The organism is Treponema sp. SP13 (genome assembly GCF_050938355.1).
Taxonomy (GTDB): domain Bacteria; phylum Spirochaetota; class Spirochaetia; order Treponematales; family Treponemataceae; genus Treponema_D; species Treponema_D socranskii.
Genome location: NZ_JADOVM010000002.1, coordinates 115,344 through 443,717 on the forward strand (window position 1 = coordinate 115,344; position 328,374 = coordinate 443,717).

305 protein-coding genes, 6 tRNA genes and 3 pseudogenes (1 of these 314 cut by a window edge) are annotated in these 328,374 nt (G+C 49.4%); 160 read left to right on the forward strand and 154 right to left on the reverse strand.

Going from position 1 to position 328,374, the window contains the following annotated elements; translation table 11 throughout:
• The 7 genes from IZU26_RS04640 to IZU26_RS04670 all read right to left on the reverse strand — a co-directional run.
• Positions 1 to 683, reverse strand: the 5' portion of a protein-coding gene (locus IZU26_RS04640; protein WP_433277155.1) for an RluA family pseudouridine synthase. The gene continues 316 nt to the left of window position 1, outside the view; the window shows 683 of its 999 coding nt (coding positions 1–683); it begins with the start codon at positions 681 to 683; its stop codon lies off the left edge, out of view.
• A gap of 2 nt (positions 684 to 685) precedes the next feature.
• On the reverse strand, positions 686 to 1,378 hold the full coding sequence (locus IZU26_RS04645) for a hypothetical protein (RefSeq protein ID WP_433277157.1): 693 nt from the start codon (positions 1,376 to 1,378) through the stop codon (positions 686 to 688).
• Between the two features lie 8 nt (positions 1,379 to 1,386).
• Positions 1,387 to 2,106 carry a YggS family pyridoxal phosphate-dependent enzyme gene (locus IZU26_RS04650; RefSeq protein ID WP_433277159.1) on the reverse strand — a complete coding sequence of 240 codons (720 nt, stop codon included), beginning with the start codon at positions 2,104 to 2,106 and terminating at the stop codon, positions 1,387 to 1,389.
• A gap of 23 nt (positions 2,107 to 2,129) precedes the next feature.
• Positions 2,130 to 2,996, reverse strand: coding sequence for a 16S rRNA (adenine(1518)-N(6)/adenine(1519)-N(6))-dimethyltransferase RsmA (gene rsmA / locus IZU26_RS04655; RefSeq protein WP_433277161.1), 867 nt, complete (start codon positions 2,994 to 2,996; stop codon positions 2,130 to 2,132).
• Between the two features lie 109 nt (positions 2,997 to 3,105).
• Positions 3,106 to 4,368: a ComEC/Rec2 family competence protein gene (locus tag IZU26_RS04660; RefSeq protein WP_433277163.1), complete on the reverse strand. Its 1,263-nt coding sequence runs from the start codon at positions 4,366 to 4,368 to the stop codon at positions 3,106 to 3,108.
• Positions 4,362 to 5,537 (reverse strand): hypothetical protein, encoded by a 1,176-nt coding sequence (locus IZU26_RS04665; RefSeq protein WP_433277165.1) that lies wholly within the window; start codon positions 5,535 to 5,537, stop codon positions 4,362 to 4,364. The genes IZU26_RS04660 and IZU26_RS04665 overlap by 7 nt, the downstream gene beginning before the upstream one ends.
• Before the next feature lie 34 nt (positions 5,538 to 5,571).
• Positions 5,572 to 6,780 carry a flagellar brake protein gene (locus tag IZU26_RS04670; protein ID WP_433277166.1) on the reverse strand — a complete coding sequence of 403 codons (1,209 nt, stop codon included), beginning with the start codon at positions 6,778 to 6,780 and terminating at the stop codon, positions 5,572 to 5,574.
• 68 nt (positions 6,781 to 6,848) lie between these two features.
• On the opposite strand from IZU26_RS04670, the gene IZU26_RS04675 reads away from it, so the two are divergent.
• The gene (locus IZU26_RS04675; RefSeq protein WP_433277168.1) at positions 6,849 to 7,604 is read left to right on the forward strand and encodes a CPBP family glutamic-type intramembrane protease; all 756 of its coding nucleotides are present in this window, start codon (positions 6,849 to 6,851) and stop codon (positions 7,602 to 7,604) included.
• Positions 7,605 to 7,690: 86 nt separating this feature from the next.
• Here the strand turns inward: IZU26_RS04675 and IZU26_RS04680 are convergent, their stop codons facing one another.
• Entirely contained in the window at positions 7,691 to 8,665 is a 975-nt protein-coding gene (locus tag IZU26_RS04680) for a hypothetical protein (RefSeq protein WP_433277171.1), read from the reverse strand.
• On the reverse strand, positions 8,655 to 9,179 hold the full coding sequence (locus IZU26_RS04685) for a nitroreductase (protein ID WP_021329985.1): 525 nt from the start codon (positions 9,177 to 9,179) through the stop codon (positions 8,655 to 8,657). The genes IZU26_RS04680 and IZU26_RS04685 overlap by 11 nt, the downstream gene beginning before the upstream one ends.
• Positions 9,180 to 9,321: 142 nt before the next feature.
• Between IZU26_RS04685 and IZU26_RS04690 the strand changes: the two genes are divergently transcribed.
• The 11 genes from IZU26_RS04690 to IZU26_RS04740 all read left to right on the forward strand — a co-directional run bounded on the left by IZU26_RS04690 (position 9,322) and on the right by IZU26_RS04740 (position 21,384).
• Positions 9,322 to 10,305 (forward strand): extracellular solute-binding protein, encoded by a 984-nt coding sequence (locus IZU26_RS04690; protein WP_021329955.1) that lies wholly within the window; start codon positions 9,322 to 9,324, stop codon positions 10,303 to 10,305.
• The gene (locus tag IZU26_RS04695) at positions 10,293 to 11,069 is read left to right on the forward strand and encodes an ABC transporter ATP-binding protein (protein WP_431726374.1); all 777 of its coding nucleotides are present in this window, start codon (positions 10,293 to 10,295) and stop codon (positions 11,067 to 11,069) included. Before IZU26_RS04690 ends, IZU26_RS04695 begins: the two co-directional genes overlap by 13 nt.
• A gap of 1 nt (position 11,070) precedes the next feature.
• Positions 11,071 to 12,654 (forward strand): ABC transporter permease subunit, encoded by a 1,584-nt coding sequence (locus IZU26_RS04700; protein ID WP_433277174.1) that lies wholly within the window; start codon positions 11,071 to 11,073, stop codon positions 12,652 to 12,654.
• Positions 12,651 to 13,541 carry an NTP transferase domain-containing protein gene (locus tag IZU26_RS04705; RefSeq protein WP_433277176.1) on the forward strand — a complete coding sequence of 297 codons (891 nt, stop codon included), beginning with the start codon at positions 12,651 to 12,653 and terminating at the stop codon, positions 13,539 to 13,541. The genes IZU26_RS04700 and IZU26_RS04705 overlap by 4 nt, the downstream gene beginning before the upstream one ends.
• Before the next feature lie 28 nt (positions 13,542 to 13,569).
• Complete coding sequence (gene aepX / locus IZU26_RS04710; protein WP_187383888.1) at positions 13,570 to 14,871, forward strand: phosphoenolpyruvate mutase; 1,302 nt, start codon at positions 13,570 to 13,572, stop codon at positions 14,869 to 14,871.
• 15 nt (positions 14,872 to 14,886) lie between these two features.
• Positions 14,887 to 16,020 carry a phosphonopyruvate decarboxylase gene (aepY, locus tag IZU26_RS04715; protein WP_432916805.1) on the forward strand — a complete coding sequence of 378 codons (1,134 nt, stop codon included), beginning with the start codon at positions 14,887 to 14,889 and terminating at the stop codon, positions 16,018 to 16,020.
• Positions 16,017 to 17,852, forward strand: a complete 1,836-nt coding sequence (locus tag IZU26_RS04720; RefSeq protein ID WP_433277178.1) for a 2-aminoethylphosphonate aminotransferase — start codon at positions 16,017 to 16,019, stop codon at positions 17,850 to 17,852. Before aepY ends, IZU26_RS04720 begins: the two co-directional genes overlap by 4 nt.
• Positions 17,853 to 17,855: 3 nt before the next feature.
• A complete protein-coding gene (locus tag IZU26_RS04725; protein ID WP_433277180.1) occupies positions 17,856 to 18,914 on the forward strand; it encodes a glycosyltransferase family 4 protein in 1,059 nt (352 codons plus the stop codon).
• Positions 18,915 to 18,977: 63 nt separating this feature from the next.
• Positions 18,978 to 19,613, forward strand: coding sequence for a D-sedoheptulose-7-phosphate isomerase (locus IZU26_RS04730; RefSeq protein WP_433277182.1), 636 nt, complete (start codon positions 18,978 to 18,980; stop codon positions 19,611 to 19,613).
• 25 nt (positions 19,614 to 19,638) lie between these two features.
• A complete protein-coding gene (locus IZU26_RS04735) occupies positions 19,639 to 20,265 on the forward strand; it encodes a DUF2147 domain-containing protein (protein ID WP_310823894.1) in 627 nt (208 codons plus the stop codon).
• Positions 20,266 to 20,274: 9 nt separating this feature from the next.
• On the forward strand, positions 20,275 to 21,384 hold the full coding sequence (locus IZU26_RS04740; RefSeq protein ID WP_433277185.1) for a glycosyltransferase: 1,110 nt from the start codon (positions 20,275 to 20,277) through the stop codon (positions 21,382 to 21,384).
• A 134-nt stretch (positions 21,385 to 21,518) separates the two neighbouring features.
• Here the strand turns inward: IZU26_RS04740 and IZU26_RS04745 are convergent, their stop codons facing one another.
• The 3 genes from IZU26_RS04745 to IZU26_RS04755 form a co-directional block, all read right to left on the reverse strand.
• Positions 21,519 to 22,760, reverse strand: coding sequence for a hypothetical protein (locus tag IZU26_RS04745; protein WP_433277187.1), 1,242 nt, complete (start codon positions 22,758 to 22,760; stop codon positions 21,519 to 21,521).
• A 134-nt stretch (positions 22,761 to 22,894) separates the two neighbouring features.
• Positions 22,895 to 23,638, reverse strand: a complete 744-nt coding sequence (locus IZU26_RS04750; protein WP_021329914.1) for a YebC/PmpR family DNA-binding transcriptional regulator — start codon at positions 23,636 to 23,638, stop codon at positions 22,895 to 22,897.
• Positions 23,639 to 23,798: 160 nt separating this feature from the next.
• Entirely contained in the window at positions 23,799 to 24,914 is a 1,116-nt protein-coding gene (locus tag IZU26_RS04755) for a glycosyltransferase family 4 protein (RefSeq protein ID WP_433277189.1), read from the reverse strand.
• A gap of 47 nt (positions 24,915 to 24,961) precedes the next feature.
• On the opposite strand from IZU26_RS04755, the gene IZU26_RS04760 reads away from it, so the two are divergent.
• The 16 genes from IZU26_RS04760 (at position 24,962) to IZU26_RS04835 (ending at position 38,206) form a co-directional block, all read left to right on the forward strand.
• On the forward strand, positions 24,962 to 26,092 hold the full coding sequence (locus tag IZU26_RS04760; RefSeq protein ID WP_433277191.1) for a DEAD/DEAH box helicase: 1,131 nt from the start codon (positions 24,962 to 24,964) through the stop codon (positions 26,090 to 26,092).
• A 50-nt stretch (positions 26,093 to 26,142) separates the two neighbouring features.
• Positions 26,143 to 26,733: a hypothetical protein gene (locus IZU26_RS04765; protein WP_433277193.1), complete on the forward strand. Its 591-nt coding sequence runs from the start codon at positions 26,143 to 26,145 to the stop codon at positions 26,731 to 26,733.
• A gap of 208 nt (positions 26,734 to 26,941) precedes the next feature.
• The gene (locus tag IZU26_RS04770) at positions 26,942 to 27,682 is read left to right on the forward strand and encodes a HEAT repeat domain-containing protein (protein ID WP_038080732.1); all 741 of its coding nucleotides are present in this window, start codon (positions 26,942 to 26,944) and stop codon (positions 27,680 to 27,682) included.
• A 122-nt stretch (positions 27,683 to 27,804) separates the two neighbouring features.
• Positions 27,805 to 27,878, forward strand: a tRNA-Arg gene (locus tag IZU26_RS04775).
• Positions 27,879 to 27,971: 93 nt separating this feature from the next.
• Positions 27,972 to 28,562 (forward strand): Maf family protein, encoded by a 591-nt coding sequence (locus IZU26_RS04780; RefSeq protein ID WP_021329900.1) that lies wholly within the window; start codon positions 27,972 to 27,974, stop codon positions 28,560 to 28,562.
• A 131-nt stretch (positions 28,563 to 28,693) separates the two neighbouring features.
• Positions 28,694 to 29,572 (forward strand): 30S ribosomal protein S2, encoded by an 879-nt coding sequence (gene rpsB, locus IZU26_RS04785; protein ID WP_433277195.1) that lies wholly within the window; start codon positions 28,694 to 28,696, stop codon positions 29,570 to 29,572.
• 67 nt (positions 29,573 to 29,639) lie between these two features.
• Entirely contained in the window at positions 29,640 to 30,473 is an 834-nt protein-coding gene (tsf, locus tag IZU26_RS04790; RefSeq protein WP_433277197.1) for a translation elongation factor Ts, read from the forward strand.
• A 100-nt stretch (positions 30,474 to 30,573) separates the two neighbouring features.
• Positions 30,574 to 31,116, forward strand: coding sequence for a ribosome recycling factor (gene frr / locus IZU26_RS04795; RefSeq protein WP_021495410.1), 543 nt, complete (start codon positions 30,574 to 30,576; stop codon positions 31,114 to 31,116).
• Between the two features lie 11 nt (positions 31,117 to 31,127).
• A complete protein-coding gene (uppS, locus tag IZU26_RS04800; protein WP_038080709.1) occupies positions 31,128 to 31,829 on the forward strand; it encodes a polyprenyl diphosphate synthase in 702 nt (233 codons plus the stop codon).
• A 27-nt stretch (positions 31,830 to 31,856) separates the two neighbouring features.
• Positions 31,857 to 32,711, forward strand: a complete 855-nt coding sequence (locus IZU26_RS04805) for a phosphatidate cytidylyltransferase (protein ID WP_310823913.1) — start codon at positions 31,857 to 31,859, stop codon at positions 32,709 to 32,711.
• The gene (locus IZU26_RS04810) at positions 32,708 to 33,790 is read left to right on the forward strand and encodes a 1-deoxy-D-xylulose-5-phosphate reductoisomerase (protein ID WP_433277200.1); all 1,083 of its coding nucleotides are present in this window, start codon (positions 32,708 to 32,710) and stop codon (positions 33,788 to 33,790) included. Before IZU26_RS04805 ends, IZU26_RS04810 begins: the two co-directional genes overlap by 4 nt.
• Complete coding sequence (locus tag IZU26_RS04815) at positions 33,787 to 34,911, forward strand: M50 family metallopeptidase (RefSeq protein ID WP_433277202.1); 1,125 nt, start codon at positions 33,787 to 33,789, stop codon at positions 34,909 to 34,911. The genes IZU26_RS04810 and IZU26_RS04815 overlap by 4 nt, the downstream gene beginning before the upstream one ends.
• Positions 34,912 to 34,921: 10 nt before the next feature.
• A complete protein-coding gene (locus IZU26_RS04820; protein ID WP_433277204.1) occupies positions 34,922 to 36,895 on the forward strand; it encodes a hypothetical protein in 1,974 nt (657 codons plus the stop codon).
• 114 nt (positions 36,896 to 37,009) lie between these two features.
• Positions 37,010 to 37,465 carry a hypothetical protein gene (locus IZU26_RS04825; RefSeq protein WP_433277206.1) on the forward strand — a complete coding sequence of 152 codons (456 nt, stop codon included), beginning with the start codon at positions 37,010 to 37,012 and terminating at the stop codon, positions 37,463 to 37,465.
• A 41-nt stretch (positions 37,466 to 37,506) separates the two neighbouring features.
• Positions 37,507 to 37,827 (forward strand): nucleotidyltransferase family protein, encoded by a 321-nt coding sequence (locus IZU26_RS04830; protein ID WP_016520121.1) that lies wholly within the window; start codon positions 37,507 to 37,509, stop codon positions 37,825 to 37,827.
• The gene (locus IZU26_RS04835; RefSeq protein ID WP_038080711.1) at positions 37,811 to 38,206 is read left to right on the forward strand and encodes a HEPN domain-containing protein; all 396 of its coding nucleotides are present in this window, start codon (positions 37,811 to 37,813) and stop codon (positions 38,204 to 38,206) included. Before IZU26_RS04830 ends, IZU26_RS04835 begins: the two co-directional genes overlap by 17 nt.
• 50 nt (positions 38,207 to 38,256) lie before the next feature.
• On the opposite strand, the gene glgA is transcribed toward IZU26_RS04835, so the two are convergent.
• Complete coding sequence (gene glgA, locus IZU26_RS04840) at positions 38,257 to 39,741, reverse strand: glycogen synthase GlgA (protein ID WP_433277210.1); 1,485 nt, start codon at positions 39,739 to 39,741, stop codon at positions 38,257 to 38,259.
• A gap of 42 nt (positions 39,742 to 39,783) precedes the next feature.
• On the reverse strand, positions 39,784 to 40,977 hold the full coding sequence (locus IZU26_RS04845) for a pyridoxal phosphate-dependent aminotransferase (protein ID WP_433277212.1): 1,194 nt from the start codon (positions 40,975 to 40,977) through the stop codon (positions 39,784 to 39,786).
• A 171-nt stretch (positions 40,978 to 41,148) separates the two neighbouring features.
• Here IZU26_RS04845 and IZU26_RS04850 point away from each other — a divergent pair, with 171 nt between their 5' ends.
• The 10 genes from IZU26_RS04850 (at position 41,149) to IZU26_RS04895 (ending at position 54,731) form a co-directional block, all read left to right on the forward strand.
• On the forward strand, positions 41,149 to 41,877 hold the full coding sequence (locus tag IZU26_RS04850; RefSeq protein ID WP_310823927.1) for a DUF6675 family protein: 729 nt from the start codon (positions 41,149 to 41,151) through the stop codon (positions 41,875 to 41,877).
• Between the two features lie 15 nt (positions 41,878 to 41,892).
• The gene (gene rfbD, locus IZU26_RS04855; protein WP_433277215.1) at positions 41,893 to 42,843 is read left to right on the forward strand and encodes a dTDP-4-dehydrorhamnose reductase; all 951 of its coding nucleotides are present in this window, start codon (positions 41,893 to 41,895) and stop codon (positions 42,841 to 42,843) included.
• Positions 42,844 to 42,975: 132 nt separating this feature from the next.
• A complete protein-coding gene (locus IZU26_RS04860; RefSeq protein ID WP_021329972.1) occupies positions 42,976 to 44,256 on the forward strand; it encodes an extracellular solute-binding protein in 1,281 nt (426 codons plus the stop codon).
• Between the two features lie 139 nt (positions 44,257 to 44,395).
• A complete protein-coding gene (locus IZU26_RS04865; protein WP_310823931.1) occupies positions 44,396 to 45,223 on the forward strand; it encodes a PHP domain-containing protein in 828 nt (275 codons plus the stop codon).
• 31 nt (positions 45,224 to 45,254) lie between these two features.
• Positions 45,255 to 46,181, forward strand: coding sequence for a carbohydrate ABC transporter permease (locus IZU26_RS04870; protein WP_433277218.1), 927 nt, complete (start codon positions 45,255 to 45,257; stop codon positions 46,179 to 46,181).
• A gap of 24 nt (positions 46,182 to 46,205) precedes the next feature.
• On the forward strand, positions 46,206 to 47,087 hold the full coding sequence (locus IZU26_RS04875) for a carbohydrate ABC transporter permease (RefSeq protein WP_021329951.1): 882 nt from the start codon (positions 46,206 to 46,208) through the stop codon (positions 47,085 to 47,087).
• Positions 47,088 to 47,494: 407 nt separating this feature from the next.
• On the forward strand, positions 47,495 to 48,427 hold the full coding sequence (locus IZU26_RS04880) for a hypothetical protein (RefSeq protein ID WP_310823990.1): 933 nt from the start codon (positions 47,495 to 47,497) through the stop codon (positions 48,425 to 48,427).
• Between the two features lie 103 nt (positions 48,428 to 48,530).
• Positions 48,531 to 51,233, forward strand: coding sequence for a transcription elongation factor GreA (gene greA, locus IZU26_RS04885; protein ID WP_433277221.1), 2,703 nt, complete (start codon positions 48,531 to 48,533; stop codon positions 51,231 to 51,233).
• Positions 51,234 to 51,336: 103 nt separating this feature from the next.
• Positions 51,337 to 53,784, forward strand: a complete 2,448-nt coding sequence (locus IZU26_RS04890; protein ID WP_433277222.1) for a hypothetical protein — start codon at positions 51,337 to 51,339, stop codon at positions 53,782 to 53,784.
• Positions 53,781 to 54,731: an MBL fold metallo-hydrolase gene (locus IZU26_RS04895; protein WP_433277224.1), complete on the forward strand. Its 951-nt coding sequence runs from the start codon at positions 53,781 to 53,783 to the stop codon at positions 54,729 to 54,731. The genes IZU26_RS04890 and IZU26_RS04895 overlap by 4 nt, the downstream gene beginning before the upstream one ends.
• 47 nt (positions 54,732 to 54,778) lie before the next feature.
• Here IZU26_RS04895 and tpiA read toward each other — a convergent pair whose 3' ends face one another.
• From tpiA to IZU26_RS04910, 3 genes are read right to left on the reverse strand one after another with little or no spacing between them, the layout of a single operon-like run.
• Complete coding sequence (tpiA, locus tag IZU26_RS04900; protein WP_433277226.1) at positions 54,779 to 55,528, reverse strand: triose-phosphate isomerase; 750 nt, start codon at positions 55,526 to 55,528, stop codon at positions 54,779 to 54,781.
• 53 nt (positions 55,529 to 55,581) lie between these two features.
• Entirely contained in the window at positions 55,582 to 56,853 is a 1,272-nt protein-coding gene (locus tag IZU26_RS04905; RefSeq protein ID WP_433277228.1) for a phosphoglycerate kinase, read from the reverse strand.
• Positions 56,854 to 56,903: 50 nt separating this feature from the next.
• Complete coding sequence (locus IZU26_RS04910) at positions 56,904 to 57,068, reverse strand: hypothetical protein (RefSeq protein WP_433277230.1); 165 nt, start codon at positions 57,066 to 57,068, stop codon at positions 56,904 to 56,906.
• Between the two features lie 24 nt (positions 57,069 to 57,092).
• Between IZU26_RS04910 and IZU26_RS04915 the strand changes: the two genes are divergently transcribed.
• Entirely contained in the window at positions 57,093 to 57,950 is an 858-nt protein-coding gene (locus tag IZU26_RS04915; RefSeq protein ID WP_310823943.1) for a hypothetical protein, read from the forward strand.
• Between the two features lie 138 nt (positions 57,951 to 58,088).
• Here the strand turns inward: IZU26_RS04915 and IZU26_RS04920 are convergent, their stop codons facing one another.
• The 5 genes from IZU26_RS04920 to IZU26_RS04940 form a co-directional block, all read right to left on the reverse strand.
• Entirely contained in the window at positions 58,089 to 58,913 is an 825-nt protein-coding gene (locus tag IZU26_RS04920) for a P-loop NTPase (protein WP_433277232.1), read from the reverse strand.
• A gap of 216 nt (positions 58,914 to 59,129) precedes the next feature.
• The gene (locus tag IZU26_RS04925) at positions 59,130 to 59,627 is read right to left on the reverse strand and encodes an N-acetyltransferase family protein (RefSeq protein ID WP_433277234.1); all 498 of its coding nucleotides are present in this window, start codon (positions 59,625 to 59,627) and stop codon (positions 59,130 to 59,132) included.
• Between the two features lie 33 nt (positions 59,628 to 59,660).
• Positions 59,661 to 60,524: a CPBP family intramembrane glutamic endopeptidase gene (locus IZU26_RS04930; RefSeq protein WP_433277236.1), complete on the reverse strand. Its 864-nt coding sequence runs from the start codon at positions 60,522 to 60,524 to the stop codon at positions 59,661 to 59,663.
• 20 nt (positions 60,525 to 60,544) lie between these two features.
• Complete coding sequence (locus tag IZU26_RS04935) at positions 60,545 to 61,372, reverse strand: hypothetical protein (protein ID WP_433277238.1); 828 nt, start codon at positions 61,370 to 61,372, stop codon at positions 60,545 to 60,547.
• Complete coding sequence (locus IZU26_RS04940) at positions 61,341 to 61,541, reverse strand: hypothetical protein (RefSeq protein ID WP_433277239.1); 201 nt, start codon at positions 61,539 to 61,541, stop codon at positions 61,341 to 61,343. Before IZU26_RS04940 ends, IZU26_RS04935 begins: the two co-directional genes overlap by 32 nt.
• Positions 61,542 to 61,721: 180 nt before the next feature.
• On the opposite strand from IZU26_RS04940, the gene IZU26_RS04945 reads away from it, so the two are divergent.
• Positions 61,722 to 62,849 (forward strand): lipid II:glycine glycyltransferase FemX, encoded by a 1,128-nt coding sequence (locus tag IZU26_RS04945; protein ID WP_433277241.1) that lies wholly within the window; start codon positions 61,722 to 61,724, stop codon positions 62,847 to 62,849.
• Positions 62,850 to 62,922: 73 nt separating this feature from the next.
• On the opposite strand, the gene IZU26_RS04950 is transcribed toward IZU26_RS04945, so the two are convergent.
• The 4 genes from IZU26_RS04950 to IZU26_RS04965 all read right to left on the reverse strand — a co-directional run bounded on the left by IZU26_RS04950 (position 62,923) and on the right by IZU26_RS04965 (position 65,710).
• A tRNA-Pro gene (locus IZU26_RS04950) sits at positions 62,923 to 62,995 on the reverse strand.
• A 59-nt stretch (positions 62,996 to 63,054) separates the two neighbouring features.
• Positions 63,055 to 64,476, reverse strand: coding sequence for a tRNA (N(6)-L-threonylcarbamoyladenosine(37)-C(2))-methylthiotransferase MtaB (gene mtaB / locus IZU26_RS04955; RefSeq protein ID WP_433277243.1), 1,422 nt, complete (start codon positions 64,474 to 64,476; stop codon positions 63,055 to 63,057).
• A 15-nt stretch (positions 64,477 to 64,491) separates the two neighbouring features.
• On the reverse strand, positions 64,492 to 65,349 hold the full coding sequence (locus IZU26_RS04960) for a hypothetical protein (protein WP_433277245.1): 858 nt from the start codon (positions 65,347 to 65,349) through the stop codon (positions 64,492 to 64,494).
• Position 65,350: 1 nt separating this feature from the next.
• Positions 65,351 to 65,710, reverse strand: a complete 360-nt coding sequence (locus IZU26_RS04965; protein WP_021329904.1) for a bactofilin family protein — start codon at positions 65,708 to 65,710, stop codon at positions 65,351 to 65,353.
• A 463-nt stretch (positions 65,711 to 66,173) separates the two neighbouring features.
• Here IZU26_RS04965 and pta point away from each other — a divergent pair, with 463 nt between their 5' ends.
• The 3 genes from pta to IZU26_RS04980 are packed head-to-tail and all read left to right on the forward strand — an operon-like array spanning position 66,174 to position 71,020.
• Positions 66,174 to 67,205 carry a phosphate acetyltransferase gene (gene pta / locus IZU26_RS04970; RefSeq protein ID WP_433277580.1) on the forward strand — a complete coding sequence of 344 codons (1,032 nt, stop codon included), beginning with the start codon at positions 66,174 to 66,176 and terminating at the stop codon, positions 67,203 to 67,205.
• The gene (locus IZU26_RS04975; RefSeq protein WP_433277247.1) at positions 67,206 to 68,459 is read left to right on the forward strand and encodes a CapA family protein; all 1,254 of its coding nucleotides are present in this window, start codon (positions 67,206 to 67,208) and stop codon (positions 68,457 to 68,459) included.
• Positions 68,450 to 71,020 carry a helicase-related protein gene (locus IZU26_RS04980; protein WP_433277249.1) on the forward strand — a complete coding sequence of 857 codons (2,571 nt, stop codon included), beginning with the start codon at positions 68,450 to 68,452 and terminating at the stop codon, positions 71,018 to 71,020. The genes IZU26_RS04975 and IZU26_RS04980 overlap by 10 nt, the downstream gene beginning before the upstream one ends.
• Here IZU26_RS04980 and IZU26_RS04985 read toward each other — a convergent pair.
• Together IZU26_RS04985 and IZU26_RS04990 are read right to left on the reverse strand one after the other, a co-directional pair.
• Positions 71,017 to 71,883 carry an SIR2 family NAD-dependent protein deacylase gene (locus IZU26_RS04985; protein ID WP_433277251.1) on the reverse strand — a complete coding sequence of 289 codons (867 nt, stop codon included), beginning with the start codon at positions 71,881 to 71,883 and terminating at the stop codon, positions 71,017 to 71,019. The two genes, IZU26_RS04980 and IZU26_RS04985, sit on opposite strands and share 4 nt — an antisense overlap.
• Positions 71,867 to 72,037: a hypothetical protein gene (locus IZU26_RS04990; RefSeq protein ID WP_433277254.1), complete on the reverse strand. Its 171-nt coding sequence runs from the start codon at positions 72,035 to 72,037 to the stop codon at positions 71,867 to 71,869. Before IZU26_RS04990 ends, IZU26_RS04985 begins: the two co-directional genes overlap by 17 nt.
• A 171-nt stretch (positions 72,038 to 72,208) precedes the next feature.
• On the opposite strand from IZU26_RS04990, the gene IZU26_RS04995 reads away from it, so the two are divergent.
• Positions 72,209 to 72,595, forward strand: coding sequence for a TIGR02328 family protein (locus tag IZU26_RS04995; RefSeq protein ID WP_433277256.1), 387 nt, complete (start codon positions 72,209 to 72,211; stop codon positions 72,593 to 72,595).
• Between the two features lie 90 nt (positions 72,596 to 72,685).
• The gene (locus IZU26_RS05000; protein ID WP_433277258.1) at positions 72,686 to 73,123 is read left to right on the forward strand and encodes a GNAT family N-acetyltransferase; all 438 of its coding nucleotides are present in this window, start codon (positions 72,686 to 72,688) and stop codon (positions 73,121 to 73,123) included.
• A gap of 278 nt (positions 73,124 to 73,401) precedes the next feature.
• On the opposite strand, the gene IZU26_RS05005 is transcribed toward IZU26_RS05000, so the two are convergent.
• The 4 genes from IZU26_RS05005 to IZU26_RS05020 all read right to left on the reverse strand — a co-directional run bounded on the left by IZU26_RS05005 (position 73,402) and on the right by IZU26_RS05020 (position 76,407).
• A complete protein-coding gene (locus IZU26_RS05005; RefSeq protein WP_433277260.1) occupies positions 73,402 to 73,944 on the reverse strand; it encodes a GNAT family N-acetyltransferase in 543 nt (180 codons plus the stop codon).
• 16 nt (positions 73,945 to 73,960) lie between these two features.
• Entirely contained in the window at positions 73,961 to 74,755 is a 795-nt protein-coding gene (locus IZU26_RS05010; RefSeq protein ID WP_433277262.1) for a protein-ADP-ribose hydrolase, read from the reverse strand.
• A 122-nt stretch (positions 74,756 to 74,877) separates the two neighbouring features.
• Positions 74,878 to 75,432 (reverse strand): DUF6174 domain-containing protein, encoded by a 555-nt coding sequence (locus tag IZU26_RS05015; RefSeq protein WP_433277264.1) that lies wholly within the window; start codon positions 75,430 to 75,432, stop codon positions 74,878 to 74,880.
• Between the two features lie 117 nt (positions 75,433 to 75,549).
• On the reverse strand, positions 75,550 to 76,407 hold the full coding sequence (locus IZU26_RS05020; RefSeq protein ID WP_433277265.1) for a C10 family peptidase: 858 nt from the start codon (positions 76,405 to 76,407) through the stop codon (positions 75,550 to 75,552).
• A 258-nt stretch (positions 76,408 to 76,665) separates the two neighbouring features.
• On the opposite strand from IZU26_RS05020, the gene IZU26_RS05025 reads away from it, so the two are divergent.
• Positions 76,666 to 77,697: a class II fructose-bisphosphate aldolase gene (locus IZU26_RS05025; protein WP_021329976.1), complete on the forward strand. Its 1,032-nt coding sequence runs from the start codon at positions 76,666 to 76,668 to the stop codon at positions 77,695 to 77,697.
• Positions 77,698 to 77,821: 124 nt separating this feature from the next.
• Here IZU26_RS05025 and IZU26_RS05030 read toward each other — a convergent pair whose 3' ends face one another.
• Entirely contained in the window at positions 77,822 to 78,544 is a 723-nt protein-coding gene (locus tag IZU26_RS05030) for a hypothetical protein (protein WP_310823973.1), read from the reverse strand.
• Positions 78,545 to 78,767: 223 nt separating this feature from the next.
• Here IZU26_RS05030 and infC point away from each other — a divergent pair, with 223 nt between their 5' ends.
• Genes infC through IZU26_RS05060 form a run of 6 tightly spaced genes read left to right on the forward strand, consistent with a single transcriptional unit; the run spans position 78,768 to position 81,047 of the window.
• A complete protein-coding gene (infC, locus tag IZU26_RS05035) occupies positions 78,768 to 79,322 on the forward strand; it encodes a translation initiation factor IF-3 (RefSeq protein ID WP_021329991.1) in 555 nt (184 codons plus the stop codon).
• Positions 79,315 to 79,515 (forward strand): 50S ribosomal protein L35, encoded by a 201-nt coding sequence (rpmI, locus tag IZU26_RS05040; protein WP_016520365.1) that lies wholly within the window; start codon positions 79,315 to 79,317, stop codon positions 79,513 to 79,515. The genes infC and rpmI overlap by 8 nt, the downstream gene beginning before the upstream one ends.
• Before the next feature lie 17 nt (positions 79,516 to 79,532).
• Positions 79,533 to 79,892: a 50S ribosomal protein L20 gene (rplT, locus tag IZU26_RS05045; RefSeq protein ID WP_021329928.1), complete on the forward strand. Its 360-nt coding sequence runs from the start codon at positions 79,533 to 79,535 to the stop codon at positions 79,890 to 79,892.
• A 1-nt stretch (position 79,893) separates the two neighbouring features.
• Positions 79,894 to 80,250 carry a cell division protein ZapB gene (locus tag IZU26_RS05050; RefSeq protein WP_310823978.1) on the forward strand — a complete coding sequence of 119 codons (357 nt, stop codon included), beginning with the start codon at positions 79,894 to 79,896 and terminating at the stop codon, positions 80,248 to 80,250.
• Complete coding sequence (gene zapA / locus IZU26_RS05055) at positions 80,251 to 80,553, forward strand: cell division protein ZapA (RefSeq protein WP_021329982.1); 303 nt, start codon at positions 80,251 to 80,253, stop codon at positions 80,551 to 80,553.
• Positions 80,550 to 81,047 (forward strand): DUF188 domain-containing protein, encoded by a 498-nt coding sequence (locus tag IZU26_RS05060; protein WP_433277269.1) that lies wholly within the window; start codon positions 80,550 to 80,552, stop codon positions 81,045 to 81,047. Before zapA ends, IZU26_RS05060 begins: the two co-directional genes overlap by 4 nt.
• Before the next feature lie 100 nt (positions 81,048 to 81,147).
• Here the strand turns inward: IZU26_RS05060 and IZU26_RS05065 are convergent, their stop codons facing one another.
• Positions 81,148 to 82,434, reverse strand: coding sequence for an HD domain-containing phosphohydrolase (locus tag IZU26_RS05065; RefSeq protein ID WP_021495413.1), 1,287 nt, complete (start codon positions 82,432 to 82,434; stop codon positions 81,148 to 81,150).
• A gap of 165 nt (positions 82,435 to 82,599) precedes the next feature.
• Between IZU26_RS05065 and IZU26_RS05070 the strand changes: the two genes are divergently transcribed.
• Both IZU26_RS05070 and IZU26_RS05075 read left to right on the forward strand, forming a co-directional pair.
• A complete protein-coding gene (locus IZU26_RS05070) occupies positions 82,600 to 84,624 on the forward strand; it encodes an aconitate hydratase (protein WP_433277271.1) in 2,025 nt (674 codons plus the stop codon).
• 53 nt (positions 84,625 to 84,677) lie between these two features.
• The gene (locus tag IZU26_RS05075; RefSeq protein ID WP_433277273.1) at positions 84,678 to 85,388 is read left to right on the forward strand and encodes a late competence development ComFB family protein; all 711 of its coding nucleotides are present in this window, start codon (positions 84,678 to 84,680) and stop codon (positions 85,386 to 85,388) included.
• Positions 85,389 to 85,490: 102 nt separating this feature from the next.
• Here IZU26_RS05075 and IZU26_RS05080 read toward each other — a convergent pair whose 3' ends face one another.
• The 6 genes from IZU26_RS05080 to nagA form a co-directional block, all read right to left on the reverse strand.
• The gene (locus IZU26_RS05080) at positions 85,491 to 86,141 is read right to left on the reverse strand and encodes an L-fuculose-phosphate aldolase (protein ID WP_433277274.1); all 651 of its coding nucleotides are present in this window, start codon (positions 86,139 to 86,141) and stop codon (positions 85,491 to 85,493) included.
• Between the two features lie 32 nt (positions 86,142 to 86,173).
• Positions 86,174 to 87,226 carry an S-methyl-5-thioribose-1-phosphate isomerase gene (locus IZU26_RS05085; protein WP_433277276.1) on the reverse strand — a complete coding sequence of 351 codons (1,053 nt, stop codon included), beginning with the start codon at positions 87,224 to 87,226 and terminating at the stop codon, positions 86,174 to 86,176.
• Positions 87,223 to 88,458, reverse strand: a complete 1,236-nt coding sequence (gene mtnK, locus IZU26_RS05090) for an S-methyl-5-thioribose kinase (protein WP_433277278.1) — start codon at positions 88,456 to 88,458, stop codon at positions 87,223 to 87,225. The genes IZU26_RS05085 and mtnK overlap by 4 nt, the downstream gene beginning before the upstream one ends.
• 35 nt (positions 88,459 to 88,493) lie before the next feature.
• A tRNA-Val gene (locus IZU26_RS05095) sits at positions 88,494 to 88,567 on the reverse strand.
• A gap of 241 nt (positions 88,568 to 88,808) precedes the next feature.
• On the reverse strand, positions 88,809 to 89,612 hold the full coding sequence (gene nagB, locus IZU26_RS05100; RefSeq protein ID WP_433277280.1) for a glucosamine-6-phosphate deaminase: 804 nt from the start codon (positions 89,610 to 89,612) through the stop codon (positions 88,809 to 88,811).
• Between the two features lie 37 nt (positions 89,613 to 89,649).
• The gene (gene nagA / locus IZU26_RS05105; protein ID WP_021329925.1) at positions 89,650 to 90,816 is read right to left on the reverse strand and encodes an N-acetylglucosamine-6-phosphate deacetylase; all 1,167 of its coding nucleotides are present in this window, start codon (positions 90,814 to 90,816) and stop codon (positions 89,650 to 89,652) included.
• Positions 90,817 to 90,953: 137 nt separating this feature from the next.
• On the opposite strand from nagA, the gene IZU26_RS05110 reads away from it, so the two are divergent.
• Positions 90,954 to 92,285 (forward strand): bifunctional folylpolyglutamate synthase/dihydrofolate synthase, encoded by a 1,332-nt coding sequence (locus tag IZU26_RS05110; protein WP_433277282.1) that lies wholly within the window; start codon positions 90,954 to 90,956, stop codon positions 92,283 to 92,285.
• Here the strand turns inward: IZU26_RS05110 and IZU26_RS05115 are convergent.
• From IZU26_RS05115 to alr, 3 genes are all read right to left on the reverse strand, one after another.
• The gene (locus tag IZU26_RS05115; protein ID WP_433277284.1) at positions 92,282 to 92,551 is read right to left on the reverse strand and encodes a BrnA antitoxin family protein; all 270 of its coding nucleotides are present in this window, start codon (positions 92,549 to 92,551) and stop codon (positions 92,282 to 92,284) included. The two genes, IZU26_RS05110 and IZU26_RS05115, sit on opposite strands and share 4 nt — an antisense overlap.
• A gap of 35 nt (positions 92,552 to 92,586) precedes the next feature.
• On the reverse strand, positions 92,587 to 92,877 hold the full coding sequence (locus IZU26_RS05120; protein WP_433277285.1) for a BrnT family toxin: 291 nt from the start codon (positions 92,875 to 92,877) through the stop codon (positions 92,587 to 92,589).
• A 64-nt stretch (positions 92,878 to 92,941) separates the two neighbouring features.
• The gene (gene alr / locus IZU26_RS05125; protein WP_433277287.1) at positions 92,942 to 94,087 is read right to left on the reverse strand and encodes an alanine racemase; all 1,146 of its coding nucleotides are present in this window, start codon (positions 94,085 to 94,087) and stop codon (positions 92,942 to 92,944) included.
• A gap of 286 nt (positions 94,088 to 94,373) precedes the next feature.
• Between alr and IZU26_RS05130 the strand changes: the two genes are divergently transcribed.
• The 5 genes and pseudogenes from IZU26_RS05130 to IZU26_RS05150 all read left to right on the forward strand — a co-directional run bounded on the left by IZU26_RS05130 (position 94,374) and on the right by IZU26_RS05150 (position 99,122).
• Positions 94,374 to 95,339 (forward strand): hypothetical protein, encoded by a 966-nt coding sequence (locus IZU26_RS05130; RefSeq protein WP_021329988.1) that lies wholly within the window; start codon positions 94,374 to 94,376, stop codon positions 95,337 to 95,339.
• A 110-nt stretch (positions 95,340 to 95,449) separates the two neighbouring features.
• Entirely contained in the window at positions 95,450 to 96,865 is a 1,416-nt protein-coding gene (gene thrC / locus IZU26_RS05135; protein ID WP_433277289.1) for a threonine synthase, read from the forward strand.
• Positions 96,866 to 96,990: 125 nt separating this feature from the next.
• Positions 96,991 to 97,063 (forward strand) — tRNA-Gly (locus IZU26_RS05140).
• An 826-nt stretch (positions 97,064 to 97,889) separates the two neighbouring features.
• Positions 97,890 to 97,997, forward strand: a pseudogene (locus IZU26_RS05145) (radical SAM protein); the annotation flags it as partial.
• A gap of 258 nt (positions 97,998 to 98,255) precedes the next feature.
• Entirely contained in the window at positions 98,256 to 99,122 is an 867-nt protein-coding gene (locus IZU26_RS05150; protein WP_433277291.1) for an Abi family protein, read from the forward strand.
• Positions 99,123 to 99,305: 183 nt separating this feature from the next.
• On the opposite strand, the gene tyrS is transcribed toward IZU26_RS05150, so the two are convergent.
• Positions 99,306 to 100,550, reverse strand: coding sequence for a tyrosine--tRNA ligase (tyrS, locus tag IZU26_RS05155; protein ID WP_433277293.1), 1,245 nt, complete (start codon positions 100,548 to 100,550; stop codon positions 99,306 to 99,308).
• Positions 100,551 to 101,170: 620 nt separating this feature from the next.
• On the opposite strand from tyrS, the gene IZU26_RS05160 reads away from it, so the two are divergent.
• On the forward strand, positions 101,171 to 101,989 hold the full coding sequence (locus IZU26_RS05160) for an Rpn family recombination-promoting nuclease/putative transposase (RefSeq protein WP_433277296.1): 819 nt from the start codon (positions 101,171 to 101,173) through the stop codon (positions 101,987 to 101,989).
• Between the two features lie 201 nt (positions 101,990 to 102,190).
• A complete protein-coding gene (locus tag IZU26_RS05165; RefSeq protein ID WP_433277298.1) occupies positions 102,191 to 102,655 on the forward strand; it encodes a hypothetical protein in 465 nt (154 codons plus the stop codon).
• Between the two features lie 492 nt (positions 102,656 to 103,147).
• Here the strand turns inward: IZU26_RS05165 and IZU26_RS05170 are convergent, their stop codons facing one another.
• Genes IZU26_RS05170 through flgF form a run of 3 tightly spaced genes read right to left on the reverse strand, consistent with a single transcriptional unit; the run spans position 103,148 to position 105,345 of the window.
• Entirely contained in the window at positions 103,148 to 103,672 is a 525-nt protein-coding gene (locus tag IZU26_RS05170) for a rod-binding protein (protein ID WP_433277300.1), read from the reverse strand.
• Positions 103,673 to 103,715: 43 nt separating this feature from the next.
• Positions 103,716 to 104,510 (reverse strand): flagellar basal-body rod protein FlgG, encoded by a 795-nt coding sequence (gene flgG / locus IZU26_RS05175; RefSeq protein WP_016520395.1) that lies wholly within the window; start codon positions 104,508 to 104,510, stop codon positions 103,716 to 103,718.
• A gap of 34 nt (positions 104,511 to 104,544) precedes the next feature.
• Positions 104,545 to 105,345 (reverse strand): flagellar basal-body rod protein FlgF, encoded by an 801-nt coding sequence (gene flgF / locus IZU26_RS05180; protein WP_187419545.1) that lies wholly within the window; start codon positions 105,343 to 105,345, stop codon positions 104,545 to 104,547.
• A 136-nt stretch (positions 105,346 to 105,481) separates the two neighbouring features.
• On the opposite strand from flgF, the gene IZU26_RS05185 reads away from it, so the two are divergent.
• From IZU26_RS05185 to IZU26_RS05195, 3 genes are all read left to right on the forward strand, one after another.
• Positions 105,482 to 106,771, forward strand: a complete 1,290-nt coding sequence (locus IZU26_RS05185; RefSeq protein ID WP_433277302.1) for a glucose-1-phosphate adenylyltransferase — start codon at positions 105,482 to 105,484, stop codon at positions 106,769 to 106,771.
• A gap of 14 nt (positions 106,772 to 106,785) precedes the next feature.
• Positions 106,786 to 107,352 carry a DnaJ domain-containing protein gene (locus IZU26_RS05190; protein WP_433277304.1) on the forward strand — a complete coding sequence of 189 codons (567 nt, stop codon included), beginning with the start codon at positions 106,786 to 106,788 and terminating at the stop codon, positions 107,350 to 107,352.
• Positions 107,353 to 107,501: 149 nt separating this feature from the next.
• Positions 107,502 to 108,185, forward strand: a complete 684-nt coding sequence (locus IZU26_RS05195) for a hypothetical protein (protein ID WP_433277306.1) — start codon at positions 107,502 to 107,504, stop codon at positions 108,183 to 108,185.
• Between the two features lie 152 nt (positions 108,186 to 108,337).
• On the opposite strand, the gene IZU26_RS05200 is transcribed toward IZU26_RS05195, so the two are convergent.
• The 4 genes from IZU26_RS05200 to IZU26_RS05215 all read right to left on the reverse strand — a co-directional run bounded on the left by IZU26_RS05200 (position 108,338) and on the right by IZU26_RS05215 (position 116,579).
• Complete coding sequence (locus tag IZU26_RS05200; RefSeq protein ID WP_433277308.1) at positions 108,338 to 111,775, reverse strand: hypothetical protein; 3,438 nt, start codon at positions 111,773 to 111,775, stop codon at positions 108,338 to 108,340.
• Between the two features lie 7 nt (positions 111,776 to 111,782).
• Complete coding sequence (uvrA, locus tag IZU26_RS05205) at positions 111,783 to 114,725, reverse strand: excinuclease ABC subunit UvrA (RefSeq protein WP_433277310.1); 2,943 nt, start codon at positions 114,723 to 114,725, stop codon at positions 111,783 to 111,785.
• Positions 114,726 to 114,878: 153 nt separating this feature from the next.
• Complete coding sequence (locus IZU26_RS05210) at positions 114,879 to 115,589, reverse strand: tRNA 2-thiocytidine biosynthesis TtcA family protein (RefSeq protein ID WP_431726141.1); 711 nt, start codon at positions 115,587 to 115,589, stop codon at positions 114,879 to 114,881.
• Between the two features lie 6 nt (positions 115,590 to 115,595).
• Positions 115,596 to 116,579, reverse strand: coding sequence for a bifunctional 4-hydroxy-2-oxoglutarate aldolase/2-dehydro-3-deoxy-phosphogluconate aldolase (locus IZU26_RS05215; protein ID WP_433277312.1), 984 nt, complete (start codon positions 116,577 to 116,579; stop codon positions 115,596 to 115,598).
• A 166-nt stretch (positions 116,580 to 116,745) separates the two neighbouring features.
• Here IZU26_RS05215 and IZU26_RS05220 point away from each other — a divergent pair.
• Both IZU26_RS05220 and IZU26_RS05225 read left to right on the forward strand, forming a co-directional pair.
• Positions 116,746 to 116,819: transfer RNA gene (locus IZU26_RS05220), tRNA-Val, on the forward strand.
• A gap of 99 nt (positions 116,820 to 116,918) precedes the next feature.
• A complete protein-coding gene (locus tag IZU26_RS05225) occupies positions 116,919 to 117,713 on the forward strand; it encodes an SDR family NAD(P)-dependent oxidoreductase (RefSeq protein WP_433277314.1) in 795 nt (264 codons plus the stop codon).
• A 274-nt stretch (positions 117,714 to 117,987) separates the two neighbouring features.
• Here IZU26_RS05225 and IZU26_RS05230 read toward each other — a convergent pair whose 3' ends face one another.
• The 4 genes from IZU26_RS05230 to murC are packed head-to-tail and all read right to left on the reverse strand — an operon-like array spanning position 117,988 to position 121,823.
• Positions 117,988 to 118,815 carry an A/G-specific adenine glycosylase gene (locus tag IZU26_RS05230; RefSeq protein WP_433277315.1) on the reverse strand — a complete coding sequence of 276 codons (828 nt, stop codon included), beginning with the start codon at positions 118,813 to 118,815 and terminating at the stop codon, positions 117,988 to 117,990.
• 22 nt (positions 118,816 to 118,837) lie between these two features.
• Entirely contained in the window at positions 118,838 to 119,407 is a 570-nt protein-coding gene (cmk, locus tag IZU26_RS05235; protein ID WP_021331475.1) for a (d)CMP kinase, read from the reverse strand.
• 36 nt (positions 119,408 to 119,443) lie between these two features.
• Positions 119,444 to 120,310 (reverse strand): YicC/YloC family endoribonuclease, encoded by an 867-nt coding sequence (locus IZU26_RS05240; RefSeq protein WP_433277317.1) that lies wholly within the window; start codon positions 120,308 to 120,310, stop codon positions 119,444 to 119,446.
• 10 nt (positions 120,311 to 120,320) lie between these two features.
• Positions 120,321 to 121,823: a UDP-N-acetylmuramate--L-alanine ligase gene (murC, locus tag IZU26_RS05245; RefSeq protein WP_433277318.1), complete on the reverse strand. Its 1,503-nt coding sequence runs from the start codon at positions 121,821 to 121,823 to the stop codon at positions 120,321 to 120,323.
• A 152-nt stretch (positions 121,824 to 121,975) separates the two neighbouring features.
• Here murC and IZU26_RS05250 point away from each other — a divergent pair, with 152 nt between their 5' ends.
• The 8 genes from IZU26_RS05250 (at position 121,976) to IZU26_RS05285 (ending at position 132,449) form a co-directional block, all read left to right on the forward strand.
• Positions 121,976 to 122,620, forward strand: a complete 645-nt coding sequence (locus IZU26_RS05250) for a GntR family transcriptional regulator (RefSeq protein WP_433277320.1) — start codon at positions 121,976 to 121,978, stop codon at positions 122,618 to 122,620.
• Positions 122,621 to 122,891: 271 nt separating this feature from the next.
• Complete coding sequence (locus IZU26_RS05255; RefSeq protein ID WP_433277322.1) at positions 122,892 to 124,274, forward strand: Na+/H+ antiporter NhaC family protein; 1,383 nt, start codon at positions 122,892 to 122,894, stop codon at positions 124,272 to 124,274.
• A 9-nt stretch (positions 124,275 to 124,283) separates the two neighbouring features.
• A complete protein-coding gene (locus IZU26_RS05260) occupies positions 124,284 to 125,906 on the forward strand; it encodes an amidohydrolase (protein ID WP_433277323.1) in 1,623 nt (540 codons plus the stop codon).
• A gap of 69 nt (positions 125,907 to 125,975) precedes the next feature.
• Positions 125,976 to 127,871 carry a M28 family peptidase gene (locus tag IZU26_RS05265; RefSeq protein ID WP_162147019.1) on the forward strand — a complete coding sequence of 632 codons (1,896 nt, stop codon included), beginning with the start codon at positions 125,976 to 125,978 and terminating at the stop codon, positions 127,869 to 127,871.
• A 53-nt stretch (positions 127,872 to 127,924) separates the two neighbouring features.
• Entirely contained in the window at positions 127,925 to 128,422 is a 498-nt protein-coding gene (locus IZU26_RS05270; RefSeq protein ID WP_021331449.1) for an L-2-amino-thiazoline-4-carboxylic acid hydrolase, read from the forward strand.
• A gap of 22 nt (positions 128,423 to 128,444) precedes the next feature.
• Positions 128,445 to 129,455, forward strand: coding sequence for a uroporphyrinogen decarboxylase family protein (locus IZU26_RS05275; protein ID WP_021331500.1), 1,011 nt, complete (start codon positions 128,445 to 128,447; stop codon positions 129,453 to 129,455).
• A gap of 256 nt (positions 129,456 to 129,711) precedes the next feature.
• Positions 129,712 to 131,241, forward strand: coding sequence for an amidohydrolase (locus IZU26_RS05280; RefSeq protein ID WP_433277326.1), 1,530 nt, complete (start codon positions 129,712 to 129,714; stop codon positions 131,239 to 131,241).
• 53 nt (positions 131,242 to 131,294) lie between these two features.
• Positions 131,295 to 132,449, forward strand: a complete 1,155-nt coding sequence (locus tag IZU26_RS05285) for a M20 metallopeptidase family protein (RefSeq protein ID WP_433277328.1) — start codon at positions 131,295 to 131,297, stop codon at positions 132,447 to 132,449.
• A 129-nt stretch (positions 132,450 to 132,578) separates the two neighbouring features.
• Here the strand turns inward: IZU26_RS05285 and IZU26_RS05290 are convergent, their stop codons facing one another.
• From IZU26_RS05290 to IZU26_RS05325, 8 genes are all read right to left on the reverse strand, one after another.
• Entirely contained in the window at positions 132,579 to 134,093 is a 1,515-nt protein-coding gene (locus tag IZU26_RS05290) for a HEAT repeat domain-containing protein (RefSeq protein ID WP_433277330.1), read from the reverse strand.
• Between the two features lie 41 nt (positions 134,094 to 134,134).
• Positions 134,135 to 135,268 carry a tRNA guanosine(34) transglycosylase Tgt gene (tgt, locus tag IZU26_RS05295; RefSeq protein WP_433277332.1) on the reverse strand — a complete coding sequence of 378 codons (1,134 nt, stop codon included), beginning with the start codon at positions 135,266 to 135,268 and terminating at the stop codon, positions 134,135 to 134,137.
• Positions 135,269 to 135,270: 2 nt separating this feature from the next.
• Positions 135,271 to 136,341 carry an LptF/LptG family permease gene (locus IZU26_RS05300; RefSeq protein ID WP_433277334.1) on the reverse strand — a complete coding sequence of 357 codons (1,071 nt, stop codon included), beginning with the start codon at positions 136,339 to 136,341 and terminating at the stop codon, positions 135,271 to 135,273.
• Positions 136,338 to 137,597, reverse strand: a complete 1,260-nt coding sequence (locus tag IZU26_RS05305; protein WP_433277336.1) for an LptF/LptG family permease — start codon at positions 137,595 to 137,597, stop codon at positions 136,338 to 136,340. The genes IZU26_RS05300 and IZU26_RS05305 overlap by 4 nt, the downstream gene beginning before the upstream one ends.
• Positions 137,594 to 138,043: a dUTP diphosphatase gene (gene dut, locus IZU26_RS05310; RefSeq protein ID WP_277056376.1), complete on the reverse strand. Its 450-nt coding sequence runs from the start codon at positions 138,041 to 138,043 to the stop codon at positions 137,594 to 137,596. Before dut ends, IZU26_RS05305 begins: the two co-directional genes overlap by 4 nt.
• 17 nt (positions 138,044 to 138,060) lie before the next feature.
• Positions 138,061 to 140,157 carry a polyribonucleotide nucleotidyltransferase gene (gene pnp / locus IZU26_RS05315; RefSeq protein ID WP_433277338.1) on the reverse strand — a complete coding sequence of 699 codons (2,097 nt, stop codon included), beginning with the start codon at positions 140,155 to 140,157 and terminating at the stop codon, positions 138,061 to 138,063.
• 400 nt (positions 140,158 to 140,557) lie between these two features.
• The gene (gene rpsO, locus IZU26_RS05320; protein ID WP_016520482.1) at positions 140,558 to 140,827 is read right to left on the reverse strand and encodes a 30S ribosomal protein S15; all 270 of its coding nucleotides are present in this window, start codon (positions 140,825 to 140,827) and stop codon (positions 140,558 to 140,560) included.
• A gap of 10 nt (positions 140,828 to 140,837) precedes the next feature.
• Entirely contained in the window at positions 140,838 to 141,665 is an 828-nt protein-coding gene (locus IZU26_RS05325; protein ID WP_433277340.1) for an FAD synthetase family protein, read from the reverse strand.
• 105 nt (positions 141,666 to 141,770) lie between these two features.
• Here IZU26_RS05325 and recO point away from each other — a divergent pair, with 105 nt between their 5' ends.
• From recO to IZU26_RS05345, 4 genes are read left to right on the forward strand one after another with little or no spacing between them, the layout of a single operon-like run.
• Entirely contained in the window at positions 141,771 to 142,550 is a 780-nt protein-coding gene (gene recO / locus IZU26_RS05330) for a DNA repair protein RecO (RefSeq protein ID WP_433277342.1), read from the forward strand.
• Complete coding sequence (locus IZU26_RS05335; protein WP_433277344.1) at positions 142,547 to 143,899, forward strand: thymidine phosphorylase; 1,353 nt, start codon at positions 142,547 to 142,549, stop codon at positions 143,897 to 143,899. The genes recO and IZU26_RS05335 overlap by 4 nt, the downstream gene beginning before the upstream one ends.
• 26 nt (positions 143,900 to 143,925) lie before the next feature.
• Positions 143,926 to 146,079, forward strand: a complete 2,154-nt coding sequence (gene recJ / locus IZU26_RS05340; protein ID WP_433277346.1) for a single-stranded-DNA-specific exonuclease RecJ — start codon at positions 143,926 to 143,928, stop codon at positions 146,077 to 146,079.
• Positions 146,072 to 147,091 (forward strand): M23 family metallopeptidase, encoded by a 1,020-nt coding sequence (locus tag IZU26_RS05345; protein ID WP_433277348.1) that lies wholly within the window; start codon positions 146,072 to 146,074, stop codon positions 147,089 to 147,091. The genes recJ and IZU26_RS05345 overlap by 8 nt, the downstream gene beginning before the upstream one ends.
• A gap of 5 nt (positions 147,092 to 147,096) precedes the next feature.
• Here the strand turns inward: IZU26_RS05345 and IZU26_RS05350 are convergent, their stop codons facing one another.
• The 5 genes from IZU26_RS05350 to IZU26_RS05370 all read right to left on the reverse strand — a co-directional run bounded on the left by IZU26_RS05350 (position 147,097) and on the right by IZU26_RS05370 (position 152,223).
• Positions 147,097 to 147,720, reverse strand: a complete 624-nt coding sequence (locus IZU26_RS05350) for a hypothetical protein (RefSeq protein WP_433277350.1) — start codon at positions 147,718 to 147,720, stop codon at positions 147,097 to 147,099.
• Between the two features lie 8 nt (positions 147,721 to 147,728).
• Complete coding sequence (gene ligA, locus IZU26_RS05355) at positions 147,729 to 149,687, reverse strand: NAD-dependent DNA ligase LigA (protein WP_433277352.1); 1,959 nt, start codon at positions 149,685 to 149,687, stop codon at positions 147,729 to 147,731.
• Positions 149,688 to 149,693: 6 nt separating this feature from the next.
• On the reverse strand, positions 149,694 to 150,320 hold the full coding sequence (gene trmB, locus IZU26_RS05360; RefSeq protein ID WP_433277583.1) for a tRNA (guanosine(46)-N7)-methyltransferase TrmB: 627 nt from the start codon (positions 150,318 to 150,320) through the stop codon (positions 149,694 to 149,696).
• An 80-nt stretch (positions 150,321 to 150,400) separates the two neighbouring features.
• Positions 150,401 to 151,054 carry a hypothetical protein gene (locus IZU26_RS05365; RefSeq protein ID WP_433277354.1) on the reverse strand — a complete coding sequence of 218 codons (654 nt, stop codon included), beginning with the start codon at positions 151,052 to 151,054 and terminating at the stop codon, positions 150,401 to 150,403.
• Positions 151,055 to 151,056: 2 nt separating this feature from the next.
• Complete coding sequence (locus IZU26_RS05370; RefSeq protein ID WP_021331495.1) at positions 151,057 to 152,223, reverse strand: hypothetical protein; 1,167 nt, start codon at positions 152,221 to 152,223, stop codon at positions 151,057 to 151,059.
• Positions 152,224 to 152,321: 98 nt separating this feature from the next.
• On the opposite strand from IZU26_RS05370, the gene IZU26_RS05375 reads away from it, so the two are divergent.
• Together IZU26_RS05375 and dinB are read left to right on the forward strand one after the other, a co-directional pair.
• A complete protein-coding gene (locus IZU26_RS05375) occupies positions 152,322 to 154,313 on the forward strand; it encodes a hypothetical protein (RefSeq protein ID WP_433277356.1) in 1,992 nt (663 codons plus the stop codon).
• Positions 154,310 to 155,518, forward strand: coding sequence for a DNA polymerase IV (dinB, locus tag IZU26_RS05380; protein WP_433277358.1), 1,209 nt, complete (start codon positions 154,310 to 154,312; stop codon positions 155,516 to 155,518). Before IZU26_RS05375 ends, dinB begins: the two co-directional genes overlap by 4 nt.
• A 139-nt stretch (positions 155,519 to 155,657) precedes the next feature.
• Here dinB and IZU26_RS05385 read toward each other — a convergent pair whose 3' ends face one another.
• From IZU26_RS05385 to IZU26_RS05420, 8 genes are all read right to left on the reverse strand, one after another.
• Positions 155,658 to 155,957: a HigA family addiction module antitoxin gene (locus IZU26_RS05385; protein ID WP_253727153.1), complete on the reverse strand. Its 300-nt coding sequence runs from the start codon at positions 155,955 to 155,957 to the stop codon at positions 155,658 to 155,660.
• Positions 155,958 to 155,968: 11 nt separating this feature from the next.
• Entirely contained in the window at positions 155,969 to 156,250 is a 282-nt protein-coding gene (locus IZU26_RS05390) for a type II toxin-antitoxin system RelE/ParE family toxin (RefSeq protein ID WP_253727152.1), read from the reverse strand.
• Positions 156,251 to 156,385: 135 nt separating this feature from the next.
• Positions 156,386 to 156,760, reverse strand: a complete 375-nt coding sequence (locus tag IZU26_RS05395; RefSeq protein WP_433277360.1) for a VOC family protein — start codon at positions 156,758 to 156,760, stop codon at positions 156,386 to 156,388.
• Between the two features lie 131 nt (positions 156,761 to 156,891).
• The gene (locus tag IZU26_RS05400) at positions 156,892 to 157,641 is read right to left on the reverse strand and encodes a class I SAM-dependent methyltransferase (protein ID WP_433277361.1); all 750 of its coding nucleotides are present in this window, start codon (positions 157,639 to 157,641) and stop codon (positions 156,892 to 156,894) included.
• A gap of 79 nt (positions 157,642 to 157,720) precedes the next feature.
• Positions 157,721 to 159,862 (reverse strand): hypothetical protein, encoded by a 2,142-nt coding sequence (locus IZU26_RS05405; protein ID WP_433277363.1) that lies wholly within the window; start codon positions 159,860 to 159,862, stop codon positions 157,721 to 157,723.
• Positions 159,859 to 160,569, reverse strand: coding sequence for a tetratricopeptide repeat protein (locus tag IZU26_RS05410; protein WP_433277365.1), 711 nt, complete (start codon positions 160,567 to 160,569; stop codon positions 159,859 to 159,861). Before IZU26_RS05410 ends, IZU26_RS05405 begins: the two co-directional genes overlap by 4 nt.
• 20 nt (positions 160,570 to 160,589) lie before the next feature.
• Positions 160,590 to 161,360, reverse strand: a complete 771-nt coding sequence (gene surE, locus IZU26_RS05415; protein ID WP_433277367.1) for a 5'/3'-nucleotidase SurE — start codon at positions 161,358 to 161,360, stop codon at positions 160,590 to 160,592.
• 21 nt (positions 161,361 to 161,381) lie between these two features.
• Positions 161,382 to 162,560 carry a galactokinase gene (locus IZU26_RS05420; RefSeq protein ID WP_310824685.1) on the reverse strand — a complete coding sequence of 393 codons (1,179 nt, stop codon included), beginning with the start codon at positions 162,558 to 162,560 and terminating at the stop codon, positions 161,382 to 161,384.
• Between the two features lie 75 nt (positions 162,561 to 162,635).
• Between IZU26_RS05420 and lnt (IZU26_RS05425) the strand changes: the two genes are divergently transcribed.
• On the forward strand, positions 162,636 to 164,423 hold the full coding sequence (gene lnt, locus IZU26_RS05425) for an apolipoprotein N-acyltransferase (protein WP_433277369.1): 1,788 nt from the start codon (positions 162,636 to 162,638) through the stop codon (positions 164,421 to 164,423).
• Between the two features lie 137 nt (positions 164,424 to 164,560).
• On the opposite strand, the gene IZU26_RS05430 is transcribed toward lnt (IZU26_RS05425), so the two are convergent.
• Positions 164,561 to 165,511, reverse strand: a complete 951-nt coding sequence (locus tag IZU26_RS05430; RefSeq protein WP_433277371.1) for an AEC family transporter — start codon at positions 165,509 to 165,511, stop codon at positions 164,561 to 164,563.
• 55 nt (positions 165,512 to 165,566) lie between these two features.
• A complete protein-coding gene (locus tag IZU26_RS05435) occupies positions 165,567 to 167,288 on the reverse strand; it encodes a malolactic enzyme (RefSeq protein ID WP_433277373.1) in 1,722 nt (573 codons plus the stop codon).
• 144 nt (positions 167,289 to 167,432) lie between these two features.
• On the opposite strand from IZU26_RS05435, the gene IZU26_RS05440 reads away from it, so the two are divergent.
• The 3 genes from IZU26_RS05440 (at position 167,433) to IZU26_RS05450 (ending at position 169,931) form a co-directional block, all read left to right on the forward strand.
• Positions 167,433 to 167,885: a YegP family protein gene (locus IZU26_RS05440; RefSeq protein WP_021331494.1), complete on the forward strand. Its 453-nt coding sequence runs from the start codon at positions 167,433 to 167,435 to the stop codon at positions 167,883 to 167,885.
• Between the two features lie 253 nt (positions 167,886 to 168,138).
• The gene (locus tag IZU26_RS05445) at positions 168,139 to 169,431 is read left to right on the forward strand and encodes an NCS2 family permease (protein ID WP_433277375.1); all 1,293 of its coding nucleotides are present in this window, start codon (positions 168,139 to 168,141) and stop codon (positions 169,429 to 169,431) included.
• Between the two features lie 5 nt (positions 169,432 to 169,436).
• Positions 169,437 to 169,931, forward strand: coding sequence for a deoxycytidylate deaminase (locus IZU26_RS05450; RefSeq protein ID WP_205076224.1), 495 nt, complete (start codon positions 169,437 to 169,439; stop codon positions 169,929 to 169,931).
• 39 nt (positions 169,932 to 169,970) lie between these two features.
• On the opposite strand, the gene IZU26_RS05455 is transcribed toward IZU26_RS05450, so the two are convergent.
• From IZU26_RS05455 to IZU26_RS05500, 10 genes are all read right to left on the reverse strand, one after another.
• On the reverse strand, positions 169,971 to 171,425 hold the full coding sequence (locus tag IZU26_RS05455) for a monomeric [FeFe] hydrogenase (protein WP_385972848.1): 1,455 nt from the start codon (positions 171,423 to 171,425) through the stop codon (positions 169,971 to 169,973).
• A gap of 121 nt (positions 171,426 to 171,546) precedes the next feature.
• On the reverse strand, positions 171,547 to 172,497 hold the full coding sequence (locus tag IZU26_RS05460) for a D-2-hydroxyacid dehydrogenase (RefSeq protein WP_433277377.1): 951 nt from the start codon (positions 172,495 to 172,497) through the stop codon (positions 171,547 to 171,549).
• A gap of 35 nt (positions 172,498 to 172,532) precedes the next feature.
• Positions 172,533 to 173,294 (reverse strand): amidohydrolase family protein, encoded by a 762-nt coding sequence (locus IZU26_RS05465; protein ID WP_433277379.1) that lies wholly within the window; start codon positions 173,292 to 173,294, stop codon positions 172,533 to 172,535.
• 46 nt (positions 173,295 to 173,340) lie between these two features.
• On the reverse strand, positions 173,341 to 174,294 hold the full coding sequence (locus IZU26_RS05470; RefSeq protein ID WP_433277381.1) for an ABC transporter permease: 954 nt from the start codon (positions 174,292 to 174,294) through the stop codon (positions 173,341 to 173,343).
• 5 nt (positions 174,295 to 174,299) lie between these two features.
• Entirely contained in the window at positions 174,300 to 176,756 is a 2,457-nt protein-coding gene (locus tag IZU26_RS05475) for an ATP-binding cassette domain-containing protein (RefSeq protein WP_433277383.1), read from the reverse strand.
• 94 nt (positions 176,757 to 176,850) lie between these two features.
• Positions 176,851 to 177,903, reverse strand: a complete 1,053-nt coding sequence (locus tag IZU26_RS05480) for an ABC transporter substrate-binding protein (RefSeq protein WP_433277385.1) — start codon at positions 177,901 to 177,903, stop codon at positions 176,851 to 176,853.
• Between the two features lie 28 nt (positions 177,904 to 177,931).
• Positions 177,932 to 178,789: a phosphogluconate dehydrogenase C-terminal domain-containing protein gene (locus IZU26_RS05485; protein ID WP_433277387.1), complete on the reverse strand. Its 858-nt coding sequence runs from the start codon at positions 178,787 to 178,789 to the stop codon at positions 177,932 to 177,934.
• Between the two features lies 1 nt (position 178,790).
• Complete coding sequence (locus IZU26_RS05490; protein ID WP_433277389.1) at positions 178,791 to 179,738, reverse strand: transketolase family protein; 948 nt, start codon at positions 179,736 to 179,738, stop codon at positions 178,791 to 178,793.
• Entirely contained in the window at positions 179,735 to 180,556 is an 822-nt protein-coding gene (locus tag IZU26_RS05495; protein WP_433277391.1) for a transketolase, read from the reverse strand. The genes IZU26_RS05490 and IZU26_RS05495 overlap by 4 nt, the downstream gene beginning before the upstream one ends.
• Before the next feature lie 243 nt (positions 180,557 to 180,799).
• A complete protein-coding gene (locus tag IZU26_RS05500) occupies positions 180,800 to 181,516 on the reverse strand; it encodes a FadR/GntR family transcriptional regulator (RefSeq protein ID WP_433277393.1) in 717 nt (238 codons plus the stop codon).
• A 529-nt stretch (positions 181,517 to 182,045) separates the two neighbouring features.
• Between IZU26_RS05500 and IZU26_RS05505 the strand changes: the two genes are divergently transcribed.
• Both IZU26_RS05505 and IZU26_RS05510 read left to right on the forward strand, forming a co-directional pair.
• Positions 182,046 to 182,714, forward strand: a complete 669-nt coding sequence (locus IZU26_RS05505; protein WP_156002200.1) for a hypothetical protein — start codon at positions 182,046 to 182,048, stop codon at positions 182,712 to 182,714.
• On the forward strand, positions 182,704 to 183,630 hold the full coding sequence (locus IZU26_RS05510) for a hypothetical protein (RefSeq protein WP_021331477.1): 927 nt from the start codon (positions 182,704 to 182,706) through the stop codon (positions 183,628 to 183,630). Before IZU26_RS05505 ends, IZU26_RS05510 begins: the two co-directional genes overlap by 11 nt.
• A 6-nt stretch (positions 183,631 to 183,636) precedes the next feature.
• Here IZU26_RS05510 and IZU26_RS05515 read toward each other — a convergent pair whose 3' ends face one another.
• The 6 genes from IZU26_RS05515 to IZU26_RS05540 all read right to left on the reverse strand — a co-directional run bounded on the left by IZU26_RS05515 (position 183,637) and on the right by IZU26_RS05540 (position 191,855).
• Positions 183,637 to 184,770, reverse strand: a complete 1,134-nt coding sequence (locus IZU26_RS05515; protein ID WP_433277395.1) for an AI-2E family transporter — start codon at positions 184,768 to 184,770, stop codon at positions 183,637 to 183,639.
• 3 nt (positions 184,771 to 184,773) lie between these two features.
• Complete coding sequence (gene serS / locus IZU26_RS05520; RefSeq protein WP_433277397.1) at positions 184,774 to 186,072, reverse strand: serine--tRNA ligase; 1,299 nt, start codon at positions 186,070 to 186,072, stop codon at positions 184,774 to 184,776.
• A gap of 71 nt (positions 186,073 to 186,143) precedes the next feature.
• On the reverse strand, positions 186,144 to 186,848 hold the full coding sequence (locus tag IZU26_RS05525; RefSeq protein ID WP_310824697.1) for an SIMPL domain-containing protein: 705 nt from the start codon (positions 186,846 to 186,848) through the stop codon (positions 186,144 to 186,146).
• A gap of 75 nt (positions 186,849 to 186,923) precedes the next feature.
• On the reverse strand, positions 186,924 to 188,357 hold the full coding sequence (locus IZU26_RS05530; RefSeq protein WP_433277399.1) for a hypothetical protein: 1,434 nt from the start codon (positions 188,355 to 188,357) through the stop codon (positions 186,924 to 186,926).
• A gap of 134 nt (positions 188,358 to 188,491) precedes the next feature.
• Positions 188,492 to 188,860: a hypothetical protein gene (locus IZU26_RS05535; protein WP_310824700.1), complete on the reverse strand. Its 369-nt coding sequence runs from the start codon at positions 188,858 to 188,860 to the stop codon at positions 188,492 to 188,494.
• A complete protein-coding gene (locus IZU26_RS05540; RefSeq protein ID WP_433277401.1) occupies positions 188,844 to 191,855 on the reverse strand; it encodes a chromosome segregation SMC family protein in 3,012 nt (1,003 codons plus the stop codon). Before IZU26_RS05540 ends, IZU26_RS05535 begins: the two co-directional genes overlap by 17 nt.
• A 240-nt stretch (positions 191,856 to 192,095) precedes the next feature.
• On the opposite strand from IZU26_RS05540, the gene IZU26_RS05545 reads away from it, so the two are divergent.
• Complete coding sequence (locus IZU26_RS05545) at positions 192,096 to 193,214, forward strand: N-acetylneuraminate synthase family protein (RefSeq protein WP_433277403.1); 1,119 nt, start codon at positions 192,096 to 192,098, stop codon at positions 193,212 to 193,214.
• A gap of 484 nt (positions 193,215 to 193,698) precedes the next feature.
• On the opposite strand, the gene secA is transcribed toward IZU26_RS05545, so the two are convergent.
• Positions 193,699 to 196,509 (reverse strand): preprotein translocase subunit SecA, encoded by a 2,811-nt coding sequence (gene secA / locus IZU26_RS05550; RefSeq protein ID WP_433277405.1) that lies wholly within the window; start codon positions 196,507 to 196,509, stop codon positions 193,699 to 193,701.
• A gap of 65 nt (positions 196,510 to 196,574) precedes the next feature.
• Here secA and IZU26_RS05555 point away from each other — a divergent pair, with 65 nt between their 5' ends.
• From IZU26_RS05555 to IZU26_RS05570, 4 genes are read left to right on the forward strand one after another with little or no spacing between them, the layout of a single operon-like run.
• A complete protein-coding gene (locus tag IZU26_RS05555) occupies positions 196,575 to 197,783 on the forward strand; it encodes an LIC_12708 family protein (RefSeq protein WP_310824708.1) in 1,209 nt (402 codons plus the stop codon).
• Between the two features lie 43 nt (positions 197,784 to 197,826).
• Positions 197,827 to 198,390, forward strand: coding sequence for a hypothetical protein (locus IZU26_RS05560; protein ID WP_433277407.1), 564 nt, complete (start codon positions 197,827 to 197,829; stop codon positions 198,388 to 198,390).
• Positions 198,391 to 198,408: 18 nt separating this feature from the next.
• The gene (locus IZU26_RS05565) at positions 198,409 to 198,840 is read left to right on the forward strand and encodes a hypothetical protein (RefSeq protein ID WP_021331440.1); all 432 of its coding nucleotides are present in this window, start codon (positions 198,409 to 198,411) and stop codon (positions 198,838 to 198,840) included.
• A gap of 8 nt (positions 198,841 to 198,848) precedes the next feature.
• Complete coding sequence (locus IZU26_RS05570; RefSeq protein WP_021331451.1) at positions 198,849 to 199,202, forward strand: hypothetical protein; 354 nt, start codon at positions 198,849 to 198,851, stop codon at positions 199,200 to 199,202.
• A 166-nt stretch (positions 199,203 to 199,368) separates the two neighbouring features.
• Here IZU26_RS05570 and IZU26_RS05575 read toward each other — a convergent pair whose 3' ends face one another.
• Together IZU26_RS05575 and hisS are read right to left on the reverse strand one after the other, a co-directional pair.
• Entirely contained in the window at positions 199,369 to 200,781 is a 1,413-nt protein-coding gene (locus IZU26_RS05575; protein WP_433277409.1) for a formylglycine-generating enzyme family protein, read from the reverse strand.
• Positions 200,782 to 200,882: 101 nt separating this feature from the next.
• Positions 200,883 to 202,190 carry a histidine--tRNA ligase gene (gene hisS, locus IZU26_RS05580; RefSeq protein ID WP_433277411.1) on the reverse strand — a complete coding sequence of 436 codons (1,308 nt, stop codon included), beginning with the start codon at positions 202,188 to 202,190 and terminating at the stop codon, positions 200,883 to 200,885.
• Between the two features lie 34 nt (positions 202,191 to 202,224).
• Here hisS and IZU26_RS05585 point away from each other — a divergent pair, with 34 nt between their 5' ends.
• On the forward strand, positions 202,225 to 203,019 hold the full coding sequence (locus tag IZU26_RS05585) for a type III pantothenate kinase (RefSeq protein ID WP_433277412.1): 795 nt from the start codon (positions 202,225 to 202,227) through the stop codon (positions 203,017 to 203,019).
• A gap of 116 nt (positions 203,020 to 203,135) precedes the next feature.
• Here IZU26_RS05585 and lepB read toward each other — a convergent pair whose 3' ends face one another.
• A complete protein-coding gene (gene lepB, locus IZU26_RS05590) occupies positions 203,136 to 204,881 on the reverse strand; it encodes a signal peptidase I (RefSeq protein WP_433277414.1) in 1,746 nt (581 codons plus the stop codon).
• A 69-nt stretch (positions 204,882 to 204,950) separates the two neighbouring features.
• Between lepB and IZU26_RS05595 the strand changes: the two genes are divergently transcribed.
• Positions 204,951 to 205,301, forward strand: coding sequence for an Hpt domain-containing protein (locus IZU26_RS05595; RefSeq protein WP_433277416.1), 351 nt, complete (start codon positions 204,951 to 204,953; stop codon positions 205,299 to 205,301).
• Here IZU26_RS05595 and IZU26_RS05600 read toward each other — a convergent pair.
• A complete protein-coding gene (locus IZU26_RS05600) occupies positions 205,276 to 206,079 on the reverse strand; it encodes a TatD family hydrolase (protein WP_433277418.1) in 804 nt (267 codons plus the stop codon). The genes IZU26_RS05595 and IZU26_RS05600 overlap by 26 nt on opposite strands.
• A gap of 55 nt (positions 206,080 to 206,134) precedes the next feature.
• On the opposite strand from IZU26_RS05600, the gene IZU26_RS05605 reads away from it, so the two are divergent.
• Positions 206,135 to 206,353 (forward strand): hypothetical protein, encoded by a 219-nt coding sequence (locus IZU26_RS05605; protein ID WP_021331480.1) that lies wholly within the window; start codon positions 206,135 to 206,137, stop codon positions 206,351 to 206,353.
• Positions 206,354 to 206,459: 106 nt separating this feature from the next.
• Here IZU26_RS05605 and miaA (IZU26_RS05610) read toward each other — a convergent pair whose 3' ends face one another.
• The 9 genes from miaA (IZU26_RS05610) to IZU26_RS05650 form a co-directional block, all read right to left on the reverse strand.
• Positions 206,460 to 207,437 carry a tRNA (adenosine(37)-N6)-dimethylallyltransferase MiaA gene (miaA, locus tag IZU26_RS05610; protein WP_433277420.1) on the reverse strand — a complete coding sequence of 326 codons (978 nt, stop codon included), beginning with the start codon at positions 207,435 to 207,437 and terminating at the stop codon, positions 206,460 to 206,462.
• Complete coding sequence (locus IZU26_RS05615) at positions 207,438 to 208,694, reverse strand: class I SAM-dependent rRNA methyltransferase (RefSeq protein WP_433277422.1); 1,257 nt, start codon at positions 208,692 to 208,694, stop codon at positions 207,438 to 207,440.
• A 77-nt stretch (positions 208,695 to 208,771) separates the two neighbouring features.
• A complete protein-coding gene (locus IZU26_RS05620; protein ID WP_433277423.1) occupies positions 208,772 to 209,398 on the reverse strand; it encodes an HAD family hydrolase in 627 nt (208 codons plus the stop codon).
• Positions 209,399 to 209,506: 108 nt separating this feature from the next.
• Positions 209,507 to 210,499, reverse strand: a complete 993-nt coding sequence (locus IZU26_RS05625; protein WP_433277425.1) for a glycosyltransferase family 2 protein — start codon at positions 210,497 to 210,499, stop codon at positions 209,507 to 209,509.
• 9 nt (positions 210,500 to 210,508) lie between these two features.
• On the reverse strand, positions 210,509 to 214,138 hold the full coding sequence (locus tag IZU26_RS05630) for a hypothetical protein (RefSeq protein WP_433277427.1): 3,630 nt from the start codon (positions 214,136 to 214,138) through the stop codon (positions 210,509 to 210,511).
• A gap of 270 nt (positions 214,139 to 214,408) precedes the next feature.
• A complete protein-coding gene (locus tag IZU26_RS05635; RefSeq protein WP_433277428.1) occupies positions 214,409 to 214,624 on the reverse strand; it encodes a hypothetical protein in 216 nt (71 codons plus the stop codon).
• A 308-nt stretch (positions 214,625 to 214,932) separates the two neighbouring features.
• Positions 214,933 to 215,250 (reverse strand): HigA family addiction module antitoxin, encoded by a 318-nt coding sequence (locus IZU26_RS05640; protein ID WP_038081853.1) that lies wholly within the window; start codon positions 215,248 to 215,250, stop codon positions 214,933 to 214,935.
• Positions 215,225 to 215,506 (reverse strand): type II toxin-antitoxin system RelE/ParE family toxin, encoded by a 282-nt coding sequence (locus IZU26_RS05645; RefSeq protein WP_081670815.1) that lies wholly within the window; start codon positions 215,504 to 215,506, stop codon positions 215,225 to 215,227. Before IZU26_RS05645 ends, IZU26_RS05640 begins: the two co-directional genes overlap by 26 nt.
• A gap of 448 nt (positions 215,507 to 215,954) precedes the next feature.
• A complete protein-coding gene (locus tag IZU26_RS05650) occupies positions 215,955 to 216,083 on the reverse strand; it encodes a hypothetical protein (RefSeq protein ID WP_433277431.1) in 129 nt (42 codons plus the stop codon).
• A gap of 58 nt (positions 216,084 to 216,141) precedes the next feature.
• Here IZU26_RS05650 and IZU26_RS05655 point away from each other — a divergent pair, with 58 nt between their 5' ends.
• Together IZU26_RS05655 and IZU26_RS05660 are read left to right on the forward strand one after the other, a co-directional pair.
• A complete protein-coding gene (locus IZU26_RS05655) occupies positions 216,142 to 216,465 on the forward strand; it encodes a nucleotidyltransferase family protein (RefSeq protein WP_021330160.1) in 324 nt (107 codons plus the stop codon).
• Positions 216,455 to 216,796 carry a HepT-like ribonuclease domain-containing protein gene (locus tag IZU26_RS05660; RefSeq protein ID WP_021330161.1) on the forward strand — a complete coding sequence of 114 codons (342 nt, stop codon included), beginning with the start codon at positions 216,455 to 216,457 and terminating at the stop codon, positions 216,794 to 216,796. Before IZU26_RS05655 ends, IZU26_RS05660 begins: the two co-directional genes overlap by 11 nt.
• Positions 216,797 to 217,076: 280 nt before the next feature.
• On the opposite strand, the pseudogene IZU26_RS05665 reads toward IZU26_RS05660, so the two are convergent.
• Positions 217,077 to 217,481 (reverse strand): annotated as a pseudogene (locus tag IZU26_RS05665) (class II fructose-bisphosphate aldolase); the annotation flags it as partial.
• A 27-nt stretch (positions 217,482 to 217,508) separates the two neighbouring features.
• Between IZU26_RS05665 and IZU26_RS05670 the strand changes: the two are divergent.
• Together IZU26_RS05670 and thiI are read left to right on the forward strand one after the other, a co-directional pair.
• The gene (locus tag IZU26_RS05670) at positions 217,509 to 218,051 is read left to right on the forward strand and encodes an ROK family protein (RefSeq protein ID WP_433277584.1); all 543 of its coding nucleotides are present in this window, start codon (positions 217,509 to 217,511) and stop codon (positions 218,049 to 218,051) included.
• Positions 218,052 to 218,167: 116 nt separating this feature from the next.
• Positions 218,168 to 219,325 carry a tRNA uracil 4-sulfurtransferase ThiI gene (gene thiI, locus IZU26_RS05675; protein WP_433277586.1) on the forward strand — a complete coding sequence of 386 codons (1,158 nt, stop codon included), beginning with the start codon at positions 218,168 to 218,170 and terminating at the stop codon, positions 219,323 to 219,325.
• Between the two features lie 10 nt (positions 219,326 to 219,335).
• Here the strand turns inward: thiI and IZU26_RS05680 are convergent, their stop codons facing one another.
• On the reverse strand, positions 219,336 to 220,469 hold the full coding sequence (locus tag IZU26_RS05680; RefSeq protein ID WP_021329231.1) for an MGDG synthase family glycosyltransferase: 1,134 nt from the start codon (positions 220,467 to 220,469) through the stop codon (positions 219,336 to 219,338).
• A 10-nt stretch (positions 220,470 to 220,479) separates the two neighbouring features.
• Positions 220,480 to 222,156, reverse strand: a complete 1,677-nt coding sequence (locus tag IZU26_RS05685; RefSeq protein ID WP_433277434.1) for a hypothetical protein — start codon at positions 222,154 to 222,156, stop codon at positions 220,480 to 220,482.
• A 63-nt stretch (positions 222,157 to 222,219) separates the two neighbouring features.
• Between IZU26_RS05685 and IZU26_RS05690 the strand changes: the two genes are divergently transcribed.
• Entirely contained in the window at positions 222,220 to 223,044 is an 825-nt protein-coding gene (locus tag IZU26_RS05690) for a uracil-DNA glycosylase (RefSeq protein ID WP_433277436.1), read from the forward strand.
• Positions 223,041 to 225,035: a replication restart helicase PriA gene (priA, locus tag IZU26_RS05695; RefSeq protein ID WP_433277438.1), complete on the forward strand. Its 1,995-nt coding sequence runs from the start codon at positions 223,041 to 223,043 to the stop codon at positions 225,033 to 225,035. The genes IZU26_RS05690 and priA overlap by 4 nt, the downstream gene beginning before the upstream one ends.
• A 104-nt stretch (positions 225,036 to 225,139) precedes the next feature.
• Here priA and truA read toward each other — a convergent pair whose 3' ends face one another.
• The 13 genes from truA to rpsT all read right to left on the reverse strand — a co-directional run bounded on the left by truA (position 225,140) and on the right by rpsT (position 235,968).
• Entirely contained in the window at positions 225,140 to 225,931 is a 792-nt protein-coding gene (truA, locus tag IZU26_RS05700; RefSeq protein WP_433277440.1) for a tRNA pseudouridine(38-40) synthase TruA, read from the reverse strand.
• An 8-nt stretch (positions 225,932 to 225,939) separates the two neighbouring features.
• A complete protein-coding gene (locus IZU26_RS05705; protein WP_310823251.1) occupies positions 225,940 to 226,824 on the reverse strand; it encodes a DUF2225 domain-containing protein in 885 nt (294 codons plus the stop codon).
• A gap of 32 nt (positions 226,825 to 226,856) precedes the next feature.
• Entirely contained in the window at positions 226,857 to 227,231 is a 375-nt protein-coding gene (acpS, locus tag IZU26_RS05710) for a holo-ACP synthase (RefSeq protein ID WP_021329240.1), read from the reverse strand.
• Positions 227,231 to 228,193 (reverse strand): CdaR family protein, encoded by a 963-nt coding sequence (locus tag IZU26_RS05715; RefSeq protein ID WP_021329233.1) that lies wholly within the window; start codon positions 228,191 to 228,193, stop codon positions 227,231 to 227,233. Before IZU26_RS05715 ends, acpS begins: the two co-directional genes overlap by 1 nt.
• Positions 228,171 to 228,986, reverse strand: a complete 816-nt coding sequence (gene cdaA / locus IZU26_RS05720) for a diadenylate cyclase CdaA (protein ID WP_021329237.1) — start codon at positions 228,984 to 228,986, stop codon at positions 228,171 to 228,173. The genes IZU26_RS05715 and cdaA overlap by 23 nt, the downstream gene beginning before the upstream one ends.
• A 27-nt stretch (positions 228,987 to 229,013) precedes the next feature.
• Entirely contained in the window at positions 229,014 to 229,832 is an 819-nt protein-coding gene (gene folP, locus IZU26_RS05725) for a dihydropteroate synthase (protein WP_433277443.1), read from the reverse strand.
• Positions 229,833 to 229,845: 13 nt separating this feature from the next.
• On the reverse strand, positions 229,846 to 231,846 hold the full coding sequence (gene dxs, locus IZU26_RS05730; RefSeq protein ID WP_433277445.1) for a 1-deoxy-D-xylulose-5-phosphate synthase: 2,001 nt from the start codon (positions 231,844 to 231,846) through the stop codon (positions 229,846 to 229,848).
• A 149-nt stretch (positions 231,847 to 231,995) separates the two neighbouring features.
• A complete protein-coding gene (gene miaA, locus IZU26_RS05735; protein WP_433277447.1) occupies positions 231,996 to 232,973 on the reverse strand; it encodes a tRNA (adenosine(37)-N6)-dimethylallyltransferase MiaA in 978 nt (325 codons plus the stop codon).
• Complete coding sequence (locus tag IZU26_RS05740) at positions 232,960 to 233,154, reverse strand: DNA-directed RNA polymerase subunit omega (protein ID WP_021331210.1); 195 nt, start codon at positions 233,152 to 233,154, stop codon at positions 232,960 to 232,962. The genes miaA (IZU26_RS05735) and IZU26_RS05740 overlap by 14 nt, the downstream gene beginning before the upstream one ends.
• Positions 233,155 to 233,225: 71 nt before the next feature.
• Positions 233,226 to 233,651, reverse strand: coding sequence for a bactofilin family protein (locus IZU26_RS05745; protein ID WP_021331223.1), 426 nt, complete (start codon positions 233,649 to 233,651; stop codon positions 233,226 to 233,228).
• On the reverse strand, positions 233,651 to 235,273 hold the full coding sequence (gene lnt, locus IZU26_RS05750) for an apolipoprotein N-acyltransferase (protein WP_433277449.1): 1,623 nt from the start codon (positions 235,271 to 235,273) through the stop codon (positions 233,651 to 233,653). The genes IZU26_RS05745 and lnt (IZU26_RS05750) overlap by 1 nt, the downstream gene beginning before the upstream one ends.
• Positions 235,270 to 235,587, reverse strand: coding sequence for an HU family DNA-binding protein (locus IZU26_RS05755; protein ID WP_021331214.1), 318 nt, complete (start codon positions 235,585 to 235,587; stop codon positions 235,270 to 235,272). Before IZU26_RS05755 ends, lnt (IZU26_RS05750) begins: the two co-directional genes overlap by 4 nt.
• Positions 235,588 to 235,674: 87 nt before the next feature.
• A complete protein-coding gene (gene rpsT / locus IZU26_RS05760) occupies positions 235,675 to 235,968 on the reverse strand; it encodes a 30S ribosomal protein S20 (protein WP_021331221.1) in 294 nt (97 codons plus the stop codon).
• A 250-nt stretch (positions 235,969 to 236,218) separates the two neighbouring features.
• Between rpsT and IZU26_RS05765 the strand changes: the two genes are divergently transcribed.
• The 6 genes from IZU26_RS05765 (at position 236,219) to IZU26_RS05790 (ending at position 241,547) form a co-directional block, all read left to right on the forward strand.
• A complete protein-coding gene (locus tag IZU26_RS05765; protein WP_433277452.1) occupies positions 236,219 to 236,641 on the forward strand; it encodes a Fur family transcriptional regulator in 423 nt (140 codons plus the stop codon).
• A 70-nt stretch (positions 236,642 to 236,711) separates the two neighbouring features.
• Complete coding sequence (locus IZU26_RS05770; protein WP_433277454.1) at positions 236,712 to 239,489, forward strand: ankyrin repeat domain-containing protein; 2,778 nt, start codon at positions 236,712 to 236,714, stop codon at positions 239,487 to 239,489.
• Between the two features lie 9 nt (positions 239,490 to 239,498).
• The gene (locus tag IZU26_RS05775; protein ID WP_433277456.1) at positions 239,499 to 240,005 is read left to right on the forward strand and encodes a hypothetical protein; all 507 of its coding nucleotides are present in this window, start codon (positions 239,499 to 239,501) and stop codon (positions 240,003 to 240,005) included.
• 50 nt (positions 240,006 to 240,055) lie between these two features.
• Positions 240,056 to 240,709, forward strand: coding sequence for a YARHG domain-containing protein (locus IZU26_RS05780; protein ID WP_433277458.1), 654 nt, complete (start codon positions 240,056 to 240,058; stop codon positions 240,707 to 240,709).
• 335 nt (positions 240,710 to 241,044) lie between these two features.
• Positions 241,045 to 241,287, forward strand: coding sequence for a type II toxin-antitoxin system Phd/YefM family antitoxin (locus tag IZU26_RS05785; protein ID WP_253724775.1), 243 nt, complete (start codon positions 241,045 to 241,047; stop codon positions 241,285 to 241,287).
• A complete protein-coding gene (locus IZU26_RS05790) occupies positions 241,287 to 241,547 on the forward strand; it encodes a Txe/YoeB family addiction module toxin (protein ID WP_315324555.1) in 261 nt (86 codons plus the stop codon). Before IZU26_RS05785 ends, IZU26_RS05790 begins: the two co-directional genes overlap by 1 nt.
• 349 nt (positions 241,548 to 241,896) lie before the next feature.
• Here IZU26_RS05790 and IZU26_RS05795 read toward each other — a convergent pair whose 3' ends face one another.
• Entirely contained in the window at positions 241,897 to 242,169 is a 273-nt protein-coding gene (locus tag IZU26_RS05795) for a hypothetical protein (RefSeq protein ID WP_433277461.1), read from the reverse strand.
• Positions 242,170 to 242,254: 85 nt separating this feature from the next.
• Here IZU26_RS05795 and IZU26_RS05800 point away from each other — a divergent pair, with 85 nt between their 5' ends.
• The gene (locus IZU26_RS05800) at positions 242,255 to 242,581 is read left to right on the forward strand and encodes a Trp family transcriptional regulator (protein WP_433277463.1); all 327 of its coding nucleotides are present in this window, start codon (positions 242,255 to 242,257) and stop codon (positions 242,579 to 242,581) included.
• Positions 242,582 to 242,931: 350 nt separating this feature from the next.
• On the opposite strand, the gene IZU26_RS05805 is transcribed toward IZU26_RS05800, so the two are convergent.
• The 10 genes from IZU26_RS05805 to IZU26_RS05850 form a co-directional block, all read right to left on the reverse strand.
• Entirely contained in the window at positions 242,932 to 243,897 is a 966-nt protein-coding gene (locus IZU26_RS05805; RefSeq protein WP_433277465.1) for an oligopeptide/dipeptide ABC transporter ATP-binding protein, read from the reverse strand.
• Positions 243,894 to 246,047 (reverse strand): dipeptide/oligopeptide/nickel ABC transporter permease/ATP-binding protein, encoded by a 2,154-nt coding sequence (locus IZU26_RS05810; RefSeq protein ID WP_433277467.1) that lies wholly within the window; start codon positions 246,045 to 246,047, stop codon positions 243,894 to 243,896. Before IZU26_RS05810 ends, IZU26_RS05805 begins: the two co-directional genes overlap by 4 nt.
• A 7-nt stretch (positions 246,048 to 246,054) precedes the next feature.
• Positions 246,055 to 247,176 (reverse strand): ABC transporter permease, encoded by a 1,122-nt coding sequence (locus IZU26_RS05815; RefSeq protein WP_433277588.1) that lies wholly within the window; start codon positions 247,174 to 247,176, stop codon positions 246,055 to 246,057.
• A gap of 9 nt (positions 247,177 to 247,185) precedes the next feature.
• Positions 247,186 to 248,997, reverse strand: a complete 1,812-nt coding sequence (locus tag IZU26_RS05820; RefSeq protein ID WP_433277469.1) for an ABC transporter substrate-binding protein — start codon at positions 248,995 to 248,997, stop codon at positions 247,186 to 247,188.
• Positions 248,998 to 249,049: 52 nt separating this feature from the next.
• Positions 249,050 to 249,913, reverse strand: coding sequence for an AraC family transcriptional regulator (locus tag IZU26_RS05825; protein ID WP_433277471.1), 864 nt, complete (start codon positions 249,911 to 249,913; stop codon positions 249,050 to 249,052).
• A gap of 74 nt (positions 249,914 to 249,987) precedes the next feature.
• Positions 249,988 to 250,560 carry an SIS domain-containing protein gene (locus IZU26_RS05830; RefSeq protein ID WP_310823234.1) on the reverse strand — a complete coding sequence of 191 codons (573 nt, stop codon included), beginning with the start codon at positions 250,558 to 250,560 and terminating at the stop codon, positions 249,988 to 249,990.
• Positions 250,557 to 251,528, reverse strand: coding sequence for an ABC transporter permease (locus IZU26_RS05835; protein WP_433277475.1), 972 nt, complete (start codon positions 251,526 to 251,528; stop codon positions 250,557 to 250,559). The genes IZU26_RS05830 and IZU26_RS05835 overlap by 4 nt, the downstream gene beginning before the upstream one ends.
• Before the next feature lie 49 nt (positions 251,529 to 251,577).
• Positions 251,578 to 252,606 (reverse strand): ABC transporter permease, encoded by a 1,029-nt coding sequence (locus IZU26_RS05840; RefSeq protein ID WP_310823232.1) that lies wholly within the window; start codon positions 252,604 to 252,606, stop codon positions 251,578 to 251,580.
• Positions 252,566 to 254,107 carry a sugar ABC transporter ATP-binding protein gene (locus IZU26_RS05845; RefSeq protein WP_433277477.1) on the reverse strand — a complete coding sequence of 514 codons (1,542 nt, stop codon included), beginning with the start codon at positions 254,105 to 254,107 and terminating at the stop codon, positions 252,566 to 252,568. The genes IZU26_RS05840 and IZU26_RS05845 overlap by 41 nt, the downstream gene beginning before the upstream one ends.
• A 70-nt stretch (positions 254,108 to 254,177) precedes the next feature.
• The gene (locus tag IZU26_RS05850) at positions 254,178 to 255,191 is read right to left on the reverse strand and encodes a substrate-binding domain-containing protein (protein WP_310823230.1); all 1,014 of its coding nucleotides are present in this window, start codon (positions 255,189 to 255,191) and stop codon (positions 254,178 to 254,180) included.
• 381 nt (positions 255,192 to 255,572) lie between these two features.
• Here IZU26_RS05850 and IZU26_RS05855 point away from each other — a divergent pair, with 381 nt between their 5' ends.
• Positions 255,573 to 256,430: an NAD(P)-dependent oxidoreductase gene (locus IZU26_RS05855; RefSeq protein WP_310823229.1), complete on the forward strand. Its 858-nt coding sequence runs from the start codon at positions 255,573 to 255,575 to the stop codon at positions 256,428 to 256,430.
• Between the two features lie 54 nt (positions 256,431 to 256,484).
• Here the strand turns inward: IZU26_RS05855 and argS are convergent, their stop codons facing one another.
• Positions 256,485 to 258,308, reverse strand: coding sequence for an arginine--tRNA ligase (gene argS, locus IZU26_RS05860; protein WP_433277480.1), 1,824 nt, complete (start codon positions 258,306 to 258,308; stop codon positions 256,485 to 256,487).
• A 232-nt stretch (positions 258,309 to 258,540) separates the two neighbouring features.
• On the opposite strand from argS, the gene IZU26_RS05865 reads away from it, so the two are divergent.
• The 12 genes from IZU26_RS05865 (at position 258,541) to IZU26_RS05920 (ending at position 270,555) form a co-directional block, all read left to right on the forward strand.
• On the forward strand, positions 258,541 to 259,488 hold the full coding sequence (locus tag IZU26_RS05865) for an L-lactate dehydrogenase (RefSeq protein ID WP_433277481.1): 948 nt from the start codon (positions 258,541 to 258,543) through the stop codon (positions 259,486 to 259,488).
• A gap of 274 nt (positions 259,489 to 259,762) precedes the next feature.
• On the forward strand, positions 259,763 to 261,154 hold the full coding sequence (gene fumC / locus IZU26_RS05870) for a class II fumarate hydratase (protein WP_433277483.1): 1,392 nt from the start codon (positions 259,763 to 259,765) through the stop codon (positions 261,152 to 261,154).
• Between the two features lie 78 nt (positions 261,155 to 261,232).
• Positions 261,233 to 262,051 carry a CoB--CoM heterodisulfide reductase iron-sulfur subunit B family protein gene (locus tag IZU26_RS05875; RefSeq protein WP_433277485.1) on the forward strand — a complete coding sequence of 273 codons (819 nt, stop codon included), beginning with the start codon at positions 261,233 to 261,235 and terminating at the stop codon, positions 262,049 to 262,051.
• Complete coding sequence (locus IZU26_RS05880; RefSeq protein WP_433277487.1) at positions 262,038 to 262,433, forward strand: 4Fe-4S dicluster domain-containing protein; 396 nt, start codon at positions 262,038 to 262,040, stop codon at positions 262,431 to 262,433. The genes IZU26_RS05875 and IZU26_RS05880 overlap by 14 nt, the downstream gene beginning before the upstream one ends.
• A gap of 2 nt (positions 262,434 to 262,435) precedes the next feature.
• The gene (locus IZU26_RS05885) at positions 262,436 to 264,433 is read left to right on the forward strand and encodes a CoB--CoM heterodisulfide reductase iron-sulfur subunit A family protein (protein ID WP_180486257.1); all 1,998 of its coding nucleotides are present in this window, start codon (positions 262,436 to 262,438) and stop codon (positions 264,431 to 264,433) included.
• Entirely contained in the window at positions 264,424 to 264,972 is a 549-nt protein-coding gene (locus IZU26_RS05890) for a hydrogenase iron-sulfur subunit (RefSeq protein ID WP_433277489.1), read from the forward strand. Before IZU26_RS05885 ends, IZU26_RS05890 begins: the two co-directional genes overlap by 10 nt.
• A complete protein-coding gene (locus tag IZU26_RS05895) occupies positions 264,957 to 265,931 on the forward strand; it encodes a 4Fe-4S dicluster domain-containing protein (RefSeq protein WP_433277491.1) in 975 nt (324 codons plus the stop codon). Before IZU26_RS05890 ends, IZU26_RS05895 begins: the two co-directional genes overlap by 16 nt.
• Entirely contained in the window at positions 265,928 to 266,995 is a 1,068-nt protein-coding gene (locus IZU26_RS05900) for a 4Fe-4S dicluster domain-containing protein (RefSeq protein WP_433277493.1), read from the forward strand. Before IZU26_RS05895 ends, IZU26_RS05900 begins: the two co-directional genes overlap by 4 nt.
• Entirely contained in the window at positions 266,985 to 267,812 is an 828-nt protein-coding gene (locus IZU26_RS05905) for an FAD/NAD(P)-binding protein (protein WP_021331186.1), read from the forward strand. The genes IZU26_RS05900 and IZU26_RS05905 overlap by 11 nt, the downstream gene beginning before the upstream one ends.
• 53 nt (positions 267,813 to 267,865) lie before the next feature.
• On the forward strand, positions 267,866 to 268,543 hold the full coding sequence (locus IZU26_RS05910; protein ID WP_021331195.1) for a 4Fe-4S dicluster domain-containing protein: 678 nt from the start codon (positions 267,866 to 267,868) through the stop codon (positions 268,541 to 268,543).
• Between the two features lie 17 nt (positions 268,544 to 268,560).
• Entirely contained in the window at positions 268,561 to 270,171 is a 1,611-nt protein-coding gene (locus tag IZU26_RS05915) for an FAD-dependent oxidoreductase (protein WP_433277495.1), read from the forward strand.
• 36 nt (positions 270,172 to 270,207) lie between these two features.
• Entirely contained in the window at positions 270,208 to 270,555 is a 348-nt protein-coding gene (locus IZU26_RS05920) for a hypothetical protein (protein ID WP_433277497.1), read from the forward strand.
• Here the strand turns inward: IZU26_RS05920 and IZU26_RS05925 are convergent.
• On the reverse strand, positions 270,526 to 271,914 hold the full coding sequence (locus tag IZU26_RS05925) for an MATE family efflux transporter (RefSeq protein WP_433277499.1): 1,389 nt from the start codon (positions 271,912 to 271,914) through the stop codon (positions 270,526 to 270,528). The genes IZU26_RS05920 and IZU26_RS05925 overlap by 30 nt on opposite strands.
• A gap of 359 nt (positions 271,915 to 272,273) precedes the next feature.
• On the opposite strand from IZU26_RS05925, the gene IZU26_RS05930 reads away from it, so the two are divergent.
• Genes IZU26_RS05930 through IZU26_RS05940 form a run of 3 tightly spaced genes read left to right on the forward strand, consistent with a single transcriptional unit; the run spans position 272,274 to position 274,299 of the window.
• The gene (locus IZU26_RS05930; protein WP_310823216.1) at positions 272,274 to 272,849 is read left to right on the forward strand and encodes a biotin transporter BioY; all 576 of its coding nucleotides are present in this window, start codon (positions 272,274 to 272,276) and stop codon (positions 272,847 to 272,849) included.
• The gene (locus IZU26_RS05935) at positions 272,846 to 273,631 is read left to right on the forward strand and encodes an energy-coupling factor ABC transporter ATP-binding protein (RefSeq protein WP_433277501.1); all 786 of its coding nucleotides are present in this window, start codon (positions 272,846 to 272,848) and stop codon (positions 273,629 to 273,631) included. The genes IZU26_RS05930 and IZU26_RS05935 overlap by 4 nt, the downstream gene beginning before the upstream one ends.
• Positions 273,625 to 274,299: a hypothetical protein gene (locus IZU26_RS05940; RefSeq protein WP_433277503.1), complete on the forward strand. Its 675-nt coding sequence runs from the start codon at positions 273,625 to 273,627 to the stop codon at positions 274,297 to 274,299. Before IZU26_RS05935 ends, IZU26_RS05940 begins: the two co-directional genes overlap by 7 nt.
• A 92-nt stretch (positions 274,300 to 274,391) precedes the next feature.
• On the opposite strand, the gene IZU26_RS05945 is transcribed toward IZU26_RS05940, so the two are convergent.
• Complete coding sequence (locus IZU26_RS05945; protein WP_433277504.1) at positions 274,392 to 275,633, reverse strand: hypothetical protein; 1,242 nt, start codon at positions 275,631 to 275,633, stop codon at positions 274,392 to 274,394.
• A gap of 259 nt (positions 275,634 to 275,892) precedes the next feature.
• Here IZU26_RS05945 and nrdR point away from each other — a divergent pair, with 259 nt between their 5' ends.
• The 26 genes from nrdR to IZU26_RS06075 all read left to right on the forward strand — a co-directional run bounded on the left by nrdR (position 275,893) and on the right by IZU26_RS06075 (position 300,691).
• Entirely contained in the window at positions 275,893 to 276,357 is a 465-nt protein-coding gene (nrdR, locus tag IZU26_RS05950) for a transcriptional regulator NrdR (protein ID WP_021331205.1), read from the forward strand.
• Positions 276,354 to 278,471 (forward strand): ribonucleoside triphosphate reductase, encoded by a 2,118-nt coding sequence (locus tag IZU26_RS05955; protein WP_433277507.1) that lies wholly within the window; start codon positions 276,354 to 276,356, stop codon positions 278,469 to 278,471. The genes nrdR and IZU26_RS05955 overlap by 4 nt, the downstream gene beginning before the upstream one ends.
• A 230-nt stretch (positions 278,472 to 278,701) precedes the next feature.
• Positions 278,702 to 279,256, forward strand: a complete 555-nt coding sequence (nrdD, locus tag IZU26_RS05960) for an anaerobic ribonucleoside-triphosphate reductase (RefSeq protein WP_433004672.1) — start codon at positions 278,702 to 278,704, stop codon at positions 279,254 to 279,256.
• On the forward strand, positions 279,253 to 280,035 hold the full coding sequence (locus IZU26_RS05965) for a radical SAM protein (RefSeq protein WP_433277509.1): 783 nt from the start codon (positions 279,253 to 279,255) through the stop codon (positions 280,033 to 280,035). Before nrdD ends, IZU26_RS05965 begins: the two co-directional genes overlap by 4 nt.
• A gap of 220 nt (positions 280,036 to 280,255) precedes the next feature.
• Positions 280,256 to 280,328, forward strand: a tRNA-Met gene (locus IZU26_RS05970).
• A gap of 217 nt (positions 280,329 to 280,545) precedes the next feature.
• The gene (gene argF / locus IZU26_RS05975) at positions 280,546 to 281,490 is read left to right on the forward strand and encodes an ornithine carbamoyltransferase (protein ID WP_433277511.1); all 945 of its coding nucleotides are present in this window, start codon (positions 280,546 to 280,548) and stop codon (positions 281,488 to 281,490) included.
• Between the two features lie 89 nt (positions 281,491 to 281,579).
• A complete protein-coding gene (locus IZU26_RS05980; RefSeq protein ID WP_156002175.1) occupies positions 281,580 to 282,014 on the forward strand; it encodes a hypothetical protein in 435 nt (144 codons plus the stop codon).
• A gap of 12 nt (positions 282,015 to 282,026) precedes the next feature.
• Complete coding sequence (locus IZU26_RS05985; protein WP_433277514.1) at positions 282,027 to 283,013, forward strand: DHH family phosphoesterase; 987 nt, start codon at positions 282,027 to 282,029, stop codon at positions 283,011 to 283,013.
• A gap of 255 nt (positions 283,014 to 283,268) precedes the next feature.
• Positions 283,269 to 284,222 carry a 3-hydroxyacyl-CoA dehydrogenase gene (locus IZU26_RS05990; protein WP_310823205.1) on the forward strand — a complete coding sequence of 318 codons (954 nt, stop codon included), beginning with the start codon at positions 283,269 to 283,271 and terminating at the stop codon, positions 284,220 to 284,222.
• A 148-nt stretch (positions 284,223 to 284,370) separates the two neighbouring features.
• Positions 284,371 to 285,291, forward strand: a complete 921-nt coding sequence (locus tag IZU26_RS05995) for a hypothetical protein (RefSeq protein ID WP_310823204.1) — start codon at positions 284,371 to 284,373, stop codon at positions 285,289 to 285,291.
• Between the two features lie 82 nt (positions 285,292 to 285,373).
• On the forward strand, positions 285,374 to 286,027 hold the full coding sequence (gene rdgB, locus IZU26_RS06000) for an RdgB/HAM1 family non-canonical purine NTP pyrophosphatase (protein WP_433277517.1): 654 nt from the start codon (positions 285,374 to 285,376) through the stop codon (positions 286,025 to 286,027).
• Between the two features lie 226 nt (positions 286,028 to 286,253).
• Complete coding sequence (locus IZU26_RS06005) at positions 286,254 to 287,114, forward strand: flagellin (RefSeq protein WP_021330164.1); 861 nt, start codon at positions 286,254 to 286,256, stop codon at positions 287,112 to 287,114.
• A gap of 272 nt (positions 287,115 to 287,386) precedes the next feature.
• The gene (locus tag IZU26_RS06010; protein ID WP_021331322.1) at positions 287,387 to 288,238 is read left to right on the forward strand and encodes a flagellin; all 852 of its coding nucleotides are present in this window, start codon (positions 287,387 to 287,389) and stop codon (positions 288,236 to 288,238) included.
• A 105-nt stretch (positions 288,239 to 288,343) separates the two neighbouring features.
• A complete protein-coding gene (locus IZU26_RS06015) occupies positions 288,344 to 288,730 on the forward strand; it encodes a flagellar protein FlaG (protein ID WP_021331308.1) in 387 nt (128 codons plus the stop codon).
• A gap of 26 nt (positions 288,731 to 288,756) precedes the next feature.
• A complete protein-coding gene (fliD, locus tag IZU26_RS06020; RefSeq protein ID WP_433277520.1) occupies positions 288,757 to 290,817 on the forward strand; it encodes a flagellar filament capping protein FliD in 2,061 nt (686 codons plus the stop codon).
• 23 nt (positions 290,818 to 290,840) lie between these two features.
• Complete coding sequence (locus tag IZU26_RS06025) at positions 290,841 to 291,440, forward strand: hypothetical protein (protein WP_433277522.1); 600 nt, start codon at positions 290,841 to 290,843, stop codon at positions 291,438 to 291,440.
• Positions 291,430 to 292,524 (forward strand): PilZ domain-containing protein, encoded by a 1,095-nt coding sequence (locus IZU26_RS06030; protein WP_433277524.1) that lies wholly within the window; start codon positions 291,430 to 291,432, stop codon positions 292,522 to 292,524. Before IZU26_RS06025 ends, IZU26_RS06030 begins: the two co-directional genes overlap by 11 nt.
• A 31-nt stretch (positions 292,525 to 292,555) precedes the next feature.
• Positions 292,556 to 292,819 carry a hypothetical protein gene (locus tag IZU26_RS06035; RefSeq protein WP_021331328.1) on the forward strand — a complete coding sequence of 88 codons (264 nt, stop codon included), beginning with the start codon at positions 292,556 to 292,558 and terminating at the stop codon, positions 292,817 to 292,819.
• The gene (gene tsaE, locus IZU26_RS06040) at positions 292,816 to 293,247 is read left to right on the forward strand and encodes a tRNA (adenosine(37)-N6)-threonylcarbamoyltransferase complex ATPase subunit type 1 TsaE (RefSeq protein WP_310823200.1); all 432 of its coding nucleotides are present in this window, start codon (positions 292,816 to 292,818) and stop codon (positions 293,245 to 293,247) included. Before IZU26_RS06035 ends, tsaE begins: the two co-directional genes overlap by 4 nt.
• A 29-nt stretch (positions 293,248 to 293,276) precedes the next feature.
• Positions 293,277 to 293,954, forward strand: coding sequence for a tRNA (adenosine(37)-N6)-threonylcarbamoyltransferase complex dimerization subunit type 1 TsaB (tsaB, locus tag IZU26_RS06045; RefSeq protein ID WP_433277527.1), 678 nt, complete (start codon positions 293,277 to 293,279; stop codon positions 293,952 to 293,954).
• A 100-nt stretch (positions 293,955 to 294,054) separates the two neighbouring features.
• The gene (locus IZU26_RS06050) at positions 294,055 to 295,542 is read left to right on the forward strand and encodes a polysaccharide biosynthesis protein (protein WP_433277529.1); all 1,488 of its coding nucleotides are present in this window, start codon (positions 294,055 to 294,057) and stop codon (positions 295,540 to 295,542) included.
• Positions 295,535 to 296,761, forward strand: coding sequence for a DegT/DnrJ/EryC1/StrS family aminotransferase (locus tag IZU26_RS06055; RefSeq protein ID WP_433277531.1), 1,227 nt, complete (start codon positions 295,535 to 295,537; stop codon positions 296,759 to 296,761). The genes IZU26_RS06050 and IZU26_RS06055 overlap by 8 nt, the downstream gene beginning before the upstream one ends.
• A complete protein-coding gene (locus IZU26_RS06060) occupies positions 296,754 to 298,997 on the forward strand; it encodes a xanthine dehydrogenase family protein molybdopterin-binding subunit (RefSeq protein WP_433277533.1) in 2,244 nt (747 codons plus the stop codon). The genes IZU26_RS06055 and IZU26_RS06060 overlap by 8 nt, the downstream gene beginning before the upstream one ends.
• A complete protein-coding gene (locus IZU26_RS06065; RefSeq protein WP_021331307.1) occupies positions 298,994 to 299,482 on the forward strand; it encodes a (2Fe-2S)-binding protein in 489 nt (162 codons plus the stop codon). Before IZU26_RS06060 ends, IZU26_RS06065 begins: the two co-directional genes overlap by 4 nt.
• Positions 299,472 to 300,275 (forward strand): FAD binding domain-containing protein, encoded by an 804-nt coding sequence (locus tag IZU26_RS06070; RefSeq protein ID WP_433277535.1) that lies wholly within the window; start codon positions 299,472 to 299,474, stop codon positions 300,273 to 300,275. Before IZU26_RS06065 ends, IZU26_RS06070 begins: the two co-directional genes overlap by 11 nt.
• Positions 300,276 to 300,340: 65 nt before the next feature.
• A complete protein-coding gene (locus IZU26_RS06075) occupies positions 300,341 to 300,691 on the forward strand; it encodes a DUF1622 domain-containing protein (RefSeq protein ID WP_021331323.1) in 351 nt (116 codons plus the stop codon).
• Between the two features lie 4 nt (positions 300,692 to 300,695).
• Here the strand turns inward: IZU26_RS06075 and queA are convergent, their stop codons facing one another.
• From queA to thrA, 7 genes are read right to left on the reverse strand one after another with little or no spacing between them, the layout of a single operon-like run.
• Positions 300,696 to 301,730: a tRNA preQ1(34) S-adenosylmethionine ribosyltransferase-isomerase QueA gene (gene queA / locus IZU26_RS06080; protein WP_433277537.1), complete on the reverse strand. Its 1,035-nt coding sequence runs from the start codon at positions 301,728 to 301,730 to the stop codon at positions 300,696 to 300,698.
• Positions 301,705 to 302,778, reverse strand: coding sequence for a Holliday junction branch migration DNA helicase RuvB (gene ruvB / locus IZU26_RS06085; protein ID WP_051169991.1), 1,074 nt, complete (start codon positions 302,776 to 302,778; stop codon positions 301,705 to 301,707). Before ruvB ends, queA begins: the two co-directional genes overlap by 26 nt.
• A 32-nt stretch (positions 302,779 to 302,810) precedes the next feature.
• A complete protein-coding gene (ruvA, locus tag IZU26_RS06090; protein WP_433277539.1) occupies positions 302,811 to 303,425 on the reverse strand; it encodes a Holliday junction branch migration protein RuvA in 615 nt (204 codons plus the stop codon).
• Positions 303,426 to 303,437: 12 nt separating this feature from the next.
• A complete protein-coding gene (gene ruvC, locus IZU26_RS06095; RefSeq protein WP_433277541.1) occupies positions 303,438 to 303,980 on the reverse strand; it encodes a crossover junction endodeoxyribonuclease RuvC in 543 nt (180 codons plus the stop codon).
• A gap of 2 nt (positions 303,981 to 303,982) precedes the next feature.
• Positions 303,983 to 304,474 (reverse strand): acetolactate synthase small subunit, encoded by a 492-nt coding sequence (gene ilvN / locus IZU26_RS06100; protein WP_021331315.1) that lies wholly within the window; start codon positions 304,472 to 304,474, stop codon positions 303,983 to 303,985.
• A 19-nt stretch (positions 304,475 to 304,493) separates the two neighbouring features.
• A complete protein-coding gene (gene aroF / locus IZU26_RS06105; RefSeq protein WP_433277544.1) occupies positions 304,494 to 306,467 on the reverse strand; it encodes a 3-deoxy-7-phosphoheptulonate synthase in 1,974 nt (657 codons plus the stop codon).
• A gap of 33 nt (positions 306,468 to 306,500) precedes the next feature.
• Positions 306,501 to 308,996, reverse strand: coding sequence for a bifunctional aspartate kinase/homoserine dehydrogenase I (gene thrA, locus IZU26_RS06110; RefSeq protein ID WP_433277546.1), 2,496 nt, complete (start codon positions 308,994 to 308,996; stop codon positions 306,501 to 306,503).
• A gap of 345 nt (positions 308,997 to 309,341) precedes the next feature.
• On the opposite strand from thrA, the gene IZU26_RS06115 reads away from it, so the two are divergent.
• The 6 genes from IZU26_RS06115 (at position 309,342) to IZU26_RS06140 (ending at position 313,726) form a co-directional block, all read left to right on the forward strand.
• Positions 309,342 to 309,707 carry a cupin domain-containing protein gene (locus IZU26_RS06115; RefSeq protein ID WP_433277548.1) on the forward strand — a complete coding sequence of 122 codons (366 nt, stop codon included), beginning with the start codon at positions 309,342 to 309,344 and terminating at the stop codon, positions 309,705 to 309,707.
• A gap of 71 nt (positions 309,708 to 309,778) precedes the next feature.
• Positions 309,779 to 310,063, forward strand: a complete 285-nt coding sequence (locus IZU26_RS06120) for a BrnT family toxin (RefSeq protein ID WP_433277550.1) — start codon at positions 309,779 to 309,781, stop codon at positions 310,061 to 310,063.
• A 1-nt stretch (position 310,064) separates the two neighbouring features.
• Positions 310,065 to 310,277, forward strand: a complete 213-nt coding sequence (locus IZU26_RS06125) for a CopG family antitoxin (protein ID WP_318711939.1) — start codon at positions 310,065 to 310,067, stop codon at positions 310,275 to 310,277.
• 220 nt (positions 310,278 to 310,497) lie between these two features.
• Positions 310,498 to 311,391 (forward strand): hypothetical protein, encoded by an 894-nt coding sequence (locus IZU26_RS06130; RefSeq protein WP_433277552.1) that lies wholly within the window; start codon positions 310,498 to 310,500, stop codon positions 311,389 to 311,391.
• Between the two features lie 264 nt (positions 311,392 to 311,655).
• The gene (locus IZU26_RS06135) at positions 311,656 to 312,921 is read left to right on the forward strand and encodes a TRAP transporter large permease (protein ID WP_433277554.1); all 1,266 of its coding nucleotides are present in this window, start codon (positions 311,656 to 311,658) and stop codon (positions 312,919 to 312,921) included.
• A 10-nt stretch (positions 312,922 to 312,931) separates the two neighbouring features.
• Entirely contained in the window at positions 312,932 to 313,726 is a 795-nt protein-coding gene (locus tag IZU26_RS06140; protein ID WP_433277556.1) for an SDR family NAD(P)-dependent oxidoreductase, read from the forward strand.
• Positions 313,727 to 313,908: 182 nt separating this feature from the next.
• On the opposite strand, the gene IZU26_RS06145 is transcribed toward IZU26_RS06140, so the two are convergent.
• Entirely contained in the window at positions 313,909 to 315,558 is a 1,650-nt protein-coding gene (locus IZU26_RS06145; RefSeq protein WP_433277558.1) for a hypothetical protein, read from the reverse strand.
• 1 nt (position 315,559) lies between these two features.
• Positions 315,560 to 316,189 (reverse strand): penicillin-binding protein activator LpoB, encoded by a 630-nt coding sequence (locus tag IZU26_RS06150; RefSeq protein WP_433277560.1) that lies wholly within the window; start codon positions 316,187 to 316,189, stop codon positions 315,560 to 315,562.
• Positions 316,190 to 316,428: 239 nt separating this feature from the next.
• On the opposite strand from IZU26_RS06150, the gene rsgA reads away from it, so the two are divergent.
• Genes rsgA through IZU26_RS06170 form a run of 4 tightly spaced genes read left to right on the forward strand, consistent with a single transcriptional unit; the run spans position 316,429 to position 320,893 of the window.
• Positions 316,429 to 317,388, forward strand: a complete 960-nt coding sequence (gene rsgA, locus IZU26_RS06155) for a ribosome small subunit-dependent GTPase A (protein ID WP_433277562.1) — start codon at positions 316,429 to 316,431, stop codon at positions 317,386 to 317,388.
• A gap of 1 nt (position 317,389) precedes the next feature.
• A complete protein-coding gene (locus IZU26_RS06160; RefSeq protein ID WP_433277564.1) occupies positions 317,390 to 319,879 on the forward strand; it encodes an endonuclease MutS2 in 2,490 nt (829 codons plus the stop codon).
• Between the two features lie 55 nt (positions 319,880 to 319,934).
• Complete coding sequence (locus IZU26_RS06165) at positions 319,935 to 320,411, forward strand: arginine repressor (protein WP_310823181.1); 477 nt, start codon at positions 319,935 to 319,937, stop codon at positions 320,409 to 320,411.
• Entirely contained in the window at positions 320,408 to 320,893 is a 486-nt protein-coding gene (locus tag IZU26_RS06170; protein ID WP_310823180.1) for a hypothetical protein, read from the forward strand. Before IZU26_RS06165 ends, IZU26_RS06170 begins: the two co-directional genes overlap by 4 nt.
• Here IZU26_RS06170 and IZU26_RS06175 read toward each other — a convergent pair.
• The 7 genes and pseudogenes from IZU26_RS06175 to IZU26_RS06205 all read right to left on the reverse strand — a co-directional run bounded on the left by IZU26_RS06175 (position 320,874) and on the right by IZU26_RS06205 (position 328,202).
• Entirely contained in the window at positions 320,874 to 322,703 is a 1,830-nt protein-coding gene (locus IZU26_RS06175) for a TRAP transporter large permease subunit (protein WP_433277566.1), read from the reverse strand. The genes IZU26_RS06170 and IZU26_RS06175 overlap by 20 nt on opposite strands.
• Positions 322,704 to 322,715: 12 nt before the next feature.
• A pseudogene (gene dctP, locus IZU26_RS06180) lies at positions 322,716 to 323,744 on the reverse strand (TRAP transporter substrate-binding protein DctP).
• A 61-nt stretch (positions 323,745 to 323,805) separates the two neighbouring features.
• On the reverse strand, positions 323,806 to 324,780 hold the full coding sequence (locus IZU26_RS06185) for a TRAP transporter TatT component family protein (RefSeq protein ID WP_433277568.1): 975 nt from the start codon (positions 324,778 to 324,780) through the stop codon (positions 323,806 to 323,808).
• A 105-nt stretch (positions 324,781 to 324,885) separates the two neighbouring features.
• Positions 324,886 to 325,632: a hypothetical protein gene (locus tag IZU26_RS06190; RefSeq protein WP_016519938.1), complete on the reverse strand. Its 747-nt coding sequence runs from the start codon at positions 325,630 to 325,632 to the stop codon at positions 324,886 to 324,888.
• Positions 325,633 to 325,759: 127 nt separating this feature from the next.
• A complete protein-coding gene (locus IZU26_RS06195) occupies positions 325,760 to 326,815 on the reverse strand; it encodes a hypothetical protein (protein WP_433277570.1) in 1,056 nt (351 codons plus the stop codon).
• A gap of 386 nt (positions 326,816 to 327,201) precedes the next feature.
• On the reverse strand, positions 327,202 to 327,639 hold the full coding sequence (locus tag IZU26_RS06200; RefSeq protein WP_433277572.1) for a hypothetical protein: 438 nt from the start codon (positions 327,637 to 327,639) through the stop codon (positions 327,202 to 327,204).
• 56 nt (positions 327,640 to 327,695) lie between these two features.
• The gene (locus IZU26_RS06205) at positions 327,696 to 328,202 is read right to left on the reverse strand and encodes a hypothetical protein (protein ID WP_433277574.1); all 507 of its coding nucleotides are present in this window, start codon (positions 328,200 to 328,202) and stop codon (positions 327,696 to 327,698) included.
• Positions 328,203 to 328,374: the final 172 nt, after the last annotated feature.

Genomic DNA, 328,374 nt, shown 5'->3' on the forward strand with positions numbered 1-328,374 from the left:
GCGATGCAGCGGTAAATCGTCCGTGCGCTCTTTCCGTCTTCCGTCTGCGTTGCGGCTTTAAAACGCTTTCTGTTTTTCGGATCGCGGATGATCTGCGTTTTGATGTCGCCTGCGAGAGCGGGCGGCCTTCCCTTTACGATCGCGATGTATTCTTTTTGCACGAAGCGGCGGGCGAACTGCTGTCCGAGCCACTCTTCGGCGTCCCTGTTTTTTGCCGTAATGATGAGTCCCGACGTATCTTTGTCGAGCCGGTGTACGATGCCGGGTCTCCTCGAAGATGCGGCGAGAGACGGGGGCGTATCTTTTATGCGGGAAATCGAAGATCTGCCCCAGCGGTATAAAAGCGCGTTTACGAGCGTACCGGTCCAATTGCCCGCCGCAGGGTGCGTCACCATACCCTGCGCTTTATCGACGACGGCGACGTTTTCGTCTTCGTACAGCACGCTGAGCGCGATGTTTTCCGGTGTTATGTCGTCGGGAACATTATCGTCCCATTGCACGTCGATGATATCGAGCGCTTTTACGGCGGCCGAAAGCTTGTGCTCTTTTCCGTTTACGAGGATTTCGATCGCACAGGATTTCAATTTCGAGCGGTTCATGCCGCCGGGAAGAGAGGCAATGTATTTGTCGAGCCGGAGGCTGCCCTGGAAATCGGCGGGAACTTGTACGCTGAAAGACGGCACCGCTAGTCTCCGCTTTGCGTTTCGAGGGCAAGCTCAGAAGATGCAGCTTGCCCTTCCGCCTCGCTTACAGATTTTTTATCGGACAGCGTATTCAATTGTGCCGCATCCGATTTTTCAGATTCTCCGCTCGCATCGTTTTCCGCGTCCGCACCTTCCTGCGACGCTTTTTGTTCTTCACTATCGGAATTCGCGGCATCGCTCCGAGTTCCGCCGGGCGGTGCCTCTCTCGGCGGCATATCGATGAGGACGGCATCTTCGTCTTCGGCTATCGGTGTGACGACGATGGGCGCTTTTTCTTTCCGCTCGAGTTTTTTCTTTGCGGCTTTCCGCCTGATCACCGAAACGAGGAGATCGGTAAGCCCGATGCCGACGCTGATACCCGCCGATGTGAGCAAAATGCCCGCCTGTTCGGCCGTCGAATAGCCGTTGCTCGCCGACGCTTTTGCAAAGGGATTCGGAAAATACTCGGAATCGAAGCCGTGTTGCGCATAGCGTGCGGACGAATACACGATCGTCGACGTAAGCGTCACAAAGGGGAGCGCGCCGAACGAAATGATTTCCGCCCTCCGCAAGTCTTTCATAAATTGAGGAAACTCGTCGTCCGTATACGGAGAAGGTGTCGCATTTTTCGATTCCTTTGCACGGCACGGAAAAGCGATGACGCACAATAAAAGCAGGACTGCGCATTTTTTCACGCAAAGCCTCATAACGCCGCCGTCTCCCGCTCGCCGAAAATCGCCGTTCCGATGCGCACTTCGGTAGAACCCTCTTCGATCGCGATTTTATAATCCGCCGACATTCCCATCGAAAGCGTTGTAAGATCGAAGGAGGGAAATTCTTTTTGCAGCTTTTCCGAAGCATCGCGGAGCGAAACGAAGGACTTCCTCACGGCAATTTCGTCGTCGGTAAAAGGCGCCATCGTCATAAAACCCTTCGGTACGATGTGCGGCGCATTTCCTTCGGCACAATAGCGAAGCGCTTCGTACATATTTTCGTATGAAAGAAACCCCGCTTTCGACGCTTCGCCCGTGTGGTATTCCAATAACATATCGATCGATTTATCAATCTTCGCGCACTGTTTTTCGAGTTCTTCGATTATGCCGAGCCTGTCGACCGATTCTATGCAAGAGGCGATCCGCACCGCGCGGGCGGCTTTGTTTCTTTGCAGCGTTCCGATGATGTGCAGTTCGGCCGACGGAAAGTCTTCATAAATTTTATTAAATTTTTCGTATGCTTCCTGAACGCGGTTTTCGCCGAATGCGCTCTGCCCCGCTCCGATCGCCGCAATGACGGAAGACGCCGGATGAAATTTACTTACGGCCAGGAGCTTTACGCTTCCCTCTTTTCTTCCGGCTTTCCGTTCGGCGTTCCGCACCGATTCGACGACTCGTTTGAGATTTTCCGCTATCCGTTCCGTATCCATAACCGCCTTCTTCTTATCGCACTTCACGAAAGTATAGCGCTATTGAGCGCATCGGACAACCGCAAAAGTTCTGCAAGAGACAGCGTCTCAGCCCTGAGCGAGGGATCGAGAGCCGCAAGTGTAAGCGCACGCTCGGCTCTTTCGGCGCTTCCGGTAAAAGCCGTTAAATTATTGCGGATATTTTTTCTGCGCGATGAAAAAAGAGCGCGCTGCATCTTTATAAAAAGCGAAAGATTTTCGCACGCGGGAAAATCGCTTTTTTTCGTCATAACAACGGCGCGCGAGGCGACGTGCGGCTTCGGCCAAAAATTTCCGGAAGCCAAATCAAAAAGCCCTTTGACATCGTACGCCCACTGACACAGTACCGAAAACGACGATCGCTCGTCCCCTCCTTCTTTTGCCGTCATCCGATCGGCGACTTCCTTTTGTACCGTAACGACAGCCTTGTCGAATCTTACGCCGCGCTCTATCGTGTCGGCGATGAGGGATGCCGCAATCGAATACGGGAGATTACCGAAAAATCTGTCGGGCAGCCCCGAATCCTCATACGCGCTTTTCCACGTTTTTACGGCATCGCCCGAAACGATTCTTAGCGCACCCTCTTCGATTTCCGCCTTAAAAAAATCCGAAAGCAGTTTTATAAATCCCTTGTCGATTTCGAAGGCCCTAACGCGGGCGCCCGCATCGAGCAAAAGCTTTGTCATGGAACCCAATCCCGGCCCTATCTCCCATACGCGCATCCCCCGTTCTATTTCGAGAGCACGGACGATGCGCTCACGAGCCGATGCGTTTACGAGAAAATTTTGTCCGAATTTTTTTTGCATCGAAAAGCCGTTTGCATCGAGGAGAGCTTTGAGGGCTGCCGGTGAATTATAATCAGGGATCGTCATACGCAAAAGTCATAGTAGCCCGAACGGCGATTTTTGTAAATCCTGCATAACAAGACAAGTACACCTCATTACTGTATTTTACAAAGTTCCGACACGACATCCGTACCCGTTACGCGATGTGCACGTACGGAGCGCGTGCGAAAAAAAGCACGAGAAGTTTTATAAGTCCGTAGATCGCGTTCAGCACCGCTCCCGCAAGGGGCGCGAAAAACGGCAGGGCGAGCGAAAGCGCAATGCAGACGATGCCCGCATAGATGAACACGGTTACAAGAGGCGAAACGAGTGCCGTCGCGATGACGCCGACGGGCATAAAAGTTCCGAAAAGCGAAAGCGTCACCGGAGCGGTGAGCGTCTGTGCGCCGAGGGATGCGGAAAGAGGCGCGGATATTTTTTGCCCAAGAACGCGGATCAAAAAAGCGTTCAGCGTTTCCGAAAAAAGTAAAATGCCTAAAAGCGCACCGTACGAAAGCATAAAAGCCGCATTCAAAATATGAGCGGGTGCGATCACGGTATGCAGGATAAAGGCCGCACACAAAATCAAAACCGTATCCGCCCCTGCGATGCCGCACACGGAACACAAAAGGAGCAGTACGCTGCACAAAAACGCGCGCAAAAGAGACGGTGAAAAGCCTGCAAACCACACGAAAAGCGATACGGCGCAGAATTGAAAAATATACGATTTCGTTTTTCCGAAAAGCCGCATACCCGCAAAAAGTGCGATGCCCGACACGAGCGACAAGTGCATTCCCGAAAGCGCGAGGATGTGCGAAAGCCCGGCATTGCGAAACGCGTCCGAAACCGCAGAGTCGGTGTATTCACGGGAACCCGAAAGAAGGGCAAGTAAAAGTCCGCCCGCCCCGCCCCACGCGTACATGAGACGGCGGAATTGAAGGCGAGAAAGTGCGCGGATACGAGAGAGTTTTCCTGCAAACGATTTTTCCGGACTTGGACTTTCGGCTTTTGAAACGAAAAAAACGCCGCTCTTGCCCGCCCTTCCCGAAAGGAAAAGCCGCGCGCCGCTTTCACACAGGACGGCTCCCTTTCCGTAAGAAGCCGAATAGAGTTTTCCCGGAAAATACGCTTCGACCGTTTTTTCGTCGATAACCGCCGTTATGTGCCCGCGCGCGGAACTTTTTACGCCGCCCTTCGATACGACGAAGTCCGGCGCAAATTCGAGCGAATACGCGCCTCTCTTTTGCGATTTTACGGGATTTGAAACGACGGTGCCGTACATCGAAACGATATCGAGTGTCGGAACGAGGGATGCGAACGCGTGACGGTTTTTGACGGGAACGATGCCGCCGTACGCCAAAACGGAGGAGATGAGTACCGCACAAAAAAGAGGGTGTTTGAGTCTTTTTCCTATCACCATTTAAGCCTCGCGAGCGCGTCGCGGGCGGCGGCAATCACCGGTTCGGGATAGTTGACATAGGTCACGTACAAAAGCGTGTCGAACGACGATTTATTACCGATCCTGCCGAGCGCGCCGATCAGAGCGAGCGCAATCGTTTCGGACACTTTTGCCCCGCTTTCGGTTTGTTTGTTCAACGCAGCGAGATAGGACGCAAGGCGGGAGGAAGCATCGACCGGCGCGATTTCAGCCGCAGCGTTTATCGCTTTGACAAATTCGCCGTCGGTCATAACGCCCGCCTTATATTCGCGTTCAGCGAGATCAAAAAACGAAAGCACTGCCGGAGCGGAACGCGTCCACTTGTTTTGTACGATAACGTCGAGCGCATCGACTTGCAGGGAAACCGTTTCCCTCGTTATCGACGAAGCGTTGTTCGCTATATATATCGTCTCCGACAGCACATTTTCGGCAATTTCCGATTTAAAAGATGCGGATATTTTTTCATTTTTTATGAGCACATCGAACAGCGGCCGTATACCGTTTTTGACGTTTCCTTCGCGGATGACGGCGATTACTTGCGGAAGCGATTTGTCGGCGAGAAGCGCGATCGCCTCGTCGATGTCTTTGCCGTACTCGGGCCACTTTTGCTGCCGTCGCGCTGTAAACAGCACGGAAAACGATCGGCTGTCGCCGATTTCACCGAGCGTACGCACGGCGGCTTTTACGACACCGTTTTCGCCGGCAGAGGACACAGCGTTTGCAAGATAGTCGTTTAAAAGGACGATACAGGGTTCCGTAGGAAGCGAATCGCGCAGCGCCGCCGCTTTGTTTAGGATTGCAATTCGCACCGTATCGCTCGGAAAGAGTGAAAAGAGTTTTACGAATTTTTCCGAAAGCGCTTCCCGCTCCCCGTAATCGAGAGAAGCGACCGAATTTGCCGGAAGCGCAAGCACGCCCGCAAGCGCCAGCGTGTCCAAATCGCGGTCGTTTCCGAGCAGCACTTTGTGTTCGAGCGCAAAATCGATCGCTTCTTTTGAAAGAAACGCAGCGTCTTCTCCCGAACTTTCGCGCACGGCCGCCGTTTTATCGACGATATTGCCTTTGACGAACTGTATGCGAAGCGGAGCGGAAGAAGCAAAACAGGAAGTGCATGCAAGCGCAATAATTGTCCTTATAAAGCATCTGTTCATTTTCACCTCGTTAATATAAAACAACCGCGCAGGGCTATCCGTTACCGACTATAGTGTCGATCAACGCATCTGTCGTATCGGGGATTTTCGTATCGGACAATTCATACGCGAACGCGGCATCGCCTGCCTCTTCCGCCGGTTCTTCTCCGGTACCGTCCGCCTGAGGCGCTTCGTCTTCGGCATCTTCGGAATCTTCGGAATCTTCGGAATCTTCGGAATCTTCGGAATCTTCGCCGATCGGAAAAAGCTCGTATGCTCTGCGCTCTTCGGGCGACATGATATTGTACACGAAACTCAAAATTTGGTTTTTCATCTGCGGTTCGATGTGCACGCATTCGAAGTGAAGGCGCGATTGATCGATATCGCTGTTGTATTCGACCGTACGGACGACGCCGAACATGATTATCAATTTTCCTTCGAGCGTAAATTGCAGTTTCAGCTGAATATTCGGTACGCCTTTTCCGCCGATCCGTATCATGGCTCCGGATTCGGAAATATCTTCGATAAGACAGCGGTATCCCGACTGCGTTTCAACCAAATTGTAATCGATCACCTTATCTTTAATAATAAAAAGACTCGCGTACATATTGCATTTTGTGCGCACCGCATACCGCTTTTGCGTACGCAGCAGTTTTTCCGTATGCTTGAGGTACAGCACCGCTTTGCCGAAAAATATGCCGCTGCCGATTACCGTCGTATCGAAAATATAGCGCGCATCGCCGGTGCGCCACAGATACACGCTTATCGATTTTCCGATCCAATCTTTGCTTTCGACGGGCATCTGTCCGTTTTGCGTCGGAAAACTAATCGTCAGCTCGCGCGCGTTGTTGACGATCTTCGACGCAAACACGCCCTTTCCCGCAAGCACGATCCTCAAGCGCAGAGCGCTTTCGAGAGCGCGCGTCGATGTCAAGCCGCGCTTTTGCGACGCTTCGGCTTCGATGTGCGTGCGGTATGAATAGAGCTTTGCAAGGAGACGCTGCATACCGTGATCGTTTGCCTTCTCCGCGTTTGATTTGATTTGAGAGATGCACTGAGAAAGAGAAGGCTTCGACCAAAACAGAGAGTGCGGATCTTTTAGACCGCACACGGCTGCAGTGCGCCACAAGAGGTCTATTTCGGAAAGAGAAAAGCGGGAATCGAAACCGGTCAAAAAGAATTTGATTTTCTTTTGATATGTTTGTGCGAGCTTTAGAGCGATGACAGCCGCGACGGCTGCGGCGGTAACTTTTAGGATATACACAATGGCCTCAATACTATATAATTGATTCCATTGTATCATAAATCGACAAATTTTCATAGTGCAACGATATGGAAATACCTGTAAACCTGCGGCGGAACGTCGTCTTTACCGTATCCGTGTGCCTCTTTGTTATCCCGCCGCTTTTTGCAGGCTCGGCGCCGACGCGGGCGTTTTCCGCGTGGATGTTTCCGCTCAAGCCCCTGTGCTATGCAGCACTCGCGTTTGCACTCGTGCATTTTTCGTTTCCGCATTCCGCGGGGCGCACAAGAGGCGATGCGTTTCGCTTTGTGCAAACCGGCTGTGCGATCGCTTCGTTCGGCTCGCTGTGTGTCATCGCTTCGGCCGTCGAACTTGCCGTGCGTTTTTCGGGCGGAAAAACGAGTGTGTCTCCCGCGCTGCCATCGTCGATTGCCGAAACGCTTTTTTGTATCGTCAATTTTGTATGCGCATCGTTTTACGAAGAAGCGCTCTACCGCCTCTATCTCCCCGAAACGCTCGGATCGATTTTGAAAGATGCCTTTTTGCAAAGCAAAAAAAGCGGCGCGAAAACGGAAGAAGAAAGGGCTGCGGGCGAAGAAGGTGCACATGCAAACGCGGCACGGGGAAAAAGTGCCGAAAACGCCGTGCGAATTTCCGAAGCGCTCTCCGTCGTCGCTTTTGCATTCTCTCACCGCTACCTCGGACTGCCGTCGGTCATAAACGCATTTTTCGCAGGCATCGTGCTCCGTATCTGCTGTAAAAAAAGCGATACTCTGTGGACGAATACGCTCGCGCATTTTGCATACAATATGCTTTCTCTCGTTTTATTTGCGAAAATGCAATGATCCTGTCGGAAAAGCCCAGCTCCTCCTATCGAAGCCGATTTAGGACGTGAAAGCCGCAGCCGACCGCACTCGCGGCCGATTGCAATTCATTCAAGAAACAGTTCGACGATTTTTTCGAGCGTCCATGCACTTACGGAAACGCGATAACGGTATTCGTAGTACATTTCGGTGACGGTATTTTGAAAGGAATCGAAGCGGAGCGCGGCGGCACCGGCTTTTCCGTTTTCGGCCGTCGCCGTAAAGCGAAAGCCCCTTCCCGTTTCGACGGTAAGCGAAAAAGCGCCCGTATCGTAGAAACCTTCCGTATCCGCGGCTAATCCCCCGTGTCGAAGTGCAATCAATTTCGACGCTTTTTCCGAAAAACCGTGCTCGCCTGCTTTTAAGGTTTTGAGCACTCCTTTTGCCGCTATGCGCAACGATTGAATATCGGCTGCGCGGATGCGCCTTTCTTCCGTGTTTTGCGGAACGATGTACGGATCGAGCCAAAATCCCGCGTCGGCTCTCAAAAATGCATCGCAATCGGTTTCGGCCGCATACGGCCCATCGCTTTCTCCTATGCGGATAAATCGCCGAGTTTGGTCGAAATTTTGCCCATAAAAGTTTACTTTTGTAGACATATTAAGATTGTTTTTAAGTAAAATCGATACAAACGGCCGGTTTTTATCGGATATCGTATTGTTACTGTCTAAAATTGTATACAATTTGCGAATCTTTGTTAGATATTGTATGAGTTCCGAAACTTTCGCATTTTCGGCGGGAAAAACCACCCCTCCCGATGAGCCGTACCACGTACCGTTTTTTTTGTAAAGCGCCGTTTTTTCGCCCGCATTTTCGATTTCGATTTCATCGAGAGCGGCGGCATATTTTTCGTTTACAAATGCGCTCCTCATCGCCCGTTCGCGCGAGCTGCGCGGGACAAAGGAAAGCCCGTAGAGTATGACAAGAAAAAAGAGAATACCGTATAGCGTTATTCGGAGCATACCCTTGTTTCGGCCGTTTGCATACCGTCTGCCGCTCTGAAAAACCGTATCCGTGTCGCTTGCTGCGGTTTTATTCGGCATAGAATACGCGGCCCGCCCTTCGCGGCGGCATCTCGCGTTCGGCTGCAGACACGCCTAACACGCAGTGACCGATCCCTTCGAAGTCGCCGGCTATGCCGAGTTCTTTTAAGATCGCTTTTCCCTCATCGCTTTCGAATTCTTCTTTTGCTCGATGGATCCAGCAGCTTCCGATTTTGAGCGAATGCGCGGCGAGCATCATGTTTCCGATGACGAGGCTCCCGTCGTAAACGCGGTTCGCCCAGTTTTTATCGGCAAGTACGACGAGCACGACGGGCGCTCCGTAAAACGGATCAAAGCCTTCGTCCCATCCGCCGACTTTGCGGTTCATCTCCGACAATCTGTCGCGAAGTTTTTTATTCGTCACGGCGACGATGATCGGCACTTGTTTTCCCTGCGCGCTCGCGGCATAGAGTCCCGCTTCGATTACGCGGTCGACGATCTCTTTTGAAACGGGATCGCTTTTAAAACTCTTAGTGCTCCTGCGCGCTTTTATAGCATCGATGATTTCGTTCATAATACCTCCCTTATAGATTTAACATCCGAATCGATTATACCACGCGGCAGCGATCGGCGCAAAGGGGATTGGATTACTCGGCTCCGATAGTAATTTTACCGATACTTGACTTTGTTCATATTTTCTATTAGGATATTAAAATATGAACAAGCGTTTTACTTTTATCCGGTACGTTTTATGCGCAGCTTTTTTGATCGCATCGTTTACAGGCTGCAGCAAAAGCGCTCAAAAGATCACCGTTTTTTCGAGCGCCGAAGAATACCGCAACGCGTATATCGCAGGTGCGCTCCGCGAAAAGTTTCCGCAGTATGTTATCGACGTGCAGTATATGCCGAGCGGCAATCAGATGGCAAAACTCATCGCCGAAGGAAGCAGTACCGCATGCGATATCAGTTACGACATCGATTACGGCTATGCGGAAAAAGCGTGGGACTGCTTTGCGGAAATCGCATACGATACGTCGAAATACCTTCCCGACACGCTCTTTCGCGACGGGAGCAGGATCGAGCCGGACTACCGCAACGGCGGCTGCATCATATTGAACAATAAACTCATCGCGGAAAAAAAGCTTCCTGTGCCGAAAGCCTACGGCGATCTGCTCGCACCCGAGTTTAAGGGATTCATATCGATGCCGAATCCGAAAAGTTCGGGAACGGGCTATATGTTTTTAAAAAGTCTCGTCAACGCGTGGGGCGAAGAAAAGGCTCTTGCATACTTCGACGATCTTGCCGAAAACATCCTCCAGTTTACGTCTTCCGGTTCCGGCCCGGTAAACGCGCTCGTACAGGGAGAAGCCGCCGTCGGACTCGGCATGATCGCACAGGCGGTCGAAGAGATCAACAAAGGAGCCGATCTCAGCATCGTGTTTTTTGACGAAGGCGCTCCGTACTGCCTCTACGGTATGGGCGTCATCAAGGGCAAAGAAACGAAACCGGCCGTTATGGAAGTGTACCGCTATATCGAAGATACCGTAAGCCCGAAAGACAAAGAACAATTTGTTCCGGAAAAGATCTATACGGACAGGGATTTTACCGTAAAAAATTTCCCGGAGCGTATTCCCTATGCCGATATGAGCGGCAATACGCAGGAAGAAAAGGAGCGTCTGCTCGCAAAATGGCAGCATTGACAAAAACCAAACTCGAAATACAAAACCTTTCGAAAGCGTTTTCGTCGGAAACGCCCGTCCTCCACCACATCGATTTTACGGTGCGCGACGGAGAATTTTTATCGATACTCGGCCCCTCAGGCTGCGGCAAAACGACGCTGCTGCGCATTATCACAGGGCTTGTCGCCCCCGATACCGGTTCGATTTTAAAAGACGGAGAAGACATAACGAATTTTCCGCCGGCAAAGCGCAAAATGGGAATCGTTTTCCAAAACTACGCGCTTTTTGAAAATATGAACGCGCTCGACAACGTGAGCTATGCGCTCAAAATTCGAAAGAGTACGAAAAGCGGCGCGGAAGAAAAAGCGCGAACGCTTTTATGCCGCTTCGGGCTTGAAAACGAATTGTACAAAAAGCCGAACAAACTCTCCGGCGGACAGCAGCAGCGGATCGCCATCGCGCGCACGCTCGCGCTGAATCCCGATGTCATACTCTTCGACGAACCGATGTCGGCGCTCGATGTCGACACAAGGCTTTCGCTCCGCGCCGATTTGAAAAGTATTCAAAGCGAATTCGGCTCGACGATGATTTACGTGACGCACGATCAGGAAGAAGCCTTTGCGATGAGCGACCGCATTATGGTTATGTATCAAGGCTCGATTCAACAGCTCGATACGCCCGAAGCGATCATACGAAAGCCGGCGAACGACTACGTCGAACGCTTTGTCAAGCGCAATATCCAAATAAAGATCGATTCGCTTTTGCCGTTTGCGACGAGGAACTGACATGCGCGTGCAAAAGCTTACGGCGGCGAAACTGCTGCTCATCGTGTTTTTTCTGTTCGCCGTTTTTTTTCCGCTTTCCCGTATGTTCGCGTGTATGGCGGGAACCGACGTCCTCTCCGTCGTCCGTTCGGGACGCTTTTTATCCGCGGTGCGCAATTCGCTCTCCGCTTCTCTCGCCGCAACGTGTATCTCCGTCGTTTTGGGTATCGTACTCGCGTTTTGTACGGAGCGCATAAACGGTAAAGGCCGGCACGTGTGGACTTTTTTGTTTCTCATTCCGATGCTCATCCCGTCGATCAGCACGGGTATGGGGCTCGTCATTTTGCTCGGCCGGAACGGTATTCTCACGAATCTTTTGCGCCTTTCGCATCCGATCTACGGCTTCGGCGGTATCGTCGCGGGATCCGTGCTGTATTCGTTTCCCGTAGCGTATATTATGACGGCGGATATCATACGCTACGAAGACTCGCGCCCCTACGAAGCCGCGGACATACTCGGCATCCCGAAAGCGAAACAGTTTACCGCGCTCTTTGTACCGTATATCAGAAAGCCGCTCATCTCGGTCGTATTTACGGTTTTTACGCTCATCGTTACCGATTACGGCGTACCGCTCATGATCGGAGGCAGGTGCATTACCCTGCCCGTGATGATGTATGAAGACGTCATCGGCCTCCTCGATTTCGGCAAAGGCAGCGTCATCGGCGCGGTTCTGCTCGTTCCCGCCGTTATCGCTTTTATCCTCGATACGATAAATCGCGACAAAGCGTCGTCGTCGTTCGGTATCCGTCCCTTTAAACGCATCGACAATCCGATCGCCGAAACCGTTGCGTTCGCGTTGTGTGCCCTTACGGGAGCCGTCATCGTTTTGCCGGCCGCGTCGTTTTTACTCATCAGCATCGTTCAAAAATATCCGATTGCGATGCAGCCGACTTTCGATAATTTCAAACGCGCGTTTTCGATGAACACCGGAACCTATCTCGCCAATTCACTGCTCATATCGTCTTTCGTTTCGGTGCTCGGCTCCCTTAGTGCGTGCATCCTCGCGTATTTGACGGTCAGAACGCGATCGAAGATTTCAAAGCCGCTGCATTTGTGCGCCATACTCACGCTTGCGATACCGGGTCTCGTCCTCGGTCTTTCATACGTTCTCTTTTTTAAGGGAAGCTTTTTATACGGTACCTTTGCGATCCTCATCATGGTCAATATGATTCACTTTTTTTCTTCTCCGTACCTCATGATGTATAATACGCTCGGAAAGCTGAATCCGAATTTGGAAATCATCGGAAGTACGATGGATATTCCGCGTACAAAAATCATCGTCGACGTCATTTTGCCGCAGGCGAAAAGCACCGTCGCCGAAATGGCGATGTATTTTTTCGTCAATTCGATGATGACGATAAGTGCAGTTTCCTTTCTCGCGACGACGGCGAATCAGCCGCTATCGCTTATGATCCCGTCGTTTGAAAGCCAAATGCTTTTCGAATGCGCGGGCGTCGTTTCGCTGTGTATCCTCGCAGTAAATCTTTTAATAAAAGCGCTTGTCATACGATACAAAAAAATCGTCGCGCAAAGAGATGCGGCATGAGTCTCACTAAAAATCAATTCGACGTCCTTTCGTTTTTTGCCCAAGCAAAAGGGCATCCGACACAGCGCGACACTGCGCACGCGCTCGGAAAGTCGCTCGGACTGGTCAATAAAACCGTTGCGGAATTGAAAGCGCTCGGCTGTATCGACGAAAAAGGTGAGCCGACCGAAAAAGGAAATCTCGCGCTCGAACCGTACCGCGTCAAGCGTGCCGTCATCATAGCCGCAGGATTCAGCTCGCGTCTCGCACCGGTCACGCTCAGCACGCCGAAACCGCTCGTGCGCGTACACGGCAAGCGCATCATCGATTCGCTGCTCGACGCGCTTACCGCCGCCGGCATCACCGAAATATACGTCATACGCGGCTACCGCGGAGAGCAGTTCGAAGAACTCAAGCAAAGCTATCCGTCGATCCGCTTTATCGAAAATCCGCGCTACAATGAAGAAAACAATATTTCGTCGATGGTCGCCGCCTCAGGGCATTTTGAAAACGCCTATGTCTGCGAAGCCGATTTGATTTTGCAAAAGCCCGGCCTCATTTCAAAGTACCAATACCACACGAATTATCTCGCCTTTCAAACCGACAAAACCGACGATTGGTGTTTTTACGAGCGGAACGGCTGCATTTCGCGCCTTTCGGTCGGGGGCGTACGCTGCTGGCAGATGATAGGTATTTCATATTGGAACGAAGAAGACGGAAAACGACTTTCGCGCGACATCCGTGCCGTCTACGATATGCCGGGCGGCAAAGAGCGCTATTGGGATCAAGTGCCGCTCGAATATCGTCTCAAAGACTATAACGTGCGCATCCGCGAATGTGTCAAAAACGATATAATCGAAATCGACACGTTTCCGGAACTCAAATCGATCGATGCGGCGTATTGTTAAAAATTATTAAGAAAAGCAAGGAGCGTATATGAGTAAAACGGTATATCTGGGCATAACGGGCGACATCATCCATCCCGGCATCATCAATATCATCAACGAAGGCGCAAAGAGAGGAGAGCTCATCGTCGGATTGCTCACCGATTCGGCTATCGTCTCGCACAAGCGCCTGCCCTATTTAACGTACGAACAGCGCAAAGCGGTCGTCGAAAGCATCAAAGGCGTTTCGCGCGTCGTGCCGCAGGAAGCGTGGAGCTACGTACCGAATTTAATAAAATACAAACCGGACTATATAATTCACGGCGACGATTGGAAATCGAATTACTTAAGCAAAATACGAGATGAAGTGTTCGAAGCGATGAAAGCGTGGGGCGGTGAAGTGATCGAAATCCCGTATACGCAAGGAATCAATTCGACCGCCCTCGTCGAAGGCGCAAAGACGATCGGAACGACGCCCGATATCCGCTTAAAAAGCCTCCGCCGCCTCATCGCCGCAAAGCCCGTCGTGCGCATCATGGAAGCGCATTCGGGTTTGAGCGGACTCATCGTCGAAAACGCCGAAGTGACAAAAGACGACGGTATCCACCGCTTCGACGGCATGTGGTCATCGAGTCTTACCGATTCGACGGATAAAGGCAAACCCGACATTGAAGCGGTCGATTTGACGACGCGGCTGCAGAGTCTCACCGACATACTCGAATGCACGACAAAGCCGATCATCTACGACGGGGACACGGGCGGCATCACGGAGCACTTCGTGTTTACGGTGCGCACGCTCGAACGGAACGGCGTTTCGGCGGTCATCATCGAAGACAAAGTCGGTCTCAAAAAAAATTCGCTGTTCGGGACGGACGTAAAGCAGGAGCTCGCGACCGAAGAAGAGTTCTGCCATAAAATCAGCGAAGGAAAAAAAGCACAGGTAACAAAGGATTTTATGATCATCGCGCGCATCGAAGAGATCATCGCAGGCCGTTCGGTCGACGAAGCGCTTGCAAAAGCCTTTGCGAGCGTTGCAGCCGGAGCCGACGGCATTATGATCCACAGCAAAGACAAATCGGGAGAAGACATTCGAACGTTTTGCGAAAAGTTTCGGAAAGAATACAAGAGCATTCCGCTCGTGCTCGTTCCGACGACGTACAATCAGTTTACCGAAACCGAACTCGCCTCATGGGGCGCAAATATCGTCATCTATGCAAACCACATGCTGCGTGCGGCTTACCCCGCGATGAAAAAATGCGCGGAAACGATTTTGCTCTCGGAGCGTTCCCTCGAAGCGAACGAACTGTGCATGCCGATCAAGCAGATACTCGAACTCATCCCCGGAACAAAATAACTTAAGGCGGTACCTATGATTCGACCGGAATATTTTTACGATCTTTTGCAAAAGCGCGGCTCCGATTTTTTTACCGGAGTACCCGATTCGCTTTTAAAAAATTTTTGCGCCTATGTGACGGACACGGCTCCCGAAGACAAACACATCATCGCGGCAAACGAAGGCTGTGCGCTTGCGCTTGCGTCGGGCTATCACTTGGCGACGGGAAAGACGCCCGTCGTCTATATGCAGAATTCGGGACTCGGCAACGCGGTGAACCCGCTTTTATCCCTCGCGGACAGCGACGTCTATTCCGTGCCGCTCGTCCTCCTCATCGGATGGAGGGGTATGCCGGCCGTCCACGACGAGCCCCAACATATAAAACAGGGCAAAGTGACGCTCGCCCTGCTCGATGCCATGCGCATCCCCTACGTCGTCACGGCGGAAAGCGAAGACGAACTTAATAAGCAAATCGATTACTGTTACGCATGTACGGAAAAAGCGTCGGCGCCTTTTGCCTTTGTCGTAAAAAAAGATACGTTTGCGCCTTACACGCTCAAAAATAAAACTTCTTCCGGTGCGGAGATGACACGGGAAGACGCAATAGAGCGCATCGTGCTGCATTCTCCGAAAGATGCGGTCTTCGTCTCTACGACGGGCATGGCGTCGCGCGAACTCTTCGAGCTCCGCGTTAAACACGGCATGAGCGGCGCGAACGATTTTCTCACCGTCGGCAGCATGGGGCACGCGTCGCAAATCGCGCTTTCGATCGCCATGCAAAAAAAGGATCGGCTCGTCATCTGTCTCGACGGCGACGGAGCGGCTATCATGCAGATGGGCGGACTTGCGACGATCGGCGTGCGAAAGCCGGATAATATGATACACGTCGTCCTCAACAACGGCGCCCACGATTCGGTCGGAGGTCAACCGACGGTCGGTTTAAAAATCGATCTTCCCGGAATTGCAAAAGCCTGCGGCTACGCGCATACGTATTCGGTAGAGGATGCCGCTTCGCTCGAAGCCGCCCTCGCAAATGCGCTCTCCGAAAAAAAGACGGCGTTTATCGAAGTAAAGATACGAAAAGGTGCGAGAGCGGATTTGGGACGGCCGACGACATCGCCTCGGGAAAATAAAAAAGCGTTTATGGAAGTGCTGAGGAGGAATGTATGATTAAAGAAGCGGTTATCGTTGCGGGAGGATTGGGCTCGCGCTTCGGCGGACGGACGGAAGCGATGCCGAAAGGGTTTATCGAAATCGAAGGAGAGGCGATCGTCGAGCGTTCGGTGCGGAAACTCATCGCAAACGGCGTCGAACGTATCATCATCGGTACGGGACACTGCAGCGAATGGTACGACCGGCTCGCAAAAAAATACCCGTGCATCGTGACGGTACGGAACGACGATTACGCGAAGACGAGCAGTATGGGAACGCTTGAAGTGTGCGCACCGCTCGTCACCGGAGATTTTTTTCTGCTCGAAAGCGATCTCATCTACGACGCCGTCGGATTAAAAGTGCTCGCAAACGATGCGCGCGAAAACGTCATCCTCGCATCAGGCCCGACGAACAGCAAAGATGAAGTGTACCTCGAAACCGACGAAAACGGCGTGCTCAAAAACGTGAGCAAAAACCGAAGCGAAATTTCCTTCGTCGCAGGCGAACTCGTCGGCATTACAAAACTCGGCAAAAAAACGCTCGATGAAATGACGGCGTACTACCGAAAAGATTTTCCGGCACATATAAAAATCGATTACGAACAGGTGCTTAAAGCCGTCGCACAGCAAACGCCGGTCTATGTGCGCACCGTGCAGTATTATGCGTGGACGGAGATCGACGACGAAGCGATGTTCACCCGCGCAATCGAAACGATATGGCCGCGCATCGCCGAAAACGAAGAGCTGCAAAATATCCGGCGCGAAGTGCTCTTGAACCCGGGGCCTTCGACGACGACCGACAGCGTAAAATATGCGCAAGTCGTAAGCGATATCTGCCCGCGCGAAAGCGAATTCGGAGAACTCATGGAGTGGTGCTCGAAAGAGCTCACGAGATTTGTCGCAAAAGAAGACTCGTACGCGACCGTCATGTTCGGCTGTTCCGGCACCGGAGCCGACGAAGCGATGATCTCTTCGTGCGTGCCGCCGGGAGGCAAACTGCTCGTCGTCGACAACGGCTCTTACGGAGAGCGCCTTGCGAAGATAGCAAAGATATACGATATCGATATGACGGTGTTTAAAAGTTCGACGTACGAAGCCCTCGATGCGCAAAAACTCGAAAGCGCTTTTCAATCGGAAAACTATGCGGCGCTCGCGATCGTCTACCACGAAACGACGACGGGATTGTTAAATCGACTCGATATCCTGTGCCCGCTCGCAAAAAAGTACGGTATGATCACCCTCGTCGATGCGGTAAGCGCATACGGCGGTATGCCGATGGATCTCGAAAAGCTCGGAATCGATTTTATGACGTGCACGTCGAACAAACACATTCAGGGTATGGCGGGCATCGGTTTTGTCGTCGCAAAAAAATCGGAACTCGAAAAGCAAAAAGACTGGCCGATGCGGAATTATTATTTCAACCTCTACGATCAGTACCGCTATTTTCTCGAAACGAAGCAGACGCGCTTTACGCCTCCGGTACAGACTTTTTACGCGCTGCGCCAAGCGATCATCGAAACGAAACAGGAAACGATCGAAAAGCGCTTCGAGCGCTATACTGCGTGTTGGAACATACTGACGAAAGCGCTCGAAGAAATCGGTTTAAAGATGCTCGTAAAAGCGGAACTGCAGTCGCATTTTATCACCGCTATCCTTATCCCCGAAACGAGCGAGTACAGTTTTACCGCCCTGCACGATCACGCGAAAAAAGCCGGTTTTACGATCTATCCCGGAAAACTCGGAAACATCGATACGTTCCGCATCGCAAATATGGGCGACATAAAGCCGAAAGAGATGGAGCGATTTACCGTCCTGCTGCGTGAATACATGCATTCCATAGGAGTTTGCTGATCGATGAAAATCGCCGTCGATGCGCGCATGCTCGGTTCGGGCGGAATCGGCACTTATATCGCATCTCTTTTGCCGTACTTTTTGGAAAAAAACGAATGCTTTATTTTCGGAGATACCGAAGCGATCGCTCCGTTTGCAAAATACGAAAATGCGGAAACCGCCGAATGCCGCGTCAAAACGTTTTCGCTTGCCGAACGTTTTGCCTTTCCGTGCGAATTGCGCAAAAAAATCAATTCGTGCGACGTGTACTATACGCCCTATTGCAATATTCCGTCCGGTATCGAAATCCCCGTTTTTTCGACGATCCACGACGTCGTCTTTCTCGACGTTCCCGGCCTTGCATCGAAAGCGGGGACAGCTGTGCGGAAATACTTTTATCAGCGCGCCGTCGACAGATCCCGTGCAGTCTTTACCGTTTCGGAATTTTCGCGAGACCGTATCAGAGCGACGCTCGACTGTAAAAACCTGTCAATCGTCGTCGCATACAACGCTCTTCCCGTATGGTTTTCTTCAAAACCTTCTCAAGCCGTGCACAAAATCAGACAGTTGCTCTTTGTCGGCAATATAAAAAAACACAAGGGCCTTTCCGTTTTGCTTGAAGCACTGAAAAAAACGCGGAAAACAGGCTTCGATATGCCGCTCGTCATCGCAGGAAATGCCGACAATTTTCGAACGCGCGACACGACGATTGCACAGGAAATCGCCTCGCTTCCCGAAAGCGCCGTTCGTTTTACAGGGCGCATTTCGGATACCGAACTTTCGGAACTCTATCGGACATCGATGCTTCTTGTCCAGCCTTCGCTCTATGAAGGTTTCGGACTCCCGCCTCTCGAAGCTTTGTCTCTCGGCACGAAAGCGCTCATATCGGATATCCCGGTGTTCAAAGAGATATACGAAGGATTTCCCGTCGTCTTTTTTAAATCAGGCGATTCGGACGATTTGGCCGAAAAGCTCGCTTTTTGCGCAAACGATGCGACACCGCTTCCGCCCCTTCCCGATCGCTATTCGTATAAAAAATCCGCCGACATCATATTGGCCGCACTCGATTTTTACCGCGCATAGAGCGTACCGATGTGCATAACGCGGCGATTGTTTTTTCGCACGCGATGCGATACAATTGATTATATGACAGATTATATTTCCGTTTTGCTGTCGCGTTATCCTTCTCTTTCGGTATGCGAAAAAGATATCCGACTCGCATACGAACTCATCAAAACCTCCTATGAAAACGGCGGAAAGCTCGTGGTTGCGGGAAACGGCGGAAGCGCCGCCGACAGCGATCACATCTGCGGAGAACTCTTAAAAAGTTTTATAAAAAAACGCCGGATCGAAAAATCGTTTATCGACACGCTTATCGCAATCGACGCCGAATCGGGAGCCTATCTTTCGAATACGCTCGAAGGCTCGCTTCCCGCAATTTCGCTCGCAAATCAAGCCGCTGTGATGACGGCAAGTTTAAACGACGTCGACGGCAACGCGCTTTTTGCGCAGCAGCTTAACGGTTACGGCAAAGCGGGTGACGTTTTTTTAGGCATTTCAACGAGCGGAAATGCAAAAGACGTCGTCTATGCGGCGGTTGTCGCAAAAGCAAAAGGGATGAAAACGATTGCGCTGTCAGGGAAAACGGGTGGAAAGCTCGCGTCCCTGTCGGACGCTGCGATCGTCGTGCCGGAAAACGAAACGTATAAAATTCAAGAACTGCACTTGCCGGTATATCACGCGCTCTGTCTGCAGATCGAAGCATATTTTTTTGCCGACTAGTTGTGTATCGTACGAGGAGATTTTTATGTACGCAAAAAAAATTGCCGCCGTCCTTGTCATGGTACTCTGTGCGGGATTCGCATACGCGGCTTCCCCCGAACCGTACAATTACTACGAATCGGCGCCCGGTTATGCCGAACCTTTCGATTCGGATGACGATGCGCCCGCCTTTGACCGAAATATTCCGATCGACAGAGAGTATGAAGGAAGCGATCCCGTCGAAGGCTATTGGATCGCGACAAATCAGCGCACGGGAGAAGCGCTGTGCGGCTGGCATATGTTTGTAAAGGACGGCATATTGTACGGCGTCATCCTTTCGGCAAAGGGCGCGACGAACAAAAGCATCGCTTTCCGAGCACGAGGCCCCTACCCCGATTTTCCCGAAAAAGGCAAACTCGACAAAAAACCGATGTTCGGTCCGACGTGGATTTACGGTCTTAAAAATGCGGGGACGGGTCGATGGAAGAGAGGCTATATCATAAACCCCGACGACGGAAATTGTTTTCGCTGTAAAATTACGTTTTGTAAAGCGGACGGCAAACGGTATAAACGTGATTATATAAAAATGCGCGGTTCGCTTCGCGGCATCGGCATCGGCATAACACAGCTGTGGCCGGCGGCGACAAAGGCCGAAGCGTCAAGCATACGATAGGAGAAAACCGTGAAAGTTGCGATCGTACACGACTGGCTTGTCAATTACGGAGGAGCGGAATCGGTCGTCGAATCGATTTTAAAAATTTACCCCGATGCCGATATCTTTACGCTCGTATACGACAAACGCAAAATCGGAAATCATTTTAAAAATAATACCGTCGTCACAAGTGCGCTTCAAAAATTTCCGTTTGCGACGAAGCTGTACACAAAACTTTTGAAGTTTATGCCGAAAGCTTTCGAATCGTTTGACTTTTCAAACTACGATCTCGTCATCTGCTCGTCCTCATCGTGCGCAAAAGGCGTCATCACGCCGCCGGACGTTCCTCATATCGCATACGTGCACACGCCGATGCGCTACGCGTGGGATCTCTTTTTCGATTATCGAAAGCGAAGCGGCCGCCTCACCCGCTTTTTTATGGACAAGTGGATGCACGAAATCCGAGAATGGGATTATATTTCGAGCCAGCGGATCGACACGCTGATCGCCAATTCGAAATACATCGCGCGGCGAATCGAAAAATTTTGGAAGCGGGATTCCGAAGTCATCTATCCGCCCGTGCATCTCGAAAAATTTACGCCGATAAAAAATCCGTCTCTCGATTATTACGTCGCATTTTCGCGCCTCGTTCCGTATAAGCGAATCGATATCGCTTTAGACGCCTGCAAAGCGCTCGGAAAAAATCTCGTTGTCATCGGTTCGGGCTCGGAAGAAAAAAGCTTAAAAAAACGTGCGTCGGGCGCAAAAAACATCACGTTTACCGGCAGGATAAGCGATGAAAAACTGTGCGCATATCTGCAAAACTGCAAAGCGCTCATCTTTTGCGCGGAAGAAGATTTCGGTATCGTACCGCTTGAAGCGCAGGCGTGCGGGAGGCCGGTCATCGCCTACGGAAAAGGCGGCGCGTGCGAAACGGTCAAAGACGGAAAAACCGGCGTCTTTTTTTCGGAGCAGACGGCAGACTCCGCGAAAGAGGCGATCGAACGCTTTGAAACGCTCGATAAAAAGGGTACATTTAAAAGCGAAACAATCGCACGGCACGCGGCCGCCTTTTCCGAAGAGCGCTTTATCCGCGAGTTCAAAGCGGCCGCCAAGCGGGCGCGGGAAGCGTTGGAATAGCAAGCGGTGCGCAGGCTGTTTCGGATTAACGGCACGGATGCCGCTTTATTACTTTACAAACCCTCAAGCTTCGAGCCGTTACTGAGCCGGCGCACATCAGAACACAGATTTCGCAGGTACGTCCCCCGCTTTTATCATCGCACGGCTTTTATTTTTTTTCGCGCTTCATCGGAAATTTTGAGCGCGTCTTCCTGCAGCTTCAAATGCGTACCGTACATGGAGGCGGCAAGCGCGTCGATTTTTCCGCCTTCGCCTTTCGTTTCGGCAAATGCGCGCTGTCTCAAGCGGACTTCCTGTACGAGCGCATTGTCTTTTTCAAGAAGGGCGATGAGATCCCAGTGCCAATTCAAATCGCTCGGCGGAAAAAGCGGAGGCGGCGGATCTTTTCGGCGCGAGTTCGCTTCGGCGACGATGTGCATCAATTCGGGAGCGTTGTCTTTGCCGACTACTTTCGTCATATACGGCTTTCCGAAAGCACAGATCGCCCCCGTTTCATCGAGCTTGTAATCGCCGAAATCGAGCGGCCTTTTTACGGTATTTCTGATGCGATTACTTCGCCCTGTAACGCAAGTAAAGACGCTCGCGTTCGAGACGATATGCTTTGCGACGGAAAAAGTTTTACCCGTGTCGTCGAAAGACGCGAGGTCGTCCGTATACGGCATCGTCGTCTCCCAAAAACGGAGAGCGTACATGTCGCCGCCGCTTACATAGTACGAGCGTATTTCCGAAACTCTTGGATAGGGGGCAATGCGTATGCTCTCCCGCCTGCACACGCCCTGCCAATAGCCGTCAAGTTCGGTACCGCCTGCAGTTATCGCATCGGGCGAAGAGTTTCGAAGTACAAAATCGAGATAGAGTTCGTTTCCGATGACGGCGACGGGGATGCGCGTTTCGTATCGTTTTTTGCCGTTGTATTTGACGACGAGCTCCCATGCGCCGCTGTCGTACGGCACTGCGTTTCCGTCCGCATCGTAGCGCGGGGGACGATTCAAAAGATTTTCTGCCGTCACCGTAAGGCGTTCGGCGTCCTTTGTCGTTGCCGTACACAAAAAGCGTTCGGGAGACGATGCCCAATCTTCAGGTTCGGCCGTTCTGTCGTAAAACCAGCCGTAATAGGTTTTTAAGATAAGGGCGATATCGGTCGATTTCACTGCCGCCTTTTCCGCAGTATTCTCCGGTACAAAAAATACATAACGGTCGCCGCCCGTCCAAATGCCTTCGAGCAATGCGGGAAAGCGTACCGTCTCTCGTTTGGGAACGCTCACGTAGTCCCAGCCGTACATCGCGGCGATCGTGTGTGCATCGAGGTCCGTCTGCGAAAAAAGAGAAGCGGAACAAAGAATAAAAAGCGGCAAGAGCCGGACAGATTTACCCATATCTATCATATCGGCATTTTTTGAAAAGAGGCGTATAAGGCACAATAAAAAAAACCTCCGAAAACGCAACAGGTTTTCAGAGGTTTCGATATATCCGCTCACGCCCAAACGCATGAGCGACACCAAGACGCCGCTTACTCTGCAGGCTCGAAATCTTCGGGATATTCGACGTTCGTGTATACGTTTTGTACGTCGTCGTTTTCTTCGAGTTTGTCGATGAGCTTTTGCACTTTTTCGGCCGTCGCCGCGTCGACTTGCGCGTTCGTATCGGCGACCATACCCACTTGCGCGGAAAGCGACTCGAGTCCCTTTTCCTGAAGCGCTTCGAGTACGCTGTCAAAAGCCGAAGGGTCGGTCGTGACGGTGATGATGCCGCCGTCGTTTACGATGTCATCGGCACCGGCTTCAAGGCCGATCTCCATAACCGTATCTTCCGACACTTTTTCGGCATCGTATTCGATCGTGCCTTTGCGTGCAAACATACGGGAAACCGAACCCGTAACGCCGAGCTTTCCGCCGTTTTTGTCGAAAATGTTGCGCACGTCGGCCGCCGCTCGGTTTTTGTTGTCGGTAAGCGTTTCAACGAGGACGGCGACTCCGCCCGGTCCGTATCCTTCGTAGACGAGCTCTTCGTATGTTTTTCCGTCCGTATCGCCGGTGCCTTTTTTAATCGCGCGTTCGATATTGTCTTTCGGCATACTCGACGCGCGCGCTTTCAAGATAGCGGTACGAAGTCTGGGATTCGAGTTCGGGTCTCCGCCGCCCATGCGCGCAGCGATTGAAATTTCCTTAATGAATTTTGTAAACATTTGGCCGCGCTTTGCGTCGGCGATTCCTTTTGCATGTTTAATCGTTGACCATTTACTGTGTCCTGACATGGTATATCGAACTCCTCTGAAAAAAATTACCGAATAACGATAGTTTTAAAATTATATCATAAAACGCGCACACCTGTCAACGCACATACGATCTTTCCATTGGCGGTCAAAGATAAAATTCATTGAAAATAAAATCCGAAACCTTAAACCTGCCGGGTTTTCACCGTACGATTTTTTTCATAACTTCGATCGTTTCGGAAACCGTCGTCTCCCAGCTGAAGCGCTGTGCACGGTGCAGTCCCGAAGCGATCATCTTTTCTCGGAACGCCGAATCGACAACAAGTTTTTCCATCGCAGAAGCGACTTCTTCGATATCGTTCGGATCGAAATAGAGAGCTGCCTCCCCGCCCATTTCCGGAAGCGCACCGGCTTTGGCGCATGCGACGGGAATGCCGGTAGCCATCGCTTCGAGAATCGGAAGCCCTACTCCTTCGTTCACCGACGGAAAAACGCAGGCATCGGCTCCCGCGTATAAGAGCGGAAAGCTTTCGTGCGGAAAAAAACCGGTGAGAAAAATATCCGACGCGGCAGGAGAAAGGGATGCCGCTCGGTGCACGTCTTCGGATGACGGTCCTTCGGCGCCCGCGATGACGAGGCGGTGCGGAGATTTCGTGCGCTCTTTAAAAAGCGCAAAGGCTTTTATAAGTTCGATGTGTTTTTTTTCAGGTCCTGAAAGGCGCGAACCGTAGATAAAATAGGGCCGCTTTATCGCAAAGGGTTTTATGGTTACCGTTTCGGCATCGATCTGCAGCTGCGGAAAAAAGAGCCTGTGGTCGATGCCGTTGTGAATGATTTCGATTTTCGCTTCGTCGATGCCGAGTCCTATCAAATCATTTCGCAAAAATTCGCTCGCGGCGACGATCTTTTGCACCTTTGCGAGCCCCCGCTTTATCTGCATACGCATCATACCGTCACCCTTTTCTTTGAGCATAACGGAAACGATGGAATTGACGACGGCGACTCCCGGCGTTTTAAACGAAAGCGGCAGTACGCGCTCGATGGCGGGATAGAGCACGACATCGTACTTTGCGTTTTGAGCGAATTTTTGCAGGCGAAAAAAATGCCATAAGCGCTCGGCTGCAAGGCTGTCGGGAACTGAAAGAGCTTGAAACGGAATTTCGCGCACCGAATTATACGTGTACCGATCGATTTCGGAACCGAACAGTTCGAATTCGGTATCGCCTGAAAGCGGGAGATTAGCCGCAAACGAATGGAGGTATGAGCCGATCCCGGAGCGCCCGTGATCGCAGCCGAATGTATCTATGCCTGCTTTCATGACAAAATATTATAGCAGCAATTCCGTTTTTGCGCTATAGTTTGCGCATGGACACGCAAAACGCATTTTCGCTCCTTTCTCCCGAAATACGCGCAAAACTGCAAACGCTTTCGATCGCTCGCCCGACGCCCGTGCAGCAAAAGACAATCCCCCTCATTGCAGAAGGGAAAAATCTTCTCTTTCAGTCGGAAACGGGTACCGGCAAAACCTTCGCATATCTTTTGCCGCTCATAGACGGCATGGAAAAGGACGAAAAAAACGGCGTAAAAATCCTCGTCGTCGCTCCGACGCTCGAACTTTCTTCCCAAATCAGAGACGCCGCCATGTCGATTTCAAATGCAAAATGCGCGTTGCTCGCAGGAAGCGCGCCGATACGGCGGCAAACCGAGCTTTTAAAAGGGAATCCCGCAATCGCCGTCGGAAGCCCCGTCCGCCTTTTGGAACTCGCGCGTTTAAAAAAATTAAAACTTGCAGGATTGCGCGCTGCGGTGTTCGATGAAGTCGACCGGCTCGTCAAAAAAGAGATCAAAGACGACCTCGCATCCCTCGTCTCTTTTTTTCCGAAAAACGTGCAGATCGTCGGATGTTCGGCGACGGTGACGAAAGCAGTCAGAACTTTTTTTGCCGAATGCGAATCGATTTCGATGCCGGAAGAAGACGTGCTTCGAAAGCGCATTTCGCACTGGGCGATTTACGCCGAAAGCCGCGATAAAATCGATACGCTGAAAAAGCTGATCGCCGCCCTCGACATACAAAAAATGCTTGTTTTTACGAGCCGCGGCGATCAAGTGGAAAATATCACATCGAAACTCAAATATAAAAATATCGACTGCGAATCCCTCTACGCGAAAAAAGACAAGCAAAAGCGCAAGCGTGCTCTCGACCGATTCAAAAGCGGAAGCTGCCGTATTTTGATTACGAGCGACGTCGCCTCTCGAGGGCTCGATTTTCAAGGCGTTTCACACGTCGTTCAAATGGATTTAAACGACGACGACAATTTTTTCGTTCATCGAGCGGGACGCACGGGACGCGCGGGCAAAACGGGAATCAATATCGTCGTCGGGGACGAGTATGAAATGCGGTGCTACAGCGCGCTCGAAAAGAGACTTAAAATCATCGTCTACCCGAAAATATTGTACCGCGGCGAAATCACGGCTCCCGATACCGTTTTAAAATAACGCGATTGTCCATTTGACGAAACGAACAATCGCTTGTATAGTAGAATACTATGAAAAAGATAAAAAAAATCGTGCCCGTTATCGGTTGTATTTTTTCTCTGTTTTCGATTCTTGCATGCGCGTCGGTGCGTCCCGCGCAGCATTTGCCTTCGTCATCGGCAAAAAAAACGACGGCGGAAAAGCGAAGCGATATACAAAAAACGGACGTGAAGACGGCTGCCGCAAACGAAGAATACCTCCGTTCGGTAAACAATGTGGACGTTACGCAAAAAACGTTTGAAGACGATAAAGCCGTGATCATGGCGACGATCGACGAACTTTCGTCGATTATGACGAGCGGGCGCTATGAAGCCTGGCTCAAATACATCGACGACGAATCGATCCGCTATTGGTCGAATCCGAAAAATCTGCAGCGCGCATCGAAAATGCTTCCCGTCAAAGGGCTGCGCATGAACACGCTGCGCGATTATTTTACGTATATCTTCGTTCCGTCGCGGAAAGGGCGCAAAGTCGACGAAATCAGATACGATTCGAAAACGGACGTCAAAGCCGTTCAAGTGAGCAAAGACACCGACATCATCTATTATTATTTTAATAAAATAGGCAATAAGTGGCTTGTGCATATTCCGCCCATCGATTGACGCGGCTGTTTTCGGCGCGGAACCGATTAGTGCGTCCGCTTGCCCTTGCAGTCGGTACTTTTGCAAACAACATCGCATGGAACGATCCGTTTGCAGTCGGTATTTTCGAACGTTGATTTTTTTTTCGATTTTTTATAGAATAAATGAAAAGGCGAAAACTTTTCGGAAGCCGCTTTTTTCCGCAAAAGTTTTACAGGAGATCGAGCAGATGAAATTTGATAAGATTACGTTTTGTGCAGCCGTGCTGATTACGGCTGCTTCGGCACTTTTTGCGCAGGAACAGCAAGTCCAGAAAAAAAACGATTCCGCAAAGCGAGGCGAAACGTCGGTTGAAAACGAATACTTGAGCGACGTCGACGGCACGGTCGTGCTGACCCTCGCCCGCTCGGATTCGTACGACAACAAGCTCGTCGCCCTCGAATATCTCGAAGGCATCGTCAAAAGCGGCAACGTATCCGAAGATGTCGCCGCCGCTCTCGATCAGCTTGCAGGCGAAGGTCTTATGACGCAGGCGCGAACGGGCGGCCGCCTCGTCAACAATTTTCCCGACGTAAGACGGAAAGCCTGTCTGCTTCTCGCAAAAGTCGGAGGCGAGCACTCGAAAAATACGCTTATCAATATCGCAATCGCAGACAACGAACCGATGGTACAGGCCGCCGCGATCCGTGCTCTCGGAGAGATGGGCTTAAACGAAAACGATGAAGCCGCCGACGCGATCGCATTCGCAAATCACCGAAACCGCGTATTGAATCCTACAAGCAGTATGGCGATCGAAACGCTCGACGCGTTTGAAAAGCTTGCAGGCAGTACGGAAAACAAGCGCACGATGGTCGACGAGATATCACGGATCGCATCCGACTACCACTATACGACTGCGGTGCGAAAGCGCGCGCTCGAAGTGCTCAAGGGCATTAAGCTCGACTCATCGTCTTCGGGAAGCGGAAAGTAATCGATACAATTAAAAATTATCGTTTCGCGATGTTCCGTGCGCGGGGCGGGAAATTTAGAGACGATTTTTTTTGATCGATGCGTGCTGTACACAAACGCAGAAAGCGTATGTGCCGCACACAAGAGAGATTAGCTCATCTGGATAGAGCGTCAGCCTCCGGAGCTGAAGGCGGTGGGTTCGAATCCCATATCTCTCATCGTCGTAAAACACGACATGAAGCCGGCATTTGAAAATTGCAATTTTTAGATGCTTCTGAAGCACAAAAAGTTATTGAGGATGTAAAAAAATTATGGAACCGATTATTTTAGCATCGTCGTCGCCGCGCCGTCAGGACATATTGAAACTCTTGCACATTCCGTATCAAGTGATCATGCCGAACATCGACGAAACCGTATCGCCCTCTCTTCCGGCCGAAGACGTGCCGGAAATTTTTGCACGCGAAAAGATCGCAGCTGTCGTGCGTTCGCTTTCGGCCGACAGGGAAATCCCGTGGGTGCTCGCCGCCGACACGGTTATCATCTTCAACAATAAAATCTACGGCAAGCCTTCCGATCAGGAAGAAGCGGCGGCTTTTCTCCGCGAATTGAGCGGAAAAACGCATACGGTCAAAACGGTGATCGCGCTCTACAGCGGCAAAACGAAGACGACGGTCGTCCGCGAAAGCGTTACGGAAGTGACGTTCAAAGAGATGAGCGAGCGTGAAATCGAATGGTACATCGAAACGGGTGAATGGCACGGGGCCGCAGGCGGCTACCGCATTCAAAGCCTCGCATCGTGTTTTATTAAAAAGATAAAGGGCACGACCAGCGGCGTCGAGGGCTTGCCCATATCGGAGCTTTATGATATTCTTATGTCGCAGGGTTATTCGATTATCGAATAGCGTTGCCGTAAGCCCTCGGGCCGTAGGCTTATAGGGGCAAACGATCTTCCGTACGTTTCACTTTTTATAAGAGACGACGCATCGAGAAACAGAGTAAGGGGTATCATACGATACCGGTGAAGGAGTATGTCATGGCAGTTGTAACCATGAAAAACCTGCTTGAATCGGGAGTTCATTTCGGTCATCAGGTAAAGCGGTGGGATCCCCGCATGAAGAAATACATCTTCGCGGAGCGGAACGGGATTCACATTATCGATTTGCAAAAGACGATCGCGGCTATAAAAGAAAGCTACGAAGTCGTACGCAAAGCGACGACGGCGGGAAAATCGATCCTGTTCGTCGGAACGAAAAAACAGGCGCAGCAGGCGATTCAAAAAGAAGCCGAACGCTGCGGTCAATTCTACGTCAACAACCGCTGGCTCGGCGGTATGCTCACAAACTTTTCAACGATTAAAAAATCGCTGCAGCGGCTTAAAAAAATCGAAAAGATGGAAGTCGACGGCACCTTCGACAATTTGACAAAAAAAGAAGTTTCCGCGCTGCAAAAAGAAAAAGCGAAACTTGAAAAAAACCTCGCCGGCATTAAAGAGATGAAAGATTTGCCGGGCGTCGTATTCATCATCGACACGCACAAAGAGCAGATCGCCGTCGCCGAAGCACGCCGCATGGGTATCCCCATCATCGCGGTCGTCGACACGAACTGCAATCCCGAAGGTATCGACTACCCTATTCCCGGCAACGACGACGCCATCCGCGCCATTTCGCTGTTTACGTCGATCATCGCGAACGCGGTCATCGAAGCGGACAACGAACAGGGCTTAAAGATCCTCGAAAATTTGAACGATGAAGACGAAAACATACAGACGGATGCCGCCGTCAAAGACAACGACGTTGAAATCGAAGACTATTCGAATTACGAGCCGACGGAACCGAAAAAAGAAGAGGCCGATACCGAACAAAAAGAAGCGGATCAGCTTATCGACGAAGATAAAATATACGGCGACAAATAACTAACGAAAGGAGATGTCCGAAAGCGGAAATTTTCGGATATCCTCCGACAATTTTGGAGTTACGATAATGAATATTAAAGCATCGGATATTAAAACGCTGCGTGAAACGACGGGCGCCGGCATGATGGATTGCAAGCGCGCGCTTGAAGACACGAACGGCGATATCGACAAAGCGACCAAGCTTTTAAAAGAAAAGGGGCTGGCCGCCGTTGCAAAAAGAGCCGACCGCGCGACCGCGGAAGGACGCATTTACATTCAGAGAAAAGGAAACAAGATCGCGGTCGTCGAACTCGTGTGCGAAACGGATTTCGTTTCCAAAAACGAAGAATTTACAGCTCTCGGACAAAAGCTCGTTGATGTAACCTTTGAAAAAGGCTACACGAAAGTGGAACCGGAGCATTCCGATATGCTAACCGTTTTTGCGACGAAGGTCCGCGAAAACATGTCCGTGCGCCGCGTATCGCTTATCGACGTGCCGGAAAACGCGGTTGCGGGCACTTATGTCCACAGCGATTTCAAAACGGGCGCCGTTTGTATCGTTAAAGGGTCGACGGATCCGAAAGTACAGGAATTCGCAAACGACTGCTGTCTGCACATGGCGGCTTTTACGCCTGCATATATCACGCAAAAAGACGTTCCCCAGTCATATATGGACGAGCAGATGGAAATATTTACCAAGCAGCTCGATCAGGATGAAAAGATGGCGTCAAAACCGCAAAATGTCAAAGACGGCATCTTAAAGGGTAAACTGAAAAAGCATCTCGAAGAAGTGTGCTTTGTCGATCAGATGTTCGTCAAAGACGACAAAGTGAGCGTCGCGGCAAAACTCGCGGAAGTATCGAAAGAAGTCGGCACCCCGCTCGAATTCGGAGAAGTGCATCTCTACGTTCTCGGGAGATAGAGGCACGCTGCAAAGCGTTCGTGAGCTTTTTCGCGTGCGCTTTGCCATGCGTTTGTTTTAACGAACCTTTCTAAAACTATATTTTCTACCGGAGGCAGTAATGGCAGACAGTGAAGAGAAAATGCAAAAAGCGATACATTCGCTTACCGATACTTTTGCCGCGATCAGAACGGGACGCGCGAGTGCAGCTCTTTTCGACAAAGTGCGCGTCGACTGCTACGGGCAAAAATCGCCGCTCAACCAAGTGGCGACGATCGCGATTCCCGAAGCGAGGGCGGTCGTCATTCAGCCCTTCGACAAATCGCTCATCGGTGACATCGAAAAAGCGATCCTGGCTGCCGACCTCGGCTTAAATCCGTCGAACGACGGCAAAGTGATCCGCATCGCGATTCCGCCGCTCACGGCCGACAGGCGCAAAGAGCTCGTCAAACAGGCGAAAGCCGACGCGGAAAATTACCGCACGCAGATCCGCAATATCCGCCGAGACGGAAACGATGCGCTCAAAAAACAGCAAAAATCGGGAGAACTTACCGAAGACGGTTTGAAAGCCGAAACGGACAAATTGCAAAAGCTTACCGACAAATATATCGCCGAAATACAAAAGCTTTACGATGCAAAAGAAAAGGAAATACTCGAAGGTTGACTTCACTCGATATGAGCCGCCTGCCTCGCCACGTTGCTATCATCATGGACGGGAACGGCAGGTGGGCTGAAAGACAGCATAAAAACCGCAGTGCAGGGCATTATGCGGGCGCCGAACAGGCGAAAAAAATTGTCGGAGCCGCTTCTGCTCTCGGCATCGAATACGTTACGCTCTATATTTTTTCGACGGAAAACTGGAAGCGCACCGCCGAAGAGACGGGTTATCTCATGAGCCTTATTAAAAATCACTTGAGGGCGGAATTCGCATTTTATAAAAAAAATAAAATACGGCTTTTGCACTTGGGCGATATCGCAGGTCTTCCCGAAGATATCCGCAAAGAGATACGGAGCGCGACGGCGGAAACGGCGCACTTTACCGGAACGACGCTCGTCATGGCGATCAATTACGGAGGCAGGGACGAAATTGTGCGCGGCGTAAAAAAACTTATCGAAGCGCACGCATACGCATCGGCGGACGAAATCGATGAAGATGCTCTCTCTTCTTCATTCGATATACCCGATCTGCCCGACGTCGACTTATTGATCAGAACGGGCGGCGAAAAGCGACTCAGTAATTTTCTTTTGTGGCACGCCTCCTATGCGGAGCTTGTGTTTACGGATACGCTGTGGCCGGACTACGGCGAAGACGAATTGTACGGTCATATCGAGCAGTTTCAAAAGAGAACGAGACGGTTCGGCGCAGTGCTTGCATAAGGGAATTTTTAGTTGGAGGAAAGCGCGATGCCAAAACTCGTACAACGGCTTTTGATTTTCTTTATCGGCATACCGCTCGTGATCGGTCTTGTCTTTGTTCCGTTTTTTCACGAACTGCCCTTTCACATCGCCGTGTGTACTTTTTCGTGTATCGGCAGTTTGGAACTCTACGATATGTTTTCAAAAAACAGTCCCCTTTTGCCGAAGCCCCTCGTCGTGTTTTTAAATCTTTTGATTCCCGTTTCGACATACCTGTGTGTATGGTATGTCCTCCCCTTCGGCATCGTAACGGCCGTATGCATTGCGGGCGCGTGCATCCTCATGGCCTACGATGCGCTTACGGTAAAGACCTTCGAACATTCGAACACAGCAGTTTCTCTTTCCGTATCGATTTTATTGTATACGGGCTACCTCATCACGTTTATTTCTCGAATGACGGCCTATGAGTACGGAAGCTTTTACATCGCCGTATTTTTGTGGATGACCTTTATCTGCGATTCGGTCGCCTGGCTTTTCGGCATGCTGTTCGGAAAAAACAACCGAGGCGTCATCGCTGCAAGCCCGAATAAAAGCGTTGCGGGTTTTGCAGGCGGCTATGTCGGCTGTATCCTCGCCTCGCTCATCGCGCAAAGATTCCTGCCGCATATATTTCCGGGTTCTCTTTGGAAATCGGTTTTATTCGGCACCCTCGTCGCAAGCGCCGCAATCGTCGGAGACCTCGCCGAATCGGTGTTTAAGCGAAGCGCAAACGTAAAAGATTCGGGCGGCATTATGCCCGGCCGCGGCGGGGTTTTGGATTCCATCGATTCGCTTTTGTTTGCAGCTCCCGTATTTTATCTTTCGCTCCGCCTGCTCTACGGAGTTCCGATCTTTTTACGATGAAAAAGGTTTTCGTTTTGGGCTGTACCGGCTCCATCGGTACGAGCACGCTCGACATCATTAAAAATATGCCCGAACGTTTCCGTGCGTGCGCCCTCGCCTCTCATACGAGCCGCGAAAAAACCGAAAAGCTCGCTTCGTCTTTCGGCTGCGATTTTACGCTTACGGCCGATGATCCGCACGGCATCGAGCGCCTCATAAGGCAAACGCGCCCCGACATCGCGGTAAACGGAATAGCCGGAAGCGCGGGTCTCCTTCCGTCGAAAGCGGTGCTCGAAGCGGGAGTAGATTTGGCACTTGCAAATAAAGAAACCGTCGTCATGGCGTGGCATCTCATACAAGCTCTCGCACAAAAGTCGGGCGCTCGCATCATCCCCGTCGATTCGGAGCATTCTGCGATTTTCAGCCTCATCGAAAAAATCGGTAAAGAAAATATCGCCCAAATCCTCATAACCGCAAGCGGCGGTCCTTTCCGCACATACGCAAAAGAAGCTCTTGCTCGCGTTTCGGTTGAAGACGCCCTCGCCCACCCTACATGGAAGATGGGCAAAAAAATCACGATCGATTCGGCGACGCTTGCAAACAAGGGGCTTGAAGTGATCGAAGCGTGCCGCCTCTTCGACGTATCGCCCGAAATCGTAAAAGTCGTCGTCCACCCCGAAAGCATCGTACATTCGCTCGTGCGTACAAAGGACGGCATGCTCTACGCCCAGCTTTCCGATCCCGACATGAAACACCCGATTCTTTCGGCGCTTACGTGGCCCGAAACGGCGGAAAATTATCTTCAAGCTTTCGATCTCTTTGACAAAACGCTTTCGTTTTTCCGTCCGCGTACCGAAGACTTTCCGCTCCTTGCATACGCGTACGAAGCGGCAAAACGAGGGGCATCCTATACGATCGCATACAATGCCGCCGACGAAATCGCAGCCCTCGCATTCCTCGACGGAAAGCTCTCGTTTACCGACATCGCCCGCGTCGTTCGAAACGTGCTTGACGAAGATTGGACAATGTTACCCGAAAGCTTCGAAGACGTTTTTAAAGCGGATGCAAAAGCGAGAGCTCTTGCAAAAACTCTGATATGAAATGGATTTACGGCATCGTCTGCCTCGGTTTTTTGGTTTTTTTTCACGAACTCGGACACTTTCTCGCAGCGAAATTATTCGGCGTAAAAGTCGAATCTTTTTCGCTCGGTTTCGGTCCCGCCCTATTGCATAAAACGATCGGCGGTACCGACTACCGTTTATCGCTTTTGCCCCTCGGCGGGTACTGCGGCATGAAAGGAGAGCGCGATTTTCAAGCAGCGCTCGACTCCTCTTCTCCGCGCATCGAAGCTGAGCGCGATTCGCTCTACGGTATCAACCCGCTCGGACGCGCTCTCATCGGATTCGTAGGTCCCTTTTTCAACGCGCTCTTCGCGTTTGCGGCCTTTTCGATCATCGCGATGACGGGCTATACGTATTATTCGTATACGGCAAAGATAAAGCTTGCGGACGAAACCCTCCCCGAAGTGCATTCACCTGCGAGGAAAGCGGGATTGAAAACCGGCGACACTATCGTATCGATCGGAGGAAAACCCGTCGAAGATTTTTCCGACATCATCCGGGAAGTTGCGTCGAACCCCGACAGGGATTTACATATAGTCGTATTGCGTAACGGCGAGGAAATTTCCTACATCGTTCACAGCGATTTCGACAAATCGACCGGGAGCGGAAAGATCGGCGTCACGCCTTTTTCGAACGAGCCGATAATGCGCGAAGCGAAACGTTATCCGTTTTTTAAAGCGCTCGTTGAGGGGATAAAGCGGACGGGAGAAACGCTTTCGCTTACCGTAAAAAGCATAGCGCTTTTATTTAAAGGAGCCGACGTGCAAAATGCGATTTCAGGTCCCGTCGGTGTTGCAGGTATGCTCGGAAACACCGTTGAAGACGGGTTCGGCGCGGGGTTCAGACAAGGCATCACGGCGATTTTGGAACTCATGGCCTTTATCAGCATTTCGCTTTTTATCATGAACCTGCTTCCGATACCGGTGCTCGACGGTGCTTTGATTTTCTTCGCGTTCGTCGAATTCGTTTGCCGCCGCCCGCTCAATCCGAAAATACAATATTACGCGCAGTACGCGGGGCTCGCGATTATCGCATCCCTTTTCGTACTCGGCATGACAAGCGATATACGGCGCTTCACTGCGGCGCTGCAATCGCACTAGGGTAACTGTTATGAAAAAATTATTAAAAGGTTCAATTTCGACTTTTCGAAAGCTCGGATTTTTTCAATCGTCTCGTGCATTTGCAGCTCCTTTCAAAGTACGGCATACTGTATTTTTTGCGGCAGTCCTTTTAAGCGCGCTGCCGCTCGCATCGGAGTCTCACATTTCGAATCAAAAGCATGAAGGTGAAGTCAGGGCGATTTCCGCTTCCCGCGACGGAAGTGCGTTTTTTACGGCGGGCGACGACGGATTTTTAATAAAATGGACGGGCGACGATCAGGGCGAACATTATCAAATTTCGGATATGAGCGTAAAACTCTGTGCCCTCGCCCCCGACGGTAAAACGATCGCCGCATACGAAACGGACGGAGGACTCGTAAACCGCGTGAGCGTATGGGATTTCGACACGCTCAAAAGAAAATACGCACGGCGCTTTTCGGACGCGGTAACGTCTCTGTCGTTTTCCGCAAAGGGCACCTATGTCATCGTCGGAACGGCTTCCGTCGAAGGGGCGATCTTTTTGCGCGCTTCGGACGGACGCGTCGCCGACGTCTTAAAAGATTCGACCGGTATCGTTTCCTACGCCGCGACGAGCGCATCTGAAAAAACGCTGTGCACGTATTCGCCCGTCGGCTTTATTTCCTATTACAATATGCTCGACGGAAAACTCAAACGGCGATTGAGCTGCGAATCGAACCTTTCGGATATTGCATCCTTCGACAACGATATGTTTTTGGCAGGCACGAAAAACGATACGGTGTACGCCGTGTCGGCGCTTTCGGGAAAAACGACCGCTTCCGTTTCAGCCCGCGATCCCGTGCTCATAACAGGCGCCGACGATAAAGACCTGTACTATATCGCAAGCAGTGCATCCCGAACGTACGCGCTTTCGATGCTAGAAAACCTCGGCAACAAAACGTTTTCATCTCCCCGCATTTTGAAAAACTTCAAATCGCTTCCGAACGGAGAAGCGATCCGAGCGGGTGCAAAAACGGGAGATGAAATCGCCCTCGCCTCTTCAGGCGGTAACGTATTTCGAACGACGATTTTTCCCGACACGGCGCTCCTCTCGCTTTCCCCGCTCACCGACGATGCCTACGAAACAATTTCCGATGCGGCGAGCGCGGAAGACGGTTTTTATTTTTTGACGCGCGATGCGTTCTATGCCTCATCCTACGATACCGGCACCGTCGATAAACGCGCATCGAATGACGCACACACGAATATGAGCGTCTGCGAAGGGGGCGTTATCCTGTGGTCGCGGGGTACGCGGCGGCCGGTCGAATATTTCGATTTTACGGAAAACAAAACGTTCAGGCTTTTTATACCCGAAAGCGCTGTCCAATCCGTGCGCGCATTCGGAAATGTAATTTTGGAAATGGAAAGCAACGCCGTCGTCCGCGCCTATTACAGGGACACGGGTGAAATCGAAGAGCTCTATGCGGGTACGGGACTGCAGGATGCCCTCATCTCCGGCGATACGCTCTATGTCGCAAAGTCGTCTGCGACAAATCCGCCGTCCGCCCTGCTCAGCGTCGATATGCGCACAAAGGAAATCGTGCCGCTTAAAATCGCTGCCGATGTCGTCTATGCGCTTTCAACGAGCGACGAAGAATTGTACGGCATCGCCCTTCAGTCCGACGACGAAAAAAAGACGACGAATCTTTTTTCGTATACTCCGGCGCTTTCGAAAACGACGATGCTTTTAAAATTGAACGATGAAGATACGGGCGCTTTTACGTACTTTCACAACGGACACGTTTTTACGGATATAGGCAGCGAAAAACTGTATTCGTACGATCTTTCTCGGAAAAAAAGCGTCGCCTACGGCCGCTCCGCATCGCTTCCGGTAAAAGCCGTACAAAACGGAGAGCGCATCGCAGTGCTGAATCGAGACGGAAGTATTTCGTGGTACGATACGGGAAAAACCGAAGTGCTCGCCGATTGGTATTTGTCAAAAGACGGCACGTGGTACGAGTTTTAAGAAACTCGGGACAATTACATCTCTTGACAGTTGTTGTATTCCCCGTAGTATTGCAGTGCATGCGCTTGCCGCGGAAGCGCAATCGCATTACAAAACTTTTACAGGGGGATACGTATGTGTACTGAATGCTACGCCGACGAAGACAGGGTAACGCCGCTTTTGAATCCGGAAGAATGTTTGAAAAACCACACACAATACATCTGCGGAACGTGCGGACGGTGTATCTGCATCGACCGCACAAAAAACGGATTGCAGCGCTGGAACTTTCCGTTTAAATCTTCGGCGATCGCAAAATTGTATGTGCGGGCGGCCGATTACACTATGAAAAAGAGCTGCGGCATATATGAAATCAAAAGCGCTTCGGGAAGAATTTTTTATAAAATATTTTCGGATGAAGCAGAATTGAAAACCTATTTGCAAAACAGCAAAGATAAAACGTACAGCGGAAAAAAACCTCTTTTTTCTCAAAGCCGCTACCGCGAATTTCCGAACACGCAAGTGCGGCGCTTGAGCGATGATGAAGCGTTACACTATATGGACGAACGCAAAACGCGGCAAAACCGGCGCTGATACCGTTGCCGCCGCTTGCGTTTTCGTGGTATCATAAAGCGATGATTACGGAAGAGATTAAACGGATAACGGAAAAAATCAAAGAGGCCCTCGATCCCGAACGCATCTATCTTTTCGGTTCGTATGCGCGCAACGAAGAAACTGAAAAGAGCGATTATGATTTTTATGTCGTTGTCGATGAGGAAAAAGGAAATCCTTTGCTTTTGTGTGATAAAGCTTATTCGGCAATTTTCGATATACAAGAAAAACCGTGCGATGTTATCGTAAATCATAAGTCGAAATTCGATATACGAAAATATCGTCCGACACTCGAAAAAACAGTTGCAAATGAAGGTGTATTGCTTTATGAAAAACGATCTTAAGCAAGACGTAGCAGAATGGCTTCACGTAGTCGATATGGACAGGAATACCGCTTATCACCTTTTTAAAACCATGCATCCCAAACCTTTGGAAATCATCTGCTTTCACTGTCAACAGGCTGCAGAAAAAGCGATAAAAACTCTGTTCATAGTATACGAAATTGAAATTATTAAAATACACGATTTGGGAATGCTTATTAAAACGATACAACCAAAAATAGCGTTTCCCGAAACAGTGAAACTTTCTGCTATCAGTTTAACAAAATTTGCTGCGACTTTTCGATACCCTGACTATCCTGATATCGATGAAGAGCTTACAAAAAAGGCACTCGCCGATATGGATGTCGTAGTCGATTGGTGTAAAGGACAAATCGAAGCTTAAAATACGCACTGCTGCGGCATTTTCGAAAACTGATATTTCCTGCAATGCCGCTACCGCGAATTTCCGATTCCCGCACCGCGCGCAAGGGCTTCTTTATAGACGGCAACGTATTGCTCCGCCGATTTTTTCCAGCTGAAATCTTTTTTCATGCCGCGTTTTCGCATTTTGGTGATGTGCTCTTTTTTGTTGTAATACGCGTAGACCGCCCAACCGCAAGTGTCGAACACGGCGGAAGGCGTCAAGTTGTCGAACATAAAGCCCGTACCCTCCCCCGTCTCTTCGTCATACTGTTCTACCGTGTCGGCGAGTCCGCCCGTACGGCGCACGATCGGAAGCGTGCCGTACAAAAGCGAATACATTTGATTTAACCCGCACGGCTCGTATTTCGACGGCATTAAAAAGAAATCACTGGCGGCTTCGATAAGATGGCTTAAGCTTTCATCGTAGCCGATATATGCGCGCATATTCGGAAGCTTCGACTGAAGCGAGAGTATTTCGTTTTCACACCACTTTTCTCCGCTTCCGAGGATCGCAACCTGCACGTCGATTTCGCTGCACAGGCGGTACATACAGCCGTATGTCGGCGCAAAGAGTTCGGCAATGCCCTTTTGGTCGGCGAGGCGCGTTACGATACCGATGACGGGAACGGCATCGTCTTCAGGGAGCTTCATACGTTTTTGCAGCTCGCGTTTGCATACCGCTTTTTTTTCAAGAGACGTTTCGTCGTAATTTACGGGGATGAGCGGATCGGTTTTCGGATTCCACACGTCCTCATCGATTCCGTTTAGGATGCCGCGAACGACGTCGCCCCTTACGCGCAAAAGCCCGTCCATACCGAAGCCGCCTTCGGTCGTTTGGATTTCTTTCGCATAAGTCGGGGACACCGTCGTAATCATGTCGGCGGAAGATATGCCGCCCTGCAAAAGATTGATGCCGCCGTTGTGTTCGAGTCCCGCGCCGTAATACAATCCCCAATGAATACCGAGAGAAGGAAACCAATCTTTTGCGTATTGCCCCTGATAGCCTAAATTGTGAATCGTCAAAACGCTCGCCGTCTTTGCAAAGAGGTCGTTTCGGATGACGTGCTTTAAAATGATCGGAGCGAGGGACGCCGACCAATCGTGCGCGTGGACGATATCGGGATACCATCCGAGCTTTCGGCACAGCTGGAAAGCGCCGTGGCACAAAAGCGAAAAACGGTACGGATTGTCGTGAAAATCGGTTTCCGCCTGTGTACCGTACACGCCGTCGCGCCCGAACGCACCTTCGTGGTCGAGAAAATAAACGCCGACCTTTGACGAAGGCAGCGCGCTTTCATAAACGCCGACCCACGATTCCGAAGTTCCCGCAGCGACGGCGAGCGGGCCGGGGATCGCCTGCAATTTTTTCCGGTCGATTTTATAATAGCGCGGCATGACGATCTTTACATCGTGTCCGAGCTTTGAAAGAGACAGCGCCAAAGCGGACACCATATCGGCAAGTCCGCCCGTCTTTGCAAAGGGCACCGCTTCCGCCGTCACCATAAGGATTTTCATATCGCCTCCCGTAAAAAACTGATATCGTGTATGCCGCCGCGCTCAAGCTTGGTCGTGCACCGCCTTATAAAACGCATCGCGCGAATCGATAATCGTCCGCTCGCTCACGCAGTACGCGATTCGAAACCAGCCCTCTCCTCCGAAACCGCTTCCCGGCGCGCACAGGATATTGTATTTTTTTAAATGATTCGTAAACGCAAGATCATCACCATTCCACGCATCGGGCACTTTCACAAAAAGGTAAAATGCGCCGTCGGGTTTCGCATACTCAAGTCCCGCGTAATCCATGATCTCTTTTAAAAGCGTGCAGCGTTTTTCATACGGCGAATAATCGCACGGTGCGTTCCACGAAGAAGCGACAACTTTTTGAAAAAAAGCAGGAGCGTTGACGTAACCTAAAATACGTGTCGAAAAAATCGCTGCGGCGATAAAGACATCGGCTTCCGGACACGCGGGATTCAAAACGAGATATCCGATGCGCTCTCCCGGCAAACTCAAATTTTTTGCAAAAGATGTAACGATGACGGCGTTTTCGTACAGCGGAAATACGGGCGGAACTTTTTTGCCGCCGTAGGTGATGGCGCGGTACGGTTCGTCGCAGATGAGGTAAGGCATGCGTCCGCATTTTTTTCCGTGTTCGCGAAGGGCGGCAGAAAGAGACGCGATGTCGTCTGCCGAATAGATACGCCCCGTCGGATTGTTCGGAGAATTGATCAAAACTGCGGCGGTTTTTTCGGTAAGCGCATTTACGATCGCATTACAGTCGAGCGAAAAATCGGATTTCGTTTTTACGCGTACGATAGTGCCCGCATGATTTCGAATATAGTGATCGTATTCGGTAAAATACGGAGAAGGCACGATCACTTCATCTCCGGCATTTAAAATCGATTTTAAGACGACGTTGAGTGCACCCGCAGCTCCGCATGACATAACGACGTGCTGTGCTGAAACGAGTACGCCCTGTTCGGCTTCCGTTTTTTTTGCCATCGCTTCGCGCGCAAAAAGATAACCCGCGTTTGGCATATAACCGTGAGCGCCGTGAGACCTATCCGAAGCGATCCGCTCTATCGCTTCGGCGACGCTGTAAGGCGGATCCAAATCCGGATTTCCGAGACTGAAATCGTATACGTTTTCGGCTCCGTATTTTTTTTTGAGCAGCGCTCCTTCTTCGAACATTTTGCGAATGACGCCCGCTTTGGGACTTTCAACCGAATCCCGTATATATGCCGCTATCATGCGTCCAGTATAGCACAAATATGCGCGTTTGCGTAACTCGCCCGCATTGCATCACGTAAAGGGTACCTCTAAAAGCTTGGTTGGACTTTTAGAGGTGCATCGAGTTTTTAGCTGTACCCAGTAACTGTCTTGCGGCCCAACTGTTTACTCAGTATAATGCAAATCACACGTATGAAAAAAACAATATCGATTTCGTTTTTTTTCGCCGCAGTCTGCGCTTTCGCCGTATCCGCACTTCCGTTCAACAATAAGCTTTCTAAAGCGGAACTCGCCGATCTTGAAGACGGTAAAATCGTCGTGCGCAACATCAGCCATGCGTCGAATATGTGCCTCGAAGCGTCGAGCGAAAGCGCGCAAAAAATCATACGCGACATATACGCTCTCAATCCGTCGTATCTTGCCGAAGTGATCCAAATCAAGCCTTATGCCGGCAACGAAGATTTGCCTGCCCGCCTCGAAGACACCCTGATGAACATCTCCGATTACATCGGTATTCCGTATTATTCGGAACGGCATGAACGGTACTACGATCTCTATTCCGCGGCGGAAATCAAAGACGATTTTATCGGTGCAGACGGCCTTACCCGCGAAGTAAAAGCCGACTTGACGATGGAACCTTTCGGTCGTATCGAAACGTCGATTACGATCACCGCACCCGGCGACTACGTATACTACCTTTCGACAAACGACAATACGCTCATATATGAAGATCGATTTAAATGTGTCAAACCGAAAAATATGAAATCCGCAATTTTACTGTTCCGCGACGGCGACAACTGGATTTTATACGGCGCAGGCGGCGTCAAAGCGATAAAGATTATTTTTTTTGAAAAGCGCATCGAAACGTCGTTTATCAATCGCATAAAAACGTTCTGCAATTTTATTTTCGAAAAACTCTAATCGAGGGCGCTCCGTATGTTGTGGCTTATCGGTTGTAAGGGGATGCTCGAACGCGAATTCGCGCATCAGCTTTCGGAAAAAAGGATTCCGTTTGTCGGTACGGGAAGCGACGTCGATATCGCCGATGCCGAAAAGCTCGACGCTTTTGTCGATAAAACCGAAAGCGCATCGTATTACGCTTCGCGCAATGATGTAAAAAAAGATAATAAAATCGATTGGATCATAAACTGTGCGGCTTACACGGCGGTCGATAACGCCGAAGACGAAGCGGAAAAAGCATACCGCACAAACTGCACCGGTGCGCTCAACATCGCTCGCACGGCGCGCTCGCACGGCGCAAAGCTCGTTCATATTTCGACCGATTACGTATTCGACGGAAAAGGCCGCAGTCCGTATACGGAAGACGTGCCGAAATCTCCTATAAACATATACGGTAAAACGAAGGCGGAAAGCGAAGACCTTATCGCTCAGGCGATGACGCAATACTATATCATCCGAACGTCGTGGCTTTACGGTTCAGGCGGCCGTAATTTCGTATATACGATGACGCGCGCGATGAACGAAAGGGAATCCGTCAGCGTCGTAAACGATCAAAGGGGAGCGCCGACTTTTTGCGGAGATCTCGTATTCGCCGTTATAAAATTAATAAAAAAAGAGATGGGTGCTACGAGTCTGTTCGGGAAAAAAAGCGCGGCTCCCTACGGCATCTATCACTTTTCGAATTCCGGGGAGGCGACGTGGTTCGAATTCGCGTGCGCGATCCGTGACTGCGGAAAAAAATACGGCAGAATCACGCACGACTGTGCCGTACGGCCGTGTTCGTCGGACGAATACAAAACGAAAGCCGTGCGACCGGCTTATTCCGTTCTCGACTGCACAAAGATCGAAACGGCGCTCGGCATCAAAATCCCTTCGTGGAGAGCAAGCCTTGAGCGCTTTATAAAAAGCGGCAGATTTGACGCTTAGCCGACCAATCGCCGCCGATTTCGAATTTGATGAACCTCGACATTCGATCTTTTAATTTTTTATTGCACGTTTTTTGCTCTTGTAGTATACTTATATGGATATAGTTTTTCCAAAACATGGAGGAAAGAAAATATGAAAAAAATGATGATGCTGTGCGCACTTGCCGCCGCAGCGCTCATGGCGACGTCGTGCACTAAAAAGCCCGAAGCCGTCACCATCGAGTTTTGGACGCATGAAGATGCAAACCGCCAAAAGCTTGAAGACCGCTACATTCAGGAATTTACGGCTTCTCATCCTAACGTCACGGTAAACGTAACGCGGCAGGGCGCCGCAAAGCTCATCGAGCTCGTTCAGACGGCTTTTGCCGCCGGAAGCGGTCCGACGATGTTCAACCTTTCGATCAACGATGAATACCCCTACATTACGGCAGGGAGAGTCGCTGCGATGAACTACAAAGCGGCAGGCTATAAAGACGCATCGGAAGTCATCAATGCGTATGCTCCGAAAATGCTTGATCCCGTCACGGTAAACGGGCAAGTATACGGACTCCCGCTCGAATTGACGAACTGGTGTATCTTTATAAATAAAAAAGTGTTCCGCTCCGCAGGTCTCGATCCCGAAAAGGATTATCCGAAAACGTGGGAAGACATGGTAAAAATTTCCCAAAAGATCGTCATTCGAAACGGTGACATCATCACGAGGCGCGGCTACGACTTCCGTTACAAATATTATCTCGAAAACAACGTTCCGATGGTGGAACAGCTGGGCGGACAGCTCATCAGCGACGACGGCAAAGAAGCGATCGTCGGAAAGGACGCATGGATCGCATTCCTCACGTATATGCAGCAGTGGGGGCCGAACGGTTTGAATCTCGGCTCACCGACATACAAAGCGGGACGCTCGGTGTTCAACGCGGACAACAACGATCTCGCGATGTGCTCGACCGGTTTGTATCAGGAAGCGCGCATCAAACACGATAACCCCGCATTCTACGAATCGGGCGAATGGATGGTCGTTCCGTATCCGAAATTTGAAAACGCCGTCAAAGACGTCGCAGCCTGCTATTACGGTCACTATTACATGGTCAATGCCGATGCGACAAAAGCCCAACAGGAAGCGGCATGGCAGCTCATCTCCTATATGCTCAGCCACGGTGACGAGTATCTTTCACAGGTCAATATCATCCAGCCGACGACGGCGCTTTTAAACAGCGACACGTTCAAAAATATGCCGTATTCCAGCGTATTCGCAGATGATCTCGAACGCGGTCACATCGTGTATTACGGTGCAAACTCAACCGCGATCCAGAGCGCGCTCGGAACGGCGGTACAGAGCGTTATGCTCCAAAACGTATCACCTGAAGACGCCTATAACACGCTCAAAAAGACCGTTCAGGAATTGATCGAACAGTAATTCTCATGTACAAAACACCGGCCCGCAAGCCTCTTCGGCCGGTGTTTTGTACTATAAACGGAAACGGCGTTTTTTACCGCAATTATTAAAATACCGATTACCTTATTAACGGCAAAGCCTGTCAGGGCAAGGGCATCACGTGGATTTTTTTACGCAGGATGAAGTGAATCTTCATACGCATTGCAAATACTGCAGGCATGCCGTCGGCGAAGTGCAAGACTATGTCGATGAAGCGAGAAAAGACGGAATCAAAGTGCTCGGCATGAGCGATCACTGCCCCGTGCCTGACGACAGATGGCACAGCGCCCGTATGTTTTATTCCGAACTCGACAGCTATCAAAAAGACTGCGAAAACGCGATCGGCAATGCAGGCGATATGCACATCTTCCGCGGATTTGAAACCGACTACCACAGAGACTACGTTTCGTATTATCGCGACGAACTGCTCGGTGAACGCGGCTTCGACTACCTTTTGCTCGCAGTCCACAATTATTATGCGCCGGACGGAAGCGATATCATGATTCCCGAATGCCCGATAAACGACAAAGGCGCGTTACACGTATATACGAAAACGCTTATCGAAGGCATGCAGTCGGGATTGTTTTTATATGCCGTGCACCCCGACCTCTTCGCCGCATCCTATCTCGAATGGGATGCCGAAGCGAAAGCGTGTTCCCGCGACATCCTCGCATGCGCCGAGTCGGTGCACATGCCGATTGAAATAAACGGTCAAGGTATCCGCGCCAAAAAAGTCGTATCATCGAGCGGCGAACGATACCGTTATCCGATACAGGAATTTTGGAATCTCGCCGCGGAATACGACGTACCTATCGTCACTGCAGCCGACTGCCATAAACCGGAAGATATGCTGACGTCGAGAGCGGCGTGCAAAACAATCGCGGCAAAAGCGAATCTCACGTTTGCGCGATATGCAATTGACGAAAACGGAAACATCATCATACAATAGAGTACCTCAAAAAATTACGGAGGAATTAAAAATGGCTAAAACCGCTAAACGTTACAGCATCGAAAAACAACAGGCGCGGTGGGGATTTGCGTTTACCCTGCCGAGCCTCGTTTTTTTTGCCGTATTCAGTTTTTATCCGATCATCAACGCGTTTATCACGAGCCTTACGAACAAACAGGCGATTTCGCGGACGTCGAAATTCGTCGGCTTGCACAATTACGTGTATCTCTTTACGCGCGACAACGGCGGATTTTCGCTCTTAAACTCCATGCGGGCGACCGTCACGTTTACCTTCGGCACCTTTGTTCCGATGGTCATCCTTGCGCTTATACTTGCAGTGCTGCTCATGCAGCTCCGCCGCTCGTCGCAAAAAGGCTTTTTCCAAATTTCGTTCTATATGCCCGCCGTTCTTTCGTCCGTCGTCGCCGCCGCAATTTGGATGATCCTCTTCGATCCGCGAGGGCTGTTCAATCAACTGTCGAATGCGATCTTATTTACAGAAGGAAAAGATTATCAGTGGCTTACCGACAACACCATGCTGCAGATTTCAACCATGATCGTATACTTTTGGAAATATATCGGCTATTTCGTCATCCTGTTTATCACGGGACTCGCTTCGATTCCGCCTTCGATTTACGAAGCGGCGACGGTAGACGGATCGAACAAGTGGCATTCGTTTTTTCACATCACGCTGCCGCTTTTAAAACCGACGATCGTGCTCGTATCCATCATGGCGATGCTTCAGTGCTTGAAAACGTTCAGCACGCAGTACATGTTCGCGCAGGGAGGTGCGGCGCGTCATCCCATCGACGTCATCACGATGAATATCTACTTTACGGGTATCAGAAACGGCCAGCTCGGCAGAGCGAGCGCCATGTCGATCATATTGTTTTTGATAATGCTGCTGTTCACCTACCTGCAATTCACGCTGTCGAAAACCGACGATGTGGAATATTAACAAACGAATTTTATTGGAGTCGGTATGAATACAAACAAATATGTCGGAAGAGTCGGTATCGGAGAAATCGTCGCGTGGATAGCGCTTTTTATCGTATTCTTTTTTACGATAACGCCCATTCTCTTTATGTTCGTCGCATCGTTTATGGATGCGCGCCAAATACTCGCAATGCCCTTTCGCTGGATTCCTTCCCGCGCGTATTTTACAAACGAAAACAGAACATTTTTAACGAATTTTATTAAAGCGATTTTCGGCAACAACCAAAATCCCATCTATATGCGTAATATTTTAAACTCGCTCATCGTCGCACTTTCGTGCGCGGCGACGACGGTTTTGCTCGCTTCTCTTTGCGGTTACGGACTTGCGAAATTCAAATTCAAATCGCGCAACCTCATCTTTATGTCGATCATGGCGACGATGATGATTCCGTTCGAAGCGATTATGATCCCTCTGTACATGGTCGCAACGAGCATGCGCATGATAAACACCTACCAAGGACTCATCATTCCCTTTCTCGTGTCGGCTTTCGGCGTCTTTCAAATGAGGCAATATCTCCTCACCTTTCCGACCGAATACCTCGATGCGGCGCGCGTCGACGGCTACAACGAATTCAACATCTACAGCCGCATCGTTTTGCCGAACTGCGGACCGGTCATAGCCACGCTCGGCATCCTTTCGTTTAGAAACCAGTGGGATAATCTTTTGTGGCCGCTCCTCGTCGCACAGAGCGAAAAGATGAAAACGATTCCGCTGTACATCACGAAATTCAGCGAAGAAAAACAAACCGATGAAGGCGCTATGATGGCGTGCGCGCTGCTCGCGTCGATTCCGATGTTTATACTCTTCGGCGCTCTGTCGAAATACTTTATCGGAGGAGCGGAAGTTTACGAATCGAGGAAAGGATAAAAAAAGCCGATAAAGAGCGCAGCACAAGAATTTTCTAACGGCCGCGTACTCGCGTCGGTAATTTTTTAAGTAATGAATAGTAAAAGTGCTGTCTTAAAACTCGGTTATTTTTTCGACAGCCCATCGAGTTTAAAATTAACTCGTTATATCGTAATGACTTAATTTTAAACATCGCATATAAGTTTTTGAACAGCCTCTTAATGACGCTTTCTGCCTCATGCTCTCACTCTAGTGCATTATCGATTTTTTAAACAGGCTCGGTAAAATTGATTCCCGTGAACTGACGGTTCAGGGGCTGTCAGGGGCTTGACAGATTTCGCTAAAGCGGGTATAAACATTAGTTTATTTTCGCTGCCAAACTATAATTGACTAAAAAAAATCGTTTTGCTATAATGAAAATTGTGGCTATGAAAATTCAAACGGAAGCCGGGCTCAAAAAAGTCATCGCCTGTATGGAACGCACCGATCCCGAACAAGCGCAAAAAATACTTGAAAATCTGTTTGAAGACGAATTCGACTGTACTGAGCTCGTGTTTACCGCCGACTGCTGCAATTTTTGGATTCCGTATATACGGCAGTTGGATGCTACGGAAAATGCGTTTGAACGCGGCGAAAGCCTCCTTTCCGATTGGAAACGGTTTCGCGCTTTTCTTTCGCGCAAAGCGAACGTATACCGTCCGGCGGTCGAAGCGATAGACCGCGGCGTTTTTTCGCTCGCCTTTGAAAATTACCGGCAGCTGTTCGACGAGCGCGATAACTCGCAAAAAGCGGAAATCTACCGTAAAGCGGGTTTGTGCTGCAAAAAGCTCGGTAAATTCGAAGACGCGCAGGAATGCCTTACCGTCGCGAACAATGCGCAGCCGGGGCTTCCTTCGGTGCTCGCCGAACTCGCCGACTGTTTTGCGCTGTGCGGACACGAACGAAACGCAAAAGTTCTGTTCCGCGAAGCGTTTTTTATCGATCCGGCGAAAATCGACGCGAGTTTTCTCGACTCGGAATTGATTCGGGTATTAATCGAAAAGACAGCGGAAAAAGGCTACACGGGTACGGCGCTCTTGCAGTGGATTCCGGTATACGGAGTGCTCTACGGCGTTTTTAATGTACGGCGGGAACTTAAGCTGCAGGAGATCAGCAAATTAAAACAGGAAATCTACGCGATCGAAACGGAGATGAAAGATCCTTCATGCGATTCGGCGAATCTCACACCGCGCCTCATCAATCTGTATTTTTGGCTCATCGATCACTACCTCATGTCGGACGACAATTCGAAGCCGGTGAACGATACGCTGCTGAAGATAAAAATACTGGATTCGGGGATTTACGAACAGTACGTCAAATGAGGGGCAAAACGGCTGCCGATGCGGGCTATAAAACCGAGGATGTCTGAAGCGAAAACGGCACAAGTATTATTTATAAATTAATAATTTCGATAAGGAGTTTTGTATGGCAGATGAAAATCTCGTGACACAGGTTAAAAACATGCTCAAAGAGGAAACGTGGACACGGGCTGCGATCAGTAATTATACAAAGAACAATCTCACCGAACTCGCCGATATCGTGGCAAAAGCGCGGGAAGCCGGATGCGCCGACGAACTGCAGCAAATCTGCGACGAACACCTCGCGCACACGAAAGACAGCATCATCGCGCTGTACCTGTCGGGCATGGTGTCGCTCGGCAAAGGCGCGCTCGACAATTCTTCTCTCGAAAACCTTGTCGACATCTTTCAAAAAAATCATAAAGAAAACATCGTCGTCTACCTCTGCGAAACGATCCTCGCAGACGACCCGAACAACAAATTCGCTCTTCGTACGCTCGCCGATTGTTTGCGCGCGGACAACAGCGACAAAGTGTGGGAACTCTACGAAAAGATCGTAAAGCTCGATTTCGAAGAAGCGGATTTGGCAAAGCTGCTCGCCGAACACGCAGAAGCGGCAAACGATACGGAAACGGCGATCGACTACTACAAAAAAGCGCACCTGCGCTATATTACCGCAAAAAACATGAACGCGGTAAAAGAAACGTGGTCGCGCCTCGTCCAGATCATTCCCGAAGAGATCGATTTTTTTATGCTCGCCAAACGGAAGATCGCAAAGACGATCAGCGAAGAGCGCAGCGCCGTCCTTATGCAGGAATTGTACACGTGGTATAAAGACAATAAAAAATGGGACACGGCGATCGATATCTTAAAGCAGATCCTCGAAATCGACCAGCACGATACGTGGGCGCGCAAAGAGCTCGTCGACTGCTATCGCGGAAAATACGAAGGACGGGCGCATCTCGAAGACTATATCCGCTCGTCAAATCTGTCGCAAAGTTTTCGCAACGTATTCGAAGCGCTCAACGACTTCGAAAAGCACATAGCCTTCGATGCGAAAAGCTACGTGTACCACCGCACGTGGGGCGTCGGTATTATCCGCTCGGTCGAAGACGATACGCTGAAAATCAATTTCGGAAAAAAATACGGAGTACGCCCTATGTCGCTCAAGATGGCCGTGAGCGCACTGCAGCCGCTGTCGAAGGATCACATCTGGGTACTCAAAGCGACAAAAAAGCACGAAGAACTTGCCAAAAAAGTAAAGAGCGATAAAGAATGGGCGCTTAAAACGATTATTCAAAGTTTCGGCAACCGCTGCGATTTGAAGCGCATCAAAGCCGAACTCGTCGATGACGTTCTCGCTGCGGAAGAGTGGACGTCGTGGAACAACGGGGCTAAGAAAATCCTCGAATCGAATCCGCATTTCGGCGTCGACACGAACGATATCGATATGTATACGGTACGCGACCACGACGTGAGCAAAGACATAAAACTCGCAAACGAATTCAAAGCGCAAAAGCAATTTTTTCCGCGAATCGATATATTTATGCGCTTTGTCGAAGACGACGAAACGGATAAAAGCGGCGAAACGTTCAACGAAATGCTCTCCTACTTTATCGGCTTTGTAAAATCGATTTCGCACGTCAACGAACAAGTCGTCGCTTCCTTTTTGACGATCCGAAAAATCAATATGCTCGTTCCCGCTTCGACCTATCAAATCAAATTTACATTCAAGGATTTATACGACAAAATCGAAGAGCCGCGCAAAATGTACCTTTCGCTCAAAGATACGAAAAACACGACGCTCCGCGAAGATTTTATTAAAAACGTAAAACTGCTTTCCGACTGGGACAAACAGTACGTGCGCCTTTTCCCGACGGTGCTCAGCCGCTCCATGCTCACGTCTCTCATCAATGCCGGAAAGACGAATATGGTGCAGCGCCTCGCTTCCGATTCGTTTGACAATTTCAAAGACAACCGTCAAGCCGTTTTGTTTTTTTTCCGTGAATGCAGAGACGATGATTGGTTTAAAGACGCCGGCATTTCGTATGAAAAGCAGCTTATCGCGCTGATCAATATCGTCGAACTCACGTACCGCGAAATCAGCAATCACGTCAATACGACGGAAAATAAAAAGATCAATGCGGTCGCGATCGATCTGCTGTTCTCAGGCGACACGCTTATCGGCTATATGCTCGAAAACAACGAAGACACGGTAAAGCGCATGTACACGCTCGTCGCGGATATTGCAGACCTCGACCCTGCAAAAAAGGCGCAGCTGAGAAACAAGATTCTCGAAAAGTATCCCGACTTCAAATTTCAAGCGTCCGAAGAAAAAGCTTCGATGCAGCAGCGCGGCATGCTCGTTACGGCGAAAAAGCTCGAAGAAAAAAAAGCGCAGGAAGAGCAGATTCGTACCGTCGATATTCCGAAAAACGCCGAAGAGATCGGCGAAGCGCGTTCTCAAGGCGACTTAAAGGAAAACGCGGAATACAAAGCCGCCCGCGAACACCAGCATTTTTTGAACGAGCGGCTTAAAACGCTGCAAGAGGAAATCGGGCGTTCGGTCGTATTCGACCCGACGACGATCACGACGGCTTTCGTTTCGTTTTCAACGACGGCGACGCTGCACAACAACGAATCGAACGAAGACGAAACCTACACGATTTTCGGACCGTGGGAATCGGATCCCGACAACAACGTCATCTCGTATATGTCGCCATTCGGCAATGCGCTCATGGATAAAAAAGTCGGCGAGCATGTCGTCTTTACGATCAACGATCACAATTACGATTACACCGTAAAAGAGATAAAAGCGGCGAAAGCGTAATCGAGGAAAATCGAGGCTGTCTCAAAAGTCGGTTACTTTTTCGACAATCTCGACTCCCTTATGTAAAACCGCATCACGCTTTTCGGTGCGACATTTTAGACGTATGAAATATCGAAGACTATTGCCGCTCGCCCTTATCCCCCTCGCGGGGGTCTTTATCGTTTTTTTATACGGCAAAAAAATAATCGGAGCACACATGACGGAAGGCACTTCATCGGTCAATACGACGGACGCAAAAAGACGGGCGGTTTCGGAAAGCGATATAAACGGAAACCTTCCGCGCCGCGTTTTTGTTGCAACGCTCACGCAGACTTTTTCGCGCGGCTGGGAGTTTTGCCTCTCGGACGGAAAAATCATGATAAAAAAAGCGGGAAGCGAAAATTGGGCGCTCTTTCAAGGAACGGGACTCCCCTTTCCGAAAAAACGGCGCATCGCACACGGCGAACGCTTCGACATACCGAAAAAAATCGTCGAAATCGCGGCCGACGACGATATGCTGCTCGCTTTCGACGATGAAAAAAAAATGTTCGTCTGCCCGATCGCGTCGAACCGCGTCGACAAAAAATTCGTGTGGACGAACGGTTTCGGCTGGCCGGAAAAAAAGCAGCTTGTGCAAAACGATCTCGTCGCACATAAGCGCGGCTGGGCGACCGGCACGAGGAGATCGAGCATTGAATGGTATACCGACCGCTTCGGTAACGAACACAATTGGGGAACGATGGGCGTTACGACCGTTTACTTTCTCAGCGAAAACGGACGGGAAATACGCTTTACCGATTCGGGGCTTCCGACCGATTTAAGCGATACGATCCTCGGCCCTGAGCGCGGCTCTTTTACCGCGCAAAACATCAGTGCGAGCGGTTCTACGCTTTTTCTCATCGGAGACGACGGCACGATGTACACGCGCCTCATCGATTACGACACGATGGGAAGCGACCCGATGTTTTTCAAATACACCTATGTCGCCGAAAAGCAGCGATACAAAGGCAGCGATTACCGTTCCAATTTTACGCGCTGGGGACTGCCGAACGAAGATTGGCGTAAACAGCCCGACATCAAGCTTTCGGGAAATGCGCGCCTTTCAAAATATATCTGCATATTTCAAAACGGCAAAGGAAACGATGCGCGCGTTCTTCGCGTTGCGGGTACCGATCCCGCGGGAAAAGCCGGTTTTTATTATAAAAATTTAACCGATTCCGAATGGCGCTTCGAGCCTTATCCGCTCGTCCTCTCCCCTGCGGCTTTTCTTTCGGGCGCAAAAGCGGAAGCCGAAAAGAAAAACGAATATTCGTATGTCGGCACCGTCGCGCAAAACGGCAAAACGATAAACGGCGTCACCTGTTCCGTAAGCGATATGACGCTTACGAGCGAGGGTTCGTGTACGCTCGTAGTGAAAAGCGGCGGCGAAGAAAAATCTATTCCGCTCTACCTCGTTACGATGTGGACGTATATGACGCGCTATAATCCGGTGTTCGACGGAACGCCGAAAAGTTTTTTCGCCACTCCTCATTTTTCCGAAACCGATATTTCGGCACAAAACAAGACGTTCGATGCCCTCCTTCACGGCGCGTTCGGAGGTAAAAATCTCGATCTTTTTTCGGCTACCGCGACGGCATGGGGTCCCTACCTCATATTTACATTCGGAAAAAAACCGAACGAGTACACGATATCGCTTAAAGCGACAAAAGCTTCGGAAGCGGAGTTTAAAAAAGAGCGGATGTCAAGCTCGGTACAAAACGAAGCGCTCCGCATCCTCGATACGGCAAAGACGTATACGGCAAGCGACGTGCCGCTTCTCGATAGTATCAGACAAGAAAACGAAAACGCCATCGCAGAAGCCGACGCTCAGATGAAAACCTATCTCAAAGACGCCGCACGATCCGAGCTTTCCCGCTGGGGCTACAATATCTTCGATACGATCGCGGCGGTAACGATGTTGAACCGCGTGGACGTGCCGAAAATTAAAACGATGACATCCTTCGGCGGACAACTCATGGCACAGAATGCGGATAATTTCAAATTCATTTCCATGTTCGAACTGTACGCGAACCCGTATAAAATTTCGGCCGCGCAAAATATCATCGACGAGTGCACTTCGCTCAAAAATCGAATAGCCGAAACGGGCAGCGCGAAAACCGATCCGTTTTTTAAAAATACTTACGGCGAATACTTAGACGCGCTGCATATCCCCGACCTAACCTACGGCACCGTCACCTATAAAAAGAAACGCTACGAAACGACGATACGCAGAATAAGCGCATCGCTTCCCGCTTTGCGCATGGAATACGCCGACGAAACGAATGCGCAGTCCGTCATTATCGAATTCCCGTCGCTCATCGACGATATAAAAAAAGGGCGGGATCCTTTTACCGCCTCCGTCGTTTTCCGAGCGATTTCCGGAAGCGGTTCGGCTTTTATTAAAACCGGTATCCGCTCATACATTATGAGTAGAACGGGCACCTACACGTGGGACGGAAAAGAAGCGAAAATCGAAGTCAATAAATCCTTAAACAAGCGCCTTCCGTTGTTTGCAGGCATGGAACGCAAATGACACCTGACGATTCCGCAAAAACGGCTGACATACGGGAACTCATCCCCGACGTCTACGTGATTCCCGGCGGAACGAACGTCGGCGTCATACGCGTAAAAGACGAAAGCGGATGCGCTCTCTATCTCATCGATTCGGGCGGAAGCGAAAAAGACGCGCGTAAAATCGAAACGATTCTCAACGCTCATTTTACCGACTGGCATCTCCGAGCGGTTATAAACACGCATTCGCATGCCGATCATAGCGGCGGAAATGCCTATTTTGCAGAAAAAACGAAATGCGAAATATGGATGCCCTACCTTGAAAAAGGGAGCGTCGAAAATACGCTTTTACAGCCCTCCATCGCATGGGGCGGCTTTCCGCTTCCCGAACTGCGAGTACCCTATTACGTTCCCGCGCACTGCGAAGCGACACGCGTCATACGCGCCGAAGAGTGCGTCGAGTTTTTCGACGGAAAAAAAATACGCTTTATCGCCCTGCCCGGCCACTATTTTGAAATGCTCGGCGTTATGTGCAAGACCCCCGACGGAAAGTCTGCGTTCTATGCAGGAGATGCCGTATTCGGCAGAAGCGTGATTGCAAAGTTTTCGATTCCGTTTATGCTCGATGTCGCTTCTTTTTTGGACACACTCGAAAAGCTCCGCTCCATACGCGCGGACCGGTACGTGCCGAGCCATGGGGACGCGGTCACGAGGATCGACGAAACGGCGGAGATGAACCAAATCGCCGTTTTACAGACGATAAGCTGCATTATGAAGATATTGAAAAAAAAGCCGCATACGGCTGAAGAATTATTAACCGAAGTTGCAAACGCAAACGGTATTTCGATGAAGCTTCCGCAGTACGTGCTAATCGGCTGTACGCTGCGCTCCTTTCTTACGTATTTGTATGCGGAAGAGCGCATCACGTATGAAATCGCCGATAATAAAATGCTTTGGAAAGTAAGGTAGCTGTCCAAAACTGAAATTCTTGGACAGCTTTCCCCATGCAATTTTTTTTACAGAACGCAGATCGGAACAAAAGTGTCGGCTTTCAGCGCCGCCCCTCCGATGAGCCCTCCGTCGATATCCTTTTGAGAAAGCAGTTCGGCTGCATTTGCCGCTTTCATCGAACCGCCGTACTGGATGATCGTTTCGTCGGCGACTTTTTTGTCGTAGAGCTTTTCGATATGAGCTCTGCAAAACGCGTGGATCGCCTGCGCGTCTTCGGGCGTCGCGGTTTTTCCCGTGCCGATCGCCCACACCGGCTCGTATGCGATCGTAACGTGCGCCATTTCGGCGGCCGTTACGCCTGAAAGTCCCGCATCGAGCTGGAACGCGCACACGCTTTCCGCCTTTCCTTCTTCGCGCTCGGAAAGCAGCTCTCCGATGCACAGCACGACATCGAGACCGGACGCGAGCGCTTTGCGCACTTTTGCGTTGATGAGCATATCGCTTTCGCCGATTTCGTGCCGCCGCTCCGAATGTCCGATGATCACCGCTTGAACTCCGATGTCTTTGAGCATTTCCGCCGACACTTCGCCCGTATGCGCTCCGTTTCCGGTAGAGGCGACATCCTGAGCGCCCAATATGATATTGCTCCCTTTTACAACCTGCGAAACCGCATCGAGATAGACGAAGGGAGGAGCGATCATATACTTGTTCGGTTTGCCTTTCAGCTGCTCAACCAAATCCTTTGCGAGCGCAACCGCTTCGGCTTTGCTCGTATTCATCTTCCAGTTTCCCGCAATATAATGTGTCCGTGCCATAAAAACTCCTGTAGAAAAATTAATAATTTCCAAACTCGCCGTTTATCGATAAATTATTTTTGTGCCAAAATCGCGATGCCCGGAAGCGTTTTTCCTTCAAGGAATTCGAGCGACGCCCCGCCGCCCGTGGAAACGTGGCTCATCTTATCGGCAAGGTGAAATTTATTGACCGCAGCGACCGAATCTCCGCCGCCGACTACCGTCATCGCGCCGCGAGATGTCGCTTCGGCGACCATGCGCGCAACCGCTTCCGTTCCTTTCGAAAACGCTTCGAATTCGAAAACGCCGACAGGTCCGTTCCAAATGATCGACTTCGCTTCTCCGATCGCCTTTTTGTACAATTCGAGCGTTTTCGGTCCCACATCGAGCGCCATGAGATTGTCGGGGATATCGGCACTGTCGATCACAACGGCGGAAGCGTTCGCGTCGAAGGACTCGGCGCCTCTGTGATCGACCGGCAAAATAATGTTTACGCCTTTTGCTTTCGCTTCGCTTAATAATTTTTTCGCCGTATCGATAAAATCGTCTTCGACAAGCGATTTTCCGACGCTGTGCCCCTGCGCTTTCAAAAACGTGTACGACATACCGCCGCCGATGACGAGCGTCGATGCGTTTTTCAAAAGGCTTTCGAGCACTGCGATCTTCGAAGAAACTTTCGCGCCTCCGATGATCGCGACCATCGGTTTCGGAGGATTGCGCAGCATCGGATCGAGGTACTTCACTTCTTTTTCCATAAGAAAACCGCCGACGCATTCCGTTTTCATAAACTTTGCAATCGTCGCAGTCGATGCCTGATCGCGATGCGCAGTGCCGAACGCATCGTTGACGAAGATGTCGCCGTAAGTCGAAAGCTCTTTCGCCATTACTTCGCGTTCTTCGGCCGTCTTTGCCGTCTCTTCTTTATGGAAGCGGACGTTTTCGAGCATCATAACCCCGCCTTCAGGCAGCGCGTCGACGGCGGCTTTTTGACCGAGCGCATCGGGCGCAAACGCGACATGTGTACCGAGTTTTTTTTCCAAATACGCGGCAACGGGCGCCATGCGGTTTTTACCTGCGATGAATTTTTCTTTGTCCTCTTCGGTAAACGGCTTTCCCGCCTTTTCCGCTTTTTCGGCGGCTTTTTTTACGTCTTTCGCAGGATCGCCGAGATGGCTCATCAAAACGAGGCTTCGCGGCTTTTGCTCGAGAATGTATTTGATCGTCGGCAGCGCCGCCATAATGCGCGTATCGTCCTGAACGACGCCGTCTTTCATCGGAACGTTGAAATCGACTCTCATGACAATGCGCTTGCCTTTTAAATCCACATCTTTTACGGTTTTAATCATAGTGCCCCCTGCTGTATATTTCGAAATTTTTTTACGATTCGATTTTTTCATTATATATCTTCTCGGCGCAATATGCAATCGTATGGATGAATTGCTCCGTATGGACGAATTGCGTCATCTATTTCTTTGTGGAGATTTTTATCTTTTTGCGAAAAACATTTGAGATATGTAGGATTTCTACATAAAACAGTAACAAAACCATTGCCTTTTTTCATATAATTCGCTATTATATATGTGAAATGAAACGGATTCGAATAATGCTCCTATGTATTTTCGCGCTCGTTCTGCCGCTCGCCGCCCTCGACTCGGAAACGATTTCAGCCGATGCACAAAAGGAAATCGACGGCTTTATGACGCTGCGTATGAACCTCGCTTCCTGCGCTTCCCCCGAGAGCGCGCTTGCAAAAATCGAATCCTATGCCGCAGAGCATTTTTCCGACAGCGCACTTGCTTCTTTTTCCGATGAAGAAAAATTGATTTTCGAAAATTTTAAAATCCTCGAACAGTACAATTATATGCGGCAAATTCCGTCGATGGAAGGCTCTCTCAAATCGCTCATACGCAGTCAGTACGATAAAAACGACGCGTATTTTTCAGCGCATAAAAACGAGGCGATAAACAAATGGCTGTGGTGCACGGCAGCCGATATGCTTTCGTGTAATTTGAGCTATGCGACCGTCGGTGTCATCATGCACGACGGCATCGCCGTAAAAAAGTATTATCAAAAAGCGCTCGATGAAGACCCCGCCATGTCATACGCGCTCACGAATATCGCGCAGTGGTATTATTTCGCACCGGCCATCGGCGGCGGGAGCAAAGCGAAAGCGGGAGAGTATTTCGAGCGCGCGGTAAGGGATGCGCGCACTGATGCGGAAACGTATTTTGCGAAGATCTTTCTTTCGCAGTTTTTGTTCGACGACAAAGCCCTTGAAGCCGAAAGCGCAAAGCTGCTCGACGAAGCGGACGCACTCCAAAGAGGCGGAAGCTATGTCGCGTGGATCAAAAAAGTCAATACGGCAGGCTATTCGCTTTTGCAGTACAACGCCAAAAAGATGACGAAAAGCGATATCGAAAAAAAACTTGCAAAACGAAATTGATTTAAAGAGAGCTTCGAAAAACCGAAGTTTATGGAAAACACTACTGTTTAGTTTATATCGGCATACAAAAAGTTTAAAGGGGTCGTATCCTCCTTGCGGCCCCTTTTTTATTTTAAAGAAAAAACGTACGCTCGGCTTTTACAGCGCGAGTATCATATCGATAGCCCGATCGACGTAATCGACGTTTAAGTCTTCGATCGTTCCCAAATCGATTGCAGCGGACGACTGTTCTTCTATCGGAATCTTCGCGAGCACCGGAAGGTTATAGTTCTTTGCGATCGCTTCGATATTGCTTTTGCCGTACACGTTGATGACTTCGCCGCACTTCGGACATTTGACGTAACTCATATTTTCGACAAGCCCCAAAATCGGAATCTTCATCATCTGCGCCATCTTGACCGCTTTTTCGACGATGACGCGCACGAGCTGCTGCGGAGAGGATACGACGACGATGCCGTCGACCGGAAGCGATTGAAACACCGTGAGCGGTACGTCGCCCGTACCCGGCGGCATATCGACGAACATATAGTCGACGTCGCGCCAAATTACATCCGTCCAAAACTGCTTTACCGCGCCGGATATGACCGGCCCCCGCCAGATGACGGGATCGGTATTGCTCGCAAGGAGAAAGTCCATAGACATGAGCTGAATGCCGCCGTCCGTCGTTACCGGATGAATTATCCGTTCATCTCCTTCGGCGCGCGCCGAAGAGAGACCGAAGGCTTCGGGGATCGAAGGACCGGTTATATCGGCATCGAGGATTGCAGTATGTTTTCCTTTACGATTCATAGCACAGGCTAAAAGACAGGTGACGAACGACTTTCCGACACCTCCCTTCCCGCTTAAAACGCCGATCACTTTTTTGACGCTGCTGCCTTCGTGCAGCTTTGCGCGAAAATCCCGCTGCTCGCAGCTTTTGCCGCACGAGCTGCATTCGTTATTGCAATTTTGTTCTTCCGCCATCGTATGCCTCAATTTGGATTACGGCCGCTTTCCGAAAACCGCAGACGTTTTCCGCAACAGCCGTATGTATAATGTACTCATAAAAAACGGCGGCGTCAACTTCGGGGAGCTCCGATAGAACAGCTTTCCGAAAGCCGTACCGTCGACTTCGTACACAATGCTGCTATATCGGTTTCGGCCGGAGCGGCAGCAGCATACGAGTACCGTTGTACGGCGTCATCTCGGATTCAGAGCGTTTCCGGCCGCCAAATCCGAAAGCGTTTTTCCCGAAAACCGATAGACGTTCCAGTCTTTCATCCGATCGGCTCCGAGTGAAAGGTAAAAATCGATGCTCGGCGTATTCCAATTTAAACATGACCATTCGAGTCTCCCGCATCCGCGTTCGGCGGCGATGCCGGCGAGTTTTATTAAAATCGCTTTACCCGCTCCTCGTCCGCGGTATTCGGGAAGAACATACAGATCTTCGAGGTAGATGCCTGCACGGCCGAGAAACGTGGAAAAATTATGAAAAAAAAGCGCGAATCCGATTTCCTTTCCGTCAGCAAGCGCAAAAATCGTTTCGGCTTTCTTTTTATCGAAAAGCCATTCTTTTAAAAGCGCTTCCGTCGCGACGACTTGGTCTTCGAGCTTTTCGTATCGAGCGAGCATTTTAATAAATTGCAAAATAAGCGGCACATCGCGCACCTCGGCAAATCGGAATTGAATGTCGTGCATAATTCGAAAGTATAGCACAAAGGCTGCATACCGTCAAAATACAGGCGGTAAGTTTTTTCGTTTGCGAACATACAGAATGCATATAAACGCAAAGGACAAAAGCTGCGCCGTTACAATCCGTATAATCTGCAAATGATCGCTTCCCTCGCTCGACACAACGTGAACGATATTGATAACGCTGTTGTTAAAAAAGTGATCGGCCATGCCCGCCCACAAAGAGCCGGTCATCCTGTATAAAAAACTCATCTTTAAACCGTAGACGAACGAAAACGCTACGTAGCCGACGCTCAAAAGCAGCATCGAAGCGAAGTCCGTTTGCCCTTCGATAAACGCACGTGCCGGCATTGCTATATGCCACAGGCCGAACAGCAAAGCGCTTATAAAGACAGTCGCCCGAAAGTCATACCGTTCGCGCAAAATCCGCGTAAAAAGTCCGCGGAACAAACCTTCTTCCATCCATACGTTGAGGATATTGAATAAAAGAATAAAACCGATTCCCACGCTTATAAACTCGGTTTTTTTTATCAGCGAAAAACTGCCGGAAGCTATCGTCAAAAAAGGAGACGCTCCCTGCACATACAGCACGATATATTCGGCCGCATAGGCAAGTACATAAAAAACGAAACCCAAAACTAAACCCAAGCCGATATGTTTCAGCCGATCGACGCGCGTAAAACCTATGTCACGCCAATGAAGCCCCGATGCAAACAGCGCGGCGAAAATTACAATGACGCCGCACGCTTTATGAACAAAGTTTTCACCGATAACGCTTTCGTCCGTTTTGAGCGCCAAATATTCCCACATGCGAAACGCATAGCAGATAATGTACAGTGCAATGCAGCATACCAGCGGATACCGAAAAAAAGCTTTTGCGATTGTATTTTTATTTTGTTCCATATCACAGTTTCCTTAAACCATTAAAAGCTGTGCCGATAACTGAGCGCAATGCGGTTAAAATACCATTCGCGGCCGCTTTGCTGCAAGCCCGTTAAAACGTCTTTTGAAGCGGAAGCCTTTTCGGTATAGCTGCGGCGGCTTGCAAATTTAAACTGCAAGGTAAGACTGTCTTTTTTTGAAAATTCGAATACCATAAGAGGGCTTATCGATATGCTCATAAAATTCGGATTCATTGAATGATATCGGGCTGCAAAATCTTTTGTACCGTTCAGCTGCCCGCTCAGTTCGGTTTGCACGCCGACCGTTTGCAGTACCAGCGGCATTTGATAGGCGGCGATAAAGCTTGCCGTATACTGCCAGCCGTTTATTTTTTCGCCTGCAAGCTGGTACAGCCACGGGTTCCCGTTTTCGCCGCCCGAAGTGATGCCTTGATAAGCTAATTTGTAGGCCGCATAGGCGACAATGTGGTTCCAATCGCCGGGTTTGATTGCAGCAAGGTCGAACATAAAAGCGCCCCGGAACCATGTCTCCCAAAATGCGCTTTTAAAAGCACGATCGTCGTATGCAGCCGTTGCGGAATTCCATGTTGCAATTCCCTGAAGGTTAAGCGAACCGGCTTTAATAGTCCATCCGATACCGATCGAACTGCCGGCGGAAAAATTTAAAAAAGCGATAGGCGAAAAACTCACTCCCACGCCCGGCGCGATCGATACGGGGCTTAATTCAAACTGCCCGTATACTCTGAGCTTGTTTCCGCTTACGAGCGGATTGTCTCCGAAGGGAACAGGAATTGTATAGCCGACCGTTCCGGTTACGCTAAGCTTTACTCCGTTGTACGGGCCGATCAAAGGCGCAAAATGTCCCCCCCCCCGCTGAAGGGATGACATCGCTTTTCGGGTAATAGGCAAAATCGGTCGTAACGGAAAAATCCCACGGAGTTTTCGGTTCGGTATCTTCGGCAAAAGCTGTCCCCATTACAGCAAGCAGGACACAGACCGCAAACACTTTCTGTTTCATATACATAAACGTACATAAACTCCTGTAAAATATATTTCGAAGAGAACCGATCTGCCGCACTCGACACAATCGGATTTTTTCTCTCACACCAGTATACCGCAAAAACAAAAAAAATACGATTCGCATGGAAGCCACACGCCGGCGTTGCGCCTTTTGCGTTTAATTGTTATGGTAGCCTTTATGGTTGCAATCGAACAGGTATCTCCGGAAGCGTTTCCGCCCGAAGACAATCTTTTTCAAACGGCGTTTTGGGGGACATTTAAAAAATGCGCCGGACAGAAACCGTATTTTTTTTCGGTGACTTTTACGGACGATGCGTCGTCAGCCGTGTACACCTTTCCGTTTTTGGCGCTCCTTCGATCTCGTCACGACGGCAGCTGTTATGCATACGCGCCGAAAGCTCCGTCGATTGCGCTGCCGGCCGAACAGAGAGGCACGCTTCTCGAAGAGCTCGCGCTCGCCCTCCGTCCCCATGTTCCGGAAAACTGCATTTGCCTGCGCTGCGATTTGGCGTGGCGGAGTCAATACGGCGGGGAAGAAATCGTCAAGCCGGAGACGGCACAGCTTGCGCTCAACTGGGGCACGAAAACGCATAAACTGCGGAAAGCGCCGGGAAATCACCTTGCACCCGACACCGTCATTATCAATTTATCGCTTACGCCCGAACGGATCCTCTCCCGCATGAGGGCGACGACGCGGAACTGCATACGCCGCTCGTACCGGGGCAGCATCGATTTTGCCGTCGGCGGCATCGATATACTGCACGATTGGTACGCGCTGTACGAAGAGACGGCAAAGCGCAAAGGTTTTTATTATGAAAGCGAAGAGTATTTCAATACCTTGTTTTCGCACAAGCGCATTCAGGAAAATACCTTTCACGAACCGCCGCCGCGAAAAAAAATCGAATCGATAAAAAAAGAGATCATACCGCTCGCCGCCCCCGCTCCGCTTCCGCAGTTCCACATCATGACCGCATCGAAGTGCGGCAAACTTCTTTCGGGAATCGTGCTCGCACTGTCAGGACGCAATGCGTATTATATGTATGCCGGTTCCGGTACGGAATTAAGAGAGCTTATGCCGAACTACGGACTCCAGTGGGAAGCGATACGCTTTGCGCGAAGTAAGGGATGTACGCGCTACGACCTCATGGGCATTCCGCCGAACGACGACGCATCGAATCCGATGGCGGGGCTCTATCTTTTCAAAACCGGATTCGGCGGCGAAAAGGTACGCTTTGCGGGCAGCTGGGATTATCCGTACGATGAAGATCGGTACGCCTACTTTAGGCTCGAAGAGCAGATGCGGTAAAAGGATGTGCGATCATTTAATGATTTTCAAAACCTGCAATTTTCCGAGTATCCGCTTGCACGGTTTCCGTTAGTCGGGATAGGGCGGTTCGAACGCCCGACATCTTGCTCCCAAAGCAAGCGCGCTACCGGCTGCGCTATATCCCGAAAACGAAAGAAAGTATAGCCAGAATGCCGATCTTTGTAAATCGCTCGAACGCGCAGTCTCATCTTACGAGTTCGGCTTCCGCTTCAAGTTCATCGCCCCGCAGTATCTCATCGATACAGGGATTCAGGATGCGCACACGGATATCGCTTCCCGGACGCGGCACGGAAAGTTCCGTACAACGAACCCTGCAATGGATGAAATTTTCGGTTACCGCTCGGATATGAAAAACTCCGTCGCCTTCTTTTGCGTTTTCTGCGATCGCGCGCACGGTCGTGCCGCAAATCGATTCGATATAGGACATTTTACTTTGCAGGGCAAAATCGGAAAGCAGACGCACCCGCTCGCGCACGGCCGCCGAAGGGACTTTCGGTTTCATCAAAAAAGCGCGGGTTCCCGGACGCGGGGAAAACGGAAAGACGTGAACGTATGCAAAACCGCACGCACGGCAGAGTTCGAGCGTTTTCGAAAAATCTTCATCCGTTTCGCCGGGAAAACCTGCGATGATGTCGCATGCAAAAAATGCGTTACCTTTCGCCCGTCTCAACATTGAAACCGATCGGAGGATATCGTCCGCGCGATAGCTTCTATTCATGGCGGCGAGAATCGCATCGCTTCCGCTCTGTACCGAAAGATGAAAATGAGGGCGCACGCGAGCGTCTTTGACGATGCGGCAAAAGCGGTTGTCGACGAGTTCGGGATACATACTCGATATGCGAAATGCAACGCCGCTCGTTTCATCGAGCGCTTTTTCGAGGAGGTCGGCGAAGGTATAATACGCGCCGTCGTATTCTCCGCGGTACTGGGCGATATTGACCGCCGTAAAAACAATTTCGTTTTGTCCCTCCGCTTTGAGAGAAGCGATTCGGGAAAGCACGTCGCGCACCGGAAGCGAAACCGATTTTCCCCGAGCGATTCGGATCGCACAGTACGAGCAGGCGCTGTCGCAGCCGTCCTGTATTTTAAGGGATGAACGCGAATGCGCAAGAAAGGTATCGGTCGCCAAACGGAAAGATGCTTCGGCTTTTCCCGCATGCGATTTCGTATCGGCAAAAAGCGTCGACGAGAGGAGGTTCGAAAAATCTTCTGCGGAAAATATTTCGTGCGTTCCGATAAAATCCGAAAGGAGAGAGGGAACATCTGCGAGCCTGTCTTTGCAGAGACCCGGAAGGACTGCGACGCGGGGAGCGAGTTCGGCGATTTTATCCGCGGCGAGCTGGGCATAGCAGCCCGTAACGATGACGGAAGAAGCCGGACACTTTTGCAAAAGCAATCGGATTTCGCGCCGCGCTTTTTGTTCCGCCTTTTGCGTTACCGCACACGTGTTTACGACGCACACAAGCACATCGCGAAGAACTTCGCTTGCAGCCGTCGGAGGTATCATGGAAACGGAAAAACGGGCATCGACAAAAAAACGCGCCGCCGACTCGCTTTCGATTTGATTGAGGCGGCAGCCCAAAGTTTCAAAGATGATTTGCGGCAACGTACACCTTGGCGATCATTGCAGACGGGATGCGATGCGTGCTTTGCCGTTTTGCGCGTCGGAAGAAGCCGCATTGAGCAGGAGCGCTTCGTCGTAAGCTTCGGCCGCTTCGTAATAATTGCCCGCCATTTCGCGCGCATAACCCAGCCGCGTCCACCAGCGGTCGAGCAGCGGTTCCTTTTTTACCGCGGCGGAAAGAGAGATATCCGCGTGCTGATAGCGCGCTTGGCGGATATAGATTTCACCCATAAAATAATATGCCGCCCCGACACGGGAGCCGCTTTCGGGAGCATTTGCGACATAGCGCTGAAACTGTTCGAGCGCACCGTTATTTTTTCCGAGATAATATTTCGCTTCGCCCAATATTTCAATGAGACGCAGATCGTAGGGGCTGACGGCAAGTCCGTCCGCAGCACGCTGCTCCGCTTCCGCGTATTGCCGGTTTCGAACGAGCGACCAGCACAAAACTACGTAAGATTCGATGCGCGACGGATTACGTGCGATTTCCGTTTCACAGATTTGAATCGCCGCCGCATAGTCGCCGTTTTGATAGAGGACGAGCGCATCACGTTTTTGCGCGCTTTGTCTGCGCTGCGCCTGTGCGGGAGGCACCGGCTGCACGGAAGGCGTCTGAGACGGAGCGGCTTGCACAGAGGGAGTCTGCGGCGCTTGCGGAGCAGGCGCTTCGTTTTGCGCTTGAGGTGCGGGAACGAGAGCGTCTCCAGGTACTGCTTGCAGTCCGGGCGATTGCGGAGCGGGTGCCGTTTGCGGAGAAGGAGACGGCTCGGCTTCGTCCGAGATTTGAGAAAAAAGCGGAAAGGCAAAGGCAATCGCCAATGTCCATATAATCGATCGTCGTAAAAATCGCTGCATACTATTTTACCATCGTACATTTGCCGGTAAAAGTGCTGCCCGGTTCAAGCACCACCTGTTCCGCCGTGATATCGCCGTCGAGCGAACCCGTCGCCGTAACGAATACCATTTTTTTTGCGGCAACGTTGCCCTTCACTTTTCCTTTAACGAGCACGCGGAGCGCCTTTATGTCCGCTTCGACGGATGCGCCGCTGTCTATAACCAAATCGCTCGTCGCATCGATGCTGCCCTTTACTTTGCCGCGGATCATAAACGGCTTTGCAAAGCGGATACTTCCCGTAAACGTGATATCGCCCTCGATGACGGTATCGAACGCTTCTTCTTCGAGATCGAACAGATCTATATCTTTTACATCGAACATGGCTACACTTTAACGTGAAAAAATTGCTCGGTCAATACGGCACTCAATGACATACGGAGACAAAGGCACAAAATTCTTTCCCCTTTATTAATAAATTGACTATCCCTTGCTATTTTATGTGCGAGGGTTTATTATAAAAGCGCATATTCTATTATAGTAATTGTGGTAATACCGAAGCAGCGCTCTTTACTGTAAGGGCGTATAAGGAGGAAATATGGCTGTTGTAAAAAAATCCGCTGCAAAAAAGACGGCGGTAAAAAAGACAAGCGCCGGTAAAACCGTAAAAAAAACGACTGTTAAAAAGGCAGCTTCGAAAACGGCAAAAAAGGCGGCTGAAAAAAAAGCGGGCACGAAAAAAACGGTAAAAAAAGTTTCCGCTAAAAAATCCGCTGCAAAAAAGACGCCGGTAAAGGCAAAAGCAGCCGTAAAACCGGCAGCGAAAAAGAGTGCGGCAAAGAGCGGCATCGATTTTACAGCCGAGATGATCAAAAAAGCGAAAGCGTATCAAAAGTCGCTCGTGCTTCCTGAAGGCGATGAAGAGCGCACGATCAAAGCGGCCGCAAAAATCGTCGCAAAAAAAATCGCAAAAAAAGTGACGCTTCTCGGCTCCCGTGAAAAAATCGAAAGCGCGGCGCAGTCGCTTAAAGTTTCGCTCGCAGGCATCGACATCATCGACCCCGCAACCTCTCCGTGGCTCGACGATTTCGGTCAAACCTATTTTGAACTCAGGCAGGGAAAGATCAACAAAAAAACGAATCTTCCCGAAGTGGGCGACGCTGCGGCGGGCAAAGCGTATATGCTTTCCGATTATTTGAGCTTCGGTGCGATGATGGTGAGAAAAGGTTATGCCGACGCCATGGTAAGCGGCGCGCGCTCGTCGACGGCAGCTCTCCTCCGCGCGGGATTAAAAGTTATCGGCACGGAAAGCAAAACGGCATCTTCGTGCTTTGTCATGGATATGCACGATTCGGCGTGGGGTCATAAGGGTTTGATGATTTTTTCCGACTGCGCGGTCGTCCCCGAACCGGATGCCGAACAGCTTTCCGACATTGCAGTCGCTGCGGGAAAATCGTGCAAAGCGCTTTTGGGCTGCGACCCGTGCATCGCACTCCTTTCCTTTTCAACAAAGGGTTCGGACGGCGCTCAGCCTTCGGTTCTCACGGTACAGGAAGCGGTACAAAAAGCGCACGCAAAAGCGCCGTCCCTGTTGCTCGACGGAGAACTGCAGGCGGATGCGGCGCTTATCCCGTCCGTCACCGACAAAAAAGCTCCCGGCTCTCCGGTAAAAGGTAAAGTGAACACGATCGTATTCCCGAACCTTTCGGCCGGAAATATCGGCTATAAACTCGTGCAGCGCCTCGCCCATGCGGATGCGTACGGCCCGATCCTGCAAGGATTTGCCAAGCCGATAAGCGATCTCTCTCGCGGCTGTTCGGTCGATGATATCGTCATAACGGCGGCGATCACGCTCGTACAGGCGGGAAGCGCCGTATAAATGAAAATCAGGAACAGCTTTTACCTGCTTTTTTGCATCATCGTCCTCGCTTCGTGTAAGACTGTTCCGAAGCAAAGGCCCGCATCGGAAGCGCCCGAAACGCCGAGCGGGCAAAGCGTTTCCGTTTCGGCCGAAGAGAATTCCGCACCTTCTTTCGGAAGCGAAAAAAACGATCGCGAAGAGATACAGCACAACCTCACGCTTTTGTTTGCAGGCGATATCATGGCGCATAAGCCGAACTATTCGATGAGCGATTATTCACTCATCTGGAAAGACATCGCCCCGCTCGCCCTCTCGTGCGATTTTTCATTTGCAAACATCGAAGCTCCCGTCGACGACAGCATCCCCTGTGCAAGCTATCCGCGCTTCAACATGCATTCCGAATATCCCGAAGCGGCGATCAGCGCTGGTTTTAATGTCTTTTCTCTCGTAAACAATCACTCGAACGATCAGGGGCTTTCGGGGATGAAGCATACGCGCGAATGGGCGGAAAAAACGGAGAGCGCACACAAAGGCACGGATCGCGAAGTCTTTTTTTCGGGATTAAAAAAATCGGGCGGAGATGCCATCGGGTATAAAATTATTAAAAAAAACGGATGGACGATTATCTTTTGCGCGGTAACGGAAGTGCTGAACGAAAAAGATTATATCGAATACATGAACTACGTGCCGCCCGCGCCCGATGCGAGGGAAGCGTTCGGAAACCGTATACGGCAAATCAGATCGGAAAACCAGTGCGATATTTTTATCCTTTCGATTCATGCGAACGTTCCGGAATACATCCGGAGCGTCTCCGCTTCGCAGCGCGCGTATTATTACAAACTGCTCGACTGCGGAGCCGACATCATTTGGGCAAATCACCCGCACATCGTACAAGAGCGCGAGTTTATCGGAAAAAAATCCGAGCGGCGTTTTTCAAAGCTCATACTCTACGCGAACGGCAATACGATAAGCGCGCAGCGTACAAAGCCCGCCTTCGACACGCCCGATGCTCCGCACGAATATACGGGCGACGGACTTTTATACAAAGTGATCTATTATAAAAAAGAAAAAGGCGGCATCGCAATTCTGCACGAAACAAAAGCGCACTACATAACGACGTACATCACGACGGCATATCAATTCGTTATAAAATATCTCGACGACGATTTTATCGCATATCTGGGAAACGCGGGACGGCGGGAGTGGATGCGCTACATCGCCGCGCGGAAAATCATCATGGAAAACACACGGGTACGAAAAACATGGCTATAGATTACAAATCGCTTCCTGTATACGAACAAAAGCAGCGCATTTTGGACACGCTCGCACATAATCAAGTGATCGTCGTGCAAAGTCCGACAGGCAGCGGCAAAACGACGCAGATCCCGGTCATCCTCTACGAAGCGGGTTATGCCAAAACGGGCATCGTCGCGGTGACGCAACCGAGACGGATCGCCGCCCTTTCCGTAAGCGAATTCATTTCAAAGCAGCTCGGCACGACCTATCCCGGACTGGTCGGATACAAAATGCGCTTCGAAGATAAAACCGACGCGACGACGAGGATCAAAATCATGACCGACGGCATTTTGCTGCAGGAAATGAAGCTCGACCCGTGGATGTCCAAGTATTCGGTCATTATGGTAGACGAAGCGCACGAGCGGAGTTTGAATATCGACTTCGTACTCGGATTGTTAAAACGCGTTTTGGCCGAACGCAAAGATTTCAAAGTTATCGTTTCGTCGGCGACGATGAACGCCGAAGCCTTTTCGTCCTACTTCGACGGATGCCCCATCGTCACGATCGACACGGTCACCTTTCCCGTCACCCTTGTCTACGATCCGCCGGCCGTCTCGGCAAGCACCGTATCGGACGCCGCGTGCGACGCGCTTTTAACGAAAATCGAAAACACGGTCGAGCGCGTTCTCGACAACAGAATCGACGGCGGCATTTTGATTTTTTTGCCGGGAGAAAAAATTATTAAAGACTGCCTTTTCCGTCTCGACCGCTCGCCCTTCGCTCGGAAAATCCACACGTTGCCGCTCTACGGCAGGCTTCCGAAAGAAGAACAGGAGCGCGTTTTCGCCCCTCCCCCGTTCGGGAAAAAGAAAATAATAATTTCCACGAATATCGCGGAAACGTCCGTCACGATAGGCGACATCACGACCGTCATCGATTCGGGACTGGCAAAGCTCAATTTTTACAATCCGCACACGTACACGTCGAGCCTCGTCGAAACGGCCGTTTCAAAAGCGTCGTGCAATCAGCGAAAAGGAAGGGCGGGACGCACGTGCCCCGGCAGCTGTTACCGCCTCTATCGGCGCAAAGATTACGAAACACGCGAAATGTATACGACCGAAGAGATCTACCGCACCGATTTGAGCGAAGTCGTTTTGCGCATGGCCGAACTCGGCATTACGAATTTTTACGATTTCAATTTTCTCTCCCCGCCTTCCCGCGAAGGGATCGCAGGTGCGGTCGATACGCTCGTTATGCTGAAAGCGATAACGAAAGACAATACGCTCTCTTCGATCGGAAAACTCATGGTCGAATTTCCGCTCGAACCGAGGATAAGCCGCATCATCGTCGAAGCGATCATGAAATATCCCTCCGTTCTCGAAGAAGCGCTCGTCGCAGCCTCTTTTCTTTCGGCCAATTCCCCCTTCGTACTTCCTCCCGGCGAAGAACTTGAAGCGAGACGAGCGCATCACGCGTTCCGCGACGTACAGGGTGACTTCGTTTCCTACCTGCACATCTTTCGCGCGTACCGCGGCGCTTCGAATAAAGCGCGCTTTTGCAAAAACAGTTTTCTTGACGAACGCGTTATGGCGGAAATCGAAAACATAGACATACAGCTTTCGCAGATCGTCGCCGATATGCAGATTCCGATCACCGGAGGCGGGACGATGAGCGATTATCTGTGCTGCATAGCCGCGGGTATGATGCAGTTCGTATGCGTGCGCGAAGGAAAAGACAATTACAAAACGCTGACGACCGAACACATCTGCATCCATCCGGGAAGCAGCATGTTCCGAACCGATCCGCTGTACATTGTCGCGGGGGAAATCGTACGCACATCGCGCATGTTTGCCATGAGTGTCTCTCCCTTGACGAGGACGCTGCTCGACGCGATCGATCCTGAGCTGCGCGAAAAACTTGAAAAAAAATGTACACGGAAAACCAAAGCGCGCGAAACGGATATCGCTTCTCCGAAACAAAGGGCGAAAGACGAAAACGGAAAATCGAAAAAAATCATTAAAGAGATAAAAGACGAAGATTGCGTTTCGTTCGGCGGAGAATCCTTCGCCATTAAAAAGATAAAAGGCAAAAAAACCGTGCTCCTGCCCTACGAAAATTTTATCAAGGCGGCAAAAAGCGAAACCGACGAAAGCCTTGTAAAACAAGTCGGAGGACTCCGCTGCAAAATACTCTTTGAAAACGGCTATACGCTGCTCGACGGTGAAAAGCTCGAACTTGCTTTAAAGCTTGCAAAATCGATTTCGCTTTCGCCGATGCCGGAAAACAAATTCGACAAAAAACTCAACATAAGCCTTGCCGACGAAGGTGCATCCGCTCGCCTTTCCGATGCGCTCGACATCGTGCTGGGAGTGGCGGTCGCAAAACAAAAGAGCAAAGAATACGGCTTCGTGTGCCTCTTTACCGACGGCAACGGCACCTATTGGTTTAAAGTGTCGCGCGGCTTTGCCACGGCGCTCAACGAAAGCCTTTCATCGCTCGAACTCTTAAGCGACGACGTAAACGCCGACTTTACCGAAGCGCAAAAAGAAAAAGCGAACCGCGTATACCGCGCCCTCCACTCGCTGTATGAAGCCTAGCGGGGCTTTATACAGCGCCGCATTTTTTCCAGCATGCTTGCAATATCGCCGTCTATGCATATCGAGCGCTCGCGGATTTCGTCGGGACAGAGTGCTTCGCCGTAATTGATGCACGCGTAAACCGAACGCGGGTTGTCGGCGCACATGCGCCAAAACGGATATTTGATAATGCCGGGCGTATTCGAACCGACGCCCAATTCCAAAAAGAGGATTTTTTCGTTTTTATGCGCCGCGATAAAGTTGCCGTAGCGTTCGGAGGCTTCGTGCCAGCCCTCGTCTTCCACGAAAGTCGAATCGCTTCGAAGGTTCATCGACATCGGTTTTCCGCATCTCGGACAATACGGAATCAAATCGGACGGAATGCGCATGTCTTTTTGCGTTTCGACCATTTTGCGGACGGCCTCTTCGTTGTTGTAGGTTTTGTCGTGGCAGGGAACGGAACACTGCCATAAGCCGTAATCGCCCTGCGTGTAAAAGAGCCGCGTCTTATCAAAGCCCGCTTTTTGAAAGCAGTGATCGACGTTCGTCGTCAGCACAAAGTAATTCTTACCGTCCGCCAGCTTGCGCAGATTTTCGTACACCGGTTTCGGCGCGTCGGTATAGCGGTTTATCATAATGTAGCGGCTCCAATACGCCCAAAATTCTTCGAGCGTTTTAAACGGATAAAATCCGCCCGAATACATATCGGTAAAGCCGTATTTTTTGCGGAAATCCGAAAAATGTTTTTCAAAGCGCTCGCCCGAATAGGTAAACCCTGCCGAAGTCGAAAGACCCGCGCCTGCTCCGATGAGCAGTGCATCCGCTTTCGAAAGCGCTTCGTTCAGCCGTTCAATGAGCGGTAAAGATTCATTTGTAAATTCCATAATCTTTTCCTAAATCTTTTTCTATAAAAAATTTAACAAGCCGGCATGCTGTTTTTTCACCTTTTCTTTTTTTTACTTTCATCGGATATATCAACGACAATAACCGCAAATCTCCGCGGACGACTGAAAAATAAACACGACTGCTTGCTGCCAATTGAACAATATACGGCGTATATGCTGCGCAGCATCATTACAAGTGTACTTTATTATCTAACGATTGACAGTTTGCCGCACGTTATGAGAGAATCGAATCGGTCAAAAGAGTATCGGAAAATTTAGGCAGCACATGAGCACTTTGCTCTAAGTTATATATTGAGAGAGTTGGATGAGACTGTGGCATCAAGATATGATTAGCGAATTGCCGCGCCAACAGCTGTTGGGACAACATAGGGAGTGTTGTGCCTTGCGCGGAAACGGCTGGGGCAGGCAGCATGCAACTGTCAATTATGTTTTTCATTATTCACCCTATCTGCTTTATTGTTATCACCGACTCATTATGGCAGAGATGAATCGGCGAGGCTACAGGGTCAGTCCCGAGTGGTTGGACAAAGACTATCGCGGCAGGAGATGTCCGGCATATAATAATTTAGCGGTCATTGAAGTACCCAATCCCATATATACTGAACATGATGATTGCTATTATCGTGACTGTCTCAAGAATTTAGAAACCAAGGGAATTCATTTGGATTACTATTGTGGGGCTCCGTTATAAAAAGAAAGTCATTGTTCATCGTTTTTTTTCTCCGGAGGTTTCCCTCACTGCGTTTGCGGCCGGCTGAAGAGCGGCTTGGGAGTTGTGATTATGGTAAGAGAAGCGGTTAAAGAAGATTTATATGAATTATTGAACCTATATCTGTTTTTACACGAAAAAGATATTCCGGAAAATTCAAGCCGGCTGGAAAATACATGGAAAACAATTATTGAAGATAAGAATCATCATATCATCATCAATGAAATAAACGGTAAAATACTGTCGTCCTGTGTTTGTGTGATCATTCCGAATTTGACGAGGGATGTGCGCCCGTATGCGTTTATTGAAAATGTCGTTACGAATGAAGAATACTGCGGAAAAGGATATGCAACGGAATGTCTCAATTATGCAAAGGAGATAGCGATTAAAAACAATTGCTATAAGATGATGCTTTTGACGGGCACAAAAAAAGAAAGCACATTGAATTTCTATAAAAATGCAGGGTACAACAGCGAGGATAAAACGGCATTTATACAGTGGCTTGAGTAAGAAAATAGAAAAGTTTTTCGAAGCAGAGATCTTTATGGAGCAGCCGACTATCAGTGCAAAAACAATTACGGCGGTAAAGATATATTTCGGCTTTAATTTATAAAATCCGAATTTCGGATTTCCAACCGTTCAATTCCGCAATCAAGTCTGTTTCGGTTTGCACTTTTTTTTTCGCGTTTATCGATGAGTATGTTGTCGTCGGAATCCAAAAAGCGGGTTCGGCGGCCGGCATTTTGCAGACAATAATTTGAATGTTCGGCAAACTGTTATTATGTTTTTTACTCCTGTAACAACCACGCTTCTTTCGATATACAGGTAAAGTGCTCCGTCCGCAGAACCCCTTTTAAAGCACAGGGAACGTTTTCTTTCGTATGATGATATCGGAAGCCGCATTTTTCCTGCGCCCGTTTCGATTTATCGTTTCCGTCAAAATATCCGCACCACAGTTTTTCGAGTTTCAAATCTTCGAAGCCGTGCCGCATCAGCTCGCGAACCGCCTCCGGAATAAGTCCTTGTCCCCAATACGGTACGCCGATCCAAAACCCTATTTCACCTTCCGTATCGGGAAGGCCGATATTGCTTAACTTGCCGATCATTAAGGCGATACTGCCTACAGGCTGTCCCGTCTCTTTGAGTACGACCGCGTATGACTCCGGTACGGAGAGGATATTACTGATGACGGTTCTGCTGTTTTCAACACTCGTATGGACAGCCCATCCGGCTGTCGGCCCCACGTCGGGATGACTTGCATAGTAAAACAGGTCTTGTGCATCCGATTCTCTCCACGGACGAAGCGTCAGTCTCTTTGTTTCCAAAATCATCCGGCTGTTCCTTTTGTCAATTCGTCCGCTGTAAATATAGGCTGTAAATTGCAAAATCTTCGTCGTTGAATACGTTAAACACGACTTTCATCCCGCTTCCGGTTTGCTCGATGTATTTTCGGACGGTTGCTACCGCAATTTCCGCCGCGCGCCGATTCGGAAACATAAAGACTCCGGTCGAAATACAGCAAAAAGCGATACTTTTTACGTTGTGCGCTTCGGCAAGCTCAAGACAGGAACGGTAGCAGGACGCGAGTTCTTCTTCGTGTTTTCTTTGTAATCGCCCCTGCACAATAGGCCCTACGGTGTGGATCACGTACTTGCAAGGCAGGTTGAACGCGCTCGTGATTTTTGCGCTTCCCGTCGGTTCTTCGTGTCCCTGCTTTCGCATAATGTCGGCGCACACCGCGCGCAGCTGCACGCCTGCGAATGTATGGATGCAATTGTCAATACATAGGTGACAGGGCTGCCAGCAGCCGGTCATAGCGCTGTTTGCCGCGTTTACGATCGCGTCGACTTTGAGCCGTGTAATGTCGCCCTGCCACAGATAAAAAGTTCCGTTCCCTTGTGCGCCGAGAGGCTTTAACTGCGCAAGGTCGGTAATGCCGCTCTCTCGGATCGCTTCCCGTAAATACTCGTCCTGTATGCGCAGGAATTCTTCGCTCGTATCTTGCGGCGGTCGGACGTTCATGAGGGAACGGAGCAAATTCTTTTGTTCCTGCTCGTCATCCGGTATCCGCGCGGAGCGATAACCGGGGGTTTCCTTTAAAAGACAGTCTATTAAAAAAACGCGCCGTTCATTTTGTGTCATACATATTCCTCATTTAATCCGATCGATTATAACAAAAACAAGGCAATGCATAAACTGTTATCGTATCTGTAATATCGATTTCTATAATAGTAATCTTTGCCTGTTGTGCAAGACAAACCGTTTTATTTGAATTTTGTAATTTTTATATATAAAGAACCGTCCCATGAACCGTTAGGTGATTCATCGATTTGCTCGAAAGCGGATAAATTTTCATAAACTAATAATGGAATAAAGTTCTGTTCATCATATTTTATGTCAAGCTTATAAGTTAACAGTCTTTTTTTTTCATAGGAAATTCGTCTCGTTTCTACGGTTATTTTAATGAAGTCATATATCTCGTCAATTGTTTTGAATTCGATTTTTCTTTTTGAATAATGCTTCAATTCGGAATCATATCCTTCATCCCCGGGCTTTAAGCCGTTCAGTGTGAGTTCCACCGTACCGGCTCCGTCTATTACTTTTACTTTACCTTCAATGGAATTCGGGCAGATATCTGAAATTGCATATTCAAATACATAATTTTTCATATCGGCATCTTTCCAGCGTTGCCTCATAGTATTAAACAGAATATCATCAAAACTCCAGAATTGATTGATTTCACTGTGGATTGAACAAGAAGATATTCCGAAAATCATTAAAATTGAAAATACCGTCAAAAAAAAATTTCTAAAAGACATAATTATCTTCCCGTCGGTTTTAACATATTTGTTTGGCTTAATTTGTATTGATAGTAGTAGGGCTTATCATTCGCTGCTCTGATTCCTGAATCATCAACTAATGCTCCGACTCCAAAGTTAAATACATCGTCTAAGTAATAGCCATGCCTGAGCCCATTTACTTCTTATTAAATTAAAATTCGGAGACGTATTTTCTTTTATATATTTATGATAAGCCATAATTTGCGCAACCTGAACAGCTCCGCAGCCTACGTAATAAGCATCACCACCTATAACAGCCACTATACAATTATTAAACGGTGATGGTCGTTGATTCCAATTTACCGGTATCTGGCATTTTGTATTTCCATAATTCTTTTTCCAAGCCGAATATGTATAATTACCGTTGTTTACTATGTCTTTATAAGCAGAACGAGCTTTGTAGTCAGAAATATCATCGGCTGTAAGGGAATTCCATTCGTCCGCCACATTTAAAATATAATTATTAAGACGCTCTGCAAACATAATTGAAAAATCATTATCAGAAATATCTCTTGAGAATTCAGATTCAATAAGCGCAAGAACGTTTCCTACCCTTTTATCGTCCGAAGTAATCGCATACCAATTTTTATTTTCTGTCTCAAGGAAATACAAACCGAAATTTACTTTATTACATTCTTCCATTATGGCGGAACGGTTTCTACTAAACGGAACCGGAATTGTCATACTTGATTCATCAATTTTTGTTATTTGAGTTAACGTTCCTTTTGCAAAACGACTTTCATTTTTAAAAACTGCAAGTAACGCATCCTGTACTTCCTGGTCAGATGATTTCCATTTATTGGTTAATGCAATTTCAATTAATTGATCTTTTCGGTCTGACGAGTAAGCAAAACTCCGCCTTGATGATAAAATCTCAAAATAATTGTTACACCCTGTAAAAATAATTACAAAAAACAACAGAACAGCTTTAGAAAATTTTTTGACAAACTGCATTAGCATAACCCTCCTTGTTTTTTAGATACTGTAATCTTTGCATGATTCTTTGAAAAAAGAAAGACGCTCTATTTTTGGAAAAGTGTTGTTTTTTCTGTTATCGTATACTTTATACTTTTAAACAACCGTAAAATAGCAACCGTCATTTAGATTATAGCACCTTATTTCAACAAGTCAAAAAATCGCTTGTCACCCGTCCTAAAAACGTTTACAATGGTACGACGATATTATAAGAATATGCAAATATAGGAGTCTTCTATGCACAGTTACAAAGAAATCGGACTGGTCAACACGAAAGTGCTGTTCCAGCAGGCGATGGCCGGACACTATGCGCTTCCGGCATACAATTTCAACAATATGGAACAGCTGCAGGCGATCATCCAAGCTTGCGTTGAAACCCGGTCGCCCGTTATTCTGCAGGTTTCAAAAGGCGCTCGCGCATACGCCGATAAATACATGCTCCGCCATCTTGCAGCAGGTGCGGTCGAATACGCGCACGAACTCGGCTGCGACATTCCGATCGTGCTCCACCTCGATCACGGTCCGTCGTTCGAAGTCGCAAAAGACTGTATCGAAAGCGGGTTTTCATCCGTAATGATCGACGGTTCCGCGCTTCCCTACGATGAAAACGTAAAATTAACAAAGCAAGTGTGCGATTTCGCTCATGCGCAAAAAGACTACGTAACCGTCGAAGGTGAGCTCGGCGTATTGGCCGGTGTCGAAGACGAAGTAAGCGCCGCCGAAAGCCACTACACGAAACCCGAAGAAGTGCAGGATTTCGTCGGCAAAACCGGTGTCGATTCGCTTGCCATTTCGATCGGTACGAGTCACGGCAGATGCAAATTCACGCCCGAACAGTGTACGCGCACTGCCGACGGTGTTTTGATTCCGCCGCCGCTCGCATTCGATGTACTCGAAGCGATTGAAAAAAAACTTCCCGGATTTCCGATCGTGCTTCACGGCGCATCGTCCGTTCCGGTGCAGTATGTCAAAGAGATCGAAAAATACGGCGGCAAGATTCCCGACTCCGTCGGCATTCCCGAAGAGCAGCTGCGCAAAGCGGCAAAATCCGCCGTATGCAAAATCAATATCGATTCGGACGGACGGCTTGCGATGACGGCGGCGGTCAGACGTGTGCTCGCCGAAGATCCTACAGTGTTCGATCCGCGCCTCTATCTCGGACCGGCACGCGACGAATTGAAAGCGATGTATGCCCACAAAAACAAAAACGTGCTCGGCAGCGCGGGACACGCGATCGAAGCGATGAACGCGATCAAAGCTGCACAATAATGTGACGGTAAAGAAAAATAATAATCAAGCGCCTCGAAAAATTTCAATCTTTTGAGGCTTTATTTGGATTATCAATTTTTGAAAAAAGGCGCGCAAAGCATAAAAGTTTCGCACGCCTTTTTCGTTATTTACGATGCCGACCGAATCTTACACACAGATCGCCGCCGACTATAGTTGTGACGGATGATTTTTTCGGCAAAAAAATCGAAACGGTTTTTTCTGGAAAATCGCCGTGCAAAAAGCGCACCGCTCCGCAAGCTGAAAAAAATACGTACAGGACAAAAAACGGCAGCCATGCAAAAAACGAAAACCCGACAAACCATGCCGTCTCGATCGCACTCGGTACAAAGAGAAAACCGATGAGCGTCGCCAGCAATGTTCGAAGCCTTTTTTCATCAGCACTCGTCCGATAAAGAAACGAAACGCAAACCGCCGACGAGGCAAGCATCGCCGTGTACAGCACGGGCTTGCAAAAAAGCTCGAACGCCGAATACGCCGAACGGCTGCCGGCGAGCACCGTATACGGCAAATAGACCGAAAAAAAAGCGCATAAAAGCGGAAAATAAGATTTTGCGAGGAACGCATTGTCGTCTTTCGAAATTACTAAAAAGATAAGATAGACGGCGGCAACGGGAATGAGCGTATAGGCGAGCAGAATATACGCGTAGTTTACGAAAAATCCCGCGCGCGGCGTACGGTATGAAAAAGAAAAAAACGCTTTGAATGCGCAAAACACAATCGCCGAAAGCGCACCGCCGAGCGCAACGGGGATAACCGCTTTATCTTTTTCATGTATAAGATACCATAAAAGCGATACGGGCATAAACATAATCAAAAAAAGATACATGACGATAGCATACATCGTTTAAAAAAAATGCGCAACCGTACGGTGTCGGTAAAAACGGCAATACGCTGTGGATCGCTTGGCTCGCTTTTCGGTGCGAGGACGGGGATCCGCGCTTTTCGGCATCCGATACGGCGCAATCGAGCACTAGACATTTCGATATAAATTATTATATAATAGTGCTTACATTACATGGTAGACGTGTTTTCAGACACAAGGAGGATAGTTGGCCTATACTAACAACAATAAGGGTTTACGGATTAACGAACAAATCCGCGTACGGGAAATCAGGTTAATAGATGATGAGGGTAATCAAAAAGGAATCGTACCTACGATTGATGCGCTCAGAATGGCTAGGGATGAGGACCTCGACCTTGTTGAAGTTTCGCCAAACGCGAATCCGCCGGTCTGCAAAATACTCGACTTCGGCAAATACCGGTTTGAAATGGAAAAAAAGCTCCGAGACTCCAAGAAAAACCAAAAGGTATTGAAGCTCAAGGAAATCCGTATGCAGCCGAAAATCGGCCCGGGTGACCTTGACACGAAAGCCAAGCATGTGCAGGAATTCCTCGACGAAGGCAATAAAGTCAAAATCACGATCCGCTTCCGCGGACGCGAATTGGCTCACACCGAGCTCGGATACGGAGTCCTGCAGGAAGTTCTGAAGAGGCTTACTTCCGCATACGTCGTCGAAAAACCGGCCGCTATGGAAGGCAAGTTTATGTCGATGACCATTTCGGGAAAAGCCAAAACAACAAGTGAGGTAAAATCGAATGCCTAAGATGAAGACGAAAAAATCCGCCGCCAAGCGCTATTCGCTTACGGGCAGCGGAAAAGTCAAGTACAAAAAAATGAACCTCCGCCATATTCTCACCAAGCGTTCTTCAAAACGGAAACGCCAGCTCCGTGCTGCCGGAATTATGGCCGAAGACTCTGCAAAAAAAGTAAGAAAGCAGATGCTGCCGTACGGCTGATTTTTAGGAGTTAAAACATGTCAAGAGCAATAGACGGATCAAAACGTAAAAATCGCCGCATCAAAATCCTCAAGCTTGCAAAGGGTTTCAGAGGCGACAGAAAATCGAATTTCAAAGCCGCAAAAGACGCGGTCGTAAAAGCGCTGCGCCATGCCTACGTCGACAGACGCGACAGAAAGGGCAATTTCCGCGCGCTGTGGATTGCACGTATCAACGCGGCTGTCCGCGATGAAGGGCTTTCGTACTCCCGCTTTATCGACGGTTGTACCAAAGCCGGAGTTGCGCTCAACCGAAAAGCACTTGCAAATATGGCAATCGAAGATCCCGCGGCGTTCAAAGCCGTTGTGGACATCGCAAAGAACGCACTGAAGGCATAATATGATATCGCTCGATCAGATTCTTCTTCTTGAACGAAAAGTGGAAAGCGCTGTGGAAAAAATCTCACAGCTGCAGTCGGAAAACGATGCTCTGCGCACCAAGTGTACCGAGCTCACAAATGCGCTTGCCGACAAATCGGAGCGGCTTTCCTCTATCGAACAGGATCAGAGCAAGATCGAAAACGGCATATTAAAAGCGCTCGACCGGCTCAATTCCATCGAAAATTCCGTACTGAGAGCCGGAAGCGCAGCCTCCGCTGCAAAAACGCCGCAAAGTCCGAAAGCGCCCCAGAGCGCGCCCGTCCGTACCGCCGAACCGAAAAAAGCGGAAGATGACGGACAGTTCGACATTTTCTAAATGGGTTCCCTTCAAATCGACTTGCTCGGCTCTTCTTTTGCAATCAAGGCGAACGAAGAATCGGCCTACCTTGAAAAACTGCTCGGCTATTATAAACGCATCACCGAAGAAATAAAAAAAACGGGCGGTTTGACGAAACCTGTCGAAATAGCGATTATGAGCGGCATCACGCTCGTCGATGAATTATATAAAGAAAAATCAAAAAACGCGAAACTCTTAAACGGCGGCGATTCGGCGGACGATGAAGAAGCCGAACGCCTTACGCTCCGCATGATAGACAGGATCGATAAGGCGCTCAAGTGAAACCTGTGCGCGTGTGGGTGGATGCCGACTCCTGCCCTCGATCGGTACGCGATTACATCATAAAAAAAGCGGCGTCTCTTTCGTTTGCCGTCACTTTCGTTGCAAATCGCGTCGTCCCCGTCGATGAAAAATTATTAATTAATAAAAAATTGTCTTTCGAAATGCTCACTTGTGAAAACACGCCCGGAGCGGCCGACGATTGTATCGCTTCGTGTGCTGAAAACGGCGACATGATCGTCACGCGAGACATTCCGCTTGCAGCAAAGCTTACCGAACGGGGCTTGTGCGTTTTAAACGACCGCGGTACGTGCTATACAAAAGAGAGCGCGAAAAAAAAACTTGCCGACAGAAATTTCAATATGCAGCTTGCAGAGGCGGGACTTACCGGCAACAGAAAAAACGTCTACGGCAAAAAAGAATTCGCGCTCTTTGCCGCGTGCTTCGATAAAAAGATAATCGAATTGATCCGCGAACGATCGCACTCGCATCCGTAAACGATACGGCTCTTTCGCAAAGTATTTGCAAAGATGACATCTCGTGCGTTTTGCAGCGAACATTGTGTTCGATTTTATGGCGTTCCGCTGCCGGATATTTTCAAACCGATTTGCCGTGCTCTTCAGGACACGAGTCTTCGTCGGGATAAGCGAGCAGGATCGCAGAAATACGGCTTTTTACCTGTAAAAATGCGGCGACGATTTCGGGGTCGAACTGCGTGCCCGCTCCTTTTTCGATCTCTTCAAACGCTTTTTCGATCGGCCACGCGTCTTTATACGATCGGCGATGGCTGAGCGCATCGAACACGTCGGCGACGCTTATGATGCGCGCGGCGAGCGGGATCGCATCCCCTCCCAAAGCGTCGGCAGGAAAAAGCGGTTCTCCGATTTTATACGCGTGGTAATCGATATTGCCGGGGTAACCCGCGCTCGATTTGTTCCACGCTTCGTGATGGTGCAGTGCAACGTCACGGCACATCAAGTCGAGCATGGATGAGCCGTCGCCGAAAATCTGCGCTCCGATGCACGTGTGCCCTTTCAATATGGCGCGGTTTTCGTCATCGGGGCCGTAGCGCTTCGGGCTGTGGAGCACCGCATCGGGAATGCCGACTTTACCGATGTCGTGAAATTTTGCGGCGATTTTTAAACAGTCACGGAAACGATGTTTTTCGTGTTCGGGAACATTGTGATTGAATGCCCAGCGGTCGTATATTTCGAGCGAGTTTTCCGCGACGCGCATAACGTGCGGATAGGTTTCTTTCGGATCGCGGAACTCCGCCATCTTAAGCATACGCTGCACCATCAAATTCGTCTGATACGTATTTTGCAGCGCTTGGCGAACGTTCGATGCAAAGTGCGTAATATAGAGCACCGCATCTTCATCGAAGCCGATGAGCTTTCCCGATTCGTCCTGTGCGTTTATGAGCTGCATGACGCCGAGCAGTTTTCCCGACTGCATTTTAAGGGGCAGCGTATAGATTGATTTTGTGTGATATCCGGTCGAAATATCGGTTTTTTTATTAAAGACGAAAGGTTTGTCGGAAGGAATTTGATAGGCATCCTGAATATTGACCGGCTCTCCCGACAGCGCAACGTAGCCGGAAATCGACTTTTCATTGATCGGAACGGAAAAGGAGAGATACGGAAGCTTTTCTCCCGGCTTGAGTTTTTTCAGCTGCGTATCGTTTTGTGCATATTTTATGCGCAGTTTATCGTCTTCGATTTCGTAGATGGAACCCGCGTCCGCTCGGACGATAGCGCGCGTTTCGGTGAGAATACGTTCGAGCAGCACATCGATATCTTGGATTTCTTCAAGTTTTTTTTCAAGCTCAAGAATTTTTTGCAGCTTTTGTTCTTTTTGCAAAACATTTTTCTTTGTCTTTTTCATGCACACTTTTTCCTAATACGGTATTGAATACAAGCCGCGTGCGGAACACGGAAACTGCTCAATTATACTATTGTTTGAGATAAAACACAATGTAAAAGCGCCTCGTTGAACAGAACTACGAAATTTGCTAAAATACGTCCCGTGTAAAAATATCGAGGTAACGCTATGTCCTTAACACTCACGGAAAAATTATTGCAGGCGCACATTATTCCCGACGCATGTCCCGACACGAGATTCGTACCGGGAGAGGCGATACGACGGGGAGACGATATCGCGATCCGCATCGATCAAACGCTGACGCAGGATGCGACGGGAACGATGACTTACCTCCAATTCGAAACGATCGGCGTTCCCCGCGTCAAAACGGAACTCTCCGTTTCCTACGTCGACCACAATACGCTGCAAACCGATTTTAAAAATATGGACGATCACCGCTACCTGCAGAGCGTCGCCGAAAAATACGGCCTCTATTTTTCGCGGCCGGGAAACGGCATCTGTCATCAAGTACACCTGGAGCGTTTCGGAAAGCCGGGTAAAACGCTGCTCGGCAGCGACAGCCACACGCCGACCGGCGGCGGTATCGGCATGATAGCGATCGGAGCGGGCGGACTCGACGTCGCCGTCGCAATGGGGGGCGGCGCCTTTCACTTGGCGATGCCGAAAATCTTCGGTGTACAGCTTACCGGATGCCTTCGAAAAGGAGTCAGCGCAAAAGACATCATCCTCGAAGTGCTGAGGCGGGAAACGGTAAAAGGAGGTGTCGGCGCGGTTTACGAATATTTCGGTTCGGGCGTCGAAACGCTTACCGTTCCGCAGCGCGCGACGATTACGAATATGGGCGCAGAACTCGGCGCAACTTGTTCTATTTTTCCGTCGGACGCAAAGACGAAAACCTTTCTTGCATCGATGGGCAGAGCAAAAGATTGGACAAAGCTCGAAGCCGACATCGGCGCCGAATACGATAAAATCATCCAAATCGATTTGACGAAACTGTCCGCGCTCGCCGCCCAGCCGCATTCTCCTGACGCCGTCACTGCGGTAAAAAATCTTTCGGGAAAACCGGTAACGCAGGTCGTCATCGGTTCATGTACGAACAGCTCCCTTGATGATTTGGAAACGGTCGCAGCGATCGTCAAAGGCAAACATATAGCACCCGGAGTCGAAGCTGGCATAGCGCCGGGAAGCCGTGCGACGCTCATGATGGCTGAAAAAGCGGGTATTCTCGGTACGCTCATCGAAGCGGGCTTCCGCATCCTCGAAAGCGCGTGCGGTCCGTGCATCGGTATGGGATTTGCACCGAACAGCGGAGGCGTATCGCTTCGTACGTTCAACCGCAATTTTAAAGGCAGAAGCGGAACGGCCGATGCAAAGCTCTACCTCGTCTCCCCCGAAACGGCCGCCGCTTCCGCGGTTACAGGCGTGTTTACCGAAGCCGAAACGCTTTCATATACCGACCGCGCCTACGTGCGCTCTCGCCGCGTAAGCCTTCTCGACGGAAACGACGCGCGGCTCGATGCAAAAATTATTAAAAAAGCGGCGAAAGACGAGGGGCTTCTCATCCCCCCGCTTCCTCAGGAACAAGCGGAAAAAGTCGAAGTGATCCGCGGGCCGAACATAAAAAAATGTCCGCCCTGCCCTCCGTGCGCACCTTCTCTCAAACTGCCGGTGCTGCTGAAAGCGGGCGACAATATTTCGACCGACGACATCATGCCGGCGGGAACGAAAGTGCTTCCGTTCCGTTCGAATATCCCCGAAATAAGCAAATTCACTTTTTCACGCATCGATGAAACTTTTTACGAGCGTGCCGAACGTATGCGTTTTTTCGGCTGCTTTATCGTCGCGGGCGAAAATTACGGACAGGGTTCTTCCCGCGAACACGCAGCCCTCGGCCCCATGTACCTCGGAGTGCGCGCGGTCATCGTAAAAAGCTTTGCGCGGATCCATAAAGCGAATCTCGTAAACTACGGTATCATTCCGATTGAATTTGCAAATCCCGTCGATTATGATATAATCAAACAGGGAGATACGCTTGAAATCGGAAATATCGCCGAAGCGCTGAAAACCGGCTGTCCGTTCGACATAGCCGTTAACGGGAAAAAAATCAACGGCGTAAACGATTTTAGCAAGCGCAGCCGCGCGATTCTGCTTTCGGGAGGACTTGCATCCTATACCTGTAAAGGCGGAAATTAACATTAATAAAATGAAATACGGTTTTTAAAATACGGGAGTTTTACGGGAGGAATATGAAAGTTCACAACGTAATGGAAGAATTGATAACATCGCGCGTCAATCTCATGTACGAGCGGCTCAATGAAACGAAGCCGTCATGGCTTACCTGCGACTGCGAAGATTGCCGAATCGATGTCGTAAGCTATGTGCTCAACCGTATTCCTCCGCGCTACGTCGTTTCGGGACGCGGTATCGTACATACGATGAACATCCCGATGCCGCAGATAAAAGCCGATATCGATGCGCTCACTATCGAAGCCATGCGCGCAATCAATTCCGTAAAACGCCCGTATCACAAAGACCTTGTGCCGAACGCACGTTCGAAAAAGCCTGAGATTTCGTTCAATTTTCCCATTTTTTCGGGAATCGTTTTCGACGGCGCGTCTTTTGAGCCGCTTATCGATTGTACGATCACGCTCAAATACGAAGAGCGCAACGCCGATATGATCGACAAAACGTGGTCAAATCCGTGCAAAACATACGCGGCGACAAACGGATCGTATTCGTTTTGGATCAAACCTTTTAAAGCAGACAAAGTCGGCGAAAGCAAATACTTTACGTTTACTGTGGAAGTAAGTGCAAACGGTTACACGCCTGCAAGTCACGCATTCAGCATTCCGCTCGTAAGCGAAGCCGAACAGCGCAACGAAGCAAGCACTTCGTATTCGCTGAAAATACAGGATCTCTTTTTATTTCGAAGCGACGTAAAAAATCCGATGGAGTGATCGGGAAACGCCGATGAAAGCGGGAGAACCCGTACCGTACGTTTCCGCGTCTGTTTTGTCCGGTTCCGTTCGAAAGTTTTCGTTTCGGACAGAGCCTTGAACCTATCTGTTTTTTACCTGTCCGTAGCCTTTGAATTTTTCGATCACCCGCTCCATTTCGTCATCCGGCAGCACGAAGGGTTTTCCCGCGCACATCGCTCGGTACTGTACTTCGGCGCAAAATTCCATGCCGCGCGCCAAACCGAAAGCGGCGGGCAAATCTTTTCCGACGGCGAGCATACCGTGATTTGCCAAAAGAACCGCGTCGCTTTTTCCGATCGCGTCTTTTGCAGCTTTTGCCAATTCGATCGTGCCGAAGGTTCGGTACGGAGCGCAAGGAACTTCCGGAGCCCCCGCATCCGCGACGATATAGTGCACTGCGCGGATCGGCTCATGAAGACACGCAAGTACGGTGCAGTACATCGAATGCGTGTGCACGACAGCCCTCGCTTCGGGTTTCGCCTCGTACATTGCCGCATGCAGCGCCCATTCGCTTGACGGCTTTCTGTCCCCCTCGACGATTTTTCCGCCGAGATCGACTACGACGATATCGCTTTCTTTCGTATCGAAATACGGAATACCCGACGGACTGATGATCATGAGTTTTTTTTCCGAATCGAAAATACTTATGTTTCCGCTCGTTCCCGATGTAAGATGCTCCGTAATCAAACGCTTGCCGAAGTCGACGATGGCTTTGCACTCTTTGTCATACATATCTGTCCTACCTCCGTCGTACACCTTTTCCATCAATAATACTCATCCGTTTTCGTGTTGAAATAGTCGTTCAGCGTATAGGGCGTAAAAATGCCTTTATCGGTTATGACGCCGCTTATCAAATGCGGAGGCGTGATGTCGAACGAAGGGTAGATCCCTTTGACACCCGAAAGCGTATTCGCCTTTCCGCCCGAACTCAGCACAAGGGACGGGTCTCTCTCTTCGATGACGATATCGCGCATCGTCATTTTATCCGCGTCCGGTATGCCCGTCACAAAATACGGAATGCCGAAGTGCTTTGCCAAAATCGCGATTTGAAACGTGCCGATTTTATTTGCAATGTGTCCGTCGCGAGCGATGGTGTCTGCCGCCGACGTAAAGACGTCGATGCCTTTTTTTTGCATCGCGTAGGCGACCATATTATCCGTGATGACCGTCGTATCGAAACCCATTTCATAACAGCAGCTCGACGTAAGGCGCGCACCCTGCAGGTAGGGCCGCGTTTCCGCACAGTAGAGTTTCAACTCATTGCCGCTTTTTTTTGCCGCACGAAGCATCATACCGACGATCGTTTCGCCGAAACACTGCGTAAGCACCGTTCCGCCTTTCGGAAAAAGGGATGCGAGGTATTCGCCGAGTTTTTCCATCGTACCGTAGCGGCGCTCAAGCGAATCGATTGTCCGCTCGAAGATCGCATCACACACGTTTTTTCCAGCAGCGATCGCGCCCTCGGCCGCTTTGAGGCAGCCCTCCGTGACGATGCTCATCCTGTTTGCCGTCGTCGGTCTTGCGTGCGATATGTCGTGCGCCGCTTGGCGCAAAAACTCGAGCTGAGAAGCGGCACTTTTGTCTTTTACTTCGTAAGCCGCAAGCGCCATACCCATGCCGGCTGCCGTATAGGGGCCTGCGCTCTGCGTAACCATATCGGCGATCGCCTGTGCGACTTCCCGATACGAAGCGCATTCGACGAATTTTATTTCCGTAGGATAGATGCGTCTGTCCAATATGCGCACTTTTCCGTTTTCGTACCACGCGACGTTTTCGTATCTCAGCAAAAAGGGCAAATCGAAATCACACCGCTTCATAGTTCACCTCGTTTCGCGCAGCCGAAGATATCGTTTGCCGCCTGCACAAGATCGCTTCCCGATTTCATATCGTCCGTCCGCTTTATAAAAGTTTTTCCGAGCAGGATGAGACTCCTTTCGAGCGGTACTTTCAGCTCGATATCCGTCACGGAAGTCACTTCCGACACTTTCGCGTCCCCGACGACTCTCCTGATGATCTCCGTTCCCGCATAGCCCGCCGAATCGGCAAGCACGCCTTCCGTATACGTTTTTTTAAAGCGCTCGTTTTTGTACAGCGGGAATTCGACAAGCTCATCGTATTTTTTTTCAAACTTCGTTTTAAACGAATCGAAAACGTCCGCAATCGTCTTTTGCAGCCACAACAAAAATTCCGCATTTTCAGGCTTCGTCCAATACGCGTTCGCATACGCGAAAAAGAGATTACCGATGACGTTTCCGACATCGTAGCCCATGGGACCGTAAAACGCGAATTCCGGATCGATTACTTTTATGCCGCCTTCATTTACGAAGATGGAACCGGAATGCAAGTCTCCGTGAACGAGCGCCTGCGCATGATTCATAAAATCGTCCCGAAGGCAAGCGACACACGCGTGCAGCGCTTTGTCCTCGTACAACGCTTTTTCTACGAAATGCGCATTTTCCGGTATGACGACGTTACGCTTTTTATAATCCCAATACGGTTCGGTAAACACCAAATCTTCGGAAATATCGCAGAGCTCGGGATTCGTAAAAAGCTTGACGCGCTCTTTTTTTTCATCCCGTCCTATAACCAAATCCGTCGTCGGAAGCAGCGTATCCGCAAGAAAGGTCGAAAGCTCATCGCTCAATGCCGGAAAAATTTTCCCCGCACCGAGCTCTTTGCGCAAATTCTTATACGCCGAAATGTCTTCCATGGCTAGTGCGAACATCGCTTCGTCGTAGTGATAGATTTCGGGCACGAAGCCGGGCGCGAGCGATTTTTCGATTTTCAAAATCTCCGCTTCGATTTTGTTCCGGTGCATATCGAGCGGACGGCCGGATGAGCGGAGCAGCGTGTCCGCCTGTTTTATAACGAGGGACTTGCCGCTCGTTTTACCGAACACTTTGAACACGTAGTTGATATTGCCGTCACCGATTTCCGTGCAGCCGAGCTCTTCGTCCACATCAAAATAGTCGAGCACCTCTCGCGCATATTCGATTGCCGTCCGTACGTCGAGTAAAAAATGTTTTGCGTATTTTTTTTTATCTGACATCATTGAAAAGTGTACGCCGAAGCACGGAGTATGTTTGGACGATGAGGGATTCGGACCCCCGACACCCTGGGTGTAAACCAGGTACTCTAACCGGCTGAGCTAATCGTCCGCGTATTTTTCGAGTATAAAGAAATACGCACTTGCTGTCAACGGTAAAATCAGCCACTGACAGCCGTACAAAATCAGCGGCATCTCGTCAATGAACTGCTTCCCGTACAATCAGCCGTTGTCGGTAAATATCCGAGTCAAGTCGCTGCAAAGACACATACGGCAAGGAGATTGCACGTGATTTTTCAACATCGTAAGCGAAAATCCGAAGCGTTCCAAAAACGGCGCAACGCCGGAATTCCTTACAGCGCTTTCTTTTCGATATGCGATTCGATTTCCGCAAAATAGCGCACGGTTTTCACTTTCAGCTCTTCGCCCGCTTCATCGTCGCAGACGATCACGGCGTCTTTGTGCAGCTGCAGCGCCGTTACCGCCCATTGGTGAGAAATCGCCCCTTCGACGCCCTGCGCGACCGCTGAAGCTTTTACCCTTCCCGTCGCCATGATGACGACTTCATCCGCATCACAGATAGTTCCGACACCGACGCTCAGTGCCTGCGTCGGAACTTTCGAAAGGTCGCCGCCGAAAAACCGCGCGTTCGCACCGACCGTTTCTTTCGTCAGCGTCGCCGCGTGCGTACGCGATGCGAGGGAGGAACCCGGCTCGTTAAACGCAATGTGTCCGTCGCTTCCGATGCCGCCGAAAAAAAGACGTATACCGCCGGCAGATTCGATCGCTTTTTCATAAGCGGCGCATTCGGCTTCTTTGTCCTCTGCAAGCCCGTTCAATATGTGAATATTTTTTTTATCGATATCGACGTGATTAAAAAAATTGTCGAACATAAAATAATGATAGCTTTGCGGATGTTTGTCGTCGAGACCGACGTATTCGTCCATATTGAACGTGACAACGTTTTTAAACGAAACCTTTCCCGCTTTATATAATTCGATAAGCGCCCGATAGGTTCCGATAGGCGTACTGCCCGTCGGAAGCCCGAGCACAAAGGGATTCGATTCGCTCGGATTATAATCGACAATGCGCCGCGCAATGTGCTGCGCAACCCACGCCGAACACGCATCGTAATCTTTTTTGATGATAACACGCATACTAAGCTCCTATTATTGATTATTAAAAATTAATACCTTAAAATACATTCTTTACCGTACGTCCCTGCACCATCACGAATCGCAGCGAAAAATCCTTATCGAAGACGATGACGTCGCTGTCGTAACCGGGAACGAGCATGCCTTTTTTTGCATACTTCATAATGCGTGCGGGATTCGTCGATGCACACTTTACCGCATCACTCAAAGGAAAGCCGAAAGATACGAGGTTTTTCAACCCGCGTATCATCGTGAGCGCGGAACCGGCGATAACGTCGTCCGACTTTCGATGAAAGCAGCCGTCTTTGAAAACGACTTCTTCGCCGTTCGCCGTAAGATGCTCTCCCGTCTCTTCAGTCGGAGTGAGTGCGTCCGTAACGAGGACAATCTGATCGCTCGTTTTATCTTTTTGCAAAAGCTTAAAGAGGTCGGGGTGTACGTGCACGCCGTCGGCGATGATTTCGCATGTCATTTCCTGATGAATAAGCACCGCGCCGACCGCGCCCGGGTTCCGGTGATGCATTTGGCTCATCGCGTTGAAAAAATGCGTCGCGTGAAAAATACCCGCCTGCATACCTTCGACCATATTGCTGTAAGCGGCGTCGGTGTGTCCCGCTTGCAACACGATCCCCTTGTCGATGCACATAAGCGCGAGGCGCCGCATATCTTTCAATTCCGGGGCGACGGTCATATTGACGATGTGCCCTTCGGACGCTTTCCACAAACGCTCCATCAAATCGAGGTCTACGCTCCTTACCGTTTCGGGACGCTGTACGCCGAGTTTATACGGCGAAATAAAGGGGCCTTCGAGATGGATCCCCATAATCTTCGCGCCCCTTTCCTTTCCCATAGCGCGCACGATCGCTTTGATCGAGGAAATCATCGTCGCTTCGTCGGAAGGATACATCGTCGGATTAAAAGCGGTGACGCCGTAATCTGCGAGGTCGTCCGACATACGGAGCATGCATTCGGTCGTACAATCGTCCGTACCGTGCCCTTTAAATCCGTGTATATGCGTGTCGATTAAACCGGGTGCGATGTACATGCCGTGCGCGTCGATAAGGGCGACATCTTTATCGAATGTCTTTTGACGAAAACGGGTTTCGGAAAATATATCGGCGATCTTTCCGCCGTCGATTAAAACGGCGCAGTCGCCCATCTGCGAAATGCCGTTCAGCACCGTCGCATTGTGTATGCATAATTTCATAGTAAAACAACAATAGCACAAATCTCGCGTTTTGCAAACCGCGAGATCGAGACGTTTCGGACGATTTCACTTTAAAAGTAACCGACTTTTGAGACAGCCCCTGTGCTCTCGGACAAATCCGTGCTATACTCGCCGTCATGGAACATGCACCCGCGACGCGCAGCTTTGAAAGGTGGCTCGATTCATTTATCAATTTCGAAAAACTTCCGCAAAAAAATATGTTTTGGCTCGATACCATGCATTTTTTTTGCGAACGTCTCGGCCATCCCGAAGCCTCATCCCCGTGCTTTCACATAGCCGGTTCAAAAGGTAAAGGCTCCGTTTCAAAGATGATCGCATGTATTTTGCAGGAAGCCGGCTTTTCCGTCGGCCTCTACACTTCTCCGCACGTGAGCGATTTCCGCGAACGCATCGCGACACCCGGCGGCTTTTTCGACGATGCCGTCTACAGTGACGCTGCAGCGGAACTGATGCATGCAGTGCAGTCGGCCGAACACGAAAAAAAAATCCCGCGCACCCTTACGTGGTTCGAACTTGCGACGCTCTACGCGTTTTTGTGCTTTCGCCGCGCGCGCACAGATTGGAACGTATTCGAAGTCGGATTGGGCGGGAGGCTCGACGCGACAAACGTCGTCACGCCGAAACTCTGCTGCATTACGCCGATCGAACTCGAACACACTGAATATCTCGGTGACACGGTTGAAAAAATCGCCGCGGAAAAAGCGGGCATCATAAAGCCGCGCATCCCCGTCATCGTTTCGCATCAAGCGACGCATTCTGTCTACCGAGTGTTTCAAAAAACCGCTCAAAACGTTGGTACATCGTGCACTTTTATAGACGATATGATACGATTTCGAGAAATTTCTTACACGAATGATTACCGCATGAACCTATGTTTCGAAAGCCCGCTGTTTTCCCGCCCCGTGCAGACGACATTGCGCATGCTCGGTTCGGTACAGGCACAAAATGCGGCTCAAGCCGCTCTCGCGGTAAAAACGGCACTGCCTGCCATCGGCGAAGCGGCTATCGAAAAAGGGCTCGCAAACGCAAGCCTCCCCGCACGCTTTGAAATCCTCACTTACCGCAGTATGACCGTCGTCTTTGACGGAGCGCATACGGTTGCAAGTATGGAAAACACGATGCAAACCCTTATCGCTCTTTTTCCGTCCCGCCCCCGCCATCTGCTTTTTGCGCTTGCAGCCGACAAAAATGCCGAAGCGATCGCCGGCCTTTTCCGCGGCACATTTCATTCGATTACGTTGACAAAACCGGGATTTACAAAACACGGCGACATAGAACGCGCAGAGGCCGCCTGTAAAAGCGCGCACCTTTCGTTCACTTGTGAAATCGATTTTGAAAAAGCGGTACAAAGCGCATTCGAAAAAGCCGAAGCCGCTTCCGCCGTCCTGCTCGTTTCAGGCTCTTTTTACCTTGCCGCCGATGCGAAGCGCGTTATAAATTTTTATTAATGTTCCGCACCTCTTTGTAAAAACGCATGAGCACGCAAAACATCATTCATCTTTGTTTGGTATCCCCTGCCCTGCGATTTGTACCATTCGAGAACATCGGTATCGATCTGCAAATGAATTTCCGTTTTTTTTCGCTTCGCACCATTCGGGATGAACTTCATACCATGGACGAAATTTTGCGAGTTCCTCTTTGGTCTGCTTCGGGCAATCAGGATCGTCTTCTGCAGTACCGGCTCGAACCTGCGCTGCTGCGCGGCGGATAACATTCTTTTCCTCTTCGGTAAGCGGATTTTTTTTCACTTCATCGAGTGTCATAGTTATTAAAGTATTCATCGATTTCCTCCTTTTCCGCAGGACGCGCAGAAATAATTCTGACTCTATTTTCATCCACTTCCGTATAAACAACAAAAAGAATATCATCAACCATACCGATTACATTCCATCGCTCTTCATCGAATGTTGAATGCTGTGAATCATATTTTTCAATACGTTTGTTGTCGGAAAAAACTTTAACCGCTATTCGGAATGAGATCCCGTTATGTTTTTCAATGTTGTGCTTTTCTTTATCCGGATCCCACTCAAATGATAACACCTTCCGCATCCTCCGCCGTTATCAGTATACACCATAATCGTGTACGCAAACAAGATTTTCCGCGCTACACTTCTACGCGCGGCACGCGTTTTGCGATGCCCGTCAAAATCTCATACGAGATCGTGCCGGAAATTTTTGCGATGTCCGCCGCCGTCTGCAGCGCACCGGAATTTTCAGGGCCGAATATGACGGCTTTATCCCAGCGATGCACGCCGTCGGAGCCGACATCGACCATACACTGATCCATGCAGATGCGTCCGACGACGGGATAATTTTTTCCGCTGATCGCGACGCACAGTCCGGGAAACAACCTCCGCGGCAATCCGTCGGCGTAGCCGATCGGAAGCGTTGCAAGGACGGTATCGCATTCGGCCGTCCACGCACGGTTATACGAAACCGCCTCCCCCTTTTTTATCGATTTGATCGCAACGACTTCGCTTTCAAGAGCCATCACGGGTTCGAGCGTACACGGCTTTCCCCGAGAGGCGCAGTAAGCGCCGTCAACGCTTCCGTCAAAATAGCCGTACATGAGGATCCCCGGCCGCACCATGTCGAGCTGCATTTCCGGCCGATCGAGCAATGCCGCAGACGCCGCACAGTGCCTGATGCCCGGATCGATGCCTTCGTCTTCGATCGATTTGACGGCGCGCATAAAATCCGAAAATTGCTCATCCGTATATCGTCGAGATACCTCATCCGTTTCATCGGCCGAAGAAAAATGCGTGCACACCCCTCCGAGTGCAAGGTGGGGCAAGTTTACGATGCGCTTTGCAAAGAGCGAAGCTTCATCGACGGAGCATCCTATGCGGCGCATGCCGGTATCGACTGCAATGTGTACGGAAAATTTTCCCGAAGCGTATTTTCCGCCGGCTGCGTTGAAAAGTTCCGCATACGCTTCATCGCACACGAGAGGGGTAAGCTTGTACAAAACGGCGTCTTTCATTTCGTTCGGCGTGCATAGACTCAAAAGCAAAATCGGAGAAGCGATACCGCTTTCACGGAGTTCGATCCCTTCGTCGACGGTCGCAACCGCACAAAACGATGCGCCTGAAGCGAGCGCCGTCTTTGCCGCAAACACCGCACCGGAGCCGTAACCGTTCGCTTTGACCGCAGCGCAGATTTTCGTATTGCTGTCTTTAATAAACGATTGAATGACGGAAAGGTTGTGTATCAGATTGTTTTTATAGACGACCGCGCGCGTGCTTCTCATAGTATACTCATTGTAGATAGCCGGAACGTTTTAGGCAAGGGGACACTTTTAAAAATACGGTTGGATTTTACAAGATACAATGTGGATGCGATGCGATAAGATGCGAAACTTGAGATTTTTTCAAAAAAACGATATACTATACAGATGAATGACAAGTTTTGAAATTATCAGTTCATAATCGGCGATAGCCCGTCCGCTTGGTTGCGGTCAAGCTTTTTGAACGAAATTCTGTTTTCAGATATATTGTGCATTCGATTTTAAATTAATAATTTCAATAAGGAACCCTATGGTTATTTTAAAAAACAAGAGTTTCGCCGTTGCGGTGTTTTTTTCGGCGTTTTTATCGAGCGCACACGCATCGGCCAAATCCGTAAAAACGGCGGACAAACATTTTCCCGCACCGACCGCGCAAGAGGCGGAAACGCCGGATCCGGCCGATATCGAACAAAACGAATTTTTAACGAAAATTTCCGACATCGCTTTAAACGTCGTTTCTTTTCCCAAGCAAACCGTAAAACACTCCCCGTTTTCGTCGGCGTATACGCTCTTCGTAAAAGACGCCGCGGAAAAAGGAGTTTCCGGTATGCCGATTACGGTTTCATACCCCGCATCGCGTACGGACGATTCGATCGTCTACGATGAAATCGTTTTGACGACTGACGAAAACGGACACGTCGAATTTATGCCCGGCGTGCCGGCGTTTTCATTCGACGAAGCCGTAACCTTTTATCCGACGCCCGTCAATTCGAATCCCGAAACCGTCAAAGCCGCCCGTGCCGCGAGCGTTACGGCACCTTACAAAGTCCGAACCGATTTGGCAAAAAAAAGCGGCATTCTCTACGTGTTCGATTTCGACGATAAAGGCCGTGCGCTTACCAATTCGCGCTACATTCTGAGAGATTTTATCAATTCCGGCGTCCGATCGGGAAACTCTCCCATTTCCTCTCCGAATTACTTGAATCAAAACATCGCGTCTCTTTATAAAGCGACGCGCGCCATCGTCGGAAATACGGCAGGTTTTATGGTATCGGGTTCGATAAAATTCACCGCGCCTTCGGAACGTAAAGATGACGGCACATACGTGTGCACGCTCGTCGCGGACGTTGCGTGCATCGACATGCAAAACGGAGAGGTACTGTATAAAACGCAGCAGCGGGCGTCAGAAACCGGAGCATCGCAATCTCTCGCCGCGGAAGCGTGCCGTAAAAAAATCGCTTCGCAAACCGTGCATGCGATACTCTACGGAATGTGAAGGTAAAATCGATAGCGGGCAGTTCTAAAAACTTCATCGTTTAAAGATGCCCTATTATTAATTTTTATTCGGATGTTGAAACATCATGCAATTTTTTTATAGGAGATGGTATGCAGTACACTGATACGCGAGATACAAGCCTCAGAGTAGATTTTCGAACCGCCGTCATGAGCGGCATGAATCCCGTAACGGGCGGCCTCTATATGCCCGAAGCGTTTCCGCACATCGATCGGGCGCTTATCAATAAAACGCCCGCCCCGTGTTTCCGCGATATCGCATTCAATATGGCAAAACCCTACGTCGAAGGTGAAATTCCCGACGACGAGCTGCAAGGCATCATCGAAGATGCATATCCGTTTTCGCCGAAACTCGTCCCCCTCGATTCAATCACGTATGTCCTCGAACTCTTTCACGGACCGACATGCGCGTTTAAAGACTTCGGTGCGCGTTTTATGGCGCGCGTGATGTCGTTTTTTAATAAAACCGAAAACGGCGCGCTCCACATTCTCGTCGCGACTTCGGGCGATACGGGAAGCGCCGTCGGAAGCGCATTTCACAACGTAGTCGGCCTCGACGTGACGATTCTCTACCCCGAAGGAAAAGTGAGTGCTCTGCAGGAAAAACAGCTTTCGACTTTTACCGGAAACGTGCGCGCGCTCAAAGTGCACGGTACTTTCGACGATTGCCAAAAGCTCGTCAAAACAGCCTTTACCGATGCCGAATTGCGAAAAAGTTTTCGGCTCTCTTCGGCAAATTCTATAAACATCGCGCGCCTTTTGCCGCAGAGTTTTTATTATATGTACGCCTCGCTTGCCGCACGCGATAGGGCGAAGCTTGACAACAAAATCGATGACCCTGCCGTCATCGTCTCCGTTCCGTCGGGCAATTTTGGAAATCTCACGTCAGGTCTTATCGCACGCGAAATGGGAGCGCCGATTACCGGTTTCGTCGCTGCGACGAATACGAATCACACGATTCCCGACTGGATTGCCACCGGCGAGTACCACGCACGAGCGTCCGTCGAAACGTACGCAAACGCGATGGACGTCGGCGCTCCGAGCAATTACGAGCGCATCGCCGCAATGTATCCGCTCGAAGAAGTGCGCCGCCTCTTTGCGTCCTACTGGCTCGATAACGACGGTATTATGAACGCTATCCGCTCATGCCATGCGAAAACGGGTTACATCACCGATCCGCACGGAGCTATCGCATGGAAAGCGTGGGATGACATTAGAAGCGGCTCCATGAAAAATCTCATGGGCGGCCTCAAAGGCTCGAGCGAAAAGCCCGGCCTCACGCCGAATGTCCCCGATTGGGCGCGCTTCGTTGCGGAAAAAAAGAGTGTCGGCATCGTCCTCGAAACCGCCGATCCCGCAAAGTTCAGCGAAACCGTCGCCAAAGCCTGCGGAAGGGAGCCGCCCATGCCCGACAGGCTCATGCAAGTGATGCAGCTCCCCGACAACGCCGTCCCGATGGAAAACGATTACGAAGCGTTCAAATCGTGGCTTACGTCTCATTTGGCGTAAGCGCAGCGTTTTGACAGCCGCGAGTACAGACGAAAAGTTGTCGTGCAGAATCGGAGGCGATTCGACACACATAAACACGCGCCGTTGACACGATCCGCCGTTTTCGATATAGTGATAAAGCTTTTGCGGTAGTCGTATAACGGCTCATTACCCCAGCCTTCCAAGCTGGAGACGAGGGTTCGACTCCCTTCTACCGCTGAAGAAAAGAGTTTGCGAGTTGCAGACTCTTTTTTGTTTTAAATATAATGTACGTTTTTTAGATAAGGGAGTCGAAGCGAATGAGCGCCGAGCAAGGCGCGAAGAACTCGCAAATCCGAGCAGTGCACAGGATTTGCGAGTTCCATTATGCAAGAAAAACGCTTGTAGCGTTTTTCACCTTCCGACTTCCAGCGGCAGGTGCCGCGAAAAGACGGCAGGGATGCCGCCGAAAGCGAATGAGCCGGCCTGTAGGGAGCGTGCAGGAGGCACGCGACCGGAAGGCGACTCCCTTCTACCGCTTAGGAGACTGATTTGAAGTTTTTCAAGTCAGTCTTTTTTTTGCCAAGCAACGTATCCGATAAACGAGGGAGTCGAAGGCACAGTGCCGCGCGGCAGGCGCCGCGAAAAGACGGCAGGGATGCCGTCGTCAGGCACTGTGACTGGCCTGTAGGGAGTGCACAGGATGTGCGCGACCGAAAGGCGACTCCCTTCTACCGCTTAGAAGACTGATTTGAACTTTTTCAAGTCAGTCTTTTTTTACCGAACACATATCTAGCAAGCAAAGGGAGTCGAAGGCACAGTGCTGCGCGGCAGGTGCCGCGAAAAGACGGCAAGGATGCCGTCGGCAGGCACTGTGTCCGGCTTGCAGGGAGCGCACAGGATGTACGCGACCGGAAGGCGACTCCCTTCTACCGCTTAGAGAACCGGTTTGCACATAACAAACCGGCTTTTATTTGCGCCTGGGCGATCAAGTGCTTAAAAAAGGCGCTGAAAAAATACAGAGAAAAATGAAATACCCTGCGATCGGATTTTTCAGGAACAGCAAATGCACTTTGTTCAAGCAAAAGGAATTTTATCGGCTAAAAACGGAATGAACTTATACCGCGGCTGTACGCACAGGTGTATCTATTGCGACTCGCGAAGCAAATGCTATACGCGGTGTAAAGCAAACGGCATCGAAATGAATCCCGATAAAATATTTTCGTATTTGTCGGCTTTTGAAAATAAACAAACAAGCGCACAGTTGATGCTGTTTTAACAACGTGCGGCGTTCCCGTGATCCGATTATTCGTAAAAAATAATTTTTTGTATAAAATAAAATTTCTTGCTCTTTTTGGGGAATTATGGTATTATTATCCCAATAGGACCCCCCGCACCTCTCTTTGATGTGTCCCATGGGGGGACATTTTTTATGCCTGATCCGATAAAAAATCCCACAACCTATGAACAGCAACTCGCTAAATTAAAGTCGCGCGGATGTATGACTAAAGATGATGCATTTTGTATTGCTGTACTGAAGACGGTAAATTATTATCGCTTGTCTGCATATTTTTTACCGTTCAAAAAGAACGACGATACGTATGTAGGAGGCACGAGTTTTGAGCAGGTTTTTAATATTTATGAATTCGATCGAAAACTACGACGTATAATCTTTTCCGCAATAGAAGAAATAGAAGTTTTTACGAGAGCTGCGTTCGCTTATTTTCATGCGCATAAATACGGAGCTGTCGGATATTTTAATGAGAAAAATTATTCTGCAAAACATCAACATGAAAAATTTAAAAAACTGATTGAGCAGGAAATACACAGCAATAGGAATGTTCCGTTTGTACGTCATCATACACAAAAATACAATGGTATGTTTCCGATTTGGGTAATTGTTGAATTGTTTACGTTCGGGATGCTCTCATTCTTTTTTGCCGATTTAAATACACAAGATCAAAAAGACCTTGCGCGTGCCGTATTCCATTCTACCGCAAATAATATAAAAAGCTGGCTGCGTTGTTGTACCGATTTAAGGAATATTTGTGCGCATTACGGACGGCTTTATTACCGGAATTTCCCTTCCGTTCCCGCAGGATTTAAAACCGAAGGCAAAGACAGATATAGACTTTGGACAATAATGCAGTCGGTAAAGGGATTGTATTATGATGCGGGAAAATGGAATACATCGATCCTTAAACCGATGGTAAATTTATTTAAAGAATATAAAGACGATATCAATTTGGCACACATCGCATTTCCTCTAAATTGGGTTGATTTGCTGACAAAAAAATAACAACTGATCGACCCATAAAAGTATTTTCGTTAAATTATATTTCAACAGAATCTCAATATGAAAAAACCTCAGTTTTGAATTTTTCAGCCGAGAGTAAAGCTTTTTCTACGCTATAATCTGTTCAGAGTTTTGCGTCCGTATACACTTCAAGCGCGGCGTTCCCGTGATCCGCTCCCCGCCGCTTTATTTTACGATAACGCGGATGATCCTCTTTTTGCCCGCTTTCAAAATAAACTCGCCGTCCTCATCCGCTTCTTTCATCGTGATGAGCGCGTGAATGTCTTTTACGACTCGTCCGTTTACCTGCGCGCCCCCCTGCTCGATGAGGCGGCGGTTGTCGCTCTTCGACGTACCGGGCTGTGCAATTGCAAAGAGATCTACAATTCCGATCCCCTCTTCGATCGCCTGCTTTGCGATTTCCGCCGTCGGCATGTGCGCTTTATCGCCTTCACCTCCGAATGCGGCCTTTGCGCCCGAAAGCGCTTTGTCGGCTTCGGCTTTGCCGTGAATTACGGCGGTCGCTTCGTATGCGAGCCGCTCCTTCGCTTCGTTGATATTGCCTGCGCAGATTTTATCGATTTCTTCGATACTCAAAAACGTAAACAGCAAAAGGAATTTGCGCACGTCTGCATCGGCGACATTCCGCCAATATTGGAAAAAATCGTACACGCTCGTGAGCGAAGCGTCTAGGAAAACCGCGCCGTGTTCGCTCTTGCCCATCTTTTGTCCGTCCGCACGCATGATGAGCGGAAAGGTCAAACCGAAGCATTCGTGCTCGATATTTTTTTCCGTCGTGCCGCCGAGCTTTCTCCTGATCAAATCGACGCCCGCAGTGATATTGCCCCACTGGTCGTCGCCTCCGATCTGCAAAATACAGCCGTGCCGTTTGTGCAGCATGAGAAAGTCGTAACTCTGCAAAAGCTGATAATTGAATTCGATGAACGAAAGCCCCCGCTCGAGCCGCATTTTGTAGGCTTCGAACGACAGCATTTTGTTGACGGAAAAACAGGAACCGATATCGCGTAAAAAATCGATATAGTTCAAATCCGCAAGCCAATTTTTATTGTTGTCCGAAAACGCCGTCTTGCCGTCGAAACCGATAAAGGCGTCGAGCTGCTTTTCTATACGCGCGACGTTTTTGTCGAGCTCTTCATACGAAAGCATTTTACGCATTTCCGTTTTGCCGCTCGGATCCCCTATGCGCGCAGTCCCGCCGCCAATGAGAGCGATGCCGATATTTCCCGCAGAACGCAAATGCCGCAGCGCAAAAAACGGAACCATGTGCCCGATGTGGAGACTCGGCCCCGTCGGATCGCAGCCGACGTAAAAAGTAATGGGACCCGAGTCCATGCGGGAAGAAAGAGAATCGATATCGGTACATTGAGAATAAAATCCCCGCGCTTTCAATTCGGCAAGCGTGCTGTTCATACGTCATCCTTAATTATTAAAATCACATTTTCAAAAATACGTTTTCGATTTTATATGATTGAGGGGGTTAAGACAAGAGCTCGCGATTTCGAGCAGTGCGGAGAAATCGCGAGCGTGTTAATAAAAGAAAAACGGCTTGGCCGTTTTTCGCCTCTCGACTTCATCGAGCAAATCCGAGCAGTGCGCAGGATTTTTTCGCGTCTCCTATAAAAGAAAAACGCGCCAAGCGTTTTTTCAACTCTCGACTTAAAAAATAATTCCGAGCAGTGCGCGACTTGCAACGAGCACGAAGTGCGAAGTTCCGCGCGCAGGATTTTTTCGCGTCTCCTATCACACAGCGCGCCGTAAACGTCGCACTGTGTGTCCTCATAAGGAATTGTAGTCGGCTTTCATACCTTTTATTACATCCGAAAGGATGAGGTATAAAAGCCTCCGCACGGATAAAAGAAAAACGCGCCAAGCGTTTTTTCAACTCTCGACTTAAAAAATAATTCCGAGCAGTGTTCGTTCGCGGTACATCCGTTTATTTTTATAAAAAACCGCGTAATTTATAGCTTTGTAAACGATATATAGGTCAGCGGCTTCCTTGCCGCACTATCTCAACAATCGAAGGTGCAGCTATGGAATATACCCATAAACCCGTCGAAGAACTCACCTTTACCGACGACTTTATGTTCGGCACGGTCATGAAAAACAAAATAATTTGCAAAGGCATCATCGAGCGTCTTTTGCACATCAAAGTCGGTAAAATCGAATATCCCTCCCTGCAAAAAACGATAGCACCGTTTTACGAAAGCAAGGGCATACGCCTCGACGTCTATGTCTCAGATCCCGAGCGCATCTTCGACATAGAAATACAAACGTCGATCCCGCTCTCTCTTCCCAAGCGTACGCGCTATTACCAAAGCCTTATGGATGTCGATAACCTCTTACGCGGACAAAGCTATGCGGAATTAAAAGAGAGCTACGTCATCTTTATCTGTACGCGGGATCCCTTCGGTAGAGGTTTACCCGTATACGAGTTTCGTAATATCTGTACCGCCGACGGCACTCTTTTTCTTGATGACAAATCGTATAAAGTATTTTATAATGTGGATGCCTACGGTAAAGAAGATGAGCCTGAATTGAGCGCCTTATTGCAGTATCTTTGCGAGAGGCGGGCGACGAGCGGTTTTACGCAGAGGATCGATGAGCTTGTCGAAAAAGCGAAACGGAACGAAAAGTTCAGGAGCAGGTATATGTCGTTGAATATTCATGAAGATGACTTACGTATGGCAGGTGAAAAGATCGGCTTTGAACGGGGGAGACGCGACGGTGTCGCCGCGGGATCATATCAAAAAGCACGAGAAACGGCAAAGTTGATGCAGCGAGAAAGCTGTTCTACCGATTTTATACAGCGGATGACCGGTCTCTCGGAAGCGGAGATCGAAAATTTATGAGCGTTTCCTATCATACAGCCATTTCTTGACGCAAACCGCACTTTGGCGTTATATACTTACAAAGAATATGTACGGAGAATAATAAGCAGTGCCGAATCAAACAGCCGATAAAACGATCCTTACATGATTCGCATCCTGTTGTCCGTATTCACACGAGCGGTGCAATCCGCATAACGAAAAAAGCATTGGAGAAAAGCAAGCATGCCGCAGATGAGTAAGGGCGGAAAATATATTTTCGGCTGGTCGCTCATACGGGAAAACGGAAGAATAATTTTTCCGGCATCGGCAGTAGAAGAATATAAGTTACAAAAAGAACGGTACATTTACATCGTTTCCGGCAGCAAACAGACAGGCGGATTTTCCGTAATGAGCGAACCGCTGCTTTCCCGCTCAAAATTGAATCACATCCTGAAAGAAAATCCGAACCTTGCGGATAGGATCTTAAAAGAGGGAGAATTGATTTCATACAAGGGAAGAAAATACGGCCGGCTTCCCCTAAAAGATAACGGAGTTCGACTTACGCCGTCATTGATGCGGACGCTTGATATAAAAGCCGGAGACAAATTATTGGCGATCCGAAGCAGCGACATCGCATTTACTTTAGGCGCCAAAGGTGCATTGATACAAAAAGCACATAAATATACGGGAGAAATAGCAGTTTTTTAATCAACATACCCCGACGCAGCCTCGCAGCGAAGCTTCAAGCGGCGACGGGGTATGTTGTCCTCATAAGGAATTGCAGTCGGCTTTCATACCTTTTATTACATCCGAAAGGATGAGGTATAAAAGCCTCCTCACGGATAAAAGAAAAACGCGCCAAGCGTTTTTCGCCTTTCGACTTCATCACGTAGATTCCGCGCAGTGGTCGTTCGCAGCTTTCCAAAAACTGCAGTTTTTGGAAAGTTTCCTTGATGTACTATGCGACGTTTAAAATTAAGTCATTACGATACAAGGACTTAATTTTAAACTCGACAGGCTGTCGAAAAAGTAACCGACTTTTGAGACAACCCTCTCACTACCGCATTTTTCCTTTACAAAAGCGGCTGTAGTGCAAGGTTACGACACGGCATCCCTGCCGTGCGTCGGAGGAAGTTCCCGCACTCTGCGTTCGCGCCGAATCCTTGCAACGCTCACCACCGTAATTATACCGAAAAGAAATTACGCCTGTACGTTGAGCTGTAAGTACACTTGATCTGCCAAACCGAAACCGGCGTTTTTCGTAAGCTGTGTCGCGTATTCGTCGTACATCATGTCTTCGTACATTTGAGAAGCAAAACTGTCGCCGCCGAAAAGAGATGTTTTCGTAACGGTGCTGCGCATCGACGACACCATGATTTTGACGATGTAGGATTCGAGTTCGAGCGATTTTTCGTAGAGTTTGCTCGTCCTGTCGATCGTCGCGCTTTTTGCGTGAACACCCGCGCCGTTTGCCGCAGCTCCTACGGGAAGCGCTTGCTTATCGCTTTCGTTCGTAAACGTATTTGCAAAGCCCGAAGCGAAATCTCCGTTTAACCGCCCGTCTTCGACAACCCGTTCGGATGCGACGGATGCGCTTTGAAAGGAAGCGGATGAGCGTATGCGTTTTACCAAATCGGAAAAAGAAGCGCCCTCGCCCGCTTCCCGCGCTTTTTGCATCGTTTCCGTTCCGTTCAATAACGACGAGTTGACGCTGCTTATCTTCATTTTCCCTCCAAAAAACTTTTGCAGAAAACTTCAAGTGCGCGGTTTAGCGCTTTAAGCTCACCGCAGTGCCGAGCATAGTGTCGGACGTTTGAATCGCTTTGCTGTTAAACTCGTACGCTCTCTGCGCGACGATCATCGCGACCATTTCATTGACGACGGATACGTTGCTCATTTCAAGGAATTTGTGTTCGAGTTTTCCCATACCCTCAAAGCCCGGGCGGCTTGCGATCGGAGCGCCCGACGCGTTCGACACTTTAAATAGGTTGTCGCCGTCGGCTTCGAGTCCGATTTCGTTCGGAAAGCGGTAGAGTTCGAGCTGTCCTACTTCCGTGGGTTCCGTCTCTCCGTTTATCTTTACGCCGACCCTTCCGTCCTGACTGATGACGAGGGTCTGCACATCGTAGCCTTCCGGTAAAATGATTTCCGGCATAACGCGATTCCCGTCGGATGTGAGGAGCTGGCCGGTCGAATCGACTTGAAACGATCCGTCCCTCGTATAGGCGTAGCTGCCGTCGTATTTTTGCACACGGAAAAATCCGTCTCCGACGATGGCGACGTCGGTGGAAACTCCGGTGTGCTGGAGCGAACCCTGGTGCATGATGCGCTGAGTCGCGCCGACTCTGACGCCGTGCCCCTGCTGGATGCCGACGGGTGTCACCGTATCTTCGGTCGCGGGCGTACCGGCGAGCTTTGCCGTTTGATATATCAAATCTTCGAATTCGACGCGCTGCTGTTTGTAGCCGGTCGTATTGACGTTTGAAAGGTTGTGAGAAATCGCATCGATATTCGTCTGCTGACCGTTCATACCCGTCGCAGCCGTCCATAAACTTCTGACCATATCGTCCTCGCTGTCCTTATTAAATCATCCTAGTTTATCCGTGCTGATAGAGCGCGACGCGCGACCACAGCGTTTCCATCATCGAGTCTTCGCTTTGAATCGTCTTTTGATTCGCTTCGTACGCGCGGTTCACTTCGATCATCCGCACCATTTCGTTGACGACGTTTACGTTCGACGTTTCAACGTATTCCTGCAAAACGCGCGGGCGTTCGTTTCCTTCGGCGATATAGGCGGGGCCTGCGATATCGTTCGTGTTGTACAGGCTCTCTCCCATCTTTTTCAAATAGCGCTCGTTGTCGAAGCGTACGATTTTCAGTCTGTCGATTTCGTTGCCCTCTTCGTCGATTATCTTCCCGTCTTCCCGCACGGTAAACCGATCGTTTTCAAGCGTGATGATGCCTTTTTCGCCCATAACGGGATAGCCGTCTTTCGTTTCGAGGATGCGCTCTTTACCGATAAAAAAGTTTCCGTTCCGCGTATAACGCTCGCCGATCGGCGTCTGCACGGTAAAAAATCCCTTGCCGCCGAGCGCAAAATCGGTTTTCGTACCCGTCGTTTTAAATGAACCCTGTTCGAAATCGGTAAACTGTTCGTTCGTTTCGATACCGAGTCCGAGCTTCCCGATAATCGGAGCGGCGTCCGCGCTGCCGAAGGGCGTTTCGTAAACACCGTCGGCGTTCGTCCGTCGTAAAAGGAGTTCCGAAAACGATTTGCTCACGCGGACATCCCGTTTGTAGCCCGTCGTATCCACGTTTGCAAGATTGTTCGAAATCGCATCGAGTCTGTTCTGCTCGCCGTTCATGCCGCTTGCGCCTATATACCAACCGCGTATCATAAATATCCTCTCTTATTGTATCGGCGAAGAAAAACGCCGTGTTTAGCAAAAATAATTTGCAAAATACGCAGTCATGCTTTATACTGAATTACAGATATGCTTTGATTTTACAGCGATTCAAAGCACGGGAGGTATGATGCCCGATAAAGAAAAAGATTTATGCGTTCTTTCGATCATTCTCGGAGGCGGAAAAGGAACGCGGCTTTTTCCGCTCACAAAAGTCCGCTCGAAGCCGGCCGTTCCGTTCGGCGGAAAATTCCGCATCGTCGACGTGCCGATTTCAAACTGCATCAATTCAGGCTACAAAAAAATATACTTGCTCACGCAGTTCAATTCGTTTTCGCTGCACATGCACATCAGCAATTCGTACAACTTCGACCGCTTTTCGCACGGCTTTGTCGAAATACTGGCCGCAGAACAAACGCTCGAACACACCGGCTGGTACGAAGGAACCGCCGACGCGGTGCGGAAGAATTTTCCGCACTTTAAACCGCAAAAACCGACGCACTATATCATCCTTTCAGGCGATCAGCTGTACCGCATGGACTTGCGCGATTTTATGACATCCCACCTCGAAAGCGGTGCCGACGTAACGATTGCGACGACGGCGGTAAACAGGAGCGACGCGTCGGGCTTCGGCATTATGAAGATCGACGGCGAAAACCGCATCGCGGAATTCATGGAAAAGCCCGCACGGGACATGAATATCGACGATTGGAAAATCCCCGAAAGCTCGCGCGGCAATCTGCCGCCGGAAAAAGAATATCTCGCGTCGATGGGTATCTATATCTTCAACGCTCCCGTCATGGATGAAATGCTCGACAACGATATGACCGATTTCGGAAAAGAGATAATTCCCGCAGCGATAAAAACGAAAAAGATCAATTCGTACATCTTCGACGGCTATTGGGAAGATATCGGAACGATCGGCAGTTTTTACGAAGCGAATATCAATTTGACCGAAACGACTCCGCAGTTCAACATCTATGACGAAGACGAGCCGATCTATACGCACATTCCGAATCTCCCGCCGTCGAAAATCAATAAAGCCGACATAAACGCGTCTCTCACGGCTGAAGGCTGCATCATCACCGAAAGCCGCCTCAATCACTGCGTTATCGGTATTCGCTCGATCATCGAAACGGGAAGTACGCTCGACGGCGTGATTATGATGGGCGCCGATGCCTACGAAACCGAAGCGTCCAAACGCTACAACGCCGAACACAATATACCGGATCTCGGCATCGGAAAAAACTGCCGCATCGCTCGTACCATAATCGATAAAGACGTGCACATCGGTGACAACTGCTCCATCAACGTAAGCGGAACCCAGTACGAAGAAGGCGACCACGGCTTGTTTTATTGCGCCGACGGCATCATCGTCATCAGAAAGGGCGCGGTCATCCCTTCGGGTACGGTGATTTAAGGCGGCTCGTTTTCGTGACGGATTCGATGTATGATAAGCTCGGCGATTTGCTCAAAGCCGCGCTCGAAAAAGGCGAGATCCCTAAAAGCGGTGAAAAAAAAGCCGAAACGAATGCAGGCACGGACGAGCGTTCGTACGGTTTCGAAACGAAGAGCAAAGCCGGAGAAGCGGGTATGTTTCGTGCATCAAACGGCAGCGCGCAGACAAAAAACAAAACGGAAGCGCAGCGTACGGCAATGTGCGGCGGGCAAAGAGGCGGCACGAATATCAAGCTCGAAACTGTTTTAAACGCAAAAGGGAAAAAACGGCGCGGCGAAGTGCTCAAAAGCGAAAACGGAGCCGAGAGGGCGCGTCCGTTCAAAGTACTGCCGGATCACATCAAAAAAGCCTGTGAAACGCTCGGCGTAAAAGCGGGCGCGGACGAAAGCGAAATACGGAGTGCGTACCGTAAAAAGCTCAAGCTTTTTCATCCCGATTCGAACAGCGAAAACGAAACGATACAGCACGTCGCGCACAAAAAGACCGAAGAAATCGTCGAAGCGTATAAAGCGATACTCGCGTATAAGGCGTCTCTCGGGTAAAGAGCGTGATTTTCGAAATACGCGCAAATGTGTATACGCACCGATAAGTTACCTATTGCTAATATTTATAAAATCCGCTATAACATAACCGCACGTTCCGTCTCTCCTTGTACAATCGGAACGGCATAAGTTTTTATGGAGGTATACCAATGAAAAAAGCAATACTCACGCGCGTACTGTCGGCGCTGCTTTTTGCCGTAGCACTTTCGTTTGCCGCAGCGGATCCTGCGACCGACGTAAAGATCGATTTCAAAATGGATCTCAGCTTAAAAAATCACGAAGCCGATTATTTCACGTGGACGGTCGGAAACCAAAGCGTAAAGGATAAATTCGATGCCGCATCCGGTGCAAGTCTCAACGGTTCTACAAAAGCGTTCAACGCAGTCCGCTTTGCCGAACCGGCGGATGCCAGAAAAGCCGCTATGCCTGCAGGTCTGCGCAGCGTGTTTTTATTTGCGATCGCCGATAGCAAGCTTGCAAAGAACCACGCGCTTCAAGTGACGAAAGACGCAGGAGTCATCACCGTGCGCTTTGTCCGCAAAACGAATGCGTTCGAATTGAAAACCGATAATAAAGGAAACTTCAATCTGCTGACCGGCTCAAAGATCGCAAAAAACGTTACCGATAAAAAAGGCGACGGCTTTGTCATCAAACCCGAATACCTAAAACAAGGTGGAGACGTAAGCAATATGGCGGATTTGGACTGGAGCAAGATCCCCCTTGCGGACGATGCGTTCAGTTCCGATGCCGCGTATCACTATGACGGAAACGTAAAATTTACATTTAAAGACAACGTGTTGCGCATCACCGGTACGCTTTCTCGAACCAAATAGGAACTGTCTCAAAAGGCGGTTACTTTTTCGACAGCCCCTATACGAGCGCCGGTCATTTCTCATGTGAATTGCTCGGCGCTCTTTATAAAACAAGTGCAATCGATTTTACGGACGGCAAAACGATCGTCGCCCTTCCCCTGCCCGATCGCCGCTTACGGATTCAATTCCCACTCTCCGTATTTATCGACGATCTTTGTCTTCATGCTTTCCATCGGACGCCACACGACCGAAATCGTCACATAGGGATTAAAATCGTAATATTTTTTAGCTTTGTCCGTCACGAGGCGCGGCGCAACTTTAAACGTCGTATTGAAATCCCAATCGTGCAGGTCGTGCGTCAGCGTAAAGTTTAAGCTCTGCAGTTTAAAGCCCGACGCTTTTCGCCTGCTTTCGTCGTCGAAGCGGAATGAATCGAGTAAATCGAAAAGCACGTTTGTTTCGCCGGGAATCCGTCCTGCTTCTCCAAGTATTTTTTGGAAATAACGATAGAGCACGGAATTGCGCGACGTCGAAGAAAAGGTGAATGTAAGGAATTTATTAATTTCAAAGTTGAGCGACGGAGTAAACAGAAAATAGCTGTTTGTCGGACGAAGGAGGTCTGCGACGACGCTCGTCGAAAGTCCGGGTGCGATTTTGATGCGGTTTTTCCAAACATACCACGTATCTTTGGGCAGCGTATAGGAAAGCGAAAGCGAATACGGCAAAAACGCTTCCTGCGATCGCACTTGCCATCCCGTCGCCGCATTGAAATCGTAGCCCTTCGTATACGACATCGTGTAAGAAGCCTCGAGTCCCTGCCACGCAAGCGTCAAGCGCAGCGCATCGTCGTGATACTTATCCCAATTATAATTGTACGACTGCGTAAACTTGAACGTATTATTAAAAAGCGAAAGCGTAAACGCTTGCTGTATGAGCTTTCGCTCCCATGTCGTATCGGTTACGCTTTTTTGTTTGAATCCCGTCGAAAGCGAAAACGTCGTAAACGGAAAGGCAAGCGAAAGCGTTCCCGTGTATTCGTCGACTTGCGGCGGAAGCGTCATCGAAAGCACGAGGGACTGCGAAAAAGCGTCACTCTCGTTCATCGCATAGGTAAAGGCGAGCTGATGAGCGGTTACCGAATCCTTATCGGTAAAATCGGGACCGTAATATCTCCAATCGGGATTGTCGGCATCGGTTCCGAGAAATTCGCTTCTGAACAGCTTAATCGTCGAATTATACGAAATGCCGGTGTTTTTTAACATACCGATATAGTACAGCGGTTTTACGCTCACCGAATTCGTATTGACGATTTCCTGTATCGACGCTTTAAAGTCCGCCACTTTGAGCGAATTGACGGCGCTCTGCGTATAGCCGCCCGTCGCCGTATCCGTCGAAATATACGGGTGCCGCTGAACAACGGGGTTGTACGACAGGCCGTTCGTAAGAGTAAAAAAGCTCCCGCCGTAGCTCGCAACGGAATCGAGGGAAAGCGGCGTTTTAAGCGTATACATCGAAGATCGGACTTTGCTCCATTGAAAATCTTCGGGCTTGCTCAAACCCGTCGACGAATACGCGATCTGAGAGGTAAACGTCGGCTTCAGCGAATACGAAAGCTTATAATCGAAACCCGGAATTACCGTAACGGCGGGAGCTACGGCCGTGAGAGACGGCAGCGCTTTTTCGAAAAACTTTGCATCGTCTTTCGCAGCGTCATCGACATCCGTATGCGCTTTATCATGTGTTCCGCTTTCGCCTTGCCCTTCACCCGTTTTTTCGGCTTCCGTTTTGCCGTCCTCCGGCGCACCGTTTCCGACCGCCTTCGCTGCAGCCTTTGCCGCTTGTTCTGCTTTCGCTTTTTCTTCGGCAATCTCCTTTGCCGTTTTCAATTCGTCGGGAGCGATGAGCGGCACTTCGGGCGCGTTCTTTTTTGCCGCATTCGTTCCCTTCTCCGGATACGAAAAGAGCGTTCCCGTAAGCGAAAGAGAAGCCGTCGCCGGCGTGATCTGCGACGGATAATAAAATTTGCGTTCCGGCGAATAGGTTTTCAAATTGTCCGTACCCGAAAGCGAATTATTAAAGACGGAACTGTATACGACCGACGCGTTGAGCGACAGCGACAACGATGAAATATATGGAGCTGCCCGAACGGAAGACGGCAGCGAATACGAACTTGCGAGCGTCCATGAAAACGACGATATCTCTTTTACCGTCTTCGTCTCCCCTGAATCGGTTCCCATCGATGTGAGGTAACCGATCCAATCCATCGTTTCGTTGCGCTCCGAAAAATCGTCGGTGATAAAGGGATCCGAATAGATCGGCATCGACAGCGTAAACGAAAACGGCTTACTCAAAACGAATTTAAAATTCGCGCCGTAGCGGAACGGCATTTCGATGCCCATAAAATTGGACGTATCGTAATACCGTTTTCCCGACGCCGCATAGGGCGTATGGTTTCCGGAAGAATCCCGAAACACCGTATTGCTGAACGCAAGCTGTGCCGATGAAGTAACTTCGGTGATATAATCGTTCGGCTTAAAGACTCCTTCAAAGCCGGTCAAAAATCCGAGGTTCGAATACCAGTCGCCTATAATCTTAAAATAATTCGCTGTGCCGCCGGTATAGTCTTCGTCGAGGTTGTGCAGCACGATTCCTTCGAGCTTTTGTTTTTTCAGTGTTGACGGCCGTATAAAATTGAACAGCGCTTTCAGGTTATCGCTGTCGTCGCTGTCGTTGCTGCTTTTCGACGAGTCTTTTGGAACGTAGAGAGGCTTTCGCCCGTAGAGATAAGCGGTCGTTTGAATAAAATACCCGCGCCGTACGTCGTAACCGAATACGGGATTGTAGATGAGTTCGTCTTTCGGATAATAAAATGCCGGAAGGTAGAGCACTGGCACGACGCCGACGTATAAGAGCGCATTGAAAAACGCAAACTCGCCGCCGGGAAGCAGCCAAATGCGCGTCGCGTCGATGTGCCAGTGAGGATTTTCGTCGTCGCAAAACGTGAGACTTCCGTTTTTAAAAGCGACCGTATTCGATTCGCTTCTGCCGAACATATCGGATGCGACGATGAGCGTCGAACCCGACGGCAGATTGATCGAATCCGTCTGCGTCTGTACGATGCGCCCGTCGTCGAACACGCCTTCGAGCGTGGACGTGTTGAACATGAGTGACGACGCGGTTGCCGTACTGTTGCCAGCCGCGCCTCCCGCCTGTTCCATCGACACACCGCCGGACGCGTACATCATCTTCGTCTTTCTGTCGTAGGTAATCCGCTCGGCGCGGATCGTCGTTTTCGTGTTTCCCTTTGCAACGGAAATGCGGACATCTCCGTTCAGCACGATCGTATCGTTTCCCGTCTCTTTGTTTTTTTCGTACGATGTCGCTTGCGAATGCTCTATCGTGATGACGGTTTTTTCATCCTGGACCGTACGTGAAGAAGACGCATCGGAGGCCGTCTCTTTTTCTGCGGATGCGGAAGTTTCTTTTTCCGTTTGAGGATTTGCCCGAGACGCATCGTTTCCCTCCGCCGCAGCTGCGCGATGTACACCGGCGGAAAAAAAGATAAGCGAAAAAATTAATAATGTTATGATACGGCATTTCGGCGCAATCATCTTTTAATCATTTTTTCCGTGTCGATTTTTTTGCGGCGGGACGGCGCTTTTCGCGTTCGAGCATCTCTTTGATATAAGAGCCCGTATACGACTGTTTGACTTCTGCGACTTCTTCGGGCGTCCCTTTTGCGATGACATTTCCGCCGCGGAAGCCGCCTTCCGGCCCCAAATCGATTATCCAATCGGCTTGGCAGATAACGTCGAGGTTGTGTTCGATCATGATCACCGTATTTCCCGCGTCGACGAGGCGCTGAATCACTTCCATGAGCAGCATGACATCGGCAAAGTGCAAACCGGTCGTCGGTTCGTCGAGTATGTACATCGTTTTGCCCGTCGAAGTGCGCGCGAGTTCGGTCGCAAGCTTTACACGCTGCGCTTCTCCGCCGGAAAGTGTGAGCGCCGACTGACCGAGCTGGATATAGCCGAGGCCGACCGACTTCAGCGTTTCGAGCTTGCGCGCAACGTGCGGGATGCCCGCAAAAAAATCGCACGCTTCTTCGATCGTCATATTGAGCACGTCGTTGATGTTTTTGCCCTTGTACGTTACGTCGAGCGTCTCTTTGTTAAAGCGCTTTCCGCCGCAGACGTCGCACTGGATGTACACGTCGGGCAAAAAATTCATTTCAATGACGATAGTCCCCGCTCCTTGACAATTTTCGCACCTGCCGCCCTTTACATTAAAGCTGAATCTGCCCGGGCCGTAGCCTCGCGCTTTCGCTTCGGGAAGAGATGCAAAGAGATCGCGTATGCCGCTGAAAAGGCCGACGTATGTCGCGGGGTTCGACCGAGGCGTGCGCCCGATGGGGCTTTGATCGATATTGATAACTTTGTCGATATTCGAAACGCCTTCGATCTTTTCGAATTTGCCGACAGAGTATTTTGTACGCATAAGCTTATTGCTGAGCGCGGGATAGAGCACGTCGGAAAGCAGCGTCGATTTGCCGGATCCCGAAACGCCCGTTATACATGTAAAAGTGCCGAGGGGAATCTTTACGGAAACGTTTTTCAGATTGTGCTCCGTCGCTCCCGTAAGTTCGATACAGCTCCCGTTGCCGCCCCTCCGCTCCGCCGGAATCGCCATGCGCAATTTTCCCGCGAGGTATTGACCCGTAACGCTTTCGGCGACGCGCGAAACCTGTTCGGGCGTTCCCGCCGCAACGACGCGGCCGCCGTGCACGCCCGCCGCCGGTCCCAAGTCGACGAGGTAGTCCGCGGTTCGAAGCGTCTGTTCGTCGTGTTCGACGACGATAACCGTATTGCCCGCGTCGCGGAGGTAGGTCAGCGTATCGATCAGTTTTTGATTGTCCCGCTGATGCAGTCCAATCGACGGCTCGTCGAGTATGTACATGACGCCGACGAGGGCGCTTCCGATTTGCGTGGCAAGTCTGATCCGCTGCGCTTCGCCTCCCGACAGCGTTTCCGCCGCACGTTCAAGCGTCAGATAATCGAGTCCGACGTTTTTCAAAAAGCGCAGGCGCGAGCGTATCTCTTTTAAAACTTGGGACGCGATTTCGCTTTCGGAATTCGTCAATCGTATCTTGTCGAAAAAATCGATCGAATCGAGGACGGAAAATTCGGTGATTTCCCAAATATTTTTTCCGCCGACCGTCACTCCGAGCGCTTCGGGACGCAGTCTTTTTCCGCGGCACGCAGCGCATTCGCGGTGCGCCATGTATTTTTCGAGGTTCGTCTTCATCTGGTCGCCCCACGCTTCCGTGTAGCGCCGCTTCATATCGTCGAAGAGACCCGGCCACGCCTGATCGTACACCGAATACCCTTCTCCGCTCTGCTTTTCGTATTCCCAGTGGATAGCGTCTTTCGTGCCGTACAAAAGCGCATCCCTCTGCTTTTTTGTCAATTTTTCGATCGGCGTCGAAAGCGTAAATTTATACGCGTCCGCCAGCCCCTGCATGCGCGCCGTATTCCACGCGGACGAAGGATTGTACGGAAGGATAGCCCACTCGTCGAAAGATTTCGATTCGTCGGGAATCATCAGATTCAAATCGAATTCCATCTTTTCGCCCAAACCGGTGCATTCGGGACAAGCACCGAAAGGATTGTTAAATGAAAAGAGGCGCGGCTGCAGTTCGGGAATCGAAATACCGCAGGAGGGGCACGCGTTCTTTTGCGAAAAAAACACTTCGGCTTCCGAAGATGCTTCCCCGCCTGCAGCATCGTTTTTTTTCGTGACGATGATGGTACCGTTCGAACTTTTTAGCGCCGTTTCAACCGAATCCGCCAAACGCTTGCGCACGGAAGGCGAAATGATAATTCTGTCGACGACGATTTCAATCGTGTGTTTTTTTTGCTTGTCGAGTTTAACCGTATCTTCCAAATCGGCCATAACGCCGTCCACCCGCGCGCGCGCAAAACCCGCCTTTCGCGCGTCTTCAAATACTTTTTGATGTTCGCCTTTTTTTCCGCGCACCACCGGCGAAAGTATCTGCGCCTTCGTACCCTCCGGCCAGCTCATCATCGTGTCGATGATTTGGTCGATCGACTGTTCGGCGATTTCGCGTCCGCAGTTCGGACAGTGCGCGTGCCCGATGCGTGCAAAGAGAAGCCGATAGTAATCGTAGATTTCGGTGATCGTGCCGACCGTCGAACGAGGGTTTTTATTCGTCGATTTTTGTTCGATCGAAATCGCAGGCGAAAGCCCTTCGATCAAATCGACGTCGGGTTTGTCCATCGTACCCAAAAACTGGCGCGCGTATGACGAAAGGCTTTCCATATAACGCCGCTGCCCTTCGGCAAAGAGCGTGTCGAACGCGAGCGAAGATTTTCCGGAACCGGAAAGACCGGAAAGCACGACGAGTTTATTGCGCGGCAAATCGATGTCGACGTTTTGCAGATTGTGCTCGCGCGCACCTCTGATACTTATTTTTTCGCCCGTGACGGGCGCGATATTTTTCGCATATTTTTTCAACTGATAAAATGCGGATGATGCCATAGTACACATAAGTATAGCGCATAAGAGCTTCGCGCTCAAGGCGGCGGACATCTATGGAAAACAGAGCAGCCGCATCAAAAACTATATCCTCTAAAAAATAGCATATAACGAAAAAATCGGCTGCACTCACCCTGCAAAAAGGTTTTGCGAAGTCTACGGCAGGTATTCGCTTCGGATGTTTTTCAGCGATAAAAAGAGGCGCATCTTTTTCGCATCGTTTCCGCCGGTAAGCCCTTCGAGCAAAAGGCGCGCTTTTTTCCTTCCCGAATTATCCTGATAATCGCAGGTACAGACGGAAGATGCAAAACCTTTTTGCCGGGCGTAATCGACGAGCGTTTTTTCGCCGACATAGCACAGCGGGCGCAAAATCGTAACGGGATAATTTTTATACGAAAGCTTCGGCGGCATCGTCGAAAGTTCGCCCCGCTCGAGCATATTCATGAGAAGCGTTTCGAGGATATCGTCGAGATGATGACCGAGCGCGATTTTATTGAATTTATGTTCGATCGCGTAATTCAAAAGTTCCGTCCGCCGCTGCGTCGAACACCACCAGCAGTTCATCTTTTGTCCCTTTTTGAGCCGAGCGAGCACGTCGACGCCGATGATTTCAAAGGGCACTCCCCACTCGCAAAATAAGCGCGCGATGCCTTCGGGAAAAGCGGGCGCAAAATCGCTTTGTATCGCGACGGCTTTATATGAAAAACTGCAATCGGGGCGCAATGAGCGGAGCGCAAAATACTCTGTGAGAGCGGTCGAATCCTTTCCGCCCGACGCGCCCACGAGGATGCGATCTCCGTCTTCGATCATCGCGTAATCGAAAACGGCTTTATCGATAAGGCTTTGCAGTTTCGGATGAGAGGCCATCTCGCTTCAGCGCTTTTTCAAATGGACGGCAAAACCGTTGATCTCTTTGTCCAGATAGATGAATTTCAGCGGCGACTTTTTCGCATCCCCCGTCCACTGCGCGCTGTCGGCGACCGGCTTAAAACCGTAGGCGGCAAGGTACGTAAGCGCGCGTTCGATATTGTACGTCAGAATTCCGATGTGTCCGTTTTTGCCTTTTACGCCGTTTTTCATCAATTCGAATTCGGTTCCGCAAAACCACGACAATTCGTCTTCGACGCCTTTAAATCCGAACGCTTCGAGTTCTTTGACGCCTTCCGCGCATTCGCCCTCTCCGTGAAAATTTATGCCGACATGAGCAAAACCGAATCCGAGAGAAGCTTCGACCGCTTCTTTCGACAAGCGCGTAATTTCATCCCATCGTTTCGCTTTGATAAGGCTGCCTTTCACCATCCAGCTGCCGGAAACGGCCGCGACGTTCGACAGCGCAAAATAATTTGCCATATTGTCGAGATTCAATCCGCCGCTCGGAAGAAATTTTATACGCGGAAAGGGACCGGCAAAAGCTTTGAGCGCAGCGCAGCCGCCTGAAATTTCTGCAGGGAAAAATTTGAGCACGGAAAGACCTTTTGCAGCGGCCGCCGTAATTTCGCTCGCCGTAGAAACTCCGGGGTATGTTACGATACCGTGCGAGACGGAATAATCGACGACCTCTTCTTTAAAACCCGGAGAAACGATAAACTTTGCACCCGAATCGATTGCCGCCTTTGCAAGCTCGACGCTCGTCACGGTACCGGCTCCTATATGCATCGCGGAAACTTTTTCGTGCACGTCGCGTATCGCGCGCGCACTTCCTTCATAATCGGACGGATTACGGAACGTGATCTCCATCGCGGTGATGCCGCCTTTAAGGAGAGCCGTTGCAAGCGGAACTGCGTCATCCGGCGAATCGAGCGCTACGACGGGAACGATACCCGTTTTATGCAATACATCGTATTCCTTTTCAAACATATCGATACCCCCGCATAATACTTTCGCTTCGGCCAGTATAACACGGACGCCGAACAAAAGTACAGTAAAACGATTAGAGCGCAAATTCACGTACGTGCACGTGTAAATCCGCATCTTGACGAAATGCTCGATATCCGCTACAGTGGATACTACACCGCTTTCAGGTGCGCGATTAGCTCAGTTGGTTAGAGTACAAGCATGACACGCTTGGGGTCACTAGTTCGATTCTAGTATCGCGCATCGGAAAGCGGTATTTTTATTTTTCCCGCTGTTTCAATACATCTCCGCTCAGGTCTGTGTACAATTGCTCGGAAAGCGGTTATCGTCTATACTTGACGCATGAAAAAAATCGGCATCGTCACCGGAGCGAGTTCAGGTATGGGGGCGGAATTCGCGCTGCAGATCGCACGACAAAAAAAGTGCGACGAACTCTGGCTCATCGCGCGCAGAAAAGAAAAGCTCGATGCGCTCTGCAAAAAAATCGAATCGCAAAAGGGCGTCGTCCCGCGCGCGGTCGCGATGGACATACGCGGACGCGAAGGAGTCGAACGGTTCGCACGGCTGCTCGAAAAAGAAAAAGAAGCAGGAGATTTTACGGTCGACATACTCGTCAATAACGCCGGCTTCGGCACTTACGGCCCCTTTTCGGAAACCGACGTCATGCGCGAACTCGATATGATAGACCTAAACTGTACAGCGCTCACCGGACTCTGCGGCGTGTCGCTTCCGTACATGAAATGCGGTTCCCTCATCATCAATACGGCAAGCCTCGCAGCATTTTCGCCGCTCGGAAACTTTGCCGTCTACGCAGCAACGAAAGCGTACGTGCTGAGTTTTACGCTCGCGCTCGCAGCCGAAGTACGACAGCGCGGCATACGCGTGTGCGCGCTCTGCCCGGGATCGGTCAGCACCGAATTCGCAAGCGTTGCATCGAACGGAGCGCGCAAAGAAGTGCTCCGCGGCATCGCTTCGGATACGGTAGTTGCGCACTGTTTAAAGCGCGCGAAACGAGGAAAGAAAATCGTGCTTATGAGATGGAAGTGGAAATTTTTTGCCGCTGCAAGCCGATGGCTCGGCCGATATGCGATCGCGCGTTTTACGTACGAACACTGGAAGCGCCCGTATAGGAAATAGTGAGTGAGGAAACCTGTATATGGGTTGGACAGGCTGATGGAGGATGATGTGAACTTATGCCGGAGTTATGGTGAGATCCTTATATTCAAATATGAAAGCGTCACATTCGAATACATAAATATGCTATACAGATGCATATTTATGTAAATAAAATTATTCGGCAAAATCGCACCAACCCCGTTAAAACGGGCCGATTTTGCACGGTTTTTTGCAAATTTCGGAAAAAAATTATTAATTTTTACTGCCCGCATCATTGCATAAATATACGGTTTTCTCATTCTTCCCGCACGCGGTATACGCCCTTCGTTTCGCACACAAAGCGTTCTTCGAGCAAACGAAGGGCGGCTTTTTCCAAGCGCGAAAGAGAGATGCGCTCCGAGCGCGCAATTTCCGAAAGCGTGGCCGATTTTTTTTCGGTAAGCTGCCGAACGATGGCGCCGCGCGCTTCGCGGAGAGAGCCACGGAAAGGGGACTGCCGCACGTAGTGCGCGCTTTTTTGCGACGGATTTTGCACGCGCTTTTTAAGCTCGGCTCCGTAATCCATGAGCGCCCAGTACCATTCGCGTACATTCGTTTTGTCGAGCGTCCGTTCGACGAGAGGAAGAATTTCCGCATCCGATACTTTTTCGTTTGTGTTTCCGAAAAAGAAAAAAATAAACACCGAGCGGATATTCGTTTCGATAAAGACTTCGGCTTTGTTAAACGCAAAGGCCGCTACGGCGCCCGCCGTATACGGTCCGATCCCGGGAAGAGATTCGAGGAGTTTTCTTTCGCGGGGAAATTTTCCGCCGTAAGAAGCGCACACTTCCCTGCACGCTTCCTGCAGATACTTCGCCCGCCTGTTGTAGCCGAGGCCGTTCCAGTGCGCAAGCACATCCGAAAAAGGCGCCGAAGCGAGAGAGGGCGCATCGGGAAACGCTTCGATCCACGCTTCGTATTTCGGAACGACGCGGAGTGTCTGTGTCTGCTGCAGCATCATTTCCGAAACGAGTATTTTGTACGCGTCGCGCGTTTTCCGCCACGGAAAAATCCTCGCGCGCTCTTTATAATTTTTAATAATCGCCGCTCGAAAATCGTCTACCGCGTCTTGAGTCAATGTCATGCTTTTTGTGCAAGGCATCCGCTTAACCGACCTTTTCGACAAAACCGCGGGATGCAAGCTCCAAAAGGATATCGTCCGCGATCTCTTCAGGAGTTTTGCATTCGGTGTCGATGACGATATCGGCTACTTTTTCGTAGGCATCGTTGTCGATACCGTAGATTTTTTTATAACGCTTCGTATCTTCTCTGTCGCGCATCGCGGTAAAATCGGCGATGCTCTGCAAATCGCCTCCTTCGCGTTTGAAGATGCGCCGAGAACGCGCGAGGTCGCTCGCTTTGAGATAGACTTTTATGTCGGCTTTTTCGAGCATCCAAATCGCAAGGCGAGAACCGAGTACGCAGGATTCTTTTTCGGCGAGTTCCACTTGATGCGTGTCGATATATCTGTCATAGCCGTCGTCGTTTTTCGCATTTTCGATAACTTGTTCGAGCGTAAGCCCTCTTTCTTCGGCGAGCTGACGGAACGTATAATTGACAAGTTTGATGCCGAGAGAACGTGCAAGGAGCGAGCTCACCGTCGTATTGCCGCAGCCGGATTTTCCCGAAACCGCAATGCGGAGTTCCCTGCCGTCTTTAATTTTATACCGTGCCATACATTTCCTTATATTTTCCTTTTGTCGATTATTAATTTATTCGATATTTCGCGCCTGCTCGCGTATGTTTTCGAGGGCGTCTTTTGCGGCGATCACTTGGGCGCTGACGTCGGCGAATTGGCTTTTGCTGCCGATCGTATTGATTTCACGGTTTATCTCCTGACACAAAAAATCGATTTTTTTGCCGGGAGCGGCGTTCGTCAGCATTTCGTTTTTAAGCGCTTCGAGATGGCTTTGCAGGCGGACGACTTCTTCGTTTATCGTATACTTTACGATCATGACGGCGGTTTCGGTCATGATGCGCTGCTCGTCGGCAGCGTCTCCCAAAAGTTCGTTGAATTTTTGCGCAATTTGCTTTTTAAAAAGAGAGTCCATTTCGCCCTGCCGCTTTTTAAAAAAATCCGCAGCATGGAAAAGCGTTTCGAGTTTTTCTTCTATGTCGCAGGCGAGGTTTTCGCCTTCCCGCTTTCGGTCATCGCAAAAGGATTCGAGAGCGTCGGTAAAGACCGGAAAAATCATATTCCGATATTTTTCCATGTCATAGGTCATTTCGGTTTTGAGTACGCCGGGCTGCGAGGCGACGATGGAAAGGAAGTCATTCTTTTGCGCACCGACAGCCGATGCAATATCTAAAATCGCACGGGCATAAAACTTCGCGGCGGGAATGTCGGCGGTAACGATGCAGTCGGGATCCGTTTCTTTTACGCGGATAAAGACATCGACTTTTCCGCGCACAACTTTTTCGGCGATCGCTTCGCGGAAACGCTGTTCGAGCCGATTCAAATACGGCGGGAGGTTTATCGTCACATCCAAAAATCGCGCGTTTACGGATTTTATTTCGACCGAAACGGAAGAGTCTCTGTTTTCCGTTTCACTGTAAGCATAACCGGTCATGCTCGTCATAGCGCAGTCCTCATTTTTTTGCCGCATCCTTGCACGCGGCAAAAAGAGCGGTACCGAGTTTCCAGTTGTCGCCCGCGCCCATCGTTACAAAAAGACAGCCGTTCGGAAAATCGGCTGAAAGCGGTTTTGTCAATTCTGAAAGCGCAAAGTCTTTCGCATCGAGTACTTCTTCAAAATAATGAACGTTTCCGTGATGCGCTTTTGTCTTTTCGAAAAGCGTTTTTCCGGTAACGCTCCCCCCTTCGGCGCTTTCGCGCGCGGAAGCGTATATTTTATGCAGAATCACTTCGTCGGCATCGGAAAAAGCCGAAGCGAATTCTTCGAGGAGAGCTGAAGTGCGCGTATAGGTGTGCGACATAAAATCGACGATGATTTTTCTGCCGCCGTAAAATTCGCGGAAACCTTTGAGCGTCGTTTTGATCGCCGTCGGGTGATGACCGTAATCGTCGATAAAGACGACGGAGTTTTTGCCCGCGAACGCTTTTCCGACGACTTCGCTCCGCCGCTTTCCGCCTCTGAAATTTGCAAGGCCGCGTACGATCCGTTCGCGGTAGAGATCGGGATCTTTTCCGTCGCTTTTAATAATTTCCCGCACAAGGGCGGACGCCGCGCACGCGTCGAGCACTTCGTGTTTTCCGGGAACGTAAAGAGAAGCCTCTCCCAAAAAGCCGATCGAAAAATGCTGCGCTTCGTTTTCGGTTTTACCGATCGTCAAGCGGTAATCGCCCTGCGCCTTTTCCCCGTAGGGGATCATTTCGATGTCGCCCCTCTTTTTATATGCCGCTTCGGCCGCTTCGACTGCGCCCCTGTCGTCCGCGCAGTAGATGAGGGTGCCGCCTGACGGCAGCTTGCAGATAAAATCGATAAAGGCGTTTTTAATGTCTTCATAGGTCGGATAATAATCCTGATGATCGCTTTCGACGCTCGTCAAAATTATCTTTTGAGGATGGAAGGACATAAAGTGGCGCCGGTATTCGCAGGTTTCCGCAACAAAATAATTGCGAGATTTTTTTATGTCGTAGTTTTCGCTTGTCATCGTGCAGCTTCCGCCGAAAGAGGCGATGGAGGAGCCCGCAAGCACTTGCACGGGGATATCCGTTTCTTCGAAAATCGTTCCGACGATTCCGGTCGTGCTCGTTTTACCGTGGACGCCCGAAACCGCGGCGCTGTAAGACTGCGCGGAAACTGCTCCGAGCGCTTCGGTGTATAAAAGACAGGGTATGGTACGAGAGCGCGCTTCGATCAAGTCGGGATTTTTTTCAGGATCGTATGCCGACGAATAGATGACGTAATCGATATCGCCTGTGATGTTACTTTCCGAAAACGCTTGGGCGCGTATGCCGAGCTTTTCGAGAACGGCGTCGGTATAAAACCTTTCCGCAACATCGCTTCCGGTTATAAGGGCGCCGCGTTTTTTGAGGATTTCGACGAGGGCGGTCATACCGGTGCCTTTGATGCCGACGAAGTGAACGCGAACGCCGGTAAAATCTTTCGGAAGAGAAATCGATGACATGAGCTTTATTTTAGCACAAGCGCAAAAAACGCACAATGCGGAGAATCGTGTCGCCGCATATATATTGCTCTACCAGCGTACAGTATGATATACTGTACGTTGTTAAGAAAAATCCAACATACGGTATGTTACCGTAACACAAGGGCATTCCTGTGATAAACAACAAGCTTATAACAAAAAAAAATTCATTAAAACAAGACGCATATAAAAAAATTTACGATCTCGTGACGACAAATGTTATAAAACCGGGCGATATTATCAATTTAGCTGATTTGGAAAAACATCTAAAACTCAGCAGAGCTCCCATCAGAGACGCTTTGATAGAGCTTTGCAGCGAAAACGTGTTTAAAAGCATCCCGAGATACGGCTATGAATTAATCGTCCTCAAACAAGAAGATTTAATCGAAATGCTGAACTACCGGTTGATATTGGAGTGCGGCTTTTTGGATAAAAATTGGGAAAAAATCGTTATGTGCAATCCCGGCGTATTGGATTATTTATTGGGATATACCAAAAATCTCACGAATACGGATGCGGTGAGTGAATGGCAAAACAGTACATTATTTCACATAGAATTATTCAAACTGCACGGCAATGCGTATGCGTTAAGCAGTTTGGAACACGCCATAAAAAATCTGACGCGTTTTTTCATTCAGAATTACTGGAAAAATTGGGCGGAAATTTCAAACGACACCCTCAACCTGTACCATGAAAATATTATCAGGGCAATAAAAAACAACGACAAAGAAAGCGCTTTAAAATATTTGAGTATGGATATCGGCGGATTTAAAAGATAGATCTGAAAAAAATATTCGAAAACGAAGCTTTCAAAAAGGCAATCGCGCGTTTTCTGTTTTCCTTATAATATGTGCGGTATTTGTATAATGATCGCAAAAAAATCATAAAATATTTTTAATTATTTCCTTGACAATTCGTATTTCTGTGGTATCATCTCATTGATATATTAATGATATATCAATGAGATGTTTTAATTTATAATGTCTCATTAACAAATTTGTTTTCCTGTCCCGAAAGATAGATTTATCAAATTTATTGAGGAGGCAATTTATGGAAACCATGCAGTTGGGGTTTATTTCTCTGATACCTACAATTGTGATGTTTGTATTCGTTTTTTGGACTAAACGGATGCTCCTGTCGTTTACGATAGCGACGCTGGTCGGTTCCGTTTTAATCGGCGGTTTTACTTTTCCGACCGTATGGCTCGACAAACTGCAAACTGCATGGGCGGCGGGCACGTGCGGATATCTTGTCGTTATGCTTTCCCTATTCGGCATATTGATCAAGCTTTTGGACGTATCGGGCTACTCTCTCGAATTTGCAAATTGGATGGGAAAGTATGCAAATACGCGCAGAAAAGCGATGCTTATCACGTTTGCAATGGGATGGCTGATCTTTGTCGACGACTATTTGAACAATATGGCCGTTTCGACCGCTATGAAGAATATCTGCGATAAACATAAAATTCCGCGCACTTTATTCGGTTTTTTGGTCAATTGTACGGCAGCACCGGTGTGCGTATTGATCCCCGTATCGACATGGGCGGCTTTTTATTCCGGTTTATTCGAAGAGATGAACGTACGGGTAAACGGAACGGGCTTGGGCGCATATATTGCGGGTATGCCGTTTTTATTTTATCCCGTCATCTTATTGCTCATCTGTTTTCTTATCATCATCGGAGTATTCCCGCTGCTCGGAATCACCAAAAAAGATAATGAATTGGCGATGCAAACCGGTATAGTGTGTTCGAAAGAAGAATCCCTTGACGGAAAAGAATTACATGCGGACTCTTCGAATTCCGGCGAAACGCAAACAAAAAACAATCCTTTAAAATTCCTCGCTACTATGATCACCATCGTTACGATTACGATCGTCACGAAAAATGTTATGGTCGCTTGTATGGGCGCTATAGTCGTAGTAGTCGGCATCATCGTATTTGAAAAAAAGCTGAAACTGACGGAGGTGTTTTCGCATTCTTTTGAAGGAATCGCAAGTATGCTTACCGTCGACGCGACTATCGCTCTTGCGCTGACTCTTGTCGAGATAAACAAGACGACGGGTATGACCGACTATGTCATCACCGTTCTTACTCCGCTGCTCAACGGTTCCATATTCGCCGCAATCGTATTCGCGTTCTGCGGCGCGTATGTGTTTTTTGCCGGCGGTTTTTGGGACGGTTCCATGATATTTGCTCCCATAGTCGTGCCTATCGCAGTTGCATTGGGAGTCAATCCGCTTTTGTCGTGCATGGCACTGGTATGCGCGGCGACGCTCGGAAGCACGACTTTTGTCGCAGGCGATGCCGTTATGATCACATCGGGCGCGGTGGAAATCAAGCCGTACTACCAAATGCTCGGAACGTTTCCGTACGCTTTGATAGGCTATATATTAACCATAATCGGATTCGCAATTACAGGATTTATCGTAAAGTAAAAGATATGTATGAACAATAATATCGCAGACAAAATATTTTTAAGTAATGCGATTTTTACGGGAGACGGCTCTTTGCCGTTTCCCGGCGGCGTCGCCGTCAGCGGCAATAAAATTATCGCCGTCGGTGAAAAGACGGCAATCCTATCCTGCCGCGGAACAAATACGTGTGTTTACGATTTCGGCGATTGCTTAATAATGCCCGGAATATGCGATGCGCACGGCCATTATTCCATGGGAGCTTTGTACGACAGCAAGTATTTTATCAACGACATACTGTACTCGCATTCGGAACAGGAATGCGTGTCAATGGTAAAAGCTTTTGCAGACGCTCATCCTGAATACGACTGTATCATAGGACAGGGATGGTTTCCCGCAAATTGGAACAACGCCGAACTGCCGACGAAAAAATCGTTGGATCGCGCTATTCCCGACAGGCCTGTTTACCTCGCCGCGGCGGATGCGCACACGGGTTGGCTTAACAGCAAAGCACTCGATGAAATAGGCATAGGTACCGGCAAGCCAGAATACGGGAGCAATATCGTACTTTTACCGAACGGAGAACCGAGCGGAATTTTGCGAGAAAACGCTTGGTTCAAATTGGCGTCGAGTAAAACGTTTGTACCCGCCGATTCGATCAGCGATGAAGTCAATACGGACTTAATGCGTAAACTCTCAAAAGTAGGCATTACTACGTTTTGCGACGTTTCGGGAATTTTACACGGCGTAAAATACGATTCTTTGGAACGCATGGATAAAGCCGGTACATTAACCGTCAGAATAAATTTGAATCCCGCCATCGGGCCCGATAAAGATCAAAAAACGCTTGCCGAATTGAAGAAAAAATATTGCTCGGATAAGCTCAAAGTTACGGGACTGAAAGGCGTCATAGACGGCGTAACTTCAACGTATACGGGATATCTGTTGAAACCGTACGACGATAAACCCGATACGTCGGGTTTGCTGACCGCTTCCGAAGAGTATTTTGAACAATGTATCATAAATGCAAACGGATACGGCTTCGGCGTGAGACTCCATTGCATCGCCGACGGTTCGGTAAGATTGGCTTTGGATTGTTTTGAAAAATCGAATGCGGTAAACGATAACCGTTTAATACGCAATTCAATCGAACACATTGAAAACATACACCCCGACGACATAGCGCGCTTTAAACAGCTGGGGGTGATAGCGTCTATGCAGCCGCGCCATCTAGCCCTCGATGCGAACGAAAAGATCATACGATTGGGAAAAGAACGATGCCGCTGGGAATGGCCGTGCCGCTCTATCCTTGAATCGGGCGGAATCCTCGCCTTAGGGACGGACTACCCTGTCGTCGATTTCGATCCGTTTGAAACGATATACTACGGCGTTACGCGTAACGGTTATGATAGGAAGCCGACGGGCGTAAATCCGTCCGAACGGCTTACAATGTCGCAAGCCTTAAAGGCTTATACGTTTGGAGGCGCATATGTATCGGGACGAGAAAAAGAATTAGGTACATTGGAAAGAGGAAAGCTGGCGGATATAGCCGTACTCGATCAAAATCTTTTTACTGTCGATGAAGAAAAAATACCCGACACAAAAGTGCTCATGACAGTATTCGACGGCGATATCATCTACGAAAACAAAAATTAAATTTATGGGAGTGAAATTATGATGGCGACGTTCAGTAAACACTTGGATTTAAATTATACCCTTAATCTGATGGAAAAACTGATTTCGTTTAAGAGCAATCCCGATCTCGGTTATCGTACGTCCGGTTCCGCAGCGGAAGTTGCCGCAGGAGATTTTCTCCACGATGAGATGAAAAGAATCGGCTTAAAAAACGTGCATAAGGATCCCGTCGTCGTAGACAATTTCGAATTTAAGCGGGCCGACATTTCTTACAAAATGCACAACGGGAATACGAGGAAAGTTTTGCTGTCGAGTTTCCAAGCAAGATGTTTGGCGGAAGATGAAAAAATAAAAATCGTTTATGTCAACAAGGGCAGAGATATCGATTATGAAAACAAAGATGTCGAAGGAAAATATGTTTTGATCGATATCAACATGGTCGACGATTGGTGGGTCAACTGGCCGGTTACGCAGGCAAAATTCAAAAAAGCGAAAGGCGTCATTATCGTTCAAATAGGCGGCTACTGTTCGTGGTCGAAAGACACTTTAGGCGTACAAGATATTTCCACGAACTGCGATCTCCCGACATTTTCAATGACGGTAAGGGAAGCCGAATTATTTAAAGAGCAATTAAAACTGCAAGGCGGAGAGATTGAAGCCGTTTTGAATGCGGAAGTGAGCGTTGTCAACAACGGCATTACAAATTGTATCATCGGTGAAATACCGGGAAAGACAGACGAAATCGTCTACCTCATCGGCCACTATGACGCATATTTTACGGCTTTTGCGGACAATACTTCCGGTATCGGCTGTATAATGGGAATATGCAAAGCATTGATCGAAGACGGCTATACACCCGAACGAACGCTGCGCGTATGTCTCCACGGAGCGGAAGAATGGGGCATCGAAGGTACCCGATACGATTGGGCGCGAGGCGCGACGATGTTGACGCACAAGCATCCCGAATGGAGCGACAACGGATTTTTATTGATAAATCTGGACGGCAATTTAATTAACGGTACTGCGACCGCCGTTCGGGTAAGAACTCCGTATGAAATGGCTGAAGGGATAGAAAAGATCGGCCAAAACATCGAAGGCAATATATATCCGTTCGGAACCTACAGCCCCATGTGGACGTGGACGGAAAGCTATATGTACGCCTGCCTCGGCATACCGACGATAGAAAGTTTTTATGAAGGAGTCAATTTTTGGCCTTCGTATCATTCGTCATCCGATCAAAAGTGGATAAACGATTATGACGACAGAACGTTTCTTTCTTCGCATATTTTATACGGTTCCATTTTACAGAAATTCGATAAACTACCGGTACGGCCGCTGAATTTTACGGCGCTGTACGAACACATGCTTGAGGAAATCGACGAAGCGAGTATGGGAGACACGAAGCAGCTTCGCGAAACGATCCTTAAAGCAAAAGACGTTGCCGCGCAGTTAAAGCAAAAAAACGATTCGTTTACCGAAATGAACGCTGCGACGCAAGCGTACAACAAAAAGATAAGCAAGATATTCGGAAAAGTCGTAAACGAATTGTTCGGCCTCGATTGGTTCGAGCAATACAATTTCATCCACGTACGGAACCGCAATAATATTCAGTATTTGACGGCAGCTATTGCAAGTATTAAATCCGGCAATATAGCGAAAGCTATGGACGAAGATTTGCGATACGTAGATCTCTGTTGGTACGGCTATCACTTCGACAGAGCGACGTATGATCTCTTGGTCGATCAAGTCATCGGAGATTCCGTGCCGTTTACCTGGGCGCAAGGAAAAGTTACGACGATAGCCGATATGTACGACATCGGCAGAGATCTTCAAAAGCTGCGCGACGGCGGAAGCGATAACTGCAACGATGTTATTGCAAAACTTGAAAGGGAACTTGCCGTTCAACGGTCGGAACTCAAAACGAATATTGCGGCGGAAATAAGCATTGTCGAAGAACTTATCGACATGATGAAAGCATGTATATAGCCGACGCGTTTTCGAAAACGGGATTTTAAAACGGTTTATCATGGAGGTGACAAATGATAAAAAACAAATCCGAATTTAAAGGACGTCATATCGAAGATATGAGAAACGCATTTGAACATAGGGCTTTGTGGCTTTATGTGCTGTACAAAGAAGCCGTGTCAGCGGGCTTGAGCGAAGACTTCGCGCGTAAAGCCATAAAAAAATGCGGCAATTTTCACGGCGCTCACAAATTTACACACACCGACGATTTTGAAATATTCCACAAAGAATTCGTCAATGACAATGTTAAGGATATTTTTCAAATGGAGGATACATGCACTGAGAGAGATTTGAGCGTGGATTTCCATTATTGCCCTTTGGTGTCGGCATGGAAAAAAATCGGGGCAAGCGATGACGAAATCGCACTCCTGTGCGATATCGCTATGGACGGCGACAGAGGGATATGCGAAGTGTTGGGGCTTGATTTTAAATTGGGAAAAACGATTGCAAAGGGAGACCCGATATGTGAAATCAGAATCAAGCAGCCGAACAAGCACAATACCGAATCGTAAAAAACTTTTATGGAGGTAGACAATGAAAGAAAAGAAAAAACTGATTTTGGACGCGTTTGACAACAAAGCCGTCAATCGCGTTCCCGTAGGGTTTTGGTGGCACTTTGCCGACGAATATCGGCAATTCCGGGGACTTATGGATGAAGGGATCGTTCAGGCGACAATCGACGGCACCAAAAAGCTGTACGACGACCTCAAGCCGGATATGGTAAAAATCATGTCGGACGGTTTTTTCGGACACCCGTCGATCATGGAAAACGATATCAACACTATCGACGACATAAAAAAAATCAAATCCATCGGAGCGTCTTCTCCGTGGTATGATAAGCAAGTCGATATGATCAACGAAATTCTCAAACATTTCGACGGCGAAATCGCAGCCTTTTACAACATCTTTGCACCGTTCAATTATATCCGCCTGTACACCGAATGCTATAAAAAGCGCCCTGAATTATTCGTGCAGCTGTTCAACGAAGATCCCGAAGCGATGCTCGCCGCATCTTTGGAAATCGCGAAAGACGTATCGGTTCTCGCGGATAAAATCAAAAAGAATACAAGCGTAGACGGCATTTACTACAGCGTACAAAGCGTACAATCCGAAAAAGCCGATTTGAACTTCCACAAGCGGTATGTGATGGAATCCGATCTTCAGGGTTTGAACGCAATAAACAAACTATGGGACAACAATATTCTGCATATATGCGGCTACGGAAGTTCTACGAACGATTTGTCTTTTTATAAAGAGTATAAGGCAAAAGTGTATAATTGGGCTGTCTATACCGAAAAAGTCCCGCTGTCGGAAGGAAAAAAATTCTTCGGCGGCGCGTGCGTTTTGGGCGGATTTGCAAACAGCAAAGGAACGATGCTCGATATTGGAAGCGATGCCGAAATCGAAAACCGCGTAAAGGAAATAATAGCGGATGCGGGAAGCGTCGGCGTTATCATAGGTGCCGATTGTACCGTTCCTCCGCAAGTAGGATACAAACGGCTTGACGAAGTAAGGAAGTACGCCGAAAAGTACAGCAAACGGTAGCGGAAAACGGGGACGAGCTGTGCGCGAATTCTTTTGCAAAAAAATTATCGATGCGCGTATCGGCCGTCCCTGCGTTTTCACAATACGGGTTTAAGAAATCGGCTGCCGGTTAATCCGAATACGGATTGTTCGGCGCTTTTAACTTCGAGTTTTCTTTTGAAAACTCGCGTATGTACGTGTGCGCTCGTGCGCACCGATTGCACATCTCCTAAATCTGAAGATTTACTCGCTGTGCAATTTTAAGGAAGGTTCAATTATGAAAAAAATGTTTTTCGGCGGAACTGTTTTGACGATGGATACGGACGATACCCAAGAAGCCGTAGTATTTGAAAACGATAAGATCGTATTTGTCGGCTGTGAACGAGAAGCAAAAGAAAAGTATCCCGATGCGGAATTAATTAACCTTAACGGAAAAACGCTTGTACCCGGATTTATAGATTCTCATTGTCATATGAGTTTTTCCGGCGAAATGATGACGCAACCGTCGCTTTTTGAAGCATCCTCAATAGCGGAAATTGTAGCGGGACTTCGGCAAGAATCGGACAAAGCTTCAAAAGACGAAGTTTTATTTATAAACGGATACGGCGGACACCCGATTGCGGAAAACAGGCCTATTACATTGGCAGAGATGGATAAAGCCGTTCCCGATCATCCGGTATTTTTGCGAACTGCGGGAACACACGGAACTTTTGTTAATACCAAAGCTCTGAAATTGATTATTGAAGAAGCGAAAAATGCGGGAATTGCCATAAGCGAAGAAGACAAGGCGGAAGGATTTTTACGGAACGAAGCCAATCTCTTTGCGTATTCGCTGCCGCCGAAATTGATGTCCGAAGAGCAAAAAAAGAAAGCGCGGGAAAAGATGATACACGAATGTATCAGCAACGGGATCACGGCTGTCCATACGATGGAAGGCCGAAGTCCCGTAAACGATCCCGACGTATTGGCTCTTTTGCGGGATAAAGATGAAATTCCTTTTCACTTGAGAATTTATTATCAAACTACCAACGTAGAAGAAGTCGTAAGACTCGGCTTAAAACAAATCGGCGGATGTTTTAGCTGTATTTTAGACGGTGACGTTGAACCGGGTACCGCCGCCTTCCGCGAGCCGTATATCGATAATCCTAAAAACTACGGTAACCTTTATTTTACGCAAGAACGGCTGGAGAATTTTTTCAGAGAAGCGCATAAAGCGGGACTGCAAATTTGTATGCATGCGATCGGAGACGCCGCTATAGAGCAGGCACTAAAGGCGTATAAAAAAGTCTTAACCGAATTTCCGAGAGAAAATCACAGACACAGGGTTGAGCACTTTGAAGTTTCCGCGTATGACTTGATGGATTTTGCAAAAGATTTGAAAGTAACCTTGGCTATGCAGCCCATATTCGACTACTATTGGCCGTCCGACACTTACGTACCTCACATAGGGCCGGAACGGGCTGCCATGAGATGCGCATTGCGCCCTGTTTTGGATAGAGGAATAATCGTCGGAGGCGGTTCGGATTCGCCGGTAACTTCGATGAATCCTCTGTTGGGTATTCATGCGGCCGTCAATCTCAGCGTACCCGCGTCAAGGATCAGCGTAAAAGAAGCGTTGAGAATGGTCACCATCGATGCGGCTTACCTCGGTTTTGAAGAAAATGAACGGGGAAGCATAAAAGCGGGAAAAGAAGCGAACTTTGTCATTTTATCCGATAATCCGCTGGAGCATCCGAAAGACAAGCTGGATAAGATACAAATTTTGGAAACCGTTTACCGCGGAAAAACCGTGTGGGTAAACAAATGAAAACTTGCGGAAATTCCCGGCTTTGAGATTTTTTTTAGATATATAATTTTTTTATGGGCAATACTATGCTGAAAGATATGGAAGAATACGTTGTCGCTCAGCGGCGGCGCTTTCACAAAATACCGGAACTTTCTTTAAAGGAAAAAGAAACGGCCGAAAACATTCGGGACGAACTGAAAAAATCGGGTGTGTCGTATGAACCGGTCGGCGAATACGGAACGGTTGCATGTATCAAAGGCGATCTGCCCGGTAAAACCTATGCGTTTCGTGCCGATATCGATGCACTGCCTATCGACGAAGATACCGGTCTCTCTTTTAAATCGACGCACGAAGGCTGTATGCACGCATGCGGTCATGACGGACACATTGCGATTCTTTTGGCTTTCGCCCGGGAACTCGCGGCCATGCGCGCCGAACTTGCCGGTACCGTCTATCTGTGTTTTCAGCAAGCCGAAGAAATCGCGCAGGGACACGAAGCGATCATCGCGTATCTCAAAACCGTCGGAAAGTTGGAAGCCGTCATCAGTTCGCATCTATGGGCGGATATCCCCGCCGGTAAAATGGCGCTGCAAGCAGGCGCGGTTATGGCCGGAATGACGAGCTTTCACATTACCGTAACGGGAAAAAGCTGTCACGGATCAAGACCCGATCAGGGGATCGATCCGATAAATGCAGGCGCACTCATTATCGGGGAAGCGTTCCGTATTAAAGACAGGGAATTCAATCCGCTTCGGAACAGTACGCTCAGCTTCGGATCGTTTCACTGCGGAACGGCGACCAATATCATTCCCGACCGGGCAGAACTCGGCGGAACGATGCGGTATTTTTCGGATAGTGGAAAAGCACATCTGTTTTCCATCGTCGACCGAAGCTGTAAAGCGGCGGAAATATTGACGGGAGCAAAAGTCGAATGGAAATCGACTGCCGAACTTCCGCCGGTCGTAAACGACGCCGCTTCCGTCGAAAAAGCGCTGCCGGCGGCCGAAGCCGTTTTCGGGAACGAAAACGTCATTCCGTTTGAAAAAATTATGGGATCGGATAATTACGCTTGTTATTTGCAGGAATTCCCCGGTTTCTATGCATTTATCGGTATCAGAAACGAAGCGAAAGGGATCGGGTACGCGCACCACAGCAGTAAATTCGATATGGACGAATCGGCACTGGCAAATGCCGTTCGATTTTATATCGATTTTATACGAAGAAAATAATCGGTACCGCTACCCCCATGCATCAAATGCAAACAAACTGCAATCGATAAGATCTATTCGAGCCTATCGTCCCGTCGGCAAGGCAATCGAAAAGCCCCGTGCGGTAAACACAGGTAAAACAATCGTCCCCTACTCTTCGCTCATGCCGAGAATCTTCCGAGCGCGTTCTCCGTTTGCCCCCGATTTTTTATCGTTCGCAAGAGAGACGACGGCGACGGAAGCGGAAGCGTATTTCGCTTTAGCGTACATATCGAGACCGAGACTCACCGTCGCCGCATCTTTTGAAAGCAAAAAATCGCGGCAGATATCCGCATAGCCCGCTCGCGCGTACTTTGCAAAGAGTTTTCCGAGCGCGTAGCGGAGCTGCTTCCGTCTATCGTCTTTGAGCGTTTCTCCTGCAAGGGCGAGTATCTCTTTTTCACCGACCGAGCCTTGAGAAACGAGCGCTTTTGCCGCATCCGCCTTTGCCGTATCGCCTGACTTCGGATCGGAGACGATCTCTATGAGGCAGCCGTTTCCGTCTTTTGTGCCGAGAGATGCGAGCGCATCGTAGCACGCATTTTTGACGACTTTTTCTTTATCGTTTTTTGCACGGTAGACGAGGTACGGAGACGCTTCGGTAAATTTGAGTTTTTTTACTGCGGCTATCGATTCGAGGCGCACTTTATAGTGTTCGTCGCGGATGCCCTGCACGATGACTTCTTTCGCCTCACCGCTTCCGGGATAGTGAGACAATCCTTTTATGACGTACTGGCGGAAATTCGGATCGGATGATTCGTAGAGTTCGGCAAGGATCGGAATCGATTCGCTTTTTTGCATCGCGCCGATCGCTTCCGCTGCGTACATCCGCACAAAAGCGTTTTCGTCTTCATTTTGCGCAATCGAAACGAGCTTCGCCCACGTTTCAGTTGCATGCAGTTTTCCGAGCACGCGAGCGAGCGCTTGTTTTTGAGGCACGGTCAAATCATCGCGGTCGATATAGCCGGCAAGATACTGCGCTTCTTCCGGCCCGCCGATTTCTCCGATCGTCGTAAGCGCGGCTTGAAAATACGCGTCGCTGTCCGTATCCAAAAGGGCGAGAACTGCCGGAAGCGCTTCTTTGCACTTTACCGCGGAAACGTAGCGGAACACCGCTTCGACCGTGCTGTTTTTCGTATCGTAGGGATCGTCCAAAACGCCGACGGCATAATCCTCCAAACACGGATCTTTCAGATGCGTAAAATATTCGAGAATCTTTTCGCGAACTTGCGAAGAGCGCGTCGTATGAAATAAATCGTACGCGTCGTCCGAAAAGCGGGGATCGTCGTTGTCGATACATTTTTGCAAAAGCGACGTGATTTCGGGCGACACGCCGTAGCGGAACGTATCGCGGTATTCTTTTACGGTGTCGGAGCTTTTATCGGAAAGAGCGGCTTTTTCGCTCTTTTCTTTATCGGGAGCTGCCGGGCGCTTCGCTTCGGGTATCGTGACGGCTTTTTTGAATTTGGAAGCGCCGTCGACAGAAGTTCCGGCCGGTGCCGCGCTTTGCGCCGAAGAAGTCGAAGCGCTTTGGGCAAAAGCCGAAGCGCTCTTGCCGGCGGGAACACGGCAAAAGGGCTGCAGCACAAAAAAAGTCAGGGCAGCTGCGGCATAGTGTATCTTCATAGGCAATCCTCGATCCGGTGATTTATTATCCGTTGTTTATATTATCGGATGGTTCCGGTGCCGAATCGCGCAAGAAAATCGCGCTTATACTCTAAAAACCTGTTCTCTTCGATCGCGTTACGGATTTCGCCCATCATCGCGTGAAGAAAATAGAGATTGTGATACGATGAAAGCATCGCACTGAGTATTTCCTGCTCTTTGAAAAGGTGACGGAGATAGGCGCGGGAATAGGTGCGGCACACTTTGCACGTGCACTCGGCATCTATCGGAGAAAAATCGTGCGCAAAGCGTTCCTGTTTTATCGACAGCATACCGTCGTGCGTAAAGTACGAACCGTTGCGCGCGTTGCGCGTCGGAAGCACGCAGTCGAACATATCGATGCCGGAGGCGACCGCTTCGAGTATGTATTCGGGCGTACCGATTCCCATAACGTATTTCGGTTTCGCTTCGGGTAAGTATTGCACCGTATACCGCAAAAAGCGCGCGAACTCTTCAGCGGGTTCTCCGACGGAAAGACCGCCGATCGCGATGCCCGCCGTATCGAGAGACGAAACGAAGAGAGCGCTTTCTTTGCGGAGATCTTCAAAAAAATTACCCTGAACGATCGGAAAAAGAAAACCGCGATAGCCGCGCTCGGTCTCCCGCTTCCACGCGGAAAGCGCCCGCTTCGCCCAATCCGTCGTAATCGCCAGAGCGCGCTCGGCTTCTTTTCTGCCTTCATTCCAGCCCGTGCACACGTCGAGCTGCATTTGAATATCGCTGTTGAATTTCGTCTGCGTTTCAACGACGTTTTCGGGCGTAAAAAAGTGCCGCGAACCGTCAATGTGACTTTGGAACGCGACACCTTCAGCGCCGATCTTCCGAAGCTTTGCGAGCGAAAACACTTGGAAACCGCCGGAATCGGTGAGAAAATTTTTTTGCCACTTCGAAAAACCGTGCAGCCCGCCCGCTTCTCTTATCAAATCGGGACCGGGGCGCAAAAAAAGGTGGTAGGTATTGGCGAGGATGATTTCAAAACCGATCTCTTCGAGCGATTCTTTCGACACGGCTTTGACCGTCGCATTCGTTCCGACCGGCATAAAGACGGGAGTTCGAACAGTGCCGTGCGGCAGCGTCAACAGCCCCGTCCGCGCCGAGCCGTCGGAACTCGTATGGTGCACTTCAAAAATATTCACTTTTATGTCCTCGTAAAGCGCAAAAGGAGAGCGCTCGCTATGATAAACAGGATAACCGGAAACCACGCTCCGGAAAAGGCGGTTATATAACCGAACTTTGCAAGGAGCATCGTAATCATCTGTGTCACGTAAAACAAAACCGCAGCTCCGATCGAAAGCGCGAGACTTATGAGCATGACGTTTTTTCTCGATCGCCCGGAAAGACCGATTGAGAGGAAGACGACGATAAACACGATAAACGGAAACGCAAACTTTTTGTAGTACAGCGAAAGCGCTTCTCCGAACGGCAGCCCCGTCCGCATCAAGTGTTCGATGTATTCTTTCGCTTCGCGCACCGTAACCTCTTCGACCGAAACGACGTTGTTCCGAAACGTTTCAAAAGGCTCTGTGAGGCGGGAAGTAAAAGCGGCGTCGGGAACACTGCGCGTAACCGTCCCGCCTGCAAGCGAAAACTGCACCGCGTTTTGCAGTCTCCAGCGATCCGTATCCCACAGCGCGGAATCGGCGTGAATGACGGCTTTAAGTTTTTTATCGTCGCCTCGAAAAATACAATACAGATCGTAAAGCCGCTTTTGCGCATCGTCGTAGACGGCGGCCTTATAGATGAGATTGCCCCCTTCGGCGAGGATGACTATCGCATCGTTGTCGAGCGTTTTTTCCTGATTCAAAACGGTGCTTTGCAGCTTTTGCTTTTGCGCATAGGTAGTGACGGCGAGCGCGTCGTCGAGAAAAAACAAACCGAAACTCAAAACGAGCGACAAAAGTAAAAGCGGAGCTGTAAAACGGAAAAGAGAAACGCCCGACGCAAACACGGCCGTAAGCTCGTTGTTCGCATAGAGAGCGCTCAGCGTATAAGATGAAGCGAAGAGGATACCCATGGGGACGGCGTACCAAATCGTTTTCGGCGTATAGAGCGCCATGATTTTAAACACGACGGAAGCCGGCACTTGATTTTGAATATAGCGCCACAAGTTTATCAAAAGATCGACGAGATTTAAAACGATCGCCGAAAAAAATACGGCGCCTAAAAAGACGGGCAAAAACCGTTTAAATAAATATTTTACGAGCGTCATCGCTTTTTCAGCGCGATATAAAACGCCGCCCCCGCCGCGCCCGTAACGATATTCGGAATCCACATGCTCCAAAATCCGTTAAAGCCGTTTCTGCTCGATGCGTACTGGCCGAGTATCATCATCGTCCAATACAAAAAGCTGATGATGATTCCGACGATCATACCGATCGTTTGCCCGTTTTGTCTGCCGAACAAAAACGCAAGCGGCAGCGCGAGGAGCGCGAAAAAAAGCGAGCCGAACGGCAGCGAAAATTTTTTATTGTATTCGAGCGTATAGTTGTTGAGCGTGCGTTTATCGGTATCGGCGTTTTTTTTCATATCGCGCAGCGCCCTTCCCAAATCGTAAGACGTCATTTCACGCGGGCTCGTACTTCCGCCGTCGCTGAAAAAAGCGCTTTCAAAAAGATTGAACGTCACCGTATCCGACGAAAGCCGGTCGTAATCGGAAAACGAATTCGCGCCTAAAAAGAGCGAGAGCGCATCGGTCATCGTAAGCTGCATGAGTACGCCCTCTTTGCGCACCGATTTCAGCTCCGATTCGCCTGCAGAAATGACGCGCACTCTCCCGTCGCTTCCCGTATCGATGATGACGAGGTCGGAAACTTTCGTGTCGGATACGTCCCCAGTGACAAGCGTCGCTGTATTGAGGCGCTTTACCGAATGAGACTCGAGGGCGACGGCGGGGTTCGACGACAAAATCATACGGCGCAGACGGTTGTAGCGGATCGTGCCGAGCGGCAAAAGATAATCGTTTACAAAAAAGGATGCAATCGAAATGACGAACCCCATGACGAGCACCGGAGTCAAAATGTGAGCGTAGCTGAAGCCCGATGCCCGGAAAATAATAATTTCGTTGTCGCTCATAAAGCGTCCCAAACACATGAGAAAGCCGACGAGAGTGGCAAAGGGGGAAGACTGCGCGACGATAAAGGGCAGGCTGTACGTCATAAGCTTTACGACGTCCCACACGGGAGCGCCCTGCCTCAAAATATTTTCCGCGATGAGTAAAATCTGATTGACGAAAAAGATTGTAAAGAAAAATAAAAATGCGACGGAAAAATACAGCAAAAGCTCGCGCACGAGATAGCGCGTAAGAACGTGGGAACGGAGAGAACTACCGAAAAGCTTTGTCCGAACGGATTGCGCACAATCGGTAAAACGATTTTTCAAGACGGAAAGATACCTTCGAAACGCGGAAAAATACCTGCGAAGTGCGGCGCAATACGAGCCGCCAGAATCGGCGCCCCCGCGCTTCATACGTTTACTCCGGTAGAACCGAAGCCGCCCTCCCCGCGTACGGTTTCATCGAGAAAATCCGCTTTGACGAAATTCGCCTGCGTAACGGGCGCAATAACGATTTGCGCGATGCGGTCGCCGTTTTGCACGACAAAGGGTTCTTTTCCGAAATTGACGAGGATGACTTTCACTTCGCCGCGGTAGTCGCTGTCGATCGTACCGGGCGCATTTAAAACCGTAACGCCGGACTTCGCTGCAAGCCCCGAACGCGGCCTCACTTGCGCTTCAAAGCCTTCGGGAATTGCAAAGCATAAGCCCGTCGGAATGAGCGCAAAGGCGCCGCGCTCTATCGTTACGGGAGACGGGAGAAACGCGGATATATCCGCGCCCGCGGCTCCTTCCGTTTTGTATTCGGGAAGAAGAGCGCCAGAAAGCGCGGTACACGCAACGGCGACCGGTTTTGTCACGGCTCTTTCCTCGTTCGTTATTTCGCCTGTTCGTCGAGCGCGTCGATGTACGAAAGGTTCAGCCGTCCCATCTTATCGACTTCGAGCAGCTTTACGGGAATCTGCTGGCCTTCTTTAAGCACATCGGTAACTTTTTCGACGCGGGAATGCGAAAGCTTTGAAATATGGCAAAGCCCTTCTTTTCCCGGAAGGATTTCGACGAAGGCGCCGAAGTCCATAATGCGCTTGACGGTTCCGTTGTAGATCGTTCCCGGCTCCGGATCTTCGGTGATGCCTTTGACGGCTTTTTTCGCTTCTTCGGCGGCAGTACCCGTCTTTCCGTAAATCGTAACCGTTCCGTCGTCGTCGGTATTGATCGTAACATCGTAGTCGGCACAGAGCGCTTTGATATTTTTTCCGCCCGGTCCGATGAGCGCACCGATTTTGTCGACGGGGATTTTCATGGAAATGATCTTCGGCGCATAGCGGCTGATCGGCTGCGGCTTATCGATCGTCTTTTCCATAATCGACAAAATATGCAAGCGGCCGGCTTTTGCCTGAGCGAGCGCTTCGCGCATGATTTCGGTCGAAACACCCGCAATCTTTATGTCCATCTGGAAACCGGTGATGCCGTCTTTCGTTCCCGCGACTTTAAAATCCATATCGCCCAAGTGATCCTCTTCGCCGAGGATATCGGAAAGGATTTTATACTTTTCGTATTTCGGTCCGTCGGTGATGAGCCCCATCGCGACGCCCGCGACCATCTTTTTCATCGGCACACCGGCGGCAAGCAGAGAAAGACAACCGCCGCAAGTAGATGCTTGTGATGACGAGCCGTTCGATTCCATGATTTCCGAAACGACGCGGATCGTATACGGGAATTCGTCTCTGCCCGGCACCATAGGCGCGAGCGAGCGGCGGGCGAGGTTTCCGTGTCCGATTTCGCGGCGGCCGGTCATAAGCCTGCCGACTTCTCCGACCGAATACGGCGGGAAATTGTAGTGCAGGATAAAGTGTTCGCTTCTGTTTCCGTCGATATCGTCGTACGCCTGTTCGTCGAGCGTCGTACCGAGCGTCGTCACCGCGAGCGACTGCGTTTCGCCGCGCGTAAAGAGTGCCGAACCGTGCGGACGCGGCAGCACGTTGATTTCGCACGTGATCGGACGGATTTCGTCGCACTTGCGTCCGTCTATGCGCACGCCTTCGTCGAGAATCGCTTTGCGCAGCAGTTTATACTGAATGTCGTCCATGAGCGCGCCGAAGAGTTTTTTCTGCACTTCGTCCGAAAGCTGTTCGGCGTATTTTTCGGCGATTTTATTTTTGACCGCTTTGACTGCGGCGCTCCGCTCCATTTTGCCGTCACGGAAACACGCTTCTTTCATGAGCGGCGTCGCTTCGGCTTCGATCGCTTCCGCATTTGCAAGCGTCACCGAAAGAGGCGCGAGCGGAAGCTTTTCTTTGCCGCACAATTTTTGCAGCTTTTCCTGCAGTCGGCACATCTCCGTGATAAAGCCCTGCGCTTTTTCGAGCGCGCCGAGCATCACGTCTTCCGACGCTTCGTTCGCGCCGCCTTCGACCATCGTAAAGCCCTCGGCTGTACCCGCGACGACGATTTCCAAATCGGCCTTTTCGATTTGCGCAAACGTCGGGTTGACGACGTATTCGCCGTTCAAATATGCGACGCGGCAGGCGGCGACAGGCCCGTGAAACGGAATGTCCGAAATCGTCACCGCAGCGCTCGCCGCGATAACCGCAATGATATCCTGCGTATGAACGCCGTCGGCGGAAACGCAGGTCGGCACGATTTGAATTTCGCGTCCGAATGCCATTTCGAACAGTGGCCGCATCGGCCGGTCGATAAGGCGCGAGACGAGGATTTCTTTATCTTTCGGCCGCCCTTCCCGCTTTACAAAGCCGCCGGGAATCTTTCCCGCAGCGTAAAATTTTTCGTTGTAATCGACGGTGACCGGAACGTAATCCATACCCTCAACCGCATCGTGCGATGCGCACACCGTCGCAATGACCGCCGCTCCGCCCCACTGAGCGAATACGCAGCCGTTTGCCTGTTTGCCTATCCTTCCCGTCTCCAAAATCAAGTCGGCGTCTCCGACTCTCGCAGTTACTCTTTGTACCATCTTGTCCTTCTCAATTCTTTGTCGTTCTTTTCCGAAATTACTAATCAATAAAATTCATGTTCACGTGCATCGGCCGGAATGCCGACCGATATCGCAAAAGCTATTTAAGGTTCAATTTCGAGTTTTTCGAAACTCGAAATTTTCCATCCTCTTTGCTCACCAACTGAAGGGCAAGTTTGGAAAGTAAATTAAATTATGCTTACGGCGAGGTTCCGGCTGCGTGCCGTTTCGAGCGTTAGGCTTACGGAAGCCTGTCTTAAAAAGCTCGACCGCGGCTAAGCGGACGGGTTCTCACCGTAAGCACAGCTTTAGTAGCTGATACTTTCCAAACTCGACATTCGACCTATAAAAAAAGCCTGCGCCGCCAGAGCAAGCGGTCATGCAGGCTTTTTTGCTTGCGTTATTTACGGATACCGAGCTCTTTGATAAGAGAGCGGTACGCTTCGAGGTTTGTCCGCTCGAAATATTTTAAGAGCTTCCGCCGAGCACCGACGATTTTCAGCAGCGCACGCTTTGCGCTTTTGTCTTTCGGAAAGGCGCGTTCGTGCTCCGTGAGCTGCTGGATGCGTTCGGTAAGCAGGGCGACCTGCACTTTTGTGTTGCCGGTGTCGTGTTCGTTTACACCGTATTTTGCGATAACGGCGGATGCCGCTTCTTTCGAGAGTGCCATTCGTATACTCCTATTCTTTTATCGTTCTTATAAATTCTACAGCCTTTATATGCCGCACGTCTTTTTGCAAATTCTCAAGGCGAAGGATATGAGATTCTGCCGTAAAGCGGGCTTCCGCTGTATATCCGTCGGCTATGACCCGAACGCCGTAAGTACCGCGTTCGGGCAGCACTTGCGCAAAAGCGCTTCGTTCTGCCGTAAGCGCGCATCCGTCCTTTTTCCAAACGGAAGCCGAACAGTCGAGCACGTATTTTCTGCCGAGCATGGCTTCGCCCGAACGGATATCACCTTCGAAAATACGCAGACGGATAAGCGAAGAGCTTACACGCTCACCTTCATACAGCGTCGGTTCCGGAAACTCCGAAACGATGCCGCTTTCGAGGGAAAACGCGCGGATTTCTTTCATGCCGTATGCACCGCGGTAACCGCAGCGGAAATCCCATCCTTCCGCGATGAATTTCATGCCGCAGCCGTGCACGAGCATCGATAAAAAACTGCGTCCTTCTATTTTACCGAATTTATCGGAAAAGTCAATCAGTATCGCGAACGCCATGCCGCGCGCTTCTATGACCGAAAGCCGTTGCGCGAGCGTCGAAAGATCACCCTCGTAAAATCCCTCGGATTTGAAAGCGCCGAGCGATTGCTTAAACGCGACGACACCGGGTGTAAGGCCGTCTTTTTCCGCTTCAGCTCGGACGAGGGCGAACAGCGAATCGTGCCCGATATGAGGGCCGTCGAAGTTGCCGACCGTGAGCGCCGTACCGCGCGCGAACACATCGGGGACATCCCTTTTTCCGGCGATGACACTTTCGATCTCTTCCCACGTAAAACGTATCATGACGGCATACTCTATCACATTTCGAAAAAAATGTCGCGCCGAAAAAATACGTGCCGCAGAGTGCGGACAATGTACAAAACGCGCTATTCCGGTTATCATAGAACCATGCCGCGAAATTACGTTACGGAGGCGATCGTTTTTTCGGTAAAGCCGCTCGGAGAACTTAACAGCTCGGTTTGCTTTTTGACAAAAGAGCGCGGCACGGTCTACGCGACGCTCTACGGAGGGGCAAAGAGCAAACTGCGCTCCCTCGTTTCCGTGTGGAACGCGGGTACGGCGTATTTTTACTGCAAAGAAGCGGACAATTTCGAACGCAACGTAAAGATATCGGATTTCGATGTAAAACGCTATCACCTTTCGTTCCGCGAAAACCTCTACAAGTCCTATGCGGCCTCTCTCGCGGCGGAACTCGTCATCAAAACGAAGTGCGCCGGCAGTTTCGAATCGTGCTGGCGCCTCGCGTCGGGATTTTTCGACGGTCTTGAAATCGCACAAGGCAGTCAATGCGAGCGGGGTCTCGTCCGCTTTTTATGGCGCTATATGGAACTGCTCGGCATTCAAAGCGACGCTTCATCGTGCGCGTCGTGCGCTCGCAGTTTTGACACTGGAAATTTGACGGGCGATGCGGTAGTATACAATGCGGCTGAAAACGGTTTTTTCTGCCCTTCGTGCGCCGACCGAAACGAAAGCGCGCACCGCTTTACGCTTTCTTTAGACGCCGTACGCTATCTCGACGCGGTTTCGCATTTGAGTCCGCACGACTCTCGTGCACTCGAACTGTCGGACGGAGCGCTCGGAGAGCTCAAACGGCTCGTCTTTTTTCTTTCGGAACAGGCGGCCGGCACAAAATTACAATCGCTTGCAACAGGGATGGGTATATTATGAAAGCGACGGATATCATTGCAAAAAAACGCGGCACCTTTGTCCGCGGCGAAGACGGAACGCAAAAGATCGCACAAAGTACCGCTCTCACACGCGAAGAGATCGCGTTTATGGTTTCGGGCTATGTCGCGGGGACGATTCCCGATTATCAAATCGCTTCGTGGCTTATGGCGATCTATTTTAACGGCATGACATTCGAAGAAACGGGTATGCTCACCGACGTCATGCTCCGCTCGGGCGATGTCATCGACTTGAGAGCCGCCCGTCTTTCCGGCCCCTTTGTCGATAAACATTCAACCGGCGGCGTCGGAGACAAGATTTCGCTCCCGCTTGCGCCGATCGCGGCGTGTTGCGGCGTACAGGTTCCGATGATGAGCGGGCGCGCGCTCGGCTATACGGGCGGCACTCTCGACAAACTCGAATCGATCGAAGGCTATCGAACCGATCTCACCCCTGAAACCTTTGCAAAACTTATCGCTAAGACCGGCTTTGCGATGACGGGGCAAACGAAAAAGATCGTCCCCGCCGACAGGCTTTTGTACGCGCTCCGAGATGTGACGGGAACCGTAGAATCGGTGTCTCTCATCACGTCGAGTATATTATCGAAAAAGGTTGCGGAAGGAAGCGATGCGCTCGTTTTCGACGTAAAGTGCGGTTCGGGCGCATTTATGAAATCGATGTACGATGCGGAATCCCTCGCTCTCTCGCTCGTAAAAACGGCGTCCGCTATGGGCAAAAAAGCGTCCGCTTTCATCACCGGCATGGACACGCCGCTCGGAAAAAAAGTCGGAAACTTTCTCGAAATCGAAGAGACGATCGAGTGTCTCGAAGGACGCGGACCCGAAGACGTTATGGAAGAAACGTACGCGCTTTGCAGTGAAATGCTTTTGCTCGGAAGCAAAGCGAAAACGGAAGCGGACGCCCTCGCTCAATGCAAACATGCAGTCGAATCGGGGGCGGCGCGCGAAAAGTTTTTGCAAAACGTCGAAGACCAGGGCGGGAATCCTGCAAAGCTCCTTTCGGAAATCGGAAAGAGGCGTTCGCCCCATCACGCATCGCTCGAAGCTCAAACAAGCGGCTTTCTCACGCTCGACTCTCTTTCAGTCGGTCTTGCGGGGATCGATTTGGGCGTCGGACGAAACAAAACGAGCGATGCCGTATGCCCCGACGCGGGCTTTATCGTGCATGCGAAAACGGGAGACTTCGTGCAGAAGGGGGATCGCATCCTCGACATATACGGAAAAGACGAAGCGTGTCTTACGAGCGCGAAACGAAAAATCGAAGACACACTCGCCTACTCCGACACGGCTCCCGATAAAAAACCGCTCATACTGAAAACGATACGGCAGTAAAAAATTGACCACATTGATAAAGGATTGTGATTTTGAAAGAATGGTGTAAAAAAGAGGTATCGAGGGAAGCGGTAAAAGCGCTGTGTGACTTGTACGGCGTCGACGTGCTCACCGCTTCGATTATGGTGCGGCGCGGCATTACGCAGGCGAACGACGTGCTCTACTTTAAAGAAAGCGATCTGCGCTTTTTGCACAACCCTTTTTTGTTTTCAAATATGGAAGACGCGGTCGACCGCATTACGAGTGCAAAAGAAGAGGGCGAAAAGATATTGATTTTCGGCGACCGCGATGTCGACGGCGTAAGCGCGACGGCCATCCTCTACACGTATTTGCAAAGGAGCGGCTATGACGTTTCGTGGCGGCTTCCCGTCGGAGACGATGCCTACGGTCTTTCGATGCAGACGGTCGACGACTTTGCAAAAGACTACGGTTCGCTCATCATAACGGTCGACTGCGGCATTTCAAATGCGGCCGAAATCGCGCACGCGAGAGAGCTCGGTATCGACGTTATCGTCACCGATCACCATAATCCTCCCGAAACGCTTCCCGATGCCTCTGCGATTCTCGACCCGAAAGTAAAAGATTCGGGCTATTCCTTTGCCGATATTTCGGGTGCGGCGGTTTCGTACAAGCTCGTCGAAGCGCTCCGCTTCAGCGAATCGGAATTGTACAAAGCGGAAATCGCGCTTTTGAATGTGAGGCCAGCCGAAACGGAAGGCGTATACATCGACTGCGTAAAAGTGCAAAACCTCGTCCGCACGGCATCCCTTTCGGAGCACATAAGGGGCGGAGGCATATCGATAGCACAGACGAAACTTCCCGAATTTTTGAAAGGCGCGCAGATTTTTACGTGGAACGAAGAGGCGATCAAAAAACAGCTTGCCGCCGTATTCGGACGCGGCGTCGAATTCAATACGGCAGATCTCCGTCCGGAAGTTTCAAAACTCATCCCCTCTCTTTCGCGCATGAGCCTCCTCGAAGCGAAGGACGCTTCCCGCATCGCAAAATACAGCTCGCAGCCGATAAGCGAAATCGACGGCTTTTACAATATATTCGTAAGTTTTGCCGAAAAGAAAATGGAAACGAAGCAAAAGCTTGCCGACCGGCAAAACGATCTCGAACTCGTCGCCATCGCCGCGATCGCCGATATCATGCCGCTAAAAGACGAAAACAGAATTCTCGTGAGGGCGGGATTGGACGCGATAAACGAAGGGAAGGTGCGGCCGGGACTCGCCGAATTGTTTTCGCGTCTTTCCGTCGCGGGAAAAAAGATAAGTTCTTCCGATCTGTCGTGGACGGTTATCCCTGCTCTCAACGCCGCAGGCCGCATGGGACAGTCGAACTCCGCCCTCGAAATGCTCATTTCGCCCGATGCCGCCGTGAGGGAAAAGAGAGCCGAAGAGATCATCGAACTCAATGAAAAAAGAAAAGCCTTTGTCGGAGATGCGGCGAGTGTGACGGCAATCCAAGCGGAAGAAAGTTTTGAGCACTGCGAAAAAAAATTTTGCACCGTCGTCGACGAACGGATAAATAAAGGCGTTACGGGCATACTCGCTTCGCGCCTTATGACAAAATATAAAACGCCTGCGATCGTCATCACCTTTATCGACGGAAACGTCGCGGTCGGTTCGATGCGAAGCTGCCGCGGCCTCAATGCGACGGACTTCCTCGCCTCACTCGGCGATATCTTTACAAGCTACGGCGGACACAACTGCGCGGCGGGCTTTTCGTTCCCGCGGGAAAAACTTCCGCTTTTTACCGAAAAGCTTAAAAACGCGGTTTCGCACATCGCCCTCGATTCCGAGTCAGATACCCTCGACGTGGACGCGGAACTTCCTGCAAATTACCTTTCGCCCGCAATTCTCTCGGTTGTCGACGCTTTCGAACCCTTCGGCGAAGGCAACCGCGAAATCGTTTTTTTATCGAAAGCGCTTCCCGTATTCGACGCCTCCCTCATCGGCAAAAGCGAACGGCGTCATTTGAAAATCACGTTCGACTGCGGAAAATATAAATTCCCCGCGCTCTTTTGGGGCGAAGGAGAGCGGCTCGGACGCGACTTCAACAAAGGCGATGCGCTCGACGTTTTGTATTCGATGAACAGAAATACTTTCAACGGAGCGGTAACGCCGCAAATGATAATCACCGATTTCGTTCGGTCGGGAGAACACGGACATGCATAAGTTTAAGGGCATCTCGAAAAACTCACCTCTGGCAATTTTTTCGAAATTTTTCCGTATCGCGATTTTTGCGCTTCTCTGCGCGTCCTATACATCAGCGGATACGGCTTCGTTTGAAGGAAGCGCGTGCACGCTCGACGTGCAGTATAATTCCAAAGCCGAGCCCGGAGACGCGATCGTCGTTCGGATGACGCTTCGGGGAAAAGAGCGAAAGCGTGCCGTCAAAGACACGATCGCCCAAGCGGAACTCCGCACCGAAACGAAAAAAATCGATTCGGCACAATTTTTTTATATCAATCAAAAAGCGAAAAAGCAAAACGTACAGGAGCTTTTAGCATACGTACCGGTTTCGATGTGGGTTTCAGACGGAGCGTATACGATCAAAGTCATCTACAGCGCATTCGGTGCGGAAGCCGAAGAGTTTACGCTTCCGATCACCGTTATTAAAAAAGACTTTATCAGCGAAACGATAGCACTCGATGCGCGGAACACGGGAATCAGAACGAATACGAGCCCCGAGCGCGTCGCACAGATCGAAAAGCTGAACGCGCTTTTGGGGACGGTCATCCTTTCCGACGTCTACACGGTAAAGCCCTTTGTGCCCCCCGTCGCACAGGACACGAGGAAGACATCGCTTTTCGGCGACAGGCGCATCTACCGCTATACGGACGGAAAATCGGCGACGTCCGCGCACTACGGCATCGATTACGGAATTCCCGAAGGTACGAGCGTCGCCGCCTGCGCTGACGGAAAAGTCGTCATGGCGGAAAACCGCATTACGACGGGCTTCAGCGTCGTCATCGCCCACGCGCCGGGTCTATACAGCCTCTACTATCACTTGAGCGCTTTAAACGTCAAAGAAGGACAGAACGTCAAACAGGGAGATGTGCTCGGGCTTTCGGGCAAAACGGGGCTTGCGACCGGTCCTCACCTGCACTGGGAAGTGCGGCTCAATATGTGCGCCGTCTCTCCGGACTTTTTTACCGGCGATTACGCGTACACAAAACAGCAATAGGACAGTCAATACGTCGCTTCGATTTTCAGCGTTCCGTCCGTACCGACGATGACGCTGTAATAAACACCCGAACGGCACTGCGCGAGATCCGCCGAATAGTCCTTCGAAAAGCCTGAAGCAAACGTGGAAAACGGAGAGAAAGCGAAGCGGGCGAGCGCGTACAGATCGCGCCGCCTTTCAAAAGGCGAAGAGGCTCCCAAAAGCATGCACTGTCCGTTTTCGTTGTAATAGCGGAAAAGTTCCGTGCCGCGCCTGCGGAACAAGGCGGAAGAAGGGGATACGGTTTCCCTGCCGTAGAGTTCACACGGAAAATAAAAACGCTTGCCCGAAAATTGAGCGCTTTTAAAATCGACTGCGAGCGCGGAACCCCGCCACGAACGCTCGATCCGCGCACATTCGTTGCCGCTCGTGTCGAGAATCGAAACGGAAGCGCTCACGGTTTCACCGTCGGCGCCGGTACTCGTCCCATACAGTAAAATCCGCATGATTTCATAGCGCTCGATAACGGGAAGCCTTTCGGCGGCTCCGAAGCAGTTTGCAAAGCCGACGGCGAACACGATAAATAAAATGAGGAGCGACGCAAAGACCGCATTGAAAATAAAATAGCCTGCCGTTCTCTCCCGCGCCATATTTCGCCCTAACCCTCTGCCATTTTAATAAATTCTTTTTCGTCGATAACAGGAATGCCGAATTTCGCGGCCTTTGCGTTTTTCGACGAACCGCTTTCTTTATCGTTTGTGACAAGATAAGACAAATCTTTCGTCACCGACGATTTGCAAATGCCGCCCCGCTCTTTGACAAGGCTCTCCGCATCGGCTCTCTTCATCGTCGAAAGCTCTCCGGTAAAGCAAAAGGATTTTCCCGCAAAGACTCCGGCTTTTTGCTCTATGATCGCTATCGTCCCGGAAGAAACGAGGGAACGCATTTCAAGCGCGTTTTCGGAAAGCCCTTCGACCGCAATCTTCGCCGTCTTTTCGGCAAAACCGTATACGCCGGCTATGTCCGCTTCGGATGCCTGCAAAAGTTTTTCGAGCGTGTCGAAACCCGAGGCGACGAGTTTTTCCGCCATCGTTTCCCCTATCCTTTCGATGTCGAATCCCGCGACAAAAGCCGAAAGGCTTATGCGTCTCCTGTTTCCGATCGACGAGACGACCTTTACCGCTCCGAGCGATTCTTTTTCCGCAGTGATGCTTTCTTCGTTCAAAAAAAACGGCGTGAGCACATCGACGGTAAGGGAATAGATATCGGTGATCGAAGAGAGCTTTCCCGCATTAAAAAGAGAAGTGACGAGCGTTTCTCCCAAATCGCGGATATCGACGATTTGCACCCATTTCAAAAGCTGGTGCAGCACACGCTTCGGACACGACTTGTTCGGACAAAAAAGGCGAGAACCTTCATCGACGAGAGCAGTGCCGCAAGTTTCGCAGGTTTTCGGAAAGACGACGGGAAAAGTCGCATTTTCGTTCGGAACGACGCTTTCGATTTTCGGAATGATTTCTCCCCGCTTTACGACGACGACGGATGAACCGACTGCAACGCCGAGGGCGCGCATCGTATCGGGGTTTGCAAGACTTGCGCGCTGCACGGTCGTACCGGCAAGTTCTACGGGATCGAAAATCGCGACGGGAGTATAGGTTCCGCCGTTTTTGCTCCATTCGACGCTGCGGACGACGGACACCGCTTCTTCGAGACTGAATTTGAACGCGATCTGCCGTTCGGGGCGCGCTCTCGCCGCATCGTCCCTGCGGATCGTCCGCTCTTTGACGACAAGACCGTCTATGTCGTAGTCGAGCGATTTTCTCTTTTCCATGACGCCCGCACGATATGCGACCACTTCATCGGCTGTTTTGCAGATTGCAAGGGGCACGACGGTAAAACCGCACGATGAAAGCCACTCGATTTTTTCCTCTTCGTCCCGAAACGGAGCCTCTCCTTCTGCCGCCCACGCGTCGTATGCGATCATCTCCAAGTCTTCGCTTCCCGTGCCGTCTTTCCGCTTCATAATGCCGTTCGCAGCGTTTCGGCAATTCGCTTTATCGCCGTATTTCGCGCGGTGAACGCCGTGCGTCATAATCACTTCGCCGCGCACGGCTCCGGTAAAGTCTTCCGCACACGGAAGCGTCATGATGACGCCTTTCATCTTTTTTGCGTTTGCCGTAATGTCGTCTCCGATCGTACCGTCGCCCCGCGTTACGGCGCGCACGAGATTTCCTTTTTCGTATTGCAATTCGAGAGAAGCGCCGTCGAGTTTGTATTCGACAAGGTATTCGCCGTAGTCGTGCTTTTGCGCCCAGCTTAAAAACTGTTCGGGATTTGCGACTTTTTCCTGGCTTCCCATCGGCATGATGTGTCGGACTTTTTCGAAATTGCCCGAATCCTGCCCGATCTTTTTTAAGAGCGGATCGGAAGGATTGAGAGACTTAAGCTCATCCCACAGCGCGTCGAACGCTTCATCGCTTATTTCGCCTTCGCCGTTATAATAGGATTTTTGATAGCGCCGTATCGATTTTTGAAGTTCGGCAATGCGCTTTTTTTGCTCCGTTTCCGATGCGCGGTTTTGCGCTTCCGCCGTATCGGAAGCAAACAGTTCGTCCATACACCCTCATCGTCGTTTAATAAAATATAACTCGCGGATTTCTCTCGCCTCGCGTCTTCCGCGCATTTCGAATTTCGTTTCGGGCCGCCACGCTTTTTTTTCGGCAAAGCCCTCATACGCGTTGACAAATCCTTCCGTTGCGGCAAGTTCCGAAAGCGCAAAGTCCGCGTATTCGCTCCAATCGGTTACCATGTAAAAATAACCGCCTTCTTCGAGCTTCGATGCGAAGAGATCGGTTCTCGGCCGCTGCACGAGACGCCGTTTGTGATGACGTTTTTTCGGCCACGGATCGGGAAAAAATACGTGAAAGGCGGAAACCGAAGCGTCGGCGATCATATTCGAAAGCACGGCGGAGGCATCGCCTTCGATGATGCGGAGATTTTCCAAACTGCGCGATCGGATTTCGCCGAGCAGCTTTCCGATGCCGGGCTTATGTACTTCGATGCCGATATAATTTTTATCGGGATTGTTAAAAGCGATTTCCGCCGTCGCGCTTCCCATGCCAAAACCGATTTCGATCGTGACGGGATTGTCGTTTCCGAAAAGAGCAGTGTAATCGATAAGCGATTCCCGGTACGGAACGCACCACTTCGGAGCAAGTTCCGCATAATTGCGCTTTTGCGCCGAGGTCATGCGAGAAGCTCTCACGACATAGGTTTTTACGTCACGGAAAGGCCGCTTTTCTTCAAATACGCCCGCCTCGTTCAAAACGCTCACTCCCCGCTCGCCGACGAGATTTCAGGGCGATCGATAAAGGGCATAAAACACAGCACCGATTTATCCGCATTTAAAAAACAAAGCCGCATGCGGGAAGCGTTTTCCATTTCTTGCCACAAGGCATCGTTTCCGCTCCACTCGCTCTTACGCGCATCGAAATAGATGAGGACGTCTTGGGCATCGTAGACGGCAACCCGTTCGCCTGCCGCATTACCGAGCAGATCCTTTACAGCCCCTGCTCGCGTGTGCAAAAGAGAAGCGGGATAAAAAACGGAAAAAGAGCTTTTCGCCTCATCGCCGAGCGCATCCGTATAAAAAAGCGAGTACGCTCCTTGCGGGATCGCCGTATCGCCGGGAGCAACGAAATTCGTATAGCCCGCCCACATCTTCGCATCCGATTCGAAAATATCGACGCCGACCGCTTTCCACTCCCAGCCTGTCTCGTTCGATACGATACGGATGCTTTCGACTCTCCTCACGTCGCTTGTCGCTTCTGTAAAAACCGCAAGGCGCATACGCGGATAGGAAACGTCGTCGGTATATTCAAAGACCGAAGCCGCTCGCACCGAACGCACATCCGGCGGCGAAAGCGCACAGGAAAAAAAAAGCGGAGAAGCGATAAACGCAAAAAGAAGTGCGTACGATTTCATAGCTAAAAATTGAATATCAAATTGATAACGGTCAAATCGCTTGCCGTAAATTGGCTCACGAGCGATTCGAATTTTACGCCGACTTTTTTACACGCGTCGTCGAGATAGGACAGATAGTAGAGCCCCAAGTCGATGCCCTCCTGTCCTTCGGGAAGTTCGCGGTAAAAATCGATGAGGGTCTTTTTGCTCGTATCCACGGTTTTTTTCGCTTCAATCGTCTCTTTGATTTCCTGAAACGCGTCGTCTTTATTGTACAGCGTAATCTGCAGCCTGCCCTGCCTGCCGATCGACGAAGCCCCGCCGCCGAGTTTCCACGATAAAAATACGAGTTCGCGCTTACGTTGCAGTTCTTTAATAATTTTTTCTCGGATGACGGTATCGAGGATGAGCGAGTCGATATTGTCGACGCCCTGATACATATTGCGCGCTTCTTTGCGGATATTTAAGCTTTCGCTGTTGAGCGCGAGTTCCATAATCATCACGGAAATATATTCGGCGACCCGCGATTTTTCCATATACGCGATGAGCTTGTTGCGCACCGTAAGGAGGATTTCGGGAAAGCCCTCGTTTTTGCAAAACAACGTGATGATATACCAATTCATGAGGCCTAAGCGATTTAAAAATTTTTCACTCATCAAAAGGTTGATGTTTTTTTCTTCAGCAGAGTATCCTTTGTTATCGACAATGCTCTGCCAAATCGGATCGAGAATCTGTTTCCGCGTCTGCGCGATAATCGCATCCTTATTCAAAAGCATCAATTTCAGCTGGCGGTCGCTTATGGACGTCTCTTCATCGATGAGGTGCGCGGGATTTGCGCGGTTGTATTTTCGCACGCACGCGCATTTAATCAGCGCCGAATACACTTCCCGATCGAATTGTTTATAGAGCAGCGAATAGACGATGATCTTCGAAAGATCCATCACTTCCTGCCGCACCGAAACGAATTCGGTCGTCGATATTTCAATCTTTGAAATGTAATCGAGCAAAATCATGCGTTGGACAGACTGCGGAGAAAATTTATTAAAGAAGATGCCGTATTCGTCGGCATTGTCGGCAAGCCTGAAACGGAGAAGCTTTTTTTTGCGGCTTATAAAATACGAAGCACCGTCCTCCGTCAATATGATTTTCAGCGGCAAACCGAACATAAATTTCTTTTCAGTCGTACTCATACTCTTTTTCCAATCGCTAACATTTGTGTAATATGTATTTAAATTATTATATACAATAGGACTTGCATTGTAAACACGTTATACAATACACTGACGGCATGAAAACGAAGCGCTTGGCACTGTGTTTTTTTATCGGTATTTTCGCTGCCGCTGTTTTCGGAGCCGAAGGCATGCCGATCGGACGCGAACTCTGCCGCGAAACGGCTTCGTTTCTTTCGTCTTTCGGTTTCAAAGCGCAAAGCGCACCGCTCGTATCGGGCGGTCAAAACGATTTTCCGTACAACGTCTATGCCCGCATTCCCGCATCGGAAAAAAGCACCGCTCCAAATGAGCGCACTTCTCTCATTCTCGCATTTACGATGGAAGATGCGCTCAACCGCCGCGATTTTTTTACATCATTTTTACGCCGCTTAAAAGAACTGAAAAACGACTGCGATATTATTCTGCTTTTTTCCTACGGCGACGAACCAATCGATCGAAGCATGGCACAGATACGGGGCACCGACGTCTTCGCAAAAAACATCGAAACGCCGGACGATTATGCGGCCGTGTGTTTTAATTTCAATACGGGAGAAAAAGCGGCAATCGAACCGGGCGGCGGCGGAACGATTTCCCCGGATTGGCTCGTGCTGCGTCTCATCCGTGCATGCGATGAAAACAATGAAACGTATGCACTTCGCGGAGGAGGCTTCAATTCGCTCTTCCGTCTATCCCTCATCGAAAGCGATGAGCGCTCGTCTTTTTTTCTTACACGCGAAATTCCGTGCGCGGCGTTTTCAATTCCTTCAGACGGAGAGAGCGCCGCTGCGGTTTTAACGTCGTTTGTATTTTCGTACACGGCGGCAGAAACGGAAAGCTGGGACACTCACTATCTATTGATTCCGACCGGCACATCGATCGCCTATTTCGGAGAACGCTTTATAGTGCTGTGTTTTATGGGTATCGCATTCGTAAGTCTTTTTATTCTTTGCGAATTTTCGTTTATCGCAGATAAAAAAAACAGAAAAAACATACGACGCGACGTAGTACACTTGTGGTACATAATCCCGCTCACCGCCCTTATCGCTTCTCTTTCGTTTCAAGCAAGTCAAATACTTACACATTTTTTGTCGAATGTATTCGGCATCGGTACACTCGTGCAGTTCATCCTAAAAGTCGCCGCAGCCTTTATCATCGTGACTATTCTCTACCTATTTCAAATACGCCGGCAAGGCATACTCAAAAAACAAGCCTACGCATATATTCTCACGCTCGCTTCCGTCGTCAATATTTTTATCTTTGCCGCCGTTGACATATCGCTTTTTTTCCTCTTTACGATGGAATACGTTGTTACGTATTTGTCGCGGCCGTTCAAGCGTACCGGTTCCCTTATCGCGCTTTTTTTTCTGATGGGGATACCCTTTTTGCCCTACGTCGTGCAAATAATTAATTTCGGCCGCGCAAACGCATTCCGCACCGTCGCGTACAGTCCGTTTCCGATAAATGTACTCCTCGCCTTTCTCTTTCTTCCGTTTTTAATACAGTGGTTCCGCATCATAGCGCGCATGAACGAAAGGTGGCAAAACACATCACTCACCGTTGTCGGTATGCGCATACGCAATGCCGTCCTATCCCTCACGGCTATTGCAATAATCACGACTTTGATTTTTACGGCGATCACCTATATTTCCGACCGCTTCGATACCGGAGACGAAAGACGATTCACATTTAGAAGCGATATACGAGAGGCGGATGAAAACCGCATTTCGTGCAGCGTAAGCGACAGAACTTTTTTCGGCGACACATCGCGCCGCCTCGTCGTGCAGATTGGAAAAAATGCCGTCCTGTGCTCCGTCACGCTTGAAGGCGAATCGAAAAATCCCGTACTCTACTCCGACTCCGAATATGTTTCCGACACGGGTACGAACACCGATACCTTTGCGATCCCGCCGTACCCGCCCGAAACGCTCGTCTTTGTATATACCGCCGACACTTCGGCTTCGACGACGGTAAAAGTGAGTGCGCTCTACGAAGCAGGCGAAAAAAACACGTACGTCAAAAGCACGTACACTTTCGACATTCCTTCTCAAAAAAGCGGCGGCTTTTCATGACAAAGCGCTTTCTCCACGTCGATATCGACGCCTTTTTTGCTTCCGTCGAACAGCTCGATAACCCCGCTCTCCGCGGAAAACCCGTGATCGTCGGAGGGCTGCCCGGCGAACGGAGGGCTGTCGTTTCGACTGCATCCTACGAAGCGCGCGTATACGGCGTCCATTCGGCTATGCCCGTCGCCGAAGCGTACCGGCTCTGCCCTTCGGGCATCTACCTGCACGGAAGACATGAGCGCTATCACGAAGTCTCCGCGCGAATCATGGATATATTCCGCGAATATTCTCCCGACGTCGATCAGATTTCCATCGACGAAGCTTTTATCGATTTGACGGGCACCGAGCTTCTTTTCGGAGATCCCGAACAAACCGCGCGCCGTTTAAAAAAAGAAGTACGCGATACGACGGGACTCACCGTGTCGGTAGGTCTTGCAAGCACGAAATACATCGCAAAGCTCGCGTCCGAAATGTCGAAGCCCGACGGATTTTTTGAAGTTAAACCGGGAGACGAAGAGCGTTTTATGCTTTCGCTGCCGCTAAAAAAAATATGGGGCATCGGACACAAAACGCTTTTGCGCATCAATCAAGCGGGCATCTTTACCGCGCGCGATCTTCGGGAAAAAAGCGAAGAACTGCTTTGCGTACTGTTCGGAAAAGCCGCAGGCAATTTTTTATACAACGTCGTGCGCGGAAGAGAACCCGACACTTTTATGAGAGACGCCGCTTCCCATTCGTTGAGTTCCGAAAAAACTTTCGCATACGACCTCACCGACACATACGCGATAAAAACCGCAATCATGGAACTCTCGCACACCGTCATGTTCCGTATGCGGCGAGAAGCTTATACGAGCAAAACCGTTTTTATAAAAATACGCTACGAAGATTTTACAACCGTTTCCGCCCGCGAAACTTCAACGTCAAAGATAACGTCGATCGACGACCTCTATACGCGAGCGTGCGCTCTGTTTGAAAAAAAATACGAATCGGGGCGCGGTATACGCCTCATCGGCATCGGAGCCGATCACATAAGCGGCGCATCGGAGCCGCACCAGGAAGAGCTCTTCGATTTCGGAGAAAAGAAAAAAGAAGCCGTCGAAAACGCGATCCTCGATTTGGCAAAAAAACACCCCGACGTCAAAGTGCATAAAGCGCGCCTCCTCGCAGGAGAAAAAAACGCACGCGCGGAAACGCTGAAAGGACAAAAATAATTATAAGGGCGAATGTCACGAAACGATTGAACATAATGAAAAAGAAAAAGATACTAATTTTTGTAGATGAGATACATGCTGATAGAAGGAACACTATATCCTTCCGGTTTTTAATGATTCATCTCGTTATCATTATACCTCATGCGGTCTTCTTGCAATTTGGGATTTTATCCAAATCGCTTTTCAATTTTTCTTTTGCTTCCCTCAAATCCAACTCATTCTGCATATTGAGCCAGAATTTCGAACTTGTTCCGAAATACTTTGAAAGGCGCAAAGCCATTTCTACGGAGATTTTTCTTTTTCCGTGAACCAAATCCAAAATCGAACTTGTTGAAACTCCCAAGTCTTTTGCAAGTCTGTACGGAGTAATTCCAAGAGGCTCCAGGAATTCTTTTGCAATAATGTCGCCGATTTTCGGCAATTCGATTTTATCATCCATACAAACCTCGCTTAGTGATAATCCGTAACCTTTACTTCATAAGCTTCATTGTTTTGAAACTTAAACTGTATTCTCCATTGGTCATTTATTCGTATCGAACAATAATCTTTCAAATCACCGAACAGATGCTCGAATTTATTCCCCGGTGGAATCTTCAAATCATCTTCACATTCGGCTGAATTTATAATCAGCAGTTTTACAAATGCTCTTTTATGAATATCCGGAGGAAGCCTCAGTGATTTCTTTCCATTCCAAATCTTTTCGGTTTCGGAATCTCCGAATGTCTTTATCATATTTAGATTATATACAACACAGATATATCTGTCAACCAGATATAGAACTTGCCGTATTTTGTTAGGTTTACTCTTGTTGCCATTCGGTAAAATCGCACATACGATTGTTTATCGTACAGCCCCAAAACGCTTTTTTTAAGCACGTTTATTTTCAAAAAACTCCAACCAATGCCCGTCGGGGTCTTCGAAGGTCAGCAGTTTGCCGTAAGGTTCTTCTCTGATATCTCCGATCAATTTTACGCCGAGAGAAATCAACTGTTGCCGCATCTCTTCGATATGATCCGCTTCAAACATAATTCTTGTTTTTGCGGGCTGCACTTTTCCTTTTTCCGCAGGTCGTTGCAGCAGGGCGAACGACGTTTCTCCTAAATCGAATTCCGCCCAAGCACCGTCCTCTTCAATGAACTTAAGTTCAAAACCGATATTTTGATAAAAGCGGATCGATTTTTTCAAATCGCTTACATAAATCCAACAGGCATATATTTTTTGTATATTTTCGTTCTTCGCCATTTTGATTTTCTTTCCACGCGCCCCGCGTATCTAACCCAGTTTGCCTTCCATCATTCTAACCCATTCGGCATCCGTTTTTATCAATCGGTTCTTTTTTAAGTTTTCCTTCATAACCCATTACCGATTGCAAATTATTTTATCGCACGCGTCGCAATGAACGACGGGATGTGCAGTTCGTGCAGGCGGCCGTCGCCGTTCGTGTCTTCGTATATATCGGTGAGCGTAAAGCCTGCGCGCAGCTGTCCGCCGATTTGTTCGGTAAGCGAATGCGAAAACTGCCAGCCCGAGTCCGATTCTTCAAGCTGTTTGCGGTGCGCTTCGTAAACGAGCGGATTAAACGGAAGCGCGTTGATAATCTTTTCTTCTTTTTGATCGACAATATAGTTTATGCCGATATCAAGTCCGCACAGTAACACGCCGCCTTTTTTAAGCACGCGGAAACATTCGGCAAATACCGGTTCGACTTTTTCGATATAGCAGTTGCTCACGGGATGAAAAATAATATCGAAAGATGAATCGGCGAAGGGCAGCGGTTTTGACATATCCGCGCGCACGATGTTTATGCGATAGCTTTCGCGCTCGGCAACAATGCGTTCCGATTCAAGCTGTTTTTCCGAATAGTCAAGCACTGTGCATTCCGCTCCGGCGGCGGTAAAAATCGGCATTTGCTGACCGCCTCCCGACGCGAGCCCCAAAAGCTTTTTGCCTTTTAAATCGCCGAACCATTCGCGCGGTACCGGTTTTGTCGGTGTCAACACTACAGACCATTGTCCGTTTTGCGCCTGTAAATACGTTTCGTGGTCAACCGGCTTACCCCATTCCCAGCCTTCGGTAATCCATCGGTCGATGACCGCCGCATTTGCGTCTTGATAAGTCTTCATAGTTTACTTCCCAAACAGACTTTCCATCGTTCTGCCGCATTCGGCATCCCTGCCACATCTGAAGCAAGACCGCACGCTTTTACTGCAGCGGTGCGAAGTATCCGCTCTCGTCCCTGCCGCTCCGGTTCATAAGATAGGTTTCGGCTTCAATCGGCAAAAACGCCCGCCCCATATCGGTGTTGAGTGAAGACATATACGAAAGCTGATATCGTCCGACGGGAAGGTTCCGCAAATCGTCGACGACGGGGGCAAGTCCTTCCTGTCTGAAAACGTAATAGGATTTGCCTTTCGTGTTTTCTTCGAGGTAAGCGATTTCGGGATCGACGGCACCCTGCGTAAGGAGGACGGGCGAAAACGCGATCGAATTGTTATTGAAATATGCGGTAAGTTCGGAAAGTCCGTACTTTTTAAAGGCGTTTTGCGTCACGCGTCCCGCGCTTAAAAATACGACGGCGCGTTTTGCTTCCGCGTTTATGAGATCGTTTGCGGCAAGGCGCAGGGCGAGGTCGAGGGACACTTCGGCCGACACGGGCGTTTTTAAAACGTTTATGCCGAATTTTTCGGCCGCGCGCGGAGAGCCTTTATATTCCGTCGCGGGCACGGCGCCTGCACAGACGATGCGGAGCGTCCCCTCGCCTTTCATCGCAGATGAAAGCTCGCGCACGGCGTTTTGGATTTGCGCTCCGTAAGCCGCGCTTTCCTTCGACCTGTCGATGATGATCGTAAGATCTTCGATTTTATTGTTCGACGCGGCTCCGATAAGTTTTTGCTGCAAGACGGGACGCTTCCCTTCCGTCAAGTAAAAGTTTTCTTCGCCGAGACCGACGACGCTTTCCCGGCGGCGGTTTTCGACGGAGAGTTCGACGACGACGAGCGGAAATTTATCGGCATTGACGCGTTCGATCTGTACGAAAAGTCCGCCGACAAGCTCCTGCATCTTCGTCATCACATACACTTCATTCGATTTCATATCGGTGACGAGGACGTTGCCGTTCGCATCGGGCACCGCGCTCGTCAGGCGCGACGGAGCGTTTCCCGTTTTCGCGCTTTCGTATGTCGCTCCCGTTTCGAGGTCGACCGAAATCACTTTGTTCGAATCGCAGACGACGAGAAAGCCGTTCCACGCTTTCATCGATTCGGGAAAGCGGAAAGTTTTTTCCCGCACCAGCGTGCGGACGAAGTTGCCTGCAGTATCGAATTGATAGATGCCGCCGGTCACGTTGTCTGCGACGTAGATACCGCCCGAAACGGCTGCGATGCCGGTAGGTCCCTGAAAGCCGGCAAAGCCGTTTTGCGCCTTTCCGAAATAAAAGAGCGCGTTTCCGTCTTTATCGAATACGTCGACGCGGCTGTTTCCGTAGTCGGTCACGTAGATGTTTCCGTTTTCGTCTTCGGCGAGATATTGCGGGCCGACGCATTGACCGACGCCGCGTCCCTTCGAGCCGATATATTTAATAAATTTTCCGTCGGGGTTCAAAAGCGAAAGCCTGTCGCCCGCGCTTTCGCTGACGAGCATATTGCCGCTTTGAAGCGCAATCACGTCGAGCGGCCGATCGAATCCGTTGATCGGTCCTTCGGCGCGGCGCACGACGGTGCCGTTGACGTTTATCTTCAAGAGTTCGTTGGAACCGTAAGCGACGACCCACAGAGTGCCGTCGGCAAGCGGAAGAGAGGAAACGGGTTCGCTGAACACAAGGACATCTCCGTTCATGCCGGGAAAGCTTCCCGCTTCCGTATAGCGCGCGTCTTTTCCGTAGGCATCGCCCGTCACGCGCCGCTCGCTGACAACTTCGATCCTGTTTTGCATGAGGATGCCGCCCCAGCCGTTTTCGTAAGCTCTCTTCCACGATGCGAGCGCTTCGCCTTCAAGGCCGCTTCGGTAATAAGCTTTGCCGAGCCAGTCGAGTATCAAATTGTCGTCGCTTTTGTATGAAAGGGAACGTTCGAACTGCAAAATCGCTTCGTTGAACGCGCCTCGGTAGTAAGCCTGCACGCCGCGCCGGAACTCTTCGGCCGCAAAGCCTTCGTCGGCCGTGCGCATTCTCCCGGGAGCGGAAAGCCCTGCCGTATCCTGCGCAAAAAGAGAAGCGGCGAACAGCAGCAATAAAAGGAGCGCTCTCTGTGCCGCGCGAAAAGAAGCCCCACTAGGGAAAGCATTTTTACGTATCGATTTTTTTGCCGAATGAACGGAATACGGTGCATGGGAAAAAAGATTTTTCATCGGTCGTCCTTAAAAGCCTCAAGCTGCGTGACGTGTTCTTTGATGACGGCATTCGAACCGTCGAGCTTTAGCGCTTCCGTAAGATATTTTGAAGCTTCTTCCATGAGGCCGAGTTTGAAATATACCCACCCCAGCGAATCAAGACATGCGGCCGATTTCGGTTCGGATGCGACCGCTTTTTTGCAGTAGGTCAGCGCTCGCGTCAAATCGGTATTTTCGCATGCGAGCACGTATCCCATGCCGTTCAGCGACGTGAGATTTTCGGGATCGATTTCAAGCGATTTTTCGTAATATTCGAGACATTTTTTGACGTCGTTTTGCTCCCACGCGATAAAGGCGATAGCCGCATAGACGGATGCGTTGCGGTAGCCCGTTTCGAGCAATTTGTTGAGTTCGAATTCGGCAAGACGCCTGCGGCCGGAAAGCGCGTAGATGACGGCGAGGAGAAAGCGGCACTGCAAAACGCGCTCGAGTTCCGTACCCGACGTAACCACCTGTTCCAAATACAAAAGCGCGTCGTCGTAGCGTTCGAGCTTCGCGTAGCACAGCCCTATGTAATACGCGAGCTCTATGCCGTCGATGCCCGTATCCTGAGGAAGCGCGAGAAAAAACGCGAGAGAGTCCGCATATTTTTTTTGCTTATACAGCAGTATGCCCTGCCGCAATATATCTGGAGTTTCGGATGATTTTTTTGCTTCTTTTGCCATAGCCCCACCGCCGCATTATCTTACACCGAAAACGAAATGCCGTCCACTCCTTTCGCAGCGCGCACTTCGGCATAAATGCGCGAGACGGCGACAAAACCTTTTTCGCATACCGCATTGTCGCTTGCATCTCCGCCGTGCGTAACGATGTCCCCTCCGCAAAAAAAGCTGTACCGGTCGCCGTCAGGGCCGGCGAGCACGTGAACGGCATCCCTATATTCGCGAAACGATATTTCATCGGCAAAGGAAGCGCCGCTATAGCGATCAAGAGACAAACCGTTGACGTTTATAAAAACGCACAGACCGTCGGGAGTGCCGTCTTCGTTTGCCGTATGAGTAAGCGAAATGAGAGAAGAAAGATTGGAAGAAGCAAAGCGCGCCATCGCATCGTAACGCCACAGGCCGTCCGAAGAGCGCACGCTGAAGGCGATTCCTGGCACTCCGTAGAGTACCGCCTGCCTCGCTGCAGCCGCAGTTCCCGAATAGAGAATATCCGTTCCGATATTTGCACCTCGGTTGATCCCTGAAAGCACGGCGTCTACGCCGTTTCCGATGATGCCGCTTTTGAGCGCGACGATGACGCAGTCGGCAGGCATACCCGAGCACGAATAGACACGCTGTCCGTGTTCTTTTATTCGAAGCGGCTTATCCATCGTAATGCGGTTCGAAGCGGCCGAGCGGTTTCTGTCGGGCGCAAATATCCACACTTCATGACCGGCATCGGACAAGTGCCGTGCAAGCGTTTTTATACCGTCGGCGGAAAATCCGTCGTCGTTTGTTAAAAGCAGTTTCACCGTGAAGTCCTATATTCGCCTTTACTTTACGATGTGCGCGCCGTCGGCGGGCAGCACGCGGTACGAAGACGGATGAAAGCCGAATATCCTTTCGTACTCGGAAAGCTTCGTTTGAAACGCTTCTTCGTCTTCTTTTCTGATAAACGTATAGAGGCAGCGCCCGAAGCCTTTCCCCGTAATGCGTCCGCACGTAACGGGGTTTCGAAGCTGTTCGAGATTGGGCTCGAGTTCGCCGACGCGTTTTAATATCCAGTCGATTTCCGGGCACGAAATCTCGAACAAGTCGCGCATGCTTTCGTGGCTGTGGTTGACTGCGCGCGCAAATTTTCCGAAATCGTTCTTCACGAGAGCGCTCCGCGCATCGATGATATCGTTGTGTTCGCGCATGATACACAAAAGCTTTCGTCTCGTATCTTCATTTACCGCCGAAAGCGTTTCGTTTATTTCGGTGACATTGTTTTCGTACTGCCAGCCGCCGTATACGCCTTTCTTTCGTTCTCGGAGATCGCCGAGCAAAAGCGCGTTTTCCGATTCGTGAATCGTATTTTCATCCCACACGGATATGCGCGGCACCCTCGCATCGGTGAGCAGGATGAGAGAGTCGTCGAACGGAAAATCGACATAATCGTAAGCTGCACGCGCGTGGTCGGTGATGAGCAGCTTTCCCGCTTTCGAATACAGGGCGGCAAAATTGTCGGCGTTATAGTTGCCCGTTTTCAAAAACGATTTATTGCCGCGCTCGATCGCCTGCAGCATCTCCGCATCGCTCATGTCGAGAGAAAAGAGTTCGCGGAACGCGAGCGCGCTTGCGGCCTTTATCGCCGTCGTAATGCCGAATCCCGCGGACGGAAGGATATCGCTGTATACGGTGATGTTCATGCCGCCGAGCGTACATCCTCCCGAAAGGAATCCCGAAATAACGGCTTTAATCGCATTCGCCCAGCGGTCTTCGCGCCTGAATTTCAGCGACGAAAGATTTGCCCGCTTTCTCTCGTTCATCTGCGAAAAGTAAAATTTCAGTACGGAATCGTTACGCTTTGAAACAGCGATGTAAACCGGAAGGTCTACCGCCATGGAAAGCGTTTTATCGCGGAAAAACCATGAGTGCTCGCCGATGAGATGAAAACGTCCGGGGGCAACAGCCGTTACTTTCGGAAAAACTTCATATTCTTGTTTGTGGGCACCTCTCACCTGTTTCATACGGCAGTTCGAATCCTCAAAACACCGCTTGTACTCGGCGGCGTTATATATTATAATATTTTCTATTGTATACTAATGAGTAATTTTTTACAAGTTTTCCGCGTGATTTTTTCGGCAATTCTCGTATCTCTGGCCATTCCGAACGAGTTTTTTTTGCTCGGATGTCCTTATATCACCCTCGTTTCGCTTATTCCTCTTTACATAGCCATCGCCGAATGCCGTTCCTACCGGAGCGCGTTTCGGCTCGGCGCCCTGCATACGTTTTCCGTTCATCTGTTTTCGAGTTTTTGGCTTGCATTTTTTAAAGATTTTGCGATTTTTACACTCGGCGCATCGGCACTGGGAACCGGCCTCATCGGTGGTATTTTGGGGCGCATGCTTTACGTACCCTATGCACGGTACGGCGGGGGGAAAAAGCTTTTCGAAGAGACGGAGGCGGCATGTTTGCAAAAACGCCTTGCCGAAGGGGCAGGACGCGCGGCATACTGCATTCCGTTCCGCGTATTTTGGTTTTCGTGTACATACACGCTCTACGAATGGTATAAAGCGTCGGGAACGGGCTTTCTCGCATATCCGTGGGGCACGCTTTCGTCGAGCGCATTTCCGTGGCGGCTTTTTATGCAGATCGCCGATCTCACAGGCGCATACGGCGTTTCGTTTTTGTTTGCGCTGTGCTCGGCAGTCTGTGCGGAAGGTCTTTTGCTCCTCAAACATACGCCGCATCTTATCGTACCGCGCGCTTCTCTTTCGGCGCTCAAACATACGGCGTGCGTATGCATTACGCTCTTTGCGCTTTCGTTTTTATACGGGGCTTTCCAATACGCAAAACCGCGTATACCCGAAAAAATGCTTAACACCGTCTTAGTGCAGCAAAACAGCAATCCGTGGAACGAATCGTCCGACGAAGCGTCGATCATGACATCGGAAAAACTCAGCGAAGAAAAAATCGACGCATTGAAAGCGGAAGGAAAAAATGTGCACCTCGTCGTTTGGAGCGAAGGCGTTTTGCGTCATTCGTTTCCGAGCGGACAGGCCTATTATTCGCTCTATCCTCCCGAAGAGCCGCTTTTGCGGTTTATCGAAAGGGTGAACGTGCCCTTTATCATCGGCGGTCCCTACGTCGCCGACGGAGAAGTGCGCAGATTGAGCAACGCTTCTCTCCTTTTTGATGAGAAAGGTAATTTTCGCGGCGCCTACGAAAAGATTCACCTCGTCCCCTTTGCAGAAGTGCTTCCCGGAGAAGAATACGGATGGGCAGTCAATCTGATGGATAAGCTCGTCGGAATTTCGGCCGGATGGAAAGCGGGCGATCAATACGTGCTCTTCGATATTCCGTGCGAATGGAACGAAAAGCGCGCAAAGAGCGCGTCGAAAATCGTATCGCTCGCAAAAGATACCGGAGATGATGCAGTAGAAAAAGAGATGCCGCTCGTCCGCATCGCATCGCCCGTCTGCTTCGGAGATGCCTTTCCGTCCGACGTGTGCGGTCCGCTTCACAGATACGGAAGCGACGTGTTTATCAACATAACAGACGACTCGTGGTCGAACACGAAGTCCGCCGAATATCAACACTTCGTCATCGCCTCTTACCGCGCGATCGAATACCGCACCACTCTCGTCCGCTCGACGAACGCAGGTTATTCGGTCGTGCTCGATCCGGCAGGCAAAATCGTCGCCGATATGCCGCTCTTCGAAAAAGACGCGCTCGCCGTTTCGATTCCCGTTTACAAACACAGCTCGACGGTTTATGCGCTTTTCGGAAATTGGCTCCCCTTCGTCTTCGGCGTTTTAATAATAGCCTACTGCCTCTACCTTTCGCTCGCCTTCGTTTTCGGCGACGACTTTATCTACGAAGCACATTAACAGCAAAGAATATTTTCCGAGGAATATAGGCGAAAAATATAAAGTATCAATGGGTGAATTAAAAAAGCATTGACAAATAAGAAATTTGAAAATATTTTCCTTAACTTCATTTTTATCCGAAACGAGTAACAAATTCCTCACGAAACTAACAGCATAACAACGGGAATCACCGCGATAAATAAAATGGTGCTTGTTGTCACAACGTTCGTTGCATACTCAACGTCACCCTTGCCTTCATCGGCCAATATCGGCAAAACTGTTAACGCCGGTACAGCAGCTTGAACAATTAATGTCCGGCGCAAAACGCTGTCGATTATCATCCCGGTCTCGGCGGAAACAAATATAATAAATGCCGTCACCAGCGGACTCAACACAAATTTTCCAAGGAGCGCCATCACGGTATCCCTGTCGAAATGAATGCTCTTTAAGCCGGCCTTCGATAAAACAACTCCGATATAAATCAATGAAAGCGGCGTTACAAGATTCCCGAGATAGGTAAAAATGTCCGTTATCATCGCAGGAATTGTAATTCCCGATAATAAAACGGCGATTGCAACGATGAATCCGATGATAGGCGGAGATAAAATCTTTTTGAAATTGATTTTTCCGCAGGAAACGCTGTCCGCTTTGGAATCGTTCGCAATAAGGATGGAACCTATCGTCCATGTTGATATCGTGTTCAATACGTAATATACGAGAAAATATTTGACTGCAGCCTTTCCAAACAGCGCTTCATTCAAGGGCATTCCGATAAAAATCGTATTGGCATTCACAATGGTGTTGACAAATATCCCTCGCCTCCCCTTAGGGATCTTTGTAACCTTCATGAGAAAAAAAGCAAATACATAATTAACTGCAAATGCGGCAGCTCCGATTAACAAAGGAAACGCAAGAGTTTTAAATTCGGACACGGTCAGGTTTTTTGTGACGGAAATAAAAACGGATGCCGGCAATGCGATGTTCATTATAAGATAGGATACATTCGCATTGAATCCGTCATCAATTCTTTTTTTTTGATGAATCAAGTATCCGATTACGACCAAAATTATAATCGGTACGATGCTTTTTATGACATCAACAATTACCATAACCGCCGCCGCTTGCCCGTATAAGCCTCTGTATCAGCCTTACCTTTCCCGTATTTTAATATTCCGGTTTCCAGATACAGGCTTTGACCGTTTTTTCCACATTATCCGTTGCAACGCGGTTTAATTTTTGACGGATGGCACACGAAGCAACCGCAACTGCAACCGCTTCGGAAAATTCCGTCAGCCGTGCTACCGGCGGTAAAACCGCCTCTCCGGGCTTACCGGTTTCGAGAAATGCTCCAAGCGAGTGTGCGGCTGCCGAGATCATTTCATCGGTTACGAGTTTTGAATTTACCGCGATATTGCCTAAGCCCAATCCCGGATAAATAAGTGCATTGTTCGCCTGTCCGATTGTGTATGTAACGCCCTTGTATTCTACCGAATCGGCAGGAATTCCGGTTGCCACCATGGCGCGGCCGTCCGACCAATGAATCAAATCCGAAGCCGTAGCTTCCGCCAGTTCCGTAGGATTGCTGAGCGGGAAAATAATCGGGTGCTCGCACCATGACGCCATAGCGCGAACGATCTCTTCCGTAAAGGTTCCCGGTGTTGTCGATGTTCCCACAAGAATCGTCGGCCGAATCGCCATAACCGCTTTTGTAAGCGAGGTAAGATTTACGGCGTCGGCAAATTCGCTGCGCTTCCGCGCAAACGGTTTTTGCTCGGGTGTCAGATCGTCCATGTCATCGAACAAAAGTCCTTGCTTATCGACCATATAAAAATGACTGCGGGCTTCGTCTTCGGAAAGCCCTTCGGCAACCATTTCCCTAAAAATACGATCCGTAATTCCGGCTCCGGCAGTTCCCGCACCGAAGCACAGATATACCTGCTCCGTAAGCTTTTGCCCGTTGATTTTCATAGCGCCGAGGATTCCCGCAAGCGTAATGATACCGGTTCCTTGGCAGTCATCGTTGAATACGGGAAAAGTCTTCCGATACGTTTGCAAAACCTTTGCGGCGTTCGATCTGCCGAAATCTTCAAAGTGAAGGTATAAGTCGGGGAAAAGTTTTTCCGCCGTCGTTACAAATTTATCGATAAAGCGGTAATATGTGTCGCCGTATATTCTCTTGTGGCGATTACCGAGATAGAGCGGATCGTCCAGCAGCGTTTGCCTATTTGTTCCGCAATCCAGTACAACCGGCAGCACTGTTTTCGGGTCAATTCCTGCGGCGGCAGTATAGACCATCAGTTTGCCTACGGAGATGTCAACGCCGTTCGTCCCCCAGTCGCCGATACCGAGAATTCCTTCCGCGTCTGTAGCGACGATAAGTCTGATATGTCTTCCGCCTGCGGCATGCCGAAGCGTATCTTCAATTTGCTCCGGAGCATCAATCGACAAAAATGCCGCCCCCTGCGTATCGACAAACTGTTCGCTGTACTGCTCGATACTTTCCGCGATAACCGGATCATAAACAATCGGCATCAGCTCCACAATGTGTTCATGAAATACATAATAGAAAAGTGTTCGGTTGTGATTGAAGATATCCATAAGAAATCTTCTTTTTTCTATTCCGGAATTCTTTCGTTCCATCTGGCGGTAAATTCTGTCGGCCTGCGTTTTAATATCGTCAATACACGGCGGTAGCAATCCTTCCAGATGATACTTTTTCCTCTCTTCGACAGAAAATGCCGTTCCCTTGTTCAAAAACGCATCGTTGATAAGATCATACCCATATTTTTCCATAAAGATTCCTCCATGATTTTCATTTACAGGATTACGGATATCCGTTTCGGCAAAAAGTATAACACGGGTCCAGCGTGTTGTATAGTCGAACATCGATTAACAAAAATCCGCACCCGTGCTCCGCTGATTAATAGAACATCGTACCTTTTTGTCCCGCGGCAATACTGAAGCGATGACAGCTTGTCACGCGCTCGATTTATTTTTATAATAAACGCGATAAAAGGAGGCACTATTGCCATGAGCAAATTTATCATCAAAAAGGCAAAGACCGGACTTATGTTCAACTTTGTCGCGTCGAACGGTGAAGTCGTTGCAACATCCGAAGTGTACACGACGAAAAAAGCGTGCAAAAACGGTATCGCAAGCGTTCAGCGGAATTCGGGATCCGATGTCGAAAACCTTGCAGATAAAAACAGCGTTCACGTCAAAGGCGCAAAGTACGAAACGTATAAAGACAAGCGCGGCGAATTCCGCTTCCGCCTCAAAGCGACGAACGGACAGATCATCGCCGTCGGTGAAGGTTACAAAGCGCTCGCAAGCTGCATGAACGCGATCAAGTCGATCAAAACGAATGCGAAGAGCGCCGAAGTCGTCGACGAAACGAAAGTCGAAAAGACCGAAGTCAAAAAGCCGGCGGCAAAAGCGAAAAAAACCGCGTGTACCGGCTGCGGCTGTAAATCGAAAAAATAAACAGCTGCTTAAAGCAAGCGGAAAAGAACTGTTCGAAAACCGCAAGTCTATCGGCTTGTTCTGAATCGACGGGCTGTTGAAAAAGCAAACGCCTTTTGAGACAGCCCCTTTTCATTGCCTGAAATTTTATTAATCGGTACCGTATCCGCACGGCAAGCTTTGATCGGAATGCCGGACGCGGTCAACTGAAATAATTATTAATTATAGACGGCAAGATTGCCGCATTGAAACAGATTGAGGAGATCTAATAAAAATGGAAAAATTTTTCAAACTAAAAGAACGCGGAACGACGATTCGCACGGAAATCACCGCCGGCTGCACGACCTTTTTGGCGATGGCCTATATCCTCGCCGTAAACCCCGCAATCCTTTCGCAGGCGGGCATGAACGCAGCTTCGGTTTTTACCGCGACAGCGATTGCGGCGGGCATTGCGACGCTCGTTATGGCATTTACCGCGAATCTTCCGGTAGCCCTCGCACCGGGCATGGGACTGAACGCATTTTTTACGTTTACCGTCGTTTTAGGCATGGGCTATTCGTGGCAGACGGCGCTCACCGCCGTTTTTCTCGAAGGCATTTTGTTTATCGTCTTATCGATTTTTAAAGTCCGCCAAGCGCTCATCAAAGCGATTCCGGCAAACTTAAAAAAAGCGGTTGCAGTCGGCATCGGTTTATTTATCACGCTCATCGGTCTGCATGACGGCGGCATCGTTTCGGGAGAGACGGGAACGATCATCGGTTTTGTGCCGATGAAAGGCGCCGCCCTCGTTGCGATCATCGGCCTCGTCATCACGATCGTTTTGCTCTGCTTAAAAGTAAAAGGCGCGATCATCATCGGCATGATTTTGACGACGATCATCGGCTACCCTTTCGGCGTAACGAAGATACCCGAGGGCTTCAGCCCCCTCTCACTTCCGGCAGCTCCGCTTTTCTTTCAGTTCGATTTTTCGACGGTGCTTTCACTGAAATTTTTTACCGTATTTTTTACCTTCCTCTTTGTCGATATTTTCGACACGATCGGAACGCTCATGGGCATCGCCGAACAGAGCAATTTGAAAGATAAAAACGGCGACATCAAAAACGTCAACGAAGCGCTGCTCGCCGATGCGGTCGGAACGGTTGTCGGTTCAATGCTCGGCACATCGACGATAACGAGCTTTGTCGAAAGCACGGCAGGCGTCGCCGAAGGCGGGCGCACGGGACTCACATCGGTGACGACCGCTCTCATCTTTTTCGCCTCTCTCTTTTTGAGTCCGCTCTTTTTACTCGTGCCGTCGGCGGCTTCCGCACCGGCGCTCATCGTCGTCGGCTTTATGATGATGAGAGCAGCCGCGAATATCGAGTTTACCGATCTTTCCGAAGGCATCCCCGCTTTTATCACGATCATGACGATGCCGTTTTCGTACAGCATCGCAACCGGCATTTCATGGGGCGTTATGAGCTACGTCGTCTGCAAAGTCGCTTCGCGCAAGTTTAAAGACATTTCCGCGCTGACGTGGATACTCTTTGCCGTCTTCGTTGTAAAGACCGTACTCGACGCAATGTAAACACTATGGCAGACGAAGCAAAATACGCGCGCCCGAGCTGGGACGAATATTTTATGGAAGTATGCCGCACGGTCGCAAAAAGGGCAACCTGCGACCGCGGCAGAAGCGGCTGTGTCATCGCGCGCGACAATCAAATTCTCGTAACCGGCTATGTCGGAAGCCCTGCGGGGCTTCCCCACTGCGACGACGTCGGACATTTGATGCGGAAAATGATCCACACGGACGGAACGATTTCACAGCACTGCGTCAGAACCGTACACGCCGAACAGAATGCGATCTGTCAAGCGGCAAAGCGCGGCATCGCGATCGACGGCGCGACCGTGTACTGTAAGATGACGCCGTGCAGAACCTGCGCCATGCTCATCATCAACTGCGGCATAAAGCGCGTCGTATGCGAAATGCACTACCACGACGAAAAAGATTCACTCGATATGTTCAAACAGGCGGGTATTCCGATCGAACACGTAAACGACAAAACGCAAACCTACACGAATATGTAGCCCCGCTCGCAAATCGATACGCTTTTATCGGAAGCGCGCTTATGTTCCGCCTTTGGCGTAAGCGGCAAGCAGTCCTTCGGCGACACCGGGATTCGTGATAACCGACGGACCTCCGATGCAGCCGCTTTCGCACGCCATCACTTCGACAAGGTTCGGTGTGCTTTCGTTTTTCGCAATCTTCCCCTGATTTATCATTCCGTATGTCGCAAGCTTTTTCATACCGGCTCTGTCGAGTCCGTTGATTTGGGCGGCTTTGAGGATGCTTTGATCTTTCAGACGCACCCGCACCGCTTCCGCTACCCCGCCCGTCTTTGCAAATCCCCTTCCCGTCGACGTCGGAATGTGATCGGGCAGTTTTGCAGGGAGAGAAGCGATATCGATATTTTTTGCGATAAAAAACGCTCTGAGCTCTTCGACCGAAAGCACGTAATCGACCGCATCGTCGTCGAAACCCTCCCTCCGCTTTGCAAGGCAGGGACCGATAAACACGGTAACGCAGTCGGCATCTTTTTGCTTTGCGATCTCCGCCGTGTAGTGCATGGGGCTTCGCGTTTCGGACACGCAGGGCTTCAAAGCCGGCACGTGAATATTTACCGCGCGCACATACGCCGAACAGCACGACGTCGTCATAAGCACGTCACCCCGCTCCATACGCTCTTCGAATTCTTTCGCTTCTTTATCCGCGCAGATATCCGCTCCGATCGCGACTTCGAGTACGTCGTCGAAGCCCAGAGCCGAAAACGCCGCTTCGAGCTGACCGGGAGCGGATTTGAATTGAGCTGCGATCGACGGTGCATAGAGCGCGACGACGCGGCGCTTTTTTTGCATAATATGCTTGATAACGTCGACGAGCTGGCTTTTATCCATCATCGCACCGAAGGGACACTCGCTCATGCAGCGCCCGCAAAAAATACATTTATCGTAATCGATTTTTTCGTGTCCCGTTTCGTCTTTGCTGATCGCGCCGACGGGGCATGCTTCTTCGCAGGGTACGGGAATTTTAATAACCGCATGATACGGACAGTTTTGCATGCACAGCCCGCAGTTGACGCACTTCGCTTCATCGATAACCGCTCTCCGGTCTACCGTGATCGCTTTGCGCGGACAGTTCATCATGCACGGGCGCGCAAAACAGCCCTGACACGCGTTCGTAATCATGTAGTGCGTTTTTACACACGCGTTGCACGCATCTTGCAAAACGGTGAGCATGGGCCAGGTCGGAGAATCCCGCTCGAGAGCATCCTTCGCGTATTCGGCAAGCGGGCGGTCGTCGTCGTAATTTTCGATCGATATGCCGAGCCTGGCAAGGACTCTCATGCGCAAAATCGCCCTGTCGTGGTAAATACAGCAGCGTATCGATTTCGAGTCGAGAGGCGCCATTTCGCGAGGGATATAATGCACGCCTTCGGCAAGTTTGCCGTCGAGTTGAAGCCGCGCGATACGTACGAGAATTTCACGCTTTACGTTTGCAGCGTTGTTGTTGATATTGAGCATCGTTTTTCCCTCATGCAGCTGTTCGTTTACGCGCGGCAGTATAACATATTTTTACAGTTTGCGCCAGAAAACGAATACGAAAAAACGGTCTCCTCTCGTATTACCCTGTCAAAATTCGGCATCATCCGTTTACAATATTTTGCGGATGTCCTTCCATGAATTTCTTTAGATTGTCAACCGCTATTTCCATCAATCTTTGCCGGCTTTCTTTCGGCGCCCAACTGATATGCGGCGTAATCAAACAATTCTTCGCTGTCAAAAGCGGATTATCCGCTTTGATGGGTTCTGCGGAAACCACGTCAACACCGGCCGCATAAACTTTTCCGCTATTCAAGGCATCAGCGAGATCCTTTTCAACGATCAATGGGCCTCTGCTATTGTTGATGATAATAACTCCGTCTTTCATTTTTGCGATTGAATTTTTATTGATAATCCCTTTCGTATTATCGAATAACGGGCAATGCAAGGCAATGACATCGCTTTCAGCTAAAAGAGTGTCAAATGTCACATACACATCGGAAAATTGAGGATTTTTAAATTCATCAAACGCAATGACATTCATTCCAAATCCCCGGGCGATGCGGGCCGTTGCCTGTCCGATCCTGCCGTATCCGATAATTCCCATCGTTTTCCCTGCAAGTTCGATGAGAGGATAATCCCAAAAGCAAAAATCAGGACAAGACGTCCATCGACCGGCTTTGACCGCATCGCTATGGTGTTGGACGTGATGAGCGATTTCCAGTAATAATGCAAATACGAATTGGGCAACAGCGTCTGTACCGTAGGTTGGAATATTGCAGACTATAATTCCTTGTTCTTTGGCTGCGACAATATCGACAACGTTGTATCCGGTAGCAAGCATACCGATATATCGAACGCCGGATGCTTTTTTGAGGGTTTCTCTACTCAACGGAGTCTTATTGGTAATAACGATTTCGGCATCGCCGATTCGATTGAGAATTTCCGATTCTTCAGTACGATCATATACAACCGTTTCACCGACGGCACGGAATCCATCCCAGCTGAGATCTCCCGGATTTTCGGTATACCCGTCAAGAATTACAATTTTCATAAAACACCTCTAACACTACGCTTTCGCGAGGCATATCATATCTTTAAGGAATAAATTTCAACGGCATTTTTGTAGAACACCCGCTCCAGATCTTCCTCTTTTTTCAACAACGATCTGTATTTTGCCATTTCAACGGGTATATTATATATATTGTCTGAAGAAAAAAGGATTTTCGAACAGCCGACTTTTTTGATCATATTCTGTACCCCAAGTACGCCCACCCAACTCGGTTCAAGAAATACATTATCAAATTTCGCGGCGATATATGTCGCCTGCTGATTATGCATTTCAGAACCCGCGTGCGCCAACACACACGGAACATCCGGATATTTTTCCAAAGCAGGGACAACGCTGATAGGATCGGCAAAAGGGATTCCGGCACCGGTATGAATCATGAGCGGCACCCCCAATTTTCTACAGGTTTCCCACACAAATAATGCGTCTTTTGAGGAAGGATGCGTCGCATGTCCGATCGGAGTAATCTTTATTCCGACAAATCCGAGTTTTTTAATACATCGCTCCGCTTCGTCATAATAGTCCTGTTCGGTAAAATGAGGATTAATTGAAGCCATGCCCCAAAACCGTTTTTTTGCCGATTTTGTAAGCTCATAAATTCTATCATGGATTTTTCTGTGATCTTCAATATACGGACGAGGTAAATAAGGCTGTACGATTCCGCCGAACACACCGTTCCGTTCATATGCATCGATCAACTGCGATTCATTTAACGTTTCATCGAATACTACGTCTTCTCCCAGATGCGCATGGACATCGATAATTACATTTTCGTTATTCATGGTTTCCTCCTTGCTTTATTCGTATATACATACCGTATTCCATACGTCATTCTTCTTCCAAGTTTTGAAATGTCCCGATAAAAACGACAAAAATGATAATAAGACCTTTTGCAATTCTTTGCGCACCGACTGACATACCGAGTAATTGCATAGCAGTTACTATGATCCCGAGAAAAAAACACCCGACCAATGTACCGGGAATACTCGCTTTCCCTCCTGAAATCAATGTTCCTCCGACTACGACACTCGCAACGGATTCCATAGTATATGCGTCACCCATACCAAGCAATGCGCCGCCGACTCGTGCAGAAATCAACATGCCGGACACACCGGCAAAAACACTGCTGAAAATATAGGTTAACATCTCGACCCGTACGACTTTGATACCCGCCAATTTCGCTGCCGTATAATTCTGTCCGATAGCGCATAAGGATTTTCCATACGGAGATTTATTGAGCAGTAAGTACAACAAAACAGCAAGCAATAGGGTAAAATACAGCATGTAGGGAATTCCAAACAAACGGTTTCTGGTAACCGCCTGTAATACGGGAGCGATTGCAAAAATCGAAAACTTTCTGTTGATCAGCAGCGCCGCAGTCGTCAAGATGTAATTCATCGCCATGGTTGCAATAATGGCAGGAATACGCATATAGATTACAAGTAAGCTGTTTAAGATTCCAATCAATACGGACAGAGCAAAAACAACGCATAGTGCAGCAGGGATATTGCTGTTTACACCGTTTATGATACGCATCGAAACAAATGCCGTCAGTGTCAATACTCCGGGAATCGACAGGTCAATCGCCCCTCGACCGGAAGTAATAACAAGCATTTGTCCGAAAGCCAATAAGGTCAGATACGAAGCGGCATAGGCATTGGAAATAAAACTTTCGGCGTTCAATTTACCGGAATACAGCCCCATAATCAACCAAAGTAAAAGAGAGCCGAATGCCGCCCAAATCCAGTTGTTACGCTTAATATAGCTTTTTATATCTATCATTGCATTCATTGTATTTTTTCCTTTTGAAACAATCGTAAGGATAAAATCAATATCAATACCACGCCTTGGATTGTCGCAGTATAATCGGTACTGACACGAAGCAAGCCGAGCAAAATACTTACAAAAGTGAGTACGACGCTTCCCAATACGGCACCGATATGCGTTACGACACCGCCGGAAAAATAGCCGCCGCCGATAATTACTGCCGCAACGGTTAAAAGCGTATAGGTAGACATAGCATTTATATCGGATGCGGCTATAATTGCGGATTCGGCAATTCCGCCCATTATTGCAAAACAACCGGCTATCAAATACGTAATCCAATATGCGGTATAACGCGACCACCCGCTGTTGACCATGGCACTTTCATTGTTTCCGAATCCCCGCATAACCGTACCGTATCGGGATCTATAAATTACTACGGCCAACGCTATGAATACTATCAGCCAAATGACAACACCTTGTAAAATCGGATTATTGAAATTAAAGAAATTGATCATCCATGCAGGAACGGTTCCTCCCGGGACATCCTGCAATACATAGGCAAGCCCCGTCCAAACGAACGACATACTGAGTGTAATAATGATCGGCGGAATAGTCCGCCAGCAAACCAAAAGTCCCATCATCGAATACGCGGCGAGAAGAGCGCCTAATACCGAAAATCCGACAATCGGCTTGTCATATAAAAGCGTAGCACATACTACGTTGACCAACCCCATAAACGCGCCCATGCCGAGATCGATATGTCCTAAACCGATCAAAAATGTCTGTGCGAGCGCTCCTAAAACAAACGGTGTAAAACCGACTGCAAGCAATTCAAAACCGAATTTGGAAAAAACCGCAGGAGACATAACACCGCACAAACCATAGAGCACGATCGACGCGATCAGCGAAAACAGAAACAGGCTATTGTATTTCTTTTTTGCGGTATGAACCGTATCTTTATTTTTTGCAACATCGTCAAAGGTAAGTTTGAGCATATCCGTATGCTGGAATTGGTCTTGCGTATAACTTCCAATGATTTTTCCAGAGCCTAATACGAACAGATGAGAGCAATATGCAAGTTCAGCATCGTCTGAGGATCTCCATATTATCAACTTCCCGTTGCAGGCGGCTTCTTGAAATATCCCATAGAGTTCCTCTTTCGTTTTGACGTCTACGCCTTTCGTCGGATCATCGAGAAGAATGATATCCGCGTCGGAAGCCAAAGCTCGAGCGATGAGGACCTTTTGCTGATTACCGCCGCTAAGATTCGTGATGACATCAGTGTATGAGTTGCATTTGGTTTTCAGTCGGTCATTCCATTTGGAAACGAGTCCGTCGGCATAGGCATTGGAAAAAATCGAACAGAGAACCTTACGGGCAATATCGGTAATAATAGTATTATCCGAAATCGACCAGAGGGGAAACAGGCCTTCCTTTTTTCTGTCCCCCGCAACATAGGCAACGTTACCGTTTATCGTCAAAGCATCCTTTCCGCGTTTTTTTGACGAGTTGAAAAATATCTCCTGCAAAAATTCAAGTTGCCCGTTTCCTTCCAGTCCCGCAACACCGACTATCTGACCGCCGTACATTTCGCACGTCACATCTTTTAAAGCTTCCGTCGTATAATGTTTAAAAGACACGCAAATATCGGAATTTATTTTAGGCTTTTCCGAAGAAATGCAGCGAGGCGCTTTTTCGACAATTTCGTCTCCCATCCTATTAACCATGTCATCGATACTTGTTGACGAAATATCGCACTGATATTTTTCTTTGCCGTTTTGCATGATAAAAACTCGATCCGCAATATCCATTACTTCTTGTAATCGATGCGAAACGAAAATATAAGAAATTCCGGAATTGACGGAATCCTTGATATAGCGCAACAACTGTTCGGTTTCTTCGATAGGAAGCGAAGACGTCGGTTCGTCGAGAATGATAAGTTTGGCATGCTCGTCGCAAAACGCTCTCGCAATTTCAACCATCTGTTGTTGGGCGATCGTGAGAGAGCCTAAAACGGCATCTACATTGATTTTATTAGCGGGAAATACTTTTTTTAAGGCTTGTGAAGACAAAGCTCGTGCTTTCGTCCGCCATTTTCCGGACTGTTTTCTAAATGCTTGACCGTTTTCAACAAAAAAATTTTCGTATACAGTGAGATTTTTGCATAATGATAATTCTTGATGAACCACCCGAATACCGCATTGTTTTGCGATATACGGCGAATAATGCGAAAAATCGATTTGTCGTCCGTCAACGACTAAGGTTCCGCAATCGGGAGGGAATTTACCGCAAAAAAGATTCTTCAATGTACTTTTTCCGGCACCGTTTGCGCCGACTAAGGCCAACACTTCCCCTTTGTAGACGACGATGTCCAAAGCGCTCACAGCTATCGTATGTCCGAAAGTTTTTCGCAAGTTTTGCGCTTCGATCAATACTTCTTGATCTAATGATTTACTTTGGGTATTCGTATTCACCATATCGCCTCTTTTTGCCGTGTCGGTTTCAAAAAAACAATCGATTATGAGGCTGCCCTTTCTTTCGGGACAGCCCCATGAATATCAATTTTTCAAATTATTTTGCTGCGTTGATAATATCTTCAAGAACGTATTCTTTTGAAAAATCGGGAGAAATAAAAGTACCTGCCTTCATTCCTTTATAATCGTTTAAATTATCGATCTTTACTCTCGGTACACCCAGCATCATTTTTTTGGGAACGTCGAAGCCGTTGAGAACATACAACGCCGTCCAAAATGCGGCACCGCCGCAACCGGGAGTTGACCCCTGACTTAAAGTCTTATAGCCTGCTTGCTTTTCCCACCAGTTGATGAATTCGGCAGTATTATCCCCGATAATAATAGGCATCTTGCGACCGGACTGCTCAAAGGCATGTACAGCACCGATGGCGTCGCCGCCGCAATGAGTAATAACGGCATCAACTTGCGGTAACGAAGGAAGAACTTTGATTAACTCTTCTTGCGTTTTCGTTGCGCTTGCTTCTCCGATCACTTCCTGGATAATCTTCAAATTAGGATATTTCTTTATTGCCTTTTGGATTCCGGCATAGATACCCTTATCGGGAGCGGCTCCGGAAACACCGCGCACAACGACAACATTTCCTTTACCGTTCAATTGTTCCGCGATATAGTCGGTACTTGCCGCACCGATCTGTTCCCACGGATAATCCATAGTATATACACCGTCAAGATTGACAATAGAATCGAAAGCGACAACGGTGATACCTTTATCCAAGGCTTTTTGAATCGTGCTGTTGAGCGCAGTCGGGGAAGCGGCACAGATGGCAATAGCATCGACACCGGCGAGAATAAAACTGTTGATTTGAGCTATCTGGGCGTTAACCGTTCCGTCACCGTTTTGAATTTGATAATTCGAAATATAACCGGCTTTTTTTGCCTCTTCGGCGGCATTGGAAAACGCTTCTACCATCTGTTTTCGCCACGTATTGCCGAAATACGAATTCGATAAGCCGATTACGTACTTACCTTGTTGAAGCTCACCGTTGAAAGTCACATTTTTAGCGTTCCCGTTCGTATCCTGTACTCCTGTCGCAAAGGCAACCGTTATCGCCATGCTCAGCGTCAACGCAAATACAATACTCTTTTTCATCGTATACCTCCTCTTTTTCTCTCACCTATCAAATCTTCGGATTGTTCGGATGCAACATCGTCGCGATCACTTTGTCAAGGATATCGTCATCCCATATCTTTTTCCAATCGTCACGAAGGACCAATTTATTTCCAAGACTTATTGCAACTTTGCACGCATCGGATACCTGCGTATTTCCTAAAAAGCCGAGAAAATTCGCTGTGAGGTTATAAATGTGTCCGGACAGAAAAGAAACGGCGGCTTCTTTTTGGATACCCCGTCTTTCCGCTTCTTTGACAGTTTCCGCCATCGCATACAAACACGTTGCACCCAGTAATTCAACCAATGTAGGCTCAAGGAATGCGATACTTCTGGCATCCATAACATAACTGTTAACAACGGGAGCGAACATCTTTTCGGCTACGGTACGCAACTGTGCAAACCTGTTGTCATCGCCTTGAATTTTCGCCATGACGATGTCTTGCTTTCCTCCTTGCCCGCCGAAATAATCATGGCGTGCCTCGTATGAATCCTGATCGATAAAATACGAAGGATGACACGGATGTACGACACCGAACGTACAGTCATCGCGTAAAGCGAGTTCTTTTGCAACGGCTGCCGCAGGATCAAGAATTAACAAACCCGCACCGGGAGACATAAGCTTAACAATATCTTTTGACACGACATTGATAAGTGTATCGGGTACTGCCAATACAACGACTTCAACTTTAGGAACAATATCTTCGGCTTTGTACGGAGTAAAACCGCGATCTTTGATCGACTGCAATCCCTTATCGCCGCTTTCAACGAGATATAGATCGTAGTCGCTGACTTTTGCCAGATTGGTACTTGTACGTACCCCCATTTTTCCTCCGGCACCGATAACTGCTACTTTTAATTTACCCATGCTATGCCTCCTTACTTTTGATGTGACTCTTTATCGTCATCGCGATGTTATCGGAACCGAACCCATAATGATCAGCCAGTGCCGCTGCCGGTCCGGATTCACCGAAACTTTTTAAACCTATTCTGTGTACCGGTTTCGGATCGTGTTCACATACCAGATGGCAAATATATGATCCCAAACCTCCGTTTATGTTATGATCTTCGACGGTAAACAAAATTTTCGCCTTTTTTATCCGATCCAATATTTTATAGGGATTTTTTCCGTATAAGATATTGACGTCGGCAACCGTGACGTCGATGCCTTCCGCGTGCAATGTATCGGCGGCGGCAATGACCCTATCCATAATGAACCCCGAAGCGAAAATTACATAATCCGAACCGTAGGATTTTAAAACAGTGAGTCCGTCCGGATCGAACGTGGAATGTATGTCATACACATCGGCTTCTCTTCCGCTCGCAGCTCTCACATAAACCGGTCCTTCCGTTTCATAGGCATATCTAACCGCCCAATACGTTTGGATTGCGTCGGCAGGCGTATAAATTGCAAAGCCGGGTATGCTTGATAGAATTCCAAGATCTTCATAAAATTGATGAGTAACTCCTTCCCGTTCACCGCCGATCAATCCGGCGTTGATTCCCACGAACTTTACATTCAAGTGAGGATACGCAACGAATGTTCTCATCTGTTCACACGCTCGCATCGTCAAAAATCCCGCATATGTACCGACAAACGGAACAAGCCCGCAGCTTGCCAAGCCGGCGGCGACATCTACGCTGGCCTGTTCCGCAATTCCGACTTCGACATATCGATCCGGATATCGTTCGGCGAAGGGTACGGCGCGCATCGCCTTTAAGGAATCGGCTGAAACGAAATAGACGTTTTTATTTTCATCTGCCATATCCAGCATCGCGGCAGCAAACGCCTCCCTTGTACCGGAAAACTTTCTCATAATGCGCCTCCCAATCGATCAACTGCTTTTCGATATTGCTCTTCCGAGGGCACTCCTTTGTGCCATGCATTATCGTTTTCCATAAAATCTACCCCTTTTCCTTTTACGTCGTTGCAAACAATCACATGAGGTTTTCCTTCGTTTTCTTTTGCTTTTATTATCGCCTGCTTGATTTCATCGATATTGTGTCCGTCGATTTCCTGGACATCCCAGCAAAAACTTGCAAAGCGTTCCCGAATATTATTTGCGCCTATAACATCATTGACGGTACCGCCGCTTTGCCAGCCGTTTTTATCGACGAACACCACGATATTATCCAAGTTTCGTGCAGCTGCAAAATTTATGCCTTCCCACGCAACTCCTTCCTGCAATTCGCCGTCGCCGACAATGACATAAACAAAATAGCTTTTCTTCAGTCGCTTCCCCGCAAAAGCCATTCCCGCTCCGATCGCAATCCCGTTACCTAAAGAACCGCTTGTCATATCCACGCCGGAAGTTTTATTCATGACCGGATGCCCCTGGAAATCGCTCCCCAACGCCCGCAAATTGAAATGTTCAATACGTTTACCGAAATAGCCTTTTTCATTCAATGCGGCATACCAAATCGGACACGCATGCCCTTTTGAAAGAATAAATCTGTCACGATCTTCCCATTGCGGATTTGCGGCATCAATATGCATCGCGTCGAAATATAAAGTCGCTACAATATCTGCAATCGATAACGCAGGGCCGGGATGACCGTCTTTGCCTTCATAGACCATACGTATAGCTTCCAATCGCAGCCGGTCTGCAATTCTTTTCAACTCCGTTGAGTTCATTGCCGCCTCCTGTTAGACATCAAACATCCTACATTTGATGTCTAACTGATTCTAACACGGGTTTTATGCTCTGTCAACAATTATTTTTCAAAAAAATACAAAATCCGTATTTTGGTGGAAAAAAATGAAATTTGAATATAAAAAACAAAAAAACGTCGTTCGGACGTACATTGGATTTATCTGCAGTGTTTTGAAGTATAGTATCGCGCTATAAAAGACGTATTTTAAAACTCGTATCTTCTTTTATGTATCTTTTTTTGTTTGTAAATTCGCCCAAACATAGACAGATCGATTGACGGCTCCTCGTGCAATATCGATATTATTTTGCTTGATCGCATCTACGATTTGCGAATGGACGGAATAAGACTGTTCGCCTTTTTGTTGGTTGCGATGCGTATTCCAAATTGTCGGAGCATAAATTTCCAACACAAACTCATATACCTTTTGGAGTAAATGATTGCAGCTGGCCTGACCTAACAAATGGTGAAATTCCAAATCATTTTTTACAAAAGCACCGATATCCGCACTCTTTTCGATCAATCGTTTCAATTGTTCAAGATTTTTATAAAGTTTTTCGCGTTCAGAAGCATTTTTATCATAATTTTTTATGATAACTTCGATTATGGTAATCTCAATTGCATCTCGAAACTCGGTCAATTCATAGAGATCGGGTCCGTATAACAGAAAATCAAATAACAGCGGATTGACCGATGATCCTTTTGAATAGTGCGCGATATATGTACCGTCACCGGGCTTGATTTCGACAACACCATAGGCGGAGAGCACTTTCATGGCTTCACGGACGGAACCTCTGCTTACCCCGAGCCCTTCGGAAATCTGCGCTTCGCTCGGAATTTTTTGTCCGGGCAGCAATTTTTTTTCCATCAAAAGTTTTTTAATTTCATCAATTACAATATCGACCGTTGACCTTCTCTTTTGCGTTTTAAACAATGATTCCATGCCCGAACTCCTGATTGCTGTCTAAACCGACAGTGTACAACGGAGACAGACGCGAATCCATGAATTCTTCTACAAATACCGTATGTTTTGTACATAGTAAAAACATCAGATGTCTTACAGCGCCGTATCCGTACCATGATTATATACAAGCAATTTTTTCTTGTCCAGTTACTCAATTTGTAAAAAACCATAAAACACAAAGCCCGCTTCAATCATCCCGCCCCGCTTCCGTATAGTCGCATTCAAAAAGACGTATTTACGGGTTTAAAGCCCTTGGGGCGTCGGATCCCGACGTAAAAATTTATTCGTGCTGTGGGTTTAATACCCCGACGCTTGCGTCGTAACAAAGGGTATTAAAGCCGACTGCAACCACCTTATGAGAACAACATACCCTGACGCTTGCGTCGGGGTTGTTGATTCGGTCGCATAATACGTATCGATCGCATCGCATGCAAACTGTGATGCGACCGCCCGTTTACGTTTCAAATTCGCTTGGATTTTTTCGTAAAATTGTGTTATGCTTATCGGTATGAAGCGTACAATGAGGATAGTGACGCTCGGCGTTCTCGTTGCGGTTTTTTTTGCCGCCTCGTGTTCGGACAATCAACTGCTTATCGTCTCCGATTCGGGCGAAACGCTCCGAGCGAAAACCGCAGCAAAAGATGCGGATACGTTGTGGACGCGCGAAATCGAAAAAGAACGCTTGGTGCAAACGATCGCTGCAAGCGAAGCGGTTTCGCCTTCGATAAAACTCAGCCCTGAAACGATGATCGCCTCTCTCGCCGCATCGGAAGCGGTGTATCCGTACATACAAGATTTTGCAAGCCTCGACACATCCCTCATGTCGCCCGACCTGCAAAAGGCGCTCGACGCTTTTGTCGCAGCCCTTTCCCGCAACGAGAGTGCGGACGCATCGTTCGCTTCTGAAAATTTATTTTCATACGTTTTTTTTCTGTCCGATTTGAAAAGCGGATGGAAAGCGCATTTCGGTTTTGACTTTCCCGACGCGAAAACACCGCTTTTTACTTCATCGCTGTGCGGCGCGCCTTTTATCGACGAAGCGGGGGCGGAAGTTCCCGTGCGTTTCGGTTTTTCGGGCGGCTTTATCGATGTGTTGCTGTATTTTGAAAAAGACGGAGAGACCTATACGATTAACAATATCGAAATACGGAAATGGGAGCGGGTCAATGGAAAATAATAATTTAACCGGTATAGAACGACAGCTCGTACTCCAATACCTGATCGACGGAAACGTTCCGGTCACCGTAACGCCGACGGAAAAGAATAACGGGGCGGAAGATGCGATACAGCCGCTTTCATCGGCCGTGTTTCCCGTCGCGCTCAAAGCCGAACAGATCGCTTCGGGCGGCAACGGTATAATTTTATTAAAAAATCCGCCTCAGTCGGTGATAGGGTTTGCAGGCAAACACGTTCGCGTCGAATTTTATTTCAACCGTGTCGGTCTTTTTTTTATCACGGAAATGCGATCGGTAAAATCGGGACTTGCCTTTGTCGTCCCCGAAGCGATTTGCCGTATCAAAGATGCGGAAGCGAAACACGATTACGATTTTTCCGCGACGGTTTACTATTCATGCAGCAACAAGGCGACCGTCAATTTCGACTGCGTGCCGTGCAAGGGCTACGAGCTTTTTGCACGCCCCGTCTGGGCTTCGATTGCGCTTGAAAATCAAAAGACGGCAAAAGCTTATCTCGAACGATTTGTCACCGAAGCGAAAAAAGAAAAAAACGCAGGTAACGGGTTGCAGCTCATTCCGATATGCCGCTACCTCACGGAACGGCAGACGAAAATCGAATCGTTTTCGGGAAGCGTAAAACCGCTCGATATTTTGTACGTCGATCACGAGCGGATCGTTTTCGGCAGTGTCGATGAAAATTTTCAGCTTTCACACGGTGCCGAATATGCGCTCAAACTGTCCTTTTCGCTGCGGGAAGGCCCCGTCGCAAGCCGCGATGCCTTTGCGACCTGTACGCCGGCAAAGGTATACCGCGCGGATGAAGGGGGGCGTACGTGTGCGGATTGCGTCTACACGTCGCTGCAGGAAGAAGACCGCAGATTTATATACGAAAAAGCGACGAAAAATTTATGCGCGTGACGAGCATCAGGCTTTGTTTTCACCGTTCTTTTCCACTTCGCTTTCCTCTTCGTATGCCGTAAATTCGAGCCGCGTGTCCTGCGGTTTATTGCCGAGTAAAATCGCGACGGGATGCAACAGCGGTATGTTTTCGCAGATGATTTTTATGATGACGGTGAGCGGAACTGCGAGGATCATGCCGACAAAGCCCCACATCCAGCCCCACAGCGAGAGCATGACGAGGATGACGAAGGGCGAAATGCCGAGGTTGTGCCCTTCGATGCGCGGTTCGATAAAATTGCCGAGCACTATATTGACTGTCGTCGTTCCCGCGACGATAAAAACGATCGGAGCCGGATGCGGAAAAAACTGCAGAAGCGCAAATACGGAGGTTGATCCGACCGAAACGATCGAACCGAAAGTCGGAATGAAATTCAGCACAAAGGCGAAAAATCCCCACACGACTGCAAAGTCGAGGCCGACGATTTTTGCCGACGCATAGATGAGCACTCCCGTCGCAAGCGAGATAAAAAATTTTATCGAAACGAAGCGCACGACTTGGATCATAATTCGCTTAACGATTTCGAATAGGCGATTTTTCATCCGTCCTTCAAACGCTTCTTTGAGCTTTTCGCCGGTCACGTGCATTTCGACGAGCAAAAAGATAAACATCAATACGATGACGAGGATGTTGCGAACGACGGACACCATATTGGCCGAAAGGGAAAACAGCATACGGCGTATCATAATGCCGATATTGAACTGTTCGCCGAGCGCGCTCTGCAGATTGTAAAAAAAACTTTTATCCGCATCGAAACCCAAATTGAATCTGTTTGCAAAAAATTTATAGATCGAAAGAAATTTCGATTCGTATTTCGAATATTCGGAAAGGATCGTACGAAGGCTTGCGAATACGAGAGTACCGAGAACCGCGATGGCGACGACAAATAAAATTGTTACGATGACAACATTGAATATCCATGGCAAGTGAATTTTATTCATGCCGCGGACGATCGGCAAGAGCACGAATGAAAACATAATCGCGATGATGACGGGGATGACGACGCTCGCCGTTATTTTCAAAACGGCAAAAAGCAAAATCGTCGCGATGAAGATCAATAAATACGCGATCTGCCGTGAAATTTGTTCTCTGCCGGTCATCGCTTAAGCTCCGCGCTTTGCGTTTATCGAATCGAAGCCGCATATCGGACGCAATACTTCGGGAACGGTAACGGAGCCGTCTTCGTTTTGATAATTTTCGATGATCGCGAGCATCGCGCGGCCGGCCGCGATCGCCGTTCCGTTCAGCATGTGGACGTATTTGTTTTTGCCGTCGTCGTCTTTATATTTGATGTTGAGCCTTCTTGCCTGATAGTCGGTGCAGTTCGACGTCGACGTTACTTCTCCGTAGTCGCCTGCGGGATGCGCTTCGTCCGCTCGGCCGGGCATCCACGCTTCCAAATCCCATTTGCGGTATGCGGGCGCTCCCAAATCTCCGGTACACGTATCGACGACGCGAAAGGGAATACCGAGCCCGATAAAGATTTCTTCTTCGATCAGGCGGAGCTTTTCGTGGATTGCGTCCGATTTTTCAGGCAGGCAGTACACAAACATTTCGACTTTATCGAATTGGTGAACGCGGTACAAGCCTTTGCTGAAATGTCCCGCCGCTCCCGCTTCGCGTCTGAAACAGTGCGAAAGCCCGCAGTAAAAAAGCGGCAGCTTCGATTTGTCGAGTATTTCGCCGGAATGATATCCGCCGAGCGTGATTTCCGCCGTCGCGACGAGGCATGTGCCTTCGTCTTCGATGCAGTAGACGTTCGATTCGTTGCCGCGCGGATTGAAGCCGATGCCTTGAAGCACTTCCTGCTTTGCGATATCGGGCGTTACGAAAGGCGTAAAACCGTGCTTCCGTAAAATGCCGAGTGCGTACATGATGAGCGCCTGTTCGAGAAAGACCGCTTCGTTTTTTAGGTAATAGAATTTGGGGCCGGAAACCTTCGTTCCGCGCTCGAAGTCGATGATATCGAGCGCTTCTCCGAGCGCTACGTGATCTTTGGGCGGGAACGAAAAAACGCGCGGCGTGCCGACTTTTTTTACTTCGAGGTTTTCCGTATCGACTTTACCGATCGGGGCTTGCGGGTGCGCCATATTCGGAATTTTCCGCGCCGCTTCTTCGAGCTTCGCTTCCGTTTCCGTCAATGTTTTTTCCGCATCCGCGATAGCATCTTTCATCTCTTTCCCTTTTTCGATAAACTCCCGGCGCTTTGCCTCTTCGAGCTTTCCTTTCATCAACGCGGCGTTTTCATTGCGCTTCTGCTGTAACTGCTGCAGACGCGTGACAAGAGATGTCCGCTCGTCGTAAAGGCGCACGACTTCATCGGCGTCGGCCGTCATATTGCGGTTTTCGATATTTTGTTTTACCGCTTCGAGATTGTCTTTGATAAATTTATAATCAAGCATATATATCCCTTATTAATAATGGTTGTCTAAAAATTTCGATTTTTAACGGTTTCCCTTGATTTTACTGCGCGTTATTGCAAAGCGTACGTGATCGTGACGGTCGAACTCACTTCGATTTTTCCGGACGACAGCGTTGATGCGGCTCCGCTGCTCATTGCCGCCGGTGCGTAGTTCATCATATTGATGCCGCGCGCATCGCTTTCTTCGATGATCGTAATCGCTTCTCCGATTTTGCAGCCGGTAGCTCCGGCCAAAAGGGATGCCGTCTCCTGCGCTTGCTGTACGGCGAGCGTCCGTGCCTGCCTCACAAGAGAGGTATCGTCGGAAACGGTAAACGTGAGGGACGTCAGTTCGTTCGCTCCTGCAGAAATCGCCGTGTCGATAACGTCGCTTGCAAGGGCAGTGTTATACACGACGATTTTCATTTCATTTCGCACTTGGTAGCGTCCGATCGACTGCCTCCCGCCGTCCCATGATTCCTTTCGATGTATGCTGTAGTTCGTCGTTGTAATATCGTTTGCGTTAACTCCCGATGCGACAAGCGCACCGCGTACGCGCGTCATGATTTCGGCATTCCTATCCGCAGCGGTTTTTGCGACCCACTCCTGCGTTACGACCGAAACGACGACGGAGGCTTTATCGGGCTCAGCTTCCACGACGCCGCGGCCGGTCACGGTAATCGTCCGCGAAGATCCTTCCGCTCTTTTTACGAGCGAACACGACAACGATGAAAACAGCACGATAGCCGCTATGGAAATTTTAATAAACCGTTTCATATATTCCTCCGTTCGATACATCAACAATCACCGCTTTCGATTTTTATTAAATCAAAATCCGTCCGTTGTTTCCGTTTATCGGATATCGACGTACATGCGTTTCAGATAAATGCTGCGCTTGCGTGCGGACTGCCACTGTTTGCTCTCCGGCCACTTTTGCAAAAGCTCGTCGTACGCTTCGAGCGCGCCTTTGATATTTTGCTGCGCGGATTTTGCTTCGAGCGTTTGTCCCTTGAGATAGAGTCCTTCGTCGATACGGCTTGTCGCACGCGCAAAAAACAGATCGAGGAGAGCGAGAGCTCTCGCGTAGTTTTTTTCATCGTATGCGCTTTTCGCTTTTTCAAGCAAATCCGATTCGCCGAGCGCATAATCGCCCGCGCTGAGAGCGGCTGCCGAAACGGCTCCCGTTTGTTCTCTTGCGCTTTGAAAAGACACGGCATTGTTTTCGTCCGCCGAATCGCTTATACCGCCGGCTCCGCTTTCGGAATCTGCCGTTCGTCCGGAAATCGAAACGCCGTCTGTTTCCGCTCCCGAAAAATCTTCCGTGCCGTTTTTTGCAGTTTCGGAAGGAGCGGCTTCCGCGTTCTCTCCTCGCGCGTCGCCGGCCGAAGAGGCGGGACGGGGCGGAACGATGTCTGCATACGAAGGAGCTGTGATGCGTTCGGCCGCGCTTCCGGTTTTATCTTCGACGATCGCTTCGAGCCAGTCGTCGATAGCGTTTCCGGTGAGAATATCGTTTTTGTAAAAATGCAATATCGCTTTTCCTTCATTTTTTGCACGGAGCGTAAAAATCGTGTCGGCATCTCCGAACCTTTTGCCGAAAAACGAAAACAGTTTCGTACCGTCCGTCTCTCCGAGATAGATCCATCCTCCTCCGGGATAGACGACATCGAGGTATTGGTTTTTTGCGATATGCACCGATCGCGACGGAAGTATTTTCGTGCCGATTTCGTCCGTGTCGACGAGCGGATCCGCTTGCCGTTTGCGGGCATCTTCCGCCGAGCGTGAAGTTTCGTCTGAAGCGTTCGTCGTTTTTGTGTCTTTTTGCTTTGCATCCGTACCGGCTCGTTTCGCGTTTACATTCGTTTGCGCCGAGCTTGTGCCTGCCTGCGCAGCATCGTTTACAGCTTTCGTCGTCGGGTCTTTTTTGCCTTTCGGTGCGGCGTCTTTTTGAGCCCGACTTGGAGACGCTTTGTTTCGCGCGGTAGAACCCGCGCCTGCGTTTTCCGAAAATCCTTCCCGTACGACAGGTTCGTCTATGGAGGAGCTTCCGCGCATTGCTTCTTCGCTTTTTTCGGGAAGATCGCTTCGAACGCGTTCGGAAAAATTTTCCGTATTCGAAGCCGCATCTTCGCTGTCGCCCGACTTTTCATCCGGCGGCAAAGCGTCGTTGTTTTCGTGCGGCGATGCAGTGTTTGCGTTTTCCGCCGGATTTTCGTTTTCCGCCGATTTCGAAACTCCGTCAGGCTTTTCCGATTGACGGGAAGCCTCTTCGCTTTCGGTTTGCATAGGGGGATCTCCCGCTCGTCCGCTTTTCGGAAGAGACGCGCAGGATATCGATACGAAAAAAATCGACAGACAGGCGATCGCCGAGAGAGAGACTTGTATCAGCCTCCATACAAAAGTTCGTTTTATTGGTTTTTTCACGGAGCAGCCCCCAATATATCCGAAACGATTTTATCGTTTGCGCGGCGCAGATCTTCCATCTCTTTGCCCTCAGGCGGCGTAAACCACCGATCCGTATCGGCATCGCTCCACGCATCTTTCGCTTCGCGCGAAGCGATATAATCTTTTTGCTCCTGCGGGCCGTCGGGCGCAAGGAGCTCCTGTGTCGGCGTAAACGTCCGTTCGGCGACGGGTGCTCGGCGCTTCTTTTTCGATTTTTGTGCGATAAAAACTGCGAACGCGATGCACGTCATCAAAATAAGCGTACCCGAAATAAAAGCGACGTATTTTTTCCTTCCGGAAAAGAGAGCTTTGATACCGTCGAAAAAATCACTTTTCCCGATCATCGCTTTTTTTCTCCGCAGCTTTCGCTTTTTGCGCCGCTTCTTTTTCGAGGCGTTTTTCTTCTTTCACTGCGCGTTCGCGGTCGGGATCGGTTATCGTTCCGTCGGGATTGTGAATGCGCTTTGCGGGTCTCGGCGGAACGGTCGCCTCTTCGGGCGGCACGTCCTCTTCGATAAAGTCCTCTCCGTTTTCAGGAATAACGGCGCCGAGCTTTATGTCTTTGTCGAGGCGGAGCGAAAGTATTTTCGAAACGCCGGATTCTTCCATCGTGATGCCGAGCATCGTCGTAGCTCCCATAACCGTTTTTTTGTTATGCGTGATGACGATGTATTGACTTACGTTTGCAAAAGAGCGCAGCGTCGTCACAAAACTTGAAACGTTTTTATCGTCGAGCGCCGCATCGATTTCGTCGAGAAGACAAAACGGAGAAGGGCGCACTTGGTAAGTCGCAAACAAAAGCGCGACGGCCGTCATCGTTTTTTCTCCGCCCGAAAGAAGGGCGATGTTTTCGAGCTTTTTTCCCGGTGGCTGCGCGTAGATGTCGATGCCGCTCGTGAGCACGTTTTCCGGATCGATGAGACGAAGCTCGGCTCTTCCGCCGTTAAAAAGGCGGCGGAACATATTGTGAAAATTCTTTTTGATTTTATTGTACGTGTCGAGAAACATTTCGGACGATTTCGATTTGATTTCTCCCGAAACGCGCTGCAGATTTTCGAGGCTCTTTTTCGTATCTTCGCAGTTCGTCTGCTGCCGCTCGTAGCGTTCTTTTTCTTCGGCGAATTCTTCGACAGCCATCAAGTTCACCTGTCCGAGCGCTTTCAGCCGTTCTTTCGCGTCGGAAAGTTTTTCCCGAATTTCCGAAGCGGGTTTTGTAATTTTATACATGCGCTCTTCGAATTCCATAAGATCGCGCGAATGCGTATCCTGAAAATTCTGTTTGACGTTTTTGATTTCCGTATCGGAGGAAACGAGCAAAAGCGAAACGCGCTCGTACTGCGCCTGCAGCTTATTTTGTTCTTCCTGCTTTTGACGAAGCGCGTTCTGCTTTCCCGACACGCTCGTATTGCACGCAGCGATCGCATCGTCGAGTTTTTTCAGCTCGTCCGCGAGAGAGAGACCGCGCTTTTCTATTTCCGAAAGCTCTTCTTCGGCGCCGGATATTTCCGCATTCAAATTTTCGGTACGCTTGTTTTCCGAAGCGATCTCTCCGTCGGTATCGGAAAGCGTTTTTTGCTGGCTTATCAAAGTGCGGCGGAGCATCGATACCTGCTCTTCGGCCGCCGTAATCTGTTCGTGCATCTGCGCTTCATTTACTTTGAGCTTTCCGAGCGTTTCTTTATATTCGTCGATTTTTTTCGAAAGGTTTTCGTTTTCCGCATGCAGTTCGGCTATGCGTTCGTTGATCTGCGCTACGCGGGAACGGTTGTCGGAAATCTTCTGATCGATGGCGCGCTTTTTCGTCATGATTCCTTCCGGCGCGAGGAATTCGGTGATAAAGGCGGGAGAGGCTTTCATATAATCGTCGAGCGCTTTTTCAAGTTCGGCGACAAGCTTTCCCGTTTCGGAAAACGCGTCGGCTGCTTCCTTCACCGTTTTGACGCATTCGTCGGCGGAATGCGAAGGAGAGGCTGCAAAATCGGCAAAGATGTTTTTGCGTCCCGCCGTAAAAATTTTCAAGCGTGCGATGACGTTGTCGAGCGTTTCTTTGGCGTTTTTCATCGCATTTTCGGAAAAGCCCGCGTCTTTTAATTTTGCGTCGAGCTTCGTGACGATGTCTTCGGTGATCGCCGTCAAATCTTTTTGCAAAAGCGTACGCGCTTCACGCAGCGCTTCGATTTGCATCTGCGATTCGGAGACGAGGGTATCGTTTCCGTCGATGCGGCTTCCCGCGTCGGAAATATGTTTGCCGAATGATGCAATATTTTTTTTGATATCGTCGAGCTGCTTTGTCTTTTCGTACAGCTGCGCGTTTTTTTCGTCGATTTCATCGTTCAGCGCATCGATCTGAGCTCCGATCGCTTTTTTATGCGCTTCGAGCTGTTCGAGTTTTTCTTTCGATTCGGAAAGGCGCACGTTGAACTGCTGTATCAGATCCTGTTTGCCGCTTTTTTCTTTTTGAATGCCGATTAAATCCGCCTGCTTTGCATACACTTCTTCCTGCATGGCTTTTACTTTGTCCATGTTTTCGGAAAGCGTGTTGCTGATCGCTTCGATTTCGTTTCGGATATCGCCTCGTTTTTTTTCGACTTGTTTGAGATGCTCTTCGTTTTGCGCTTTCGTCTGCACGAAGTTTTTTAATTTTAATAATGTTAAATCGAGTTCATCGTTGAATATTTCGTCTTTGACCGCGCGGTATTTGATCGTTTTTTCGGACTGCACTTTGAGCGTATCGTATCGCCGCTTGACTTCCGAAAGCGCGATTTCGATTTGCTGGAGATTGTTTCGCGTACGCTCGAGTTCCCGTTCGGCTTCCGCGCATTCGGCTTTGCTCCGGCTTATGCCTGCCGCTTCTTCAAAGAGATAGCGCCTGTCTTCGGGTTTCGACGAAAGCACTTGATCGATCTTTCCCTGTTCCATGACGGAATAGGCCGCTTTGCCGATGCCCGTATCCATAAAGAGCGAACGTATTTCTCTCGGTCCCGCCTGTCGGTTATTGATAAAGTATTCGTTTTCGCCTGAACGGTAGAGCCGCCGCTTGATCGCGATTTCGGAGGCTTCGAACGGGATAAGCCCGTTTTCGTTCATGATCGTGAGCGTCACTTCGGCAACGTTGAGAGGCGGACGGCGTTCGGTGCCGTTGAAAATGATGTCTTCCATCTTGTCGGCACGCAGATTTTTCGAGCGGTTTTCGGCTAAAACCCATTTTATCGAATCGACGACGTTGCTTTTGCCGCAACCGTTCGGGCCGAGCAGAGCCGTGATGCCGTCCGAAAAATCGATATGTGTTCTGTCGGCGAAGGATTTGAAGCCGAATATGTCGAGACTTTTAAGAAACACCTGTCCCCTCTCAAAGTGAAAGCTGTTTTTATATTATACACGATATGGCAGCCTCAATCAACTATTCGGAAACGGTATCGAGCGCGGTTATTCCGATATTTACAACCTATTGACGGCAGGATTACTACCGAGAGTGCAGCCGATTTTTTACGTTATACGAACAAAGTTTCTCATGCGTAATCCCTGTCGGCGATACCGAAAAATCTCGACATCCGCTTAGATAATCGCTATAGTTTCGGTATGATCATCGCGGAAATAGGAACGGCTCACGAAGGCTCGCTTGCAAAAGCGAAAAAGCTCATCGACGCGGCTTTTTTTGCAGGAGCCGATGCCGTAAAATTTCAATGGGTGTATGCGGATGAAATCCTGCACCCCGATACGGGAACGGTCGATTTGCCGGGCGGAAAAGTAAAGCTCTACGATCGGTTTAAAGCGCTCGAAGTGCCGAGCGATTTTTTTAAATCGGCGATGGCGTATGCGCATAAAAAAAATCTCCTCTTTGTCTGCTCGCCTTTCGGTCTCAAAAGCCTCCGCGAACTGCTTGCACTTAAACCAGACGCCGTAAAAATCGCATCCCCCGAATTGAATCACATCCCGCTTTTGAGAGCTTTGTCGGATTTCCGTACGGTGCAAAAAGCGCTCGGAGATACCGTCGTCCCCGTCATCCTTTCAAGCGGCGTTTCAAAGCTCGCCGACATCGAACGCTCTCTCGACATCGTCGGAAAAGAAAACGTCACGCTGCTACACTGCATCACAAGTTACCCCGCTCCCGAAACCGAATACAATGTACGCCTCGTTTCCACGCTGCACGATATGTTCGGCGTACCCTGCGGCATCAGCGATCACTCGCTCGATCCCGTCCTCGTTCCCGTCCTCGCCGCCTCATGCGGAAGCGTTATAACCGAAAAGCACATTACGCTGAGCAAAAAGACTGACGGACTCGACGACCCCGTCGCACTTGAAGGCGAACAGTTCGCCCTGATGGTACGTGCACTCCACCAGTGTGAAGCGGCAAAACGACGCTACGGCGAAAAACGCGGAGCGGCGCGCATACTCAAAGAGATGCGCGAACAATACGGCAGAAAAAAAGTACGTGAAGTTCTCGGCACGGGAATCAAAACGCTTGCGCCGTCGGAAATCGAAAACTACGGAAGGACAAACCGCTCGCTCCATTTTATGCACGCGATGAAAGCCGGCAGCGTCGTCGAAGAAAACGATATCGCAGTCCTCCGTACCGAAAAAACGCTCACGCCCGGCATTTCGCCGGAATACTTTGAAACGATTGTAAACGCGCGCCTTTCACGGGACGTCCGCGCTGGAGCAGGCGTCGATTGGGAAGACATCGTGCACCGCCGGTGAGCGAGGAAATAAGCGCCGTACAACGATAGTTTTTGAAAAACACCGGAAAATCCGCAAAGCAATTTTTTATTACGGAACGGATATCTTTAAATTTTCGCTATCGGCTTTTTCCGTTTCCGCCCATTCGGGATGAATTGTATACCACGGCTTGAATTCCGAGAGTTCATCTCGTGTCAGCTTGGGACAATCGGAAAAATCTTTATTCGTGCGGAGGGTTTAATACCCTGTTGCTCTACGCTGTAACTAAGGGTATTAAACCCCGACTGCAACCACCTTATGAGAACAACATACCCCGATGCTCTGCGTCGGGGTTGTTGATTTTTAAAATCTTCCATTTCTTTTTTTCTCTTTTCCGACAAAGGAGGCAATTTTTTTATCTCATCTAAAGTCATAGTTACACTGTCACGGGCTTTGTTATCCGTTTCTTCCGTGCAAGGGAGATGCGCTGCCGCGCATCGATCGACGAGAACTGTCACGGATTTTGCTATCCGTTTCTTCCGTGACAGTTCTTATACTTCTTCCCGGAGCCGCAGGGACAGGGATCGTTTCGGCCGATTTTCGGCATCGTGCGGCGGACGGTCACCGATTGCCCCTGCGTGTGCTTTTGCATCGCACCACCTGCGGCGGCCCTGCGAGCGGCATCTCCGCTCATCTGCATGGAAGCTTCCCGTTGCGCTTCGCCCGACGCGCCTCCTGCAAAAGACGCGGCTTCGGAATGCTGCGCGCTCATATCGCGAGAGCTCATCCTCCTCCGCGCTTCTGCTGCAGCCGGCGAAAGCTGGATGCGCACTTTGAACACGCGCGACATAACGGTCGTCCGGATCGAATCCATCATTTCGTCGAAAATATTAAAACCGTCGATCTTATATTCGGTAAGCGGATTTTTGCTGCCGTAGGAGCGCAAGTGCACCGCGTCGCGCAGGCTTTCGAGCTCTTCGAGCTGATCGAGCCATTTTTTGTCGATCGTCTGCACGTACTGGTAGCGGATAAACATGTTGAGATTTTCTTTGCCGGCAAGCGTTTCCTTTTCCGTCAAATCGTTTTGCAGCATCGATTCGAGCGTTTCACGCGAAAGCTGTTCGGACGCCAATTGAATACCGAACATATTTCTGATGCGATCGTTGAGCTCCGCCAAAGCGGCGTCCTTTTGCTTTTTCGTGTGCAGTTCGTATTCGTCGAAAATATCGTTTACGGCGTCTTTTGCATTGTTCATAACGCGCACGGAAAGGTTTTCGTCGGCGAGAATGCTGTCTCGCTGTTTGTAGACGACGCCGCGCTGTTCGTTTAAAACATCGTCGTAGTCGAGCAGGTTTTTGCGGATTTCAAAGTTTCTGTCTTCGACTTTTTCCTGCGCTTTTTTAATGCCGCGGTTCAGCCACGGGTGATCGATCGGCTCTCCGGGCTTCATGCCGATCCTGCTCATCATCACTTTCATGCGCTCGCCGCCGAACAATCGCATGAGATCGTCGTCCATCGAAATAAAGAATTTGCTGCGACCGGGATCACCCTGACGTCCGGAACGGCCGCGCAGCTGATTGTCGATACGCCGGCTTTCGTGACGTTCGGAGCCGATGACGTACAATCCGCCCGAAGCTTTTACGTCTTCGTAATCTTTTTTCCACTGCTCTTTTTCGATTTTGTAAGCGGCATCGTATTGTTCGGGCGTTGCATTCGTTCCGGCTCTTTTTTGTGCGCGGAATTCGGGATTGCCTCCGAGTTTGATATCGGTACCGCGTCCGGCCATATTCGTTGCGATCGTCACCGCGCCTTTTGCACCCGCTTCGGCTATGATGAGCGCTTCCCGCGCGTGATTTTTTGCGTTCAACACTTCGTGGCGGACTCCTTTGCGCGTGAGCATCGCCGAAAGGTGTTCCGATTTTTCTACGGAAATGGTACCTACGAGTACGGGCTGTCCCTTTGCGTGAGCCGCGGCGATTTCGTCGCAGATCGCCGTCCACTTGTCGCTTTCGTTGAGGTAGACTTCGTCGTTTTCGTCTTTTCGGATAACCGGCTTATTCGTCGGGATGGAAACGACATTGAGTTTGTAAATTTTATTAAATTCGACCGCTTCCGTTGCCGCCGTTCCGGTCATGCCGGAAAGCTTGTCGTACATGCGGAAAAAATTCTGAAAGGTGATCGTCGCAAGCGTTCGATTCCGCTGTGCGATGCGCAAATGCTCTTTCGCTTCGATCGCCTGATGCAGCCCGTCGCCGTAACGCCTGCCTTCGAGGATACGGCCGGTAAATTCGTCGACGATCTGCACTTGTCCGTCTTTGACAAGGTAATCGACGTCGTTTTTGTACAAAGTGTGAGCCCTCACCGCCTGCGTAAAATAGTGCACGTATTCGAAATTGTTTTCATCGAAGACGGTTCCCGTTATCAAATTGTGCTGATGGAGAATTGCATCGATGTGGTTCATACCCGCGTCGGTAAACGACACGCGCTTCGATTTTTCATCGAGCGTATAATCGCCTTTGATATTTTTCCGCTGTTCGGGATCCATGTTCACTTCGTCGGGATAAAGCCCCGTCACGGGATCCTTTTCCACTTCGACAAGCTGCCCGACATATTTATCGACTTCGTGATACTTGTACGTGTCGTCTTCACCCTGCCCGCTGATGATAAGAGGCGTACGCGCTTCGTCGATCAAAATCGAGTCGATTTCGTCGACGATACAAAAGCTGAATCCGCGCTGTACTTTTTGCGAAAGCTCTATCTGCATATTGTCGCGGAGATAATCGAAACCGAGTTCGTTGTTCGTCCCGTAGGTGATGTCGCAGTCGTACGCCGCTTTCCGAGCCGCGTTGTCCATATCCGAAAGGATCGTACCGACGGTCTGCCCCATGTATGCGTAAACCGGCCGCATCCATTCGGCATCGCGCCCGGCAAGATAGTCGTTTACCGTGACGATGTGCACGCCCTTTCCCGAAAGGCTGTTCAAATATGCGGCAGCGACGCACATAAGCGTTTTGCCTTCGCCCGTTTTCATCTCCGAAATGCGTCCCGAATGCAGCACGAGCGCGCCCATAATCTGCACGTCGTAGGGACGTTCGCCCAATACGCGGAACGACGCTTCGCGCGCGAGCGCAAAAGCTTCGGGAAGTATGTCGTCGAGCGTTTCGCCTTTTGCGAGACGCTCTTTAAAAATCGCGGTCTGTTTCGGAAAATCTTCCGCCGAAAGGGATTTTGCCCAGCTCTCTTTTTCGTTTACCTTTGCGAGGATCGGAGCGAGCGCTTTGACGTCGCGTTCGTTTTGGGAGCCGAAGAAAAACGTAAGAATCTTATCAATAAACATACCTATAAATATACGATATTTTGCAGTGCATTGACAAGACGAAAATCAATGTTTATGCTGAACGCATGATGAAAAAAATCACCGCGTGTATGATTCTTTTTTCCGTCTGCTTTTTTTCCTGCAAAAACTCGCCGTCGGTCGAATCGGTAAAAGAAGACGAACTCTTTTCGCTTTCATACGGGCGTTTCGAAGACCAGCTCAATATGTTCGATTTGTCCGATATCGGAAACGTGCACACAACCATGACAATGCGCGACGGTTTTTTTTACATCGCAAACGGAGAAGCCGAAAAGATCATGGAGCTCAATTCGTACGGCGACCTTTTGACGCTGTACTACAACGAACCGGAAGGAGAATCGGAAACTCGATCGATGCAAAACACGGCGAGCAAACGAAAATCGATCGCCTACCCCTTCACCGATCCGGGGGCTATCGCCGTCGATTCGAGAAAACGCATGTATGTCGTCAGCACTATGCCGAAAGAGCGGCAGGAAGAAAACGAAGACGGAACGCTTTTGTACAGCCAAATCATCCTGCGCTTTGCAAGCGACGGTACGTCCGAAGATTATATCGGACAACAGGGCATCGGCGGTACGCCCTTTCCGTTTATTAAAAATATCTATACGACATCGAGCGACGAACTTGTCGTCGTCTGCATTACGACGGAAGGAAGAGTCGTCTATTGGTTTTCCGAAGCCGGCTTTCTCATGTATCAGATTCCGATTTTAATAAAAGACGCGCCGAAAACGGACGATGCGAAAGCGGGGGCAAACGGTATTTCCGTTTTGCAAGACGTCATACCCGACTGTACGTCGAGGAGGCTCTTTGTCAAAGTCGATTACTATGAGCCGCGCATCGACGAAGATTCCAAAACCGAAGCGGGCATCGATTTTATAAAAAGCTGCATATTTCCGCTCGCCGTGGAAACCGGCAAATACGGCAGTCCGATTGTCATTCCGCCCTACGAAGAGACGGTTTCGGCCGATTACAGCAAACTCGTGTTCCGTCTGCCCTACGATTTTCTCGGCGTGTCGAACAGCGGATGGCTCTTTTTTATCATTTCGACGGATACGGGATTCGGCATCGAAATGGTGCAGCTTTCGGGACAAAAGGTCATCAAGCGCCACTTCGACGTACCGCACGACGATATCCTCTACTACGTGCTTTCTCTGTCCGACAGCGGTATCATCTCTGCGCTCTTTATCGAAAAAGAAAAAGCACGTGTCGTATGGTGGCGGACGGATTCGCTTTCGGCCGCGATCGTAAAATCGTAAAAGCGCAGCGCCGAACGCGTAAAGTTCAAAAAAGGATCGGACGATGGATTTCAGTTTTATGGATGAAGGACACGAAGACGGAAAAGAAGCGCTGCATTATTACTTCAATCACGAAGAGCGCATAAAGAAAGCGCCGAAAATCGTACGGGATTATTACAGCGGAGAAGGAATTCAAAGCCCGAAAGGGATTTTAAAATCGCTTGTCGCGACGAAAGCCAACCGCTTCGGTCTTTTCGCCGTCGCGATTTTTTGTGCGTTTATCTACGTCTATTCGCTTGTAAGCGAAAAACCCTACCGCAAAACCGTCGGAGGAGCCGAAGCGACGCTTGCGGCTTTTTCGTACGCGGATGAAATCTACGCAAGCCTCACCGTCCGTCCCGGAAACGATACGGAAAAAGCGATGAGAAGCGGCACTCTTGCCGTACGCTTTTCTTCGATCGACGTACAAAAGGCGACCGTCGGCGAGTCCGAAGATTCGCAAAACTATACGGGCAAAGAACTTTCGGTGCGGACAAAGTTTCCCGATTATGATATAGTAGCGGTGCGGGCGGAAGTACGGTTCCGAGGAGAAACGAAAACGCTCGTCGCGCGCGTCGTGCGCGAATAAAACGCCGAAGGATATGTTATGCTGCAGTTTTATTTTTTATCGATTTTATTAAATCTCGTTACGGGGATCATCCTTGTCTACGGCAAAAATCTCATCTCAGGCAAAAGTCCCGAAAGCAAAGCGCGCGGCATACTCGGTGAAAATGCGTTTTTCGACGATAAAACCTTCCGCCTCGTGCTCGGCATTTTGACCGTCTTCGTCGGCATTATGAAACTGCTTTCGGTCGTGCGCACCGACATACCCGTCGTCGGCGATTTGATTCCTGCGGCAGCGGGACTGTTCGGAGGCTTTTGCCTCCTCGTCGAATTCTACAAAACGAATTCCGCATCCGAACTCACACTTCCTCATTGGATCGATTTTTGTTTTGTTGAAAAGCGGAACTACGTCGGCTATGCGTGCATCGCGGCCGCCGTCCTCCACTTCAGTTTTCCCGACGTGCTTTTGTTTTAGGTACATCGATGCGCGCTCTACGTGCGGCTCTGCTTTTTGCAGCCCTCGCCTCTTTTGTTTCGTGTACGAAAAAATCCTCGGAAGCGATTCGACTCGACACATCCGAGCCGCTCGCGCTTGCGCCGGACATCAGCTGGGCTGTCGTGCTCGATCCCTACGCCGCATACCGCCTGACATCATCGTGGAATGCGGCCGCCGCAGGCTATTGTCGGAAGGGCGACATTTTACAGGTAACGGGAAAAGCCGCCCTAAAAGAAAGCGGCGTGTGGTACAAATTCCAAGACGGCTGGCTTCCCGAATCCGCCGTCACGATCTACTCAAACCGCTACCGCGCCGAAAGCGCTGCCGAAAAGCTGAAATAAACGCAGGGGCTGTCGAAAAGCAAGCGACTTTTACGACAGCCCCTTAAAAAGATTTTTAGCCGTGCGTGCGTTTTACAACGAGGAGCTTCGCTCCGACGTTTCAAGCGAGCACACACGTCAATCTTGCGATGTTTGCCTTTCGGCAGACTCGCTATATAAACGTATTTCAGTCGCCGCGCTTTACTAAGCGAAGCCCTGTGTATACAAGCGGTTCCCAGACATTCGGACTGGGCGAACGCATGGCGATACGGCAGGATTTCGTATTAAAAAACCAGTCGCCGCCGCGCATGGAACGATTATCCCTGTCATCGACAGGCTTTTCCGCTCCCGTAGGATCGGTAAGACCGTCCGGCGGAGTTGTATTTTCATAAACGTCCCAGCATACTTCGCCGACGTTTCCGCTCATATCGTATAAGCCGTAGCCGTTCGGTTTTTTCTTTTTCACTTCGTGTGTTCTTTCTCCCGAATCTCCTCCGGTTTTGTCGTTATACCATGCGTAATATTTGAGCGCCGTCATTTTATTCGTACCCGCCCATGCGATATTGCCTTTTCCTCCCTTGGCGGCCCATTCCCATTCCGCTTCGGTCGGGAGACGGAAGCCGTTTTTACTCATATCCACTTCGACTCCCAGCCAGCGTTCATCCTTATCAGTAGGAATTTTGCTCACGTCGAAAGTTTCAAACTTGATAGGTTGGTCGCCGTTGTCTTTGTCCTTTACCGTATAACAGGGCTGAAGACCGAGTTTGATGCTCAGCTTATTGCAAAAAGCGATCATCTGGAAAAAACTTACATTTTCGACGGGGCGCTTTTCCTGCTCTTCCCCTAATGCGACCTTCGTATTAACCAGATACTCACCATCCATGCCCGGAAGCTGTTTGTTTCCGCTATTGTCGAAAAAGCTCGGATTGCTTCCCATAACTTCCTTCCACAGCTCCTGCGTCACTTCGGTTTCTCCTATGGAATAAGCCGAAAGATTTGCGGTATAGGGCATATTGTCCGAAAAATCCATAAAGCCGGTTACATCTTTGTATCCCAACTGTGCGCCTTTTACGGCGGGGATCTGCCTCATGTCAAACTCTACGCTTCCGACCGTATAGGTTTTGCTCGGAAGATCGGTAATGTCGTCGTCTTTTGAATATTCGCCTTCATAAGGTCTCCCTTTCACTACAGGCAAAAAATCCGCAATGCCTGCCATCGGGATGATATTCGGTTCGCAGGTAAAAGGAATGTTTGTCGTATCGAATAAAAGTCGTACGTGCTTCGAAAGCTCGTTATTTTTCATCTCTTTTTCTTCGCCTTCGCTGTAACAGTTCACGAGCCATTTTCCGTTGCCGACATCTTTGTACGAAATGAGGGGATAAGAAAAGCTCATAAACGTACTGTTCAAATCGATTTTGTCGGCTTGAACGACAAGGCACATATCGGCATTTATAGAACCGACAAAGAGATGACCCCAGTACGAACCGTAGAGATCTTCCTTGGTCAGATCGTCGCTTGACGGTGCATTGTTGCAGCTTAAAAACACCGTTCCCGCAGCCGCCAACAGCGCACAAATACACAAAGTATATAACTTTTTCATAAAACCTCCGTAAATTTTTTTTATTAGTTAGCATAAACTAATATTAATTATCTAATGCTAACTCAAAAGCGGAGGTTTGTCAACCTTTTTTATCAAATTTTTTATTTTTTATTTAAAATGAGTTTTACCGCTTCGCTCACCGTAATGCCCGCAGACGTCTCCCTCGTCGAAAGATTTTTGAGCTCGAACGTGCCGTCTTTTTCGTAAGTTTTTCCGACAAAGATTCCCCACGGGATTTTTTTCGCATCGGTGAGCGCGTACTGTTGAGCGATTTTTTTCGCATCGGGAAACACTTCGACGGCAAGACCTTGCGCACGCAAAGATGCGGCTGCTTTTTGATAGAGGAGCGCATCCTTTGCATCGAGGCAGAAAATTTCCGCGTCGACATAGCTTGCGCGGCTTGAAGCGATGCCGAGTTCGGACATAGCCGCAATGAGGCGGTCGAGTCCTATCGAAGTTCCTACTCCGGGGAGCTTTTCTTTCATATACAAGCCTGCAAGGTTATCGTAGCGGCCGCCCGAACACACGGAGCCGATCTCGGGCAAATCATTTAAAAACGTTTCGTAGACGACGCCCGTATAATAATCCAGTCCGCGCGTAATGCTCGGATCGAGCGTATAATTTTTTTCGATACCGGCCGCTTCGAGCATTTCGTATATGTCGCGCATGCGCTCGCTGTCGCTATCTTTTCCGCCCGCCATCGCTTCGATTTTTTTTAATGTCGCACTGAAGTCCCCCGCCCCCTCGGTGTAGGAAAGGATTTCCGCCGCCCGATCTTTGCTTCCGGTAATTTCCGAAAGCTCTTTTTCAGTTTCGTCCCGGCCGATTTTTGCAAGCTTGTCGACCGTGCGCAAAATATCGTCGCTTTTTTCATTTACGCCGAGCTTTGTCAAAAAGCGGTTGAAAATGCCGCGATGATTGACGCGCACGGTGATCCCCGAAAATCCTATCGCGGCAAAGGCTTTTTGTATGACAAGCAGTATTTCGAAATCGCTTGCCGCGCTGTCACTCCCGACCGTATCGACGTCGCACTGAACGAATTCGCGGTAGCGGCCCGCCTGCGGTTTTTCGCCGCGCCACACTTTTGCGATGTGATAACGCTTAAACGGAAAATACAGTTCGCTTTTGTGTTCCGCCGTAAAGCGCGCAAACGGAACGGTTAAATCGAAACGCATCGCGACATCGCGCCCGCCGTTATCTTCAAAGCGGAACACTTGTTTTTCCGTTTCGCCGTTACTTTTGCGAAGCAGTATTTCGGTATATTCGAGCACCGGCGTGTCGATCGGCACGAATCCGAACGATCGGTACACCGCAGTTATTTTTTCAATTAAATCCGCGCGCGCGATTTCCGAAGCGGGCAAAAAATCGCGGAAACCTTTGAGCACGCGCGGTTGAATGATCGATTCCATAGCGCTATACTAACTGAAACGGGGGAAAATTACAATGATGCTCTGTTTCGACATCGGAAACACGAACTGCAAAACCGCGCTCTTCGACGGAGAAAAACTCGTTCACGTGTGGCGGATCAGCTCCGACGTAAAACGCACCGGCGACGAATATTTTTCGACGATACGGACGCTTATCCGCGACGCTTCCGTCTCCCTTTCCGACATCGACTCGGCCGTCATAAGTTCCGTCGTACCGAATTTAACCGGCCCCTTCGTAAACGTCACGCAGCACATCATCGGCAAAAAGCCGCTCATCATCGGACCCGATATGTACGCCTCGCTCCCCGTAAAAATTCCTGAAAGCGCCGTCCACGAAATCGGAACGGATCTTTTGTGCGATGCGCTCGAAGCGTGGGAGCGCAACAAGTGCGCGTGCATCGTTTCGGATTTCGGCACCGCCCTCTCTTTCGTCGTCGTCGACGCAAACGCAAATATCGCCGGGGTTGCGATAGCACCGGGCATCGGCACCGCGTTCAAATCGCTTTTTACGAATACCGCGCAGCTTCCGTCGGTACCCCTCGAAATTCCTGCGACGAGTCTCGGCACGAATACGACGGTCGCGATTCAGTCGGGCATTATGCTCGGCTACAAAAGTCTTGCCGAAGGACTCATCGAGAGGATGAAGTGCGATTTGGAAAAATCGACGGGTATCAGACAGTCCGATATAAAAACGATCGCAACGGGCGGCCTCAACAGCATGATAAAACCGATCACCGACGTCTTCGACGAAGCGGACAAAGAGCTTACGCTCTTAGGCATCCGCCGCGCCGCATTGTACGCGGGTCTCTGACGTAAAACCGGGCAGCATAAATTAATAACGCGCCGATAAGTCATTACAATGCAAAGACTTAATTTTAAACTCGAGGAGCTGTCGAAAAAGTAAGCGACTTTTGAGACAGCCCCGTTCTATCGCCGTTTTCCGATTGCGCCGATCCGAGAAGGCGGCCAAAAGCGGAAGAGCGTCGTGCCGAGTATGTATTTTTTTCCGACATACTGCGGACTCATATTTGATTCGTAGGTTACAGAGTAGGCGTCGAGTTTTGTAAGCGGGGTGAGCGTTTTCGTATACGAATGGCGCATATCGGCGGAATTGAAACGGTTGTCTCCCATCATAAAATAAGCGCCCTCGGGAATGTACTGCGGTCGTCCGTTTTTATTTTCAGGAAACACGGGCATATTGCGCTGATCGAGGAGCATCACGTACAGGTTGAGCATTTCAGCCCTTTCCATAAGCGAGCGGATTTCATCGTCGCTTCTGCGCGCATCGGAGGAAGAGGCCGCCTTTATCAATTCGGCGTTCCGCACGATGAGGCTTCCGACACATTCCTTTATCATGATATTGAGCCTGTAATTCGCATCGCTGTAGATATCGCCTCCTGCATAGCTTCCCGCCTCCGGCTTCGACGCGATCCAATCGGTCATAAAGGACGAAAACCATGCAGTCCCTCCGTCCGCGCTCATGAGACGCTGCGTGAGGGCATCGAAATTGACAAAGAGATTGTATTCGTGCATCGAAGAGGCATCCATCGTAAAGGTTCCGCTGCGATCGGGAACTGCGCGTCTGAAGCGTTCGGCGAGAGCGCGGCACGAACGAGATGCTGCATCGATATCGTATTCGCGCCGCCTTTTTTCACACTCGATCATGAGATCGTATTCGCTTTGCGAAAGCGGAAAATCCCGTATGCCGCGCTTCGCTTTTGGGGCAACATCGTTTAAATTCCACGCGGCAAAGCGCGCATCTTTTTCGACCGGTTTGAAATCGCCACCGTCTTTTGTGCGCGCATAGAGGACTCCGTCCTGCATTACCAGCTGCTCTCCCGGCACGCCCGCGACGCGCTTTACAAGCGGATCGGGTTTCGGCATACCGTTCGCATCTTTATTGAGATTTACCGCCATAAAGGTGAGAAGGTAGACGAGCTGGCTCGTAACGGTTTTCACTTCCGATTTTCTGTCCATGCTGTAATGCGGATTTCGGAACACAACGACATCTCCCCGCTCGTAGGTTTTAAGCGAGGGGATGCCGACGTCGGATAGCGGAAACTTCGGACCGCTCGCCGTCTTAAAAACGACGACACGGTCGCCGACGAGAAATTCCGGCACCATCGATTCCGACGGAATCATATACAACTGCACGATAAAAATTTGAATGAGCAAAACCATAAAGATAGCCTGCACGAGCGCATCAGCCCAATCGAGGGCTTCAAAAGCGGCGCGCGCAAAGCCGCGCGGTTTTACGGAAGGATTTTTTTCGCGGTATTTTTTCCATTCGGGAGACAGAGCGTATACGCGCTTTTCGTTCAAAAAATACAGCGCCGCGAGCGACGAAACGAAAATGATGCACCACAGAGAAACCGTTGCGATATCGTACCAAAACGGCGTTCCGTTTTTTCCCGCCCTTCGAAGCACAAAGGATGCGAGGAGCACGTACGGGAGATACTGCATCATTTTCCGCACGGCGGGGATTACGGAAACATCTCCCCGCTTGAGTCGTATCGATTTGTAAAAGACGACAGCCGTAAACGCGAACGAAATCGGAAAAGCTAAAATCGATATGTCGGCGGAAAGGGGGATGCAAAAAAGCGCAAAGAGAAAAGAAGCGGCAAGAGAAGCGAACAGCAAAATAAATAATGTTTCGGTTTTTGATTCTGTCATAACGCCAGTATAGCAAAAATACCGCCCTTGGTGTATACTACGAATACTGAGATTAAGGCAGGTAACGTCATGCCGCGTTCAATTTTAAATACGGTTTCCGGTCTCGATATGGTTTCGGGTGATACGGAACTGTACGAAACGCTCGTCGATTCTTTTTTAGAAGAAAATGTAAACGACAAAGCGCATTTTGCGTCTCTTGCGGAAAACGCAGCACAAGACAAAGGCTTCGTTTCATTCGTACACAAGACGAAGGGATCTGCCGGCCAAATCGGATGCGAAGCGCTTTACGATGCCGCCCTCGCACTCGAGAGTGTGCTGCGCGGAAAAGAAGCGGGAGACCAGGCGGCGCTGACACGGGAGTTTTTTAAAATATACGACGAAACGCTTTCCGCCCTTAAGCAATACCGTAAGCGGATTTAAAATTATTAAAAATCGTATCGGAAAAGATTTGCGTTTTTTCCTTTGCCAAGCTTTCCTCCCCGTATCGCAATAAAAATGCCCTTTCATATACGCGAGCGATCGCACTCATTTTCGTTTCGGCCTCTCCCCGCATCGTCTGGTACGGTGCATCCGTTTCCATGAGGAGCCGCTCGACGTCGAGTTTTTGCACGCAGGCGATCGCGCTTTTATCGCCGAAGGAGAGCGGGTTTCCGAAACTGAAATACGCGTTCACGCCGCGCTTTAAAAGAGAAGATGCGTCCTGTACGCTTCCCGTAAACGAATGAAACACGACGGCCGGGATTTTCGAAAGCGCTTTCGAATCGCGGAACATTTTATCGAGCGCTTTGCGGCAGTGGACAACGAGCGGAACGCCGTACAGAGCTGCAAGCTCGCACGAAATTCGCCACGCCTCTTCCTGCCGCGCGATATCGGCTTTGAATTCCTTTGTAAATAAATCGAATCCCGCTTCTCCGATCGCACCGATACGCCGTTCTTTGAGAAGCGTTTCCATAAACCCTGCGTTTTCGACGAGCGGAAGCTGCGGGTGCATACCGAAGGCGCACAGCACCTGCGTATTTTCGTTTTCGTTGAGCTTTGCCGAAAGCGTTTCCTGCATTAAAAACTCGTTCCGGTCGTGAGCGCAGGAAACGCCGTAATAGGATATGGATTCAAGTCCGCGAAACGAATCTTCAAGCGAGTTTTCGGCGCAGCGGGCGAGGTGAAAATGAGCATCCGTCAATACAGAAAACGCTAACATCCGCATTACATTGTACCGAAAATAAAAAAGCAATGCAAACATCGGGAGGTTGGAATTGAAAAGCTACACTTTAAAAAGCATCGGAAACTCATCGGATTATATGACGGTCGTGCGTGAAATGGAAGACGGATACGTCGTGCGCATCGTACGCGACAGAGACGGATACGAAGAAGTGAAAACCGATTATATCGGCAAAGAACTCTTCGAAACCTGCATCCGCACGGGCTATCTCGTCGAAATCGCGGAACCGGTAAAAATCGCCGTCAACGCATAGCGCGGAAAATAAACGCGCCGCTTTTGCTTTCAAGCAAATTTCACGCGGCACGCATCGGTCGATGTAAACTCAGCGCTGAGTAACGTACGCATCGACCGATGTGCGTTCAGCAGAGCGCAACGTACGCATCGACTAACGAAAGCGCGGCGTGTACGCGCACATTGATGTCGGAAACGCAGGGAAGCCAATGAATCGAGCTTCCCTGCATTTTCATTTTACGCTCCATGCCGCGAAACCACGTTTCCTGCCGCTTCGCAAATCTCCGTATAGCAACAACAAGTTTTTCGTACAGTTCGTCGCGGGAGGCGATTTTCCCCTGTAAATATTCGGCGACGAATCCGTACTCAAGACCGAGCGTTTCAAGCCGCTCCCACGATGCGCCGCCCCTGTGCAAATCTTCCACTTCTTCTATCATGCCCGAATCGAGGCGGGATTTGAGACGCTTTGCAATGCGCTCACGCAGCTCTTCCCTCAAAAGCGTCGTACCGATGACAAGCGGACGAATGTCGGGACGGCTCATCATCGTCTTTCGCATAAGAGCGGCTTCGGGACTTTTCATATACTCCGCTATCTCTATCGCGCGTATGCAGCGCTCTTTATCGCGGAGGTCTTCGCGCGTGTGGAGATCGGGTTTCAGCGAAAGCAAAAGGCGCGAAAGCTCTTCGATCGGCATCGCTTCGAGTTCGGCACGCCTCTTTTCGTTTTCGGGCACTTCAACCAAATCGTAATTTCTGATAACCGCATCGAGGTACATACCCGTACCGCCGACGACGACGGGCAATTTTTTCCGACCGACGATGTCCTGAAAGACGCGGTAAAAATCTTTTTGATACTGAAATACATTGTATTCGCTTTTGAGATCGGTTATGTCGATGAGGTGATACGGAACGGGAATTCCGCCCGAAACGTATTCGTCCAAGTCTTTTCCCGAACCGATGTCGAGTCCCTTGTACACTTGCCGCGAATCCGCCGAAACGATTTCACCGTTCCGCTCCCGCGCGATCGCAACTCCTATCGCCGTTTTGCCGCAGGCGGTCGGTCCCAAAAGGATGACGCAGTTGCAGCTCTTTCCGCTTTCCGCCACTCACAGCACCCGCGCAATCGCGCATTTCAAATATTCCGAGCGCTCATAACCGAGGAGTATCGGATGATCCTGCCCCGCTCCCCGCTTTTCCAATATCTGTACTCGGCGGCCGCTTGAGGCGGCTGCGTGCATGAGCATATCGTAAAAGGTGTTTGCGTCGAAAAATGCGGAACACGAACAGCTTATTAAAATGCCTCCTTGGCGGAGCAGGCGCATCGCGCGCAAGTTGATTTCTTTATAACCGCCGTACGCTTTTTGAATGTTTTTCGCGCTCTTCGTAAAGGCCGGAGGATCGAGGACGATCACGTCGAAAGTTTCACCCGATCCTTCATATTTTTTTAATAAATCGAAAACGTCGGCGAGCACGGTTTTGACTGTATCCTCTTTTTTATTGAGTGCGGCGTTTTTTTCGATCATCGAAACGGCGTCTTCCGAAATTTCCGCAGCGACCACTTCACGCGCACCGGCAAAAGCTGCCGCGAGCGCAAAAGCGCCCGTATGCGAAAATGCGTCAAGCACACGCTTTCCGTGACAAAACGGCATAATCGCTTTACGGTTATCCTTTTGATCGAGAAAAAAACCGGTCTTTTGTCCTTTTGCAATATCGACATAAAAGAGGATGCCGTTTTCGTTTATCGTAATCACGTCGCCGCCGCTTCCGTATATCCAGCCCGTCCTCGCTTCGAGCCCTTCTTTTTCGCGGACGGCGGCATCGCTCCGCTCGTATATGCCCTGAGGATTGCACGTTTTAATAAGAGCTGCCGTAATCTCTTTGCGAAAAACTTCGCACGCGAGCGCAAGAAACTGTACGACAAGATACACGGAACCGTCGACGGATGCAAAGCGTTCGACGATGAGACCGGGAAGCAAATCGGCTTCGGCAAAAACGAGACGGTACGAATCGAGTTCTCCGTAACGGATGCGCCTCATATTTGCCGCATCGCGGATGCGCGCATCGATAAACGCTTTCGTATTTTCAAACACTTTGTCCGCATGAGCCGAAGAGAGCATGCGCACGCATATCTTCGATTTTCGATTGATAATGCCCGTACCGATAAATCCGCCTGCAGCCGTAAACACTTCGCACGCGCTTCCGTCGGCACTTTCGCATTCGGAAAGCGGCGCATCTTTACGTCCGCTCCCGTCGGATGCAAAGTATTTTACATGAGAGATTTCGTTGTCGAATACCCACGGAAAGCCTTGTACGACTTCCCTTTCTTCTTTCGGTTTTAAAAAGATACGAAGCGCATCATTCATAGCAAAAGCATACTAGTGCGAATGCCGAGTTTTGTAAATGACCCGATTGCACTGCGCGGCGGAATCGTATCACAGTGTCAGAGCCAAGGGCGCACTTCGTTTCGAAGATCGTCCGCGTTTGTAAAACGGAAGGTGCGGATGCCGAGCGATGAAGAAGCCTCGCAGTTCGCTTCGTTGTCGTCGGTAAAAAAGATGTCCTCAGGTGTAACGCCTTCTGCGAGCATGATACGCTTCCAAAATTCGACGTCAGGCTTCGACACGCCGATCATATTCGACGCATAGGTTTTATCGAAGAACGCATAATCGCTTCTCGCAAGGTGAATATCGTAATGGCTTTGAATCGTGTTCGTTCCGCACACGACGCGGTATTTTTTTCGAAGCGCTTTGACTGTCTCGACCACGCCGTCATCGAGTACCGGATTAAAAAAGAGACCGAGGTAGTCCATCGGCACGCGCACGCCCGTCCGCCGCTCAAACTCGCTCCAAAACTCATCGGTCGTCACTTCTCCGTTCGAAAGCATCGTCATGATATCGGCATCCCGTATATCGATTTTTTCGTTAATAATTTTTCCGCGGGCTGCCCTGTCGTATTTGCAGGCCGCATAGAATTCCCCTTCGCTCATGCCGACGGCTTTTGCGACGGCACCTTCAACCGCAACGTTGTGAGCAACGACGCCGCCCATATCAAATATAAAAAGCTTCATGGAAAACAAGTATAACGCATTTGGAAAAAAGAAACAAATGCGCGGCAAAGATCGCTCGAAGAAAAGCACATTGCGCGCATCATTGATTTTTTTTAACCTCTTTGCTCCCTACCCTGCGATTTCTCCGCCCCACCACTCGTCGAGCACCGCGCGCGCTTCCGCTTTGAGCGAAGGGTCGACACAGACTTCGAGCTGCTTCAAATTATCGGCATAGTGCGCGCGCCCCAAAGCCCGTACCGCTTCGCGTATGTCGTCGGAAAGGGGGTGCTCATCCAAATAGGAGAGAATGATCGTAAATACCGAAGAAGCCGAACACACTTTTTGCCATGAAGCAAGGTCGGCAATTTGTCGGCGCGAAGAAATGCCGGTGTTGATGCGGTAGTCGTACACGACGTCCCTTATGCCGAAGTATGTATCGGCATGTAAGGCGATAAAAAAGCAGGTAAGAATATCCTCCGCCATGGTACAATAGGTAAAGGGAATTTCTGCGTACGCTTTTTGAATAAGATGCGCTTTAAAGAGCTTACCCCACAAAAAGCCCGCATAGCGCTGTTCTATCAAAAAGCCGCGCATAACTGCATCTCCGGTAAGTGTACCGGAATACACATGCGCCGCTTTTTTCGCAAAGGTTTCGATGCGCGCTTCCGGCTCCCCTTCCGTACCGAATACCGCAGCTTTTCCATGCACTATATCCGCGCCGGACGCAGCGGCTGCATCGTACAAGATACGGAGAGCCGCAGGCGGCAGCTCATCGTCGGAGTCGGCAAAGGCGATGTATTCCCCCGATGCGGCGTTTACTGCCGTCCGCCGCGCTTCTACGAGGCCGAGGTTTTTACGGTGTTCCAAAAACACGAACGGCAGCCCCTGCTTTTTAAACAGCCTTGCGTACGTTTTAATGATACGCTCAAGCTCTTTTGTACCGGAACTGCCGTCGTTTACAATGACGGTTTCAAAAAGCGGCGCATCCTTTTGCGCCAAAACACTGTCTAAAAACCGCCCCACCAGCCCCTCCGTCCCGTACACCGGCACGCAGAGACTGATAAGCGGTTTCTGCTGCGCCGCACGCCCGAAGCGCGCCGCACAGCGTTGAAGAAAACTCATCTTACGGGCTTATTCCCAGCTAAAGCCGGAACCGGGCTGCAATTCTTTGGTGAATTTTCCGGCGGCATCCGTTTCTTCCGGTGTGTTCAAATTTCCGTCTAAGTCGTATATCAATACTTTGTTGTCATTATGCACCGGATTACCGGACGAACCGGAAAGGTGTCCGTTTACATCATAAGCGCCGTCCGAAGCAATCACAAGCTTTTTCGGCTTAACGGCGATAAAGCGGTAAAATCCATAACCGACTCCCGGATTTGAACCCACCGGAGGTACGGGATTCTTTTCAGTGAGCTTTTCTGCGTTGCCGGAGAAGCCCTCCGCCGTCTTACCGATTTTATACAGGGCGCTGCTCATCTTAAATTTATCAATGGTACATTTGCCTGCATCATTATTCCATTTCTTGGTCTCTTCCGCCTTCGACGTAATGGCATACAGCGTACCCTCAACCACTTGTAAGCCGTTAATTGCTTCTTCGTACTCGATATACGGTAGCTGACTGTTATCATACGGCTGCGGATTTGGTATCGGAGTATCAGGATTGACGGGATCCACATACGACGAAGCATTTTCAACAATAGTAACCGATCCGTCGGCATGAGCTCCTTTCAGGAATTTTTTTACCTTTAACCGGTATTTAGAAATCTGATTGACTCCTACAGTCTCTTCATATTTCTGCTTTACGCCGACGAACACCGCGTCCTTATTTGCGGCAAGCGCGGTCAGCTCTTCGTTTTCGGCGGATGTAAACGCCTGCGGCTCTTTTTCTCCTACAAAATGATCTGACCATTCTATCTTCTGTACACTCAACCTCAGGTTACCTACGACTGGCACAACATTAATGCCGTAATACAAGATATTAGTACCGCCGGAGACATCCACTGCAATAGATACGGGCCGTTCCGATTCATCCTTGATTTTCATATCTCCCGTGCTATTAAAACCGCTATCCGTAGGCGTAAAGCGTTTAACCTTATAGCTCGATCCCTCCTGCACCACTACATACAAATTACCGTCTTGGTCATAACAGAACACATCGGTAAGCTGTTGGGATGGCGTGGTACTAAGTGCAGAGGATGGAGAATAGGCTTCCGTTCCGTTGTCACCTACCCAATATGGGCCGCCTTTCTCCCACAGCAGCATCTTCGTTTCGGGATATGTGTACTTATCATAGCTTTTAAACCATGTTGCGCCGTCCAAATCCAAAGAAGAAGCGCTCAAAGTGTTGTTCTTGCAGTCAAACGCCATAATGCGGTCTTTATTGCCGTTGACATGGAAATTTTCGTTCACCTCCTCGATATTTACGCCGTCGTCCGCGATGTACAGAGTATCCCCGTCATAGCCGAGAAAGCCTGCAGGAGAAGAAAAATACTTCGCATCATATCCGATGGAGCCGGGGTTTGCAGCAGCCGGATTAAGGCCGCTGTTATTGCCCGACAGTGCGACCGGCGTTAATTGGGTAGAACCGTCGTACGTGTATCGCACTATTTTACCCAGCGCATAGAAGGCTGCTCCCCCAATGACATTTTTTTGGGCAAGCACGCCGTAGACACCCTTTCGGTCGGCAAATAAGCCGGTGCATACCATTGGGCTTTTGATGGGATGCTGCCAAAGTTCATCAAGTTCCGTTTCGGCTTTATCCGTAGTAAATGCAAAACTTCCTGCCGTCTGCACCTTATATGCGTACAGTTTTTCAACATCGTCCGAGCCAACCTTCACATCCATTGCAAAAAAGAGCGTACCGTCAAACGCGGCAACGGCATCGATAGTTACCGCCCCCCAAACATCGGGCATAGTAACTGTCGCGGGGCCGCTGAAAGAAGCATAGCCGGTATCAGCCTTTGCCATATATGCGGTAATCACCGTATCCGTGAAGCCTGCTGCCATAGTGCGTTTGAGCAAAAAGACATCTGCCGTTTTAAAATCTACGGCAAGATCGGTTATACCGGTATCGGGCAAAGTAAATCCCGTCTTTGCAGTTCCGAAGTTATTATCTTTTGTACCGTCCGCGCTAAAGCGTTCAAGATGAAGCTGTGCAGTCGGCGTACTGTCGCAATACAACACATAAACATTCCCCGCGCTGTCCCGCGCGGTCATCAGCTTGTCCTGCTGCCTTGTGTTGATATCCTGAACAAGCTCTTTTACGCTGCCGTCCAAAGTTTTCAGCTTGAGGGTAACATGGCCGTCCTCATCGCGGCTCCACAATAAACGCGGTATCTTCGTTTCGCGGCGGCGTCCGGCGTATTCTGCAAACCACGTCGCGTTACCCGCATCGTCAAACGACATGCCGTTCGTTTTACGGTTGAATGCTGCGATACGGTTTTTGTTGCCGGTAACACACCAGCCGAGATACTCGTCCTCGCGTATGTCAACGCCGTCGTCCGCAATGTAGATGTTTTCTTCATCATAGCCGATAAAGCCCGCAGGAGAAGAAAAATACCGCGCATCAAAGGCGATGGAACCGGGGTCTGAAGCAGCCGGGTTAAGCCCCTTCGTCGTTTCGCCCGTAAAGGCGCTGCCGGAATATTGATACCGGATGAGATTTCCGAGTGCATACAAGGTTCCGCCATTCAGCTTTTGCTCGCTAAGCAGGCAGTACACGCCGCCCTCGTCGGCAAAAAGACCGGTACAGGTGGTATGATTACTGTTGAAAGCATTGTCTTGACGAACTTTAGGGAGCTGTTTTTCGATTTTATTCGACAGCGTTAATGCAGAGCCAGACAGTTCGGCTTTACAGGCAAACAGCTTATTCACCTGAGGAAGGGAAAGGGAAGCGCTGAGCGGGACGGTAAAAAACAAAGTACCGTTATATGCCGCAACGGCAGAAACAGTGCTTATCGAAGTAGACATAAAAACGTTGTTTGAACACGTAAAGGTGTTAGGTGCTGTTTCGTTTATACACACCACCTGTGGACCATAGAATAAAAAAATAGTATTATTTTTTGCATCGATTGCTATATTGTCGATATTATCTATAGTAGCACCGGTACTACTGTGAGCCAGCGTCTCGGAAATATGGTCTTTGAATTCCTCATCTTCATTCCCCTCTACATCAAAACGGGTAAAATGCCTGGAATCGCCTTTATCATACAAGACATATATCCTGCCGATGCCGTCACGCACGGTTATCGGCCGCTTCAGGTAATTACCGCCGATTTTGACATTTTCAATAAGATTGTCACCGTAATCCAGCTTGAGCGTTACTTCGATACCCGAAGAATCGTTTTTCACAACGCGGGAGAGAATATTCCCCACGCTCTTCGGCGCTTTGGAAAGCTGCAAAAAGATATCGTTTATGCCGGCCTCTACGGTGTGTTCCTTCGACGCACTCCAAACACCCGCCTCGGTAGTAACACGCGCCGTTACAATGATCTTCTTTCCGACCGCAACGTCCGCAGAAAGCGAAGTCGTACCGCGGGCGATTTCCGTACCGTCATCGTCGATGATCGTAATAGTCGTATTTTCGTTGTCGAACTCCGGCAAGCCCGTCTCGGGATTTGCCGAGCGCAGCCCCCCGCCCTCGCCGAGAAAAACGCGTATTTCGGCGCGCTCGCTTCCGCCGTTTACATTGAAGTTACAGGCGGCAAACACCGTACAGAGCATCGCCGACACGGCAAACATTTTAAAACAGATCTTTTTCATAAGCCTCCCCCATGAAACTTTTACGATACATCGTACATTATTAAGGATAATCTCTAAAAATTGCAATTTTTAAAAGATTCCCCATTTTCAATATAATATTATAACATAAATCGAAAAAAATAACAATTATTTTTAGATGTGTATTATTTTTATATTAAGTAATCGAAGACATTCCTAGACCTTGTTTTTTGTCTTGTTCAAGTCTTTGCTGAACTTCGGTTTTCCCACGAAGGTAGTCGATAAGAACGCAAGTATCGCAAAGATAAACCATTAAGAACGTCTCCAAGCTTTGGTTCTTATTTCCTCAATAGAAACCGTCCTATCTTTCCATAAGCCGAAGGCTGCATTAAAGTCTGAGAATTCTCTTTTATGAATTTTTACGGGTCTATGTAAAGTCTTTACAATCTTATCAAGTAATCTGATTTTTTCAGTATAAGAAAGCATATCAACTTGTGTTGAAAGTTGTTTAAAAGCTAATTCCGACATATAAGCCACTCCATTTCTTATAGTATACAATATTTTATAAAAAAAATCATCTCCCAATCATTAAAACCAACACTTAATTTCATATAACTTAATGATTTTAATATAGGTGAGTTTTATTTTTCTTAATAATTAATTATTACAATTACCATAATCGTTCGAGGGACTTATATTTCGTCGATTCTATTAATTTGTGCTTTTGCCGACGCGAAGCCTAAGGCAAAGTTGGCGCGAAAGTTGCAGTGCGTATAGGCACTTTAAGCAACTTTCGTGACAAACAAATGTCAGCGTTGAAGCGGGTGTTAGGCAATTTAGGCATATGCGTACATTTTTATTGTTTCAAATTCTAGGGAGTGATTATTGTTTTCTTCTTCTAAATCATACAGATTCTGAAGATTGAGCCAGAATTCTGCTGTCGTTCCAAAGAATTTTGAAAATCTGATAGCGGTATCCGCAGTAATTGAACGCTTTCCGTGAATTATTTCTGAGATTCTTGTTTCAGGAACATTGATTTCTTTTGCCAGACGATATGCAGAAATATTCATCGCATCTAAAAAATCTTCTTTAAGAATTTCTCCCGGATGAATATTGGGTAATTTTTCATCAGTGATAATCTGTGATTCTAACATTTTCTGCACCTCCATTTTCAAACTTAAAGACAATTCTCCATTGATCATTTATTCTGATTGAATAAAATCCGTCTAAATTCCCAACAAGTTTTTCAAAACGATTACCTGGAGGGAGCCTTAAATCTTCTACAACTTTTGCAGCTTCAATCATTCGAAGTTTTCTTCTTGCAACATTCTGAATCGTCATCGGTAACTTTTTACTTTTATTACCTTTGCATATTGATGCCGTTTCTATATCATCAAAACTTCTTATCATATTTCTATGCTAATGCTAAACAGAAGTATTTGTCAAGAAGAAACTAAGGTTAAAATGCAAAAATTAAAGTTTGATTTTTCCTTGCATAAGCAGCCATTATATAAAACATAAGTTTATTCAAAAAACTAAGTTACTAATTTTAATTTTAAGCTTTAATTTATAAAAATACATCCTATTTTTCAATAGTTACAGTTTATCGTGCCGTAAGGCATCCGTCTAACATATATTAGACCCTTTTTTATTATACCCCGTCTTCCCCATTTCTTCAATCAAATAAATAATCAAACAATCATATCGCGGAGGCTTTTATATCTCATCCTTAAACACCCGTGCAAACTCGAGATAAGAACGCTGCGATTTCGAGCAATGCGCAGAAATCGCGAGTGTCTCCGATAAAAGAAAAACGCTTCAGCGTTTTTCGGCTTTAGACTCCAGCGACGGCGCTATTTCAGCCGTTGCTTTTTATCGTACTCCTGAACTTTTCGTTCCGTTTCGCTTTTTCGACAAGCACATCGATGTGCTGTGTAAAACCGCTCGTCGCCCGCCTCTCGCAAAGATACTCCAACAAAGCGCTCAATTCAGGTTCGTCTTGCGATTTTGATCAAGACGAGGTATATTAAAAAAAGGAAAGAAATATGACAGGCTTTGAAAAACTCTCGAACAACGGAATCTATTTAACGCACGAAGATTTAGACTACATAATTTCCAAGTATAATATTAAAGAAATATCCGTATTCGGTTCTTCAATACGAAATGATTTTACGAACGAAAGCGATGTCGATTTTCTTATCGAGTTCAAAAATTCCGAAAAAATATCACTTTTTGATATACTGGATATTCAAGACTATCTCCAAAATATTACAAAAAGAAATGTTGATATCGTAGAACCGGCCGGTTTGGTAAATCCATATAGAAGAGAAGCAATAATGAATTCGCGAGAACCTCTTTATGTTGTGTAATGAGCGTGATAAAAGTTATATTTACGATATATTAAAATATTCACAAGAAGTAATTGATATTGTAAAAGACGAAAATCACAATAGTTTTGTAAATAATCGTATAAAAAGATTAGCGATTGAAAGATTAATACAAATAATCGGAGAAGCGGCAAATCACCTTTCCGGAGATTTTATACAAGAAAACCAAGATATTCCTTGGACAAAAATTATCGGCTTAAGAAATAAAATTGTTCATGATTATGGGGAAATCTTAACAGATCGAATTTGGCTTATCGCGTCGGAATCAATTCCTGAGTTAATGTATCAAATAAAATCGAAAAATTTCATCTAATCTCGCTTCAAGGATTCCCCTTATGAGGACACACAGCGCGGCGTTTACGGCACACTGTGTGATAGGACGCGCTCGTTGCAATACGCGGCACGGACGCCGTGTCGTTACTCGGCATAACAGTTGCGCATTTTTGCAGAGCAAAAATGCGGTAGTGAGCGGTACACGGATGTACCGCGAACGACCACCGCTCGGATTTGCTCTGATTAAGTCGAGAGAAGAAAAACGGCCAAGCCGCTTATTATGACAAAATCAATAAAAGTGTCGAGCTTTTAACTCCTGTTTAATCTCGTGCAAATGTCCGCAGCAAGTCGATTTTGTGTTTTGCCGTTGCTTTTACGTACTCTCTTGCTTGTCCCATTACGACTCTCAGCGGAGCACTTTTTCCGTGTTCTTGAAAAGCGTTTAAAATACCGTCGTTGTATGCTTGCATTAAATCGGTTCCGATATTGATTTTTGCAACACCCAGTTTACATAATCGGATTATATCTTCGTCGGGAGTGTTTGAACCGCCGTGTACTACAATGGGGACATCAAGGGTTTTTACCAATTCTTCCGCCAACGAAAAATTTATAGTAGGCTTTGATGAATATACACCGTGTGCAGTTCCTATGGATACGGCTAAAGCGTCTACGCCGGTTTTTTGAATAAAAATCTTTGCTTGAGCAGGATCTGTAAAGCCTGAAGTTCGAACGGAATCCGAGTTATTCCCGTTATAAACAACGAGATTTTTTTAAGCAACGAAGGTTATGCCGGGCAATTGGGACACCTTAAAATACCCAACAGCAACCGTCTTTGTTCGTGCGGAAAACACGGGTGCCTTAATTCGGAAATATCCGATGTAGGAATAAAAGTAAAACTGATAGAAGCGGTTTCTTTAGGAAAAATGAGAGGACTTTTTGACCGTGTTGAAAACGACTACAACCGCTTAACGGTAGAAAACCTTGTTTTAACGATACAAGAGGGTGACGGCGAATCGATTGAATTTATGAAATCGCTTGCCGAATGTTTGGGTTCTGCGCTGGGGGTTGTCGTAGATATTTTAGCGCCTGCTTATATTGTGTTGTACGGAACGCTTGCACAAGCGGGCGATGTTTTTATCGAAACCGTATATAAAGCATTATGCGAAAATTCCATTGCGGAAAATTCCAAACATCTTAAAATTTTAGCACCCCGGCTCGATGAAAATATGGGCGCTTACGGCGCCGCATGGCTTGCTTTTGAAAAAGAATTTCCTTATATAAAAGAACAAATATAAAATCAAATAAGCATACTATTAAAAAATGTGATGTGCGTAAAAACTAAGTTTTCCGTTGTGTGAAAGCCTGTACAAGGCGGGCACCGCTCTTGCCCGACTCGACGCGATTATTTATACTGGCGCGTATGACGTATCTTGCAAAGGTCGGAGAGCTTTCTCTCAAAGGTTCGAATATCGACGAATTTAAAAACCGGCTTGCGGCAAACGCGCGGCGGCTGCTCAAAAACGCAAGCGCGAAAGTGAGCGGAAATGCGGGACGGCTCTATATCGACTGCGACGATGAAGGGGCGGCGCGATTCGCGCTCGAGCACCTCATCGGGATCACGGGTTGGGCGAAAACGGCGGTCGTCGAAAAAAACATCGATTCCATAAGTCTGGCAGTCTACGAAGAAGCCGTGCGTGCAAAGGAAAAAGGTGCAAAATCGTTTAAAATCGAAGCGAGGCGGCAGGACAAAGACTTTCCGTTCACTTCCTATGAAATCTGCTGCAAAGCGGCCGACCGTGCATCTCGCGAAGGCGTGCTCGCAGTCGACGTGCACTCCCCCGACGTGCGCATCTATGTCGAAGTACGCGACCGCTGCTTTGTCTTTTCCGATGCGGAAAAAGGACGGCGCGGCCTTCCCGTCGGATCGAGCGGCAAAGGTCTCCTCCTCCTTTCAGGCGGTATCGATTCGCCCGTCGCGGGCTACCGCATGATGCGGCGCGGCATGAAAATCGACTGCGCTTATTTTCACTCATATCCGTACACGTCGGAAGAAGCGCAAAAAAAAGTTGAAAGTCTCGCCGCATCCCTTGCAAATTACGGACTCGATACGTATTTGAATATCGTTCCCTTTACCGACGTGCAGATGCGCATTAAAGAAAAAGCGCCTCAAGCGTGGACGACGCTTATGCTCCGCGTGTGCATGATGAAAACGGCAAATCTCATCGCAGAGCGGACGCACGCGGACTGCATTATCACCGGCGAAAGTCTCGGACAGGTTGCAAGCCAGACGATCGCCAATTTGAACGTTACCGAACACTTCGCGTCCCGCCCGCTTTTGCGTCCCCTCGTCGGACTCGACAAAGAAGAGATCATCGACACGGCAAGGGAAATCGGCACATACGAAACGTCGATCCTGCCCTATGAAGACTGCTGCGTGCTCTTTTCGCCCAAGCATCCGGTGCTCCGCGCATCAACCGAAGAAGCCGAAGCGATTTACGCGTCCCTCGACGCCGATGCATTGATACAAGAAGCATTCGAAAAACGGGAGATAAAACGCTTTTCCGTTTGAACGCGCATTGCTATTTTTCGAGCAAAAGAGAAGCGACTTTTCCGGCATCGGTGTCGAGGTGCACGCTGTCGAAATTCTTTTTCATCTCTTCGTCGAAATTTTTATCGACAAGCAATTCGTTGATTTTTCGGTACACGTCGCGCGGCTTTGTGATATACCAGCCGACTTTGTGATCGACGGCGAAGCGCATATTGCCGAGCTCCTGATTGTGAATGTATTTGATGATGATGACGGGCTTCCGGCACGAAATCACTTCCATAAGCGTCGCAGGCCCCGCTTTGATGACGGCGCAGTCGCATATTTTAATCAGTTCGTCGAGGTAATCGATAAAGCCGAACACGTGCAGATCGAGTTTGGGGTACGTGCGCCTGAGGAGTTCGAGCGCATCTTTAAACGCTCTGTCGCGGCCGCATACGATTGCGACCGAAAACTGCGCGCGGTGGAACACGCATTCTTTAATAATTTCAACCGCACCGGGAAGCCCCTCTCCGCCCCCGACGAGCAGCACGATTTTTTTGCCGGCCGTAAAACCGTACTTCGCTTTTATCGCTGCAATTTCGTCTTTCGACGGCAGCGGCATAAGATATTTTTCGTTCATCAAAAACGGAACGACGGTGACGTTTTGTTCGGGCACGCCGCAGACTTCGACGGCCTGCCGTTTTGCCTGTTCCGAAAACACAAAAAATTTTTGATCGTTTTCGTAAAACCATGCGTTCGGCAACGTAAACGGATCGGTAACCATTACCGTAAAATTGATCTTTTCGGAAATTTGCCGGAGAGCCGATTTAACAAAGGGCGTGAGGGCAAAGTGAAACGATACGATATCGGTCGGCTGTTTTTCGCGGATGACGCGGCGGAGATAGCGCGTCGTGTGAAAGCGCAGCGGAAGCACGAACATCGTCTGGCCCCAGCGGTGCTGCGCCATGTCGTAGATGAGCGGAAAGGCACCGTGAACGTAATTCGTCGCGTAATTGTATCCCTTTTCGAACATAAAGTGCCCGAAAAAATTATACTTGTCGAAGCCGTTGAGCATTTCGATTTCGACGTCGGGATCTTTTTCTTTTAAAGCCGCAGCGAGCACCTTTGCTGCGGAAATATGACCTGCGCCGGTGTTGAGATATAAAAAAAGAAATTTCCGTTTCATCGCGCCTCCGCTAGTATGTCCATTTTACACCCAGCGAAAAGAATATGTCGTATTCGTCGTGCAGTTGATTTTCCCAAGCGGTACGCATAAGGTTGAATTGCGCATCCGCAGTGCTTTTAGTCGCGCCGGAGAATATCGGAGTGTCCATGCCCGCGTTGCTGATATACGTGTATGCGAAGATGCCGTTCAGTTCGAAGACGCCCGCGTTGACGCGCGGAAAACGGTATGAAACTTCGACGCCACCGCGCGCAATATACATGACGTACGACTCCGATAAAAACTGCGTCGAAGCATAGCGCTGCGAATTGATACTGCCGTCCGTCGCGCGTCCACCTTTGGAAAGCATCTCCCGCAGTTCATCATTGGAGTACGACTGATATACGTTCGCATGCCGCGTAATGGAAGCGAAGGTCGAAACGGTAAAACGCTTTACGGGTTCGAGTTTGATTTTCAACGAAATATGATCCGAATTCGGCGGGAGACTTTGCCCTATGCCCCGTCCCCAATTCGTATATGAATGATAATTATATGATTCGCCGTTCGTCTCTTCGGATGTATACATATACGGAGAGATGATCGTATAACTTAAAGTCAGCAGTTTGCAAAGCGAATCATTCGGCGTATAGGACAGTCCCGTTTTAAACGCCAAACGGTTATCGGCATTGAAGCGCAGGCGAGCCATCTGCGGTATGTCGAGCTTATTGATGCTCAAATCGGTAAGCCACGAAACGCCTGAGAAAAAATTATATTCGAACAAAAGACCTGCGATTACGTTATCGTCGTATCCGTTTGCGGAAGCTATGAATCCGGCAGGAAGCGGAATCAAATACGACGGATCGAAACGTTTACCGTAGACGACCGAATCGTAATACGAAAGGCGGATTTTCCGGTTCGGCGTAAAGCGCAGCGCGTGGAAGGAAAGGAATTTTCCGTAGGGACCGTTTTTTCCGAGCATATCGGACGCACGGAGAGCTGCAAAATGCTGTACAAAATCGAAGCGGTGACCGTCATAAGCGAACGAAAACTGCGGTGCGTTGAACGCGGCAGGACTCAAAACATTGCCGCCGTCGATATAATTCGTATAGCCCGTGCGGTTGTACCCCGCGCTCAAGCTGATTTTTTCGTTTGCATAGGAAGCGATCGCGTCGACATCGAAATCTATCGCAGCCGCCCCCGTTTCAATCGTATCGATAAACGTATCGTAGGCGGGAGACGCCCACGCATCTTTGAACACGCCTGATGACGTATCGATGAATTTAGCCGAAACGCCCCCGCGGTACCCCGCGCCGAAGCCGTTCGCAAACAGCACATCTCCGCCGACGTGCCGCGAAAAAAAGATCTGTCCGTCGATATCGCGCTCGTCCGTTGTGCCATTCCGTGCAATGAGAGTCGCACCCTTTGTTTCCGCCGATACGTGCCACGCCTGACCGAAGATTCGATCGTAATATTCGCGGGCGTCGGACGCTTCTTCGCGGTCGCCTCTTTCCATAACCGCGAGCAGGATACGGCGTACGGTTTCCTGCGGATAGGGTTTGAGCTGCGGCAGTTCGGAAACGACGCCGCGGATATGCCAACGGAGAGCTGCTTCATAAAACTCGTCCGCGGGATCGACGCTTACTTGAGTATATGCGGCTGAAAAAAATACTGCCGATAAAAACAATACTATCGATAATTTTTTTATTTTCATAGGATCATTTTTACTATACCTTATTCTTGCGCAAAGCACAAGCAATGTGTTATGCTTAAGTATATGCTTGCCGCAGAAAAACAAGCAGTGTGGAACCTCCTCAAAATGGCATCGTCGTCGCTGTGCGCTTACATACCGCGCGCTTTTTCGGAAGCGCCCTCTTTTTCCGACGATGCCGAACCTGCGACAAATGCGGAAGCCTCCGATCGGACGGCCTACGTTTCCGCATCCTTCGGACGCGCCGGCGATTATGCAGACGCGGAGCCGGCCGATCGTGCGAGCGCCGGACAGGGACGGAGCGGCATCACGCTCGAAGACGTCGCACAAAAAGTCGCCTCATGTTCGCGCTGCGCGCTTTCGAAAAAGAGGACGCACACCGTGCCGGGTATGGGCGTTCCCAATCCTGCCGTTCTCGTCGTCGGCGAAGGGCCGGGAGCGGAAGAAGACGCTCAGGGGCTTCCCTTTGTCGGGCCTGCGGGAAAGCTCCTCGACAAAATGCTCGAAGCGATTTCCCTTTCGCGCGATGTGAACTGCTACATCGCAAATATCGTAAAATGCCGCCCGCCGAACAACAGGATGCCGCTCCCCGAAGAAGCGGATGCATGCATTTCCTTTCTCGAAGCGCAGATTCATATACTCAAGCCCAAGCTCATCCTCGCAGCAGGCAGAACTGCGGCGCAGAATTTATTAAAAACGACGGAAGCGCTCGGACGACTTCGCGGCACTTTCCGCGATTACAACGGCATACCGCTCCTCGTCACCTATCATCCGAGCGCCCTGCTTCGGGATGTGTCGCTGAAGCGGCCGGCGTGGGAGGATTTAAAACTTTTCCGCGCGGAACTTTTGCGTCTCGTTCCGGACTACGCAAAAGATTTTATTAAAAAATGATATATCTCGACGTCGTTTTAAACGTGCCGGTAAACCGATCGTTTACGTATTCGTATACACCCGACGAAAAAGAAAAAACTGAAATCGGAATGCGGGTCGAAGTGCCCTTCGGAAACAGAAAGCTTACGGGCTTTATCACGGGTATCAAAGATACGGCGCCCGATGATGTGCCGAAAGAAAAAATCCGCGCCGTACGGCGCATCGTAGACGAAGAGCCGCTTTTGACGAGCGAACTCTTTACACTCGCAAAATGGATGGCCGATTACTACCTCTGCCCGCTCGGCGAAATCGTTTCGGCGATGATTCCGTCCGGAAGGCGTGAAGCGGGCGCCGGAGGATTTTCATTTACCGACGACATCTCTTCAAGCGAAGCATACGCACTTTCGGACGAACAGAAGCAGGCGGTTTCGGATATCCTTTCTGCAAAAGCAAAGCGCGCGTCTTTCCACTACGTGTACGGGCCGACGGGAAGCGGCAAAACGGAAGTGTTTTTGCGCGTCGCCGAATCCGTCCTCGCACAAAACAAAGGTGTCATCTATCTCGTCCCTGAAATCGGCCTTACGCCCCAAGTGATACGCGCGGTTCGCTCTCGCTTCGGAGAAACCGCAGCAGTCCTCCACTCCGGCCTCACAAAAAGTAAAAAGTTTTCCGAGTGGAAACGCATCCTCCGAAAAGAAGCGCGCGTCGTCGTCGGAGCGCGGAGCGCAGTGTTTGCTCCGGTGCCGGATTTGGGACTCATCATCATCGATGAAGAACACGACGCTTCCTACAAAAGCGGAACGACGCCCCGCTATCACGCGCGCCAAGTTGCGATGTACCGCGCATCGCGAAGGGCAATTCCGCTCGTTATGGGAAGCGCGACGCCGTCGGTCGAATCGTGGCACCTCATGAACGAAGGAAGCCTCGTCCGTCACACGCTTACAAAGCGCCTTGCAGGAGGTGCCATGCCCGAAATCGCGCGCATCGATTTGACAAAGGAACAGACTGACGGCTGCCTTTCGCGTTCGCTTGCAAACGAAATCAGGACGACGCTCAATCTCAAAAAGCAGACGATACTTTTTTTAAATCGGAGAGGCTTTACCCACTTTTTCCGATGCGGAGACTGCGGCTACGAGATGACGTGCAAAAACTGCTCCGTGCCGATGACCTACCACAAAAGCGAGCGGCATCTTCGCTGCCATTACTGCGGATGGTCGGTCGAACCGCCCGAATCGTGCCCCGCCTGCGGTTCGCTCAACATCGGCTATTCGGGATTCGGTACCGAATACATCGAAGCGGAAACGAAAGCGAAATTTCCGAACGCGAAGATCGTCAGAATCGACACCGACGCGTTAACAAAGCGAGGCGAACTCGAAGAAAAACTTACGGCCTTCGGACGCGGAGAATACAATATCATGCTCGGTACGCAGATGGTCGCCAAGGGACTCAATTTTCCGAACCTGCGCCTTGTCGGTATCGTGCTCGCGGACACGGGGCTGCACGTGCCGGACTTCCGCGCTTCCGAGCGGACATTTTCGCTTATCACGCAGGTTGCAGGCCGCGCGGGACGTTTTTTCCCCGACGGAAAAGTGCTCGTACAAACGTACAATCCGTCGAGAGAGCCCGTCGCGCTCGCGTGCGCCTGCGATGCCGAAAAATTTTACGCGTACGAACTCGGACAGCGAAAGCTTCTCGGCTTTCCTCCGTTCAGCCGCCTCGTCCGCCTCGTATTCCGTTCCGCCGATAAAAACGCCGCCGAAGAAACGGCAGAAGAAGGAGCGAAACTCCTCGCTGATGAAATAAAAAGAATGCGTTTCGAAAACGCCGTCGAAATACTCGGACCTGCCGAATGCCCGATTTTAAAAATATCGCAAAACTACCGCTATCACTTGCTGCTTCGAGGAAGCGATATCCGCCCCCTGCAAAAAGCCGCAAGAACACTCCTCTTCGGCTACAGCCATGCGCAGTCGGTGTACATCGAATGCGACGTCGATCCCGTCTCGCTGTTATAAGGCGACGAGTATACGAACGGCGGCAGTTCCGCTGCCCCGCGTTCCGCCTTTAATTATACGCTTCTTTTTCGTGTATACATTTCCGGTACGCTTTCGCCGTCCCGCTAGGCGTGCCGCCTCTTTCCGTCGAATTTGACTTCGTGTAAAAACAATCCCTGCGGAGGAGCGGTTATGCCGGCTTTTTTTCGATCCCGCGCATCGATGATTTTTTTGAGTGCGTCATCGGGAGCTCCTTTTTTTTCGAGCTGTAAAAGCGTGCCGGTGAGCGTACGCACCATCTTCCACAAAAACGCATTCGCTTTTATTTCGAATACGACGAGGGTACCGTACGGAAAAACTTGTTCGGAAAAAAATCGCGCACGCTCTATATAGCGATTTGTCGAAAGACTTTCGTCTCCCGAAGCGGCAAAAGACGCGCAGTCGAGCTCTCCGGAAAGGCATGCGGCGAGCTTATTGAGCTTTTGTACATCGGGCATTCTGAAAAGCGGCCACACGTAACGCGCAAGGTGCGCCGGAGGGGTGCCCGATGCGAACATACAATAACGGTACACCCTGCTCGTCGCGCTGTAACGCGCGTTGAACTTTTCATCGACCGAAACGGCGCTCATAACACGCACGTCGGGCGGCAGCATATTGTTGATTATTAAAGGATATTTTTCGATCGGAATCGAATCGATCGGAGAAAAAAAATTCGCCGCTTGCGAAAGCGCGTGCACGCCGCTGTCGGTGCGCCCCGATCCGTAGAGCGTAACGTACGAGCCGTGCAGTTTTGCAAGCGCTTCTTCGAGGACTGCCTGCACCGTGCGCACGCTCTGTCCCGCATCGCTTCGGTCCTGCCGCTGCCATCCGCAAAAATCCGTGCCGTCATAGGAAAGGGTCAATAGGATATTTCGCATCGGCTTTTCTAAATATTGTCGTCGCGCACTTCGGCCGAAAGTTTATCGTAGAGGTCGCGCGATTTTTCGAGCAAGGGGCCGGGCTTCGCTTTCGACGACTTTCCGAGCCCGAAGATGCGCGCGATTGCCGTTTTCGCCTGGCTCAATTTTTTGAGGCGGAGCTGCTGGTCGTCCGTCTGTCCGTATTTGTATTCGAGCAGAGCACATAGGTAAATGACTCCGTCCCAGCCGTAATTTTTATCCATATCGGGGCCGCAGTTTACGAGCGTCGAGCTTTTTTCGACGCGGTTCATTTCGTTTACGACAGCCTGCTCGTAAAAAAACGTCGCCTTTTGATAGAGCACTTTCGACATATAATCGTAATTGTGACCGGGACACCTCTCGTTCAATTCCGACGTAAGCCACGCGAGGCGCAACGTCAAGATCGCGCGCTTCATCGTCGGAAGCATTTCGACGTTCGCATCCTCGTAGGTAAGGAGTGCAAGGTAATACATTGCACAGCCGTCGAAAAGCGAGCGCTGTCGGTGCAGGTCGAAATACGGAAAGACGATATTGACCGCTTTTTTTCGCTTTTCGGAATTGGAATACATCTTTTCCATCGCGTCTTTATTTTTGATGTCTTTAAAATCCGACCACAGCATCGCCGTAAAGCAGTTCGGACACGCGCCGATGTCGTAGATAAGGGGATATATCTTTCCGTAGCGTTTCGACGGTTCGAAAATGCGGTGCAGTTCGTCGGTGAGCTTTCCGGCGATCATTCTGCCCTGTCCCGACAACATGATCTCTCGATCGAATTCTTTATGGCACACGGGACACAGGCACTTATCTTTCGACCAATACGAAAGCGCGATTTTCTTTTTATCGGATTCCTTTTTTACGCCTTGAATCGTCATATCCCCACCTCTGTACGAATCATAAAACAATTCTACACTTCAATGACGACAAATGCAACAGTATATTCCTTTTCGTGGCTCAGCGATACCGATATCCGCACAGTCTTTCCGCATCGCATTTCGACAAGGGATGCGGCGCGCCTTTCGAGGCAAAGTTCGGGCTTGCCTTCTTCATTGTGTCCGACATAAACATCGGCAAGCTCAAAACCTGAGACACCGGTTCCGAGCGCTTTCGAAAAAGCTTCTTTGACGGCAAAGCGCGATGCGTAGTGTTCTTGCAGTTTTTGACGAGAACCGGAAGTTTTTATTTCGCGTTTATTGAAAAAACGCGAGATTAAATCGGGGTTTTCGACCCATTTCGCAAAGCGACGCACATCGGCAATGTCGGTTCCGATGCCGTAGATCATCAGTCCTCCGCCTGCGCTTCGCGCCGTGCGCTTATCGTAACGCTCACCGTTTCCGCGCTTTGATTTTCGATTTGAAAATACGACGGAAGCGTAATGTACACGGGCAAATCGTAAGTACCCGCTCTATCGATCGCGCTGCAGTCGGCGTATACGGCACCATCCGAAAGTTCATAATCTTCAAGCGTCGGCACCGTCCCCGCCACATCGAAACTTATCTTCGGAGATTCTCCCTCGGCTTCGAACGATTCCGGCAAAAACAAGAGCTGTACCGGTACGTCGGTAAACTTTTTTACAAGCGCTTCTTCCGCAACTTCGATCCGCACGGTATAGGATTTTGCGGGATTTATCGCCAGGAGCGAATTGATATTTTGCAGCGACGCTTCAAATGTTTTCGACGCGGCAAGAGCCGTTACGTCGATCGCGGATGTATACACTTGCTTCGTTTCGCCGACCGCCCTGCGAGGACCTGTGATTTCGACCGTAGCAGGCTCCACCGACATTTTCGTAACGACATAACCGTGCTGCACTTCACCTGAAAGAGAAGGCGCGACAGAAACGTATTTCAGCGTTTTTTCTTCGAGACGCACGGACACCGATTCGGGATTTAATTTTATTTCAAAGGGATCCATGAGTAAAAGCTTCGGCGCCAAGTACACGGATACAGGCACCGAAAAGCTCCCTTCCTGTTCGTATTTTGTTAAGTCAAGCGTCGCCTTAAAATCGCTTTGCAGCGTTTCGGCAATGTTTTCCGCCGTCGAACGCACCGTAATGCGCACGTATTCGGGATAATCGCTCATCGGATACATGCCGCCGTCAGCGACGACCTTTAACGGAACGGTGTACGTTTTCCGGTCGAGGAGCGATGTGATATGCACGAGATAGAGCACGAGCGCGAGGCCGAAGCAGATCACTTTTGCCGGCCAATTTTCCATAATCGTTTCAAACAGCCGCTTTACTTTCATCTATCGTATCCTCTACCTGATATGCGTCGGGCGTAATTTCGAGAAGGTTTTCGAGAATCTTCGTCAGCTCCGTCATCGTCAAATCGTAGTGCAATTTCGAATCGTATGCGAGGCTTATCGCTCCCGTCTCTTCCGACACGACGAGCACAACGGCATCGGAAACTTCCGAAAGACCGAGGGCGGCGCGGTGGCGCGTACCGAAGGTTTTTTTAATATCATACTGTTCGCTCAGCGGCAAAAAACAGCCTGCGGCGAGGAGCTTTCCGCCGAGTACAAAACACGCGCCGTCGTGAAGAGGCGTGTCCATGCCGAAAATCGTCACGAGCAGGCTCGACGAAAGATCGGCGTTGAGCTTGGTACCGGTGTTGAGGATGTCATCCATCTTCGTGTGCCGCTCGAATACGACGAGCATGCCTCGTTTTTGTTTTGACAGTATCTCAGCCGCGATCAAAACCGAATCGACGTAGGTATGCTTTGAGCGGCTGCCGAAAGCGAACCACCTGCTCTGTCCAAGCTTTAAAAAGAGTTTTCGCATTTCCGGCTGAAACACGATCGCGAACGCGATGAGAAAGCCCGGCCCCATAACGTTTAAAATCCACTGCAGCGTTTCCAGATGCAAAAAAATGGAAGCGGCATAGGCTAAGCCGACGATGACGGCGGCGCGGATAATCTGCATGCCGTTCGTTTTGACGATGAGCTCGTACGCTTTATACAGGATAAACGTGAGGATACCTATATCGAGAATAAGCCGGATATAATCGTATGCCGCACGCAGACTGTCCAACGATTTCAATATAATCCTCCGTTACAATATAAAAACTTAATCGACCAATGCTTTCATGACGCGAAGCGAATCGAGCGCCGCTCCGACGTCGTGTACGCGGACGATAGACGCACCTCTCATAACGGCGATCATATTTGCCGCAATCGTGCCGCAGAGCCGATCTTCGGCGCGCTTCCCCGTCATCTCGCCGATGCAGGTTTTCCGCGACAGCGCCATGAGAACGGGATAAGAGCCGCCGCAAAGCTTTCCGCAGTTTTTAATAAGAATGCGATTCGCTTCGAAATCTTTGCCGAAACCGATTCCCGGATCGACGATGATTTTATTCGACTCGATGCCTCGGGAAAGCGCATACGAAACGCGAGAGGCAAGGTATGCGTCCACTTCCCGAAACACGTCTCGATACGACGTATCGTTTTGCATTATAGCAGGAATTCCGCGTTTATGCATCAGTATGACGGGGATTCCTTTTTCGGCGGCAAAGGATGCGATATCCTCATCGTCTTCGAGAGCGGAAACGTCGTTTAAGATATCCGCGCCTTCCGAAACTGCCGCTTCGATCACTTCCTTTTTCCGCGTATCGACCGAAATCGCTACGGACGATGCGGCTCGAATCTTTTTGATCACCGGAATGATGCGCCGTATCTCTTCTTCCGCCGACACGTATGCCGCCCCCGGCCTCGTCGATTCTCCGCCTATGTCGATGATGTCGGCTCCTTCATCGATGAGCTTCAGCGCAAGGTTTTCGCCTCCCCTGCTCCCTTCCCAAAACGAATCGGGCGTCGCGTTTACGATGCCCATAACAAAGGCGGACATTTCCGTTTTAATAATTCCGTCTTTTAGAAAAAGCGTTTTCACCGGCCGCACCCCTTTAGGCGTTTCGACTTTCGACGAGGTGTAGCACCGCCGCCGCGATATCTTCGCTCGACATGTGCGCATCTCGGCAGATTTCGGATCGCGTTCCTTGGGGATAAAATCGATCTTCAAAGGCTTTTAAGGCGACGAGTCGCATACCGCGCTTTACCAAGACCCCTTCGAGATACGAAGCGATGCCGCCGGTCAAAACTCCGTCTTCGACGATAACCGCTCCGTCGTAAGAGGAGGCGATGCGCGCAAAATAGTCTTCGTCTATCGGCTTAATAAAACGGAGCGCGTAGATATCGGCATATATGCCCTTCATCAAAAGCGATCGCGATGCGACGAGCGTTTCCGCGTACATTCCGCCCGTACACACAAAGAGCGTGCGGAAAAAAGTTCCCGCTTTTTTTTCTTCGAATTCCGCCGCTTGCAAAGGCGCAATATCCGCTGCCGAAACGATGACGCCCCTCCCCTCTTCGACCGGGGAAAAAAAAGATGCCTGCTCCGACGGACAGGTGAGCTTCGGATAGCGGATCACCGTTGCACCCTCGGACTCGACGGCAAAAGAAAGACAGCGTTTCAAATCTTCGGCGCTCGCGGGACACAATATGCGAAGATGCGGAATCGGGCGCAAAAGAGCGATATCGAACAAGCCCTGATGCGTCTCACCGTCTCCCGGAACGGCGCCCGCGCGGTCGAGCATAAAAACGGCATGAACGTCCTGCAGCGCGATATCGTGAATCATCTGATCGATCGCCCGCTGCATAAAGGTCGAATAGATGCACACGACCGGCACGAGACCGCCCCGCGCGAGAGCGCCCGCAAAAGTGACGGCGTGTTCTTCGGCGATGCCGACGTCGAAAAAGCGGTTCGGATAACGGCGCGCAAAAGCGTTCAAGCCCGTACCCTTCGCCATGGCGGCCGTCACGGCGACGATCTTTTCATCCTTTTCGGCAAGCGCAAGGAGGGCGCCGCTGAACGATTCGGTAAAACTCAATTCATCGAATTTTTCGACCGTGCCGTCGGATATGAGAAAGGGACCGATGCCGTGAAAACGTTCGGGATTGTCTTCGGCGGGACTGTAGCCCTTGCCCTTTTTCGTCACGACGTGGACGACGACCGGACGCGGAAGTTTTTCCACGCGGCGGAACACCTTTTCAAGCGTCTGTTCGTTGTGCCCGTTCAAGGGGCCTACGTATTCGAATCCCAAATCGACAAACAAATTGTTCGTCAAAAACATACCCTTGAGGGCACGTTTAAAGCGGAACGCGAGCTTTTCAAGTTTTTTGTTAAAATACGGAACGCGGTCGATAAAGCGGTCGATTTTATAGCGGACGGTTTGATACTGGGCTGACATCGTCATCCGCGAAAGATAGCGCGAAATGGATCCCGTATTGTGATCGATCGACATCTGATTGTCGTTGAGCACGACGATGAGATTTTTTGCAAGCTGTCCCGCGTGCGACAGCGCTTCGAAAGCCATGCCCCCCGTAAGCGCTCCGTCGCCGATAACAGCGACGACCTTTCCGCCTTTGTTTTGAATGCTTCGTGAGACGAGGAGACCGAGCGCCGAAGAGATCGACGTCGACGCGTGGCCGGCGCTGAAAAAATCGTGCTCGCTTTCGCCCCGCCGCGTAAACCCCGAAATGCCGCCCGAAAGTCGGAGCGTCGGAAACGAAGCATAGCGCCCGGTCAGCAGTTTATGCGCGTAGCACTGGTGGCTTACATCCCACACGATCGCGTCTTCGGGACTCGAAAACACGCGGTGCAGCGCAATCGTAAGTTCGACGACGCCGAGATTGCTTGCGAGGTGACCGCCGTTTTTGCCTACGACTTCGATAATCGTTTTTCTGATTTCGCGCGCGAGAACGGGAAGCTCGGACGACGGAAGTTTTTTAATATCTTGAGGGGAACGTATGCCGGAAAGGATCGTAAAAAAACCTCCGTAATTACAAACAAAAAAGACCGCGTCGGTTACACGAACACACGCGGCCTCTTCACAAAGTTTAAGCAAAAATCATTTGTTCTTGTGTCTGTTTTTCCTGAGCATCTTCTTTCGCTTATGTGTCGCCATCTTTTGACGTTTTCTTTTTTTTCCGCAGGGCACAACATACTCCTTACATCGAATAGTGTTTTCCAGTATCGCAAAATTCGCGTAATGCGTCAAGACCGTGACGAAATATTTTCGTATTTTTTCAAAAACGGCGCGACCGCCGTCTCCGCGATTTTGCGCGCAGCTTCGGTGCTTCCGTCATACGGAAACACAAAGGCACCGGGTATATTGTGCATATACGTATACTGTTTTTTCGCATAAGCTCGGCTCGACGCTTTTATGCGCGCTTTTACCTCCTCTTCGCTTCCGAGCGAAAACCACTCGCGATAGCCGATCGCACGCATGGCAGGCGATTTTTCCGTACAGCCTGCACCGATGAGTTTTTTCACTTCGTCCGAAAGCCCCGCGCGAAACATCTCATCCACGCGCGCGTCTATGCGCTCGTACAGCGCTTGGCGAGGCATCGTAAGGATGAGCGTACAAAAATCGTAACGCTTTCGAAGACAGGGCCGCCCGGCAAAAAAGCTCCGCGGTTTTCCCGTAGCCGTCACGATTTCGAGCGCCCGCTGTATACGGTAGCTATCGTTTTTGTGGATGATGCGTGCGCTTTCGGGATCAAGCGATAAAAGACGCTCCCACATCTTTTCGGCGCCGAGCGTTTGCATTTCATCATGCAGTTTTGCGCGGAGGGACGCGTCGACGGCCGGAGTTTCGGGCAAACCCAGCATAAAAGAGCGGATGTAAAATCCCGTACCGCCCGAAACGACCGGCAGTTTGCCGCGTGAAAAGATATCCGCACACGCGTCGTCCGCACGCGCGATAAAATCCGCAGCCGAAAAAAAATCGTGGGGATCGCATATATCGATTAGATGATGCGGGAGTTCGGAAAGAAAAAATGCGTCGGGCTTTGCCGTTCCGATATCCATGCCGCGGTACACTTGCATCGAATCGGCACTGACGATTTCCGCCAGTCCGTTAAAAAAAGAGAGACTGCTCCGTGCAAACAGCGTTTGCAGCAAAGCAGTCTTTCCCGAAGCCGTCGGTGCAAAGAGGACGAGCACCGGAATGACGGCGTCATTGTCGTTCAATCTTAAACGTCACTTCGTCGTCAAAAAGCTGACGCGCGGCAAGGGAAACGACTTTGCCGTCGTTTTCTTCGATTTCCGGATCTTCGACCTTTGCCATCTGAAACGCACGGCGGCTCGCCGCAACAGTGATTTCATAAATATTGTCGCTGTATTTTACGAGTTCTTCAAGCGGAAATACCATATACTACCTCACGCGATATTATAAGAGAAAAACACATCGTTGTAAAGACGACGTGTTGTGTCGCTTTCAGATCAATGGATCGCGTCGGATTTCAGCGCGAGCGCGTCTTTGTATTCGGAAGATGCGACGGAAAACAGATCGATGTCCGGCTCTTTATCGAGCATCGTAACCTGCCCTTCAAAATTGACGTCGCTTGCAATGCGAAGACGAGATGTCGTTATATCGCCGGTAACGCTGCTGCCGCTGCATATTTCAACGCGCTCGGATGCTTCGAGGTTTCCGGTAACGCTTCCCGACACGATAATAGAGCGCGCCGTAATCGTCTCTCCGGTACACACCGCGTCCTTTGCGATTTCCAAGTCTCCGCTCGCTTTTATCTTTCCGTTGAATTTTCCGGTAATGATAAGCTTATCCGAAAATTCAAGTTCGCCGTCGAACTCCGTTTCCGGTCCGAATATCGTCACATTGATTTTTTCGTCGTCGTGTTTTTCCGCCATTATATCCTACTTCGTTTTCCATTTAAAATAATGCACACAGCACACATGAGCAAAGCCGCCGCGACAAAAAAAATCGCAAGGGCATCACCTATTTTATTATACAGCGTTTTTCCCGCACTGTCATCCGCGGCGGGCATCATGCCGGTTAAATACGTTTCGGTAAACGGCTCCGCTTCGCACAAAATCTTTCCGGTACGGTCGACGATGCACGTCTGCCCCGAGGCGGTACTCCGAACGGCGGGCACTCGATTTTCGGCGCATCGGAAAACCGCCATCGCGAGGTGTTGATTTTGACAGCTCAAGCTTTTCGACCACGCGTCGTTCGACATATTGATAAAAGCACGCGCGCCGCTTGCGACAAAACAGCGGCAATCGTCGCCGAAAGTATCTTCAAAACAGATCGGCACGGAAAACGAAATTCCCGCAGCGTGAAAAACGGTGCGCTCCCTGCCCCGCGCCCATAAATGCGTATCCGCTTTTTCAAGCGCATCGTAGAGCCAAGGAAGCCGCTTTGCAAAAGGCACCGTTTCCGTAAACGGCACCAAGTGAATTTTCCGATAGATCGCAGGTTCCGGCGGCACGACGTTTTTTCCGGGCGTAAAGACGAAAGCGCTGTTGTAATCGTCGGTGCGAGTGCCGCCCGTGTCAACGGAATGAAAGTTTCCGACCACGAATACGGCTTTTTTTCCGTCGATAAAGTGCAGCACCGAATTGATAAGGTCGAACCTTCTCCTGTCGAGCCGCTTGGTATAGTGCGTCAAAATCGACGGAACGACGGCCGTCTCCGGCCACACGACAAGCGCTATGTCGGGATCTTCCGAAAGCGCGCGCTCCGTCAGCGTCATGAGCGTTTTAACATCGCGTTCGTAGGAAACTATATCGCCCTGCCACGGATCGCTATTGTGCTGTACCGCACAGACTTTAATATATGTTCCGTTTTTATTTTTTTGCGAAAGGAGTGCGCCTCCGTATGCGGCGAATGCGACAAGCGTGAAAGCCCAAAGCCCAATACCGCACACACGCCGTTTTGCCGATGCTCTAAAGCCCGCGATGTCTTTTGTTTCCGCACCGATATACACGGCATACAGCCATGCGGACGTAAAATCGATGAGAAAGGTAAGCGCCCACACGCCGAAAAGGGATGCACTCTGAATGAGGACGAGATTTTGCCACTGCGTATAGCCTGCAACGCCGTACGAAAATCCTGCAAAGCCCGTCGTTTTAAGGTATTCGTGCGAACAGAGGATGAGCCATTCGGCGATCCACGCGTGACGTCCGCAAAACCTGTCGGCGATCTTTAAGCACAAAAAGAGCAGCGCGTACGAAATAAAATATTCGACGCTTATCGCAGCGGCGGCAACGACGTGAAAGGTGATAAGCCACGAAACGTACAAACAGTATGAAAGCGCTCCGTATACGCCGCCCCACAACCACACCGTTTTAAAAGAGGAACGGCGGACGAGCATAAAGGCGGGAAAATACATCACCCATGCTGCGAGCGGAACGCCTTTTGAAAAGATAAAACCGGGATTTGCGAGCGCGAACAAAACCGCACCCGCAAGCGCTAAAAGAGCATTAATAAAAAAACGGTTCGGCGCGGAACGGTTTTCCGTAAGCGTCATTGTTCGGCCTGCTCTTCCTTGAGATTCCACAGCGATTTTTTGAGTTCCTGACCGGAGCGGAACGCGGCGACGTAGTGCGGATCGACGGAAAGCGTTTCGCCGGTTTTCGGATTCCGCGCGACCGATCTGCCTTTGCGCAAGCGCGGTTCAAAAGTTCCGAAGCCGCGCAGTTCGATCGTCGCGCCTCCCATAAGCGATTTTTTTATTTCCCCCAGAAAATTTTCCATCACCTCTTGAACGATGCGCCGTTCGCAATTCGTATTCCGGTACACCGATTCGATAAGGTCGTATTTTGTTATTTTTTTCCGAGGCATAGAATTCCCGATACGGCGATAAAAAAAGAACTCCGGCAGAAACCGCGCTGACGGCTTCCTCCGGAATTTTTTGGAGACAGGCAATACTTATTTTGCGGCCGCTTCTGCAGGAGAAGCAAAAGTCACATTGAACAGTTTTTTCATGCGGGACTTTTTGCGCGCGGCGGTATTGTGTTTGAGAACGCCTTTGCTGCGCGCGGAATCGAGTTCTTTTTGAACGAGATTGTACAAGTCTTCCGCCGTTTTTTGATCTTTGCGCTGCACAGCTGCAACGAAGTGTTTTACGGCCGTTTTGCACCGCGACTTAATCGCTTTATTATGAAGGCGGCGCGCTTCGCTCTGCTTAAATCTTTTTTCCGCAGACGTCTGTTTTTTTGCCAAAGGAAACCCCCAGTTAATGACCTAAAATGAATGTACATATAGTATCGAAGCGCTTCGCTTTAGTCAAGCGTACGGAAAATCTCATCGAAAAACTCATACATGATTTCGATATCTTCCCGAATTATACAAGTTACCGATTTACAGATAATTCATATTTACAATCGGGGACTGTACATTCTTTTTGAAAACGGCTATAGTAATCGAACGGATATAGAAATCAACCGGATATAAAACAGGAAGAGGTGCAATTATGAAAAATTACCACACAACACTCAGCGAAGCCGGAGTCAGACCCTCGGTACAGCGCGTCGCAGTCTATTCCTATCTGTGCGAACATCCCGTGCATCCGACGGTGGAAACGCTCTCCGCTTCCCTGTCGCCGGAATATCCGACGCTGTCGAAAACGACCATATACAATACGCTGAAATTATTCGAAGAAAAAAAGCTCGTGCATTCTCTCAAAATCGAAGACGATAAACTCCGCTACGACGCGGACATACGACCGCACATCCATTTTAAATGTGAAAAATGCGGCAAAGTTTTCGACGTCTTCGACGATGCGAACATCGCCGACTATATGCTCAAGTGTACGGACGCCCTTCCGGAAGGCTTTGCCATGACAAAGATGCAGACCAATATGTGGGGCATTTGCCGCGACTGCGCAAAGCGCTGACGCAATTTCGCTCAATCGTCCGCCGTTTTTTCCCGATATTCTAAAAAGAAATCTATCGGGAGAAAATACGATGATTAAAAAGACACTCACATACGCTGCCTCATTCATTTTCTGCTTTGTTATATTTGCATGTACGTCGACACCCAAAGAAAGATCCGTCGTCGCATTGATTTTAAGCGGTAAAGGAAACGAAGCGAAAAGCCTTTTCCAATCGAAATACGATATAAACGAAACCGGCGCATCGGGAAATACGCCGCTCCATGCAGCCGCGATCGTCGATGATGCGGATTTGGCACTCTTTTTATTGATAAAAGGCGCCGACGACACAAAAATCAATTCCGACGGAGATACACCTCTGCATGCCGCAATCAAAAATGACAGCTTAAGCGCAGCACGAGTTTTTGCCGAAAACGGAAGCGGTGTTTTCGTACACAATGCGGACGGAAAAACGGCATTCGAAGCGGGATTGGAAAAAAGCGATGTCTACGAAACGGCGTTTATCACGCAAAAAACCGGAAGAGAACGCGATACGGACGGCAACACGATCGTCCACTATTGCGCCGCGCTGAAAAACGAGAGCGCCGTACGCGCGTGCATCAAAAAAGGCATTCCCGTTTCCGTACAAAACAATGCGGGAAAAACGCCGCTCGACATCGCGCTCGAAGATTTCGGCGACGAAAAATCCGTCGTAATCGCAGCCGATTTAATAACGGCGGGAGCCGAAACGAACAATGTGCAATTTTCGTATTTTCAAACCGCAGTTTCCGAACGCAACGTCAATTACCGATTCGGCGACGGGCAGACACCGCTCCACATCGCGTCGATAAAGCATCACAAAAGCATCGCGCGCTATCTCCTTGTAAACGGCGCCGTTACATCGGCACAGGACATAACCGGCGCAACACCGCTTCACGAAGCCGTGCGTTACGGCGACATCGATATCGCAAAAGCGCTGCTCGAAAGCGGAGCTGACGTAAACGCAGAAGACAATCTCGGAAAAACGCCCGTCATGCTTGTCATTCCCGAAGATAAGCGCGAAGCGATATACCGCATCCTCATCGCGCACAAAGCCGACACCACAAAAAAAGACGCTTACGGCGATACCGTACTGCACACGGCGACGATGACATCTCTCTCTCCCGTTATCCTCGAACTGCTTGTCGCATCCGGGGCGGATGTAAACGCGCGGAACAAAGACGGCGTTTCGCCTCTTTTGATTGCGGTACAAAAACGCAATTTCGCCCACGTCAAATTCTATGCCGATCGCGGCGCCGACATCAATTCCGCCGATAAAGCGGGAGACACTCCCCTCACTCTCGCGTTCAAAGACGGACAGGCCATGCTCGAAATGCTCGTCAACCGGACGAACGCGTTTTCACACGATTCGAACGGCAATACGCCGCTTCACACGGCGATCATCGTCGGCGCACAGATCGAACAGATCCGCTACCTCGTAAGTCTCACCGACGATATAAACGCGCGAAACAAAGACGGCAACAACGCACTCTATCTCGCAGTCGAAAGGAACAATAAAAAAATCGGCGAACTTTTGCTTGCAAAAAATGCCGATATATTTTCGACAAACAACGCCAACGATTCGCCGCTCCACCTTGCGCTCAAAAAAGGAGGCGATACGCAAGGCTGGCTCATCACATCGCGCACGATCAGTGCGACCGACGGAAGCGGCAACACTGCTCTGCACTACGCAGTCGAATGGGGACTGAAAGCTGCGGTTGTGTCACTCATCGAAAAGGGAGCAAATCCCGAAGCAAAAAACGCAAACGGTGAAACTCCCCTTTTCAGTGCGGCAAAGACGAACGATCCGGCTATGATCGCCCTCATCGTAAAAGGCGGCTCGTCGATAAAAGTGCGCGACAATTTCGGAAGCAGTCCGCTTCATACCGCCGTCCGCTGGGATGCCGATGCATCCGTACGGGAACTCGTACAGCTCGGTATCGACGTAAATGCGCAAAACGTTGCAGGAAAATCCGCGCTTTCGGAAGCCGTGCTTGCGGGAAAACTTTCGACGGCGAAATTATTAATCGATTCCGGAGCCGATATAAACGCAAGCGACAACACGGGACGAACGATCCTCATAGATGCGATCAAAGGGCAAAACACAGGCGTCATCTCGATGCTGCTTTCAAATAAAGCGAATCCCCAGATTCAGGAAATCAACGGACGGAACGCGTATCACGAAGCGGTGCTGACAGGAGACGCACGCATCATCGCTTTAGTGCGCGATGCAGGAGGTAAAGCGCTCTCCCGCGACAAAAACGGAAACACGCCCTTTTCACTTGCGTTTGACAAAAGCGACGGCATCGTAAAAACCGTGCTCGGAAACGACAGGACGATAACCGACAGCGACGGCAATACGCCTTTTCACATAATCGTTCAGGCAAAGGGACCGCTTCGAATTCTTTCCCTGCTTGCCTCTCTCGGCTATCCCTTCGACACGCGCAATGCCGAAGGCATGACACCGCTCGGTTATGCGGTCGAAAACAACGATGAAAACTATGCGCGCATTTTACTGCAAAACGGCGCGAATCCTTTTTCATCGATCGACAAAAAAGGGCGGAACGCGGCAACGATCGCGCTTGCAAGCGAAGAGCGTATACTTGCCGATATAGCAAAATATGCCGGAACGAAATCCGATATACAAGGCAATACGCTCCTGCACTATGCATCTCGCACGGCATCGGCGGACACGATACGAAAACTCCTCGCATACGGACTCGACGCAAACGCAAAAAATATTTCCGGCGAAACGCCGTATATGACGGCTCTCCGCTGGAAACGAAACGATGCGGCAAACGTGCTGAAAGCTGCGGAAAACGCAAAGCGATAGGAAAGAAAAATGAAAAATGAATTGCACGATTTTATAACAAAATTGTCTGCGACGACATTGAATGTTTCAATGGCAATTCTTATTTTGATGCCGCAGGGATGGGCTGTCATTGCGGCAATACTATCGCTTGAAGTCGCTCTCTTTTATTTTTTTCTAAAACGCGAATATGAATTTAAAAAATTATTTTGGCGATTAGCGATTTCAAACTTAGTGAGCGGAATATCGGGATTTGTATTGTCATTGTTTTTAAACGGGGGTTGGCTGGGTGTTTTCTGGTTTCCGTGGGTAGGTTCCCACGAAATACAGTTTATGAGTCAGTTTTTTATTTTATATTTCTTCATTATATTCGCGATAACTTTATTGATAGAAATACCGGTAAATATAGTATTATTCCGAAGACTCGGCATACATCCCAAACAAACCTTTTTCATTTCTCTGATAGTAAATGCAATAACAAATATCGGTTGTGCATTCATTATTTATTTGTTCAGTTTTAATATTATAAAAATAGGATGACAAAGTCTGTTACAGCTTAAGCGAACGGATATCGCATACAGGATTAAGATATGAAAAAAAATTTTTTTGTTTTTGCTGTTTTGATTTTTGCAAGCGTATCTTCTTTTGCGGGAGAAAAAATAAAATGCGTAAAAGAAACGTATACCTATCCCGACTATAACGGCGGAGTTTATACAAATGAATTTTATTTTATAGAAAACTTTGTCATTCATCCTCTTAATTTTGCGGGCAGAAAATATATTTTGTTTTATAAAGATGAAGACGGTGAGGATTATTATTCGTTCGGAGAATCTTACCCGAAATATCTCGGCGGAGGAATATTTTCGGGAGCAGTTTACGGAGTCGGAGATCCGCCTGAAAGGTTGAGTAAAAAAACCGAAGAAATTTTATATGACAAAAACGACTTTTATCGTATTTTGGCAAATGAGTTCTACAGATGGTATTTAAAGAAAGAAGCATTCAGCTCCGATTTTGATTGTTTGGAAGATTTTATCTGCGGTACCATGAAAGTATTTTCAAAAGAAGATTTACGTATTTTGCGGAATACGATCTACGCAAAATACGGCTACATTTTCAAATCGAAAGATTTAAATGATATTTTTTCAAAAACCGAATGGTATACACCGAGTGAATATTTTAATGAAAAAACCTTCAGTCATTTGGATGATTGCTTTCTTGAAATTATTAAGCTCTTGGAAAAATGAAAAGATAGTAAGGATGAAAACCGTTTACCCTATAAGCCGAGTGTAGGATGCATATTTATGCAATTTTATGAACATCAAAAATTAATAATTTTTTTTGTAAATTTGTAAAAAAACGCTGAAAATCGACCTGTTTTAACGGGATCGCCGCTATTTCTGTCGAATTTTTTGATTGTATAAATATGCATCAGTATAATATATTTATGCAATCAAAAGAGCGGTCGCGGAAATAGAAGCATACGCATAAGGGGTTGCCGAAAAGGGAATCGACTTTTGAGACAGCTTCTTGACATAACGTACGATTATTCGTACGTTTATACTATGAGGGAGGTATGTAAATGGCAGTAATAACAGCGACGGCAGCCAGAACAAACCTTTATAATTTAATTGACAGAACAAAAGATTGTCATGAACCGATTATAATTTCCGGTAAAAGAAATAATGCGGTTTTAATTTCAGAGGACGACTGGAATGCAATTCAAGAAACCTTGTACTTGTGCTCTATTCCGGGAATGAGAGAATCAATCATTGAAGCAAGTAACGAACCATTGGAAGAGAGCATTAAGGAACTTGACTGGTAATGTGGACTGTAGTTTATTCAAAACAGGCGGCGAAAGACAGTAAAAAAATTGAACAGGCAAATCTGAAACAAACGGTAAAACATTTAATTGAAATTATAAAGAACAATCCTTTTGAAAATCCTCCGCCTTACGAAAAGTTAGTCGGTGATTTGACAGGAAAATATTCAAGAAGAATTAATATACGGCACCGTTTGGTATATGAAGTTTTCGAAAAAGAAAATACCGTTCGTATTCTAAGAATGTGGACTCATTATGAATAAAACCTGACACCCGCTTCAATGCTGACAACACAGTCAAGCCGTGTTGCAGGTTAAGCGGTAGTTAGGCGGATGCGTCATTAACACATGACATAATAAGAAAAGAGGAAAAAATGTTTAATAAAGGTGATGTTGTTAGATTAAATAGAAAATCATCCATCTAATTATATACTTAGGAATCGCTATTATCGCTTTTGGGGAAGGTTTAGGATTTCAAAAAAGAATATTGGATAATACTAATTAAGAAATAATTACAAAGGGCACATATATTTTATTAGATGATTTTAACACAAAAATAAACTCGAATTATGTTTCTTTAAGAGAATATAATCAAATACAAGCCGTATTCACATTATCCCGAATGCGACTGCTCGGCATCTTTTTCTTTTTTCCAATCGTTGATAAATTTTTCGTATGCGTCGATCTGCGCGTCGAGAGCGCGCTGTACGACGGCGCTGCGTCCTTGCCAATTGTTTCCGTCGATTTCATACAGTACCTTGAGCGTCATCTCGAGCGTTTCGATCGTCAAATCCTTATCCTGTTCACGACGACGGGCGAGCATACGCAGTTCACCTTCAAAACATTCGTCGTACTGCCGCTCGAGAGAAGTCAATGCATCTGTCATACAATTATAGTACACAAGATATTGGACTTTTACAAGCTTTCGTGATACTATGCATAGGATTTCAACGCAGGGGCGGAAACGGGTTATGAGCACACAGGCAGTAAAAAAAACAAAAAAAGGCGCGGCACAAAAAGCGCTCGAAGAAAGTTTTCAAGAACTCTGCCGCCTTATCGCCGAAACGGACGACGAGCGCTTTATCCGCGATTTTTTCGGCTGTCTTTTTACGCCTGCGGAACGGAAGGACTTTGCAAACAGGTGGCTTCTCGTCAAAGAAATCGACAAGGGCACAACGCAGCGGGAGATCGCAAGGAGATTCGGTATGTCGCTGTGCAAAATCACGCGGGGATCGCGCGAATTGCACAAAAAAGAAAGCGCGTTCCGCCGCATGCTCGAAAAATTAAAATGCGAATAAATGAAATAGGAAGTCGGCGGACGGCTTAGCCCGTCGCATACATACCGGCGCGCAAAATCGAAGGTTTAAAAGCGCCGCTGAAATGGCGCGGCGCTTTTAACTTCGAGTTTTCATTTGAAAACTCGCGATATACGTGTGCGCGCACGAATTGCACGCTCCTACATCCGAAGATTTACTCGCTGTGCAATTTTAAGGAAGGTTTAAATTGAACGTCTGAGATAGCGCCGTTCAATTTAACTTCGAGTTTTCTTTCAGAAAACTCGCGGATGTACGTGTGCGCGCTTGCGCACCAATGCGGCATTTTCGAAAATCGACATTTTCTGCAATGCCGCATTTTAAGGAAGCAGCCGCTACTGTACGAGAAGGCAGCGCACGCGGTGACCGCTTTCCGTTTCCGTCAATTCGGGAAGTGTTTCACAGCACGCTTTTTCCACATGAGGACAGCGGTATGCAAAGGGACAGCCCTTTTCGGCTTCGAGCGTCGTCTTTACTTCCGCGTTCGATGCCGCTTCTTTTCCGAGCGCGCCGTCGAACAAAAGCTTCGTATACGGATGCAATTTCGTCTCATACAGATCGGCGGCAGGAGCTTCTTCGACGAGGATGCCGCGGTACATGACGCCGATCACATCGCAAAAATAAGAAGCGGCTTTCAAATCGTGCGTAATAAACAAAAAACTTAAACTCCGCGTTTTTCGAAGATCGTCGAGCAGATTGATGATCTGTCCCTGAATCGAAACGTCGAGCGCCGAAATCACTTCGTCGCAGATGAGCGCTTCTGGTTCCATGATAAGAGAGCGCGCAATCGAAATGCGCTGCCGCTGTCCGCCTGAAAATTCCGACGGACGGCGGAAAAGGTCGGCTTCGCTCATGCCGACTTCTTTAATAATTTTTACTGCCCTTTCTTTTGCATCGTCTTTTCCGCGCCGTTTTGACGAATAGCGAAGCGGAGAGGTCAGGATTTCATAGACGTTCATACGCGGATTGAGCGAACGTGCGGGATCCTGAAAGATATATTTTACTTTTTCGCGGTAAGCGCGCATTTCGTTTTTCGTGTACGATGCGATGTTCCGCGCTTCCCCCTCTTCCGGCGCATAGCGTATTTCCCCCGATGTCGGTGAGTACATGCCGACCAAAAGACGCGCCGTCGTCGTTTTGCCGCAGCCCGATTCTCCGACCAATCCGTACGTCGTTCCCCTCCGTATCGAAAAGGATACGTCGTTTACCGCGTACACCGTCCGCTCTCCGCGCGCAAAAAATCCCGCTTCGAAGCTGAACGTTTTAGAAAGATGCCGTACTTCGATTATCGCGCCGCTCATTTTTTTGCTCCTCCGTCGATTTTCATCTCAGGGCACGACCTTCCGTCGGTAGCGCAGGATGAGCGCACAAAGGCGCATCTCGGAGCAAAGGGGCAGCCCCGCTCGGGTGCGGACGGATCGCATACTTTTCCCGGAATCGATTTCATGCGCTCTTTCGTATAATGCATACCGAAGTTTGCGGAAGATGCAAGGAGCGCTTTCGTATACGGATGGCGGGGGGATCGCACGATCGATTCGGCGCTACCCTCTTCCATCACTTTTCCGCCGTACATGACGATGATGCGGTCTGCGATGCGCGAAACGACATCGATATTGTGGCTGATAAAGATGACCGAAAGTCCCCTTTCTTTTTGCAGACGCATAAGAAGCGAAACGATCTGCGCTTGAATCGTCACGTCGAGGGATGTCGTCGGCTCGTCCGCAATGAGCAGTTCGCAGCCCTGTGCGAGAGCGAGCGCTATGCCGATCCTTTGCAGCTGACCGCCCGAAAATTGGTGCGGATAACTTGCCAGTCTTTTTCGCGGATCGGGAAGCCCTACTTCTTTCAAGAGCGCTTCGGCTTTTTCGTACGCAGCATCCTTTGTACAGCTTTTGTCAATCGTGCGGAGCGCTTCGAAAAACACGCTTCCGACGGTTTGCAGCGGATCAAAGGAAAGCGCGGGCTCTTGAAAGATCATGCCGATTTTTTTACCGCGGAATGTCCTCAACTCTTTTTCACCGAGCGCAGATAGCTCCGTCCCTTCAAAATACACGCGTCCCGATCGAAATGTGTTTTGCAGAAGGAGATCCGGGATCGCACTTACCGTCACCGATTTGCCGCTTCCCGATTCCCCGACGATACCGAGCACTTCGCCCCTCTGCATCGAAAACGAAACGCCGCGCACGGCATAGACATCGATGCGTTTTCCTTCACGGAAAACGGTAAAGGTAACCGAAAGATTTTCGACCGAAAGAAAATTGCGTGCCGCCGGATACGCACTTTGCACATCCGGCGCACTTTCCGTATCGTCCGCCGCGCCTATGTCGAAAGCGGAGGGAGCGGTACGGCTGATCTCGCCGAAAGCCTGCACTTTTTTTTGCCGAAACTTTTTTCCGGCGAAAACCGCGTGATACGGATCGAAGTAATCGCGGAGCGCGTCGCCTAAAAAATTGAACGCGAGCGTTACGATCAAAAGCAAAAGCACCGGCGCGAGCAGCCACGGATAATTTTGCAGGTTCGAAAGCGTTGAAATATTGCGGTTGATGAGTGAACCCCAGCTGACGGCAGGATCGCTGATACCCAGTCCGAGATACGAAAGCGTCGTTTCGCTCATGATAAAGCCCGGTACGCTGAGCGCAACGCTTACGATGAGTAGGCTCGCCGTCTGCGGTATGATGTGGCCGAAGATGATAACTGCCGGCGGGATTCCCTCAAGACGCGCGTTGAGAATAAAGTCTTCACGCTTTATCGCATGCACCATGCCGCGTATCGTTCGGGCACTCGACGGCCAGCCGACGAAAGCGAGGATCAGCGTGATGAGCGCGTAAGAAGTACCGCTGTCCGTCTGCGTGTGCAAAAGCGAACGCAAAAATAAAATGAGATACAGGCTCGGAATGAGCATAAAAAATTCCGCAAGTCGCATGAGGCTCCAGTCCGCAGCCCCTCCGTAAAACCCCGCAAGTCCGCCCAAAAGGACGGCGAGCAGGAGCGAAACGGCGGATGCGGCAAAACCTATCGTAAGGGAAATGCGGCTTCCGTAGACGATGCGCGAAAAAAGATCGCGGCCGAGGTTGTCGGCGCCGAGGATAAAGACGGGATAGAGTTCACCCTTTTCGTCGGGGATCGTGCCGAAAAGGTGTCGGCTGCACGGGATAAGCCCGAGCAATTTGTAAGGTTCACCTTTTACAAAAAACGTTACCCTTCGGTACTTTCCTTTGACGCGCGCGTATTTCCACGAAACGGGATCGAGGACGCGGCATTCCTGTGCTGCGACTCCCCGTTTCGTTATGCGGATGTTCGCAGGATGAAACGTATCGCGGCCGAAACTCATCGATGCGGGATAGGGCGCAACGAATTCCGCAAAGAGCATTACGATATATAAAATTGCAATGACGATAAGCGAAGCGAATGCGATGCGTTTCGTCTTTAAAAAATTAATAAATTTTTTCATGCGCGCCTCACTGACTTCCGTAGCGGATGCGCGGATCGACAAAGGCGAGCGCGATATCGGAAGCGATCATACCGACGAGAACGAGGAACGAAATAAACATACTGTTCGCAAGCACGAGATTGATATCTTCCTGCAAAACCGCTTCATACATAAGACGCCCGATGCCCGGATAAGAGAAGATGATTTCAAGCACGAGAGAACCGGAAAAAAGACCCGCAAGCAAATTCGCGCTTCCCGTGATATACGGATTGAGCGTATTGCGGAACGCGTGATTGAAGTACACCCGCTTTTCGCTCGTACCGCGGGATCTCAATGCGGTAATATAGGGCATTCCCATTTGATCGAGCATCGTCGCGCGTATCATGCGGAGCGTTGCGACCGTCCCGCCCAAAAACGAAGCGAAGAGCGGAAGAAATGTGTGATGCATATAAGAAAGCGCAAATCGTCCGGGAGAGAGCGAAAACGGAAAATCGGGATAAGCGGTCACCGGAAAAAGACCGGTAGCCGATGCGAAGAGCTGCAGCAAAATCAAAAGCAGTATGCCCGGAAACGCGTGAAAAAAAAGCGCGACGAAAGTTACAGCCGTGTCGAGTTTCGTACCCGCTTTGCTTGAAAGGTAGACGCCGAGCAAAAAAGACGTAAAGGTAATGCACACGAGCGAAATGAGATTCAGCACGATGGAATTGACCAGGCGCGATTTTATCAAAAAAGAAACCGGTGCGCGAGAAACGAGAGACACGCCCAAATCGCGATGGACGACGACGCGGACGAGCCACTTCCAATACTGCACGAAAAAGGGACGGTCGAGTCCGTACTCCGCGCGGAGGGATGCCATCTGTTCGGAAGAAAACGCGTTGTCGGCTTTTGCGCCGGAAGATGAAGGAGCGCTTTGCGCACTCGACATGATCTGCTGCGTCATCATCCGGTCGACGATATCGCCGGGAGCGAGCGCCATAAGAGCGAACATCGAAAGGCCGAGCAAAAAAAGAAGGGCAAGCATCGTAATAAAACGGGCGCTTATATACGACGCGAGCGGAAAGGTTTTTCGAAACCTCCGCCACGGAAACGAAAGCGAGCCGAACGCGGCAGCGATTATATTGTTAATATTGATTTTATCCGTACTACGCATCACAGTGTCCTATTGTTTAATAAAAACGTAATCGAGCATCGCACCGTTCAGATTGTCGTAATACACGTTCGACTGATCCCATCGGCTTCGAATCGCAAAAAAGCTCCGGGGGCGGACGAGATAGATGACGGGACACTCGTCGAGCAAAATCCGCTGGTATTCGTTCCAAATCGTAAAGGCCGCATCCCGATCTATCGTATAATTTCCCTTACTGTAGAGCCGGTCAATACGCGCTTCCCATTCGGTTGCGGGAGCCGCCTGCAGCGGGTGCCACAAGTGCAGGTTTCCGGACGAGGGCCACACGTTGCTCCCCTGCGACGGAAAGAGCGGAGTGCCGAGCGCGATGATCACCGACTGCCAATCGTAAGTTGCCGTCAAAGATTCGACGAGCTTTTGAAAATCGACTTGGCGGACGTTTACCTTTATGCCCGCCTTTGCGCATTCGTCGGCGATGATCTGCGCGATATCGTTTGCAAGCGTACTCGTCGACGGAATCGCCAAATCGAATTCGACAAGAGCACCTTTCGAATCATAGAGAACGCCGCCCTTCTCTTCCATGCCGCATCTCTTTAATAATTTCCGTGCTTCGTCGACGTCGTAGCGCCAGCGGAGCGTGATGTCGGGGTTGTAGTACGGATTTGCCCGAGAGAAAAAATAGTACATCGGCTCGGCAAGTCCCCGATACGTCTGCACGATGATGCGCTCGCGATTTAAAAGGCAGCTCATCGCCTGACGGAATTCCTTTTTCGTAAACCACGAATAAAAAGGTTTTTCTTCGTTTACGGGATTTTGATTGAACGACCACAGAGAAGATCCGAGCGAGCCTTCGGCGTTGAATACCGTAAAATCTCTTTGATCGGCGACCGCTTCGTTTACGTCTTCGGGACGGAGCTGATACGTTTCGAGTTTTCCCTGACGGAACAAAAGGTAATCCGTGTTTTGATCTCCGACGATCTGCAAAACTTTTTCTTCGGGATAAGGTTCCGCGACTCCGTTTACATCTTTATTCCAATAGTGAGGATTGCGCTTGAGCACGATGCGCTGAGAAGGCGCATATTCTGCGATATACCACTTGCCCGCCGAAGGGAGAGATCGCGGAGAAGACGCGATGCTGAAAAGATTTTTTACCGCATCGACGCCGCCTGCCTCTTTTGCCGGACGATAGATAAAAGACGGACAGATATTCATATTGACTGCAAGGAGGGGTTCGGCGACGATGCGCGGAAACAGAAAATCGAAACGCTTTTCATCGATTTTTACGATATCGATACGGCGGACGGAACCGTCGTCCATCGTCATAAACTGCTGCGGATAACCTGAGCTTTGAAAGGCTTTGTCGCCCGCAATTTCATCATACCAAAAAACGACATCGTCGCTCGTAACGGGAATCCTTTCAGGCGAATCGTAATACGTCCAGTACATATCGTCACGGAGCGTACAGTGCAGCGTGAGCGTCCCTTTTTGCTTGTCGATGTCGATCGCGTAAGAAGCGGCGCGCGGCGACCACTTTCGAAGCGTCGGATCGTAATCGAAAAGAAAATCGGTCGTCTGCGCGATAAGGGAACTCGACGATGCATCGCGTTCGGCGATATAGTGATTGAACGTTTTCGGATCGGTCATAACCGAATCGTACCACGTACCGCCCGCCCTTCCCGGAACATAGGGGCCGCCCGTCCACGGCTTCGATCGAGTGTGCGAAAGCATTTCGCCGTTCATCGCTTCAATCGCCGAATCGATTTCTTTTTCGGTCATTTCGGGAACGCGCGTACACGAAGCACAGACGCAAAGCAAAGTGGCGGCAAATATCGCTATACGCTTCATAGCTTATTGTCGCACATTGAAAAGAACGCGTCAACTTGCGAGGGTTTTCGTCTTATATAATATCATCGCTTATGATTAAATCTTTTTTTTGGAAATAAATATTGCGGTACTCCGAGGGTGAAATCCCTATGTACTTTTTGAAAATAGCCGAAAATGAAAATTGATTGTCAAAGCCTAAAATATGCGCGATTTCCTTGATCGATTTATCGGTTGCCGTCAAATAGCCTGTTGCAGCGCTTATTTTTAAATGATTAAAATAACGATGCGGAGTCGTATGTACTTCACCCCGAAAAAGACGTATAAAATATTCGGGAGATATATTCAATTTTTTTGCCAAATTTTTTACTTTGAGGTTTGTATTTACGGCTTTTTCCATATATTGTATGGCACGCACTATAATAATGGATTGTTTTTTATCGGTTAAACGTGTTTTTTCAATATAAGTATCTTTATCCGCATCAAACCATCTGAATATAAAGCTCGCCAGCAAGTATTCGGCCGCACGATTAAGATGAACTTCCGGAGATTTTGCAAGCGTATAAATTTCTTCAAGCTGAAAACGTATATGTATATCAACGGAAACGAATACGCGATGTTTTTTTAACGAAAAAGACAGTATCCGATAAAGGCTTTGCGATAGTTCGTCTTGATCTTCAACCGAAAACAAAAACGCATAGTACGTTATCGGCTTGATAACAGCTTCCGGTAAGATAGAATGAAAATCATATGCTCCGCTTAAAAATACTTTTCCCGGCTCTATGGGATACTTTGCCGTATTTTGCAAAAAAGAGCCCGTACCCTCAAGAAAAACATGTACTTCAAATTCTGACACGTCGTGCGCATGATACCTTCCGTGCCATCGTAACCGTTCTCCCGAAAACAGACGATATACATATACGGCATCTTTTATTTTCATAAACCGCATTATTATAGGTTTTAAAAATCCGTTTGACAAGACGTAGGGAAAGGCTGCGACTTTAGAGATAAATTTTATTCTATATTTCGATGTCGCGCTGCCATTTCAGAGTGCGTTATGTTTAATCTTTGCTGGAGCAGCATTATTATGATATCAAAGAGCAAAAAAAGGTGCTGTTCAAACAGGTTTCCCATCGGTTGAATCGATTCCACAACAGGATCAACGCCCAAATAGACGGCAGCCGGAACAAACAATACCTTATGTGCCAATTGCGATGCGGCTTTTCCGGACGGCGAACCGGTTACAACCGCTACCGTAGTTTGTGCAGCGAGCGCTCGCTCTATTACAAAATTTATATGTCCGATATTACCAGAACCGTTTACGGCAATCAATAAATCCCCTTCATGCATACCCGGGGTCGTATCATCCCAGATCCAATGAACTTCTTTTCCCAAATGCATTAACCGCATCGCAAAAGCTTTTGCAGCAATACCTTCTCGTCCCACCCCTATGACAAAGATTTTTTTTGTATTGGAAATTACATCGATAAAATCTTGTAACTGATCAATTGATTGACGCTCAAACACCGCCCGATGCTCCGCTAATATTTTTTCATAGAGCGTCTTGTATTCTTCCGCTAACTTCATTTATACCTCCTAATGTTAATCTTTTTTAAGACTTTTAAAAATCGCTTATTTTCCTGCGCTATTCCCATAACAAAAATCAACATAACTCCCCAAATTAATTTTGTTGCAAACGGAGATAGCTGCATAATGGTAAAAGCACTGAATAGTATTTGCATTAAGATAACGGCTGTAACTACGCCGAGCACTTTACCTTTCCCTCCTGCAGGATGAATTCCTCCTATAACGCACACTATAAGAGAACTCAAAGAGTAAGCCTCGCCATAACCGACCTTTGCAGAATTTACTCTACTTATAATGGTAATACTTGCGCATCCTGCCAATAACCCGATAATCGTAAAAGTCCAAAATGAAATCCTTGCATTATTGATCCCGGAAAACAATGCCGCTGTCGGATTCTCTCCATACAAATACAGCTTGCGCCCGAAACGTGTAAATGCAATAATTATTCCCAAACAGAGCGCCGTACCGATAAAGAAAATAAAAATAACGGGAATCCCGAAAATTTCCATCAGCCCTATTGCTGTAAAACGTTCAGGAAACCCTACAATACTTTTTCCTCCGGTTAAAGCCGTCCCGATTCCCGAATAGAGAGTCATAGTGCTCAATGTCGCTATAATCGACGGAACACCGAATTTCGAAACCAGAAAACCGTTGAAACATCCCAATAACGTGGAGACCGTAAAAATCACGATAACGGCACATACGATTTTCTGAGATTCGGGAATTACTTGCAAATACTTCCCTGTCAATATGGAAGCCGCCAAAATTCCGGATAAGTTTGCATTGGCGATAATTGACAAATCAATTCCCCCAATCATAAAGGCTAACATCATACCGAGCGCAACAAAGCCGAATTCAGGTATTTGATATGCCATCGACTGAATATTTCTGGCAGAATACATAGATTGCCCGAATAAAAAACCGCATAGTATTAAAACTATAAGTGTTACAAAAAGCAGTGCTCCCAAATTTTTATCGTACCCGTTTCTGACCGTTCGCATATACAACCCTCAGTGTTCACCTTTCAAAACTGAAAATCAACTGTTGTTTATTTTTTAGTAATGTACGCAATGATGTAATCGATGCGGCAATCGTTAAAACGCTTCCCACCGCCAGTTTATTCCAAGAAGACGTTAAACCTAAAAAGATAAGTGTCGAATTAAACAAATAAATCAATAGTATACCGAGTATAACGCCCAATATCTTTCCCTTTCCCCCGGTAATACTTGTTCCCCCTATAACGGCTCCGGCGATAACCATCAATTCGTCACCGACTAATTTATCCGGATATACGGCATTAACCTGACATACGTAAACCACACCGGCACATCCGGCAAGTATTCCCATATAGCCATACGCTATCAAACGGAGAAAAAGCGGATTAAAACCGGCACGGCGTGCCGCATCTTCGGAATTACCGAGCGCTACAATTTCTCTTCCGATAATTGTTTTGTAAATTAAAAACCATGTCGCAAATACTACAGCCGCCACTATAAGCACACTGGAAGTAAGACCGACGGTTCCGTTTTTTGTATGAATCAAAAACAAAGTCGCAGAACCGAATTTCGAAAACGATTCCGGCAATAAACCGGCACCGTATGTTTTCGCGCCTATAAAACAAGCCATGATACCGTGAAATAAATTTTGAGTGCCTAATGTTATAATAAAGGTGGGGAGCTTCAACCAACTGATAAGCCATGCGTTGAACAAGCCTAAAATCAATCCGATGCTCATAGAGATACCGAAAGCAATAACGATATTCGAAATATTTAATGAAAGCAGGATTTTCGTTGCCGTATAGCTTCCAAATAAGGCAATAGCCATAAAAGAAATATCAATACCGCCGGACAGCATTACGACAAACAGCCCCATCGCAATTATCAGTGTGCTGGAAGAAAATCTAATAATATCAAAAAAAGAATCTATATTTAAGAATGCGGGGTTGACGATTCCCACTCCCACGGAATAACACAACATAATTCCCAATAAAACAAATTCCGATTTGCTAATATGACTGAACCGTATTTTCATTATCTTTTTCCCCATAATCTTCATTTATAAATTCTGTTATACTATTTTTAATATTTGGTTGCGCCAACTCAGTTTCGTCAAAGTATTTGATACATTCTCCTTCCGTCATAACAATTACTTTATTACAGTTACAAAGAATCTCTTCGATTTCATCTGAGATTAAAATAATCGACATATTTTGCTTTGCAAGATTTTGTATAATCTCGTATATCTCAGCTTTTGAACCGATATCAACACCTACCGTCGGAGAATCCATGATAAAAAGTTTGGGATTAGTTGCCAACCATTTTGCAATTACGGCTTTTTGTTGATTCCCTCCCGATAAATTTTGTATTTGCGTCAGAATATCCGGCGGCTTTATATTAAGATTTTTTATCGCCTCTTGTGCATACTGCCTCTCTTTTTTTACGTCAAAAAGGAACGAACGGTGTACCAACATATCGATTACGGCAGAGGAAATATTCTGATTAACGCTTCTTTCCAAAAACAAACTTTGACTTAATCTGTTTTCCGGGAGCAATGCAATTTTTTCTTTTTTTGCAATACCGGGAGAACGCATAGTAAAAAGTTTACCGCCTATAGTTACTGTACCGGCATCCGGTCTGTTAAGACCAAAAAGGGACAAAGCCAATTCCGTTCGTCCCGCCCCCAAGCGTCCGATAAAACCGAGAATATCTCCCGAACAAATGTCAAAAGAAATATTTTTGTAATAACCTTTTTTAGTCAAATTATGCACTTTAAAAAACGCCTGTCGGTTTTTAGGCGGTTCATAGTGAGGATATTTTACGGTCCTTCCCGTCATATAAAACGAAAGTTTTTCTTTTGTCAATTCAGATCGGGGAAAATCATCTATTTTACAACCATCTCTAAAAACAGTTATGGTATCGGAAATTTTAAAAATTTCATCGAATTTATGGCTTATAAAAACAATCGATAAACCTTTTGCCTTTAAATCATTTACAATCGAGAGCAACACGTCAATCTCTCTATGGGTCAGTGCGGTCGTCGGCTCGTCCATAAATAAAATTTTAGCTTCGAGAGCTAAAGCTCTGCAAATAGCGGTTATTTGGCGATTGCTAATGGACACTTCTCTTATTGTACTTTTTATATCTAAATCCACCCCTATTTGACTTATCGCCTCTCGTGCGATTTTTTCTATATCTCTATTTGTTATTATACGCTTTTTAGCTTGCCGGATTTTATTTAACGCGATATTTTCTCCGATAGTCATATGTTCGAAAAGCGCCAAATCCTGATATATAACCTGTACTCCTCCAGCCATAGCTTCAGAAGGGGTTAATCTTGTATATTCACGGCCATTAATACGAATATATCCGGAATCGGGGGTATATACGCCGCTCGCTATCTTTACCAGAGTCGATTTTCCCGAACCGTTCTCCCCCGCCAAACAATGAATTTGTCCGCTTTTTAATACCAAGTCGACATTTGACAAGGCCGTTACACCTGGGAATGTTTTTGTAATATTTCGCAAAGTTAATAATTCCGTATGCTGCATTTGGTTTTCCTTGCGTTCGTTAACTAAAGCAATCCGGCATTAACGATATCCGGACTGCTTTTAATAATAATTAAAATTTATATGTACTTACATTTTCTGCAGTAAATATAAGAGGGGCAAATCCATAAGCGATATTATTTGCGACCGTAACATTTTCATATCCTTTTGCTTTCAAATCTGTTCCGGTTTTTACCGCTTCACCTTTTACAAGCAAATATGCGGCATATGCCGTCGCATAACCGGCATCCGCCGGCCGCCACGCTTGTCCGTGAACCATACTTCCGTCTTTTATATAATTTGCAGACATTGACGGCAATGCAAGGGATACCACTTTTACATCCGTTCTACCCTTGTCTTTTAAAGCTTGACAAATTCCTCCGCCGTGCGCAGAGCAATCAAAAAAAGCTTTTATATCGGGGTAAACTTTGAGAATTTCAACTGTCTTATTGTACGCCTGTTGAATACTGTTACCGTCTTCATATGCCTCAGACGAAATATTTTTCATTTCCGGATATTTGCTTGAAATTTCTTTGACCGCAGCATTATACCATTCCATATGTGTCGTCATCGTTAGACCACCCACAAAGCCGGCATACAAACCTTTACCGTTGCAGGCTTTAGCAAGCGCTGAAGCAAATATTTTTCCAAAATCTTCACCCTTAAAAGCTTCAACATCCAAATCTACATATTTTGCGATATCAGGCGCTTCATGCGTAACAACTTTGATACCGGCTTTTCTCGCTTTTTGGATGGTCGGTATAAGCGCTTTTGGGTCATTCGGTACAATGCAAATAGCACTAACTCCTTGGGAAATTAAATTTTCCATTATACCTATCTGCAATGCAGGATCGCCTGATGCAGGAGTTTGCACATAAATATTTAAACCGGTATCCTTTTTTAATTGTGCGATTCCCTGCGCCATATCATCAAACCACGGGTCGCTTTGTTTAACGATCATAACGATAGACGGCAGACCGGATTTTTCATTTTGTGCAACCGACGATTCCGCGCTACCTCCCGCAGAAACAATATTGACTAATAGAGATGATATAACAATTGTAAAGAAATAAAATTTACGTTTCATCAATTTCCTTCCTAAAAATAATCGAGTTAATTTTAAAACAAATAAACTCTGAATTTACTTGTTATCCTGTTTTTAAAGTCGGTTCTCCCTACCGAATACGCATGTATAAATACTCAAAATCATTTGTACTGACTATACCAATAAACCTCCTCAATTCAAATATTCCCAATATCAGCGCTGACCAGTATAATTATAAAATGCTTTTTTATAAAACCATATACCGTTTTTTGATTTCATATATAAAAAATTGATATCAACATCTTATGCAGGCGATAACTTCTTTTCATGCCTGCAATATATAAGAATATACAGAAAAGGAAAAATATGATAAAATTCAAAATAACGGACATGATAATTGAAGTAATTAGGAGGAATGCTGATATGAAAAAAATCGGTTTTATCGGAGTCGGGATCATGGGAAAGTCGATGGTTCGCAATCTCATGAAAGCGGGATTCGAGCTTCGCATATTCGCACGGCATAAGCAAAACGTCGAAGACGTCATTTCCGAAGGCGCCGTCTTTTGCGACAGCATTTCGGACTGCGTCAAAGGCTCCGACGCGGTTATCACGATCGTAGGCTTTCCGCCAGACGTCGAAGACGTGTATTTTTCTCCCGGAAAAATTATGGACAGCGCGAAAAAGGGAACATATCTCATCGATATGACGACGACGAGCCCGACGCTTGCCGAGCGTTTGTATCGCGAAGGAAAAGCGAAGGGCTTTCACGTGATCGACGCGCCGGTTACCGGAGGCGACACGGGTGCAAAAGCGGGTACGCTTTCCATTCTCGCAGGCGGAGACAAAGAAGATTTCGAAGCGTGTATGCCGCTTTTCAAAGCGATGGGAACGAATATTAATTATCAGGGCAAAGCGGGAAACGGTCAGCATGCGAAGATGGCGAATCAAATACTGATCGCGGGCGCACTTTCGGGCGTGTGCGAAGCGTTTGCGTACGCGAAAGCGAAAGGGCTCGATTTGAACGTATTGTTAAAATCGGTTGCAACGGGAGCGGCAGGAAGCAAGCAGCTCGACGCGTTCGGCCCGAAGCTCATCGCGGGCGACTACGCTCCGGGCTTTAAGCTCAAGCATTTTATTAAAGACATGAAGCTTGCCGACGACGAAGCGAAAAAAGCGGGACTGCATCTCGGAGTGCTCGAACACGTGCTCGAAAATTACGAAGCGCTCGAAAAAGAAGGATTGGGCGAAGACGGCACGCAGTCACTCATAAAGCGCTATTAGATCGAAGCGCCGGCGCGTACCGCACAGCTGAACGAGTCGGTCTGCCCGGCGTTTCTACATCTTTTCCAAATACGGCACGAGCACGAGATACATCGCGTTTTTTAAAACGGTGAGCGTGCATTCGGCAAGGAAGAGGCGCCCTCTCACGAGCTCCGTTTTTTCCGCGGCGAGGATCGGACACTGCTGATAGAATTTGCCGAACGCTTTGCTTACGTCGTACAGGTACTGCGCGACGACGCTCGGATCGAGCGCTTCCGCGGCTTTTGCGACGACGGACGGAAAATCGCCGAGTTTTTTTATTAAATCCCATTCGCTTTCCGACGAAAGAAGAGAAACGGCTTTTTCGCTTGTATCGGGAGCGATGCCGCTCTCTTCCGCTTTCCGCAAAATCGACGCGATACGCGCGCCCATGTACTGCAGATAGGGGCCGGTGTTTCCGGTAAAGGACAGCGACTCTTCGGGATTAAAGAGCATATCTTTTACCGGTGCGACGTTCAATAAATAATAATGGAGGGCTGCAAGCGCGATCTTTTCCGCGACATCGTCCGCATCTCCGACTTCCGCTTCTCTGCCTTTCGCTTCGATCTCCTTGAAAGCTTGGGCGTGCAGTTCGTCGATCAAATCGTCGGCGTCGACGATCGTGCCTTCTCTGCTTTTCATCCTGCCGCTCGGCAAATTGACAAGACCGTAACTTAAATGATAAAGGTCATTCGCCCAGTCGAAACCGAGTTTTTTCAGTATGTAAAAAAGCACTTTGAAATGATATATCTGTTCACTTGCGACGACGTAGACGAGACGGTTGAACGGCCAGTCATCGTGCCGGCTGATCGCCGTACCGATATCCTGCGTCATGTAGACTGATGTACCGTCTTTCCGGAGCAGCACTTTTTCGTGCTCGCGGTCGTCTTTACTTCCGACGACTTCGCTCACGTCTATGCGTACGGATCCGTCGGCCGCTTTGAAAAATATGCCCTTTTCAAGTCCCGCTTTGATTTCGTCTTTACCTTTGAGGTACGTTTCACTTTCGAAATAGAGTTTATCGAAGGATACGCCGGTACGCGCATAGGTTTTTTCGATACCCGAAAGCGTCCAATCGTTCATCGTTTTCCAAAGCGCGCGCACCTCCTCATCGCCTGATTCCCACGCTCTCAGCATCTCTTCCGCTTCGGATACGGCTTCGGGGTGTTCTTTTGCATATTTGTCGAATTCGACATAGCACCGGCCGACAAAGTGATCGCCTTTTATACCGAGCGTTTCAGGCGTGTCGCCTTTTGCTTCGTGAAAGAGTTTATACGCGAGCATCGACTTGCAGATATGTATGCCGCGGTTATTGATGATGTTCACTTTGTACACTTCCGCGCCCGCTTCTTTTAAAATGCGGCTCACGCTTTCACCGAGCGCATCGTTTCTCATGTGTCCGAGATGAAGAGGTTTATTCGTGTTCGGACTCGAATATTCGACCATAACGCGCTTTCCGTCGAAAGGCTTTGAACCGTCGTCGCTTTTCGAACCGTACTCGCTTTCCTCACCGGCGATACGCGAAAGGATGGCAAAAGAAGCCGCCGATTTATCGAGCTTAACGTTTACGTAAGGGCCTGCGGCAAGGAATTCGCCGACGGAAGATACGGAGATCCCTTCAAACGACGTTTCGGAATTGATAATATGCACGACGCCTTGTGCGATCGCGGGAGGCGCGAGGCGGAAAAGTTTTGCATAGGCAAACATCGGAACGCCGATATCGCCCAGAGCGGGATCGGGCGGAGTTTGCAGCGTCAAACTGTCGGCATCAATACTCGATGCGTCCGGATTTTTTTCGGCGATAAATCGATTCAAAGCCGCAGCGACCACAATGCGGCAAGCGCTTTTTGCATCATTCATAGGCGCTATGATAACCTTTACGGCGAGTTTTGTACATTCCCCGATAAAAAATATGTGCGACAAACACGCCGGACGCCGGCACGTATACATCCCCCCTTCCTTGTCAATTTTCCACTTTACATTTTTTTTGCAATTCGCTAGTATTTTTTGTGTGGATGTGCCGTCGGCACAAGAGGGAGCAATCCCCATACAAGACTTGCTGTAGCAAAGTAGCAGTGCAGAGGAACAAAAATTGGCATTCAAAGTCACGATCATCGGAGCCGGTCAAGTAGGCTCTACGATCGCGTATTCGCTCACCGTTAAAGGCATCGCGTCTGAAATCGTAATGATCGATATCAATACGCAAAAAGCTTTGGGCGAAGCGCTCGACATCAGGCAGGGTACGCCGTTCTGCGACCCCGTAACCATCTATGCAGGAACCTACGCGGATGCAAAGGATTCCGACATTGTCGTTCTGACATCGGGCGTCGCACGAAAGCCGGGACAATCGAGGCTGGATTTAGCGCAGACGAACGTCGACATCACGAAAAGCATCATCCCTGAAATCATCAAGTACGCTTCGACGGCGATCTACGTGATCGTTTCGAATCCCGTCGATATTTTAACGTATCAATTTTGCAAAATGTCGGGACTGCCGCAAAATCAGGTTTTCGGTTCCGGGACGATCCTCGACACTGCCCGCCTTCGCGCACGCATCGCCGAATACTACCACATCGCACAGCAAAACGTACACGCATACGTTTTCGGCGAACACGGAGATTCGTCGTTTATTCCGTGGTCGCTTGCAAATATCGCGACGATTCCCGTCGACGAATATAAATCCTGTCTCGAAGACAACGACAAACTCATCCCGCCGCTCGTTCACGAAGAAGTCGAATCCTATATCCGAAGCTCGGGTGGAAAGATCATCGAACGCAAAGGGGCGACCTTTTACGCCGTAGCGATTTCGGTCGCGCACATCGTCGACTGTATCAATAACGCCGCCGACACGACGCTCACCGTTTCCGCGATGGCGAACGGCGAATACGGCATTAAAGACGTAAGCCTTTCGATGCTTTCCGTCGTCGGCCGTACGGGATTTCACGGGCACTTGCTCGCACCGCTTTCCGATATGGAAATCGTACAGATGCGGCGGAGCGCGGACTGCTTAAAAGAAGTGATCAAACAGATACGGTTTTAGCATCGGCGATTTGGTGTGATTGCGGACGACTGTTCGCAGGATCGGAAAATGCGCCGAATACGAAGATCCCGTTTCTACTGAAAACGGGATATTAATAACCTGTCTGCACAACTTGCGCCGCTGCCCGATTATCGGTTTCTTTTTCCGAACACTATCCTCACCCGCAATCATTTCAGATCATTGATCGGTAAGCGAAACGAACGGTCAATTTCGATTTTAATAAAATACGAAATTGAATTATTAATTTTCGATAATAATTATACGGGGAAAAGCGATGGGCGATTTCAGAATTGAACACGATTCGATGGGAGAAGTAAAAGTTCCTGCCGACAAATATTGGGGAGCGCAAACCGAGCGCAGTCATGAAAATTTCCGCATCGGTGTCGGTATTGAAACGATGCCGCGGGAAATCACAAAAGCGTTCGGGCATTTGAAAAAAGCCGCCGCGCGCGCGAACTGTGCGCTGAAGCCTGAAAAGATGACGGCGGAAAAACTTTCGTGCATAGAAAAAGCCTGCGACGAAGTGATCGAAGGAGGGCTCGACGAACACTTTCCGCTCGTCGTATGGCAGACGGGAAGCGGTACGCAGTCGAATATGAACGCGAACGAAGTGATCGCAAACCGAGCAAACGAAATCGCGGGTAAAAAGCTCTGTCATCCGAACGACGACGTCAATATGAGTCAGTCGAGCAACGACACTTTTCCGACGGCGATGCACATCGCAGCCGTCGTCGAAATCGAAGATAAACTCTTTCCGGCGATAGATTTGCTTGTATCGACGTTTAAAAAGCTCGAAGCGGTAAACGAAAACGTCGTCAAAAGCGGGCGCACGCACTTGCAGGATGCCGTCCCGATTTCATTCGCACAGGAGATAAGCGGCTGGCGGACGTCGCTCGAAAAAGACAAAACCCTCATTTCACTCGCGCTTCCCGAATTGAAAGAGCTCGCACTCGGCGGTACGGCCGTCGGTACGGGACTCAACGCGCCTCGAGGCTTCGACGTAAAAGTTGCCGAAGAACTGTCTTCTCTCACCGGAAAGCGCTTTATCACGGCTCCGAATAAATTTCACGCGCTCACGAGTAAAGACGAAATCGTCTTTGCTCACGGAGGAGTAAAAGCGCTCGCGGCGGATTTATTAAAAATCGCAAACGACGTTCGCTGGCTCGCTTCGGGGCCGCGCTGCGGGCTCGGCGAAATACACATCCCTGAAAACGAGCCGGGCTCTTCGATCATGCCGGGAAAAGTCAATCCGACGCAGTGCGAAGCGGTGACGATGGTTGCGGTGCAAGTGATGGGAAACGACGTCGCCGTCGGTATCGGCGCGAGTCAGGGCAATTTCGAACTCAACGTATTTATGCCGGTTATCGCGTATAATTTTTTGCAGTCGGTACGTCTCCTTTCCGAAGCGATTGTGTCGTTCAACGACAACTGCGCGTCGGGTATTACGGCGAACAAAGAAAAGATGCATTTCAACCTCTACAATTCGCTCATGCTCGTCACCGCGCTGAATCCGTACATCGGTTACGAAAACGCGGCAAAGACGAGTCACAAAGCGTACGAAGAAAACATTTCGCTGAAAGACGCATGCGTATCGCTCGGTTTTTTAACTGCGGAAAAATTCGACGAAGTTTTTCATCCCGAAGAAATGGCGGGCGTAAAGCGTTGAAGCGCGGTGCCGGATGCGGCGGACTTTGCAAAGAGCACGACGCGCTCGGAGAAAAGTTTTATTGAGAGGTTTTTGAGTATGGACGATCACCGTATATATTCGTATTTTCCGGGATGTACGCTTCGAAACAAAGCGCTCGATTTGGATCGCTATGCCCGTTCCTCGGCCGAAGCGCTCGGGTTTACGCTCGAAGAGATTCCCGATTGGCAGTGCTGCGGCGGAACCTATCCGCTGGCAAAAGATGAAATCGCGACGAAGCTTTCATCGGTGCGCGCACTTGCGGCCGCCCGCGATGCGAAGAGGGAACTCGTTACGATATGCTCGGCGTGTCATAACGTCATAAAGCAGGTAAACGACGATATGAGGCGTGACGACAACGTCATCGTAAAAGTCAACAACTATTTTAAAAATGACGGCATCTCCTATCACGGGGAAACGAAGGTGCTGCACTATCTCGAAGTGCTGCGCGACGCGGTCGGCTGGGAAAACGTCAAAGCGAAAGTGACGAAACCGCTTGCGGGCAAAAAAATCGGAGCGTACTACGGCTGTCTCCTGCTGCGGCCGGGACGCGTTATGAAGATGGACGATCCGGAAAATCCGAGCATCCTCGAAGATTTTATATCGGCGATCGGAGCGACACCGGTGCGTTATTCGCTTCGAAACGAGTGCTGCGGCGCGTACACGATGTTCGACGACGGAGACATTCCCGAAAAACGGTGCAAAAAGATTTTGGATAACGCCGAATCGCAGGGAGCCGAGCTGCTCGTCACCGCCTGCCCGCTTTGCCGTTATAATCTCGTAAAAAATCGGAGCGCTGAAAACGTAAGCGTTCTGTATTTTACCGAACTGCTCGCCGAAGCGCTCGGCGTCAAGGAGCAATGCCGTGCTGCAGTCTGAACTCAATAAAATCCGCGATGAAATACTTTCGATCAGCGGAGTAAACGTGCGCAAGTGTATGCAGTGCGGAAAGTGTTCGGGTACTTGCCCGTCCTACGACGATATGGAATATCATCCGCACGAATTCGTACACATGGTCGAAACCGGCGATATCGAAGCGCTTTTGAAAACGGAATCGATGTACCGCTGTCTGTCGTGTTTTGCGTGTATGGAAAGATGTCCGCGCCAAGTCGAACCTGCGAAGATCGTGGAAGCGGTGCGCACGGTCGTCGAACGAGAGCGGGGGGCGGAACGCCTCGCTGCCGAAAAAGTGCCGTTTTATATCGACGGCGATATGCCGCAGCAAGCGATCGTCAGCGCATTCAGAAAGTATAGGAAGTGAGTATGCGGAAAATCGGAGTTTTTGTGTGCCACTGCGGCACGAATATAGCCGGCACGGTCGATGTAAAAGCCGTCGCGGACGCGCTCGGAAAAGAAGCGGGCGTCGTCTTTTCGACGGACTACACCTATATGTGTTCGCAGACGGGTCAGGATCTCATCGCCGATACGATAAAAGAACATGAGCTCGGCGGAGTTGTCGTGTGTTCCTGTTCGCCTCGTATGCACGAAGCGACGTTCCGAAAGTGTGCGGAAAAAGCGGGTATCAATCCCTATCTGCTCGAAGTAGCGAACATCCGAGAGCAGGATTCGTGGATATGCAAAGATATGCCGACGGCGACGGCAAAAGCGATTTCGCTCGGAAAAGCTGCGATCGCAAAAGTGCTGTTGAACGAACCGCTCACTGCGGGCGAAACGCCGGTCACCAAGCGCGCTCTCGTCATCGGCGGAGGTATCGCGGGCATTCAGACGGCGATCGACATCGCGGACGCGGGTTTTCCCGTAGACATCGTCGAAGCGAAGCCGACGATCGGCGGCAAAATGGCGCAGCTCGACAAAACCTTTCCGACGCTCGACTGTGCGGCCTGTATCCTCACGCCGCGCATGGTCGAATGCGGACAAAATGAAAATATCAGAATCCTCTCGTACAGCGAAGTGACGGATATCAAAGGATTCGTCGGAAACTTTACCGTGACGATAAAGCGCAAAGCGCGCTACGTCGACGAAACGAAATGTACGGGCTGCGGCGAATGCGTGCAAAAGTGTCCGCAAAAAAAAGTGCCGAACGAATTCAATATGAATCTCGACAAGCGCTCCGCGATCTATATTCCCTTTGCGCAAGCCGTTCCGAAAATCGCGACGATCGACGCCGCACACTGTATGAAGCTCACGTCGGGAAAATGCGGCGTCTGTTCGATGGTGTGTCAGGCGAAGGCGATCGACTACGGTGCAAAAGATACGTTCATCGAAGAAAAATACGGAGCCATCGTCGCCGCAACCGGCTACAATCCGATCGACTTGTCGAAGTTCGACGAGTTCGCGTATTCGCAGAGCAAAGACGTCGTATCATCCCTCGAATTCGAACGCCTCATGAATGCGGCGGGGCCTACCGGCGGCACCCTGCTCCGCCCTTCCGACGGCAGGCATCCCAAAACGATCGTATTCGTCCAATGCGTCGGAAGCCGCTGTTCGGCGGACGCGGAAAAGGGTCACGAATACTGTTCGAAAATATGCTGTATGTACACGGCAAAGCACGCGATCCTCACGAGAGACCACTACCCCGATACGGAGTGCTATGTGTTTTATATCGACGTGCGTACACCGGGAAAAAACTTCGACGAATTCTACCGGAGGGCGGTTGAACAGTACGGCGTGCACTATATCAAAGGCATGGTCGGAAAAGTGTCCGTCGAAGAAGACGGTACTCTCGACGTGCAAGGCTCGGATCTGCTCATGGATAAACAAGTGCACATCAAAGCCGACATGGTCGTGCTCGCCGCTTCCATCGAAGCGGATAAGTCCGCGCGCTCATTGGCGACGATGCTCACCGCGAGTATGGACACGAACGACTTTTTTACCGAAGCGCATCCGAAGCTCCGTCCCGTCGAAAGCCCGACTGCCGGCGTCTATCTTTCAGGCTGCGCACAGGGGCCGAAGGATATCCCCGAAACGGTTTCACAGGCAAGCGCGGCGGCGAGCAAAGTTATAGGCCTCCTTGTAAAGGATAAGCTGAAAAACAATCCCTGCGTCGCCGAATCCGACGAAGCGATGTGCAACGGCTGCTCGCAGTGCGAAAACGTGTGTCCCTACGGTGCGATCACGTATATCGATAAAGACTTCCGCGGCATAAACCGCACGACGGTGACGCGCCGAGTCGCGCAGGTAAACCCCGCCGTCTGTCAAGGCTGCGGCGCGTGTACGGTCGCCTGTCCCTCGGGAGCGATGGATCTCAAAGGATTTACGAATAAAGAAATCATGGCGGAGGTCGATGCGCTATGTCTGTAAAAAACGATACGGCGTTTGCACCCGGTATTTCGTCAAACGCCGGCACGAAAAGTGGCACGAAGCCGAAGACTGTCGATACGGCTGCCGGAAACGATGTTCTCGAAAAAAAAGGTGCATTTAGACCAAAGATCGTAGCCTTTTGCTGCAACTGGTGTTCGTACGCGGGAGCGGATTTGGCCGGCAGCAATCGCCTCGAATATCCGGCCGACGTCAAAATCATCCGCATTCCCTGTTCGTGCCGCCTGAACCCGATCTTTATCCTGCGCGCGTTTCAGCGGGGAGCCGACGGCGTCATCCTCTGCGGCTGTCACCCGGGAGACTGTCACTATACGAGCGGCAACTATTTTGCGAGACGGCGTATGACGCTCCTCTTTTCCATGCTCGAATTCCTCGGCATCGAAAAAGGAAGGACGAGAGTCGAATGGGTGTCCGCGGCGGAAGGCGCAAAATTTGCCAAAACGATGCATGAATTCGTCGAGGCGGTAACGGCGCTCGGAGAAAACAAACGGCTGGAGGATTTACGATGCAAAGCGAAATGACCGGCGAATTGGTAAGCCGCACAAAAGCGCTGCTTGCGGATAAAACCGTACAGCTCGTGCTCGGCTGGAGAAGAGGCCTTTTCGATTACGATGTAACGCCTTCGCTTTTTACGTCGGCGGACGATGTCGAAAAAAACTTCGTATACAACGAATACAGCGCGGCGAATCTGTCGAAATACCTCGTCAAAGAAACGCGCAAAATCGAAACGGCGAAAAATACCGTGCGTGCGAACAACGCGTTTGCAAAACAAAAAGACGCGAACGCCGAAACGCAGGCGGAACCCGAAGCGAAAATACTCGTGTTTTTAAAACCCTGCGACACCTACAGCTTTACCGAATTGCTGAAAGAACACCGCATTTTCAGAAGCGACGTATACGCGATCGGCGTTCCGTGCGACGGCATGAAAGACCCCGAAAAAAGAGAGCTGTCCGAACGCTGCGCCGTGTGCAAAAGCAAAAAACACATCGGCTGCGACGAACTTATCGGAGAAGACGGAGACGTCAGGGATTCCGCGCGCTTCGACGAAGTTGCAAAGCTCGAAGCGATGACGGAAGAAGAGCGCTTTGCGTTTTGGCAAAACGAACTTTCGCGATGTATCCGCTGCAATGCGTGCCGCGATGTCTGTCCCGCCTGTACTTGTACGACGTGCGTATTCGACAACCCCGCATCCGGCGCTGCACAAAAAGTCGCCGCATCGAGTTTCGAAGAGAGCATGTACCATATCATCCGCGCGTGGCACGTTGCAGGCCGTTGTACCGACTGCGGCGAATGCTCGCGCGTGTGTCCCGAGCATATCCCGCTGCACCTCATCAATCGAAAATTTATTAAAGACATCGACGAACTCTACGGTTCTTACACGGCGGGAAGCGATATGGAAACAAAGCCGCCGATGCTCACGTATAGGACGAGCGACGCGGAACCCGGCATCATCTATTCGCGTTCGGGAGGTACGTTATGAGAACTTTCGTATCGCTGCCGTTTGAAAAACTCGACGAACTCTTTGCCCTCATCGCACAAAAGGAAGCGCTGTATATTCCCGTAGACGACGCGTCGGGTAAAGCCGATTTTAAACGCTGGAAAAAAGGCGACGTCCTTTCGTCCGAGCTTAAAACGGTGAGGTCGGCAAAAGATTTTTTCTTTCCGAAAATCGAAAACCTCGTGCACTACAAGCTTTCGGACAAAAAAATCGAAGTCGAAGATCCGCGTACCGAATCGGAAGACTTTATCGTTTTCGGAGTGCGCGCGTGCGACGCTGCGAGTTTTGCGATCGTCGACGACGTGTACATCAATATGGAGCCGGTCGACACCTACTACAAAACGCGGCGAGAACACGGCACCGTCGTCACGCTCGCCTGCTCGGAACCGAAAGAAACCTGTTTTTGTAAACTCTACGGCATCGATGCGGCCGAGCCGCAAGGAGATGCGAGCGCGTGGATCGCCGACGGAAACGTCTTTTTTCGCGCAAACACCGAAAAGGGAGACGCGTTTATCGAAATCATCAAAAGCATGACGAGCGAGAGCGGCGCGGATATCGTCGAAAAACAGCAAAAGGCGACGCGGGAAAAAATCGACAAACTGCCTTTCGTCGATATCGACCTTTCGAAATTTCGCGGCGAAAACATGCTTTCGATTTTCAATCTGCCGGTGTGGGAAAACCTTTCGGAAGCGTGCTTGGGCTGCGGCACTTGTACATACGTGTGTCCGACGTGCATGTGTTTTGACATCAGGAGTTTCGATACCGGATGCGGCATACGGCAGTTTCGCTGCTGGGACAGCTGTATGTTTTCGGACTTTACGAAGATGGCGGCGGAAAATCCGCGGCACACGCAAAAGGAGCGCTTCCGTCAGCGCTTTATGCACAAGCTCGTGTATTATCCGATGGATCACGGCGGCGTTTACAGCTGCGTCGGCTGCGGAAGATGCCTCGAAAGCTGCCCCATCCGCATGAACATCGTAAAAGTTATGAAAACGATAAACGACGACGCCCGAATCGAAAAGCCGGAGGTACACGATGGAAAATGACATGTTGATTCCGTACATCGGCGTAATCACCGACATACGCGATGAAACGGGAGACGTAAAGACTTTCCGCGTGGTCGGACGCGACGGAAAAAAATTATTTTACCACAAGCCCGGGCAGTGCGCGATACTCTCCGTTCCGGGCGTCGGGGATTCCATGATTTCGATAACGTCTTCTCCGACGGTCGAAGCATATCAGGAGTTCAGCATAAAAAAATGCGGATGCGTCACGTCGTGGCTGCATGCGGCCGAAAAAGGACAGGAGATAGGCGTGAGAGGCCCGCTCGGAAACGGCTTTCCCGTCGACACCGTTTTTAAAGGCAAAGACTTGCTCTTTGTCGCAGGCGGTATAGGTCTTGCTCCGCTTCGAAGCGTTATCAACTACGTCCGTTCTCACCGAAGCGATTACGGCAAAGTGACGATCGTTTACGGTTCGCGCTCGAAACAGGATCTCGTCGCGTACAAAGAGATCACCGAAGAGTGGATGAAAGCTCCGGACTTTACCGTATATTTGACGATCGATAAAGCTCAAGACGATTGGGACGGTCACGTCGGTTTTGTGCCGCCCTATGTCAAAGAACTCAACCCCGACACGAGCATGACGGCGATCATGTGCGGTCCGCCCATCCTCATTCACTTGACGCTCGCCGGACTCAAAGAGCTCGGCTTTAAAGATACGCAGATATTTACGACGATGGAGATGCGTATGAAATGCGGCATCGGAAAATGCGGCAGGTGCAATATCGGCGACAAATACGTATGTAAAGACGGGCCGGTGTTTTCGTTCGACGAACTCGGAGCCCTTCCGCCCGAATATTGACGGCAAAAGAAATCAAGGAAACGAGATATTAATAATTTAAAGAGGATTGTGCCATGTCGGAAAAATTGATAAACATTTACCTGTTCGGGAAACGATATGAAGTGCCCGAACATCTGACGATCATGAATGCGATGGAATACGCGGGGTACGAACTCGTGCGCGGCTGCGGGTGCAGAAACGGTTTTTGCGGCGCATGCGCGACGGTGTACCGCATCAAAGGACAAAACCGCCTGTACACGTGCTTGGCGTGCCAGACAAAAGTCGTCGACAATATGTACATCGCGACGCTGCCGTTTTTTCCGCTCGTAAAACAAGTGTACGACATCGATGCGGTCACGGCCGAACAGCGGATCATGATGGAGCTCTATCCCGAAATCTACGCGTGCGTCGGCTGCAATGCGTGTACTCGCGCGTGTCCGCAGAATTTGCACGTCATGCAGTACATCGCCTATGCGCAGCGCGGCGAATTTCAAAACTGCGCGGACGAATCTTTCGACTGCGTTATGTGCGGCATCTGCTCGTCGCGCTGTCCGGCAGAAATCAGCCATCCGCAAGTGGCCGAACTCGCGCGCCGCTTAAACGGCAAATACATCCAGCCGGAAGCAAAGCATTTGACCGAACGCGTCGGAGAAATCAAAGACGGAAAATTCGAAAGCCTGATTCAAAATCTCATGGCAAAGCCGATCGATCAAATCAAAGAGCTGTACAACAGCCGCGACATCGAAGCGTGACGAAAAGGAGCGTGAATATGTATACGGGCATTATGAAAGAGTCTGCGGAAAAGGTCGCCGCAAAGAGAAAGGAAAACGCCGCATTTGAACCGCGCCGCATGAGCGCGGAAGAAAAAGAGGCGGTACTGCGGGAATATCATCCCGATCATATAACGGAGCAGTTTACCGAACTTGAAATCGGGCCGAATAAGGGTGAAAAAGCGCCGCTTGAGCTTGCGGAAATTTTACAAGGCATACCGCGCATAGAACCGGACAAAATCGATTTGACGAAAGCCGATTACGAAGCGGACGTGCTCATCATCGGAGGAGGTGGTGCGGGAACGGCGGCGGCGATCGAAGCGGACAACGCGGGCGCAAAAGTGCTCCTCGTCACAAAGCTCCGCGTCGGAGATGCGAACACGATGATGGCCGAAGGCGGCATTCAAGCGGCCGACAAAGCGAACGATTCGCCGGAACGGCATTTTCTCGACGCTTTCGGCGGCGGTCACTTCGACGCAAAAAAAGAACTCGTGTACGAACTCGTCACCCGTGCGCCCGAAACGATTCAGTGGCTCAATACGCTCGGCGTCGAATTCGACAAAGAAAAAGACGGCACGATGATTACGACGCACGGAGGCGGCACGAGCAGAAAGCGCATGCACGCGTGCAAAGATTATTCGGGCGCTGAAATCATGCGCACGCTCCGCGACGAAGTTTTAAATCGCGCCGAGCGGATCACCGTCGTCGATTTTACGAGCGCGGTGGAATTGTTAAAAGATGAAAAAGGAAACTGTGCCGGTGCCGTGCTCATGAACATGGAAACGAAAGAGCTGCTCGTGGCAAAGGCGAAAGCCGTCATCATTGCGACGGGGGGAGCCGGACGCATGCACTATCAGGGCTTTCCGACGTCGAACCACTACGGCGCGACGGCGGACGGACTCGTGCTCGCGTATCGCGCGGGTGCAAAACTCCTCTATCAGTATTCGCTCCAATACCATCCGACCGGCGTCGCCTATCCGCAGCAAGTGTTCGGTGCGCTCGTTACGGAAAAAGTGCGCTCACTCGGCGCAAAAGTGTGCAATATCGACGGGGACGCTTTTATCCATCCGCTTGAAACGCGCGACGTGGAAGCTGCCGGCATTATCCGCGAAGTAAAAAAAGGCAAGGGTATTCCGACGGGTATGGGAGAAGGCGTATGGCTCGACACGCCGATGATCGAATTGAAAAACGGCGAAGGCACGATCGAAAAGCGCATACCCGCGATGCTGCGCATGTTCGAAAAATACGACATCGATATCAGGCGCGATCCGATCCTCGTCTACCCCACCCTGCACTATCAAAACGGCGGCGTCGAAATCGACAGGGAATGCAAAACGAATATCGGAAACCTCTTCGTCGCAGGCGAAGCATCCGGCGGCATTCACGGGACGAACCGTCTTATGGGAAACTCGCTTTTGGACGTCGTCGTCTTCGGACGCATCGCGGGAACGGCTGGCGCGCGGCAAGCGCAAAAAAACGCGATGCCTGAAAAGCTTTCGCTCGAACACGTAAAGGGTTTCGAAAAAGAGCGGGCGGCGGCCGGTATAAAAACGCAAACGCGCTCACCCCGCCTTTTGCCGCATTATACGCATAGAGACGGTGAACTCTAAAAATGATATATTTGCACAGGGAGGAATAATTAAATTATGGAACATCAGGTGCTTGAATTTCTCGGAATCTTAAAAGACGGCGTATTTTACCCCGCGAGTATTCTCGAATCGATTATGATTTTATGCTTCGGTCTTTCGTGGCCGATGTCGATCGCTCGTTCGCTGAAATCGAAGTCGACCAAGGGCAAAAGTCTTTTGTTTATGTGCTTTATCACTTTCGGCTATATCTGCGGCATAAGCGCAAAACTCCTCGAGCACAAATACAACCTCGCCTTTTGGTTTTATATCCCGAACATCGTCATGGTGACGACGGATATATGCCTCTATTTTCGAAATAAGCGAATCGAAAATTCGCTAAGCGAAACGATTATCATCGAAGCGTAAGCGCTTACCGCCTTCCGCAAGCGGTTTTATTTTCGTGCGGTACACTTTCACCATAAAAAAGCACGAAAGGCCGACCGACATGACTTCCGCTATCGGAAAGGCAAGCCATACGTCGTCGATATTGCGGGCAAGCGACAAAAGATAGGCGGCCGGCAAAAGCACGAGGAGCTGACGCGCAAAAGAAACGAACATGCTGTACATCGCCGAACTGAATGCCTGAAAGACCGACGACAGCGAAATCGCGACTGCAGCACCGACAAAGCTCGATGCGATAATGCGCATTGCGGGCACTCCGATCGCAAGCATCGCATCCGAAGCTTGAAAGAGTTTTAACAACTGCACCGGAAAGAGTTCGAAAATAAGCGTACCGAAAGCCATAATGCAGACGGCAAGGATGATACCGCTTTTGATCGCCTGCATGATACGCTTTTTGTGTTCCGCTCCGTAGTTGTACGCGATGATCGGAACGATACCGTTATTCAAACCGAAAACCGGCATAAAGATAAAGCTGTTCAGCTTAAAGTACACGCCGTATACTGCGATCGCCGTCGACGAAAACGATCCGAAAATGAGATTTAAAAAATACGTCGTAACCGACGTAATCGAATTGAGCAGGATCGACGGTACGCCCACTTTATAAATCTGCTTTATAACGAACACGTCGGGACGAAAGCGCGAAAAGCGAAATTGAATCTCTTTATTGATTTTTATATTAAAGATAAACGACAGGCACATACTGAGCCACTGCCCGATAACCGTTGCAAGCGCCGCCCCCGTCATACCCATGCGCGGAAAGGGGCCGATGCCGAAGATGAGCAGCGGATCCAAAATGATATTCGTGAGTGCGCCTGCCGTCTGCGAATACATCGTAAAAACCGTGCGCCCCGTCCCCTGCAAAAGACGGTCGAGCATGATTGCGGAAAACATACCGAAAGAGCCGAGCACGACGACATTCAAATACTCCATGCCGAAATCGATAATTTCGCGGTTAGCCGTCTGGCTTGTAAGATAGGAGTGCATACAAAAAAGGCCGATAACAAAAAAGACGATAAAGCTGCATACGGCGAGAAAGAGTCCGTTTTCCGCAGCGGCATTTACTTCGTCCTGTTTTTTTTGACCGAGCCGCATCGAAAGGAGGGCGTTTACGCCGACGGCCGTTCCGACGCCGACGGAAATCATAAGCCCCTGAACGGGAAAAGCGAGCGATACGGCCGTCAGCGCGTTTTCGTTTATCTGCGCGACGAACACGCTGTCGACGATATTGTAGAGCGCTTGCACGAACATCGAAAACATCATCGGAAGCGACATATTCAAGATAAGCTTGGTGACGGGCATCGTGCCCATTTTATTTTCCTGCATTTTTACCAGTGTATAAGGAATGCCGCCCTCTGTCAAACCGATTCTGCGGTCAACCGCGGAAATCAATTTTCAGAGGCACTGTTTAAAAAGTTGATAAAGTGCTAGAGTGTCGGTATGAAACGGGAAAAAGCGGAAGATGCACTTGCAGTGCTTGAGACGGAGAGGGAATACGACGGATATTTTTGCAGCATAAAAGGCGCGGTTATCATCGCGTGCCGGGAATTACACTAATCCGACCGCCCTCAAAGCATGACAAAGCTCCGGTACGGGGCGTTTTTTTGTGTGCCGCAAGACAAAAATATCCGCATTTTAATTGTCAACCTATTGTATTTATTTAGCACTGATTGTAAACTTTCGGTATGAAAATAAACAACACTCGTTTTATCTTTATCGTTTTGTTTGCGGCGATTATCTGTGCGGGCTGCTTTATCGCAGTACCTATAGGCCCCGGCGGCATTCCGATCGTCATGCAAAATATGTTCGCCGTACTCGCAGCTCTCACGCTCGGAGGCTTCGGCGGATTTTTTTCGGCGCTGCTCTTTGTCGCAGCCGGCGCGCTCGGACTTCCCGTCTTTTCAGGCGGCGCGGGCGGGATCGCGCGCCTTTTGGGGCCGACCGGCGGATTTCTCGTAGGCTATATACTCGCAGCTCTCGCCGCAGGCTGCATCGCACGAAAGCCTCGCGCAGGTGAAAAAGCCTTCAGCGCAAAAAATATCGTAAAGCTGTCGCTCGCCTCTCTTACGGGATTTACCCTCATCTATGTTCCGGGCATCCTCCGCTTTATGCAGCTGACTCACCGAAGTTTTTCCGCGTCGATTGCAGCCTGCCTCATTCCGTTTATACCCGGAGATCTCATAAAGCTCGTTCTCTCAGTTCCGCTTGCGGCAAAGCTCCGCACGGCGGCTGCCCGTTATTTTACCGACAAAAGCGAATGACGCAGGACGATTCAGTTCCGCACGCCGCTTCGTTTCCGAACGGCGCTTCCCTTTCCGTCGAAAAAGTGACGAAAACCTTCCCCTCGTATGAGGGGGAACAAAGGTTTACAGCTCTTTCGGAAGTGTCGTTTTCGCTTTGCGAAGGAGATACCGCCCTCATCGCGGGGGCGAACGGTTCGGGAAAAAGCGTACTCATGTCGATCATCGCTTCCCTCGACAAATCCGATTCCGGTACGGTGGAAATCCTATGCGGCGGAAAATCGGCGCAGTGCGGGCTTGTATTTCAGGAAGCCGAAATGCAGCTTTTGGGAGAGACGCCGATCGAAGACGTGATGTTCGGCTTAAAAAATATCGGATTAAAAAAACGGGAAGCCGAACGAAAAGCGCTCGACGTGCTCGCGGAAGTAGGTCTTGCGGGAAAAGAAAGATCGAGCGCGCGATTTTTGTCGGGAGGTGAAAAAAGACGGCTTGCCGTCGCGGGCATCATAGCGCTCGATATGCCGCTCATCATATTCGACGAACCCTATGCGAACCTCGATTATTCGGGCGTGCGGCACGTAAACGCGCTTATCAAACTGCTGAAAAAAAAAGGAGTGACGATCATCATCCTCACGCATGAGCTCGAAAAATCGCTTGCTCTCTGCAACCGCTTTATCGTGCTGTACCGCGGAAAAAAAGTATTCGACGGAAAGCCATCCGAAGGGGTGGCGCAAAAGCTCGAAGCTTGGGATATCAAAAATCCGCTCGCTTCCTATAAAAATCTTCGGGATCTCGAATGGTAAGGCTTTTCGGCTACCGAAGCGGCTCATCTTTTTTACACAAATGCGATGCGCGCATAAAACTCGTTTTACTTTTTGTACTCGGCACCTTCGTTTTCATCTTGCCCCGAAACGCCGTAATCGCCTGCATCGCGATTTTTTTTGCGCTTTCGCCTGCCATCCGCTTTCCGATGAAAGAAATCCTTTCGTCGCTCAAGCCCGTTGTGTATTACGCGCTTATACTTTATAGTTCGTCGATAGTATCCGCCCTTTTCGCTCACGCTCCCTTTCCGCTTCCGTTCATCCCTTCCGAACGCGACATCGTCATTTTGTGCCGCCTCGCCCTCGCCTTTTTAATCGCAAACGCGGTCTACCGCACGACGAGTCCCCTCGAACTTAGAGAAGCAGTCGAATCGATCGAAAGAGGTGTCGTGCGGATCTTTCGGCAAAGAGCGGAATACCGCCGGCTGCTTTTTTCGGAATCTTTATCGCTTTTAATCGTACTCATTCCCGAAGTATTCGCCGTGTGGCAGGCGGTTTTTCGCGCGTGGAAAGCGAGGTGCGGAAAAAAAGGTATCCGCATGGTGTTAACCCTTTTTCCGGTCTTTATCTCCGTATGCATGAAGCGTACTTATATAATGTCGCTCGCTCTAAAAGCCAGAAAGCTTCAAAAATTGATAATGGGTAATTAATAATCAGTAATTGTGCGGGTTCCGGATATATTTCCGTTTATAAAAATATATCCGGCTCCGGTCGGCACGTACAATGAAGTACCTTTAAATCTTTACTTTATATCTTTTATTTTTTCCGCCGAGAACAAGTAATCTTCATACGCCTCTTTTATATGCGGCATATCCAATTTTAAAGCGTCGGTCGGAAATTCGGTGAGCGATTGTGAGCGCAAAACTTCTCTGCGAAGCGTATTCACAAAGGTTCTAAAACTTTTATTTGTGATGCGGTTATATTCTATTGATTCAAGTTTGCTTTGACGATAAAATTCCCGTAAAACTGGATTTTTTATATTTTCTTTATCGTCGGCAAAAATCTCATCGTATTTCAAATCGACGATTTTCCCTTTTTCGTATATCACTTCGAGTCTCGTGCTTATGCCGCAATCATAGGGCTGCGTTATTCCCACATACCTTTTATCGGTCGCTTTTTCTTTAACTTCTTTCGCCATCTCTTTGAGTAAAGGAACAAAACCGTTTCTCGCACTGTTGGACGAACCGAACAGAGTTTTATAATCAAAGTCCAGTTTTTGATTTTTTAATACCTGCCATTCCAAATAGCTCATTCCGTTTATGAGTGTAACCAGGGTATAGTCGGTTCTCGGACTTTTCGCCTGAAAAAAACCGTAACCCGAACGACGCTTTGTTTCTCCCGCCCATTCGGCAGCATAGTATGTAACGGGCGGTCTTTCATTCAATTCTATATGCACGATTTCGTTATTATTAACCACAACTTCGGCATACGCTTCATAGCCGCCGTCAAAAACTTTTTGGCCGGAATAATAGTCGCCTACGATAATTCCCTTGGGAGGCTGAACCGACCAGTACATAGCATCGATTTTTTCCTGCCCTTTTTTTGTTTTTTTCTTTGCCAGTTCCATAGCTTCTTTAACTTTAGGGTCCGCTTCCAATTCTTTGGAAGCTCCTTTTTTACCGTCGTATTTTAATGTCTGGGAGTGATTTATCATGTCGGCGGCGGTTCTGGACGCTCCGCTCGATGCGTCGTAATCATACACTTTGCCGTTTATGACGATTTTGTCTGAGCTTTTATCGATGTATTTATAATAATTCGGAGTGTAATTTATTTTTTCCCGTTTTTTATTATTACATACATAGTCATCCAAGTTGATGAGCGTTTTCCATTTATCGACCTGGCTCACTGTCGGAGTCGATACGGCATCGACTTTCTTTGTCGCCCCCGCTTTCGCGTCTACCTTGGAAGGAGTCCGGGCATTAGCCTCTACTATAAATACTCCCAGCAATAAAAAAATCTTTAATAAATTATTTCCGTTCCTCATAATGTATCTCCCTATTTTAGTAATAATTTTAAATGATATTAACAGATTTTCCTAACCTTGTATAGGTAAAAGCTGTGGCATTCTTTTTTAAATAAAATTGATTTTTGCACCCGGAAAACACGTAAAAATCGCAAAAAAACGGAAAATTTTCGACGCGGCATCTTGCAATATCAGCTATAGCGTTGTATAGTATTAGCATATCGTTTAAAACGCTATATTTAGAGTACAAATTTTAAATAATTTGTTATAAGGGATCGATATGCGGTGTCCGTATTGCGGAAGTCTCGACGACAAAGTTATAGAATCGCGTGCGATGGCAAACGGTGAAAGCATCAGGCGGCGTCGCGAATGCCTCGGCTGCGGCTACCGTTTTACGAGTTACGAGCGTATCGAAGAAAAACCCTTTATGGTCGTCAAGCGAGACGGAAGGCGCGAACCCTTCGAGCAGGCAAAGCTCGAAAAAGGCATCAGCCGCGCCCTCGAAAAGCGGCCGGTATCGATGCGGATGGTCGAACAGATCGTATCCGAAATCGAAGACAAAGCCGTTATGAGCGGAAAAGTGAGCCGCGAAATCTCGACTGCGGAACTGGGGGAACTCGTGCTGCAGCGTTTGTATGAAATCGACAAAGTGGCGTACATCCGCTTTGCTTCGGTATATAAGCATTTCGAAAACCTCGACGAATTCATCACCGAGGTAAAAAACATAGAGGGGAAACAGATATGAGCGGTCAGGCAGTATTTCCGGAATGGCGGAATTTTTTGGGCGGGAGCGGAGATAAAGAGACGGAGGGGTTTATCAAATCCGTCGTAAAGCGATCGGGCGACGTTGCAAGCTACGACCGCAAAAAAATCGAATCGGCGATCGGACGCGCGATTGAAGCGGTCGAAAAACGGAAGGATCCCGAACGGGCGGAAAAGCTTACGGACGCAGTAGAAGAAAGGCTCCGCCTGCGCCTTGCGGGAAGCAGAACGCATTCGATTCCCGCCATCGAAGAGATTCAGGACGATGTCGAAAGCGTCCTCATCGAAAACAACGAAGTCGAAGTCGCAAAAGCGTATATCCTCTACCGCGCGCGGCACGAAGCGATCCGCGGTGCAAAGAACCTCATGCTCGACATCAATAAGACGATGGACGAATATTTGAGCCGAAGCGATTGGCGCGTCAAAGAAAACGCGAACGTCAATTTTTCCCTCGGCGGTCTCATCTTGAGCAATTCCGGCGCCGTTACGGCAAACTATTGGCTCAACAATATCTATCCGAAAGAAGTGGCGGACGCGCATAAAACGGCGGCCTTCCACATTCACGACCTTTCGATGTTTTCGGGTTACTGCGCGGGCTGGTCGCTGAGACAGCTCATTCAAGAAGGACTCGGCGGCGTTCCCGATAAAATCACATCGACGCCGGCAACACACCTTTCGACGCTCGTCAACCAAATGGTAAACTTTCTCGGCATCATGCAAAACGAATGGGCGGGCGCTCAAGCGTTCAGCTCTTTCGACACCTATCTTGCGCCCTTCGTCAAAATCGACAATCTTTCGGAAAAGAGCGTGCGGCAGTGCATCCAAAGCTTTTTGTTCGGCGTCAACACTCCGAGCCGCTGGGGAAGTCAGGCGCCCTTTACGAACGTCACGCTCGACTGGGTGTGTCCCGACGACCTCAAAAACAAAAAAGCGATCGTAGGCGGCGAAGAACAGGAGTTTACATACGGCGACTGCCAAAAAGAGATGGATATAATCAATAAGCAGTTTATCCTACTCATGCTCGAAGGAGACGCTTCGGGGCGGGGCTTCGGCTACCCCATTCCGACGTACAATATCACAAAGAATTTCGAATGGGAAAGCGAAAACGCGGAATTGCTTTTTAAAATGGCATCCCAATACGGCACTCCCTATTTTCAAAATTTCGTCAATTCCGATTTGAATCCGAGCGACGTGCGCTCCATGTGCTGCCGTCTCCGCCTCGATAAACGCGAGCTTCGAAAACGCGGCGGCGGACTTTTCGGCTCCGACGAGTTTACCGGTTCCCTCGGCGTCGTTACGATCAACCTCCCGCAGATCGGTTTTCTCGCAAAAGACGAAAAAGCGTTTTTCAAGCGGCTCGACTATCTCATGGACATCGCGCGCGACAGCCTGTGCATAAAGCGCAAAGTGATCCAGCACCTCCTCGATACGGGGCTCTATCCCTATACGAAGCGCTATCTGCACACCCTCGACAATCACTTCAATACGATAGGGCTCTGCGGCATGAACGAATGCTGCCTCAATTTTCTCGGCACATCGATCGTCGATCCGAAAGGCAAAGCCTTTGCCGAACGCGTACTCGACTATATGAGAAGCCGCCTCGCCGACTATCAGGAATCGACGGGAGAGCTTTTCAACCTCGAAGCGACGCCCGCCGAAAGCACATCGTTCCGCCTCGCTTCCCATGACAAAAAGAATTTCCCGGGAATCATCACGAGCGGCACGGACGAAAGCCCCTTTTATACGAATTCGACGCAGCTTCCCGTCGACTATACGTCCGACATCTTCGAAGCCCTCGATTTACAGGAAAGCCTGCAGACGCGATACACCGGAGGCACGGTTTTCCATACCTTTATGGGCGAACAGATAAAAGACTGGAGGGCGTGCCGCGATTTGGTAAAAGCGGTTACGGCGAACTACCGCGTACCTTACGTGACGATTTCTCCGACCTATTCGATTTGCCGAAGCCACGGTTATTTGAACGGCGAGCACTTCGAGTGTCCGAAGTGCAAAGCGGAAAAGGAAAGAGAGCTGCGTTTAAAGCTCGAACGGCTCGAAAAAGAAAAAGAGGCCGTGCTCGCATCCGAGCGACTATAAAAATACGGCGGCCAGCAGGACTGCCCGCGGGGTTGCTGCAGTACGGCAGATCTGCGGCATGGTACAGCCGATTTTATACGGGCGCGTTTTCGGAGCGTTTTCCGATACGCACTGCTAAATATAGCGTAAAAAACTTGACATAGGGTCAAAACAACACTATAATTAGCGCATATATTATATCTAATACATATATGATATATTTACAACTATGGGCTTAGGGGGAAATTGCTATGACTGAATTGAAACGAACGATCAAAGAAATCGATGCGGATATCGAAGCGACGAGGGCGGCGCTTGCGGACGTACACGGCTCGGAAACCGAAGTGTATGCGCGCATCGTCGGCTATTACCGCGCAGTCCGCAATTGGAATAAAGGCAAACGCGAAGAATACGATCACCGGAAAATGTTCGCCGTTCCCGAAAGTGCGGCGTACGAAATCACCGAAGCGGACAGCGCATGCGAGTGCGCATCCCCTGCACGAGTTACACAGCCTGCGGCAAAAGTCGCCGCCTCGCGCGCATCGGGTTTTGAAAAAAGCGGCAGATGGGAACTCTTTTCGAGAAAAACCTGCCCCAACTGCCCGCCGGTACAAGCGTATATGGCAAAGCTTTCGATGAGCGGCAAAACGATCGACGTCGACACCGATGAAGGACTTGCCGAAGCTGCAAAAAAAGGCGTATTCGCTTCTCCGACGGTTATCGTCTATGACGAATCGGGTGAAGAAAGCGCGCGGTGCCACAGCGTTGAAGAGCTCGACGCAGTATTCGCTTCCGTCACCGCATGACGGAAACTTCGATTCCCGAAACGCTCCTGCACGTAAAAGCCGGTGTCCTCATAAAGACGACGCTCGTCGATTTTCCCGGGCGCGTCGCCTCTTGTCTTTTTTTGCGCGGCTGCAATCTCCGCTGTCCCTATTGCTATAACGCCGGCCTCGTGCTCGGCGGAAAAGCGGCAGCGGACGATATCTATGCGACGGCGGAAGAAGTCTTTTTACACCTCGAAAAACGGAAAAATGTCCTCACGGGTTTTGTCATAAGCGGTGGAGAGCCCCTCGTAAATCCGCTTACGCCCTACCTCGTCCCTTATGCAAAAGCGCTCGGCTACCGTGTAAAGCTCGACACGAACGGCACATTGCCCGACGAACTGAACGCTCTTATCGAAGACGATAAAATGCGCCCCGACTTTATCGCGATGGATATAAAAACCTCCCCGTCGCGCTACGGCGAACTCTCGGAAAAAGCAAAAACGCAGGACAAATCGGCTGCGGCAAAAATCGCGGAGGATTTTTCATCCCGCATTGCACAAACCGCCCGCCTCACGTCTTCTCTCCCGCCTTCTTCGCGCGAATGGAGAACCGTACTCGTCCCGCCCCTCGTAACAAAGCGCGACATAGAAGAAATGGCCGCCCTGCTCCCTTCCGACGCATCGTGGAGATTTGCGCAGTTTCGAAACGAAAACTGCATCGATCCCGCATATAACGATATCGCCCCGTACTCCGATGCGGAAGCCGCTTCTCTCGTCGCATACGCAAAAACCTTTATTAAAGATTCCGAACTCCGCTGATACGAAAGATGCGAGCCAACTGTATTTTATCGATACGGTTGCCATATATATGCTGTCGGTAACCGTTTTTAAAATTGCAAGAATCTTGCAGTTCTTGCACGAATTCTTGCAAATCTTGCAAGAACGGGAAACTTACCGTATGCAGGATGAGGGCATCGAAAAGGTCGCGAACACCTTATTGACAAAAATAAAAGAAATATGCTATGCTCGGTTTTATCATGGCGGCATAGCTCAGTTGGTAGAGCATACGGCTCATATCCGTAGTGTCTGTGGTTCAATCCCACATGCCGCTAAATACGCTCACATACTTATGTAGAATAAGCAATATACAAAATAAGCTTCCGACCTGAAAAAGCCCGGCTTTTTCAGGGACGCGGCGGTGCGATGCTTTCGCATCGCTTAGGGTAATCCGCCGCGGGTTCAATCCCACATGCCGCTAATAATTTTACACGATTGTGCTCAGGTAATTTACAAAACTTTCCATTCAAGCTACTATATTCGTAAACAGTTATGGAAACATTTAAAGCTCCGTTTAAAGGGCGATCCCTCCTCAATTGGATCGATTGGTCGCCGGACGAAATCGAAACCCTGCTCGACATCGCATGTACCGTAAAAGCGGAAGCGAAACGGGGAGAAGTTCACGCTCGCTTTGCCGGAAAAACTATCGCACTTATTTTCGAAAAACGATCGACGCGCACGCGAAGCGCTTTTGAAAGCGCATTCGGCGAAGAAGGCGGGCATCCGGTTTTTATGTCGACGCAGGACATCCAGCTCGGTGCAAAAGAATCGGTCAAGGACACGGCGCGCGTGCTCGGCCGGATGTTCAACGCGATCGAATTCCGCGGGTTTAAACAGGAACACGCAGAAGAGCTCTCCCGCTGGTCGGGCGTTCCCGTCATCAACGGGCTGACCGACGCCTTTCATCCGACTCAGGCGCTCGCCGATGTGATGACATTGAAAGAGAGGTTCGGGAAACTCAAAGGACTCAAATGGTGTTTTTGCGGCGACGGCAGAAACAACGTCGCGCGGAGCCTCATGCTCATTTCGGCAAAGCTCGGAATCGACTTTTCGGTCTACAGCCCCAAAGAGCTTTTCCCGGACGAAGCGATTCAAAAAATCTGCGCTCCGTTCGCCGCTCAGTCGGGAGCAAAGATCACTCTCGGCGACGATAAAAGCGTCGTCCGCGGTGCCGACTGTCTCTATACCGACGTATGGGTGTCGATGGGAGAAGAAGCGCTGAAAGATGCGCGTACAAAGCTGCTCTCTCCTTTTCGCGTAACGGAAGAGCTCATGAGAGAAACCGGCAAATCGACATCCGTCTTTATGCACTGTCTGCCTGCGGTCAAAGGCGAAGAAGTGAGCGAAGCGGTGTTCGAAAGCGAAGCGAGTATCGTATGGGACGAAGCGGAAAACAGAAAACACACGATAAAAGCTATTATGCTCGGCATAATGTGACGATACATAAAATAAGCGGTTTTTCCGCGCATAAAGCGCGCGAGGTAAACTCGATTACCGGTTTTTAAGGAGTTTTTATGGGAATTGTTATGAAAAAGATTGTCCTGTGTTTTGCAGCCCTTGTGCTCTGCGCCGCAGCTTTGACGGCGCAAAAAACGACGCAGCCGAAGCTCGACGAAAGCAAATGGTCTTCCGTTACCTATTTTACCGTTCCCCTATATAAAGTGCTGCAGACGGAAGACGCATACGTTGTCATCTATGCAAAAAATAAAGTCGGAGCAGGTTCGACGACGATTCCGAAAAAATGGGCAAAGGGCAATACCGAAAATCCGCGCAAATTGAAATTCCGCACGGTGCGCGGAACGCTTCAACCCTTTATGACGATCGTCAAAGACAACGGCAAATTTTTACGCGTCATTTTAAGCGTCCCCCCGACGAAGAACACCGATTTTTGGGGATTGGCCGATCCGAATAAAGTGACGGATACCGACAAAGATACGCTCGAAGAACTCGACTTAAACTGAGCGCAATCTTTTATGCAACTGCTCACAGAAACGGAAGCCGCATCGTTCCGAGATTTTATCGACCGGCATGATTTTTTTTACATCTGCGGTCATAAAGAGCCCGACGGCGATTGCATCTGTTCGTGTATCGCGCTCGGTATGCTCGTTCAAAAAAAAGGCAAAGAGTTTCAGCTGCTTTCCGCAGGGCCCTTTAAGCGTACCGAAATAAAGCGATATGAAAATCGATTTTCTTCTTCGATGCGTTTTTTAAGTGAAGAAGAGCGTAAAAAGAGCGCACTCATCATCACGGACTGCTCGGAATACGCGCGGCTCGGAGACATCGACGGTGACTTGCACAACCTCGATACTTGCGTCATCGATCACCATAAGACAGCCTCTGCTCCGGAGGGCGCGCTTTGCATCATCGACCCGTCTTCCCCCGCCGCCTGCGCGATCGTTCAGATTTTGTACGAAAGCGTTGTCGGCCCCATACCGAAAGATGCAGCGGAAATTCTTTTTACCGGTTTGTGCACCGACACGGGATTTTTCCGCTTCCTCGAATCGGATTCCGCCGAAGTGTTCAAAGCCGCCTCCCGCCTCGTCTCTTCGGGCGCAAATCCGAGAGCAACCTACGACTTTATTACCGGCGGAAAGCCTTACGAAACGCGGAAACTCCTCGGTTCCGCTCTTTCCCGCGCGGAACGCTATCTTGACGGAAAACTCATCGTCACGAGCGAAACGACGGACGATACGCAAAAATGGGGCGCCGAAGGCCGCGATTCGGACGCATTGTATACGCTGCTTCTCGCTTCGGAAAAAACGCTTGCTGTCGTTTTCGTAAGACAGGAAAGCGAACATTCGTGTACGATAGGATTCCGTTCGCGCGGAAACGTCGACGTGAGCGCGGTCGCGGCAAAATTCGGCGGCGGCGGGCACAAAAACGCTTCAGGCGCAAGTTCGAGCGGAAAAATCGATACGCTCATCCCTCAAATCGTCAAAGAATTCGCCCGCGTTTTATAAGGGCGCGAAGAGAGATATTGATTTTCAAGGAGATACGATAAAAAGCGCCGTCTGAAATATCGCCGACACTTTTTATCTCGAGTTTGCTTGGATGTTTGCAGAAGACGTGTATACGTGTTATTTCGATAAAAATCGCATGACTAGGATACGTTTTGTTTTGCAAACTCGACTATTGAACGTGTGCGCACACGCGCACGGCTAAAAACTTTTTCGGAAATTGATATTTCCTGCAAAAGTTTTTATGGGAGTATATATATGAGCATTACAAAGGTTGTTGTAGCGGGCGGCGGCGTATTGGGAAGTCAAATCGCATTTCAAGCGGCATACAAGGGATTCGATGTTACGATATGGCTGCGTTCCGACGCGTCGATCGGACGGTCTCAGCCGAAAATCGACAGGCTGCACGGAATATACCTTGCCGAATTGACCGATGCCGAAACGAAAATCGGCACAAAGGGAGCGATCTTTTCAAGAGGCCTCATAGACGACAGCGAGCATATAAGCGCCGAAAAAATCGCCCGCCTCAAAAAAAATGTCGAAACGGCGTATAAAAACCTAAAGCTCACAACCGACCTTGCTTCGGCAGTCAAAGACGCCGACATCGTCATCGAAAGCATGGCTGAAAATCCCCAAGCGAAAAAAGAATTTTATGACGCGCTTTCGGCCGTCCTTGAAGATAAAACCATTGTCGCGACAAACTCGTCTTCTATGGTACCGAGCATGTTCCGCGATCACGTCAAAAATCCGAAACGCTATTTGGCCATCCACTTTGCAAACAATATCTGGCGCAACAATATGACCGAAATCATGGGACACGACGGAACCGATCCTGCCGCATTCGATGCGGTCGTCGCCTTTGCCAACGACATCGGCATGATACCGCTCAAAGTTCTAAAAGAGCAGCCCGGCTATCTCCTCAATTCCATGCTCATCCCCTTTTTAACGGCCGGCGAAGCCCTGCTCGCAAACGAAGTCGGAGATGTAAAAACCATCGATTTGGCATGGAAGCTCGGCACGGGAAGCCCGCTCGGCCCCTTTCAAATCCTCGACATCGTCGGTTTGGAAACGGCGTACAACATTACGATGAACCGTCCCGACTCTTCCGATCCGGCTTCGCTCCACGGGCGCATCGCGAAAATCCTGAAAGGTTACATCGACGAAGGTAAAACGGGTATCAACGCGGGCGAAGGCTTTTACAAATACAAATAAACTTATCTCCGCAGTGCTTTTACTCGAAACACCGATCGATATCCGGTCGGTGTTTTTTTTGCACCGCATAAAAACATCGACCCGCCGCAGATTTTGGCATAAATATTGCTATCTCTAACAGTATCCAAATGGAAAGGAGACAGCAAATATGGATACAAAAAAAATCGATGAATTGCCGAACCTCGTCAAAGCGGGAATGATTTCTCGAACGGAAGCCGTCAAGCATATCGCAGAAAATATACACCGCGAACCCTACCGTTTCGGCCTTATGGGATTCGACGAAGATTTTAAAAGCGAAATCATTTTGACTTTTTTGCAAAAAGGCGGACAGATTTTCGAACGATTCGATGAAAACTGCGGCGCGTTCCGTTCTTACCTCTACGCTTTCGTACAGGGGTTGATTTTGACGCGAAAACGCGACGAACTACGACGATTTATTGCGGACAACACTATAAAATCGTTTTCGTACTCCGAAGCTGTCGAGCGTTTGCAAAACGATACGGTACTTACCGTTGCGGAAAAGGCCGTAAGCTACGCACCTGTTTCTAACACGAAAATCTGGAAAACGCTCACACGAAGATGCAAACCGAAAAACGCAAGCGATGCGAAAACCGCGCTCATCCTCGCGCTGAAATCGAGCTACTACATTTCCGCGTCTTCCGTCGACGACGTGTGTTCATATTGCAAACTGCAAAGCGCGGAACTGCAGCGCCTCATCGCCGAACTCAATTCACTTTTGTATTCGCGGATCGAACGACGCAACACGATTATCAGGCGGCGGGACAATGCATATTACTTTCACCGAAAATACTATATACAGATGAAAATGTGCGACAAAGAAAAAACCGATATGGAAAGGCTTTTGAAAAAATACCGCAAGCAAACGGAAAGTTGGGAACACAAAAACAAAGAACTCCGGCAAAGCCGCTGGCGCGTCTGCCCGACAAATAAAATGATTGCAAACATACTCGGCATCTGCGAACGGCAAGTAAGCCACTACATCACGAGAGCACAAAAGCTCGTACGTGAAGAACAAAACGAAACCGAAACGACGGATATTCCCGAATGAAGCTCGGAAAGAACACGGAAAATAGAAGCGCAAAGTTCCGTCCGCGTTGCGAAAATCTTGCTTCCGCTGTATGATGGATTGTATGAAACTCTACCTCGCTACGAACAATGCGCACAAAAAGCGCGAAGCGGCGGAAATCTTTTCGCCGCACGAAATCGTCATTCCTGCAGACGAAAGAATCGATTTTGATCCGGAAGAAACGGGAGCGACGTTTTTCGAAAACGCTTTGATAAAAGCGCGCGCGCTCTACGACATCGTGCGCTGCCCGGTCCTCGCCGACGATTCGGGCATTTCGGTCGACGCACTCGGCGGGAGACCCGGCATTTTCTCTTCGCGCTACGGCGGACGGGATTTTCCACGAGGCAGAGCGGACGGCAAAAAGACGGCGCAGGACGCGCAAAACCGCTTTCTCATCGAAGAGTTGAACGATACGATTATGCAGAGTTCGGGCGATTGTCGTTTTTTGCACGGCGAGCGGAGTGCGCATTACACGTGTTCGATGGTACTCTATTTGGGGGACGAGCGCATGTACGCTGCGCAGGAAACGATGGAAGGGCAAATCGTCGCATCGATCGAAGATTCTCGCGGAAACGGCGGCTTCGGCTACGATCCGATTTTTTTTATCCCCGAAATCGGAAAAACCGCAGCGGAACTTTCCGACGAAGAAAAAAATGCAATTTCCCACCGCGGAAAGGCGGGGCGCAGTATGCGGCGCATCATCGAAATGCTCCGATGATCCATTGAAAAAATCGAAAAAAATTTAAAAATTCGCTAAAGTTTTTTGTTCTCCGTGCCGATAGTGAATAAGGATTGGAATTTGCGGCGCGACTTGTTAAGCCGTACCGTTGCAAATTTACAATTCACTTGCAGAAAAGTGTAGATGTAGCCTTGTAAACAGATGCACTTTTTTGCAAACCGGCAGAAAGGATTCTGCCGTACATCTATTCCACGGAGGAATACCTATGGTTATCAACCACAACATGTCGGCATTCTTTGCCAGCCGTCAGCTCGGCGTTACCGGTGTCAGTCTTGCAAAAGATATGGAAAAGCTTTCATCGGGCGAACGGATCAACCGCGCGGGAGACGATGCGTCGGGACTCGCCGTATCTGAAAAGATGCGCAGTCAAATCCGCGGTTTGAATCAAGCGTCGACGAACGCGCAAAACGGTATCAGTTTTATCCAAACGACCGAAGGCTATCTGCAGGAAACGACGGACATCATCCAGCGCATCCGCGAACTGGCTATCCAAGCGTCGAACGGCATCTACAGCGATGAAGACCGCATGCAGATCCAAGTCGAAGTTTCTTCCCTCGTAGAGGAAATCGACCGCGTCGCAAGTTCCGCCCAATTCAACGGCATGAACATGCTCACCGGACGTTTCGCCCGCCCGACGGGAGAAAACACGGTTACCGGTTCCATGTGGTTCCATATCGGAGCGAACATGGATCAGAGGATGCAGGTGTACATCGGCACGATGTCGGCGACGGCGCTCGGACTGCGCGTGCTCGGTACGGAAGAAAAGGTTTCGATTGCAACGCCGGAAGAAGCGAACCGCGTCATCGGCACGCTCGACGAAGCGATCAAGCGGATCAACAAACAGCGAGCCGATTTGGGCGCGTATCAAAACCGCATGGAATACGCGATCCGCGGCCTCGATATCGCAGCCGAAAATACGCAGGCGTCGGAAAGCCGCATCCGCGATACAAACATGGCAAAACAGATGGTCGAGTTTACGAAAAATACCGTTTTGCAACAGGCGGGAACGGCGATGCTCGCACAGGCGAACGCGCAGACGCAAAATGTCTTGTCATTACTGAGATAGTGTAGTACACTTATAGAGGAAAGGCGGGTTCCGCCCTATTTCCGTGTGTACTGTAACTATCGAGCATGCGTTCGGACATGCTTTTGTTCTTTGACAATGTGCAATCCATAGGTTGTGGCGGCAGGAAAAATCGGCTTGCAAAAAGGCTGATTTTTCCTGCCGTAACGGGTCTGAATCTGCTTTCCGGGGGCGCACTAACCGGAAAGTCAGCCTTCACGGCAAGGTCGCAGAGCATGATGTTCTGCGGTACGTAAACATGGAGGGCACAAATTATGATTATCAATCACAATATGAGTTCGCTCTATGCGGAACGTGTGCTCGGCATTTCGAATGCCAACATACAGGGAAACATCGAGAAACTCGCTTCCGGCGAAAGGATCAATAAAGCCGGAGATGATGCATCGGGTCTTGCAGTGTCCGAAAAGTTGCGGAGTCAAATCCGCGGTTTGAATCAGGCAGGGCGAAACATCGAAAACGGTGTATCGTTTTTGCAGACGACGGAAGGCTATCTTCAGGAAACAACGGATATCCTTCAGCGCGTCCGCGAACTGGCGATTCAAGCGTCGAACGGCATCTACAGCGATGAAGATCGCATGCAGATTCAAGTTGAGGTTTCTCAGCTTGTGTCGGAAGTCGATCGTGTCGCAAGTCAAGCGCAATTCAACGGCATGAATATGCTTACGGGCAGTTTCGGCCGCTGGGACGGCGCAAAGACGATGCAGTTCCATGTCGGTGCAAACGTCGACCAAAACGTCCGCGTATACATCGGCACGATGACGGCAACGGCGCTCGGCTTGAAAAACGCAAACGGTGACAACGAGCAGATTTCGATTGCAACGCCGGACTTGGCAAACGCCACGCTCGGCGCCGTAGACAGCGCGCTGCTTCGAGTAACGAAACAACGGGCGGATCTCGGTGCGTATCAAAACCGCTTCGAGATGGCGTCAAAAGGCGTAAACGTCGCTGCGGAAAACATGCAGGCTGCCGAATCGCGTATTAGAGATACCGATATGGCTGCGGAAATCGTGGACTACACGAAAAACTCGATTCTCACACAATCGGGAACCGCGATGCTTGCACAGGCAAACAGCCAAACGCAAAACGTTTTAGCGCTGCTGCAGTAAAGAAATCGGATTATTGTCCGAGAGACAACCGGATGTCGTCTTTTTGACAATAAACGTAACGGAAAGGATGCGCCCCTTCCCGTTCTTTTTCAGGAGGATTGCCCTATGAATACAATTACCAGCAGTATCGGGCAGGCTTTGGCAATGGATGGCCAGAACTACTTCAAAGTCGCTCCGCAAATACCGGGTGCCGGTACGGCGACGGCGGGAGTCGCCCGCTCGGTGCCGGGAGGAGCTGAAGTAGCGCAAAACATTGCACAAAATCTCGCCGAAATACGGGAAAACGCACAGCAGCTCCAACGGCTGTCCGATATGGTGATGGGACGAAGGAGCCTGCGCTTCAGTGTCAATGAAGAGCTCGGACAAGTCGTCATCAGCGTATTGGATCCGAGCACCAACAAGGTGATCAAGGAGATACCGTCCGAAGATATACAGAAGATGAAAGTCAGCATGAAAAAAGCGATCGGTTTGCTTTTTGACGAAATGATTTAATCGAATCGTTCGGACGAACGCGGATTATGCCAGGATTGAACATACCGGGTGTCACCGACAAATACAACACGAACGACACGGTAGAAAAACTTATGAAGGTTGAGCGTGTCCCGCTCACAAGGGAACAGGACACGCTGAAAACCTACCAAGCGCAGCAAAACGCGTGGCGGGACGTTAACCGAAAGTTGACGGAATTCCGCGACAGCGTTAAAACGCTGTATTCCCACGAAAATCCGTTCAACAATAAGCTCGCCTCATCATCCGACGAATACGCGATTACGGCGGATGCGAATCGGGGCGCGCAGTATCAATCATTTAAAGTCAACGTCATACAGCCGGCGACCGCCGACCGTTTTTTATCGTCCGAACTCCCCGATAACACAAAAGTCCCCCAAGGCACTTACACGTTTCGCGTCGCCGACAAATCCGTTTCGTTTAACTGGAAAGGCGGCTCTCTTACCGATTTTTCAAAAGCGCTCAACAAGAGAGGCGGCGATCTTATCAATTCGCTCGTCATCGGATCGGGGGCGGGAACGAAAACGATCCTCATCGAATCGAAAAAAACGGGAGAAGCGAACCGTCTCACGTTTGAAGACGAAGCGAAAACCTTTGCGATCGAAACGGGGATGATAAGAGCGGTAAAATCGGATGCGGCGTCATTCGGAAAGGTAAAAACGGAATTCCGCCCCGCTCCGCCGCAAACGACCTCCCTCGAACAGGAAGGACTCCCTCGCCTCACGAATGCGGCAATCGCCGTTTCAAACGGAAGCGTGACGATTCCGCCGAGAAGCGGATTTTCCCTTGCAGTGCCGCAGGGAAATGAAGGAAAGCGTATTTCGTTTACGCTCACAAAAGAAGCGGTCGAAGACGTAACGGAAGCGCTCAATAAAAGACCGCTTGCGCCCGAACTTCCGAGCGCAGGCTATGCGTCGTTTCAGGATGTCGTCATCGACAACAATCCGTCGGATACCATGCTTCCGAAAAATACGGAAACGAAAAACACGGATCTTTTACCCGTAACGTCGGCAAGCGTCGTCTACGCGGCCATGAGCGACGGGAGCGAAAAAGAAATCGCGACGCCGAATATTTTGACGAGCGACAAAACGACTGTCGATATCGACATGAACGATTACCCGGGTATCGCTTCGATCGTCATCCGAAACAGGAACACGGGAAGCGCTTTTACAATGTCGTCCGTTTCGCTCTACGATCCGAAGTCCGCAGGCGGTTTTACGCCGAACAATGCCGCATCGACGGCGCAAGATGCGATCATCACGTACGAAGGCATTACGATCAAGCGGCCGACGAACGATATCGACGACGTCGTGCCCGACGTAACGCTCCACGTACATGAAAAAACCGAAAGGACGGCGACGATCAAAATAGATCCTGATGTCAAATCGGCAAAAGACGCGCTCATCACTTTCGTCGGAAAATACAACGAATCGATCGCGCAAATCAATATCCTTTCGCAAAACAAAAGCGAAATCGTCGACGAGCTCACCTACCTTTCCGACGACCGGCGCGAAAAAGAAAAAGAGCGGCTCGGTCTTTTTATGGGCGACTTTTCGCTTACGAGCATGAAATCGAATTTTCAAGCGATTCAAAGCGCGCGCTATCAGGCAAAAGGAGATGCGGTCATAACAATGCTCTCGCAAATCGGCATTTCGACGAACGCGAGCGGGAGCACCGGAGGCTATACGCCGAGCCGGCTGCGCGGTTATCTCGAAATCGATGAAAAAAAACTCGACGCCGCCCTCACCTCTCACCTTGAAGATATTAAAAATATGTTCGGCTATGACAGCGACGGAGACCTCATAGTCGATTCGGGCATCGCATACCGATTGGATCGCGAACTCGGCGCATACGTTCAAACGGGCGGCATCATCGGCACGAAAATAAGCGCGCTCGGCACGCGCATCAAATCGTCCGAAACGAAGATAGCGCAGCTCGAAACGCAGATGGATAAAAAAGAAAAAGAGCTTCGAAGAAAGTTTGCGAGCATGGAAGGGTCGCTGAACAGTCTCGAAAACCAGCAGACGACCATTTCGAATTTTATGCGGCGAAACAACAGAAATAACGAATAAAAAAAATCGATTAAGGAATTGTTATGGATTTATTTGTCAACGGTGCAAAAATCGACGTGACGCTTGAAGGCGAAAAAACGATCGGAGACGTGTTACGCTCGTTTGAAGCGACATGCGAAGAAAACGACGCTGCCGTCATCGGTATCTACATAGACGGGCAAAAAGTCGACGCTTCTTCGTTCGACGAATATGCAAAGCTTCCGCTTGCACCTGCGATGAAAATAGAATTCGAAGTTGTGACAAAACAGTCGATAGCCGATTCTTTTAAAAAGCTTTCCGGTCTTTTTTCATCGCTTGCCGAACGCATGGAACGCGTTCCCGTCGATCTGCAAAACGGCAAAGGAAAAGAAGCGACGAAATCGATCGCAGAGCTTGCCGACGATATCGAAGTTTTTTGTCGGACGGCTTCTCTGGCATCCCTTTTTCCCGACACCTACAGCGCAATCGTCATAGACGGAAAACAAGTGTCCGAGTTTTTTGCCGACCTTACACCCGTACTTTCGGACTTCGAAGAAGCGCTCAAAGCGAACGATACGGTGCTCGTCGGCGATTTGGCCGAATACGAAATATGTCCGCGTTTAAAGCTTGCCTCAAAAGCGCTGGAGGTTTTCCATGCGCTATAACGTACCGAGCGGCATCACGCCTCTCCAAGCGCGGCTTGCGACAAAGTATTACGCATATTTACTCATCCCCGCCTTTATCATACTCGTCTTTTTCGTCATCTACCTGTTGTATCAAATACGAAAGCGCATCCGCTCTTCTCCCGAATGGATTGAAGCGCAAAAAAAACGGCCGACGACCTACGGCGACATCGAAAAGACGGCAAAGCGGCTTTCGCTTTCGAAGGACGAAGCTTCCCTTTTGTGGGAGATCTGCCGCGCGAATAAAGCGCCCAATATAAGCTATCTCATCTACAATGCGGCCGAAGTCGATAAACTCTTCAACGCTCACTACGCCGCGATGGTAAAAAACGGCAGCTCCGAAAAAAAGATCACGTCTCTTTTCAGACTCCGCCGTAAAATCGAAATACAGGACGCAGCGGATACGTGGATCACGTCGACGGCAGGCATACCCGAAGAGACAAAACTTTCATTTTTGTTGTTGCCGGGCGTACAGATCCGATGCACCTTGAAAAAAAATACGGCGGAAAATATGACGCTTTCCATTCCGCGAACGCTATACAACTCGGAACGTAAACCCGCCCCGCTTTCAAAAAGCGATTTCGTGTTTATGACGAGGAGCGGTATGACCTACCGCTTTCAAACACGCGTCATCCGTTATTCGATCGGTTTCGACGACGGTACTGAGATGATATTGTCGCATACAAACGATCTGCAGCCGCAGACAAAGCGGAAATCGAAGCGCAGTGCCATCAACGTTCCCTGCGTTTTTTTTGCGGCGAACGACAGACAGGAAAAAACAAAACCGCACAACGGCATCCTTGCGAACGTTTCCGGGGACAGCTGCGCGATTGTGACGAATCTCCCGATAAAAGAAAACCAGCGTCTGCGCGTTTCGATCATGCTTTCCGAAACGACATACGAAGCGACGGGACTCATCGTCGGCGTTCATAAAAACCCCGCAAACAATACGTTTTCCCTCGGCGTTCTCTTTACGGACATATCCGATAAAGCACGGAATCGCATCTTCGCATACGTGTATCGATACGGCGCCGTACCGGACGACGAACGGAATATCCCGTCTTGATTATTAAACTTTATTACGGTATCGTACAGAAATGAGAGTTGTAGAAATTCGGAACATCTGCCGCGAAGAAGGCAGCATTTATTATCTCCGCAAATTCAAAGGAGAGGCTATCATAGAGCTTCCCGGAGGCGATTTTGAGACGCCTGTGGAGTTCAGCATAGAAACCGATCCGCTCGGTACAAAAAAAATCGACGTAATCATTTCGGAACCGATCAACTATCCCGTTGTTCCGATTAAAAGCGCATTGAGGACATATATCATCACAGCGGATTCCAAAGGAAAGCTGCCCCTATGACCTTTACGACGAAGAGCGCCGAAGAAACCGAAACGCTCGGACAAAAAATCGGCGCGCTCCTGAAAAAAGGCGACATACTTGCCATGCGCGGTCCGCTTGCTGCAGGAAAGACGACGCTCACCAAGGGCATCGCACGTTCCCTCGACATACGCGATGAAATCACGAGTCCCACTTTTTGTCTCATCAGCGAATATTCGGGAACGATGCCGCTCTACCACATGGACGTCTATCGTCTCGACGGCGCCGAAGATTTTATCAATCTCGGAACGGACGATATGCTTTACGGAGAGGGCGTATGCGTTATCGAATGGAGCGAAAAGATCATGAGTGAACTGCCCGATACGGCGATTGCGATCGACATCGGCGTAAACGACGACGGCTCGCGCACCGTGCGCATCTCCAACTGGCCGCACGAAACGATACGGTAGGGCGCATTTAGATTTTTCGGGAGGATTATGTGAAAGCGATTGCGATAGATTCCGCCGGAACGCGCCTTACAGTCGCTGCAAAAAACGATGATGCCGTCGTCTCTTCGGTCTACGATATCGGCATGAAACAATCGGAAACGCTCCTTCCCGCAATCGATGCCGCCGTATCGAAAGCGGGCTTACGGATAGCGGAGCTCGACTATACGGCGCTCTGCCGAGGACCGGGTTCTTTTACGGGACTCAGGCTCGCCTTTGCCGCGCTTAAAGCCGTCGAACAGGCGACGGGCGCGCCCATCTACGGCATCCCGACACTCGAAGTCTACGCCTATCCCTACCGCGCCCTCCCCTTTCCCGTCGTTTCCGCAATCGATGCGAAAAAACACAGATTCTACGCAGCGGTTTTCGAAAGCGGAACGGAAATGCTTCCGTCCGGAGATTATGAAATCGAAACGATACTGCATGCCTTAAAAGATGCGAAAGAAGCGCTCTGCACGGGACCCGATGCGAAGCGTTTTGCCGAAGCCGCCCGACAAAACGGTGTCGGCACAACGCTGTATGCGCTCGATTTTTCGGAACTTACGACCGACTCGCTCTTTGCACTCGCCGAAGCGAAAATCGCAGCGGGAGAAAAACCGCTTGCCGATTTCGACGGCCCCGTATACATCCGCGCAAGCGAAGCGGAAGTCAAACGAAATTCGAGCGAGTAGCATACCCGTATCGTTCCGTCTGTGAAGTGCGGCCGCACGGCTTTTACAGAGTCGTTTATCGAATTGTAAAACGCGGACGGCTGTGCTATAATGAAAAACCGTGAACAGATCCGACAAGCATTTGTACATAATCGGCGCGGGATTTGCAGGCATTTCCATTGCCGGCGACATCAAGCGTAAAAAAATATTCGGCAAAGTCGCAGCCTTTCTCGACGATGACAAATCGCTCATCGGCCAGGAGTTCGACGGCATTCCGGTGCTCGGTCCTGTTGCCGACATCGCAAAGATTATCCGCTGTACCGACAGCGACGAAGCGATCATCGCGATTCCGAGCGCAAGCGTCGAACGGATAAAAGAAATTTACGAAACGCTCAAATCGGGCGGCTTTAAGCATATCAAAATTCTTCCGAGCGTGAGCCAGATCGTAAACGGTACGGCGCATTTGGTGCAGGCGCGAGATATCGATCCGCTGGACATACTCGGACGCACGCCCGTAACGATTTCGCTGAAAGAAAGTCTTTCGTACTTGCGCGGAAAGCGCGTGTGCATCACGGGAGCCGGAGGTTCCATCGGCTCGGAGCTTTCGCGTCAGCTTTTGTCGGGAGGAGCCGAACGTTTGTACCTCTTCGGTCACGGCGAAAATTCCATCTATCAAATAGACCGCGAACTGCACCTTTTGCAAAAAGAAGGCGTCGGCGAAAAAGCGACGGTCGTGCCTATCATCGGCGACATGAAAGATAAAGACTATGTCGACTACATCGTTTCGCACACGAAATGCGACGTCGTCTTTCACTGTGCGGCTTATAAACACGTTCCGCTCATGGAAGAAAATCCCGTCGCCGCGATCGAAAACAACGTATTCGGCACGAAAAATCTTCTCGATGCGTGCATCGCTCACGGTGTCCGCCGCTTCGTGCTCGTTTCGACCGACAAAGCCGTCAGTCCCGTTTCCGTCTACGGCGTATCGAAAATGCTGTGCGAAAAACTCGTGCTCTCCTATGCCGATAAAGCGCGGGACGGAACATCGTTTATGTTCGTCCGCTTCGGCAATGTACTCGGTTCGCGCGGTTCCATTTTACCGCTCTTTATGGAACAGATTAAAAACGGAGGCCCCGTTACCGTCACCGACAAAGCTATGGAGCGCTATTTTATGACGATACCCGAAGCGTGTTCCCTCGTCTTGCGTACGGGCGGCGTCGGCGAAAACGGTTCGTCCTACCTCCTCGATATGGGGCAGCCCGTAAAGATAACGGAGCTCGCCGAACAGATTATCCGTTTCAGCGGTTTCGAACCGTACAAAGACATCGACATCGTATTTACCGGAGCGAGAAAAGGAGAGCGGGCCATCGAACCCTTACGGCTTCCCGAAGAAGAAGCGCAAAAAACTTCGTACAAAAAAATTATGCGTTTGAAAAACACGCCGTACGCCGAAGCGCACTTGCGCTCGCTCCTTGAAAAGCTCTATCCCGTATGTTTCCGCACTTCAGGTGAAGAAAAAAAATACCGCAACAAACAATATCTCGTGTCCGTACTTTCCGAAGACGTCCCTTCTCTCAAAGCCTTTTACGCGGAGGCAAACCGTGGCTGACATACACGTTCCCTTTTCCCGCCCCGCTATAGGCATCGAAGAAGAGCGGGCGGTGCTCGAAGTGCTTAAAAGCGGCTGGCTCACGACGGGAAAATACGCGCTGCGTTTTGAAAGCGATTTTTCCGACATGATGAACGCTGTGAAAAGCGACGTCCTGAGCGCAAGAGAAGCGCTTTCGCTCGATGTGCAAAACGTGCAAAGCTTTGCCGTAAACAGCAATACGAGCGGTATGATCCTCGCGATGGATGCGTGCGGCGTTACAAAGGGAAGCGCCGTAATCACGACGCCCTACACGTTCGTATCGACCGCCGCATGCGCGCGGCATTTGGGAGCGGACGTATTTTTTGCCGACATCGAAAAAGATTCCTACAATATCGACGTGCAAAACATCGAAGCCATATTGCAGAGCGAAAACGGAAAGCGAGTAAAAGCGATCGTGCCGGTACACATCGCCGGAAACGTGTGCCGTATGGAAAAAATATGCGCCCTTGCAAAAGCGTACGATGTCCGCGTCATAGAAGATGCGGCGCACTCCTTCCCTTCTCCGACAAAGCTCGGTTACGCGGGAACGATCGGAGACGCAGGCGTATTTTCGTTTTACGCGACAAAGACCATAACGACGGGCGAAGGCGGTATGGTATGCGTACGCGATGAAAAGCTTGCAAAGCGCATCGCGCTCATGCGTATGCACGGCATGGACAGAGCTGCATGGGATCGCTATACGTCCCCCCGCGCTTCGTGGGAATACGATATCGCCGAATGCGGCTATAAATTCAATTTGCCCGATATCCTCGCCGCGCTCGGCATCGAACAGTTGAAAAAAGCCCGCGCATTTTTGGAAGCGCGGAAAGCTGTTGCAAAAAAATACGACGATGCGTTTTCAAAACTCGACTTTATCGAAGTCCCTCCCGACGGAGAGGGAAACGCATGGCATCTCTACCTCATGCGTATAAAACCGGATGCGCTCACGATTTCCCGCGACGACTTTGCAAAAGAACTGCAGTCGCGCGGCATCGGCGTTTCGGTGCACTTTATACCCCTCTTTCATTTTACGTACTGGAAAAAATTGTATCCCGAATTCCGTGCGTTTCATTTTCCGAATGCACAAAAACGTTTCGCATCGACGATTTCGATCCCGCTGTGGCCCGGTATGACAAGCGATATGACGGACAGCGTCATCGAAGCGGTCGGATCCATAGGAGCGGTACACCATGCCTGAAAAAGCGAAAAAGAAAAGCGACAAAAAAGGGAAAAAAGAGCCGCTGCTCGTGTATGAATACTACACCGACTGTATCAAAGCCGATATGCTTTACGGCGCGCTCGTGAGAGGTCCCGTGTCGTCGGGTACGATCGTCGGCATATCCGTTCCCGAACTGCCTGAAGGTTATGCGTTTTTTACCGCGCGTGACATTCCCGGAAAAAATGCGATGCGCACGCTTGCATCAGACACACCCGTATTCTGTACCGAGCGTGTTTCGTATTTCGGAGAACCCGTCGGTATCATCGTCGGGCCGGACGAAGAGACCGTGTACGAGCTCACGAGCAAAATCGAAATAGCCTTTGACAGCGCGACGGTCGAATCGGCGCTGCGCTCGGTTGCAAAGGGCTACGCGCTGCCTGCGGTGACGCTGCCGAAAGAAAAGAGCGAATCGAAAAAGCTTTTAAAAATCGCACACGCAATGTACATCGATGCGCCGGAGGACACGCCCGTTCCGATTGCGCAAGACGGTGCCGACTCGAACGAAAAAACGAGTGAAGTCGTCGCCGAACGCACAGTACAAACGGGCTGCTTCCGCTCCGAAAGCAAAGCGGAAGAACTGTTTCGAAATGCCGATTACGTCGTATCGGGTACATGGGTGCAAAACACCGTGCAGCCGTCGTGGCCGGAAACGAACGGCGCGTTTTGCTTTATGGAAAACGGTACACTCACGATCTTTGCACCGACGCAGTGGCCGCTCTATCTCAAAAGCGCCGTTTCAGCCGCGCTCAAAATCGGCGAAGACCGCATCGTCATAAAGGGAACGAATACGTCGGGACACGATGCGAACGGTATGTGGCGCAACGCGACGCTCGTCATCCAAGCTTCTCTCGCCTCATATTTGACGGGAAAGCCGGTAAAGCTTTCGCTTTCCCGCGAAGAACACAAAACCTTTATGAAGCCCGGAGTCGCCGCCTCTATCACGTGCGAGAGCGCCGTTTCGAAAGCGGGCGATATACTGGCGACAAAGATTTCGATCGAAGCCGACGTCGGATACTGTAATCCCTTCGCACAGGAAATCGTCGATCGCCTCGCGATCGCTTCGTGCGGCGTATACGATATCCCAAACATTTTAATAAGTGCGAAAGCCGCGACCTCGCCTTCTTCTCCGACATCCGTGTTCGCCGATATCATCGACGCGCAGGCGTTTTTTGCGATCGAAAACCACGTGCAGCAAATAGCCGAACGCGCCGAGATACTACCGTCCGAATTCCGCATAAAAAATATGCGTACCGCTTCCGAACAAAGCACCATGCCCTTTACGTTCCGCACGGGTAAAACGGAAGCTGCAATCGCGAACGCCGTCAAAATAAGCGATTATAACCGCAAATACGCCGCATTTAAAATCGATGCGGCCGAAAAGTCCGATTCGCTCGATACTTTTTTTGCGCTGCCGATACGCGGTATCGGCATGGCTTGCGCCTTCGGCGGTTCGGGCTATTTGAACAACGATCTCGTTACGGAAAAACAAAAGGTATCGGTGACGCTCGAAGAAGACGAAACGGTGACGATTCACTCTCCCGTCCCGTCCGCGACGATTTCGGATATTTGGACAAAGCTCGTATCATCCCTGCTCAAAGTATCTTCGTCCGCCGTCACGATATCGCCGGACGAACAGAGCGGAAGCGATTTGCCGACGCCGAACAGTATCTACGGCAGCTTGAGCATTACGACACAGCTTTTGCATCAGTGCTGCACCGAACTCGAAAAAAAGAAAGCGGCAAAACAAGCTCTTCCGATCACCGTAAAAAGAGGTCTTCCGCCGGCAATCAAAAAGCTGTGGAACAAAGAAACTTTTTCCGGCGTCCCCTTTTACACGAGTTCGTTCGGATGCGCTGTCGTCGAAATCGAACTCGATCCCTATACGTACAAAGAACGCATCAAAGGAATATGGATAACGATCGACTGCGGACAAGTGTTCGCGCTGCGGGCAGCCGAAAATACGATCCGTATCGCGATCCAACAGGAACTCGTACAGCTCGTCAAAGGAGAGACGATCTCGTGCGACGGCGTGCATATTTCGTTTGTGCAGTCGGACTCTCCTCCGTCTCAAATCGGAAACCTCGTACACAGCATTATCCCCGCAGCCTTTTCGGCCGCTCTTTCGCAGGCACTCGGCTTTTGCATACGCGAACTGCCGTGCAGTGCCGAAACGATGCATTCCAAAACGCAAAATCTTTCCGGAGAAAACGCATGAAGATACCTGTGACGCTCGACGGTGAAAAAACCCTACTCGAAGCTTTGCCGTACGAAAAATTGATAAACGTGCTCAGAAGAGGCGGCCGCCTTTCGGCAAAGTGCGGCTGCGGCGAAGGGGTATGCGGCGCGTGTACCGTCTGCCTTGACGGCAAAGCCGTTCCGAGCTGCATCGTTCCCGCTGCCCTCGCGCGGGATGCCGATATCGTGACGCTCGACGCTTTTACAAAAACCGAAGACTACGGAGACATCGCCAAGGGGTTTAATAAAGCCGGCATACGGTTGTGCGGCTATTGCAACGCAGGAAAAATATTTGCGGCACAGACTGTTTTAAACACCGCCGTAAAGCCCGCAAGAAAGCTAATCGCGGAGCAAGTGTCGCTTCTTTCGCCGTGCTGTACAAACACCGATATGCTCGTCGACGGCATCCTCTATGCTTTCGATTTTAGAGTGCAGCGCATGGGAGCGCAAAAAAATGCAAAATAATCACACGTTTTTCTTTGCAAAGACGACAGCCGAATTGTTTTACCAGCTCACATCGGTATCGGCTCTCGAAGTCGTCGGCGGCTGCACATCCCTTGAGCGTATGCCTCAAAAAGCGATTTCCGTTCACGGCATCTCCGATCTCGCTTCCATAACGATGCACGAACGGTATATCGACTGCGGACCGGCCGTTACGCTTTCGGACATTCTCTCGCTTGCGAGCGCGCGGGTTCCCGAAGCGCTTACCGAATCGGTCAAAAGCATCGCAAACCCCTTTGTGCGGAACATCGCGACCCTCGGCGGCAATATCTGTGCAAAAGGAATACGGCGTACGCTTTACGCCCCGCTTCTCGCCCTCGATGCGAGGCTCGAATTAAAAAGCTCGCTCGACTCCGTCTACGTGCCGCTCCTCAATTTTACCGGCATACCGCACGGTTCGATTTTATCGAACATCCGCATACCCCTCGGCGACTGGGACGTAACGGTATTCCGCCGTCTCGGAGCCGACCGGAAAATTACCGAGACGAGCGCTTCGTTTGCGTTTCTTGCAGACAACGAAAAAAACATGATAACGAATATCAAACTCGCGTTTTCGGGGGCGGTGACGTTTCGCTGTATCGAACTCGAAAACCGCCTCATCGGAACGCGCTTGCCGCTTGCGGCAAAAGACATCTCGCTTTTTACCGACACGGCCGCTTTGCAATTCGACGAAGCGGCAAAAGACGTTTCGTACAATCCGATTTTACGGACACAATTTATCAATTTGACGCGCTATTCGCTCGAACAGCTGACATAAAGCGATTACGAAGCGGATGCTGCAGAAAAATTAATAAAATTATTTTTACAGGAGTTGTAAAAACCATGAAAGAGATTTTATATCCGATTCTCGAACACATCGAATTTGTTATAAGCGTCATAAGCATCGCCGTCGTCATCTACGGTGCGCTCATCGCCGTCGTGCAGTTCATCAAAGGAGAAGTGCTGCATTTCAGCGGCAAAGAAAAACTTCGCACAATCATGATCATCCGTTCGGATTTGGGCGTTTATCTTTTGCTCGGTCTCGAACTCCTCATCGCAGCCGATATCATAAAGACGATTTTAAATCCCGCGCTCATCGAACTTTTGACGCTCGGCGGCATCGTGCTTTTACGGACGATCTTATCGGTTTTCCTCGAACGCGAAATGAAAGGCTTAAAAGAACTCAGCGAGTGAAGCGTCAGCGGATGAGCATCGCGTCTCCGTAGCTAAAAAAACGGTAACGCTTTTCTACGGCGATTTTATACGCATTTAAAATATGTTCTCGCCCGGCAAAAGCGCTCACAAGCATGATGAGCGTCGATTCGGGCGTGTGAAAATTCGTAAAGAGTTCGTCCGCGACTTTAAATCGAAAACCGGGATACATAAAAATATGCGTACTCCCCGACCCCGCTTTTACAAAACCGTTTTCATCGCATGAAGATTCGAGCGTTCTCACGGACGTCGTTCCGACGGCAAGCACGCGTCTCCCGCTCCGTTTTGCATCGTTGATCTTTTGCGCGGTAAGGTCGGGCACCGTGTACGCTTCTTCGTGCATTTTGTGTTTTTCGATTTCGCTTTCGCGTACGGGCAAAAAGGTTCCGAGCCCGACGTGGAGCGTCACCCACGCGATATCGATTCCCTTCTCTTTCAGGCGCGAAAGCATATCTTCGGTAAAGTGAAGGCCGGCAGTCGGACAAGCTGCGCTCCCGGTCGTCTTTGCATACACGTTTTGATAGCGCTCCGCATCGGAAGCCGTATCGCCTCGCTTGATGTAAGGAGGAAGCGGTATGTGACCGTTTTTTTCAAACCAGCTTTCGGAAATCGGATTGTCAAACTTGAGATTTCGAAATTCCGTTCCGGCATCTTCTCCCTCGATAACGCCGAAAAAGCCGTCCGGAAACGCGTAACGCATGCCGCGCTTTTGCTTTTTTGCGCCCTTTACCATCGTACGCCACAGAAAGCCTTTTTCATCGATTTGATGTAAAAACATAAACTCGCATTCGCGGCCGGTCGTCTCTTTTACGCCGAACACACGCGCGCGGCGGACTCGAGAATCGTTAAAGACGGCGAGCGTACCGGGCTCAAGCAAGTCGGGAAGATCGCGCATATCGAAGTGCGAAACGCTGCCGCTCTTCTTATCGAGGCGCATGAGTTTATCTTCGCCCCGTATACCCGACGGGTGCTGCGCGACAAGCTCTTCCGGCAGATCAAAATAAAAGTCCGTCGTTTTCATGACGAATCGCTCCTTCGATGCCGAGATGTTTGTACGCTTTTTCAGTCGCAAGTCGTCCCCTGTTCGTCCGCTGCAAAAGTCCGCATTGAATGAGATAGGGTTCATAGTAATCGACGAGGGTATCGAGCGATTCTCCGACGGATATCGCAAGCGTTTCCGCTCCGACCGGCCCGCCGCCGAAGTTTTCGATAACCGAACGCAAAATCGTTCTGTCGTAACGCTCAAGGCCGAGACTGTCGATTTCGAGGCGTGAAAGACCGGCTTCGACGATATCCTTTGTGATCCTGCCGCGTCCGTCCACTTGCGCAAAATCGCGCATACGCTTGAGTACGCGGTTTGCGACACGGGGCGTTCCGCGCGAACACGATGCGATGAGAAAGGCCGCATCGTCGTCGACCGAAACGGAAAGCAGCTTCGCGGAACGGTGAATGATCGAAGCGAGCTCTTCGCCCGTATAATAATTCAAGTGCTCGATGATACCGAAGCGGCTGACAAGAGGCGTCGATACGCTGCCCGCCCGCGTCGTCGCTCCGACAAGCGTAAACGGAGGAATCGGAATGCGCACCGTGCGGGCTGCCGCTCCCTGACCGATCACCCAGTCGAGTTCGAAGTCTTCCATCGCGATGTAGAGCATTTCTTCGATCGCGGGCTTGAGCCGATGGATTTCATCGATAAAAAATACCGTCCGCGGCGTAATCGTCGAAAGGATGCCGACGAGGTCTTTGGGTTTGTCGAGCGCGGGTGCAGAGGTTATCTTAAAATCCGCGCCGAGTTCGTGCGCGGTGATCTGAGCGAGCGTCGTTTTGCCGAGTCCCGGCGGCCCGATTAAAAAGAGGTGATCGAGCGCTTCTTCCCGGTTCCGCGCCGCGGCGATAAAGACCGAAAGATTTTTTTTCGTCGTCTCCTGTCCGAGGAATTCGTTTAAAAGCTGAGGGCGGAGTTTGTTTTCCTGTGCGTCCTCTTCACCTGAAAAATCGGCGCGGACGATGCGGGAAAAATCCTCCGGAGCGGAAAGGGACGGGGCAAGTGCGGCATTTTCATCGTGCATTTCAGCGTCGGTGCGTATTTTGCGTTTTCCGCTCATTGTGCAAGCTCCGTGAGGGCGCGGCGGAACACCGCATCCTCTTTTTCGGTTTGTTTTTTCGCGTCCCAGCCGCCCGTCTTTGAAAGACTCGAAGCCGAAGATGCGACCGCACCTTCGCATATCTTTCGTTCATAGCCCATAGATACGAGAGATGCGACGACCGCTTCAAAGGGATTCGCACTTACGCGGCGGGTATCGGGGGCGCCCGGAATGGTCAGTTTGCCTTTGAGTGCAAGCAGCATTTTCGCCGCGGTCTTTTTTCCGATACCCGGAATCCGCTCGAGCACGGAAACGTCTCCCTTGTCGAGAGCCGAAACGAGATCGCTTCCCGCGATATTCGTCAGAATCTTTACCGCAGCCTTCGGGCCGATGCCGTCGACTTTTAAAAGGTCGAAAAAAAGAGAGCGTTCTTCGTCCGACGCAAAACCGTAAAGCGACATGATATCTTGGCTATGCACGAGATACGTAAATATCCTGCCCTCTTCTCCGACGCGGGGAAGCGCATCGAGCGAAGAGCCGGGTACGGTGAGCATCCACTCGATGCCGTGCGTATCGATCGAAACCGTGTTTTGAGATTTCCCGGTAATCGTGCCGGTAAGGCTGTTGAACATGAGACCACTATATCACAAAACATTTGCATAGTGCAAATGCGTGAGCGCGCCCGCGAGCGCGTCGGCTGCGTGATCGGGCTTCGGTTCGGCTTCGAGAGCCAGGAGGAGTTTTACGTATTTTTCGACGAGAGCCTTGTCCGCTGCGGCCGTCCCCGTCACCGCCTGTTTGATTTGATTGGGTGTATATTCTCCGAGAGAGATACCGTGCTGAGCGATGCACAGCGTTGCCACTCCCCGCGCTTCGGCAACACCCATCGCGGAAGACGTATTGCGCGCAAAATACAGTTTTTCCATCGCCGCTTCTCCGGGAGAGAATTCTTCGATGATCGAACAGAGCCGTGCGTACAGCGCCAAAAGGCGTTCGCCGTGCGGAGTGCGGGCAGCGGTTTCTATGACGCCGTAGCTTACCATGCGGTAGCGGCCGTCTTTATAATCGACCACTCCGAATCCCGTCGATGCAAGTCCCGGATCGATGCCGAGCACGCGCCGGATCTTTTTGCCGGATTTTTTTGCCCAGGCATTTTCCGTTCCCGGAAGCGGTTCGAAGCCGTGCATGATTATTTTAAAACGTCCTCGCCGCGCCCCATCGCGTTCAATCCCGTTTTGGCAAATTCGAGGATGCCGTAAGGTTCGAGGAGGGCGATGAGGCTCGCGATTTTTTCTTCGCTGCCGGTCGCTTCGATGATCACGGATCCCGTGCTTACGTCGACGATGTGCGCGCGGAAGATATCGCAGGTTCCGATGATCGCCGCCCTGTTTTCCGCACCGGCCTTTACTTTGATGAGCGCCATTTCGCGTTCGCAGGTTTTCGCGGGATCGCAGTGCTGAATCGAAATCACTTCGACGAGCTTTGCAAGCTGCTTTTCGATTTGATCGAGGATGTATTCGTCGCCCTTTACGACGATCGTCATGCGCGACTGTTCGGGATTTTCGGTCGCGCACACGGTAAGAGAATCGATGTTGTAACCGCGCCTGGAAAAAAGCCCCGATACGCGGCTCAAAACGCCCGCATGATTTTCCACGAGAATCGATATCACGTAATTTTTCATACAAACCTCATTGCCGCGCCTATATCTTTTTTCTGCTTTCGGCGTAAATGCCGAGGAGCCGCACGTCTTCGGCTTCCGCTTTGAGCGCGGTCATCACGCCGTCGACGTACGAAGCGGCATCGCGCTCGTCTTCAGGAAGCTCCGCGTCCGCGTAAAAACGATAACGCCACGGCTCGCCGTGAATCGGACGCGATTCGAGCCGCGTCAAATTGAGACGGGACAACCGAAATACGCCGAGACAAGTACACAGCGCGCCCGGTTCGTTTTTTACGCTGAACATAAACGATGCAGTATTCGGCTTTGCGTTCCACGCTTTATAATTTTTATCGGCCGTCCGCTTCCCGCCGTTCGAATCGACAAAGTGATTCGGGGCAATGACGACAAAGCGCGTATAATTTGCCGCGTCGTCTTCGATCGAATCTTTGAGCACTTCAAGATTATAATAATCGGCGTTGACGGCGCTTGCGATCGCAGCGTTTTCTTTCGACGCGAGCTCGGCAACTTCGCTTGCAGCCGTCGCCGTAGAAACGCATTCGATTTTACTCCAATTATAGCGCAGAAGAAATTTCGAACACTGACTGAGCGCCTGCGGATGCGAATACACCGTTTTTATCGAATCGAGCGACGCGCCTTTGACGCCGAGCAGTGAATGCTGAATGCGAAGCAGCACCGCACCGACGATGCTTACATCTTCAAACTGCGTCAAGTTATCGTAGTTTTCGTACACCGAACCCGCAAGCGTGTTTTCGATAGGCACCATGCCGTAATCCGCTTCTCCACTTGCGACCTTTTGAAAAATTTCGCGGAACGAATCGACCGAAAGAGAAGCCGCATCCCCGTCAAAATAACGCGATATCGCCTGCTCCGCATAGGCGCCCCGCTTTCCGCTGAACGCGCATACGACGCCTTCGTGCGATTTTTTTGGCCCGGACTCTTCACTCTTTTTTTCCGCGTTCCTTACACGCACGAGGGATTTTCCGACGACGGGCGAAAGCGCTTCTATGTCGCGCATGAGTTTATCGAACTGTTCGGGATACAGCGACTGCGCTCCGTCGGAAAGCGCTTTATCGGGATTGCAGTGCACTTCCACGATGATCCCGTCGGCTCCTGCGGCGACGGCTGCGAGAGCCATAGGTGACACTTTATCACGGATGCCGAGGGCATGACTCGGATCGACGATGATCGGAAGGTGCGTCATACTCCGCAAAATGGGGATCGCCGAAAGATCGAGCGTATTGCGCGTCGCCCGCTCGTAAGTGCGGATACCGCGTTCGCACAAAATCACGTTTTTGCAGCCCGACGAAAGCAGGTATTCCGCGGACATAAGCCACTCTTCGATCGTCGCTGAAAGCCCGCGCTTTAAAATCACCGGCTTATCGATTTTTCCGAGCCGCTTTAACAATTCGAAGTTTTGCATATTGCGCGCGCCGACTTGATACACGTCGACGCCGTGAGCTTCCATAACGGGAATGTACTCCGACGCGACGACTTCGGTAACGACCGGCATACCGTACGCATCGCCGGCTTCTTTTAATAATTTTAAGCCTTCTTCGCCCAAGCCTTGAAACGAATACGGAGAAGTGCGCGGTTTATAGGCGCCGCCCCGCAGCATGGCCGCTCCGCTTTTTGCAACGCTTTCGGCCGCACACATCATCTGCTCCCGTGATTCGACGGCACAGGGACCTGCAATCGCCGTGATGCGCATGCCGCCGACTTTGATAACTTGACCGCGGTTTGAAAGGATTTCGACGACGGTGTTTTCGGGCTTGAACTCGCGGCTCGCCATCTTGTACGGTTTTGAAATCGGAATGACGCGCTCGACGCCGGAAAGTATTTCGACTTCACGCGGATCGACTTTGAGTTTGCCGACGGCGGCGATGATCGTCGCTTCTTCTCCGACGATTTCATTCGTTTTAAAATCATTTTGCGCGAGAAAGAGCGCGAGCTTTTTTCTGTCGTCTTCGGAAATATTCTTTTTTAAAACGATAACCATAGCGCGCCTCCGCCGATTTTGAGACAACCCTCTCTATTTTTCGGGATTAAAGCTTACCGTACGCAAAATATCTCCGAAAACGCCCGCCGCCGTCACGCCCGCACCCGCTCCGTAACCGCGCACGGTGAGCGGAATCGGCTGATAGCGTTCGGTGTGAAATACAAAGGCATTTTCCCCGCCCTTTACGCCGTAGAGCGGATCGTCTTTGCCGACTTCGAGCATACCGACGGTATAGGTGCCGTCTTTAATCGACGCGCCCATGCGGAGCACTTTGCCTTCTTTTCGAAGATCGGCGATCTTTTTATGAAAATAGTCGTCGACTTCTTCGAGCTTTTTCATAAACTCTTCGACCGTACCCGACGAATCGAAAGAATCGGGAAACACTTTGTTGATTTTGACATCGTCGAGTTCGATCGCAGCCCCCGCCTCTCGCGCGATGATAAGCGCTTTTCGTGCGACGTCCATACCGTTCAAATCGTCGCGCGGATCGGGCTCGGTAAAGCGAAGCTCTTTCGCTTCTTGTACCGCTTTGCTGAACGGCACGTCTTCGTCGAGCCGTCCGAAAATATACGAAAGAGATCCCGACATGATGCCCGTAAAGCCCGTAAGCTTATCTCCGCTTTTAAATAAATTCTGCAGCGTGTCGATGATGGGAAGCCCCGCGCCGACGTTCGCTTCGTAGAGAAAGCGGCGCCTCATACCGTTTGCGATTTTCCGCAGCTCGCGATAATAATCGATCTTCATCGAGTTCGCCCGCTTGTTCGGCGTTACGACCGAAAGACCGGCTTTGAACAGATCGATGTAGCGTTCCGGCAAATCGTAGGAAGCGGTACAGTCGACGAACACGGGATTGAGCGGTTTCGTCTCTTTGACGAATTTAATAATTTCATCGACGCTCGACTTCTGCGGCATCTCTTTTATTTTTTCCCGCCACGATGCAAGATCTATGCCGTCGGCTTCGACGAACATTCCGTCGACCGTCGAAATCGCCATAACGCGGATATCGACGTTTTCCGAAAGCAGCTTTTCCCTCTGGTCGCGGATTTGGTCGATGAGCGCGCCGCCGATCGTTCCCGCTCCGAACACAAACACTTCGATAGTCTGCGCCGTGTTGAAAAAGAAGCGGTGAGCGGCGCGAACGGCGGTGTCCCCGTATTCGCCGAGCACGACGCAGGACGTACAGCGCTCCGACGAACCTTGCGCGATCGCAATGATATTGACGTCTTGAGAAGCGAGCGCGGAAAAAAAACGTGATGCCACTCCGCGCTTTTGAATCATGTTGTCGCCGACGATCGAAACGATTGCGCAGTTTTTTTCCACTTCGATCGGGTTGATGACGCCGTCGCTTATTTCGAGTTCGAATTCCGCTTTCAACGCATCGAGGGCGCGGTCGGCTTCCGTATCGCGGATGCAAAACGAAATCGTATATTCCGACGACGACTGCGTAATGAGCAAAATTGAAATCGATGCGCGGGAAACGGCGGCAAAGATTCTGCTTGCCATACCGGTTCTTCCGCGCATATTCGTTCCGCTCACGCTCAGCATCGCCGTATTTTTCAAACACGAAATGCCGCGAACATCTCCGACTTTTTTTTCGCTTTCAAAAGGGCCGCGTCCGATCCTCGTACCGCGGGCATCGGGACGGTGACTGTTTTTACTCCACGCTTCGATATCCTTTGCCGCAAGCGGCGCGATCGTTTTCGGGTGAAGCACTTTGCTTCCGAAAAATGCGAGTTCGAGCGCTTCTTCGTAGCTCATGTCATCGACGAGGATCGCGTCTTTTACGACGCGCGGATCGGCCGTATAGATGCCGTCGACGTCCGTCCAAAATTCCACTTTCGAAGAACCGAGCGATGCGGCGATGATCGAAGCTGAAAAATCGGAACCGTTTCTGCCGAGCAGTCCCGGAACGGGAGCACAGCCGGTACCGCGTATCCACGAGCAGATAAAGCCCGGAAACAATAAAATGCGCGTTTGCGATTGATTTTCTCCGTCGCGGTACGGCAGCATCGCTTCGGCACACTTCGCGTAATCGGGATCCCCTTCTCTGTGATTGCCCGTCGTAAAGATGAATTTTCGCGAATCGAGCAAAATGACGCTCTGCCCTTTTGCGAGCAAAACCGCTTTCATGATCGGCGCGCTTAAAAGCTCTCCCATGCCCATGATGCGGCAGTGAACGGTACCGGGACATTCGCCGAAAGACACGCAGCCGGTTAATAATTTTTCGTATTCTTCGAAAATCGGCACAAGCTCTTTTAAAACCGACGCGGCACTCAAACCCGGAAGTTTCGACTGAAGCTCTTCGCAGATATCCGAGTGAATTTTTCTCAGTTCGTGAACAAAATTTTCTGCATGCATGCCTTTTACGCACGCGTCGATGCTTTCCTGCAATTTATTCGAAACGCCCGCGACGGCGGAAACGACGACGCTTACGCGCCCTGCTTCCGCGCGAGAGATAATAATGTCCGCGGATGAAAGGATGCGGCGTGCGCTTTCCATCGACGTGCCGCCGAATTTTAAAGTAATCATAATTTTCCTCTTAAAAGATATTGTATATGATAACAAAAAGGACGTGCGTACTCAATATGGGGATTTAACATAGGGAGATTTGTTATTGTACGAGGGCTTTTTCCGTCGCGGCGGTCCGGGCATTCAAAGCCCTATAGACAGAATGTGATTTGTCTTTGCTCCGTTTAGTGAGGATAGGCCTAATCTGCCGATTGTTGATTTATTCTTGTGAACAGTTATGGTAGAAAGATGTGATTTTTTTGATCCGCAGCAATTTAGATGGAAAAGCATAGGTTTTTGTGATATTATAAGGAAAGGTCGAAAGGATGTTATGTGGATTGCCCAGTGGGCAACGGAGTTTTAAATATGGAATTAATAAAAAAATCTGAAATCAAAGTTTTAAGTACCCCTGGTGTTAAATCGTTTCAGTTGTTGAATCCAGAAAATAGCAAATCAGAAAGAATAACTATTACAAAAGTATTTGTACAACCGAATAATGAACAGCCTCGACATAAACATGATACTTCTGAGCAGATATGGATTGCTGTAAGTGGTAAAGGAGTTTTGCTTCTTGCTGATGGTAAAGAAGAAATCTTTGAACCAGGAGATGTTGTACGATTTGCAGACGGGGATATTCATGGATTGAGAAACGAAAGCCAGGTTGTATTCGAGTATATTTCTGTGACATCTCCTCCAATGAATTTTGGATATGCTTATAAAGATAAGAAATAATATGGAATCTAAGCACGGTCAAGCCGTGCTTTTTATTGACGAAATAAGCAAGATATAATTATAATATAATTATGGAAATAAAATTTGACTGGGATCCAGAAAAGGCGGAAATAAACTTCAAGAAACATGACGTTTCATTTGAAGAAGCAAAAACTGTTTTTTATGATCCAAATGCAAAGTTGATTGCAGATCCAGATCATTCTGTGGATGAAGATAGATTTATTATTTTAGGAATAAGTAATAATTCTAAAGTGCTGGTTGTCTGTCATTGTTATCGTGAAAATGATGAAGTAATCAGGATTATTTCAGCCAGAAAAGCAACGACAAACGAAAAGAAACAATATGGAGAAAACTAAAATGAGAGAAGAATACGATTTTTCAAACGCAGTAAAGAATCCTTATGTTGGAAAACTTAAGCAGCAGATTACAATTCGTCTTGATGAACAGGTAATAGAATATTTTAAGAAAATGGCAGAAGAAACCGGGATGCCTTATCAGAATATTATTAATTATTACCTTCTTGAATGTGTAAAAGAAAAGAAGCATATGGAAGTTGCATTTGCAAAGTAAAAACACATAACACAGTTTTCAAAGCCGACAAGTTGCTGATGCAACTTGCGGTTTAAAACAATGTTAGAATGACGCCTTTGGCGCGGGGAACGAGATTCTCAATAAGTATTTGTTTACGATGGGAAAAAAGAGATGAAAAGGGGATTATTTCAGGAGATTATTCCCGAAGAGTTTATAAATTCTTCTACACGAAATTGGAATATTTCATTATTAAAGAGTCTTGATATATGGGGGGGGGGGGGAGTTTGCATATTCAGATGGTAAACTTTCAAATTATAAAAGAACTATCAAGAGACATATTGTTAACTATATTTATCCGAATGATGACTTTGACAGGTATCCCATTTATTTCATTTCGATAAGACCAAAAACTAGGTTTAATAAATTTGTAAAGTTTCTGAGTGCTGATAGAAAATACTTTACCCTGACCTTTTTTGAAGGATTAATACCACATTTTAAAAAGTTTAATGTAGAAGATATTGCAAATTTCCTAGATATTGATTGTAAAAATGGCGTGACCTTACAGGTAGAATCAAAATATGTTGTTTGTTCAAATGGAGCTGAGAAAAAAGTTATATCGATTTATGATTTACTTCATGAATTTGGTTATCATTTTAAACTTAAGAATAAAATACTGTATGTGGGGTATTCTGAAAATCCGGAAAATCGACCTTTTGAAGGTTTCCATGGAGGTTTGACACAAATACTTTATGGGATATTCAATAGAAATATGAACGACATTTTCATTAATTATCAACAATTTCATGTAAATTCATTTATAAGTTCACAAAAAGGCATATATTTTCAGGCAAGCAATACGATGCTAAATGAAGTTGATGTTAAAACGGAAACCAAGATAATTGAATCAACACTGATTAAGTACTATCTAGAAAAAAAACGAAAAAATTTTAATAAAGAAATCGGTTATTTAAAAAATAGAATTGAAGGAGAACTTGCTGATTTAAATATACATGAAATTACTATGGTCTTAAATTACTATCAAAGCAATTCAATGTTTCGTTATAAAGACCCTCGAATGAAAAACAAAGATATACCAGAATTCAGTATAAAAAATGTGGATGGAAAAATTCTTCTAACACCCGCTTCAACCTGACATTGCCTTTGCGGCAAATGCAGGTTAAGCGAATGTTAGACGGACAGCGATGTTGCGCTGGGAGGGAAAATAAAAAGTAAAGAAGTAATAATTGAACAGCAGAAAGATTTTATTCAGAATATAAAAAATAAAACTTCAGAATTTATAAATTCAGTGGATAAATCAGAAATTGAAACTATTCTTCTTTCAGGTAGTATTTCCCGTGGTGATTTTTTTCCTGCAAAAAAAAGAGCAAATCAATTCCGTCGCTGTTGAGAGATAATTATGACGTTATTTTTTATCGTATGGATCATTTTACTCGTTATCGGTATGCCGATAACTTTTGCGATTATATGTGCATGTCTTATATATATGTTCCAACACGGCGGTATCATGCTTTGCGCGCAGCGGCTTGTCGCAGGTGTCGATTCATATACGCTTTTGGCGGTACCGTTTTTTATCTTCAGCGGCAATTTAATGAACGCGACCGGTATCACCGATCGTATTTTCACATTTGCAAAAACCTGTGTCGGACATATTCCCGGCGGACTCGGCCACGTAAATGTGCTTGCAAGTCTACTCTTTTCGGGTATGTCCGGCTCTGCGCATGCGGATGCAGGCGGTTTGGGACAGATAGAAATTCAAGCGATGAGGGAAGAAGGTTTTGACGACGGATTCAGCGGTGCGATCACTGCAGCGTCGAGCGTCGTCGGGCCGCTTATGCCGCCGAGTATTCCGTTGGTAATCTACGGGGCGATTGCAAGCGTCTCCGTCGGTAAACTGTTTTTAGGCGGCGTGTTTCCCGCAATCCTCGTTTCCATTTCGCTTATGATATACGTCTATTTTTATGCGAAAAAGCGTCATTACAAAACCTATCCCAAATCAACTTTTAGCGAACGGTGGAATGCATTCGTTAAAGCCTTTCCCGCATTGCTTACACCGATCATCATCATCGGCGGTATCTTTTCGGGCATTTTTACTCCGACGGAAGCCGCTGCGGTTACATCGTTTTATGCGCTGATCCTCGGTATCTTCGTATATAAAACGTTTTCATTAAGCGTGATGCGGAAAGTGCTGAAAGATACGTTGAGCAATGCGGCGGTTATAGGGTTTTTGACGGCTGCCATTTCGCTTATGGGTTACGTGCTTGCACGTGAACAGATACCGCAAAAAATAGCGATGTTCTTTTTACGGTATACGTCCAACCCCATCGTATTTTTACTCGCAGTCGATTTATTGTTAGTCATACTCGGATGCGTTATCGAAACGATGGCTATACAATTGCTCGTCATTCCGATGCTCGTTCCCGTTGCGATCGCATTGGGAATCGACCCCGTGCATTTCGGTGTCGTCGTAACGATGAATATGATGATCGGCATATTGACGCCGCCGATGGGCGTATCGCTGTTCGTGGTTTCCAAGATAAGCGGCATTCCTTTCAAAACGCTTGCAAAATCGATATTGCCGATGTTTATCCCGCTCACGATTGTTTTATTATTGCTGATTTTCTTCCCGCAGATCGTTATGTTCCTGCCGAATTTAATGCGTTAAGGATTGAACGATGGGAAGCACGGAAGCATTGTTTCGGTTAGACAATAAAATCGCCGTCGTTACGGGCGGCTACACCGGACTCGGACGCGACATAGTCGATGCGTTTCTTGAATACGGTGCAAAAGTCGTTTTTACATCCCGTGAACTCTCCCGCGCTGAACGGGTCGCAAAGCTCATCGACGGAAATGCCTATGCGTACGAATTGGATCAGACGGATTATGCAAGTTGTCAAACGCTTGCCGATACCGTCGTACGGCAATTCGGGCGAATCGATATTCTTGTCAATAATGCGGGCGGCGGATCGGGAAAAGGCGAATGCAATTTTTTGAAACGGGATCCCGCCGCTATAAAGGCTATGATAGACAGCAACCTTGTAGGAGTGCTCTATTGTTGTCAGACTGCAGCACGATACATGGCCGAACAAAAATCGGGATGTATTATAAATCTCGCCTCCATCGCAGCGCTTGTAGGACGCAACAGAGCGATGTATCACAGAGCGCATAAGATGGAACAGCCTATAGAATATGCCGCCGCAAAAAGCGGTATACTCGGATTAACCCGCGATCTTGCAGCGTTTATGGCACCCTATAATGTACGCGTCAACGCTCTCTCTCCCGGAGGATTCGACAAAGGGGAATTGTCGCCGGCCTTTTTAGAAGAATATTCGGCGTTGACACCGCTCGGCCATATGGGGGTACTGCATAAGGATATTAAAGGCGCCGCCGTATTTTTAGCATCGGAAGCGTCAAGTTATGTTACCGGACATAACCTTGTCATCGACGGCGGTTTTTCGGAATGCCGTTAAAAAATCCGCCGCATTTTTTTACATTGAAACATCGCATACTTATCCGCCTTTTAGGGCGTGACCGGCAGTACAAGATTGTACAATTAGTACGGATTTAAGAACTTTTGTTAATAACGCAAATCAAAATCGTCAAGGTACGTTACCGGACATAACCTCTGCATCCTCGCTCATCGAGAGAGCGTTCACTTTTTCATATACGACGATTCAATGAGGATGGGAATGCCCGATTCGACTTTGACGGATGAAAAGCGTTCTTGAAAGACGATATTCGACGCCGTATCGACATACTGCACGGTAACGTCATAGCTTCCCGGTTCGACGGCACATCCGCCCGCATACGCGCGTGCGGGCAGGCACACGCTTTGGCGAATGTCCGCAGTCTCCGCCAAATCGACCGCTTCGATCGCCGCCGTAACGCTGAGATAGGCAAGCTCGTATAAAAGCGCATCGGCAAACGATTTTTTATTGCCGTTCGCATCGGCAAAGGCGGCGAGCGTCGCTTCCCCCGCAGCGACGGCGGTGGACTTTTTGATAAGGCTCCGAACGACGCTTTTGGCAAAGGCTTTTGCCGCATGGGTGCGCACATCCTTATCGACGGCATCGTTGAAATCTTCGAGGAGACTGAGATCGTATACAACAGCCGCCCCGCCCTTCCCGTCCGTGCCGACGACGGACGGATCGTCGTGTTTACCGACGATATTTCGGGCTGCGACGGGTTTACCGGATGCGTTTACATCGGAAACGAGTATCCGCACTCCCGCGATATGAGGCCTCACCGACGACGCGTCGAAGGCCGGATACACGAACTTCAGACGGAAGGCGGGAATGACGACGCCGTTCGGAAAGGGCGGCAGCACGATCATCGCGGCAGACCCGAAACCGATGACGCTGAAATTGAGACCGACGAGCCCGTTGACGACATCGCCCGGAAAATAAAACGACTGCTCGTATCTCCTTCCGATCAGACCGCAAAATGCGATCACGTCGAGTCTGCCCCTGCCCTCCGGCGTCGTAAGCGCCTGTGCAGCGGGAAAACGGGGATTGAGCTTTGCAAGAACATCCGCATCGATCCGCGCATCGTCCGAGTCTCCGTTCATGAGCCGAAAGAGCATACTTACATAGCGGGCGGCGGCGGAATCGCGGAACACGTCGTCCTTCGTCGCTTGGGGCGGCGACTTTGCGATGAGCGCGGGCATATTGATGCCGAACATCGCCGCCGCATAATCGGCATCGGTAATTTCGCGCTTTTGCGGAGCATCCTTTGCAAGCACGGCTTTTCCGTACTTCGCTATGTATTCGCGCTGTTTGTTGCCGATCTTTCTGATTTCGACGAGGGCGCCTTCCGTATCGCCTTTATGATAATAATTGAGCGCGTTGAAGACGTTTACGTAGAGGTATTCGTACACCCTGCCCGAATACTCGGACGCGTTTTCGTTCAGCGTCGCCGAAAGCACGGTGCGGGTAAGGCTTTTCGTAACGGCGTCTTCCATGAGCGCATCGGTTTTATTGCATACTTCGATCGACGAATCGTAGGCTTTGCTGAAATGCTCGGCGAAGGCGAGATCGAGGTATTGGCGGATGCGTTCTTTGTCGGTGATCTTTTGACCGAGCAAAAACGCCGTGCACTTTTCAAAGTCACCTTCGTCGAGCGCTTTATAAAAACGGGCTTCGTTGTATTTTTTCTTTTTAATTGCATGCGGCCGCGAGTCGATATGAGCGAGCGCTTCCGCCTCTCCCTTCGGCGAAGAAGCGCAGGAGGCGAAAACGCAGATGCACGCTGCAGCGACAGCGTTTTGCAGCGCACATCGTATGCGGTATTTCCGTCGCTTCATGCTAGAGCTTTGCTGCCGGACGCGTTATCACTTTTTTGATTTCGCTGTTTTCACCGCTCCACAAAATCTTATTCGTTTCGATATCGTGCAGCTGAGCATACACGAAATACGCGCGAACCGATTTTCGTCCTTCTTTTTGCACCATCGTCTTAATCGAACCGAGTAGCATAACGTCGGCGCCCGTTTCGTTTTTTAAGCGCTTCATCGTTTCTTTGCTCGAATTCGTTTGCTGATCGAGACGTTCATCGCGGAGTTCCGTCCGCTCGTTTTTATCGGAGACGAAGTCCAAGGTTCCGCTGTTGATGATCGCGCTCTGAAAACGCTTTTCGACGATGCTCGTGTCGATGTGTTCGTCGCTGTCGTTGCGGATTTTTCCGACGATGGCGACGGGATTCCGCCCGTTTTGCCGCCGGTATTGCGCGACTGCGGGCGAACTCGCGCAATCGGCGATGAGCGATGCACAGACGATGCGCACATCGTTGTCGTTCCAGTTGCCGTCCATGTCGATGACTTTATCGGCACGGACGCGCCTCACTTTCGTCGTGCCGCACGACGAAACGACAAGCGCACACAGAATCACTGCGGCGAATATACCGTTCCGTTTCATATACACACCCATACTCGTATTCATATTCATACTCCTGAAAATCGATTTACACTGTTACGGTTACGATAATAACATAACACAGGAATTTATGATAGAGAACGCTTCAATATGACGGTATATCGGATAAACCGCGGAATGCGAAAAGACGGCACTGCCGTCCTGACTACAGGTTTCCGCTGCAAGCGGCGACCGGTCGTACTCTGCAGGAATGCGTTCAAACGCCCCCGCTTGCAAAATCGCGTCCTTTTTATTACGATATTTTTATGCAGGGAACGGTCGTCGACGGAACGAATAATTTTTTTACGGTGCGCTGCACTGACGGAAAACCGCGCTCGTGTTCGCTCAAAGGAAAAATATTAAAAAGCGAAGACCGGTTTTACAATCCGCTCGCTCCGGGCGACATTGTGGAAGTCGAAACCGATAAGCTCGATTCTTCGAAGGGGCAAATTCTCTCGCTCGTGCCGCGTAAAAACTCGTTTGTGCGCTGGAACGTCAAACGTAAATGTCCGCAGCTTCTTGCGGCGAATCTCGATTTTATCGTTTTGGTGACAACACCCGACGAACCGCCGTTTCGTCCGCGTTTTATCGACCGCGAACTCGCGCAAGCCGAATGTCAAAATCTCGAACCGATTATCGTATGTAATAAATGCGACCTCGCAGCCGGTGACGACATCGATTTTCAAGCGCGCACAAAAATATGGGAAGACCTCGGATATGCGGTATTGTATGTTTCGGCGAAAACGGGTGCGGGTCTCGATGCATTGGCGCGCTTTCTTGCAGGACGCGTCGCAGCCTTTGTCGGGCAGTCGGGCGTCGGAAAGTCGAGCCTTATAAACGCGCTTGCGGGAAACGAAGCGCTCCGCACGGGGGATTTAAGCCGAAAATACGAGCGCGGCGCTCATACGACAACAAAGGGTTCGCTCAATACGATCGTCATCGATAAGCGCTTTACCGGACGAGAGGGAGATGAGGCTTCGATCATCGATACGCCGGGTATCCGCCGCTTTGTGCTGCACGACATTGCAGCGGAAGATTTGGCGCTTTATTTCCGTGAGTTCAAACCGATCGTCGGCAGTTGTACTTTCGGCATGAGCTGTACGCATACGGCGGAGCCCGGCTGCAAAATCCTCGAAGCCGTGTACGCGGGCGTCATCACCGAAGAACGCTATGCGAGCTGGATGCGCATAAAGGATGAAATGAAATCGCAAAGTTGGGAAGATTAGCATGGACGCATCAGCACTTTCCGAGCTCGACTATTTCCGTATCAGAGACGAAGCGGCCGCCTACTGCGTAAGCGAAGAAGGGAAAAAGAGTTTTTGCCAGCGGCTTCCGCTTACGGACGAAGCGAAAATCGAAGCGCTTAAAAATATAAGCCGCGATTGGAGCGCATACAACTCGTCTTCGTTCGGAATCGCGCTTTTTTCGTGGCCTCCGGTCGCTCCTCTTTTTTTTCGTATAAGCGTTCCGGGTTCTTCTCTTTCCGTCGAAGAGTTTCACGCGCTTTCGCTCTTTTGCGCTTCGGTTAAAAAACTTTCGTCGCACATCGAGGGAGCCGAAAAAGAGCTTTCGATCGAAACGCTTTCCGAAGCCGTCCGACGCCTTCCCGATTTAACGAAGCCCGCGTCCGAGATCGCACGCGTCGTAGCTTCCGACGGAGAGCTGAAAGATCTTCCCGAACTCCGGGAAATAAAAACGAAAATCGCAAACCTCAATAAAAAAATTCAAAGCATTATGCGCTCGTATACGGCAAACCAAAAGCTTTCCTCCGCCCTCGAATCGACGGTGCCCGCTCTCCGTTCGGGTCATCAAGTACTCGCGGTCAAAGCTTCTCACAGAAGCCGCATTGCGGGCATCGTGCACGAAGTGTCGCAGTCGGGGCAAACCGTGTACATAGAACCGGAAGAATCGGTACGGACGGGAAACGAACTGCTCGAAGAAGAGGCGAATCTCCAAATCGCGGTCAAAGCGATTTTAAAAAAGCTTACCGCATCGCTTGCGCCTTATGTGCCCCTGTTCGAAACGGCTCTTTCTTCTATGATCGCGATCGACGAAGCTTATGCGAGGGCGAAATGGGGCGGCGAACACCGCGCGACCTATGCGCTTCCCTGCGGAAAGGATGATGCGCTCACGCTGCTCGGGGCGCGCCATCCCCTGCTCGGAGAAAAAGCGGTGCCTATAGACGTGCGCTTTATGAGCGGAAAAAGAGTTTTAATAATCACGGGGCCGAATACCGGCGGAAAAACGGTTACGCTCAAAACGATAGCGCTCTTTTCGCTTTTGAACCAAAGCGGCTTTCCGATTCCCGCAGCGGAAGGTTCGCGTCTTGCGATCTTCGATAAAGTGTTCGCCGACATAGGCGACGGACAGTCGATCGACTCGTCGCTTTCGACGTTCGGCTCTCACATGAAAAACATCGCGCGCGCGATCGCCGAATGCGGCGAAAAAAGCCTCGTCCTCTTCGACGAACTCGGAAGCGGTACCGATCCGCAGGAAGGAGCTGCGATCGGCATGGCGGTTCTCGACACGCTTATCGAAAAAAAAGCCTTTACGCTCGTGACGACGCATCAGGGCGTGCTCAAAAATTACGGATGGACGCACGAAACCTGCATCAACGCGTCGGCCGAGTTCGACGGGAAAACCCTCGCGCCGACTTACCGCATACTCATGGGCGTTCCGGGCGAAAGCCGCGCCCTCGACATCGCACAAAAAAGCGGGCTCCCTCCTTCCGTCGTCGAAAAAGCGAGAGAGTATATCGCAGGAAATACCGCCGATATTTCCGCCCTTATCGCGGGGCTTACGGCAAAGCACGCCGAAGCCGATGCTCTCCTGCAAGACTGCCGTCGGAAAGAAGAAGAACTCGCGGAAAGGCAATACGTTCTCGACGCAAAAGAGCTCGAAAACCGGCAAAAGGAGCAGGAGCTGCAAGAGGCGGCGCACGAAAAAGCCGAAGCTTTTCTTTCGGAAAGCCGGAAGCGCCTTGAAAATCTCGTTCGCGTCATCAGAGAGGGCGAAATCACGAGGGAAAAAACGCTCGCGGTAAAACGCCACATCGACGAATTGACGGAAGCGGTCGCCTCGCAAAAAAAAGCGCTCGACGAAAAAGGCGAAAAACTTTCCGATGCGCAAAACGCATTTAAAAATATCACTCCGATGCCGCACCCGAAAAGCGCGAAACCGACAAAACGCCGCGTGAAAAACGCTGAAGCGCTCCGCGCGCTCCGAAGCGCGGGCAATGCAAACGAAACGAAAAGCAAAGCGCCGTCTTTTGAACCGGGGACTGCCGTCATTGCAGGTGAAAAACGTATGAGCGGCACGATCCTTTCGCGCACGGGCAAGGAAAGATTTCTCGTACAATTCGGTTCGATAAAAATCGAAATGAAGCAAAAAGATTTGACGCCCGCCGCTTCGCTCTCGCTTTCATCCGCGCCGTTTGTCACCGTCGAAACGAAGCGCGAAAGTGCGGGCGAACATCCGGCTTTCGAACTGCGTCTTTTGGGACTCCGCGAAGCCGAAGCGATCGCCGCCCTCGAACGGCAGCTCGACCTCTGCACGATTCACGATTTTAAGCGCTTCAGCGTCATACACGGAAAGGGAAACGGTGTGCTGCAGCAGGCGGTGCAAAATTATCTTTCGCACTGTGCGGGCGTAAAAGCGTTTCGTTTTGCGCCTCCCGAAGACGGAGGAGCGGGAAAAACCTACGTCGAGCTGCATTGAAAGGGTTCGAGACTTCCGATTGTATGTTCGGCGAAAATGAGGTATACAATATACGATGGCTGTAAAAGAAAGGCGTGCGCGGCTTGCCGCGATAGAAAAACTTATTAAAAAAAACAGGATCGAAAGCCAGGAGTCGCTGCTCGCCCACTTGCAAAAAGCGGGGTACGATGTGACGCAGGCGACTCTTTCGCGCGATTTGAAGCTGCTCAAAGTCGGCAAAATGAGCGACGGAAAAGGCGGCTATATCTACACGCTCGAAAAAGAAGAAGAGCGCACGGAAGCGGAAAAGATTTACATTCAGGATTTTTTGCGCGGTTATATCAGCATAGACTGTTCGGGCAATATCGTCGTCATTAAAACTTTTCCGGGACACGCGAATACGGTCAGCAACGCGCTTGACAATATGGACTTGGACGATATACTCGGCACCGTTGCAGGCGACAATTGTCTCTTTGCATGTCTTCGCGAAGGGGTAAGCGGCGCGCAGTTTTTAAAATCGCTCAGGCAAAAGATTCCGGGACTCGAAGCGTGACGGTTCTGCTCGGCATTATCGCCTCTCTCGTCTTTTCGGCCGCAGCCGCTTCCGTCGTTATCAACGTTCGGGAACTCAAATGGCGTGCGGATATTCAAACGTATGAAGGTGCAAAAAAGCTCGATAAGCTCGGCTACGAAAAACTCATTCTCGAAAGATACCGCGCAAAATCGCATCACAGAACCTATCGAAGCGAAAGCGATTATATCGCCGTGCCGCTCGACGCTCCGATGCGCGAAGGGCGGAAGCTCAAAGAAAATTGGATTGCGATAAACGGTCTTTCGTCGATCGTCGACGGGAGCGTATTCGCTTCAGACCCGCCTTTCGACGAACTGCGACTTTACGGCATAAAAGACGGAGTGCGCCGCCTCGTCCGTAAGTATGCGTATTATCCGGAAAATTACCGCGATATAAAAGCGCGCGTCGAAGCGTATAATGCAGGGCGGGACGCACTTCGTCGCACTACAAAAGCGCTTCCGTAAAATACGGCACGTAAGTGACGAGCATGAGGACTGCGAACTGTACGATCAAAAACGGAATGATGCCCCTCACGACGCGGGAAAGCGGCTTATCGAAGGTATAGGACGAAATAAACAGATCCATGCCGACCGGCGGCGTCAAAAATCCTATCGAAAGGTTCATCAAAAATATGACAGCGGCTCTGACCGCACTCACGCCGAAAGATTCCGCGAGCGGCAGCAAAAGCGGGGAGACGATGAGGATCGCGGAAAACATATCCATGAGACAGCCGACGACGAGCAGGACGAGGTTCATCAATATCAAAAACACGTACGGATTTTTTACGTACTGCGTGATAAAGTCCGTCAGGATAGCGGGGACGTTCGCATCGAGCATAAAATAGGAGATGCCCGACGCGGCGCCGAGTATAAACAAAACGCCGCCTGAAACGGGAACGCTCGAAGCGACGACACGGGCCGATTTTGTTAATGTAAAATCGCGGCGCACGAATACCGAAAGACAAAACGCGTAGATGACGGCGAAAGCCGCAACTTCAAAGAGGTCGAACACGCCTTTAAAATAAAACACTGAGATAAAAAGCGGCATGAGCAGTTCGGGGATGCAGTGAAGGAGAGCATTCCGCGCTTCTTTTCCGGAAAACTTCGGCCGCTCTCCCTTTTTGTCCAATACGGCGCCCGTCACCATCATCGAAACCGCCATAATGCAGCCGGGGATAATCGCGCCTTTAAAAAGTTCGAACACGTCGACGGAAAAATAATTGACGGTCGCATACATGATGATCGCGGCGCTCGGCGGAAAAAGCAAACCTATCGCGCCGGATGCGGTTACGAGAGATTCGGCTCTGTCTTTGGAATAGCCCGAGCCGGTGAGTACGACGGCAAGCAGCGGGCCGAGCGCGAGGATCGTTATGCCGGAAACGCCGGTAAAGGTGCTGAAAAACGTCGTCACGATGACGGCCGCGATAACCGTTCCGCCGCGGAACGGGCCTATGAGCGATTTAAATACGGCGACATAGCGGTTTCCCGCGCTGCCGTGCGCGAGGATGTAGCCCGCAATCGTAAAGAGCGGAATCGCCGCGATATTGCGGTCGGTGAGTATGCGGTACGTTTCAAGCGGAATGACGTCGACGTAGCCGCCGCTCGCGGAAAAGAGCACGTATGCGATGCCGCCGAGCACGAGAAAAAGGGGCATACCGCAAAACGCGAGAGCTGCGAAAATGACGATGAGCGGCAAAAGCGCGATTTTCGAAAGCGAAAGCCACACATCGTTTATCGCGTACAGGGGCTGCGCGTTTTGTACGCCGAAAAGATAATACAGGATACCGGTAAAGGGCCCCATCGAAATAAGGATGCCGAGTATGATGCCGATGACGGCGGCGATGAGATCGCCTTTTCTGCGTGCGATCGCGAAAATGATGCCGAAATAGCACAGTGGAAGCGAAGCGAAAAAAATCCGCGTACTCATGCCCCAAAAGCGCGCGTCGAACTGCGCGGGATTGACAAGCTGGCAGAGCGCGTCGATAAAGAGCGCCGAGAGGATACAGTTTGCAGCTCCCGTTTTGACCGCTTCGATCGGGCGGCGTATCTTTTCGCCGAAGGATGCGCTTACCGACGCGAGACTCAAATGCTTTTCTTCGCGCCATGTTATGAGCCCTGCGAGGCTTGCGAATAAAAATACGAAATGGAGCAAAGCGATATCGGCGCCGGGCACTTGCACACGGCACAGACCCTGCATAAATTTAAAAAAGAGCGGGAGTGCGGCGATGAGGGCGATGAGGATGACCGCCAAAGCGTTTTCGATTTTTCGCAGCATAGTATTCACCGGTTATTCACCGCGGCGGCGTTTTAAAAGCGCTTCGATATCGGCATAAAATTTTTCGTCGAGGAGTCCGGTTTTTATCATCGCAGCGGCGTCTTTATTGAGCGTCTCTTCCATGACTTTGCGCTCCGCGGCGGTGAGTTTGACGAGGGTACAGCCGCCTTCGACGCAGCGGTCGAGGTATTCTTTATCGGAAGAACGCTGAGCTGCGATAAAATTTGCCTGCGCTTTTTTGACTCCGTTCAGCATAGCCGTTTTATGCGCGGCGGAAATGTCCGCCCACGCCGGAGCCGATATGATGAGGGCTGCCATAACGGGGCATATCGGCGCGTCGAGAATATAGGGCAGCGATTTATAATACTGCCCCGCATAGGCGTACATCGGAATCGAATAAAAACCTTCGACGCCGCCGGGCGTTTTCAAACTCTGCAAAAGTTTATCGGGCGAAATATCTTCGGTGCGGAAACCGGCCGCTTTGAACGCATCGGAAAGCTGCGGCAGCCCGATGCCGGCGACGGAAAGTTTTTGCGTCTTTAAATCGGCGGGCGTATGCACCGGTTTTTTCGTATAAAAATACGCCTAGCCGACGTTAAACCAGCCGAGCAGCACGTAACCTTTTGCGGAAATCGCTTTTTGAAACGTCGGCGCAAACGTGTCGAGCACAAAATCGACTTCTTCCTGATCCCGAAACATAAACGGAACGGCCGTCGTCAAAATATGCGTTTCCGGCGCGAGCGTTGCGATACCGAGGCTCGTAAAGATCGCTCCGTCGATCGGCGCCTTTTGTCCGGGACGAATCGTGTTGAGCTTTTGTACGACGCCCGTCTCTCCGCCCATAGCGTTCGTTCCCATAAACTGCAGCTGGATCGCACCTCCGGTATCTTTCGCCCAATCCTGCGCGAGGATGCGCTCCTGCACATCCCATGCGGAACGGCTCGGCGCGACGGTCGCTATTTTAAGCGTTTTTACCTGCTGCGCCGGCAATACGGCGACGCACGCAAACAGCATCGAAAAAATAATAAAACGTAATTTCATATCGTATTCCTCAATCGAAAATTAATAAATTACCGGCCGCAATTCGAAGCGAATGCGGCGATCACCATTCGAGAAAATAATCCGACGCATGTTCGAGCAATCGTTTCGCTTTTTTTTGCACGATCGTCGTCATAAGGCGGCTCGAAGGATCCGCATCGGGATCGATCGCGAGCGCTTTACGAAGAGAGTCTTCAAAGCCTTCCCTGTCTCCCGCGGGAACGCATATCGCCTCGGCATAGGTAACATAGGGACCCGGCGTTTTTCCGCCCGATGCACGGAGCGCTTCGTTATAACAATGGAGTCCCCTTTCCGTATCTCCACCGAATTCGGGAGGAGCGCTCATGTAAAAATTGCACAAAAGCTCCCAAATCGCACCCGCATTGTAATCGGGAGCGAGAAAAGCAGCGCGTTCGAGGATCAGAGCGGGAGAACGGATAGTGCCGAGAAGATCGGCGCTGAGCGGATCGAGGCTGAACGCACCGAGCCAACCCGCACACGCCCAATAAGAAGCTTCGACGTCGTACTTGCCGAGCTTTGCGCATACCTTTTTGACCGCCTCTTCGTCTCCGCTCAAAACGGAGGCGCGAAAACCCGCATGTCTTCCGTCGAGAGCTTTAAGGCAGAGATCGCGGCCGCGGAGGTAGTGCAGCTTTGCGCGCTCGAACGCTTCGTGCTGGCGATCGAATTCTTCGTTCGGCAGCGTTTCCGCAGGAGTTTGCACGAACGCGTTCGCATACATGATATTGAGCGAACCCGTCATCGTCATCAAACCGATATGGCGGGGATTCGCAGCTTGCAGGATTTCATAGCTTTTGAGCACCGTCGGGAAAAATTCTCCGACGAGGGTTACGTCCGTTTCGCCGGTGATCGCGAGCATAGGATCGGCGGCGGACGCTTTTTTCTTTTGAGGAACGCCCTTGCCGTTTGCACCCGCGAGCGCCGTGGAAACTGCATTGCCGACGAGCGTTTTGCACGAAAGCAACAGCGATGCGGATAGAACGAGCGATGCGAACGCCGCTTTTTGTATGAGCTTCATATTTATACTATATAACAAAACGATATCTTTCTCAACCGCAAGAGCAAGACTGCAAGCGGCGTGGGAAACTTCGCGCTTCGCGCTCGTTGCAAAGCGAAGTGGTGTCTACAAATCGATTGTATCGGCGGGAGTTTTCGGAATCGGTATGTCTTTTTCGCCGAAGATGATTTTTTCTATCGAATCTTTTTCAGCTGCGTCGAGCCTGAGGCGCAGTTCGGATTTACCCGTCGGAATATTCACCGACGCTCCGTCTTTTCTGTACGTCGGAAGAAAAAACGTAAAAATCCACGGAATGGTTGAAAGCCCCGAATCGTCGATGATAAACACGGGTATGTAGTTTCCGTTTACGTCTTTTCCGAAAATCAGCTGTTCTTTATTTATTTTTCGGTACGGAATTTTTTTCGAAGCGTCCAAAGGATTGTCGATCGACAACAGTATTTCGAATATTTTTTTCCCGTTCGTATCCGCAAAATCAAAGGTGTCCCGTTCGTCTTTATCGATTTCCCGTATGGAAACGAAGGAAACGGAAAGTTTATTAATTTTATTGAGCAGTGCTTTGTTCCAGCCTTTTTTTATACCTTCGTATGAATGTTCCGCAATGTTCGCCGTCGTTTCTCCGACGCTTTCGGCGATTTTATTTACGAGCGGATCGCCGTTTATCAAAGCTTTTGTTCCGATAACGATCGAACATGAAAAGAAGACAATCCACAACAATCCGGAAACGCCCGAACGTATGAGCGTATTTTTTTTCGGCTGTTTTTTTATCGTTTTTACGATCAGCATGACAATAAAAATCCAAAACAATAATCCCGCAATCGCTGCAAGCAATCCGAATAAAATCGCGGCAATCATGCATCTGCCTCCCATAATAAGTAAATGTACTTTGCTATTTTATCCGAAAAAAACTTAAACGGCAACGGATCGCATTTTCATGGATTTTCATGCAGGCTTTGCACACTCTCGGCAGGATATTATCCGACTACGGTGCATCTCCCTTGAGGAAAGCAATCCAGTCTTCCGGGATATAATAAGTAGGACCGCCGCGTTCTGCAGAAAGATATGCTCCGGAAATCCAGCCGGTTTTGCCGGCTACGGTAATTCTTACCCAACGATTTCTATATGAACCATCGTATTCTTCCGTAATTGCTTCCGTTATGATATTTGTCTGCCCGTTTCCGTTTTTATAACTTGAAGGAATTTCAGCTATTACTGTCGTATCTACTACCCCCGGCTTATCGCGTACTTCAATGAAATCATTTTCCGAAAAAATTGAAAGACCTTGATAAACCTTTCTTACAGTCCAAGTTCTGTTTCCGACGTTAATTTTTTCAAGAATTTCCCAACAGTTGTTTTGATACGGATCCGAATAGCTGTCAATATATTTTTTATAATAATTACTGTAATAGGCGCCGGAATAATAAACAAATCCTCGCACTCCATTATAAGAAACTTTAAGCCATACATAATGCAGCAAATCTTTTTTAGACTGTACCAGCCATAATTCTTCAATATCAATCCTGTCATCCAAAGTTATTTTGACCAAGACTTGATTTTTATTAATATATTTATAAATATTATAATCATCGGCCATTTCACCGAGTTTCAGTTTTTGCCGATGCTTTCTTTTTAGAATATAAAAATCATTATCTTCCGTTTGCTCAATTATCGTTCCGTTTCCGTTTTCGTAGTTAGGAACGTAAGAAATCGGCGGAGTTTCTTTCAGATAACCGGCAAAACATCTGCCGACAACTGCATATTTAACAGGATTCCCATCTTTGTCTTTCGCATTTTTTTGAACTTCGACAGTTACCCAATTACTTGTAATCCCGTCAATCGTTTCCTTTTCATCTTCAATATCGATAATTTTTACTTTGGTTCCTTTATTTAAAACAGTTATGATTTTATTTTCGGCATAGGGTGTTCTAAGCCGCAAATTATCGGTCGTGACCATATCTTTATATAATTCCAATTTTGTTTGTGCAAAGGCGAAAAAAGAGAAGAAAGCAAAGGGTAATAATATAAAAAAACGTTTCATGCAATCTCCTGTTTTTCAAATATCAACTCGATTGCTTGATATTGGAACAATTTTTATTTATAAGCGACGAAAGCGCGAATGTCAATGCCCTTGACAAATGCGATTGCTTTTCGCTAGAGCAAACGCATGAAACACGGCTTTTCCGTAAAAAACGATATGCGCTCATTCGCTGCGGGCGGCTTTTTGTCGGCGGCATACTCTTATTATCGCTATCGCTTTTTCTCCGCATGCGGAAGAGTCCCGCAGGCCTAAGGCTGCGTATGTGTTTTACTGAAAGTAGGTAAACAGAGGGAACTCTCCGGAGTTCCCTTTTTTATTCGTGCGGAGGGTTTAATACCCCGACGCTTGCATCGTAACAAAGGGTATTAAACCCGACTGCAACCACCTTATGAGAACAACATACCACGACGCTTGTGTCGGGGTTGTTGATTAAAATCAATAAAAACACTTCCTTCATAACAACCTAAACAATATTTTGCAGTTCTTGATTTCGGCATCTTATAAGTATAAAAATTCAATCGATTACCGCTCTCTTCCGTTTTTGTATTTTGCTTATTTTTTTTCATTGTTTTTACAAACAAAATTATACATATAATTAAAATTAACAATATCTCCAATAAAACGATAAAGTCATATTCTGTCGGTAATTTTAATACGGTTGTATCATTTATCTTAATAAGTGTTACAACACCGCGTAAAAGGTATATTTTTCGTAAATTTCCTGTAATAATTAAATAAAATATCACTCTAAATATTTTAATAAATTTTATTATAAACAGAAAAAAAGATAATACTAAAAACGGTAATATGATTTTCTTTTTCATCGTAATCAGACGCTTCCGACTTCATTTTTGAAAATATTTTAATATTAAAGCACGGTTTATTCCTCTAGCAATTTCATTACGTTTTTAGCATCTTTTATTTTGTAAAACCCCGGAACGCTTAATTCAGAGGATAATCCGTATGACGTAAATCCGGATCGGAGAAAAAAACTCGGCTGTTCGGCGAACAGAATAGTCCCCGTTTCGTTTGCATATTCTATCAGTTTTAATGTAGTCCATTTTCCCTTCGGTATGCTTTCTGTTCTTTTGTATTTTACAATTATTACTCTTTTATCCGTAACAAAATACTCCGTATTTTTTCTATTCAAATAATCATGTATAAAGCGCCCTATCGTAATGTACATTCCCGCTAAAATAAAAGGTATGCCCCACAACGTAAAAAAAACAGGAGCATCCTTTATTCGTAATACGTTTATTTCCCAAAAAACAGCAAATCCCGCCCATAATACAGAAAAAGGAATCATAAAAATATCTGATTTTGTAAATACAATGCCTTGCTTAGGTTTTCCTTTCCAAAGCAAACTTTCATCAATATCAAATTTCATAATTACTCCCAGCTATTCGCCCCGGCGGAGCGTCCGTATAATATTTACTTAACCTGCAACAAGGCTTGTCCGCAATGTCAGGTTGAAGCGAGTGTTAGGTGATTTTCATTTCACTAATTTCTCGTAATTTACTTACATCATTTGAGGTAAGCATCTCGAGATTTGTCGTTAT

Excerpts from the sequence above, each read along its gene's own strand:
- IZU26_RS04660 (WP_433277163.1), bottom strand. The coding sequence starts at position 4,368 with ATGGTGATAGGAAAAAGACTCAAACACCCTCTTTTTTGTGCGGTACTC.
- greA (WP_433277221.1), top strand. The coding sequence starts at position 48,531 with ATGGCAGATGAAAATCTCGTGACACAGGTTAAAAACATGCTCAAAGAG.
- uvrA (WP_433277310.1), bottom strand. The coding sequence starts at position 114,725 with ATGGCATCATCCGCATTTTATCAGTTGAAAAAATATGCGAAAAATATC.
- IZU26_RS05740 (WP_021331210.1), bottom strand. The coding sequence starts at position 233,154 with ATGGTATTTCCGCTTGAAGAACTCGTAAAATACAGCGACAATATTTAT.
- IZU26_RS04920 (WP_433277232.1), bottom strand. The coding sequence starts at position 58,913 with ATGGCGGAAGAACAAAATTGCAATAACGAATGCAGCTCGTGCGGCAAA.
- IZU26_RS05845 (WP_433277477.1), bottom strand. The coding sequence starts at position 254,107 with ATGCAGCATACGGAATTATTAACTTTGCGAAATATTACAAAAACATTC.
- IZU26_RS05850 (WP_310823230.1), bottom strand. The coding sequence starts at position 255,191 with ATGAAACGTAAATTTTATTTCTTTACAATTGTTATATCATCTCTATTA.
- IZU26_RS05995 (WP_310823204.1), top strand. The coding sequence starts at position 284,371 with ATGGATACAAAAAAAATCGATGAATTGCCGAACCTCGTCAAAGCGGGA.
- frr (WP_021495410.1), top strand. The coding sequence starts at position 30,574 with ATGGCAGACAGTGAAGAGAAAATGCAAAAAGCGATACATTCGCTTACC.
- IZU26_RS05525 (WP_310824697.1), bottom strand. The coding sequence starts at position 186,848 with ATGAAACGGTTTATTAAAATTTCCATAGCGGCTATCGTGCTGTTTTCA.
- IZU26_RS05955 (WP_433277507.1), top strand. The coding sequence starts at position 276,354 with ATGAGCGGTCAGGCAGTATTTCCGGAATGGCGGAATTTTTTGGGCGGG.
- IZU26_RS04915 (WP_310823943.1), top strand. The coding sequence starts at position 57,093 with ATGAAACGGATTCGAATAATGCTCCTATGTATTTTCGCGCTCGTTCTG.
- IZU26_RS05455 (WP_385972848.1), bottom strand. The coding sequence starts at position 171,425 with ATGCTCAATATCAACAACAACGCTGCAAACGTAAAGCGTGAAATTCTC.
- argS (WP_433277480.1), bottom strand. The coding sequence starts at position 258,308 with ATGAATGATGCAAAAAGCGCTTGCCGCATTGTGGTCGCTGCGGCTTTG.
- IZU26_RS06140 (WP_433277556.1), top strand. The coding sequence starts at position 312,932 with ATGGGAAGCACGGAAGCATTGTTTCGGTTAGACAATAAAATCGCCGTC.
- rdgB (WP_433277517.1), top strand. The coding sequence starts at position 285,374 with ATGAAACTCTACCTCGCTACGAACAATGCGCACAAAAAGCGCGAAGCG.
- IZU26_RS05560 (WP_433277407.1), top strand. The coding sequence starts at position 197,827 with ATGGATTTCAGTTTTATGGATGAAGGACACGAAGACGGAAAAGAAGCG.
- IZU26_RS04780 (WP_021329900.1), top strand. The coding sequence starts at position 27,972 with ATGGAACCGATTATTTTAGCATCGTCGTCGCCGCGCCGTCAGGACATA.
- IZU26_RS05150 (WP_433277291.1), top strand. The coding sequence starts at position 98,256 with ATGCCTGATCCGATAAAAAATCCCACAACCTATGAACAGCAACTCGCT.
- IZU26_RS06205 (WP_433277574.1), bottom strand. The coding sequence starts at position 328,202 with ATGAAATTTGATATTGATGAAAGTTTGCTTTGGAAAGGAAAACCTAAG.
- IZU26_RS06005 (WP_021330164.1), top strand. The coding sequence starts at position 286,254 with ATGGTTATCAACCACAACATGTCGGCATTCTTTGCCAGCCGTCAGCTC.
- IZU26_RS04665 (WP_433277165.1), bottom strand. The coding sequence starts at position 5,537 with ATGAACAGATGCTTTATAAGGACAATTATTGCGCTTGCATGCACTTCC.
- IZU26_RS06075 (WP_021331323.1), top strand. The coding sequence starts at position 300,341 with ATGAAAGAGATTTTATATCCGATTCTCGAACACATCGAATTTGTTATA.
- IZU26_RS05350 (WP_433277350.1), bottom strand. The coding sequence starts at position 147,720 with ATGGCGCGGGAGAGAACGGCAGGCTATTTTATTTTCAATGCGGTCTTT.
- IZU26_RS04980 (WP_433277249.1), top strand. The coding sequence starts at position 68,450 with ATGGCTATAGATTACAAATCGCTTCCTGTATACGAACAAAAGCAGCGC.
- IZU26_RS05255 (WP_433277322.1), top strand. The coding sequence starts at position 122,892 with ATGGAAACCATGCAGTTGGGGTTTATTTCTCTGATACCTACAATTGTG.
- IZU26_RS05600 (WP_433277418.1), bottom strand. The coding sequence starts at position 206,079 with ATGTTAGCGTTTTCTGTATTGACGGATGCTCATTTTCACCTCGCCCGC.
- IZU26_RS05810 (WP_433277467.1), bottom strand. The coding sequence starts at position 246,047 with ATGAAAAAATTTATTAATTTTTTAAAGACGAAACGCATCGCATTCGCT.
- IZU26_RS05745 (WP_021331223.1), bottom strand. The coding sequence starts at position 233,651 with ATGGCGGAAAAACACGACGACGAAAAAATCAATGTGACGATATTCGGA.
- IZU26_RS04960 (WP_433277245.1), bottom strand. The coding sequence starts at position 65,349 with ATGCAGCGATTTTTACGACGATCGATTATATGGACATTGGCGATTGCC.
- IZU26_RS05565 (WP_021331440.1), top strand. The coding sequence starts at position 198,409 with ATGCTGCAGTTTTATTTTTTATCGATTTTATTAAATCTCGTTACGGGG.
- thrC (WP_433277289.1), top strand. The coding sequence starts at position 95,450 with ATGCAGTACACTGATACGCGAGATACAAGCCTCAGAGTAGATTTTCGA.
- IZU26_RS06165 (WP_310823181.1), top strand. The coding sequence starts at position 319,935 with ATGGCTGTAAAAGAAAGGCGTGCGCGGCTTGCCGCGATAGAAAAACTT.
- ligA (WP_433277352.1), bottom strand. The coding sequence starts at position 149,687 with ATGGACGAACTGTTTGCTTCCGATACGGCGGAAGCGCAAAACCGCGCA.
- IZU26_RS06175 (WP_433277566.1), bottom strand. The coding sequence starts at position 322,703 with ATGCTGCGAAAAATCGAAAACGCTTTGGCGGTCATCCTCATCGCCCTC.
- IZU26_RS05875 (WP_433277485.1), top strand. The coding sequence starts at position 261,233 with ATGGACGATCACCGTATATATTCGTATTTTCCGGGATGTACGCTTCGA.
- IZU26_RS04695 (WP_431726374.1), top strand. The coding sequence starts at position 10,293 with ATGGCAGCATTGACAAAAACCAAACTCGAAATACAAAACCTTTCGAAA.
- IZU26_RS05475 (WP_433277383.1), bottom strand. The coding sequence starts at position 176,756 with ATGGTGAATACGAATACCCAAAGTAAATCATTAGATCAAGAAGTATTG.
- IZU26_RS06125 (WP_318711939.1), top strand. The coding sequence starts at position 310,065 with ATGAGAGAAGAATACGATTTTTCAAACGCAGTAAAGAATCCTTATGTT.
- serS (WP_433277397.1), bottom strand. The coding sequence starts at position 186,072 with ATGCTTGATTATAAATTTATCAAAGACAATCTCGAAGCGGTAAAACAA.
- ruvC (WP_433277541.1), bottom strand. The coding sequence starts at position 303,980 with ATGCACGGCTTCGAACCGCTTCCGGGAACGGAAAATGCCTGGGCAAAA.
- IZU26_RS05775 (WP_433277456.1), top strand. The coding sequence starts at position 239,499 with ATGAAAAATGAATTGCACGATTTTATAACAAAATTGTCTGCGACGACA.
- IZU26_RS05260 (WP_433277323.1), top strand. The coding sequence starts at position 124,284 with ATGAACAATAATATCGCAGACAAAATATTTTTAAGTAATGCGATTTTT.
- IZU26_RS05290 (WP_433277330.1), bottom strand. The coding sequence starts at position 134,093 with ATGAAGATACACTATGCCGCAGCTGCCCTGACTTTTTTTGTGCTGCAG.
- IZU26_RS04965 (WP_021329904.1), bottom strand. The coding sequence starts at position 65,710 with ATGTTCGATGTAAAAGATATAGATCTGTTCGATCTCGAAGAAGAAGCG.
- IZU26_RS04975 (WP_433277247.1), top strand. The coding sequence starts at position 67,206 with ATGAAAATCAGGAACAGCTTTTACCTGCTTTTTTGCATCATCGTCCTC.
- IZU26_RS05965 (WP_433277509.1), top strand. The coding sequence starts at position 279,253 with ATGACGGAAACTTCGATTCCCGAAACGCTCCTGCACGTAAAAGCCGGT.
- IZU26_RS05070 (WP_433277271.1), top strand. The coding sequence starts at position 82,600 with ATGTCCTTAACACTCACGGAAAAATTATTGCAGGCGCACATTATTCCC.
- IZU26_RS05505 (WP_156002200.1), top strand. The coding sequence starts at position 182,046 with ATGAAGCGTACAATGAGGATAGTGACGCTCGGCGTTCTCGTTGCGGTT.
- IZU26_RS05840 (WP_310823232.1), bottom strand. The coding sequence starts at position 252,606 with ATGGGGAAAAAGATAATGAAAATACGGTTCAGTCATATTAGCAAATCG.
- IZU26_RS05530 (WP_433277399.1), bottom strand. The coding sequence starts at position 188,357 with ATGCAAACCGAAAGCGAAGAGGCTTCCCGTCAATCGGAAAAGCCTGAC.
- IZU26_RS05680 (WP_021329231.1), bottom strand. The coding sequence starts at position 220,469 with ATGAAACGGAAATTTCTTTTTTTATATCTCAACACCGGCGCAGGTCAT.
- IZU26_RS06115 (WP_433277548.1), top strand. The coding sequence starts at position 309,342 with ATGGAATTAATAAAAAAATCTGAAATCAAAGTTTTAAGTACCCCTGGT.
- flgG (WP_016520395.1), bottom strand. The coding sequence starts at position 104,510 with ATGGTCAGAAGTTTATGGACGGCTGCGACGGGTATGAACGGTCAGCAG.
- rplT (WP_021329928.1), top strand. The coding sequence starts at position 79,533 with ATGTCAAGAGCAATAGACGGATCAAAACGTAAAAATCGCCGCATCAAA.
- IZU26_RS04705 (WP_433277176.1), top strand. The coding sequence starts at position 12,651 with ATGAGTCTCACTAAAAATCAATTCGACGTCCTTTCGTTTTTTGCCCAA.
- IZU26_RS05385 (WP_253727153.1), bottom strand. The coding sequence starts at position 155,957 with ATGGATGATAAAATCGAATTGCCGAAAATCGGCGACATTATTGCAAAA.
- IZU26_RS04765 (WP_433277193.1), top strand. The coding sequence starts at position 26,143 with ATGAAAAAGATAAAAAAAATCGTGCCCGTTATCGGTTGTATTTTTTCT.
- IZU26_RS05785 (WP_253724775.1), top strand. The coding sequence starts at position 241,045 with ATGGCAGTAATAACAGCGACGGCAGCCAGAACAAACCTTTATAATTTA.
- IZU26_RS04905 (WP_433277228.1), bottom strand. The coding sequence starts at position 56,853 with ATGATTAAAACCGTAAAAGATGTGGATTTAAAAGGCAAGCGCATTGTC.
- IZU26_RS06060 (WP_433277533.1), top strand. The coding sequence starts at position 296,754 with ATGCCTGAAAAAGCGAAAAAGAAAAGCGACAAAAAAGGGAAAAAAGAG.
- IZU26_RS04890 (WP_433277222.1), top strand. The coding sequence starts at position 51,337 with ATGAAATATCGAAGACTATTGCCGCTCGCCCTTATCCCCCTCGCGGGG.
- IZU26_RS05885 (WP_180486257.1), top strand. The coding sequence starts at position 262,436 with ATGCGGAAAATCGGAGTTTTTGTGTGCCACTGCGGCACGAATATAGCC.
- IZU26_RS06015 (WP_021331308.1), top strand. The coding sequence starts at position 288,344 with ATGAATACAATTACCAGCAGTATCGGGCAGGCTTTGGCAATGGATGGC.
- IZU26_RS05440 (WP_021331494.1), top strand. The coding sequence starts at position 167,433 with ATGAGCAAATTTATCATCAAAAAGGCAAAGACCGGACTTATGTTCAAC.
- rpmI (WP_016520365.1), top strand. The coding sequence starts at position 79,315 with ATGCCTAAGATGAAGACGAAAAAATCCGCCGCCAAGCGCTATTCGCTT.
- IZU26_RS05490 (WP_433277389.1), bottom strand. The coding sequence starts at position 179,738 with ATGAGAAAGTTTTCCGGTACAAGGGAGGCGTTTGCTGCCGCGATGCTG.
- IZU26_RS05460 (WP_433277377.1), bottom strand. The coding sequence starts at position 172,497 with ATGAAAATTGTAATTCTTGACGGGTATACCGAAAATCCGGGAGATCTC.
- IZU26_RS05510 (WP_021331477.1), top strand. The coding sequence starts at position 182,704 with ATGGAAAATAATAATTTAACCGGTATAGAACGACAGCTCGTACTCCAA.
- IZU26_RS05000 (WP_433277258.1), top strand. The coding sequence starts at position 72,686 with ATGGTAAGAGAAGCGGTTAAAGAAGATTTATATGAATTATTGAACCTA.
- IZU26_RS05200 (WP_433277308.1), bottom strand. The coding sequence starts at position 111,775 with ATGATTGCGCCGAAATGCCGTATCATAACATTATTAATTTTTTCGCTT.
- IZU26_RS05990 (WP_310823205.1), top strand. The coding sequence starts at position 283,269 with ATGAGCATTACAAAGGTTGTTGTAGCGGGCGGCGGCGTATTGGGAAGT.
- flgF (WP_187419545.1), bottom strand. The coding sequence starts at position 105,345 with ATGATACGCGGTTGGTATATAGGCGCAAGCGGCATGAACGGCGAGCAG.
- IZU26_RS05160 (WP_433277296.1), top strand. The coding sequence starts at position 101,171 with ATGGAATATACCCATAAACCCGTCGAAGAACTCACCTTTACCGACGAC.
- IZU26_RS04675 (WP_433277168.1), top strand. The coding sequence starts at position 6,849 with ATGGAAATACCTGTAAACCTGCGGCGGAACGTCGTCTTTACCGTATCC.
- IZU26_RS05780 (WP_433277458.1), top strand. The coding sequence starts at position 240,056 with ATGAAAAAAAATTTTTTTGTTTTTGCTGTTTTGATTTTTGCAAGCGTA.
- IZU26_RS06065 (WP_021331307.1), top strand. The coding sequence starts at position 298,994 with ATGAAGATACCTGTGACGCTCGACGGTGAAAAAACCCTACTCGAAGCT.
- IZU26_RS04680 (WP_433277171.1), bottom strand. The coding sequence starts at position 8,665 with ATGCCGAATAAAACCGCAGCAAGCGACACGGATACGGTTTTTCAGAGC.
- IZU26_RS05820 (WP_433277469.1), bottom strand. The coding sequence starts at position 248,997 with ATGAAGCGTATAGCGATATTTGCCGCCACTTTGCTTTGCGTCTGTGCT.
- IZU26_RS05165 (WP_433277298.1), top strand. The coding sequence starts at position 102,191 with ATGCCGCAGATGAGTAAGGGCGGAAAATATATTTTCGGCTGGTCGCTC.
- IZU26_RS05305 (WP_433277336.1), bottom strand. The coding sequence starts at position 137,597 with ATGAAGCGCGGGGGCGCCGATTCTGGCGGCTCGTATTGCGCCGCACTT.
- IZU26_RS05185 (WP_433277302.1), top strand. The coding sequence starts at position 105,482 with ATGCCCGATAAAGAAAAAGATTTATGCGTTCTTTCGATCATTCTCGGA.
- rsmA (WP_433277161.1), bottom strand. The coding sequence starts at position 2,996 with ATGACGATCCCTGATTATAATTCACCGGCAGCCCTCAAAGCTCTCCTC.
- IZU26_RS05800 (WP_433277463.1), top strand. The coding sequence starts at position 242,255 with ATGAGCACACAGGCAGTAAAAAAAACAAAAAAAGGCGCGGCACAAAAA.
- IZU26_RS05005 (WP_433277260.1), bottom strand. The coding sequence starts at position 73,944 with ATGATTTTGGAAACAAAGAGACTGACGCTTCGTCCGTGGAGAGAATCG.
- IZU26_RS05325 (WP_433277340.1), bottom strand. The coding sequence starts at position 141,665 with ATGATACGTTTTACGTGGGAAGAGATCGAAAGTGTCATCGCCGGAAAA.
- IZU26_RS05170 (WP_433277300.1), bottom strand. The coding sequence starts at position 103,672 with ATGAAGATAAGCAGCGTCAACTCGTCGTTATTGAACGGAACGGAAACG.
- cmk (WP_021331475.1), bottom strand. The coding sequence starts at position 119,407 with ATGGCACGGTATAAAATTAAAGACGGCAGGGAACTCCGCATTGCGGTT.
- IZU26_RS05830 (WP_310823234.1), bottom strand. The coding sequence starts at position 250,560 with ATGAAGTTAGCGGAAGAATACAAGACGCTCTATGAAAAAATATTAGCG.
- IZU26_RS05900 (WP_433277493.1), top strand. The coding sequence starts at position 265,928 with ATGAGAACTTTCGTATCGCTGCCGTTTGAAAAACTCGACGAACTCTTT.
- IZU26_RS05405 (WP_433277363.1), bottom strand. The coding sequence starts at position 159,862 with ATGAAAAATCTTTTTTCCCATGCACCGTATTCCGTTCATTCGGCAAAA.
- IZU26_RS05625 (WP_433277425.1), bottom strand. The coding sequence starts at position 210,499 with ATGAGTTTTCTTCAACGCTGTGCGGCGCGCTTCGGGCGTGCGGCGCAG.
- IZU26_RS05050 (WP_310823978.1), top strand. The coding sequence starts at position 79,894 with ATGATATCGCTCGATCAGATTCTTCTTCTTGAACGAAAAGTGGAAAGC.
- IZU26_RS06135 (WP_433277554.1), top strand. The coding sequence starts at position 311,656 with ATGACGTTATTTTTTATCGTATGGATCATTTTACTCGTTATCGGTATG.
- IZU26_RS04830 (WP_016520121.1), top strand. The coding sequence starts at position 37,507 with ATGATTACGGAAGAGATTAAACGGATAACGGAAAAAATCAAAGAGGCC.
- rpsB (WP_433277195.1), top strand. The coding sequence starts at position 28,694 with ATGGCAGTTGTAACCATGAAAAACCTGCTTGAATCGGGAGTTCATTTC.
- IZU26_RS05430 (WP_433277371.1), bottom strand. The coding sequence starts at position 165,511 with ATGGTAATTGTTGATGTCATAAAAAGCATCGTACCGATTATAATTTTG.
- priA (WP_433277438.1), top strand. The coding sequence starts at position 223,041 with ATGATATATCTCGACGTCGTTTTAAACGTGCCGGTAAACCGATCGTTT.
- IZU26_RS06070 (WP_433277535.1), top strand. The coding sequence starts at position 299,472 with ATGCAAAATAATCACACGTTTTTCTTTGCAAAGACGACAGCCGAATTG.
- IZU26_RS05790 (WP_315324555.1), top strand. The coding sequence starts at position 241,287 with ATGTGGACTGTAGTTTATTCAAAACAGGCGGCGAAAGACAGTAAAAAA.
- recO (WP_433277342.1), top strand. The coding sequence starts at position 141,771 with ATGCCGCGAAATTACGTTACGGAGGCGATCGTTTTTTCGGTAAAGCCG.
- IZU26_RS04850 (WP_310823927.1), top strand. The coding sequence starts at position 41,149 with ATGAAAAAAACAATATCGATTTCGTTTTTTTTCGCCGCAGTCTGCGCT.
- IZU26_RS05890 (WP_433277489.1), top strand. The coding sequence starts at position 264,424 with ATGTCTGTAAAAAACGATACGGCGTTTGCACCCGGTATTTCGTCAAAC.
- IZU26_RS06145 (WP_433277558.1), bottom strand. The coding sequence starts at position 315,558 with ATGAAGCGACGGAAATACCGCATACGATGTGCGCTGCAAAACGCTGTC.
- IZU26_RS04700 (WP_433277174.1), top strand. The coding sequence starts at position 11,071 with ATGCGCGTGCAAAAGCTTACGGCGGCGAAACTGCTGCTCATCGTGTTT.
- IZU26_RS04925 (WP_433277234.1), bottom strand. The coding sequence starts at position 59,627 with ATGCACGACATTCAATTCCGATTTGCCGAGGTGCGCGATGTGCCGCTT.
- argF (WP_433277511.1), top strand. The coding sequence starts at position 280,546 with ATGGAAACATTTAAAGCTCCGTTTAAAGGGCGATCCCTCCTCAATTGG.
- IZU26_RS05465 (WP_433277379.1), bottom strand. The coding sequence starts at position 173,294 with ATGAATAACGAAAATGTAATTATCGATGTCCATGCGCATCTGGGAGAA.
- IZU26_RS05500 (WP_433277393.1), bottom strand. The coding sequence starts at position 181,516 with ATGGAATCATTGTTTAAAACGCAAAAGAGAAGGTCAACGGTCGATATT.
- tpiA (WP_433277226.1), bottom strand. The coding sequence starts at position 55,528 with ATGGCACGGACACATTATATTGCGGGAAACTGGAAGATGAATACGAGC.
- IZU26_RS04755 (WP_433277189.1), bottom strand. The coding sequence starts at position 24,914 with ATGAAAGCAGGCATAGATACATTCGGCTGCGATCACGGGCGCTCCGGG.
- IZU26_RS05935 (WP_433277501.1), top strand. The coding sequence starts at position 272,846 with ATGACGCAGGACGATTCAGTTCCGCACGCCGCTTCGTTTCCGAACGGC.
- IZU26_RS05195 (WP_433277306.1), top strand. The coding sequence starts at position 107,502 with ATGAAAAAAGCAATACTCACGCGCGTACTGTCGGCGCTGCTTTTTGCC.
- IZU26_RS05370 (WP_021331495.1), bottom strand. The coding sequence starts at position 152,223 with ATGAGTACGACTGAAAAGAAATTTATGTTCGGTTTGCCGCTGAAAATC.
- nagB (WP_433277280.1), bottom strand. The coding sequence starts at position 89,612 with ATGCGTGTTATCATCAAAAAAGATTACGATGCGTGTTCGGCGTGGGTT.
- IZU26_RS05535 (WP_310824700.1), bottom strand. The coding sequence starts at position 188,860 with ATGATCGGGAAAAGTGATTTTTTCGACGGTATCAAAGCTCTCTTTTCC.
- hisS (WP_433277411.1), bottom strand. The coding sequence starts at position 202,190 with ATGGAATCGATCATTCAACCGCGCGTGCTCAAAGGTTTCCGCGATTTT.
- tsaE (WP_310823200.1), top strand. The coding sequence starts at position 292,816 with ATGACCTTTACGACGAAGAGCGCCGAAGAAACCGAAACGCTCGGACAA.
- IZU26_RS04835 (WP_038080711.1), top strand. The coding sequence starts at position 37,811 with ATGAAAAACGATCTTAAGCAAGACGTAGCAGAATGGCTTCACGTAGTC.
- lnt (WP_433277449.1), bottom strand. The coding sequence starts at position 235,273 with ATGACGCTTACGGAAAACCGTTCCGCGCCGAACCGTTTTTTTATTAAT.
- IZU26_RS05685 (WP_433277434.1), bottom strand. The coding sequence starts at position 222,156 with ATGAAAATAAAAAAATTATCGATAGTATTGTTTTTATCGGCAGTATTT.
- truA (WP_433277440.1), bottom strand. The coding sequence starts at position 225,931 with ATGCGAAATATCCTATTGACCCTTTCCTATGACGGCACGGATTTTTGC.
- IZU26_RS05085 (WP_433277276.1), bottom strand. The coding sequence starts at position 87,226 with ATGAAGCGGTGTGATTTCGATTTGCCCTTTTTGCTGAGATACGAAAAC.
- IZU26_RS05545 (WP_433277403.1), top strand. The coding sequence starts at position 192,096 with ATGATCATCGCGGAAATAGGAACGGCTCACGAAGGCTCGCTTGCAAAA.
- IZU26_RS05910 (WP_021331195.1), top strand. The coding sequence starts at position 267,866 with ATGTCGGAAAAATTGATAAACATTTACCTGTTCGGGAAACGATATGAA.
- IZU26_RS05210 (WP_431726141.1), bottom strand. The coding sequence starts at position 115,589 with ATGGCCTCTCATCCGAAACTGCAAAGCCTTATCGATAAAGCCGTTTTC.
- IZU26_RS05410 (WP_433277365.1), bottom strand. The coding sequence starts at position 160,569 with ATGGCAAAAGAAGCAAAAAAATCATCCGAAACTCCAGATATATTGCGG.
- IZU26_RS05660 (WP_021330161.1), top strand. The coding sequence starts at position 216,455 with ATGTTGTGTAATGAGCGTGATAAAAGTTATATTTACGATATATTAAAA.
- zapA (WP_021329982.1), top strand. The coding sequence starts at position 80,251 with ATGGGTTCCCTTCAAATCGACTTGCTCGGCTCTTCTTTTGCAATCAAG.
- nagA (WP_021329925.1), bottom strand. The coding sequence starts at position 90,816 with ATGAAATTATGCATACACAATGCGACGGTGCTGAACGGCATTTCGCAG.
- IZU26_RS05080 (WP_433277274.1), bottom strand. The coding sequence starts at position 86,141 with ATGTATGACAAAGAGTGCAAAGCCATCGTCGACTTCGGCAAGCGTTTG.
- pnp (WP_433277338.1), bottom strand. The coding sequence starts at position 140,157 with ATGGTACAAAGAGTAACTGCGAGAGTCGGAGACGCCGACTTGATTTTG.
- IZU26_RS05770 (WP_433277454.1), top strand. The coding sequence starts at position 236,712 with ATGATTAAAAAGACACTCACATACGCTGCCTCATTCATTTTCTGCTTT.
- lepB (WP_433277414.1), bottom strand. The coding sequence starts at position 204,881 with ATGACAGAATCAAAAACCGAAACATTATTTATTTTGCTGTTCGCTTCT.
- IZU26_RS05020 (WP_433277265.1), bottom strand. The coding sequence starts at position 76,407 with ATGCAGTTTGTCAAAAAATTTTCTAAAGCTGTTCTGTTGTTTTTTGTA.
- IZU26_RS04690 (WP_021329955.1), top strand. The coding sequence starts at position 9,322 with ATGAACAAGCGTTTTACTTTTATCCGGTACGTTTTATGCGCAGCTTTT.
- IZU26_RS06160 (WP_433277564.1), top strand. The coding sequence starts at position 317,390 with ATGGACGCATCAGCACTTTCCGAGCTCGACTATTTCCGTATCAGAGAC.
- IZU26_RS05575 (WP_433277409.1), bottom strand. The coding sequence starts at position 200,781 with ATGAAAAAGTTATATACTTTGTGTATTTGTGCGCTGTTGGCGGCTGCG.
- uppS (WP_038080709.1), top strand. The coding sequence starts at position 31,128 with ATGAGCCGCCTGCCTCGCCACGTTGCTATCATCATGGACGGGAACGGC.
- aroF (WP_433277544.1), bottom strand. The coding sequence starts at position 306,467 with ATGGTTATCGTTTTAAAAAAGAATATTTCCGAAGACGACAGAAAAAAG.
- IZU26_RS04910 (WP_433277230.1), bottom strand. The coding sequence starts at position 57,068 with ATGAAAAAAGGCAATGGTTTTGTTACTGTTTTATGTAGAAATCCTACA.
- IZU26_RS05945 (WP_433277504.1), bottom strand. The coding sequence starts at position 275,633 with ATGAGGAACGGAAATAATTTATTAAAGATTTTTTTATTGCTGGGAGTA.
- IZU26_RS05690 (WP_433277436.1), top strand. The coding sequence starts at position 222,220 with ATGCTTGCCGCAGAAAAACAAGCAGTGTGGAACCTCCTCAAAATGGCA.
- IZU26_RS05010 (WP_433277262.1), bottom strand. The coding sequence starts at position 74,755 with ATGACACAAAATGAACGGCGCGTTTTTTTAATAGACTGTCTTTTAAAG.
- IZU26_RS06185 (WP_433277568.1), bottom strand. The coding sequence starts at position 324,780 with ATGAAGCTCATACAAAAAGCGGCGTTCGCATCGCTCGTTCTATCCGCA.
- IZU26_RS04810 (WP_433277200.1), top strand. The coding sequence starts at position 32,708 with ATGAAAAAGGTTTTCGTTTTGGGCTGTACCGGCTCCATCGGTACGAGC.
- IZU26_RS06150 (WP_433277560.1), bottom strand. The coding sequence starts at position 316,189 with ATGAATACGAGTATGGGTGTGTATATGAAACGGAACGGTATATTCGCC.
- tsf (WP_433277197.1), top strand. The coding sequence starts at position 29,640 with ATGAATATTAAAGCATCGGATATTAAAACGCTGCGTGAAACGACGGGC.
- IZU26_RS05585 (WP_433277412.1), top strand. The coding sequence starts at position 202,225 with ATGATGCTCTGTTTCGACATCGGAAACACGAACTGCAAAACCGCGCTC.
- IZU26_RS05855 (WP_310823229.1), top strand. The coding sequence starts at position 255,573 with ATGAAAAAAATCGGTTTTATCGGAGTCGGGATCATGGGAAAGTCGATG.
- IZU26_RS04770 (WP_038080732.1), top strand. The coding sequence starts at position 26,942 with ATGAAATTTGATAAGATTACGTTTTGTGCAGCCGTGCTGATTACGGCT.
- IZU26_RS05470 (WP_433277381.1), bottom strand. The coding sequence starts at position 174,294 with ATGATAGATATAAAAAGCTATATTAAGCGTAACAACTGGATTTGGGCG.
- IZU26_RS05805 (WP_433277465.1), bottom strand. The coding sequence starts at position 243,897 with ATGAGCGGCGCGATAATCGAAGTACGGCATCTTTCTAAAACGTTCAGC.
- nrdR (WP_021331205.1), top strand. The coding sequence starts at position 275,893 with ATGCGGTGTCCGTATTGCGGAAGTCTCGACGACAAAGTTATAGAATCG.
- IZU26_RS05765 (WP_433277452.1), top strand. The coding sequence starts at position 236,219 with ATGAAAAATTACCACACAACACTCAGCGAAGCCGGAGTCAGACCCTCG.
- IZU26_RS04750 (WP_021329914.1), bottom strand. The coding sequence starts at position 23,638 with ATGTCAGGACACAGTAAATGGTCAACGATTAAACATGCAAAAGGAATC.
- IZU26_RS04870 (WP_433277218.1), top strand. The coding sequence starts at position 45,255 with ATGGCTAAAACCGCTAAACGTTACAGCATCGAAAAACAACAGGCGCGG.
- IZU26_RS04685 (WP_021329985.1), bottom strand. The coding sequence starts at position 9,179 with ATGAACGAAATCATCGATGCTATAAAAGCGCGCAGGAGCACTAAGAGT.
- IZU26_RS05270 (WP_021331449.1), top strand. The coding sequence starts at position 127,925 with ATGATAAAAAACAAATCCGAATTTAAAGGACGTCATATCGAAGATATG.
- IZU26_RS04650 (WP_433277159.1), bottom strand. The coding sequence starts at position 2,106 with ATGGATACGGAACGGATAGCGGAAAATCTCAAACGAGTCGTCGAATCG.
- secA (WP_433277405.1), bottom strand. The coding sequence starts at position 196,509 with ATGTTTATTGATAAGATTCTTACGTTTTTCTTCGGCTCCCAAAACGAA.
- IZU26_RS04820 (WP_433277204.1), top strand. The coding sequence starts at position 34,922 with ATGAAAAAATTATTAAAAGGTTCAATTTCGACTTTTCGAAAGCTCGGA.
- IZU26_RS05230 (WP_433277315.1), bottom strand. The coding sequence starts at position 118,815 with ATGACATTGACTCAAGACGCGGTAGACGATTTTCGAGCGGCGATTATT.
- IZU26_RS05715 (WP_021329233.1), bottom strand. The coding sequence starts at position 228,193 with ATGAAAGTAAAGCGGCTGTTTGAAACGATTATGGAAAATTGGCCGGCA.
- IZU26_RS05980 (WP_156002175.1), top strand. The coding sequence starts at position 281,580 with ATGAAAAAGATTGTCCTGTGTTTTGCAGCCCTTGTGCTCTGCGCCGCA.
- fumC (WP_433277483.1), top strand. The coding sequence starts at position 259,763 with ATGGGCGATTTCAGAATTGAACACGATTCGATGGGAGAAGTAAAAGTT.
- IZU26_RS05940 (WP_433277503.1), top strand. The coding sequence starts at position 273,625 with ATGGTAAGGCTTTTCGGCTACCGAAGCGGCTCATCTTTTTTACACAAA.
- IZU26_RS05655 (WP_021330160.1), top strand. The coding sequence starts at position 216,142 with ATGACAGGCTTTGAAAAACTCTCGAACAACGGAATCTATTTAACGCAC.
- IZU26_RS04825 (WP_433277206.1), top strand. The coding sequence starts at position 37,010 with ATGTGTACTGAATGCTACGCCGACGAAGACAGGGTAACGCCGCTTTTG.
- IZU26_RS05025 (WP_021329976.1), top strand. The coding sequence starts at position 76,666 with ATGCACAGTTACAAAGAAATCGGACTGGTCAACACGAAAGTGCTGTTC.
- IZU26_RS05635 (WP_433277428.1), bottom strand. The coding sequence starts at position 214,624 with ATGTCGGAATTAGCTTTTAAACAACTTTCAACACAAGTTGATATGCTT.
- aepX (WP_187383888.1), top strand. The coding sequence starts at position 13,570 with ATGAGTAAAACGGTATATCTGGGCATAACGGGCGACATCATCCATCCC.
- IZU26_RS06010 (WP_021331322.1), top strand. The coding sequence starts at position 287,387 with ATGATTATCAATCACAATATGAGTTCGCTCTATGCGGAACGTGTGCTC.
- lnt (WP_433277369.1), top strand. The coding sequence starts at position 162,636 with ATGAGTAATTTTTTACAAGTTTTCCGCGTGATTTTTTCGGCAATTCTC.
- IZU26_RS05570 (WP_021331451.1), top strand. The coding sequence starts at position 198,849 with ATGCGCGCTCTACGTGCGGCTCTGCTTTTTGCAGCCCTCGCCTCTTTT.
- IZU26_RS06195 (WP_433277570.1), bottom strand. The coding sequence starts at position 326,815 with ATGAAACGTTTTTTTATATTATTACCCTTTGCTTTCTTCTCTTTTTTC.
- IZU26_RS05485 (WP_433277387.1), bottom strand. The coding sequence starts at position 178,789 with ATGGGTAAATTAAAAGTAGCAGTTATCGGTGCCGGAGGAAAAATGGGG.
- murC (WP_433277318.1), bottom strand. The coding sequence starts at position 121,823 with ATGTCATCGATTTCTCTTCCGAAAGATTTTACCGGCGTTCGCGTTCAC.
- IZU26_RS05420 (WP_310824685.1), bottom strand. The coding sequence starts at position 162,560 with ATGAAACAGGTGAGAGGTGCCCACAAACAAGAATATGAAGTTTTTCCG.
- IZU26_RS04845 (WP_433277212.1), bottom strand. The coding sequence starts at position 40,977 with ATGATAGCGGCATATATACGGGATTCGGTTGAAAGTCCCAAAGCGGGC.
- IZU26_RS05930 (WP_310823216.1), top strand. The coding sequence starts at position 272,274 with ATGAAAATAAACAACACTCGTTTTATCTTTATCGTTTTGTTTGCGGCG.
- IZU26_RS04745 (WP_433277187.1), bottom strand. The coding sequence starts at position 22,760 with ATGGGTAAATCTGTCCGGCTCTTGCCGCTTTTTATTCTTTGTTCCGCT.
- IZU26_RS04895 (WP_433277224.1), top strand. The coding sequence starts at position 53,781 with ATGACACCTGACGATTCCGCAAAAACGGCTGACATACGGGAACTCATC.
- IZU26_RS05915 (WP_433277495.1), top strand. The coding sequence starts at position 268,561 with ATGTATACGGGCATTATGAAAGAGTCTGCGGAAAAGGTCGCCGCAAAG.
- IZU26_RS04995 (WP_433277256.1), top strand. The coding sequence starts at position 72,209 with ATGAGACTGTGGCATCAAGATATGATTAGCGAATTGCCGCGCCAACAG.
- IZU26_RS05435 (WP_433277373.1), bottom strand. The coding sequence starts at position 167,288 with ATGTTCGACTATACAACACGCTGGACCCGTGTTATACTTTTTGCCGAA.
- IZU26_RS06030 (WP_433277524.1), top strand. The coding sequence starts at position 291,430 with ATGCGCTATAACGTACCGAGCGGCATCACGCCTCTCCAAGCGCGGCTT.
- IZU26_RS05555 (WP_310824708.1), top strand. The coding sequence starts at position 196,575 with ATGATGAAAAAAATCACCGCGTGTATGATTCTTTTTTCCGTCTGCTTT.
- IZU26_RS04720 (WP_433277178.1), top strand. The coding sequence starts at position 16,017 with ATGATTAAAGAAGCGGTTATCGTTGCGGGAGGATTGGGCTCGCGCTTC.
- ruvB (WP_051169991.1), bottom strand. The coding sequence starts at position 302,778 with ATGCACGATGAAAATGCCGCACTTGCCCCGTCCCTTTCCGCTCCGGAG.
- IZU26_RS05115 (WP_433277284.1), bottom strand. The coding sequence starts at position 92,551 with ATGTTATCCGCCGCGCAGCAGCGCAGGTTCGAGCCGGTACTGCAGAAG.
- IZU26_RS05630 (WP_433277427.1), bottom strand. The coding sequence starts at position 214,138 with ATGAAAAAGATCTGTTTTAAAATGTTTGCCGTGTCGGCGATGCTCTGT.
- IZU26_RS05395 (WP_433277360.1), bottom strand. The coding sequence starts at position 156,760 with ATGGCGAAGAACGAAAATATACAAAAAATATATGCCTGTTGGATTTAT.
- IZU26_RS05815 (WP_433277588.1), bottom strand. The coding sequence starts at position 247,176 with ATGCGTAGTACGGATAAAATCAATATTAACAATATAATCGCTGCCGCG.
- IZU26_RS05825 (WP_433277471.1), bottom strand. The coding sequence starts at position 249,913 with ATGAAAATAAAAGATGCCGTATATGTATATCGTCTGTTTTCGGGAGAA.
- IZU26_RS05905 (WP_021331186.1), top strand. The coding sequence starts at position 266,985 with ATGGAAAATGACATGTTGATTCCGTACATCGGCGTAATCACCGACATA.
- IZU26_RS05595 (WP_433277416.1), top strand. The coding sequence starts at position 204,951 with ATGCCGCGTTCAATTTTAAATACGGTTTCCGGTCTCGATATGGTTTCG.
- IZU26_RS05895 (WP_433277491.1), top strand. The coding sequence starts at position 264,957 with ATGCAAAGCGAAATGACCGGCGAATTGGTAAGCCGCACAAAAGCGCTG.
- IZU26_RS05925 (WP_433277499.1), bottom strand. The coding sequence starts at position 271,914 with ATGCAGGAAAATAAAATGGGCACGATGCCCGTCACCAAGCTTATCTTG.
- IZU26_RS05640 (WP_038081853.1), bottom strand. The coding sequence starts at position 215,250 with ATGTTAGAATCACAGATTATCACTGATGAAAAATTACCCAATATTCAT.
- IZU26_RS06200 (WP_433277572.1), bottom strand. The coding sequence starts at position 327,639 with ATGAAAAAGAAAATCATATTACCGTTTTTAGTATTATCTTTTTTTCTG.
- IZU26_RS05285 (WP_433277328.1), top strand. The coding sequence starts at position 131,295 with ATGGGCAATACTATGCTGAAAGATATGGAAGAATACGTTGTCGCTCAG.
- IZU26_RS05390 (WP_253727152.1), bottom strand. The coding sequence starts at position 156,250 with ATGATAAAGACATTCGGAGATTCCGAAACCGAAAAGATTTGGAATGGA.
- IZU26_RS05705 (WP_310823251.1), bottom strand. The coding sequence starts at position 226,824 with ATGACGATTCAAGGCGTAAAAAAGGAATCCGATAAAAAGAAAATCGCG.
- IZU26_RS05300 (WP_433277334.1), bottom strand. The coding sequence starts at position 136,341 with ATGACGCTCGTAAAATATTTATTTAAACGGTTTTTGCCCGTCTTTTTA.
- IZU26_RS05265 (WP_162147019.1), top strand. The coding sequence starts at position 125,976 with ATGGAAAAACTGATTTCGTTTAAGAGCAATCCCGATCTCGGTTATCGT.
- IZU26_RS04930 (WP_433277236.1), bottom strand. The coding sequence starts at position 60,524 with ATGGAACAAAATAAAAATACAATCGCAAAAGCTTTTTTTCGGTATCCG.
- thrA (WP_433277546.1), bottom strand. The coding sequence starts at position 308,996 with ATGATTACTTTAAAATTCGGCGGCACGTCGATGGAAAGCGCACGCCGC.
- nrdD (WP_433004672.1), top strand. The coding sequence starts at position 278,702 with ATGACTGAATTGAAACGAACGATCAAAGAAATCGATGCGGATATCGAA.
- IZU26_RS05795 (WP_433277461.1), bottom strand. The coding sequence starts at position 242,169 with ATGACAGATGCATTGACTTCTCTCGAGCGGCAGTACGACGAATGTTTT.
- IZU26_RS04805 (WP_310823913.1), top strand. The coding sequence starts at position 31,857 with ATGCCAAAACTCGTACAACGGCTTTTGATTTTCTTTATCGGCATACCG.
- IZU26_RS05030 (WP_310823973.1), bottom strand. The coding sequence starts at position 78,544 with ATGTATCTTTTTTTGATTATGTTTATGCCCGTATCGCTTTTATGGTAT.
- IZU26_RS04860 (WP_021329972.1), top strand. The coding sequence starts at position 42,976 with ATGAAAAAAATGATGATGCTGTGCGCACTTGCCGCCGCAGCGCTCATG.
- IZU26_RS05345 (WP_433277348.1), top strand. The coding sequence starts at position 146,072 with ATGCATAAGTTTAAGGGCATCTCGAAAAACTCACCTCTGGCAATTTTT.
- IZU26_RS05755 (WP_021331214.1), bottom strand. The coding sequence starts at position 235,587 with ATGCCTCGGAAAAAAATAACAAAATACGACCTTATCGAATCGGTGTAC.
- IZU26_RS05615 (WP_433277422.1), bottom strand. The coding sequence starts at position 208,694 with ATGAATGATGCGCTTCGTATCTTTTTAAAACCGAAAGAAGAAAGGGAA.
- IZU26_RS05920 (WP_433277497.1), top strand. The coding sequence starts at position 270,208 with ATGGAACATCAGGTGCTTGAATTTCTCGGAATCTTAAAAGACGGCGTA.
- IZU26_RS05445 (WP_433277375.1), top strand. The coding sequence starts at position 168,139 with ATGGAAAAATTTTTCAAACTAAAAGAACGCGGAACGACGATTCGCACG.
- IZU26_RS05280 (WP_433277326.1), top strand. The coding sequence starts at position 129,712 with ATGAAAAAAATGTTTTTCGGCGGAACTGTTTTGACGATGGATACGGAC.
- IZU26_RS05240 (WP_433277317.1), bottom strand. The coding sequence starts at position 120,310 with ATGACGAGCATGACCGGTTATGCTTACAGTGAAACGGAAAACAGAGAC.
- glgA (WP_433277210.1), bottom strand. The coding sequence starts at position 39,741 with ATGAAAATCCTTATGGTGACGGCGGAAGCGGTGCCCTTTGCAAAGACG.
- IZU26_RS05110 (WP_433277282.1), top strand. The coding sequence starts at position 90,954 with ATGGAACATGCACCCGCGACGCGCAGCTTTGAAAGGTGGCTCGATTCA.
- IZU26_RS04760 (WP_433277191.1), top strand. The coding sequence starts at position 24,962 with ATGGACACGCAAAACGCATTTTCGCTCCTTTCTCCCGAAATACGCGCA.
- rpsO (WP_016520482.1), bottom strand. The coding sequence starts at position 140,827 with ATGGCACTCTCGAAAGAAGCGGCATCCGCCGTTATCGCAAAATACGGT.
- IZU26_RS05365 (WP_433277354.1), bottom strand. The coding sequence starts at position 151,054 with ATGAAATCGTACGCACTTCTTTTTGCGTTTATCGCTTCTCCGCTTTTT.
- ruvA (WP_433277539.1), bottom strand. The coding sequence starts at position 303,425 with ATGTTCAACAGCCTTACCGGCACGATTACCGGGAAATCTCAAAACACG.
- IZU26_RS04940 (WP_433277239.1), bottom strand. The coding sequence starts at position 61,541 with ATGAAACAGAAAGTGTTTGCGGTCTGTGTCCTGCTTGCTGTAATGGGG.
- queA (WP_433277537.1), bottom strand. The coding sequence starts at position 301,730 with ATGAAAACGACGGACTTTTATTTTGATCTGCCGGAAGAGCTTGTCGCG.
- IZU26_RS06035 (WP_021331328.1), top strand. The coding sequence starts at position 292,556 with ATGAGAGTTGTAGAAATTCGGAACATCTGCCGCGAAGAAGGCAGCATT.
- IZU26_RS05215 (WP_433277312.1), bottom strand. The coding sequence starts at position 116,579 with ATGTTTGAAAAGGAATACGATGTATTGCATAAAACGGGTATCGTTCCC.
- ilvN (WP_021331315.1), bottom strand. The coding sequence starts at position 304,474 with ATGAAAAATTACGTGATATCGATTCTCGTGGAAAATCATGCGGGCGTT.
- aepY (WP_432916805.1), top strand. The coding sequence starts at position 14,887 with ATGATTCGACCGGAATATTTTTACGATCTTTTGCAAAAGCGCGGCTCC.
- IZU26_RS05335 (WP_433277344.1), top strand. The coding sequence starts at position 142,547 with ATGAAAGCGACGGATATCATTGCAAAAAAACGCGGCACCTTTGTCCGC.
- IZU26_RS04945 (WP_433277241.1), top strand. The coding sequence starts at position 61,722 with ATGGTTGCAATCGAACAGGTATCTCCGGAAGCGTTTCCGCCCGAAGAC.
- IZU26_RS05450 (WP_205076224.1), top strand. The coding sequence starts at position 169,437 with ATGGCAGACGAAGCAAAATACGCGCGCCCGAGCTGGGACGAATATTTT.
- IZU26_RS04735 (WP_310823894.1), top strand. The coding sequence starts at position 19,639 with ATGTACGCAAAAAAAATTGCCGCCGTCCTTGTCATGGTACTCTGTGCG.
- IZU26_RS05065 (WP_021495413.1), bottom strand. The coding sequence starts at position 82,434 with ATGAAAAAGACAAAGAAAAATGTTTTGCAAAAAGAACAAAAGCTGCAA.
- IZU26_RS06190 (WP_016519938.1), bottom strand. The coding sequence starts at position 325,632 with ATGATTGCCGCGATTTTATTCGGATTGCTTGCAGCGATTGCGGGATTA.
- mtnK (WP_433277278.1), bottom strand. The coding sequence starts at position 88,458 with ATGTCAGATAAAAAAAAATACGCAAAACATTTTTTACTCGACGTACGG.
- rfbD (WP_433277215.1), top strand. The coding sequence starts at position 41,893 with ATGTTGTGGCTTATCGGTTGTAAGGGGATGCTCGAACGCGAATTCGCG.
- IZU26_RS05495 (WP_433277391.1), bottom strand. The coding sequence starts at position 180,556 with ATGAACTCAACGGAGTTGAAAAGAATTGCAGACCGGCTGCGATTGGAA.
- acpS (WP_021329240.1), bottom strand. The coding sequence starts at position 227,231 with ATGATCTACGGCATCGGAACCGACATTGCCGATGTGCGTCGCTTTGCG.
- IZU26_RS05985 (WP_433277514.1), top strand. The coding sequence starts at position 282,027 with ATGCAACTGCTCACAGAAACGGAAGCCGCATCGTTCCGAGATTTTATC.
- IZU26_RS05480 (WP_433277385.1), bottom strand. The coding sequence starts at position 177,903 with ATGAAAAAGAGTATTGTATTTGCGTTGACGCTGAGCATGGCGATAACG.
- IZU26_RS05130 (WP_021329988.1), top strand. The coding sequence starts at position 94,374 with ATGGTTATTTTAAAAAACAAGAGTTTCGCCGTTGCGGTGTTTTTTTCG.
- trmB (WP_433277583.1), bottom strand. The coding sequence starts at position 150,320 with ATGACCTCGGCGCAAAAGCGCAATTATGCGGAACTTGCTCCGAAGTGG.
- IZU26_RS04725 (WP_433277180.1), top strand. The coding sequence starts at position 17,856 with ATGAAAATCGCCGTCGATGCGCGCATGCTCGGTTCGGGCGGAATCGGC.
- IZU26_RS06120 (WP_433277550.1), top strand. The coding sequence starts at position 309,779 with ATGGAAATAAAATTTGACTGGGATCCAGAAAAGGCGGAAATAAACTTC.
- IZU26_RS05075 (WP_433277273.1), top strand. The coding sequence starts at position 84,678 with ATGAAAGTTCACAACGTAATGGAAGAATTGATAACATCGCGCGTCAAT.
- IZU26_RS04875 (WP_021329951.1), top strand. The coding sequence starts at position 46,206 with ATGAATACAAACAAATATGTCGGAAGAGTCGGTATCGGAGAAATCGTC.
- IZU26_RS04985 (WP_433277251.1), bottom strand. The coding sequence starts at position 71,883 with ATGGAATTTACAAATGAATCTTTACCGCTCATTGAACGGCTGAACGAA.
- alr (WP_433277287.1), bottom strand. The coding sequence starts at position 94,087 with ATGAGAAGCACGCGCGCGGTCGTCTATAAAAACAATCTGATACACAAC.
- tyrS (WP_433277293.1), bottom strand. The coding sequence starts at position 100,550 with ATGAACAGCACGCTTGCCGAATTGAAAGCGCGGGGATTTTATTCTCAA.
- dinB (WP_433277358.1), top strand. The coding sequence starts at position 154,310 with ATGACAAAGCGCTTTCTCCACGTCGATATCGACGCCTTTTTTGCTTCC.
- rsgA (WP_433277562.1), top strand. The coding sequence starts at position 316,429 with ATGCAGGGAACGGTCGTCGACGGAACGAATAATTTTTTTACGGTGCGC.
- IZU26_RS05225 (WP_433277314.1), top strand. The coding sequence starts at position 116,919 with ATGAAAAAAATCGGCATCGTCACCGGAGCGAGTTCAGGTATGGGGGCG.
- IZU26_RS05620 (WP_433277423.1), bottom strand. The coding sequence starts at position 209,398 with ATGAAGCTTTTTATATTTGATATGGGCGGCGTCGTTGCTCACAACGTT.
- IZU26_RS05645 (WP_081670815.1), bottom strand. The coding sequence starts at position 215,506 with ATGATAAGAAGTTTTGATGATATAGAAACGGCATCAATATGCAAAGGT.
- IZU26_RS05275 (WP_021331500.1), top strand. The coding sequence starts at position 128,445 with ATGAAAGAAAAGAAAAAACTGATTTTGGACGCGTTTGACAACAAAGCC.
- IZU26_RS05375 (WP_433277356.1), top strand. The coding sequence starts at position 152,322 with ATGAAAACGAAGCGCTTGGCACTGTGTTTTTTTATCGGTATTTTCGCT.
- IZU26_RS04815 (WP_433277202.1), top strand. The coding sequence starts at position 33,787 with ATGAAATGGATTTACGGCATCGTCTGCCTCGGTTTTTTGGTTTTTTTT.
- fliD (WP_433277520.1), top strand. The coding sequence starts at position 288,757 with ATGCCAGGATTGAACATACCGGGTGTCACCGACAAATACAACACGAAC.
- IZU26_RS05015 (WP_433277264.1), bottom strand. The coding sequence starts at position 75,432 with ATGTCTTTTAGAAATTTTTTTTTGACGGTATTTTCAATTTTAATGATT.
- IZU26_RS05515 (WP_433277395.1), bottom strand. The coding sequence starts at position 184,770 with ATGACCGGCAGAGAACAAATTTCACGGCAGATCGCGTATTTATTGATC.
- IZU26_RS04730 (WP_433277182.1), top strand. The coding sequence starts at position 18,978 with ATGACAGATTATATTTCCGTTTTGCTGTCGCGTTATCCTTCTCTTTCG.
- IZU26_RS05400 (WP_433277361.1), bottom strand. The coding sequence starts at position 157,641 with ATGAAGACTTATCAAGACGCAAATGCGGCGGTCATCGACCGATGGATT.
- IZU26_RS04880 (WP_310823990.1), top strand. The coding sequence starts at position 47,495 with ATGAAAATTCAAACGGAAGCCGGGCTCAAAAAAGTCATCGCCTGTATG.
- IZU26_RS06025 (WP_433277522.1), top strand. The coding sequence starts at position 290,841 with ATGGATTTATTTGTCAACGGTGCAAAAATCGACGTGACGCTTGAAGGC.